Raw genomic sequence first — 378,332 nt, 5'->3', positions numbered from 1 at the left:
TCGTCCGTCAGCCAAAACAGGTCGCTCATTACCAGTCTCCTCACGGAGCCTGAATCAGATCGCGACGCTCACATCAATGGGTCCTGACCCTAGGGATTAAATCGGACGTGCCTCTCGTTGTCTCTCCAGAAGTTAAGGAGAACGATGATGAAGAACCTTTTTTCCGGCACCGCGATCCTTGCTGCGGCATTTGTCGCGATGCCCGCTTCGGCCCAGCTGCTTGGTGGCGGCGGTGGCCTGGTCGGCGGTGGCGCTCTGGCGGGCCGGCTCGGCGGTGTCACTGGCGGCCTGACCGGCGGGGCGAACGGCACATTGAACGGCGCGAGCCAGAGCGGCCGCACCGCGACCGACATGGCGACCCGGACGCGCGCTTCGGTGCGGGGCGACCGCAATGTCGACCTGCGCCGTGGCCGAGTAGCGGCTTCGGGGGAAGCCGCCGGCAGCTCGACACTGAACAGCGCGACACGGGTCGGTAGCCAGTCGGGCGGCGCCAATGGCTCGGCCTCGGGCACCGTCGGCGGCGGCGTGGATGTCCAGCTGATCGGCACCGATGCGGTGCGCGATGTGGCGGGACGCGGGGTTAACACGGTCGGTAATGTCACCGGGCGGGCACGCGACACCGCCGGGGCGGTCGGCAACCGGGCGCGGGGTGCTGTCTCCAACCTGACCGAGCGCGCCGCCAATGCCAGTGGCGCTGTCACGGGCTCGGGCAGCGCGCTGGTCTCTGCTCAGGGACAGGGCGAAGTCACCAGCGCCGCCAAGTAACGGCGCTGTCGTTTAAGGGTGATGCGCCCGCCCCCCGAGGCCGGGTACATCGTCCTATTCAGGCCGGTATTCCTTGCGCAGCCGGCAGTTCGGCGATGTCGGAGGATTCGGACCAAAGGTTGATGCCGCCATCGTCCGCTGCCTGGTCGATCGCGGCCAGCTCCTCTACGGTGAAGTCCAGCCGCGCGACCGCATCGAGCGAGTCGTCCAGCTGCTCGACCGTCCGTGCGCCGATCAGCGCCGAGGTCACGCGGGGATCGCGCAATACCCAGGCGATCGCCATCTGCGCCAGAGTCTGCCCACGCGCCGCCGCGATCTCGTTCAGGCGTCGGGTGGCGGCCAAATTCTGGTCGGTCAGCAGTGACTGCGAAAGCGACCCGCCCCGAGTCGCGCGCGCATCCTGAGGCACGCCGTTCAGATATTTGCTGGTCAGCATTCCTTGCGCCAACGGCGAAAAGGCAATGCAGCCCGTCCCCAGTTCCTCCAGCGTCGCCAGCAGATCGCGCTCGATCCAGCGGTTCAGGATCGAATAGCTCGGCTGATGGATGAACAGCGGCACTTTCTCCTCAGCCAGGATCGCCGCCGCGCGCCGGGTCAGACCCGCGTCATAGGACGAGATGCCGACATACAGCGCCTTGCCCTGCCGGTGGAGCTGTACCAGCGCACCCATCGTCTCCTCCAGCGGCGTGGTCGGGTCGACCCGGTGCGAATAGAAGATGTCGACATAGTCGACGCCCATGCGCTTGAGGCTCTGGTCACAACTGGCGATCAGATACTTCTTGGATGAACCGATATCGCCATAAGGCCCCGGCCACATGTCCCAGCCCGCCTTGGTCGACAGGATCAGCTCGTCGCGGTGGGCGGCGAAGTCACGGGCCATCACGCGCCCGAAATTTTCCTCCGCCGAGCCGTAGGGGGGGCCGTAATTGTTCGCGAGATCGAAATGGGTGACGCCCCGGTCGAATGCGCGGCGCAGGATCGCGCGACCGGTCTCGAACACGTCGGTCCCGCCAAAATTCTGCCACAGCCCCAGGCTGATCGCGGGCAGCTTCAGCCCGCTGCGCCCCGTCCGGCGATAGGGCATCCGGCCGTCATAGCGCGCGGGGTCGGCGGTATAGGGATCGGGGAAAGCCATGACACAAATCCTCTTCGTTCTGACGCGCGGCTCTACGCCGCATGGGCGCTGTCGCCAATTTCTTCGATCAAGCCAGCAACTCGCTCAGCCGCGCGAGCCGGTCGTCGGCGCTTTCGAGGCGTTCCTTTAGCAGATAGCGCCCGTCCTTCTCCTCCAGCCCCTCAAGGCCGCCCAGATCGGTATCGCGGCCATGCGGAGTGAGCGCGATGGCAGCAGGCCCCGCATCGATCCGCGCGATGCCGAGCGACCGCATCCGCTCGCGCAACCGGGCAAGGATCAGCAGCGTCGCGGCATCCTCGGGCAGTTCGCCGAACCGATCCTCCAGCTCCGCCTCGAACGCATCGAGCGCGGCATCGTCGCGCAGTCGTCCCAGCCGGGCATAGAGCGAGATGCGCAGATCCTCGTCGGGTATCCATGTCTCAGGCAGCCGACCCTCGACACCGATGCGCAGTTCGGGTGTCCAGCGCTCGACCGTCTCACCGCGCGCGGTGCGCAGCGCGTCTTCGAGCAACTGCTGATACAGCTCGACGCCGATCAGCCGCATATGCCCGGCCTGTGTTTCGCCCAGCAAATCGCCCGCGCCGCGCATGTCGAGGTCGCGCGCGCTGATCGCAAAGCCCGCACCCAGCCGGTCGAAAGCCTCCAGCGTGCGCAGGCGTTTCAGGGTACGCGGCGCGATGGCATCCTCGCCCTTGGCGAACAGCAGCACCTGGCCCCGCCGATGGCCGCGACCGACCCGACCGCGCAACTGATGCAGCTGGGCCAGGCCGAAGCGGTCGGCATGGACGATCGCCATCGTATTGGCGCGCGGTACATCGAGACCCGCCTCGATGATGTTGGTTGCCAGAAGCACGTCGCCGTCCCCCCGTCCGAAACGGACCATGACGTCATCGATTTCGGCGGCGGGGAGCTTGCCATGCGCCTGCATGACCTCCAGCTCGGGCACGATCCAGGCGAGTTTCTCGGCGAGCGGCGCCATGTCGGCGATGCGCGGCACCACGACGAAGCTCTGCCCGCCGCGCGACCGCTCGCGCAGCAGTGCGGCGCGCAGCGTCTCGGGTGAGAAGGTCGAGACAGCGGTGCGGATCGGTTGGCGCCGGGCGGGGGGCGTGGCGATGATCGACAGCTGGCGCAGCCCGACCAGCGCGGCCTGGAGCGTACGCGGAATGGGCGTGGCGGATAGTGTCAGGACGTGGCCCGAGGACAGTGCTTGAAGACGCGCCTTGTCGGCGGCGCCGAAACGCTGTTCCTCATCGACGATGACCAGGGCCAGATCCTTGTACGTCACACCCTTGGCCGCGACCGCGCCGGTGCCGATCACGATCCGGATACTGCCGTCAGCGAGACCCGCCTTGACCCGGCGCTTCTCGGCGGGCGTCGACAGGCGCGACAGCCCGGCGACGGCGATGCCTGCCTCCTCGAACCGGGTGGCGAAGCTGTCCAGATGCTGGCGGGCCAGCACGGTGGTCGGCGCGGCGACGATCACCTGTCGCCCGGCCAGCGCGGCGATGGCGGCGGCGCGCAGGGCGACCTCGGTCTTGCCGAAGCCGACGTCGCCGACCACCAGCCGGTCCATCGGGCGCCCGGAGGCGAGGTCGGCCCGCACCGCCTCGATCGCGGTCAGCTGGTCCGGCGTCTCGCTGTACGGAAAGCGGGCCGCGAACCGTTCATAGTCGGCGACCGGGGGATCAAGGACCGGGGCATGGCGTCCGGCGCGTTCGGCGGCCATCTCGGTCAGCTGGCGGGCGGTCTGGGCGATCGCCTCGTCTATGCCGCGGCGTCGTTCATGCCAGCTTTTCCCGTCGAGCGTGTCGAGGCGAACCGCGTCGTCCTCCCCGCCATAGCGCCATAGCCGGTCGGTTTCGGCAATGGGGACCAGGCGCGTGGCACCCCGCGCATATTCCAGTTTGACCGCGTCGCTCGTGACGCCATCCTGGCCATCGATCGCCTGCAGTCCGGTCACCGTGGCGATGCCGTGATCCTCGTGAATGACAGTGTCACCAACGCGAATCTCGGCGGTCTGCATCAACGACAGGTCGACGCGTGGCGCGATTCCTTCTTCGCGTTCGGCCCGGCTGCCCAGCAGATCGGCGGCACTGACCGCCAATATGCCGTCGCGCGCGAACCCGCGCCCGGCTGGAGCGGCGAGCGTCAGAAGCGATCCGGCCTTGGCCTTCGCGATCTCCTGCCAGCTTGCGACGCGGGTTGCAGTCTTGCGCAGGACATTGTCGAAGCGTTTGCCCAGAAAGCGCAGGTCGCGTTCACTGCCGATCAGGACGACGCGGCCGCCCTCCTTCATCGCCGCACGGGCGGTGGCGGCGAAATCACGCAGGGGCGCGCGGCTTTCGACAAAGCGCGCGGGTGGCTCGGCCAGACGCGCTATGGTGGAGGTTTCGCGCTGGCCAAGCGCCTTTTGCCAGGCGTCATCCGCGAGCATGTCGCGTGCCACACGCTTCGAACCCCGTCTGGCGACATCGGCGCTCAACAGCAGCAGACGGCGCCGACGCTCATCGGCGGCGGGCTCGATGATGACGCAAGCACTGGGCAGATGGTCGAGCAGGCTGGTCGGTGTCGTGCCGAGTGGCGGCTCGGCCACCCGACCCAGCTCGCGCCGTTCGATCTCGCCCGTGCTGCGCTGGTCGGCCGCATCGTAGGAGCGGATCGCGATGATCCGACCATCGCCGACCTCAATGCGCAGCGGCTGTTCGGCATCGGCGGGAAATATGTCGAGCACCTGGCCCCGCAGCGCCACCTCGCCGGGCTCGTCGACCCGCTCATCGGCGATATAGCCCAGGTCGAGCAGCATCGCGTGAAGCTCGGCAAGGTCGCAGGGATCGTCGAGTGCGACGCGGGGCGGCTCGGCGGCGAAGGTCTCGGGCGGGGGCAGCGCGCGCGCCAGGGCCTCGCCGGACGTGACGACGGCAATGCGGCCGCGGTCCTCCGCAGCCAAAGCCATCTGGATACGATGCAGCGCCGACACCCGCTGCCCGACATTGGCGGGGGACGCCGGGGCGTCGTCGCCCGGTAGCGCGTCGGAGCCGGGGCAGAACAGGATGGTCGCGTCGGGGGACATTGCGCTGAGCATTCGCGTCACGCCGAGCGCACGCGCCTCGTCGGTGACGGCAAGCAGGATGTCCGACCGGTCGAGTATCTCTGCCGCGCCGGCTACCAGCTCGGCCACGCCCAGCGCCGGCGCGGGTCCGTCACGGGAGGGGGGCATGGTGGCGATCTCGGCGTGGGACAATATGCGCAACGAACAGCACTCCAGCAAAGACGGCGGACTTTTCGGAACGGGCAGGAGGAACGCCCGTTCCGGCCTGGATCAAAGACTTATCGGGGCAGCTTGGCGGAACCGTAGCGGACTTTGACACTTCATCGCGGGGACGGTTGATCTCTATCGATGATCGACATCACCCGAGCACCGGCTGCACTGCCCAAGGAGAGAGACGATGGATTTGGGTATCAAGGGGCGCATCGCGCTGATCAGTGGAGCGGACTCGGGCATGGGCAAGGAAACTGCACGCCTGTTGCTGGAGGCGGGCGTCCGGGTTGCCCTGACCGACAAGCCGGACGGTACGCTGGACCAGGCGATGGAAGAACTGTTGCCGCTGGGGGACGTGATCGCGATCGCTGGCGATGTCACCAGGCCTGACGAGGTGCGGAACATCTGGACGATGGTGCGCGAACGGCTCGGCGATCCCGACATCTACATCAACGCGGCGGGCGTGACGGGGGCGACGGGCGACTTTCTGAAGATCGATGACAAGGGCTGGCAGGACACGCTCGACATTGATCTGATGGGCGCGGTGCGGATGTGCCGCGAGGCGATCCCAGCGATGCGCACCAAGGGCTGGGGGCGCATCGTCCTGTTCGCTTCGGAGGATGCGGTGCAGCCCTATGTCGACGAACTTCCTTATTGCGCCGCGAAGGCCGGCATCCTCAGCCTGGCGAAGGGACTGTCCAAGGCTTACGGCCCAGACAATGTGCTGGTGAACACCGTCTCGCCTGCCTTCATCGCGACCCCGATGACGGATGCGATGATGGAAAAGCGCGCCAAGGAAAAGGGCGTCGGCTTTGACGAGGCGATTGCGAGTTTCCTGGACGAAGAGCGCCCCGGCATGGTGTTGAAGCGGCGCGGCCGGCCCGAGGAGGTCGCCGCCGCGGTCGCGTTCCTGGTCTCAGAGCGCGCAAGCTTCATCAACGGGGCGGGGCTCCGCATCGATTCCGGTTCGGTTTTCACCATCGCGGGCTGATCCGGCCAGCTTGGCGTCCGTCCAGCAATCGGCTTATATCCTTCCCAAAAGCTCGGGAGGGATGGAAATGCAACGAATGGCTTGGTGGCTGGCGGGCTTGACGTTGCTGGCCACCGGCGGGGCTTCCGCCCAGCAGGTGGAAGCCCCGTCACTTGGCGCAACCAATTATGCCTTTGGCGGCGCGATGACCGCACCCGCCACCCGCCCTACGTTCGGCGACGAGTTTGCAAAGACGATCGACAGGCGCCGCTGGCGCTGGGACATAAGCCAGAACAAGACGGGCTGGCCCAATCACGAGCTGCAATATTATGCGGGGCCGGACCGGACCAACGCCCGGATCGAAAGAGGCGCGCTGGTCATCGAGGCGCGGGCGGAGGCGCTGCGCAACGAGCCCGATTGGGGCGGCCAGCGCTATAGCTCGGCCAAGCTGGTGACGCAGCAGACCCTGGGCTACGGTTTTTATGAGGTGCGCGCGCAGCTGCCTTGCGGACGGGGCATGTGGCCCGCCATTTGGCTGCTGCCCATGGATGGATCGCGCTGGCCCGACGGAGGCGAGATCGACATCATGGAAATGGTCGGATGGAACCCCGACGTGATCCACGCGACCGTCCATTCCGCCGCCTTCAACCACCGGCTGAAGACGCAGCGCGGTGCCGAGGTGCGCGTGGCGGGGGCTTGTACGGACTATCACCGCTATCAGCTGGACTGGACGCCCGACACGATTACGATCGGGGTCGATGGTCGGGCCTATATGCGGGTGAAGAACGACCAGCCGGGCGGCGCGGCGGCCTGGCCGTTCACCCGGCCCTATTCGCTGATCCTGAACCTGGCGGTCGGCGGGGACTGGGGCGGGCAGAAGGGCGTCGACGACGCCGCGCTGCCCCAGGCGATGAAGGTGGATTACGTGCGCTATTGGCAGCGCTGACCATCCTCCCCGGCACGGGGAGGATTTACAGCAACGTCCCCGACAGGATCGCCAGCGCGATGGTGAAATAGATCACCAGCCCGGTGACATCGACCAGCGTTGCGACGAACGGGGCCGAGGCGCTCGCCGGGTCGAAGCCCATCCGTTGCAGCAGGAAGGGCAGCATCGAGCCCGCCAGTGAACCGAAGGTCACGATGCCGACCAATCCGGTGCCGACGGTAGTGGCGACCAGCACCCAATGCGGTCCGTAATCATAGAAGCCGAGCGTCTGCCACAGCGCAATCCGCGCCATGCCCAGCAGGCCCAGGATCGCACCCAGGGCCATGCCCGCGGGCAGTTCGCGCAGCGCCACCCGCCACCAGTCACGCAGGCGGACCTGCCCGAGTGCCAGCGCGCGGATGATGAGCGATGTGGCCTGGCTGCCGCTATTGCCGCCCGAACTCATGATGAGCGGGATGAACAGGGTGAGCACGACCGCGCGTTCCAGCTCGGATTCGAAATGCTGCATCGCGCTGGCGGTCAGCATCTCGGAGAAGAACAGGATGCTGAGCCACCCGGCGCGTTTGCGGATCATCGCAAGGAAGCCGGTTTCCAGATAGGGGCCGTCGAGCGCCTCGACGCCGCCGAACTTCTGCGTATCCTCGGTATAGGCGGCGACGAGCGCATCGAGCACGTCGTCGACCGTGACGATCCCCATAGGGCGGCCCTGTTCGTCGACGACGGGCAGCGCCAGCAGGTCGTGGCGGCGGATCAGATGCGCGACTTCCTCGCGGTCGGTGGTCGGCGCGACGGTGATCGGGTCATGGCCGCGCGCCAGGTCGATCACGCGCGAGGTCGGCTCGGCGGCGATCAACTGGCGCAGCGAGACGGTGGCGACCAGCCGCCCCTGCGGTTCCAGCAGGAACACCGAATAGACGGTTTCGCGGCTCCGTTCGACGGTGCGGATATGCGCCAGTATCTCGTCAACCGACGCTTCGGCCGGGCAGGCGACATATTCGGTCGTCATCATGCCGCCCGCGCTGTCAGGCGGCCAGCGGAGCAAAGTCTCGATCGAGGCGCGCACGGTGGCAGGCAGCCCGGCGCGCAGCGCGGCCGCGTCTTCCTCCTCCATGTCGGACAGCACGTCGGCGGCGCGGTCCTCGGACATCTGCGAAAGGAGGGCGACCGCGCGGGCCGGGGCCAGGCGCGACAGGATATCGGCAGCGCAGCGCAGTTCCGGGCTGTCGAGCACGGCTACGGCGCGAGCGTCCGGCATCTGGGTTAGCGCGTCGGCTGCCTCCTCGACGGGGAGCGACTGCAACGTATCGACGAGATCGGCGATGGACAGGCCGCGCCGGGAGGAACGGAAACCGGCGGCCACGCCGGCAATCAGATCGTTGACCATTTCAAACCTTTCGTCCGCACGACCCGGGGCGGACGAAAGCCAGTTGCGAAACTAGCGGACGACCCCGAGGCGTGCGGCGCTACTGGAACTGTCGCTGGACATGTTCTCGCTTTCTGGAACGACGCGGGGGCTCCCGCGCCTGCGCCGCCCTCTGATCCTGCGCGCTGCAATCGTCAACACCCGGAGGCTACCTGACAAAATTTTAATCTGGGCAGCAAGGTTTCGGCGGGGCGGCTCCGTCTGGAGGGACAAAGGCACATAAAGGGGACCTTATCCGTGCATCGCCTGCTCTTCGCCTCGACCGCCACGCTTGCCCTGGCGGCGGGGACGGCCACCTCGGCCCAGACCGTCATCGACACCAAGCGGACCGCGCCCGTCCGCACCGCAACCGTGAATAACGGGGCTGCCGCCGACATCAGCATCGTCGCGGCGGGCAGCGTGGTGACGACCGGCAGCGGCACTGCCGTCACCATCGACAGCAACAACAAGCTGACCAATGCCGGGACCATCCAGACGACCGACGCCAATGATGCGATCGGCATCGGTGCGGCCGCAGGCGTGACGGGCGAAATCGCCAACAGCGGCAAGATCATCATCGACGAGACCTATACGCCCGTCGATATCGACAAGGACGGCGACCTGGACGGCCCTTTTGCGCAAGGGGCGCGACGGACCGGCATCCGCACGTCCGGCGCGTTCACGGGCAACATCACCAACAGCGGCGAGATCACGATCAAGGGCAATGATTCCGCCGGGATCGCGCTCAACGGGCCGCTGACCGGCAATCTGGTCCAGTCGGGCAAGATCAACGTGCTGGGCGATCGCTCGGTCGGCCTGCGTACGGGCGCGGTGTCGGGCAATGTCACCATCGGCGGCTCGATCGTCGCGGTCGGCGAAGGCGCGGTCGGCGCGCGGGTCGACGGCGATATCGGCGGCGCGCTGAACATCGAGGGCGGGATCGGTTCGACCGGCTATCGCTACACGACGCCGCCCGCCGATGTGTCGAAGCTGGACCCGGATGACCTGCTCCAGGGCGGATCGGCCCTGGTCGTCGGCGGCAATGTCGCCGGCGGCGTCACGCTGGGGAATGCGACCGGCAAGGCGGCGGACCTCATCACCAACGGCGCGGCCCCGACGATGCAGATCGGAGCGGCAACCCGTGCGGTCGTGATCGGCGCGACTGGCGGGACGACGCCGGCGCCCGGACTGGTCGTGAACGGCCGCATCACGTCGGTCGGGGTGTATAGCGGCATCCGCTCGACCGCGCTGGCGATCGGTGGCCTGGGCGGCAACGTCCAGATTGCGCAGGGCGTCGCGATCGGCGGTACGGTGCAGGCGACCGCCAACGGTGCCGAGGCGACCGCGATACGGTTCGGAGCCGGAGCCTCGACGCCGGAACTGCGCAACGGCGGCAGCATCACTGCGACCGGGGGCGGCGCGCCGGGCGTGCTGACCAGCGCCGTTCTGATCGAAGCGGGGGCTTCGTTGCCCACGATCCGCAACACCGGATCGATCCGGGCGTCGTCCGCGTCGGCCAACGCCACCGCGATCCTCGACCGTACCGGCGGCCTGACCCTGGTCGAGAACGCCGGGGCGATCGCGGGCGCTGGCGCGGACAGCTCGCGCAGCGTCGCCATCGACCTGTCGGCGAACACCAGCGGCGCGGTCGTGCGTCAGATCGCGCCCGCCACCGGAGCCGCCGCGCCCAGCATCACCGGCGCCATCCGATTCGGCAGCGGCGACGACCGGCTTCAGATCGGCGCGGGCTCGGTCAGCGGGGATGTCGGCTTTGGTACGGGCAACAACCGGCTGGAGATGAGCGGCACCGGAACCTATGCGGGCACCGCCACCTTCGGAACCGGCGCCGACACGCTGACCATCGCGGACACGGCGCGTTTCAACGGCGTGGCGGACTTTGCCGGGCAAGGCCAGGATCTGGTGGCGATCACCGGCAAGGGGGTGTTCTCGGGGCGGCTTGCCAATGCCGCCCATGTCGCGGTCACGGTCGCGAATGGCGGTGGCACCTTCGCGGCCACTGGCGTGACCAACATCGCCTCGCTGAGCCTGGGCGACCAATCGATCTTGAGCGTCGCGCTCGACAAGGCCAATCCGACGGGCAATCTGATCCAGGTGGGCGGTGCGACGACGATCGGCGCGAACAGCCAGCTGGCGCTGCGGGTGTCGGGCGGAACCGACGTGACCGGCCGTTATGTCGTTTTGCGTTCGGGCACGCTGACGGGCGCGAGCAACCTGACGCTCGCGCCCTCGGCCATGCCCTTCCTTTACAAGGGCGCGATCGTTGCCGCGCAATCCAACGAGATCGCGGTCGAGGTCAGCCGCAAGGCCAAGACCGAACTGGGCCTCAGCAACGCGGGCGTCAGCGCCTTCGACGCGATCGATGCGGCGATCGGCAGCGACGCCAAGCTGTCGGACGCGATCCGGGGCATCTATGACGGCGCGGCCTTCCGCGGTGCGGTCGAACAGATGCTGCCCAACTATACCGGCAGCGTGTTCGAGGGCGTGACCCTGGCCTCGCGCGCCGCCGCCGCGCAGCTTCGCGAACCGGCGGGCGAGTTCAGCGAGGAAGGCAAATGGGGCTATTGGCTGACCCCGCTCGGTTGGGATGCGTCCAAGGGCACGCGCTCGACCCGCAGCTATGACGTGCGCGGCTGGGGTGTCAGCGGTGGCATCGAGCACAAGACCGATGCGGGCAATTTCGGGGCTTCGCTCTCCTATATGAGCGGCCGCGACAATGAGGGTTCGGCGGTCAACCGCGTCAACCACAGCCAATATGAGCTGGCCGGCTTCTGGCGTGCCCGTTGGGGTGCATTGGCGGCGCAGGCACGTGGCTCGGCGGCCTTCCTGTCCTTTGACTCGCAGCGCCAGTTCGACGGCGTGGTCGGCACCGAGGCGGTGCAGCGCCGCGCGACCGCCGACTGGAAGGGAATGCTCTATTCGGGATCGGGCTCGGTCTCGTGGGAGCATTGGGTCGGCCAGTTCAACGTGCGCCCCATCCTGGCGGTCGACTATTACCGGCTGAACGAGGATGGCTATCGCGAGGCGGGCGGCGGCACCGGCTATGACCTGACGGTGCGCAAGCGGACCAGCGACGAACTGGCGCTGACCGCCAGCGTTGCAGCGGGCATCAACTTTGGTGGCAATGACCGCTATTCGCAGTGGAGCCGACTGGAGATCGAAGGCGGTCGGCGCGAGCGGATCGCGGGTACGCTGGGCCGCACGGTCGCCAGCTTCGGCAACGGCACGCCCTTCATCCTCGACCCCGAGGCCCGCGACGGCGGCTGGGTCGGGCGCGTGCGCGCGATCACCGGCACCAGCGAAATCCGGTTGAGCGGCGAAGTAAATGCCGAACAGCGGCTGGGCAACGTCGCGCTGTCGGCACGCGCCGCCTTGCAATTCGCCTTTTGACGGGGTTCGTCCGCGTGCATCCCCCCTGTAGCGTGCGCGGGCGACGGGAGCCCCACCTTGCGTCCCGGTGGGGCTCCTTTTCACGGGAGGCTGGTTCGTCTAAACGACGGCACTCCCATTTGATTTTGCCGGTTTCCACCATGCCGCCCACCGGGCTTGAGGCCGTTTTCCTTGCCAATCGCGACAAGCTCGTCCGTTTCCTGACGGCACGCGGAGCGGGCGATGCGGCGGAAGATCTGGTGCAGGATTTGTGGTTGAAGGTCGCAGGCCGGATGGACGGCCCGATCGCCAATCCGCTGGCCTATCTCTACCGCGCCGCCGACATGCTGATGATCGATCGCTATCGGTCGCGGCGGCAGGCGGAGCTGCGCGAGCAGGACTGGGCCGAGGGGCAAGGCCCCGAAGCGCCCCCCGGCACCGAACGCGCGGTGGCGGCGCGCCAGACCGCCGAACAGGTTGCCGCCACGCTGGCGGGCTTGGGCGAGCGGACAGCCACGGTATTTCGCCGCGTCCGGGTCGACGGTATCGCTCAGCGTCAGGTGGCGGCCGAACTGGGTGTCAGTATCAGCACTATCGAGAGCGATCTCCGTATGGCGGCCCATGCGTTGGCCGCGCTGAAGGAACGGATCGGATGAGCCAGGACCGCAACTCCCCCATGCACGGCGTCGATACGGTCGCGATCGACTGGGCGCTGCGCATGGCCGATCCGGCGCGGGCCGACTGGGACGCCTTCACCGACTGGCTGGAGGCCGATCCCGGCCATGCCGAGCGGTACGACCGGGCGGCCATGACCTTGCTCGACGCCGAGCAGGCGCTGGCCGCGCATCCCGACGTGCCTGTCCCGATCGAGCCGGAACCCGTGCGACGCCGACCATTGCGCTGGATCGGTGGCGCGGTGGCGGCGGCGCTGGTCGGGGCGATCGGCGTGACAGCGTGGCAGGACCGGCCCCAGCCCTACGCCATCGAGACTGCCGCCGGGCAGACACGCCGCATTCCGCTGTCGGACGGCAGCGTCGTGACGCTGGCGGGTTTGAGCCGGATCGAGCTGGACCATGCCGAACCGCGCCGGGCGATGCTGTCGCGCGGCGAGGCGTTGTTTCAGGTGCGGCATGACGCACGGCACCCCTTTGCCGTTCAGGCGGGGGCGGTCGCGCTGGTTGATCTGGGTACCGTGTTCGACGTGCGGCTGGGCCAGCAGACCCGCGTCGCTGTCGCGGAAGGCGCGGTGATGGTCGACCCCAAAGGCGCCGCGCTTCGCCTCGACGCCGGGCAGGCGGTGACGGTCGAAGGCGATCGACTGATCCGCTCCACCGTCCAGCCCGATGAGGTCGGTGGCTGGCGCGAGGGCAGGCTGGCCTTTGACGGGGCGCCGCTGGGCATGGTGGCGGAGGATGTGTCGCGCTTCCTCGCCCAGCCGGTGACGGTCGCGGCCGCCATCGCCACGCGGCCCTTCCGGGGGACGATCGACCTGGAAGCAGTGCGCCACGATCCGGCGGTGCTCGGGCCGTTGATGGACGTGAAAGTGCGGCGGGTCGCATCAGGCTGGACGCTGGAACCGCGCGAGTGAGACCGGTCGGGGGTGGTATCGGATGCGTGATGGCGGTGGTGGCGGCGATACCCGCGACCGCCGCCGATCGCGTCTCGCTCGACCTGCCCGCCGGAACCGTCGGCGTGCAGGTGATGGCGCTGGGCCGGGCGGCGCGGGCCAATATCGTCGTGCCCGACGCCGGTCTGTGGCGTCGTCCGGTGCCCCGCTTGCGTGGGGCCTTGTCAGTCGAGCAAGCGCTGGCCGCCATCGCACGCGGCAGCGGTGCGCGGGTCGAGGCGCTGGGGCCGGGAAGCTGGCGATTGACCCCCCGCCTCCGCTCGCCCGCTCCGAAGCCGCCCCCTCGTCGTCTACCCCCTGCCGATGTGCAGGGCGAGGATGTCATTGTCACCGCCAGTAAGCGCGACACGACCCGCGATCACTTCGCGGGGCAGGTGGTGCAGGTGGCGGGGGCTGATCTGGAACTGGGCGGCGCAGGGGGTACATCAAAGCTGGCCGATCGGATGACGGCGATCGCCTCCACCTATCTGGGCGCGGGGCGCAACAAGCTGTTTATCCGGGGCATCGCCGACTCCAGCTTCACCGGCCCGACCCAGGCGACGGTGGGGCAGTATTTCGGCGACCTGCGGCTGAGCTACAATGCGCCCGACCCCGATCTGCGGCTTGCCGATCTGGCAGCGGTGGAAGTGCTGGAGGGGCCGCAGGGCACGCTTTACGGCGCCGGGTCACTGGGCGGCCTCATCCGGTTGGTGCCCAACGCGCCCGATCCGACCCGCGCGGGAGGATCGGCAATGCTCGGCGGCTCGGCGACTACCAACGGTGCGCCGGGCGCTGACGCGCAAGCGGTGCTAAACCTGCCGGTGATCGCCGACCGGGTGGCGATCCGCCTGGTCGCCGACAGCGCCAGCGAGGGCGGCTATATCGACAAGCCGCTGCTCGGCCGCACCGATGTCAACCGGACCCGGATCTTCGGGGGCCGCGCGGCGGTAAAGGCGGATCTGGGCGGTGGCTGGAGCGTCGAGGCGGTCGGGATTGGCCAGCGCATTCGCGGTGCCGACAGCCAATATGCCGATCGGGATGGTCCGCCACTGACCCGCTCCGCCCCCGTGACCGAAGGTTTTTCGGCGGATTTCGGACAGGCCCAACTCATCCTGTCGGGTCAGATCGGGCAGGTGCGATTACGGTCCAGCAGCGGCATCACGGCGCACGATCTGATGGAGCGTTATGACGCCACCCCGCCGGGCGGCCCGGTGCAGCTCTTCGCGCAAGCCAATGCGACGCGGATGCAGGCCAACGAGACCCGCGCCTGGCATTCCGCCCCCGACGGGTCGGGCTGGCTGGCAGGGTTCAGCTATCTCCACAACCGCACCCGCCTGACCCGGCTGTTTGGCGAGCCTGGCCAGCTGCTTCCGCGCACCGGCGTCGTCAACACGGTGGAGGAGGCGACGCTCTATGGTGAGGCGAGCCTGCGGTTGTTACCGGGCCTGCTGACCACCGGCGGCCTGCGCGTCACCCGCTCGGTGCTTGACGGCGCGGGCGAGGATTTGCCGCTCGCTTTGTCCCTTCAGGCCCTGACAAGGCTGCGCGAGGTCACGGCGCGGCGGGCGCAGACCATCCTGCTGCCATCCGCCTCCGCGCTGATCGACCTGACGTCCGGCGCGCAGCTTTTCCTGCGCTATCAGCAGGGCTTCCGGCCCGGCGGACTCACGATCGAGGGGCCGCTGGTCCGCCGTTTCCGCAACGACCGGGTCGCCACGATCGAGGCGGGCTTGCGTGCCGGGCGACCGGGACGCGATCGTTTCGACGGATCGCTGACGCTGGCGCATACCGCATGGCGCGACATCCAGGCCGATTTCATCGACGCGACCGGGCTGCCCAGCACCGCCAATATCGGCGACGGCCAGCTCTGGACCATCGAGGCGCTGGCGGGTTTCCGTATCGCCGAGGGGCTGAGGGTAGAGGGCGCGGTGTCCTATAATGATAGCCGCATCGACGAGCCGTCGAGCGCGCAGGTGTTTGCGCTGATGGACGGACAGTCTGCCGACCGGGCCGCCATCCTCGCGCGGCTCAGCCAAATCCCCAATATTGCGCGCTTCACCGGGCGGGCTGGGGCGGTCTATCGCCGGATGCTCGCGGGCGGGCGCGATCTGCGCGTCGATGGCTGGCTGCGCTATGTCGGATCGTCGCGGCTGGGCGTCGGCCCGGTCCTGGGCGAGCGTCAGGGCAGCTATCTCGACAGCGGCGTCACCGCGCGGCTGGGGCTGGGCCGTTACGGCGTGACGGCGGGGATCACCAACCTCGCCGACGTGCGCGGCAACCGCTTCGCGCTGGGCACGCCCTTTACGACGGGGCGCGATCAGGTGACGCCGCTGCGGCCGCGCACGCTTCGCATCGGGCTCGACGCCACCTTCTGATCAGCGGCGGGTGAACAGTGACAGCGGGATCGCGGCCGCCATGGCGCGATAGCCCGCCATGCTGGGATGAAGGTGATCGCCCGAGTCATAAGCGGGCAGCAGTCGGTCGGGTTTGGCCGGATCGCGTATCGCCTGGTCGAAATCGACCACGCCGTCGAAGATTCCCGCCGTCCGGATGAAACGATTGATGGCCTGTCGATCCGCCTCGGTTTCGGGGCCGGGATGATAATATTCGCTGCCCTGGAACGGCGTGATCGTGCTGACGATCAGGCGGATGCCATGCGCATGGGCGCGCTCGGCCAGTTGGCGATAGGCTTGGGTGATCCGGCGCACCATCTGCTGGTGCGTGACGGCGTCAACCGGATGCTCGCGCGTCATCACCCCCAGATCATTCACGCCTTCCAGCAGGATCGCATGGGTGACGCCCGGCCGCGCGATAACGTCGCGGTCGAAACGCGCCATCAGATTGGGGCCTAGCCCGTCGAGCAGCACCCGGTTGCCGCCGATGCCGGCATTGACCACCGAGAAGGTCCGCGTGGCGGGTGACGCCGCCAGCCGGCGTGCGAGATCGTCGGGCCAGCGGGTATTGGTGTCGTCGGTGATGCCGTAACCGTCCGTGATCGAGTCGCCGATCGTCACGACCGTTTGCTTCTGTACGGCATCGCGAACCTCGATATCCGACAGGTGCCACCAGCCGCCGATCGTCTGGGCGTCGGCCAGGGTGGTGCGCGCGGTGGCGTCGCCCGCGACCAGAAAGGTCTTGGAACGCGCGCCCGAATGGCCGGTCGGCGCGGTAACGGCTTCAGGGAAATACAGGCTGACCGCCACATCGCGTCCCGCCTCGACGGGGAGGGGGATCGGATCGGAATAGAGCTCCGCGCCCGGCGGCACGATCACCTCGGCGGCCCCGTCGAAGCGTACTGGCAGGATCGCTGGCACCTCTGAGCGGCCTGGCGTCGCCAGACCGATGCTGGCTGCCCCGATCTTCAGCGGCGTGGTGCCTGCGACGTTCGAGAGTCGCAGGCGGAGCGTCCTGCCGCTGGCGGTCAGGTGGACGATCTGGCGAATGGTCGCTGGCCCGGCCTTGGCAAGCTTGTCGGCGTTCGGCCCGTCTATCCGCATCTGGGATGAGCCCCAGGCCGGTATCCAGCGGACATCGCCTATGGGCGCCGCGGCCGTCATCGTCACGCTGAGCGCGATCAGACCGGCGGCCCGGTAAAACTGGCTGAAAGGCGTCATGGCCATCCTCTCCCTTTCGTCGGTCCGCGCTTGCGGCTTGGCTCTATGGTAGCGATAACGGGGGGGAAATCCAATGAAGAACGCCCCTTATCAAGGACGGGGCCAGGAGAGAGACGATGCGCGACCTGTTTCTGTCGGCGGCCCTGACGGCGCTGATCCCCAGTGTTGCCTGGGCTGCGCCGGATTGCAGCGGGCCGGTCGTGGCGTGCAAGCGTGCGATGCCGGGGGCGCTGTCGCTCTTGACGCCGGGGCGCGTGGCAACCATCGTCATCGATGCGCGTGACGAGCCCGGCGTGGCACGGGCTGCGACCGATTTGGTCGCGGACTTGAAGGCCGTCGGCGGCGGCGATGTCCGCCTGGCCAGGGACGTATCCGGCGATGCGACGATCATCGCGGGAACGCTCGGCCACAGCGCAGTGATCGATGCACTGGTGACGGCGGGCAAGCTCGATGTCTCCGGCCTTGCGGGTCAGTGGGAAGGCTATGTCGAGCAGGTGGTCGACAACCCTGCGCCTGGTATTGCCCGTGCCCTGGTCATAGCCGGGTCGGATCGGCGCGGCACCATTTTCGGTCTGTACGACATCAGCGCCAAAGTGGGCGTCAGCCCCTGGACCTGGTGGGCCGATGTCCCTGCGCGGCGTCACCCAATTTTGTATCTGACGGCGGGACGCGTCGCGGATCGTCCGGTGGTCAAATATCGCGGCATCTTCATCAATGACGAGGAGCCGGGCTTCGGCAACTGGGCACGGACGAAGCTCGGAGGGGTCAACCATTTGGCCTATGAGAAGGTGTTCAACCTGCTGCTGCGCTCCAAGGCCAATTTCATCTGGCCCGCCATGTGGGGCAAGTCGCTCTGGGAGGACGATCCCGCCTCCGCCCCGCTGGCGCAGGAGATGGGCGTGCTGCTTGGCACCTCGCACCATGAACCCATGCAACGCGCGCAGGCCGATTGGAAGCGCGAGGGGAGCGGCCCTTGGGACTATACGAAGAACGCCGCCGCGCTGCGGGCCTTTTGGCGTAAGGGGATCGAACGGCGCGGCAGGGCCGAAGACCCCGTGACCATCGGGATGCGCGGCGACGGCGACGAGCCAATGACCGAGGGCACCGCAATCGACCTGCTCCAGCGGATCGTCCGGGACCAGCGAAAGATCATCGCCGACGTGACCAAGCGCCCCGCCACCGAGACACCGCAGGTCTGGGCGCTCTACAAGGAAGTGCAGGATTATTACGACAAGGGGATGCGCGTGCCCGACGACGTGACCCTGCTGTTTGCTGACGACAATTGGGGCAATATCCGCCGCCTGCCGCCGATCGGGGCGCGCCGCGCCGGGGGGGCGGGGGTTTATTATCACTTCGATTATGTCGGCGGTCCGCGAAACTACAAATGGCTCGATACCAACGCGATTCCGCGCGTGTGGCAACAGATGCGGATGGCCGATGACTATGGCGCGGATCGGCTCTGGATCGTCAATGTCGGCGATCTCAAGCCGATGGAATATCCCATCAGCTTCTTCCTCGACATGGCGTGGAACCCCAAGCGCATGGGTCTGGCCGCGATGCAGGCCTATCCGGCGAGATGGGCATCCGAGCAGTTCGGCGCGAGCCACGGAGCCGAGATCGGTACACTCCTGACCCGCTATGGCCAACTGGCCAGCCGTCGCAAGCCCGAGCTGATCGACGCCACGACCTATGGCTATACCGATGGCGAATGGGCGCGGGTGCTGGGCGAGTGGAACGCGCTGGACGCGCAGGCCCGCCGGGTCGGACCGACTTTGGCCGCCGGGCTGAAGGACGCCTATTACGAGCTGGTTCTCCACCGGATCGAAGCGATGACGAACCTCCACCGTCTGTACGAGGCGGTCGCGGCCAATCGGGCGGCGGCGCAGGCAGGAGATGCCGCCAAGGCGAGGCGCTTCGCCGAGGCTGCGCGGGGTTACTTTGCCCAGGACGCTGTGATCCGCCGCCGCTATGAGGTCGAAACGGCCGGCGGCAAATGGACCAGCATGATGGCCCAGACGCATATCGGCTATACCGGCTGGCAGCAGCCCGATACCGATGTCATGCCCGCGCTAGCGACCATCGAGAAGCCGCTCCCGCTGCCGCCGGTCGCGCCGAAACCGCCGGTTCGGATCGCCGCCGATGCCGGTCGGGCGGTCGACGGGCGCGGCATCCGATGGCAGCGCGTGCCGGGCTTCACGGCCGAGGGCGCGGCGATGGTCGCGACGCCGAATACCGTGCCCGTGATCGAGCGGCCCGGTGGGGACAGCCCGCATATCGTCTATGACGTGAACTGGGCGCGCGGCAGCCCGGTGACGCTGGGCGTGGTCACAGCACCCGGCCTCGACGTGCGGGGCGGGGGCAAGCACCGGATCGCAGTGTCGGTCGACGATGGCGCGCCGATCATCCTCAACCTGATGGAAGGTGAGACGGAAGAGCGCTGGGGCCGATCGGTGATCGAAAATCGGCGTGCTGCCTCCACCGCGCTGCCCGCGCTTTCGGCGGGCAAGCATCGCGTCATCTTATGGCTGGTCGATCCCGAAGTGGTGGTCGAGGAGGTGACGCTCAGCCCCCTTTAACCGCCACGCAGCATTCGCATCGCATGGGCTCGGACCATCTTGGCATTGGCCGGGCTCTCCCCCAAAATCCCATGGCGTTCTTCCGGGAGATGGGCGAGCGGGTGACCGTCCGGGCGGAAGACATAATGGTCGAACCATGCCCGCCAAGCAGCCCGCTCGGCCGGCGGCCGGGCGGCGATCGCGCTCATCGCCAGCAACAGGGTTGGAAAGGGCTGGTCCGGCCCGACCGGGAAAGCGTCCCACCAGTAATTGACCAGGATGTTGAGCGCCCCGGTCGCCTCGACCCGATGCCACCATAATTTGGGCATGTAGAGCGCGTCGCCCGGCCCCAGCTCGACGGTGACGGCACGGTGGCGCGCCTGTTCGAATCGGGGATAGCGTGGGTCGCCGGGTGCGGCTTCTGCCGCGAGCGCGACCGGCTGCCCTGCCATGGTGTGGTCGATCGGCCCGACATAGAGGTCGCCGATCGCATCGGGCGGGTACAGGGTAAAGGTTCGCCGCCCCGCCACGACGCAGGCGATATTGTCCATCATGTCATAGTGGCACGCGATGATCGACGCATGACCGATCCAGATCAGCGGAGCCACGCCCGGGGGCGCGAAGGGGAGGGCATTGTCTTCCGCGAGCCCGGGCAGCGCCACCGCCATCGGCAGCGATCCGACATACAACGTTTCGCTGTCCGACCCTGCCGCGATACGCCGCACCGCGTCGCCCAGCGGCATGGCCTGTCGCCGAAAGTTGAAGCCCGACAGGTCCTCGCTGTATTGATAGCGCCCGGCGATCGCCGCATCGCCGACAAAGGCTTCGACCTGCCGACCCGCATCGAAGCGCGCCAGATAGGCGGCCAGCGACCCGTCCTCCGACGCCGCGATCTGCGCCAATGGCCAGTCCGCCACCGCGCCCCGAATGACGACAGGGCGGCACGGATCCACCACCATGCGTCGAAAGGCATCGTGCCCGTCGAGCGCCGCCCGGTCGATCTCGATGGGCGCCTCGGTCATTGGATCAGGCCGCTCAGTCGCTCATTGCGGCGGCGTGCCAGCGTCGGGATATGCCGGACCGATCCGGTGATCGCATAGACAAGTTGCAGATCACCCGCGCGGAAAAGCGTGAGTACCGTCGCATCCGGCAGCGCATGCAATGCATCCAGGCTGACCGTGTAGAGCGAATCGAGGCGCAAGCTTTCGCCGTTGTCGAACTGGAAATTCAGGTCGATCGGCTCGATCAGCTTGTGTTCCTCCAGCCGGCGCAGGAACTCTTCCGTTTCCGGCAGGCCGACATGAAGCTGTCGAAGCGCCGCCTGCACCCGACGAAGCGCCGGAGCCGGGCCGCCATCGGCGTCGAACACGGTGGCGCCTTCCGCCTGGGTCAGCGCGGGATGGTGCACGTCGATCGCGATATTCTCGCCCGAAACGTAGAAGCCCTGGCGTACGAGATCAGCGGGGCGATAGTCGACCAGCGTGCCGTTCGGGCCGAGACATAGATTCTCGTCGGGCACCAGCCCCATCAGGGCGCCTGCATAGAGGTCGCCCGTTTCGGGATGGCGCGCGAGCAGGATCGGATAATGAAGCGCGGCGGGCAGGAATTCCTCCGCCACCAGCTGAACGAAGTGACGGCCTGCATCGGGTGCTGCGGAGACGCGCAGGGCCGCATGACGTGCGCTATCGAGTAATTCCATTTCGGCCATGATGGTTGGTCCCTTCGTCCCCTCTTGCCCTGGCGCATCTTGGCGCGAACAGGGTCGTCATGCCGGGACTGTGTCCGTCCCGCGGCACTGCCGTCAAGCCATCCGGATAACCCGTCTGCTCCGCTCTGACAAATGGCTTGTGAAGCGTTTATTATAACGCTAACATGCTGTCATCGAAGAAGCGGTACGGCGGTGCAACGCCGATCGCGCATGACATGATAAACAGAGGAGAGGGGAAAATGGTGGCTCGCACTGCTTTTGTGGCCGCGTTGGTTTCGCGCCGGACCTTGATGGCGGGTGTCTCGCCGCTCATGGCGCTTGCCATGGTGTCGCCGAGCACGGCCTTTGCTCAGACCAGCGGCACGGTTCGCCCGGATGTGCCGGTCCAGGCCAACACCACCACCGCGCAGCAAGCCGGAACGTCGCAGGATCAGGCGACGGCCCCCAGCGAAGCGGACAACAGCCCTTCTCCCGCAGGCGAGGCGACGACCGGAGACATCATCGTCACCGGCCTGCGCAGCTCGCTGCAACGCAACCTCGACATCAAGCGCACTGCGACCGGCGTCGTCGACGCGATCTCTGCCGAAGACATTGGTAAATTTCCCGATTCCAACGTCGCGGCATCTCTCCAGCGCCTGCCCGGCGTGTCGATCCAGCGCTCCGGCGCACGCGGCGAGCCGACCGGCATCACCGTTCGCGGCTTCGGCGGCGACTTCAACACGACGCTTTATGACGGCCGCCGCATCTCGACCGCGACCGGCGGGCGCCAGATCGACTTCAGCACCGTCGGCTCGGACTTCATCGGCGGCATCAGCGTCCTGAAGACGCCCGACGTGTCGCTGGCGTCGAGCTCGATCGGCGCGACCGTCGATATCCAGTTCCCTAAGCCGTTCGATCATCCCGGCTTCCGTGCTGCGGTCAGCGCCTCGGGCTCGTTGCAGGACCGCGCGGGCCATGTCGTGCCGACGATCGGCGCGCTGGTCAGCGACACCTTCGCCGATGATACGCTCGGTATCCTGTCGAGCTTCATCTATACGCGGCGTGATACCGATACCAATCGCGTCTTCGTTTCGGGTTGGCCGGGCAACGGCTTTGCCCCCTGCCAGCTGCAGGGCAGCACTGCGACGGTCTGTGCTCCCACCAATGATACCACGGCTGCCCCCAGCCAGGTTCGCAGCCTGACCGGCTGGTTCCCGCAGCAATATGGCGCCGAGCAGCAGCGGGTGCAGGACGAGCGCGTCGATGGCCGCATTGCCCTGCAATGGCATCCCTCGAACGAGGTGATGGTCACGCTGGACAACAACTTTTCGCGCCAGACGCTCAACACCGACGTCTATGGCTTTGGCGTATGGTTCAGCCAGGAAGCGCTGCGCAACGTCAAGCAGGACGCCAATGGTACGGCGATCAGCTTCACCCAGGCGGGGTCGCCGACCGACTTCGTCACCGCGCATAATCGCCAGATCCTTCAGACCAACCAGACCGGCCTGAACGTCAAATGGGACGTCAACGAAAAGCTGACGGTCGAGGCGGACGGCGCCTATGCCAAGAGCTGGCTGAACCCCGGCGGTGTTATCGGCAGCACGAACGGCGACATCGGCTATGGCGGGCGCCTGGGTACCAATCTGGGTTTCGACATCACGGGTGACAGCAACAAGGCGTTCCCGACGATCAGCAACTTCGGCCCCGCCGGGGATGCATCGCGTTGGGCCGACCCGACGGTCATCGGCTCGCACGTCACGGTTAATCAGACCCAGGAGAATACCGACGAGCTCAAGCAATTCCGCGGCGTCTTGACGTGGAAGGAAGAGAATCTGACGCTGAAGGCGGGCGGTCAGTATGTCGACGACAGCTTCCGGCTCCTGAACCGCAGCACCTTCACCAACAATTTCTGGCAGGCCTATTCGGGCTATGGTGCACCATCGGGCCAGGGCGGTGGCGTTTCGCCCCTGCCTTCCAGCCTCTATCAGGGCTCGATCAGCCTCAACAACTTCATCCCCGGCTTCGCCGGCAGCCTGCCCCCGTCGGTGCTGATCTACAGCCCCCAGGCTTATCAGAATTATCTGACCAGTCTCGGCAACCCGCAGGCGCAGACCGTACCGGGCTTCAACTATACCGGCGGCGTCAACGGCTTTACCGGCCAGTTCACCGAGGCGGTCGACCCGTCGAGCATCCTGGCCGTCCGGGAAAAGACCTGGTCGCTGTTCTTCAGCGCGGCCGTGGAAGCGCAGGTCGCGGAGATGCCGCTTCACCTCGCCTTTGGCCTGCGTAACGAAAATACGCGGCTGAGCGCGACGGGTCAGGGGCGCCAGCCGACGTCGATCACCCGCAGCACCTCGGACCCCACGCTGCTGACCATCGGCTTCTCCGACACGCAGCCGGTGTCGAGTGGTAGCAGCTATTCCTATCTGCTGCCCTCGCTCGACATGCGCCTGGTGGTGACCGACAAGCTCCAACTGCGCTTCGATGCCTCGCGCACGCTGACCCGTCCGGGCCTCAACCTGCTCAACCCGGTCCTGGGTATCGGCGTCGGCCAGCGTGTCGGTGCATTGTCGGGCAGCGGCGGCAACCCCAATCTGAAGCCGTATCTGGCCGACAATTTCGACGTTGCGGCGGAATGGTACTACCAGCGCAACTCGTATCTGGCGGTCGACTTCTTCCTGAAGAACGTCAGCAACTTCATCGTCGGCGGCGTGACGCGGCAGACGGTGAACGGGGTGGTCGACCCGACGACGGGCCAGCCCGCCAGCTTCGCCATCTCGGCACAGGTCAACGGTCCGGACGCGACGGTACGCGGCGTCGAAATCGCTTGGCAGCAGGTGTTCGGCGACAGCGGCTTCGGCTTCCAGGCGAATGCGACGCTGGTCAACACCAACAAGCCTTATGATGCGACCAACATCTCGCAGACGGGCTTTGCGGTGACCGGTCTGGCGAACTCGGCCAACTTCGTCGGCTTCTACGACAAGAACGGTTTCCAGATCCGTACCGCCCTCAACTGGCGCGACGAATATCTGGCGGGCTTCGGGCAGAACCAGAACACCGGCGCCTATGGTGCCGAGCCGACCTTCGTGAACCAGAGCTTCCAGATCGATCTGACCAGCAGCTATGACGTCACCAAGGACTTCTCGGTGTTCGGGGAAATCCTGAACCTCAACAACAACAAGCAGAGCACGCATGGTCGGTTCAAGAACCAGCTGCTCGACGTGTTCGACTATGGCCGGCGCTTCACGCTCGGCGCACGCTATCGCTTCTGACGATAGCATGATGCGGGGATGTCGGGCTTCGGCTTGACATCCCCGTTCTCTTTTGGACCTTCTCCAACCATGGTTCAGCCTGTTCAGCATATCGTGATCGTCGGCGGCGGGACCGCCGGCTGGCTCACAGCGGGGGTCATCGCCGCGCGGCATCAGGGGCGGCGACCGCATGGCTTCACCGTCACACTGGTGGAATCGCCCAACGTGCCGATCATCGGCGTGGGGGAAGGGACGTGGCCGACCCTGCGTACCACCTTGCGCAAAATGGGGGTGTCAGAGACGGCGTTCTTCCGCGAATGCGACGCGTCGTTCAAACAGGGCGCGCGGTTCAACCGCTGGACGACCGGTGCGGCCGATGACGGCTATTACCATCCGCTGATGCTGCCGCAGAGTTTCGCCCAGGTGAACCTGGCGACCCATTGGCTGGCCGCGGGTGAGGACGGCAGCTTCTGCGACGCGGTGACGCCGCAAGGACGCATCTGCGACGCGGGGCTTGCACCCAAGACCATCGCAACCCCCGAATATGAGGCGCTGGCGAATTACGCCTATCATCTCGATGCCGGGAAGTTCGCCGATTTCCTGCGCCGCCATTGCTGCGAGCAACTGGGCGTGCGCCATATACTCGCCGATGTCGAAGAGGTGCTGCAGCGCGAAAACGGCGACATCCGCGCGGTGCGCACCACGCAGGCCGGCGAGGTGGCGGGCGACCTGTTCGTCGATTGCACCGGCTTTCGCTCGCTTCTGCTGGGCGAGGCGGTGGGGGTGCCGTTCAAGCCGCTGAACGACGTGCTGTTCTGCGACACCGCACTTGCCATTCAGGTCCCCTATGACGACCCCGAGGCGCCGATCGCGTCGCACACCATTTCGACCGCCCAATCCTCGGGCTGGATCTGGGATATCGGCCTGCCGACCCGGCGCGGCGTAGGGCATGTCTTTTCGAGCAGCCATATCGGTCGGGACGAGGCCGAGCGCGAGCTGCGCGCCTATCTGGGCGAGGCGGGGCGTGACCTGCCGGTACGCGAGTTGAAAATCCGGGCCGGCCACCGCGAGCGGTTCTGGGAGCGCAACTGCGTCGGCGTCGGGCTGGCGGCCGGGTTCCTCGAACCACTGGAAGCGTCCGCCATCGTCCTGATCGAGTTGTCGGCCAAGCTGATTGCCGAGCAGATGCCGGCCTGTCGCGAGGTGATGGACACGGTTGCCAAGCGGTTCAACGACACGACGCTTTATCGCTGGGGCCGGATCGTCGATTTCCTCAAGCTCCATTATTCCTTGACCAAGCGGACCGACAGCGACTTCTGGCGCGACAATTGTCGGTCAGAGACGATGCCCGACCGGTTGCAGGCGCTGATGGAGCTATGGCGCTATCAGGCGCCGTGGATGCATGACGAGTTCGATCGGGTGGAGGAGGTCTTCCCCTCGGCCAGCTATCAATATGTCCTTTACGGCATGGGGCAGCGCACCGAGATCGCGCCCGGCAGTCTGGTCGCAGAGACGGTCACCGCCGAGCGGGCACGGCGGGAGAATGACGTGCAGACCGGGCGATTGCTGGCCGGTCTGCCGCGTAACCGCGACCTCGTCCGCAAGATCGTGGAGCGGGGGTTGCCGACGATCTGATGGGATGTGGCCTTCGACTTCGCTCAGGACGGACGGGGCGGGGGGAAGGCCGCACATCCCAACATCCGTTCGGTCCGAGCCAAGTCGAAGGCCAAGGGGCTACCGCCCCGACAGCGTGAAGCTGTCCACATCCATCCAACCGCCCTTCGCGTCCGGATTGTAACAGAACAGCGCATATTGCTGTCCCTGGAACGTCCCCGTTCGCCAGTCAAAGGCGAGCGGGAAATCGCCGCCCAAGGTCCGCCAGTCACGTCCGTCCACGCTGTACGCGACGCTCGCCCGGTCGGTCTTGAAGTCCATGTCGGTGCGCAGGAACAGCCGCTTGGCGCTGATGGGTTGGGCATCGATCCGGACGTCGGTTTTCTGGGTGTCGGCCAGATCCTCGATGACGCGCATGGTGAGCGTCAGGCGGCCGTCACGCCCCCGGCCAACCGCGATATGGCCGTTATATTTTCCGAAGGTGCCAAAGCCGCACTGGTCGCCTGTGGCAATATGCGTCGTGTCGATCGCCACCGTCCCCCGGCTGAACGGCCCTTGCCCCTTTTGCAGCAGCGTGTTGCGCGCGCTCCACAAAGCGGGGGCCTGGCCCGCGCGCAGTCGCAGATATCCCGGCCGCTCGGTCAGTGACCAGCCGCTCGCGACGGGATTGTGGTTCCACTGCCATTGCAGGCCGAGCGGGCGCCCCGAAAAATCGTCCGAGGCGGGCAGGACCGTCACCGCCTTCCCCCGGATCGGCTTGGTCGCGGTGGTGGGTACCCGACCCGGCGCGTCGGGCGTGCCCCAGACCGGCCAGCCATCTTTCCAGAAGACGGGGCTGATATTGGTCATCCGACCGACCGCACCTGCATCGACCATCACGAAGCCATAATCGGTGCCGTCGGGCAGATCGACGATCGCGCCTTGATGGCCACCGGTCTTGTCGTCGATCTGGTCGTGCGTTTCCCACGGCCCGAACAGGCTCTTGGCACGCGAGACGGTCATGCCCAGCCGCCGCGGAATGGCATTGAACATGTAATAGGTGTCGCCGCGCTTGACGAGCTTCGACCCCTCCGCGCCCTTATTGTAATAGACGACGCGCTTGTCGGTGACGGTGCGCAGGTCGCGGTCCAGGCTGAGCAGCGTATTGGTGCCGTCCGACCCCACCGAGGTCATGATATAGGCGCTGCCATCGGTATCGAAGAACAGGCCCGGATCGAAGGCGGCTTCGCTGATCCGGTTCATTTCCCAAGGACCGCGAATGTCCTTCGAGCGATAGATCCGCGTCTTTTCGCCCACCGGCGTCACCGCGATATAGAAGACGCCGTCGCGGTATCGCAGGCTGGGCGCGAAGATGCCTTTGCGGTACGCGCCGCCGTCCTTCAGGTCATATTGCGGCAAGCCCTCCAGCCGGTCGATGACATGGCCGACGAAGCGCCAGTTCACCAGATCGCGCGAGGTCATGATGGTCAGGCCGGGAACGTTGGCGAAGGTCGTGGTGATGAAATAGAAATCCTGCCCGACCCGGATGATGTCGGGATCGGGATAATCGGCATAGAGCGGGGGGTTGGCATAGGTGCCGTCACCGCGATCCGACTGCCAGACTTGCGCGCCTGCCAGAGCAGGCAGCACCGCCAGCAGCATGATAGGGAAGCGCCGCCAGTTCATCGCGGCGTGTACACATAAGGGCCGACGACCGTGCCAACGAATCCGCCCGCCCGCGCGGTGCTGAGGAAACGGGTGTCGAGGTCGGTCTTCAGCGTCCCCCGCTTGCCACCGCTTTCATAGTCGAACGCCATCGTTCCTCCTGTGGCATGGATGGTCAGCGTCAGCGGACCCTTGGGTGCGAAGGGCGCGGAAGCGATCAGCGTCTCATTCGCCGTTTCATCGCGCGTGTTCGTCCCCTCGCGCTTGTAGAGCGCGATGCGGGGCTGGCCGTCGATCCGGGCAAGACCGAAGAACAGATAGGCATAGTCGTTCTGCATCGCGACCAACCCGGCGCGCGCGCCGTCCCTGGTCGGGGTGAAGCGCAGCGTGGTCGATATATCGGCGATGGCATGTTGCTGTCGCCGCCCGACAAAGCCCGGCACGCCTTGTCGATTGCCCAGCGCGTCGCCGCCCCGCATCGTCAACGTCCCGTTCGCCACGGTGTAGAAGGGCGTTTTGGGCGTGCGGACGCCGATCCACTGCATCGCCAGCTTGTTGCCGTCGAACTCGTCCGTATAGCCGAAATCGCCGCTGGTCGGCAGCTTGGGCAGCGCGCCTGCGGGCAGGTTGGGCAGCTTGTGGGTCCAGGGCACCGTCTTGCCGCGATCGAGAATGATCGGCCAGCCATCCTTCCACGTCACGGGCAGCAGGAAGGTCTCGCGCCCGATATTGTAATAGTCGTCCGAATAGGGCCGCGTCGCGAGGAAGGTCGCCCACCAGTCGCCATTCTGGGTCTGGACCAGCTCGGCATGACCCGCTGCGCTGATCGGATGCGGACGCTTGGGATCGAGGTCGCGCTGGGTCAGGATCGGATTGTTCGCGAAGGGGACATAGGGGCCGCGCAGCTCTTTCGAGCGCAGCACGACCTGCGAATGGTTGACGCTGGTGCCCCCTTCGGCGGCGGTCAGATAATACCAGCCGTCCTTCTTAAAGATATGCGGCCCCTCGATCCAGACGGGCTTCTTGGACAGGTCGACGCCGCCATTGACCAGCTGCGTGCTCTCGCCGACCATCTTGCCTGCACGCCAGTCATATTCCTGGATCCAGATGGCGCGGTGGCCGTCATAGCGCGGCGTCTCATCGGGCGCGCGGTTGTTGACGATATAGGCGCGGTCGCCCTCCCAATAGATGGACGGGTCGATCCCCTCGAACGGCAGCCAGATCGGGTCCGACCAGGGACCGGCCGGGTTCTTCGCGGTGATGACGAAATTGCCCCGGCACTGGACGCAGGTGTTGACGATATAGAAGGTGCCGTCGTGATAGCTGATGTCGGGCGCGAACACCGCCTCCGACACCGAGCGCCCCGTAAAGTCCAACTGCCCCGGCCGGTCGATCGCATTGCCGATCTGGGTCCAGTGGACGAGGTCGGTCGAATGGAAGATCGGCAGTCCGGGGAAGTGCGCGAAGGAAGAATTGACGAGATAATAGTCCTTGCCCACCCGCGTCACCGACGGGTCGGGATAATAGCCCGCGACGATCGGGTTCAGATAGTCGCCCGCCTTTGGCTTCACCTGCTCGATCGAGCGGCCTCGATAGGTGAAGCGGTCGAAGGTCGCGGTTTGGGCGGACGCTGCGCCCGTCATGGCCAGCGACAGGGCCAGGGCGGCGAGGGGCAGGCGGATCATGCGATGCTCTTTCGGACGGGGGCGGCGCGCAACGCGTCGGCGATGGCGGCGCGAAGCGGCTTGGGCTTGAGTGCGTCGTCATAGGGCAGGGGACGTTGCGGCAGGCCGTCGGCGCGCGGCGCGAAGCCGTTCAGCCAGCTATGCTTGTCCCACAAACCCCAGCACAGCAGCTGGTCGAGCTGCGGATAGGCAAGCATCATGTCGAGATAGGTTTTGGCGACGGAGGCGACCTGCGTATCGCGCTGCGCGATGTCCTTTGGCATCTCGCGGTCGTTGATGTCGAACTCGGTGATGAGCAGGCGATAGCCCATGGCCGTGACGCTATCGAGGAAACGCTTCCACTCGGCGCGCTGGACCTTCGAATGGCTGCCGTCATTGCCGAGATGGCTCTGGATGCCGAGTGCGTCGACGGGGACGTTTTCCTTGCGGAACCGCTGCAGAAGCCGAAGTACGCCCGCGCGGTGCGTCTCGTTGCCGACCTCCCAGGACATATAATCGTTATAGACGCGCTGCGCGTGGGGGGCGTGTTCGCGCGCGGCCTCATAGGCGATCTTGAACACGTCGAAGCCCAGTGCCTGGTCAAACACCGTGCCCCGGACCTCGCCGGTCTTGGGATTGATCGTCTCGTTGACCACGTCCCAGCTATAGATTTGGTCCCCGAAATGCCCCGCCACCGCCGCGATATAGCTGCGTAGCCATTTCTCCGCCCCGGTCTTCGTCACCGTCTCGGCCAAGGCGGGCGAGATATATTTCTCGTAGTTCCAGAGCAGGGTATGGCCGCGCAGCTTCATGCGGTTGTCCCGGGCGAACCCCGCGATCCGGTCGGCGGGGCCGAAGTTCAGGTGCGCGGGGTCGGCGCCCAGCACATAGACCTTCATTTCGTTCTCTGGGACCAACACAGCGCATTCGCGCGCGACGACCGCGCCATACCCCGGATCGTTGATCGGCGAGCCCCGGCCCGCATTGATCGCGGTGCCGAACAAGATGCCCTTTTCCGCTGCCAGATCGCGGAGCGACGTGTTGCCTCCGGCCGCCCAAAGCCCGCCCGGGAGCGCTCCCATCGCGAGACCGCCCGCGATCCCGGCCAGTTGCTGACGACGGGTCAGCAGCGGCCCTTTCTCATTGGGTTTCATCACCCTCTCCTTGTGCTTTGCCGGAACATTTGCATGACCCGCGCGAAACGGCAAGGCCATGAAAGTCCGCCTCAATAGTCGTCAGCCGGTCAACCGCGCGTCGCCCCAGACCACGGGCAGCGCCGCATCGGGAGCGCTATCGGCGCGGGCGACCAGTTCGATCAGCTTGCGGCCGCGCACGTCCGCCTCGACGCTCACCGATGCTTCATTCAGCGCGACGGCGCGGGAGCGGGTAAGGAGCTTGCCGTCGCCATAGACTTCGAACACGACGCGCCGGCCGCGTGCGGTCGCGGAATCGTCGATGCCAACTGTGGCGGCGAAGCGCGCCTGGCCGCGATTGCGCACTTCCAGCCGGGAATTGGCGAGTATGCCGATGCCGGTATCATAGACTTTGCCCATCAGCCGCAGCGGTCGCCCGAACGGCGTGCGGTCCGCCTGCGCGCCGCCCCAACCGGCATATTGCGGGAAGTCACCCGGCCCCTTGCTGCCAGCCCATGGGCTGAGCTCGTGATGGATGGTTGGATCGCCCTCGGGGGTCGGCACGCCATCTTCGGCCGGGTTCACGTCGCCGGGTGCCTCGGAGAGATAATGGCCGTCCGCGAGACGATGAACGCCCGTGACCCGGTAGATCAGCGTCTGGTGCGGCGCGATGGTCAATTTCATCTCGCCCGAAAAGCCGCTCCTGGCCCCCGTCCACAGGTCGGTCATCGCGATCGGCTTGTCGCCACGCAGCTTCAGATGCTCGGCGGTCAGCACCGGCTGAACCTGGCCGGCGGTGCGGTTGAGGATCGCCACCGCCTTGTCCCCATTGGCGAGGCTTTTCACGAACACCTGTACGTCGTCGGACAGATAGGCAGGCACCGCCTGGTTCGCCGCCGCGTCTTGGTTGAGCGCGATGATCGCGCGGTTGCCCAGCAGCGCCAATTGTTCGGCATTGGCCTTGCGCAAGTCGAAGCCGATCAGCAGCGGCGCGTTCATCATCGCCCACATTGCGAAGTGCGAACGCGCCTCGATCATGTGGTTGGCATCGAATTCGCCCGAGCCGATGAACAGCATGTCGGGGTCGTTCCATGTATGCGGATGCGCGTAAAGCGCGCGCGTCGCGCTGGTGTCCAGGTTGGTCAGCATCCGCGACCAGTGGGCGGTGATATCGTCGCTGGTCCGCGAGACATTGCCCAGTTGCTTACCCCAACTGCGCACGTCCGCCGAACCCCAAAGGCAGAGCGAGAACAGGTAGTCACCATCCGGATTTTCCCGGCGCAGCGCGGTCGCCACCTGGTCATAGAGCGCGCGGACGGCGGGAATGTCGGTGCGCGCCAGCGAGTTCATGTCGATCAGCGGGGTCAGTTCGCGGTAATCGCCCTTGCGAACGTGCTCGCTATCCTTGCCGAGGCCGCGAATGCCGCACCCATCGACCTTGATATAATCGAAGCCCCATTCGCGGAAGTATAGTGCAATGTCCTGGTCGATATGGCCGTATAATCCGACCTCGCGCTCGGCGATCGTCCCTTCGGGCTGGTTCGCGAAATTGGGCGTATAGACCTGACCGCAGCTATTGCGTCCGATATCGGAATAGATGCCCGCCTTGAACCCCATGGCGTGCAAGCGGTCGGTCAACGGCCGGAAACTGGTCTGCTGGTTCGCGCCAGCGGCAGCCGAGGGGAATTTGTCGGCGCGGATGACCATACGGCCATCGGGCTGACGGCGGCGCAGCCACCAGCCGTCATCGATATTGATATAGCGATAGCCCGCGTCCCTCAGGCCCTTGTCGACGATTAACCGGGCCGAGGCCATGACCTTTTCTTCATCAACATCGCTGTTGAAAGCATTCCAGCTGTTCCAGCCCATGGGCGGCAATGCGGCCTGCCCCTCCTGGTTGGCGCTCCACCGGCCGGTCGGGGTCAGAGGATCGATCCTGTCCGCCGCGGCCGCTGAGGAAGACATCCAGGCAATGGCGATAGCGCTCGCGAAAACCCTGGCGATGACGGGCCGCATGATGATCCTCCCCATGTTGGTCTATCGCCAATCTTGTCCGACTAATGTCCCGCTGTCCACCGCTGGGTGGCTGAAAATGTGATGGAAATTCTCAGGCTGGACTGAGACGGTATTCATGATACCGTTACCAAAAATATGGTTTCAGGGGAGTGAGAAGGCATGAAGGCATGGCGTGCGGCGATCCTGTCGGCTTTGGCGATATCGACTTCGGGCGTCGCGCTGGCCCAACAACAGAGCGCCGCTCCGGCCGAACAGGCCGAGGCGCTGGCGGCGCGGTTGGTCGGGCGCATGACGACCGACGAAAAGCTCGGCCAGCTGCTCAACACCGCGCCCGCCATCCCCCGGCTGGAGGTGCCTGCCTATAATTGGTGGACGGAATCGCTGCACGGCGCGCTGGGGCCGGTACCCACGACCAATTTCCCCGAACCCGTCGGACTGGCTGCGACCTTCGACGACGCACTGGTGGGCCAGGCGGCCAAGGCGATCAGCGCGGAAGTGCGCGGGCTCCACGCGTTGGCGCGGACGACGGGGCGGATGGGACGGATCGGTACCGGGCTCGATACCTGGTCGCCCAACATCAACATTTTCCGCGACCCACGTTGGGGGCGGGGGCAAGAGACCTATGGCGAGGATCCGTTCCTGACCGGGAAAATGGGTGTTGCCTTCGTACGCGGGATTCAGGGAGACGATCCGAACCGGATCGATGTCGTCGCGACGCCCAAACATTATGCGGTACATAGTGGCCCGGAATCGACGCGGCACGAGGCCAATGTCTATGTCTCGCAACATGATCTCGTCGACACCTATCTGCCCGCCTTTCGTGCCGCGATCGTCGAGGGCGGGGCGGGATCGATCATGTGTGCCTATAACCGGATCGACGGCCAGCCCGCCTGCGCCAGCGACCTGCTGCTCAAGGATTATCTGCGGGGACGCTGGGCCTTTCGCGGCTATGTCGTCTCCGACTGCGATGCGGTGAAGGATATCGCCGCCAACCACCATTATGCTCCCGATGCGCCAAGCGCGGTGGCGGCAGCCATGCGGGCGGGCGTCGACAATGAGTGCAACAATGCCACCCTGACCGACACGGATGGGTTGACCAACCCATATCGCGAGGCTCTGTCGCGTGGGTTGATTTCGGTCGCGGATATCGACCGCTCGCTGACCCGGTTGTTCGCGGCCCGCTATCGCACCGGCGATCTGCCGGGTCTGCGCCCACTGTCGACGCGGGCCAGTTCCCCCGCTGATATCGACACGCCGTCGCACCGTGCGCTGGCGCTGGAGGTGGCGGAAAAGAGTTTGGTGTTGCTCAAGAACAGAGGCATCCTACCGCTGAAGCCTCATGCGCGGATCGCCGTGGTCGGACCGCTGGGGGATGCGACGCGGGTGTTGCGCGGCAATTATTCGTCGTCGCTGTCGGGTCCGCAGGTGTCGGTGGTCGAGGGGCTCCGTCAGGCCATGCCGGGGGCGCACATCCGGTACGTTCCCTTCTCCGAGACCTTCACCGACGGCGATCCGGTGCCGACCAGCGCACTTCGGACCGAGGATGGGCAAGCGGGGCTGCTTGCCCGCTATTACAATGTCGTCGGGCGCATCCCCGAACGCTTCGCTCCGGACGCCCTCGGTGAATGGCTGAAGACCGCCAAGTTCGAGGATCGTCCCGTCGTGACGCGTATCGAGGCCAATGCCGCCTCGCGCAGCCTGGACCTGTCGTCGGTCCGTGACGTGCACCGGGCGGTCTGGACGGGTTATCTGGTACCACCGGAAACGGGACGCTACCGGCTGGGCATATCAGGCTTCAACGGAGTCATGACGTTCGACGGCCAACCGTTCGTCGACCTGACCAAGGCGTCGTGGAACAGCCTGCCCACGATGAAGACCGTCACGCTGGAGAAGGGGCGACGCTATCCCATCACCGTCACGACCGAGGCGCGCATCCTGACAGGCATCAATCTGGTCTGGAAGCGCGTGTCCGACGATCCCACGGCGGAGCTGCGCGCGGCGGCCAAGGCGAGTGACGCGCTGGTCGCGGTCGTCGGCCTGACCTCCGACCTGGAAGCCGAGGAAGCGCCTATTTCGGTACCGGGCTTCAAGGGCGGCGACAAAACGACGCTGGACCTCCCGGCCGACCAACAGGCGCTGCTCGAACAGGCCAAGGCGACGGGCCGCCCGCTGATCGTCGTGCTGATGAACGGCAGTCCGGTGAACCTCGCCTGGGCCAAGGCGAATGCCGACGCGATCGTCGAGGCCTGGTATCCGGGGCAAGCCGGCGGGCTCGCGGTGGGGAACGTCCTGTCGGGCAAGACCAATCCGGCCGGGCGCCTGCCGCTGACCTTCTATCGCTCGGTCGAGGACCTGCCGCCCTTTGGTGATTATGCGATGAAGGGGCGGACCTATCGCTACTTCACCGGCACGCCGGTTTATCCCTTCGGCTATGGGCTCAGCTATACCAGCTTCGCCTATGCGCCGCTGTCGGTGAAGCCTGGTGCGGACGGGAGCATGACCGTCATCACCGAAGTGCGGAACACCGGCCGTCGCGAGGGCGACGAGGTCGCGCAGCTCTACCTCAATTTCCCCAAGGTCGACGGCGCGCCGCGTGTCGCGCTTCGTGGGTTTCAGCGGGTGCATCTGGCGCCCGGCGAGCGGCGGAGCCTGACCTTCACGCTCAGCACACGCGACCTGAGCGCGGTTGATGCCGATGGCCAGCGGATGGTGATGAAGGGCGACTATCGAGTCTCGGTCGGCTCGGGCCAGCCGGATACGGGGGTGCCGGTACGTAACGCGCCGTTCAGGATGGATACGGTGACACCCATCGCGGATTGATCCTCCCCGGCACGGGGGTGGGGGACCATGCGTAGCATGGTGGAGGGGGCTTACCACAAAGGACGTGCTCTGCGGCCCGGCCCCTCCATCAAGGCTTTGCCCTGCCACCTCCCCGTGCGGGGAGGCTTTTGGTCACTTCGTCGCCAGCGCCCGCCCGAAAAACGGCAGTACCTGCTCCTGAAAGCGGACCCCGATCCGGTTGACGTGATCGCCTTCGTAAATCTCGAACTTGTGGGCAATGCCATAGCGGTCGAACGCCTCGTGCAACCCTTGCGCATCGCCCTTCAGCCCGTCCTGCGATCCGACGTCGAGCCCGATTGCGCGGTAGCTGCGCAAGGGCGTGACATATTGATCGACGAAGGCCAGCGGCGTGTTGGCCAGCCACTTGGCGACGATATCGTCGCGCACCTTGCCGTCCTTCACCGGCAGGTCAAGATAGAGCGGCGGGTTCTTCGGGTTGGGCGACCAGGCAGCGGACGCGGCCAGCATCGCGCGCTGGCCCCAGTTCAGCTTGACGGACTCGGCGGGCGAGGCGAGGCCGGTCAGCAACTTCTCGTCGGTGCCTTCGGGCCGCGCCATCGTACGCGGCGACAGGCAGCAGGGGCTCATCATATAGATCGCGCCGTACATATCAGCGTGCTTCATGCCGATGCGCGCGGTGCCATATCCGCCCATCGAATGACCGGCGAGGCCACGGGCTTCGCGGCGGGGGATGGTGCGATAGCGGGCGTCGATCGCGGCGATCAGGTCGTGACTGATGAACCGCTCGAAATCGCCCACCGTCTGCGACGAGGAATACATTGATCCGTTGTGCATCGTCTTGCTGTCGGGGAAGACCAGGATCATCGGCGGCACGCCGCGTGCAAAGGCGCCTTCGACCGAGGCGGGGACGTGAATTTCCTTTGTCCATTGGTCCGCGCCGATCGAATAGCCGTGCAGCGCATAGACGACCGGATAGCGACGCGTCCGGTTCCTGGCATAGTCGGGCGGCAGGACGACGATGACGTCGCGGTCGGCGCTGTTGCCCTCCAGATTGCCCTCGATCGCGGCGGAATGGACCTTGATCCGCTCGACGGTGACGGGCTTTGCGCCGGGTACGATGGTCGGAGATTGGGTGGCCATCTGGGCGGAAGCGGCCGCAATCGGCAGCAGCACGACGCCAGCGGCGAACAGCCAGCGGGTGGACGATAAGCGAAGGGCCATGCGGGTGATCCTCTGTCCTGAATGCGTGCCGACATAGGAGTGTCGGTCTTCTTTAGGGCAACCCGCGATAGGGGGCGGGGCCGGGTATCGTTACCAACTATCTGGGGCAGATGTTGTCAAGCGTGGGATTCCCTCCGCCTTTGATGTCGCTCCGGCGGAACGGTGCGGTGTATAATGCCGCTCACACCAAACTCCGGTCAGCCTGAGCGAAGTTGAAGGCGACGCGACCAATTGTCCCATCGCAAAACGCCGAACCGGCCTTGCATCCCGCATCCTGATAGCGCTATCGTCTGACCAAAGCTCCGAAGATGGAGCGCTTGGAGAGGAAAAGCGATGAAGCGCTTGATGATGGCCAGTCTGGTGCTGGGTCTCGGCACCGCGGCCTGCGGAACGCAGCATACGGCCGACAATGCCGTGGCGGAAAACACGGCGACGGCGTCGAACGATACCAACCCGACCGCGCCGGACGGCCGTCATTACCTGTCGCAGCCGCTGGTGCGCGAAATCTTTACCGCCGATCCTTCCGCGCATGTCTGGAACGATGGCAAGCTTTATATCTACCCCAGCCATGACGTGCCGACCGACACGCCCAATGACGATCTGGGTAACCAGTACGCCATGCGCGACTACCGCGTGCTGCGCATGGACGAGCCGGGCGGCAAGGTCACGGTCGGTCCCGTCGCGCTCGACGTGAAGGACGTGCCCTGGGCCTCGCAGCAGATGTGGGCGCCCGATGCCGCCTATAAGGACGGCACCTATTATCTCTATTTCCCGGCGCGGGATAAGAGCAAGGACAGGAACGGCTTAGGCGCGTTCCGCATCGGCGTCGCGACCTCGAAGAACCCGATGGGGCCGTTCAAGGCGGAGCCGGAGGCGATCCCCGGCAGCTTCTCGATGGACCCGGCGGTGTTCCAGGACGCGGACGGCACCGCTTACATGTATTTCGGCGGCATCTGGGGCGGCCAGCTTCAGCGCTGGAAGGACGGTAAGTACGATCCGAACGGCAGCGACACCGATCTGAAGCAGGACGGCCAGCTCGCCATTTCCGGCAAGATCGCCAAGATGAATCCGGACATGAAGACCTTCGCGGAAACCCCGCGCGACGTCGTGATCCTCGACGAAAAGGGCAAGCCGGTCCTGGGCGGCGACCATGACAAGCGCTTCTTCGAGGCATCCTGGGTCTTCAAGCGCGACGGCAAATATTATTACACCTATTCGACCGGCGACACGCATTTCCTGAACTATGCGATCGGCACCAGCCCCTACGGCCCCTTCACCTACAAGGGCCACATCCTGAAGCCGGTGCAGGGCTGGACCACCCATCACTCGATCGTCGAGTGGAAGGGCAAGTGGTGGCTTTTCTACGCCGACACCCAATTGTCGGATAAGAACCATCTGCGTAACGTCAAGATGACCGAGTTGAAGTTCAACCCGGACGGGACGATCCCGACCATCGACCCGTTCGTGAAGTAAGGACGACGATGTTCCTTGGCATTGATATTGGTACGTCGGGCGTAAAGGCCGTCGTTCTGGACGAACATGGCGCCGTGGTAGGGCAGGGGACGGCGGCGCTGACCGTGCAGCGTTCCCACCCGCTCTGGTCCGAACAGGACCCGGAGGCCTGGTGGCAGGCGACGACCGCCGCCGTCCGCGCGATCGACCCGGCGGTCCGCCGGGCGGTGCGCGGCATCGGTCTCGCCGGGCAGATGCATGGCGCGACCCTGCTGGGCGCGGACGACCAGGTGCTGCGTCCCGGCATTCTCTGGAATGACGGCCGCAGCCATGCCGAGTGCGCGGAGTTGGAGGCCAAGGCCCCCGACCTTCACCGGATCGCGGGCAATCTGGCGATGCCGGGCTTTACCGCGCCTAAGCTGCTATGGGTCGCGCATCACGAGCCGGAAACGTTTGCCAAGATCCGCACCGTGCTGCTGCCCAAGGATTATGTCCGGCTGCGGATGACCGGCGAGAAGGCGTCGGACGTGTCGGATGCGGCGGGTACGCTCTGGCTGGACGTCGAGCGTCGCGAATGGAGCGACGACATCCTCGCCGCCACCGGCCTGACCCGCGCGCAGATGCCGCGGGCGGTGGAGGGCACGGCGCAGACCGGCCGTCTCCGCGCCGAGGTGGCCGAGGCCTGGGGTATCGACCAGGTGCCCGTCGCGGGCGGTGGTGGCGACAATGCCGCCGGAGCCGCTGGCGTGGGCGTGGTCAAGGACGGCGACGCGTTGCTATCGCTGGGCACGTCGGGCGTGATCTTCGCTGCGACGAAGGAGTTTCGGCCTAATCCGGCGGGGGCGGTTCACGCCTTCTGCCACTGTCTGCCCGGCGTCTGGCACCAGATGTCGGTGCATCTGTCGGCCGCCGCCTGTATCGACTGGGTCGCGCGACTGACCGGCACGCCGGGCGCCGCCGAGTTGTTCGCGCGCGCCGAAAGCGTCGGCCCGGCAAGCGGCCCCGAAATCTTCCTGCCGTATCTGTCGGGTGAGCGGACGCCGCATAACGATGCGGAGGTGCGCGGCGCCTTCCTAGGGCTGGACCACGACACGAGCCCCGAGCGGTTGGCGCAGGCGGTGCTGGAGGGCGTCGCCTTTGCGCTCGCCGATGGCCTGTCGGTACTGCGCGACGCCGGGACCGAGCTGTCGCAGCTGTCGGTCATCGGCGGCGGTGCACGTTCGTCCTATTGGGGCCAGACGCTGGCCGCCGCGCTGAATGTCGAGCTCGTCTATCTGAAGGGCGGCGAGGTCGGCCCCGCGCTGGGCGCGGCGCGGCTGGCTCAGCTGGCGGTCGATGGCGGCTCGCCGGAGGAGGTCTGCGCACCGCCGCCGATCAGCCACACCATCGCCCCCGACGCCGCGCTCGCCGAGCGTTTCGCCCCCAAGATCGCGCGCTTCCGCGACAGCTATTCCCGTATCACTCCGAGGAACCGTTAAATGGCTACCGACTTTTTCGCCGACATCCCGACGATCCGTTACGAGGGGCCGGACAGCGAGAACGAACTCGCCTACCGCTTCTACGATAAGAACCGCGTCGTGCTGGGCAAGACGATGGAGGAGCATCTCCGCTTCGCCGCCTGCTTCTGGCACACCTTCTGCTGGCCGGGTTCGGACGTGTTCGGCGGCGGTACCTTCAACCGCCCGTGGCACGCGGGCGCCAACGACAGCGCGTCCGCCGCGCAGAAGCGTGAAGTGGCGTTCGACTTCTTCTCGAAGCTCGACATCCCCTATTATTGCTTCCACGACGTCGACGTGATGGCCGATGCGCAGGGCGTCGCCGAGCATCGCCGTTACTTCGCCGAAGCGGTCGATCACCTCGAAAAGCTCCAGGCCTCGTCGGGCCGCAAGCTGCTCTGGGGCACCGCCAACCTGTTCAGCCATCCGCGCTTCGCTGCCGGTGGCGCGACCAACCCGGACCCAGAAGTCTATGCCTTCGGCGCGATGCAGGTCCGCGACGCGCTGGAAGCCACGCATCGTCTGGGCGGCGCCAACTATGTGCTGTGGGGCGGTCGCGAGGGTTACGAGACGCTGCTCAACACCAACATGAAGCGCGAGCTGGACAATCTGGGCCGCTTCCTGTCGCTGGTCGTCGAGCACAAGCACAAGATCGGTTTCAACGGCACCATCCTGATCGAGCCGAAGCCGCACGAGCCGACCAAGCACCAGTATGACTTCGACACGGCCACCGTGTACGGCTTCCTCAAGGCTTACGGGCTCGAGAACGAGGTGAAGGTCAATATCGAGGCGAACCACGCCACGCTGGCGGGCCATACCTTCGAGCATGAGATCGCGACGGCGGGCGCGCTGGGCATCTTTGGTTCGATCGACGCCAATCGCGGCGATCACCAGAATGGCTGGGATACGGACCAGTTCCCCAATTCGGTCGAGGAGCTGACGCTGGCGGTGCTGGAGATTATCCGGGCGGGCGGCTTCACCACCGGCGGCTTCAACTTCGACGCGAAGGTTCGCCGTCAGTCGATGGATGCGGTCGACCTGTTCCACGGCCATGTCGGCGGGATCGACGTGGTGGCCAAGGGCCTGCTCAACGCCGCGGCGCTGATCGAGGATGGTCGCCTCGATGCGATCAAGTCGGAACGTTATGCCGGTTGGGACGGTGCGTTCGGCCAGCAGATCGGCGGGCTCGACCTGGCCGGGATCGCCGACCTTGCCGAGCAGAAGGCGATCGATCCCAAGCCCCGTTCGGGCCGTCAGGAGCGGATCGAGAACATCGTCAACCGCATCGTCCACTCGGGCAAATAAGGCGGGGCGGGCCGGGATTTCCGGCCTTGCTTCACACATCGAAAGGGGCGCATCCGGCCATTCGGATGCGCCCCTTTTTGTTGGCCAACGGAACCCCACCGTCCAAGCCGAACGATGGGGAACGTCCGATCAAACCACCGCGTTCGCCACCATATCCCGCAAAGCGTCATGGAAGGTTGCGATCGCCGCCAGGTTGAACCCGGCGATGTTGATCCGCCCCGACCCGGCCATGTAGATCGCATGACGATCGCGCAACCATTCCACCTGCGCAGGCGATAGGGGCAGGGTGGCGAACATGCCCTTGCCATGCGCCACCGCGCCCAGATCGATCGCCCCGATCCGACCCCCGGCTGCCAGTGCGGCACGCAGGCTTTCCAGCCGCCGCCGCATCGTCTCCAACTCGTCGCGCCATTGCGCGGTCAGGGCTTCGTCTTCCAGGATGATGCGGACGATCGCCGCGCCGTGATCCGGCGGCATCGACCAGTTGGCTCGCGCCAGGCCCAGCAGGTTGGAAAAGACCGTCGCGCCGCTGTCCCGGTCGGGCGTGATGGCAAAGAGTGCGCCGGTCCGCTCGCGATAGAGGCCGAAGTTCTTGTCGCAGGAATAGGCAAGCAGCGCTTCGGGCACGGTCGACAGGATCGTCCGCGCGCCGGCGGCATCCTCGTCGAAGCCGTCCCCCAGCCCTTGATAGGCCAGGTCGACGACGGGCAGCAGGCCACGCTCGGCAATATGGGACGCGATGACGCTCCAACCAGCCGCGTTGGGATCGATGCCGATCGGATTGTGGCAGCATCCATGCAGCAGCACGGCGTCTCCGGAATCTGCCGCATTCAGCCCGGTCAGGAAGCCGTCGAGGTCGAAGGTCTGGGTTCCCAGATCGAAACAGGGGATCATGGCCGGTTCCACCCCCGCCTGCCGGAACAGCGGCGCATGGTTCGCCCAGCTCGGGCTGCCGATCCAGATTCTCGCGACGCCAGCGCGCGCCATTAGCTCGGCGGCGAGGCGCAATGCGCCGGTACCGCCCGGTGTCTGAAGTCCCACGACCCGATCGGACGCAACCGCATCGCCCACCACCAGCTTGGCCAGCGCCCGGACGAAGCCGGTGTCCCCTTCCGGACCGAGATAGGATTTGCTCGACTGTTCGGACAGCAGCCGTGTCTCGGCAGCCTTGACCGCCGTCATCACGGGCGTGCGCCCTTCCTCGTCGCGAAACACGCCTACGCCCAAATCGATCTTCCGAGCGCGCGGGTCGGCGGCATGTTGGCCAATGATCCGCAACAGGGGATCGTCGGGTTGGCGGGTTAGGGTGGCGAAACGCATGGAAAGGCCTCTTGGAAGGAAAGGCGCGCACCATAGGGTTTCAGGCCCGAAAGGGAATGACGGATAGCCACGATTCGCGTCGCTGGCGGTCGGGCATCCAAAGTTTTGCGTGAGAAAACGTCTGAACGACCGCACGGATCGGCCGCGCGATACCGCCTATTTTACACGTTTTGACGTATTTTATAGCTTAACTCACGAAAAAGGCAGGATATTGATGTGCATTATGGAGCCTGACGAACGGTTGTTCGTAGAGTTTTGACACGGAAATGTTTCGCGGTGCCCAGTCCGTTCACCACGACCGTGGTGGTGAATTGACGTGGTGACTCGGCGTCGGTTCGACCTGGTCGAGTCCCTCTCGCTATTACCCCGGTGGCGTTCGTCGCGTCATCGCCCCCGCCGCACGCTTAATTTCGGTCGGCGGCAAGATGAGGACATTTGTGATGAATCTATCGCGATCCCTGCTCCGCTGCGTATTCCGACCCTGCCGGCCTGCCCCTGAGCGGTCTGCGCGCCTCTCGGCGGAGGGCAAACCGTGAGTATCTCGCTTGCCCGCAGCGCCCGGCCGATCCCTCCTGCACGCCACCGCCTGTCCCGACTGGCGCCCCTCGACAATGCCGCAATCGCGGCGCTCAACGAAGCAATAGGTCGGCCTCAGTTGTTCCGGCCGCGTCGCGACCTGATGGTCGAAGGACGCGACATTGCCGGCCCGCATCTGATCCTGTCGGGCTGGGCGGCGCGCGTCCGCATTCTCCTTGATGGACGGCGGCAATTCCTCAACTTCCTGCTGCCGGGCGATATCGTCGGCCTCTATCATCACCAGCGGCCCGTCGCCCCGACGAGCATTATCACGCTGACCGAGGTGACGACGTGCGTACCGCCTGACCTGGGCGCGTTGCCCGCGCTCGACGAAGCCTATGCTATCTCCCACGCGCTGGACGAGGCCTATCTGCTGGCGCAGATCGCGCGGCTGGGTCGGATGAACGCGATGGAGCGGATCGGCGACCTGATGCTCGAGTTGCACGAGCGGCTCGAACTCAGCGAACTGACCCATGGCCGAAGCTTCGACCTGCCGATCACGCAGGAGACGCTGGCGGATGCGCTCGGGCTGACCGCGGTGCATGTGAACCGCATGTTGCAGGCGGCGCGACGCGGGGGCGACCTGATATGGTCGTCGCGCTCGATGACCATTCCCGATCCGCAGGCTCTGGCCCGAAAGGTCGGGCGTGCATCGATCCGGGTGACGGCAGGCTGACCGCCAGGCGTTGTTGATATGTATCAGGATATTGGAAAAACATGAGAAAATAAGGAACATCCGGCCTCATCCAACGCTGTCCGGGCAAGGAATGAGGAGAGAGGCTTATGCCGGACATCGCCGACAGACCCTATGACGACGCGCCTGTGTCGACTTCCAAGGACAAGGACGCCGCCGTCAGGATCGCCACCGCCGAGGCGGTAGAGGATCGCGGGAACAGCTTTGCCGGATGGGCGGTGACGATCAGCCGCCCATCCGCCGAGCTTTACACCTGGTGGCGCGACTTTTCGAACCTTGCCAGCGTGATGGAGAATGTCGAGCGCATCGATGTTCTCGATGACACACGCTCGCATTGGGTAGTCAAGGCACCTGGCGGCACGACGGTCGAATGGGACGCGATCGTCACCGAGGAGCGTGAGGGTGAGCTCATCGCCTGGGCCTCGGCGGAAGGCGCCGATATCGCCAATTCGGGACGCGTGGCCTTTCGCGATGCAGGCGCGCGCGGCACCGTCGTCACGGCCACCATCCTCTACGATCCACCCGCGGGCGTGATCGGCAAGCTGGTCGCCAAGCTCTTTCAGCGCGAGCCCAATATCCAGGTCCGTCGCGACCTCGCGCGCTTCAAGCAGCTGATGGAAACCGGCGAGGTCGCGACCAACGCGATGAACCGTAAGCAGTTCGAGGAGCAGGACGCATGAAGGCGCTGACCTGGCACGGGAAGCATGACGTCCGCATCGACAATGTCGACGACCCCGAAATCGTCAATCCGCGCGACGCGATCATCAAGGTGACGGCGACCGCGATCTGCGGCTCCGACCTTCATCTCTACGACGGTTATATCCCGACGATGCAGTCGGGCGATATCCTCGGCCATGAGTTCATGGGCGAGGTGGTCGAGACGGGATCGGCCTCGACGCTGAAAAAAGGCCAGAAGGTGGTGGTGCCGTTCACCATTGCCTGCGGCTCCTGCTATCATTGCGGCAAGCATCAATATTCGGGATGCGAAAACGGCAATCCCGCCGACAATCAGGATATCGCGCGCGAGCTGTACGGCCATCCGATGTCCGCGCTGTTCGGCTATAGCCATATGACCGGCGGCTATGCCGGCGGGCAGGCGGAATATGTCCGTGTGCCGTTCAGCGACACCGGCCCGATCGTCATCCCCGACGGCGTCGATGACGAGAAGGTGCTGTTCCTCTCGGACATCCTGCCCACCGGCTGGATGGCGGCGGAGAATGCCGAGATCGAGCCGGGTGATACGGTCGCGGTCTGGGGATGTGGCCCGGTGGGGCTGTTCGCGGTCCAGTCGGCCTTCCTGATGGGCGCCGAGCGGGTCATCGCCATCGACCATTTCCCGCATCGGCTCGAACTCGCGCGCAAGTTCGGCGCGGAGACGATCAACTTCGAGCAGACCGCAACCTATGATGCGCTGATGCAGATGACCGGCGGGATCGGCCCCGATGCGGTGATCGATTCGGTCGGTCTGGAGGCGCATGGGTTGTTCGTCGATAACGCCATCGATCAGATCAAGGCGTCGACCTTCCTGGGCACCGATCGCATTCACGCCATCCGCCAGGCGATCATCGCCTGCCGCAAGGGTGGCCGGGTATCGATGCCTGCCGTCTATGGTGGTTTCGTCGACAAATTCCCCCTCGGCGCGGTGATGCAGAAGGGGCTGACGCTCAAGACCGGGCAGACGCATGTCCAGCATTACCTGCCGGGCCTGCTCGACGCGATCATGGAGGGGAAGATCGATACGACCTTCCTCATCTCGCACCGCCTGCCGCTGGAACAGGCGCCTGAAGGGTATCGCATGTTCCACGACAAGCAGAATGAAGTGACCAAGATCGTGCTGAAGCCCGGTCAATAAGGAGCCACGCCATGGCAGGAAAATTCGCAATCGTGACCGGGGCCTCGACGGGCATCGGCTATCATCTGGCCGCCTGTGCAGCACGAGAAGGATATGATGTTCTGATCGTCGCCGACGAACCGGCCATTCATAGCGCTGCGACCAAGCTGGCCGCCGAGGGTGCTCAAGTGCAGGCGGTGGAGGCGGACCTGTCGACGCTGAAGGGTGTGGATACGCTTCTGGCTGCCGCCGATGGCCGGACGATCGACGTGCTCTGCGCCAATGCAGGCAACAGCAAGGGCGGACCTTTTCTCGACCAATCGCTTTCTGATTGGCGGCGCTCGGTCGATACCAATGTGACGGGCACCGTCTATCTGCTCCAGCGGGTGCTTTCGGCGATGGTCCGGCACGGCGAGGGCAAGGTCCTGGTGACGGGTTCGATCGTCGGCTTCATTCCCGGGCCGTTCAACGCCATCTACAATGCGACCAAGGCGTTCATCGACAATTTCACGGAGGCGCTGCGCAATGAACTGAAGGAGCAGAAGGGCGTCACCCTGACAACCCTGATGCCGGGTCCGACCGAGACCGAGTTCTTCGCCCGCGCCGACATGCTCGATACCAATGTCGGCCAAAGCAAGAAGGACGATCCTGCGGGGGTGGCGCGTAAGGGCTGGGACGCGATGAAGGCGGGCGAGGGGCATATTACGACCGGCCTGAAGAACAAGCTGCAAGTCGCGGGCTCCGGCGTCGTTCCGCAATCGGTCCTGGCCGAGGCGCACCGCAAGATCGCCGAGCCTGGCTCGGCGAACCGCTGACCCCCTATAAAAGGAGACGGATCATGGGCCTGTTTACCAAGGACATTTCGACGCTGAACGACCTGTTCGTCCATCAGCTTCAGGACATTTACTACGCCGAGCATCAGATCACCAAGGCGCTGCCCAAGATGATCGACAAGGCGACCGACCCGCAGTTGAAGGCCGGATTCGAGCAGCATCTGCGGGAAACCGAAGGACAGATCCGGCGGCTGGAACAGGTGTTCGAGATGCATGGCGAGACGCCCAAGGCGGTCACCTGCCCTGCAATCGACGGCATCATTAAGGAAGCCAATGAAGTGGCAGGCGAAGTTGCCGACAAGCGCGTGCTCGACGCTGCCCTGATCGCGGCGGCGCAGGCGGTCGAGCATTATGAGATCGCCCGCTACGGCACCCTCGTCTCCTGGGCGCGCCAGCTCGGGCGCAGCGACTGCGCCGCGATTCTCGATGAGACGCTGGCCGAGGAAAAGGCGACTGACGAAAAGCTCACCGGGATGGCCGAAGGCGGTGCGAATGCGGCGGCGGAGGCTGCCCAACCCGCCTGAGGTCGCGGGCACCGTGGTTGGTTACCCTTCCCCGGCGACGGTGCCCGAAAACTCCGATCAGTGCGCGAAGTGCGTGACGCCCAGCATCAGGGCGACACCTGCCAGTGTGGCCAGGCTGGTCCGCAATCTCGGGTCGAGGGACTGGCTGCGCGGCACCAGCTCGCACGCGCCGATATACAGAAAAATTCCGGCGAAGAGCGCCATCAACGGCGCCAGCATCGCGGCAGGGATCGACAAACCCAGGCCGATCAGCACACCCAGCATCGGGGCGACACCGTTGAGCACCAGCCAGCGCCGCGCCGCCGCTTCGGATCGCGCAGCAAGGCTCAGGCTGACGGTGTTGACGCCATCGGCCACATCATGAGTCAGGACCGCCAGCGCGATCATCCATCCGGCCGCTGTATCGATCTGAAAAGCGATGCCGATGCCCAGTCCGTCCATCAAGCTGTGCAGACACAGCATGGCAGGTCCAAGATCGCCGCGCCAAGACGCCGCCGTCGCGCGCGGTATCCGGGCGAGAAGTCGGTCGAGCAGCATATAGCCGCCTAGCCCGAGCGCCGTGAACGCCATCATCGCGCGGATCGTCCAGCCATCGCCCGCCAGCTCCAGCGCCTCCGGCACCAGATCGAACAGCGCGACACCGACCACGATCCCCGCCGTCACGCCCAGCACAAGACCGATCCGATGACGCAGTCGCAGCGCAAGCATTCCGCCCGCCAGCGTCGCCACCATGGCCGCCAGGCCGAAAGCGAGGGGAACAAGGGTCATCGGATCGTCCGCACGACAAAGGCGACGGAAGGAAGGTGCGGCATCATCGACCCATGAACCAAGCCATGAGACGTTACAAGATCACATTTGTGCAACCTGTGTGGGTCGATGCGCCTTATCCGCGCGCGATCGCCTCCAGCACGCTGGCCGCAACTTCCTGTCGACAAATCAGCAGATCGGGCAGCAACGGGTTCTCGCAATTATAGACCAGCGGGCTGCCATCGATGCGCGAGGCGTGGAGTCCCGCCGCCAGCGCGACGGCCGCGGGAGCGCAATTGTCCCACTCATATTGACCGCCGTCATGCAGATAGACATCCGCGCGGCCCTCGACGACCGCCATCGCCTTGGCCCCGGCCGAGCCCATGGGGATCATGATCGCGCCCAGGCGGTCGCCGACGCAGCGTGCGATGTCGGGCGCGCGGCTGCGGCTGACGACGACGCGCAGGCCCGCCGGGCAGGGGGGATGTTTGGGAGGCAGATCGTCGGTGGCGAAAACCTGATCGCGGTCGGGCACCGCCACCGCGCCCAGCACCGGGCGGCCATCGATAGCGAGCCCGATATGCACCGCCCACTCGCTCGACCCGCTGGCATATTCACGGGTGCCATCAAGCGGATCGACGATCCAGACGCGGCTCGCGGCGCAGCGGGCGCGGTCGTCGACCGATTCCTCCGACAGGATGAAGTCGTCGGGCCGGGCGGCGCGCAGTCGGTCGAGGATCAGCGTGTTGGCATCCCGGTCGCCCAGCGCGCCGAGCGCCGCGTCTTGAAGTCCGCTCGACGCGCGGATGGACTTGAGCAGTTCGCCCGCCTCGACCGCGACCGAGCGCGCGAGTTCGGCGTCGGTCACAGATCGTAACTCCAGATACCCAGCACATGCTCGACGATCCGGGATGCGGCCTGTTCCGCCGTTTCCTTCGTCGTGTCGATGCGGATTTCTGGGCGCTCGGGCGCTTCATAGGGGCTGGAAATGCCGGTGAACTCGGCAATCTCTCCGCTGCGTGCCTTGGCGTATAGACCCTTCACGTCACGATCCTCGGCGACGGCCAGCGGCGTGTCGATGAAAATCTCGACGAACTCGCCCTCGGGCAGCAGCGCACGCACCATGTCCCGCTCCGCCTTGAACGGCGAGATGAAGGCGGTCAGCACGATCAGCCCGGCATCGGCCATCAGCTTTGCGACCTCACCCACCCGACGGATATTTTCGACCCGTCCCGCTTCGGAGAAGTCGAGATCGCGGTTCAGCCCATGGCGAATATTGTCGCCGTCGAGGAGGAAGCTGTGACGGCCCATGGCGTGCAGCTTCTGTTCGACCATGTTGGCGATGGTCGACTTGCCCGAGCCGGACAGGCCGGTGAACCAGAGAACCCGGGGGACCTGTCCCTTTTGCCGGGCATGGGCTTCGCGCGTGATGACCGCCGACTGCCAGTGGACGTTCTGTGCCCGGCGCAGCGCATGGTCGATCATGCCCGCTGCGACCGTGGCGTTGGTCGCGCGGTCGATCAGGATGAAGCCGCCGAGCGCGCTGCCCTGTGCGTAAGGCTCGAACACTATGGGGCGATCGGCATAGACTTCGGCCAGCCCGATATCGTTCAGCGCCAGCGTGTCGGCCGGGCGTTCTTCCTGGCTGTTGACATCGACGACATGGCGCGGCGGCTGGACGGTCGCACCCACCAGCTGCGTGCCGAGTTTCAGCGAATAGCTGCGCCCCGGTACCAGCGGCGCGTCCGCCATCCAGACGATCCTGGCGACGAACTGGTCGGCGATCTCGGGCGGGTTCTCGGCCGCCGCGATCACGTCGCCGCGCGAGCAGTCGACTTCCTCCGCAAGGACGAGCGTCACCGCCTCGCCCGCAATCGCTTCCTGCCGGTCGCCGTCATAGGTGACGATCCGCGCGATGCTGGTCGTCTTGCCCGAAGGCGCGATCCGTACCCGGTCGCCGACCGATGCCCGACCGCTGGCGATCAGGCCCGCGAAGCCGCGAAAGTCCAGGTCGGGCCGATTGACCCACTGCACCGGCATACGGAAGGACGCCGCCGCCGCACGGTCGCCGTCGATCGCCACCGTCTCCAGACGCGGAAGCAGCGCGGGGCCGTCATACCAGGGTATGTCGGGCGAGGGCGTGGTCACATTCGCGCCGGTCAGGCCCGACAGCGGAATGGCGGTGAACCGCTCGATCCCGATGGTCTTCGCGAAGGCCGCATAGTCGGCGACGATGGCGTCGAAGACCGACTGGTCATGGCCGACCAGATCCATTTTGTTGACCGCCAGCACGATCTCCTTGATCCCGACCAGATGCGCGAGATAGCTGTGCCGCCGCGTCTGGGTCAGCACGCCTTTGCGCGCGTCGATCAGGATCACCGCCAGATCGGCGGTCGAGGCGCCCGTCACCATGTTGCGGGTATATTGTTCGTGGCCGGGCGTGTCGGCGACGATGAACTTGCGCTTCTCGGTCGCGAAAAAGCGGTAGGCGACATCGATGGTGATGCCCTGCTCGCGCTCGGCGGCGAGACCGTCGACCAGCAGCGCGAAGTCGATATTCGCCCCTTGCGTCCCCACACGGCGGCTGTCCGCCTCCAACTGGCTCAACTGATCCTCAAAGATGGTCTTCGAGTCATAGAGCAGCCGCCCGATCAGCGTCGACTTGCCGTCATCGACCGAGCCGCAGGTGATGAAACGCAGCATCGACTTGGCGGCGTGCGTCGCGAGATAGGCGTCGATATCGGCGGCGATCAGCGCATCGGGTTGATAGGCGGTCATCAGAAATACCCCTCGCGCTTCTTCTTCTCCATGCTGGCGGCCTGATCGTGATCGATCGCGCGCCCCTGCCGCTCCGACGTGGTGGTCAGCAGCATTTCCTGGATCACTTCGGATAACGTCGCCGCCTCGCTCTCGACCGCGCCGGTCAGCGGATAGCAGCCGAGCGTGCGGAACCGGATCGAGCGTTCGACCGGGACTTCTCCGGGCCGCAGGCGGAAACGGTCGTCATCGACCATCAACAGCATTCCGTCGCGCTCCACCGTCGGGCGCGGCGCGGCGAAATAGAGCGGCACGATCTCGATGCCCTCCTGCAGGATATACTGCCAGATATCGAGTTCGGTCCAGTTGGACAGCGGGAAGACGCGGATGCTCTCCCCCTTATGAATGCGGCTGTTATAGAGGTTCCATAGCTCGGGCCGCTGCGCCTTGGGGTCCCAGCCATGCGCGGCCGAGCGGAAGGAAAAGACGCGCTCTTTTGCACGGCTCTTCTCCTCGTCGCGGCGCGCGCCGCCGAACGCGGCGTCGTATCCGCCTGCGGTCAGCGCCTGTTTCAATCCTTCGGTCTTCCACATATCGGTGTGGCGGCTGCCATGGTCGAAGGGATTGATCCCCTGTGCCTCAGCCTCCGGGTTGCGGTGGACAATCAGGTCCATGCCCGCCGCCTCTGCCGCGCGGTTGCGGAGTTCGTACATGGCCTGGAATTTCCAGGTCGTGTCAACATGGAGCAGCGGGAAGGGCGGGCGTGCGGGGAAGAACGCCTTTTTGGCCAGATGCAGCATCACGGCCGAATCCTTGCCGACCGAATAGAGCATCACCGGACGCTCGGTTTCGGCGACCACTTCGCGAAGGATATGGATGCTCTCGGCTTCGAGGCGTTGCAGGTGGGTAAGGCCAGTCATCGGATTGTCAGATAATGTCGCCAGCGAACCGTGCGACCAACTTATCCTGTCAATCGCGATAGTCCCGCTCCAGCGAGTCCAGGATGCGCGCGCCCGCCATGAACACGGCAATAGGGCAGGCGGCGAACAGGATCTTTCCGGCCATTCCCGGATAAGCGGTCAGATAATGCATCCCCCGCTCGACCGCCCCCAGGCCCAGGCCATAGATGACCAGGAAAGCCTCGAACTTCGACTTGATCGTGAACAGGGCGACCAGGCGGGACCACATGACGTGGTTACACCACCGGATCGCCCCGCCGCCAAGGGTCAAACGCTTGCCAAATTGAGACAGTCGAGCTCGCTTAGAAGGGCGGTTCGCGCCGCCTCGATCGTTGCGATCAGGGCCGGATCGCCGATCTCGGTCGGATCGATCGCCTCGGGCCAATGCGCCTCGATCACGGCGGCGATGCGGTCGAGCCGGGCATGGTCGACCAGAAAGCGCGGGTCGATGGTCGCCGGGTCGGCGACGACGCGCAGGCGCAGACAGGCTGGCCCGCCGCCATTGGCCATCGATTCGCGGACGTTCACGATCTCCAGCCGCCGGATCGGGCCGTTGCCCGCGACATGATCCTGAAGCCAAGACCAGACGGGGCCATTGTCGCGCGCTTCCTGCGGCAGGATCAGCGTCGGCTCACCCCCGGGCGGTGTCACCAGCTGTGCGTTGAACAAATAGGAGGCGATCGCATCTCCCAGGCTCACCCGATCGGCGGGCACCTCGACGATCTCGACATCGGGCATCAGGGTGCGGAGGTCGGCATAAAGCTGCTCGCAATCGGCAAAGGCCTGTTCGTGCGCGAACAGCACGCGTTCATTGGCGACAGCGACCACGTCATTATGGAAGGCCCCCGCCGCGATCGCCGCGTCCGACTGGCGGACGAAGAGCACGCGGTCGGGCGACAGGCGGTGGGCGCGCGCGACTGTCTCGCACGCCTGACGATGCTGGCGGGCGGGAAAGGGGCCGCCGCCCTCACCATAGACGAAGACCTCGACGCCGGGATGGTCGTGTCCACTGCACAGCCGCATGTGATTGGCCGCGCCCTCGTCGCCGGATGGAGCGGGCACCGGCGAATGGACGATGAAGGCCGGGTCGGCGAAGATCATCCGCAACTGCGCCAGGGTCGCAGGCCACTCATGGCTGCGATGCGGCATGGTCAGCAGATTGGCCACGGTCAGGTGGCAGCGCCCATCACGAGCGTCGGGCGCAGGCGAGACCGTTGCGGCATTGGCCGCCCACATGGCCGAGGCCGACAGCGCCTGCGCCTTCAGCACGGGGGAGGCGCTTTCATAATCGGTCGAGAGCCGCTTCAGCCAATCATGGTCCGGCCGGGGATGCGGCAGGAGGATACCCTGAACCAGCCCCAGATCGAGGTTCGCCCGCATCTTGGCGATTCCCTGTAGCGCGGCGGCGCGGGGGTGCGAGGTCTTGCCCGCATTGCGCGTGGCGGCGAGATTGCCGTGGCTGAGGCCCGCATAATTGTGGCTTGGCCCGATGATGCCGTCGAAGTTGATTTCTCTCAGCATCATACTCACCGATCGATGTGAAGGACGGTGTCATCGATCGTCAGATCGAGCGTCCGTGCCGTATCCTCGGAGACGATGATCCCGTCATCGCCTTCCCGAATTTCCCCGAGCGCACAGCGGAAGTCGGTCAGTTTCCCGACCGCGACCAGGGCCTCGCGTCCCGGCTGCGCTTCGATCCCGACGACCCGGCTCTCACGCGCATCGCGGATGGTCCGCACCTGATCGGTGCGCGCGGTCATGGTCGGGCCGCCGTCGAAGATGTCGATATAATGCTCGAAGGCGAAACCCTCATTCTCCAGCATCCGCATCGCCGCCCGGCCCGATGGGTGGGGCAGGCCGATCGCAGCGCGCGCCGTCTCGGTCAGCATCGCGGTGTATATCGGGTGCTTGGGCATCAGGTCGGCGATGAACTGATGCCCGTGGATCGCATTGAACTCGTCGGCCTGCTGGAAATTCATGCCGAAGAAGCGCCCGGCCAGCCCGTCCCAGAAGGGCGATCCCCCCGCTTCGTCAATAACGCCGCGCAGCTCGGCCAGCACCCGGTCGGCGAAGCGCGGCCGGTTGGCGCGCATGAAGAGGTAGCGGCTGCGCGCCAGCAAAAGGCCTAGCCCTCCCGCGCGCTCGCCGGGATGCAGGAACAGGCCGCCAACCTCGCTCGCGCCCTCAAGATCGGTGGTCAGGGACAACATTTCCGCGCGGAAGGTGCGGTCCAGCTCGCGGCTATGCTGGGTCAGCGTGCCGATGCGATAGCTGTAGAAGGGGTGCTTCTGGCCGACATGGGTGAAGATCTGGCAGGTGCCGCGTACCTCGCCGGTCGCACGGTCCTCCAGCATCAGGACGAACAGCTCGTCCTTTACCTTGCCATCGCCGTCGCCCGCAAAGGCGTCATGACTGCGCGCCAGTTTGGCGGTCAGCGCGCGGCGGTCGGGGGGCAGGTTGGTGAAGCCGCCGCCGGTGAGCTTGGCCATTTCATACAGGTGGCGAAGGTCGCTATCGACCGCGGGGCGGATGCAAAAGCTGTTCATGCGGCACCGATGATGCGCAGGATGGTCAGCGTGGACAAGCCCGCGCGTTCGGGCAGGCTGTCGATCAGCATATATTCGTCTGCCGAATGGATCGCGCCGCCGCGCACGCCCATGGTGTCGACAACGGGCACCCCCGCCGCCGCGATATTGTTGCCGTCGCACACCCCGCCGGTCGCCCGCCAGCCGATGGACAGGCCCAGATCGGCACCTGCGCTTCGCACCGTCTCGAATAGCGCGGCGGCGCCGGTGTCGATCGGTTTGGGCGGGCGGTTGAAGCTGCCATGCACCTCGACGCTTACGTCATGCTCGGCGGCGATCCGCTCGGCGATGGCCTTCATCGCCGCGCCGGTGCGCTCGATCGCGGCCAGCGCGCGGGGGCGGAAATTGACGTGCAGCACCGCCAGATCGGGCACGACATTGTTCGGCCCGCCGCCGTCGATCCGCGCCGGATTGACGGTGATGTCGTCGGCGGCAAGCTGCGACAGTTCCAGCGTGATCCGGGCGGCGGCGACGATGGCGTTGCGGCCCTCTTCGGGATTGCGGCCAGCATGGGCGCTGCGTCCGCGCACGACGATCGTGAAATTGCCCGTGCCGCCCCGCGCGCCTGCCAGCGTGCCGTCGGGCAGCGCCGGTTCATAGGTCAGCGCCGCGACCTTGCCACTTGCGGATTTCGCGATCAACGCGGCGGAGGAGGCTGAGCCCGTTTCCTCGTCCGAGTTGATGAGCACGTCATAGCCGAACCGCTCGGCCGCCGGGCTCGCCTCCACGGCGGTCAGCGCAGAAAGGAGCACCGCTAGCCCGCCTTTCATGTCGGCCACGCCCGGTCCGCCGAGCCGGTTGTCATCGAGCCGCGTCACCGTCTGAAAGGGATGATCGACCGGATAGACCGTGTCCATATGGCCGGTGAACAGCATCCGTCGGGGTGCGTTGGGGCGGACGGACAGCAGTAGGTGGCGGCCATGCGCTAGTGGGGCGGGGCTTCCGTCACGGCCGATCCGCTCGACCGGCTCCGGCTCCACCATGGTCAGCTTACCCGGCAGCGACCCGAAATGCTCGGCCAGCCGGTCGGCCATCGTCGCCAGCCCGGCAAGGTTGCGCGTCCCGCTGTTGATCGCGGCCCAGTCCTCCACCAGCGGCAGCATGGGATAAGCGGCGGCGGACGCTACGGCGTCCCGCTCGATCGTGTTCAGTCTCTCCATGGCCGACAACCTAGGCCATGGAGACGGCAAAGGTGAACCCCGCCGCCGAAATTAGAAGCTGTACACCACCGAGGCGCGGGTGATCGTATCAGTCGTCCGGCGACCCAGCGGCGGCTCGCTTTCATATTGGACATTGTAGGACAGCGCCGCCGACAGAGGACCGAACAGCTTGGCGTTCAGCGCCGAATTGGTGCTGACCGTGCTGTTGAACTTCTGCACATAGGCCGAGGCGTTCTGGTTGAACGACATGGCCGGGGTCAGCTTCCAGACGAAGTTCAGGTTGCCACGCGCGGCCAATGCGCTTTCGATCCGACCGTCGGTGAACTCGGTGTGCCGGAAGGCCGGGCCGAGTTCGACGTCCAGGGTCATGCGCGGCTTGCGGATGGCGCTGTAGCCCGCGCCGCCCGACGCGGAGAAACGGTTGAAATAGCCCAGGAAACGGTCGCTTTCATATTGCGCCGCGCCATAGACATAGTTGTTGGCGTTCAGTTTGAAGTTCGGTTCGTAGGACACGACATAATGTTCGCGGCTGACGATGCTCGCGCTTTCCTGATAATCGCCTTGCAGATGGACCTTGTGCCGCCAGCGCAGCCCTTCGCGCGTCAGGTCGATGATGCCGGTCAGGCCGATATTCTGACTGTTGCCCGTGGTCGCAAAGCCGCCCAGCTCGATGCGGCCATGCCACAGGTCGAAGAAGGTCGCCTCGCGCAGGGTCCGGCTGCGGCTGGCGGTCTTTTCGTCGCGCCAAACATCGGCCATCGCGTCGATCGCATCGGCGGCCTCGGGCACGGCGTTGCGGGCATAGCGGACGACGGTGGTGATGTCGTTCTCATTGCCGCTGGCGATCGCGGCCTCCAGCATCGCGCGGATCTGGGGCGGGATCAGCGCGGGGTCTGGGTCATTGGGCTCGGCATTGGCAAGCAGGCCCAGCGCCATCGGGATCAGGAGCAGCCGCGTCTTCATGGTCGGGTGCCTTAGCCCTTCACCCCGTCGACCGATACCGCCGCGTCCCCATGCGGTGCGGTGAAGTGCGCCGCGAAGACGACCAGCAGTTCCTCGTACAGCGCCTTCTTGAACGGCACGATCATCGCGGGCAGCGTCTCCGGCTCGGCCCAGCGCCAGGCGCGGAATTCTGGGTGATCAGTGTCGATGCGGATTTCGCTATCCTCGCCCAGGAAGCGATAGAGGAACCAGTTCTGCCGCTGGCCGCGCCACTTGCCCTTCCAGACCTTGCCGATCATGTCCTCGGGCAGGTCATAGGTCAGTTCGTGCGGCGCACGGGCGATCAGTTCGACCTTGTCGGCGGTGACGCCGGTTTCCTCGAACAATTCGCGCAGGGCGGCGGCATCGGCATCCTCGCCGGGGTCGATGCCGCCTTGCGGAAGCTGCCAAGCCTCCAGCGTCGAATCGATCCGCTGGCCAACAAAGACCCGGCCGTCGCGGTTCATCAGGATGACGCCCGCACAGGGGCGATAGGGAAGGTCGGTCATCATCATTGTCCCATCTGGCCGATGCCCTGCGCCTCCACGATCGCGGCCTTCAAGGCAAGCAGGAAAGCGGCGAGATCCCCCACGCCGGAGGGGATCGCCTTGCGCAGCGTCGCAAAGCCGTGGATCGTGCCCCGCGCCTCGCGGAAAATGACGGCGACGCCAGCCTTTGCCAGCGCGGCGGCATAGGCGCGGCCCTGGTCGCGGATCGGATCGCATTCGGCAGTCATGATGACGGCGGGCGGCATCCCGGCCAGTTCGCCGCGCATCGGTGCCGCGCGCACATCGCCCAGATCGGCGGCGTAGCAGGCGACGAACCAGTCGAGCATCGCGCGGGTCAGGAAATAGCCCTCGGCAAAATCCCGCAGCGACGGATGGGCGCGGGCCATGTCGGTGGCGGGATAGAGCAGCCCTTGCCCGATAACCGGGACGGTAGCGGGTCGGTCGCGCAACGCCATGGCCGTCACGGTGGCGAGCGTGCCGCCCGCACTGTCGCCCGCGACGATCAACGCGGTCGTGTCGGGCTGTCCGGCCAGCCAGCGGGCCGCTGCCTCGCAATCATCGGGCGCGGCGGGCCAGGGATGTTCGGGCGCCAGCCGGTAACCGACCGACACCACTGGCAGGTCGAGCGCCCGTGCCACTTCGGCGGCGAGCGGCGCATGGGTGTCGATATCGCCGATCACGAAGCCGCCGCCATGGAAGAACAGCACGACCGGCCCCGCGCCACGCCGCTCGCGCGGGTCGAAGCGCCGCGCAGGGATCGGTCCTGCTGGTCCCTGGATCATGAAAGTTTCGTCGGTGCCCAGCGCGCCGATCGGCGGATCGGTCAGGTCGCGCGCGGCGCGCATCATCTGGCGGGCGGTCTCGGGACCCAATTCCTCCTGGGGCGGGCCGGGGAGACGGTTGTAATAGCCCAGGAAGCGCGCGACATCGGTTCGCAGTTCGGGCAGCGGGGCCGTGGCCCTCCTATCACGGGTCATGGCTTCCTACCTAGGGACGATGATCCATGTCGTCCATCACCCCGCCTATGTCACCGAGGCACCGGCCCGCTCCACCTATCGCTGGGGCAAAAACGGGGCGATCCGCGACCTGCTGTGCGCGCGGGGCGACGCGGTGGTGTGGACCGAGCCCGAGCTGATCCCGCCCGGCTGGCTGGAGGCGGTGCACGACCCCGATTATGTCGCCGAGGTGCTGGAGGCGCGGGTGCCGCCCGACAAGACCCGGCGCATCGGCTTCCCGATCACCGAGCAGGTCGCGCATCGGGCACGGGCGGTGCCGGGGGGAACCTGGGTCGCCGCGATGCTGGCGTTGAAGCACGGCTTTGCCGCCAACACCGCCGGGGGCAGCCATCATGCGCTGGCGACCACGGGGGCGGGTTATTGCGTGTTCAATGACCTGGCGGTGGCGGCGGTGCGGCTGGTCGAACAAGGCGTCGTCGGGCGGGTGGCGATCATCGATTGCGACGTTCACCAGGGCGACGGCACCGCCGCGCTGACCGCCGGGCGCGCCGATATCATGACCTATTCGATCCATGCCGAAAAGAATTTTCCGGCTCGCAAGGCACGTTCGACCCTGGATGTCGGATTACCCGACGGCGTCGATGATGCGGGCTATCTGGCCCAGCTCGAGGCGACCTTGGCGCCGTTTCTCGACGAGCATCGGCCGGATATCATTCTGTATCAGGCCGGGGTCGATCCCTTTGTCGATGACCGGCTCGGACGGCTGGCGCTGACCCAGGCAGGGCTGATCGCGCGCGAGACGCTGATCGCCAACCTCTCGCTGGCCCGTGGTCTGCCGCTCGCGAGCACGGTGGGTGGCGGCTATGGCGACGACGTCCTGGCGATCGCCGAGCGGCATGTGACCGCGATCCTGACTTTGGGTGAAAAGCTGTCCCGTCGGAACCCGGCGACGATCGAGGCGTAGCGGCTGGATGACTGCATCCCCCACGATCCTGTGGTTCCGCCAGGATCTCCGCCTTCACGATCAACCCGCTCTTGTCGCGGCCGCGGGGGCGGGGCCTGTCATCCCGGTCTATATCCTTGATGACGAGAGTCCCGGCGACTGGCGGATGGGCGCGGCGCAGCGCTGGTGGCTGCACCACAGCTTGATCGCCCTTGCGAAGGATCTGGACGATCTGGGTAGCCGGTTGATCCTGCGCCGGGGCCATGCGGTCGAAATCCTGCGCGCGCTGATGGACGAGTCGGGGGCGACCGAGGTTCACGCCATCCGCCATTATGAGCCTTGGTGGCGAAGAGCGGAGCAGATGCTGGAGGACTGCCTCAACCTGCATGACGGCAATCACTTGGCGCGGCCCGAGCTTGTCACGACGGGCAGCGGCAGGCCGTTCCGCATTTATTCGGCCTTCTGGAAGGGTTTGCAGGAGCATTTGCCACCCGAATATCCGCTCGATCCACCCAAGGCCGTGACCGCACCTGCGCACTGGCCGACAAGCGAGAAGTTGGCCGACTGGTCTCTACTGCCGACCAAACCGGATTGGTCGACGGGCTTCGACGAGGACTGGATACCGGGCGAGGCGACGGCGCGGGAACGAATGGCAGAATTCGGCGAGAAAGCCGTTGCTTATGATACCGCGCGCAACATGCCGTCAGAGGAAGGCAGCTCGCGGCTGTCCCCCCATCTCCATTTCGGAGAAATTTCCGTGCGCGCGGTCTGGCATTCGCTAGCCCGGCACGGTGACACAGAGACGTTCCGCAAGGAACTGGCATGGCGCGACTTCACCGATGGCGTGGTCATGGCGCTGCCCGATTATGCCGATCATAATGGCCGTGATGCCTTTGACAAAATGCCGTGGCGTACGGGCGCGGAAGCCCAGGCCGACCTGACGGCATGGCAGCAGGGGCGGACCGGCTATCCGATCGTAGACGCGGGAATGCGCCAGCTGTGGGCGACGGGCTGGATGCACAACCGGGTGCGGATGATCGCCGCCTCCTTCCTCATCAAGCATCTGCTGATCGACTGGCGCGAGGGGGAGCGGTGGTTCTGGGACTGTCTGGTCGATGCCGATTACGGGAACAATGCGGTCAACTGGCAATGGGTCGGGGGGACGGGGATCGATTCGAACATGTTCGGCCGGATCATGGCGCCGCTCAGCCAGTCGGAGAAATTCGACGCGGGCGACTATATCCGGCAATGGGTGCCGGAGTTGAAGAACGTTGGCGACGCCGCGATCCATGATCCGGACGAGGCCGGGTGTCGGCCGAAGGACTATCCGGCCAAGATCATCGGGCACCGCGAGGGGCGTGAGCGGGCCTTGGCGGCGGCGAAGACGATGCGGGGATAGGACGGGGCGTGCGCTTCGATGTCGCTCGGCGTGAACGAAGTCGAAGACCACGGGAAACGCTCACCGTTTCTTCCGACACGCGTCCGAACAATAGACCACCTGATCCCAATCCCGCGCCCATTTCTTGCGCCAGGTGAACGGGCGCCCGCAGGCCGGGCAGGTCTTGCTCGGCAAATCCTGCTTGCGGACGCCGTTGGGCATCAGCGCGGCTCGGCGTCGAGGAAGGCGGCGACGTCAGCCAGATCGACCGTCTTGTCGAGATAGGTCTGCCCGATCCCGCGCGCGAGCAGGAAGGGCAGGGTGCCCGCCGCCATCTTCTTGTCGTGCCGCATATGTTCGACCAACGTCGCCGACGGCGCATCGATCCCGGCGGCGGCAAGGCCATCGGGCAGACCGATCGCACGGAAATGCGCGGCGACCCGCTCGGCATCCTGGCGATCGCAAATCCCGTGACGCACCGAATAGCGGAACGCGAGCGCGCAGCCCGCCGCCACGCCCTCGCCGTGAAGCAGCCGGTCGGAGAAACCGGCTTCCGCTTCCAGCGCATGGCCGAAGGTATGGCCCAGATTGAGCAGCGCACGGATGCCGTTCGTCTCATGCTCGTCCGCCGCCACGATCCGCGCCTTGGCCGCGACCGAGTGCGCTATGGCATGTACGCGTGCATCGGCATCCCCCGCCAGCAGCGCCGAGCCGTTCGTCTCGCACCACTCGAAAAAGGCGAAATCGTCGATCAGGCCGTATTTCACGACCTCGGCATAACCGGCGCGCACCTGCCGTGCGGGCAGGGTGTCGAGCACGTCCGGGTCGATCAGCACCATGGCGGGCTGGTGGAACGCCCCGATCAGATTCTTGCCCGCCGAGGTGTTGATCGCGGTCTTGCCCCCCACCGACGAATCGACCTGCGACAACAGGGTCGTCGGGATCTGCACGAAGCGGCAGCCGCGTTTGACGATCGAACAGGCGAAACCGACCAGATCACCGATCACCCCGCCGCCCAGGGCGACGACGTGATCGGAACGCTCCACGCCCAGTTCCAGCAGCCGGTCGCAAACATGCTCCAGCATCGCCCAGCTCTTGGTCTTTTCGCCCGGCGGCAGGATGATCGCCTCGCTGGCGACACCGACTGCTTCCAGCGACGCCTGAAGCACCGCCAGATGCGGCCGCACATTCTCATCTGTGACGATCGCCATGCGTCGTCCGCGCGCCAGGGGGGCGAGATAATCGGCGGCACGGGGTAGCAGCCCGGCCTCGATATGGATGGGATAGCTGCGGTCGCCGAGCGACACGGTGACGGTCTTCATCGTCCGATGGCTTTCAGGATGGCGTTGACGGTGGCCTCGTGCGGCCCGCGCTTGCTGGAAACATGGATCGGCGCGAGCGAATAGATCGGGTTGCGCACCGCCGACAGCTCGCGCAGCACCTTGAGCGGATCCTTGCCGCGCAGCAGAGGGCGCGTATCGCGCCGCTTGACCCGTTCGGCCAGCACTTCGGGACTGGCGTTCAGCCAGATGGCGGTCGCCTGTTCCAGGATCAGGGCGCGCGTCTCGTCATTGATGAACGCGCCGCCGCCGGTCGCGATCACCTTGGGCCGACCATCGACCAGCCGGGCGATCACCCGGCGTTCGCCGTCGCGAAAATACGGTTCGCCGAATTGCTCGAAGATTTCGGCGACGCTCATGCCGGCGGCTTCCTCGATCGCGTGGTCGGCATCGACGAAGGGCACCCGTAACCGATTCGCCAGACGGCGCCCGACGGTCGACTTGCCCACGCCCATCAGGCCGACGAGCACTATGGGCGACCCGTTCCAGCTTGCATCTACAGGGTTGTGGCTTTGCAACATTGCACTCTGCGCTATACAGCGGGCGCGCGCCCGGCAACACCGGCCGGGCTTTCACGGGTCCATTATAAGGTTTGCGTTTCATGTCCCGTATGGTCGTTTCGCTCATCGTCCTCCTCGTCGTGATCGTCGGGGGGCTGTTCCTGCTCTCGGGCCGGGCGACCGAACGGCCGACCACCCAGGTCGAAAAGGCGGTCTCGCTTGGCAACCTGCAATAAGCGGGGCGGCGCCTTTCGCCACCTGCCGAGGGCGGTCGCCCTGCTGATGGTCGGGGCTGCCGCGATCGCGGCGGCGCAGGACCGTCCCGAATCGCTGCTGCCCCCCGGTTTCGGCCAGCCCGCCGCGCAGCCCAGTGCCCGGCCGACGTCCCGGTCGACGCCGCGAGCCGTGCCCGGCGTCGCCCCGGCGGCCTCTCCCACGCCGGCTCCGACCCCGGCCCGCGCCGATCCGGTGGGGGCGCTGCTCGATTCGCTCGCCAGCCCCGCGCCGACGCCGACCCCATCGCCGACACCGACCATCGATGCCGCGACGCTGGCCGAATATGAGTTGCCGACTTTCGCCAGGCGTTCGCTGTCGGTCGTCGGACCTTCGGGGCCGCGCGAAGGGGCGCTGGACGAGAACGTCTTTGCCGGCGTCGATGGACGCGTCGCCGAGACGTTGATGCGCAGACTGTCGGCGCCTTTGCCGTCGCGCTGGACCTCGATCCTGCTGCGCCGCGTGCTGGCCGCCCGTCTGGTGACGCCGCGTGGGGTGAACGGCGCGGACTTCGCCGCCGAGCGCGCCTGGCTGCTGCTGCGCATGGGCGAGGCGCAGGTCGCGCGCGCTGTCGTCCAGTCGGTCGATCCGGGCAATTATACGCCCAAACTTTATCAGGTGGCGATCAACGCGCTGCTCGCGTCCAGCGATCCGGCGGGGCTTTGCCCGCTGGCCGATCGCGGCAGCGCCGTGACGGGGCTGGGCGGTTATCGGCTGGCGCAAGGCTGGTGCGCGGCGTTGACGGGCGATGGCGCGCAGGCCAGCGGGATCGTCCGGCAGATGCGGCGCCAGCGGATCGCCGAGGATATCGACCTGAAGCTTGCCGAAAAGCTGATCGGCGCGGGTTCGGCACGCAAGGCGGTGAACGTCGATTGGGGCGGGGCCGACCGGCTGACCGTCTGGCGCTTCGGCCTGGCGACCGCGACCGGCGTGACGGTGCCGCCCGATTATCTGTCCTATGTCGGCCCACAAGTGCGCGGCTGGCTGGCGACCTCGCCAGCTGTGCCCGCAACCGAGCGCGCGGGGGTGATCGATCAGGCGGCGACCCTGGGCGTCATCTCCAACGCGGCGCTGGTCGATTTCTATGCGGGGCTGGCCGATGACGATCAGGCGAGCCGGGGGCAGGCCGCGATCGGCAACGATCTGCGCAACGCCTATGCCGCCGGAGACGAAGGGCAGCGCCTGTCGGCGATCCGCTCGCTCTGGGGCGATGACGCGCGCACGCCCTATGGACGGCTGGTTCTGACCGCCCGTGCCGCTGCACGGCTACCGGTGATGAGCGACGGACGTGACGCGGACCGGCTGGTGGCGTCGATGCTTTCCGCTGGCCTCGATCGCAGCGCTGCTCGCTGGCGTGATGCGGTGAAACAGGACAGCGACGCCTGGGCGATGATCGTCCTGAGCGATCCCGACCGGCAGGGCCAGCTCGCCTATGACCAGGTCACCGGCTATGGCAGCGGCGATGCGTTCAAGCAGCGGATGTTCTTTGCCGGGCTCGCAGGGCTCGGACGGTTGGCGCGCGCCGATATCGAGAAGGGGGCGGAGGCGCTCGACGTTCGGGTCGGTCAGCATAACGCCTGGACCGAGGCGCTGGATCAGGCGGTGGCGGATGAGCAGACCGGCATGGTCGTCCTGCTGTGCGCGGTCGGGATGCAGACCGGCGATTGGCGCGGGGTGCCGCCCCAGGCACTCTATCGCATCGTCGAGGCGCTGCGCTCGGTCGGGCTGGATACCGAGGCACGGATGATCGCGGCGGAGGCGATCGCGCGGACATGAACGTCCGCGACGCCGCGCTGGTCGACCGCTTTCTGGAAATGATGGCGGCGGAGGCTGGCGCGGCAGGCAATACGCTGGCCGCCTATCGCTCGGACCTGCGGCTTGCGGCGGATGCGATGCAAGGGCTTGTCGAGGCCGATCAGGCATCGCTCCGGCGACTCGCCGACGGCTGGTCGGGGCTCGCCAACGCCACGGTCGCGCGCAAGGCGGCGGCGCTTCGACGCTTCTATGCCTTCCTGCATGAGGAGGGGCTGCGCGGCGACGATCCGTCGTCCGTGCTGCCGCGCCCGGGGCAGCGGCGGGCGCTGCCCAAGATATTGAGCCATCCCGATATCGATCGGCTGTTCGATGCGATCGCCCAGCGAACGGGTGCAACGCATCCCCGGCCAAACGACCTGCGGCTCGCCGCGCTGGTCGAACTGCTTTACGGTTCTGGCCTGCGGGCGAGCGAACTGGTCGCCCTGCCGCGCAACGCCGTTCATCCCGACCGCCCCTTCCTGATCCTGAAGGGCAAGGGCGGGGCCGAGCGAATGGTGCCCATTTCCGATCGCGCGCGGGCGGCGGTGGCGGCGTGGCGGATGCACGTCCCGGCCGACAAATTATGGCTGTTCCCCGGCGGGAAGCGGCATCTGACCCGGATCCGTCTCTATCAGCTTATCAAGGCGCTCGCTGCGGAGGCGGGCATTCCGCCCGATCGGGTCAGCCCACATGTATTGCGCCACGCCTTTGCCACCCATCTGCTCGGCGGCGGGGCCGATCTGCGCGCAGTGCAGGCGATGCTGGGCCATGCCGATATCGCGACCACCGAAATCTACACCCATGTCGAGGCGGCCCGGCTCGTCGAACTGGTCAACACCCGACACCCACTCGTTGATTTTCGGACGAAGCACCCTTAGGCGCTAGCGCCATGTCAACGACCTTCCTCGATTTCGAAAAACCCATCGCCGAGCTTCAGAGCCGGATCGACGAGCTGCGCGACACGACCGCCGAAGGGACGGTCGATATCGGCGCGGAGATCGCCAAGCTTCAGGCCAAATCGGACAAGCTGCTGCGCGATACCTTCGCCAAGCTGACCCCCTGGCAGAAGACGCAGGTCGCGCGCCATCCGCAGCGCCCCCACTTCAAGCACTATGTCGCCGGGCTGTTCGACGAGTTCGTGCCGCTGGCGGGCGACCGCGCGTTCGGCGACGATCAGGCGATCATGGGCGGCTTCGCCCAGTTTCGCGGCCAGCGCGTCATGGTGCTGGGCCATGAAAAGGGTGAGGATACCGTCAGCCGGCTGCGTCACAATTTCGGCATGGGCAAGCCAGAGGGCTATCGCAAGGCGATTCGTCTGGTCGAGCTGGCCGATCGCTTCGGCCTGCCCATCGTGACGCTGGTCGACACCTCGGGTGCCTTCCCCGGCATCCAGGCCGAAGAGCGCGGTCAGGCCGAAGCCATTGCCCGTTCGACCGAAGCCTGTCTGGCCGCTGGCGTGCCGGTCGTCTCGGCGATCGTCGGCGAAGGCGGCTCGGGCGGCGCGGTGGCGCTGGCGGCGGGTAACCGGGTGCTGATGTTCGAGCATGCGGTCTATTCGGTCATTTCACCCGAGGGCTGCGCCTCGATCCTGTGGCGCACCGCGGACAAGGCGGCGGACGCGGCCGAGGCGATGCGGGTCACGGCGCAGGATTTGAAGAATTTCGGCGTGATCGACACGATCGTATCAGAGCCGGTGGGCGGCGCGCACCGCGATCATGCGGGCGCGATCGCCAATCTGGGCGATGCCGTCGAAAAGGCGCTTGGCGAACTGCGCGGTCTGGGCCGGGACGAGCTGAAGCGCGGGCGTGCCGCCAAGTTCCTGGCGATGGGGCGGCTTTAGTGGCATAAGTAAGGGGCGGGTCGAATGGATCGATCCGCCCCCGAATGTATCGGAATCCATGACGGGCGACGATCGAACGCCGCCCGTCAGGCGGATTTTATCCCGACGGATTCGCCACCTTGGTCGAGATATTGGTGAAGGTGCCGCTCAGTGAGGTGCCGACGGTCTTCATCGCGCCGATGGCGGCAACGGCGATCAAGGCTGCGATCAGGCCGTATTCGATGGCCGTTGCGCCCTTGTTGTTCTTCAGCATCTTGCGAAACGTCTTCATTCCGGTCTCCGTTCAGTCTTGGTTTGATCGATCACCCGGCTGAGCCGGAGCGCCGGTTCAGCTTCCGGCGGTCTAGTCTGCCAGTAGTTAAAAAGGTTTGAAGGGTATCATCCCCCAGCCGAATCTAGCGGCTCGCGAGGTTCAGTTCGCTGGCGATGCGCTGCGCCAGACTTTCCAGGCTGATGCCGAACTGGGACAGCCCAACGGTCATGACCAACATCACGGCGGCCACGATCAAGCCATATTCCACCGCCGATGCCCCCCGCGTATCGGTCAACAGGCGTTGCAGCATATTCCTGATCGCGCGTGCTCTCATGACGCCAGCCGATTACGCGCCCGAGGTTAAGAAATGATCGATAGCTCGACCCCGCTCCCCCTGTTTCCCGTCGTCGCGGCCGCTCTGGTGGATGAGGAGGGACGCGTGCTGCTGCAACAGCGCCCGGGGGGCAAGGCACTGGCGGGGCTATGGGAGTTTCCCGGCGGCAAGCTGGAGCCCGGTGAAACGCCCGAGGCGGCGCTGGTCCGGGAATTGCACGAGGAACTGGCGATCACCGTCGCGCCGGATGCGCTGGAACCGGCGGGCTTTGCGACCGAGCCGTTGCCCGGTCGCCATCTGCTCCTGCTGCTCTACGTCATCCGGTCATGGTCGGGTACGCCGGTCGCGCTGGAGGCGGACGGGCTGACCTGGTGCCAGCCCGCCGGAATGGGCGCTTGGCCCATGCCGCCCGCCGACGGGCCACTCGTCCGCCAACTCGCCGCCTATCTGGCCGACAATACGAGTTCGGACGTCGCGCCAGACAGCGGCACAGTGTAACCGCCCCGTTCGAACGAGCCCCGCTCGGGGCGATAGGCGCGGCCGCCGGGCGTCGGCGTTTCGACGAACAGGCGTGCGGCGGGCGTATTGCCGTTGGCCGGATCGAGCGTCAGGCGCACCGCGCCCGTCGCCGGATCGTAATCGACCGCCTTGATCTTGCCCGCCTCCAGCGTCAGCCAAAGCCCGATAGGGGCGACAAAGACGCGCGCCCGCGCGCCGTCATGCGGCTCGACATGCACCCGCCCGCCGCTCTGCGACAAATTGCCACCATAGGACAGCCAGCCCAGCGTCGGGTCGTTCACCACATAGGTCGCGGCGGCATAGGCATGGCCGAAAAAGCCCATGCCATAATCGCCGCTATACGGGTCCCACTCCATCCGGTCGGGCCAGCTGTGGAAAGCGGCGGACGATGCGCCGTTCTGGTCGATATTGGTGATGCCGCCCATCAGGCCGCCATAGGCCACGCGCAGCAGATGCATGTCGGCGGGATTGCGGCGGAACGAGTCGAACAGCGGGATGGCGTTCAGCGTCGATCCGTAATGATGGATCTGCCGCTCCAGCCGCGGATATTTGCCGCCGTACAGGAAGTCCCAATAGCGCCGCGCATTGCCGTTATAGCCCCAATGCGGGATCGACGGATCATAGCCCAATATCACCTCGCGCGTGACATCGGCCTGCGGACCATAGCCGAAATAGCGCATCCAGGCGTAGACCTCCGCCTGACCGGTCGAGTCCCAGGCCATCTCGCTTCCGAATGGATATTGCAGGGTGCGCCAATGGTCCGCTCGCCGCTTCATCAGGCGTTCGATCTCGGCGGCCTTGCCGGTCCAGCCTTCGCGCTTCAGGTCGGTCAGGATGTCGACGAAGACATCGCCTTCCATCAACCCAAACTGCGCATAATGCGGCGCATCGCGCATCATCGCGACGATCGTCTGATAGGCATGGTCCAGATACCAGTCCCAGCCATGTACCTTGGTCATGCCCGGATGGTTGCGCGCAATGCGATAAAGCACCCAATGCCCCGCCGCGACATGCGGATAGTTATAGGCGCGGCCCAGATCGTCGGCCTGATCCTTCTTCCAAGAGGTCCAGCTCTGCCAGTCTTTCGCGGGCTGGTATAGGTTCGGGAAGGCGGCCGGGTCGTAGTAGAAGAGGCTCTTCTTCACGCCACCCGCATGGGCGCCGTCGGCGACCTGGAGTCGACCGACGACCGTCTTGTCGACCAGCTCCTCAATGCGCGCGATTTCCGCCGCATTGGGGTTGTCGAGCTGCTTCATGACTGCCGCGACCCAGCTGCCCGCGCCGCCCTCGTCGCTCATGCCCGAAATCCAGACGCGCGGGTCGGCGGTGACGATGCGATCGGCTTCGCGGTCATAAGTCAGGATGGCGGGCGAGCGGCCGAACGGGTCGCCCTTGCCCTCGAACCATTGTTTCGTGGTCGAAAAGCGGCCCAGATCGGCCATGGTCTGTTCAAGCGGCTTGGTGACGAAATACTGGACCGTCTGAACCTGACCATCGGCATAGGTTAGGGTCAGGCGCGCCCGGCCCCATCGGCGGCCGCGCACCGACAGGCGCGTCCAGCCCGGCTTGCCCGGCGCCCTCGTGACATCGAGCGCCCCCGCCGGATAGCTGGCGATGCCGGCGATCGCCGAGGGTGCTCGGACGAACAGCGTTGCGTCCAGGTCGGTCGGCACGACATAGCCGGGCACCCCGACGACCACGGGGCGTCCCTGCGCCGTCAGCGTCGGTTCGATCGCCCGGATGCTTGGCGCGGTGACGAGACGCAAGCCGATCTTGCGGCTTTGGCCTGGCGAGAGGGTAAAGCTGGTCGCCTCGTTCCAGGGGGCACCTGCCTTGACCCAATCGGTCTGGGCATAGGCTGCGCTGGCGATGGTCCAGTCGTAAAAGCCTTCCGAGGTCTGCGCCCGCGGGCTGGCCTCGGAGATGACCGCGCGGCCCTTGGTTTCACGCAGCGTCGGGATCGGGACATAAGCCTCCAGTGGCGTCCCGCGTTCGGGCAGGACGAGAAGCGCGGGGCCAGCGCCGTTCAATCGCGTGACCTGCACATAGCCCGCATCGCGCCCGATATAGGGATCGGCGAAGCTCGCCTTCGCATGAGCCTGTTCCAAGGTCCGGTCGGTGATGATGTTGTCGAACACCATCGGCAAGCCGAGCCCGCCGACCTCAACCGGCGCGTTGGACGTGTTGGTCAGCGTGAAGCGCAGGGCGGGAGCGCCCTTGTCGTTCACCCATTCGCGCACGATGCGCAGCGGCAGGCCGGCCCCCAAGGACGCGCTGATATCCGCCGCCGCCAGCACCGGGCCTCGCGCAGGCAATGCCCGCACCGGCCGGCGTTCGCGCGACGAGGAATAATCCTGCCATGCGCCGCTGGCCCGGCGCAGCCGCAGATGGATGTCGCCCAGATGATTATAGCCATTGCCCGCACGTTCCCTGGCGCGGTCGATCGGCAGGAAGTCGAAGTGGGGCGTCGCTGCCGGCGAAAGGCCGCGCGCGGTCTGGCTGGCGGGATCGAGGATCAGTTGGAACGTCCCGATCCGAAATCGCGAACGCGCCGCCTTTTGCGAATCATTGGTGGCCTTGCGCGCCGCCGGGACGCCTGCGTCATGCGCACTCGCGGCGATCGAAAGGGTGGCCAGCATGACTGGCAAAAGGCGGATAAGGCTTTGGCGCATGACGATAAATCCCTGACCCCGGGAAGCTCCTCTACGGGACCATCGCAATTGACCCCCCTCCCGTTCTAGCTATATTGGTATACAGTATTACAGGGAGAGCAAGATGCTGCGGTCGAGCAGGCGGGAATGGATGCAGGGGGCGGCCGGTGTCGCGCTGATGGGAATGGCGACGCGAGCGGTCGGGGCAGCGCCGTCGATCCTCCCGGCCAAGGCGGAGCCGCTGCCGCTGTCGGCGGTGCGGTTGCGGCCGTCGGTCTATGCGACAGCGGTCGAGACGAACCGACGCTATCTCTATCGCCTCAGCCCCGACCGGCTGCTCCATAATTTCCGAAAATATGCCGGGCTGGAGCCGAAGGCGCCGATCTATGGCGGGTGGGAAAGCGACACGATCGCGGGCCATACGCTGGGCCATTACATGTCGGCGCTGGTCCTGACCTGGCAGCAGACCGGCGATCCAGAGATGCGCCGCCGCGCCGATTATATCGTGGCCGAGCTGGCCGAGGCACAGGCCAAGCGCGGCACCGGTTATGTCGGCGCATTGGGGCGCAAGCGGGCCGATGGCAAGGTAGTCGACGGCGAGGAGATTTTCCCCGAGATCATAGCGGGTAAGATCAAGTCGGGCGGCTTCGACCTCAACGGTTCCTGGTCGCCGCTCTATACGGTGCACAAGCTGTTCGCCGGGCTGCTCGACATCCATGGCGGCTGGGGCAATGCGCAGGCGCTGGATGTCGCGGTCAAGCTGGGCGGCTATTTCGCGCGGGTCTTCGCCGCGCTCGACGATGCGCAGATGCAGACGGTCCTCGGCTGCGAATATGGCGGGCTGAACGAGAGCTATGCTGAACTCTACCAGCGGACGAACGATCGCCAGTGGCTGGCGCTGGCCGAGCGTATCTATGACCGCAAGGTGCTCGATCCGTTGGTGGCGGGCGAGGACAAGCTCGCCAACTTCCACGCCAACACCCAGGTGCCCAAGCTGATCGGCCTGGCGCGCATCCACGAGATTACCGGCAAGCCCGAACCCGCCAGGGGTGCGAGCTTCTTCTGGGAAACCGTCACCGGGCATCACAGCTATGTCATCGGCGGCAATGCCGACCGCGAATATTTCTCCGAGCCCGATACGATCGCGCGGCACATCACCGACCAGACGTGCGAGCATTGCAACACCTACAACATGATGAAGCTGACCCGGCATCTCTACGGCTGGCAGCCGGACGGGCGCTATTTCGACTATTATGAGCGCGCGCATCTGAACCATGCGATGGCCGCGCAGCATCCAACCCATGGCGGCTTCACCTATATGACGCCGCTGATGAGCGGCGCGGCTCGCGAGTTTTCGACCGACAAGGACGACGCCTTCTGGTGCTGCGTCGGTTCGGGGATGGAAGCCCATGCCAAGCATGGCGAGTCCATCTTCTGGCAGGGTGGCGATAGTTTCTTCGTCAATCTCTACATCCCGGCCGAAGCGCGGTGGGAGAAGCGCGGCGCGACCGTGGTGCTCGACACCGCCTATCCGATGGACGGCCAGGCGACGCTGAGCTTCACGCGGCTGGACCGTTCGGGCCGCTTCCAAGTGGCGCTGCGGGTGCCCGGCTGGGCCAATGGGCAGGCACAGGTCGAGGTCAATGGACAGCCGGTGACGCCGCGCTTCGAGCGGGGCTATGCCGTCATCGATCGCCGGTGGAAGGTCGGGGACAAGGTGGCGATCCGCCTGCCGCTCGAACTGCGGGTCGAGACGGCGCCGGGCGACGATACGGTCGTCGCGGTCCTGCGCGGGCCGATGGTGATGGCGGCCGACCTGGGTGGTCGCGAAGGCAAGTGGGACTCGCCCGACCCGGTGCTGGTGGGAGCCAATCCGCTGGCAGGCTTCGCCGCCGCCGATCCGGCGGCCGCGCGCTACACCACCGCGGGCATCTTCCGTCCGGCGGATCTGAGCTTCGTGCCCTTTTTTAGCCAGTATGACCGCCGCAGCGCGGTCTATTTCAAGCGCTTCACCGACGCAGGGTGGAGGGCGCAGGAGGCGGCGTTCCTGGCCGATCAAGCCAAGGCCCGCGACATCGCCGCTCGTTCGGTCGATGTCATGCATCTGGGCGAAATGCAGCCGGAGCGCGACCATGGGCTGACCTCCGACATTTCCTACCCCGTTTCCTATCGCGGGCGGCAGGGGCGTGACGCGCGCTCGGGGGGCTATTTCGAGTTCACCATGGCAGTGCGCCCCGGCCCGATGATCCTGCAAGGCACCTATTGGGGTGAGGAGCGGGCGCGCGACTTCGATATTCTGGTCGACAATGTGAAGGTCGCGACCCAGCATCTGGAAAATGACAAGCCGGGCGCGTTTTTCGATGTGGAGTATCCGCTGCCGCCCGCGCTGACGACGGGCAAGAAGAGCGTGCGGGTGCGGATCGTGCCGCATGACCGCAGCACGGCGGGGCCGATCTTTGGTATGAGGCTGTTCGCGGCCAAGGCGGGGGCGACGGCGTGACCGGGGTGAGGATGGCCTTGGACGAATTGCGGACGCTGGCACGGGCCAAGTTGCGGGGTGCCGGTCTTGCCCCGGCCCATGCCGAGGCGGTCGCCGAGACGATGGTGGCGGGCGAGCGCGATGGATGCACCTCGCACGGCATCTACCGCTTGCTCGTCGCGGTCTCCAGCATCGAGAAAGGGGTCGTCGTCCCCGATGCCGAGCCGGTGCTGTCGCATCCCGCTCGCGCGCTTGTCCGGGTCGATGGCGGCGGCGGCTTTGCTCAACTCGCCTTTCAGACCGGAAAGCCTGCGCTGATCGAAAAGGCAAAGGCCAACGGCATCGCCGCGCTGGCGCTCAACAATGTCGTCCATTTCGCCGCGCTCTGGCCCGAGGTCGAGGAACTGGCGGAAGCCGGGCTGGTCGCGCTCGCCTTCACGCCCAGCCATGCCTGGGTCGCGCCGTCGGGTGGGACCGAGCCGGTGTTCGGTACCAACCCCATCGCCTTTGGCTGGCCGCGCCCCAACGGGCCGCCTTTCGTGTTCGACTTCGCCACCAGCATGGTCGCGCGCGGGGAAATCGAACTGCATCGCCGGGCGGGCAGGAGCGTGCCGGACGACTGGGGCGTCGATGCGGAGGGCAAACCGACGACCGACCCGGCGGCGATGCTGGCGGGCGCAATGCGGACCTTTGGCGGGCATAAGGGATCGGCATTGGCCGCGATGATCGAATTGCTGGCCGGGCCGCTGATCGGCGACATGACCAGCCGGGAGTCGATCGACTGGGACGCTGGGCGTGGCGGCTCGCCGTTGGGTGGTGAACTGATTATCGCGATCGATCCCAGGGGGTTCCTCGGCGATTTTCTGCCGGAGCATCAGGATCGGGCCGAGGCCATGTTCGCGGCGATCACGGGGCAGGGGGCGCGTCTGCCCTCCGCCCGTCGTTATACCGCGCGGGAAGTCTCGCTGGTCGAGGGGGTCGAGATTTCGACCGATCTCTACCGCGACGTGACCGCGCTGAAGGGTTGAGCAAGGGGATATGAACATGACGAACCGGATCGGATGGCTGCTGGCAGGGGCTGCCATCGCGGCGATGCCGCTCGGCGCAGTGCAGGCCAAGGGCCGCCCCCAGATCGCCCCCAAGGCCACCACGCCGGATGCCCAGTTCCGCGCGCTGTCGGATGCCGAATATCAATGGCGTATCCGCCAGAATGCCGCCGATCAGGACAGCGGTAGCGCGGGCTCGCGGCAATTGCCCGATGTCGGCCCCGCCGCCCAGGCCGCGCGACTGGCGCGCTGGGAAGCGACCGCCAAGGCGCTCGACACCATCGATCCGGCCAGGCTCTCCCCCGATGTGCGGACCGACTATATGGTCTATCGCGGCCAGATCGACGCGCTCCTCGCTGCGCAGCGGTTCCGGGAATATGAAAAGCCGCTCAATTCGGACACCAGCTTCTGGGGCAATCTGGCCAGTTGGGCGCGGGGGAGCTTCACCAAGGAAAGCCAGTATCGCGATTACATCGCCATGCTGCGCCAGATGCCACGCTATTACGATCAGCAGATCGCGAACATGCGCGCCGGGCTCGCGCGCGGCTTTACCGTACCGCGTATCACGCTGACGGGGCGTGAGATCGGCGTGGCGCAGGTGGTCGAAGCCGGGGTCGGCGATGCCCAGCCTTTTTACGAGCCCTTCAAGACGATGCCTACCAACATGGCGCCTGCGACCGCTGCGGCGTTGCGGGCCGAGGCGAAGGCGGCGATCCGCGACGATGTGCTGCCCGCGCATCAGCGGCTGCTGACCTTCCTGCGCAATGATTACATCCCTCACGCGCAGGCCAGTACGGCGGCCTATGACCTGCCGGATGGACAGGCCTATTACCGGTCCAAGATCCGCGAATATGTGACCGCCGACATGACACCGGAGCAGGTCCATGCGATCGGCCTGTCCGAGATGCAGCGCATTCGCACGCGGATGGACGGCGTGATGAAGGAGGTGAAGTTCCAGGGCGCCCTGCCCGCATTCCTGACCTTCCTGCGGACCGATCCCCGATTCTACGCGAAGACGCCGCAGGAGCTGCTCGACAAGGCGGCGTGGATCGCAAAGGGCTTTGACGGGGTCGCTGCGCAGTGGATTGGCCATCTGCCGCGCAGCCGCTTTGCGATCAAACCCGTGCCCGCGGATCAGGCGCCCTTCTACACCTCCGGGCGCGGCGGACCGGGCATCTATCTGGTCAACACCTATGACCTGCCGTCGCGTCCGCTTTACGCACTGCCCGCGCTGACCCTGCACGAAAGCGCGCCGGGGCACGCCTTCCAGATGCCGCTGGCCGCCGAGAACAAGAACCTGCCCGCCTTCCGTCGCGACAATTACCTGTCGGCTTACGGCGAGGGCTGGGCGCTTTACTGCGAGGCGTTGGGCGAGGAAATGGGGTTCTACAAGGACCCCTATGATCGTTTTGGTATGTTGTCCTATCAGGCATGGCGCGCAGCGCGCTTGGTCGTGGATACCGGAATTCATGCCCTGGGCTGGAGCCGCGAGAGGGCGCAGGCCTATCTGCGCGACAATACCGCCCTGTCGAATCATGAGATCGAGACCGAAGTCGACCGCTACATCGCATGGCCCGGTCAGGCGCTGTCTTATTATATGGGGCAGCTTGCCTTTCAGCGGGCGCGGGCCAAGGCGGAAAAGGCGCTGGGATCCAAGTTCAACATTCGCGCCTGGCACGATGCGATGCTTCAACTGGGTTACGTGCCGTTACCGGTCATCGATCAGCGGACGGATCGGCTCATAGCGGAAGGGGGCAAAGGACCCTATCCGGATGAGGAATGACGATTGACCCAACAGCGATGACGCGTTAAACAGTATACGGTATCTAAAACAATAGCAGGAAGACTGATAGTGAGCATCGGCTGGCGCGGCGTATTCCCCGCAGTGACGACCCAGATCCGGGAGGATCTGTCGATCGATCTTGTCGACACGCAGCGTGTCGTCGACGATCTGGTCCGCGACGGCGTGACCGGCGTCATCGCGCTGGGCACTGTCGGAGAGAACAACTCGCTCGACTATGACGAGAAGGTCACCGTCCTGACCGCGATCGTCGAGGCGGTGGCTGGCCGCGTGCCCGTCATCACCGGCGTTTCCGAATATGACACGCGCCGAGCGGTCCGTTACGCACAGGCGGCGGAAAAGGCCGGGGCCGATGGCCTGATGCTGCTGCCGCCGATGGTCTATGTGCCCAAGTCGCATGAGCTGGTGAACCACTTCAAGGGCGTGGCGGACCAGACCGGCCTGCCGATCATGCTCTACAACAATCCGCCTGCCTATCGCACGGTTATCGACCAGACGGTGTTGGAAGCGCTGGTCGAGGTAAAGAACATCGTGGCGGTCAAGGAATCGGCCCCGGATACGCGCCGCTTCACCGATTTCCGCAACGCGTTCGGCGATCGCTATACGCTATTCGCGGGCTTGGACGATGTGGCGCTCGAAGGTCTGTATCTGGGTGCGCAGGGCTGGGTCTCGGGCCTGACCAACGCCTTCCCCAAGGAGTCGGTCGAGCTGGTCGCGGCGTTCGACCGTGGCGATCATGCCAAGGCGATGGAAATCTATCGCTGGTTCATGCCGCTTCTCCACCTCGACGCCGAACATGACCTGGTCCAGTCGATCAAGCTGGCCGAGCAGGTCATGGGCCGTGGTTCGGAGCGCGTCCTGCCGCCGCGCTATGTCCTGGAAGGCGAGCGCCGCGCCGAGGTGATCGCGATGGTCGAAAAGGCCGCCGCGACCCGTCCGACGCTGGGCCAGGCCAAGGCCGCCTGATGGCGACGACGTCCTCGCCCCTGGACAGCGCCCGAGATGACGGGCGTCATCGGGGCGAGGGCGTCATCGTCGTGCAGACCCTTGCGGATCGCATCTTCGCGATCGTCCGCGAACGGATCATCGCCGGGGCGATCCCCGCCGATCGGCCGATCCGCCAGGACGCGCTGGCCGCGGAATTGGGCGTCAGCAAGATACCGCTGCGCGAGGCGATGGCACGATTGGAGCAGGAAGGGCTGCTCCACGGCGTCGCCAATCGGGGCTATATGATCAGCGCGCTGTCCGCCGCGCAGGCCGAGGATATTTACGGCCTTCGCCTGAAGCTCGAGCCGTCGGCGGCGGCGCGCGCCGCGCTGGTCGCCGATGACGAGGACCGCGCAGCACTCGTCGCAGCGTTCGAGGCACTCGACCAGGCGGCGGCCACTGATCTGGCGCGCGTCGCCATCTGCAACCGCCGCTTCCACATGGCGATGGTCCGTCCGACCCGTCGGCCGCTGACCATCCAGTTGATCCGACAGCTGGCGCTGCTCGCAGAACGCTATGTCGTGGCGCATTTGCAGCCTGCGGGGCGTGATGCGCGGGCGCATCTGGAGCATCGTGAGCAGCTCGACGCGTTTCTCGCGCGCGATGCGGACCGGGTTCAGGCATTGCTTGAGATGCATATTCGGTCCACCCTGATGGACCTCAAAGGCGGGTTCGCGCCCGTCGACTGACAATGATAAGCCAATAGGGCGGGGGATTCTCGACGATGTTTGGACCAAGAAAAGCGCTGGGCAGCGTGACCCAGCACGCGGAGGGGCAGGCGCTGGCCAAGACGCTCAGCTGGCCGCACCTGATCGCTCTGGGGGTCGGCGCGATCGTCGGTACCGGCATCTACACGCTGACCGGTGTCGGGGCGGAGCGCGCCGGACCTGCCGTCATCCTGGCCTTTGCGATTGCGGGAGCAGTCTGCGCCTGTGCGGCGCTCGCCTATGCGGAGCTGGCGACGCTCATCCCGGCGGCGGGCAGCGCTTATACCTTCAGCTATACCGCGCTGGGCGAGACGCTGGCCTGGGTCGTCGGATGGAGCCTGATCCTCGAATATTCGCTGGCCTGTTCGACCGTGGCGGTGGGCTGGTCGGGTTATCTGGTTGGCTGGATACAAGCGGCGGGCGTGCATCTGCCGCCCGAATTGCTGTCGGGGCCACATGGCGGAGGCATCATCAACCTGCCGGCAGTGTTGGTCGCGCTGTCGGTCATGGGAATGCTGGTCGCGGGCACGCGTGAGAGTGCGACGCTGAACATCATTCTGGTCGTCGTGAAGCTCGTCGCGCTGGGCGTGTTCGTTGCCTTCGCGCTTCCCGCCTTCAACAATGCCAATCTCCATCCCTTCATGCCCTATGGTTTTGGCGCCACTGAGGTCGACGGGGCCAAGCGCGGCGTGATGGCGGCGGCGGCCATCGTGTTCTTCGCCTTTTACGGCTTCGATGCGGTCGCCACCTCTGCTGAGGAAGCCAAGAACCCGGGTCGTGACCTGACCATCGGCATCGTGGGGTCGATGCTGGTCTGCACGTTGATCTACATGGCGGTAGCGGTGACGGCGGTGGGCGCGCTGCCCTTCCTGCAACTGGCCAATTCGCCCGAGCCGCTGGCGCTGGTGCTGCGCTCGCTGGGTCAGCCGACCGCGGCGCACCTGATCGCACTGGCAGCGGTCATCGCATTGCCTTCGGTCATCCTGGTGATGATGTACGGCCAAAGCCGCATCTTCTTCACCATGGCGCGTGACGGTCTTTTGCCCCAGTCCTTGGCGGTGGTCAGCAAGCGCAGCGGCGCTCCGACCCGGATCACGCTGGTGACCGGGGTGTCGATCGCGATCGTCGCGGGCATCTTCCGCCTCGACGAGATCGCCGAGTTGGCCAATGCGGGAACGCTGCTGGCCTTCATCGCGGTCGGCGCCTGCCTGATGGTGCTGCGTCGCCAGGCTCCGGATGCGAAGCGACTGTTCCGCTGCCCACAGCCCTATCTGGTCGGCACGTTGGCCATTCTGGGCTGCATCTACCTGTTGTTCAGCCTTCCCAGCGCGACGATCGTCCGCTTCATCATCTGGAACCTGGCGGGCCTGGCCTTTTATTTCGCCTATGGGCGTCAGCGCAGCGCACTGGCGAAGGGCTGAGCCCGACCAGAGTCGGGCGGGTGGGCCGCACAGATCGATGAAGCCTTGGGACATGCCTTTCGGCAATCCCGGGCGCTTTGGGGCGCCGTTATTCTGGCGGCTCGCCTAAGGGCTTTCCAAACCCGCCCCAAGATTCTATACCGAGCGTTATGGAAAATGCTTTGCCCGCGTGCAAGGGCCGCCCGCGCGAATTTTGCACCCAGCAGGCGCTGGCCGCTGCGCTCCGTGTATTCTGGAGCAAGGGCTATGAAGGTGCCTCGATGGCCGATCTGACCGAGGCGATGGGCATCACCAAGCCCAGCCTGTACGCGGCATTCGGCAACAAGGAGTCGCTGTTTCACAAGGCGCTCGACCTCTATGAGGCAGAGAAGCTCGCCTATATCCGCGACTCGCTGGATCAGCCGACCGCGCGCGGCGTCGCCGAGCATCTGCTGCGTGGCGCACTCAAGGCGATGACCAGCCAGACAGAGCCAAAGGGGTGTCTGGGCGTGATTCATTCGGTCGCTTGCGGATCGGAGGCCGAATCCATCAAGGCTGAAGTGGTGGCACGCCGCGCGTCGGTGCAGACGGCGATTACGGCGCGGTTCCAACGCGCCGTGGACGAAGGCGATCTTCGCCCCGACGTTGACCCCGAGGCGCTGGCGAACCTGCTTTATGCCGTGTTGCAGGGCATGGCGGTCCAAGCGGGCTCGGGCGTGCCGAGCGATCAGCTCGATGCCCTTGTCGATTCCGCCCTGGCGCTATGGCCGTCACGCTAAGGAAAAATTTTTAGTACCGCTTGGTACGAAAGTCGTTGACGGCTGGATGGTTGATTAATATACCGCTTGGTATGGAAGGTGATGGTCACCTTCGGCGGTCAAAATAGCGAGACAGCAGGACGGGCGGCGGGATGCCGTTTTCCTCGGGCGGGCGTGATGCTGGCCGGGGCGGGATGTCGCGCGGCGAAAAAGGGGTTTGCATCATGGCCTATGTCGCATTTCAGGAAATTGGTGCCGCGCTGAGCGCGGTCGATGCCGTCGTCGCGCAGCAGGGTGCGGCGGCCATTCGCCCCGATACCCGCCTGTCAGCGTTGGAGTGGCAGGTGGTCGCACTGGCGCGCCGCGATCGGCTGTCTAGCCTGCGCGAGCCGACCAAGCTGATCCGTGCGATCGGCAGCATCTTCGGCGACACTCGCAACCCGCGTCTGGCCGATCCTTCGTTGGAGGCCCTGCGTCGGATGGCTGTGCTGAGCTGGCATCATGGCTATAGCGTGCCGTCGCACGAGGTCCGCGCGTTCCTGGCGGCCGGTTATTCGGCCGATCAATATGAATTGATGGTCGACAGCATTGCGACCGCACTGTCCGATTCCCGTCGGCTGGCCCGGCCTGTCGCGGCAGGGTGAGGCGGGCGTGCGTCCGTGCCCTCTTGTGCTTCCCCGAGACTGACGTACCTTGGACGGGTTAGTGACGGAGAAGATGCATGGCGGCCGGACTGCGTCTGAACGATCCTTTTTCGATCATCACGCTACCCCTGGCGGGTAAGCCCGACGGCGAGCGGGTCATGCCGTGGGAGGATTTGTTCGCCTGGCCCCGACGGGGCGACCTCCAACTCGCTTTTGATGGCGACTCGCGTGAAGCACGCGATATCTGGGCGACCCGACTGGATCATGCGGTGGGCCATGCCGATAAGGCGGTGTTGCTGGTCGCCGAAGGCGCGGCTTGTCTTGCCAGCATTTGGTGGGCGCGGCTGTCGCCCAGCCATTACGTCGCGAAGGTCGCTGGCGCGCTGTTCTTCCAGCCGCCCTCCGCCGATGCGCTAGACCGGCAAGGCGGACAGCTCTTCGCCTCACCGGACGCCGCCTTGCCCTTTCCCTCGCTGGTGGTCGATGGTGCCATGCATGGTTCGGCCCTTGCCGCGATGTGCGGCGGAGGCCTGCTGAAGCCGCCCCGCGCCGCCCCCGCTCCGACGGGCATGTGGCGCCAGGCACAGCGGCTGATCGAGCGTTTCTCGGCCGGGGTCGTCGAGCAGGATTTGCGCGTCCTGCGCACCTTGGGCATTGCCGAGCACTGACACAAAAAGGCCCGGCAGGTGCATACCGCCGGGCCAGTTGTTCGCCAGAGGGAGCTTCCTTTGACGAAGCAGAAGTGGTGACAAGGCCCGGACTGGCCCGCCGCCGAGGAAAATCTAGCTCGTGTTCGCCGCGCTCGGCACCACGCCTCATGGTCAATACATACTAAATCGATGGGATATAACCAGTACAAATCTTGGCGTCGGTATAGATCGGCTTTCCTGTCCATATGGGCCGTGGCGTTCCTGCTGATGCCGGGAGGGCTTCGCGCCCAAGCCGTGCCGCTGGATGAGCACGCCGCACTGGCGCTCGATGCGGCGGAATATGCCGCGACGTCTGGCCAGACGCTGGCCGCCGCAGCGCGCGAATTGGTGCTGCAAGAGGCTTCGGTGCCGCTCACGGATGCGCTCAAGGTGGAGTTCGCCGATCGCCTGGCCGGGCTGTCCGTCGGTCATGCGCCCTTCCGGATCGACATATTGCTGACCGGAGACACCCCGGTCGCCGACCGAGTGGTGCAGGTGGCAGGTAGCCCGGTGCTGGTCCGCTTCCGTACCGGGGCATATGCCACGCATCAGCAACTGGTCGTCGCGTTGGCGCTTCATCAGACCGAGATCCGCGCGATCCTGACTCAGCCGCCGGGCATGGGCGTCGATCCCCGGATCGGCGCGCTGGTCGTCATGGTGTCCCCCGCCGACGCGGAGGCCGAGCCGGGCGACGCCCTGCGAGACCGGATCGCACGGATTGCGGGTGTACCGGTGCGGATCGCGACGCTTGATGCATCCGACGCCGATCTGGCAGACCTCCAGGGCGGGGCGCGGCTGACCGGCATCGACCCTGCCAATGGCCGCCGCTATGCCTGCACGGGGGGCTTTGCCGTCCGGCGCGGCGAGGCGAGCGCCATCGTGACGGCCGCTCACTGTCCCGACAATCTGGCCTGGACGGACGCCGAACGGCGCGAGCATCCGCTGCCCTTTTTGGGGCAATGGGGATGGGGCTATCAGGACGTCCAGGTGAACGGAAGCCCGACACCCCTGCCGCCCGCCTTATGGAGCGACACGGCCAAGACGATCAGCCGTACCGTCACGGGTGCCCGGTCCCGCGACTCGACGCGCGGAGGAGATATCCTTTGCCATCGTGGCGAGCGTACGGGATATAGCTGCGCCGAAGTCTGGACCCCGGATTTTGCTCCGGCCGGCGACTTGTGCGGCGGCGGATGCACCCCGACCTGGGTGGCGGTCCGCGGACCCACCTGCCGAAGCGGCGACAGCGGCGGGCCGGTATTTTTGGGCGGCATGGCCTATGGCATCGTCAAGGGAGGCAGCTACCGGGGCGGGGACGACAGCTGCGCCCTATACTATTACATGTCAGTCGATTTCCTGCCCGACGGGTGGGCGCTGGCGACCGGCTGAGGGATCGCATCGCGCCGTTGCCGCGTTGATTTTGCCATGGATGGACAGCGATGAAGGCGATGGCATGAAGGCGATGATCCTCGACGCACCCGGCGGACTGGACCGTTTGCGGTTAGTCGACCGACCCGATCCTGGCGCGCCCGGACCCGGCATGATCCGGGTCCGGCTGCACGCAACCTCGCTCAACTACCACGACTATGGCGTGGTCTCCGGGAACATGCCGACCGAGGACGGCCGTATTCCCATGGCGGACGGCGCGGGTGTGGTCGAGGCGGCAGGCGAGGGCGTGAGCGATTTTGCGGCGGGCGACGCCGTCGTCTCGTGCTTCTTTCCCGATTGGCACGAAGGGCCGCCCCGGATCGGGGATTTCTCGCGCGTGCCGGGTGATGGGATTGACGGCTATGCCCGCGAAATAGTGGTTGCTCCCGCAACGGCCTTCACGCGCGCGCCCGAGCGCTATGACCATGCCGAGGCGGCGACCATCACCACCGCCGGACTGACCGCCTGGCGAAGCCTGGTGGCCGATGGCGGGCTCAAACCCGGCGACCGGGTATTGGTGCTGGGGACCGGCGGCGTGTCCATCTGGGCACTCCAGATCGCACATATGATGGGCGCGCAGGTCGTCGTCACTTCGTCGTCCGATGAGAAGCTGGAGCGTGCGCGCTCGCTGGGGGCGGCGCACACGATCAACTATCGTGACCATCCCGAATGGGGAAAGCTTGTCCATGACTGGGCGGATGGCGGCGTCGATCATGTCATCGAAGTCGGTGGACCGGGCACGCTCGCCCAGTCGATCGACGCGGTTCGGATCGGCGGTCATATCCATCTGATCGGCGTGCTGACCGGCATCGCCGGGAATGTCCCTACCGCGACGTTGATGAGCAAGCAGGCGCGTCTCCAGGGGCTGATCGTCGGTAGCCGTCGGATGCAGATGGAATTTGTCCGCGCGCTGGACGATGCGGCCTTCCGGCCCGTCATCGATCGCTGCTTCGCTCTGGACGCGTTGGGCGATGCCTTCCGCTTTCAGGAAAGCGGTGGGCATTTCGGCAAGATCGCCGTTACCTTCTGATGGCCGAGGTGCGCGATATGGCAGGTGCGGGCGTCGATCCCGACTGGCCGCATGTCGTAATTGTCGGCGCGGGATTTGGCGGGTTGGCGACGGCGCAACGGTTGGCCCGCGCGCCGGTGCGGGTCACGGTCGTCGACCGCAACAACTATCACCTGTTCGTGCCGCTTCTGTACCAGGTCGCGACCGCCGCCCTATCGCCCGCCGACGTCGCCGAGCCGATCCGGCATATCCTTGGCCGCCACCCGAATATCCGAGTGGTGCTGGGCGAGGTCGTGCAGGTCGAAACCCATGCGCAACAGATCACATTGGCGACCGGCGAGACGCTGAACTATGACCGGCTGGTCGTCGCGACGGGATCGACGAGCAGTTATTTCGGCCATGACGAATGGCGTCGCTATGCACCCGCTTGCAAATCGATCGAGGAAGCGCGCGGCATCCGATCGCGCATATTGGGGGCGTTCGAAGAGGCCGAGCGTGACGGGACAGCCGACCGCGAAGCGCTGATGACCTTCGTGATCGTCGGCGGCGGTCCTACCGGCGTCGAACTGGCCGGTTCGGTGGCCGAGTTGGCCCGTTATGCGCTGACCTCCGACTTTCGCCGCATCCGTCCCGAAACGGCGCGGATTATCCTGATCGAGGGCGGGCCGCGTATCCTGACCGCCTTTCCCGACTCCCTTGCTGACTATGCCGAGCGCGCGCTCAAACGGCTGGGCGTTCAGGTCATGACCAATATGCCGGTCGAGTCGATCACGGCTGCGGGGCTGACCGCCGGGGGGCGGTTCATTCCGGCGCACACTGTCCTATGGGGCGCGGGTGTCGCGCCCACGGGGGCGGCCAGGCTGCTTGGTGTATCGCCAGGGCTGGGTGGGCGAGTCGCGGTGAGGCCCGATCTGAGTGTCGAAGGGCTGGAGAATGTGTATTCGCTCGGCGACGTCGCCGCCTGCCTGGACGATGACGGCAAGCCGCTGCCTGGCCTGGCGCAGGTCGCGCAGCAGCAGGGGGATTATCTGGGCAAGGCGCTATACGTCCAACTGACCCGGGGCACCGCGCCCAAGCCGTTCCGCTTTCACAACCGCGGCAATGCGGCGATCATCGGGCGTCATGCGGCGATCTTCGACTTCGGACGTTTCCGGATGAAGGGGTGTCCGGCCTGGATGCTCTGGGCGATCGTCCATGTCGTGCTGCTGGTAAATTTTGCGCAGCGCATTCGCGTCAGCCTGCAATGGCTGTGGCGCTATCTCACCTATCGGCGCGGCGCACGTATCATTACCACGCCCCATATCCGCCCGTCCGGCTGACTGCGGTCAGCGGGACAGCTGCGTCCGCAAATCGACCAGGGTCGCGCCGATATGGTCGGTCAGAAAGCCCGCGACCCGTGCCTCATCCCGCGCCAGCCAGGCATCGAGCAGCGCCTGATGCTCCTCATGCGCGCGGTCCTCGCGACCGGCGGGTTTCAGATGTTGAACGACATAACGTTCCGCCAGGACCTGCAGGCGCTCGATCAACTGAAAGGTCAGCGCTGCGCCGAGCGGGCGGACCAGCGCCAGATGGAAGGCGCGGTTGCGGTGAGCGACCTCGTGCAGCGCGTCGCGCGCCGCGACATCGAGCGCGGTCAACGCATCCCTCGCGGCGGCCTGGTCGTCTGCTGTCGCGACGCGAGCCGCACGGGCGGCAGCGTCGGGCTCGATCGCCAGCCGGAGTTCGTAAATCTCCTCCGCCTCGCCCGCGCCCAGCGAGCGGACAAAAAAGCCGCGATTGGCCTGGCTGGTCAGCAGCCCTTCCTGCTCCAGCCGCGCAAGCGCCTCGCGCAACGGAATCTTGCTGACCCCCAGCTCATTGGCCAGCGCATCCTGACGGATCGGCTGCTCCTCGGGCAGATCGCCGCTGATGATACGCTCGCGAATGATGGTGAAGATCTGCTCCGACAGGGTGCGAACGACAAGGCTCATGAATTCTCTCGTGCCGACAGGCCGGGAGAAGCCTGCAATTTATGGATCACCGTAACGAACGGGGGCTGAGCATAGCCGGGTTCGCCGCCCCATGCCAAGTCCGGCTCATACCATTGGAGGCAAGGCGTCGCGAAGCTCCTGCACCCAGACCGTGGCGGCGCCATCCGACGGCGCGCGCCAGTCGCCGCGCGGGGACAAGGCGCCCCCTGGCGACACCTTGGGGCCGTTGGGCAGCGCCGAGCGTTTGAACTGGCTCGTCTGGAAGAAGCGCGTCAGGAACCGCTCCAGCCAATGCCGGATCGTTGCCAGGTCATAGGCGACCCGCGCATCTTGTGGCAGGTCCTCGGGCCAGCCGCCGGCCTTGGCATCGCGCCAGGCGTGCCATGCCAGAAACGCGATCTTGGATGGCTTCAGGCCATAGCGGACGACGTAATGCGCGAAGAAATCGTTAAGCGCATAAGGGCCGATCATCGCCTCGGTCGACTGCATCGCACCGCTTGCATCGGCCGGGACCAACTCGGGCGAGATTTCCTGCGCCAGGATCGCGGCGAGCACCTCATTGGTCTCGTCGTCATATTGCCCGGTCCGGATGCACCAGCGGATCAGGAACTGGATCAGCGTCTTGGGCACGCCCGCATTGACCGCATAATGGCTCATCTGGTCGCCGACGCCATAGGTGCACCACCCCAGCGCCAATTCCGAAAGGTCGCCCGTGCCCAGCACGATGCCGCCGCGTTGATTGGCCAGGCGGAACAGGTAGTCGGTGCGGAGGCCCGCCTGCACATTCTCGAAGGTCACGTCATGGACGGGTTCCCCCTGCGCAAAGGGGTGCCGCATGTCCGACAGCATCTGCTGCGCGGCGGGGCGGATGTCGATTTCTTCGGCGGTCACGCCCAATGCGCGCATCAGCGCCCAGGCATGGGCCTTGGTCCCCTCTCCAGTGGCGAAGCCGGGCATGGTGAAGGCGAGGATGCGGTCACGCGCCCAGCCGAGCCGGTCCGTCGCCTTGGCCGCGACGATCAACGCATGGGTGGAATCCAGTCCGCCCGAGACACCGATGACGAGTGAAGTGGCCCGGCTGGCATCGAGCCGCTTGGCCAGGGCTTCGACCTGGATATTATAGGCTTCGTAACAATCCGCATCGCGGCGTGCAGGATCGTCGGGGACAAAGGGGAAGCGGTGAACGGCGCGGCGAAGGCCCCGGTCGCTGGCTTCCGCTCCATGCACGAAGCCGATCCGGCGGAAACGCTGTTCGGGATGACCGGCAAAAGCGGCGGCATCGTTGAAGGTGCCGAAGCGCAGACGTTCCTGCGCGATCCGCTCGACATCGATATCGGCGGTGGTGAGCGCCGGTTCGCGAAGGAACCGCTCGGACTCGGCGATCGTCTCGCCCAGTTCGTGGATCAGGCCCTGACCATCCCAGGACAAATCGGTCGTGCTCTCGCCGATCCCCGCCGCCGAATAGACATAGGCGCAGGCCGCACGGGCCGATTGCGCGGCGGCCAGCATCGCCCGGTCGCGCGCCTTGCCGATCACGATGTTCGACGCCGACAGGTTGCAACAGATCGTCGCTCCGGCCAACGCCCCCAACGTCGAAGGCGGGGTGGGCGCCCAATAATCCTCGCAAATCTCGGCATGGATCACGAAGCCCGGTACGTCTTCGGCGGCGAAGATCAGGTCGGTACCGAAGGGGACGCTCTGCCCATCCAGCTCGATGGTCAGTCCGGTCAGCCCCGCGCCGCTGGCGAACCAGCGCTTCTCATAATATTCGCGGTAATTGGGCAGGAAGGTTTTCGGGACGACACCCAATATCCGCCCGCGAGCGATGACGACCGCACAGTTATACAGCCGCCCGTTGCGGGGCAGCGCCGCGCCGACCAGCATGACCGGTGACAGCGCCGCGCTGGCGTCGACCATTTCGCCCAGCGCTGCCAGCGTGGCCCGGTGCATGGCTCCCTGCAAATGCAGGTCATCGATCGCATAGGAGGTCAGCGACAATTCGGGAAAGACGATCAGGTCGATTCCATCGTCGTCCGCCTTGCGGGCAAGGTCCAGCATGGCCCGCGCATTGGCCCCGGCATTTCCGACCGAGGCGGCGGGCGTCGCGGCGGCGACGCGGATCAGACCATGAGTGTGAAGCGCGTAAAAGGGGTGATCCTGCATCCTGTCGGGATAGCGGCGTGGGAAGGGGGGCGCTACCCCACGTGGCTTGCTCCGGGTTAGGATGAGGGGTAGGTTGTCGAAACCGCCGTTCAGCCTGTGAGGGTCGTCCAAGGCCAAGCTTCAACCTATCCTGCTGCAATTCGACCCGCGCTGGGATAAGGCCGAGCAATACCCCTCGGCTGAGGTTTTATGACGAACATCCTCTACGGCATCCCAAACTGCGACACGATGAAGAAGGCTCGCGTCTGGCTGGACGACCACGGCGTCACCTATCGTTTCCATAACTACAAAACCGACGGCATCGATGAAGCCACGCTCCGCCGCTGGATCGATCAGGTCGGCTGGGAAAAGCTGCTCAACCGCGCGGGCACGACCTTTCGCAAGCTAGACGAGGCCGATCGTCAGGATATTGACGCGGACAAGGCGATCCGGCTGATGCAGGCGCAGCCTTCGCTCATCAAGCGACCGGTGCTCGACCGGGACGGCGCGCTGACGGTGGGGTTCAAGCCGGAGGTCTACGCCGAAATCTTCTGACGGACCGAGGGGGTGGAGCGAGGGGCTTGCACCGGCTAGAGCATTGCCATGTCCACGACCTACACGCTCGATACCGCGACCAGCCGCGCCAATCCCACGCCCGCGCCGATGAAGCGGCTGACGGTGCCCGCCATCCGCCGCGCCAAGGGCGGGACGCCGCTGGTCATGCTGACCGCCTATACGGTGCGGTCGGCGCAGCTGCTCGACCCGCATTGCGACATGCTGCTGGTCGGCGACAGCTTGGGGCAGGTGATTTATGGCCTGCCCTCGACGGTGCCGGTGACCCTCCAGATGATGGCGGCGCACGGCGCGGCGGTGGTGCGGGGCAGCTATCATTCGGTCGTCGTGATCGATCTGCCCTTTGGCAGCTATGAGGCTAGCCCCGAAAAGGCGTTCGAGAATGCCGCCTGGTTGCTCAAGGAAACCGGCGCGGCGGCGGTCAAGCTGGAGGGCGGCGTGGCGATGGCGTCGACCGTGCGCTTCCTGGTCGAGCGCGGCATTCCCGTCATGGGCCATGTCGGGCTTACGCCGCAGGCGGTGAACGTGCTCGGCGGCTACGGCGCGCGCGGCCGCACGCCCGAGGAAGCCGAGAAGATCATCGCCGACGCGATCGCCGTCGCCGAGGCCGGGGCCTTTTCGGTGGTGATCGAGGGCGTCGTCGAGCCGATCGCCATCGAGATCACCAAGCGCATTGCCTGTCCGACGATCGGCATCGGCGCATCGGCCGAGTGCGACGGGCAGGTGCTGGTGGGTGAGGACATGCTCGGCCTGTTCGAACGGACCGCGCGCTTCGTCCGCCGATATGAGACGATGGGCGATCGGATCGGCGAGGCGGCGCGCGCCTATGCCGAGGATGTGCGGGCACGCCGCTTTCCTGGGGCGGAGCAGATCTATGCGCCGCGTGATGGGGGATAAGCCAAGCCCGCTTCCCACAGGGGCCGCTCCTCGCTAAAGGTCGCGGCTTCCTTATTGCCTTGATCCAGAATAGCGGAGCCCATCTTGGCCCTAACGCCCCAATCCAGCCAGGCCTTTTTGAGCGAGGTCGACGACGAACTGCGTCGCGAAAGGCTGACGACCTTCTGGACCCGCTGGGGCCTTATCGTCGGCGCCGCGATCGTCATCGCGCTGGCGGCGTTCGGCGGCTATCTCTATTGGCAGCACCGGCAGCATCAGGCAGCGGGCGTCGATGGCGAGCAATTGCAGGCCGCTTATGACGCGCTGGGTCAGAACGACACGAAGACGGCCGACGAGAAGCTCAAGGCGCTGTCCGGCACCAATATCGACGCCTACCGCGCGCTCGCCGAGTTTACCCAGGCGGACATCCTGTTGCAGCGCGACGACATGAAGGGCGCCGCGACGCGTTTCGCGGCCATGGCCAACGACACGTCGCTGGCCCAGCCCTTTCGTGACCTGGCGCTGATCCGCCAGACCATGGCGGAATATGACACGATGAAGCCTGAGGCCGTCGTCGCGCGGCTGGGCGGCATGGCGGTGCCCGGCAATGCCTATTTCGGCAGCGCGGGGGAGATGGTCGCGGTGGCCTATCTGCGGATGAACAAGCGCGACCAGGCGGGCCGTTTGTTCGGCCAGATTGCCAGCGACAAGGATGTGCCCGATACGTTGCGGCAACGTGCGGTTCAGATGGCCGGCGTATTGGGGGTCGACGCGGTCGGCCAGAGTGAGGACACCAAGACCCAATGACGAAGCAATTCCGCACCTCGGCAGCGCTCGCCGCGCTGATGGCGCTGGGCGCCTGCGGGGTATTCAAGAGCGCCCCCAAGAAGACGCCGACCGTCGGCAACCGTATTCCGATCCTGGTTTCGGAAACGGGGGTCGAGGCGGACAAGTCGATCGCCGATGTGCAGGTCCTGTTGCCCGCGCCCGAGACGAACCCCGAATGGTCGCAGCCGGGCGGCAATGCCTCCAAGTCGATGGGGCAACTCGCTCTGGCGGAGCAGCCGCAGCGTCTGTGGACATCCACGATCAACGGCGGTTCGGCCCGCGACCCGCTGGGCGCTGCGCCGGTCGTGGCCGAGGGCAAACTGTTCGTCGTCGATGTCGAGGGCAATCTCGTGGCGATGAACGCCGACACCGGCGCGCGTCTGTGGTCGACGGGGATCACCGAGGGTGACGAAAATCGCTTGGTGCGCTTCGGCGGCGGTGCCAGCTATGACAGCGGGACCGTGTTCGCCACCGACGGTTTGGGCGACGTGATTGCGGCCAGCGCCGCTGACGGCAAGGTGCTGTGGCGCGCCAAGCCCAGCGGTCCGCTGCGCGGGTCGCCGACCATCGCCAACGGCAATGTCTATGTCCTGACTCAGGACAATCAGCTCTACGCGATCAACCAGGCGGATGGTAAGATCGTATGGGCCGGGCAGGGAACGCTGGAGACGCAGGGCGTGTACGGCGTCGCGGCGCCCGCCGCCAGCCAGGGCACCGTCGTCGCCGGCTTTTCCAGCGGTGAGCTGAACGCCTATCGTTATGAAAACGGCCGGATGTTGTGGCAGGACGCCCTGTCGCGGACCAGCATATCGACGTCCGTGTCGACGCTCTCGGACATCGACGCCGCGCCTGTGATCGACCAGGGCCGGGTCTACGCGCTCGGTCAGGGCGGACGTATGGTGGCGCTCGAACTATCGACGGGCCAGCGTCTGTGGGAACAGAATTTCGCGGGACTTTCGACTCCGTGGATCGCCGGCGAGTGGATTTTCCTCGTTACCGACGATGCGCGTCTGGTCGCGCTCGCCCGGTCGAGCGGCAAGGCGCGCTGGATCGCGCAGCTTCAGCGTTTCCACAAGGAAAAGAAGAAGACCGGCGCGATAACCTGGTTTGGGCCGGTGCTGGCGGGCAACCGCCTGATCCTGACCAATTCGGAAGGGCAGATCGTCTACGCCAATCCGGGTGACGGCTCGATTCAAGCGACGGTCGATACCAAGACGCCGTTCGCACTGCCGCCGATCGTTGCCAATGGGACGCTTTACGTCCTCGACCAGAAGGGGCGGATCGCCGCCTATAAGTAATGCGCGTCCGTCCCTTGGGCCGTTCCCCAAGGGACGGTACGTTTGTACCGTGACGAAAGGCTCGCCTTTCGCTAACGGACGGCGATGGCACAACTCCCTATCGTCGCGATCGTCGGCCGTCCCAATGTCGGCAAGTCGACGCTGTTCAATCGTCTGGTCGGAAAGAAGCTGGCGCTGGTCGACGACCGGCCCGGCGTGACGCGTGACCGGCGCGAAGGCGACGCGCATCTACTCGGCTTGGATTTCCGTGTGATCGACACGGCGGGCTATGAAGACGAAGACCCCGACACGTTGCCCGGCCGGATGCGCCGCCAGACCGAGGCGGCGGTCAGCGAGGCCGATGTCGCGCTGTTCCTCGTCGATGCCCGCGCCGGTGTCATGCCGCTGGACGAGGAGATCGCCCGCTGGCTGCGCAGTTCCGACACACCGATCGTGCTCGCGGCGAACAAGGCAGAAGGCCGTGCGGCCGAACAAGGCATATTGGAAGCGCTGGCGCTTGGCTTTGGTGATCCGGTTCAGCTTTCGGCCGAACATGGCGAAGGCGTGGGCGATCTGTTCGAGGCGCTGCTCCCCTATATCGACCGGGAGGTCGAGGAAGAGGAGGAGGTCGACCTCGAAAACCCCTATGCGCCGCTCAAGCTGGCGATCGTCGGCCGGCCCAATGCGGGCAAGTCGACGCTCATCAACCGTTTCCTCGGCCAGGACCGCCTGATTACCGGGCCTGAGGCCGGGATTACGCGTGATTCGATTGCGATCGACTGGGAATGGCACGACCGGAACGGTGAGGTGCGACAGGTTCGCCTGATCGACACCGCCGGTATGCGAAAGAAGGCGAAGGTACAGGACAAGCTGGAAAAGCTGTCCGTCGCCGATGCGCTGCGTGCGGTTGATTTCGCCGAGGTTGTGGTGCTGCTGCTCGACGCGACGCTGGGGCTGGAATCGCAGGATTTGCGCATCGCCGACCGCGTGCTGGAAGAGGGGCGCGCGTTGCTGATCGCGCTCAACAAATGGGACGTCGCCGAAAACCCGTCGTCGCTGTTCAACGGCGTTCGCAAGGCGCTGGAAGACGGGCTCAGCCAGGTCAAGGGCGTGCCGCTGCTCACCGTGTCGGGTGCGACCGGCAAAGGGCTGGATACGCTCATCGAAGTCGCCTTCGAGACGCGGGCCGCCTGGTCGAAGCGCGTGCCGACCGGCGAGCTGAACCGCTGGTTCGAGAAGGCCGTCGACGCCAATCCCCCGCCTGCGCCCGGCGGTAAGCGAATCAAGCTGCGCTACGTCACTCAGATCAAGTCGCGTCCGCCGAGCTTTGTGATCTTTGGCACGCGGGTCGATCAGTTGCCCGCCAGCTATGAGCGCTATCTGGTCAATTCGATGCGGCGCGAACTCGGCTTTGGTGCTGTGCCGGTGCGGCTGACGCTGCGGGCGCCGAAGAACCCCTTCGCCAAGAACGACTGAGAAGGCCCCCGACCCGCCGTTCAGCCTGTGCGAAGTCGAAGGCCAAGGAGCGGCGTCAAAACTCGGGCGTGACGAGCGTTTTTCCGGAGCCTTCGACTTTGCTCAGGCTGAACGGTGTGTGGGTATAGACAAAGCGTCAGGGCGGGCCGTTGGACCCGCCCCGCAGCCCTTACCCCTGAAGATGGGGCGCCGCGCCCGACTTGGGCGTGTCGTTTTCCGCCATGGCGTTCAACTGGATGTAGTTCTGGATGCCCATGCGCGCGATCATTTCGAACTGACGTTCCAATGTGTCGACATGCTCTTCCTCGCTCGCCAGGATGCGCTGGAACAGGTCACGGCTGACATAGTCGCGGACCTGCTCGCAATAGGCGATGGCTTCCTTGAGCTGGGCCACGGCTTCGACCTCGATCGCGAGATCGCCCTTGAGCACCTCTTCGACCGTTTCGCCGATGCGCAGGCGGCCGAGCAGCTGGAAATTGGGCAGGCCATCCAGGAACAGGATTCGCTCCGCCAACCAGTCGGCATGGCGCATCTCATCGATTGATTCGTGATATTCGAACTGGGCGAGCTTGTAGACGCCCCAATGGTCCAGCAACCGATAGTGCAGGAAATACTGGTTGATCGCGGTCAACTCGTTCTTGAGCGCCTCGTTGAGATATTCGATGACCTTCGGGTCGCCCTTAACCGCCATTGCTTCAGTCCTTCATGGATGCGTTGGTGGGCACCTTAGAAGAGCTCGGGCGGCCGCGACAAGGCGCATTTCCTAAGTAGAAATGCTTCGCGTTTTCATCTGCTTTGAAGAAGCTTCTGTCTAGGTCAGGGCGACAGGCGGATGTCCGAGCGTATCGCAAAAGCCGTTGGTGGACGGAGATCAGCTGGATCAACGGCACGATGCCTGATCCCGGCAGATCGCCGGCAAGTGAACGAAACGATGTCCGGAAAATGTTGGTGGGCCCGGCAGGACTCGAACCCGCAACCTAGCCGTTATGAGCGGCCAGCTCTAACCATTGAGCTACAGGCCCCACCGAAACCGTCGTTAGCGTGATAGGCCGGGGCTTCGCAAGCGCTGCGCCGTACCTTTTACACGGGAAATCGATCAAAGAAAAAGGGCGCTCCCACAATGGGAAGCGCCCTTTTCCGACATAGCAGTCGGCACTTCGGACCCGAAGGTCCGAGGCGGCATTACTGCATGTTGTCCGCCTTGGCGTCGGCAGCGTCACGGACGTTGTCGGCAGCGGTGTTCATGTTGTCGGCAGCGTTCTCGAGGGTCGCGGCAGCAGCAGCGTTCGAGGTGTTGTCGGCAACGGCTTCCATGTTGTCAGCCTGCATTTCCATGTTGTCGGCCAGCATGTCCGCGTTGTTCTCAACGGCGGCCGCTTCCGGCGACTTGTTGCAGGCGGCCACGGACATCAGGCCGGCGGCAGCGAGAACAAAGGCAATCTTCTTCATTCGAATGCTCCCAAGCATAAGCAATCATCGCGGCCGACCCGAATGCCGTCGCGAAGCGGCTCAAATAACGTGCGGTTCATCGCGGTCAATCCGCAAAATTCATCGGATCGCAACGTTCGCGACGAACCGATGGCATGGATCGGGCTTTTTCAAGGCGTTGGCGTTTTCAAAATGTAGGGGAAAGACCTACCGATCAGCGGGGGCTGACCGGGCCTATCGCCTCCTGCGCGTTCGCCACCACCGCCAGCATCGCGGTCCAGGCGGCGACATTCTGGCGAAGCGCGGCCGGATCGACCCGGTCCAACACGTCATCGGGCGTGTGGTGGGTATCGAAATAGTCCCATCCCGACTGGTTCAGGTCGATCGCAGCGGTGCCGAGCTTCAAAGTCGGTGCGATATCGGTGCCGTCGCCTCCGACGCCGCTGCCCCGGACAATGCCGAGCGGCGCGAGCGCGGTCTGGAGCCGGTCGGCGACCGGCGCGGCAGACGGTGGCAGATTGACCTCGAACCGCCACACCCGATCGGCGCCAAAGTCGCTTTCGGATGCGGTGGCATGGCGTTCGTCGGCATGGGCCTTGGCATAGGCTTCGCCGCCCATCCCTCCGACTTCCTCGGCACCGAACCAGACGACGCGGATGGTGCGGCGCGGCTGCCCCGCATCCATGATCCGCTTGGCGGCGGCGGCCGTGATGGCGATCCCGCTGGCGTCATCGATCGCACCCGTCCCCAGATCCCAGCTGTCGAGATGGCCGCCAACCAACACGATGCCCGCCGACGGATCGCTGCCGGGTACCTCGGCGATGACATTGCCTGATTCGCGCATACCGACCATGCGCGGGGTGAGAACCAGCTTCATGCGGATCGGCTGCCCTCGGTTCGCTATGCGCTCCACCTGCTCGGCATCGGGCACCGAAAGCGCGGCGGCGGGGATCGGCTTCAGGCCGTTGGGAAAGTTTGTGGTGCCGGTATGGGGGAACCGATGCTGGTCGGTGCCGATGGAACGGATGATGATCGCGATCGCGCCCCGCTTGGCCGCCAAGGCGGGACCGGTGAAGCGCGCCGTGCCATAAGCGCCATAGCCCGATCCATCCTGCGTCCGGGGCATCGCATTGCCGATATAGACGATCCGACCCTTGACCGCGTCGTCGGGCGCGGCCTGGAACGCCGCCATGTTGGCGAACACCGCGACTTCACCGGTCAGTCCGGTCGCTGGCGTCGCGCCGGAGTTGCCGAGCGCGGCCAGCGTCAGCTTCTGCGGGAAAGGGGCCAGGATCTCGGCGCTCTCCGCCCCACGTTCCCAAACCGGCATCCGATAGGGCTCGATCCGCACATTCTTGAAACCGAGCGCCGTCAAACGGGCGACGGCCCATTGCCGGGCACGCGCCTCCGCCTCCGTTCCCGCCAGCCTTTGGCCGACTTCGGTGGTCAGCCCCTCGACGATGTCCCAGGCGACCCTATCGTTCAGCGCCGCATCGCGCAGGCGTTCGACTTCGGGCGCGACCGCCGCGGGTGGGGGCGGCGGGGTCCGTTGTGCCAGGGTGGGCGAGGGTAGGGCGGAGGCGGTCAGGGCCGCGAGGATCAAGCACTTCATGAGTGGGACTGTTGCGCACAGCGTCCTGTTTGCCAACCGCCCGCGCAACCACTACATGAGCGGGAAATTTCCACAGTCGCAAGAAAAGCACGGAGCCCCGCGCCGCCATGGCCGTCCAATATACCTATGTGATGAAGGGTCTGACCAAGACCTTCCCCGGCGCCAACAAGCCTGTCCTCAACAACATCCACCTCCAGTTCCTGCCGAGCGCGAAGATCGCGATCATCGGCCCGAACGGCGCGGGCAAATCCACCCTGATGAAGATCATGGCGGGCATGGACACCGACTTCACCGGCGAGGCCTGGGCCGCCGAAGGCGTCCGCGTCGGCTATCTGGCGCAGGAGCCGCAACTCGATCCGTCGAAGGACGTCATGGGCAACGTCAAGGACGGCGTGCGCCCGATCGCCGATCTGGTGGATCGCTTCAACGCCATCTCGGCCGAGATGGGCGATCCGAAGGACGACACCGATTTCGACGCCCTGATGGAGGAGATGGGCGAGCTTCAGGCCAAGATCGACGCGGTCGATGGTTGGTCGCTCGACAGCCAGCTGGAACAGGCGATGGAAGCGCTGCGCTGCCCGCCGGGCGATGCCGACGTCACCCGCCTGTCGGGCGGTGAGAAGCGCCGCGTGGCGCTGTGCAAGCTGCTGCTCGAAAAGCCCGACGTGCTGCTGCTCGACGAACCGACCAACCACCTCGACGCCGAAAGCGTGTCGTGGCTGGAAAATTACCTGAAGGAATATGCGGGCAACGTCATCCTCGTCACCCACGACCGTTACTTCCTGGATAACGTCGTGAACTGGGTGCTCGAGCTCGATCGCGGCCGCTACTACACCTACGAGTCCAACTATTCCGGCTATCTGGAAAAGAAGGCCAAGCGCCTGGAGCAGGAAGAGCGCGACGAGGCGGGCAAGCAGAAGGCGATCGCCGACGAGCTGGCCTGGATGCGTCAGACGCCCAAGGCCCGTCAGACCAAGTCGAAGGCGCGTATCCGTGCGTTCGAGGAGCTGATGGAAAAGCAGGAGAACCGCGTCGCGGGCAAGGCGCAGATACTGATCCAGATCCCTGAGCGTCTGGGCGGCAAGGTGATCGAGGCCAAGGGCCTGACCAAGTCGTACGGCGACAAGCTGCTCTTCGAGAACCTGGACTTCATGTTGCCGCCGGGCGGCATCGTCGGCGTGATCGGGCCGAACGGCGCGGGCAAGTCGACGCTGTTCAAGCTCATCACCGGCCAGGAACAGCCCGATGCGGGCACGATCGAGATCGGCTCGACGGTCAAGCTCGGCTATGTCGACCAGAGCCGCGACGACCTCGATCCCAGCAAGAATGTCTGGCAGGAAATCTCCGACGAGCTGGAGGTCTTCCGCTTCGGCAAGCAGGAACTTGGCACGCGCGCCTATGTCGGTGCGTTCAACTTCCGTGGCCCCGACCAGCAGAAGAAGGTCGGCCAGCTGTCGGGCGGTGAGCGCAACCGCGTCCACATGGCCAAGATGTTGAAGGAGGGCGGCAACGTCCTGCTGCTCGACGAGCCGACCAACGACCTCGACGTGGAAACGCTGCGTGCGCTCGAGGAGGCGCTGGAGACGTTCGCGGGCTGCGCCGTGGTCATCAGCCACGATCGCTTCTTCCTCGACCGCCTCTGTACCCACATCCTGGCGTTCGAGGGCGACAGCCATGTCGAATGGTTCGAGGGCAATTACGAATCCTATGAGGAGGACAAGCGTCGCCGTATGGGCGATGCCGCCGATCGTCCGACTCGTTTGGCGTACAAGAAGCTGACCCGCTGATCCCAGCTTTACGGGTTCCGCGCGACGCCCTTCCCGAGCGATCGGGGAGGGCGTTGTCGCATCGACGGTAAGCGGGTGGGTTTAAACCGATGCGGCCAAATCCCATCTGGGTCGTTATAACGACAGGGAAACAAAGGGCGCGATCGGGAATGGCGGTAGTGGAACAGGCGCAGGGCGACGATCAGGAGATCGCCAGCGCAGGGCAGTTGCATTACCGGCTCCGCCAGCAGTCCGTCCTCGCCGCCTTTGGCATCGAGGCGCTGCGGGCTCGTGATCTCGACCCCATGTTGCAGCGCGCGACCGAGCTATGTGCAGAGGGGATGCGATCGTCATTCTGCAAGTTTCTGGAATATAAGGCAGATCAAGATACTCTCTTGGTCCGTGCCGGGGTCGGCTGGGGGCCGGGCGTCGTCGGTTCGACCGAGATGCGGACCGACATGGGCTCGCCCGCAGGCTTCGCCCTTCAGACGGGTCAGGGCGTCATTTCCAACCATCTCGAACAGGAAGAGCGGTTTCGTACCCCGCAATTCATGGCCGACCACAGGATTCGCCGAGCGATCAACGTCCTCGTCGAGGCGTCCGGCCAACGCTATGGCGTGCTGGAGGTCGACAGCCCCGATGAGGGGCGCTTCGAAGAGGCCGACCTCGCCTTCATGCAGGGTTTCGCCAACCTGATCGGGGTTGCGATCGAGCGGCAGGAGGCGGAGCGTCGCTTGGCCGAAGCGGTCGAGCATCAGCAGCTTCTGACCCGCGAGGCCAGCCACCGGGTCAAGAATAGCCTTGCGCTCGTCTCCGCCATGCTCAATCTGCAGCAGCAGGAGGATGACGATCCGCGCGTCCTGCGGATGCTCAACGACGCGCAGGCGCGAATCGCGGCGATCGCACAGACGCACGACCGGCTCTGGCGGAGCGAGCGGGTGGGCATGGTGTCGCTCGACGACCTGGCCTGCGGTATTGCCGAGCATCTGGCGGAGCAGTCGGAAAAGCACCGGGTCCACTGCGATATCGACGCGATCGAGATGAACGCCGATATCGCCATCCCGATCGGCCTGATGCTGACCGAGCTGCTGACCAATGCGATCAAATATGCCTATGGCGAGGAAGGCGGCGTGATCGATGTCGGCCTCCACGCGCGCGATGGTCAGATCATCCTGTCGGTGCGCGACAAGGGCAAGGGTCTGCCCGCCAATTTCGATATGAAGGTCGCGTCGCGCCACAGTCTGGGGATGCGGATGATCGCCAGCCTCGCGCGGCAATTGCGCGGCGAAGTGCGGTTTGACGATGCCGGACCGGGTACATGCGCGACGCTGACGATGCCCGATCCTCGAGATCAGGGGTGAATCAGTCCTCCCGTCGAAGGTAAGCCATTTTCACCGGACCCGCTTGACGAAGGTCCGGCCGTCCTCGCGTCGCTCGGTCTGGAAATTGGGGACCGCTTCGATCAGGTCGGACAGCCGCTTGAAACCATAATTGCGCGTGTCGAAGCTCGAACGGTTGCCGGCAAGCTGTCCCATGGCCGACAGGCTGGCAAAGCCGCGTTCGTCGCGCTTGACCGAATTATAGGCGTCGACCAGCAGCTTGAGCAGTTCCTCGTCGATCGGGCGCGGTGTGCCCGCCGTCCGCTTGGACTGTTCGATCGAGGGCGGCAGCGAATCGGCTAAGGGCACATCGGCGGGCGTGGGCTTGGCACTGGGGGGGCGGGCGGCTTCGCCGATCAGCGCGCCGACATCAATGAAGCGGCTGCACGCCTGTTTGAATGCCTCGGGCGTGCGGCTGTTGCCAAAGCCATAGACCGGAAAGCCGTCCTGCCGGATGCGGGTGGCCAGTGGCATGAAGTCGCTATCGGACGACATGATGCCGAACCCGTCGATGCGCCCGCGAAACAGCAAATCCATCGCATCGATGGTCATTTTCATGTCGGTGGCGTTCTTGCCCTTGGTGAGGTCGAACTGTTGCTGCGGTTCGATGCCATGCTTGACCATCACGTCGCGCCAGCCCTTCAGACCGGGCTTTGACCAGTTGCCATAGGCGCGGCGGACATTGACCGTGCCCAGCTCGGCCAAAACCGTCAGAACGGGGTCGATGGCGGCGGACTGGGCATTGTCCGCATCGATGAGCAGCGCGATGTTGCGGGTCGGGGCGTTCATGAGCCCAGCTTAGCAAAGCCGCGCTGCTCGGGCCATCGGTTGAAAGGCGGCTCAGCGACGTCCGCCGTTGCGGACCTGTCCGTTCGCCATCTCGATGCCCTTGGTCACGCGCTCATGGTTTTCGGGATCATCGACGGCGCGGCTCAACTCATCGCGGGTGGCGACATCAGCGGCGATGCCGCCTGTGCTGCCTACGGCCGAGGGGGCCGGCTCCGATGCCTCGATAATGGCGCTATCATCATGCTCGCGGGCGCTGGTGGTGCGGGGATGTTCCATGATCGCTCTCCTGTATCACTGTCCCCTACAGCGCAGGAGAATGGCCATGCGTTCCTCATTCGATCGGGTAAGTGATGGCAATCACCTCATATTCCTTTTCGCCTGCCGGAAGGGTGACGCGCCGCAGGTCGCCGACCGAGGCCCCACGCAGCGCCCGCACCAGCGGTGCGTTCCAGCCGACCCGGCCTTTGCCCGCATCGGCCTCGTCATCGCCAACCAAAGTCAGGACCCGTTCGTTATCGTCGTCATCGACGATGGTGACGGTAGCACCGAACCACACTTTGCTCCGGTCTTCCTGCCGGGCGGGATCGATGACCTTGGCAGCCTTCATCCGCTTCGACAGCCAGCCCAGTCGCCGATCGATCTCACGCAGCCGCTTGCGACCATAGATATAGTCGCCATTCTCCGAGCGATCGCCATTGCCGGCGGCCCAGGCGATCGTGTCGACCAACTTGGGCCGCTCGACGGCAAACAGCGCCTCATATTCCTGGCGTAGCGCGGCATAGCCTGCCGGGGTGATATAGTTGGGACGATCCATCGCCCCCCTCTATTCCCTATGCCGCCGCGATCAACCCGGCCGCGACGACTTGCCCAGATACCAGCTGAGCGGCGTCGGTCCCCGGCTCGTCGCGCGGGCGGGATTCATCAGGTCATAGACGACCGCATTCTCTAGCACCCGTTGCACATAGTTGCGCGTCTCGGAATAGGGGATCGCCTCGATCCAGTCGACGATATCGACCGATCCGGTGCGCGGGTCGCCATTGGCGCGCAGCCATTTGTTCACATTGCCGCCACCTGCATTATAGGCGGCGATCGCAAGCGGATAGCTCCCATAATTGTTGCGGATCCTCTCGAAATAGCTGGCGCCCAGCTGGATCGACAGGTTCGGATCGGTGGTCAGCGCGGCGGGCGAGTAGGACAGTCCGATCTTGCCCGATTGCTCGGCGGCGGTGGCGGGCATCAGCTGCATCAGCCCGCGCGCGCCCGCATGGCTGACGGCGGCGCGGTCGAATTGGCTTTCCTGGCGCGCGATGGCGTGGATGATCGTCCAGCTCTGCTCATAGCCGCTGGGGACGGGCACGGTCGGGAAACCGGCCGCCGAATATTCCGTCAGGCCGTTTTGCATCGCGCTGCGCCCGACCATGACCGCCAGATCGGGACGGTTGATGCTGCGCGAAAGGTCGGCGGCAAGCAAATGGTCGTTCTCGTCTTCCGCGTCCGCTGCGATCTGACGGACAAAGGCGGTCTGGTCCTGCCATTGGCCGATCTGGCCCAGGAACCGGGCGGCGCGCACCGTCTCACGTGCGTCGAAGGCGGCGCGGACGGCAGGCGCTACGTTGGTGGCGGCAATGGCGGGCGGGGCGACAAGCGGACGGCCGGTCCGCTCCAGCGCCAACTGGCCATAGAATTGGTCGCGATATTGCGCGGCCCGGTTGTAGAAAGCCGCCGCCTCGCTCGACCGCCCCGCCGCCTCCGCCGCGCGGCCCGCCCAGTAAAAGCCCTTGGCCCGAGTCTGCGGCGACTGGCTGCCTCGGCCATAGCGGTCGAACAGCGTCATCGCGTCGGCCGGGCGGGCGAGCTTCATCGCGGTCTGCCCGGCCAGCCAGACCAGGCTCGTATAATCGTCGCGCTCGCCATAAGGTTTGGTCGAAACATCGGTGCCGACGGGATAGGCGTCGTCGACCTGTCGGGCGATGTCATAGGCGGTCTGCAGCTGATTGTCGGCCGCGGCTGCACGCGCATTGACCAGCAGCGCCTCATAGAATTTCTCGACATTGCCCGGCCGCGTGGCCAGCTGGCGCGAGCGGGCGAGCCAGGAGCGCGCGGTCAGGCTGTCGCCGGTATCGCGCAACCACATGGCCCGATCGGCGACATAGCCCGCGTCATTGGCATAAAGCTCGGCGGTCGAGGCCGACAGGCTGGGCGCATCCGCCGACCGGGTGCGAAAGGCGAGTCGGGCCGCGAAGATCGGACGCCGCGCCGTACTGGTATAGTTGAGCTGGCGCGCTGCAGCACTCGTCTGGCCGGACCAGAGCAGCGCATCCATCCGAGCATCCTGATCCTCGGGCGTCAGTGCGGAAGCGAAGGTCGACATGACCAGCGCCTCGTCGGTCGGGGACAATGCGCCGCGCCGCCACGCCGTGCGCGCGGCCTGCGCCGCTTCCGCAGGAGCGCCGGTGGCGAGCAGCGCGCGGGCATAGGCGACCCCGCCTGCCGCAGACTGGGGCGGGAAGCGGCGAAAATAGGCGACGATGCTCGACGGCGCGGCGGTGAAGTTCGCGGCCTGTTTCTCGGCCGCCCGGCGATTGCCGGCTTCGCCCGGCCAGCCGGGATGCGCCATCAGGAACCCGGCATAGCTGTCAAAGGGCAGCGAATCGGTCTGTTGCAGCGCGCGCCACTGGGCCAGCGCCGCCGCGATCGCGCCGTCGGCGGGCGCGGGCATAGCCTGCGTCGCCTGGTTGGGGCTCATATTCGCCATTTGCGTGCGATACCGATCGAGCTGGTCTTGCCCGCCCGGTGCCACGATCGATCCCGCCAGCGTTGCGAGGATCGCCCCCGCCTTCGTCAATGCCATCATGGTGGACAGGATAGGGACTCTACCCGTACATGTCCTGAACAAATTGTCCCATTCGGCGCAGCAGGAGCGCATTTCCTCTCATGTTTTCAGGGTCTATTCCGGCGCTTGTGACGCCGTTCGACGATCGGGGCGATCATGTCGGCGGAGCGTTCGACGAGGCGAAATTCCGGGATTTCGTCGAGTGGCAGATCGTCGAGGGCTCCACCGCGCTCGTCGCCTGCGGTACAACGGGCGAGGCGGCCACCATGCCCAAGGACGAGCATTTCCATGTCGTGCGCGTCTGCGTCGACCAGGCCCGGGGTCGGGTACCGGTGATCGCGGGCGCGGGTTCGAACGACACGATCGTCGCGATCGAAAATCTGAAAGCCGCGCAGGAAGCAGGCGCGGACGCCGCCTTGATGGTGCCGCCTTACTATAACCGGCCGAGCCAGGACGGAATCGCGCTCCACTTCGCCAAATTGGCGGAGAACGCACCGCTGCCGATCATTCTCTACAATGTGCCCGGCCGAACCGTCACCGACATCCAGCCCGCGACGCTGATCCGGATCGTCCAAGCCGCGCCGGACGTGTTCGTCGGTGTCAAGGATGCCAGCGGCGCGCTGGCCCGCATCTCGCATCATCGCGGAGCGCTCGGCGCAGATTTCTGCCAGCTTTCGGGGAATGACGACCTGGCGCTCGCCTTCAACGCGATGGGCGGGGTGGGGTGCATCTCGGTCACGGCCAATGTCGCGCCACGCCTGTGTGCCGAATTCCAGGCGGCGTGTGCGGCCGGGGACATGGCCCGCGCGCTGGAACTGCACGACCGGCTGTTCCCGCTGCACGAGGCGATGTTTACCGACGCGTCCCCGGGACCCGTCAAATATGCGCTGAGCCGCATCATGCCGCATTTCCCCATGGGGGTCCGCCTGCCGATGACCTGGCCGTCCCAGGCCTCGCGCGCGCAGGTCGATGCGGCGCTGGCGCATGCCGGATTGATCTGACCCGGCCTTGCTTCGGCCGCAATCCCGGACGACCATCGGTTGGGACGATGGGCGGCACAGGGAGAGCGGCCGATGTGGGCCTTGGTGATGATCGCCTTGCAGACCGGCGCGGTGGCCGGACCCGTCCTGCCCGTGCCCCGGAAGGCGCCGACCGCGCGCCGTTGCCCACCCGACGATGGCGGTGGCGACGTGGTGGTATGCGGTCGTTCCTCCGACGCGGATCGGATCGGCACCATCCCCGATTATTCTGCGCCCATGACCCTGCCCAGGGCACGCGCCGAAATTCCCGGCGTCGGTGCGGTGTCGGCGGAGGTCGAGCAGGCGGATGTGGGCGGTACGCCCAGCAAGCGTGCGATGATCCGGCTGACCATCCCGTTGGGTGGCCGCCGCAAGCCTTGAATGTTTCGTCCCAGAAACGGGATGGTGCCATCATCAGCGGCTTTTCATGGCGCGTCCGAGCGCCTACATCGGCCCGTCCATGCGCCCGAAACCCCAAACCTTCGACAAGAAGAAGATCGTTGCCGAGAACCGGCGCGCCCGCTTCGATTATGCCATCGAGACAACCTATGAGGCCGGTATCGCCCTGACCGGGACCGAGGTGAAGTCGCTCCGCTTCGGCGAGGGGTCGATCGCGGAATCCTATGCCGAGGTGCGCGGCGAAGAGGTGTGGCTGGTCAATTCCAACGTACCGGAATTCAGCCATGGGAACCGATTTAATCACGAGGCCAAGCGCCCGCGTAAATTGCTCCTTCATGAGCGCGAAATAAACAAGCTCCACGGTGCGGTGGCGCGCGAGGGCATGACCCTGGTGCCACTGATGATCTATTTCAACTCGCGCGGTCGCGCGAAGGTGGAGCTGGCATTGGCGAAGGGCAAAAAGGCGCACGACAAGCGCGATGCGATCAAGGAACGCGATTGGAAGCGTGAGCAGGGTCGTATCCTGCGCGATCGCGGCTGATGGCGTCCGCCGCGCCCTCCATGTGGGGCCGTACGCTGGGATGGGTTCGGCGCAACATGCCCACCCGCGATTCGATGGAGAACAACCGGCTGCTCCGGCCGGTCGCCCACCGGGTACTCGCGCCCGAATTGTGGCGCTTCACCCGGCGGTCGGTGCCGCGCGGTGTTGCCCTGGGCGTCGTGGCGGGGTTCCTGTTTCCGGTCGCGCAGATCGCGATCGCGGCGGTTTTCGCGCTGCCGTTTCGCGCCAACGTGCCGGTCGCGGCGCTGACGACGTTCATCACCAATCCGCTGACGACCCCGATCATCTGGGTGATCGCCTATCGCATCGGCACCTTCCTGTTGCGCAGCGAGACGCCGATCAACACCCAGCCTGTGGCAGAGGCAGCGACCGGATGGCTGCAATGGGCTTTGAGCGCCTTTCACTGGCTGTGGGAGCAGGGGCCGGTGTTCGGCCTGGGGCTCTGCGTGCTAACGGCCGGATGTGCGGTGATCGGGTATGCGGCTTCGGCACTGGGCTGGCGGGTGTGGATCGCGCGCAAGTGGCGTAACCGCCAGAATAGCATGGTGATCTAACCCACCTTCGGTTGGACGCGCGTTTCTATCGGTTTGACTGGGCGTATCGTCTCGCTACAACAGTCGCATCAATGTCCTTTTCGGGAATTCAGATGCGCTCTCTGCTGATCGCCGCCCTTCTCACGACCGCCATTTCCCCCGTCGCCGCCCAGACCAGGAACCCCGTCGACAAGGCGGCGGTCGGGCCGGTCAAGCCCAATGCCAAGAACGGTCCCGAGATCGGCGATTTCGGTTTCGACATGGCTGGCCGCGATACGGCGGTGAAGCCGGGCGACGACTTCTTCGACTATTCGAACGGCACCTGGTACAAGAACACGACGATTCCCGCCGATCGTTCGTCCTACGGCATGTTCCATGTCCTGCAGGATCGCTCGCTGGAGCAGACCCGCACCATCCTTGACGAAGCCACCAAGCAGCCTGGGAACAAGGCCGGCGACTTCTATGCCAGCTTCATGGACGAGGCTGCCGTCAACGCGAAGGGGGCGACCCCGGTCAAACCGTGGCTGAACGCCATCAAGGCGACCAAGAACCGCGACGCGCTGGCCATCGAGATGGCCAAGCTCCAGCGTCAGGGCGTCGGTGCGCCCTTCGGCGTCTATATCGGTCAGGACGACAAGGCGCCCGACACCTACATCCCGAACTTCGGCCAGAGCGGACTGGGCCTGCCCGACCGTGACTATTATCTGAAGGATGACGCCAAGCTGGCGGCGATCCGCACCGCCTATCAGGCCTATCTCGCCAAGATGCTGACGCTGGCGGGCGAGCCCAATGCGGAAGCCCGGGCAGCGGCCGTCTTTAATTTTGAAAAGGCGTTGGCGGGTGTGCATTGGACCCGCATCGAGAGCCGCGACGCGGACAAGACCTATAACAAGTGGATGGCGGGCGATTTCGCCGCCAAGGCACCGGGATTCCCCTGGGCGCAATATATGCAGACGCTGGGCGTCGCGGGGCGCCCGGCCTATCTGGTCGCGCAGCCCAGCGCGATCACCGGCGAAGCCAAGCTCTATAGCGAAGCGCCGCTGAACGTCCTTCAGGACTATGCGATGCTGAAGGTCCTGCGCAGCTATGCGGGCTATCTGTCGAGTGATTTCGACAAGACCAACTTCGCCTTTTACGGCACGACCCTGTCCGGCACGCCCGAGCAGCAGGCGCGATGGAAGCGCGGTGTGGGGCTTGTCTCGAACGGCCTGGGCGAGGAAGTCGGCAAGCAATATGTCGCCAAATACTTCCCGCCGGAGTCGAAGGCCGCGGCCGATGCGCTGGTCAAGAACCTGATCTCGGCGATGGGCGATCGCCTCCGCAATCTGGAATGGATGGCGCCCGAGACCAAGCAGAAGGCGCTGGCCAAGCTGGCCGCCTTCACGCCCAAGATCGGCTATCCCGACAAGTGGAAGGATTATTCCGCGCTGACCATCCAGCGGGGCGATCTCGTCGGCAATGTCGCGCGCGCCAATGCCTTCGAATTCCAGCGGGATCTGAACAAGCTGGGTCAGCCGATCGATCGCGGCGAGTGGTTCATGACGCCGATGACGATCAACGCCTATGCTAACCCGCCGATGAACGAGATCGTGTTCCCGGCAGCGATCCTCCAGCCGCCCTTCTTCGATCCGAAGGCCGATCCGGCGGTCAATTATGGCGGCATCGGCGCCGTAATCGGGCATGAGATCAGCCACCATTTTGACGATCAGGGCCGGAAATATGACGCCACCGGCAAGCTGACCGACTGGTGGACGCCGCAAGACGTGGCGCGGTTCAAGACCTTTACCGATGCGCTGGTGAAGCAATATGACGGCTATGAGCCGCTGCCGGGCCAGCATGTCCAGGGTGAGCTGACGCTGGGTGAGAATATCGCCGATCTGGCGGGCCTGACCGTCGCGCTCGACGCCTATCACAAGTCGCTCGGCGGCAAGCCCGCGCCGATCATCGACGGCACGACCGGCGACCAGCGTTTCTATTATGGCTGGGCGCAGGTGTGGCGGACCAAGTGGCGCGAACCGGCGCTGCGCCAGGCGCTGCTGTCCGATCCGCACTCGCCGGGGCATGAGCGTGTTCTGACCGTACGCAATCTCGATCCCTGGTATGCGGCATTCGGCGTTAAGCCGACCGAAAAGATGGCGCTGACACCCGAGCAGCGCGTCCGTATCTGGTAACTAATTGAATGACAGGCCCTTCGGTACCGACCGGAGGGCCTTTTTTCTGTTTCGGAGAGAATGATGAAGAGCTTGGCCATCGCCGCGCTGCTCGGCGCGACCGCGATCACGGGTGCTGTGGCGCTCAACGCACAGACGAGCCCCGCCACCGCCAAAGGGCCGACCTATGGGCGTTTCGGCTTCGACGAGAAGGGCATGGATAAGTCCGTTCGTCCCGGTAACGATTTCTATGCCTTCGCCAATGGCGAATGGGCAAAGACGACTGCGATCCCCGCCGACAAGGCCAGCTACGGCGCGTTCGACGTACTCGCCGACTTGTCGCGCGAGCGGACACACATGATTTTGGAGCAGGCCAAGGGGCAGCGGAACCAGATCGGGACCGCCTATGCTACCTATCTCGACACCGCCGTGATCGAGGCGAAGGGGCTTGCACCCATTCAGCCATGGCTCGACCAGATTAAGGGATTGCAGGACAAGTCGGGCTATGCCGCGTTGCTCGCCCAAGCGGATCGCAACGGCGTCGGCATTCCGTTCGGCTCGGGTGTCGGACAGGATGCGCGCCAGCCCGATCTCTATACGGTTGGTTTGCGCCAGTCGGGTCTGGGGATGCCGGACCGCGACTATTATCTGAGCGATGATCCCAAGCTCGCCGCCGCCCGCGCGGCCTATCAGGCGCATCTCGCCAAGATGCTGGCCATGGCAGGCGAAGTGGATGCCGAGGCGCGCGCCGCCGCGATCGTCGCCTTCGAGACGCAGATCGCCAAGGTCCACTGGACTCGGATCGACAGCCGCGACCGGACCAAGACCTATAACAAGATGAGCGTCGCCGATCTGGCGAAGACCGCGCCCGGCTTCGACTTCGCGACCTATCTGAAGGGCGTGGGCACGCCGGTCGAAACGCTGGTCGTTGCGCAGCCGACGGCCGTGACGGGGATCGCGGCGTTGATCCAGTCGACCCCGATCGCGGTGCTGAAGGACCAGTTGCTGGCGCGCTCGCTCGACGAGTTCGCCGACGTCCTGCCTGCGAAGTTCGATCAGGAGCAGTTCGCCTTTTACGGCACCGTCCTGTCGGGCACGCCGCAGCAGCAGGAACGCTGGAAACGCGCAGTCGACTTTACCAGCGGTGCGCTCGGCGATGAGGTAAGCAAGGTTTATGTCGCGCGCTATTTCCCGCCCGCGACCAAGCTGGCGGCCGATGCACTGGTCAAGAACGTCCTGGCTGCGATGGGCAAGCGGATCGACCAGCTCGACTGGATGGCGCCGGAGACCAAGGCGAAGGCTCATGTGAAGCTGGCCGCGTTCACGCCCAAGATCGGCTACCCCGACCGCTGGAAGGATTATTCGGGCCTGAAGATCGTCAGCGGCGATGCCTTCGGCAATGCGCTGCGTGCCGCGCAGTGGCGGCATGAGGACAATATCAGCCATCTCGGAAAGCCGATCCAGCGTTGGGAATGGGGCATGACGCCGATGACGGTGAATGCCTATGCCAATTTCGGCATGGTCGAGATCGTTTTCCCGGCGGCGATCCTCCAACCGCCTTTCTTCGATCCCAAGGCCGACCCGGCCGTCAATTATGGCGGCATCGGCGCGGTGATCGGGCATGAACTGAGCCATCATTTCGACGACCAGGGATCGAAGTTCGACGCCAAGGGTCAGCTGACCGACTGGTGGACGGCCAAGGATGTGGCGGCGTTCAAGGAGCGCACGGGCGCATTGGTCAAGCAATATGACGCTTACGAGCCGCTGCCCGGCCTGCATGTGAAGGGTGCGCTGACCCTGGGCGAGAATGTCGCTGACCTGGCGGGCCTGTCGGTCGCCTATGACGCCTATCACGCGTCGTTGAAGGGCAAGGCCGCGCCGGTGATCGACGGCTTCACCGGCGACCAGCGCTTTTATCTGGGTTGGGCGCAGGTGTGGCGGCGCAATTATCGCGAGGCGAACCTGCGCAACCGCCTGCTGACCGATCCGCATTCGCCGTCGCAGCAGCGCGCCTGGGTCGTGCGCAATCTCGACCCCTGGTATGCGGCGTACAGCCCCAAGCCGGACGAGAAGCTGTATCTGACGCCGGAGCAGCGTGTCCGGATCTGGTAACCGTCCTCGCGTCCCCGGCATGGCCCCATATAAGGATCACGCTTGACCCATGCCGGGTTGCCGGATGAAGAGTTCATCATGGCGATCGCGTCCTTCGAGAGATTTCATCCCACCCGCGTCGCGGCCGCCGTGGCGGTTGCCAGCGGGACGGGCGCGGCCACGCTGTTGTTTGTGGCGATCCGCAGCTGGGTTGTCGCGGCGGGGTTTCTGGCGGCAGCGTTGCTGGCCTTTGGCCTGATCCTTGTCTGGCGTGTGCTCACCCCCAGGGTCGAGCAGACGCGACGTAGCATAGACTGGGATTTCGCGCGGGTCGTGGCGGATGCCAGCCTGGATGCGCTCGCGGTGACCGACCGGGCAGGGCGCCTGGTCTGCGCCAATGACGCTTACGCGTCGCTGTTCCCGATGATGCCCACGCCGCCGGGTGTGCCACTCGACGCGGCCTCGGTCGATGCCTTGGCGCAGGCCGGGCGCACCGCCTGGCGAGATGGCCTTGGGCGCGCGGACCGCATCGCGGTGATGGGTACCGAATTGTCGGTGCTGGTCACGCGCGCCGGTGACGAGGCCGACCTGCTCGTCTGGCGTTTTGCCATTGCCGAGGAACAGGATCTGGCCGAGACGGTCGAGCGGCTGATTGGCGGCATTCACGGTGATCGGTTGGGCACGGCGGGCGTCATGGCCGCGCTGATCGCACCTGATGGCCGGGTGCGCGCCGCCAACCGGGTGCTTTGCGCCCGTGCGATGGGCGGCGAGATGATCTCGATCGTAGGCCGGGATTTCGCGACGTTCCTGGCGCATGATCCGGGCGGCCAGGTCCGCTTCGCTGCCGAGCTTGCCAAAGGCGACGGCAAGCCGCTGCGCATTCTGCAGATCCCCTTTGTGGAGGGGGAAGGCGCACCGATGCTGGTCGCGCTGCTTGACGAGGAGGAGCAACTGGTCGCGCCGGCCGGCGCCAGCGCGGGCAGCCATGTGCGTGGCCTCGTCTCGTTGATGCCCTTCGGCATCGCTTTGGTCGACCGGGACGGACGATTCATCCAGATGAACTCCGCCTTCATGCGCGCCGCTGGCGTCAATGGTACCGCTCAGCCGCTCTATCCGGGCGATCTGGTCGTACGGGAGGACAAGGCGGCGGTTGCCGACGCGATCCGACGCTTTGCGAGCGGCGCGACCCATTCGGCCGATATGGCGGTCCGGTTAAAGGATCACCCCGAGGAGCCGGTTGCGTTGACCATCGCGGGTGCGCGCGGGCTGGGCGAGGCGGCGGTGTTGCTGAGCCTGAAGGACAATTCCGAGGAAAGTCGCCTGAAGCGCGAAGTCGCCCAGGCCACGAAGATGCAGGCGGTCGGCCAACTTGCGGGCGGCGTTGCGCACGACTTCAATAATATCCTGACCGCTATCATCGGGCATTGCGACCTGATGCTGATGCGCCATTCGCCTGGCGACAGCGACTATGACGATATCCAGCAGATTCGCACCAATTCGAACCGTGCGGCCAGCCTGACCCGCCAGTTGCTCGCCTTCTCGCGGCAGCAGACGCTCCGCCCGCAAATCCTGCAACTGCCCGATGTCGTGTCGGAAGTGTCGAACCTTCTCAAGCGCCTGCTTGGCGAGCGGGTCCGCCTGGACGTCAGCCATGGCCGCAATCTGGGGCCGGTGCGCGCGGATCCGGGACAGCTGGAGCAGGTGGTCGTCAATCTCGCGGTCAATGCCCGCGACGCGATCCTGGAGAACGAACCGGCGGGCGGCGGCATCCTGACCATTCAGACCAGGGCGGTTTCGATGGCCGATGCCCGCGCCCTGAACAACGAAATCCTCCCCGCCGCCGACTATACCGCGCTCATCATCAGCGACAACGGCACCGGCATCCCGGCCGAAATCCTGCCCAAAATCTTCGAGCCCTTCTTTACCACCAAGGAGATGGGCAAGGGCACGGGCCTGGGTCTGTCGACCGTCTATGGGATCATCAAGCAGTCGGGCGGATATATCTTTGCGGACTCGCCGCCGGGTGGCGGCGCCAAATTCTCCATCTATCTGCCGGTCCATGCGGCCCCGGCCGTGTCGTCCGCCCCGGCGAGCCCTGCCAAGCCTGCGCCAAAGGCGGCGACCCCGTGGGGGTCCGGTACCATCCTGCTGGTTGAGGATGAGGACATGGTCCGCGCCGTCGCCGAACGGGCGCTATCGCGGCAGGGCTATACCGTGCTCGCCGCCGAGAATGGCGAGGCCGCGCTCGAAATGCTCGACAAGCATGGCAAGCCCGACCTCCTGATCTCCGACGTGGTCATGCCGACGATGGACGGGCCGACGATGGTCGGGTTGGTTCGCCAGCGTTATCCCGACCTGGCCGTATTGTTCATGTCGGGCTATGCCGAGGAGCAACTGCGCAAGTCGATCACCTTGCCCAATGTCGGCTTTCTGCCCAAGCCCTTCTCCGTCCAGCAACTGGCCGAGGCGACCCAGACAGCGCTTGCCCAGATGAGCGCGCAGGGTGCGAAGCGCAACTAGCGGCTGGCGCAGGGCGCAAAGCGTGTTATGGCGATGACGATGACAGAGCCCGTGCAGATCCTCATCGTCGAGGACGAACCCCTGATCGCCATGATGCTTGAGGATTTCCTGGATGTCCTGGACAAACAGGTCGCGGGAACCGTCGACAGCGTCGAGGACGCATTGGCGCGGGTGGCTGAGGGCGGTATTGATGCCGCTATCCTCGACGTCAACCTGCGGGGCGGCCAGAAGAGCACCCCCGTCGCCGAAGCGTTGGCCGAGCGCGGCGTGCCCTTCGTCTTCGCCACTGGCGGCGCGGACGACGCGTTGGACGAGCGGTTCCGCGATCGTCCCCGACTGCAAAAGCCGTTCACGATGGATGGCGTAGCGAAGGCGCTGGGTTCCCTCTGATCCCTTGACGGTCGCGAAGGCTTCAAATTCCGGGGCGTTACGAAATTTGCTTGCGTAGAGAGGTGGTCTGGCGACATAGGCCTGCGCCATGACACGCCAATTCGACAAATCTCGCTTGCCGTCTCGCCATGTTTCGGTCGGTCCTGAGCGCGCGCCGCATCGCAGCTATTATTATGCCATGGGCATCCAGGAAGAGGACATCGCCAAGCCCTTCGTGGCGCTGGCGAGTGCCGGAAACAACTCGGCTCCCTGCAATACTACGCTGGACGCACAGGCCGATGCTGCCCAGGCGGGCGTCATTCGGGGCGGCGGGATGCCGCGTCGGTTCAACACCATCACCGTGACCGACGGCATCGCCATGGGCCATCAGGGGATGAAGTCCTCGCTGGTCAGCCGCGAGGTGATCGCCGATTCGGTCGAATTGTCCGTCCGCGGCCATTGCTATGACGCGCTGGTCGGCTTCGCAGGGTGCGACAAGTCGCTGCCCGGCATGATGATGGCGATGCTGCGCCTGAACGTGCCATCGATCTTCGTTTATGGCGGCTCGATCCTGCCGGGTCGTCACCAAGATCGCGACGTGACCGTGGTCGACGTGTTCGAGGCGGTGGGCCAGCATGCGGCAGGCAACTGCCCCCTCCACGACTTGATTGCGCTCGAAAAGGTCGCCTGCCCGGGGCATGGGGCGTGCGGTGGACAGTTCACCGCCAACACTATGGCCTGCGTAGGCGAGGCGATCGGCCTGTCGCTGCCCAATAGCAACATGATGCCCGCGCCCTTTCTCGACCGTCACGGCATCGCCGAGGCAGCGGGCGAGCAGGTGATGGAGCTGATTGCACGCAATATCCGTCCGCGCGACATCTGCACCCGCGAGGCGTTCGAAAATGCCGCGCGCGTGGTGGCCGCGACCGGCGGCTCGACCAATGCCGGGCTTCACCTGCCCGCGATGGCGAACGAGGCGGGGATCGACTTCGACCTGTTCGACGTCGCCGAAATCTTCAAGACGACCCCCTATATCGCCGACCTCAAGCCCGGCGGCCGCTATGTCGCCAAGGACATGTATGAGGCGGGCGGTGTCTATATGCTGATGAAGACCCTGCTGGCGGGCGGCTTCCTGCACGGCGACTGCGTGACCGTCACCGGCAAGACGCTGGCCGAGAATATCGACGAGATCACCTGGAACCCCGACCAGAAGGTCATCTATGATGTGAAGACGCCGCTCAGCCCGACCGGCGGCGTCGTGGGTCTGCGCGGATCGCTGGCACCCGAGGGCGCGATCGTGAAGGTCGCGGGCATGAAGCGCCTCCAGTTCGAGGGGACAGCGCGCGTCTTCGATTGCGAGGAAGAAGCCTTCGCCGCCGTCGAGGGGCGCGCCATCACCGAGGGTACCGTCGTCGTCATCCGCTATGAAGGGCCGAAGGGCGGTCCGGGGATGCGCGAGATGCTGTCGACCACGGCGGCGCTTTATGGTCAGGGACTGGGCGAGAAGGTCGCGCTCATTACGGACGGACGCTTCTCGGGCGGTACACGGGGTTTCTGCATCGGCCATGTCGGACCCGAAGCCGCTGACGGTGGTCCGATCGCCCTGGTCGAAGACGGCGACACCATCCGGATCGACGCAGAGGCGGGGACGATCGACCTGATGGTCGAACCCTCGGTGCTGGATGAGCGCCGCAGCCGGTGGAGCCCGCGCGTGAACGATTACCAGTCCGGCGTGTTGTGGCGCTATGCCCAGAATGTCGGACCGGCGCATGAAGGCGCGGTCACTCATCCCGGCGCCAAGTCCGAGCGCCATGTCTATGCCGATATCTGACCCCCGGTGGCTGGTCGGCGCTCTGGCGCTGGCCGGCTGCTCGGACGGGCAGGGGGACCGACAGGCCGCAGCCCAAAATGGTCCCGCCGCCGAGCAGAAATCGGGCCTGCCGATCGACTGCGCACTCGCGGGAGCAGCCGCCTTTGCCCGCGACTGCACAGTGGAGCAATCGGGCACCGGGAATGTGGTTGTCCTGACCCTACGGCATCGCGATGGAGGGTTTCGGCGGCTTAGGGTCACGCAGGACGGTCATGGTGTCGCGGCTGCCGACGGAGCGCAGCCCGCCTCGGTATCGATCGCAGGAGACCGACAGATCGAGGTAGCGGTCGGGGGCGACCGGTATCGCCTGCCTGCCACGGTGGGAACACCGTGATCCCGATCGACGGCCTTCCCGTCCTGACCGCCGCCGAAATGCGTGCGGCGGAACTGGCCGCGATGGTCGGGGACGTGACCGAAGCCACGCTTATGGACCGTGCCGGGGCCGCCATCGCACGGGCGGTGGCCCGGCTGGCCGCGGGGCGGGAAATACTGGTCTTGTGTGGACCGGGGAATAACGGCGGCGACGGCTATATCGCGGCGGCCATGCTCAGGCGGCAGGGCCTGCCGGTCCGGGTCGCGGCGAGCGAAGCTCCCCGCAGTGACGGCGCGCGTCGTGCCGCCGCCTTGTGGGATGGAGCGGTCGAACCGCTGGTTCAGGCCAAGCCCGCGCCCATTCTGCTCGATGCCCTATTCGGCACCGGTCTGTCACGACCTCTCGACCATTCCGTACAGCAAGCGCTTTGCCGGCTCGCATCGGCGGCATGGCTGCGGATCGCGGTTGATCTGCCGAGCGGGGTGGCCACCGACGACGGAAAATTGCTGGGCGAAATGCCGCGCTTTGACGTCACGCTTGCCCTTGGGGCGGTAAAGCCATCGCATGTGCTGCAACCCGCTGCCAGCCTGATGGGGCAGGTTCGCCTGCTGGACATTGGCGTATCGACAGAATCGCAGGCGCACATTCTGGCGCGGCCGGGTTTGCCTGAGCCAAATGCGACTTCGCACAAATACAGCCGGGGCATGGTCGCGGTCGTTGCGGGCAGCATGTCCGGAGCCTCTGAGCTGGCAGCATTGGCAGCTTTGCGAGCGGGCGCGGGCTATGTGCTTCACCTTGCATCCGCAGGGCCGAGCGGCCCCGCCTCGCTCCATGCCGTCGTTCGCCGGGGCTATGCGGCCGACGCGCTGAGCGAGGAGAGGATCGGCGCGATCGTCATCGGTCCCGGTCTGGGGCGGGATGGCGATGCGTCGGAGCGGTTGAATGCGGCCCTCGTCAGCGGGCGGCCGCTGGTGGTCGACGGCGATGCGCTTCGACTCGTCCAGATCGAGGCGCTGGCCGAGCATGATGGCTCCAAGATCCTCACCCCGCATGGCGGCGAATTCACCCATTTGTTCGGTAAGACGGCGGACGACAAACTGTCCGCGACGCGCCGCGCTGCCCGGCAAAGCGGAGCGGTCGTCGTGCACAAGGGTGCCGATACGGTCATTGCCGCCCCCGATGGCCGGGCGATCCTGTGCCCTGAAGCGAGCCCTTGGCTGTCCACCGCTGGCACCGGCGACGTGCTGGCGGGGGCGATCGGCGCGATGCTGGCGGCAGGGCTGGAACCGTTCAGGGCGGCGGAAGCGGGCGTCTGGCTTCACGCCCAGGCAGCGCGGGCCTGCGGCAAGGCTTTCATCGCGGACGACTTGGCAGATGCGCTTTCCGCCGTCAGAGGCTGACCGCATGAGCGATACCATCATCCGCGTTGCCGCCCGAGGCGACGGCGTGACCGCGAACGGCCGTCACGCCGCCTTTGCCGCACCTGGCGACACCCTGTCCGCCGACGGCAGCGTCATACCTGGCCCCCATCACCAGACTCCGCCCTGCGGCCATTTCCCACGCTGCGGCGGTTGCCAGCTCCAGCATCTCGACGACGAAAGCTATGCCGGTTTCGTCACCGACCGGATCGCCTCAGCGCTCGATGCCCATGGATTGACCGCGCCGCTCCGGCCTGCGCACCTCTCGCCCTCGCACAGTCGCCGACGCGCGACGCTCCATGCCGAGGCGAAAGGTGGGCGCGTGCTGATCGGCTTTTCCGAGGAAAAAAGCCACGCCATCGTCGATATGGCCGAGTGTCATATCCTCCACCCGACGCTGTTTGCGCTGGTCGCGCCGCTTCGCGCGTTACTCCAGCGGCTGGGATTCAAGCGGCGCGGCGATGTGCATCTGGCGCTGGCCGATCAGGGCGCGGATATCCTCGTCACCAGCTTTTCGCCCGATGGGTTAGAGGCGGCGGAGACGATCATCGCCTTCTGCCAGCGGCACGGCGTCGCGCGCTTCTCGGTCGATGACGGCTTGGGGGCGGAGACGCGCTGGGAGCCGGAGCCGATAACGATCACGCTGGGTGGCGTTGGTGTGCCGCTGCCACCGGGGGCGTTCCTGCAGGCGACGGCCGATGGCGAGGCCGCTCTAGTCGCCGCCGTGCGCGAGGCGGTGGGCAATCCCCGCACCACGGCCGATCTGTTCGCGGGGCTCGGCACCTTCGCGCTCGCGCTGCCGGGCAAGGTCTATGCAGCCGAGGGCGCGCGCGACGCGATCCTGTCGCTAAAGGGCGCAGCGAACGGTGCGGGGCGTATGGTCTTTGCCGAGCATCGTGATCTCTATCGCCGTCCGTTGATGAAGACGGAACTCGACCGCTTCGACGCGATCGTCCTCGATCCGCCGCGTGCGGGCGCGCGGGATCAGGCGGATGCGTTGGCCAGCGCGGAGGTGGGCGCGGTCGCCTATGTCTCGTGCAATCCCTCCAGCTTCGCACGCGATGCCAAGGCGATGATCGATCAGGGCTGGCAGCTCGACTGGGTGCAGCCGGTGGGCCAGTTCCGCTGGTCGACCCATGTCGAACTGGCCGCGCGCTTCTCGCGTCAGCCTTCGTCCGGGTAATCCGCCCGGACAAAGAACAGCCCGTCCGACGGCGCGTTCAGCCCGAGCTGGGCGCGGTCGCGGGCGTGGAGGGCGACCTCTACATCGTCGGGGGACCAGCGGCCCATACCGACCAGCGCGAGGCACCCGACCATGGACCGAACCTGATGATGCAGGAACGAGCGGGCGGCGGCCCGGATGAACAGCCGATCCCGGACCCGCTCGACCGATAACAGGTCGAGCGTCCGCACCGGGCTGTCCGCCTGACAATGGGCCGAACGAAAGGTCGTGAAGTCGTGCCGCCCGACCAGCCGCGCCGCGGCGTCCGCCATGCCGGCCTCGTCCAAGGGTTGTGGCACCTGCCACGCCAGTCCGGCTTCATGGGTCAGCGGTGCGCGGCGGTTGACGATGCGATATTCATAGGATCGCCGGATACATGAAAAGCGCGCGTGCCAATCGGGTGCGACTTCGACGCAGTCCAGCACCGCGACGGGGGCGGGGCGCACCCGCGCATTGATCGCTTCCATCAGGCGGAACGGTGCGATGGCCTTGGCGATGTCGACATGCGCCCGCATCGCTAGGCCGTGCACGCCCGCATCGGTACGCCCGGCGGCATGGACCGCGGTGCGCTCGCCGGTGACGGCGTGGACCGCATCCTCCAGCGCTTGCTGGACGCTCGGACCATGCGACTGACGCTGCCAGCCCATGAAGGGGCGCCCGTCAAATTCGACCGTCAGCGCGAATCGCGTCAAAGCCGGGTCCCCGCCGGAATGGGAAAACCGCGCAACAGGTCGGCGGCGCTCGAAACGCCGCGCCCCGCGCGCTGGACGATGACCGGCCGAAGCGCCCCTTCGCCACAGGCTATGGTCGGCCGGTCATCCAGCACCTCGCCGGGCGCACCCCGGTCCTCGGTCAGCTCGGCGGACAATAATTTGATCCGCTCGCCCTGATATTCAAACCAGGCGCCGGGCGCGGGATGGAAAGCGCGGACTTGCCGCTCCAGTTCGATCGCGCTCTTCGTGAAGTCGAGGCGGGTTTCCGCCTTGTCGATCTTGGTGGCATAGGTGATGCCTTCGACGGGCTGGGGTCGCGGCGGATAGCGAGCTGGGTCGGCCAGCACCTTGACCATCAGTTCCGCCCCCATCGCGGCCAGTTCCTCGGTCAGTTCGCTCGTCGTCTTGCGCCCGATCGAAGTCGAGCCCTCCAGCCGAACCGGCCCGGTGTCGAGCCCGGCTTCCATCTGCATGATGCCGACCCCCGTCACCACGTCACCGGCCAGAATCGCCCGCTGGATCGGCGCGGCGCCGCGCCAGCGTGGCAATAGCGAGCCATGCACGTTCAGGCATCCCAGGCGAGGCGCGTCGAGTATCGGCTGCGGAAGGATCAGGCCATAAGCGGCGACCACCGCGACATCCGCCTCGAATTCGGCAAACTGCGCCTGTTCCTCGGCCGAGCGCAGCGACACCGGCGTCATCACCGTTATGCCCAATTCTTCCGCCCTCTGCTGCACCGGCGACGGCACTAGCTGCCGCCCGCGCCGTCCGCCGGGACGCGGCGGCTGGCTGTAGCTGGCGACGACCTGATGCCCGGCCTCGACCAGCGCTTGCAGAACCGGGACGGCAAAGCCCGGCGTACCCATGAAGATGATCCGCATCCCAACGCCTCTCTGCGCTGGCGGGACGGCGCGCAACCCCCTATCTGTTTCCACATGGCATCCCCCGAAATCGAGGCGCTGACCCAGGCGCTGTCGCGTATTCCTGGCCTTGGCCCCCGATCGGCACGTCGCGCGGTCCTGCATCTGTTGAAGAAACGGGAAGCGGCACTGGTGCCGCTGCTGACCGCGCTCGGGGCGGTCGAAGAACGGCTGGAGACCTGTTCGACCTGCGGCAATATCGACACGGCCAATCCGTGCGCGATTTGCGCCGACCCCCGGCGGGACGCGGGTGCGCTCTGCGTCGTGGAGGAGGTCGCCGACCTTTGGGCGCTGGAGCGGTCGCGGCTGTTCCCGGGACGCTTCCATGTGCTGGGCGGGCGGCTATCCGCGTTGGAAGGGGTGCGGCCCGAAGATCTGACCATCGACGCCCTCGTTCGGCGGATAGAGGGAGGCGGAGTGGATGAGGTCGTGCTGGCGATGAACGCCACGCTGGAGGGGCAGACCACCGCCCATTACCTTGCCGAACGGATCGAGCGCTTTCCGGTGCGCGTGACGCAACTCGCCCATGGGCTGCCGGTCGGTGGCGAGCTGGATTATCTCGATGAAGGCACGCTGGCCCAGGCCTTGCGCGCGCGGCGGCCGGTCGTCTGATCGGCCCGCTTGACGGTTCGAGCCCCTGACCGTAGCGAAACCGTTATGGCCATTCTCTCGATCGTCGAAGTTCCCGACCCCCGCCTGCGTCTTGTCTCGAAACCCGTGGAGACGGTGGACGACAGCGTTCGTCAGCTCATCTCCGACATGATCGAGACGATGTATGACGCGCATGGGATCGGCCTGGCCGCGATCCAGGTCGGCGTCGATCAGCGTATCCTCGTCATCGACCTTCAGGAAGAAGAGGACGAGGAAGGCAAGCCGGTCAAGAACCCCAAGGCTTATATCAATCCCGAAATCCTGTCGGTGAGCGAAGAGCTGTCGACCTATAACGAAGGCTGCCTGTCGATCCCCGAGCAATATGCCGAGGTGAAGCGGCCGGCCGCCTGCCGCGTGAAGTGGCTGGACGAAAAGGGCGATGCGCATGAGGCCGAACTCGACGGTCTGCTCGCCACCTGTATGCAGCACGAGATCGACCATCTGAACGGCGTGCTGTTCATCGATCATGTCAGCCGGTTGAAGCGCGACATGCTGATGCGCAAGTTGAACAAGATCCGGAAGGGCTGACCTTTCCCGACCAGGCCGGTCGAATGGCCTTGTTCGACCGGCTTCGTTCGTTCTATGTTCCGACCTGTCCTACTGTCTGACAGGTTTTTCCAATGCCGGAATTGATCGCCGTTGCCCTGCTCGCCCTCTTATTGGGGGGTGTTGTCGGCTGGCTGGCCGCGCGGCGAAAGGCCGATGGGTTGGCCGCCGAACTGGCGACCGCCACGACCCGCGCGGCGGAGGTCGAGCCGCTGCGGGCGGCCCGGGACGCCGCCGAACGCGACCGGAGCGAGGCGCTGCAGGCGCTGGCCGAACTGCGCGGACGCGCCGCCGATCTCGATGTCATCCGCGCGGCGCGCGATGCCGTCGAGGCGGAGCGCAACGCTGCGCATCGCGAGCTGGCCGAGCAGCGGGCACGGGCGCAGGAGCGCGAAACGGCCTATGCCCAGACGCTGGAGGCGCTGGGGCAGGCACGCGAGCAGATCAATGCCCAATTCGGCGAAGCGGCAGCGCGCGCGCTGGAAGTCGCTCAGCGCCAGTTTCTCGAGCGTGCCGAGGCGCGCTTCCGCCAGTCCGAGGAGGCGTCCGGCCAGACGCTCAAGGCGTTGCTCGACCCGGTTCATCAGCGGCTCCAGCGCTATGAGGAAGGCGTTCGCAAGGTAGAGGATGAGCGCCGCGACGCATTCGGCGAACTGAAGGGACAGATCGAGGCGATGCGGATCGGGCAGGAGCGCGTTTCGGGCGAGGCGGCCAAGCTCGTTAACGCGCTGCGCAACGCTCCCAAGGCTCGCGGACGCTGGGGCGAGCAGCAACTCCGCAACGTGCTGGAGAGCTGCGGCCTCTCCGAACATGCCGATTTCCAGACCGAGGTCAGCGTTGACGATGGCGAGGGCGGCCGCCTGCGCCCCGACGCGATCATACGCGTGCCCGGCGGCAAGGCGCTGGTCATCGATGCCAAGGTGTCGCTCAACGACTATCAGGATGCGTTCGGCGCGGTCGACGAGCCCGAACGGCAGCTAGGTCTGGCGCGCCATGCCGCGGCGATGCGCGCGCACGTCAATGGCCTCGGCAACAAGAGCTATTGGAACCAGTTCGAAGACGCGCCGGACTATGTCATCATGTTCGTGCCCGGCGAACATTTCCTGTCGGCGGCGCTTGAGAATGACCCGACGCTCTGGGATTTCGCCTTCGAGAAGCGCGTGCTGCTGGCGACTCCGACCAACCTGATTGCGATCGCACGCACGGTGGCGGCGGTCTGGCGGCAGGAAAAGCTGGCGCAGGAAGCGCGACAGATCGGAGCATTGGGCAAGGAACTCTACGCCCGGCTCGCGGTGATGGGCGGTCATGTGTCCAGGCTGGGCAAGAATCTCGATACCGCGATGACCGCGTACAATGCCTTTGTCGGTAGCCTGGAAAGCCAGGTGCTGACCAGCGCCCGCCGTTTCGAGACGCTCAATATCGATACGGGCGGCAAGAGCATCGATTCGCCGCCGCTGGGCGAACAGGCGGTGCGACCGCTGACCAAGTTGATGCCGGCTGCGGACGTTGCCGAGACTGAGGCGGAGTAAGGTTTTCAGCCAGAAGGCGGGAAGCGGCGAACGTCAGCCGATAGGGGCGGCGCGTTGTTTTGAGCCGCGCAACGTTTTGAAGCTACCGCTTCAAAAGGCTTATCTCGCAATGGGCTTTGGTCAACCTATGCGCCTCACCCCGGCGAAGGCCGGGGTCCAGTTGCCAAGTGCCTGGAGCGGTTGTCGGCATCAACTAAACTGGATCCCGGCCTTCGCCGGGAGGGTTGTCGTGTGCTGATGATCTTGGAGACCAGCTGAAATGAAGAGGGGAGGCGTTCGACTGGAACGCCTCCCATATCGTCAGGCTGCGACCGTACCCTTCGGCGCAGCGGCGCGGACGCCTTCGTCGACATGGTCGGCGAACTGTTTGAAGTTCTCGTTGAACAGATCGACGAGCTTGGCCGCCGTCGCGTCATAGGCCGTCTTGTCCGCCCAGGTGTCGCGCGGGTTCAGGATCGCCGTATCGACGCCGGGGACCGAGGCCGGAACCTGGAAGCCGAAATTCGGGTCGGTTCGAAACTCGACCTGGTTGAGGCTGCCGTCCAGCGCAGCGTTGAGCAGCGCGCGGGTCGCCTTGATTGGCATACGATGGCCGACGCCATATTTGCCGCCGGTCCAGCCGGTGTTGACCAGCCAGCAATCGACCCCGCCCTTGGCGATCCGCTCCTTCAGCAGGTTGCCATAGACCGACGGATGGCGCGGCATGAAGGGCGCACCGAAACAGGTGGAGAAGGTCGCGTCCGGTTCGGTCACGCCGATCTCGGTACCCGCCACGCGTGCCGTATAGCCCGACAGGAAGTGGTACATGGCCTGTTCGGGCGTCAGCTTGGCGATCGGCGGCAGGATGCCGTAAGCGTCCGCCGTCAGCATGACGATGTTGCGCGGCACGCCCCCCATATTGTCCTTCGACGCATTGGGGATGAAGTCGATCGGGTACGCACCCCGGCTGTTCTCGGCCAGGCTGTTGTCGTTCAGGTCGAGCTGGCGCGTGACCGGATCCATCACGACGTTTTCCAGCACCGTGCCGAAGCGCTTGGTCGTGGCGAAGATTTCGGGCTCCGCCTCGGGCGACAGGCGGATCATCTTGGCATAACAGCCGCCCTCGAAATTGAAGACCGCCGTGTCCGACCAGCCATGTTCGTCGTCACCGATCAGGGTGCGGCTGGCATCGGCCGACAGCGTGGTCTTGCCGGTTCCCGACAGGCCGAAGAACACCGCGGTCGAACCGTCCGCGCCCATGTTCGCTGAACAGTGCATCGGCATCACGCCTGTCGTCGGCAGGAGATAGTTGAGCAGGCCGAAGACCGACTTCTTCATCTCGCCAGCATAGCGCGTGCCGCCGATCAGGATCAGCTTCTCGGTCATGTTGACCGCAATCACCGTCGACGAGCGGCAGCCGTGACGCGCGGGGTCGGCGCGGAAGCTCGGCAGGTCGATGATGGTGTATTCAGCGGCGAACTTGCGCAGCTCATGCTCTTCGGGACGGACCAGCATCGTACGGATGAACAGATTGTGCCAGGCCAGCTCGGTCACGACGCGCACGCGAACGCGGTGTTCCGGCTGCGATCCGCCATACAAGTCCTGAACGAACAGATCTTCCTTCTGGCCGAGCGCGGCGAAGAAATCAGCCTTCAGCGCGGCGAAATCATCGGGGCTCATCGGCTTGTTGGTCTTGCCCCACCAGACGGTGTCGCGGGTTTCGTCGTCGCGGACCATGAACTTGTCCTGCGCCGAGCGGCCGGTATGCTCGCCGGTTTCGACGACCAGCGGGCCATCGGCAGACAGCTTGCCCTCACCACGGGCGACGGCCGTTTCGATCAGCCGTGCGGTAACGAGATTCCAGTGCAAGGTGGCGCGCGTTTCGATGCCCTGCGCCTGCAAACCAATCTCGGGAATCCGTTCGTTCATAGGAGCTTCCTCGTTCCCCAAAGGTGCCGGATCGCGATGGCCCGGCGTTGTTGTACCGCACGATAGGACGTGCGCGATCAGTCTTTCATAGCCTGTTTGTTAAACACGTCAAACACCGCTTTTCGCGAAGACGGTTGAGCCGTGTCCCGGTTTAGCCTAACCGATGGCCATGGCGGTTCCTTCGCATGAGACGGGTCTGAGGTTGATCGCATGACCGCAACTATTGCGTTGGTCGATGACGACCGGAACATCCTGACCTCCGTGTCGATCGCGCTTCAGGCCGAGGGGTTCGTGACCCGCGTCTATGCGGACGGCGAGGCGGCGTTGAAGGCGCTGGTCGATAACCCGCCGGACCTGGCAATCTTCGACATCAAGATGCCGCGTATGGACGGGCTGGAGCTGCTCCGCCGTCTGCGCGAGAAGAGCCAGATCCCGGTTATTTTCCTGACGAGCAAGGACGATGAGCTGGACGAGGCGCTGGGTCTTGCAATGGGCGCGGACGATTATATCGCCAAGCCATTCTCGCAGCGGCTGCTGATCGCCCGTATCCGCGCCATTTTGCGGCGATCGGAATATGTCGGCACGCCGCAAGGCACGCCCGCCGCCGAAGTGCAGGGGCCGCTGACGCGCGGCGCGCTGGCGATGGACCCCGCCCGGCATCGGGTGACATGGAAGGGCGAGCCGGTCACGCTGACCGTCACCGAGTTTCTGATCCTGGAAACGCTGGCGCAGCGCCCCGGCATCGTGCGCACCCGCAATCAGCTGATGGATGCCGCCTATCAGGACGACATCTATGTCGATGATCGGACGATCGACAGCCATATCAAGCGTCTCCGGCGTAAGTTCCGGCAGGTAGACCCCGAATTCGACGCCATCGAGACGCTCTATGGCGCCGGCTACCGATTCTCCGAGGAGTGAAGCCCCCGACCTGGCGTTGCGCTGGTCGGGCCAGATCTCGCTGACGCAGCGGATTCTGGCGCTGAACATCTTTGCGCTGCTGCTGTTGGCGGGCGGGTTTTTCTATCTCGACTCCTACCGTGCCCGGTTGCTCGACAACCGGGTTGCGCAGTCGCTGCGCGAGGTGCGGCTGATGGGAGAGGCGCTGACCTCGGTGCGCAGCGAGGAGCGCGACGTGCTGGTCATGCGGCTGGCACGCGATACTGGCGGGCGTATCAGGCTGTTCGATGCGGGGGGGCGACTGATGGCCGACAGCCGCGCGCTGGGCATTCGCAACGTGGTGCTGCGCGATCCGGACAAGCAGGATTGGGGGCAGGCGATTGCCCGTTTCCTCGATGCCGGGATCGACACGGTTGTCGGCGCGGCCCGTCCGCCGCTCTACCGTGAGCGTCGCGGGGGCGCGGAATGGCCCGATGTCCGCGAGGCCCGGGACGGACGCGTTTCCGGCTCCGTCTGGCGCGCCCCTGACCGTACGCCCGTCATCACCGCGGCTGCTCCGCTGCCCAGTGGCGGGGCGATCATGGCGACCGAAAATGCCCGCTTCATCACCGAGACCGTGCGCATCGAGCGGTTCCGGTTGGGTGTGCTGCTGGCGCTGGTGGCGCTCATTTCCGTTCTGCTGTCGTTGTTCCTCGCGCGCACCATCGTCCGGCCGCTGCGGAGGCTCGCGCGAGCGGCGGTGCGAGTCCGGCTGGGCCGGGCGCGCGAAGTGGTGGTGCCGCGTCTGCCCGATCGGCGTGACGAGCTGGGAATGCTGGCGCGCGCACTGTCCGATATGAGCCTGGCGTTGCGCGCGCGGATCGACGCGACCGAGGCCTTTGCGGCGGACGTGACGCATGAGCTGAAGAACCCGCTTGCTTCTCTCCGCTCCGCCGTCGACACGCTGGAGACGATCCACGACCCGGCGCTCCAGGCGCAGTTGCTGGCGATCGTTCGCGACGATGTGCGGCGGCTCGACCGGCTCATCACCGATATCTCCGACGCCTCGCGACTTGATGCACAGCTCAGCCGGGCCAAATTCGATCCGGTCGATCTGAACGCGCTGATCGCCGGACTGATCGCGCAGCGAGAGGCGCGTGGGGTCGAACGGGATATCCGCCTCCTCTTCGATTCGACCGAGCCGGGCCAGGCGATGGTGTCGGGCGAGGGCGCGCGGCTCGAACGGGTTTTTGAAAATCTGATCGACAATGCGCTGTCCTTCTCTCCGGACGAGGCGGTGGTGGCGATCAGCTTGGCGCGCGAGCCGGAAGACTGGGTCGTGCGGGTCGAGGATGAGGGACCCGGCGTGCCGGAGGAGGCGCGCGAGACCATCTTCCGCCGCTTTCATTCGATCCGCCCAAGCTCAGAGAATTTCGGGCGTCACTCGGGACTTGGCCTCGCCATCGCCCGGACCATCGTCGAAGCGCATCAGGGGCGGATCCACGTCGAATCACGCGAGGATCGGATGAGCGGCGCGCGCTTCGTCGTCCGCCTGCCGCTGGCTGCGATCGCATGACGGGGGCGCTGATCCATGCCACCTGTGTCCTGATGGGGGATATGGGGGTTATGCTGCGCGGTCCTTCGGGGTGCGGTAAATCCGATTTGGCCCTTCGGCTGATCGATCGGGGGGCGATGCTGATCGGCGACGATTATGTCGAAGCGGAAGTCATCGATGGCAGCCTGCGCGTCACGGTGCCGGACCGGATCGCCGGACTGATCGAGGTGCGCGGCGTCGGCATCATGCCTGCGCCGTACCGCGCGAGCGCGACCATCCGCCTCGTCATCGAATTGGGTGTCGAGCCGGACATCGAGGAGCGTCTGCCCGAGCCACGCCAGACCGTGATCGCGGGCGTGCGCATCCCTATCTATAGGCTCAACCCTTTTCCGGCCTCGGCCCCGATCAAGGTCGAATTGCTGGCGTCGCGCCTGAAGGAATTGCCGTGATGGATCGAAAACGCATTTTGCTGGTGACCGGCATGTCCGGCGCCGGCACCTCGACCACGCTCAAGACGCTGGAGGATCTCGGCTGGGAGGTGGTCGACAATCTGCCGCTCTTCCTGCTGAACGGCTTGCTCGAAGCCGCTCCGCCCAAGGGCATGGAAGGCAAGAACCGGCCGCTGGCGATCAGTATCGGCGTACGCACTCGCGACTTCGCCCCCGAACAGATCACGCAGAGCATCAGGCGGCTGAACGAAAGTCCCAATCTGGCTATCGAGACGCTGTTCCTGAACTGCGGCGGCGCGGAATTGAAGCGGCGCTATGCCGAGACCCGCCATCGCCATCCACTCGCGGCGGATCGGGCCGCTGATGACGGGATCGCGCATGAACGCGCGTTGCTGGCACCTGTTCGCGACATGGCCGATCGGCTGCTCGACACGACGAACATGACCAGCAACGATCTGGGGCAATGGCTGCGCGCCAATTATGCCGTCGAGGGACTGAGCGAGCCGGTGCTGACCGTCATGTCGTTCGGCTTTTCCAAGGGGCTGCCGCGAAACGCCGACCTCGTCTTCGACATGCGGTTCCTGCGCAATCCGCACTGGTCGGCGGAATTGCGACCGGGCACCGGGTTGGACAAGGGCGTCATCGACTATATCCGCCACGATCCCGCTTACGACGCCGCCCTGGCTCAGATCGAGACGCTGCTCGACACGCTGGTCCCGCGTTACATCGCAAGTGGAAAATCCTATATCACCATCGCGATCGGCTGTACCGGAGGGAGACATAGGTCGGTTCATGTCGCCGAACGGATCGCGGGACGGTTGCGCCAGAGCGGTTTTTCCCCCACGGTGGTGCATCGTGATTTGAGTGCCGTGCCGAAAGACTCACTGGAAGCCGGGCCGGCCAAGCAATGATGGATATGCGTGTCTGACATGATTGGTCTGGTTCTGGTGACGCACGGGCGGCTCGCCGATGAGTTCGTGACCGCGATGATACATGTGGTCGGCCCGCAGGAGCGGATCGCGACCATCGCGATCGGGCCGGAAGACGATATGGAAGAGCGGCGCTCGGACATTGCGGCGGCGATCGCCACCGTTGATGCCGGGCGCGGCGTGATCGTTCTGACCGACCTGTTTGGCGGCACGCCGTCGAACCTGGCCATCTCGCTTATGGAGCGCGGACGGGTCGAGGTGATTGCGGGCATGAATCTACCGATGCTCATCCGCCTGGGTTCGGCGCGCAAGTCGATGCAGGTGGTCGATGCGGTCGCGGCCGCGCGCGAGGCGGGACGCAAATATATCTCGGTCGCGTCGGAAGTGCTGGGCGAGGCCGCCGCATGACGGAGCAGACGCGAGCCGTCCTCATCACCAACCGCCGCGGTCTTCATGCCCGCGCCAGCGCCAAGTTCGTAACGCTCGCCTCCACCCAGCCCTGTGAAGTGCGGGTGGCCAAGGACGGCAGCACGGTGACCGGTACCTCGATCATGGGGCTGATGATGCTGGGTGCCGCGATGGGCGACACCATCACGATCAGCGCGGCCGGCGACGGCGCTGACGAAACGGTCGAGGCGCTGGCTGCGCTGGTGGAAGCGAAGTTCGGCGAAGACTGATGCCCCGTGAGATTACCGCCTATTCCAACCCGCTGATAAAGTGGGCACGCGACCTGCGTGACAAGCGTCACCGCAAGCAATCCCGCCAGTTTCTGGCCGAGGGGCTGCGCATCCTGACCGAGGCGCGCGAGACGGGTCGGCTGCCGACCCTGCTATTCTACGCCAAGCCCTCCGCTGGCCATCCGCTGGTCCGCGATCTGATCAAGGCGGTCGAGGCATCGGAAGGCGAGGCGATCGAGACGACCCCCGACATCCTGTCGAAGCTGTCGGGCAAGGACAATCCGCAGGCGGTCGTCGGCGTATTCGAGGAATTGGGCGTCACGCTCGATGAGTTGGACCGCAATGCGTCCGGCATCTGGTTGGTCGCGGAGCGTCTGCGCGATCCGGGCAATCTGGGGACGATCCTGCGTACCGGCGACGCGGTCGGGGCAGGGGGGCTGATCCTGGTCGGCGAATGCGTCGATCCCTTTTCGGTCGAGGCGGTTCGCGCGAGCATGGGCGCGCTGTTCACCGTGCCGATCGTCAAGACCGAATGGCAGCCTTTCCTTGATTGGTTGCGGCAGGGTCCGGGCCAGTTGGTTGGCCTCAGCCTCGACACCGATTCGGATTATCGGGCCGCGCGCTATGCCGCGCCTACCTTCCTGCTCACCGGGAACGAGGCTCATGGGATGCCTGCCGAATATGCCGCTGCCTGCGACACGCTCGTCAAGATTCCGATGCTGGGCAAGGCGGACAGCCTGAACGCGGCGGTAGCGACGGCGGTCATGGCCTATGAGGTACTGGCGCAGCAGCGCGGCTGACCGGCGGGATCAGGCCTCGGGCTCGATCGGCTCGACCAGCAGCGTCCCGCCATCGACATGCGCGACACGCAGCCGCGTTCCGATGTCCGTATCAGGTCCGCGCACCGGCCATTCGCCGTCCCCCAGCCGCGCGCGACCCTCGCCATCGATGATCGGCGTGGTGACGGTGACGATCTGCCCACGCAGCCGCCGGGCGGGCTCATTCAAGACGGGCGCATCGCTCTCGACCGGAAAGTCGCGATACCATCGCCGCCCGATCATGACGCACACGACGCTCCAGACCGCGAAATCGGCAAGTTGCAATCCGACGGGCAAGTGCGGCAGCGCCCATGTGGTGAGCGCGGTCACGGCCGCTGCAATGGCCAGGAAGATCAGGAAAACCCCCGGCACCAGCAACTCGGCAATGCCCAGCACCAGCGCCCCCGCCAGCCAGAGCGCCGCGGGGTCGAGTTCGACGATCGTCACGACGGCGACTGGTCGAACGGCCCCGGCTTGCTAGTGACACGCGGGGTGGCGGGTTGGGCGGGCGTCCCGTTGTGCGGTGCCAGCGCTTCCTTGGCCAGTTCACCGATCCCACCCAGCGTGCCCATCAGCTGCGTCGCCTCGACCGGGAACAGGATCGTCTTGGCATTGGGGCTGGTGGCGAACTTGCCGATCGCCTCGACATATTTCTGGGCGACAAAGTAGTTGATCGCCTGCGTGCCGCCCGACTCGATCGCCTCGGACACGACGCGGGTCGCCTTGGCCTCCGCTTCGGCCGCCCGCTCGCGAGCTTCCGAGTCGCGGTACGCCGACTCGCGGCGGCCCTCGGCTTCCAGGATACGCGCCTGCTTCTGGCCCTCGGCGCGCAGGATTTCCGATGCGCGTGAGCCTTCCGCCTCCAGGATGTTGGCGCGCTTCTCGCGCTCGGCCTTCATCTGGCGGGCCATGGCGTTGACGATATCCACCGGTGGGCGGATGTCCTTGATCTCGACTCGGGTGATCTTCACGCCCCAGGGCGTCGTTGCGTGATCGACGACATTGAGCAGCCGCGCGTTGATCTCGTCGCGCTTGGACAGGGTTTCGTCCAGGTCCATCGACCCCATGACGGTACGCAAATTGGTCGTGACGAGGTTCAGTAGCGCGACATACAGGTCCGACACCTCATAGGCCGCCTTGGGCGCGTCCAGCACCTGGAAGAAGACGACCCCGTCGGTGGAGATCATCGCATTGTCCTTGGTGATGATCTCCTGTCCCGGGATGTCGATCACCTGTTCCATCATGTTCACCTTGCGGCCGACACGATAGAAAAAGGCGGGATAGAAATTGAAGCCGGGGACGGCCGTGCCGGTATAGCGGCCGAAATGCTCGATCGTGTACTGATAGCCCTGGCGGACGATCTTGATCGACATCATCAGGTACATCAACACCAGCAGGACGGTGAGCGCGGCGATAATCAGGCCCATGGACGGCTTCCCCCTAATCAGTCCGATGCTGTTCTAGCATGGCGATGCACCAAGGGCCTAGCCGGAACGGCTTGCTTTGGTTACATGGCCCGCCACTTGTTCCCTCCGCAGGATTTGGCAGCCCCATGGATATCCGCCTCGGCCTCACCTTCGACGACGTGCTCCTCGTGCCCCAGGAGTCCGACGTTCTGCCGAGCACCGCAGACACGCGGACGCAACTGACCCGCTCGATCGCGCTCAACATCCCGGTCCTGTCGGCGGCAATGGATACCGTGACCGAGGCCGACATGGCGATCGTGATGGCGCAGCTGGGCGGCATGGGTGTGCTCCACCGCAACCTCACCGTCGAGCAGCAGGTCGCCGCCGTGCGGCAGGTCAAGCGGTTCGAAAGCGGTATGGTCGTCAACCCGATCACCATCTCGCCGACCGCGACGCTGGCCGAAGCGCAGGCCTTGATGGCGCGCCACCGGATCAGCGGCATTCCCGTCGTCGAGTTCGACGGCCGCCTGGTCGGCATCCTGACCAACCGCGACGTGCGCTTTGCCGAAAACCCGCAGCAGCCGGTATCCGAGCTGATGACGCATGAGGATCTGGCGACCGTCAAGGTCGGCGTCGGCCAGGACGAGGCGCGCCGCCTGCTCCACGCCCGTCGCATCGAAAAGCTGCTCGTCGTCGACGACAGCTATCGCTGCGTTGGCCTCATCACCGTCAAGGACATCGAAAAGGCCGTCACCTATCCTTCCGCCACCAAGGACGCCGCCGGTCGCCTGCGCGTCGCCGCCGCCTCGACGGTGGTTGAGAAGGGCTTCGAGCGGACTCGTGCCCTGATCGAGGCGGAGGTCGACTGCGTCATCATCGATACCGCGCACGGTCATAACCGCGACGTGGCTCGCGCAGTCGAGGCGGCGAAGAAGCTGTCCGACACGGTTCAGGTGATCGCGGGCAATGTCGCCACCGCAGCAGCTACCCGCGCCCTGATCGACGCGGGTGCGGATGCCGTGAAGGTCGGCATCGGGCCGGGTTCGATCTGCACCACCCGCGTCGTTGCGGGCGTCGGCGTACCGCAGCTGACGGCCGTGATGGACTGCGCCGAGGAAGGCTGGAAATCGGGCGTGCCGGTGATCGCCGATGGCGGCCTGCGCACCTCGGGCGACCTTGCCAAGGCGCTGGCGGCGGGTGCCGGTGCCTGCATGGTCGGCTCGCTGCTGGCGGGTACCGAGGAAGCGCCGGGCGAGACTTTCCTGTATCAGGGCCGCGCGTATAAATCCTATCGCGGCATGGGCTCGGTCGGCGCGATGGGCCGTGGTTCGGCGGACCGCTACTTCCAGGGCGACATCAAGGACCAGATGAAGCTGGTGCCCGAGGGTATTGAGGGGCAGGTCGCCTATAAGGGGCCGGCGCGCGACGTCATCCACCAGTTGGTCGGCGGCATCAAGGCGGCGATGGGCTATACCGGCTCGGCGACGCTGAAGGATCTGCGCGAGCGGGCGCAGTTCGTCCAGATCACCGGCGCGGGCCTGAAGGAAAGCCACGTCCATGACGTGACGATCACGCGGGAAGCGCCCAATTACCCGACCCGCTAAACTGCCGGAGCGCTTCGCATGACCCCCGCCGCAAGAACCCAGGCGGCGATCGAGTTGCTGGACGAGATCGTCGCCGCTGCCGCTAGCGGCGGGGCGGCGGCGGACACGCTGATCGCTCGCTATTTCTCGACGCGCCGCTATGCCGGATCCAAGGATCGGCGGGCGGTGCGCGAGTTCGTCTATGCCGCCATCCGTCAAGCCGGGGCACTGCCCGTGAACGGGCGGGCGGCGATGCTGGCGGTCGCAGATCATGATCCGGCGATCGCGGCAACCTTCGACGGATCGGCCCATGGCCCTGCCCCCATTGCGGCCGACGAACCCCGCGCCGAGGGAGGCGTCGCCCCGGCCTGGCTCGTCGAGGCGCTGACCGCATCGGGCCTGGATGATCGGCAGCTTGCGGCACTGATAGACCGCGCGCCGCTCGATATCCGCATCAACAGTTTGATGACGACCAGGGCGGCGGTTCTGGAGCAATGGGCCGACGCCACGCCTACGCCGCATGCGCCGACGGGGATACGTCTTCCCAACGGAACGCCGGTCGAGCCGTCTGATCTTTATCGGGCGGGGCTGGTTGAGGTGCAGGACGAGGGCAGCCAGATGGTCGGGGCCGCCATGTCGGCTCAACCCGGCGAATGGCTGGTCGATCTGTGCGCTGGGGCGGGCGGCAAGACGCTTCAGCTCGCGGCGGCGATGGGCAATCAGGGCGCCTTGCTCGCCTGTGATATCGACCGAGCCCGGCTGCAAAGGCTGGCCCCTCGCGCCGAGCGGGCCGGGGCGACAATCATCGAGAGCCGGTTGCTCAATCCGGGGCGCGAAGCCGAAATGCTGGCGGACTGGGCGGGCAAGGCCGATGGTGTCCTGATCGATGCACCCTGTTCAGGTACGGGAACGTGGCGGCGCAATCCCGAGGCTCGCTGGCGCTTGACGCCGGAGCGACTGGCGCGGCTTGAAGCGGCTCAGATGCAGGTGCTGGAGATCGGCGCGGGACTGGTCAAAGCTGGCGGGCGGCTGGTCTATATCGTCTGCTCCCTTCTCGATGCCGAGGGAAGCGACCAAGTTGCGAGATTCCTCGCCAGCCATCCCGGCTGGTCGCCCGAGCCTGTCGAACCGGGAATCGGTACGCCTCGTGGGTTTGGCCAAAGGCTCGATCCGGCCACCCATGGCACCGACGGCTTTTTTGTCGCCTGCCTCCGGGCTCCATGCTAGCATCCGGCCCAGTGCCACCTCCGGAGTTCCTCATGCGTTTGTCGTCCCTGGCTGCTGCCGCCGCGTTGGCGGTGGTTTCGCTCTCCACCTCGCTCAGCGGCCAGCGCCCGGATAATCAGATCGACGCCCGTTCCATGCAGTTGCTAGAACAGGCGCGTGGCCTGAAGGCGGCGGGCAATCTCGATGGCGCGACGGACATGCTGGAAACGGCTGTGGCGGTCGATCCGCGCAACCGGTCAGCGTTCGTCCTGCTTGCCGAAGTCGCGGACGCCCGCGGCTTGCCGGGCAAGGCGATCCGACTGTATCGCGAGGCGCTGCTTCTCGACCCGAACGATACCCGCGCATTGCGCGGTCAGGGTGAGGCGCTGGTCCAGCGCGGCGCGGTCGCGCGCGCGAAGGACAATCTCGTGAAGATTAAGACGCTCTGCAAAAGCGAATGCGCCGATGCGAGCGCTCTGGCCGCACAGATCGCCAAGGGTCCGCCTGCGACGGTTACGACGGCGCAAGTCGACAGCAAGACGCCGCCTACGCCGTAAGGCCTTGTCTTTATTCCCCCCTTTGCAGCGGGAGGAATGCGTCTGCCTCAACCGAGCGCGCGGGCCAGGGCCACGAACTCCGCGACCGATAGCGTCTCGGCCCTGCGGGCGGGATCGAGGCCGATCGACTCCATCGCCTCGACCGCGCCGACGACGGGTTTCAAGCTCTGGCGCAGCATCTTGCGCCGCTGACCGAAGGCGGCAGCCGTCAGACGCTCCAGCGTGCGGAAGCTGACCTCCTCGGGTGCAGGCTTGGGCACGATATGCACCACTGCCGACATCACCTTGGGCGGCGGGGTGAACGCCGATCGGTGGACCGGCATCGCGATCCGCGTCTCGCTGCGCCACTGGGTCAGAACGGCGAGGCGACCATAGGATGACTGATCGGGCGCGGCGACGATCCGCTCCGCCACTTCCTTCTGAAACATCAGCGTGCAGGATCGCCACCAGGGCGGCCACGCCCCAGACAGCCAGCCGACGAGCAGAGGCGTGCCGACATTATAGGGCAGGTTGGAAACGATGTGCGGCTGCCCCTCGAACAGCTCCGGCGCACTGATCCGCAGGGCATCGCCCTCGATGACCTTAAGCCGGCCGGGAAAGGCTTCGGCCAGTTCAGCCAGCGCGGGGATGCAACGGCGATCGCGTTCGATGGCAGTGACCCGCCCGCCGGCCATGAGCAGGGCACGGGTCAGGCCACCGGGGCCGGGGCCGATTTCCAGCACCTCTTGATCGGTCAGGTCGCCCGGAATGGCGGCAATCCGGGCCAGCAACTGGCTATCGAACAGGAAATTCTGGCCGAGCGACTTGGCCGCGGACAGGCCGTGGCGCGCAATGACCTCCCGCAATGGCGGGAGCGGCGTGGTGGGATTCATGTCAGGCTGCCGCTTCGGCGCGGCGTCGGGCAGCGTCGCCCGCCATCGCGATGGCGGCGATCATCGCGCCAGGATGCGCGCTGTCCTGCCCCGCCAGACCAAAGGCCGTGCCGTGATCGGGCGAGGTCCGCACGATCGGCAACCCGAGCGTGATGTTGACGCCCTCATCGAAATGGAGCGTCTTGATCGGCACCAGCGCCTGATCGTGATAGCAGCAGAGCGCGGCGTCATACCGAGCGCGGGCGCGTGGATGGAACAGCGTGTCGGCGGCGAACGGGCCGCTCGCGTCGATGCCTTCCGCACGAAGCTGGGCAATGGCGGGCTCGATGAAGTCGATCTCTTCTCGCCCGATCGCGCCGCTTTCCCCCGCATGGGGATTCAATCCGGCAAAGACCAATCTGGGCTCGCGGATGCCGAAATTCTTACACAGTCCGCGAGCGGTCGCACGTCCCTTGGCGACGATCAGTTCGACCGACAAAAGGCCCGAAACCGCCGCCAGCGGGACGTGGGTGGTGATCGGTACGACCCGCAACGAGGGGCCGGCCAGCATCATCACCGCATTCTCGCCAGCGACGCCACAGCGTTCGGCCACGAACTCCGTCTGGCCCGGATGGGTGAAGCCGATGTCATAGAGCTGCGCCTTGCTGACCGGCCCGGTCACCAGCGCGCTCGCGGCGTCCGAACGCACGAGCCCTACCGCCAGCTCCAACGAGTGGAGCGCGCACCGTGCACCCTCGACATCGGGCTGGCCGGGGCGGATTTCGCCTGCGTCGTCGACCGTCAGGATGGGCAGCGCTTCGTCAAAGGTGGCCACGGCATCCGCCATATCCGACACGCGTGCGATCGGGCCGTTCCAGACCCGCTCGATGGCGCGTGCGTCGCCGACCGCCAGAAAGGGTGGTAACCCCGTCTGACGGCGCGCTGCCCAGGCCTTGGCAATGATCTCCGGCCCGATCCCGGCCGGGTCCCCCATCGAGATCGCGAGCGGCCGGATCATCTCAACGATATTCGATTACCGCGTCGCGACGAAGGTCGCGCATCTTCTGGTTGGCGCGCAGATTGACCCGCTGCTGCTCGACCTGATTCTGGATCTGATCGTTGGTCGGCAGGTTGCCCGAGCGCGGCTCCTCGCGGTCGCACAGCACCAGCGAGCGCACGCCCTGCTCCGGCGAACCGAAGGGCGGGGTGGCCTGGCCGATCTGCAACTTCAACAGGATTTCCTGAAGCGGCGCGGGCAGCTGGCGAATGGTCACCTGGTCGTTGTCGACGACTTCGGCCTTCAAGGCGGTCGCGACACGTTGCACGTCGCCACACCCGCGGATGGCCTGGGTAGCCTTGGCAAAATCCGCCGCACGGGCGCTGGCTTGCGCCTGGGTAGTGCCCGCCGGGAATTTGACCGTCAGCTGCTTCAACGACAGGCGCGAATCGCGCGGATCGGCCGTCAGCACCTGGCGCTTGTCGGTCAGGTACAGGATCGAGAAGCCGCCCGGAATCTGAATCGGCCCGGCGACCTGGCCGACCTGCATCTGCTGTACCGCAGCCTGGAGTTCGGGCGGCAGCTGCGCCGCGCGAACCCATCCCAGATCGCCATTCACCGCGCGGGTGGATGCCTCCGAGAAGCTGCGTGCGAAATACTCGAAGGGCTGTTGTCCCTTCTGGATTTCGGCGATGATCTGGCGGGCGTTGTTGAACACCTGCTGTCCGGTCGCCTCGTTGGCGGAGAGGAAAATCTCCTTGAGATTATATTCCTCGGTGCCCTTGGCGGCTTCCAGACGGGCGCGGATCGCGGTGACTTCCTCGTCGCCAACATTGACGAAGGGCTCCACGCGCTTGCGCAGATAGCGGCTCCAAGCGAGCTCGCCTTCGATCTGACGACGCATCGATTTTTCCGACGAACCGACCTGCCGCAGGAAGGTATTCATCTCCGCGGGCGTCTTGCCGAACTGTTTGGAGAAACGGGCATAGGCCTGGTTGATCTCGTCCGCAGTGACGGTGACCTCGGCGGTCTTGGCCTCCTGGATCTGCAACGTCTCGTCGATGAGCTGACGCAGGATCTGCATGCGCAGGCGGTCGCGATCCTCGGCCGACAGGTTGGTCACGTTGTTCAACGCCATGGCCAGTGCCATGCGCTGGTCGATATCGGTCTGGGTCAGCACGGTGTCGTTGACGATCGCCGTGGGCTTGCGGACATTCGGGTCCAGCTTGCCGAACAATTGCAGATTCGACGGGATGTTGAGGCCGCCGGTGTCCGGCACGGCCTGATCCGGAACGGTCTGCGCCAGCGCGCCCGTTGCCAGCGCGATCAGCATCAGCGTTGCGCCCGCGCGAATGCCGCGGCCCTTGGTACGAATGTCGTGCTTCACCGTGTCTGTGATCCTCATCGCGCCTGATGGGGCGCGTAACCGTCGCAATATGGGTCGACCATGCTGAATACCGGCTTAGCGACCGAGATTGGTGAACGCCAGAGTCAACAGGAAGCTGTTGCCGGCCCGCGCGTCACCCGTGTTCACATAGTCGCGCCGCCAGGTGAAGCCGAGCCGCAGGCAGTCGTCCTCATATTGCACGCCCAGCCGGTGTCGAATGGGATCAAAGCCGTTCGACAATGACAAGGCGTCCTCGGCCCGGTCGGTCAGGTCGATCACCGTCGAGCCGAAGGCGGACCAGAAGCGCGCGAATTGGACCCGGCCCGCCAGGCGAAGCTCCTCGCGATCCTGCAAATCCTCGATCGATGTGAAGATGTTACGGTCAAGCCGGAGATAGCCCGCCTGAACATAGGTGGTTCGCGAACCGATGGTCGCATCGATCTCGTTCCGGCGCACCGCGAAGCTGTCTTTGTCCAGCCGGAAGCGATGGGTCAGCGAGACGAAGTCGCGGAAGCGCAGCTCCGTCCGCCCGACGATATCCGACCAGCGGTCCGACAAGCCGGTACCCGGATAAAGGATCGTCGGCCGATCGTTCAGCCTGAAGCTCTGTCCGACGATCGTGTCGAACGTGAAGCCCGGCAGGGTCAGCGCCCATTGGGCACCATAGGTGATGCGGGTCGAATCCTCGAATCGGTCGTAACCGGGGAAACGGTTCAGCGCGAAAAGGTTGGAATCCTCCAGATCAACCGCGCGAGCATCCTCGTTGGGGATCTCGATATTGCGGATCTGGGGGCTCGCGACGATCTGGACACGCGGGGTGAACCGCTGGCTGCCGCCCCACAATTCGCCGACGAACGGCCATTTGACGTCGACCGCCAGCGCCCCGATGCCGCGCCCCTGGAACCCGGCCAGCCCCTGATAGACCAACGGCGTCGTGGCGATGTTGTTGGCGTTATAGGCATCGGCGCGGCCATAGGCGGTGAAGGTCACCTCCTGGCCCCAGTTGGTCAGGCGACGCAGGTCCCAGCGCAGGCTGGCGAAGGCGCGCTGGGTATCCTGTCCGGCCGTGCGGCTGATCGCCAGCGTATTGAGCTGCATCTCGAACTTGCCGCCGAGCAGGCCGTCGTCGAAGCGGCGGCGATAGTCGAGCTCGGGCAGGGCGATCGGCTGCTGACCCTGCGGATCGTTGACGCGCAGGGTTTCGACATACCAGCCGGTGAGGGCGAAATAGCTGTTGGCGTCGATATGCTCCAGGCTGGCGGTGGTGCGAAGCCGGTCGTCGCGCGAAATATCGTAGCGGCGCAGGAACGTGCGGTCGGTGGTGATCCGCATCGAGCCCGACAGGCTCCATTCCGGCGAGAACTGATAGCGGCCGACGGCGTCCAGATAGCCGCGAAACGCCTGCGACGTGTCGGTCGGGTTCAGCGTGTTCAGATCGTCGCTGCGGCGGCTGGCGGTGGCATAGCCGGTGATGCGGAATGCGCCGAGGGTGTTCAGCTCCTCATATTGCGCCTGCATCATCGGCAGCACGGCGGTAAAGACGTGCGGCGTGACGGTCAGGCCCTTATTGGGGGCCAGACGCCAATAATAGGGGACGGCGACCTCGACCCCGTTCACCCGGTCGAGCCGGATATCGGGGGTCAGGAAACCGCTGTCGCCGCCCGGGCCGACCGGCGCGGACAGGCGAGGCAGGGGAATGGTGGGCAGGCCGAACAGGTTGAGCTTGGCCCCGTTGAAATAGACGCGCTCACGGTCCGGGCGATAGGTGACGCGGACGGCAGTGATCTTCCAGGACGGCTCCTTGGGGCAGCCTTCGGACGTTTCGACCGCGCAAGGCGTGTAGGCGGCGCGTTCGAGATTGACCGTGCCGTCCTGCTGGCGGGTTCCGCGCTCGGCGGCCAGACGGCCACCCTGCTCCAGCACGACCAGCATGTTGTCGACGACGCCGTCCTTCAACGAATCGGTCAGCTCGATCTGGTCGCCATAGGCGATATCGCCCTGCGGGTTGGTGACCGCGATATTGCCCGTGGCCAGGACCTTGCCCGTCTTCCGGTTCCAGGTGACCTTGTCCGCACGCAGCCGCTCTCCCTCGCGGATCATGCGGACCTCGCCGGTCGCGGTCACGATATCGGCGTCAATGTCATATTCCAGCTGCTCGGCGCTGAAACGAACCTGATCGGGGTCGGTCGGGGCTGCCCCTTCGCTGGGCGGCGGGGTGACGGGGCGGTCCTGCAGGTCTTGCGCGGCAAGGGCCGGGCTGGCCATCACGGTCGCGATCCCAAGCGCGAAGGGCAGGGCGCTGCCAGTCAGAAGCGTCATTCTGCGCACGATGATATCTGGTCCGTCCTTGCCGTCACGATCACGAAGCCTCCCCCCGGCAGGGCGACGCCTTGAAAGGCCTGCCTATCGCATCACCGGCGGCTCGCTGCAATCGCGTGCTTGCCACGACGGTCCAAGAGCCTAGATGATAGCAACTGTTACGAGTTTAGCCGAGGATACCCATGCAGATCGTCTTTACCTCCGCCGCCGATGCGAACGATGTGCTCGTCGTCCCGATTCCCAAGGACGGCGCAGTTACCGGAGTTGTCGGCGGCGACGGCATGGTGGCGGTCGCCAAGGCTGCGGCCGACGCGGCCCGCTTCAAGGGTGAAGCGGGATCGCTGGTCGAGGCGTTCGTGCCCTTCGATGATGAAGTGCGGCGGGTCATTCTCCTGGGCGTAGGTGAGGGCACGGATGCCGACTGGCGCAAGGCGGGCGGCGCGCTGACCGCCAAGCTGCTGACCAGTGCGACCTCGGCCGCGGTCATTCTGACCGGGATGGGCAACAAGCCTTCCGCCGAGGCGGTCGCGGGCTTCGCAGGCGCGGCCGTCCAGCGCGGCTGGCGCCATGACGTTTATCGGACGAAATTGCCCGAAACGTCCAAGCCGACGCTGACCAAGCTCGCGATCGTCGATGCCGGGGCGGATGCGGAAGCCGCCTATGCGCGCGTTCATGCCGTCAATGGCGGGCTGGAACTGACCCGCACGCTCGTGTCCGAGCCGCCGAACAAGCTCTATCCGGAAACTTTCGTCGAGCGCGTCCTGAAGGACGTCGAGGGCCTGGGCCTTGAAGTCACCGTGCTGGACGAAGCGCAGATGCGCGACCTGGGCATGGGCGCGTTGCTTGGTGTCAGCCAGGGTTCGGTGCGCGAAGCGCGGTTGCTGGTCCTGAAGTGGAACGGTGGTGCTCCGGATGCGGAGACGCTGGCGCTGGTCGGCAAGGGCGTGACCTTCGACACCGGCGGCATCTCGATCAAGCCCGCCGCCGGCATGGAAGACATGAAGTGGGACATGGGCGGCGCCGGCGCGGTCGCGGGCGCGATGAAGGCGATCGCGGCGCGCAAGGCCAAGGCCAACGTCGTCGGCGTCATGGGCCTGGTCGAAAACATGCCGGACGGCAATGCGCAACGCCCGGGTGATGTCGTTACATCCATGTCGGGTCAGACGATCGAGGTCATCAACACCGACGCCGAAGGCCGCCTGGTCCTGTGCGATGCGCTGACCTGGGTCCAGAAGACGCATTCGCCCTCGACCATCGTCGATCTCGCGACGTTGACGGGTGCGATGATCATAAGCCTGGGCCATGAGCATGGCGGTTTGTTCGCCAATGACGACGGGCTGGCCGAATCGCTGTTGGCGGCAGGCACGGAGACGGGCGAGAAGCTGTGGCGCTTCCCGCTGTCCGAGGCGTATGACAAGCTGATCGAGAGCCAGATCGCCGATATGAAGAATGTCGGCCCGCGTGGCGGCGGTTCGATCACGGCGGCGCAGTTCCTGAAGCGCTACATCAACGAGGGCGTCGCTTGGGCGCATCTCGACATTGCGGGCATGGTCTGGTCGGACAAGCCGGGCGTCAACCATGGCAAGGGCGCGACCGGCTATGGTGTGCGCCTGCTCGACCGGTTCGTCGCGGATCGGTTCGAGGCGTAAGCAAAACGAGGCGGCGCGATGCAGGTCGATTTCTATCATCTGACGATCGCGCCGCTCGACCGGCTGCTGCCCGTCATCGCCGATCGGGTGGTGACGGGCGGCGGCCGGTTGCTGATCGTCAGCGGTAACGCGGACCAGCGCGCCGCGCTCGACCGGCAGCTATGGATGATACCGGCGGACGGCTTTCTTCCTCATGCCCAGGCGGGGGAGAGTGACGATGCCGCACAACCCATCCTGATCGCAGGCGAGGTGCAGCCGACCAATGGCGCGCGGCATGTCGCACTGGCGGACGGCGTCTGGCGCGACGAGGTTCTGACCTTCGACCGAGCGTTCCACTTCTTCGACGGCGACCGCATCGGCGAAGCGCGTGCCGCGTGGAAGGCGCTGGCCGATCGGGAAGGCGTCGAGCGGCGTTACTGGAAGCAGAATGACCAGGGTCGCTGGGAACAGGCGGCCTGACTTGATCCTCCCCGGCACGGGGAGGGGACCAGCGAAGCTGGTGGAGGGGGCGTGCCTCAAGGTACGGCCTTTACGGAAGCCCCCCCGCGATCAGGGCTTCGCCTTGCCACCTCCCCGTACCGAGGAGGATCAGGTCCGCCCTTATAAGACATTGCATTGCATCCGCGCCCCGACTAGGGCGGCGCCACTTCCAGCCAACACATTTATCAGGAGCTGCGTGACCATCATGGCCGCGAATCGTACCTTTTCGATCATCAAGCCCGACGCGACCCGCCGCAACCTGACCGGCGCCGTCACCAAGATGCTGGAGGAGGCCGGCCTGCGCGTCGTCGCCTCGAAGCGCATCCAGATGACTCGCGAGCAGGCCGAGGGCTTCTATGCGGTGCATAAGGAGCGCCCCTTCTTCAACGATCTGGTCGAATTCATGATCTCGGGTCCGGTCGTCGTGCAGGTTCTCGAGGGCGAGAACGCCATGCAGCGCAACCGTGACATTATGGGCGCGACCAACCCGGCGAACGCCGAGCCGGGCACGATCCGCAAGGAACTGGCCGAGTCGATCGAAGCCAACACCGTTCACGGTTCGGATTCGGACGAGAATGCTGCGATCGAGATTGCGTACTTCTTCAAGCCCGAAGAAATCGTCGGCTGATGGAATGGCGGCTGCGACGGGCCGGGCCGGGCGATGCGCCCGCGCTGTCGCTCGTCGCGGCCGCCACGTTCCTAGAGACTTTTGCCGGGACCATCGCCGGTCCCGACATGGTGCGTCACTGCACCCTGAACAGCTCGCCCGCCAAGTTCGATGCCTGGATTGCCGATCCGGCTTGCGTGGCAACATTGGCGGAGCATCCCGACGGTGCGGCGCCGGTCGGCTATACGCTGCTCACCTCTCCCGATCTGCCGGTTGAGACGGATGCGCGGGATATCGAGCTTCGCCGCATCTACACCCTGTCCTTGACCAACGGCACCGGCCTGGGCCACAGGCTGATGACGATGGCGATCGATGACGCACGTGCGAGGCGCCGCCGCCGGATGTTGCTGGGCGTGCTCGGCATCAACGAACGTGCCCGCGCCTTTTACGAGCGCGAAGGCTTCGCCCTTGTGGGAACCCGGCAATTCCAGGTCGGCGACACCGTCTTTGACGATGTCGTCTATGCCAGAAACCTTTAGCCGCGACGGGCCGTCCAAGCGGCGTCGAGCTTTGCGGTCGTGCCGTTTCGATCGCGTAGCCGCAGTCCCTCCAGCCGCAGCGCTCGTCCACGAAACAGGCGACCATGCGTGCCCCAGATGATGTCATAAAGTCCGGTCACGGTCCGCGCGGTATCGCCGTCCCAGTAACGGACCGTGATGAGCGCGGGCAGTCGCCCTTCGCGGGTGTCGGTCTTTCCGTCCGTCAAGGCCAGGATCGGCCCGGCGATCGGCTCTGCCTCTATGGCAGGGTCGCCCACCGGGATCTGACGTCCGATGCCCGAGGCCTTGGGGAAATCGATCGCGACATCCTGAAGATCATGGTTCGCGTCGCGGAGAAGCAGACGGCGGCCGTCGCCTTCGACCGTCGCGGTCAGATTTAGCCGGGCGCGCTCCTGCCGCTGAGCGCTGGCCGAAGCGGCTTTGTCCTCGGCGTCGCTACGCCGTTGCGACCAGTTGAGGTACAGGGTCAGCGCCGCCACCATCAATCCTGCGACCGCCACGAATTCTGCCAGCGTCAGCAGGCGCCGCCGCGATTTGGCGCGCTCGGCGGCCTCTTCGCCCGCCGCCCCGCTCATCGCCCGCCCGCTTCCAGCAGCTCGGTCGGCGCTACCAGTTCCCAGCTCCGCGCAATCTGGTCCTCGATCAGCGTCCAGTCGCTGTCGGCGGTCAGCGTCAGCGCGTTCCATTGCGGTTCCCGGTCCTTATCGGCGGCGCGCAGATGGATGGCCGACGACGTACCGCTTACCCGGAGGAAGGGTTTCCCTTCGACCAGGAAGCGGGTGTCGCCATCGCCAGCTTCCTCGGCCGTGCCGGGCAGTTGCATGGCGATGTCGCGGATGCTGGACAGGAAATCGGTCATCGACGTACGAACTCCGTGAGTATTTGCGGGTACAATCGATGCTCTTCAACGAGCACACGGGCCGCAAGTGCCGCCGCATCGTCGCCGGGCAGGATCGGCACCTCGACCTGACCCAGCACTTCGCCGTCATCCAGTTCCTCGGTCACGACATGAACCGAGCAGCCTGCCTTGGCATCGCCCGCTGCGATGGCGCGCTCATGCGTGTCGAGCCCCTTGTAGAGCGGCAGTAGCGAGGGATGGATGTTGAGGATCCGCCCGCGCCAGCGCGACACGAAATCGCCGGACAGCAGTCGCATATAGCCCGCCAGCGCGATCACCTGAACGCCCTCGTCGCGCAGGGCCTGGTCGATGGCGGCCTCATAGGCTGGCTTGCCGATCCCCCTGGGTGACAGCGCGAAGGTGGCGATCCCCTGTTCTTTCGCCCAGGCCAGCCCGGCTGCGTCGGGCTTGTCGGACGCGACCAGCGCGACGGTATAGGCAGCGTCCGGCACCTTCGCGGCGGCAACCAGCGACTGCATGTTGGAGCCCCGGCCGGAAATCAGGATGCCGACCTTGACCGGCTGGTCAGCCGACATGGGTCGCGGTCCAGTCGGCCTTGGCGCTCCAGGTGCCTGCCGACCCCTTGACGGTGCAGCCGCGCTCGCCCGCTTCGACGTGGCCGAGCGTGACGACCGTCTCGCCTTCTGCTCGCAGCGCTTCGGCCAGCGTGTCCGCCTGGTCGGCGGCGACGATCACTGCCATGCCGACCCCGCAGTTGAAGGTGCGCGCCATTTCCTCGGGCTCGATGCCGCCCTGCGCCTGCAGGAACGCCATCAGGCGCGGCTGTTCCCAGCCGTCCGCATCGACCACCGCGTGCGCGCCCTTGGGCAGCACGCGCGGAATGTTTTCGAGCAGGCCGCCGCCGGTGATATGCGCGAGTCCCTTGATCGCGCCCGCCTTGATCGAGGGAAGCAGCGAGCGGACATAGATCCGAGTCGGGGCCATCAGCGCTTCGATCAGCAATATGTCCTGATCGAACAGCGCCGGACGGTCGAGCTTCCAGCCCTTGTCCGTCGCCAGACGACGAACCAGCGAGAAACCGTTGGAATGCACGCCCGACGAGGCGAGGCCCAGGATCACGTCGCCATCGCCGATGGTCGCGCCGGTCAGCACCTGATCGCGCTCGACCGCGCCGACGCAGAAGCCCGCCAGATCGTAATCGCCTGGCGCATACATGCCCGGCATCTCGGCCGTTTCGCCGCCGATCAGGGCGCATCCCGCGATGCGACAGCCTTCGGCGATCGAGGCGATGACACGCTCCGGCACATCGCCTTCCAGCTTGGCGGTTGCGTAATAATCGAGGAAAAACAGCGGCTCGGCACCCTGCACAATCAGGTCGTTGGCGCACATCGCGACCAGGTCGATGCCGACGCCGTCATGGCGGTCATGCTCGATCGCGAGCTTCAGCTTGGTGCCGACCCCGTCATTGGCCGCGACCAGCAGGGGATCGGTGAAACCGGCAGCCTTCAAGTCGAAGAAGCCGCCAAAGCCGCCCAGGTCCGCATCCGCGCCCGGCCGCCGCGTCGCCTTGGCGAGCGGGCCGATCGCACGGACCAGCGCATTACCCGCGGCGATCGAAACGCCAGCATCTGCATAGGTGTAGGACGCACCCTTTTCGGCGGGCGAAGGGCTGGTGGACGGCGTGCTGTTGTCGGTCATGTTTGCCCGTTAGCTATATCGCGCTTGGATTTCCACGCCTGCTTCGCCAAAAGGCCGCGATGCGTTTGCGATTGCCCCCCATCATGGCCGGTCTGGCTGCCCTTGCCGGGTTAGGCATGGGAGGCGGTGCGGTGTTTGCCCAGATCGAAGGGCAGGCGCGCGGCGTCGCGCCGGTCGACAATGGCGGCTCCTACGAAGTGACGGGCGTCGCGGTCGACGTGTCAGGCAAGACGGCGGAAGCCGCGCGGCTCGGCGGCTGGCGGATCGCGCAGCGCAAGGGCTGGGCGATATTGGCTCAACGGCTGGGACGCGGCGGCACGGCTGCATCGGATGGGCTGCTCGATTCGCTGGTCAGCGGCATCGTGGTGGAAAACGAACAGATCGGTCCAACCCGCTATGTCGCCAAGCTCGGCATATTGTTCGACCGGGTTCGCGCGGCATCGGTGTTGGGCGTGTCGGCCTATGCCGATCGCTCGCCGCCGATGCTGGTCATGCCGCTTCAGATTTCGGGCGGCGTATCCCAGATGTTCGAGGCGCGGACGCCTTGGCAACAGGCTTGGGCGCGGTTCCGGACTGGCAACACCACCATCGACTATATCCGCCCGGCGGGAACGGGAGCGGAGCCCCTGTTGCTCGATGCCGGGCAGATCGGGCGGCGGTCGCGTGGCTGGTGGCGGGCGATTCTCGATCAATATGGCGCGTCCGACATCCTGATCCCGGTGGTGCATCTCTATCGCCAATGGCCGGGCGGGCCGGTGATCGGCGTGTTCGAGGCTCGGCATGGACCCGACAACACGCTGTTGGGCACGGTCACCTTGCGGGTCGGCAGCACCGATGGTTTGCCGCAACTGCTCGACACGGGGGTTATGCGGCTGGACGGGCTTTACCAAAAGGCGCTGGCGAGCGGTACGCTGCAACCCGACGTCTCACTCAGCCCGCCGCCCAAGCCGCAGGCCACGATCATCGACGATACCGCACCGGGCGAGGAGCCGATTGCCGGACTGGATGCGGCCATCGCGTCGTCGGGCGCGGGGATCACCGTCACGCTGCAATATGACGCGCCGACCGCCAGTGCCGTCGCCAATGCCGAAAGCCTGGTGCGGGGTATCCCCGGAGTGATTCGAGCCGGCACGACCAGCCTGGCGCTGGGCGGCGTGTCGATCATGGCCGTCACCTATGACGGCGATCCCGATCAGCTTCGCCGCGCGCTGGAGCAGCGCGGCCTTCAGGTGTCCGGTTCGGGCACCACCCTTCGCATCCGGCGCGCACCGCAAGTGCCCGCGCCGGTGCCTCCATCGGACGGCGTAGTTACCGGATGAACCAGATGGCGCTGCCGCTGCAATGGCCGGCGGACCCCCGATCCGATGCGTTCCTGTTGACCGAGTCCAATCGGATGGCAGCGCGGATGCTGGAGCAATGGCAGGCGTGGCCGACCATGGCTGCGATCCTGACCGGTCCGCGCAAGTCGGGACGGTCGCTGCTGGCGCGCATCTTTGCGGCCAAGAGCGGGGGCACAATCATCGACGACGCCGAGCGTGTGCCCGAAGTTCAGATCTTCCATGCATGGAATATCGCCCAGGCGGAGCGGCGCCCTCTGCTGATCGTCGCCGACTCGCCACCGCCGCGCTGGCAGGTCAAGCTGCCCGACCTCCGTTCGCGCCTGGCCAACAGCAGCTTGGCCGAGATCGGCCCGCCGGATGATGAACTGGTTGCCGGGTTGTTCGAGCATCTGTTCGAGCGCCGTGGCCTGGATGCTCGGCCCGATCTGATCGAGTGGCTGACGCTGAGGATCGAGCGTAGTCACCTTTCTGTCATCCGCGCAGTGGATATGCTCGATCAGGGAGCGATGGAACGCCGCGCGCGCTTGTCGATTGCCCTTGCACGATCCACCCTGATTGCGGCCGGCCTGATCGCCGAACCGTGAGCCGCCCGAGCGAGTAACCATGACCCGTCCCGCCCATATCGCGCAAATGTCAGAGCCTGACGACGACCATTTCGCAACGGAGCCGAACGGACGGTATTTCAATCGCGAACTCTCCTGGCTGGCGTTCAATCGCCGCGTGCTGGAGGAGGCATGCAACTCGGCGCATCCGCTGCTCGAGCGGTTGCGCTTCCTGTCGATCTCGGGCTCGAACCTGGACGAGTTCTTCATGGTGCGTGTCGCGGGGCTGAAGGGGCAGCAGGCGCAGGATGTCGAGCAGCGCTCGGTCGATGGCCTTACGCCAGGGCAGCAGCTGAGTGGGATCGTCGCCGAGGCGGATCGTCTGATGGCCAGCCAGCAGGAGGTCTGGGGCGACCTGCGCAACCTGCTCGACGAGGCGGGCATCTTCGTCCTGCGCCGCGACGCGATCGACGCGGAGGCGAGTGCCTGGCTGGAAACGCATGTCCGCGAACAGATTTTCCCGATCCTGACCCCGCAGGCGCTCGATCCGGCGCACCCCTTTCCCTTCATCCCGAACAAGGGCCTGTCGATGATCTTCGACCTGACCCGCGTGTCGGACAAGGCGCCGATTCGCGAGCTGGTGATGATCCCGGCGACCATGCCGCGCTTCGTCCGCCTGCCGGGGGAGGGTGCGCGCTATGTCTCGATCGAGACGATCCTGCGCCGTTTTTCGGGGCTGCTCTTTCCCGGTTATGTGGTCAACGGCGCGGCGACCTTCCGCGTGCTGCGCGACAGCGATATCGAGATTGAGGAAGAGGCCGAGGATCTGGTCCGCTATTTCGCCAATGCCATCAAGCGGCGGCGGCGCGGCCGGGTGATACGGCTGGAGCTGGAAACCGGGATGCCTGACGAATTGGCCGATGTGCTGCGCGGCGAATTGGGCGGTGCCGACGCGATCATCACCGAAAGCGGCAACCTGCTTGGCATCGGCGATCTCGACATGCTTGTCGACGAGGATCGGCCGGATCTGAAATTCCCGCCCTATAGTCCACGCTTTCCTGAACGAATCCGCGAATTTGCGGGCGATTGCTTCGCCGCGATCACATCCAAGGACATTGTCGTCCACCATCCTTACGAGACGTTCGAGGTGGTGATCGCTTTCCTGAAACAGGCGGCTGCCGATCCGGATGTGGTCGCGATTAAACAAACGCTTTACCGCGCCGGCAAGCAGTCGGCGATCATCAACGCGCTGATTGCGGCGGCCGAGGCGGGCAAGTCGGTGACCGCTATCGTCGAGTTGAAGGCGCGGTTCGACGAAGAGCAGAATCTCTACTGGGCCTCGGCGCTGGAGCGGGCAGGGGTGCAGGTCGTGTACGGCTTCATCGACTGGAAGACGCATGCCAAGGTGTCGATGGTCGTCCGGCGCGAGGGCAGCAATTTTCGCACCTACTGCCATTTCGGCACCGGCAATTATCATCCCGTCACCGCGCGAATCTATACCGATCTCAGCTTCTTCACCGCCGATCCGCTGATCGGGCGCGACGCGGCGCAGATGTTCAATTACATTACCGGCTATGTCGAACCGGCGGCGATGAACCGGGTCAGCCTGTCGCCGCGGGACCTGCGCCACAATCTGATGGCGCTGATCGATGCCGAGATCGCCCATGCTCGCGCCGGGCGGACCGGCAGCCTGTGGGCCAAGGTCAATTCGCTCGTCGACCCGCAGGTGATCGAAAAGCTTTACGAGGCCAGTGGCGCCGGGGTCGAGATCGACCTGATCGTGCGCGGCATCTGTTGCCTGCGTCCCGGCGTGCCCGGCATGTCGGAGAATATCCGGGTCAAGTCGGTCGTCGGCCGTTTCCTGGAGCATAGCCGCATCTGGGCGTTCGGCGACGGCAAGGCGCTGCCCCATGACGCGGCCAAGGTCTTCATCTCCTCGGCCGACTGGATGCCGCGCAATTTCGACCGCCGGGTCGAATATATGCTGCCGATCCTGAACCCCACCGTTCACGACCAGATCCTGGATCAGGTGATGGTCGCCAACCTGCTCGACAACGAACAGAGCTGGGAATTGGAGCCGGACGGCCACTATGTCCGGGACGAGCCCGGCGATCGCCCCTTCAACCTGCATCGGTATTTCATGACCAATCCCTCGCTTTCGGGGCGCGGCGCCGCGCTCGACACCAGCAAGGCGGTGCCAACCTTGTCGCTTCGGCGGCAGCGTTGACCGGCGCGCGCTGAGCGATGGTAGGTCCCCGCGCGCCGCGTACGGCAATCATCGATATCGGCTCCAACTCGGTGCGACTGGTCGTCTATCAAGGACCGCCGCGCCTGCCCGCTATCCTGTTCAATGAGAAGGTGATGGCGGGACTCGGGCGCGGGCTGGCCGCGACCGGGGCGATCGACCCGGCATCGCTGAACAAGGCGCAGGTCGCGCTCGCCCGATTTGCCAGTCTGGCACGTGAGATGGGCGTTGCGACGCTGCGCACCGTTGCGACGGCGGCGGTGCGGGATGCGGCCAATGGCGGCGAACTGATTGCCTGCGCCGAGTCGCTGGGGTTGGAGGTCGAGCTACTGTCGGGCGAACAGGAGGCCAAGGCGGCGGGCGAGGGGGTTATCTCCGCCATTCCCGATGCCGACGGGATCGTCGGCGATCTGGGCGGCGGCAGTCTGGAGCTGGTTCGCGTTCGGGACGGCGGCGTCGAGGACCGGGTGTCCTTTCCGCTTGGCGTGCTGCGTATCCCGGCGCTGCGCGAGAAGGGCAGCAAGGCTTTCGAGCGGCATATCGGTCGCCTGATCGAGGACGCAGGCTGGGAAGGGCGCGGACGTGGCTTGCCTTTCTACATGGTCGGCGGATCGTGGCGGGCGCTCGCGCGGCTGGACATGACGCTGGCCGATTATCCGCTGCCGATCATCCATCATTATGAACTGACCCCGCTCGACATATTGCGTCTGTCGCGCACCATTCCGCATCTCGGCAAGGCGCGGCTTCGCGAAGTGAAGGGGCTGTCGTCCAGCCGTGCCGCGACGCTGACCGACGCGACCGCGCTGCTCAGCGTGTTGCTGAAGCATCTGGGCAGCAGCACGACGGTCGTGTCCGCCTTCGGCCTGCGCGAAGGGCTCCTATACGGTGGGCTGGACGCCAGGACCCGCGCTCTCGACCCGCTGATCGTCGCGGCACGCGAGGAAGGGCGGCTGCTCGGCCGTTTCCCCGAACATGGCGATTTGCTGGAAAGCTGGATCGCGCCGTTATTCGCAGGCGAAGCAGCGGCGGAACCCCGGCTCCGTCACGCGGCGTGCCTGCTCGCCGATGTGGGCTGGCGCGCCAATCCCGAATTTCGTGCCGAACGCGGCGTTGAGATTGCGCTGCATGGCAATTGGGTCGGCATCGATGCGGAGGGGCGTGCGATGCTGGCGCAGGCGCTTCACACCAGTCTGGGCGGTGGCCTGGACGTGCCGTCGCCGCTCGCCGAGCTGGCCAGCCCCGCACAGCTGAAGCTGGCGACAAGCTGGGGTCTCGCGATCCGGCTGGGCCAGCGGTTGAGCGGCGGGCTGGCCGGGCCTCTGGAGCGGACGGCCCTGGTGCTGGACGACGGCCGTCTGGGTCTGGAGATGCTGGAGGCTGACCGGGGTTTTTACGGGGAAGCGGTGGAGCGTCGCCATGCGACGCTGGCGACTGCACTGGGCAAGACGCCGGTTCGGCTTAGCCGCACTTGAGACGAACGACCCGGCCCTCGGCATTGGTTTCGATGTTCAGTCGGTCGGGTCGATAATCCATCGTCACCACATCGCCCGGCGCGATAACCCGTAGGCCCCGCGCGCCGGTACGTTTCAGCGTCGGCGCGCTCATCGCCTCGGTCCAGCGCTTGCCGACCAGGTCAGTAGCCTTGCCGCTGCCGCATTCCGACATTTCGGTCGTCACTGCGGCCTTGGGCGTGGTCACGCACGCGGCCAGCGGCAGCGCTGCCAGCAGGATCGTCGCGCGAATCACGCCTCTTCCTCGACGGTACGGACCATCTTCAACTTGCCGCCCTTCACGACGAAGCCGGTGCGCCCCTCGACTAGATCGAGCGCATCACGGCCGAACTGCTCGAACCGCCACCCGTCGAGCACCGACAGGCCGGAGCGTACACCCGCCGCCAGCATCTCCAGATCATCGGCGCGGGCCAGTAGGCGTGGCGCGACGTCGATGTCACGCGCGCGGATCTTCAGCAGCAGCTTGAGCAGATCGGCGACCAGCGCGCCCTCACGCCCCAAGCCCGGCTTGCGGTCGTCACGCGCCGGCAGCTCGTCGGCGCCCAGCGGCTCGGCCCCCTCCAGTGCATCCATCAGGCGCGCGCCGATATCGTTGCTCGCCCATGTCGCCGACAACCCACGCACCTTCGCCAGATCAGCCTGCTTGCGCGGCGGATGCCCGGCGAGATCGGCCAACGTCTCGTCCTTGACGATGCGACCGCGCGGCAGGTCCTTTGCCTGCGCCTCCAGCTCGCGCCAGCGGGCAAGCGCCTTCAACCGGCCGAGCATATCGGGCTTGCGCCCCGACACGCGCACCCGCTTCCACGCGACATCGGGATCGTTGGCATAATGCGCCGGATCGGCCAGCCTCTCCATTTCCTGATCCAGCCACGCGCCGCGCCCGGTTTTGCGCAGCCGCTCGAGCATCTTGGGGAATATGGCGGCCAGATGGGTGACGTCGCCGATCGCATAATCGACCTGACGCTGGTCGAGCGGGCGTCGCGACCAGTCGGTGAAGCGCGCACCCTTGTCGACGGCGATGCCCAGCCAGCTGTCGACCAGGTTGGAATAACCGATCTGCTCGCCCTGACCCAGCGCCATCGCCGCGATCTGAGTGTCGAACAGCGGATGCGGAGTCTTGCCGGTCAGGTTGTAGATGATCTCGATATCCTGCCCACCGGCATGGAAGACCTTCAGGACCTCGTCATTGTTGACCAGCAGGTCGAGCAGCGGCGTCATGTCGAGCCCCGGCGCCTTGGGATCGATCGCGGCGGCCTCTTCGGTGTCGGCGATCTGGATCAGGCAGAGTTCGGGCCAATAGGTGCTTTCCCGCATGAACTCGGTATCGACCATCACATAGTCGGCCTGGGAGAGGCGGGCGCAGAGATTGGCGAGCGTGGCGCTGTCGGTAATCAACGGATGAACGTGCATCGTCCGCACATAGCCCGGCGCGCGCAGGTTGACAAAGAGGAAGGCGCGCCTGACGCATTTGGGCACATTAGGATTGACAAAAACCGGGCAGGCGGGGAAGCGGCAGCACTTTCCCCAGACGTACAGAGAATGTCCGCCATGCACGCCTATCGTACCCACACCTGCGCCGCGCTGACTGCTGAGGCGGTCGGCGAGACGGTTCGCCTGTCCGGCTGGGTCCATCGCAAGCGCGATCATGGCGGCGTCCTGTTCGTCGATCTGCGCGACCATTACGGCATCACCCAGATCGTCGCCGACAGCGACACGCCTGCGCTCGCCATTCTGGAGAGCATCCGTGTCGAGTCGGTCGTGACCATCGACGGCGTGGTGAAGGCGCGCTCGGCGGGCACGATCAACCCGAACCTGGCGACCGGCGAGATCGAGGTGTTCGCGCGCGGCGCGACCGTGCTGTCGGCGGCCGAGGAACTGCCGATGCCGGTGGCGGGCGAGCAGGAATATCCCGAGGATATCCGCCTGCGCTATCGCTTCCTCGACCTGCGCCGCGAGACGCTGCACGCCAACATCGTGCGCCGGACCCAGGTGATCTCGGACATGCGTCGTCGCATGGAGACGGCGGGCTTCACCGAATATTCGACCCCGATCCTGACCGCGTCGTCGCCGGAGGGCGCGCGCGACTTCCTGGTGCCCAGCCGCATCCATCCGGGCAAGTTCTACGCGCTGCCCCAGGCCCCGCAGCAGTATAAGCAGCTGTTAATGGTCGCCGGCTTCGACCGCTATTTCCAGATCGCGCCCTGCTTCCGCGACGAAGACCCGCGCGCCGATCGTCTGCCGGGTGAGTTCTACCAGCTCGACCTGGAGATGAGCTTCGTCACCCAGGAAGAGGTGTGGGAGACGATGGAGCCGGTGATCGGCGGCATTTTCGAGAAGTTCGCCGATGGCCGGACCGTTACCCCGATCGGCGAGTTTCCGCGCATTCCGTACTCCGAGTCGATGCTGAAATATGGCAACGACAAGCCCGATCTCCGCAACCCGCTGATCATCACTGACGTGTCCGAGCATTTCACGACCTCGGGCTTTGGCCTGTTCGAGAAGATCGTCGGTTCGGGCGGCGTGGTCCGCGCGATCCCGGCGCCCAAGACCGCCGAGAAGAGCCGCAAATTCTTCGACGAGATGAACGAATGGGCGCGCGCCGAGGGTCACGCCGGCCTGGGCTATGTAACCCGCAAGGGCGGCGAGTTCGGCGGCCCGATCGCCAAGAACCACGGCACCGAGGGCATGGAGGCTATCTACGCCGCGCTCGGTCTCGGACCCGATGACGGCCTGTTCTTCGCGGCGGGCAAGGTCGAGGCGGCGGCCAAGCTGGCCGGGCTCGCACGCACCCGCGTCGCCGAGCAGCTCGGCCTGATCGAGGAGGGCGCGTTCCGCCTGTGCTGGATTGTCGACTTCCCCTTCTACGAATGGGACGAGGACGAGAAGAAGGTTGAGTTCGCGCACAACCCCTTCTCGATGCCGCAGGGTGGCATGGAGGCGCTGAACTCCGCCGATCCGCTGTCGCTCAAGGCCTATCAGTATGACTTGGTGTGCAACGGCTTCGAGATCGCATCGGGCTCGATCCGTAACCAATCGCCGGAACTGATGGTTGCCGCGTTCGAGAAGGTCGGCCTGTCCAAGGCGGATGTCGAGGAACGGTTCGGCGGCCTCTACCGCGCTTTCCAATATGGCGCGCCGCCGCATGGTGGCATGGCCGCCGGTGTCGACCGTATCGTCATGCTGATCTGCGGAGCGCAGAACCTTCGCGAAATCTCGCTGTTCCCGATGAACCAGCGCGCCGAGGATCTGCTGATGGGCGCTCCCAGCCTGCCGAGCAACAAGCAGATGCGCGAACTGTCGCTGCGCTCGACCGCGGAAACCAAGAAGGACGTGGATCAGGTCGTCGCCTCTCCGGCGAGCTGATCCTCCCAAGAGCGCAATGAAAAGGGCGGGCGCCGGATGCGGCGTCCGCCCTTTTTTTAGTCTCGAGTCCGGGTCGGGGACCCGGACCGAGTTCCTTACGCCGCAGCGAGGGCCGGGGCGGCGGGCTTGAACTCGCCATTCTCGTCCATCAAGTGCAGCACGCCATCGGCAATCGCGAAATACGCGCCGCGCAGGGTCAGCTTGCCCGCATCCTCACGCTTCGTAACGAAGGGGAAGGTACGCAGGTTGGCGATTGAGGTGCGAACCGACTCCAGCTCCATCTCGCGCATCGCGTCGGCATCGGCCGCGTCGCCATGCTTGGCGATGACCTTTTCGCGCGCTTCGTCGAGCAGGCTCACCCAATCGGACACGAAACCGCCTTCACCTTGCGGGGCGTGCGCAAACCCCTGGGTCAGCGCCGCCTTGCAGCCGCCGCAGGCGCCGTGGCCCATGACGACGACATCGCTCACTTCCAGCTGCGTCACCGCGAATTCCAACGCCGCCGACACGCCATGATGACCGCCGCCCGTCTCGAACGGAGGCACGAGGTTCGCCACGTTGCGCACCACGAAAATTTCACCGGGCAGCGTGTCGAAGATCTGGGCCGGATCGACACGGCTGTCCGAGCAGGCGATCACCATCACCTTGGGGCTCTGGCCTTCCTTCAACTCGGCCCAGCGGTCGCGCTGGCGACGCCAATCGGAGGTCCGAAAGCGCTGATAGCCATCCACGAGGTCGTTAAAGTCGGTCATTGGTCTCTCTTATGCAGTGAGGGAACGTACGTTCTAGCACGCGAACCGGACACGGCCGTTTCGGTTCCATATCAAAGTGTGTCTGATGCCGCCATGCGTTGCGTGCGGCAGGCATTGTGTCCAGCCCTCACCATCGCTATTTCGCAAGCCATGAACGAGTTGACACCGTTGGCCGCGCCGGTGCGCGCGCGCAAGCCGGACTGGATCCGCGTCAAGGCCCCGACGAGCGCCGGTTTCGCTGCCACCCGCGAGCTGATGCGGGCCAAGAGCCTGACGACCGTTTGCGAAGAAGCGGCCTGCCCGAACATCGGGGAATGCTGGTCGAAGAAGCACGCGACCGTCATGATCCTGGGCGATACCTGCACCCGTGCCTGCGCCTTCTGCAACGTGAAGACCGGTATGCCGCGCAAGGTCGATGCGATGGAGCCGCAGAATGTCGCGGATGCTGCCGCGCAGATGGGGCTGAAGCACATCGTCGTCACCTCGGTCGACCGGGACGACCTGCCCGATGGCGGCGCGTCGCAGTTCGTGAAGGTGATCCAGGCGCTCCGCCGCACGACGCCCGACACCACGATCGAGATCCTGACGCCGGACTTCCGCAACAAGGCGCAGGCGGCGATCGAGTCGATCGTCGAGGCGCGTCCCAACGTGTACAACCACAATTTGGAGACGGTCCCCAGGCTATACCCGACCATCCGGCCGGGTGCGCGTTATTATGCGTCGCTCCGCCTGCTGGAGAGCGTCAAGCGCCATGATCCGTCGATCTTCACCAAGTCGGGGGTGATGCTGGGCCTGGGCGAAGAGCGGCTGGAAATCCATCAGGTGATGGACGACATGCGTTCGGCCGACATCGATTTCCTGACCATGGGCCAGTATCTCCAGCCGACGCCGCGCCACGCCAAGGTCGCCGAGTTCGTGACGCCCAAGGCGTTCGACGCCTATGCCGCGATCGCGCGGGCCAAGGGCTTCCTGCTTGTCGCAAGCTCGCCGTTGACGCGCTCCAGCTATCACGCGGGCGACGATTTCGAACGGCTGCGGTCGGCGCGCGAGGCGAAGCTCGCAAGCGTTCGCTGATGCCCAAACATAGTGAGACGCGGCATCTGCCCTATACGCCGGAGCAGATGTTCGATCTGGTCGCGGATGTCGCGCGTTATCCGGAGTTCCTGCCCTGGGTTTCGGCGATGCGGGTCCGTTCGGACACGCCGACCGAGACGGTCGCCGACATGATCGTCGGCTTCAAGGGCCTGCGCGAGACGTTCACCAGTCGCGTGACCAAGGAACGGCCCGGCGTGATCGACGTCGAATATCTCGACGGGCCACTCAAATATCTGCGCAACAATTGGCGTTTCCGCCCCGAGGAACAGGGGTGCGCAGTCGACTTCACGGTCGACTTTGCCTTCAAGAACCGGGTGTTCGAAATGCTGGCGGGGCAGGTGTTCGGCACCGCGCTGCGCCGCATGATCGGCGCATTCGAGGATCGCGCCGCCAAGCTTTACGGCATTAGCAGTTCCAGCGCCAACAGCGCGGCCTGAAGCCGGATACCGCCACGCCCGATATCGCCGAACTCATGGCGTTCGGCCTTCACGTCATCCGGATCGCCACCGCGTAGCGCCTGGGCGAAGACGACCGTGCCGACCGGCTTCTTGGCAGTGCCGCCGCCAGGCCCTGCCACGCCCGTAATGGCGACCGCCACGTCCGCGTCGCTTGCCGCCAGCGCGCCCTGCGCCATACCCCAGGCGGTGGCGGTCGACACCGCGCCAAAGGTGTCGATGACCTCGGGATTGACGTTCAACAGGTTGATCTTGGCCTGATTGGAATAGGTCACGAAACCCGCCTCGACCACGTCGGACGATCCGGGGATTTCCGTAAGGGCCGCCGCAACGAGGCCACCGGTACAGCTCTCGGCAAGCGCGACGCGACGACCGGCGGCGCGGTTCGCGACGACGACGCGTTCGGCCAGTTCGGTCAGCTCCCGGGGAAGAAGAACGTCCATATCAGTTTCCGTTGGCGCAAAGCGGCAGGTCGGGCACGGCCACCTGCCGCCCGCGTGTCTTTTCTGTCTTGAGATATTGAAGGGCGGTTACGACGACTCCGGCCATGTTGCGCGGGGGCAGGGGGGAAAGTTGCGTCACCAGCCGGTCGATCGTCCCGCAATCCTCCAATCCGATGCGCCCGACGATGAACGGCACCAGCAGCGAGGTCAGCAGCGGCCGGGCATAATCCGATTGAAGCAGCGTGTCGATCGCCGGGTCGGACAGCTTGACGATCGCGGCGCGTGCGGCGGGCCAGGCCTGTTGGGCGGCACTCTCATATTTCGAGATCAGCGAGCCGCCACCCCGGATCAAGCTCGTTCCGGGCAGACGCGCGCCGCAGACGCGGCCCGTTTCGCGCAGGATGTCCGGCATGGCGACCAGCGTCATCGCTTCCGCCTCTGGCGCGGTGATGCAGGCGCGGGCTTGCGCGCTCGCCATTTCGGGGGCGGCCAACGCGATCAGCGCGACGATCAGGCCAAGCCGCTTCATGCCGCTACTCCGCCAGGCAGGCGGACCGTCGCCACCGCCTGAGCTGCAATGCCCTCGCCGCGGCCGGTGAAACCCAGCCGTTCGGTCGTGGTCGCCTTCAGGCTGACGCGGCTCTGCTCGATATTGAGCAGGTCTGAGATCCGCTCAATCATGGCGGCACGGTGCGGGCCAATTTTCGGGGCTTCGCAGATGATGGTCAGGTCGACGAAATCGATCCGCCCGCCCTTGTCAGCGATCAGCCTGGCGGCGTGCTGCAGGAATTGGCCCGACTCGGCGCCCTTCCACTGCGGATCGCTGGGCGGAAAGTGGGTGCCGATATCGCCTGCCGCGATCGTGCCGAGCAGGGCGTCCGTCAGAGCGTGAAGCGCGACGTCGGCGTCGCTATGCCCCGACAGCCCCTGATGGTGCGGGATAAGCACGCCACCCAGCCACAATTCCTCGCCATCCTCAAGCCGGTGGACATCGAAGCCCATCGCGGTCCGGGTTTCCCAGGCCAGGCGCAGATCAGCTCCGGTCATGTCGTCGGGATAGGTAATTTTCTCGAGCATGACATCGCCCTGCACCAAAGCGACGCGCCCGCCAAGCCGTCGCACCATCTGCGCGTCGTCCGTCGCTTCTGCATCAGCTGGCCATGCGGCGTGCGCGGCGACGATGGATTGCAGGTGGAAACCCTGCGGCGTCTGGACCCGCACCACGCCTTCGCGCGGCACGATCGCGCCCAGAGTCTCGTGGTCCGATTGCGCCAGCGTGTCGGCGACGGGCAGAATGGGCATTGCACCGTCCGCCGAGGCCAGGCCCGCCAGCACACGGTCTATCACCTCCGCCGACAAAAAGGGTCGGGCAGCGTCATGAATCAGGACCTTGGTCACGCCCGCAAGCGCCAGATGTCGAAGGCCCAACGAGACCGACTCGCGTCGGCTCGCGCCCCCCGCTTCGACCCAGCCGCCGGGCAGGATCGACCGGACATGATCGATCTGTTCCTTCGCCACCATGGTCAGCACCGTGTCGATCGCCGGATGCGAGGTCAGGGCGGTGTAGCTCCAGCCGAGCATCGGCCGGCCGCCCAGGTCGCGAAACTGCTTCGGCACGCCGCCGCCCATGCGGGACCCGCCGCCAGCCGCAACGATCAGCGCGGCGATCTTTCCTTCCTGGTTCATGGCCCTCGCGTAGCGGCTTTTGAGCGGGCTCGCCAACCTTGCCATTCAGAGCCTCTTCCCTTATGGCGGCTGCTTAGTTTTCAGGCAGTATGATGCGTAATCTCGCTCCCATCCAGGTCGGTCCGGTGACGATCGACAGCCCCGTCGTGCTGGCGCCGATGACCGGCGTCACCGACATGCCGTTCCGCACCCTCGTCCGCCGCTACGGCTCGGGATTGAACGTGACCGAGATGATCGCCAGCCAGGCTGCGATCCGCGAAACACGCCAGTCTGTCCAGAAGGCCGCCTGGCATCCGCTGGAAGAACCGGTGTCGATGCAGCTGGTCGGCTGCACTCCCTATGAGATGGGCGAGGCGGCCAAGCTGAATGCCGATCGCGGGGCCGCGATCATCGACATCAACATGGGCTGCCCGGTCCGCAAGGTCGTCAATGGCGATGCGGGCTCGGCGCTGATGCGCGACCTGAGGCTGGCGTCGGAGATCATCCGCGCGACCGTCGCGGCGGTCGATGTGCCCGTCACGCTGAAAATGCGGATGGGATGGTGCCATGACAGCCTCAATGCGCCCGAACTGGCGCGCATCGCTGAGGATATCGGCGTCAAGATGATCACCGTCCATGGCCGCACCCGCAACCAGATGTACAAGGGCAGCGCCGATTGGGCCTTTATCCGCCAAGTGAAGGAGGCGGTCAGCATTCCGGTCATCGCCAATGGCGACATCTGCTCGATTGACGATGCCGGGGCGGCGCTGGACCAGTCGGGGGCGGACGGCGTGATGATTGGCCGCGGGGCCTATGGGCGTCCCTGGCTGCTGGGCCAGGTCATGCACTGGTTCGCGACCGGGGAACGGCGCGAGGACCCCCCCCTGGACGAGCAATATCGCGCCGTCACCGAACATTATGACGCGATGCTCGACCATTATGGCACCGAGACAGGCGTCAACATGGCGCGCAAGCATATCGGCTGGTACACGCGCGGGCTGCACGGCTCGGCCGAGTTCCGGAACAAGGTGAACCAGGAAGCCAGCGCCGAGCGGGTCAAGACGATGCTGCGCGACTTCTACCTGCCGCAGATCGAGCTTGCAGCGGCTGCCTGACACGGCCGGTCACGGCCGTCCCGGCTTCGGCTCGCTATTTGCCGCATTGCCAGTGGCCGTGGTCGTGGTCGACCCCGACGACCGGATCGCTCACGCCAATGGCTTGGCGGAGCAGTTGCTCAACCTGTCCGAGCGCTTGATGATCGGACAGCCACTGGCCGCGATCCTGCCGCCGCCGGATGCGCCGCGCAGTCGCGACGGCCATGGCTTTGCCGTATACGACACGGTGATCGCCATGCCCCATGGTCCAAAGATCCGGGTCGACTTCGTCGAAGCGCAGGTTCCCGACCATCCCGGCTGGCGTGCCATAACGCTTCACAGCGCGGGACCATCGCGACGGCTCGCCCATGCCTCGGATCGCAGCGCGGGCGCACGCGCCGCCGTGGGTGCGGCCGCAATGCTGGCGCACGAGATCAAGAATCCGCTATCCGGTATCCGGGGCGCGGCGCAGCTGCTGAACGGCGGCGAGTTGACGACGCTCATCACCACCGAGGTCGACCGGATCGCCGCCCTGATCGACCGGATGCAGGATTTCAGCGATACCCGGCCACTCCCGCTGGCGTCGGAAAATATCTATCCGCTGCTCGGTCATGCGCGGGGCGTCGCGCTCGCTGGGTTCGCGCGCGGCATTCCGATCGAAGAGCGTTTCGACCCCTCGCTGCCCCCGGCGCGGATCAATCGGGACGCGCTGCTCCAGATCGTCATCAATCTGCTCAAAAATGCCCGCGAGGCGGTCCGGGCGGTTCGTAACCCACAGATCGTGCTGACCACCGCCTATCGTCACGGCATGTCGGTCAGCGCCGGGGAAGGGCGGCCCCGCCTACCGCTGCCGATCGAAATCTGCGTGATCGACAACGGACCGGGTGCACCCGCCGACATTGCCGACCACCTGTTCGACCCGTTCGTGTCCGGCCGCCGCGAGGGGCAGGGGCTGGGTCTCGCGCTCGTCGACAAGCTCGTCCGCGACATGAGCGGCATCATTCAATATGCCAGGGAGGGCACGCCGGAAATGACGGTCCTTCGCCTGCTTCTGCCGAGAGCCCATCCATGAGTCATGTCTTGGTCGTCGATGACGATGCTGCGATCCGCACCGTCGTGGGTCAGGCGCTGCGACGGGCCGGGCATGAGGTCACGACCGTGGAAACGCTGGCGCGGCTGGATCGTATCCTGGCGGGCGGTGCGCCCGACGTGCTGGTTACGGACGTCATCCTGCCCGATGGCGACGGGATCGACCATATCCGGGCCGTGGCGGAGCAGTTTCCGGCGCTGCCGATCATCGTCTTGTCGGCACAAAATACGCTGACGACGGCCGTTCGGGCGGCGGAGGTCGGCGCGTATGAATATCTCCCCAAGCCCTTCGATCTCGATGCGCTGACCCATGCGGTGGCCGGAGCCCTGGCGCGGCGCGGCGTCCTTGTCGAGGAGGGGGTGGGCGATGACGATCGTGCACTGCCGCTGATCGGACGGTCTCAAGCCATGCAGGGGGTGTACCGCGTCATCGCCCGCGTGGTCTCCACGGACCTCACCGTCCTGGTTTCGGGCGAATCGGGTACCGGCAAGGAGCTCGTCGCGCGCGCCATCCATGACCTGGGTCCCCGCCGCGCGGCGCCCTTCGTCGCCCTCAACATGGCCGCCATTCCCCGCGAATTGATCGAGGCAGAGCTGTTCGGCCATGAACGTGGGGCATTTACCGGCGCCGCACAGCGCAATGCGGGGCGGTTCGAGCAGGCGGCGGGGGGCACTTTGTTCCTCGACGAAATCGGCGACATGCCGATGGAAGCGCAGACCCGGTTGCTGCGAGTCCTGCAATCCGGCGAGTTCACTACCGTGGGCGGCGCGCGGACGATCCGCACCAATGTCCGGATCGTTGCAGCGACCAACCGCGACCTCAGCCAGCAAGTCACCTCCGGGCATTTCCGCGAGGATTTGTTCTACCGTCTGAACGTCGTGCCGATTGCCTTGCCTGCGCTTCGCGAACGGCGACAGGATATTCCGCTGCTCGCGCGGCACTTCCTCGAAAACGCCGCGCTCCAGGGATTGCCCAAACGCCGGATCGACACCCATGCGCTTGACGTGTTGGTCACGCATGACTGGCCGGGCAATGTCCGTGAGCTGGAAAACATGATGCGCCGCCTGGCCGTGTTGGCACGCGACGAGGTGATCGATGCCGAGGCGGTGCGAACGATGCTGGGTGAAGCGCGGTCTGCCTCCGCGCCGAGCGGGGTGGCCGCAGCCGATGGCGATCTGTCGGCTGCGGTACGCGCCTATATCGCGCGTCTTGCACTGGCGCATCCGGCGGCGCTGGACGACGGCACGCTCTATGATCGGGTCATCGCCGAGGTCGAGCGTCCGCTGATCGAGGCGATGCTGGGGCGCCACGGCGGCAACCAGCTTCGCGCCGCCCGTGCCATGGGGATCAACCGCAACACGCTGCGCAAGCGCCTCGACAGCCTGAACATCCCCGTCAGCGGCGATGACGAAGGCGGTGAGGCTTTGGCATAAATTTCTCGAATTGTGGCTTGCAGGACACGCCTCACGTTGTACGATTGCAACGATGTTGGCGCCCCTGAAGCCCGCTGAACCTGCCGAAGGACCGCGCTCTCGCTTTGCGGTGACCCCGCTTATGGAGGTCGCAGTCATCCTGGGGGCGGTCGCGGTCGCGATCGGCACCTATGTCTATATCGCCAGTCGCCATGACACGCAGGGCCTGATCGCGCCGCCGGTCATGGCGGGGCTGCTGGCGCTCAATCTGGTACCCGGCGTGCTCCTTTTGATGCTGCTCGGACGGCGGGTGGCGATGCGGCGCGCTGCCAGTTCGCCGGTCGGCGGCGGAGGACGGCTCCATGTCCGTCTGGTCGCGCTCTTCTCTCTGACCGCAAGCGTGCCAATCCTGCTTACGGTGGTCACCGCCTCGGTGCTGTTCCAGTCGTCGGCAGAGTTCTGGATTTCGGATCGCGCGCGCAAGGCGTTCGGCGACGCCATGGACATCGCGCGTCAATCCCAGCAGCAGATCATCAAGCGCTGGGTCGATACGGGTCGTGCCATGTCGCAGGATCTTGGACGTAACCTGCCCGCGCTTCGCGAGAACCGCCGCGATTTCCACGATTACCTCGTGCAGCAGACGGTGGTGCGTGACACGGTGGAGTCGGTCCTCTTCTCCTACGACCCGAAGCAGGGCTTCAAATTCTACGACTTCTTCAATCAGCCCTCGGACACCACCTTCCGCGAGTTGGTGACGCCCGAGATGATCCAGCAGGCGAGTAAGCTCAGCCGTCCTGAAGTAGGCATCAACGAACAGCGCGTCTGGGTTGTCACGCCCTTGCCCGAGGGCAACGGATTGATGCTCTATATCGGCACGCCGGTGAACGCCGAATTCCTCAGCAAGCAGCATTTCGCCGCGGAGGATGTGTTCGACGACTATCGCGCGCTTCAGGGACGGGCGCGGTCGCTCCAGTTGAAGTTCAACCTCGTCCTGTTTGCGATCGCCTTGCTGATCGTCGGCATTGCCGTCTGGATCGCCTTGGCGGTGGCGGACCGGCTGGTCCGCCCGGTCGGCGAGCTGGTCGATGCCGCGCGGCGGATCGCGGGCGGCGATCTGACCGCGCGCGTGCCCGATCCCAAGACCCGCGATGAGGTCGGTACGCTCGCTAACGCCTTCAACCAGATGACCGGCCAGTTGGAGCGCCAAAATACCGAACTTGTCACTGCGAATGCACAGCTCAACAACCGGCGCGCGCTGATCGAGGCGGTCATGGCCGGCGTATCGGCCGGGGTCGTGGCGGTCGGCCGTGATCGGCAGGTGCGGATCGCGAACAACTCCGCCGATATCCTGCTGGGCGCCGATCAAGACGGGCTTGTCGGCCGTAAGCTAGGAGAGGTCGCGCCCGAGCTGGACGAGCTGCTCGATCAAGGCCGGCGTGAGGCCACCGTACAAGTGGCGCTGCACGGTGACATGCGGACTCTGGCGGTGCGCATCGCGCAGACTGGCGATGGCCCCATTCTGACGTTCGACGATATTACCCAGCAACTGCTCGACCAGCGGCGCGCCGCTTGGTCGGACGTCGCGCGGCGCATCGCCCATGAGATCAAGAACCCCCTGACCCCGATCCAGCTCGCCGCCGAACGCCTTCAGCGGCGCTATGGCAAAGTCATCGGAGTGGAGGACCCGACATTCGGGCGTCTGACCGAGACGATCGTGCGGCAGGTCGGCGACCTGCGCCGGATGGTCGATGAATTCTCCTCGTTTGCGCGGATGCCCAAGCCTGTGTTCCGCGAGGAGGCGATCGCCGATATCTGTGCACAGGCGATGTTCCTGCACGAAGTCGCGCATCCTGAAGTCCGGTTCCAACTGGACCAGGACGAACCCCCACCGACCTTGGTCTGCGACCGCCGCCAGATGAGTCAGGCACTGACGAATATCGTCAAGAATGCGGTCGAAGCGATTGAATCCCGACCCGAAGGCATGACGGGCGGCAAAGTCGTGATGACCGTCGGCCAGCAGGGCGGCATGGTCACCATTACCGTGACCGACAATGGCATCGGCCTGCCGCCCGAGCGCGACCGGATCATCGAGCCCTATATGACGACGCGTGCGCGGGGCACGGGTCTGGGCCTCGCCATCGTCAACAAGATTATCGAGGAACATGCCGGCACGATCGGCTTTTCCGACAATCCCACCGGCGGCACCATTGTTTCAATGATGTTCGATGCCGGCGCCCTGGCGGCGCTGGATCATGGGGGCGCCGAACCCGAACTGGCTGGGGAGGGCCAGCTCACCGCTTTGACTCGTACCCGGACGTAAAAAATCATGGCTTTGGACATCCTCGTCGTCGACGATGAACTTGATATCCGCGAACTGGTCGCGGGCGTGCTGGAGGACGAGGGTTATGAAGCCCGCGTCGCCGCGGACAGCGATTCCGCGCTGGAGGCGGTGGCCGTGCGGCGGCCATCGCTCGTCCTGCTCGACGTCTGGTTGCAGGGGTCGAAGCTCGACGGGCTGGAACTGCTCGACGAGATCAAACGGCGTGATCCTTCGATCCCCGTTCTGGTCATTTCAGGCCATGGCAATCTGGACACGGCGGTCGCGGCGATCCGCAAGGGCGCAGCCGACTTCATTGAAAAGCCGTTTGAGGCGGAACGCCTGTTGTTGATGGTGGGGCGCGCGACCGAAACGGAACGGCTGCGGCGCGAAAACGCGTCACTTCGTGCCTCGGCGGGGCGCGAGACCGACCTGACCGGATCGTCGAGCGCGATCAACGGTATCCGCGCCACGCTGAAGAGGGTGGCGGCGACAGGAAGTCGGGTGCTCATCATGGGCGCGGCGGGCACAGGCAAGGAAGTCGCCGCCCGGTTGCTGCATGGCTGGAGCAACCGGGCCGACGCGCCGTTCGTGGTGGTCAGCGCCGCTCGCATGACGCCTGAGCGGGTTGAGGAGGAGCTGTTCGGCGTGGAAGAGGGGGGGGATTTGGTCCGCACCGGCCTTCTCGAACAGGCCCATGGCGGCACGTTGTTCCTCGACGAGATCGCCGACATGCCGATCGCGACCCAGGGACGTATCCTTCGCGTACTGACCGATCAGAGCTTTACCCGCGTCGGCGGCACACGTGTCGTCAAGGTGGATGTTCGGGTGGTATCGGCCACCGCGCGCGACCTGACCCAGGAAATCGCCGAGGGACGTTTTCGCGAGGATCTCTACTACCGGCTGAACGTCGTGCCGGTGACCATCCCCTCGCTTGCCGAGCGGCGCGAGGACATTCCTCCGCTGGTCGAGCATTTCATGGCGCACTATGCCACCGAGCGGAGGGTCCGCACCCCCGAGATCGCACCCGATGCGATGGTCGCGATGCAGTCCTATGACTGGCCGGGCAATGTCCGCCAACTCCGCAACGTCGTCGAGCGAACGATCATCTTGGCACCGGGCGACCGGGTCGGGCGGATCGACATGGACCTGCTACCGGCGGAAGTGCTGGGCGAGGGGGGCGATATGGGTAGCGGCGGAGCGACAGCGATCATGGGCGCGCCCTTGCGCGAGGCGCGGGAAAGCTGGGAGCGCGAATATCTGCGCATTCAGATCCGGCGTTTTTCCGGAAATATTTCGCGTACCGCCAGCTTCATCGGAATGGAACGGTCGGCGCTTCACCGCAAGCTGAAGCTATTGGGCATCAGCGAAACGCGAGAGGATTGATGATGGGGTGGGCGCCGCCTCTGGACGAATGCTCCTTGAAACCATAGATATTGAGCGCGCCCGGCACACGGGCGCAATTCCGACGCCGGGAAACGGCGCTACTCGCGGGCACGGATCCGCCAAGAACAAGGGCTTGACCATGGCCGACAAACAGGGTTCGCTGCAGGACCTGTTTCTGAATGCACTGCGCCGATCCAAGGCGCCCGTAACCATGTTCCTCGTCAAGGGCGTGAAGCTCCAGGGGATCGTAACCTGGTTTGACAATTTCTCGGTGCTGCTGCGCCGCGACGGGCAGTCGCAGCTGATCTACAAGCACGCCATCTCCACCATCATGCCATCCGGTCCGCTGGACGTCGCCGCGATCGTAGACGGCGTCAACGAACATCAGCGCAAGAACCCACTCTTGCAGGAAATCTTCCTGAATGCGGTGCGCAAGTCTGAAGACCCCGTCACGATGTTCCTGATCAACGGCGTTATGCTGCAGGGACAGATTGCGGGCTTCGATCTGTTCTGCATGTTGCTGCAACGCGAGGGCATGGCGCAACTCGTCTACAAACACGCCGTCTCGACCATTCAGCCGGCACGTCCGCTGAACCTGGCCGAAGAGCAGGCGGGATCGGCCGAGGATTGAGCACAGGTTTCGATCGCGACCGGGGTGAGTTCACCCGCGGCGCCCGCACGGTCATCGTCCTGCCCGATCAGGGCGATGCCGCGCGCGACGCGGAAGCCCGTCTGGAGGAAACCGCCGGGCTTGCCATGGCAATCGGCCTGGATGTGGTCGAACGCGTGGCGTTGCGGGTCCGCGCGCCCAAGCCTGCCACGCTGATCGGCAGCGGACAGGTCGAACAGGTTGCGCAGCAGGTGCGGATGGAAGAGGCCCAGCTGGTCATTTTCGACGCTTCGCTGACTCCGGTTCAGCAGCGCAACCTGGAAACCGCGCTGGAGGCCAAGGTCATCGATCGAACCGGCCTGATCCTCGAGATTTTCGGCGAACGCGCCGCGACGGCTGAGGGTCGGCTGCAGGTCGAACTGGCGCATCTCGACTATCAGGCCGGGCGTCTGGTTCGCAGCTGGACCCATCTGGAGCGGCAACGCGGCGGGTTTGGCTTTCTAGGCGGCCCTGGCGAGACGCAGATCGAGGCCGACCGTCGCATGATCCGTGACCGGATGGCGCGGTTGCGGCGCGAACTGGATCAGGTCAGTCGGACGCGCGGCCTTCATCGTGAACGTCGTCAGCGGGCACCCTGGCCGGTGATCGCGCTGGTGGGCTATACCAATGCCGGAAAGTCTACGCTTTTCAATCGGTTGACCGGCGCTCATGTCATGGCGAAAGATCTTCTGTTCGCCACGCTCGACCCGACTCTGCGGCAGATTTCATTGCCCGGTATCGACAAGGCGATCCTGTCCGACACGGTCGGCTTCGTCTCCGACTTGCCGACACAGTTGGTTGCGGCGTTCAAGGCTACGCTGGAGGAGGTGGTTTCAGCCGACCTGCTCATCCATGTCCGCGACATCGCGCATCCCGACACCGAGGCACAGCGCGCGGACGTCGAGGCAGTGCTGACCGAGATTGGCGTCGATCCGGAGACCCCACGCTTCGAGGCATGGAACAAGATCGATCTCATCGAAGGCGATGCGCGCGAGGATGTCCTGATCGAGGCCGAGCGGCGCGCCAATATCGTGGCTGTGTCGGCCATGACGGGCGAGGGGATTGACGACCTGATCGAACAGGTCGCGGCCGCGCTCACTTCGGGGCACCGTCGTTACCGGGTCACACTGGATGCGGGTGACGGGGCGGGGGCGGCCTGGCTTCACGCGCATGGAGAGGTGTTGGATCAAGCTATCGAAGGCGAGCAGGCGGTTTATGATGTCCGCCTTGCGGAGTCCGACTATGAGCGCTTCACCCGTCGCGATGCTTGACGGATTGCCATAGCGCTTCCTTGGCTTGCAGATCGAGCGCAGGAAAGGCTTCGCCCGCTTGGGCTTCCATTGCACGAAAGCGGCGCTCGAACTTGCCATTCGCATAGCGCAGCGCCGCTTCTGCATCGACGCCGCAATGGCGTGCCCAGTTGACGACCGAGAACAGCAGATCACCGAATTCCTCCGCCAGCGTCTCGGGCGGGGCTTCGGTGATTTCCTGAATTTCCTCGTCGACCTTTGCGCGCGATCCTTCTGTATCCGGCCAGTCGAAACCGACCCGTGCCGCGCGCTTCTGAAGCTTTTCCGCCCGCATCAAGGCGGGCAGGCCGAGTGCCACGCCATCCAACGTACCGTTCGCTGCCTTGGCCTGGCGTTCCTCGGCCTTGATCTGTTCCCACAGATGATGGCCACCACTGACATCGGCACCGAAGATATGCGGATGGCGCCGCTCCATCTTGTCACTGATCGCCGCAACGACATCGGAAAAGTCGAAAAGGCCATGGTCTTCGGCAATTTGCGCATGAAAGACCACCTGGAGCAGCAAATCGCCAAGCTCGTCTTTGAGATCCGCCATATCGCTGCGCGCGATCGCGTCGGCGACCTCATACGCTTCTTCGATGGTATAGGGTGCGACGCTCTCGAAGCTCTGTGCGACGTCCCATTCGCAGCCCGTCTGCGGGTCGCGTAGGCGCTTCATAATGGTCAACAGGCGATCCACAAAGCCACTCCTTCAAAGTCGATAATATATATTATGTAAAACAATTAGGTGGTCGCATTCAGGATCAAAACCCCCCGCTCGACGCGCCACGATCGTAACCGACGAAGGACGTTCATTCCGATAATGTCCTGCCTGCCGAAGCTCGGCGATACGTCCGCGCCGACGTCGTTCAACTGGATCGGGCCAATTGCCAGACTGGCGATGGTGGTATGCGATGCCGTGACCCGGCCGTTCGCCGTTTCGATCAAGCTGCCGAACGGACTTTCGTTCAGATCGAGCCCTGCTGCCCGCGCGGTCGCTTCGGACAAGGCGGTGGTCGTCGCCCCACTGTCGATCAACATCCGGCGCTCTACGCCATTGATACGGACATCGGCGTAGAAGTGCCCATCCTGCGCGATGGGAATGCGAACGATGCCGTCAGGCGATGCTCTACCCGGCCACAACTCGGCCAACCGCTCCCGTTGACCGACGACCAATAAGGCAGCGCTGAAAATGCCGATCCAGATCAGGACCATCCGTAAGGTCTGGCCGATAGGAATGCGCCGCGCCGCCAGAGCGCTGAGCGGGAGCAAGAGGATCAGGCCATAATAGACGATGTCCATGGCCCGGTCCGTGCTCAAGGAATGAGCTCCATGCCGTCATAGGCAGGTTCGACACGGGCTGGGAGTTCGCGACACAGGGTCGCATAATCCATCGACTGATCCATATGGATCAGAACGCTGTGGCGGGGCTTCAGCATTTCGATCCAGTGGAGCACGGTGGGCAGATCGGCATGGGCGGGGTGTGGACGTCGGCGAAGCGCATCGACGACCCATAGGTCGAGATCGGAATACAGTTCCGCCATTTCGGGCGTGAGCTCGTGAAAATCCGTCGCATAGCCGATGCTCTTGCCATCGCAGTCGAAGCGAAGACCTGCGGACAGGATACGCCCATGCGGCTGATCTACCGTTCGTACCCGAATCCTGCCGATCGTCAGTTCATCCTCGATCAGCGTCATCGTCGCAGTCGGTGGGTATCCGGTCTTGCCGCGAAAGACATAGCCGAAACGATTTTCGAGCGACGCGGCAGTGGTCGGCCTGGCATAGCCCGATATGGGCTCGCCCAAGGCATGGAAGATCTGACGAACGTCGTCGATGCCGTGGCAGTGATCGGCATGATCGTGGGTCCAGATCACGGCGTCGACCGTCCCTATCCCAGCGACGAGCAACTGCTCGCGCATGTCGGGGCCGGTATCGATCAGGATGCGGGTGCCCTCATCCTCGATAAGAGCCGAACAACGCATCCGTCGATTACGCAGCTCGGCAGGATCGCAAGCACCCCAGTCATTGCCGATCCGGGGGACGCCGGAGGACGTTCCACAACCGAGGATCCGGATTTTCACGCGCGCGTCTTTGCAAAGAGCCGGTGGAAATTCTCGGCTGTCGCGTGGGACAGTTGTTCCACCGTTTCCCCACGCAGTTCGGCAAGGAATTTGGCGGTGTCGGCGACGAAGGCAGGTTCCCCGGCCTTGCCTCTATGCGGCACGGGCGCCAGAAACGGTGCATCGGTTTCGACCAGCAACCGATCAAGCGGGAGGCGCGCGGCGGTTTCCTGCAAATCCTTCGCGTTCTTGAAGGTCACGATACCCGAAATAGATATATAAAAGCCTAACGCCAAGGCCTTATCGGCAAAATCGCCGCTGGCCGTGAAGCAGTGGATGACGCCGGGATAGGCCCCCTTCCCCATCTCCTCAGCCAGGATCGCGGCGGTATCCTCCTCTGCATCGCGCGTATGCACGACAAGTGGCAGGCCTGTTTCACGGCACGCGGCGATATGCGCGCGGAAGCTGTTCTGCTGACGTGCCCGGTCGCTATGCTCGTAATAGTAATCGAGCCCGCTCTCCCCGATGCCGACAACGCGCGGGTGTTGGGCTCGCTCGATCAGCCTGGCGGTATCGACATTGGGGTGCGCATCGGCCTCGTTCGGATGAATGCCGACCGTTGCCCAGACGTCGGGCTCCCGCTCGGCGGTGGCGATAACGGCATCCCACTCGCTTTCTCGCGTGGAGATGTTGAGCATCGCCGTGACGCCGCGATCCCGAGCGCGGGCAAGGAGCCCCGCCTGATCCTCGGCCAAGCCCTTGTAATTCAGGTGGCAGTGGCTGTCGGCGAGCATCAGCCTTCCGCCTCCGCTGGCATTTCCAGACGAGGAAAGGCCGGGGTCGGCGCGGCCAGCGGTACGCCGCTATCGGCGCGGCGGGCATACCATCCATCATCGTCGATCGCGGCATGATTACGATCGTCGGCGCCCAGGGTGTCGAGGATGAGCCCTGCCCCGCGCGGCGTAACCGGCAGGATCGCGATGGCAAGCATCCGGATCGCGCGGACCAGTGTGCCGAGAACCGCGTGCATCCGGTCGGGATCGGTCTTGCGCAGCGACCAGGGCGCCTGGACGTCGATATACTGGTTGCAGGCATAGACGCCGCGCATCCAGGTCTCGATCCCCTGGCTGAGCATCAGATCCTCGAACGCGGTCTTCAGTCCGGCACAGGCGACGACCACCTCCTCCAGCAGCATGGCGTCGGCAGGATCGCTGCGCCCGGCTTCAGGCAAGGCGCCTTCCAGATTCTTGGCAATGAACGACAGGGTGCGCTGTGCCAGATTGCCGAAGCTGTTGGCGAGTTCGGCATTGACGCGGGTTACGATGGCTTCCGCCGAATAGGACCCGTCCTGTCCGAAACTGACTTCACGCAGAAAAAAATAGCGGAGAGCATCGACACCGAATGCATCGGCCAGCCCCATCGGGTCGACGACGTTGCCGACCGACTTGGACATCTTCTCGCCCCGGTGGAGCAGAAAGCCATGGCCGAATACCGACTGCGGCAGCGGCAGGTCGGCCGACATCAGAAAGGCGGGCCAATAGACCGTGTGGAACCGAACGATGTCCTTGCCGATCAGGTGCAGATTGGCAGGCCAGAAACGCGCCAAATCGCCATCCCGGTTCGGATAGCCGGTGCCGGTCAGATAATTGGTCAGCGCATCGACCCAGACATACATGACGTGGCCCGGACTGTCGGGCACGGGCACGCCCCAGTCGAAGCTGGTGCGCGACACCGATAGATCGGACAGGCCACCCTCGACAAAGCGCATCACTTCGTTGCGGCGGCTTTCGGGGCGGATGAAATCAGGATTGTCGCGGTATAAGTCGAGCAGCGGCTGCTGATATTTGGACAGGCGGAAAAACCAGGTTTCCTCCGCCGTCCACTCCACCGGCGTTCCCTGCGGCGACAGCTTGGTGCCATCCTCGCCAACCGTCAGTTCGCCCTCGTCGTAAAAGGCCTCGTCGCGGACCGAATACCAGCCTTCATAACGGTCGAGATACAGATCACCCTTGGCCTGCATCGCCTGCCAGATGGCTTGACTGGCGGCATAGTGATCGGCGTCGACCGTACGGAGGAATCGATCATAGGAGATATCAAGGCGATCAGCCATCACATGGAAATGGCTGGACATTTCGTTGGCGAACTCACGCGTCGAAATGCCGCGCGCGCGCGCTGCTTGCGCCATTTTCAGACCATGTTCGTCGGTGCCGGTCTGAAACAGGACATCGCGGCCTGCCTGACGCTGGAACCGGGCGATGACGTCTGCCGCCACCATCTCATAGGCATGGCCGATATGCGGGCGGCCATTGGGATAGTGGATGGCGGTGGTGATATAGAATGGGTCGGCCATGGCCGGTCCCTAGAACATCCCCTCGCACAGGTGAAGCCCGTCCCGCCAGGCGCGAAAATGCTCAGCCGCGAAGCGACCATGCCAGCCAAAGCCAGCCCAGGATCAAAAGCGTGCCCCCGACCGGCGTGACGGCCCCCAACCAGCGCGGTGCGCCAACGGCCATGGCATAGAGCGTGCCCGCAAAGATCGCGGCCCCGATGACGAACGTCCAGGCGACGCCCCTTGCTTCCATCCGCACGGCGACAAGCGCAGCGACGGCGTGAATGAGCTGATACTGGCCGCCGGTTCGCAGCCATTCGACGGCGGCACCTTCCGCTCGGTGCGCGCCAAAGGCGCCGGCCGCGATTGCGATCGCCCCGGACAATGCTGCCAGAATCGCCACCAGCCCCATGATTCAGCCTTTCCGTTCGTCCTGCGTGATGATCCGATCGCTGGCGGCCCGCAGGTCGCCCGCTGCGGCCTGGGCAGCGAGCCTTTCCTTGTCGCGGGCGCGATACATGGTTTCCACTCGGTCGATCTCCGCATGATCGATTTTCAGGCTCCCCAGCGCGAGCCGGGCCATCTTCACCGCCGACTCCAGCACCTCACGCACGACATAGGAGGCGGGACCCCCTTTCAGACGAAGCACGGCGCGCCGGTCATAGGCGCGGACGAAGATCGACGCATCGGGGAAAGCCGCATGGACGCTTTCCAGCAATTCCAGCGTGATCTGGTCATCGTCCAGACAAAATAGGATCAATTCCGCTTCCGCCGCACCCGCCTGGCGGAGCAGGTCGAGCCGGGTGCCGTCGCCATAATAGACCTTGGCGCCGAAGGAAGCCGCGATGTCGATCATCTCGATGTCGCGGTCGATCAACGTCACCGGAATGTCGCTGGCGATCAGCATTTGCGCGACCGTCTGGCCGAACCGGCCATAGCCAACGATCAGGGCATTGGCGCCATCGGTTACCGGCCCGTCGCGCTGGCCGCCGCGGGTGATGACCGGTTCTTCGCGGATGCGGCGCGTGGCTCCCATCAGGAACGGTGTCGTCGCCATCGACAAGGTGATGATCGCGCCAAAAAGGCTCGCTGCTTCCGGTGCGATCAGATAGCCTTGCTGCGCCTGAGCAAAGAGAACGAAGCCGAACTCACCGCCCTGGCTCATGAGCAGACCCAGCGCGAGGGCGGAGCGCCAGTTCATCTTGAACGCCAGCCCGATCAATGAAATCACCAGCGCCTTGGTCGCGATCAGCGCGAGCGCCATGACCGCAACGAAGACCGGCCGATGTGCGATGGCTGGCAGATCGAGCATCATGCCGACCGCCAGAAAGAACAGGCCGAGCAGGATCGAACGGAACGGCTCGACATCCGCTTCCAGCTCGTGCCGGTAGGGGCTGTCGGCGAGCATCACGCCCGCGATGAACGCCCCCAGTGCGGTCGACAAGCCAAGCAACTCCATGACCGCCGCGCTGGCGACGACCGTGAACAGCCCCGCAAAGACGAACATCTCACGCTCGCCCATATTGCCGATCAGGCGGAACAGGGGCCGCAACAGGAAACGTCCGGCCAGGATCAGACCGATGATCGCTCCCACCGTCTCCAACGCCAATATCCAGCCCGGTGGTCCGGCATGATCGGCAGGATTGCGCGACATCGCCGCGACGATCGTAATGAGCGGGACGATCGACAGATCCTGAAACAGGAGGATCGAAAAGGCCCGTTCTCCAAAGGGCGTTCGCATCCGCCCGGACGATTGCAGCATCGGCAGCACCTGCGCCGTCGAAGACAAAGCGAGCGGCAGGCCGAGTGCAAAGGCGGCCTCAAGCGAGAAGTGCGCCAGCATCACGATGCCCGTGATCGCCAGCCCGCAGGCCACGACCTGAAGCAAACCCAGCCCGAAAATCTCGTGCTTCATCCGCCAAAGCCGGGCGGGATTCAGTTCCAGCCCGACGATGAACAAGAGGAGCGTGATGCCGATCTCAGCGATGCCCAGCTTAGACTCGGCATCGCCGACCAACCCCAGAACATGAGGACCAACGACCGCGCCGGCAATGAGATATCCCAGCGTGGCGCCCAGCCCCAACCGGCGAAAGATCAGAACGAAGATCAGTCCGAACCCGAACAGGATCGCACCGTCGCGAAGCAGCGATACCTCGGCGTGCATCAGCGGTGCGATCCCGCGGCGGCGGCCTCCGCCGCCTGCGCGGCCGCTTCGAACGCCAGACGGATCGAGGGGTGCCGCGCGGTATAGGTCAGCGCCGGGGCGAAGATATCCAGGCCGGGCCAGGCAGGTGCATCGCCCTGCCCTGCCTCGAGCCACGCGGCGAGTTCGTCCCGTGCGGCGGCCAGTTCGGTGACGCTGCGCCCGATGACATGGGCGGACAGCAGCGCCGCGGATGCCTGCCCCAGCGCGCAAGCGCGGACCAGCATCCCCACCTCCGCCACGCGGCCCGCTTCGTCGAGGTTGACGTCGACCGTCACCCGGCTGCCGCAAATGGGGGACCGGCGCTCGGCGCTGGCCATAGGATCGCGCAGGCGCTGGTCGTGCGGAATCGCCGTGGTCAGCCGCAGGATTTCCGCATTGTAGAGGGGCGCGTTCATGACGAGGTCTCGCTGCTGTTGGTCATGCCCGAACCGGCGCCGGGGGTGGGCGCGCCGAAAACGGGCAAGCCGCGACGGCGACGATCGACGAAATCGGCGATCCCGGCGCTGGTTGCGTTCAAGAGCTTGTAGGTACGGCTCTTGACCATCCACTCGGGCCTGCGCGCGGGGCCGCCGCTGACCGTGTCGATCAGAAGGGCGACGACGAGGAAGACCAGGCTGGCAAGGATCAGTCCCTTCAAAGCGCCGAAGCCGAAGCCCAGCGCGCGGTCGACCGGGCCTAACACGGAGGTGCGCGTCCGCTGTCCGATGGCCCGTGCGATCATTCGTCCGCCCAGATAGGTGACGCCGACGATCAGCGCAAATGCCAGAACCGCCGCGCCCGACACGGTACCCACCACCCCGGTCAGCGTCTGCGCCAAAGCGATGTGGAACATCTTCAGCGCCGCGACGATCGCGACCCAGGCGAACAGGGCGAGCACTTCGGTGACGAAGCCCCGCATGAAACCCTGTATCGCCGCGCCGAACACCGCGATCAGGACAAGAATATCTAGGGCCGTCAACGCCTGCTATCCCATATCTCGGTTCGCCCATGAACCACGCCCGTTACGGATCGCCAAGTCCGCCATGGGGCAAGGAACGGGCATGGCGTCGCCTGGCCCTTCGCTAACCGCGACCCAGCATATGGTCAACGAACTCCGCCAGGGTGCGAAAGCCCGTCATGCGCAAGCCTCCTTCGTCGCCCGCCATAGCCCGCGGCAACATCGCCTTTTCGAAGCCCAGTTTACCTGCCTCCTTCAATCGGAGCGCGCCGTGTGCGACCGAACGGATCTCACCCGACAGTGCGATTTCGCCAAAGACGATCGCATCGGCAGGCACCGGCCGCTCGGACAAAGCCGAGATCAGCGCGGCTGCCACCGCCAGGTCGGCGGCGGGGTCCTGCACCCGGTATCCGCCCGCGATGTTTAGATAGACTTCCGCCGACGAAAAGCTCAGTCCGCACCGCGCCTCCAGCACGGCCAGGATCATCGCCAGTCGACCGGTATCCCATCCGACGACCGCGCGCCGGGGCGTCGCGCCCGATGCCAGCCGGACGGTCAGCGCCTGGATTTCGACCAGCACCGGCCGCGTGCCCTCCAGCGCGGGAAATACGGTCGCGCCGGTCACCCCCTCCTCGCGGCTCGTGAGGAATAGCGACGATGGATTGCCGACCTCGGTCAGCCCCTCGGTCTGCATCGCGAAGACGCCGATCTCGTCGGTGCCGCCGAAACGGTTCTTGATCGCACGCAGGATGCGATACTGATGGCTTCGTTCGCCTTCGAAGGCGAGGACCGTGTCCACCATATGTTCCAACACGCGCGGACCCGCGATCGAACCGTCCTTGGTGACATGGCCGACCAGCACGACGGCGGTGCCACGTTCCTTGGCGAAACGGATCAGTTCCTGACCCGAGGCGCGGACCTGGCTGACCGTGCCGGGGGCGCCCTCGATCAAGTCGGAATGCATCGTCTGGATCGAGTCGATGATGAGAAGCGCGGGCGGCGTTCCGATCGACAAGGTGGTCAGGATGTCGCGAACCGAGGTTGCCGCCGCCAGCCTCACGGGTGCCTGGCCAAGACCCAGCCGGCGCGCGCGAAGTCGCACCTGATCGGCCGCTTCTTCGCCGGAGACATAGGCCACCGGCTTGCCCGCCAGTGCCAGCTTGGCTGCCGCCTGAAGCAGCAGCGTCGACTTGCCGATCCCCGGATCGCCACCGATCAGCGTCGCCGAACCCTCCACGAAACCACCGCCCAGCGCGCGGTCCAGTTCGGCGATGCCGGTCGCCATCCGGTCGGGCAGCGGAATATCGGCGTCCAGGCCGACCAGTTGGATCGCCCGGCCGCCCCCTTGCAGATTATGCTTGGCGGCAAACGGCGTCAGTTGCACCGGCGCTTCTTCGAGCATCGTGTTCCATTCGGAACAATCGGGGCATTGCCCCTGCCAGCGTGACGACACCGAACCGCAGGATTGGCAGACATAACGCTTCTGGATCTTGGCCATGTCGTTCTTCTAGCGGGAGCGGAACGAAAATGGAACGGATTTGATCGGCCAGCAGGAGTGGCCTTTGCGCCGCCGCCCGGCTATGGGGCGGCCTCCATGATCCCAGAAAAGTTTCGTGTCGCGCTGTTCAGCGGCAACTACAATTACACGCGCGACGGCGCGAACCAGAGCCTGAACCTGCTGGTCGGCCATTTGCTCGAGCGGGATGTCGCCGTGCGAGTCTATTCGCCGACCTCGTCGACCCCGGCCTTTCCCCCCGTCGGCGACCTGGTCGACGTGCCGGCCATTCGCCTGCCCTTCCGTGCGGACTATAAGCTGGCGCGCGGGCTTCCGGCCAAGGTCCGCGCCGATCTCGAGGCGTTCGCGCCCAATATCGTCCACGTTTCCGCGCCGGAGTTTCTGGGCCATGCCGCCGTGCGCTGGGCTCGGGAAAAGGACGTTGCGTCGATCGCTTCGGTCCATACCCGGTTCGAGACCTATCCGGCTTATTATGGCCTGGGTTTTCTGGAGCCGGCGATCATCAAATTGCTGACCCGCTTCTACAACAAATTCGACCGGATCGTCGCCCCCAGCCCCAGCATGATCACGCTATTGCGCGGTTGGGGCGTGACGCCGCCGATGAGCATCTGGTCGCGGGGTATCGATCACGACCGCTTCCGCCCCTCGCGCCGAAGCCTGGAGTGGCGGCGTTCGCTGGGCATCGCGGACGGTGACGTGGCGATCGGGTTTCTGGGGCGGCTGGTCAAGGAAAAGGGTCTCGACGTGTTTGCCGACGCCCTGGCCGAGTTGCGGCGGCGCGAGGTGGCCCACAAGGTCCTGGTCGTCGGCAAGGGTCCGGCACAGGACTGGTTCGCGAAGGCGACACCCGATGCGATTTTCGCTGGCTATCAAACGGGCGACGATCTCGGCCGCGCGGTGGCGTCGATGGACATCTTCTTCAACCCCAGCGTGACCGAGACGTTCGGCAACGTCACGACCGAGGCGATGGCGGCGGGCGTGCCCGTCGTGGCTGCGAACGCCACGGGCGCGATGGACCTCGTGGCGGACGGGGAAACCGGCTATCTGGTCGGCGCTCGCGATATCAAGGGCTATGCCGACGCGCTGGAGCGGATCGCCACCGATCAGGCCCTGCGCCGCCGGTTCAGCGGCGCGGGACAGGCTCGCGTCGCCGATTACCGGTGGGACAAGGTGAATGATGCGGTGCTGCACGCTTATCGCATGATGTTCGCCGGGCGCTGATCGTTTAACCGTCGCGCCAGTCGAAGGTCAGCGGTGCCTCGCGAAAGGCGAAGCGGTCAAGATGGCTGGCGACGACGTCCTGCATTCGTGCGACGTCGCCGTCCTCGGGCACGGTCAGCACGATGTCGAGCGTGTCGCTGTCGGCGCGCATGGCGAGCTTCGATCCATCGGGAAACAGGATCGTGCCTTCTTCCGCGGTGAAGGAAACCTGCATCTTATGGCTCCAATGCTTGGCGAGCTGCTGGAGATAGCGACTAGCCGACAGGGTCGGTACGCGGGCGACGGAAATGCTCACTTCAGTCGCTCCACCTTCTGGGCCAGGTCGTCGATCATCGCGGCAACCTGATACACCATGTCCTGCGGAGCTTCGCTGCCGCCGAAGCGTTCGACCACCGCCATCTTCAATCCCGCCATCGCCCGCCGGATTGGTGCGGCATCGACTCGTTGACGATGTTCGCCCAGCGCCCGGAGCCGAGTGAGCAACGCTTCGACCTGTTCGGCACGCTCTGCCAGATGCGCGCGCCCGGTATCGGTTGCGGCGAAGCGCTTCTTGGCACCCTCGGAATATTGCTCCTCGATAAAGCCCATTTCATCGAGCAAGGTGATCGTCGGATAGATAACGCCGGGGCTAGGCGCATAGGCGCCGCCGGTCATCGCCTCGATTTCGCGGATCAGGTCATATCCATGACGCGGTTCGTCGGCGATCAGCTTGAGCAGGATCAGCCGCAATTCGCCGCCGTCGAACATCCTCCCCCTGCGACCGCCGCCTGGCCCGCGCCGCCCGCTTCGCGGATCCCCGAAATCCCATTGCCCTTCGACCGGCGCAAAATTCCACCGGCTATGCCGCTGCCCATGGTCGTGGCCTTCCCTGTGAAAGTGCCTCATTGCGATACTCCATATCCGATCATGATGGGCTCAAGATACATCTTATGAAACGCGTTTCAAGATGCTCCTCGATATATCGTGGACCAAGAAGGTGACGGACCGGGTCAGCGCCCCTACATGTCGGCCATGGCCGATCTCTTCGCCGGTATGGACCCTGCCCCTGCCCCGTCCTCCTTGTCACCCGATGCGCCGCTGGCGGATCGGCTGCGTCCCGCGAAGCTGGCCGAGGTCGTCGGGCAGGATCACCTGACGGGGCCGGAGGGCGCGATCGGGCGGATGGTCGCCGCCGGGCGACTGTCCTCGATGATCCTCTGGGGGCCGCCGGGCACCGGCAAGACGACGATCGCGCGACTGCTCGCCGCGGAAGTGGGACTGCGCTACGCTGCGATCTCGGCCGTGTTTTCGGGCGTGGCGGACCTGAAGAAGGTCTTTGCCGAGGCGCGCGACCATGCCCGACTCGGGCAGCGAACTTTGTTGTTCGTGGACGAGATCCACCGCTTCAACCGGGCGCAACAGGACGGCTTTCTGCCCTTTGTCGAGGATGGCACAGTCACCTTGGTGGGCGCGACGACGGAAAACCCGTCTTTCGAACTCAACGCGGCGCTCCTCAGCCGCGCCCAGGTTCTAATCCTGCACCGGCTCGGCCAGACGGCGCTCGAACAGTTGCTGGAGCGCGCGGAAGCATTGATGCAGCGCCCCCTTCCCCTGCAACCCTCCGCACGCGATGCGCTGCTCGCAAGCGCGGACGGCGATGGTCGCTTCCTACTCAACCAGGCTGAAACGCTGTTCGCCGTAGACCTACCGGAGCCGCTCGACGCCGCCGGGCTTTCGGCGTTCCTGCAACGCCGGGTCGCGGTCTATGACAAGGATCGAGAGGGGCATTACAACCTGATCTCGGCGCTGCATAAGTCGATCCGGGGATCGGACCCTCAGGCCGCGCTCTATTATCTCGCCCGAATGCTGACGGCGGGCGAGGAGCCACTTTACGTGCTGCGGCGGCTGACCCGGACGGCGATCGAGGATATTGGGCTGGCCGATCCGCAGGCGCTGACCCAATGTCTGGCGGCCAAGGACGCTTACGAGTTCCTGGGTTCGCCTGAGGGAGAATTGGCGATCGTCCAGGCGTGCCTTTACCTCGCAACCGCCCCCAAATCGAATGCAGCGTACAAGGCGCAGAAACAGGCTTGGCGGACCGCGAAGGAAACCGGGTCGTTGATGCCGCCCGCCAATATCCTGAACGCGCCGACCAAGCTGATGAAGCAGATCGGTTATGGTGCGGGCTATCAGTACGACCATGATGCCGATGGCGGATTTTCGGGGGCGAATTACTGGCCCGAGGAGCTGCCGCCGCAGAGCTTTTATGAGCCTTCCGGGCGTGGCCTGGAAAAGCGGATCGCCGAGCGCATGGCCTGGTGGGACGAGCGCCGCCGCGCCGTGCAGGACGGCGGCGATGACCATCGCGCCTGACCGGTTCAGCGGCTTCGTCGCGATTGACTGGTCGGGCGCGCATGGCATCGCGCACCCCGGTATCAGGCTTGCCAGCTGTCAAATCGGTAACGCGGCCCCGACGATCGTCGCGCCCCCGGGCCGGGCCTGGTCGCGCGAGGGCGTCGCCGAGTGGTTGCTCGCGCGGGCCGACGAGCCGCTGCTGATCGGGTTCGACTTCAGCTTTTCGGCTCCGTTCGTTACGCGCGGCGCGCATCTTCCGGGTGATCCGCCCACGGCCGACGCGCGAGCGCTCTGGGCTTATGTGGACGAGAACAGCGACGATCCAGACCTGGGCGCACGCAGTTTCGTAGAGGCGCGGCGCGGGCGGCATTTCTACCTTAGCGCCGCAGATGGGGCGAAGGCGGACTTCCTCCACTGGCGTACATGTGAAATTGCCGCCGATGGCGGGCGCAAGCCCTCGACCGTCTATGACGCTATCGGCGCGTCTCAAGTCGCCAAGGCCAGCTTTGCCGGAATGCGGCTGCTCCGGCGTCTGGATGGGCGAATCGCGATCTGGCCGTTCGATCCGGTGCCGCCGTCCGGCGCGCTGGTCGTTGAAATCTACACGTCCGTGGCCGCCCGCGACGCCGGACGCCCTCGAGGGCGAAGCAAGATGCGAAACGCCCAGGCGCTGGATGATGCCCTGGCCGCGCTGGGCAGCCAGGTGCATGATCCGCTCGACCGCTATGACGACCATAGCACTGATGCGATCCTGACCGCTGCCTGGCTGCGGACCATGGTAATGCGTGATGACCTCTGGCATCCGACGCGCCTCTCCTGCGAAGTCGCACAAACGGAGGGCTGGACCTTCGGCGTGTCTTGACGCTAGGGGGATGGGCAACGCCGGATTAGCACAGCGGTAGTGCAGCGGTTTTGTAAACCGAAGGTCGGGGGTTCGATCCCCTCATCCGGCACCATTTTCCATTTCCTGACCATTTCGAAAACGGCACCAAAAGCCGGGCACTGCGTTACAGTGGCGGAATGATCAAGGTTGCCAGCTACAATATCCGAAAAGGCATCGGCGCGGACCGACGGCGCAATCCCGACCGCATATTGGACGTGCTGCGGGAGGTCGATGCCGATATAATCGCGCTTCAGGAGGCGGATCGGCGCTTCGGCGAGCGCGAGGGGGTGCTTCCGCTCCGCCTCCTCGATGACCATAGCGACTGGAAACCCATCGTCTATGGCATGAAGGCCCGTTCGATGGGCTGGCACGGAAATACGATCCTGGTCCGCAAGTCGACTCAGGTTCTGGATTTCGAGGCGATCCACCTGCCCTCATTGGAACCGCGCGGCGCCGTCATGGCGGATCTGCGAACCAAGGCCGGGGTGATCCGGGTCGTTGGCATGCATCTCGACCTGTCGGGGCTTTGGCGGAGGAGGCAGGCAGCGGCGATCCTCGCGCATCTGGCGAGCTGTCTGCATCGGCATCCGACCGTCATGATGGGTGATCTCAACGAATGGACCCGCGCGGCGGGGTGCCTGAAGGATTTTACCCGCGATTTCCTCGTGGCGGAGACGGGGCCGAGCTTTCACGCCATGCGGCCAATCGGGCGGCTCGACCGGATCATGGTGTCGCCCGAACTGCGGATCGGCGCGTGTGGCGTCCACGCGACCGCGGCCTCGCGCCGGGCGTCCGACCATCTGCCCATCTGGGCGACGATCGGCCCCCGCTGATGCGCGAAAAGGAACTGCGGCTCGCGCTGGTTTGCTATGGCGGAATCAGCTTGGCCGTCTACATGCACGGCATCACTAAGGAAATCTGGCGCATCGTACGCGCCAGCCGTGCTTCGCATGAAGGCGACCCCCCTGCCTCGGCGGTCGATGCCGTCTATCACGAACTTCTGGACGAGATGGCGGAGCGCGGGGGCATCCGCGTGCGCATCCTCGCCGATATCATCGCGGGCGCCAGCGCGGGCGGGATCAACGGCATTTTCCTCGGTCATGCCATGTCGACCGGCCAGTCGCTCGATCCGCTCACCGACCTGTGGCTGGAAGCCGCGGATATCGAGTCGCTGATCGCGCCCGAAGCTGCTCCGACTTCGCGCTTTTCCAAGATGTGGGCGCTGCCCATCGCCTGGATGGCGGCGGGGCGCAGCGGCGAGAAGGTCGAGGCTCTGGATGACGACACGCGTGAGGAAGTGCGCGCCAAGCTCGGCCATCTGGTCCGATCACGCTGGTTCGAGCCTCCCTTTGCCGCCGACGCCTTTACTGGGCGTCTGCTGGAAGCGTTCGACCGTATGGCAGAGGCACCGGCGGGCAAGCGGCTGTTGCCGCCGGGCCAGCCGCTTGATCTGTTCGTCACGGTTACGGACTTTACGGGTCAGCCGCAGCGGCTGCGCCTCCATTCGCCGGGCGAGGTGGTGGAGACCGAGCATCGGATGGTTGTCGACTTCACCGACAGCGGCGATGGCAAATTGGGGGCGATCCCCGAACTGGTGTTCGCCGCGCGCGCGACGTCGAGCTTTCCCGGCGCTTTCCCACCCTTTACCGTGGGCGAACTCGACCGGGTGCTGACAGCGCGCGATCAGAGCTGGCCCGAGCGGGACGATTTCCTTCGCCGTGTCCTGCCTCGCCATCATGCGGCGGGCGCGGCGGACAAAGCAGTGCTTATAGACGGATCGGTGCTGGTCAATGCGCCCTTTCGGCCCGCCATCGACGCGCTCGGCCGGCGTCCAGCCCGGCGGCAGGTCGATCGCCGCTTCGTCTATATCGATCCGTTTCCGGGGATGCACTTCCGCTTGCCCGGCGGCGGGGGGCATCCCGGTTTCTTCCAGACGATCATCGGGGCGATCAGCGAATTGCCTCGCCAGCAGCCGATCCGCGACAATCTGGAGGCGATCGCGGCGCGCTCGGCGAGGATCGACCGGATGCAGGCGATCCTCGCCGCGATCCGTGGAGAGGTGGAACAGGAGGTCGAGCAGCTGTTCGGCGGCACCTTCTTCCTCGACCGCCCGACCGCCACGCGCCTCGCCTCTTGGAGAGTGAGAGCGCAGGCCGCAGCCGCGGCGAAGGCGGGGTTCAGCTATGCCGCCTATGGCCATTTGAAGCTGGCCAATGTCATCGACGGCATGGCTGTGATCCTAGCGCAAGCGATCGGCGACGAGGTGCCCCAACGCCGCCACCGTCTGCGCGCAATGATCGAGCGGACCATCGCCGTCCGATCCGTGGGGGCGGACGCCATCAGTTTCACCGGCGGATCGAGCAACGGTGCCCGCGCCTTTTTGCGCGCCTTCGACCTCGGCTATCGCATCCGCCGTCTTCGACTGCTCGCCCGACGACTGACCGAGTTGGAGGCCGAGCATAGCGAGGCGCAACTGGCCCCTGTCCGGGACGCCATCTACGAATCGCTTGCCGAGTTCTTGCAGCGCCAGAGCGGCAGCGCGCAGGCCGAATGGGCCGATGACATCCGAGCGATCCGTGACGATGGCGGCCCGGTGCTGGATCAATTGCAAGCCAGGCTCGACCTAATCCGGCTCGACGGCGAAACCGATGCCCGGCTGGCGGCCGCCTTTTCGGGCCTTCCCCGTGCAGCGCGGCGGACCATGTTGCTCACCTATCTGGGCTTTCCCTACTTCGACGTGGCTACCTTGCCCCTACTTCAAGGCGAGGGGTTGGACGAGTTCGACCCCATCAAGGTGGATCGCATTTCACCCGACGACGCCCCCGCCATCCGCGCCGGCGGGGCGGAGGCGACGCTCAAGGGCATCCAGTTCCTGACATTCGGCGCCTTTTTCAGTCGGAGCTACCGCGAGAACGACTATCTCTGGGGGCGGCTGCACGGGGCGGAGCGGATGATCGACATTGCCGTTTCCACCTTGCCATCGACCATTCGACTGAAACCGGGCGCAGTCGCGGCGTTCAAACGGCGGGCCTTTCTGGCCATCCTGGACGAAGAGGAGGAACGTCTCACCGCCATCGCCCCGCTGATTGCCTCGCTTCGCCGCGAGATCGGCTGAAGGCTGGTCATGCCCGACCAACGCGGCTAGACCGCATCGCCAAGCGAGGTTCTGCCGCCCCGTCAGGTGGGTGGCGGACACAGTGATGCGGAGAAACCCATGCAGTTCCTGAAAATGCTGTTCTGGTGTCTGCTGGCCTTTCTGGCCGCGGCCTTCACGCTGGGGAACTGGACGACCGTGCCGATCCGGCTGGTTGGCGGCCTCGTGGCGGACGTGAACCTGCCGCTGCTGCTGTTCCTGACTTTTCTGCTCGGGCTGGTGCCGACGTTGATCTGGCAGCACACCGCACGCTGGAAGCTGCGCCAGCGGTTGAGCGCTGCCGAGCGTTCGCTGGCCGCCGTGTCGACTGAGACCAGCGCTTACGTGGCGCCCGTCCAATCTGTCACCCCCAACACCCAGCCGACGGTCTGATCCCTTCATGAGCAATCGCATCTACGTCGCCATTGACACCCCTGATCTGGCCCGCGCTCAGGCGCTGGCGCACAAGGTCCGCCACCATGTCGGGGGGCTGAAGCTGGGGCTGGAGTTTTTCTGCGCCCACGGCGCGACAGGCGTGCGCGAGATGGCGCATATCGGTCTGCCCATCTTCCTTGACCTCAAGCTGCACGACATCCCCAATACGGTGGCCAAGGCGGTTCAGGCGCTCGGTCCGCTTGCCCCTGCCATCCTGACGGTCCATGCCAGCGGCGGGCGCGCGATGCTGGAGGATGCGAAGGCGGCCGCGCCCACAGGGACCAAGGTGGTCGCCGTTACCATGCTGACCAGCCTTGACGCGAGCGACCTCGCCGAAACCGGCGTCATCGGCTCGCCGGCCGATCATGTCCGTCGCCTGGCCGACCTGGCTGCCGAGGCGGGTGTAGACGGCATCGTCTGCTCAGGCGAAGAGGTCGCGGCGGCAAAGAGATCGTGGCCGAAAGGCTTTTTCGTCGTTCCTGGCGTGCGCCTGGCCGATAGCGTGATCGGCGACCAGAAGCGCGTCGTCACGCCGCGCGCGGCTGTCGATGCCGGGGCCTCGATCCTGGTCATCGGCCGTCCGATCACCCAGGCGGAAGACCCCGACGCCGCCGCGCGGGCGATCGCGGGCACGCTCTAAGCACGTTTTTCGGACCCTCCCATTCGGGAAACGATCATGTCGACCACTGCCAAGATCTGCGGATTGACGACGCCCGCCACGCTCGACGCCGCCCTGGGCGGTGGGGCAAGCCATGTCGGTTTCGTCTTCTTCCCCGCCTCGCCCCGCCACCTCACCTTCGATGTCGCGGCGGGATTGGCCGGGCGGGTGCCCGATCACGTTCAGCGGGTCGGCGTATTCGTAGACCCCGACGATCAGCTTCTTGAGGCGGCGGTGCGCGCCGGGATGCTGGACGCGATCCAGCTTCACCGCACGGCCCCGGCGCGTGTCGCCGCGATCCGCTCAAAGTTCGACCGGGAAGTCTGGGCGGCGGTCGCGATCAAGCTGCGCGCCGATGTCGAGAAAGCCCGAGACTATGCGGGGGCGGCAAGCCTAGTCCTTTACGATGCCAAGACCCCGGACGACGCATCCCTGCCCGGCGGCATGGGCCTGCGCTTCGACTGGAGTCTGCTCGACGGAGTCCGCCATCCGCTGCGTTGGGCGCTTTCGGGCGGCCTGGACGCCGGTAACATCGCCGAGGCGATCCGCCGAACCGGCGCGCCGTTGGTCGACGTATCCTCGGGTGTCGAGAGCGCGCCGGGCGTCAAGGATATGGACAAGATCGCGACGTTCCTTAAAGCCGTTGCGACAAATCAGTGACAGGATCGTTTGCAGGCTTCGCCACGCAACGCCCAAGGGATACGAGATGAACGCCCCCAACTCCTTCCGCGCCCAGCCCGACGAGCGCGGCCATTTCGGTGACTATGGCGGCCGCTACGTCGCCGAGACCCTGATGCCGCTGATCCTCGACCTGGAACGCGAATACCGCGCATCGCAGGTTGATCCGGCATTCAAGGCCGAGTTCGACAGCCTGATGACCCATTATGTCGGGCGCCCTAGCCCGATGTATTATGCCGAGCGTATGACCGAGATGCTGCGCAACAGCGCCCCCGAGGGCAAGGGGCCGAAGGTCTATTTCAAGCGCGAGGAACTGAACCACACCGGCGCGCACAAGATCAACAACTGCATCGGCCAGATCCTGCTCGCCAAGCGGATGGGCAAGACCCGCATCATCGCCGAGACGGGCGCGGGCCAGCATGGCGTGGCGACCGCGACCGTCGCGGCGCGTTTCGGCCTGCCCTGCACCATCTTCATGGGCGCGCGTGATATCGAGCGGCAGGCTCCCAACGTCTTTCGCATGAAGCTGCTCGGCGCGGAGGTGCATTCGGTCACTTCGGGCGCACAGACGCTCAAGGATGCGATGAACGAGGCGCTGCGTCACTGGGTCGCCAATGTTCACGACACCTTCTACATCATCGGCACGGCGGCGGGTCCGCACCCCTATCCGGAGATGGTCCGTGACTTTCAGTCGGTGATCGGCACGGAGTCGCGTGCGCAGATGCTGGAGGCGGAAGGCCGTCTGCCCGATCTGCTGGTCGCGGCGGTCGGTGGCGGCTCGAACGCGATCGGCATGTTCCACCCGTTCCTCGACGATCCCGACGTGAAGATGCTGGGCATCGAGGCAGCGGGCCATGGCCTCGCCACTACCCAGCATGCCGCCAGCCTCACCGGCGGCAAGCCGGGCATCCTGCACGGAAACAAGACCTATCTGCTGCAGGACGAGGACGGCCAGATCGCCGAGGCGCACTCGATTTCGGCGGGCTTGGATTATCCAGGCATCGGGCCGGAGCATAGCTGGCTGAACGACACCGGCCGCGTCGTCTATGAGGGCATTACCGATAGCGAGGCGCTCGACGCTTTCCAGCTCTGCTGCAAGATCGAGGGGATCATCCCCGCGCTGGAAAGCAGTCACGCCTTGGCCGGGCTCATCAAGAAGGCCCCGACGATGGACCGCGACCAGATCGCGCTGGTCAACATCTCTGGTCGGGGCGACAAGGATATCTTCACCGTCGCCGACGCGATGGGAGTGAAGATGTGAGCCGGATCGCCGATGCCTTTGCGGCCTGCTCTGATGCAGGCCGCGCCGCGCTCGTCGCTTTCGTGACGGCGGGCGATCCAACGCCGGCCGACACCGCCGCGATCCTCGACGCGCTGGTCGACGGGGGCGCGGATGTGATCGAGCTGGGGATGCCCTTCACCGATCCGATGGCCGATGGTCCTGCGATCCAGAAGGCCAATATCCGCAGCCTCGGCGCAGGTACGCGCACCGCCGATGTGCTCGCGATCGCCAAGTCGTTCCGCGAACGCCATCCGTCGGTGCCGCTGATCCTGATGGGCTATGCCAATCCGATGACGGTGCGCGGCGCCGAATGGTTTGCCGATGCGGCGGCCGAAGCGGGGGTAGACGGCGTGATCTGTGTCGACGTGCCGGCGGAGGAGGACGATGCGCTGGGCGTGGCGCTTCGGGCCAAGGGTGTGGCGTCGATCCGGCTCGCCACTCCAACCAGCGACGCCGCGCGCCTGCCGGCCATTTTGACGGGCGCGGACGGATTTCTCTATTATGTCTCGGTCGCGGGTATCACTGGCCAGCAACAGGCGGCGCAAGCCTCGATCGAGGATGCGGTCGCGCGGCTGAAGGCGGCGACCCGTTTGCCGGTTGCGGTCGGCTTCGGCGTCCGCACGCCGGAACAGGCGGCGGCGATCGGTCGCGTGGCCGACGGCGTCGTCGTCGGCTCGGCGATTGTTGATCTGGTGGGCGAGCATGGCGCATCTGCCCCCGCCCCGGTCCGCGCCTATATTCAAACCCTGTCGTCGGCACTGGCCGATGCACGCAAGGAACTCGCATGAGCTGGCTCAACAGCGTCCGCAACGTCATCCCCTTCGTCGTCAAGAAGGAGACGCCCGATCATCTCTGGCACAAGTGCAAGGGATGCGGGCAGATGGTCTTCACCAAGGAACTGGAAGACAATCTGAACGTCTGCCCGAAATGCGACCATCACGACCGCATCGGGCCGAAGGCGCGTTTCCGGCATCTGCTTGATGAAGGCAGCTGCAACGAACTGCCCGCCCCCAAGGTGCCGGAGGATCCGCTCAAGTTTCGCGACTCCAAGCGTTATGCCGATCGCCTGAAGGCGGCGCGGACCAGCGCTGCCGAAACCGACGCGCTGGTCAACGCCCGCGGCACCATCCTGGGCCACAAGGTCGTGATCGGCGTACAGGACTTCGCCTTCATGGGCGGCTCGATGGGCCTGGCGGTCGGCGAGGCATTCGTGCGCGGCGTTGAGGCGGCGATCGCCGATCACTGCCCCTATGTCATCTTCACCGCGTCGGGCGGCGCACGGATGCAGGAGGGCATTCTCAGCCTGATGCAGATGCCGCGTACCACTGTCGCGATCCAGATGCTGCACGATGCGGGCCTGCCCTATATCGTCGTGCTGACCGATCCGACCTCGGGCGGCGTGATGGCGGCCTATGCGATGCTGGGCGACGTTCAGATTGCCGAGCCCAAGGCCACGCTGGCCTTTACGGGCCGCCGGGTGATCGAGAACACGATCCGCGAGAAGCTGCCCGATGATTTCCAGACGTCGGAATATTATCTGGATCACGGGATGCTCGACATGGTCGTCCATCGCCGCGACCTGCGCGAGCGTCTGGCGACGGTCATCGGCTATCTGACCGGATCGCGTCAGGCTGCCTGAGCCGTCGCCTTTTCGCACCGATCGCATTAGGGGGCGGGCCGAGAGGTCCGCCTCTTTCATATCCGCTTTCCAAGAGACCGGCCGATGCCCGACCATGCCCGTTCCGATCATCCGGCCGTCCAGGCGCAACTCGACCGGCTGTGGCGCCTGTCACCGGGCGCCGACATATTAGGGCTGGAGCGGATCACCACCTTGCTCGCGCGGCTGGGCGATCCGCAGCAGCATCTGCCACCGGTCTTTCACGTCGCAGGAACCAATGGCAAGGGATCGACCTGTGCCTTTTTGCGCGCGGCGATCGAGGCATCCGGGCAAAGCGTTCATGTCTATTCCAGCCCCCACCTCGTCCGCTTCAACGAGCGGATAAGGCTGAACGGCCATTTGATCGGCGACGAGGCGCTGGCGTCGGTACTCGAGGAAGTGCTGGTCCATGCCGAGGGGATCGGCGCAAGCTTTTTCGAGGTGACGACCGCCGCCGCGTTCCTGTGCTTTGCTCGTACCCCGGCTTCGGCGGCGATTATCGAAGTGGGCCTGGGCGGGCGCCTCGATGCGACCAATGTCCTGCCGCCGCCCGCCGTCTGTGGCATCGCCGCGCTCGGCATCGACCATGAGGCGTTTCTCGGGCCCAAATTGGCGGGCATCGCGCGCGAAAAGGCGGGGATCGCAAAGCGGGGTACGCCGCTCGTCACCATGGATTATGCGCGCCCCTTGCGCGAGGCGATTGCCGAGGTCGCGGCGGCGGCGGGCGCGCCGGTCTTTGCGCGAGGGCAGGCCTGGTCGAGCGCTTCGGCCCGGTACGCAGTGACCTATGAGGACGAACAGGGACAACTCACCCTGCCCCGACCGAGCCTAACGGGCGGACACCAGTCGCGCAATCTGGCGCTGGCCGTCGCAATGCTGCGGCATCAGCAGGCGGTCCTAATCCCCGGAGAGGCGATGAAGCGGGCTGCGAGCGGCGCGCAATGGCCCGCGCGGATGCAGCTGCTGGCGCCCGGCCCGCTTACTGCAAACCTGCCCAAAATGACCCAATGTTGGCTCGATGGTGCGCATAATCCTTCTGCGGCGACACCGATTGCGCGGACCATGGCGGGATGGCGCGTGGAGGGAGCGACCGCGCTGGTGCTGGGAATGCTGGCGAACAAGGAGGCTGGTCCCGTTCTCGAAAAGCTGGGTGGCATGGTCGACTTGATCGTCACGGTGCCGGTCCCGGATCACGCCTGCCACCCGCCCGAAAGCCTCGCCAGCCACGCGCGCGCGCTCGGCTTGACGGCATTCACAGCCAGCGATCCCGCCCATGCGCTGACAACGATCGCCCAGCGCTTGGAAAATCCGGCACACGTCCTGATCGCGGGGTCGCTCTACCTCGCCGGGCAGGTCCTGAGCCAGAATGACGAGGCGCCGCAATGACGCGACGAGCGGATGGCCACACCGCCCTCATTTGCGATTGACTATCAATAGCGACCGTCTAGCATGGGGCCGTAATCACGGAGTCCCCGCCGATGGCCGAAACTACGACCCTAGCCGCAGTCCTGCCTCACATGCTGCCGGCCTGTCCGCACGCCCGGATCGCGCTGTTTGCGATACGTCGTATGGGCGCGCACGGACTGGCGGATGCACGGGCTACCCACACGCTATTCACGATGTTCGGACAGGACTTCCGGCGTCCCCTCGTCCTGATGCGCGCTTTGATGGCGGATCTGGCGTCCCATGCGTCTGGCCAGATCGCCATCGCGCCGTGTTGCTGCGCGCGGATGACGGTGGCGGAGGCCGCCCTCATCACCATCCTTGCCCAGTTGGAAATTGCGCCGCAAAAGGCGCGCTTCCTGATGGTCGATCTGCTTGGAATCCGGCATGTCGATGGGGTGTTGGCGAGCGCCGCCGCCGTCGGCGCCGCTTTCGCCGATGAGGGGCGGCCGATCAGCTACTGACCGGCGAGCCGCGATGGGCGTCGCCTTCACCATCGGTGCCCGCGCTGCCGATCGAGCGATCGACCAGGCCCGACCGCGCCATCCACCAGAACAGGGCGATGCCAGGGACCGCTACCGCAGTGGTCAGCAAATAGAAATCGACATAACCGAATTCTTCGACCAACGCGCCTGCCGTCGTCCCGCTCAGGATACGCCCGACGACGCTGGCCGCCGCCGAGATCAAGGCATATTGTGCTGCGGTGAAGCGCAGGTCGGTCAGGGCCGAGAAATAGGCAACCACGGTAACGCCACCGATCCCGCTCGAAAAATTCTCGAACCCGATCGCACCGGCCATACCCCAGTTGGAATGGCCCAGCCCGGCCAGGCCTGCGAAGGACAAGTTCGATACCGCCATCAGAACGAGGCTGATCAATACCGATCGCTTCATCCCAAGTCGCGCATAGAGCACGCCGCCGACGAACACGCCGATCAACAGCGCCCAGAAGCCGACGCCCACATCGTACAGCGCGATCTCGTCCTTGGTGAACCCGAGGTCGTTGAACAGGAGACGGAAGGTCAGGTTGGCAAGCGTGTCGCCGATCTTGTGCACCAGGATAAAGGCCAGGATGATCAGTGCGCCCTGGCGGCGGAAGAACTCGGCAAAGGGCCCGACCACCGCCCTGACGATCCCCTCGGTCGGACGTGTGGCGGTGATCTCATTATGGCGGGCAGGCTCACCCATGACGAGTGCCGTGACCACGGCGGGCAGAGCGAAGGCGCAGCTGACCATATAGGCCACACTCCACCCCGCACGGGTCGCGATGACCAGCGACAGCGAAGCGACCAGCGCCGATCCGATCCGCCAGCCATATTGCCCCATGCCCGCGCCTACGCCGAGCTGGCGCGGCTCCAGCAATTCGATGCGATAGGCATCAATCACGATGTCGAAGGTCGCTCCCGCGATACCGAGCGCGATGGCGGCCATCGCCGTCTGCGCCAGCGATACGCGCGGATCGGCAAGGCCCAGCCCGATCGCAGCGACGCAAACCAGGGCCGCCACCACCAGCAGCCAGGAGACGCGTTGGCCGAGCCGGTGAAGGACGGGAATCTTGACCCCCTCGACGATCCAGGCCCACAGCCATTTGAGATTATAGGCGAGGATGACCAGCGCGAAGGCCGTAACGCTCTTCTTCTCGATCCCCGCCTCGGCCAGGCGACTGGCCAGCGTGGCGTTTATCATGGTCAGCGGGAAAGCGGAGGATATGCCGAGGGCCAGCGAAGCCAGCGGCGCGGGCTCGACATAGGGCCGCACTCCATCCCACCACCGCCCACTCGCCATATGATAACCGTCCCGCCTATCGGAAAGCGGGGACCGTATAAGGCTTGGCCACCAGGGGCAACGGGGGCCAGCGATCAGGCGCGGGCAAACAGACGAAAGCCCGAGGGCAGCCGACTCGGCGGCTTGCCTGCGCGGCGTTCCTCGATCGCGTCGATAGCGCCCAGCAATTCGCGTGAGCCAAAGGGTTTCATCAGGATCCCTTCGGCGAGTTGCTCTACCCCGTCGGGGGGCGTGCCTGTGATGAACAGGACGGGAATGTTGCGGGCATGGGCAGCACGGGCGACGTCCACTCCGCTGCCATCCGCCAGCCGGACGTCGGCCAGGACCAGATCGATATCGGCACCGCCATCGATCAGCGTGACCGCCTTGCTGACCCGGTCGACGGTACCGACCACCTCGTAATCGGCGTCGGTCAGGACGTGTTCGGTGTCGAACGCGACCAGCGGCTCGTCCTCGACGACGAGCAGCTTGACCAGCTGTCGTTTCTTTCGTCCGAAGAATCTCATCCCTTTACCGGCCTGTCTCTGCTGCCCCACTCGCTCGCGTAACGCTTTGTCAGCCTGAAACGACGCAATTAATTTCCTTTGGTCAACACCCTATGTATCAGCGTCGATCATGACATCAGATCAACGTATAGCCAAACTGCTTGCGCGGGCCGGCGTGGCGTCGCGCCGCGAGGTCGAGCGGATGATCGCGGACGGGCGGATCGCGCTGAATGGCGTGGCGATCGACACTCCCGCGACACTCCTGTCCTCGCTCGATGGCGTGACCGTCGACGGCAAGCCCGTAGCGGCGCCCGAACCGACCCGGCTGTTCCTGTACAACAAGCCCAACGGCCTGCTCGTCACCGAGCGCGATCCCAAGGGGCGGCCGAGCATCTATGATCGCCTGCCGCCCGGACTGCCGCGACTGGTGCCCGTGGGGCGGCTCGACCTCAATACCGAGGGACTGCTGCTGCTGACCACGGACGGGGGGTTCAAGCGCCAGCTGGAACTGCCCGCGACCGGTGTCGAGCGCACCTATCGTGCCCGGGCATATGGCGAGGTCAGTCAGGCGCAATTGGAGGAACTGATCCACGGAATTGAGATTGACGGCATCCGCTACGGCCAGATCGACGCCAATCTGGAACGGCGGACGGGCGCCAATGTCTGGATCGAGATGACGCTGCGCGAAGGCAAGAATCGCGAGGTCCGCCGCGTCCTCGAACATCTGGGGCTTCAGGTCAGCCGGTTGATCCGGCTTCGTTACGGCCCGTTCGTGCTGGATGAACTGCCCGTCGGAGAAATTGGCGAGGTGAAGGGGCACGACATCGTCGAGTTCCGACGGTCACTGGCGGGCGGCATTCCGGCCGATGCGATCAAGCCGACCAAGCCCAAGCCCGGCTTCCGTACCCCGCCTGCCCGGGTCGCGAGCGAGCCCGCGTCTCGCGGGGCTTTTGTGAAGGCGCCGGGCGGGACCAGCGGCCAGCCTAAGCCGCTGGAGCGCAAGGCGCCGGGCGAGCGGAGCGGCCGTGACCATGGTCGCCCGGCATCGTCCCATGCCAATGATCGCCCCGCCCGCGACGGCGTCCGTTCCGATCGTCCGCGTCAGGGTGCCAAGCCCTATGCGAAGTCTCCGACCGGTGAGCGCGCCGGCTTCGGCGGACAGCGGCCGTCACGCCATGATGATCGCGCCGATCGGCCCGCGCGCGACGGCATTCGCTCCGACCAAACGCGTCGGGATGCCAAGCCTTTTGCCAAATCCTCCCCTGCAGGTGAGCGTTCCGACTCCGGCGGACCGCGCTCGTCTCGACCCGAGAGTCGCAGCGAGCGGCCTGGCCGGCCGTCGCGGGGGCCGCAGGGCGCACCCGCCCGGCCAGGCGGCCCCTCACAGCCCAACCCGCGTGGAGGACGTCCGGGCGGGGGCGGCTCCCGTCGTGGCGGGCCGGGAGGGCGCCGCTGATGCGCGTGATCGCCGGACAGTGGCGCGGGCGTCCGCTTATCGCTCCCAAGGGTGACGTTACCCGCCCGACCGCCGACCGGACGCGGGAAGCGCTGTTTTCGATGCTCGCGGCGCGGTTGGGCGATTTCGAAGGGCTGGCAGTCGGTGATTTCTTCGCGGGTTCCGGCGCGCTGGGAATCGAGGCGCTTTCGCGTGGCGCCGCATCCTGCCTGTTCGTCGAACAGGATCGCGCGGCGCTCGATGCGCTGCGCGCCAATCTGGCCAAGCTGGAGGCGAAGGGCGATGTCCGGGCCGCCTCGGTGATGGCGCTAGGCCCTGCCCGTGCGCCGCTCGACCTGATCCTGATGGATCCCCCCTATGCGACGGGTGCCGGCAGCGTTGCACTGGACAAGCTGGCCCGGCTCGGCTGGGTTGGGGCCGGCACCTGGGTCAGCATCGAGACGGCCAAGCAGGAGGAGGTGGAGGTCGCAGGCTTTACCGTCGACGCCTCGCGTGTTCATGGCAAGGCGCGCCTGACACTGTTGCGTCAGGCCTGATCGCTGATCCTGCCGCGCATCAGCGTGAGTCCGGCGAGGCTGAGCAGACCGGCAGCGACCAGATAGCCGCCCACGAAGTTCAGCCCGCCGCGCTCGGTCAACGCCTGCGCGGCAATGGGCGCGAGCGCGCCGCCGATGATGCCCCCCAGGTTGAAGGTCATCGACACGCCGGTATAGCGCACGCCGGCCGGAAACAGCGCGGGCAGCCAACCGCCGAGCGGCCCATAGGCGAAACCCATGACGAACAGCGCCAGCGCGAGCCAAACGAAAACGATCGTAAGCGATCCCGATCCCAGCATCGGCCCCATCACGATCCCGACCAGCACGCAACCCGCGAAACCCAGCCGCAGCATCAGCGGCGCGCCGTGTCGATCGGCCATGACGCTCGACACGACCACACCCAGCGCCAGGAACAGGATGGCGGCGAGCTGAATGCCCAGGAAAGCCTCGCGGGGATAGCCGAGCACCGTGGTGCCATGCCCCAGCGCAAAGGCGGTCGCGAGGTAGAAGATCGCGAAACAGGCAACCACCCCGCCCGTCCCCGCCAGCAGCGCGCGACCATGCCCTTGCAGCAGCGTGGCGATGGGAACCCGGGGCAAAGCCTCGGCCTTCTTCGCCTGGGCAAAGTCGGGCGTCTCGGTCAGGCGCAGGCGCACCCACAGGCCCAGCAGCACCAATACCGCGCTGGCCAGGAACGGTAGGCGCCAGCCCCAGGTGCGGAATTGCTCGTCGGTGAGGATCAGGCCCAGGATCAGAAAGAAGCCGTTGGCGAGGATGAAGCCCACCGGCGCGCCAAGCGGCGGGAACATGCCCCAGCTGTTGCGTCGGCCGGGCGGCGCATTCTCCACTGCGAGGAGTGCTGCCCCGCCCCATTCACCGCCCAGACCCAGCCCTTGGCCCAGGCGTGCGATGCATAGCAGGAGGGGCGCGATCCAGCCGGCCTGTGCATAGGTCGGCAGGAAGGCAATGGCGACGGTCGAGCCCCCCATCAGCATCAGGCTGACCACCAAGGTCGATTTCCGGCCCACCCGGTCGCCGAAATGCCCGAAGGCAATGGCCCCCACCGGCCGTGCGATGAAAGCCAGGCCGAAGCTGGCATAGGACAGCAGCAGTTGCGCCGCCGCCGAGGATGCCGGAAAGAACAAGGGGCCGAAGACGAGCGAGGCCGCCGTCGCATAAATATAGAAATCGTAGAATTCGACCGCCGTGCCGGTCAGGCTGGCCAGCAGGATATGGCGGTGTGACGGAGGCGATCCTTGGGTCATGGTTCGCTCGTGCAGAAGCGGAGCGACTCCGTAAAGACCCTGCCGCCCGATTTTGCCGGTCAGTTCGCGATCGCACCCGCCAATTGCAGCAGCAGCCAGTAAAGCGTGCCCGACAACAGCATCGCAGCGGGCAGCGTCAGGACCCAGGCCAGAACCATGTTGCGGATCGTGCGGAATTGCAGACCCGAACCATTGGCGACGGATGCACCCGCGACGCCCGACGTCAGAATATGGGTCGTCGATACCGGACGGCCCACCAATTCCGCGCCGAAGATTGTCGCGGCCGTCATCAGCTCCGCCGCCGCGCCCATGCCATAGGTCAGGTGCGTCTTGCCGATCCGCTCACCGACCGTCACGACAATCCGGCGCCAACCGACCATCGTGCCCAGGCCTAGCGCGAGCGCGACCGTGACCTTCACCCAAAGGGGGATGTATCGGGTCCCGCGTTCCAGCGCCCCGGCGTAAGCGCTGAGCGATTCGATTTCAGCAGCGGTGAAGCGCCGCTTGGCCGCTTCGCTCTTGGCCACCATGCGGGTGGTGTCCAGGACCAGGTACATGTCGTTGCGAAGGTTGGGCACGACGGCGGCCGGTACGCGGCTGAACGTGCCGTAATTCTCGATCCGCTGGCCAATATCCCGCGACAGGACGGAAAGCCCGGTATAGACCTGCGGCGTGTCGATCGTCCGGGCGCGAACGCCAGCGACGACCGCCTGCCGCGCGCGATCCACCGAAACCTGGCCCGGCGCGCCATGAGCGACATAGGCCGCGGCGGCGACTTCGGCGTTCCGCGCGAAAGCAGGCATCGCGCTTTCGGGCAGCGTACGGTTCAGGGCATAGGCTGTGGGGGCGCAACCGATCAGTATCAGCATGATGAGCCCCATCCCCTTCTGCCCGTCATTGCCGCCATGTGCAAAGCTGACCGCGGTGCAGGTGAAGATCAGAAGGGCACGAATGCCCCGGGGCGGAGGCGTATTGCCCTCCGGTTCGCGATACAGCTGCTTGTCGCGCAGGAACCGCTTCATGACGAGGAGCAGCATCAGTGCGCCGGCGAAACCGACCAAGGGGCTGAACAGCAGCGCGGACAGCACCTTCTGCACCTGCGCCATGTCGACGCCCGAGGTACCCGGAATGTTCGACAGCAATTGGTTGGCCAGCCCGACGCCCAGAATCGACCCGATCAGCGCATGGCTGGACGAATTGGGCAATCCGACCGCCCAGGTCGTCAGGTTCCACAGCACGGCCGCGAGCAGCAGCGCGAAGATCATTGCGAACCCGCCCGCCGAGCCGACATGCAGCATCAAGTCGATCGGCAACAGGGTGATGATGGAATAGGCGACGGCACCGCTCGACGTCACGACGCCGAGGAAATTGAAAAAGCCAGACCAGACCACCGCCAGCGGTGCAGGCATCGAGTGGGTATAGATGACCGTCGCGACCGCATTGGCGGTGTCGTGAAAACCGTTCACGAACTCGAAGCCGAGCGCGATCAGTAGTGCCAGTCCCAGAAATGCGAAGACCCCGATCGCCATCGGCTCGCCGACGCTCGCCGTGTCCGCCGCGACGCTATAGCCCGCATAGGCAAGGCCGCCGACCAGCAGGGCGGCAAACACCCAGCGGCCCATGGGGTGAAGCCCGGCATCGAGACGGGGTCCTCGAACGCGTGATTGGGATTGGCCACCGGCGAGCGCATAGGATGTCATGACCAAATCGGGTTGCGCCTTTCCGGTGACATTTTGATGACGACGGCCCTGCCTTGAAGTGCGGCCGGGCGGCTCACCCGCCGCCCGGCCGCGAGCCGTCCAGATCTCAATTCTTGCTGGCGAGCGCGACCGGCGCCGTCGATAGCGCGGCGACCTTTGTCGTGGCGTCCGCCATCATTTCCCGACGGCAGCGCGAAACGTCGAGATTTCGGCGCAGATCGACCGTCACCGGGCCGCACGCCATCATCGTGGCGCGACGAATACGGGCATGCAATTGCGCCCGATGATCCGCGCGGTGGAGATCGAGGTCGGCGTGACGGACGGTAACGGTCACAGGCTCGCGCATTTCGGTCTGCGCCGCGACGGACACGAAAAGAGAAGCCGCCATGGCGGCCGCCGTGAACATCTTCATCGGTGTAGCTCCTGCATCGGGTCATGCCCGTCACGGCGGCATGGACGTTGTCGAACCGCCCTGCCGCTCGCCGGCACGCCAGAGCCTCTAGGCATCCGACATGTCGCTTTCGCGTCGGGCAAAAGACGGCCGGATGACGAGTCCCGCAGTGAAACAATGCCGGGCCATGATCTCGAGTGGTTGCCCCAATTGCAAACGTTCCCTAACTGTTCGCGATGACCGTCGCTCCCCATGATCCCGCCGCTTCGCTGGCCGACTATCCCTATCTGCGTTCGCTGAACCCGGCGCAGCGCGAAGCGGTGTTGACGACCGATGGCCCGGTCCTGGTCTTGGCGGGTGCGGGGACAGGCAAGACAGCGGCGCTGACCGCGCGGCTGGGGCATCTGCTCTATACCCGAAAGGCTTGGCCTTCGGAGATCCTGTCCGTCACCTTCACCAATAAGGCCGCACGCGAAATGCGCGAGCGCGTGGGGCGGCTGGTCGGCGATGCCGTGGAAGGGATGCCCTGGCTGGGTACCTTCCACGCGATCGGTGCCAAGATGCTGCGCCGTCATGCCGAACTGGTCGGGCTGCAGTCGAACTTCACCATCCTCGACACCGACGACCAGTTGCGGCTGCTCAAGCAATTGATCGTCGCGGCGGACATCGACGAGAAGCGGTTCCCGGCACGCGCGCTAGGCGGCCTGATCGACGAGTGGAAAAACAAGGGGCTGGTGCCCGCAGACATCGATGCGGGCGAGGCCGAGCGTTACGCCAACGGCCAGGGCGCCGAACTCTATCGCCAATATCAGGAACGGCTACGCAGCGTGAATGCCTGCGATTTCGGCGATTTGCTCCTTCACATGCTGACCGTCCTCAAGACGCATCGTGACGTGCTGGAGCATTATCAGCAGCGTTTCCGCTACATCATGGTGGACGAGTATCAGGACACCAACAGCGTTCAGTATCTCTGGCTGCGGCTCCTGGCGCAGGCCCGCAAGAACATCGCCTGCGTCGGCGATGACGACCAGTCCATCTATTCGTGGCGCGGCGCGCAGGTCGAAAACATCCTGCGGTTCGAACGGGACTTTCCCGGCGCGAAGGTGATCCGGCTGGAGCAAAATTACCGGTCGACCCCCCACATCCTGGGCGCAGCTTCGGGTGTCATCGCGAACAATGGCGGGCGACTGGGCAAGACGCTGTGGACCGAACTCGACGTGGGCGAAAAGGTTCGGGTGCTGGGCGTATGGGACGGCCCCGAAGAGGCGCGGCGTGTCGGGGAGGAAATCGAGGCAGCAAAGCGCTCCGGCACCTCCTATGGCGACGTCGCCATTCTGGTCCGCGCCCAGCATCAGACGCGCGAGTTCGAAGACCGCTTCATCGCGATCGGCCTGCCCTATCGGATCGTCGGCGGCTTCCGCTTTTATGAGCGCGCCGAAATCCGCGATGCGCTGGCCTATTTGCGGGTGGTCAATCAGCCGTCGGATGATCTGGCTTTCGAGCGGATCGTCAACGTGCCCAAGCGTGGCTTAGGCGACAAGGCGTTGGCCAAGATCCATCAGCTCGCACGAGCCGAGGGGCTGCCGCTGACCATCGCCTCGGCGCGGATCCTCGATACCGATGAGTTGACCCCGCAGGCACGGCGCAGTCTGGGCAATCTGATCGGCGACATCGCCCGGTGGCGAGACATGGCGCGGGATCTGGCCCATCCCGAACTGGCACGGCAGATGCTGGACGAAAGCGGCTATACCGCCATGTATCAGAACGAGAAGTCGGCGGAGGCGGCCGGGCGGCTGGAGAACCTGTCCGAATTGGTCCGGGCGATGGAGGATTACGAGTCGCTCGGCGCCTTCCTGGAGCATGTGTCGCTGGTGATGGACCGCGACGGGGACCGGCGTGAGCCCGAAGTCACGATCATGACGATCCATGCCGCCAAGGGGCTGGAGTTCGACACGGTCTTTCTGGCGGGTTGGGAAGAAGGGCTGTTCCCATCCCAGCGCGCGATCGATGAGGGAGGCACGCGCAGCCTCGAGGAAGAGCGGCGGCTCGCCTATGTCGCGATCACCCGCGCACGGCGAAAGGCCATCATCCTCCACGCTGCCAATCGCCGCATCTACGGCCAGTGGACGTCGAGCCTGCCAAGCCGATTCGTCGGCGAGCTGCCGCCCGAGCATATCGACAGCGAGACCAGCATGACCGGCGGCGAAAGCCTTTGGCGCGCCAACTGGTCCGAACATGCCGATCCCTTCTCGGATGTCGCGCGCGGCAACGGGCGGGGTCCGGGCTGGCAACGCGCGGCAACGGGGCAGAACGCCACCTCTGGTCGCCCAGCGCGGATCGTCGAGTCGCGCTCGCCTTCGGTCGGGCTCGGGCAGAAGGGGCGCGGCGACCTGCTTGTCGGCGAGCGCGTATTCCACCAAAAGTTCGGCTATGGTGAGATCGCGGCGATCGAAGGCAACAAGCTGGAGATCGATTTCGAGCAAGCCGGACGCAAGCGGGTGATGGACAGCTTCGTCACCAAGGGGTGAATTGATGGTCATTCAGGAACCATATCGATTCGCGTCCGTATCGGTCACCTCCCCCGATTGTCGGGGCATGGAAGGGATAGGAACGATGGGCTTTCGTCGTCTGACCATCTTGGCGGTCGCCACTGCCGTTACGATAACGGCTATTCCGGCGACGGCGCAGACCGCTGCTCAGGATGCGCGTTTCCGGGCGGCACAGGCGCGCTTCGACCGGGAATATCAGATCTATCGTCAGGAAGTGGACCTGTACCAGTCCGAGCGCGACCGTGGCGACTATGCCGATGGCGGCTATCGCCCTGCCCCGCCGCCCCCAGAACCCGGACCTGGGGGATATAGGGTCGCCCCGCCGGTTCCCGCCGACGGCTATGACCGCAATGCCGAGCCCTATTATGATCCGGTCGGCGACTATCGCGACGGTTCACAATATCGCGAGCGGGTGCTGCAACCGCAGGACCGGGTCTATGCGGGTACCGATGGCCGCTATTACTGTCGCCGCCCGGACGGCACGACCGGTCTGATCATCGGTGGCGCGGCGGGCGGTATCCTCGGCAATCTGGTCGGTGGGCGCAGCAGCACCATCGCGACGCTGCTCGGCGCCGCTGGGGGCGCGCTGGCCGGTCGTTCGATCGAGCAGAACCAGCTTCGCTGCCGTTAAAGACCGTTACGGGCACCGCGTTTCGATCGAGGCGCGGTGCCTCACTATTCGAAGATCAAGCCGGCTCGACCATCATCAAGGCGGCGCCCTGGTATTTCTCGGCGTCGCGCTCAAACAGCGCACTGGCCGAGAACCGTCGGGGGGTCAGGCGCAGCGCGCCGAGGCCAGCAAGCTTGAACGTGCCCATCTTCTCCTCGCGCGGTGGCTTGCCGTCCCGCTCGATGGTGGTGGCATCGACGTACAATTCGTCATGGCGCGTGAATATCACATGGGGCGCCAGCACTACTTCGCCGCGATTGTACATAGCAGACACCGCCTGCATCTTGACGATCGCTTCGAAGATGATGGCGGGAGCGCCTGCCGCCGGTTCAGCCGGACGGCGCTCGGTCGTCGTCATGTCGGTCATCCCCTGCATTTGCCGATCCTGTGGCAACGCAGCAAGAGCCTTATTGCCCCATGGGTCAAGGAAAAAGCCGGGCGCGCGTCACGCCCGGCCCCTTCGGCTATGGTTTGGGCGCATCCATCAGCTTTTGGGCGAAATAAACCATCTGCTGAGCGCTTAGCCGCGCACCTTGCGCGATGTCGGCATCACCCGAATGGCCGCCTGCCGTATCCTCGTAAAAAAGATAGGGTATGCCATATTCCGACAGGCGGGCGGCGAACTTGCGCGCGTGTTGGGGGCCGACACGATCGTCCTTGGTAGTCGTCCAGATATAGGCTTCCGGATAATCGACGCCCTTACGGACATTGGCATAGGGCGAAATCTTGCGCAGGAACGCGGCCTCCTCGGGCACGTCGATCGAGCCATATTCGTCTTTCCAGGAATTGCCCGCCGCGATCTTCTGGTATCGGACCATGTCGAGCAGCGGCACCTGGATCGTAACGGCCTTCCACAACTCGGGATGCTGGGTCAGTTCGACGCCCATCAACAGGCCGCCGTTCGAACCGCCATAGATGCCCAGCTTCTGCGAACTGGTGATCTTGCGCGCGAACAGGTCCTTCGCGACCGATGCGAAGTCGTCATAGATGATCTGGCGCTTGGTCTTGCGGCCCGCGTCATGCCATTTCGGCCCGAACTCGCCGCCGCCCCGGATATTGGCGAGCACGAACGCTCCGCCCCGCTCGGTCCAGATCTTGCCGGTCGAACCCAGATAATAGGGGAGCCGAGCGATCTCGAACCCGCCGTAAGCGGTCATCAGGGTCGGTGTCGTCCCATCGAGTTTGGCGCCCTTTGGCAGCACGACGAAGTAGGGAATCTTGGTCCCGTCGGTTGAGGTCGCCTCATATTGATGCACCGTGGTGCCGGCCGCGTCGAAACGGGCGGGCAGTGTCTTCAGCACCTGCGGCGTACCCGGACGGCTGGCGTCGAAGCGCGACAGGACGGTCGGGGTCGTGAAGCCCGACGTCGACAGATAGACGGTGTCGGAACGGTCACTGGTGCTGGCCACATCGACCGTCATGTTGTCGGGCACCGGCACCGCCGTCGCGGACCAGCCATTGCCGGTCGGGGCGAAGACGCGCGCTCGGCCCCGGACGTTGTCGATATAGGTGACGACAACCCGATCCTTGGTGGTCGAAACGCCCTCTACGGCTTGACGATCGGTCGGTGTGAACAGCGCGCGTGGCGTGATTTGCCCCGCTTCCAGTTCGGACAGCGGCGCCCATACGACCGAGCCTGCGGGATGCTGACCCCAGGCATCGCTGGTCTGAAAGATCACCCGGCCGTCGACCATTCCGCTGGGAAAGGCGCGGGCGGGCATCGTGATGGGCGTGGCGCCGCTGGTCGGTGTCCAAAATAGCTTGCTGCCGCCGAAGAAGGTCTGCCGCCGTTCGATAACGACGGCGCGGTTGCCCTTCGCATCGGTCAGGACGCTGGCATAGGTTCCCAGTTCGTCGGTCGGTGCGCCGCGGAAAATCTCGGTCGCCCGGTCGAGCGGTTGGCCGCGTTTCACCATCTTGACGACAAAGGGATAGCTGGACTGGGTGAGCGTCCCCTGCCCCCAGTCACGGCTGACCAGCAGCGTATCCTTGTCGAGCCACGCTGCACCCTGTTTCGAGGTGGAGAGGCGGAATCCGTTCGGCACGAATTGTCCCGTTTCCAGGTCGAACTCGCGATACTCGATCGCGTCTTCGCCACCCTCCGACAAGGCGATCAGGCACAGTCGATCCTCGGGGCTGAGACAGCTCAAGCCCTTCCAGACCCATTTCTTCCCCTCCGCCTTGCTGAGCGCATCAAGGTCGAGCAGCGTCGTCCATTTCGGGTTGGCGGAGGCATAGTCGGCCTCGGTCGTCCAGCGCCAAAGGCCCTGCGGATGGTCGGCATCGCGCCAGAAATTGACGATCCGGCCGTAAAGCTGGCCGGGCATCGGAATGCGGTCCTTGGCCGACGCGATGGCGAGCGCTTCGGCATAGAAGGTCTGGTAGCGCGGATCGTTCTGAAGACGAGGCAGGGTCTTGGCATTCTCCGCCTCGACCCAGGCAAGCGGCTTCGCTCCGTCCTTGTCCTCCAGCCAGATATAGGGATCGTTTTCGGTCATCGGGCTCATCTGGGCCATGGCAGCCCCTGCCACAAGCTGTCCGGCCAGCATCGTGCCCGCCAGCAGTCCACGCCATCCCCGCATTCCGTCATGCTCCGTCTCATTCGCGAATGACGGGAATGTGACTTCATCACGTGGCTCTGGCAATGCTCGGTCGCCGTTTTATTGCGGCCTGGATTGGCCCCATGCCGAGAGGGGGAAGGCGTCTGCAACGCGCTCCGCAACCGCCGGGCATACGGAACGGCTATCGCATCGACCCGTTCAACCCGCGCAGAACCGACCGAAATGTTCAGGAGCAGACGATGCCTTATGTGAAGACCCGCGACGGCACCGACATCTATGTCAAGGACTGGGGCGAGGGCCGCCCCGTCGTATTGCTTCATGGTTGGCCGCTGTCTGCCGACATGTGGGATCCGCAGATGATGGCGTTGGCGGAGGCGGGTTTCCGCGCCATCGCCTATGACCGGCGCGGCTTCGGCCGTTCGGGCCAGCCTTGGTCGGGCTACGACTATGATACCTTGTCGGACGATCTGGCCGACGTGCTCGAAGCGACCGGCGCCGAGGACGCAGCGATCATCGGCTTTTCGATGGGCGGCGGCGAAGTGGCCCGGTATATGAGCCGCCATGACGGCAAGGGCGTGATCGCGGCCGGTTTGATCGCCTCCGTCGTGCCGTACATGCCCAAAACGGATGACAATCCGCAAGGCACTGATCAGTCCGTGTTCGACCAGATCGGGCAGAATTTGCGAGATGACCGGGCCAATTTTCTTCGCCACACCTTCTTCAAGCAGTTTTTTGGCGTGGGTTATCTGACCAGCCCGGTCAGCGATGACGTACTCGACTGGGCGACCAGCGTGGCGATGCAGGCGGGGTTGAAGCCAACGCTGGCCTGCGCCGAGGCATTCAGCCAGACCGATTTCCGGCCCGACTTGCCCGCCTTCCGTGTGCCGACGCTGATCGTCCATGGCACGGGCGACCAGACCGTGCCGATCGACCCGGCGGGCCGTGCGGCCGCTGCGGGGATCGCCCATTCGCAGTTGGTGGAATATGACGGTGCGCCGCATGGCCTGAACGTCACGCATGGCGATCGCCTGACCAGCGACCTCCTCACCTTTCTGGGTCGGTAATACGAAAAGGGCAGTCCCGCAGGGCTGCCCTTTTTACTTCAGGGGAACGATGACCTCGTCCGGATGGGCGACGTTCAGTTCCTTGCGGACCATCTCATCCACCATGTCCGGGTTGGCATGATCGGGATCGAGCAGCGCAACCCGGTTCTTCAACACCGTCCGCCGTTTGTCGAGCGCGGCATAATCATGCTCGCGCTTCACCAACTGACGCTGATATTCGCCATAAGCGAGTAGGCCGTTGCGCCCCAGCACCGCGTAGGCGCCGAAGAACGCAACGATCGTCAGGCCAAGGGCGGGCAGCGCGGCCCGCCGCATTGTCCGGATGAAAGGCGACGGTTTCTTGGTCACAGCGGCCATAATGTTACCGACGCCTTTCGATTTCAAGCGCGGATCAAAATATCGCGACCGGCATAGCGCGCCGAGTCACCCAGCTCTTCCTCGATGCGGATCAGCTGGTTGTACTTGGCGAGCCGGTCCGACCGAGCCAGCGAACCCGTCTTGATCTGGCCGCAGTTGGTGGCGACCGCCAGGTCGGCGATCGTCGCGTCCTCGGTTTCGCCCGAACGGTGCGACATGACGGCGGTGTAGCGCGAACGCTGCGCCAGCGACACGGCCTCCAGCGTCTCGGTCAGCGTGCCGATCTGGTTGACCTTCACCAGCAGCGAATTGGCATAACCGCCATCGATGCCCTGCTTCAGGCGCTTCGGGTTGGTCACGAACAGATCGTCGCCGACCAGCTGGACCTTGTCGCCGATCATATCGGTCAGCGCCTTCCAGCCTTCCCAATCGTCCTCCGCCATGCCGTCCTCGATCGACAGGATCGGGTACTGGCGGGTCAGGTTGGCCAGATATTCGGCCATCTCATGACTCGACAGGATCTTGCCCTCGCCCGAGATATTGTACTTGCCGTCCTTGAAGAACTCGGTCGCGGCGCAGTCGAGCGCGATCATCACATCGTCGCCCGGCTTGTATCCCGCCTTCTCGACCGAGGCCATGATGAAGTCGAGTGCTTCGGTGGTCGAGGCGATGTTCGGCGCAAAGCCGCCCTCGTCGCCGACGCCGGTCGCCAGACCCTTTTCGTGCAGCGCCTTTTTCAGCGTGTGGAAGATTTCCGAGCCGCAGCGGACCGCCTCCATGATGTTCGCCGCGCCGACCGGCATGATCATGAATTCCTGGAAATCGATCGGATTGTCAGCGTGTTCGCCGCCATTGATGATGTTCATCATCGGCACCGGCAGCAGATGCGCAGAGACGCCACCGACATACTTATAGAGCGGCAGGCCGCGTGCTTCGGCCGCAGCCTTCGCCGCCGCCAGGCTGACGCCCAGGATCGCGTTCGCGCCCAGCCGGCCCTTGTTCTCGGTGCCGTCCAGTTCAATCATGGTGCGGTCGAGATCGGCCTGATCCTCGGCGTCCATGCCCAGGATCGCGTCGGTGATCTCGTCATTGACCGCCTCGACCGCCGCTTCGACGCCCTTGCCCATCCAGCGAGTCTTGTCGCCGTCCCGCTTTTCGACCGCCTCATGCGCGCCGGTGGACGCGCCCGATGGCACGGCGGCGCGGCCAAAGCTGCCGTCTTCGAGCAGCACGTCCACTTCCACCGTGGGGTTGCCGCGGCTGTCCAGGATTTGACGCGCGTGGATGTCGATGATTGCGGTCACGTAACGATGCTCCTACATCAGCCTTGAAGGTCTCGGCGCGGGCATATCGCGTGACTGTGCGAAGGGCAATTGCGGTAAAAGCATGGAACCGTGCTTCCGGTGCCGGGGTTAAGAGACAAACCGCCCGTTCGTCCGGGCCGAAACGAAAGGGTTCTTCGATGGCTGACACCGACAGCACGTTTCCCGCCGCAGATACCGTCACGCCCGGCTTTGGCGCCAATACCGCGGTCGCTCCCGAAGTGGCCGCGCCCAATGCCGCGATTGGCGCCTCTACCGGTTTGGACACGGACGACTCCAGGCCCAAGGCCGGGCTGGCCGATGCCAAGCAGCAAGTGAAGGACGGCGCCACCAAGTTCCAGCAGCAGGCGGTCGACAAAATTCAGGCGCTGGCTGGCGACGGCAAGGCAAAGGCCGGGTCGGCGCTCGATCAGGTCGCGCAGTTGTTGAACGACGCGGCTGGCCAGGTCGATGAGAAGCTGGGCAGCCAATATGGCCAATATGCCCGCTCGGCCGCCGATACCGTCACGTCGCTGTCGGGGGCGATCAAGGACAAGGACGTCGAGGAACTGCTCGACGACGCTCGCGCGTTCGTCACGAAGAGCCCGGCGGTGGCGATCGGCGTCGCGGCGGCCGTCGGTTTTGCCCTGGCCCGTGTCATCCAGTCGGGTATCGAAACCCGCCAGTCGGCCGACGCCTCCGCGTGACGCGCGTCGTCGAACCCCTGCGGACGGCGGCAACGACCGAGCCGGAGACGCTGACCTCGCTGGTGTCGCAGCTTGTCGATGATGGGCGTTCGTTCATCACTGCCGAAATCGACCTGGCAAAAGCCCGTGCTAGCGACAAAATCGGTCGCTATCGTAGCGCGGCCGTGTTTTTCGGCATCGCGGCAATATTGGGCTTGGCGGCATTGATCGCGCTGCTTGTCGGTCTGATCTTCGCCCTTGCTCCGTCGACCGGCCCGTTTGCCGCGACGCTGATCGTCGTCGGTGTCGTCGTCATCGTCGCAGGAATCTTGGCGATGATGGGCAAGTCCCGTCTGTCGGGGGGTGGTGCATGACCGTCGTAGAGGCTGAAATTCGGGCGGCTGAGGCTCGCGAGCGGCTGAACAACACCGCGTCGCGTATCCAGGCCAAGCTGGAGCCGCAGGCACTGGCGGCCCAGGCGCGTGAGGCGGGCGTGACGGCCGCCAAATGCGGGTTGGAATCCGCCAAGAGCAACCCCGGCGCGGTCGCGGGCGGCGTCGCCGTGCTCGGCCTGCTTCTCAATCGTCGGCGGATCGCCCGCCTGTTCAAGCGCAAACGCTGATTTGGTTCGCGGGGGCAATCTCCCTCGCGGCACTGTCCAGAAGGATGTTCGCAATGACCACCGAAACCCACCAGGATCAGCAGACTGAAGGCCTCCGCGAGAAGATCGATCACACACGCGAAACCGCGTCTCAGGCCTATCATGACGCCAAGGACAAGGCAGCTTCCGCGCTTCATACGTCCAAGGATAAGGCGGGCGAATTGGCCCACAAGACTGCCCGGACCATTGAAACCAATCCGCTCGGAATCCTGGTCGGCGGTCTTGTGGTCGGCGTGATCGCCGGAGCGCTGATCCCCCGTTCGGCCCGCGAGAAGGAGTTGCTGACTCCGCTGGGCAAGAAGCTGGGCGAGACGATCCGCCAAGCGACCCAGGCCGCGCGCGAGACCGGCCTTCGTGAGCTGGAAGATGCGGGACTGACCAAGGATGCCGCCAAGGATCGCGCAAAGTCGCTGTTCGACGATGTCGTAAAGGCCGCGAGCAACGCCGGTTCGGCCGCTGCCAAGGCCGCGACGAACAAGACCTCGATCTGAAGACGGTCCCATTCTACTGGGCATGAGGTGCCCCGCGATCGGATGCCGGTCGCGGGGCGCTTCTTTTATCGGCGTAGCGCGGCAATGGGTTGCGGGTGGAACACGGGCTTTCTACCAAGATCGCCTCATCGCTCTCACCGGGATATCCGCTTGCGCTCCTCCTCACTCGCCATCGTTCTCGCCGCCCTCGCTTTGAGCGCGCCTGCCATCGCATCGGCCCAGGCGACCCCCATCGCGGCACCCCAACCTGGCGAGGGCAAGGAAGATGCCCGGCTCAAGAAGCTTTTTCATGACAGCGACGAAGCGAGCCTTGCGCGCAATCCGATCAATGGCATTTTCCGCGGCGATATGCGCCGGGCTGACCGCATCGGCGACTTCTTCTCCGACGCCTATATCGCGGCCGAGCGGGCAGCGGCCGAAAACGACTTGAAGCAACTGGGCCAGATCGAGCGCGCCAAGCTGACCCCGACCAACCAGGTCGCCTATGACGTGTTCAGGCAGCAGACCGAGACGGCGCTCAAGGGCTTCGATCCCGCCATTGTGGCGCTGACGATCGTGCGGCCGATGGACCACTTCTATGGTATCCAGACCTTCTACCCCGAATTCGCCTCGGGCCAGGGCGCCGCACCATTCAACACGTTGGCAGATTACGAAAACAATCTGAAGCGCAACGTCGAATATGCCCATCTGCTCGACGAAGCGATCCTCCGCTTCCGCCAAGGCATGGCGAGTGGCATCGTCCAGCCCAAGCTGGTCGTCCGCAACATGATTGCGCAGTTCGACAATCTGTTGGCCGCGCCGGTCGAGAAGTCGACCTTCTACGGCCCCGTCCAGAATTTCCCGGCCGCCATCCCGGCGGGCGAGCAGGCGCGCCTCAGGGCCGCTTATGCTGCGCAGATCCGCGACGTCATCGTGCCCGCCGAAAAGCGGATGCGGACTTTCCTGGCTGACACCTACCTGCCGGTGGCGCGCGACACGGTCGGCCTGTCGGGGATGCCGGGCGGCGACAAGCTCTACGCCTATCTGATCGAGCAGAACACCACCCTGCCCCTCAAGGCCGAGGATGTGCACCAGCTGGGCCTGTCCGAGGTCGCCCGAATCTTGAAGGCGATGGAGGTTCAGAAACAGGCGGTCGGCTTCAAGGGCAGTCTGCCCGAATTCTTCACCTTCCTGCGCACTGACCCGCGTTTCGCCCCAAAGAGCGCGGCGCAGCTTCGCGAAGGCTATGAGGCGATCGGCCGCCGCGTTGATGCGCGCATCCGCGAACAATTCTCGCTGATCCCCAAGACGGCGCTGGAAATCCGCCCCGTTCCGGCCTTCAAGGAGAAGACCGATGCCGGTGGCTCCTATCAGGGCGGTACGCCGGACGGGACGCGGCCGGGCGTCTTCTACTACAACACCTATGACCTTCCCTCGCGCTACATGTGGGAGATGGAGACGCTCTATCTGCACGAAGCGGTGCCGGGGCATCATTTCCAGATCAGCTTGGCGCAGGAGAACACCGCCCTCCCCGCCTTCATGCGGTTCGGTGGCAATACCGCCTATGCAGAAGGCTGGGCGCTCTATGCCGAGACGCTTTGGCCCGAATTGGGCATGGAAACCGATCCCTATCAGCGCATGGGCGGCCTGAACGACGAAATGCTGCGTGCAATGCGCCTCGTCGTTGATACCGGCATCCATGCCAAGGGATGGACCCGCGATCAGGCGATCGACTATATGCTCGCCAACTCGCCCATGGCGCGCACCGATGCGACCGCCGAGGTCGAACGCTACATCGCCATTCCCGGCCAGGCGCTGGCGTACAAGATCGGGCAGCTGACGATCAGCCGCCTCAAGGCGCAGGCCAAGGCGGATCTGGGGGCGAAGTTCGATCCCCGCCGCTTCCATGCTGAGGTACTCGACACCGGCGCGTTGCCCATGCCGGTGCTGGAAAAGAAGATCGCCGACTGGATCGCGGCCGAAAAGCGCCGCTGATCGGGAGCAAGCGCCGCGTCAGGGAACGTGGCGCTTCTCCAGCTTCCGCGCGAGCGTCCTGCGATGCATCCCGAGCCGCCTTGCGGTTTCCGAGATGTTGAAGTTGGTCTCCGCCAGCGTCTCGTTGATCCGCTCCCATTCCAGCGTCTTGATCGAACTCGGCCGGTCGGTGATCGCCGTCGTGGTATCGCCGCCCGCCTTGTGAAAGGCGGCTTCGATGTCGTCGGTATTGGACGGCTTGGCGAGGTAATGGCACGCGCCAAGCTTGATCGCCTCCACCGCCGTCGCGATGCTGGCAAAGCCGGTCAGGACGACGATCAGCATTGCCGGGTCATGCGCGTGCAGCGTCTGGACGCAGGCCAGACCGGACGCCTGACCCAGTTTTAGATCGACCACTGCATAGCGCGGCGAGATTTCGGCCAGCACCTCGCGCAGCGTATCGGGATTGCCCGCCACCCATACGCGATAACCGCGCCGCTCGAACGAGCGCTGCAGGGTGCGCGCGAAGGTCTCGTCGTCCTCGACGATGACCAATGAGCGTTCGTCGTCCATCTTTACTCCCGATCCGATACGCCGATCATGCTCAAGGGTAGGGTAAGCGTGACGACTGCGCCACCCTCCGCCCGATTCGCCGCCTCGACCCGGCCGCCGAGCTTGCGCACCACACTGGACACCAGAAACAGGCCGACTCCGTGGCCCTCGCCCTTGGTCGACCGTTGTGGGCGCCCGACCTGCGACAAGGTCGTCGAGGTAAAGCCCGGGCCGCGATCGGTTACGCGCACTGCCACCGCGCCACCTTCGCGCGTGACCGTAAGGCCCACCCAATGTGGCGACGCTTCGGCCGCGTTGTCCAGCACATTCCATACCGCCTGCTTGATCGCGGGGTCCGATACGATCGCGGCATCGTCATCGGTGCGCTGATAATCGAGCCGGACCTGACCATGGCTGCCTTGCCATTCCTCGACGATGGCGTCGATGAAACGGCCCACCTCGGATAGCTCCGCGGCCTCTCCGCGCGGCTCGCCCGCCGACTGCAGGATGCGGGTAACAATCGCCTTGCAGCGTTGAACCTCCGCCTGCATCTCGGCGATCTCACCCATCAGTTCGGCATCATCACGCAGCTTTGGAACGCGACGCCAGTCGCTCAGGATCACCGACAGGCTGGCGAGGGGCGTGCCCAGTTCATGCGCAGCGCCGGACGCAAGCAGGCCCATGCGAACGATATGCTCCTCCTCCGACGCTTGCTGGCGCAGGTCCGCCAGCCGCGCCGCGCTCTGACGCATATTGCGGCTAATCCGGGTGACGAACAGGATGAGCAGCCCCGCGACCAACGCGAAGCCCAGCCAGTTGCCCAGAGTATGCAGCCCGGCAATGTCTCCGAACAGCCATGGCGGAAAGGCAAGCGGCCGATGGTGGAGCGACAGCAATCCAAAACATAGCCCGGTAATCCCCGCCAGCGCCCAGGCCGACCAAGTTTCCAGCAGGACCGCGCCCAGCACGACCTGGATCAGATACAGCGAGATGAACGGATTGGTCGCCCCGCCCGCCAGAAACAGCTGGAGCGTCAGCGTGCCGACATCGAACATCAGCGCGAACAGCAATTCGGTATTGGTGATCCGGTGGAAACGCAGCCGGAAATGGCTGAGCAGATTAAGCGCGGCCGCCATCGCCAGCACGCCCAACATCGCAGGGACTGGCAATTCCACCCCCATGACCCGGTTGACGAACAGGATCGTCACCAACTGCCCCGCTACCGCCAGCCAGCGCAGATGGATGAGCTGGCGCATATTGGCGGTGCCCGCAGCCGCGCCAGATTCTCGCGGGCGCATGGTGAAGGGCAGAAAGGGCGGATCGCCCGGCGTCACTCCCGGCCTCGCCGCCAGAGGATGACCATACCCATCAGCGTCAGGATCGCGAGCGCGAACCAGGTGAGCGCATAAGACAGATGGCTGTTACGGAACGCCACGACGGTCAATCCGCCGACTGGATAGCCACCGGGATTGGGCGTGGCATCGGCATCGATGAAATAGGGCGCGACCGGCCCGAGCCGCTTGACCCCGGCGATCGCGGCGACATCGCGCGAATACCAGCGGTCGGCGACGGGATCGTTCGATCGGAGGAAGGCGCCGCCCGGCTCCGTCACCCGGATCAGTCCGGTAACGCGAACGGGACCGGCAGGTCGATTATGATCCGCGCGCTTCTCGGCGGGCACGAAACCACGATTGACGAGCACCGTGAAGCGGGTGGTGATCAGTGGCGTCAGCACCCAGAAGCCCGGCCCGCGTTCGGTCACGGCCTGTACATAGGTTTCGCGGTCGTTGCGAAAACGCCCCTCCGCCGTCACGCGGGTATAGGCGTCAGCGGCGCTGGCTACCGAGGGTGCCGAGATGGGCGGCGCCTTGAGCCGCGCTTCCACCGTCGCGATCAGGTGCAACTTCCAGACACGGCGCTGCAACTGCCAGACACCGAGCGAAAGGAAGACCGCGATCAGCGCCACGCCGATCGCGGTCAGGATTGCCAGCGTCAGTGGCGAACGGCCGGGCCGCCCGCCGCTCACGCCGACATCGGCCATTACATGCCGCCGCCCATCTGGGCGGCCATGTCCGGCATCATGTTGGTGTTCATGTGATACATGACCCAGATCGATCCGCTCAGCGTGATGAGAACCAGCACCGCGGTAAAGACCAAAGCCATCATCGTCCAGCCACCCTCCGACTTGGTGTTCATGTGGAGGAAGTAGATCATGTGGACGACGATCTGGACAAAGGCCAGGCCCATGATGACCAGCGCGGTCGTCTGGGTATCGCCCAGCGCGCCGGTCATGACCGCCCAGAACGGAATGGCCGTCAGGATCACCGACAGCACGAAGCCGATCATGTAGCCCTTGAGCGAACCATGCCCATGGGTATCGCCATGCGAATGGAGATCATGGTCCAGATTGGCGTGGTCGCCATGACCGTGGGGATGATGCGCGCTCACCGGAGAACTCCGAGCAGATAGACAAAGGTGAAGACGCCGATCCAGACGACGTCCAGGAAGTGCCAGAACATCGACAGGCACATCAGGCGGCGCTTGTTCGCTTCGATCAGGCCGAAGCGACCGACCTGCACCATCAGCGTGACCAGCCAGATTGAGCCGAAGGTGACGTGCAGCCCGTGCGTGCCGACGAGCGTGAAGAAGGACGACAGGAAGGCCGAACGCTGCGGTCCCGCGCCCTCATGGATGAGGTTGGCGAATTCGTAGAGTTCGATCGACAGGAAGGCGAGACCGAACAGCCCGGTGATACCCAGCCAGATCAACGTGCTCGACTTCTGGTTCTTCTCCATCGCGATCATGGCAAAGCCATAGGTGATCGACGACAGCAGCAGCATCGAGGTGTTGAGCGCGACCAGCGGAAGCTCGAAAATCTCCCGAGGGGTCGGGCCGCCCGCATAGCTGGTGCCCAGCACGCCATAGGTGGCGAACAGGATGGCGAAGATGAGACAGTCGCTCATCAGGTACATCCAGAAGCCGATGGCGGTCGAGCCACCGGATTCGTGATGATGATCCTCGTCCTCGACCAGATAATAGGTCGGGTTCTTGGCCGGATCGGCGCTCAGAACGTCGGTCGACATGGATCAGGCCCCCTGACCGAGCAGGCGACGCCGCTCGCTTTCCGTTGCCACGACTTCTTCCACGGGAATGTAGAAATCGCGGTCATAGTTGAACGTGTGCCAGATGGCGACGACGACGACACCGATCAGCGCGATGGCGGCCAGCCACCACATGTACCAGATCATGCCGAAGCCGAAGGCGGTCGACAGACCGGCGATGATGACGCCGGTGCCCGTATTCTTGGGCATGTGGATGGCGCGATACCCCTCGGTCGGCGCCTGCGCCTTCTTGTCCTTCATGTCGTACCAGGCATCCAGTTCATGGATGACGGGCGTAAACGCGAAGTTGTAATCCGGCGGCGGCGACGACGTCGCCCATTCCAGCGTGCGGCCGTTCCAGGGATCGCCCGTCACGTCGCGCAGCTCTTCCTTCTTCCAGATCGACACGCCGATCTGGACCAGGAAGGCGCCAATGCCGCCGGCGATCATCAGCGCACCGAACGCGGCGATGACGAACCAAATCTGGAGCGACGGATCGTCAAAGTGATGGAGGCGACGCGTCACGCCCATCAGGCCCATCACGTACAGCGGCGTGAAGGCGACCCAGAAGCCGACGACCCACAGCCAGAACGACACCTTGCCCCAGAACTGGTTGAGCTTGAACCCGAAGGCCTTGGGCCACCAATAGTTGATCGCGGCGAAGGCACCGAACAGCACGCCGCCGATGATCACGTTGTGGAAGTGCGCGATCAGGAACAGCGAGTTGTGCAGCACGAAGTCGGCGGGCGGAACGGCCAGCAGGACGCCGGTCATGCCACCGATGGTGAAGGTCAGCATGAACGCGATGGTCCACATCATCGGCAGCTCGAACCGGATGCGCCCCTTGTACATGGTGAACAGCCAGTTGAAGATCTTCGCCCCCGTCGGGATCGAGATCACCATGGTGGTGATACCGAAGAACGAGTTGACGCTGGCACCCGAACCCATGGTGAAGAAGTGGTGCAGCCACACCAGGTACGACAGGATCGTGATGACGATCGTGGCGTAGACCATCGAGGTATAGCCGAACAGCCGCTTGCCCGAGAAGGTCGAGGTGACTTCGGAGAACACGCCGAACAGCGGCAGGATCAGGATGTACACCTCCGGGTGACCCCAGATCCAGATCAGGTTCACGTACATCATCGGGTTGCCGCCGAGATTGTTCGTGAAGAAGTTTGTGCCGACATAGCGATCGAGCGACAGCAGCACGAGCGTGGCGGTCAGCACAGGGAAGCTGGCGACGATCAGGACGTTCGCGCACAGCGAGGTCCAGCAGAACACCGGGAGCTTCATCATGGTCATGCCCGGCGCGCGCATCTTGATGATGGTCGCGATCAGGTTGATGCCCGACAGGGTCGTACCGACACCCGCCACCTGCAATGCCCAAATATAATAGTCGACCCCGACATCGGGACTGAAGTCGAGCTCCGACAGCGGCGGGAAGGCCAGCCAGCCGGTGCGGGCGAATTCGCCGATGAACAGCGACGCCATCACCAGCACCACGCCGCCCGCGGTCATCCAGAAGCTCAAATTATTGAGATACGGGAAGGACACGTCGCGCGCGCCGATCTGGAGCGGGACGACATAGTTCATCAGGCCGGTGATGATCGGCATCGCCACGAAGAAGATCATGATGACGCCGTGGGCGGTGAAGACCTGGTCGTAGTGATGCGAATTCAGGAAGCCCTGATTGTCACCGAACGCGATCGCCTGCTGCCCGCGCATCATCAGCGCGTCGGCAAAGCCGCGCAGCAGCATCACGATGCCCAGGATCATGTACATGATCCCGATGCGCTTGTGATCGACCGTCGTGAACCACTCCTTCCAGAGATAGCCCCACAGCTTGAACTTGGTGATGAGCGCCAGCACCGCGATGCCGCCAACCGCGACACCCAGGAAGGTGCCGACGACGATCGGCTCGTGGATCGGTAGCGACTCGATCGATAGTCGTCCGAAGATGGTCTTTATGATGTTGTCCATGATGGCGTGCCTCAGCCGCGACCCGCACCGGCATGACCAAGGGTCTGCGGGCCGGGGGTCTGCGGGATGGAAAGGAAGGACATGCGACGGTTCTTGATGTCGCCGGGCTCCTGCGCACCGTTCGACGGCAGAGGTTCCTTGCTCTGGTGCGGCGACGTCTGGAATTCCTCCGGCGACTTCTCAAGCGCGCCCTTGGTCCGTTCCCCGTGCATCGGGCCGGTGTTGTTGACGGGCGGATTGCCCTCGCCGACCTTCATTTTGTGCGGGTCGCCGCCACCGGTCCTCCGGTCGTGCATCATCACGTCGGACATGCAGGGCGTGTTCTCCGCAACGCAGCGGTTGACGACGCGATCGAACAGGCCACCCTGGACGCCGTTATAGTACATCGCGGGGACATACTCGCTCGGCTTCTCGACCGTCAGGAAGGCGGCGCGGGTCAGCTGACCCCGCCCCTTGCCCTGCCCGGCCTGTGACGTCCGGACCTTCTCGACCCACTGGTCGAAGCCGTTCTGCTGGAGCGCAAAGACGGGGAAGTGCATGCCCGAGAAGCCCGCGCCGCTGTAATGCGACGACAGCCCCTTGAACGTGCCCTCGCGGTTCAGGACCGCGTGCAGCTTCGTCTCCATGCCGGGCATCGTGTAGATCATGCCCGCCATGGCCGGGATGTAGAAGGCGTTCATCACCGAGGTACCGGTCAAGCGGAACTCGACCGGACGATCGACCGGCAGCGCCAGCTCGTTGACCGTGGCGATCCCCTGTTCGGGATAGATGAACAGCCATTTCCAGTCGAGCGCGACGACCTGAACCTCAAGCGGCTTGACGCCCGCCGCGACCGGCTGACCCGGCGCGGTACGCTCGATCGGGCGATACGGGTCGAGCAGATGGGTGCTGGTCCACGTCACCGCGCCCAGGCAGATGATGATGAGCAACGGGGCCGACCAGATCACCAGCTCCAGCATCGTGGAATGGTCGAACTCCGGATCATATTCGGCATTCGTGTTGCTCTTGCGATAGCGCCACGCGAACAGCACCGTCAGCGCCATCACCGGAATGATGATGAGCAGCATCAGGGCCGTCGCGATTAGCACCAGATCGCGTTGCTGCACGGCAACGTCACCGGCAGGGTTGAGCACGACCGCGTCGCATCCCCCCAGCATGGCCAGGAGGGGCAAGGCGGCCCAGCGAAGAGGGCGCAGGCGCGCAAGGCTCGACGAGTGAGGCATATGGTGTGCGCCGCTACGCCTTTGCTGCACGTGCGCACATTGGACAGTTTGTCCAATCCCCGCAGGCCGACGAAAGGCGCATAGGCGCAGCAGAATGGCGGGCTTGCGCGGTCCTTTTGCACCGCGCTCGGAACGCCGAATGGGAATAGCAAGAAGTCAGGACTGGCAGCCGATGAGCGCAGAGTTAACCGCATCGACCTCGACGCCCCTTGAGCGGGACGCGCGCCTGGTCAATGCCCGCGATCCGCACCATGTCGCGCCGGGCGATATCGCCATCGGCGTCATCATCGGGCGCACCTCGGAGTTCTTCGACTTCTTCGTCTACGCCATTGCCTCCGTGCTGGTGTTCCCGTCGTTAATCTTCCCCTATGTCGATGCGCTGACCGGCACGCTCTATTCGTTCGCGCTGTTCTCGCTGGCGTTCATTGCACGGCCGATCGGCACCTTCATCTTCATGGCGGTCGACCGCCATCTCGGGCGCGGCGTCAAGCTGACCATCGCGCTGTTCCTGCTGGGCGGATCGACCATGGCGATCGCCTTCCTGCCGGGCTATGCGCAGATCGGGCATTCGGCCGCCGTGCTGCTCGGCATCTTCCGGATCATGCAGGGCCTGGCGCTGGGCGGGGCCTGGGACGGGCTGCCGTCATTGCTGTCGCTGAACGCGCCGGAGCGCCGTCGCGGCTGGTATGCGATGATTCCGCAGCTCGGTGCGCCGCTGGGCCTGCTGGTCGCCAACGGCCTGTTCGCCTTCTTCCTGACGACGCTGAGCACCGCCGATTTCCTCGATTGGGGCTGGCGTTACCCGTTCTTCGTGGCGTTCGCGATCAACGTCGTGGCGCTATTTGCCCGTCTTCGCATCGTCGCGACGCCGGAATTTCAGCGTCTGTTCGAGACCCGGGAGCTTCAGCCAGCACCGGTCGGCGAGACGCTGAGCAACGAGGGTCGCACGGTGCTGCTCGGCGCCTTCGCCCCGCTTGCCAGCTTCGCGATGTTCCATATCGTGACGGTGTTCCCGCTGTCCTGGGTCGTTCTGTTCAACCGTGAACGTCCGCAAGACTTTATGATGATCGAAATCATCGGCAGCATCGTCGGCGTGTTCGCGATCCTCGCTTCGGGCAAGATTGCCGATCGCGTCGGCCGTCGCACGCTGTTGGGCGCCTCGGCCGCCGCGATCGCTGCCTATGCCGGATTTGCGCCGCAGCTGCTCGATCAGGGTGGCACGGGCGAGACGATCTACATCGTGCTCGGCTTCCTGCTGTTGGGCCTCGGTTTCGGTCAGTCCTCGGGTATCATCAACTCGGGCTTCTCGCCGCTGCGCCGCTATACCGGTGCGGCGATCACGTCGGACCTCGCCTGGCTGATCGGCGCGGGCTTTGCCCCCCTGGCGGCGCTGCTTCTGTCGAGCAATTTCGGTCTGCTGTCGGTCGGCGTCTATTTGCTGTCGGGCGCGGTCTGCACGCTCGCGGCACTCGGCATCAACAAGGAACTCGCCAAGCGCGCGTCGTAATCCGCGCGGATCTGGTCTGAACGAAGCGGCCGACGGGGCAATCCGTCGGCCGTTTTGCTTTCGTCAACGCGGCTTCCTACATCAATCAACGACAGCGATGTTGATCGGATAGGACGGCAGATGAGCAAGGGTTTCATGCGCACGGCGGGTATTGCGGCGGCGTTGATCGGCACCGGACTGACCGCTGGTGCGGCAGAGGCGCGGGTTCCCGCGGGAACATGGGCCAACCCGTCCAACACCGTGCAGGTTCGCTTCGCGCCATGTGGCCGGGGGCGTGACGCGCAATTGATGTGCGGCACGGTCATCTGGGCGAGCGAACAGGCCAAGGCCGATGCGGCGCGTGGCGGCTCGCCCCGTCTGGTCGGTACGCAGTTGTTCAGCGATTTCGAGGAGGAAGAGCCGGGCCGCTGGTCGGGCACCGTCTACGTCCCCGATATCGGCCGCGAGGTTCAGGGTACTATCACCCAGGTCGACGCCCGCACGCTGGTCGGCGAGGGTTGTCTGCTGGGACGCCTGGGTTGCCGCGAGCAGCGCTGGCACCGGGTTAAATAGGCACGATCCCAGGGAACCCCTGGTCGTTTGCGGCGTCCCCGACGCAGCAACTCTTGGAAGGAATGCCATGGCGGAAGAAACGCTGACGGTCGTAAGTGGTACGGTCGAGGACAATGTCTCGGACCGGCAGGTCGAATTCGTCGGGGAACTGGACGGCGAGGAATATCAGTTCGCGGTTCAGTACGACCTGCTGGAAGCGCTGAGCGGCGATGTGCCGGACGGCGACGCGGTCGACCTGTTCGATCGCTACTCGGACGACATTCTGGACGCGGCCCTGTCCGCGCTCGGCCGCGACATGGAACAGGCGGTGGTTGTCGTCAGCGAGAACGATCTCGACTGACCGTCCAGACGGATCAGGTACCGAAAAGCCGATCGATCTGCTGCGCAAGTTCCGACAAGGTATATGGCTTACGCAGCAGAGAGAAACCATGGCTACCCTCATCGGCGATGACCTGGCTATAGCCGCTCGTCACCGAAATTCTCAGATGGGGTAGACGACGCTGATGTCATGGGCGAAGTCGATCCCCGACTGGCCCGGCATCATCACGTCGGAAAAGACGAGGTCGAACTTGTCGGCTCCGGACTTCGACGGCGCCGGGGCACGGCAAACCCGAGTGGTCAATCGCCCTGTCCAGCCATCGCCTCGCGGGCGTTGACCGCCATATTCACGATGGCGGTGTCGAACTGGCTGCTGTCGACATGCGCGTGACACGCGGCCTCCGGTACATCAACGTCAAGGGTGATACCCGGGCCGCATAGCGGATGGCTGGTCCAGTCGTGCGCCAGGATCAGGCGCGTCGCCTCACCCCTCCCTGCTGGATTGCCGGGCCTGTCAGAAAGTGGAAGGCCTGCCCGCCACCGTCACAATTCCTCGCCCGCCAGAGTAGCGGCGGCCTGGATGACGGCGAGGTGGGTCAGCCCCTGTGGCATGTTGCCCAGATAATGGCCTGTCCGGGGATCGATCATCTCCGCATAGAGCCCGGCACCGCGACTATCGAGCGCCTCGGTCGCGGCCTCGAACGCCAGCTGCGCCGCCTCGTGCTGTCCAAGGATCGCCCGCGCCTCGATCATCCAGAAAGTACAAGCGAGAAAGCAGCCCTCCTCCTTATGCATACCCGAATAGCGGTAATGGAAGGCTCCGGCGGCCAGTTCCCGGTCGAGCGCGTCGAGCGTGCGCGCCAGTCGGTCCTGTCCGTTGAAGCGGAACCGGACCGCAAGCGCGAGGCTGGCGTCCAGCGCTTCGCTGTCGGGATGCATCAAATAGGCGCCGCGCTTCTCCGACCAGCAATGCTCGCCGATCCATGCCTCGATCCGATCGCGCTCGCGCGCCCAGCGGTCGCGGCAGGTGGTCGGAATCTGCCCCTGATCGGCGAGTTCGACCGCTCGGGCCAGCGCCTGCCAGCAACTGAGCTTGGACATGGTGTAATGACGTTCCTCCGGCAATTCCCATATGCCCGCATCGGGAAGCCGCCACCGGTCGGCGCAACTATCGGCCAGATGCGACAAAGTCTCGGCGCTGGCGGTGTCGAGGAAGTTTCCGCAGGCGACGAAACGGCTCGCGGTTTCGAAAATATCGCCATAGATGCCGTGCTGATGCTGGCCGCCCGCCAGGTTGCCGGTCCGGACCGGCTTGGTATTGCGATAGCCGCTGACGGCGATCTCACGCTCCGGCGGGACGCGACCGCCGTCCAGCGTATAGCAGACCTGCGGATCGCCCTCGCCCAGCCGCTTGAGCAGCCAGGTGAAGGCCGCCTTGGCCTCGCCATGCGCGCCGATGCGCAGGAACGCCTTGATCGTATAGCCCGCATCGCGGACCCAGGCATAGCGATAGTCGTAATTCTTCTTACCCCCGATCCCCTCGGGCAGCGAGGTCGTGGCCGCCGCCGTGATCGCGCCGGTGGGTGAATAGAGCAGCAGCTTCAAAGCCAATGCGCTGCGCAGGATGCGATCGCGGTGCATCTCGGGCACTTTCAGCCCCTGCGTCCACTGCCGCCATTCGAAATCCGACAGGTCGATCCGGTCGTCGATCTGCTCGATGTCCTGGCACACCAGCGGCTCGTCCTCGCCCGCGATGATCGCGATCCGGGCGCGGTCCCCCGGCCCGACCGCCGCCGTACCGGTCACGAGGCCATCCTCCATCGCGTCGATCGTCACATGGTCGCAGTGGCGAAACACCCCCAGCACGCGGTCGACATGAAAAACATTATGCCCCCCTGCCTGTGCGAAATACGGACTGACCGTATCGGCGCGGCGACTGAAGCGCAGGGTGATGGTAAAGCGGACGAAGCCGTCCAGACCCTCCACCCGCCGCGCCAGTTCCGCCCAGGGCAGCCGTCCGGCCGGGCCGCTGTTGATCGACTCGACCAGCTTGGCCCGGCCGCTCCCCGTGGTGAAGATCGTCTCCAGCACGTTGCTGTCGGGACGATAGCGCCGCTCGACCGTAAAGGGCTCAACCGGCGTGATCGCAAAGGTGCCGCCGCGCTCGCCGTCCACCAGCCGGTCGAATAGAGGCGCAGAATCCATGTTGGGCACGCACCACCAGTCGATCGCACCGTCCGCGCCACTCAATGCCACGCTCCGACCATCGCCCAGCGCGGCGTAGTTTTCGAGGTCCAGAAAGCCGTCGGCGTCACGAAGCGGATCGGGATGCTGATCGGGCAAGGTCACGAGGGCACGTCTCCGCTGATGCAGGTAGGGCGCATGGAAACTCACCAGAAGCATTAAATCTCCGTGGGACCTTCCTAGGATTGGCGCGTTGCAGCAGCCGTTACGAGATTTGGCGTTACGACATTTGGGAGAACGGCCATGAGCCTGGCATCGGCATTCGGTTTCGGCACGAAGAAGGTTCGCTATGCGGTCGTGGGCGCAGGCGACATCACCCAATCGGCGATGCTGCCCGGCATCAAGCACACCGGCAACTCCGAGTTGACCGCGATCGTCACCGGCGATGCGGAAAAGGGCAGGCTGCTGGCCGAGAAATACGGCGTCGAGCATGTCTATTCCTATAATGAATTCGACAAGCTGCTGACCGCCGGAGTCTGTGACGCGATCTATCTGGGCACGCCCAATTGGCGCCATGCCGAGTTCGCCATCCCCGCCCTTGACGCGGGCATCCATGTCCTGTGTGAAAAGCCGCTGGAGGTATCGAGCGAAAAGGCGCGCGCTATCCAGGACGCCGAACGGCGTTCCAAGGCCAAGCTGATGACCGCCTATCGCCTGCATTTTGAGCCCGGCACGCTCGATGCGATCGAAAAGATCCGCAGTGGCGAGCTGGGTGAGTTGGTCGCCTTCACCTCATGCTTCGGGCAGAAGCTCGACCCCGACAATCACCGCGCCAAGCACGGGCTGGAAGCCGGGCCGCTGTTCGACATGGCCCCCTACCCCATCAACGCCATCCGCTATCTGTTCGGCGCCGAGCCGGTCGCGGTGGAGAGCGCGGTCGCCACGCGCCAGCCGAGCGCGGGACTGGGCGATCTGGATGATACTTTTGCCGTTGTGCTGCGAATGCCGGGTGACAGGCTGGCAAGCTTCACGGTCAGCTATGCGATGAACAATGTCGACAGCCTGATCGTTGCGGGGATGAAGGGTTCGATTCACATGAGCCCGGCCTATGGCTTCCAGTCGGGGATCGAACAGAATCTTACCATCGGCGATCAGCAGAGCCATGAGAAATTCAAGCATACCGACCAGTTTGGCGGAGAGATGCGCTATTTCTCCGACTGCATTCTCAATGAGCGCGATCCCGAGCCCGATGCCGAGGAAGGGCTATCCGACCTGCGGGTGATAGAGGGCATCGTGAAAGCTATGAAAACGGGAAGCCGCGTCGAACTGCCGCCCTTTACCCGTACCCGCCGCATCGACCCGGAAAGCCAGCGCCAGACCCTGTCGGCGGTAAGCGCGCCTGCGCCGGTGAAGGCGAAATCGCCGACAGGCAATTGATCCGCATCAACACAATTTTCGCGGAGCGGAATGGCCGGTCCAATCGTTACGCTCGCGATAGCAGATTGAGCGTCACGATAGGGAGGTGTTGGTGAACGACCGGGAAGAACAGCTTCGGCAACGCGCATACGGAATCTGGCAGTCGGAAGGCGAACCGCATGGTCGTGACCGCGACCATTGGGAACAGGCCGAGCGAGAGCTGATCGACACCGCTTCGGAAGAACCCGTGGCGACTGCCAAGCCAAACCCGCGTCGCAAAAAGGCCGACACCGTGCCTCAGACGATTGCGGCGGAGCCGACAGAGGCGAAGCCCAAGACAGGGCGGAAACCTCGCACCAAAACCGCATGAGCGCATCCGGCGGCGCATCCCGCAGGGAGCGCCGCCGGGGCCTAGTGGCCCGATCCACATCGAAATTGCCACACGCATAGTCCTTCGACTTTTGCCGGAGAGCCCTTTTGACTGATTTGCCCGACCAGATTCTCCCCGGCTCCGCCTATCCGCTGGGTGCGACCTTCGATGGCGAGGGGGTGAATTTCGCCGTCTTTTCAGCCAATGCGGACCGGATCGAGCTTTGCATCTTCGATCCCCAGGGAAAGCGGGAATTGCGGCGCTATTCCCTGCCCGAATGCACCGACGAGGTATGGCATGGCTATCTGCCGGATGTCGGGCCGGGCCTGCTTTATGGCTACCGCGCGCATGGCCGCTACGAGCCCGAGGCCGGGCATCGTTTCAATCCCAACAAGCTGCTGCTCGATCCCTATGCCCGCAAGCTCCATGGCGAGATCAAATGGACCGACGCGCTGCACGGGTATCAGATCCGCTCCAAGAAAGAGGATTTGAGCTTCGACAAGCGCGACAGTGCCGCCGCCATGCCCAAGGCGGTCGTGGTCGACGACCATTTCGACTGGTCGCGCGATGTGAAGCCTAACACCCCTTGGTCGGAAACCGTGATTTACGAAGCCCATGTGAAGGGGCTGACCAAGCTGATGGAGCTGGTGCCGCCACGCGAGCGCGGCACCTATGCCGGCCTTGGCCACCCGGCGGTTATCAAGCATCTGAAGCGGATCGGCGTCACCGCGATCGAGTTGCTACCGATCCACAGCTTCACGCAGGACCGCTTTCTTCAGGAAAAGGGGCTCCGCAACTATTGGGGTTATAACACCCTTGGCTTCTTCGCGCCCGAACAGGCCTATTTCGCGACCGACACCCAGGATGAGCTGCGTCGCGCGGTGTACAAGCTGCACAAGGCGGGGATCGAGGTCATTCTCGACGTGGTGTACAACCACACTTGCGAGGGATCGGAGAAGGGGCCGACCCTCTCTTGGCGCGGGCTCGACAATGCCAGCTATTACCGGCTGGTGCAGGATCAGCCGCGCTACACCATCAACGACACCGGCACCGGCAACACGCTGAACCTGTCCAAGGCGCGGGTTATCCAGATGGTGACGGACTCGCTGCGCTATTGGGCGACAAGCTTTGGCGTCGACGGCTTCCGCTTCGATCTGGGCCTGACGCTGGGACGCGAGGCGACGGGATTCGATCCGGGTGCGGCGTTCTTCGACGTGCTGCGGCAGGACCCGGTGCTGGGCCGGTTGAAGCTGTTGACCGAGCCTTGGGATGTCGGGCCGGGCGGCTATCAGCTTGGCAATTTCCCGCCGGGCTTTTCGGAATGGAACGACAAGTACCGCGATACCGTCCGCAAATTCTGGCGCGGCGATCCCGGCCAGCGCGGCGAACTTGCGGCACGGCTGTCGGGTTCGGGCGACCTGTTCGACCGGCGCGCTCGGCGTCCTTGGGCCAGCCTCAACATGCTGGCCGCGCATGATGGCTACACGCTGGCCGATACGGTCATGTACGAGCAGCGGCACAATGAGGCCAACAAGGAAGACAATCGCGACGGCCATTCGGAGAATTACTCGCGCAACTGGGGCGCCGAAGGTCCGACCGACGATGAGGGGATCAAGGCCGCGCGGGGGCGCGTGATGCGGTCGATGATGACGACGCTCCTCGCCTCGCTTGGCACGCCGATGATCGTCGCGGGCGACGAGTTCGGCCGAACCCAGCAGGGCAACAACAATGCCTATTGCCAGGACAATGAGATCAGCTGGCTCGACTGGAAGGCCGCAGCGTCCGAAGAAGGCGAGGAAATGATCGCGTTCACCGCGCGACTGGCCGAGCTTCGCCGCCGCTACCCGGTGCTGCGCGCGCCCAGCTTCCTCTATGGCGACGATGCACCGGGACACGGTATCAACGATATCGAATGGTGGGACGAGCGCGGGGAACAGCTCAGCCCGGAGGATTGGGACAATCCCGAGGGGCGTGCTCTAATGATGCGCCGTGCGGCTGCAACCGAGGATGGCGGAGTGGAGGCGGTGTCGCTGCTGCTTAATGCCTCGCCCGATCCGATCGCCTTCACCCTGCCCGCGCCCCATGCCGCGCGCGTCGTCCTGATCGACAGCGCCAAGCCCGAACAGGGTGAGGTCGAGATCGATGACAGCTACGAGGTCGGGCCGCAGAGCGCGGTGCTCATCACCTGGCGGGATACGGTCGAGGCATGACGCATTGGGGTCCCGAGCTGCGCGCCGGCGCAGACACCCGGTTCGGTCTCTGGGCGCCGGATCGCGATGCGGTGACGTTGGAGATCGATGGCGCGCCCTCGGTGGCGATGGAACGCGACGGCGAGGGGTGGTTCTCCGCCACCGCTCCGGCGGCCGCCGGGACGCGCTACCGCTTTCGTCTGGATGATGATCTGATCGTACCCGACCCCGCCTCGCGACTTCAGTCGGGCGGGGTCCACGGGTGGAGCGTGGTGGTCGATCCGTTTTTCACCTGGAGCGCAACCGAATGGCGCGGGCGGCCCTGGGAGGAAATGGTGCTGCTCGAAGTCCATGCCGGAACCCTCGGCGGCTTTGAGGGCCTTCGCCAAAAGCTCCCCGCCATCGCCGCATCCGGTATCACGGCGATCGAGCTGATGCCGATCAACGCATTCGGCGGCACGCGCAACTGGGGCTATGACGGCGTCTTGCCCTATGCGGTTGCTGAACCTTATGGCTCACCAGCCGAGCTCAAGACGCTGGTGGACACCGCGCACGGGCTGGGTCTCTCGGTCTTTCTCGACGTGGTCTACAACCACTTCGGGCCGGACGGAAATTATTTGAATGCCTACGCCAGCGCTTTCTTTCACCAGGAGGCGGATACGCCGTGGGGCGGCGCGGTGGCGGTCGATGCCGATCCGGTGCATCGCTTTTTCGTGGATAATGCCCTGATGTGGCTGCGCGATTACCGGATCGACGGGCTGCGCTTCGATGCCGTCCACGCCATCGAAAACGATCGCTTCCTCGACCGGATGGCAAGCGAAATCCGCTCCGCCCTGCCCGAGCGGCAGGTTCATCTGGTCCTGGAGAATGAGAGGAACGACGCCAATCGGCTCGGCTCCGGATGCTATGACGCCCAGTGGAATGACGACTTTCACAATGTCCTGCATGTCCTGCTGACCGGCGAGACCAGCGCCTATTATGGCGACTTCGCCGATCGTCCGGCCGAGCGGCTGGCCCGCTGTCTGAAGGAAGGCTTCATCTATCAGGGCGAGGGTTCGCCCAACCACGACGGCAAGCCGCGCGGCAAGCCGTCGGGCGATCTGCCCAGTACCGCCTTCGTCGCCTTTCTCCAGAACCACGATCAGGTCGGCAACCGCGCGATGGGCGAACGGCTGATCCATCTGACCGACCGCGAGCGGCTACGTGCGGCCACCGCCTTGCTGCTGCTCGGCCCGCAAATTCCCCTGCTGTTCATGGGTGAGGATGAGGGCAGCGAAAGTCCCTTTCTGTTCTTCACCGACTTTCACGATGAACTCGCCGACGCGGTGCGCGAGGGGCGTCGGCGGGAGTTCGCCAAGTTCGACGCCTTTGCCGACGAGCAAGCCCGCGCGCGCATCCCCGACCCCAATGCGCGCCGCACGTTCGATGCCTCGATCCCCGAGCCGGGGCCGCAAGCCGGGGAATGGCGGGCGCTGTACCGGGAATTGCTGGCGCTGCGGCAAGTTCATATCGTGCCGCGCTTGAAGGGCACCGTCGGCCTGGCAGCGGAGGTCACAGGCCCGGCGCGGGTGAGGGCTCGCTGGCGCATGGCCGATGGCGCGACGCTGACCATCGTGATCGATCTGGGCCATGCGCCCGAGCCAATCGCCGAGGAGGCGGGCCAACTGATCTACCGCGAAGGCGACCGCTTCGCCGCATGGATTGTCGAATGACCGACCTCCATGCCCGTGCCGAAGCCGCCGGCTTGTCGCGTCAGTGGCAGGACGCCAAGGGCCAGGATCAGTGCGTTTCCGACGAGGCACTGGCGGCGATCTTCGACCGGTTGGATACCGGTGTGGACGAGGTCACGTTCGTGTCGGGCGAATTGCACGAAACCATGGCCCTGCCCGACACCTGCCGCGATGGGGCGGCACGGCTGATCCTCGAAAACGGTGAAACGGTCTCGGTGATGTTGCGAGACCGCGCCCTGTCGGGCATCGGTCAGCCAGGCTATCATCGCTTGGAACAGGGCGAGCGGCACTGGACGGTCGCGGTCGCCCCGCCCCACTGTCCCGCTCCACCGCCGGGCCGGCATTGGGGGAGTGCCGTCCAGATCCCGTCGCTGCGCGAGGGTGGCGGCGCGTTCGGCGATTTCGCCAGTTTGGCGCGCGCGGCAAGGACGCTCGGCCACGCCGGTGCCGCCGCACTGGCCATCAGCCCCGCCCATGCGCTGTTCCCTGCCGATGCTACCCTCTTCAGCCCCTATGCGCCGTCGAGCCGCTTGTTCCGCAATGTCTGGCTCGCCCCTGCAGGCGATCCGGTTGCCGACGCACCTTCCTTGATCGACTGGGCCAACGCCGCGCCCGATCGGATGCGGGACCTGCGGCTGGTCTATGACCGGCTGGACGAAGCGCAAGGCCGCGCCTTTGATAGCTGGCGACAGGCGCGCGGCGAGCGGTTGGAAGCCCAGGCTCGGTTCGATGCGCTTCACGCCTATTTCCATGCCCGCGACCGGGCGAGCGGCTGGCCGGACTGGCCGGAAGACTATCGCGATCCGGCGAGCGAGGCGGTCGACCATTTCGCCGCCGAACACCGCGACGCCGTCCGTTTCTACGCCTTTGCCCAATGGTGGGCCGACCGCGCGCTTCGCGATGCGGCGGACACTGCGCGGGACAGCGGCATGGCGATCGGGTTGATCGCCGACCTTGCCATCGGCGTCGCGATGGACGGCGCGGATGGCTGGAGCCGACGCGGCGAGTTGCTAACCGGGTTGTCCATCGGCGCGCCCCCCGATCCGCTGGGTCCGGATGGGCAGAATTGGGGGATCACCGCCCTATCGCCTTTCGCGCTGCGTCGGCAGGGGTTCGCGCCGTTCATCGACACGCTTCGCGCCGTCTTCGCGCATGCGGGCGGCGTCCGCATCGACCACGCCCTCGGGCTGTGCCGCCTGTGGATAGTGCCGGACGGCGCCCCCGCCGATCAGGGGGCGTATCTGGCGATGCCCTTTGCCGACATGCTGCGTATCCTGAGGATCGAGGCGCAGCGGGCGAATGAGGGGCGCGGGGCTATTGTGATCGGGGAGGACCTCGGTACCGTGCCGCCGGGGTTCCGCGACATCATGGCCAAGGCCGGGATGCTCGGGATGCGCGTCCTGCCGTTCGAGCGGGACGCGCAAGGCGGATTCCTTTCGCCCGAGACCTGGAGCGGGCAGGCCATTGCCATGACGGCCACCCATGACATCGCGACCGTCGCCGGATGGTGGAAAGGTCGCGACTTGGAATGGCGTGCCCGGATCGCCGGACATGCGGTGTCGCCGGATGACAGCAACGGGCGCGAACAGGAACGTTCCGCGCTGTGGCGAGCGATCGGAGACGACGGGCAGGAGCCGGACGACCCGGGCACCGTCGTCGACGCCGCCATTGCCGCCGTTGCCCGGACTCCCTGCCCGCTGGCCATCGTGCCGGTCGAGGATCTGCTGGGGCTGGATGAGCAGCCGAACCTGCCTGGCACGATCGACGAGCATCCCAACTGGTGTCGCCGCCTGCCGGATACGCTTGACCGTGCGGTTACCACCCCGGACGTCGCCGCCCGCATCGCCGCGCTCAACGCCCGCTGACCCGCCTTTTCAAAGGACGCCGACCATGACGCCGCGCGCCACCTATCGCTTTCAGTTTCACAAGGACTTTCCCTTCGCGCGCGCAGAGGCCCTTCTGCCCTATCTCGACCGCTTAGGGATCAGCCATGTCTATGCCTCACCGATCACCACGGCGCCGGCGGGCTCGATGCATGGGTATGACGTGATCGACCCGACGCGGGTCAATCCCGAACTCGGCGGCGAGGAAGCGTTTCGTTCGCTCGCCAAGGCGGCCCGAGCGCGGGGCATGGGCACCATCATCGACATCGTGCCCAACCATATGGGTGTCGCGGGTGGCGGCAATCGCTGGTGGAACGACGTGCTGACCCATGGCCAGGCGAGCCGCTTCGCGCGCTTCTTCGACATCGACTGGTCGCGAAAGCTGGTCCTGCCGATCCTGGGCGATTCCTTGCGCAAGGTGCTGGCCGAAGGGCAGATCACGATAGAGCGCCGCGACGGTCGCGCCGAGATCGTCGCCTATGGCGAACATCGCCTGCCGATCCGCGACGACGATCAGGAAGAAGCCGAGGCCCTTGATCTCGACACGCTGCTCGACCGCCAGCACTATCGGCTGGCGTCCTGGCGGGTGTCGAACGATGAACTGAACTGGAGGCGCTTCTTCACGATCAACGATCTGGCGGGCCTGCGGGTCGAGGACGATGAGGTGTTCGAGGAAACCCACGCTCTATACTTCCGGCTTTACGCAGAAGGGCTGATCGACGGCGTGCGTATCGACCATGTCGACGGGCTGACCGACCCGATCGACTATTGCCGCAAGCTACGGGGGCGGTTCGATGCGATCCACAGGTCCGATGGAAACCGCGCCTATATCGTCGTCGAGAAAATCCTCGCCGCCACCGAGCCGATGGGTGACGATTGGGGCGTCGACGGCACCAGCGGCTACGACTTCATGGAAGAAATTTCGGCCCTGCTCCACGCGCCCGAGGGAACGCAACCGCTGGCCGACCTCTGGGCGCAGTTGAGCGGACGGTCGGACCAATTTGCGTCCGAGGAGTTGCAGGCGCGACAAGATTTGCTGGCGTGGCAATTTGCCGGGCAGCTGGACCAGTGTGTCGCGGCCTTCGCGTCGCTGCTTGCCTCCGCCCCCGAGTTGGAAGGATCAATCACCACCCCGATGCTGCGCCGCGCGATCGAGCGGCTGCTATGGGTTTTTCCGGTCTATCGGACCTATGGCCCGGACGCGCCGCCATCCGATGCCGTGATCCGGCAGATGGCACGCGAACGGGTGGAGCCGTTGCTGCCGCCCGGCGAAGCATTCGTCATCGATCAGATACTCGGCTGGCTGGCTGGCACCGGCTCCGGCGATCGCGAACGGCTGCACGAGGCGGTGCGGCGGTTCCAGCAGCTTTCGGCCCCCATCGCCGCCAAGGCGGTCGAGGATACCGCCTTCTACCGTCATGCGATTTTGCTTTCACGCAACGATGTCGGTTTCGATGCGGGGCGGCTGAGCCTGTCGATTGCGGGGTTTCACGATCGGATGAAGGACCGGGCCGAGCGTTTCCCACTGGCCATGCTGACGACCGCCACCCATGACCATAAGCGGGGTGAGGACGTCCGAGCGCGTCTGGCGGTGTTGAGCGCGATGCCGGAGGCGTGGCGGCGTCAGGTCGAGGCGTGGCGCACGCAGACACAGGCCATCGCCGAGGGCGTGGATCCGGCCGACTGGTACATGTTGATCCAGACGCTGGTCGGTGCCTGGCCCGATCCGGACGAACGGGGCGATTTCGCCGAGCGCATTGCTGCTTGGCAGGAAAAGGCGCTGCGCGAGGCCAAGCTGCGCTCCTCCTGGGAAGCCCCCGACACGGAATATGAGGGGCGTTGCAACCGTCTCGCGAAGCTATTGATCGATGACGAAAAAGGGGCACCTTTCCGCGAGGGCATGGCCGCCCTCCTGCATCATATCGGCCCCTCCGCCGAGGCCAATTCGCTGGTGCAGGTTGCGCTCCGCTATACGGTGCCGGGCATTCCCGATTGTTACCAGGGGACCGAATTCGTCGATCGGAGCCTTGTCGATCCCGACAATCGCCGTCCCGTCGATTATCCCGCTCGGGAGGCGGCGCTTGCCGAAAATCCGGCCCCGAAACAGACGCTGATTGCCGACCTGCTGGGCCTTCGGCGCCGCCACCCGGACTTGTTCACGCACGGCAGCTACCATCCCCTTGCCGTCACGGGCCATGGTCGCGACCGGGTCATCGCCTTCGAGCGGCGACATAGTGGCAACATCCTGACGTGCGTCTTCGGTCTAAGGCTGGAGCCTTTGAGAGATAAGCACGGCGCCGTCGACTGGCGTGACACGACGGTCGTATCCGAGGGGGGCGCGCTTCGCTTGGATCATCTGCTGGCGGCGGGTCCCCTGTGGTACGGATTGTTCGCTGACGGCGAATGAACCCGCTCCCCCCTTCTTTCTACGAGCAGGACGTGGACCGGGTGGCGCGCGCGCTGATCGGCGCCACGTTGACGGTCGACGGCGTGGGGGGCGTGATCGTCGAGACGGAGGCCTATGATGCCGCCGATCCTGCCTCACATAGCTTTGCGGGGCGCACCGCCCGTAACGCGGCGATGTTCGGGCCAGTCGGCCATGCCTATGTCTATCGCATCTATGGCCTGCACCATTGCCTGAACTTCGTATGCGGGACTTCGGGAAGTGCGGTTCTGATCCGTGCGCTGGAGCCACGGCATGGCATCGACATCATGCGCGAACGACGGGGTTCGGCGCTGCGCGTTGAGCAACTCTGCTCGGGACCCGGCAAGCTGTGCGCTGCACTTGGCATAAATCTCGGGCTCGACGGAGTATCGCTCGCGTCCCGGCCGTTCGATGTGCGCAAAGCGCCGACGGCCGTCCCCGTGATCGTCGGACGACGGATCGGCATCTCGAAAGCGGCTGAACGCCCGCGCCGCTTTGGATGGAAGGATTCGCCATGGCTTAGCCGAGAGATCATCGCTTGAATATGGCATTGCAGCATGTTCCTGCCGCAATGCAGCAACTAATTTGCTTGATCTTCACCACGGCAACAGCGAGCCTCGACAAATATTTGAAAAGAGGGCGAGTCGATGGAGTGGATCAAGGTCCTGGCAATGATTGCCATGGTCTATGGCATCTGGGCGGCGTATCGCTCATTGGGTTCGCCAGTTCTTCATAAGGGCTCCCGCTATTTTCGCCAGCCGGACGGCAGTTTTCGCCGGTGGTATGGCGGCCGCCGGTTCAGTGCATCCGAAATCGGGATGCCGGAACAAGGCTGATCGAGCACGGTCAGCAACGGTAAAGACGGACGCCCCTATGTCCGGGTCTTCGTCCACCCCATATGGGATGGACGAAGAGATGGAACCAAGATGTTTGCCAATCTGGGCGTCCCCCTACCCCTGTTAGCCGTTGTCGTTGCCGTGGTGCTGGCGGGTTTCCTCGCCCGCCGGGTTCCGGTGTTGCGGGTCGCAATCAGCCTGTTCACATGGCTGTTGCTGGGCGGCCTGCTGTTCATCCTGTTGCAACAGCGCCAGCAGTTCGATCCCTATATCCAGCGCGCGATGCAGATGCTTGATCTGCAGGACCAAAGCGTCGTCGGTAACACGGTGCGCATACGCATGGCGCCGGACGGCCATTTCTGGGCTCGCGTGACGGTGAACGGCGTCAGCCGGCGGATGCTGGTCGACAGCGGCGCGACGCTGACGGCGCTGTCCACCGAAACGGCACGTGCCGCAGGCCTGCACCCCGCCAAGCCCGCCTTTCCGGTGGTGCTGAATACGGCGAACGGGATGATCCGCGCAGACACCGCCCGTGTCGACTCGTTGCGTATCGGTACCATTAGCGCCAGCAAGGTGCCCGTGGTGGTGTCGCCGGCCTTTGGCGAGACCGATGTGCTGGGCATGAATTTCCTGTCCCGGCTCAAAAGCTGGAGGGTCGAAGGTGCGACCCTCATTCTGGAGCCGCACCATCCCCAGCCATTAACCGAGCGGTCATGACAGAAATGCTACGCAAAGTGATGAAACTTAACGCGATTGGCGCCGCAGCCGATTGACTTGACGGTATAGCTTACTCATGCGTCAACCCATGACCAATCCCCTGTCGCGAACGCTGTCGCTCCCGCCGCAGCTAGACCGGTATGTCGCCGAAGCCGTAAAGGCGGGCGATTTTCCCGACGAACAGGCGCTGTTCGTCGCCGCGATCGAGCGGATGCGCGCGGATGGCCCCGTTTCGGATGTCGACACCTGGCTGATCGGTGGGGGCGAATGTGGCCAGCGGGTTCGCGACAGGGACTGGTCAACAAGCCCGCTGGGACCGGTCGGCACATGGCCGAGCGTGCTGCGCACGACGATCGCCAATATCGTTCACTCGCCGATCGCCAAGGTCCTGATGTGGGGTTCCGACCATGTCATGATCTACAATGATGCCTATCGCAGCATCGCCGGGCCGCGCCATCCCGAGGCATTTGGCGGACTGGTGCCGCAGGTGTGGCCCGAAATTTGGGACTGGAACCGAGATGTCCTGAACCGCTGCTTTCGGGGGGAGGACATCGCCTACCGGGATCAGACGCTGATCGTCACGCGGGCAGGCGTGGAGGAGGAGGTCGTGTTCGACCTCTATTACACGCCCGTCTATCTGGAATGCGGGAAGGTCGGCGGGGTGATGTGCACCGTCGTCGAGAATACCGGCCGGGTTGCGGCCGAGCGGCGACTGGCCGAAAGCGAGGCCGAACTTCGCATCATCACCGATTCGCTTCCCGTACTGGTCGCCTTTGTCGATCGCGACGAGCGTTATCGGTTCGCCAATAACTATTATCGCGAATTCCTGGGCGTCGATCCGGAGGCTATGCTGGGCCATCGGATCGGCGACGTCCTGACCGCGGCGGATTATGCCGAGCGTCGCCCGCTCATTGAACGCGCGCTTGCCGGTGAGACGATCGTCGCCGATGTGCATCTGCATCACCGTGACGGCAGCCGGCGCAAGGCCGAAACCCGCTATATTCCGCGTCGTGGCGAGGGTGGCGCGGTGATCGGTTTCCATATCCTGGTCTTCGACGTCGATGAACGCGCCCGCCATGCCGAGACGATCGAACGCAGCAACCGCCGCTTCCGCGCCGCCATGGATGCGGTCCACGGCGTCCTGTGGACGAACAGTGCCGATGGGCGGATGATCGGCGAGCAGCCTGGCTGGTCGGCGATCACCGGCCAGACGCCCGAACAATATCAGGGCTTCGGCTGGTCGAGCGCGGTCCATCCGGACGATGCCGCCGCAACGATCGTCGCCTGGAACGAGGCTGTCGCCTCCAAAAGCATGTTCATCCACGAGCACCGCGTCTGCCGCCATGACGGCGTGTGGCGGACCTATGCGATCCGCGCATTGCCCATCACCGGGACCGACGGCGAACTGATCGAGTGGGTCGGCGTCCATACCGACATCACCGAGCAGCGTGCGGCGGAACAGGCGCTTCGCGATCAGGCTACGCTGCTCGCCCGCCAGGTCCACCACCGCGAACGCGCTGAGGCGCAGCTTCGTCAACTCAACGAGACGCTGGAAACCCGCGTCATCGAGGAGATAACGGAACGACGTCAGGCCGAGATGAAGCTCGCCCAGGCGCAGAAGATGGAGACGATCGGCAAGCTGACCGGCGGTGTTGCGCACGACTTCAACAATCTGCTCCAGGTCGTGTCGGGCAATCTGCAACTGCTCGGCAAGGATGTCGCCGGCAACCAGCGTGCCGAGCAGCGGGTTGCCAACGCCATGGCGGGCGTGTCTCGCGGCTCGAAGCTCGCCTCGCAGCTCCTCGCCTTCGGACGCCGGCAGGCACTGGAGCCCAAGGTCGTCAACGTCACCCGTTTCGTACAAGGCATGGACGACATGTTGCGCCGCGCCATCGGCGAGGGCGTGGAGATCGAGACGATCGTGGGCGGTGGCCTGTGGAACACCTTCATCGATCCGGCGCAGATCGAGAATGCGCTGCTCAATCTGGCGATCAACGCGCGCGACGCGATGGACGGTCACGGCAAGCTGACCATCGAACTCAGCAACGCGCATCTCGACGATGATTATGCGCGCACCCATGATGAAGTGACGCCGGGTCAATATGTCATGCTGGCGGTCTCCGACACGGGCAGCGGCATGTCTGACGAGATCATCCACAAGGTCTTCGAACCCTTCTTCTCGACAAAGAGCGAGGGCAAGGGATCGGGGCTGGGCCTGTCGATGGTCTATGGTTTCGTCAAACAGTCCGGCGGCCATGTGAAGATCTATTCCGAGGTCGGCCAAGGCACCACGATCAAGCTGTACCTGCCTCGCGCCATGGAAGCCGAAGATGTCGAGGTAGCCGTCGATACCGGTCCGATCACAGGTGGCACCGAAACCGTGCTGGTCGTCGAGGACGATGCGGAAGTGCGCTCCACCGTCGTCGAGCTGCTGTCCGATCTGGGGTACCGCGTCCTGAAATCGGTCGATGCGCAGAGCGCGCTCAGCGTCGTCGAAAGCGGCATCCCGATCGACATCCTGTTCACCGACGTCGTGATGCCCGGTACGCTCAAGAGCCCCGAGCTGGCCCGCAAGGCCCGCGAACGGCTACCTGACATCGCGGTCATCTTTACCTCGGGATATACCGAGAACTCGATCGTTCATGGCGGACGCCTGGACAAGGGGGTCGAGCTCTTGTCCAAGCCCTATACGCGTGAGGCGCTGGCGCGGAAGTTCCGGCACGTCCTCGCCAACCAGCGGCAGCGGAACATGCCCAAGGGCGATGCGCCTTCGGCCACGCGGGACACCTCGTCGGACGACAAGGCGGCGCGGCAACCGCTACATGACGGCCGGACCATATTGCTGGTTGAGGATGACGATCTGATCCGCACGAACACGGCCGAAACGCTTCAGGAGGCGGGCTTCGTGGTCGTACACGCGGTCACGGCGGAGGAAGCGATGACCGCGCTTCAGACCGCACAGATCGATGTGCTGGTAACCGACCTCAACCTGCCCGGCGAGTCCGGCGTGGAGCTCGCGGCGCGGGCTCGGCAGTTGCGGCCGAGTCTGGCGATCGTGTTTGCAACAGGAGATGGCGGCATGGCGGCCGAGGCGGCCAATATGGATGCTGCGCTGCTGATCAAGCCCTATTCGGCGGGCCAGTTGATCCGCGCGATCCGCGGCCGATTGGAAATCGTGGGGTAGGCGACCCGGCGCTGAGCCGGATCGCCTACCCCATCTCGCGCAGGCTCATGCCAGAGGGGGCAGCAGAGGAGCCGTTGCGAAACCTGTAAGGTGGGTTAGCGGGCCTTCCAGCCCTCGATCGCGGCGAAGGTGATGATCACCGCGAGCACGAGCAGGGCACCCTGCAATTCCAGTGCGGTCAAATCGAACTCCATCGTCATCGGTCATTCTCCCGATTGATCTTGCCTAAACTCGTAGAGGAGCGGCCTTGCGCGCATCGCAAACAGCGTCTCGTCCTCTGCGTTCAAGATATAGGCGGCGATCTTTGCTGCCGTGCAGCGAATGCGTGACAAATTATGTCCGACAATGAGGAAGGCGAATTTCGGCGCAAAGGCCGCCTTCCGGCCGGTTGGCCAAGGTCAACTCGCCACCCTCGGCCGCGACGACCCGCGCCACGATCGATAGTCCCAGACCGAACCCCACCGTATCGCGGCGGCGTGCGGTATCGAGCCGGACGAACGGCTCCAGCACCAACTCCAGCGATTCGTAGGGGATACCGGGACCATCATCCTCGACACGAATACGCACATCGTCGCCCGGATCGACCTGCAAGGTGATGATCGCATGTTCGCCGTAATGGAGGGCATTCTCGACCAGGTTGGTCAGCGCGCGCTTCATACCGAAACGGCGTAGGCGGCAGTCGAAATGGTCTGGCCCGACATAGCGGACATCGCGGCCATGATCGACGGCGTCGTCGGCCAGATTGGCGCATAGGATGGCCAAGTCGGTCAACTCGGGTTGCTCGACATCCCCCTCTCCGCCCAGAAAGGCCATCAGCGAGGAGACCATAGCCTCCATTTCCTCGATATCGGTACCGATCGCCTCGCGGACCTCGTCGTCGCGGATCGCATCGGCGCGCAGGCGCAGGCGGGCGAGCGGCGTGCGAAGGTCATGGCCGACCGCCGCCAGTGCGCGCGTGCGTTCGTCGATCAATCGTCCGATACGCGCCTGCATCCGGTTGAAGGCGCGGGTGACATGGCGGACCTCGCCCGGCCCCCGCTCCGGCACGATCAGCGCCGCCCCCTGCCCGCCATGGCCACGACCCAATTTGTCGGCGGCCCGCGCGAGCATCCGTAGCGGATGCAGGATACGCCCGATCAACGCCCCGCTCAGCAGCATCAGTGCGATCGCCGGGATCAGCGCGAGCAAGACCCGCCCAAGCGCCAGATCGAGCGTCCGCACCCCCTCGCGCATCCGGAAGCTGAGCAGCGATCCGTCGTCCAGCCGCAGGTCGCCCGATACGACCGAGGTCCGCCCGGGCGAGGTCAGCCGCAGATGGATGTCGGTTGCCGATAGCGACGGCTCCCAGTCGACGATCTGGCGGCGCATACTGTCCATGGCAGGTGCGATCGCCGGGCGGGGCGGTGCGGAGGACGACCAGCTGACGATATAGCGGTCGGTGGTCAGTTCCTCGGCGACTTCAGGGCGTTCGATGGAGGGGCGCTCGTTGAGGACTCGACGGGCGACGATCAGATGCTCGGCCAGGCGGCGCGCTTCATCGTCGCGGACCGAGACATGGCTTGCTCGTTCGTAAAGATAGGTGGAGATCGCAAACTCGATCGTAACCGCAAGCAGCAGGATCGCGACGATCCGGCCGAGCAGGCCGACCGAGGGCCGGATCACCGTCGCTCCACCGGCACATTAAGCATGTAGCCGACGCCGCGCACCGTGACGATCGGTGCGGCCCCGCCCGCCCCCGAAAGCTTCCGCCGGAGGCGGCTGACCAGCACATCTATGCTGCGATCCGAACTGTCGCCGATCCGAGCCCGCGACAGCTCGATCAGCCGCTCCCGTGCCACGACACGCTGGGCATTGTCGAGAAAGGCGACCAGCAGGTCGAACTCGGCCCCGGTCAGCTCTACCTGCGCGCCCGACGGCGACATCAACTCGCGACGTGGCAGGTTGGCGGTCCAGCCATCGAAGCCCAAAATCCCCGCCTCGCGCTCACCGGGGGTATTCTCCAGGCCACCGCGGCGCAGGACGGCGCGGATGCGCGCTACCAGCTCGCGGGTGCCGAACGGCTTGGCAAGATAATCGTCCGCGCCCAGCTCCAGTCCGACGACACGGTCGACCTCGCTGCCCTTGGCGCTGATGAAAATGATCGGGACCGTGCTCTTCTGGCGCACCTGTCGGCACAGGTCGATGCCGCTGGTGCCAGGCAACATGATGTCGAGCAGGATCAAGTCGATTTGCCCCACCTCGAGCGCCTGCCACATTTCGGGTGCGGCGTTGGCCAGCTTGACGGCAAAGCCATTTTCCTGAAACGCGCGGGCGGTCAGGGTGCGAAGGGCGGGATCGTCCTCGACGATCAGAATGGTGGGCGGGGTCACGCCCGTTGGCTAGGCACGTCGCGTCCGTGCGTCAACGTCCGCGCCGGGCCGGTTCACGTCCAGGCGCGTCAGGCCTGCGGCATATCGCCCCGCGCGCTCTGCATAGCCGGCAGCGGAACCGTGCAGGCGTTCGCTCTGGTCAGGCTCCAGCGTGCGGACCGCGCGGGCGGGGGCTCCGACGATGAGGCTGCCTGGCGGAAACACCTTTCCCTCCGTGACCAGTGCGCCTGCTCCCACCAGCGAACCGGCACCGATCACCGCATCGTTCAGCACCGTCGCCCCCATGCCGATCAGGCACCCGTCCCCGACCGTGCAGCCATGCAGGATCGCGCGATGACCGACGGTACAGTCCGTCCCGATGGTCAGCGGACTACCCGGATCGGAATGGAGGACCGCGCCGTCCTGGATATTCGTCCGCGCGCCCACATGCACCGGACCGTTGTCGGCGCGGATGACGGCGCCGAACCACAGGCTGACCTGCTCGCCAAGCACCGCCTCGCCGATCACATCCGCCGAAGGGGCGATCCAGGCGGTGTCGTGAATGACGGGCTCGCGGTCCTCTAGCGCATAAATCGGCATCAGGCCATCTTCTCCGGCATCGCTTGTGACTTGGCCAGCGCACGATAGCGGTGGAGCAGCGGCTCGGTATAGCCGTTGGGCTGCGCCAGCCCGTCGAAGATCAGGGACCGGGCAGCCTGCATCGCCCAGCCGTCCCGCGTCATCGGGCGGTAGACTGGATCGCCCTGATTCTGTGCATCGACCTTCGCCGCCATGCGGCTCAGCGCTTCCTCGACCTGATCGGAGGAGACGATGCCATGATGCAGCCAATTCGCGATATGCTGCGACGAGATGCGCAGCGTCGCCCGGTCCTCCATCAGGCCGATATCGTGAAGGTCGGGCACCTTGGAACATCCCACGCCCTGATCGATCCACCGCACGACATAGCCCAGTATGCCTTGCGCATTATTGTCGAGTTCGTCGGCGATCTCCTCCGGCGTCCAATCGGGCGCGCCAGCGATGGGTGGGGTGAGCAGGCGTTCCAGCGCCGCCACCGGTTCCGCAGCGCGTTCCGCCTGGCGGGCGGCGACGTCGATCCGGTGATAATGGATGGCATGAAGCGTCGCCGCGGTCGGTGACGGAACCCATGCGGTCGAGGCACCCGATAGCGGATGCGCGCTCTTTTGCGCGAGCATGTCGGCCATCCGGTCCGGCGCCGCCCACATGCCCTTGCCGATCTGAGCCCGTCCCGCAAAGCCGCAGGTCAGCCCGATCTGGACGTTGCGATCCTCATAGGCCTTGATCCAATCGCATTCCTTCATCGTGGCCTTGCGAACGACCGGGCCGCCCAGCATCGCGGTGTGGATCTCGTCGCCCGTGCGATCCAAAAATCCGGTGTTGATGAACACGATCCGGTCCTTCACCGCATGGATGCAGGCCGCGAGATTGGCGGAAGTGCGCCGTTCCTCGTCCATCACCCCGATCTTGATCCGATGTCGGGCCAAGCCCAGCATGTCCTCCACCGCGTCGAACAGGCGGTTGGCGAAAGCGACTTCCTCCGGCCCATGCATCTTGGGCTTGACGATATAGATCGAGCCTTCCCGCCGCATCGCGATCAGACTGGTGACGATCGCATCCAGAATGCCCTCTGGTGCCTCGCCGCCATCGGCCAGCCGCAGCGCGGGCGTGGTCATGAGGTGGCCGACATTGCGCACGAACAACAGGCTGCGTCCGGGCAAGGCGAAAGGCGATCCATCGGGCGCGCGATACATCCGGTCGGGTGCCAGCGTGCGCCTGATCGTGCGGCCGCCCTTATCGATCTCTGCCGACAGCGTGCCGTCGATCAGACCCAGCCAGTTGGCATAGCCCGCGACCTTGTCCTCCGCATCGACCGCGGCAACGGAGTCCTCCAGATCGCAGATGGTCGTCAGCGCGGATTCCAGCACGATATCGGCGATGCCCGCAGGATCGGTCCGGCCGATAGGATGATCGGGATCGACCACGATCTCGATATGAAGGCCGTGATGACGAAACAGCCAGCCCTTCTCGCTCCGCCCCCGGAACAGCGACGGGTCTTCGAGCCGGTCGATGGCGGCTTCGAGATCGGTTACGTCCCCCCACCCGCCGGCAATTGGCAATGTTTCATCGAGAAACGCGCGCGCCCATTGAATGACCGCCGCCCCGCGTTCCTGGTCATAGCCGCTCGTGGGCGACATGGGGGCAATGGCATCGGTGCCATAGAGCGCGTCGTACAGGCTGCCCCATCGGGCATTGGCGGCGTTCAGCAGGAAGCGCGCGTTGAGCATCGGCACGACAAGCTGCGGCCCGGCGCGTGAGGCAACCTCCTCATCGACATCGGTCGGTTCGATGGTGAAGGGCGCGGGCTCTGGAACCAGATATCCAATCTCGGTCAGGAATGCTCGCTGCTCCGCACCGCCATATGCTCCACCTTGCCGATACCAGGCATCGATTTGCGCCTGCAACACGTCGCGCCGGCGCAGCAGGGTCTCATTCTCCGGTGCGAAGCGGGCGAAGATGTCGGCCATACCCGCCCAGAAGCGATCGGTTTCAACGCCGCTGCCGGGAAGCGCCCAATCCTCCAGGAACCGGACCAGCGCCGGGGCCAAGGACAGGCCGTGGCGGTCGATCATGCGGTTTTCCTGTGACATGGAAATTCTCCTTCTACCCGATGATCGCCATGATAGGGCATCGCCTTTTGCTTCGGTAGTCGGCATAATGGCGGGGCTGTCGATCGTGGAAGGAACGAATGGACCCTGATATCGCCCTGTTTGTCGATGTCGTCCACCAAGGCAGTCTGGCCAGCGCGGCGCGCCTGTGGCGGCTGTCGCCCGCGATGGTGTCCAAACGGATCGCACGACTGGAAAGCCGATTGGGGGTACGCCTGCTCCACCGGACGACCCGCCGTCTGGCGTCTACCCAGGCCGGAGCGGCTTTTCATGCCGAGGTCGCGCCGCTGGTCGCCGGGCTCCGCGCGGCGGAGGCACGCGCGACGCAAAGTGGGGAAGGGCCTGGTGGCCCGCTTCGGGTCAGCGCCCCGACATCGTTCGGCCGGATGTGGATAGCGCCCTATCTCACCGCCTTTCTCGATCGTTATCCGTCGATCCGCTTGCGGCTCGACCTGACCGATGATTTCGTTGATTTGATCGACGGGGGCATTGATCTGGCCATCCGGATCACGGCCTCGCCGCCAGCCGGTCTGGCGGCGCACCGACTGGCCGACAATCGGCGGCTTCTTTGCGCCAGCCCCGCCTATCTCGCCAAGGCCGGAACGCCCCGAAGCATTACCGATCTGGACGGCCATTCGCTTCTCGCCGCCGAGGGGCAATTGCCCTGGCGGCTGACCGGAGCGACGGTGAACGGCGAAAGCCGCGTCCATACCCAGTCCAGCGAGGTAGTGCGCGAACTGGTGCTTGTCGGGGCGGGGGTGGCGTTGCGCTCGCTCTGGGACGTGGGTGATGCGCTGGCGGACGGACGCCTTGTTCGGGTTCTGCCCGATCACGAGGGTTCGGCCGCCGTCGGCATCTGGGCCATTCATGCCGCCACGGGCGCACCTCCGGCGGTGCCCGCCTTGCTCGCTCATCTCAGCGAGGTGTGGCGAGATACGCCTTGGATGAGATGACGGCTCCGTCATTTTTCCGTGCATCGATCGGGCACAGCCTCTAGGCACGGGGCAACAGGGTTTAGGGAGATACGGGTCGATGGCAGGTGGTCTGGTCGCATTGCTGGACGACGTGGCGGCGATCGCCAAGCTGGCGGCGGCGTCGCTGGACGATGTCGCGGGCGCTTCGGCGCGGGCGGGCGCGAAGGCGGCGGGCGTGGTCATCGACGACACAGCCGTCACCCCGCGCTATGTCGTGGGGCTGGCGCCGCAGCGCGAACTGCCGATCATCGGCAAGATCGCACTGGGATCACTGCGCAACAAGCTGATCTTCCTACTTCCCGCAGCACTGCTCCTGAGCGCCTTCGCTCCCTGGGCGATCACGCCGATCCTGATGGCGGGCGGCGCCTTTCTTTGCTTCGAGGCGAGCGAGAAGATCCTCGAAACGCTGACCGGTCATCATGCCGAGGCAGAAGACGCCGCGCCGGGCGACCCCAAGTCGCTGGAGGACCAGCAGGTTTCGGGGGCCATCCGGACCGACCTGATCCTGTCGGCCGAGATCATGGCGATCGCGCTGTCGGAACTGCCGGATCTGTCGATCGGGACGCAGGCGATCGCGCTCGCGCTGGTCGGCATCGCGATCACCGTGGGCGTATATGGTGTGGTGGCGGCGATCGTGAAGATGGACGATATCGGCCTTCATCTCGCACGACGCGACAATGCCACGGCAAAGGCGATCGGACGGGGACTGGTGAAGGCCATGCCGGTCATCCTTCGGGTGCTGGCAGTGGTAGGTACCGCCGCAATGATATGGGTCGGCGGCGGAATCATCGTGCACGGCATGGAGGAATTCGGGCTGACCGGCCTGCCCCATCTGATCCACGATACCGCCCATCATGTCGGCCAGGCGCTGCCCGTCGGCGGTCCGGTGGCGGAGTGGCTGGTCGGCGCAACCGGCGCGGCCATCGTTGGCCTCGTCGTCGGGGCAGTCATCGTCGGCATCCTGCACATCCTGCCCCGCAAGGGTTCCCATTGAGCCGGCTCAGGCAGCCCTGACCCCGTCAACCTCCATCACCTCGGGCGTAAGCATGTGGCCGGTGACCGCCACGGATTTGCCGACATGGTCGACGGGCACTCGCTTCAGGCGCAGCTCCACCGTCTTGCCGTCATCGCCTTCCAGCACGAAAGCGCCGCCCCGGCGGACCAGCCGACCAGTTTTGATCTGCGATGTTGGGGCATCGGGAGGGCCATTCATCGTCATGCCCCCCCAACCCCGACGCGCGCTTGTGGGTTCCGAAATTACGCGGCCTTGGAGACCCGATCCCGTCCGCCCCGCTTCGCGCCATAAAGCGCCTCGTCGGCTCGGCGGATCATCGCCGCCACATCTTCGCTGGGGCGCCACTCGGCGACGCCGGCGCTGAAGGTTACGCTGATCACCTGACTGCCAACGAGGAGTGGCGTCCCGGCAAATTCCGACCGCAAGCGTTCGACGATCACCGTCGCGTCGTCCAGGGTCGCGCGGGGGAACAAGATGGCGATCTCTTCCCCGCCATAGCGGGCGACGATGTCATCGCATCGGACACCATTTTGCAGACGGGCCGCGAGACGCACCAGCACTTCGTCTCCAGCGCCGTGTCCATAGCCGTCGTTGATCCGTTTGAAATGGTCGATGTCGAGCAGCGCAAAGGCAAAGCCGTCATCCTGCACGATGGCATGGTCGCGCGCGCTTTGCAGCGCCGCCATCAGGGTCCGGCGATTGGCCAGCCCGGTCAGCGGATCGGTGCTTGCCAGCCGGTCCAACTGTTCATTGGCGGCGCGCAAGGCGCTCGTTCGCTCCTCGACCATCCTCTCCAGCATTCGAGCGCGTCGGCGGATGACGGCCGTGACGAGCCAGAATGCCGCGCTGAGCAGCAGCAGAGACAGCACCGCCATGCCGATCCGTCCGAGCCAACTCTCATACCATTGAGGATCGACCGTAATCTCGACCCGTCGCGTGACGCTGTGCGTTCCCAGTCCCGGGATATGGGCGCGCAGTTCGAGCCCATAGCTTCCCGCAGGAAGGTTGGTATAGGTCGCGCTGGCCGGTGTCCCAGCAGGTATCGTCATCCAGTTCCGGTCGAACCCATCCAGCCGATAGCTGTATCGGATCTCGTCCGGCGCTTCATAATCGGCCAGCGCGAAACCGATCCGCAACGTTCGCCTGTCTTTCCCCCAACGGAGCGACAAAGCCTTGACGGCCGAATTCACGGCGACGGCATGGCCGTCGATGTCGACCGAACTGACGATCCGCGGTCCCGGCCGGATATGGCCCAAGCTGCCCAGCAGGATATCGGGTTGCAGCACGATCAAGCCATCGGGCGCGCCGAACAGCAACGACCCGTCCGCCATACGCGCCGCGGCACGCTGATTGAAGGCGCTGGCGCTCAGTCCGTCACGCTGGCTCATGACGCGGACGGAGCGGCCGGCAGCATCGATGACGGAGATACCGCCCGCGCTTGCGACCCAAGGGCGCTGGCGCGCGTCGAGGACGACCGATGCCACATTGTCGCCCGCCAGGCCCTGACCTTCCGAAATCGCGCGGAAGCGCCAGCCGCCGGGAACAGCACGCCCCCGCGCGACGCCGCCATAGGTGCCCACCCATAGGTCGCGCCCAATGGTGACGATCGAACCGGCATAGTCCTGCGGCAGGTTGCCCAGCCCGCCCGCACGGCTGGAGAAATTGGTGAACGTCCCGCGTGTCAAGTCGAGCTGCGCAATTCCACCTGGCGTGGCGATCAGGATGGCCCCGTCCGGGCGGGTCACGATGTTGATGACCTCATTGTTGGGCAGGCTTTGCGGGTCGGCGTCATCATGCTCGAACACCCGGACCTGCCCATCGCTGCGACGGCGGACGAACAGTCCCCGATAGGTGCCGATCAGCAGAAACTTCGGCGTCTCGGCCAGCGCAATCACCGGCAGGTCGCCGAGCCCTTCCACCGTCAGCGCACGCTGGGACAAGGTCCGGGGATTGATCGCGACCACCCCGCGTGCGCCAACCAGGATCGTGCCGTCGGACGACTCTAGAAGCGCCTTGATATCTTGCCCGCGATGCTGTCCCTGCAGGATCAACCGACGAACCCGGCCTGCGTCGCGGTCGATCGCGTCGACCGTCCCGTTGCCCATGCCCAACCAGATTCGGTCATGGCGATCGACCATGATACCGCGTACATTGTCGTCCGACAGCGACATGCGCGGATCGGGCATCGCCGATCCGATCCGCAGCGTGCCTCCCCCCGGGCCTTGCGTGCGGGCGGTGCCTAGATCGGTTGCGGCCCAGACTCCGCCCGATCCGTCTAGCGCCAGTGCGCGCACCGTATCCCTCGCCAGCGACATGGGGGCGGCCGCCAAGTGCCGCAGCGCGGTAGCGGCAAAGCCGGCGGACGGATCGATCAGCACGATCCCCATACCGTCGGTACCGACCCACAGCCGCCCCCTGCTATCCTCGATCATCGCTCGGATGGTCCGATGGCCGATCAGCGGCGCCCCGCCACGAAGGGCGGGTAACTGAGTGAAGCGGGGATCCAGGCCGCGATCGGTCGACATATAGATGCCGTTCGAGCCGGTTCCGACCCAAAGCCGCCCTCGCCGATCTCGCATGATCGACCAGATGTCGTGGCCATCCTCGCGGTCGACCAACGTGGTCCGCCGGAAGCGCATGGCGCCCGCCGGGCGTACCCACAGCCCGCCTTCGCATCCGGCCCAAAGTGTGCCGTCGGCATCACGATAGACGGCGAACGCTCCGTCGGTGCGGCCATCAGGATCCTTGATCCCGGCTCCCGCCATCGAATCGACGCGGTCGGTATCGGCCAGATAGTGATGAATGCCCCCGTCGGATGCAATATAGGCACCACCGGCGCCGTCCGACGTAAAGCCAAATATCCTGCTTCCGATCGGCCCGTTTTTCGACTTCAGCCGAACAAAACGGCCCGTCTCCGGCTCGTATCGCGCCAGCCCAGCGACATTGGTCCCGACCAGCAGCCCACCATCGGGCAACGCCATGAGCGAGCGGACATAATTGTCGGGCAGCGAGTAAGGATCGGTTCGACGTGCCTTGAAGCTGCGAGCGCGCTGGCCGTCATAGCGGGTCAGACCGCCCCGCGTGCCGATCCACATCGTCCCGTCGCTGGCCCGGACGACCGCCGTGGCGGTGATATGAGGCAGGCCGACAGCATCGCCCAAACGGGTGAAGCTCGGCGATTGCCATGCCGCCCACGGGTCGCCTCGCGTCGTCCCGAACGTCATGGCAGGCAGACAGAGGAACAGCAATAGGGCAGCGGCGCCGAAAGTCCGGGTGCGTTTCAAATCCTTCTCCGGCGGCCCCGATACAGCAGGACCGATAAATGGTTATCAGGGTCGATCAGCGACGCGGCGGGCTTACCGCAAAGGGGTTGACGAAATCGTAATGTTCCTGTTTCGTTTTCGCGCCTGCAAAGTGCGGGAGCGAGGATCGTTTTAGGTTTTCAAGTGCCCGCGCCCACCCTCTCCCCTGACGAAGCGGCGCGGCATGACGGACGCAAGATCATCCATGTCGACATGGACGCCTTCTATGCATGCCGGTCATCCACCCCTTGTGGAATGCGGTCAGGGAGTGGCGTTTGGACGTATGGGCAATCGCCAGGCAATCGTCATCTCACGGCGCCAGACGCGGATGGGCAGTCGCATCAACATTCTGGCTCGTCCGTGAATCTGCCGATGATGCGAGTGGTCCGGCCTGCGTCGTAGCGATCGATAAATTCCTCAGGATAACCGTTCTCGACGAGCCATTCCTTCAGTCCTGCAAGGAACGGCCCTGCTTCGGCTGAGGTCGGCGCTGACTTCGGGAAGCCGTACGCGTGACCCTCTGGCGGGTCGATCATGGGCGGGGAAGAACCTTGAGGACCATGCCAGTCGGCGGCCTTGTCGTGGGTATGTCCAGGGGCTTCCCAAACCCCTTCACGAACCGGATCGTACATGAGGTTCAGCACACGGTTCTCCGCCTCGCTCCTTTCCGAAGCGGTGGTTGCTCGAACCGCGTCGACCCGGTGGATACCCCGGAACAGTTTCGCCATGACTTCTTGGAGGGCGTTCATTCGCTGTGTCTATCCGTCACCGTTCACGAGAGGTGTCGCGGGCATCGGGAGGCGGTAGATCGTCCATGCCCTTGGAGACCGAGGATAGGGCTGCCTTCTTCGTCTTGCGCATGTATCCATTCACTGTCGCCTTCATCCTCTCGGCCAGCTCCGCCATCGTCTGCGGGGCATTGGGCTCGATCGACTGGAATCCTGGATCGAAGGAGGTGAACGGCCTTGTGAGGAGACCCATGCGGCTGTCGAACGGATAGTGCGGGCGCTTGAGTCGGAGGACCTCATCGATCTCCGACATGCTGCGACCCTGCCGTTCGACGAAGTGAAGTAGGTCGAAGGCATCCCGCGACGTCCAGCGTTCTGCGACGACCATGGCCTTGAGACGGAAGATGGTATCGAGATCGGCGACCGGCACGGCGCCGTGGGATTCGGGTGCGGCCTTCTTCAGCACGTCCAATTCCTCTCGACGGTCCGGACAGAAGAAGGTGACCTTGACGCCGTCGACCATCCAGTCCTGATGGACGTCGTCGATGTCGTAGCCCTCGTTGTCGAAATGCTGTCTGGCAACGAGGCTGGTCACCAGTTCCGGTGGTTCCGCAGCTCGAAGCTGGGTCAGTATCCGCCCGATGCGGGCACGGTCCAGCTCCTTGCCGAATTGCACGAAGTCGAGATCCTCGCTGACGCGATGGGCGACGTGCAGGGTCATCGCGGTGCCGCCGATGAGGAGATGGTCCGTTGCGAGATCGACGACGCGGCCGGCGCGCTCGAGTACGCGTCTTGTGGCCTCAGGCAGCGCGCTCGTGCGCATGACGGACCCCCTGCAGGACTGACGCGTAGATGGGATCCAGGACCTGCCTGTGGAGCGGCGTGAGTTCGGCATCGATGTCGGACCTGACGCGCTCCATGCGATCGATGCCCCAGAGCGCGGCTGCGAGAGCCAGATCCACCCTCGTCGGGTCGGCGAGGATCATGGCGATCATGGTATCGACGTCGGAGAGTCCGGGATTCGACCACCACCTGTTCTTCTGGAATATGTGACCGAACCCGTCCCCCTTCGTTCGATCCTGCTGCTCGGCCGGCATTCCCATGGCGACACTCCGCTTTCTTCGTCTTGAGCTATGTTCGCGAAGCCGCGAGTTCGGCCCTTGCCCTGTTCCACAGCCGACTCCTCGCTCCTTGGTCCTGCTCACCGAGCAGTTCGGAGAAGGGACTGCCCGATCTGAGAAGTCGACCATCGGGGTCGTCCTTCAGCATCGCCGATCGTATCTCGTCGACGCTCATCGTCAGAAGCACGCCCCACATCCTGTCGGCCAGGGTGATGCTTCCGTCCGCAAGGCGGGAACTGACGAGGTCGTTCGCGGCGTTCACGATACCGGGGTCGGCGGCGATGCGATCGGCATAGTGCTGATGGGTGATCAGTCGAAACCGTTCGTTGACGGCGTGGCCATCGATCATCGTCATCTGCTCCGGGCTCTGCTGCCTCCATTCGCTTCGATCATAATCCTTCCGACCTGCGATCGTAAGGGGTGGGTCGGGATGCTCAGCATCTCCTGACCGCCGCCCCGGATCTTTTCGATCGTCTATGGTAACACATTCGAGAGGTCTTGAACGAGAGCTGCTTCACATCTTCGATCTTCACTGGTCCGTCTCATGGCGCGATGCGTGCGGCCAGTCGCTTAACCGGCTTCAGCGGCAGGAAGATCGCTCCCCTGCCCGTGATCGCGGCCAGGATGTCCTGCCTGGCGATGAAGCTCACCGGCGGGACGGTCCCGTCGAAGGAGTCGTTCACCGCTCGCGGCTGGAAGAACATGAAGGGCTCCTCCACCTCGTCATGATCGGCGAGGATGCCTTCCGCGTTCGCGGTGACGATCGCGGCGGTGTATTCCGGCGTCAGTCCGATCGACATGAGATGGTAGGCGATCAGGATGAGGACGAACTCGTCCCTGGTGTATTCGAGAGCGCGTCCCGATCCCTTGCCAGCGCTCGGGAAGCCCTTGCGCCTGAGGTGCTTCAGGCTTGCACGTGTCTTGTCGGGATCGGCCGGCGCGTTGATGACCTCGGAGATCCCGTCGAGGACGTGCTGGAAGGTGACCGGGTGCGTCGGCTCCATGGCAGGCTCGGTCGGCGATCTCGTCGTTGCGCCGTCCTCGTCGGCATCGGCGTTCTTGCTCGTGCCATCGGCTTCGCCGTGAACATCGACGACATCGATCCCGATGTCCAAGACGTCCGCTCCTGACCAGTGCGAGGGGAACAGGAAGTTGATGCAGGCGGGAAGATCCGGCGCGTCCGGGCTTCCGAACATCGAGTCAACCTCGCCTTCGGTCGGCTCTTGTCCGATTCGCGCCTCGTAACCACGATAGACGTCCTCGGCCGCATTGCGGACCTTGGCGGCGTCGGTGATCTCGATCTTCAGGGTGACCAGCACGGCGGCGATCGCGTCATCGTGCACGAGGACCTCGTTCCCGTCCTTCATTCTGACTTTGGGCATTTCGTCTTCCCTCTGACATGGCCGGCGGCAAGCCGGACGTCATCGGCCCTTCTTCAGTTCAGACCATGTCTCCTGAGCTTCTCACGGTACATGGGACTGGACATGCGTTCGCGTGAGAGGCGAATGCCCTTGCGGAAGTAGAGGAAGAGGCGGAGCAGACCGATCGCCAGGGCCGCCGCGATGATCGCGAACACGGCTTCTTCTGATCGGATCGCTTCCTTGAGGAGCAGGAACGTGGCCAGCACGGTTCCGCCGATGCCGTAGAAGAAAAGCGTCGACCATCCCAGAGTGAGGAGGAGCCAGAACCTCCTGAATCCGCCCATCAGCTGCCATTCGGTGACCCGGTCGGCATGACTGTTGACGGTCTTGCAGCGTGGGCAGTCGATGAGCGGCTCGCCTATCCCCGCGTAGGTGCGCACGTAGCCGCCCGTCAGGCTCTCGCGGCAGCCTCGGCATTTCAGATTGACGTAGACGCCCACTTCCTCTTTCCTTCCTTCACATCCGATCCTCGCGGCAGGAACCTCAGTAGCGCGATCAAATGCGCGCCGCTTCCAGTGGTAGCGCGCGCGCTCGGCACCTCGGGTACTCCGAACATCCCAGGAAGGGGTCGTAGGGTCCCGAGTCCCTCAGGATCAGCGTGCCGGTCCCGCAGATCGGGCAACGGCAGCCGGCCTTCATGGGCGCCCCGATGCGATCGTTCCCGGCCGACGGACTGCCGCTCCGAACGGCGATGTTACGCTTGAAGCGGCACGATGGCGACCGACTGCACGCCTGGAAGGTGCCGTTCCTCCCATCGATCAGCTTCAGATGGCCTGACCGGCACGAGGGGCATGGTTCCAGGAGACCCCCGGTCGTTCTGATCCTGAGGTGTCCGCCGTTCGCGAGCTCCATCAAAAAACGCGAGGGTTCACCGATCGTCGTGTACATCCGGACCTGCCGCTTGGCGCGGGTCAGGGCGACGTAGAACAGCCGCCTCTCCTCGGACATCGGGAACGGGTCCGGTTCAGGCATGGCGAGATCCAGCACGCTGTCGTCTGTCTGCTTGGCCGGAAACCCCATCAGGCCCTCGGTGAGGTTGACCAGCATGACGTAGTCCGCCTCCAGGCCCTTGGAGGCGTGGACCGTCCGGAATTCGAGATCGAATGCGCTGGCGAAGGAGCGCTGCCATCGTCCGATGTCGGCGGGTCGGTCCCGATTGTAGCGCCCGAGGAGCATGACGCGAGGCCGGTGGCCGTTCGATCCATGCAGGGCGCCGGAAGCGACCTGCTTCCGCAGGGCGTCGAGATGATCGTGCAGCAGGGAGGTGGACGCCTCGCTCGTCTCCGACGCATACGCCACCAGGGACGGGCCCTCGTAGTCGTTGGTGGTGACGACCGTCTTCGGGATCTGTCGCGGGTTGGCCTGGACGAAGGCGCTCGCCGCTTCGGACAGCCTTGCCGGGCAGCGGAAGGTGGTGCTGAGCATCACCCTGGTGGAGTGCTCGAACGACGCCTTGAAGTGGCTCATCACGGACAGGTCGGCGCCGGCGAAGCGATTGATGCCCTGCCAGTCGTCACCGACGACGCACAGTCGGGCGTCGTGGCCACGGCTCTTCAGCAGCGCCTTCAGGAGCCTGACGCGACCGCGCGAGCTGTCCTGGAACTCATCGGCGAGGATCAGGGTGTACGGGCTTTCGTAGCCGGCCTCGAGATGCTCGGCCGCCGCCACGATCATGTCGTCGAAGTCGATGCACTCGATCGCTCGAAGCCGGTCCTCCCATTCCGCCGATATCCGCTCGTACAGGTCGACGAACCGTGTGAGGCGTGCCGTGTAGGCGTCGTCGGACCCGGCCGGGATCGCCGCGCGGATCTGGGCGATCGTCAGCCCGCTGCCCTTCACGTGCTGCTGGAAGGTCCGCAGGGTCGATGCGAGCTGACTGATGGTGGGCGGTGGCGGCCCCTTTCCCGTGCGATCCGGATCGTGATGCAGGGACAGGCCACGGGCCTCGAGCTCCTGCCGGAGGCGGTCGAACGATCCGGGGCTGCGGATCTCGTACGACGTCGTCTCGAACAGATCCGTGCCGCGCTCCTGGTGGAGGCCCTGCTTCCAGCGTCGTTCTCCCAGGTAGTCGCCATCGAAGTGCGGCGGCGGCCTGCCTTCCCGGTTGAGCGCGAAGTGCTCGTGGTAGAGCCGCACGTCTGGATAGTAGAAGTCCGGCTTGTACTGCCCATGGCGTGAGGTGACGGTGTCGTGTTCGTACCGGCGCTCGTACTCGTACGACACGCCGTGGTGGAAGAGCCAGTTCGCGATGATCCTCTCCTCGTCGCTCTTCACCCGCTCGCCGTTTGTGGTGATGATGGACGGGTTGGCTTTGTCCCGAGGCGCGCTCCAGCGATCGAGGTCCCGTCCATAGACGGTGCGGAACACGTCCCAGTCCTTGCGGAAGGCGGGATCGGATCGGCGCAGGTCTTCGACGATCTCGACGATCTTGGCCACTTCATCCGTCTGGGACCCCACCCAGGGAGCGAGGGATGGTCGTCGGCCGGTCGCTTCGCCGATCAGGCTTAGGCCGAACGCGCTGAAGGTGCGCGCCATGATGCGATCGACGCCTTCGAACTGCGCAAGACGCGTCTGGATGCGTGCATCCAGTTCCTTGGCGGCATCCCTGTTGAACGCGAGGACCAGGATCTGCTCTGGCGCGACGAGCCCCTCCTGCAGCGCGTACCCGGCCTTAGCGACCATCGTCGACGTCTTGCCGGAACCTGCTGCGGCGACGATCTGCACGGCGTCGTCGAAGCAGATGCAGGCGTCCATCTGCTCGTCAGTCAACGGATTCTTCTCGACGGTGTCGAAGAACGGCTTCAGCGCCGCCTTCCGCTCGGCGAGATGCTGGAGGTTGTGAGCGGCGAACTCGGCGAGCAGCTCCTTCAGTTTGGCCGGCTTCTCGATCGAGGTCATGAAGTAGGTTCGATCGGCGCCCGGCAGCGGGTACGTCTCGATGATGCGATGTGCGACGCTCTGCGGGATCCATCGGGTCCGGTCGACCTCGTGCTCCCAGCCTGCCCGCCAGGCCGCTTCGTCGGCCTCCTTTTTGCGCCGATATTCGCCGGTGTCGAAGGGGGCCGGCGATCGACTGCCTGAGGACGACGAGCGGCTTCCGGAACTCGAAGCGCCCCCGGCGAGCGCCAAGGCGCCCAGGACGAGCCACTCGATCATGGAGCGGGCCAGGGAAAGTCGAAGCGGCCCACGTAGTGGGCGCGCCTGAGGCCCTCCAGCTCGTCCTCCCACTGGCGGATCACCTCGGCGAGGTTCGGGTTCCTGCGGCGCTTCGCGTTCCGCGCGAACGAGGCGAGACCTTCCGCGATCTTCCTGAGGCGCGTGCCCGTGTCGGGCACGCCCCACTGTCGCATGTAGGCGATGCCGTTGAGCGGCGGCAGACGCATGACGAAGACGTGCTCGAGTAGCCGCATCCGTTGTGCCGCGGTCAACGTGCTGGACAGACCGACGTGGTAGCCGAGATAGGCCAGCATGCCGATCTCCTGCCAGGCACCGGTGGCCCCGTGGCCCTCGCCATCACCGGCGGGAGCATCGGTCGAGGGCCACGGGAAGCAGTCGGGGCTGTTCGGATCGAGAGCCTGGAGACGCTCCCATTCCCGCTCCACCTCTGCCAGCCGGCGCCTCGCTTCCACGACATCGGCGGCATCCGGATTGGCTTCGGCGAACCGCTGGAGATAGCTGAAGGCCGCCTGCCAGCGACGTTGCAGCTCGGGGAACGGTGAAACGGTCTTTGGCGCTTCGATGCCGGCCGCCGTCCTCATCCGTGCGTTGATCGCCAGTCGGGATGCCGCATTCGAGGCGGCACCCTTCCGTCGGACGCCGGTGGTTTCGGAGGCGGCGGGAGGGACGGCGATCGGCGATCTGCCGACTCTTCGTGCTTTGGCTTTCTTGGATGCCGTCGGCTGCAGGACAAGACCCGTCCTCTTCCTGGGCGCCTTCTGCTTCTTGATCGGCTGGGCTAGCGTGGTGCCGGCGTCCGTTGGCGTCTTGGTCTTCTGAGCTCTGCTCGATGCCGTTCGGGTTTGAGCACGAGGATCGATCGCTGCCTTCGGGTGAGCGGCCCTGCCGGCGTCGGCCTTCGCGGGAGTGTCAGGACTGGGCATGCCCAGGGCGCTTCGTACCGCCAATCCCATGGCGGGATTGATGGGCGATGCATTGGAATCGCCGCGGGCGGTCGCCTTCGTGTGCGGTTCCTTGGCCGTCGTCGGATGGAAGAGGACCGGTCCGGCCTGTCCCGAAGTCCGTACGACCTGCTCGGCGTGCCTGATCGCGGCCTCGACCATCCGGAGGCGCGCCGGATCCTTCCTCGTTTTAGATGGACGGCGGCCCTTCATCTGCAGGCACTTCCGTTCACCGTCGACCTCCGACCCTGGTCGAGACGAACCGATACGAACCCGATGCGTCCTGCGGCTCGCTGAACCGTCCGATGATGGCCCATCCCAACTTCGACCGCTATAGCGCCATAAGTTCGCGGCTTTTGGCGTTGGGCTTGCTGCACTAAGACACGCAGGATCTTAACTGCCCAATTCGATGTCTTCGACACGTCGTTCTACCAGTCTATCTTACCCATGCCGTTATCATCGGGATGGTTCGTCTATCACGCAAGTGTTCTCGCGCGCTGCCCACCCACTGCATCCAGGCACGTCGAGCTTGGATCTGGTGCCTGTGGTGCCGTAAAAAACCGCTGGCCGACTTATATCTGATTTTGTATCAATGGTAAGGCAGGATCTGCCCGGCTCGTCCGTTTCTGCAGCGAGTGTTCTTCGAACACGCTCCTCTCGGAGCGCTCCGCGCTTCACACGATGTAGGAACTCAGCTCGGTCCCGAGGCAGCGGGCCCAATGCTATCGAGACGGAATTTGAGGTCGGCGAAAGCGCGAAGGCGGTGAGGTATCGCTGCATGACGGTTCTGCTCTAGCTGCAGCAGCGTGCTGACGAAGGAATGTGATGAGTCCCGCCGGGTCAAGCGTTGGAGAATGATTGAGCCCTCAAGGTCATCTTGGACGTCTAACGATCGCAGATCGGACATGGATCGTTCCAACCTGATCGAAGTACGGACAGGTATGTGAAGATCGTCGATGCATCGGCTCGTCACGTGATGGCGGCGGTCCTTGAATGGTCGAGCACGATCGCCGATGCTTCTGTTTCTGAACTTCTCGATGGTCTCGGAATAGAGCCAGTAGCGGCCTGGCTCGAGCCATAGCCCGTGTGAGGTAACGGCCTCGATCTTGAAGGATCCCATCAAGTCCGATGCTTCGTGATGAAGTTCTGTCAGGATCGGGTCCAGCCTTGCTGCAGGCACTGAAAAGTGCACCGAGTCTATGTTCACATAGCAGACGTGGACGTCGTCACCGAATTCAAGCACTCTTTCCATAAGATTGAGCAGTCGCACGCGCCCCTTGGCGACAATCCGTTGTCCGAGCATGAAACAGGTCTCCCCATCGTCGGTGATGGGCGCCTCAACCATCGTTTGTCGGCCTTCCCTCTTCATGGTGATACCCCGACCTCGGGCCAACCATGCATCTGTTGCGGCATCTGGCTCGTCCGGTAGCGGCTCCACACCGTGCGTTTGCCGCAGGAAAGACAGAGCACCTTGACGGTCGGCGAATGTCTTGACTTTTCGGCGGGGCCTAGCAGCGCACGACGAAAGAAGTGTCGCAAGGAACTTCTCTCGATGTGCCAGCGGCTTGTTGCCTCCAGCCTCGTATGCGCGTCTGCGGGCGAAACATCGTTTCGCCTCTCTTGCGAGCGGGTGGGCGATGACCTTGTCGGAAACGACTGCATCGACCAGATGAATGCCTTTGAAGTGGCGTCTATAGTAATCGATCTCGAACTCGTTCAGGTCGACCTCGATCGGCTCGGATGCGGTGACGCCAAGTCGCTTGCCGCAGAAGAACGTTCGAAAGGGATTGTGAGCGTTGATGAAAGCGGTGGTCGGTTCGCTCAGGCGGCACCGGTAGAGCCCAACTGCCAGTCGTTCGCCGTGCTCGTATTCACGATCGAGGACGATTTTGTGCAGCTTGGAGGGGTCGGGAAACTCGGCTTGCATGCAGGCCGAGTACATCGCGTTGACGTCTATCGCGACGACCCGACGATCTGACCGAGTTTCCTCAAGAACGAATACGTCCTGGATAGGCAGGTGCCAAGCGGCATAGAAGCGGGCGTCGAGTGTCGTCTTGCGTCGCAGCGTGTTGCAGATGGTACGCCAACGGTCGCCGCAGTATTCTGCAGCTGAAACGATGTGCGTTCCATAGCGAGCATGCATATCCTTTATCGCTCCGTAACCGACGTTTGAGTCAGGAACGTATGATCGCTTCGGCAACCAAGGATGCAATTCCTCGAGAACGGCGGGCGGTCGCGACCCAGGGTTCGCCAGCGCGATGAGATCGGACTCGCGCCTCGTAAGGGTCAGGGTTGGTATCTTGGGTAATTCTTCGAACGTTTCGATCGCACGGGTACCATTTAGATCCGTGATTGTTTCTTCGTCGGCAGCGATTAGGTGAAAACCCGCACTCGAACCCTTCTTTCGTTTTCGAAGTAGGATCATCGATTCCGAAGGATCGTCGTTAGGCGCGCGATGAAACCGGAAAGTCTGGTTCACCGCGCCGCCTTCGCCCGGGTCCGCATTGCATCGATGGCATAGTGTGCCAGCGCGAGTTCATTGATCGCAGCGGCCCATGATATCCTTTCCCCGCTAGCAGCCCACTCGGCGCCCCGAATGAGGGCGCTGCGGATTGCGATGGGAAAAAAGTAGGTGAGGGGCTGCAGGTGGCGTAACCGCCAACTTGGGATGAAGCGTCCGACATGGGGCGGATATGCCTCTTGGTCTCCCTCTTCGTCCTTGATCGAATTATATGCTGAGTTCAGCTTTGCGATATCGGCAAAGGACTCGAAGTTGATCTCCCTGACCGAGTAGTGGAGCCTCGCCAACGAAAGCATGGTTCGTGTAGCCTCGCGATCAAGGGACGCTGGCCCTTTCGGCCCGCTCATCTCGTATGCAAACTCATGGATGAGCGTCTGTAGCATGGTGACACGTGCGTAGGCCAAGATGAGCGACATTTCTGCAACTTGATGAAGCAGCGCGCCAACTCGCGAGGATATTTCCGGAACTTGACGGAGTCCCTGGCCTTGGAGGTACTGGTTGAGTAGTGCTTTGAGACCAAGCGGAAGGCTGGCAGTCAGCGCCGAAGGGTAGGTCAGCTTTTCCATTTTGGCGTATCGCGCGATAGCGTAGCGACGTCCTATTCCAACGAGTGCCTTGACCAATGATCTCTCCAGATCATGAGCGCTATTTGGGGAGGATAGTGTCGTATTGGCCAGATGAATTGCCCATTTCCATGCTCTAGGGTCATGTTTTTCAGGGCCGAGAGCCCGCGAGGCGGATCGCAGACTGCCTAGCAATCGCAGATCACCGATATCATCGTAAAGGGATTGAAGATATTCCTGTTCTTCCTCTGCTTTATTCCATGCGTTGATGGCGTCGATGTCGATGTAATCGTCGAGGTCACCGACCCAGACCCTCATGCTGTCGTCGTTGCTCATGGCCGCTGTCCCATTCCGCCGCCAGTTGCCGACATTCGTGTGATGTGTCTTGGCTGCCGATATCTCATGCGCCGCCGCCATCGAGCAGGCCTGCATCAAGCCGATCGCCTGACTTCAGCATGTCGTAGACGAGGTTGGTGAGGATACCCATTGCCTGCTTGTCCTCTTTGAGTAGTAGCGTCGCCAACGCGCTGTTCGAGGACATCGCTCGGACCACGGCCTTCTCCACGGCCCCCGGAAGGTTGCCCTTCATCGCCAGCTCCTTCTCGCTCTTGCCGACCTGAGCCATTACGTGATGATTCTCTTCGGCGATGGCGGCGATCTGATTGACGAAGTGGATCTGGTCGCCGAGCGGTGCGGCGGATCCGAACAGGCTGTTGAGACGCCGGATGAGATCCTGCAGGTAGACGGGCGTGCCTCCTGGCGCGGTCGAGCCACCGGAGCCGACGGGCTTGAGCACGATGTCGGGGGCGTCGCCGCCATCGGGGCTGTCGAAGACCTCGTCGCGGATCGTGATCTCGAAGCCGGTGAGCGTCAGGCCCTTCAGGTCGATCTCGTCGGGCGTCACGCCGTCCAGCCGCTTGGCGAGCAGCGTTGCGAAGGTGGCGAAGTTCTCCAGGTCCGGGTCGTTCAGTTCGATGAGCTGGGCGATGTAAGCGTAGGTGCGGGAGAAGCGGTCCAGGCCCGCACGGAAATCGGTGAGCCGCGTGACGGCGGCGTCCGCTTCGGTGCGACGGTGCTCCGCGGCCTTCATGCCGTCCGCGTCCTCTGCCTCGCGTGCGGCCTGGTACGTCTTCTCGGCCGATCGCACGTCGGCCCGGATGTCGGCCAGCAGCCCGTTGTACCGATCGGTCGGCCCCTGCGTGGCGGCGAACAGCGCCTTGTGCTGCGGGTTTCCGTCGGAGACGAAGTCCTGTGCCGTGCTGAATCGGGCGGATCGGAACGCGTCGAGGTCGCTGGCCGCGTAGATCGCGGCCTCGTCGAGACGATCCTTCAGCTCGTACACGACGTTGAGGTCCTGCGCCTGCTCGATGACAGCCCCGGAATCGTAGCTGGCGAAGGCGCGACGGACGACCTCGGGATCGTTCACGAAGTCGATGACGAAGGTCCGGTCCTTGCCGGGAAAGGTTCGGTTGAGGCGGGACAGCGTCTGGACGATCTCTACGTCGTTGGCGATCTTCTTGTCGACGTACATGGCGACCAGCTTGGGCTGGTCGAAGCCCGTCTGGAACTTGTTCGCGACGAGCATGATGCGGTACTCGGGTCTATCGAAGGCGATGCGGAGGTCCTGTCCCTTCACCGCCGGGTTCATCGATGATTCGGTGAAGACGGCCTCGTCGTCGGCGACGAAGACGTCGCCCTTCAGCATCGAGTCGTCCGAATGCGAAACCTCTCGTCCGGACAGCTGGCCCGAGAACGCGATCAGCGTATGGATGCCCTTGTAGTCGGGGTGGGTGTCGATGAAGGCGTCGAACGCCCGCTTGTATCGCACGGCGGCCGCCCGCGAGCTCGTCACGACCATGGCCTTGGCCTTGCCATCGAGGAGATGGGCGACGTTCTTGGCGAAGTGCTGGATGATGAACTGGACCTTCTGCGTCACGTTCGTCGGATGCAGCGTCATCCACTTGGCGAGCACGCGCTTCGCGGCCTTGCCGTCGACGCGCTTGGCGTCGACCAGATCCTTGCCCAGGTTGAAGGCGGTCTTGTACGGTACGTAGCCCTCGAGCACGTCGAGGATGAAGCCCTCGTCGATCGCCTGCCGCATCGGGTAGCGGTGGAAGGACTCCGGCAGGTTGTCGTCGGCTGCCGGCCTAGTCGGATCGGCCGGGCGGCCGAACAGCATCATCGTCGAATGCTTGGGCGTGGCCGTGAAGGCGAACTGCGAGACGTTCGCCGGGCGGACGCGGGAGTTCTGGATCTCCGTCAGCAGCTCCTCGACCGTCATCTTCTCCATGCCCGACTTGGACGTCATGGCGAGCGTGGCCTGCAGCTTCGAGGCGGTGGCGCCGGTCTGCGAGGCATGGGCCTCGTCGATGATCACGGCGAAGCTGCGCTCCTTGAGCGACTGCTCGGTGAGGATCGCCTCCATCGCGTAAGGGAAGGTCTGCAGCGTGACGACGATGATCGGCACGCCGGCGAGAAGCGCCTCGGCGAGCTGCTGGCTCTTCGACTTCGACGACGTGTCGCGGTCGATGGCGGCGATCAGGCCTGACTGGTGGTCGATCTGCTGGACGGCGTCCTGCAGCTGACCATCCAGCACGGTGCGGTCCGTGACGACGATGACCGAGTTGAAGATGGGCGTGCCGTCCGACTTCCTCAGCTTGATGAGGTCGTGCGCGGTCCAGGCGATGGTCGAGGTCTTGCCCGAACCTGCGCTGTGCTCGCACAGATACGCCTGTCCGGGCCCCTTCTCGGCGGCGTCGGCGATCATGGCGTTCACCGCGGCCCACTGATGGAAGCGCGGGAAGATCAGTGTCTCCTTGCGCGTCCAGTTGCCCTTGAGGTCGACGACGTCCTTCTTCTCCACGTAGACGAAGCTGTGGAAGATGCGCAGCCAGGCGTCGCGCTGGGCGACCTCCTCCCAGAAGTAGGCGACCGGATAATCGCCATCGTCGCGCGCCTCGTTCCCGGCGCGGCCGTTCCGCCCCTTGTTGAACGGCAGGAAGAAGGTGTTCTCGCCGGCGAGCTTCGTCGCCATCCAGATCTCGCTGTCGGACATGGCGAAGTGGACGACCGCGCCGCGCTTGAACGTCAGCAGCGGTTCCTTGCGCTTCGTCACGGGGTCGACGGGCAGACGGTCGCGCCGGTACTGGTCCTTGGCGGCGCCGGCCGACTGCGTGAAGTCGGTCTTGATCTCGATCGTCGCCACGGGAAGGCCGTTGACGAACAGCCCGAGGTCGATCGCGTACTCCTTGCTCGGGTGATAGCGGAGCTGCGGCACCACGCGCAGGCGATTGGCGGCGTAGCGGTGGAGGATGTCCTTGTTGCGCTGATCCTCGGGCGCGGCCTCGCTCACGTCGATGTGGCCGCAGCCGGCGATGTCGAAGCCGCGGCGCAGCACCTGGACGGTGCCCTGCTTGTCGAGCGCCGACGCGAGGCGGTCCATCAGCACCTTCGTCGCCTTGTCGCCATTCAGCGCGACGAGCCGCTCCCACTTCGTCGGCTGCGTGTCCTGCAGCCAGCCGACGAGATCCTCGGGGTAGAGGGCGTGCTCCTTGTCGTAGCCGCCGGTTTCGCCGAGTAGCCAGCCTTGGGCGACGAGCTTGGCGACGACGTAGTCCTCGAACGGCTTCTCGTGATGGGAGTGGCTCATGCGGCGGCCTTCATGTTCTTGGCGGCGAGGCCGCGTACGTCGATCTTACCGGTGACGGCGGCGGTGATGAGGGCAAAACGATGCTCCTTGAGGAGCTTGACGCTCCGCTCCGTTGTGGTGACGAGGTCGTCGATCCTCTTCAGCTGCCCATCGACGAAGGCGAGGATGCGATCCTGCTCCGACAGGCTGGGATAGGCGACGGCGAATCCCATGAAGACGGGCATGCGTAAGGAGTCGACCGTCGACTTAGCGCCACCATCGAGTGCGACCGCTGCAAACAGTGCGGAGAGATAGTAGAAGAGGTAGCGACCCCGGACGCCTTCGAACTGGGACAGCATGTAGACACGCTGATGGTAGTCGAATTTACCGGTGTAGTAGTGATAGACCTTTCCTACACCGGCTCCATCTCCGGCGGTGAGGATCGCCTCGCAATCGGCGGAATAGGTGTCGATCTCCTCGACGATCTGGGATCGAACGAAGAACGGATAGCCGCCCCCCGGGACAGCATGCGCAGTGTCGCGACTCCCAGTTCGCACCCGGCAGAGATACTTGAGTGGCGTGACCGTCCAGTTGCTTGGCACATTGCCGAGCCACTTCACGCCCGACGATTTAATCGATACGTCGGGGTCAATGCCCTGTGTTACTGCACGAGCGATCAGCGCAAGCCGCTTTTCCCTGAGCAGCTCAAGGAACCTACCTTTCTTGTCGACGAGCCTGTCGATTTTCGCACATTCCCGATCCAGTCGCGCAAGAATTATGTCCTGCTCCGCGAGCGGCGGCAGACAGACAACTATGTTGCGGAAGTGCTCCCAGTAGAGCCGCATTCTGAAGTCGGCGATGCCTTTGGAGAAGCGCCTGACCTCCTCCATGCCGCTGGCCGTCTGCAATAGCAGTTCGACGAACCTTGTTCGGAACGAAACCTTAGGCTCGGCGACCACGTAAGCGGGGCTCACCAAGCCATCGACGGCGACCGTGCCGAACGCGCCCTGCCAGGCGCGCATCATGTTGTAGACGAGATCGCCCGGCTGGACGCGCTGATACTTGCTGCGGTCCTCGCTGAGGTTGACCTTGCGATCGCGATCCTCGTCGGCGAGCTCGTTGTCCGACACGCCGCTGTGGATCGAGACTGAGAGGACCGGCAGCTTCGGATCGGCCGGGCGATCGACCTCTCTGAACAGGGTTGCCACGCGCGGCGTCGTCCAATGCGACGGTACGACGCCGAACCACTTCTCTGACGGTGAGGGTTGCTCAGAAGCAAGGGCGGCGGTCATTCCGTCACCTCGAGCAGCACGGCCGCGATCTCGGCCTCAACGGCCTTCAGATCCGCGTCAATCAGGCGCAGATCCCGTGGAGGTTGATACTGGTAAAAATAGCGGTTGAAGTTGATCTCGTAGCCGACGACGCCGACCTCGCCATCCTGCCCGTCGCAATAGCCTTCGTCGACGAAGGCGTCGGGTGCGTGGGGAAGAACCTCGGCGCCCATGTAGTCGTCGATGGCGGTGCGAAGCGGCACGTTCTCGTAGTCGGTCAGCGCGTCGTCGACCACATCGTCGCCATCGTCGTCCACGACCGGCTCCGCGTCGGGGTCGCGCACGCCGAAGGCGGCGACGAACGCCTTGATGAGAGGCTTGGACGCCTTGCCAAGCGCCGGATTCTTCCGGGCCGAGGAGCGGACGAAGGCTTCCATCCAGTCGTATTCGTGCTCCTCACCGGCATGCCCGCCGATGGCGGCGAGCCAGGCGGCTTGCTGTTCGGCCGTCAGCTTCCCCCAGGCCTTGTCGTCGACGATCTTCGACATGCCTTCGTCGGAGACGACGATCTTCATGCGCAGCGGTCGTAGCACGCGGACGCGGCGGTAGCCGAAGTCCTCCTGATCGATGACGAGGCTCGTCTTCGTCGGCTCGAACGCTGAGTACGCCTCTACGATCTGGCGCGTCTGGTCGGGGCTGATCATCCGCCGCTTGTTGCCCTCGCTCTTGCGCATGGGCGTGAACGACTTCGTGGCGTCGATAAGCTGGACCTTGCCCCGCCGGGCCGCAGGCTTCTTGTTGGAGAGAACCCAGACGTAGGTGCCGATGCCGGTGCGGAAGAAGATCTCGGTCGGCAGTGCGATGATCGCCTCGACAAGGTCGTTCTCGAGCAGGTGCCGCCGGATCTCGGACTCGCCTTGGCCCGCGTTGCCGTTGAATAGCGGCGATCCGGAGAGGACGATGGCAGCGCGGCCACCGCCGCGCTCAGGCGTCTCCAGCTTGCTGATGAGGTGGAGCAAGAACAGCATGGACCCGTCGCTGACCCGCGGCAGCTTGGGTCCGAACCGACCCTCGAACTTCTTCTCGCCGTGTTCGCGAACGACGGCGGCCTGGTCCTTCTCCCACTTCTTGCCGAAGGGCGGGTTGGAGATGCAGTAGTGGAACCGCTCGTCGCCGAGCTGATCGTTGGACAGCGTGCTGCCGAGCTTGATGTTGCGCGAGAGGTCTCGGCCTGGATCCGACTCCAGCGTCTTCAGCAGCATGCCCGCGAGGCAGACGGCATGGGTCTCCGGCTCGAGCTCCTGTCCGTACGGGACGATGACCGGCGCGACGCTGTAGCGGTCGCGGAGGTTCTGGACGTGCTCCATGCCGTCCGAGAGGAAGCCGCCGGTTCCGCAGGTCGGGTCGTAGAGGGTGCGGATCAGGCCAGGGTTGTTGACGAACAGATCGTCGTCCGGATCAAGCAGCAGTTCGATCGCGAGGTGGACGACATCGCGAGGCGTCATGAAGTCCTCGGCCGCCTCGTTCACCTCGGCGCCGAAGCGACGGATGAGGTGCTCGTAGACGTTGCTCATCTCACGCTCAGGGACCGTATCGGGATGCAGGTCGATGCCGGCGAAGTTCTGACAGATCTTGAACAGCACATTCTGCTTGTCCATCCGCGCCACCGTAGCGGCGAAATCGAACTGTTCGAAGATGACGCGCGCGTTGTCACTGAAGCGGGCGACGTAGTCTTCGAGGTTCTGGCGCGTCCGACTGCCGCCCAGCGTCGCCAGGGTGTAGTTCGACGTGTTGTAGAACGGGTAGCCGGAGATCTGGCGGAGCACGACGTCCTCGTCGAGGCCTTGACCGGAGATGGACTCATGCGTCGACAGCACTTGATCCCGGGTCGCTTCGAGGACGCATTCCAAACGTCGCAGCAGGGTGAACGGCAGGATGACCTTGCCGAAGTCGACGTGTTTGAAATCGCCCCAAAGGTCGTCAGCGTTCTTCCAGATGAAGTCCACCAAGGAGGTGGTCCGGGGCGCTCGAGCATCCGTCATGCGTTTCTGCTTTCTTCCGTATTCATGCCGATGCGTTCCAGCACGGTATCAATTTCCAAGCCTCGGGCGCGCAGCAGTGAGCCCAGGCGTTCCTTCAAGTCGGGTGGTGTGGGATGATGATGGCTCATCCAGTTACGAATAGTACGGTAGGTCGTACCTAGATCGCGGGCGAGCGGTGTCTGCCACCGATCACCATACAAGGCGTGCCCCGCCGCCATGAGAAGTTCGCCCCCATCCACGGCTTCATAAATATATGAAGCAAAACGGTATCGCAACGTATTGTTGTCCGAACCGATAGCGTTGTGACGAGGCGGTCGTCACGGAGAAGGCGTCATATTAGTGGGGATCGGCAGGGCATGAGTCCTGCCCTGCCGATCCCGTGCCAAGAGGGCTCGCGTCCGATCAAGACGGAGCTCCAACCCTCTCGCATTCGCCGGCCGATGTCGAAAACCAGTCACCAGTCTTAGATTGGCGCATCGTCCGTCTCGATCAGCGCCGCCGCGGCGACCTCCAGCAGATGATGGGTCAGCCGGTCCGATCCGTAGCGGGTCGCCAGTTCGCCCCATGCCGGCCACCGGTCCATCCGGTGGCAGATCCATTCGTAGAAGCGGTCGCGCCGCTCCGTCGTGTCCAGCCCAAGCGTCCAGACCGTCTCGAAGATCGGCACGACGCCGTCCCCGCGCTTCGACAGGATGATCGACGGACGCCCGGCCTCGTGCCGGCGGAGGAAGGCGACGTCCCAGCGGGCGGCGGCCTTCTCGACGCGCGCCAGCCTGTCCTCACGTGTCTCCGGGCCGAGGCCGAGCTCGCACAGCTGGGTGATCGTGGCGGCGGACGGTCGCTGCCTCCGCACGTCGTACGGGCGGGTGGCGAGCAGCATGTGGATCACTGCCATGCCCTCCGCCGTCACGGTCTTGGCGCCGCGGCCATCCTCCGTCAGCTCGACCAGTCCTTCCCGGGCGAGCCAGAGGTGGAACAGGAGGAGGTACAGCTTGCTGGACTGGAAGATGTCTCCCGCCTGCTCACCGATCGTCGGCTTGCGCCTGATCGTAGCGACGAGCACGGCATGCATCGTCTCGAGCAGTTCGTGCGGCGTCCTGCCGAAATGGTCCGGCATCCGCAGCCGACCGTTCCAGAACGCCGCGCGCATCGATGGCCAACGTTCGCCGGTCTCCTCGTCGACGAAGACCGTCTCGCCATCGACGTGTTCGCCCCGCAGCCAGTTGCCCCAGGGCAGCTCGGGATCGCAGACGCGCGGGGTCAACGTCTGTACTCCAGGTTCGAGGCGGGGATGAGTGTCGGACCGGGATCGGCTGCCCGGGGGTCGCGGTCCTCTCCGATCGCCTTCAGCTGTGCCGCGAGGCGCACGCACTCGCCGTAGACGAATGCCTCGGTCTTGTAGGTGGGATCGTCGACGCCGAACGCCGGGGTCTTGTCGCTGCCTGGATGGCGGGTGTCCAGCGGGACGAGGTCGTCCCGCTGGTCGCAGCTGAAGCCGAACCACCATGCGTCGTCATCGTCGTGGCCATCACGATCGTCCGCGACGGTCCTGCGGACCTCCCGCCGGGATCCGAGGTCCACGGCGACGTGGCAGATGCTGCGATCCTCGGGCGCATCGCGCTCGCAGACGTGCGAATAGTCGATACCGCCGTGCACGCCGATCATGATGCCCAGCATCGTGCCGTATTCACGACCGAACAGCGGATGGCCCGGGGGGACCGCGACGTATCCGCAGAGGTGCTGATACAGCGGCGATCGGCGGATGATGCAGGCGTATCCGGACGCCGGATCGGTCCAGGCGATCTTGTTCGCCTCGCCGCTCCACGGCCCATCCGCGGTGGGGTGCACGTCGGCGATGCGGTAGACGGCATCGACCTTCACGAGGCCACCGTCCTCCCTGAGCGGCAGGCGTGCGCCAGCGGGCGGCTTGACGATAGCGGGCAGCGAGACGGCGTTGGGCTTCTTCTTCGGCATGTCATTCTCCTTGGGATGTCATCCGCACGGCGGCGCATGGATGGCGACGATGGTGCATCGCCGACTGGATCGGGGTCGCTGCTCAGGCGTGGAGGAGCAGCCACTCCTCGTTGAAGTCCTTGCCGGCACGGGGGACGAGGTCCTCCACGGTGAGACCGACACTGGCGTACGCCGCCATCGCAGCGGCGGCGGCGATCCTGCCCGGTTCGTCCGCATCACCGCAGACGATCACGCGTCTGACCGCCGCCGGGAACCGGACGTGCGGCAGGTTGCCGTCGCCCACCGCCGCCCACACGCTGGCGCCCGGGAACATGAGCCTCACCGCCAGTCCGTCCTCGACGCTCGCCGCCAGCATCACCGTCTCCGCGACGGGACCGAAGCGGACGGCGCAGCCCCGCACCCGGCCGAGCGACAGCCTCGGCGTGCCCCGCGTCGACTTGCGCCCCTCGTGGTCGAGGAAGGTGCGCTGGATGCCACCTACCCGGCCATCGCGGTCCTGCAGCGCCGCGATCATCGCCGGCTCGCGTCGACCCTCTCGACCGTCCGCATCCCACCAGCGCGCGACGTGCGAGTGGCGGATCGATCCGGGAATATCGTCGCCGATCCCGCGGTTGATGAAGTACGTCTCGCTCAGCGACCAGGCGATCGGCATCGCTTCCCGCCAGATCTGACGCGCTCGCCTCACCGACTCCGCGCGACGCATCGCGACGAGGTCCGGGTTCTCGAGCATCGTCGGCACGACGATCGCGGTGCCGACGAGATCGAAACATGCCTGCCGGAAGTCGACGTGATGGAGACGCCGGTGGAGCTCGATCACGTCGCCGCCGGCTTCGCAGCCGTGGCAGTGGAAGACCCGCTTGCCCTCGTTGACGAAGAAGCTGGCGGTGTCCTCCGGGTGGAAGGGACACAGCCCCTTCAGTTCGTCGCCGCTCTTCTTCAGGTCGGTCGCTTCTGCCGCGACCCGGGCGATCGAGGTCTCCGCCTTGATGCGGGCGACGTCGATGCGCCCCTTCCCGTCCATGTATCTGGCCGGGAGGCCGATGCTGTCCATGTGCATGCTCCTTCGCTGGTCAATCGCCACGTTCGCGGTGGTCTGGGGCCTCTTTCCTTCGGCCCCTGCCTCCACCGCCCGGCTCAAGCCGGCCGGCGCCTCCGCGCCGCAGTCACTTTCATCGGAGATCCGCCCGCGCGTCCGCGCGCGGGCGCAACCATCCCGACCCGGCGCCATGGCGCCGGGCACCCTTCACGAACTCAGCTCGAGCGGCGGGAATGCAGGTCGTTCGCACCACCGCCGCCGAGAATGACCCGGGTGACGGCATGGGCCAGCACGAACGGCGACGGAGGACGCAGTCCCATGCGGTACGTCCACCAGTCGGCGGCCGCCCGCTGGTTGAGCAGCATGTCCTCGCGCTTCGTGCCTTCTGGCCACTCCGGGCCGATGCCCGCCTGCGCAGCCGCCACCAGCATCGGCGTTCCGAAGTCGACGAGCTGGCCGAAGATGGAGTCCCGGATGAGCGCCAGGCTCCAGTCGAAGGTGCTGGTTGCGGGCACGTTCGCCGCCAGGATCTCCTTCGCGTAGTCCTCAGTGTCCAGGTCGCAGGTCACCACCTTGCCGTAGGTGTCGACGACGAGCGGGCCACGCGTCCTGGTCCCCGCAGCCGCGACCACCGCCGCCGCAGCGGCATATCCCACCGCGACCTCGGTCATCCTGCCGGACGGATCGGGCAGCTTCAGCAGACCCTGCTGCCGGTCGATCAGTTCGATCGGAGCCGCCGCGATGCTGGACGCCGAACATCCGAGGAGGGTGGCGAGACGCACGAGCAGCGCGGGCGGCTCGGAGCTGGTCTTCGATGCGCGGTGGATCAGCGCGATCTGGTCGGGCGAGAGGTTTCCGCTCGCGAGCGGAAGGCGGTGTACGTTGTCCATGACGATGTCCTCGTTGTCGCCGGCCCGCTGGACGGAGCCGGTCGCTGCTGACTTGCTGCGTTCTGCCGACGCCGCGGCGGGTCGCGGACCCACGACTGAAGCCGTGGGCCAGCGGAGGCAGGCGGATCAGTTGGTGGAGTCGTACTCGCTGGTGGTGATGGCGCGGTTGCGGTCGATCCAGACGTCGAGATCGTCCGGGTGGTACCTGACGGCCGTCCCCAGCTTGATGAAGCGGGGCGAGTTGTCGCCCTTGCGGCCGTAGAGGCGCATCTTCTCCAACGTGTTCTTGGCCAGCCCGCAGTACGTCGCGGCCTCGGTGGTGGTCATCAGCCGGCGGCGCGGCGCCTCGTCGTCGTGATCGGCGGCATCGGGCGTCCTGGCGGGGCGGTTCTTCCCGGAACCCGCAGCACCGATCGAGACGACGTAGCCGTTCGGGCTGACCATCCTGGCGGTGTTCGGGCTGATGTAGTTGACGTTCATGCTTCGCCTCCTTGGCTGCCGGACCGGAATGGCCTGGCAAGTCCGTGGTAGGAGGCGGAAATCTCGTTCAAACAGTCCGAATGTCGTCCCGCAGGGGGTGAGATTGCAGCAGGAGATTTACCTGGATCTGTCAGAGGAATGGCATACCGAAAAGGCCCACCCGCCAGTTGGCGGATGGGCCTTGGATCAGAACCGGAGTGGGGCGTCGACTATGCGGCCAGTCGCACGCCTACGAGATTGAGGGTGTCACTGGACGGCGCGACTGCGTGCCAGGCGGCGAGCAGGGTCTCCTTGGGCAGTGTGCCCTCGGCGACCTTGCGACAGGCGTCCCACACGTCGGCAGGCCAGCGTCGGACCACGTGACGGATTGTCCCGTCCGGCTGTATCGGGCCGAGCAGGATCGGCCCCTTCATGACCCCCGTCACCTTCACGCCGCGGAAGTGCGTCGGCGGCACGAAGTCGCCGTCCGCATCGAGGAACGGCAGGATCGGATCCGTGCCGAAGGTCGGCGTCTCATCGAGGTAGCCGATCATCGCGGGGGATGCCGACGACACCTCGACGTGATCCGCGTCGAGGAGGCGGACGGACAGGTACTCGTTGTAGCGGCCTTCAGGCAGCGCGATGACGGTGCAGTCCACCGTTCGGAAGGGAACGCGATCGTAATCGCGCGCGTCGCAGTGATCTGCGACCGGAGGCCGGTCGCCATCGACGGCGGGGCCGTTGGCGGAGACGTAGGTGCACGACGTCGGCGACCAGACGATGCAATGCGACGTGTTGCTACGGGTGGTGTGCCGGCAGACGTAGTTGATCAGCAGCAGGCGTTGGGCTTCGGTCGGCGGCGTGTCCTGAAGCATGCCGAACGCATGCAGCATCCTCTCCACGTCGTCGCCCTGGAGGTCGACGAACAGATCGACACGCACGTGCGTGTTCCGGTCCAGACCGGTTTCGACGATGTGCGGATACTCGCGGTCGGTGAGCTGAACCTTGGCCATTTCTATTTCATCCCTGGGAATGCATCCCGGATGTCTTTCCATGGATTCTCTCGTCCATCCGAAGATCCGCGTCCTTCAGTGCCCCCTGCGCGGCCCCTGCGGTCCTCGACGTCGACCTGGCCTGGCCCACTCTGGGAAGTCCGGCAGCAGTCTGGCGCGGGCCCGTTGGAAGACCTTCGCCGAGAACTCCCGGTTCGTCCGCACTTCGACCGCTTTCTTCAGCGCTTCGCTGGTGATGTCCTTGTTCTCCGCTTCGCTGAGATGCTCGCGCATGGCGTCCTCGCAGATCTTCTCCACGTACGCCGTAGGAGCCTGCTTCGGTGCACCGAGGAGTCCGTCGTCGATCACGGTGATGCCGCCGTCGTTCAACGACACCTGGTTGTCACGGGCATACGCGCGCAGCCGTTTCTCGAGCTGGTTCCCGTCGACGAACACGAGGTGGGTGCCGGATGAGCCCGGCGCCGTGCGATCGCCCGGCGTCAGCCGGCAGGTCGCGATGCGGTCGATGGGATCGACCAGTTCCCAGTCGCCGGGATCGATCGGGATCGAGGGGGAGCCGTCCTGCGGCATCCCGATGGTGCTGATCCTTCCGCTGGCCGCCAGCAGGGCGATCCCGCGTGCGACCGCCCTCACTGCCACCCGTCCCGCGTGACGGTAGTTGTTGTGGGCGTCGGCTCGATCGAGGGCGACCTCCTCTTCCTCGGTCCAGTCGGCAGGACGCCAGAGACCTGCTTCGACGTCGGGTTCGACGGCCACGACGCCCGAGCCGTCGCGATAGGGCGACCAGTCCGGATGCTTCAGGAACAGATCGGGTCTTGGGAGCGCCATCTCCGTCCGCCCTGCAGCCACGAAGAGGTCGTCGTACCAGGGATGGCACATGACCCGCGCCAGTCGCATGGCGACGTCGGCGAGGAAGGCGTGCCTGCTTGCGGGCCACTTGGCCGGATCGCCGTACCACTTCTCCCAGTCGGCCGCTTCGATCGGGTCTCGCGCAACCGACTGTTCGATGGACATCCGTCATTCTCCGACCGGCGTTCAGGAATCTGCCGAGCGGATGGATTCTTTCCTCCCTCCACGGCATCCCATGAAGGTAGAGCGTTCGACCTTCCTGTGTCCACGGTGCCGATGGCCTGACCGCCCGGTCCTACTTCGCATTCCCCTTCCGGGCCTTCTTCACCCGTGCATCGTCGGCCTTGCGCTGCGGCCAGGTGGCGCGGATGCGCGTCCACAGCGGCTTCGTCTCGAACCTGCCCAGTTCGGGCAGGTCACGTCCTCCGGGCCAGGCGTCTGGACGTTCCATGATGCCGTCGAGATAGCCGTTCCAGATCGCGATCGCCCGATTGACCGCGGCCTTGCGCTGCGCACGGTTGTACTTGCTCTTCGGGACCTTGTGGCCGAGCGCGAGCTCGATGTCGTCGGTGGGCACGTCGAACGGCTCGTCGGCCAGGATCGTCGCGCCGGTGGTCCTGCTGTCGTGAGGGACCCAGTGCTCGAACGTGAAGGCGGATCCGCTCTTCTCCTCCGCCAGATCGAGGCGCCGCTGGATGTGGGCGTCGATGCGCCTCCGATCCTGTTCCGCACCGACCTTGATCGACTTGCTCCCATCGTAGGTGAAGACGAAGCCCTTCCTCCTCCTCTTGTCGGGGTGGAGACGCTCGATGATCGCGACGACCTGCGGCGGCAGGGTCATGACGACCGGCTCGCTCTGCTTCGTCCGCTCCGCCGGTACGATCCATTCCCAGGTGGCCTGGTCGATCTCCTCCCAGACCATCGCTGCGATCTCCTCCTTTCGCCGCAGGGTGCGGAGGATGCATTCGTACACGAGGCCGTGCGTGTCGCGCATGTCGCTGCACGCCTCGAGGATGCGCTGCAGTTCGAACAGCTTCAGCACCCGCTCGCGCTCGACCCTGTCGGGCACCTTGTAGGCATCGGCCGCGGACCGAACGATCGTACCCCTCCGCTTCGCGTCGTTCATGATGACCTTGAGGTAGATGAGCCCCCAGGTCCGGGCCGAGATCGAACGCTTCGCGAGTTCGGCGAGGAACGCGTCGATGTCGGACGTGGTGATGCGATCGACGCGGACGTCGGGCATGAGGCCCGCCACATCGCGTGACAGGATGCGCTCGTGCTGCAGGATGAGCGGACGCTGCTCGATCCTGCGCCGTTCGATGTAGTCGGCGACGTACGTCTTCATGACCAGGGACCTGGAGGCGTCGGCCTCCTTGGCCTCCGCGCGACGCTTGTCGACGGGGTCGATGCCACGGCTCTTCTGGAAGGCATGCTCCTGCGCGATGTCGCGAGCCTGCGCGGGCGTTACGTCGCCGAGCCTGCCGATCGTGATGCGGCGCGCGGGCCGCATCGGCACGCGGTACTGGTAGACGAACACGACGATGCCATCGGTTCGGCGGTAGGCTCCGAAGCCGAGGAGACGGTCATCCCAGACGAATTCCTTGCGGCCTGGCGCGGACGGCGGGATCGACTTGACGGTGTCCTTCGTTAGGGTGCGGCGTTCTCGCGGCAAGATGGGTGCTCCTTCTTTTGGTCGGAGGCAGGATCGCATCGGCCTGAAGGCGGTGCGCCCCATGGCATCCAGTGCCGTAAGTCGGGACTGCTGCGTACACCTGGGCGGACTTGCAGCTGCCGGAACAGCACCCACCTATCCGGCTGGTGGTCAGTAGCGATCGCATGGCGGCATCGACCGGCCGGGTTCTCTTCCTGTTCTCAGTCTTCGCTGGCCTTCTAGGCAATCGCCGGGTAATCTCCACGGAGGAAACCGAAGCGATTTGGGTCGATCGTGGTCAGAGTCGTCAGAGAGCTAAGCCATTGAGCAGCCAGCAGGATAAGCCTCCACCCATCCGCAAGATAATCCACGTCGATCAGGACGCCTTCTATGCTTCGGTCGAGCAGCGCGATGACCCGACGCTGCGCGGGCGGCCAGTCGCGGTGGGCGGATCCCGAGCGCGCGGCGTCGTCGCTGCGGCAAGCTATGAGGCGCGGGCCTTCGGCGTCCGCTCGGCCATGCCCTCGGTCACGGCGCTGCGCCGATGTCCGGAACTCGTCTTCGTGCCGCCCCGGTTCGATGTCTATCGCGACGTGTCGCAGCAAATCCGCGCCATTTTTGCGCGCTATACCGATTTGATCGAGCCTTTGTCGCTTGATGAAGCCTATCTCGACGTGACGGAGGACCTGGCGGGGTTGGGTTCGGCCACCGCCATCGCGAATGCCATCCGCGAGGCGATCCGTGCCGAGACGGACCTGACCGCATCGGCCGGGGTAAGCTATAACAAGTTCATCGCGAAGCTGGCGTCCGATCAAAACAAGCCCGATGGCCTGTGCGTCATTCCACCCGCCCATGGCGCGACCTTTGTGGCAAGCCTGCCGGTCAAGCGTTTCCACGGCGTCGGTCCGGTCACGGCCCGCAAGATGGAGGCCCTCGGCATTCTGACCGGGCAGGACCTGCGCAATCACCCGCTGGAATTCCTGCAACGCCATTTCGGCAGCTATGCAGACTATCTCTACGGCGCCGCGCGCGGGATCGACCATCGCCCCGTCCGTGCTCACCGCATCGCCAAGTCGGTCGGCGCCGAACGCACGTTCGAGACGGACCTGTCGGATCGCACCGAGCTGCGCGTCGCGCTGGAGCGGGTGGTGGAGGCCGCCTGGACACGGATCGCGCGGAGCGGTGCGGCGGGCCGAACGGTGACGCTGAAATTGCGGCACAGCGATTTTCGCACGATCACCCGCGCGCGATCGACGGGGCACCCGATCAGCGACCGAGCCGAATTCCTGGCGATCGGGCTCGACCTGCTGGATCAGCAATTGCCCGTGTCGCGCGGCGTGCGGCTGCTGGGGCTGACACTCTCCGGCCTCTGTCTCGAAGATGACAGCGAACGCCCCGGCCCCACCCAGCCGGAACTGCCGTTCTAAGGACCGGTCAAGCGGCGAGTTCGGTCCGCCGTTCCAGCTCGCCATCCGCCGCGAGGGTCAGGACCGCTACCGCGCCCGTTCCACGCCCTGCGCTGCGCAATTCGAGCGTGCCGCCCATGACCGCCATCGAATTGGCACACCAATGGAGCCCGAGGCCGCCCGACTTTCCGGTACGCGTCGAATAGCCCGGCTGGAACAGCCGCCTTGCCTCGGCCGGTTCGAATCCTTCGCCATCGTCGATGATCCGCACCGATAGACGCCCCCCGCTGGGCGACGCGACGTCCACCGTGATCGATCCATGACCGCGTCCCGTGGCGACGATCGCTTCTACCGCATTGGAAAGGAGGTTGCCGACCACCTGGCTCAGGATCACGCGGTTCGCGACGACATAAGCGGGCTGCGCCGGGACGGTAAACCCAACCGAGACGGCTTGGGCATAGCGCGCGATTATGGCGTTGCGCGCCACGATGTCGCTGATATCGCAGCGTTCCAGGGCTGGGCGCTCATGGGCGCGGGCCTGCTGCGCGCCGATGATCTCCAGCGTCTGGCGCATGGCGTCTCGCCCGACCGCCAGGTGCCGCCGAACCTCGTCGCGCGCCTTGGCCTCTGACTCGAAGGCGGTGATAACGAAGGCGATCAGTTTGGAGCGTCTCTCCGGATCGACGTCCGCCTGCGCCAGTTCGGCGAACGCCCGGTCGACCAGATCGCGTCTGACCGTGTCCCCCTGCCCGACCCCGTGGCTCAGGATCGTCGCGAGCGGGGCGAGCGCGTTGCGGACATTGTGCAGCACCGCCACCGCGCTTTCCGAACGACCAAGCGCAAAGCTCTGAATTTCGTTGCGTTCGCGCAGGTCCTTGAGCTGGCTCAGCATCGCGTTGAAACTTCCGCCCAACGAGCTGAACTCCTCGCATCGGCTGTGACCGTCCTCGAACGGCAACAGGGCGCCCGAGGCCTGCACCCGCTGCATATGACGTTCCACCCGGTCGAGCGGGGCCAGGACGAACCGCCCCAGCGCCCGGCGCAGCATCAGTAGCAGCAGGACGAGTAACAGGATCGATGCGGCCGCCGCCAGCAGCAGAACCCGGCGGCCAAGCAGCACGACTTCGCGCGACACCTCGAAACGCGCCGCAGCTACTGGCCGCCCATCGGCCCCGCCAATCGGGACGACGATATCGATCCACCGCGCTCGCTTGTGCATATCGAAATTGATCGGAACGGCCGGGGAAATCGTGACGGGCCGCCCCAGCAGGCTCGACAAATGGTCGCTCGTCAGCCGCCGTACAACCGCGACATAATCGTTCCCTTCGGCATTCTCCGCCAGAGCGACGGCCATGACATTACGCCCGACAGGGAGGTAGAAGCGCGCCGAATGGCCCGAGCGCAGGAGTACTTCCAGATTAAGCCGATCGAGCGCGATGCCAACCTGCCTTTCGACCAAGCCGGGTGCGCCTTTAGCCGTTGCGTGCTGCGACGCCCAACCCCCATGCGGCACGCGGCGATAGACCAGGGCATGGGCAAACGAAGCCCGCATGGACCTATCCGGTCCGGCATTGGCCTGTTCCCGGGCCATAGCCTCGGTCATCGCGGCAAATTCGGCTAACGCTGTCAGCGCCCGTGCGCGATAGCCCTCGGCTGCCCGGTCTTCCAGTTCAGCGAACCCCGGGGAAATGACCAGGGTGAGCAGCAAGGCCAGCGCCATCGCGCCCCCGATTCCGGTCAGCGTCAGGATCGATACCATGATCTCGCGCAGTGACCGGGGCCGCCGCCGTGCCTCATGCCATTGACGTATCAGGCGCACGCCAGTCAGCGCCGCGCACCCGCGACCAGCGACGGGGGTGCCCGATGCTCACCGGAGAGAGACATGAATTTGCGCTCGGCCAGCGCGCGCGCTTCCGCTGCCGGAACCGGCTTGGAAAACAGATAGCCTTGCAGATGGCTTGCCCCCGCGACCCGCAAGGCCTGCGCCTGGGATTCGGTTTCCACACCCTCGGCGATCACGCCCAACCCCAGTGCGCGGCCGAGATGAATGATCGAGTGGACGATTGCCGCCGACTCCCGCTCGCGGCCCATCCCGTCGATAAAGCTGCGGTCGATCTTCAGGCAGTCGAGGGCGAACTTGCGAATATTATACAGGCTGGAATAGCCTGTTCCGAAATCGTCGAGCGCGATGCGGAAGCCCAGCTTGCGCAATTCGCACAAGGTCTGAGCGGCGTGTTCGGCGTCATCGAAAATCGCCGTTTCGGTGATTTCGATCTGGACGCGCTGCGGCTCTGCTCCGGCGCGCCGCACGCGATCCATGATCGAGGCGACGAAGTGGGAGCGGCGAAACTGGATCGGGCTAAAGTTCACCGAGACATATTGGCCCGGCCAATGCCGAAGCTCGGCCAGCGCGTGGTCCAGGATCCAATCGCCCAGCTCGTGGATCAGATGGCTTTCCTCGGCCAGCGGAACGAAGATTCCCGGGCTGATCGCGCCGCGGTCCGGCGTTGTCCAGCGTACCAGCGCCTCGAAGCCGACGATTTCCAGGCTGCCGCGACCGACGATCGGCTGAAAGGCCAGACTCAGTTCGTCGCGCACGATGGCCTGGTTCAGCCCGGCCTCGATGTCGCGGCGGACGCGGTGGCCTTCGTCCATACCCGCGTCGAACACCCGCACCGTGCTCCGCCCCGAACGCTTGGCTTCGTTTAACGCCATATCGGCCTGGCGAAGGAGGTCGGTAGGATCGCGTTCCTTGCCCGCCTCGCTCATCACCAACCCACAGGAGGCGCCGCAGCGTACGGCATGGCCCAGGATGTTGAAGGTCGATGCGCAGGCGCTCACGATCCGATCACACGCCGCCACGGCGAACTCGACATCGTCCGTGTCGAAAAAAATGCCGAACTCATCGCCACCCAGCCGCGCGACCATCGCGCCCTGCGGCGCCTGCGCCTGGATCGTGGTGCATACCGCGCGGATCAGCTCGTCTCCGGCGAGATGGCCGAGCGTGTCGTTGACCAGCTTGAACCGGTCGAGGTCGAGCATTGCGGTGACGAAGGCGCCACCCCGCCGCCCTCGCTCGGTCAGGCCGCGCAGAAAGGCGACGCGGTTGGGCGCGTCGGTCAGCGCGTCGTGCGTGGCGATATGCATCGCCCGACTTTCGTTCGCTTCCAGTTCCGCGCTCTTTTCCTCGAGCGTGGCGACCTGTTGGGCGAGCAGCGCGCGGGCAGCGGCCAGCGCACGGTCATTGTCCCAGCGACGGCACAGCGCACGGGCCATCTGCTGGACCTCGTTCACCTCAAAGGGCTTGGCTATGTAAAATATTTTGTCGGCAGGCCCGGCGACCTTGCCTATCTCGGCAGGCGAAAAGTCCGAATAGCCCGTCACGATGACCAAATGGATGTCGGGATCGAGCGCCCTTATACGGCGCGCCGTTTCGCGTCCGTCGATCCCGGGTGGCATACGGATGTCGATGAAGGCCACGGCAAAGGGCGAGTCTTGCGCCTTGGCGTGCTCGACGGCAGCCACCGCTTCCAGTCCCTGATGGCAGTGACGGCGCTCGAACACGATGTCCGCGTCGCCTTGCTCAGCAGGCTCGCCGAACAGCTCGGCCGCCATGGCGTCCAGCGGTCGGCTTTCGCCTGACAGACACAGCTCATAGCTTTCGTGAATGGCCGGTTCGTCGTCAACGATCAGAATACGCATCCGGCTACCATCCGCCCATCAGTCTTCAATGTGAGGGCGGATGGTAACCAAAGAGGCTTAAAGTGACGTAAATGGTCAGTTATTCGACCGTCACGCTCTTCGCCAGATTGCGCGGCTGATCGACATCGGTGCCCTTGGCGACGGCCACATGATAGGCAAGCAGCTGGACCGGCACCGCATAGACGATCGGCGCGATCAGCGGGTGAACCTTGGGCATCGTGATGGTGGCGATACACCCCTCACCGGCCGCCTCGATCCCGTCATAGTCGGAAATCAGGATCACCTTGCCGCCGCGGGCCTGAACTTCCTGCATGTTCGAAACGGTCTTTTCGAACAGCGGTCCTGAGGGCGCAATGACGATAACGGGCACGGACTCGTCGATCAGCGCGATCGGGCCATGCTTCATTTCGCCGGCTGCATAGCCCTCGGCGTGGATGTAGCTGATCTCCTTCAGCTTCAGCGCGCCTTCGAGCGCCAGCGGATAGTCCGTGCCGCGCCCCAGATAGAGCACGTCGCGCGCGCCCGCGACCGCACCTGCCATCGCCTCGATCGCCTCATCATAGGCAAGCGCGCCGTTGATCGCGGCAGGGGCTTCGGCGAGGTGACGGACGATCTGGCGTTCTTCATCCGCCGACAGCCGACCCTTGGCCTTGGCCAGATTGGCAGCGAGCGCCGCAAGGACACTAAGCTGACAGGTAAAGGCCTTGGTCGATGCCACGCCGATCTCCGGCCCGGCATGCGTCGGCAGCAACAGGTCAGCCTCGCGCGCCATCGAACTGGTGGGCACATTGACCACGGCCGCGATCGTCTGCCCTTCGGCTTTGGCATGGCGAAGCGCCGCCAAGGTGTCCGCGGTCTCCCCCGACTGGCTGATGACGATCATCAGTCCGCCCGGCTCCATGACCGGCGCACGGTACCGGAATTCGGAGGCGACATCGAGGTCGACGGGAACGCGCGCGAACTGTTCGAACCAGTATTTGGCCACCATGCCCGCATAAAAGCTGGTGCCGCACGCGACGATGGTGACGCGCTTGATGCCCGACAGGTCGAATTCCGGAATGGGCAGCGCAATCTTGCCTTCCAGCCGTTGAAGGTACGAGCGCAGCGTCTGGGCAACGACGATCGGCTGCTCGTAGATTTCCTTCTGCATGAAATGTCGATGATTGCCCTTGTCGATCAACGCGCCGGTGACGCCAGACAGGGTGACGGGGCGATCGACAGGGTTGTTGTCGCGGTCATACACCTGCGCGCCCTCGCGGGTGCAGACGACCCAATCGCCCTCGTCGAGATAGGCGATGCGCTGCGTCAGCGGCGCCAGCGCGAGCGCATCCGAGCCCAGATAGGTTTCACCATCCCCGTAACCGACCACCAGCGGCGAGCCGAGCCGCGCACCGATCAGCATGTCAGGCTGGTCACGGAACAGGATCGCAAGCGCGAAAGCACCGTGCAGCCTGGGCAGCACTTCCCGGACGGCTGCTACGGGATCGAGACCCTGCTCGACCTTCTCACTTACGAGATGCGCGACCACTTCGGTGTCGGTCTCGCTGGTGAAGACGCGGCCACGGCCGATCAACTCGTCGCGAAGCGCCTTGAAATTCTCGATGATGCCGTTGTGCACGACCGCGACATGATCGGTCGCATGGGGATGCGCGTTGTTGGTCGTCGGGCCGCCATGCGTCGCCCAGCGGGTATGCGCGATGCCGATCGAGCCGGGCAGCGGATGGGCCGCCAGTTCCCTGGCGAGGTTGACCAGCTTGCCCGAGGCGCGACGGCGCTCGATTTTACCCTGATCGATCGTCGCGATGCCGGCCGAGTCATAGCCTCGATATTCGAGGCGACGCAGGCCATCGAGCAGCCGTTCGGCGACGTCATCGCCGCCCAGAATTCCCACGATACCGCACATAGTCTTACTCCCCGCCCTTCTTTGCGGCTTTCTGGGCCGTCTTCATGTCTCTGAACCGCTTCGCCCAACCCGGCTTGCTCTGGCGCTCGGCGCGGACCAGCGCGAGGGCGTCGGCCTCGACATCGCTGGTGACGACCGATCCCGCGCCGACAATCGCACCTGCGCCGATACTCACGGGGGCGACCAATGCCGAGTTTGAGCCGACAAAAGCCCCCTCGCCGATCACGGTGCGATATTTGAGGAAGCCGTCGTAATTGCAGGTGATGGTGCCTGCGCCGATGTTCGCGCCCGCACCCACTTCGGCATCACCCAGATAGGTCAGGTGATTGGCCTTGGCGCCGCGACCTAGCACGGATTTCTTGATCTCGACGAAATTGCCGACACGCGCGCCCTCGCGGACGTCCGCGCCGGGACGCAGCCGCGCATAAGGGCCAATATCGGCTCCCGTGGCCACCGTGGCACCCTCCAGGTGGCTGAAGGCATGGATCGTCACGCCGTCGGCGACATGGACGCCCGGGCCGAACACCACATGCGGTTCGATCACCACGTCGCGTCCCAAACGGGTATCGTGCGAGAACCAGACCGTGTCAGGCGCGATCAGCGTCGCCCCCTCGGCCATCGCTCGTGCTCGGCGGCGAACCTGCCAGTCCCCTTCCACAACCGCCAGTTCGGCGCGGCTGTTGACACCCGCGACCTCACCCGCCGCCGTCTCGATGACCGCGGAATGACGGCCATCCGCAGCGGCCAGCATGACGATATCAGGCAGATAATATTCGCCTGCCGCATTGTCGTTGCCGACCCTGTCGAGCAGACCAAACAGATCGTTCGAACGGACTGCCATTAGCCCTGAGTTACAAAGGGTAACGGCCCGTTCGTCAGGATTGGCATCTTTGAACTCGACCATCCGCTCGACCCTGCCGTCGGCGTCGGCGATCACCCGGCCATAGGCGGCCGGATCGGCGGGGCGAAAGCCCAGCACCACCGTGGCAGGCTTATCCGCCTCACCCAGCCGGTCGATCATCGCGCGCATGGTCCGCGCCTCGACCAGCGGAACGTCGCCGTATAGGATCAGGATGTCACCGTCGAACCCCGCCAGGGCGCCCCGTGCCTGCGCGACGGCGTGGCCCGTACCCAACTGCTCGGCCTGCAGGGCGGTGGCGACGCCCAGCGGCGTTACCGCAGCCTCGACCTGTTCGCGACCCGCGCCAGTCACCACGACCATGCGCTCGGGCGACAAGGCCTTCACGCTATCGATCAGATGCAGCAGCATCGGCCGCCCAGCAATGGGGTGAAGGACCTTGTGAAGGTCCGATTTCATGCGGGTGCCTTTGCCCGCAGCGAGGATGATGGCGGCGATCGGTCTCGTCATGACGGTTGCGCCTGCCATGGATTTCCGGCCAAAGCCAGCGGGAGACTGCATCGGAACCCAAGATGGACGCCAATTCACCGCATGGTTTTCCCTTCGCCATCGTCGGCTTCGACCTGGACGGCACCTTGCTGGACACCAGTGGTGACCTGACCGCCGCCGTCAACCATGCGTTGGCCACGATCGGCCGGGCGCCCCTGAGCGTCGAGGCGGTCAAGCCGATGATCGGCGGTGGTGCCCGGGCGATGTTGCAGCACGGTCTGGATGCGACCGGCGGCTATGACGCCGACACGCTCGATCGATTGCATCGGCTTCTGCTCGACTATTACGAGGCCAATCTGGCGGTTCACACCGCGCCCTTCCCAGGCGCGATCGAGGCGCTGGACGAACTGGCGGCACGCGGCGTCACGCTGGGCATTATGACCAACAAGCTGGAACGCTTTGCACGGGCGATCCTGGACTCGCTGGGGCTGACCGAACGGTTCGCCTCGATCATCGGGGGTGACACGCTGGGTGTGTCCAAACCGTCGCCCAGACCCATTCAGGCACTGGTGGAGCAGTGCGGCGGAGGCCCCGCCGCATTCGTCGGCGATTCGATCTTCGACGTTCAGGCAGCGCGCGCGGCCGGATTGCCGGTCATCGCCTGTTCCTTCGGGTTTCTCAGCCTGCCGGTCGAGGCGCTGGGGGCCGATGCGATCATCGATGGCTATGCCGACCTCATCCCGACGCTGACGCGGCTTTCCCTTTCCGCCACTTGATCCACAAATGCCGTGAGAGCAGGGGCAAAGGCATTCGGATGAGGTGCGAGCGGATATAGAAAGCCGTGCGCAAGGCCGTGTGCCGCTCACGCCCCCATCCGTCGCGCGCCATCAGGCGACGCCGGTAGAGCCGATCGGTCGTGGTCAGATGCCGGCATCGGCGTGGAACGCTTGTGCCGTAAAGGGCATGGGATAATCTGAGCGCCCGGTCGACCGTCGAGGACAAGCCGTGGCGCGCCGCACGCGCCTCCAATCCCTCGAGTCCCCGCTCCTCGATCAGGGCATGGATGTCCCAGAGGTTGCGTAAGCCCCCCGCCAGTTCGCCATCGGCGAACAGATGCGCTGCCGCATGGACGATCATATCGGCATGGTCCAGCACGGCCAATCCACCGTCCAACGGCACGGCATCGGCGATCAGGGCCTGTGCGTCGGGCTTCTGCCGCGCCGTCAGCGGCAGGATCGTGTGGTGCACATCCACCATACGACCCCGCTCGGCGTGGATCAGCGGGGGAAGTTCGTGCATCCACCGGCGGTAATAGAGGTCATCATAAGGATCGGACTTGATCCACTGCCACCCGGCGTCGACCAGCAATTTTTCCGCATGATCGAGCATCGGCTTGGGCAGAAGGATATCACAGTCGCCGATGCCGCGACCCTGCCCGGCCGCCAACCCTGCGGCGGCGAACGCGGTGCCCTTCAGCAAGACGACCGGGTGCGCCAGGGGACGGAGCGCTTTCGCTATACGGTTCGCTTCCCATAATGCGGTCCGGCGCGCCTCGGCGGCGTCGATCCGAGCCTCGGCCAGCGCCTTTGCCACCGCATCGGGTACCGCCAACCCTTCCAGCCTATGCGCCAGAGTCCCGGCCAGCGTCTCGGCCCGGGCGACGGTCAATAGCTCGGTCCAGCGCGTGAGGTCGATCGCCATCGCCCGCGCCGGGTCACGCAGCACCTCGACCAAGGTCTGAGCAGCCGTCACAGCGCGTCCCACAAGGCCTCTACGGCGGCCACGCCCGTCGCACCGTCGGGATAATCTAGCGCCACGGCCGGTATCCGTCCCCGCAACCGGACCAATGTTCGGAAGCCCGCCTCGCCCATGGCGACATAATTAGTCGATGCCTGGGTCAGCCGGACGAAGGTTTCGCTCGCCGCCAGCCCGCCCAACGCAGAAGGAAAGCCGAAGCGCGGGAAGACCAGCAGCGCGGGCCGGGCGGGTTCGTCCATCGCAGCAATGGCGGCGGTGGGCGGCGCCACGTGACGCACATCGCCCTTCGGCGTTCCCGCCAGCAACGGCCCGACGCGATATTCGTCGGGAATGAGCTCGAGGCTTTCGTTCTTCAGGCTGACCGGCCTCGGGAAAGGATGCACCCAGCCGGTTTCGGGGTCGATCATCGCGAACTCGTCGCCCAGGAACCGCCAGCCTCGTTGTGACAGCATCAGCGCCAACGTCGACTTTCCCGCCCCCGACACGCCGCTCATCAGGATCGCCCGGTCGCCGCGCGCGACTACGGCGGCGTGGATCAGCAGATGGCGGCGATGCCCCAGCGCGACCTGCAGGTTCATGCCCATTTCGGCGGCCAACAGGCCTTGCGCCCGTGGGAGGGGCGACGCATCCGGCAGCCAGTAATCGCCCCGGACCCGGATCGAAGGGCGTATCCATCGACGCCAGGGCGATATGGCTTCCAGTCGGACGGAATAGTCGGCGAACCCCGGGCGGGGATAATCATGGTAAAGGGCGTCAAGCGCGGCGATCGGCCCATGCCAATCCGATCCGATCCGGAAGCTGACCGGTCCGACGCCTAGGGTGATCTGGTGCTTCACGTCCGCTCGACCAATCCGGCCGCCTCCAGTTCGTCCAGCCGGGCGCACAGCAAGGCTGTCCCGCTGCCATCGGCATCGCCGAGGTCGTAACGCTCCGCCAGCCAGGCCAGTAACGCTTCCATCTCGAGCGGTTCGTTGCCCAGCGCTTCCAGAATCTGCGGAGCGGGCTCGTTCAGGAGATGGGTCACGCCGGACGGCCGGTGAAAGACCGCCGTAAAGACATCCAGCGGCTCGACGATCAGCAGCGCTGCCTCCGCCGCGCGATAGCGCGGAGCGGCCACCGGATCAGCCCCTGGGGTTCTGGATGGAGAGGAAGCAGGTGTAACCGCTCTGACCGCCACTCAGCTTCTTGATATATTTGAGATAGGCGTCGTTGGAATAATATGTGGTGCCGGGCAGATACACGCCCTTGTACAACGCATCGCGTACCTCCTCCCCCGTGAAGGGGCGCGACGGCGGCGGATAAGGCCCTCCGAACAGCGCGCCCAATGGTCCCAGCGGCCCAGGGTCAACGACATTGCCGTTTCGATCGATATATTTCCCGGCATTGCCCGGACCGGGCACAGGAATCTGACAGGTCAGGACCGACGCCGTCGTGTTGGCCAGCGCTGGACGGATGGCGATGACCGTGCTGGCTCCGGCTGCACCCAGCATCAACATCCGGCGGCTGGTCACGCTGGAGGCCGACGCGGAGGCGGTGGCGGTCGCCGGTTCCTCGGGCATGGGGCCGTGTTCGGGGGGCGTGTCGTCCATGACGATGCGATGTCCCATATTCGTCGTCCCGCCACAAGAAGCTCTGAAGGGCCAGTCCCCTCCCAAAACTGGAAGCCCCGAGGCGAGAGATACGCCGTAGAGCTAAAGACAGCGCGCGCGCGCCTCGCTACATCGGCACGTCATGGGATTCGGCATTCGTACCTTATGGGCCATCGTCGTGGTCGTGGTGGCCGCCGCCGTGGTATTCCTGACCGCCGGCCCCGCGCCCGCGATCATCGCCCTGGTCGGCGGGATCGCCGCCGCGCTCGTCGCCAGCGAGGGCGTGCCGGAGGCAGCCGAAGACGATCCCGCGACAGAGGACGGCCAGACCGGCTTGTCGCCGCTCCTGGAAGAAGCGCTGGATGCGATTGTCGAGCCGGTGCTGCTGATCGAGGGCGGGCGAGTGATCCTGGCCAACCATGCGGCGCGAGGGCTGCTAGGCAGGCATATCGTCGGCGAGGACGCGCGCATCGCCATCCGCCACCCGGCCGCCGCCGAGCGGCTGCTGGCCAGGGAAGGCGTGACCGATCCCGACCACCCCATCTCGCTGGTCGGCTTGGGGTCGCTCGAACAACGTTGGGAGATGCGGGTCGCGGATACGACCAGCGGCCAGCGCATCGTCCATCTGATCGACCAGACCGCGCATGACGCCGCCGAGCGGATGCGCGTCGATTTTGTCGCCAACGCCAGCCATGAGCTGCGCACCCCCCTCGCCTCGATCCTGGGGTTCATCGAGACACTGGGCGACGAAGCAGGTGACGACCCCGAAATCCGCGCGCGCTTCCTGAAGGTGATGTTCGACGAGGCGCGGCGGATGCAGCGGCTGGTCGAGGACCTGATCTCGCTCAGCCGGATCGAGGCCGACAAATATCGCCAGCCCGCCCAGCCCGTCGACATGGCCGAACTGGTCGATCATGTCTGGGAGGAGTTTCTGGATTCGGGTTCGCCGCGCGCCGACGATATTAGCTGCGAACTGGTCGAGGACCTTCCGCCGATCGCTGGCGACCGGGCGCAGCTGTCGCAGATGCTGCACAATCTGATCGGCAACGCGATGAAATATGGCAAGGCGCAGACGCCGGTCCGCGTCCGGCTGGACCGCGACGGCCCCATGCTGCGGCTGAGCGTTGCCGATCGTGGCGAAGGTATTGCCGCCAGCCATCTGCCGCGCCTGACCGAACGCTTCTACCGCGTCGATTCGGGCCGCAGCCGCAGCATCGGCGGCACGGGCCTCGGCCTGGCGATCGTCAAGCACATCGTCGAGCGGCATCGCGGGCGGCTGGAAATCACCAGCGAGGTCGGAGTCGGCACCACGGTGACGGTACGGCTGCCAACGCTGAAGATGCCGGAAAAGATCGCTGTCGAGGGCGCTGTCACAAAATCACAATAAAAATGTCACACGGGAGTATGGCGAGCGTGGCAGCGCCGGTTCGCACCCGCTCCGGTGTTGCCAAGGATCTCGATGCGTCTGCCCTGCCTTTTCGCCGCCATGTTCGCGCTGGCGGCCTGCCACGATCAGGCCAATGGCGGCGGCGCGGGCGTGCGGGAGCAGATTACGGCGGTCGGCTCTTCGACGGTCTATCCTTTCACGACCATCATCGCCGAGCGTTTCGTGGCCGCCGATCCCGACGCCAAGGCACCGGTGATCGAGTCCACCGGCACGGGCGCGGGGATGAAGCTGTTCTGCGCCGGCATTGGAGCGGGGCATCCCGACCTGGAAGACGCGTCCCGCCGCATGAAGGCGAGCGAGTATCGCGACTGCGCCGCGCATGGTGCCGCCGAGCTGCTGGAAATTCAGGTCGGGATCGACGGCATCGCCTTTGCCGAGTCCAAGCGCGGGCCGCATATGGCATTGACCGCGGCCGACATCTACCGCGCGCTGGCGGCCTATCCCGGCGGCAAACCCAACACGGCGCGCACCTGGGCCGACGTCAACCCGGCGCTCCCCGCCATTCCCATCCAGGTCTATGGCCCGCCCGCGACAAGCGGCACCCGTGACGCACTCGCCGAGCTGATCCTGCTCAAAGGATGCGATGCGGTCGAACCGGGCGGCCCCGCCCTGACGGCGCGTGGGCTCGAGGCGCGTCGGCTGTCCTGCACCCGCGTCCGCGAGGACGGCGCCTATATCGACGCGGGCGAGAACGATAATCTGATCGTCCAGAAGCTTCAGGCCAATCCCGATGCGCTCGGCGTCTTCGGCTATTCCTATCTCGAAGAAAATCGCCAGACCGTCGACGGCGTGACGATCAACGGCGTCAAGCCGACCTATGACGCCATCGCCGCCGACCGCTATCCGGGATCGCGCCCCCTCTATATCTATGTCAAGAAAGCGCATCTCGACGCCATCCCGGGTTTGCGGGCCTTTCTGCGGCTTTATGCCGACAATTGGAGCAAGGGCGGGCCGCTGGTTCGCCGGGGTCTGATCGCCTCCCCCGCGCCCGTTCAGGCCCGCTCGCGCGCCATTATCGTTCGCGAAATCCCTCTAGACCCGGCAAGCCTGCCGTCATGAACGGCGTCGTCCTCCTCATCCTGACCATCGGGCTGGGCATCATCGCCTGGGCCGCGACACGGATGCACGCGCTAAGCTTCCGCCGTCGCTCGGGCACGCGGGCGAGTTCGCTTCCGCACCATCATGGCTGGTATGTCGCGCTGTGGACGACGGTGCCGCCGCTGGTCTTCCTGGCTATATGGACGGCGACCTCGCCCGCGCTCGTGACCGACATGGTGTTGAAGGCACCGGCCGCCGCACAACTCCCCCCGACGGGGTTCGAGCGCGGGGCGATCCTGTCCGAAGCGCGCGCGCTGGCGGCGGGGCAGGCGCATGGCGCGTTCCATGCGCTCTCTCGCAGTCTCACGCCCGCCTATGACGCGGCGCAGACGCGAATCGACTGGATTGCCACCGCCATCGTCCTGCTCCTGGCGCTGGCGGGGGGCGCCTATGCTTATCTGCAGGTGCGACCCGAATTTTCGGCGCGAACCCGGATCGAGCGGGTGGTGCTGGGCCTGTTGCTGAGCGCGTCGCTCATCGCGATCTTCACCACAGCTGGAATCGTCGCCTCGCTGCTTTACGAGGCCGGGCGGTTCTTCTCCGTCGTGCCGATCACTGATTTCCTGTTCGGCACCCATTGGAGTCCGCAGTCGATCGATCCGCGCGATCCCGGCGCATCGCTGGGCGCGGTGCCGCTCTTCTGGGGGACGTTTTTCATTGGTGCGATCATCGCGATGGCGGTCGCCATCCCCTTTGGCCTGATGAGCGCCGTCTATCTGACACAATATGCCGCGCCCCGCGCTCGGCGCATCATGAAGCCGGTGCTGGAGGTATTGGCGGGCGTGCCGACGGTCGTTTACGGCTATTTCGCCGCATTGACGGTCGCGCCCACCGTCCGGCAGTTCGCGGTCGCAATCGGCATCGACTGGGCCTCGTCGGAAAGCGCGCTGGCCGCCGGGCTCGTCATGGGGGTGATGATCATCCCCTTCGTATCCTCGATGGCCGATGACAGCCTGGCTGCCGTGCCCAGTTCGATGCGCGACGGCAGCCTGGCGATGGGCGCGACGCCATCGGAGACGATCACCCGCGTCATGCTGCCCGCGGCTTTGCCGGGCGTGGTGGGCGGTGTCCTGCTAGCAGTCAGCCGCGCGATCGGCGAGACAATGATCGTCGTCATGGCGGCGAGCGGCGTCGCGACGCTGACCGCCAATCCTTTCGCCAGCACCACCACCGTCACGCGCCAGATCGTCGACCTGCTGACCGGCGAGGCCGAGTTCGACAGTCCTAAGACGCTAGCCGCCTTCGCGCTCGGCCTGACGCTGTTCATCATCACGCTGCTGCTCAACATCGTCGCGCTGAATGTGGTGAAGCGGTATCGGGAAACCTATGAATAAGCCGCCGCCCCCGCCTCCGTCGGTCGGGTGGGATAGCCCGGCCATGGCCCGGCGTCTGCGTCGCCGCTATGCTTCCGAGCGCCGCTTCCGGCGTCTGGGCGCCATGGCGGTCACGCTGTCGGCCGCGTTTCTGGCCTTCCTGCTCATCACCATGCTGGCGCAGGGTCTTGGCGGCTTTACCGAGACACGGGTCGCCATGCCGATCAATCTCGCGGCCGCGGACCTGCCGATCGAACCCGCCCGGCTGAAGGGACGCGGCGCGGATCTGGCGCTGGCGGGCGCCGGGCTGGAGGATGCGGTCGATACCGCCGCGACGGCCGCCTTCGGACCGATGGGATCCGATCTCCTCTCGCCCGGCGCATGGATCGTCGTGCGTGACGCCATCAAGGCCGACCCCAGCCTGCTCCATCGCACCGTCCGCTTCGAATTGCCGCTTGCCAGCCGCTACGACGTAGCGGCCAAGGGGGTGGGAACTCCCCAAGCCGAGCAGGTCGTGGCGCAACTCCAAGCGCGGGGGCTGGTGTCGACGGGGTGGGATCTGGGCTTTCTGCGCGATGCCGATGCCACCGATCCGACGCGGGTCGGCATCTGGGGGGCGGCCAAGGGGTCGCTGCTGACCATGCTCGTCACGCTGGGGCTCGCCTTTCCGATCGGCGTTCTGGCTGCCCTCTACCTGGAGGAATATGCGCCCAAGAACCGCTGGACCGACATGATCGAGGTGTCGATCAACAATCTGGCCGCCGTCCCGTCGATCATCTTCGGCCTGCTGGGCCTTGCGGTGTTCCTGGGCAGCTTCGGGCTGCCACGGTCGGCACCTTTGGTGGGCGGCCTGACTCTGGCGCTGATGACCATGCCGGTGATCGTCATCGCCGGGCGTAACGCGATCAAGGCGGTGCCGCCCTCGATCCGGGACGCCGCGCTGGCGGTGGGCGCATCGCGGGTGCAGGTGATCTTCCACCATGTCCTGCCGCTCGCGCTGCCCGGCATCCTGACCGGTACGATCATCGGCATGGCCCGTGCACTCGGCGAGACGGCACCGCTGCTGATGATCGGTATGCGCGCCTTCATCGCCGCGCCGCCACAGGGTCTGACCGACCCGGCGACCGTGTTGCCGGTCCAGATCTTCCTCTGGTCGGATCAGGTCGATCGCGGCTTTATCGAGAAGACCTCGGCCGCCATCATCGTCCTGCTCGTCTTCCTGCTCGCGATGAACGGGCTGGCCATCTACCTCCGCAATCGGTTCGAGACACGCTGGTGAGTACCCCCAAGATAACCGCGCGCAACGTCAGCGTGTCCTATGGCGCCAAACAGGCGATCCACGACATTTCGATCGATGTCGGCATGGATCACGTCATTGCCTTCATCGGCCCGTCGGGCTGCGGCAAATCGACCTTCCTGCGTACGCTGAACCGGATGAACGACACCATCCCCTCGGCGCGCGTGTCGGGGGATGTCCGGCTGGACGGGCAGGACATCTACGCCGCCGAGATGGACGTGGTGCAGCTTCGTGCCCGTGTCGGGATGGTGTTCCAGAAACCCAATCCCTTTCCCAAGTCGGTCTATGAGAATGTCGCCTATGGCCCGCGCATCCACGGCCTGGCGAGTTCGCGCGGAGAACTGGACGCGATCGTCGAACGCTCGCTGACCCGCGCTGGGCTTTGGAACGAGGTGAAGGATCGCCTGTCGGAAAGCGGCACATCGCTGTCCGGCGGCCAGCAGCAGCGGCTCTGTATCGCCCGCGCGATCGCCGTCGACCCCGAAGTCATCCTGATGGACGAGCCGTGCAGCGCGCTCGACCCGATTGCCACAGCGCGCATCGAGGAGCTGATCCACGACCTGCGCGGCCGCTACGCCATCGCGATCGTTACCCATAATATGCAGCAGGCCGCCCGCGTCTCGCAGCGTACCGCCTTTTTCCACCTCGGCACCCTGGTCGAGTACGGCAAGACGTCCGACATCTTCACGAACCCGAAGGAAGAGCGGACCAAGGACTATATTACCGGCCGTTACGGCTGAGGACGAGGATCATGGACCACACCGTAAAAGCCTTTGACAACGACATTGGCCGCCTGCGCGGGCTCATCAGCCAGATGGGCGGATTGGCCGAGGAGGCGATCGCCAATGCCATCAAGGCGCTGCAACGCTCCGATCTGGAACTGGCGCGCAAGGTTCGCGAGGACGATAAGGCGATCGACCTGATCGAGGCCGAGGTCGAACGGCTGGCGGTGCGCACCATCGCCCTGCGCGCGCCCATGGCCAACGACCTGCGAGAGGTGGTGGCGGCGCTGAAGATCGCCAGCGTCGTCGAGCGTATCGGCGACTATGCCAAGAACATCGCCAAGCGCGTGCCCATGATCGAGAGCGAGGACCGGATCGAGCCCGTCTCGATCCTGCCCGCCATGGCCAAGATCGCCTCCGCGATGGTCCATGACGTGCTCGACGCCTTTGCTGCGCGCGATGCCGAGGCGGCGATCCGAGTCCGCGACAGCGACAACGCACTGGACGATTTCTACGATTCCATCTTCCGCACGCTCGTCACCCATATGGTCGAGAATCCCAAGACGATCGGGCAGGTCGCGCACCTCCTGTTCATCGCCAAGAATCTCGAGCGCATCGGCGACCATGCGACCAACGTCGCGGAGATGGTCTATTTCGCCGCCACCGGCACCCAGATGGGTGAACGGGACCGCGGCGGCACTTTGCCTTCTTGAGGGAACAGGCACGATGGCACGGGTAAAGATGTTGCTGGTCGAAGACGACGCCGCGCTGGCGGAACTGCTCGTCTTTCATTTCAAGCGCGAGGATTTCGAGGTCACCCATACCCCGGACGGCGAGGAGGCGCTGCTGCTGGCGCGCGAAAGCACGCCCGACATCGTGCTGCTCGACTGGATGGTCGAGGGGATTTCGGGGATCGAGGTATGCCGCCGCCTGCGCCGCTCCCCCGAGACGGCGAACGTGCCGATCATCATGCTGACCGCGCGTGGTGAGGAAGAGGACCGGGTGCGCGGGCTGGAGACGGGGGCGGACGATTACGTCACCAAGCCCTTCTCGCCCCGCGAACTCGTCGCGCGGGTCGGCGCGGTCCTGCGGCGCGTTCGTCCGGCGCTGGCGGGCGAAGCGCTGATTTATGCTGATATCGAAATGGATACGGTCGGTCACAAGGTCCGCCGCGCAGGCGAGGTCGTCTCGCTTGGACCGACCGAGTTTCGTCTGCTCAAGCACTTCCTGGAGCATCCCGGCTGGGTATTTTCGCGCGAGCGGCTGCTCGACGCGGTCTGGGGCCATGACTCGGATATCGAAAGCCGGACGGTCGACGTGCATATCCGCCGCCTGCGCAAGGCGATCAATATCGGCGACCGTCCCGACATCATCCGCACGGTTCGTTCGGCGGGGTATTCGCTGGACGCGGGCGGCTGAACGATGACGTGAAAAGGCGGTCAGAATTGGGTCGCAAGCGAAACGAGGGAGCCAAGTGCGCCATCGGACGTTCTGCTCCACGCGCTTACACACTTGCGCTTCTGAACAGGAGATTCGCATGAAGCTCGTTTTTCTGGCCGCCACCGCTCTGATGGCGGCGCCCGCCCTGGCCCAGCAGACCCCCGACACCACCGCCCAAGCGGGCATGCAGGCTGGCGCGTCGACCCAGACCGACACGACGACCCAGACCGACTCCTCAGGCTCGATGCAGGCCAATGCCGCGGCGTCGGCGGGCACGATGACCGCCGGCGGCTATCAGCCCGCCCAGCCGCCGATGGCCGCTCCGCCCGCCCCCGGTGCGCCGGTCGTCTTCAAGCAGGCGCCGAGCCCTGAACAGGCTTATCCGGCACCGGCACCGCTGAAGAGCTATCCGATCTGCAAAAAGGGTCAGTATGACCAGTGCCGTCAGCGTGGCGGCAAGTAATCGGCCCATTACCCGGGTCTAGAAATGGCGTCGGTTCCCGGATCGGGAACCGGCGCTTTTTCATTGGGGTGATTATTCCTCGACCAATTTCATCAGCCGCCGCTCGACAGGCGCCAACACCGGCCCCAGTTCGTGACCGCGCTTCAATACCGCCCCGCCCTCGCCGATCAGCGCCCACATGCCCTGACGGTTGCGCAATGCCGGGCGCTTTTCGATCCGGAACTCAGGGCGTTCAGCCGCGCGACGAAAAGCGGAAAAGACGGCAGCTTCGCGCCCCATATCCATGGCATAATCGCGCCAATGTCCCGCCGCGACCATCCGGCCGTACAGGTCGAGGATGCGGGTCAGCTCGACGCGGTCGAACCCCACCTGCCCGACTGCCTTGGGAAAGGGTACGACCCCCATCAGGCCCGGTCGCGCTCTTCGCCTTGCTCGGCCAATACCGCGTCCAGACGCCGTCGCATCGCTTCCAGTTCGCAACGGAGCATTTCGATCTTCTGGGTCTGGGGATCGAAAATCTCGGAACAGGGCGTGCCATAGGGGACGAAACGCTTCTCGGACGCCGCGCCGCCCTCGACCATCGTCGGGCGTGCGGGGATACCGACCATGACGGCCCCTTCGGGCACATCGCGTGTGACGACGGCATTCGCACCGACGCGCGCGCGCGGGCCGACGACAATCGGACCCAGCACCTGTGCGCCTGATCCGACGATCGCGCCGTCCATCAGGGTGGGATGGCGCTTGCCCGCCACGCCATTGTCCGGGCTGGTGCCGCCCAGCGTTACACATTGATAGATGGTGACGTCGTCACCGATCTCCGCGGTCTCCCCGATCACGACGAAGCCATGGTCGATGAAAAAATTACGCCCGATCTTCGCGCCCGGATGGATGTCGATCGCCGTCAGGAAGCGCGTAAAGTGATTGACCAGCCGCGCGAGGAAAAAAGCCCGCGAACGATAGAGGCGATGCGCGACCCGGTGTCCGGCAAGCGCCCAGACGCCCGGATAGAGCAGGATTTCCGCACGCGAATGCGGAGCCGGATCGCGCGCCCGGATCGAATCAAGATAGGTGGCCAATCGGCTCGGCATGAGCATGTCCCCAGATGCGATCTGCGCATTTAGGCATAGGCTTGAGCGAAATCCAGATCGAGCTCCCGATCGCCCACAGTTCGCTTGGAGCCGACAAACTCTATCGCGGTTGCAGCGTTGCGCTCGAAGCGGCATGGCCGCCGGTCATAAAGCACAGGAGACATGATGGACCCGACCAGTACCGAGCTGATCCATATCGTGCCGTTCGTCGCCGTGGGCTTCGCCGCGCAGGTGGTCGACGGCGCGCTGGGCATGGCCTTCGGGGTGATCTCCAATACGTTGCTCATCAGCCTGGGCGTACCGCCCGCCGCCGCCTCTGCGGGGGTCCATAGCGTCGAAGCCTTCACCACCGCCGTTTCGGGGATCAGCCACGCGATCCATCGCAACGTCAACTGGCGACTGTTCCTGCGGCTGATGATCCCGGGCGTGATCGGTGGCGCGCTGGGCGCCTATGTCCTGTCGAACATCGATGCGGCCGTCGTGAAGCCCTTCATCCTCGCCTATCTGACCGGGATCGGCCTTTACCTGTTGATCCGCGCCTGGCGGCACACGACTGCTACGCGCGAGCCGAAGGTGGTCGAACCGTTGGGGTTCATCGGCGGCTTTCTGGATGCGGCGGGCGGCGGCGGCTGGGGGCCGGTGGTGACGTCCAACCTGCTTGTCCAGGGGGCGGCGCCGCGCACCACGATCGGGACGGTCAACACCGCCGAGTTCTTCCTGACCGCGACCATCTCGGCCACATTCATCACCCAGCTGGGCTGGGGTGCCTTTACCATGGCAACGGTCGGGTTGTTGATCGGCGGCATCTGTGCGGCGCCGTTCGGCGCGATGCTCGCAAAGCGGGTTCCGGCGCGGACGCTGTTGAGGCTGGTCGGGATCATCCTGACGCTGACCAGCCTTTGGGGCTTGTATCAGGCGATTGCTCGTTAAAGCTCCTCCCCCTTTTTGGGGGGGCGGCGGGTCGGAGGCCTGACCAAGGGGGGGCTTCCGCACGGAACGTGCTTTGTGAAAGCCCTCCACGATGGTTCGCATGGTCCCCCCCATAGCGGGGAGGATCAACCTCACGCGACGGCCGAATGCACCGTCGCAACGGCCTGCATCACGGCTGCGATACGGACGGCGGTCTGAATGATCTCGGCCGAGGCGCCCGCCTTCTTCAACACCGCCTCATGCGCGTCGATGCACATGCCGCAGCCGTTGATCGCCGACACGGCCAGGCTGAACAGCTCGAAATCGACCTTGTCGATGCCCGGCGCGCCGATCACGTTCATGCGCAGCTTGGCAGGCATGTTGCGATATTCCTGGTTTCCGGCCAGGTGGGTAAAGCGGTAATAGACGTTGTTCATCGCCATCACCGCCGCCGCCGCACGCGCCGCATTGGCGGCCTCCGGCGAAAGCTTGGGGGCGCATTCCGCCTCGGCCGCCTCGACCAGCGGCTTGTGGCCCGTACCATGCGCGCAGGCGAGCAGCAGCCCGTACTTACGCTGGTCGTTCAGCACCGCCTCATTGAGCAGTGAGCCGACGTTCAGGCGGATGTCCTTGGCGAAATCGGGCAGCTGCCCGGCGAACTCCTTGAGAGACATGAGATTGCTCCGGATAAACGACGCCCCAGTCTGGACCGTCGATCCGATAGGGATCGACGGCCCTCGCCGGGGCGTCAGGAATAACAGGTCCGGGGACGCCAGCGCCCCCGGACGACGGGATTACTCGGCCGCCAGCTGGAGGACGTCGTCGCCCTTGTTCCAGTTGCACGGGCAGAGCTCGTCGGTCTGCAACGCGTCGAGGACACGCAGCGTTTCCTGCGGATTACGACCGACATTCAGGCCGTTGATCGTGACATGCTGGATGACATTGTCGGGATCGATGATGAAGGTCGCGCGGTAGGCGACATGCTCATTCTTGTCGACGATGCCCAACGCGTCGGCCAGTACGCGGCCATTGTCCGCGATCCAGGGGAAGTCGGCCGCGGCCAGATCCGGGTCCGACTTGCGCCACGCCAGGTGGACGTGCGCGGTGTCGGTCGACGCGCCGATCAAGACGGCGTCGCGATCCTCGAAATCGCCCTTCAGCTGCGAATAGCCGACGATCTCGGTCGGGCAGACGAAGGTGAAATCCTTGGGCCAGTAGAACAGGACCTTCCACTTGCCCTCGTAGGAGGTATCGCTGATCGTCTCGCCGGCGGGGAGCGCGTTGGTGCCCTGCTGGACGGGAACGGTGAATGCGGGGAGCTTGTCTCCAACGGTCAACATGGCAATGTGCCTCCTTCTCTATTTAAAAGTTCGGCTCCAGCCATCCTCTCACACGAACGGCGGTTTGCCCGCCTGTATTCGCTGTGCTGACGGATATGGGGACTGGCGCCCGCGATCCAACAAGCTATTTGTCACATCGCAATCGACTGAGACGATCAATGGCCGCGACCTACCTACCTACGTTGAAACAGCTACAATATCTCGTGGCCCTGCAGGACCATGGCCATTTCGGCCGGGCGGCGGATGCGTGCTTCGTCACGCAATCGACCCTGTCGGCGGGCCTGCGCGAGCTCGAAACGCTGATCGGCGTGACGCTGGTCGAACGGACCCGCCGAGTCGTGCGCTTCACGCCGTTGGGAGAGCGGATCGCGGACAAGGCGCGCCGCGTCCTGCGCGAGGCGGACGAATTGGGCGACATGGCGCGCGCGGCCGGACGACCCTTGTCGGGCGAAATGCGCATGTCGGTGATCCCGACCATCGCGCCCTTCATGCTGCCCCACATCCTGCCCCGGCTGCGCCGCGATTATCCCGACCTGAAGCTGTTCCTGCGCGAGGAGCCGAGCGGTCCGGCGTGCGAGCGACTGCATAATGGACGAACCGATTGCGTTCTGCTGGCGCTTCCCTTTGCGTGCGGCGAGGTGACGGCCGAACCGCTGTTCGACGACCGGCTGTTCGTCGCCTTTCCGACCGATGATGAGCATACGCCGCCTTCGGCCATCCCGGCCTCCGCGATCGACGAGACGCGGCTTCTGCTGCTTGAGGATGGCCATTGCCTGAAGGACCATGCGCTGGCCGCATGCAACCGTCCGGAACTACGCGCCGAGGCGACCATGCTGGGCACCTCGCTCCATACCATCGTGCAGATGGTCGACAATGGCCTGGGCATGACGATGCTGCCCGAAATGGCGCTGCGCTCGGGGATTTTGGACAATACCCATATCACTGCCCGACCGCTCGACGCGGAGAATGCCATGCGGAAGATCGCATTGGTCTGGCGCCGCGCCAGCCCTCGCGAGAAGGACTTCCGACTGCTGGCGCAGGTTCTGGCAGAGGCGGCCTGATTGATCCGCGGCGCAACCGAACCGGTGTCGTGCGCGTCGCACCCTTCGATATCATCTCATTTTCAGGAGGTTTCGCCCATGACCCATAATGCTCGGCGGCTGGTGGTCGTCCTGCCGCTCATCGCCATGATCGGGCTTGGCGGTTGCGGACGCGGGCGGGATCAGCGGGAGGTGCCCACAACGCCCTCGAGTACGCCAGCCGTCACGGCTCCGGCGCCGCAACCGGACCAGCCCATGGTACCGACGCGCACCATCCTGGACAATGCCACCGCGACGCCCTCGCTATCCTCGCTGGTTGCCGCCATCCGGGCGGCGGGCTTGGCGACCACCCTGGCAGGCCCCGGCCCTTATACCCTTTTCGCGCCATCGAACGAGGCCTTCGCCCGACTGGCCCCCGGCGTGCAGGACCAGTTGCTCCAGCCGGCCAACCGGGACTCGCTGGTCAAGCTGCTCCGATTCCATATGGTGCCGGGAGTCGTCGGGATCGCCGATCTTCAGCAAAAGATCGCAGCTGGCGGCGGCACTGCAAAGCTGATGACTATTCAGGGCGAATGGCTGACCGTCACCATGACACAGTCGGTCATCACCCTGACCGACAGCGGCGGCAACAAAAGCTATATCGAGGCGGGCGACATGCCCCAGGCGAACGGCGTCATCCACATCGTCAACGGCGTTTTGGTGCCAAAACTGGATTAAGTGCGTTACTCCCCGCAGGACGGCCGTTTCGTTTGAGGAACGGCTGGCCTGCCCTTCACCATGCGGCGCGATGCGATCCCGCTCCGCCGCCAGAAGAACGGGAGTATGCCTTTCATGTTGAAGACCTTTGCCATCCTTCTGCCCGCCACCGCCCTGACCGGTGCCGGTGCCGCTATGGCGCAGACCGCACCGACGCAGCCCGCGCAGGCCCAGGCGGCCCCTGCCGCTCCGGCCCAGGCTGCTCCAGCCGCGCCAGCGACCGCGACGCCCGCCGCAACCGGCAATATCGTCCAGATCCTGGCCGCGACGCCCGACCGCAGCACGCTGGCCAAGCTGGTAGCGACAGCGGGCCTGACCGCCGACCTGTCGGGTCCCGGCCCCTTCACCGTCTTCGCGCCCAGCAACGAGGCGTTCAGCCGCATGCCGCCTGGCGCGCTCGACACGCTGAGCAAGCCGGAGTCCAAGGCCGCGCTCACAACCATCCTGAAATATCATGTCGTTCCCGGCAAGCTGACCGCCGATCAGCTCAAGGCTCAGATCACGGCTGGCAACGGTACCGCGACGCTGACCACGCTGGCAGGTCAGCCGCTGACGGCGCAGGTCGGCCCGAACGGCAACATCATGTTGACCGACGTGAATGGACAAAAGGCCTATGTCGACAAGGCCGATGTCGATGCCACCAATGGCGTCGTGCATCTGACCAACGGCATCAACGTGCCGAAGATCGGCTGAGGCTCGACATCGCTGCGGCAGGGGAAGGCGAGGCTTCGGCCTCGCCTTTTCTATTGGGTCCAGCGTTCGGCAGCATTGGTGTCGCTCTCGCGCGCCTCGACCCAGCGGGCTTCGTCTCCGCGTGTCTCACGCTTCCAGAAGGGCGCATCCGTTTTCAGTCGATCGATCAGATAGGCGCAGGCGTCGAGCGCATCGCGGCGATGCGGCGCGGCCGCTGCGACCAGCACGATCCGCTCGCCCGGCCGCATCGGGCCAACCCGGTGGACGATGGTGGCCGCCTGAAGCGACCACCGCTCCACTGCCTCATGCGCGATGCGGTCGAGCGCCGCCTCGGTTGCACCGGGATAATGTTCGAGTTCGAGCTGATCGACACCGTCATCGGCCCGGACCAGCCCGCAAAAGCTTGCTACCGCGCCGACATCCTGCCTTTCGACCCGCGCCATTTCGCCGGCGAGGTCGATCGGGGCGACCGAAACCAGGATACGGATCATCCGCCCGTCACCGGCGGGAAAATCGCCACCTCGCGCGCACCCCCGATGGCCGCATCGAGCCCGACGAAATTCTGGTCGATCGCGGCGCGCAGCCGCTCGGGCGCGGCCATCGCTTCGGAATAGCCGCCGCCCCGCGCCGACAGCCAAGCGACCAGATCGGCGACCGTCACCACATGGCTGGGAAGCGTGACCGTCTCCTCGGCCTCCCCGATCCGCTCGCGGACCCAGGCGAAATACAGGATCGTCAGCGTCATCAGCTATCCATATGCTTGAGGCCGACGCGCAGGTAATCCCAGCCGGTGACGAGCGTCAGCACCGCCGCCGCCCAGAGCGCGGCCAGCGCCGCCTCGTGCAGCCAGGGCCAGCCCGGCAGCGCGCCGCCCAGGATCAGCCCCCCGAGCGCGACCAATTGCAACGTCGTTTTCCACTTCGCCAGCCGTGACACCGGCACCGACACCTGCAACTGCGCCAAAAACTCACGAAGCCCCGATACCGCGATCTCACGCAGCAGAATGACGAGGCCCGCGACGACGCTCAGCCCGCTCAAGACCTGCACCGCGACCAGCACCAGAATGACAGAGGCGACCATGATCTTGTCGGCGATCGGATCGAGGAAGACACCCAGCTTCGAGACCGCACCCTGCGCGCGAGCGAGATAGCCATCGAAATAATCGGTGATGCCCATCAGGCAATAGAGCGCAAAGGCGATGCCATAGCCCAACGCCCAATTGGGCTGCCACAACAGCCCCGCAAGCAAGGGCACGGCCAAGATCCGCGAGAGCGTCAACAGGTTGGGCAGCGTCAGCATGTCGCCTTCTAACCGCTCGTTCGCCCATGACAAACCGCTTTAAGCGGTTGGCGATGAGTGGCCGCATAGCTATGTTGGTGTCATCCTGTTGCCACGATCGGGCCATTTTTCGTTATGCTCAATGCCCTCGGGCTTCTCAAACAGCGTCGGTTCCTGCCGTTGTTTGCCACCCAGTTTCTCGGCGCCTTCAACGACAACCTGTTCAAGACGTCGATGGTGCTGTTCGCCACCTATGCGATCTTCACCGACCCCCATTCGGAATTCTATTTCAACTGCGCCGCGACCGGCGCCGCGATCCTGCCCTTCGTCTTCCTGTCGGCCCTGTCGGGCCAATTGGCGGACAGTCACGACAAGGCACGCATCATCCGCATCGTCAAGACGGTCGAGATCGGCATCATGCTCGTCGGCGCCGGCGGCCTGCTGATCGCAAAGGCCGGTTACACGACGGCGGGACTGTCCCTGATGTTGGGCACGGTACTGGCGCTCGGCGTGCACTCAACCTTCTTCGGCCCGATCAAATATGCCATTCTTCCCCAGCATCTGGGGCCCGATGACATATTGGGCGGCACAGGCCTGGTCGAGGCTGGGACCTATCTGGCGATCCTGCTCGGTACGGTTGCGGCAGGCTGGATTCCGATCGAGGCTGCTGCGATCGGTGTGCTGGTGGTCGCCGTCATTGGCTGGTTCATGGGCCGTCAGGTGCCACCAGCCCCACGCGAGGGTCCGCCGCTCCAGCTCAACTACAACCCCTTTACCGCTTCGTGGCGGTTGATCTCCGCGACGCTGCACATCCGCCGCCTGTTCCTGGCGATCATCGCGATCAGCTTCTTCTGGACGATCGGCGCGGTCCTCATCATCATCTTCCCGCCGCTGGTGAAGAATGTGCTGACGGCCGACAAGGAGGTCGCCAGCCTCGCCATCGCGATCTTCTCGATCGGGGTGGCCATAGGGTCGGTGGTCATCAACACCATGCTGAAGGGCGAGATCTCGGCGCGCTACTCGCCCATGTCCGTCATCGCGATGGGTGCGTTCGTCGTGCTGTTCTCGTTCCTCTGCCGCAACTGGACCCCGGCGGCGGGCGGCGGTTTGTATAGCTGGCAGGCCTTTCTGGCCGAGCCGCGCGCCGTCGGCATCCTGGCAACGCTGCTGGCGATCGCGACGACCGGCGGCATGTTCGTAGTGCCGCTTTATGCCTTTCTGACCACGACGGTGGAAAAGGATCAGACTGCCCGCACGGTGGCGGCGAACAACATCGTAAATTGTTTTGCGATGACGATCGGGTCCGTCCTCGCCTTCGCGATCAGCGCTGCGGGCGTGTCGTCCGCCGACATGCTGTTCGTCGTCGCGGGCATGTGCCTGGTGTCAGCATGGCTGGCGCGTCACCTGCATCGCGCCTGCCATGACGTTTCCGTCGAGCCGGCTTAAAACAGAAACGTGTAGAAGCAGATGAAGAAGGCGGTAAAGCTGAGGACAAACAGGCGGATATCCTGATCGTCATCCCGCCGCTGCCGCGCCTTTGCGAGGGGCGGCAGCGTGCGCCGAAAGGGGTGACGGGCAGCTTCGTTGGTCAAAACCAGGCGGCGTCTCATATCCACCTGTTAACGTCGCGTTTACCATTTGGGCATCGCGCCGATGCTTCCCAATCTGCCCCCACTGCCCCGTTACGAGACAGTGGGAACAGTGCGTCAATGATCGAGCGCTCCCGATGCGCCGATGCCCGTCTCCGAACGAATGCGCTGCGCGGGATAGCCCGCCTTGTCGACCGCCGCACGGCCGCTCCGGTCGGTGATCGACACCAGCCAGATCGTCAGGAACGCCAGCGGCATCGAAAAGATGGTCGGTGAGCCATAGGGAAAGATCGGCGCGGCATGGCCGAGCACCGTCACCCAGATCGCCGGCGACAGGATGGTCAGCACCAGCGCGGTGAGCAATCCAACCAGACCACCTGCGACCACGCCCCGCGTCGTGCATCCCGACCAGAGCAGTGACAGAAGCAACACCGGGAAATTGGCGGACGCAGCCAGCGCGAAGGCCAGGCTGACCATGAAGGCGACATTCTGCTTTTCGAACAGGATGCCCAGCAGGATCGCGACGACCGCGAGGACGAACACCGTGACCCGCGACACGCGAAGCTCGGAGGCCGAGTCCGCCTGCCCCTTCTTGATGACGGTCGCATAGAGATCATGGCTGACCGCCGAGGCCCCGGACAGGGTCAGCCCCGCCACGACGGCGAGAATGGTCGCGAACGCCACCGCCGAGATGAAGCCGAGGAACAGGTTGCCCCCAACCGCCTGCGCCAGATGGATCGCCGCCATGTTGCTGCCACCTCGAAGAGCGCCGTCAGCCTCGAGAAAACCCGGATCCGTCGCGACCAGTACGATCGCGCCAAAGCCAATGACAAAGGTCAGGATATAGAAATAGCCGATCCATCCCGTCGCCCACAGTACCGAACTGCGCGCCGCCTTGGCGTTGGGCACGGTGAAGAAGCGCATCAGGATATGTGGCAGACCCGCCGTCCCGAACATCAGTGCGGCGCCGATCGAGATGGCGGAGACGGGGTCCTTGATGAAGCCGCCCGGCCCCATGATCGCCCGGCCCTTTGCCACCGCCTCGTCGGGACCGGCGCCGGCGAGCGCCGCCAGAGCGGTCTTCACTTCGACTGCGCGGGCGAACAACGCCTCGGGACTGAACCCGAACCGCGCCAGCACCGCGATTGCCATGAAGCTCGCCGCACCGAGGAGCATCATCGCCTTGACGATCTGGACCCAGGTCGTCGCGGTCATGCCGCCGAACAGGACGTACATGGTCATCAGCACACCGACGATGACGACGGCATAGCCATAAGGCAGCCCGAAGAGCAGCCGGATGAGCTGCCCCGCTCCGACCATCTGCGCGATCAGGTAAAACAGGACGACGAGCAGCGTCGAACAGGCCGCGACCATCCGCACCGGCGTCTGGGCGAAGCGGAAGGAGGCCACGTCCGCAAAGGTGAAGCGCCCGAGATTGCGCAGTCGCTCGGCCATGAGAAACAACAGGATCGGCCAGCCGACCAGGAAGCCGATCGAATAGATCAACCCGTCATAGCCATCGGCATAAATCTGCGCCGAAATGCCAAGGAACGAGGCCGCCGACATGAAATCGCCCGCGATCGCCAGACCATTCTGAAAGCCGGTGATGCCACCGCCCGCCGTATAGAAATCGGACACCGTACGCGTACGCCGCGCCGCCCAGCGTGTGATCGCCAACGTCAGGGCAACGAAGGCGGCGAACATGCCGATCGCGGTCCAGTTCGTCGCCTGCTGGACGGCCGGGCCGATCGCATGAGCATGTGCCCCTGAGATTGGAAGAAGCGTCAGCGACGCGGCGAGAGCCAAAGGCCCCCGCCTCATGCGCCATATTCCCGTCCCAGAGCATCGATCACCGGGTCGAAATCGCGATTGGCACGCCAGACATAAAGGCCGGTCAATACGATCGCCAACGCGATCACCCCCAGGCCGACGGGAATCCCCCAACTCGTCGCACCACCGCTGACCGACCGGGCCAGCAAGGCCTTGTCGAAGGCGATGGTCAGGACGAACCCGAAATAGACGACCAGCATGATGACCGTCAGGACGGTCGTGAAGCGCCCTCGCCTGCGAACCAGCGCGACATAGCGCGGATCTCTGGCCAGACGGGCTGCGGCATCCTCCATGGCATTCTCCTAACCCCCGCACCATAGATTGGTGTCGTGGCGGCCATGCTCCCCCGCGCCCGCCGTAACGTCAAGCGCGATTGGGTCGATACGCGTTCAGGTCGATGCCGTGCCGGGCGACCTTGTCGTAAAAGGTCTTGCGCGGGATGCCGAGAACGGCAAGCGCGGCGCGGACGTCGCCGGCAACCTCCTCCAATACGGCACGGATCGTCGCGCCCTCGAACTGCTCGACCCGTTCGGGCAAGGGCAGAGGATCGCCGGCCTCGCGCGCCTCTCCGAACAGGCCCAGTGCGACGCGATTGGCGTAGTTGCGCACCTCGCGCACATTGCCGGGCCAGTCGTGGGACAGCAGCCGCGCCTGGATGCCGCCGTCGATCATCGGCACCGGACGGCCGAACCGCTCCGCGGCCTCACGCAGAAAATGCGCAAAGAGCAGCGGGACATCGGCACGCCGCTCACGCAAAGGCGGGACGCGCAGCCGCACGGCATCCAGCCGGTAGAGCAGGTCGGCCCGGAAACGCCCCTCATCGACGGCCCGCGCCAGATCGGATTTCGCGGCGGCAACGATGCGCAGGTCCAGCAGTTGTGGGTCCTCCGCTCCCATGGCACGAACCTCGCGCTCCTCGACTACACGCAGCATCCGCCCCTGCAGCCCCGGGGCCATGCTGTCGACTTCGTCCAGAAACAGCGTGCCGCGATGCGCGGCCGCGATCCGGCCCGGCGTCCGGCCGTGCGCCTGGCCGAACAACTCGCCCTCCGCGATCGCCTCGGGCAGTGCGGCGCAGTCGACCGCGATGAAGGGGCGCGTCCGCCTCGTACTCCAGCGGTGAAGCAGCAGCGCAACCAGCTCCTTGCCGGTGCCCGTCTCCCCCTCGACCAGCACGTCGACATCGGCCTGTGCCACCTGTCGTACCGTATCGCGCAGCCGCATCATGACCGGCGTTTCCCCGATCAGCGGATAGGCCCCTTGCGCCTCCTCCGCCGCCTGTCGCAAATGTCGGTTATCAAGTACCAGCCGCCGCATTTCCAACGCCCGTTCGCAGCTGGCGATCAGGTGATCGGCGGCAAAGGGCTTGGCGACGAAATCATGGACGCCCTGTTTCAGCGCGGCGACCGCCATGGGCACGTCGCCGTGGCCCGTCATGAGGATCACCGGAATTTCGGCGTCGATCGCCGCGACCCGCTTAGACAGCTCGATGCCGTCAATGCCGGGCATCCGGATGTCGGACACGATCATACCGGGAAAGTCCGGCGTGATGGTCGCCAGCGCGGCGAGCGGATCGCCATGCGCCTCGACGTCGATCCCGGCCAGTTCGAATGACTGGGCCAGCGCGTGGCGCAGCACCGTATCGTCGTCAACAAGAAGCACCCGAAGCGGCTCGCTCATGCCCGGCGCATCCTCAAACGAAAGCCCGCGCCGCCCAAGCCTGAGGGTATGGTCTCCAGCACGCCGCCAAACTCCGTCATGATGTCCCGCGCAATCCCCAGACCCAGGCCCAGTCCGTCGGGCTTGCCGGTCACGAAGGGTGTGAAAATCTCGCTCGCGATCGCGGGGTCGAGCCCGGGACCGTTGTCCTCGACGACCAACTGGACCCCGTCCGGCTGTTCCGTGACGGTCAATCGCACACGCGGCGACGGGCTGTCCGCGACCGCGTCGAGCGCATTCTGAAGCAGATTGACCAGCACCTGTTCCAGTCGAATCCGCCCAGCCATGACCTGCGGTAGCGCGCCGCCATTCGGCCGTTCCAGCGCGACCCCGGCGGTGCGAAAACGGTCACCGATCAGCAGCATCGTGCCGTCCAGCACCGCATCCAGCGAAACCGGCCCGAGCCCATGAGCGCCGCGGCGGACGAATCGCCGCATCTCCTGCACGATCGACGCGATCCGCTCGGTCAGTTCGACAATCGCCGCCAGATTGGCCGCCGCCTTATCGGGCTTGGCGCGTGACAGGAAGGTCCGGGCATTGTCCGCCAGCGTGCGGATTGCCGCCACCGGCTGGTTGATCTCATGCGCGACGCCCGCTGTAATCGAGCCGAGCGAGCCCAGGCGGTTGGCCTGCGCCAATTCCTCACGCGCGGCACGGAAACGCTGATCGGCTCGGATACGCTCGGCAATTTCCACGGTCAGCCGGTTGTTGCTCGCCCGCAGTTCGGCGGTGCGCCGGGCGACCTCATCTTCCAGGGCCTCGCGCGCCAGGGCAGCGCGTTCGGCCCGTGTCCGCCGCCAGGTCGCCAGCAGCGCAAGACCGATCAGCCCTACCGCGATCAGCGCAGTCACCGAGCGAACCCATCCATCGGCCGCCTTCAACGCGGGCTCGGAGGGAAGGACATGGATAAGCTGCCACCGGGGCAGCGGCGCAGGGGTTGCGCCGACGACGTAGCGGACTCCTTCGCGATCGGTCGCGTTCTGACCCGCGATCCGATAGGGGCATGGCCGGAGCGCGATATCGCCGAACTGCTGGCTTTGCCGGATCGTCGCCTCGGCGGCGGGGGTCAGCGGGCGGATCAGTGTGAATTCCGCAGCGGAATCTGTCGTGACCACGACCACTCCATGATCGTCGAGCAGCAGCGTATGTCCTGCATCGCTCGCCCAAGCTTGCACCATGCGCGCAAACTCTACCTTCACCACGATGACCCCATCGGGCGCCGAGGCCAGGCCGATACGGCGCGCCAGAAACAGGCCGGGCCGGTGGCTGGTATTACCGAGGGCGAAATACTCGGCCGTTCCGGTGCGCATCGCCTGACGAAAATAGGGCCTGAAGCTGTAATCCCGCCCGACAAAGCTGTCCGACTGCCCCGCATTGGACGCCGAAACCGTCCGCCCGTGCCGGTCGATCGCGTATATGACCGGCGCACCGGTACGCTCCGCAAGCCCTCGCAGCTTCTGGTTCAGACGGGCCGCCGCCGCCACTGACCCGTTGCGAAGCGCGTCGCCGACGTCGGGATATTCGACCAGCACGATCGGGAGCAGGCGAAACCGCTGCAGCTCGCTGCCGAGCAGCCGTTCCTCCTGACGTGCGATACGGGCTGCATCTTGCTGAAGCCCCATCACGGCCTGACGATGCGCATAGAGGCGCAACACGGACGCGGCGACGATCGTCAACACCACCACCGCGATCAGCGGCAAGGCATGGCGTCGAACATAGGCGCGGCCGTGAGCAAGCGTGGGGACCATATGTGCGGAATATCGCAACCTCCCGTCAAACGCCATGCGGATTTTCGCGCTACCACGGCACGTGTATGATTCTTTATTATGTTATTCCAACGGGTTAGTAGGATTTTTAGGATATTTGTAATGCTGGCTGCAAACCCGCACACTGGCGGCAATTCGGAAGCGCGGCAGACCGCGTCCGGCCCATTTTCATAGAGGATGCTGAAAAGTCATGATCGCTCAGGATTATGCCGTGGCGGAGGCGCCCCGGCGGACGCGGATCTGGTCCCACCTGTACGTGCAGGTTCTGTTCGCCATCGTTTTGGGGGCGATCATCGGTCATTTTTGGCCGGCTTTCGGCGAGTCGCTGAAACCCATTGGGGATGCCTTCATCAAATTGGTGAAGATGATTATTGCCCCCGTGATCTTCCTGACGGTCGTCACCGGCATCGCGGGAATGCGCGAGTTGGGCTCGGTCGGTCGCGTCGCCGGCAAGGCGTTTTTCTACTTCATCACCGTGTCGACCTTCGCGCTCGTGGTCGGCCTGATCGTCGCCAACGTCGTCCAGCCGGGCGCGGGTATGAACATCGATCCGGCCACACTGAACGCCGGATCGATCGCCGAATATACCGCCAAGGCGCATGATACGACCGTCACCGGATTTCTGCTCGGGATCATTCCGGACACGCTGGTCAGCGCGTTCACCCAGGGCAATATCCTTCAGGTACTGATGGTCGCCATCCTGTTTGGCATCTCCATGGCGCTGGTCGGCGAGCCCGCCCGCCCGCTGCTGAACAGCCTCGAGCGGATCAGCGTCGTCGTCTTCCGCTTGGTCGGCATCCTGATGCGCGCCGCTCCGATCGGTGCCTTTGGTGCGATCGCGTTCACCATCGGCAAATATGGCGTTGGCAGTCTCGTCAATCTCGGCGCGCTGGTCGCGACCTTCTATTTCACCTCCATCCTGTTCGTCGTGGTCGTGCTCGGCACGATCGCTCGCTTGAACGGCTTCTCGGTCCTGAAGCTGATCCGCTACCTCAAGGCCGAGTTGCTGCTGGTTCTCGGCACCTCGTCGTCCGAAGCCGCGCTGCCCAGCCTGCTGGTGAAGATGGAAAAGGCCGGTTGCGAAAAGTCCGTCGTCGGCCTCGTCGTCCCCACCGGATATTCATTCAATCTCGACGGCACCAATATCTACATGACGCTGGCTGCTCTGTTCATCGCCCAGGCCTGTGGCGTCGACCTGTCCCTGGGACAGCAATTGGCCCTGCTCCTCGTCGCGATGCTCTCGTCCAAGGGCGCGGCAGGCGTCACGGGCGCGGGCTTTATCACCCTGGCTGCCACCCTCTCGATCGTGCCCGATGTCCCCGTGGCAGGCATGGCGCTGATCCTGGGTGTCGACCGCTTCATGTCGGAATGCCGCAGCCTTACGAACTTCATCGGTAACGCTGTTGCCACAGTCGTGGTCGCCCGTTGGGAGAACGCGCTCGACAAGGACGCCCTCGACGCCGCCCTCAGTGGCACGCCGACCCCGCCCGTTCCCGCCACCGTCCATCCGGCCATCGCCTGATCCGCATCCCGGCACGGCCCGGCCGATCTTACCGGCTGGGTCGTTTGTTTACCGGAACGCGATAAGGCAGTCGACACGACGAAAATTGGCACGATCCAGGGGGAATATTTCATGAAATATCTGTGGCTTGCCGGCACCGCAATGGTGGCGGCCACGGGGGCGGCTGCCCCGGGGACGGCACAGACCGTCACCCCGAAGGCGGCCGCAGAACCCGCTAGCCCCGCGAGTTCCGCTTACCCGACCAGCGCGGCGGGTGACGGCAACACGGTGGGCGGCTATAACCAGTCGCGCTGGGCCGAGGATTGGCGCAAATACTGCGATCCAGCCAAGAGAGACGATTTCATCGACGCGCTGAAGTGCGTGAAACTGACGGAGGACGGCAAGTCCTATGTCACCTTCTCGGGCGAGTTACGCACCCGCGTGAACGTCACGACCAATCCCAATCTGCGCGACGTCCAGCAACAGCGTCAGGACATCGCGCGGATCGTCGGTGGCGCTGACGTGCATCTGGGCGATCACTTCCGCGTGTTCGGCGAACTGGGCCGTGCGGAGCTGCAGGGCATCAATCTGGGCGCGCCGGGTGGCAACCTGCGTAACCAGCTGGCCGTGCAGCAGCTCTTCGCCGAGGTGAAGGGCAAGGCGCTTGGCCTGGACGTCGGCGTCCGCGCGGGACGTCAGGAGTTTTTCGACGGACCGCAATTGCTGACGGTGGGGCGCGACAACAACACGCTCTACTTCGTCCTCGATGGCGTCCGGGCCTATGCCCGCGGCAAGAATGCGCGGATCGACGTGTTCGATCTGAACTACGTCACCTATGGCTTTCAGGGCATCAGTGACGACAAGACCAATCCGGACGTGCGCTTCACCGGGGCGACCTTCGGATTTCGCCTACCCCCCAAGCTGTTCGGCGGGTCGAAGCTGTATCTCGATCCCTTCGTCTGGCGGTTGCGCAATCGTCGCGCCACCTGGGGTCCGACTACGGCGCTGGAAGAGCGCTATTTCCTGGGACTTCACGCGTATGGCGATGCCGGGCCGGTCAATATCGACTGGACCGTCAACAACCAGCGCGGCACCTTCGCCAACCGTCCGATCTCAGCCTGGCAGGCGTTCATCGCGCAGACCTATCGCCTGGGCCAAAAGCCCGATGCGCCCCGTGTCGGTGTGCACTTCGACTATGGCTCCGGCGGGGATCCTATCAGCGGCAGGGCGATCTGAACACGACCAGCGGGCTGTTCGGCAATAATATCTATTACAGCTACGGCCTGTTCCTGACGCCGACCAACCTGCTTTACGCTGCGCCGAACGTCAGCTTCACGCCGCTCAAGGGCGTGCGCGTCGCGGCCGAATATGGTTTTGCCTGGCGGCCAGACGAGTTCGATGCCGTGTACCGCGCCAGTGGGGCGCCCTGGGCGGGAACGCAGAATGTACGGGGCAAGAAAGTGGCCCAGATCGCTCGCTTGCAGGCGGTCTGGACCATAACGCCGCGTCTTTCGTTTACCGGCCGTTACGAACACTTCAAGGCCGACACCGTGCTGCAGCGGGCCAATCTGAAAAGCTCGGACTTCTGGGCCGGATGGTTGAGTTTCCGTTTCTGACATTCGGAAAGCCAGACAATAGGGGAGTAGACCATGTCGAACGCCACCGCCGATCTTGATCGGCATCGCCTGAAATCCATCATCGGCGGATCGACCGGCAATCTGGTCGAGTGGTTCGACTGGTATGTCTACTCCGCCTTTACCCTATATTTCGCCCCGCACTTCTTTCCGTCGGAGAACCGCACCGCACAGCTTTTGAGCGCAGCCGCCGTCTTTGCGGTCGGCTTCGTGATGCGGCCGATCGGGGCCTGGGTGATGGGCATCTATGCCGATCGCAAAGGCCGCAAGGCGGGTCTGACCTTGTCGGTGACGCTGATGTGCATGGGCTCGCTCATCATCGCCGCGACGCCCGGCTATGCGACGATCGGCTTGGCCGCGCCTGCCCTGCTGGTTCTGGCGCGGCTGATGCAGGGCCTGTCGGTCGGCGGCGAATATGGCGCCAGTGCCACCTATCTCTCCGAAATGGCGGGCAAGGACCGGCGTGGCTTCTTCTCGTCCTTTCAATATGTCACGCTGATTTCGGGGCAGCTGCTCGCCATTTGCGTCCTGCTGATCCTCCAGTCGACGATGACCGAGGCGGCGCTGGACGAATGGGGCTGGCGCATTCCCTTCGCGCTGGGCGCGGTGCTGGCGATCGTCGTCTTCTATATCCGGCGCGGACTGGCCGAAACCAAGAGCTTCGAGAACGTCAAGAAGGAGGGCGCGCCGCAATCGGGGCTGATCCAGCTTTTCACGAAACACCCCAGGGAAACGTTGACGGTCATGCTGCTGACCGCTGGGGGCACGCTCGCCTTCTATGCCTATTCGATCTACATGCAGAAATTCCTGGTCAACACCAGCGGCTTCAGCCGTGAGGTCGCGAGCCAGATCAACGCCGTCACGCTGTTCGTTTTCATGCTGCTCCAGCCATTGGCGGGTGGGCTGTCGGACCGGATCGGCCGCAAGCCGCTGATGGTCGCTTTCGGCATCGCGGGCGTGTTGCTGACCTATCCGATCTTCTCGACGCTGGAGACGACGCGCGATCCGATCGTGGCGGGCGCGCTGGTGATGGGCGCGCTCATCATCGTGACCGGCTATACCTCGATCAATGCGGTGGTGAAGGCCGAGCTGTTCCCGGCGCATATCCGCGCTCTGGGCGTCGCCCTGCCCTATGCGCTGGCCAACACAATCTTCGGCGGTACGGCGGAATCGGTCGCACTGCTGTTCAAGAGGTCGGGATTCGAGCAGGGCTTCTACTGGTACGTCACTGTCATGATTGGCATTTCGCTGATCGTCTATTTGCGGATGCGCGACACGCGGACGAACAGCCAGATCGTCGAGGATTGACCCTCAGCCGTCTCGCTTGGCGAGCACCCGCGACACGATCGGGCCGAGGCTTTCCGCCTTGGCCCGGTCGACATGTGAGATATGCGTAATGAGCGCCTGGTCGAGCACGGTGTCGATCGGCGAAGCGGTCCGCGCTTCGGGCAGGATAGCGGCCAGTTCTGCGACCAGCGTCCGCGCCTTGGCCCCATTGGCGACGAGCTGCGCCAGCACGGCATCGACCTCGACATGGGCCTCATCCTCGCGCCAGCAGTCATAGTCGGTGACCATACCGATCAGCGCATAGGGAAGCTCCGCCTCGCGGGCGAGCTTGGCCTCGGGCATGGCTGTCATGCCGATCACGTCGGCGCCCCATTGGCGATAGAGATGGCTTTCGGCGCGCGTCGAGAATTGCGGTCCCTCCATCGCCAGATAGGTGCCGCCATGGACCATCCGCGCGCCTGCGCGTTCGCCCGCGTGGGCTGCCAGGGTCGAGAGGCGCGGGCATACCGGATCGGCCATCGAGACATGGGCGATCAGCCCGGCGCCGAAGAAGCTGGTATCGCGGTGCACGGTTCGGTCGATAAATTGGTCCACCGCGACGAAATGGCCCGGCGGCAGCTCTTCCCGCAGAGAACCGATGGCGGAAAGGGCCAGGATGTCGGTGCACCCTGCCAGCTTCAGCGCATGGATATTGGCGCGGGCGTTCACCTCGGTCGGCGACAGACGATGACCCCGGCCGTGGCGCGGCAGGAAGACAAAACGGACCGCGCCGATCCGTCCCCGCACCAGCGTGTCGGACGGCGCGCCCCAGGGCGTGTCGACAACCAGCCTCTCGACATCCTCTAGCGCGTCGATCGCATAAAGGCCCGAGCCGCCAATGATCCCGATCGTCCATCCCGTCATGACGCCCTCCTGTTACACGATCCGCCGGTTAGGCGCTCCGCTCGGCAAAGCAAAGGGGCGCACGGGGGGAGGATCCCGTACGCCCCTCGCTCAACCGCGTCGGCCGGGGGTTCGGGGATTTAGCCGGACGCGGGAACCGTGGACGCCGCTCCGCCCTCGCGCAAGCCACCGCCCAGCGCGACATACAGGGTGACGTCATTCTGAAGGGCGGCACTGCGCAGCGTCAGGAGTTGCTGCTCGGCGGAGAACAGATTGCGCTCGGCATCCAGCACCTCGAGATAGATGGCGATGCCGTTGGTGTAGCGAAGCCGCGCCGTGCGGGCGAGCCGCCGCTGCGCGTCCACCGCCCGGGTCTGCGCCTCGATCTGCTCGGCATAGCGACGCCGCGCGACCAGCGCGTCGGCCACCTCGCGAAAGGCGCCCTGCACGGTCCGCTGATAGGCGGCGGTCAGTTCGTCCGCCTGCGCGCGGCTGAGCTTCAACTGCGCATTGCGACGCCCCCAGTCGAAGATCGGCAGCAACGCCGCGCCCTGCACCTGATATTGGGTCGAATTGCCGTCAATCAGGCTGCTGAGTGCAGGCGAGACGAAGCCCGCCAGCCCGGTCAGCGAAATGCTGGGCAGGAAGGCCGCGCGTGCCGCGCCGATATTGGCGTTGGCGGCCAGCAATTGCTGCTCGGCCTGCAATATGTCGGGCCGGTTGACCAGCAGCGCGGACGGAAGCCCCGGTTCGATCGCGGCGAACTGGTTCTGGTCACCCAGACGCCGTCCGGCCGGAAGCGGCCCGGTGATCGGGCCGCCGACCAATACGGTCAGCAGGTTCTGTGACTGCGCGACCGTCCGGCGCAGCTCGGCCAGTTGCGTCTCCGCCTGGGTCAGCAGCGCGGCGGCCTGATCGTAATCGACGCTGGAGGTGACGCCCGCATCCATCCGCCGCTTGGCGATGGCCAGCCCTTCGCGGCGGCTGGTCACCGTCTGTTCGGCCAGCGCGATCTGCTCCTCGGCCGCCCGGATCTGGAGATAGGTCGCAGCGACCTGACCCACCAGCGACAGGCGGAAGGCGCGCTCGGCCTCGACCGTCGCCAGATATTGCCGCCGTTGCGCCTCCGACAGATTGCGGACCCGACCCCAGAAATCCAACTCGAAGCTGGACACCCGCGCGCCCAGCGAGAACTGGTTATAAGTGATCGAGGTCGGATTTTCCGCATTGCCCGCGCCGGGGATCGCGTTGCCGAAACCCAGCGAGTTAAGCGGAACGCGCGTCCGCGATGCCCCCGCCGTCGCGTCGAGCGCGGGCAGCCGCTGCGCATCCTGGATGCGGTACTGCGCCCGCGCCTGCGCCACCCGTGCCACGGCCTGGGCCAGGTCACGGTTGTTGGCGAGCGCGGCGGCGATGTAGGCCTTGAGCTGTTCGTCGCCGAAGAACTCGCGCCAGCCGATCTCGGCTGCCGTTCGTGTGCCGCTCACCGCCTCGGGATAAGTAGCGGAGACGGGTGCGATCGGCTGATGATATTTCGGCGCCAGATTGCAGCCCGCCAGCGCGCTGGTAAGGGCCAGCGCGGCGGCCGTGCGGGTAAAGGCGTTATGCATGGGCCTGACCCTCCTCTTCGCCGGTTCGTGCGTCACGCTCGCGCGCTTCCTCGTCGGCATCTGCCGCCTCATGGTCATGCTCGCGCGCCAGCCACTTCTTGGCCGCGATGTAGAAGACCGGCGTGAAGAAGATGCCGAACGCCGTCGCCGCGATCATGCCGCCCATCACACCCGTGCCGACCGCCCGGCGGCTGGCCGCGCCCGCACCCGTCGCGATGAACAGCGGTACCATGCCCAGGATGAAGGCGAGGCTGGTCATGAGGATCGGGCGCAGACGCTGGCGGGCCGCCTCTACGGTCGCCTCAAAGGGCGTGCGCCCCCCTTCCTCGTCCTCGATCGCGAACTCCACGATCAGGATCGCGTTCTTGGCCGCCAGACCGATGATCGTGATGAGCCCGACGTTGAAGTACACGTCCGCCGAGAAGCCCCGGAAGATGGTCATCAACACTGCGCCCAGCACGCCGAACGGCACCACCAGCAACACCGCCAGCGGGATCGCCCAGCTTTCATACAGCGCCGCGAGCAGCAGGAAGACGACGATCAGCGACAGGCCCAGCAGAAGGCCGATCTGACCACCCGCCTGTTGCTCTTCAAAAGCGGTGCCGGTCCACTCGAAGCTCATGCCGGCGGGCATTACCTCGCGTGCGATCTTCTCCATTTCCTTCAGCGCGGTGCCGGTCGACTGACCGGGCGCCGCCATGCCCGAGACGGTCAGCGACGGATAGCCGTTATACCGCTCCAGCTGCTGCGGCCCATTCTGCCACCGAACCTTCGTGAAGGCGGAGAACGGCACCATATTGCCCTGCGTATTGCGCACGCGCAGCGCCAGCACGTCCTCGGGCGACATGCGCTGCGGCGCATCGGCCTGGAGATAGACGCGCAACACATTGCCGTCGCGGACAAAGTCGTTGGCATAGGCCGAGCCGAAGGCGATTGACAGCGTCTGGTTCACATCCGCAATCTGAAGGCCCAGCGCCCGCGCCTGGATGCGATCGATATCGACATAAAGCTGCGGAGCCGGTCCCAAACCTTCTGGGCGGACCCCCATCAGCACCTTGTTCTGCGACGCCTTGGCCAGGATCGCGCCCTGCGCCTGCTGCAAGGCGACCGCACCCAGGCCCGAGCGATCCTCGATCTTCATCGAGAAGCCGGTTGCGTTGCCCAGCGCCTGGATCGGGGGCGGATCGAGCGCGAAGATGGTCGCCTCCGGGATCGACTGAACGAAGCCCATCGTTTTGCCGACCAGCGTGGTCGAATTGTTCTCGACGCCCTTGCGGTCATGCCATGGCTTCAGGTTGACGAACGAGATGCCCGCCGCCTGGCCCTGCCCGAAGAAGTTGAACCCCGCGACCGACACGATGTCCGACACCTGCGGCTGAGCGTGGAGGAACTTCTCGACCTTGGTAATCGCCTCGCCCGTCCGCTCCAGCGTGGCGCCGGGGGCCGCGTCATAGGACACGAAGATATAGCCCTGGTCCTCGGTCGGCAGGAAGCCGCCGGGAAGGCGGGTGAACATCAGGCCGGTAATGACGACGACGACGCCGAAGACCGCCAGCCAGCGCACCGGACGCGACATCATCCGCTTCACGCCGCCCGAGTATTTTTCCGTACCCCGGCCGAACTTGTCGTTGAACCAGTTGAAGAAACGGCGCGGCAGGCCACGGATGCCCGGCTTGGGTTCGGGACGATTCTCCAGATGCGCGTCCTCCTGCTTCAGCAGCGTCGCGCAGAGTGCGGGCGTCAGCGTCAGCGCGAGCACGGCCGAGAAGAAGATCGACACGGCCAACGTCACCGAGAACTGGCGATAGATGCCGCCCGTCGAACCGGGGAAGAAGGCCATCGGGATGAACACCGCGACCAGCACCAGCGTAATGCCGATGATCGCGCCGGTGATCTGGCCCATCGCCTTGACGGTTGCGCGGCGGGGGCTCAGCCCCTCCTCCGACATGATACGCTCGACATTCTCGACGACCACGATCGCGTCGTCGACCAGAATGCCGATCGCCACGACCATGCCGAACAGCGACAGCGTGTTGATCGAGAAGCCGAACGCCAGCAGGCCGATACAGGCACCGCCGAGAGCGATCGGCACGACGATCGCCGGGATCAGCGTGGCGCGCCAGTTCTGAAGGAACAGGAACATCACCAGGAAGACGAGGATCATTGCCTCGACCAGCGTATGGATGACGCTGTCGACCGATGCGGTGATGAACGGCGTCGTGGTGAAGGGGACGCGCCAGGTCAGATCGGCCGGGAAGCTCGCCTCAAGCTGCTTCATCTTGGCCGCCACGGCGTCCGCCGTCGCCAGCGCGTTCGCACCGCTGGCCAGCTGGACGGCCAGACCGACCGTCTCCTTGCCGTTCAGGGTCAGGCGGAAGCCGTAATTGTCCTTGCCCAACTCGACGCGGGCGACATCGCCCAGCCGCACGGCCGACCCGTCGGGGTTGGCGCGGATGATGATCTGGCGGAACTGCTCGGGCGTGGCGAAGCGGTTCTGGGTGATGATCTGCGCGGTGAACTCGGCGGTGCGGGTGAGCGGCTGCGCGCCGAGCGAACCGCCGGCCGTCTGGCTGTTCTGCTCCTGCACCGCGGCCAGCGCCTCGGAGGCCGATAGATTATAGCCTGCCAGCTTCTGCGGATCGAGCCAGATACGCATCGCGTAAGGCGAGCCGAACAGCTGCACGTCACCCACGCCATCGATCCGGCGCAACTCGTTGCGGATGTTGTTTTCAGCAAAATTGCCCATCTCGACCGGCGTGGTCCGGCCGGACTTGGAACTGAGCGTGATGACTTCAAGAAATCCCGCCGACCCCTCGGTCACCTGGATGCCAAGCGCGCGGACCTCCTGCGGCAGGCGCGGTTCGGCGCGGCTCAGGCGATCCTGGACCTGCGTGCGCGCCACGTCCAGGTTGGTGCCTGGCTTGAAGGTCACGGTGATCTGCGCGGTGCCGTTGGAACGGCTGGTCGACGCCATATAGAGGAAATTATCGACGCCGTTCAGCTCCTTCTCGATGACAGCGGTCACCGAACGGTCCATCACTTCGGCATCGGCGCCGTTATAGCTGATCGCAAGGTTCAGCGCGGGAGGCGCGACCGAGGGATAATTTTCGATCGGCAGCAGTCGCAGCGAAATCACACCGAATAGTGCAATGAAGAGCGCGATCACCCAGGCAAAGACTGGGTGATAGACAAAGAAACGGTTCATGATGCTCTACTCCGGCGATCAGCGGGCCGCGCCGGGCTGTCCGCCCGGCTGCCCCTGCGCCTGTGAGGGCGCGGCCTGGCCCGGCGACTGGATGCGGACCTTCTGGCCGGGCTGAACCTTCTGCCAGCCTTCGGTCACAACCTTCTCGCCGGGTTTCAATCCGGACAGGATGACCCAGTTGCCTCCGACCTGCCCGCCGAGCTTCACCGGGCGCGACTGAACCGTGCCCGATCCGTCGACCACCATCACGGACGCCGCCTGGTTGCTCAGCTGGACTGCACGTTGCGGCACCGAGATGCCGTTGCGAATCGTCCCCGCATTGACGTGCGCCCGAACAAACTGACCGGGCAACAACATGCGGTTCGGGTTGGGGAATTGCGCGCGAAGCTGCTGGCTGCCCGTGGTCGGATCAACGGTTTGCCCGGCAAAGTCCAATTGGCCGGTCGGTCCATATTCGGTGCCGTCCTCCAGGGTCAGCCGCACGGTGACATGCGACAGGTTCGGCAATGCGAGGCCGCCCGAGCGGGACTGCTGGATCAGTTCGGACAGCGCTGCACTGGACTGGGTGAAGACAGCATAAATGGGCGACATCTGGTCGACCTGGGTCAGCGGCGTGGCCTGAGTCGCGCTGACCAGCGCGCCCTGAGTCACCTGCGCACGCCCCGCGCGCCCCGCGATCGGCGCGCGTACGATGGTATAGCTCAGCTGCAACTGCGCACGCGACAGGGCGGCGCGGGCATCGGTAACGCTGGCGTCGGCTTGTCGCAAATCTGCCTGTGCGGCGTCGAACTCCTGCGCGCTGACCGCGCGCTCCGCGACCAGCGGCTGGTAGCGCCGGACAATCGAAGCGGAATTGGCGCGCGCCGCCTGGGCACGGGCGAGTGCCGCCTGGGCCTGTTGCACCTGTGCGCGGTAATCGCGCTGGTCAATCCGGAACAACGGCTGCCCTTCGGCGACGTCGGTGCCCTCCTTATAGAGACGCGCCTCGACGATGCCGTCGGTCCGGGCGCGCACCTCGGCAGTGCGCATCGCCTCGATTCGGCCGGGCAATTCGATGATGTTGGGCACCGCGGCGGATTGCACCGTGATCGCCGTGACGACGGGCGGCGGCGGAGCGGCCTGCTCCTGCTGCGACGATCCCTGTCCGCACGCCGCCAGAACCAATGTCATCGCAAGCGACGACCCCAGGACGGTAATTTTGGGCACGCCGTGAAACTCCCTGAAGCACATGACGTTTAAGTCATTCGCTCCCCCTCTACCTCGCACCTGCAAAAAAGCAACGGATAGGTGCAATTAAATTTGACCTATGCCGAGGGAAAAAGCAGAAGGGACCCATGACAGCTACCAAACGGACCGCTGGACGCCCGACACGGGAGCAGGCGCAGCATATTGACGATATCATCCTGTCCGGCGCCCGCGAGGCATTTTGCAGCCGCGGGATCGAGGGAACCTCGATGGAGGAAATCGCCTTATCCGTCGGGGTTAGCAAGCATACCATCTATCGTCGCTATGCTGGCAAGATGGCGCTGCTCGACGCGGTCGTGACGCGTGACCTTGATCGCTTGAACCAGGCCATGCTCAATGACAGCAGCGGCGCCAATCCGCTTGAGCGCCTGAAGAGCTCGGCACGTCGGTTCTTTTCCTTTTGCGTCGAACCCGATTCGGTCCGATTCATGGCCTTCCTGACATCGGAGGCTATTTTTTCAGAGGAATTGCGGCATCGCTTCGCGACCTGGGACCGCATTCTCGCCGATCCGATCATCGCGTGTATCCAGGCGTCGCAGGATGCCGGACTCTTGCGCCGTGACGACACCGCTCTGGCGTTGTTCAACCTGCTGGCCGACGTCCTGGACGGGCCTAGCCGCCGGATGCAGTTCGACCTGCCCGATCCCTTCAACGGGCTGACACCGGCCAATTTCTTCGAGCACCGCTGGTCGGTGTTCCTGAAGGTCGCGACGGCGGATTAATCGGGGCAGGTTGACCCGGGCGGGAAGATCGCGGCGAGGAGATTGGGAACGCGGGATGACAGCAGGCGTTTGCGGGCCATGTCCGACGACCAGTTGATCTTCCGCCCCGACGATGTCGATCTGTCCCGCTCTCCGCTTCGCCGCGGCATATCCGAGCCGACTTATGTGCTGGGCGCTTTCAACCCAGGCATGACGCGATTGCCGAGCGGCAACATCCTGTTGATGGTGCGCGTGGCCGAGGCCTTGAACGATCCGGTCGACGGAACGCATGTTCGCGCGATCCGCTGGACACCCGGCGGTTATGTTCTCGATCGCTATCCGCTGTCCGCGGTCGACATGAACGATCCGCGCCAGTTCGCCATTCGCGGCAGTGCGCACCGCATCCTGGCACTGACCTCATTATCCTGGCTGTTGCCGGTCGAACTGTCGGCAGATGGTTCGGCGATCGTCGCGGTTCATTACGACAAGGCGATCGAACCGGCCGCGACCTGGCAGGATTACGGTGTCGAGGATGCCCGGATCAGCCGGGTCGGCGACACATGGTACATGACCACCTGTTCGGTATCGGCCGAGCGGCATTCGACCACGCTCCATATCTCCGAAAACGGCCTCGATTACCGCCTCGCCGGCATCATTCTCGACCACCAGAACAAGGATATGCTGTTCTTCGAAGGGCTGGTCGACGGTCGCTTCATGGCGCTGACCAGGCCGCTGGGCGAAGTCTATTTCGCCTATCCGGGCGACAGTCCGTTCGTCGGCGGCCCGTCGATCAACTTCGCGACCTCACCCGACGGGCTTCACTGGAAGCCGCTGGAAGCCCCCGGCATCCGCGCGCGCAAGGACTCCGTCTCGGCGATGAAGGTGGGCGGCGGTACGCCGCCGATCCTGACGGAGCGCGGCTGGCTGACCCTCTATCATGGGGTCGAGCGGCGCGAGTCGGTCGGCATCTATCGCAGTTTCTGGGCGCTGTTCGACGCTGCCGAGCCGACCCGCATCCTGCACCTCGCAGACGATCAACCGATCCTTGAGGCCGCACCGGAACTCACCGACTCCATCGCGCATCAAATGTATCTGCCGACGCCGGTGGTCTTCTCGACCGGCATGATCGACATGCACGACCATTATCTGGTGGCGAGCGGCGAGGCGGATCTCGCCTGCCGTATGACCCGTCTCGCCAAGAGGCTGTTCACATGAACGCCCGCCCCTGGTGGCAATCGGCCGTCCTCTACCAGATTTACCCCTGGTCGTTTCAAGACAGCGATGGCGACGGGATCGGCGATCTGCGCGGGATCGAGAGCCGCCTCGACTATCTGGTCGAGCTGGGCGTCGATGCGATCTGGCTTTCGCCGATATTTCCGTCACCTATGGCTGACTTCGGCTATGATGTCGCAGATTATTGCGGGATTGATCCCCGTTTCGGGACGCTGGCGGATTTCGATTCGCTGCTGGCGTCGGCTCATGCGCGCGGATTGAAGCTGCTGCTCGACTTCGTGCCCAATCATAGCTCGGACCAGCATCCCTGGTTCGTCGAGAGCCGGTCCAGCCGCGACAATGACAAACGCGACTGGTATATCTGGCGCGACCCCGCCGCGGATGGCGGCCCGCCCAACAACTGGATCAGCGATTTCGGTGGCCCGGCCTGGGCCTGGGACGAGACGACCGGCCAATATTATTACCACGCCTTCCTGAAGGAGCAGCCCGACCTGAACTGGCGAAACCCGGAGGTGCGCGCCGCCATGCTCGACGTGCTGCGCTTTTGGTTCGCGCGGGGGGTCGACGGATTTCGGATCGACGTGTTGTGGCACATCGTCAAACATGCGGGCTTCCCCGACAATCCGCTGAATCCGGATTGGAACCCGGCGACCGGCGAGATGAACCGGGTGTTCCAGCTTCATTCGACCGACCAGCCCGAAGTGCACGATATCGCGGCCGACATGCGGGCGATCGCTGATGCCTTTGGCGGCGAAGGCGACGAGCGTGTGCTGATCGGTGAGATCTATCTGCCGGTCGAACGGCTCATGCGCTATTATGGCCAGCATGGCGAGGGCGTCCACCTGCCCTTCAATTTCCAGCTCATCGACGCGCCTTGGGATGCGCGGCACCTGGCGCGGATGATCGCGGAATATGAGGACGCCCTGCCCTCCGGCGGCTGGCCCAATTGGGTGTTGGGCAATCATGACCGCCCGCGCAGCGCGACCAAACGCGGCCCGGCGCAGGCGCGGGTCGCAGCCATGCTGCTGCTGACGCTGCGGGGAACGCCGACGCTCTATTATGGCGACGAGTTGGGCATGGAGAATGGCGACATTCCGCCCGATCGCGTGCGTGATCCCCGCGAGTTGCGCGAACCGGGTCTGGGCCTGGGCCGCGACCCGGTGCGCACGCCGATGCCTTGGGACGACAGCGCACAAGGCGGCTTTACGATCGGCGAGCCCTGGCTGCCGCTGGGGGTTGGTTGGCCGCAGCGCAATGTCGCCAACGAACTGGCCGATCCCGCGTCAATGCTGGCGCTTCACCGTGCGCTTCTGGCACTCCGGCGGAACAGTCCGGCGCTCGCCACCGGTTCCGTCCGGCTGATCGAAGCAGAGGGATCAGTGCTGGCCTATGAGCGCGAGCAGGATGGCGAGCGTTTCGTGATCGCCCTGAACCTCGGCGACGTGAAGGCCTCTGTTGACCTTCCGCTCGGAACGCCGGTCCTCTCCACGCTGGGCGATCTGCCCCGCCAAGCCCCTTCCCTGCTGCGCCCCCATGAAGGGCTGATCCTGAAAGTCGATACGCCTGCATGAAGATCGCAATGATTGCCCCGATCGCGTGGCGGACCCCGCCACGCGCCTATGGCCCCTGGGAATTGGTGACGAGCCTGCTGACCGAAGCGCTGGTCGCACGCGGCGTGGACGTCACCTTGTTCGCAACACAGGACAGCATCACCGCCGCCACGCTGGCCGGACCCGTCCCCGCCCCCTATTCGGAAGACCCCTCGGTCGATGCCAAGGTGTGGGAGATGCGCCACCTTGCCGCCGTGTTCGAACGGGCGGGCGAGTTCGACCTCATCCACAACCAGGCCGATTTCCCTGCCCACGCCTTTGCCGGGCTGGTCGAAACGCCGATGGTGACGACCATCCACGGCTTCTCGTCCGAGCGGATCGTGCCGATGTACGAACCCTATCAGGACCGTGTGCACTATGTCGCCATCTCGGACGCGGACCGGCATCCCCGGCTGCGTTATGCGGACACCATCCACCACGGCATCCCGATCGATGATTTTCCTTTCGATCCAACCGGAAGCGAGGATCTCCTCTTCTTCGGTCGCATCCATCCCGACAAGGGCGCAGCCGAGGCGATCGCGGTGGCGCAGGCGACCGGCCGCCGCCTCGTCATGGCCGGGATCGTGCAGGACCAGAGCTATTGGGAGCGCGAGGTTCAGCCCCATGTCGACGACAACGGCATCGTCTATCGCGGGCCGGTGGGCGGCGCGGACCGAACGGCAACACTGGGACAGGCCCGGGCGCTGCTTCACCTCATCAATTTCGACGAGCCGTTCGGGCTATCCGTGGTGGAGGCCATGGCCTGCGGTACGCCGGTGATCGCCATCCGGCGCGGATCGATGCCGGAGCTGATCGAAGACGGCGTCAACGGCTTCCTGGTCGATAATGTCGAACAGGCGATCGAGGCCGTCGAGCGGATCGGTGAGATCGACCGCGCGGCGTGTCGACGAATCGCCGCAACGCGCTTTTCTGTGGATCGGATGGCCGACCGCTATCTTCAGCTCTACCGCACGATCCTGGGCTGATCGCGCTGCGCCAGGGCGACCGCATCAATCCGGTGGAGCATCGTCACGAACGCTTCCAGTTCGTCTTGGGTAAAACCGGCAAAAAGCTGCGCCTCCAGCTCCAGCGCCTTGGGCGCAACATCGGCATAAAGCTCGCGTCCGGCGTTGGTGAGGACGAGCAGGTGCGAGCGCCGATCGCCGTCATGTGCCGTCCGGTCGAGCAACCCGCGCCCCACCATGGCGATGGCGGCGCGGGACACCGTGACCTTGTCCATCCGGCTTCGCTCGCACACCGCAGACTGGGCGACCGCACCTTCCTCCGCGACGATCGCGATCATCCGCCATTCGGGAATCGTGAGGCCGAACAGCTGCTGGTAGGCGCTGGCGATATGGTCGCTGACCAGGTTCGACGTGATCGACAAGCGATAGGGAAGAAATTCGTCCAGCCGCAATTCGCGAGATCGTAACATTTGACACCAATTCCCCATTCTGCGATCTGGTAACGCAAGATACTGGATCAGGAGTTGGACGTCATGGCAACCACCCCGAATAATCCGCTGGGTCTGGACGGCTTCGCTTTCTGCGAATTCACGACGCCCGAGCCGGAAACGCTGGCGCGGCAATTCGACATGATGGGATTCGTGCCCACGCATCGTCACCCCGAAAAGGCCATCACCCGGTACAAGCAGGGCCGCATCACCCTGCTCCTCAACGCCGAGGCGGAGGGCCAGGCGGCCGAGTTTCGTGCCGAGCATGGCCCCTCGGCCAGCGGCATGGGTTTCTACGTCGCCGAGCCGGCCCAGGCGTTCGATCATGCGGTGGGGGGCGGCGCAACCCCGGTTGACGCGGCGCGTGGGTGCCTGACCCCCGATGCCAAGGCGATCGAGGGGATCGGCGGCAGCTATCTCTATCTCGTCAAGGCAGGCAGCGACCTGTTCGCCGACTGGAACGAAATCGCGGACTGGCAGCAAGCCGAGGCAGAGAGCAATGTCGGGCTCGACCTGCTCGACCACCTGACCCACAATGTCCGCCGCGGCGAGATGCGCACTTGGTCGGGCTTCTATTCCAAGCTGTTCGGCTTTGAGGAACAGAAGTATTTCGACATCAAGGGCAAGGCGACCGGTCTGTTTAGCCAGGCGATGATCGCACCCGACAAGGCGATCCGCATTCCGCTGAACGAGAGCCAGGACGAGAAGAGCCAGATCGAGGAATTCATTCGCGAATATAATGGCGAAGGCATTCAGCATCTCGCGCTGACCACCGACAATATCTACGAAACCGTCGAAAAGCTGCGCGCCCGTGGTGTGCGGCTGCAGGACACGATCGAGACCTATTACGAGCTGGTGGACAAGCGCGTGCCGAACCATGGCGAAGACTTGGAGCGACTGCGCAAGAATCGGATCCTGATCGACGGCAATGTCGGAGAAGAGGGCATCCTGCTCCAGATCTTCACCGAGAACATGGTCGGGCCGATCTTCTTCGAGATCATCCAGCGCAAGGGCAATGAGGGCTTCGGCAACGGCAATTTCCAGGCGTTGTTCGAGAGCATCGAGTTGGATCAGATCCGGCGCGGCGTCATCACGGTGGATGCATAAGCATCCGCCGAGGCGCCCACGAAGGTGCGCGAGCGAGCGCGGCCAGCGCGGCCGAGCCAGCGCATAAGGCGCGGCTTGGCCGCGTCTGACGCGCTGACGTGTTGTGGAGAGGAACAGAGATGACGGCATCCTATATCCCCGGCTTCGGCAACCATGTCGCGACCGAGGCGGTCCCTGGCGCCCTCCCCATCGGCCGCAACTCACCGCAGCGCCCGGCTTACGGCCTCTACGCCGAGCAGCTTTCGGGCACCGCCTTCACCGCTCCGCGCCACGAAAACCGCCGCTCCTGGCTCTACCGCTTGCGCCCGACCGCCGAGCATCCGCCCTATCAGCCCTATGACGGCGCGCCGCGCTTCGCGCCGGGCACCAGCGACAGCCCCCTGCCCCCCAACCGCCTGCGCTGGGACCCGGCGCCGATGTCACCGCCCGGCACCGACTGGATCGACGGGATGACGACGATGCTCGCCAACCGCGACCCGGCCGACCTGGAGGGCGTGGCTGTCCATGTCTATGCCTGCAACCGGGACATGAACCGCGTCTTTGTCGATGCGGACGGCGAACTCATCTTCCTGCCGCAATCCGGCCGCCTGACCATCCTGACCGAGTTGGGTCGCATCGACATCGCACCGGGCCAGATCGCGCTCGTGCCGCGCGGTGTACGCTTCCGTGTCGAACTGCCTGATGGCGAGGCGGCGGGCTATGTGGCGGAAAACCATGGCAGCCTGTTCCGCCTGCCCGATCTCGGCCCGATCGGGGCCAATGGGTTGGGCAATCCTCGCGATTTCGAGACGCCGGTCGCCTGGTTCGAGGATCGCGACGAGCCCACTCAGGTCGTCCAGAAGTTCCTTGGCTCGCTCTGGGCCATGACGCTCGACCACAGCCCGCTCGACGTCGTGGCGTGGCACGGGAATCTGGCGCCTTGGCGCTATGACCTGTCGCGTTTCAACACGATCAACACGGTCAGCTTCGACCATCCCGATCCCTCGATTTTCACGCTACTGACCTCGCCGAGCGACGTGCCGGGCCGGGCCAATGCCGACCTCGTCCTGTTCCCGCCGCGCTGGATGGTGGCGGAGGATACGTTCCGCCCGCCCTGGTTCCACCGTAACATCATGTCCGAGGCGATGGGCCTGATTACCGGCGCCTATGATGCCAAGGCAGAAGGTTTCCGCCCCGGCGGGCTGTCGTTGCACAATCTGATGGCGGGCCACGGCCCCGATCTCGCCAGTTGGCAGGGCGCGAGCGACGCGGATCTTAAGCCGCACCGGATCGAAGGCACCATGGCCTTCATGGTGGAAAGCTGCTGGCCCTATCAACCGACCGAACATGCGCTGTCTCATGCACAGCTCGATTATGACGCAGTGTGGAAGGACTTTCCCAAGGCCCGACTGCCATGACCCTGACCCTGCACGGCTATTGGCGGTCGAGCGCAGCCTATCGGGTGCGACTGGCGCTCGCGTTGAAGGGACTGCCCTATGCCAGCGTTGCACACGACCTGCGCACCGGCGCCCAACGCGCGCCCGATTTCCGGACCTTGCAACCGCAAGGATTGGTGCCCGTTCTCGAAGGCCCCGACGGTGCGTTGATCCAAAGCCCCGCCATCCTGGAATGGCTCGAAGAGCGTTATCCTGAGCCGCCGCTACTCCCTAGCGACAGTGCCGGGCGTGCAGCGGTCCGCGCGATGGCGGCGATCGTCGCGTGCGATATTCATCCGATCAACAATCTGCGGGTGCTGACCAAACTGCGGCAGGATATGGCGGCCGACGACGCCGCCATAAATGGCTGGATCGCGCATTGGGTGACGGAAGGCTTCGCCGCGCTGGAAACGCTGATCGAACGGCATGGCGCGGGCTATGCTTATGGCGACACCCCGACGCTCGCCGACTGCCATATCCTGCCGCAGGTCTATAATGCCGAGCGGTTCGCCGTCGATCTGTCCGCCTTCCCCCGGCTGGTCGCGGCCGCCAAGCGCCTGCGCGATCATGTGCCCGAGGCAACGCCCGAGGTTCAGGGCGACGCGTCATGAGCGATGAAAGGCTGACCGCGACACCCGCCGGCATTTCGCTCGGCCCGCTCGAAACCATCGCGGACGGCGCGGCACGCAATTTCGTGCTGCAAATGCGGGCGGGCCGCTTCCATGGCTTCGTGGTTCGTTGCGGTGACTCCGTCCACGGCTATGTAGACCGCTGCCCGCATATGGGCCTTCCGCTGGCGCAGACGCTCGACGCCTATCTGACGCCGGACGGAAAGCGCATCGCCTGTTCCTGGCACGGCGCGATCTTCGATATGGGCGATGGCCAGTGCCTGGGCGGACCGTGCATCGGACAGCGGCTGACGCCCTGGCCGGTGACGGTGCGGAACGGGGCGATCGTTACGGCGTGACGCCCGCCACTTCGGCATGGGCGATAGCCTGCAACCGGCCGACCAAACGCGGCTCCAAGCCCAGATCCTGCGCCGCCCGCTCCTGTTCGCCCAACCGCCGAACGTCAAACCCCGTGACCTTCCCGAAGATCACCAGCGCCTCGAGATAATATCCCGCCGCGCTGGCATGATACTGATCCCACGTCCACAAATCGACCTGCCCGAAGGCAATCCCGTCATAGGGGTTCGGATCGGCGACCCGTTCCGCCCATGCCCGGTTCCAGGCCTGCCCCACCGGGATCGTACCGGAGATTTCGGGATATCGCCGAACCGCTTGGGCATTGGCCGCCGCGAGATCGTCCGCCATCGCGGAAATCACCTTTCCCCGCCACGGGCTGGCCGTGCGATAGGTCAGGTCCGCCCGGCTCCACGTCGATACCAGCTCGACCCGGACACGCGGATTGGCCCGACGCAGCATGGCGGCAATCAGTCCCGCGGCCTCGGCATGACGGGTCGAATCGCCGGGCCGCTGGGCGTCGAGCGTGCTATAGCCCTGGAGCACGACCACATCCCAGCGGCGATCGATCGCGCTGCGTTTCTGCTCATAATGATAAGCGAGATCACGACCGGGCGACGTCTCCAGGCTGACCTGCCAGTCCTCCCCCGCCTGCTCGGCAAAGGTCTTGAACAGTGCAGGCACGCCACCGATTCCTTCCTGGTTCAAGTCGTGAACCAGATCGGGGCGATAGCGCATGACTGGCGAATGTGCGCCGAAGGTGAAGCTGTTGCCGACGAACAGGATCGACTCGGCTGCGACGGGCGAGGTCGCCATCAACGCCGCCACCGCTACGGCCCATCGCCGAACCCACCCGATCATGCCTGCTCCCTTGGCCGTCATCATGGGGCCTTTTGGCGGAAATGCCTATCCGCACGCAACCCGCCAGTTGATCCGCCGGACCATATACCCTATACCCCTATCCATTATGGCTCATGTGACGACCAGCAAGGAAAAGATCATCGCGCGCGTCCGGCGGATCGCGGGACAGGTCGCGGCGATCGAACGCTCGGTGGCGGCCGATGCCGATTGCGCGGCGACGCTGCATCTGGTCGCCGCGGTCCGGGGCGCGGTGGCGGGATTGATGGACGAGCTGGTCGAGGATCACCTCCACGCCCATGTCGCGGCCCCCGGCCTATCCGACGAGGAACGCACCGCCGCCGCCGCCGAGCTTGCCAAGCTGCTCCGCCGCCATTTCCGCTGACACCGCCGATCAAGGACGCTCCACCGTGAATACCCACAGCCATGATTATCTGGGCCACGCCCATGACGAGAATGCGCGCCGTACCCGTCTGGTGGTGTGGCTATCGACGGGGATGATGGTCGGCGAGATCGTCGCGGGCTATCTGACCGGATCGATGGCGCTGCTGGCGGACGGATTTCACATGGCGACGCACGTCGGCGCGCTGGGCATTGCCGCGATCGCCTATTCCTATGCCAAGCGCCATGTCGCCAATCCCCGATATAGCTGGGGTACGGGCAAGGTCGGGGAACTGGCCGGGTTCGGATCGGCGATGGTGCTGGGCTTGGTATCGCTGGGCATTGCCTATGAATCGATCATGCGGCTCGCCGAACCGCACCCCGTCGCGTTTCGCGATGCGATCCTGGTTGCGGTGCTCGGCCTGCTGGTCAACATCGCCAGCGCCTGGCTGCTCGGCCATGGGCATGATCATGGGCATGGACATGACCATTCGCACGATCACGATCACTCGCATGATCGCCATGGCGGCGATACCAATATGCGGGCAGCTTATATCCATGTGCTGGCGGATGCGCTCACATCGGTCATGGCGATCCTGGCATTGGTCGCCGGGCGGTATCTGGGCTGGGTCTGGCTCGATCCGGCGGTCGGTCTGCTCGGTGCCGTAGTGATCGCCAACTGGTCGATAGGACTGATGCGTCAGGCTTCGACCGTGCTGCTGGACGCCGCCGACCCTATGCTCGCCGGTCAGGTGCGCGAACGGGTCGAGGCTCCGGGCGACCTGCGCATCCACGATTTCCACATCTGGCGGATCGGCCCCACCGCCCATGCCGTGGTGCTGTCGGTCGAAGGCGTCGACGCCGGGCTGACCAGCGCGGCCATCCATCAGCGGCTCGACGGCATGACCAAACTCGGCCATGTCACGGTCGAAATTCGCAACCCTTTGATCGAGAAGGGCTGCTAAAGGGCGGAGGATGAGAGCCCTGCAACTTCTGGCTGGCGCGATCCTTCTGGGCGTGGGCGGCGGCGGTGCGATGCTGGTCCGCCATGCCTATCGCCAGGAAGCGTCCCAGGCCACACGCCCGGTGCAACGCTCCGCACCGCGCCGCCCGCCGGTTGCCACTCCATCGCCTTTGCCCTCCCCCACGCCGGCGCCGTTCGTCGTCCGCCGCATCCTGAACCTCAAGCAGCCGCTGCGGCATGGCGACTTCGTCTGGGACGAAAGCGGAGCACCCAGCGGCCCGATCGTCATCACCGTCGATCTGGCCGCCCAAGTCGTCTCCATCTTCCGTGACGGCTATGAGATCGGGACGGCCGCGATCATCTATGGCGCCGATAATATGCCGACGCCGCTGGGGGTGTTTCCCATCCTCCAAAAGGATGCCGATCACGTCTCCAACCTCTATGACGCGCCGATGCCCTATATGCTGCGGCTCACCAATGACGGCGTCGCGATCCATGCCAGCGACGTGCGATACGGCAACGCCACCCATGGCTGCATCGGTGTGCCGACCGGCTTTGCCAAGAAGCTTTTCGACGCGACGCGATTGGGCGACCGAGTGATCGTGACCAATGGCAAGACGATGGCGTTGGGCCAGTCGATCATCGGTTGAACCGCCAGCCGAAGAAATTTGCCCCGAGCCGCTTGCCAAAGCCCCGGCGCTTGAATAGGCAGCGTCCCACCGCGGGTGTAGCTCAATGGTAGAGCAGAAGCTTCCCAAGCTTACGACGAGGGTTCGATTCCCTTCACCCGCTCCATCACCAGCGCCGATATCCGAGATCCGTGCCACTTCCTTGGGGCAGCGGTCTCTTTCGCGTCAGACGCGGTAATAGTCTCGGTACCATGCGACGAAGCGCTTGAGGCCTTCGGCTATGTTGACCTGCGGCGCATAGCCGGTCAGGGCGTTCAGCTTCGACACATCGGCATAGGTCGCGGTCACATCGCCCGGCTGCATCGGCTTCATGATCTTGATCGCCTCGCGACCCAGCGCCCGCTCCAGGGTGGCGATCATGTCCATCAGGCCGACCGGCTGGCTGTCACCGATGTTGAGGATGCGGTGGCCGCCGCGCTCCGGAGGATGGTCGAGCGCGCCGACGATGCCGTCAACGATATCGTCGATATAGGTGAAGTCCCGGGCCATGCGGCCCTCACCGAAGATATCGATCGGCTCGCCGCTCAAAATTTTGCGGGTGAAGGAGAAATAGGCCATGTCCGGCCGCCCCCACGGGCCGTAGACGGTGAAGAAGCGCAAACCCGTCTGCGGAAAACGGTAAAGCGTCGCATAGGACTGGCTCATCAATTCGCAGGCCCGCTTGGTCGCCGCGTAGAGCGACACGGGAGAGACCGAAGGCTCGTCCTCGCTGAACCCCTGCCCACCCATTGGCTTGTCGCCATAAACCGAACTGGACGAGGCGTATACGAGGTGGACGAAGCCTGGCTGGTGGCGACATGCCTCCAGTACGGCCAGATGGCCACCGACATTGGATCGTTCATAGGCGAAAGGCTGTTCGATGCTGTGCCGGACGCCCGCCTGCGCCGCCAGATGGACGACCTGGGTCACACCATGGTCGCGCATCAGGCTTGCGACACTCGCTGCATCCGCCACGTCCATCGTCCGGAACGAAAAGCCCTCTGCGCCCTCCAGACCGGCGAGCCGGGCACGCTTCAGTGCCGGATCATAATAGTCATTCAGATTGTCGATCCCGATGACCCGCTCGCCCCGCGCCAGCAAGCGATGCGTCGTGGCGTGGCCGATAAAGCCCGCGACGCCGGTGACAAGGATGGGTGCACGCATCGACCTTAGCGCACCCACGCCGCGCCGGGACGAACGCTATGCCTCGTTCTCGCAACTGCCATCCGCATCCACAACCACTCCGCTATCATCGGCCGTACACAGGCTCATCTGTCCTGATGCGCCGTCTTTATGCAGCCAGTCTTGAGAAAGTACGAAAAGACCAGAAGACGGGCAGGTCAGATGCCGCCGGCGATCACGTCGCGCCCATCCGCCTCCAGCGCGGCGGTCAGATCGCGAAGACAGGCATCGACCTGATCCTGATAGGGACTGCGCACGACGAAATTGGCACCGGTCCGACCTTCGCGGAAAAACGGGTAGCTGCCGATCGCCACGCCTTCATGCGCCTTTTCTGCATTGCGCAGCAGTTCGGCGACCTCACTCTCACCGACCCAACAGCCGATCGTCCCCGACACGACCGGGCGGCCGCCTTCCAGCGTACCGGTGAGCGCGTCGAGCATACCGGCGGTAATGTGCGGCACCCCGGCCATGATGAAGATATTGTCGATCCGGATGCCCGGTGCGCCCGATACGCGATTGGGGATCAGCGACGCGCCCTCCGGCGTGCGCGCCATGCGCGCCCGTGCCGCGCTGACGCCGCCGCGTGTCGCATAATATTGCTCTAGGACCGCCCGCGCCTCGGGGTGTTCGATCACCGCCACGCCCAGCGCCTCCGAGATGGCATCGACGGTGATGTCGTCATGCGTTGGCCCGATCCCGCCGGTCGTGAACAGATAGTCGTTGCGAGCGCGCAGCGTATTCACCGCCTCGACGATCGCGTCCGTCCGGTCGGCAACCACCCGCACCTCTGCCAGCCGGATGCCTTGCACATTCAGCCAGGTGGCGAGTTGCGCGACATTGCGGTCCTGCGTCCGTCCCGACAGGATTTCGTCACCGATGACGATCAGCGCCGCGGTCCAGATACGCTCGAAGGGGGTCGCAATTGCCATACGCCCGACATAGCCTCGCAAAAGCGGCCACGCCACGCTATATCGCGCGCATGACCGATTATGTGACCGTTTCCGCCGACGCGCCCCAGGGGCGGACCGGCGCGATCAAGCTCTGGGGCCGCGAGGCGTTTGACGGGATGCACAAGGCGGGCCGCTTGGCCGCCGAGACGTTGGACATGCTGGTGCCGCATATGGTGCCCGGCGTCACCACGGCCGAGATCGATCGCCTGATCCACCAGTTCATCGTCGAGCGTGGCGGCGTGCCCGCGACCCTGGGCTATCGGGGCTATACCCATTCGACCTGCATTTCGATCAACCATGTCGTCTGTCACGGCATCCCGTCCGAAAAGACGCTGAAGTCGGGCGATATCGTCAATGTCGACGTGACCCCGATCGTCGACGGCTGGCATGGCGATACCAGCCGCATGTACCTGATCGGCGATGTGCCCCTGAAGGCGCGCAAACTGGTCGAAGTCACCTATGAATGCTTGATGCTGGGCATCGAGCAGGCCAGGCCCGGCAATCACATGGGCGATGTGGCGCACGCCATTCAGCAGCACGCCGAAAAGCACCGCTATGGCGTGGTCCGCGATTTCTGCGGCCATGGCCTGGGCCTGTTGTTCCATGACGCGCCAGAGGTCGTCCATGTCGGCCGTCCGGGCACCGGCCCCGAGTTGAAGCCCGGCATGATCTTCACGATCGAGCCGATGATCAATATCGGCCGCCCCGACGTGAAGCTGCTCGATGACGGCTGGACGGCCGTGACGCGCGATCGGTCGCTGTCGGCGCAGTTCGAGCATTCGATCGGCATAACCGAAGAAGGCTGCGAGATCTTCACGCTCAGCCCGGCGGGCTATACCCAGCCGCCTTATAGCTGAGCCGATGCTGCTGGGCGCGATCCGGGTCGCGGCACGCGACCGCGCTCGCTTGGCCGAGGTGATCGCGACCGCGTCTCGCTTCGGGCTGGACGTATTGCTCGCCCGGCTGGGACTCGATCCGGCGCGGCGCGACCCGGACGCCCTACCCTTTGACCTTCCCGCCCGTACCCGGCAGGCGATGGAGTCGCTGGGGCCGGTCTGGGTCAAGCTTGGTCAAATCCTGGCAACGCGCGGCGACCTGCTGCCGCCCGAATGGATCGCCGAACTCGAACAGCTGCACAGCGCGGCTCCGCGCCTGCCCTTCGACCAGCTTCGCACGCAAGTGGAAGCCGCATTGGGCGAACCGCCGGGAAGCGCCTTTGCGCGCTTTGATGCCGAGCCGCTGGCCGCCGCCTCGATCGCGCAGGTCCACCGCGCCGCGCTTCCCGACGGCACCGAGGTCGTGCTGAAAATCCGCCGCCCCGGCATCCGGCCGGTCATGGAGGCCGATCTCCGCCTGCTAGGCCAGCTTGCTGCCATGGCAGAGGCGACCAACAGCGAAGCGCGGCGCTATGGCGCGGCGCGTATAGTACGCGAGCTGGGCCGCGACATATTGGAAGAACTCGACTTCACGAACGAGGGCCGCAATGCCGACCGTCTGCGTGAGGATTTCGTCAGCGACGCCCGGGTCGTGGTTCCGACGATCCATTGGCAGCATTCGTCCGAAACGCTGATGGTCATGGATTATATCGATGGCGTCCCGCCCCGCAACGCCACGACTCTAGTCCAGGCCGGGATCGATCCCGCCGCCATCGCGGCCACGGGGGCCGACATCGTCCTGGACATGACGCTGATCAACGGGCGCTTCCACGGCGACCCGCATCCCGGCAACCTGCTGTGTCTGCCCGGCAATCGCATCGCGCTTCTCGACCTGGGACTGATCGGGCATGTCAGCCCGCGTCGCCGCGAAGAGGTGATTGCCTTCACCCAAGCGATCATGAACAGCGATCCCGCATTGCTGGCCGAAACCATGACGCAATGGTCGCAGACCGATGACATTGCGCCCGCCCGGTTTCAGGCGGTCGCCGATCGGCTGATCGCACGACATGGCGGCGGGTCGCTGCGGCTGGCGGCGATCCTGGGCGACATATTTCCGATCCTGCGCGAAGAACGGATCGTGCTTCAGCCCGACCTTCTGCTGCTGTTCAAGGCGCTGATCACCGTCGACGGCGTGCTGAGCGGCATCCAGCCCGACTTCAACCTGTCGACCGCGATGCGGCGCGCCGCGAGCCGGATTGTCGAGGCGCGCCTGGCCCCCGAACGCTGGAGCAAGCGCGCCGCCGCGCTCGCCCAGGAACTCGACCGGCTGGGCGACGACCTGCCCCGCCTGATCCGCGCGACGACCCGCAAGTTGGAGAGCGAGAAGTCCACCTTGTCCACTGCCGGGATCGAGGCAGCGATCCGTGTCGGCGCGGGCTGGATCGCGGCCGCGCTGGCACTGTCGGGTGTGGCAATCGCAGTGGCGATGCGGCTGGGTTAATTCAGCTGCTTCAGTTGATCGCCGAGCCCGAAAGGATGGCGGCGATATTGTGGGCGCCATTTTACGCCTGCCCGCTCAAGCATTTCGGCTTCGATCGCGCCATAGACATAGAATGCGGCGCGTTTCCATGTCTTGGAACCCTGCTCACGGACGGCGCGCAGGCTCGTCGCGAAGCCTTTCCAGCGTCCAGCTGCATCGTCGCGCATGGCGGCATCGCCCCGCCGGGACAGGGTCAGTTCGGTCCAGCGCGCCATGCCCTCCTGACCGACCTGGAATTCATAATAGCGCCGATCAACCGGACTGACCTTGGCCAGCGCCGCCTCGCGTGCCGCGACATAGGCCTTGGTTGCCGCACGTCGCTCCTTCCGCGACTTGGCTTCCAGAAAGGTTAAGCCAGCGTCCCCCATGACCAAAAAAGCAGCTTCGACTTCTGGGTCGGCATAGGGGAAGGGATAATTCAGCATCCAACTGCCATCAGTCGACCCACCGGCCAACCCCAGTTCGGCGACCATCTGAGCATAACGGGGTATATGCGACTGATAAAGGTGGAAGGCCTCGTGAAGCACGGTGGCTTTCCAATAGGCCGGACTCATCTCCAAAGCCTTAGGATAACCGATTGCCATCGTCTCACCGCCCGTAAAGAAATTTGCGGCGGCTGAAAGGTCGATCTCCAACTCGCGGACTCGTGTCTGCAACGAGCACCTGGTCAGCGGGTCCCGCCCGGCGGGCGTAAAGCCTTGGACAGCCTGATGGCAGAACAGGGCTTCACGCTCTGGCCCAATCAACACCAAATCAAGCGGCACCTTGTCGAACCCCGGCCAAAGCCGATTCCCCGCCACGCGATAAATGCGCTGTACCTCTGCCAGCATCGCCCGCTCTGGCTCGGGCGGCAGTTCCGCTCTCGCCAAAGCCGCGCCAATCATCATCGCCAGGATCATGGCACCGCCCCCTCGTTTCTCGCCCCGAGCCGATCATGGCGCAACTTCGCGCATCACGATAGTGACGAACCCGCGCCACCGCGTTAAAGGCGCGGGCCATGACCGAGATCACGCCCCAGATCGTCGCCGACCACGGCCTGTCCGATGAAGAATATCAGCGCGTCCTGACCGCGCTGGGCCGCGAGCCCAATCTCGTGGAGCTCGGCATCTTCTCGGTGATGTGGTCCGAGCATTGCAGCTACAAGTCGAGCCGCATCCACCTGAAGAAGTTGCCCACCGAAGGGCCTCAGGTCATTTGCGGCCCCGGCGAGAATGCGGGCGTCATCGACATCGGCGATGGGCAGGCTGCCATCTTCAAGATGGAGAGCCACAACCACCCGTCGTACATCGAACCCTATCAGGGTGCGGCGACGGGCGTCGGCGGAATCTTACGCGACGTATTCACCATGGGCGCGCGGCCCGTCGCGAACCTGAACGCACTGCGCTTCGGGCGGCCCGATCATCCCAAGATGCGTCACCTGATCTCGGGCGTAGTCCATGGCATCGGCGGCTATGGCAATTGCGTTGGCGTGCCGACCGTCGGCGGCGAGGTGAACTTCCACCCGGCCTATGACGGCAACATCCTGGTCAACGCGATGACGGTCGGCGTCGCGGATCAGGACAAGATCTTCTATTCTGCCGCCAGCGGTGTCGGCAATCCGATCGTTTATGTCGGCTCCAAGACGGGCCGCGACGGCATCCACGGCGCGACCATGGCCTCGGCCGATTTCGGCGAGGACGCGGACGCCAAGCGTCCGACCGTGCAGGTCGGCGACCCCTTCACCGAGAAGCTGCTGATCGAGGCATGCCTCGAGCTCATGGCCTCGGACGCGATCGTCGCGATCCAGGATATGGGCGCAGCGGGCCTGACTTCCTCGTCGGTCGAGATGGCGTCCAAGGGCGGCGTCGGCATCGAACTCATCATGGACGACGTGCCTCAGCGTGAAGAGGGCATGACCGCTTACGAGATGATGCTCTCGGAAAGCCAGGAGCGGATGCTCATGGTGCTGAAGCCCGGCCGTGAAGATTTTGCCGAGGCCATCTTCCGCAAGTGGGAGCTGGACTTCGCCGTCATCGGCCACGTCACCGAGACCGGCCGCATGGTCCTGCGCCACAAGGGCGAAGTGGTGTGCGACATCGCGCTCGCGCCGCTGGCCGACGACGCGCCGCTCTATGACCGCCCGCATGTGCCGACCGAGGTCCCGGCGGCGATCACCTCGCCCGGTTGCCAGGATCCGGCGGCGGATCTGCTCAAGCTGATGGGGTCGCCCGATATCGCCTCGCGCCGGTGGATCTGGGAGCAGTATGACCATATGGTCGGCGGCGACACCGTGCAGCGCCCCGGTGGCGATGCCGCCGTCGTCCGCGTTCATGGTACGCAAAAGGGGCTCGCGATGAGCACCGACTGCACGCCGCGCTATTGCTATGCCGATCCGGTGACGGGCGGAATGCAGGCGGTGGTCGAGACGTGGCGCAACATCACCGCGGTCGGCGCCAAGCCGCTCGCCATCACCAACTGCCTCAACTTCGCCAATCCGCAGCGGCCAGAGATCATGGGCCAGATCGTCGGTTGTCTGGAGGGCATGAGCCAGGCGTGCCGCGCGCTGGATTACCCGATCGTCTCGGGCAACGTCTCTCTCTACAACGAATCGAAGGCGACCGGTGGCGGCTCGGCGATCCTGCCGACCCCGGCGATCGGCGGCGTCGGCCTGATGGCGGACTGGTCCAAGTCGGCGACCATCGCCTTCAAGGGCACCAGCGACGTCATCCTGCTGATCGGCACACCGAAGGGCGAGATCGGCCAGTCGCTGTGGCTGCGCGAAGTCCACGGGATTGAAGGCCGCGACGCAGGACCGCCCCCCTCGATCGATCTGGATGCAGAGCGTCGCACCGGCGATCTGGTGCGCGAGGCGATCACTGCCGGGCATCTGACCGCCGTGCATGACGTGTCGGACGGCGGCGTCGCGGTTGCGGTTGCCGAGATGGCGCTGGCGGGCAATATCGGTGCGCTGATCCAGTTCCCCGAATCCGGCGAGGCCTGCGGCCAGCTCTTCGCCGAGGATCAGGGTCTGTATGTCGCGACGGTCGAAGACACGGCGTTGATCGACTTCCTGGCCAATGCGCATCAGGCGGGCGTCGAGGTCGAGCGGATCGGCCGCACGGCGGGGTCTCGTCTGATCTTCGAGCGGGAGGATGGCGACTTTGTCGTGGCGCTCGACGCTCTACGCCGCGCCCATGAGGGCTTCTTCCCCGGCCTGATGGGCGCCGACGCCGCCCTCGCCTAAGTTTCTGCCGGAGCCCGGGTCGCCGATCCGGGCTCCGCGCAGCTGCGCAGGATCGCATAGCCGATTGCCGCCGCGAGCACGGAGGCAAGCAACACGCCCAGCGAAGCCGCCTCGCGCATTTCGCCATCGCCAAAGGCCAGTCCGGCGATGAACAGCGAGATGGTGAACCCTATCCCGGCCAAGGCCCCCACCCCCACGACCATCGGCCACGTCACCTGATCGGGACGCTTGGCGAGGCCCAGTGCACTCGCGGCCCAGGTAAAGGTCAGGAACCCCAGCGGCTTGCCCGCCACCAGGCCAAGCACGACGCCGATCACCAGCGGGGATCCCATCATCGACAGCAAGTCCGCCGAGACATGAATGCGCACGTTCGACAGCGCGAACAACGGCAAGACGACATAGTTGACCCAAGGCGTCAGCACCTCGATCAAGCGGCTGCTGGCCTCCCGGGTGGCGGACGCCATCTCGTGGAGATAGCCTAGCCGTTCCTCGGCCCGCTCGCGAAGCTGCTGCTCTTCCTCATCGTCGTCCGCCCGTTCGGCCGCATCATGTGCGTGTCGAAACTCATCAACCCGCCCTTGTACCCGCCTGGCGAAGTCGTGCTGTTCCAGCCGAGGCTGGACCGGCACCGTCAGGCCGATCAGCACCCCCGCGATTGTCGCATGGATACCCGACTCCAGCACGCCGCCCCACACCACCAGCGCCAACAGGACATAGGGCACCGACGACACCCAGCCGATCCGACGCAGCGCGACAATCCCCCCCAATGCTATCACCGCCGCGACCAGGCCCCAGAGGTCGAGCGCACCGCTGTAGGCGAAGGCGATCACCAGCAGCCCGCCGACATCGTCGACGGCCGCGAAGGCAAGCATGGTGGCGCGCAGCCCGACCGGCAGCCTGTTCGCAAAGACTGCGATCAGCGCCAGGCCAAAAGCTGTATCGGTGGTGATGACGGCACCCCAGCCCGGTTGTGCGGGCGTTCCCGCCGCGATGGCCAGGTACATCCCCACCGGCACCAGCATTCCGCCCAAAGCTCCCGCCAGCGGGAACGCCGCGCTGCGCCAATGGGCAAGCGGCCCTGTCGCCATTTCGCGCTTCACATCCGCGCCGACGATCACGAAGAATAGCGGCAGCAAGGCGTGATCGATCCATTCGGCCAGCCTGTGCGACACCTCACTCGCGCCGAAACCGATGGTGACGGGCGTGTCCCAGAAACGCTCGAAAACATGCGCCCACGGGCTGTTGGTCATGGCCAAAGCCAGGATCGTCGCGATCAGCAGCGGGCCGCCCGTCACCTCGCGTCCGGCAAACAACGGCTCGAATTTCCGCAGAAAGGCCGATGCGGCGGGCGAGTGATGCGCGCGCGCCGTGGCGCGGCCGGTGAGGCGAGGCGATAATCCCATGGCTTGGCAATGCTCCGGCCCACCCGGCGGTTGCATCCGGAGCCGCGCGGGCTAAGTCCCGGCAGGACATACGGAGTTTATCCTTGTCCGACGATCCCGCCCCCGACCCCGCCCCGGCCCCCACGCCTGCCCCCTCGACCATGCCTGGCGCCGGCGCTCGTCTCTTGGCGCTGGACGTATTGCGTGGGGTGGCGGTGATGGCGATCCTGCTGGCCAATTTACCCGGCTTCGCGCTGCCTGACCCGGCCTATTCCAACCCCATGGCATGGGGCGGGCAACGGCCGATCGATATAGTCGTCTGGTTCCTGACCGAGACGTTCATCAACGGGCGGATGCGCGGCCTCTTTTCGCTCCTTTTCGGTGCGTCGACGCTGCTGGTGATCCAAAGGGCGGATGCTGCCGGCGGAAACGGGGCATCATTTCATCTGCGGCGGATGGCGGTCCTGTTCGTCCTGGGGCTGGTCCACCTGACCTTCATCTGGACCGGCGATATTCTGGCCCATTACGCCCTGGTCGGTATCGTCGCACTGGCCTTTGTCGGACTGGCCCCAAAGGCGCTTTGCTGGACCGCCGCCGCCTTTGCCGGGCTGTCGATGGCGCTGGGGTGGCTCGAATGCCTGGGACTGTTTGCCGCCGCCGGGCGCGACACGCCGCAGATGGCCGCCCTGTGGGACGGCTATCAATCGGCGTTCGGTATCCCTTCGCCTGCCAGCCTCGCCCCGGAGATCGCGGCCATGCGCGGGCCATGGTGGGGGGCGACCGCCTTTCGCCTGGCGCATAACGGAAATCCGCTGCTCGATCTCGTTCAGATCGGCCCCGACACGCTCAGCGCGATGTTGCTAGGGATGGCGGCGTTCAAATCGGGGTTCGTGACGGGAAGTTGGTCGCGCGTCGCGTATCGCCGATGGGCGGTGTTCGCACTGGGTCTCACGATCCCCGCTTATGCGGCGATGGCCCTGGTCGTCATGGCGAGCGGCTATGACGTTCGTTCGGTCACGCTGGTGGAACTGTTCTTGAACATTCCCTTCCGCCTGATCGGAACGCTCGGCTATGCCGCACTGATCCTGTTGCTCATGCGGCCGGACGGATGGTGGACGACGCGGATTGCGGCCGCGGGGCGCATGGCCTTCACCAATTATATCGCGACCAGCATTGTGATGACCACGATATTCTATGGCCACGGCCTGGGCCAATTCGCGTTCTGGCATCGTGCCCAACTCTATGTCCTTGCACCCATCATGTGGGGCCTGATGCTGCTCTGGTCAAAGCCATGGCTCGCCCGGTTCGATCATGGCCCACTGGAGCGGATCTGGCGGCTGGCGAGCCACGGCCCGGCGGGCGAGCCACGATAATTTTTGCAAACGCGTCGCAACAGACTTGCGATCAACTCTCATTAGCCCTAGAAGACGAGCGTTAATGATGGAGAGCGCCTTGGTCGTCTGCGTGTGCAATGCCATCCGGGAATCTCAGGTCCGTGACGCGGCGCGTTCCGGCTCCCTGACCCCATGTCAAATGTATCAGGCCCTCGGCCGCCAGCCCAAATGTGGCCAATGCGCCGTCGTCGCACGGGCAATCATCGAGGAAGAACGGGCCGCCGCTTAAAGGGACGGTGGACGCTCATCACGTGCGACCATCGGGTCCTTCCGGCGTTGGAGGGGCTTTGGGAGATCACCGATGAGCGACAGGAACGAATGGCAACTCGGCCTGCGCCGCGGCGGGGAAATGGCGGCGGTCTTCATGATCGGCGACGGAATGCTCGGCCTGCTGCAACCGAGCCGGCATGTCGAACTCTGGCGTTCGGACGTCACCGCAGTCGATATGCTCATCAGACCCTTTGTCGATCATCCCTTACGCCGCCGGGCTTACGGCCTGCTTCAACTGGCGGCCGGACTGGCCCTCGCCTCGGCCCTGCGGCGGCGCTGAATCCCGCCAACCGATCAGCAGGCCAAGCGCCGTGACGCTCCCCAAGGTCGGGATGATCGTCGCGCTGAGCGGTAGGAATGCTTCGCTGTCCCAGCATGATCCCGCCGCGACGACCCCCGCGAACAGCAGGTTTCCCATCGCGGCGGACGTCTTGAGCCCCGCCAGGAACAGGCCCACTGGCGTGGCTTCTCCCCCCATACTCCCGCACCGATGCACCGTCTCGGTCAGCAACGCCCAGATGGCGAGGTTCATGCCGCCCAGCGCTCCACCGAGCAGGACGAGCATCGCTCTGCCGCACGCGCCATCGGGCCAGATCGTCAATCCCAGCATCGCCACGATCGCCAGGCCGTGCGACGCCATGGCGATGCGGCGGGGCGGATATCGCCGTGAGATCGCCATCCATCCGGGCAGCGCCGCTGACTGGGCAAGGGTGATCGTCAGCAAGGCAGGTCCGGCCCAACTTGCGTCGGCGCGCACCGCTTGGCCATAAAAGGGAAGCGCGCGTTGGAACAGCGGCACCAGCGCCGCCTGTATGGCGGCAAGCGACAGCAGGCGACGGAATGACGGGTCGCGGGTAAAGCGGACGATGGGGCGTAGCGACGGTCCGCCGACAGCAGTCCGGTTCGGCGGCGCAAGGCTGCGCGTGGCCAGCAGGGCAATGAAGAGCGTTGCCACGTACAACATCCCACCCGCCATCGCCCCGTTTGCAAGGGATTGTCGCTGCGCCGCCGGGTCGGTGAGCGACAGGCTGGACCCCGACACCAAGGCCAGCAGCGCCACACCCGATGCGCTGCAGACCAACCGCAAGCCGGATACACGAGCGGCATCCCCCGGTGCACGCGCAACGCGGATCAGCATCGTGTTGTGCCCGACATCGCAAAGCGAATAGCCGATCCGACAGGCGATGATCGCGGCGGCGACGGCCATCGGGGCCGGCAGTACGAAGATCAGCCAGAAGCAGGTGCCGCACAGCGGCGCGCCGACAAGCACCAGCTTGGCCAGCCCTTTCGCTCCACCCCGCTTATCGGTGAGGCGCGCCACGCTGAGATCGAATATGGCATCCCAGCATAAGGACAGCGCCAGCAGCGCTCCGGCCATGAGTGGGCCGAACCCGGCGATCGAAACGAGATAGAACAGCATGATGCTCTCAAAGCTGCTCCAGACGACGCTCTTGCCGATATTGCCGACGCAATAGCCCAACTGGACCGCCAGAGAGTGGGATCGGGTCGGCACACTGTCGGGCTCGGTCGTCATGATCCGCCCGCCCTATACAGGACGACTTTCATTTATTTGACACGGCGGAAATATAGCGCTCCGCTATGTCTCGCCTTTCCCCCGCCCCGCCCCGCCGCCCGCAAATCCGGCTGAACGAGCCCCAACGGCGCGTCCTGATGCAGTTGCGGATCGAGGGATCGGCTTCTCGCACGCGGCTCGCTCAGTTGCTGGGCATGAACGGGGCGACGATGACGCGTTTGACCCAGTCGCTGCTCGCGCTCGACTTGATCGAGGAGAGGGATTCGCTCGACGCACCCGCACGGGGGCGGCCGATGGTGCCGTTGACCGTATCGGGTCATGGCGGCTGGGCGATCGGGGCGACGCCGCATCCCGGCTGGTTGGAACTGGTGATCGTCGATTTCTGCGGTCGGCCCCTGGTGCACGACACGACACCCTTCGACAGCCCCGACCCCCGCATCTTCGCGCGGTCGGTCGAGGCCCGGCTGCAGGTGATCGCCGCCGCCCATGGATTCATGCGCGGCAAGTTTCTGGGGCTGGGCGTCGCGGTGCCCGGCTATGCGCTACCCGGCGACCGGAATCGGCGGGTCGTGGTAGAACGCGTCGCGGGGTGGAACGACGTGCCGCTTGCGGACATACTGGGCGACGCCTTGGCAATGCCCGTCTGGATCGAGAATGACGCCAGCGCGGCGGCCCTGGCCGAATATTATCAGGACGGGATCATCGGACGCTATCGCTCGGTCCTGACGCTATTTCTGGGTCATGGCATCGGCGGTGGCCTGATCGCCGATCGCGACCTTTTCCTGGGCGAGCATGGCAATGCCGGAGAGGTGGGGCGGCTGTTCCCCGGCCATCGGGAGCGTCCCTCCGGCATCGACCTGCTCCAGGTTCTGCGCGAAGCCGGAGTCCAAATCGACTCGCTCGCCGGCATCGAGGAATTGCTCGACAGCCATGCGCCCCTGATCGCGTCCTGGACGGAGCGCGTGATCGGCCAGTTGGAACAGGCTGTGTTGAGCGGCACGGTCTGGCTGGATCCAGGTGCCGTCATCGTGTCAGGCGCGTTGCCGCTGACGCTGCTGCAACGGATCGCCGACGGGCTCGCCGTCCGGTCGCGCAACCGGAATGACGGCTATCGATCGACTTTGCCGGAGATCCATGCCTCTTCGATAGGCAGCCGCGCCGTTGTAATCGGCGCGGCGATGATCCCGGTTCATGCGGTCACGGCTTCGCAGGGGCGATTTAATTACATGTAAGCAAATAAAACTGTCACGGATCGCGACCAATGCCCCCCTCATTCAGATCAATCGGGGGTAGCATGAAAAACGAATTGTTGATGAGCGCGGCGCTGTCGGTGGGGGCGGTTTTGGCTCCACCGGCCCTCGCCCAGACACAGCCCGCTACGACGACCGAAGCGCCGAACACGGACGATGGCCATTCCGACATCATCGTCACCGGATCGGCACGCCAGCAGCGCCGCTTCGACGTTTCCTATGCGGTGAATTCGCTTTCGCAGGCGGATATCCAGAAACTGGCACCGAAAAGCACCACCGACCTGATCGGCACATTGCCGGGTATCCATGTGGAAGCGACCGGCGGTGAAGTGCAGAATATCACCCGCGTGCGCGGTATCCCGACCGACCGCGGCTTCCTCTATTACCAGCAGGACGGCTTGCCGCTGTTCCAGGAGCTTGACGGCTGGTTCTTCAACCAGGGCGACGGGATGAACCGGCTCGACCTGATGACCGACCGGATCGAGGTCGTGCGCGGCGGTCCGGCTCCCATCTATGCCAGCACGGCGGCGGCCATCGCCAACGTCATTACCTTGACCGGCAACGAAACGACGCGGGGCAAGGTCCAGGCGACGCTTGGCGACACGGGCTATTACCGGCTCGACGGTTATCAGGCCGGACCGTTGAACAGCGACACTTATTATGCCGTCGGCGGCTTCGTGCGCTATCATGACGGGTATCGCGACTCCGGCTTTCCCAGCGACCGCGGCGGCCAGATCCGTGCGAACATCAAGCATGACCTGGCGAACGGCTTCATCAAGCTGTCGGGGCAATATACCGACGATCACAACGTCTTTTATCTCTCGATACCGACCAACGACCCGCGCAATCCGGCGACAAGCCTGAACCCCTATCTCGACTATTTCACCGGCACGCTGAATACGCCTGCCCTGCGCGCGGTGAACATTCGCTATCGCGATGCGTCGGGCGTGGTCCAGAATCAGCGCGGCGATCTGGCCAATGGCCGCCATATCCGCTTCGGCAATGTCGCATTGGATTATGAAGGCGACTATGGCGACTGGCACGTCTCTGCCAAGGGCGGACTGACGATCGGCAATCTGCATTTCGACGCCTTCTACTCGACCTCCAATCCCGTCGACGCGACGAGCTTCGCCAATGGCTACCTCGCGGCTGCCACCAACGCTTTCGGCCCGGGCATCGCGCGCATGGGGTATAGCCTGGCCGGGACCGGCGGGCAGACGCCATACGCCCCCTCGACGGACTCGGGTCTCGTGATGCAGGCGCAGTATCGCTCCATCCAGACGGACTTCTATTCCTCGCAGGGCGACCTGTCCGTGACGCGAAAGTTTGATACCGGCATCGGCACCCATGACATCCGCGTCGGGACCTATGGTTCGCTCTGGGGCCAGAAGATGTTCACCGCCTATCAGAATTACCTGATCCAGGTGCGTTCGCAGCCCAAAACGTTGGATCTGGCGGCCTATTCGGCCACCGGGGCGGTGCTGGGCTATGTCACGGACAATGGCGCGCTGAACGACGCCGTGTCGCTCAACGCCGGGAATGTCGACGGACGGCTGATCGCGCTATACGGCACCGACAGCTGGGACATAAACGATCGGCTGCGCTTCGACGCGGGCATCCGCCATGAATGGTATAGCTATAGCGGCTTTGCCCAGCTGACGGGCTCGTACAATCTGGGCGACGCCACGACGTTGGCCGACAACAGCACGCGTGGCTTTACCGGCGCAGTCGGCCAGTTACGGCTGAACCAACAGGCGACGAACTGGACGGTCGGGGCCAATTACGACCTGAGCCGCCACATCGGCATGTATCTGCGCGCCTCGCAGCTCGACGTGCCGCCCAACACGACGATCGCCTTCACCTATCCCACGCCCCCCGCGATCGCGACCAAGGCGAAGCTGTACGAGGCGGGCGTCAAACTGGCCACAGGCGGATCTTATCTGTACGTCACGGGCTTTTATACCAGGTTCGATCCGCTGAACGCCAGCTTTGCCGGGTTCAATCCGGCCACGGGGCGCGCGGACGTGACCACGACCTTCATCGGCACCGCCGAGACCAAGGGCATGGAGGCGGACGGTCGCCTGAAGCTCTCCGGCCCGTTCTCGCTGGCAGGATCAGTCACCTGGCAGAATCCGCGTTACCTGAACTTCAGTAGCAATACCGGGCTCGACGGCAGCCGCGCCAACGGCAAGCAGATCATCCGCGAGCCCAAGCTGTTCCTGAACGTTCGACCGACCTTTGACTTCGATGTCGCCGGGGCGGAGGTCAGCATTTACGGTCGCTATGACTATGTCGGGCGTCGCTACACGGACTTCTTCAACTCCACCGCGCTGCCCGCTTATGGTTCGTTCGGGCTCGGCGGGATCGTGTCGTCCGGAGCGTGGCAGTTCCAGCTGGTCGGCGACAATATCACCAACGCGCACGGCTTCACCGAGGGCAACACGGCGGGCGATCGTTTCGGTCAAGGCGTTCCTACCGCGATTTTCGGGCGGCCCCTCTTCGGGCGCAACGTGCGTCTGATCGTTAGCCGCAAATGGTGATGCACATGCGATCCTCTGGCCTCAACCGGTCTTTCATGCAGCGTCCGCTCATGGTCTTGATCCTGGCTTGGCTCGGCTGTTCGCCGGCCCACGCCTCTCCCGCCGACACCCTTCGCCGCATCCGTGATCCGCAAGGCGGACTGATCGTCATCGCCCATCGCGGCTGTCACGAGGCCGCGCCGCTCCATCATTTGGGCGCCACCCCGGAGAACTCGCCCGCCGCATTGCGGCAATGCGTCGCGCTGGGCGCCGATGTCATGGAGACCGACGTCCGGCGCAGCCGCGACGGGCATCTCGTTATCATGCACGACGACAGAGTGGACCGGACGACCGACGGGTCCGGCAGGGTCGCCGACCTGTCCCTCGCGCAGCTCAAGGCGCTGCGGCTGCGTCAGGACGAGGGCGGCGCAGCGGCCCCGCTGACCGACCAGCGTATCGCCACCTTGGACGAGCTTCTTGCCCTCGCCAAGGATCGCATCGTGCTCAACCTCGACGTGAAGGATGCCATTTACGGCGAGGTCGTCGATGCCGTGCGGCGGGCGGGTGCGCAGGATCGGGTGATCGTGAAGACCTTTGCGGGCATCGCCTCGGTGCCACTCGCCGCCATCCCGCCCTATGACCGCGTTCCCTTTGCGGTGATCCCGATCACGGCCGACCCGGATGCGGCAGACGTGCCGCAGATCGTCGAACGGCAGATGAACGGCAACGTCAAACCCCTTGCGGTCGAGCTGCCGTTACTGCCGCTCGCCACCCTGCCGTTGGTCATGGATCGGGCCAAGGCGATGGCGGCGCCGATCTGGGTCAATACGCTGTTCAACGGCTTCGTCACCGGCATGGGCGGCGATCCCGAAGCGCGGCGCGATCCAGACGGGGTATGGGGTCGGCTGGCAGACATGGGCGTTCGCCTGATCCAGACCGATGCGGTAGAGGCTCTGGTCCTGTATCGCGCCGAGCGGCACCATCGTTAGACATCAAACCGGGTGCGGCGGCGTGGACGCCTGAACCAGAAGCTCCACACCGCCAGCGATCCCAGCTGGGTCATGGCCAGCCCTGCGGCGGTGAGCAGCAGCTTCCACGTCACTCCCCCGACGCGCCCGGCGTGCAGCGGATACAAGGCGTTATAGACCTGGGCACCGCGCGGCATCGCCATGGCATCGGTGCTCGACAACAGACGGCCGGTGGTGGCGTCGAAGGACAGGGTCGTTCGACCGTTGGGCAGCCACTCGGCGGCTCGGCGCATCCGCAGCATGATCGGATCCCCCGCTTGGCGCGGAAGGACCAGAATGCGGGGCACCGCGTCAGGAAAGCGCGTCGCCGCCGTCGTCAGGATCGCGCGCCACGGCGGGCTGGCGGCGAGCGCACCGCCATGGACCTTGTCCGGCCGCATCGCTGTCAGCGCCGCGCCGGGCGAGCCGAGCGGCGCGATGACGATCATCGCCACCGGGCGAAAGACCATTGCCGCGCCGGTGATCGTCGAGAGCAAAAGCAACGGCGCGACGACGATGCCGAGGTCGCGATGATGCATGACGATCGAGGCGCGGCTCAACCGCTTTGGGAGCAGGCGCCAGCGGAAGGTCCGCCGGGTCCTCCACCACAGGATAGTGCCCGTCACTACGAACAACAGCCCGCAGAGCCCGGCGATGCCGATGACGGTCTCCCCCATATCACCCGAGAAAAGGTGATGATGAAAGTCGAACAACCACAGCTCAGGCCGCTGCCACTGGCTGCTCCACTGCTCGACGATCCGGCCGCCCTGATCGGCATAGGCACCCGCACCGCCGGGCAATCGAAGCTGGTGCAGAGCAAAGCCCTTGTCGGCGAACACCACGCTCTCGCCCCCTGTCGGTCGAGGCAGCAGCCGCTGAACCGCCGCCGCGAGGGTCGCCGGATCGCGGACCAGCGGCATGGCCTTGCCTGGTACCATGATCCACGCGGTCTTCCATATCAACAGGCACCCGCTCAGCCCGAGCAGCGCCAGGACCACGCCGATCAGCCCGCCTGTCCAGCGGTGCAGCAGATCGAGCCAGCGCATGGTCAGAACCTCACGTCCCAGCCCAGGGTCAGGGTCCGGCCGCGCCCGGCAAAATAGCTGAAATTGTCGGTCGGAAGCCGGGTGTCGCTCGAATAATCGATGTAGAAACGATCCAGGAGGTTCTGGGCGGCCAGATAAAGGGTGCCCTTGCCCGTATCATAGGCGATGGTGCCGTCGACGACCGTATAGCCGCCAAAGTCATTGCGCGGATCGCGCTGCTTGCCCTTGAAGGTCCGCGACAGGAAGAACTGGCTCTGGACTCGCGCGGACCAGCGTCCGCGGTCGTAGCTTGCGGCCAGATTGAGCCGATCGGGCGAAATGTTGGTACCGTCAAGGTCGGTGTCGACGATGCCATCGGGCGGCGTGTCGCTGTCATAACGGCCCGACAGATGCGCATAACCGATCGACAGGCGTGCTCCAGGCAAAGGCAGCCGGACCCCCAGATTGACTTCCAGCCCCTGTATCTCTGTACGCAAACGCTGGACGTCGAAGATGCCGCCCGGATTGGCGATCAGCAGCTGTCCCTTGTCGCTGGATGACCAGAAATAGGCGGTGCTGGCGTCGACCGGGCCGCGCTTCACCTCGATACCGATCTCGCGATTGTTCGAGACGATTGGCGCGATGTCGAGGAAACTGTCGATCGCGACGCCAGGTCGGTTGATCGCCCGAGTGATACGCCCGACGTCGGGCACGGTGAAGCCCTCGGCATAGCTGGCATAGGCGCGAATGCCCCGGACAGGCTCCAGGATGACGCCACCGTTGAACAGCGCGTCCTGAAAAGCCGGCGTGCCGCCCTTGACCGAAGCGCGGTTGGACGTCGCGAGCGTGGTAAAATCGTCGATGCGGATGCGCACATTCTCCCACCGCACGCCGCCGGCGAGCCGCAGGGCTTTGTCGAACAGCGCGAGGTTGAACTGGCCGAACGGCGCCAGGCTGCGAAAGTCGCTGGGCGGCACCCAGACGCGGTCGGTCAGGATCAGCCGCTGCTCGGTCTTGTCCCACAATGCATCGAACCCGAGGACCGCGGTCAACGCCTCGAAGCCGGGAATCGCCCGCTCATAGCTGATCTTGCCACCGAACTTGCGGCTGCGGTTCTGCGACTGGTCGATCAGCGTGCCGACCGGCGCGATCCGGGGATCCTGGAAAGTCGCGATCGGATTGATCTCCGCGCCGAAGGTATCGCGGGTTCGGTTCCAGAAAATCTGGGTGACGAGATTGCCCTCGGCCAGATCCGGGTCGGTCAACGACAGGGCGAGGCTTTCCGTCCGGCTGGCAGCGCTGCGTCCCGGCGGATCGCCACGCTGCGAACTCGTCGGGAGGCCGGTCAAGCGATTGCCCGCCACCGCGACATAATCGCCGTCGCCCTTCAGCTCGAAGCGGCTGGCGATCAGGTCGAGCCGCATCGTATCGGTTATCGCATAGCCGGCCCGTGCGAACAGCGAGGTCGTCCGCGAATCCTGCGTCTCCCCCTGCGTCAGGTTCAGCCCGACGCGGCGCCCCTCGCCGTCATAGAATACGCCCCGCTTTTCATACACGGCGCCCGCGCTGATATCGAAGCGGCCCGCCCTGTACTGGAGCAGGCCGCCGACCTTGCCGCCAAGCCCCTGGCCATGAAAATCGGTGTCGGCGGTGCCTTGAACCAGCGCGCGACCGCTCAACCCTTCGCGACGCGGCGCGCCCACCGTCACCTGGTTGACGATGCCGCCGGTCCCCCCAACACCCTGAAGAGCGTTGGAGCCATAGATCAACTCGACCCGGTCGATGAAAAAGCCGTCAATCGTATAGCCGTCCCGGCTACCGTCGCGCAGCGGTGTCGTCTGCGGAATGCCGTTGATGGCGTAAAGGGGCGAGCGTCCGCGCAGCGTCTCGCCCGCGCCGGACAGCTTCTGGCGCGTCGGCGAGAAGGACGGGGTCAACGTCGCCACGGCATCGACCACCGAGCCGGAGATGGCGAGTTGCTGGTCCAGCGCCTGCTTGTCGATGACGTCGACGGTCATCGGCAGCGCATTGGGGGGCAACACGGATCGGGCCGCACTGACGACTATGTCCTGCGTCGGCGTGTTGCCGGTATCGGCCGAGTTCACGACGTCCGGCAGGGGCTTGGCGTCCTGCGCATGGCTGCTCGCCGGATAAAGCGCGACCGAGGTCATCGCCAATAGCCGCCAATGCATCTTCATTCTTATTACCCCCTTGTCGGGGCGCCCATAGGCCAGCCGAGGTGCAGTTGCAACTCGATAGCATTAGGTGATGGTTGGGGCGCGCCCTCGACGAACGGCGACGGTCCCTCCATTCTCCGGGGCGGCTGTATTTGCGACGAAATAATAGACACTTAACGACGGACCATCCGGAGATCGCAGGCGTTGACGCCGTTCATCATCGAAAGCATCCTGTGCCGCATTTTCTGATTGCGCAAAGCGAACTCCCGGCAGAGCGCGAGGCCCGCCGCCGACGCGCGGGCAAGAGCTCGGGCGAAACCTATGCCGCGACGCTCGAACAGATACAGCCAGGTGTCGCGACGACGATCGTCTCTCCTGCCGATGATGCCGCTCCTGCCCTCTCTACCGACCGGCTAGCGCAATTCGATGCGGTGTTCCTGACGGGATCGCCGATGCATGTCTATGACGATGGCCCCGCGGTCCGGCACCAGCTTGACTTCATGCGCAGGGTCTTCGCGGCCGGCATACCGTCATTCGGCTCCTGCGCCGGATTGCAGATCGCCGTCGCGGCAGCGGGCGGGCGGATTCGCAAGATGCCAAAGCGTATGGAGGCAGGAATAGCCCGCCGCATTTTCCCGACCGAGGCCGGGCGAAACCATCCGCTTCTCGCAGGTCGCCCGCCGGGCTGGGACGCTCCCGCTATCCATGGCGACGAGGTCGCGGAGTTGCCGCCAGGAGCGACCCTGCTCGCCAGCAATGCGATGACACATGTTCAGGCGGCTGAAGTCCGCTTCGATCGGGGCATCTTCTGGGGCGTTCAATACCACCCCGAGCTGGCGCTGCGCGAAATTGCCGTGGCGATCGCCGCGCAGGCCGATGATCTGATCGAAGCGGGTCTGGCTGACCATGAGGACGATGTCGAAGCCTGGGCCAACGACCTCAAGGCTTTGCACGATACGCCCGACGACCCCGCGCTCCGCTGGCGACTGGGGGTCGATGGGGAGTTTGCCGAGGAACGGCTGCGCCGCCGCGAAATCATCAACTTCCTATCCAACCTCGAGGCATTGCGAGGCTGATCCCGTCAGGGTGTCGGGCCATCAAGGCCCGACATCCGTCGCCCCGCTCTGGACGCGGAGCGCCTTGCCCGCCTTGAAGCCGAGCGCCGCGCCTACCCGGTCGTCCCAGCCATAGGGATCATTGCGTACGATCGGCTCACCGCCATCGTCGAACAACACCGTCTGATAGAGCAGCCGGACCGGGATCTGACGCGGCAGCTTCACGAAGGCCTCGTCGCCCGTCTCGCGCGCCTTGTGCCATGCGTCCGACACGCCCTCGTCCTTGGCCAGCATCTCGGCGAAGCCCAACGCATCCTCGACACGGACGCAGCCATGGCTTCGCTGCCGCTGGACGAGACCAAACAGCGCCTTGGCGGGGGTATCGTGCAGATAGATAGCATGGTCGTTCAGCATGTCGAACTTGACCAACCCTAATGAATTTTTGGGTCCGGGCTGCTGCACGATCCAGCCATCCTTCCAGACCATGTTGTTCGCCTTCAGGTAGGCCGCGCCCTTTTTGGCCAGTTCCTTCTCCTGGATCGAGCGGGGCACGGTCCATGTCGGGTTGGCGACCAGTCGATAGATTGGCGAACCCAACTGCGGCGTTTCGGCATCCGGCTCGCCGACCACGACCTTCCGGCTGTCAACGATTTTGCCATCCCGCCAATAGCTCAGGCGGGCGGCGGCGATGTTGACGTCGATCCGCGTGGCGGGCGGGGTCCGCTCCAACCAGCGCAGCCGCTCCATCGCAACGGCGATGGCGCGGGCTCGGTCGGCATTCGACATGTTGAGAATGGCCAGCGCGTCACTGCCGATGATGCCGTCGGGTTTCATGCCGTAATCGGCCTGCATCCGGCGGACCGCATCGGCGATCTGGGGGGTGTAGCTGTTCCCCTGGGCCGCATCCGGGGTCAGATAATCCAGGATGACCAGTTCGCGTGTGATGGCGGGTAAGCGAGGGTCGGTCGCGCCCGGCTTGATCGCCTCACCGGTTCCCGCGATCTTGACGTCCGCGTCCTGGGGCTGCTGCTTCAGTTTGACATAGGCATCGGACAGCCGCCGGTAATTGGCATCCTGCGGAGCGAGGCCGTTCAGCCATTGGGTTAGGTCGCCGCTGCGCAAGGCCGCAGCCAGCCCGGCCTTGAGGTCGGGTGACGGGCGGGGCACGGCATAGACCTCGTACAGCTTGGTCGGATCGGTGGCCCCACGCGCCAGCGCGGCGGCGAAGCGCAGCGCCGCTTGGGTTGCGCCGTCATCACCGCCCGGCACATCGAACGTCATATGGTCGAGCCCGTGCGCAGTGCGCGCATCGATCGCCTGACGAAGCTGTCCGCGCGTCCGGTCGTTCCATTTGGCGGGACCGGCCTGCTCATCCGCTGAGGAAGCCGCATTCTGATCGGTTGCGACCTGACCACCACATGCCGAGAGCAACAATCCCAGCGCCAACACCGTCCCCGTCCGCATACCGCTCATAACTCCCTCATTCGATACGGCAAACGCACCGCGCGGAGGTCGGCTCCCCGCGTGACTGCAAATGCCTTACCGGGCCGCCGTCAGTGAGAGGGCGAAGCCGCCCTACGGCTCACGACGTTCGACGCGGCGCCGACCGAGACGAACGGCGTACGGCCGTCGGGGCTGAGCCGGAGACTGTCGGGACGTGAAATGCTACAGGGGGCTATCCCCGATTGCCCGGCGCGGATGCGATCCGCACATTTTGGTAACGGGGATTGAGGATATGGAAGACGAGCAAGGCCACCAGATAGGCGAGGCCGCAAGCGATGAAGAAGGGCTGGTAGCTTCCCACCCGATCGAGCAATGCGCCCAGCGCCTTGGACGCGATGAAGCCACCCGCCGCCCCGGCGAACCCGCCCAGGCCGATCAGCGTCCCTTGCGCGTAGCGGGGAAATTGGTCGCCCGGCAGCGCAAAGAGGTTGGTGGAGAAGCCCTGATGCGCGGCGCAGGCCAAGCCGATCATCGCCACAGCGATCCAGATGCTATCCGCCTGGGCGGCGAACATGACCGGAAGAGCGAACAGAGCACACGCGAACATCGCCCGCTTGCGCGCGCGGCCCGTGTCGACGCCCCGCTTCAGTAACCGCGACGAATACCAGCCGCCGACGATCGCGCCGACATCGGCCAGAACATAGATGGCAACCAGCGGCGGACCGAAATTCTTCAGGTCATAGCCATAGCGGCTGTGAAAAAAGTCCGGCAGCCAGAACAGGAAGGTCCACCAGACCGGATCGATCAGAAAACGACCAGTCATATAGGACCAGGCCTCGCGGTGGCGCAGCACGGTCAGGAAGCCGGCACGGCCGCGGGTTTCGACCGGCTCGGCCTCGATCCAGGCGCGCTCCTCCGGGGTAATGCGCGGATGCGCGTGCGGCGGATGATAGAGCCGCCACCACGCCATCAGCCAGACCAGATTGAACAGTCCGGTAATGATGAACGCCCAGCGCCAGTCGAGCACCAGATCGGCGATCAGGAAGCCGATGAGCAGCGGCGTCACCACCGCCCCGACATTGGCCCCGGCATTGAAGATGCCGATCGCCAGCGCGCGCTCCTTTTTGGGAAACCATTGCGACGCCGCCGCCAGGGCGGACGGATAGGTCCCCGCCTCGCCCAATGCCAACGGGATTCGCGCTACCACGAAGCCGGTGGTCGAGGTGACGAGCGTCTGGGCGAAATGCCCGGCGGTCCAGCTTCCCATTGCCAGCAGATAGCCTGCGCGTGGCCCGATCCGGTCGATCAGCCATCCGAACAACAGGAACCCGATGCCGTAAGCGACCTGAAAATAACCGGTGATGTCGCCATAGCCGCTATTGGTCCAGCCATAAAGCGCGGTCAGCTGGGGCTTGAGCACGCCCAGAACCAGCCGGTCGATATAGCTGAGCACGACCGCCGCGAAGAGCAGGCCGCAGATGACCCAGCGCACTCGCCCGCGCGGCGGGGGCACGGCATGAGCGGCCGTCTCAGGCGCGGTCGCGGCGATCCGGGTCAAATCGCTCATCTCACCAACTCCACAGCGTCCCGTCTTCCAGTCGGTTCACCGGCAGATAAGCCCGCCTGTAGGGATAGCTTTCGGCCAGCCCCTCGTCGATGTCGACGCCCAGGCCGGGCGCGTCGCCGGGGTGCATCATGCCATCTTCGAACCAGTAATGATGCGGGAAGACCGCATCGGTCTCCTCGGTGTGCGGCATATGTTCCTGGATGCCGAAATTGGGGATCGACAGGCCGAAGTGCAGCGCCGCCGCCATGGTGACGGGCGACAGGTCTGTGGCGCCATGGCAGCCGGTGCGCACCTGATACAGATCCGCCAGCGAGGCAATCTGCCGCAGATGCGTCAGACCACCCGCATGGACGACCGTGGCACGGATATAGTCGATCAGCCGGTTCTCGATCAGGTGCTTGGCATCCCAGACCGAGTTGAAGACTTCGCCGACGGCGAGCGGCGTGGTCGTATGCTGGCGGATCAGGCGAAACGCCTCCTGATCCTCCGCCGGGGTCGCATCCTCGATCCAGAAGGGGCGATAGGGTTCCAGATCCTTGCCCAGCCGCGCCGCCTCGATCGGGGTCAGGCGATGATGGACGTCGTGGAGCAAATGCACGTCCCAGCCCAACGCCTCGCGCGCGGCGGCGAACAGTTGGGGGACGATGCGCAAGTATTTCTCGGTCGACCAGACGCTTTCGCTGGGCAGATCGGCATCGGCGGGTTCGTAACGCTGCCCCGCCTTGGCGACGCCATAGGTAGAGGCGAGCCCCGGCACGCCGCATTGCAGGCGGATCGCCCGATAGCCCTCGTCGCGGTGACGAATTGCTGTAGCGATGGTGTCCTCGATCGTCGCGCCATTGGCATGGCAATAGACCATGCAGCCTTCGCGCGCTGCGCCACCCAACAGCTGATAGACGGGCAGCCTCGCGATCTTCCCCTTGATGTCCCACAATGCCATGTCGACCGCGGCGATCGCCGTCATGGTCACCGGCCCGCGCCGCCAATAGGCGCCCTTATACAGATATTGCCAGATATCCTCGATCCGGTGCGCCTCGCGCCCGATCAGGCACGGGATGACGTGTTCCTGCAGATAGCTGGCGACCGCCAGTTCGCGGCCGTTCAACGTGGCATCGCCGACCCCGCTGGTGCCGTCGTCACATTCGATTTTCAGCGTGACGAAATTGCGACCCGGAGACGTGACGATCAGGCGGGCAGCAACAATTTTGGGCATGGAATCGTCCTTCAGGCGAACAGGGGCACGACAGACGGAAGGCCGCGCGAAGCGGCATGGCGAAATAGCTGCGGCCTGCGGGTCATGACGGCCCCTCCTGTTAGACAGCCGTGTGAACCCGACTTGCCAATTGGTCTGATAGCGGTAACGTGATCGTCAAGCATTGCCTTGTCAATCGGCGACGCATCAGGAGAGAATGACATGCCCAGGTTCCGCACGCTGATCGGAGCGCTGTCTGTCTCATTGGTCATGGCAGCGCAGCCAGCTTGGGCTGACGACGGCTACGCGCTTTGGCTGCGGTCGATCGCAAAGGTGGACCGGCAGGCAGTGGTGACGGCGCTGGGCGATAGCGCGACATTGACCTTGGCCGCATCGGAATTGCGCCGCGCGCTCCCCATGGAAACGCCCGCGATCGTTGTGGCCACCGCATCCGCCCCCTCGGTGCGCGCCCTTACGCTGCCGTTCAGCACCCTCGGCGACGAGGGCTATCTGGTCTGCAACGTCACGCTGAACGGGAAGCGGGTCATACTGGTCGCGGGTAATAGCGACCGGGGAACGCTGTACGGCGCCTTCGCGCTGATCCGCCATCTGGCAACGGGGGGCCAGGCGGCGGCGGTGAACCTGCGCTCGGCACCGAAGGTCAAGCTGCGCGTCCTCAACCATTGGGACAATCTCGACGAGTCGGTGGAGCGGGGGTATGCGGGCCAATCGATCTGGGACTGGTGGACGCTGCCCGATTTCCGCGACCCCCGCTATACCGACTATGCCCGTGCCAATGCTTCGATCGGCATTAATGGCACGGTCCTCAACAACGTGAACGCCAAGGCCGACAGCCTGACCGCACCCTATATCGCCAAGGCTGCGGCGCTGGCCAACGTGTTCCGCCCCTGGGGCATGCGCGTCTATTTGTCGGCGCGCTTTTCCGCCCCGATCGAACTGGGCGGGCTGAAGACCGCAGACCCGCGCGATCCCGCCGTCGCGGCGTGGTGGAAAGCGAAGGCCGACGAGATCTATCGCGCCATCCCCGATTTTGGCGGCTTTCTCGTGAAGGCCAATAGCGAGGGGCAGCCCGGTCCGCGGGATTACGGCGCCAGCCATGCCGACGGTGCCAACATGCTGGCGGCGGCGGTCCGCGATCATGGCGGCATCGTGATGTGGCGCGCCTTCGTCTATGCCGAAACCGATCCCGAAGACCGCGCCAAACAGGCCTATAGCGAGTTCAAGCCGCTCGACGGGACGTTCGCGGACAATGTCCTTGTACAGGTCAAGAACGGCGCCATCGATTTCCAGCCGCGCGAGCCGTTCCACCCGCTGTTCGGCGCGATGCCGCGCACCCCGCTCATGATCGAGTTCCAGATTACAAAGGAATATCTGGGGTTTGCCACCCACCTCGCCTATCTCGGCCCTCTGTTCACCGAGGTCCTCGACGCAAAGACCGGACAGAAGCCCGGCGAAACGGTGGCCGATGTCGTCGACGGTCAGGCCGAACATCACAAACTCTCCGGCATGGCGGGCGTCGCCAATATCGGGCGTGACCGCGACTGGAGCGGATCGACCTTCAACCAGTCGAACTGGTATGCTTTCGGACGCCTCGCCTGGGACCCGGACCTGTCGGCGGAGGAGATCGCTCGCTCCTGGGCTGCGCAGACCTTCGGCACCGATCGCCAGGTCATCGATACCGTGACCGCGATGATGATGGGGAGCCGGGAAGCGGTGGTGGACTATACCGGCGCGCTGGGCCTCGCGCATCTCATGGCGACGGGGCATCATTATGGGCCGGGACCATGGGTGTCCGATCTGGCGCGGCCAGAATGGAACCCGACCTATTATCACCGTGCCGACGCAAACGGGATCGGCTTTGACCGCACCGCATCCGGCAGCAATGCGGTCGGCCAATATGCCGGTTCGGTCGCCAAGAGCTTCGCCAAGCCGGAGACGACGCCGGAGTCCATGCTGCTCTGGTTCCATCACCTACCCTGGGACCGCCGCATGGCGAGCGGCCGCAACCTTTGGGAGGATCTAGTCGCCCATTACGATCGCGGCGTCGCCTATGTCGCGCAGATGCAGCGCCAGTGGGAAGGCCTGCGCTCGAAGATCGATGCTGAGCGGTGGCAGAAGACCGCGACCTATCTTGCCGTTCAGGAACGTGAGGCTCGTTGGTGGCGCGATGCAAGTCTGGCCTATTGGATGTCGGTCAACCATCGCCCGCTACCTGCCGGGGTCCGGGCGCCGGAACATGATCTGGCATGGTACAAGCTGCAGCGCTTTCCCTACGCCCCTGGCCATACCCAGTAAGATGGTTGACGGTTGCGGTTCGTCATAACCGCAACTGCCGCCCGACCGCATCGGCAAAACCAGAGGAGCGCTCTTTGGTCCGTCCGATAGTGCAATGCCTCCTGATCAATAAATCGATTGTAGAAAACCGCGCGTGCATACCGTGATCTTCAGAACAAGCCTCATCGTCTCATCTTGAAACGGTGAGGCTGTTGCAGAACAGCCATAGTTCGTCACGAACCCGCTGCGGCCTAACCAATTTGCATTGACTTGTGGACCAATAGCGCAGAACGATAGCGCTATCAGCATACGCCGCAACAGACGGTCGGAGGGGATAAGATGGTTAGCGGCACGATCATGCCCGACATATCGGCAGCCCGCGAGGCGCGCGCATCCGACCATCGCCCTGCCCCATCGGCATCGTGATCTGCCCCCCCTACTTACCGATCCAACGAAACTAATCCGCATGTCGCGACGAACGACAGCGGGTCGCAAGAGAGGACCTGACATGAAATCCGTGCCCACCATCCGCCTCAGCCGCATAGCCCTGCTATGCGCCACGGCCGCTGGCGCGATGTGCGCGTCGACCGCCTGGGCGCAGGCAGTCCCCCCGCCCCAGGAACAGACGCCGGCCGACGGGCAGGACAACGGCCCCTCTGTGCCGCCAGCGCCCCAGACCGTCGACAGCCAGGGCACCGCCGCCGAGGACATCGTCGTCACCGGCTATCGCTCGAGCCTGGCCAAGTCGACCAATGCCAAGCGGGCTTCGACCGGCTTCACCGACTCGATCTTTGCCGAGGATATCGGCAAGTTCCCCGACACGAATATCGCGGAATCCTTCAACCGTATTCCGGGCATCACCATCACCCGCGACGTGACCGGCGAAGGCACCAACGTCGCCATTCGCGGTTTGGGATCGAACTTCACCAACGTCACGCTGAACGGCGCACCCATCGCGGTCGCCTCGTCGGGCTCGACCGACGCGCAGGGCACCGACCGCTCGGTCGACCTCAGCTTCTTCCCGACCGATCTGTTCACCAAGCTGACCGTGAACAAGAGCTACACCGCCGACCTTCTGGAAGGCGGCGCGGCAGGCAATATCGACCTGCGCTCGGCACGCCCCTTCGACCGCAGCGGGCCGTTCCTAGCCTATAATATCCAGGGCTCGAAGCAGACGCCCGAAGACCGGATCGGCGCGCGCGGCTCGCTGATTGGCAGCTGGCGCAACGACACCTTCGGCGTGCTGGCCGGCGTTTCGGCGCAGCGGCTGTTCACGGACACGCGCGGGTTCGAGACGATCGGTTATACCAACCCGCAGCTGACCGCCGCGCAGTGTGGCGCGACGAGCGGTTGCAACGGCACCGGCGGCGGCAACTGGACGATCCCGGCGACAGTGCCGGTGGGCGCTGGCGGTGGACTGGTACCCGGCACGGTGATCGACCGCAACTTCCTGCTCGCCAACAACCCGGGCGCCACCATTCAACAGATCGACAACGGCCTGCTCCCGCGCCTGGGCCGCGTGACCAGCATTCGTGGCCCGCGTGACCGCGTCAACGCGATCGTCAGTGCGGAATATCGCCCGACCGACGAGCTGCATTTCTATGTCGACGGCCTGTACGGCTTCAAGAAGAACGAACTGACCCGCGAAAACATGGCGTGGATCGTCCGCAACGGCGCGATCATCCCGACCAACCTGACCTTCGACAAGTCGGACTGCAGCGCGGGTTGCACCGTCACCGGCGGCACCTTCGCCAACGCGCAGTTCTTCAACGAATTCCGCCCCTATACCGAAACGACGCACCTCTGGAGCGTCAACCCCGGCGCCGAGTGGCAAATCGACGACAAGCTGAAGCTGAACTTCCAGGGCAACTACGCCCGGTCGACCTTCCACCGCGAAAGCCCGACCGTCGGCATGACGACGCCGCTCGGCGTCGGCAATACCGTCACCTTCTCGAACACTGGGGGCATCCCAACGATCACCAGCGCGCTGGACCTGAACGATCCGAAGAATTTCGGCTGGTATGCGGGCAGCCGCGTGAACCTTCAGGACGAACGTCGTCTGAACATCAACAAGGGACTTCGCGGCGACCTGACCTGGGGCGATACCGCACTGAACCTGAAGGTCGGCGGCGCCTATGACGACACCTCGCGCCGGATCCGCGGTTTCGACAACAGCCAGTTCTGGCAGAACGCGGTTTGCGGCAACAATCCGAACGTCGCCGTCCCCTCGCCCAACTCGCAGCCGCCCTGCGAAGGCCTCAACGCGCCGGGCGGCGCGCCTGCTGGCTATCCGACCTATCCTGGCTATGGCACCGGGTTCAGCTCGGGCATGAGCGGCCCGGTCAGCTATGGGGGGTCGCTGATCCCCAACAGCGCCGCATCCAGCTATTTGTCGCCAGGGCCTGCCGGCTTCGTGACGGTCAACTGGCCCGCTTTCGCCAAGGCCAGCAACTACCAGTTCTTCCACGACAACGCGCCCGAGAATGGCGGCGCGAACACCGGCGCCAGCGCGGGCTTCATCCGCGAGGTCGTGAAGTCCGCCTTCGCCACCGTCAGCGGCGCGCAGGAACTGGGTGGCAACACGCTGCGCTTCAATGTCGGCCTACGCTACGTCAACACGATCCAGACGATCTCGGGCCGCGTGTCGCTGCCCGATCCGCGCAATACGACCGCCACAGGCGCGTCGCTGCCCGATGGCAGCCGTTACCCCAGCATCATCAACATCGCCGAGACGCGCAACGTCTATTCGGAATGGCTGCCCGCCGCGACCTTCGCCTATGACATCGGCGAACATGCGGTGGTGCGCGTCGCGGGTTCGCGGACGATGACGCGGCCCGACCCGTCGGCGCAGCTGCCCGGTATCAACTTCGGTGCGCCCTCGGCCGATCAGGCGTCGATCGGCAACCCCGCACTCGCGCCCTATCTGTCGACCAACCTCGATCTGGGCTTCGAATATTATACCGGACGCGAAGGCGTCATCAGCTTCAACGCGTTCCGCAAGTCGCTGGAAGGGTTCACCACCACCGCGATCAGCACGGTGCCCTTCTCGAACCTGGCGCAGTACGGCATCACCTATGACACGTTGAACCCGACACAGCAGATCGCGATCAACGCGCGTGGCGGCCCCGGTCAGGCCCAGGTACAGGTCACGTCGCAGGTCAACGTACCCAACAAGCTGACCATCAACGGCCTGGAATTCCAGTGGGTTCAGCCGCTCGACTTCCTGACCCGCGCGATCGGCATCACCGGCTTTGGCTTCAACGCCAACGCCACCATCGTCGACCAGCGCAGCGACGGCCCGGCGATCGCCTTCGGTGTGGCACCCTTCACCTACAATATCACCGGTTATTACGAGAAGAACGGTGTGATGCTGCGCGTCGCCACCACCTCGCGCCAAGGCGCGCAGAACAGCGGAGCGGCGCAGAACGGCATCCCGAACGCGGCCCTGTTCGGGACCGACTATACCACCTATGATTTCTCGTCCGCCTTCGACCTGGACAAGATCTTCGGTATCCCGGGCGCACCGCAGCTGACCATCAACGTCGCCAACTTCACCAACGCGACGCTGCGTTCTTACTTCCAGTTCGAGAATGCGACTTTTACCCAATATAAGCCGGGTCGGCAGTTCCTGATCGGCCTGCGCGGTACCTTCTAAACGTTCCATATCGTCATAGGACGAAGGCCCCGGTGAACGCCGGGGCCATTTTTTTTGGGTGCATGGTGCCGATCGGCGTTATCGGGTATCCGGTCATGGTGACCGACGACCAGACATCGCTGAACGTGCCGCCCTTTTTGAACGGCGGCGGTGACTGCGCCGATCTGATCGCCCGGATGGACTGGTCGGCCAGCCCGCTCGGTCCCGTCCAGAGTTGGTCCGTCTCCCTGACGATGTCGCTCGCCATGCTGCTGCGCTCGGCCGTTCCGCTCTTGCTGCTATGGGGCGAGGACGGAGTCATGATCTATAACGACGCCTATGCGGCGTTGGTCGGGGATGGCCACCCTGCCCTGCTCGGAGCCAAGGTCAGCGATGGCTGGCCCGAGCACAGCGACTTTAATGACAAGCTCATGGCCCTCGGGCTCGGCGGGCGGACGTCGCATTTTTCCGATCTGCCGCTGACGATCCAGCGCGAAGGGCAAGAGACGCGAGCCTGGGTCAACCTCGACAGCTCACCGGTGACCGATGAGCACGGGCAACCGGCGGGTGTGCTGTGCATCCTGGCCGAGACAACGGAGCGGGTACTTGCCGAGCGCCGGGCGGCGTTCCTGTTGAACCTGGCTGACAAGCTCCGCGCGCTGGAGACTCCGGCCGAGATCATGGCTTTGGCGGCGCAGCGGCTTGGACAGGAGCTGTCGGCCAGCCGCGTCTTCTATGCCGAAATCACGACGCGCGGTTGGATGACCGTCGAACGGGATTATACCCGTGGGGTATCGTCGATCGTCGGCCGTCACTCATTGGAGAGTTTTGGTCCGGACCTGTTGGCGGCCTATCGCGATGGCGCGCCGGTTGTTGTCACCAATGTCGGCGCGGACGAGCGGCTGAGCGAAGGTGCGCGCTCGGGACTTCAGGCGCGCCAGGTCGGCGCGTTCGTCGACGTGGTCCTGTTCCAGGAGGAGCAATGGGTCGGCCTGCTGGCGGTGCAGAGCGCGGCCCCGAGAATCTGGAGTCCGGAAGAAGAGGCGCTGATCCAAAATGTCGGCGAGCGGGCCAGGGCCGCGGTCGAGCGATCCCGTGCCGAGTTGGCCCTGCGCGAGATGAAGGACACATTGGAGCAACAGGTGGTCGAGCGGACCGCCGAGCTTCGCCGCTATCACGAGATCGTCGAGGCGATCACCTCGCCTATCTGTGCCTTCGATACGGACTATCGGATCATCGCCTTCAACAAGGCGCATAATGAAGACTTCCGGCGCATTTACGGTTTCGAGACCCGGATCGGCGACGTTTTTTGCGACCTGTTCCTACCCGATCAGCGCGTCGCCATGCGGGCACTGATGACCCGCGCGCTGACCGGCGAGCATTTCACGGTCACCGAAGCCCTTGGCAGCCCGGATCTGGGCGTCTCGACATGGGAGATCAGCTACACCCCGCTTTGCGATGCCACGGGCCGAGTGATCGCCGCCTTCCACCATGCCACCGACATTTCCGAACGCCTGTCGGCGGCGGCCGACCTGGAGACGGCACAGGAAGCATTGCGCCAAAGCCAGAAGGTCGAGGCGATGGGCAACCTGACCGGCGGGGTTGCGCATGATTTCAATAATCTGCTCACCCCGATCATCGGCTCGCTCGACATGCTGATGCGCAAGGGCTCGGGCACAGCGCGGGAGAAGCGGCTGATCGACGGGGCGCTGCAATCCGCCGAGCGGGCCAAGACGCTGGTTCAACGCCTGCTCGCCTTCGCCCGTCGCCAGCCGCTCCAGGCGACGGCGGTCGATCTTGGCCAACTCGTCGACGGCATGACGGATCTGGTCGGGTCGACGGTCGGTCCGACCATTGCCGTGGAGGTGGACATAGCCACTGGGCTGCCGCCCGCCAAGGCGGATGCAAATCAACTTGAAATGGCACTGCTCAACCTGTCGGTGAATGCGCGCGACGCTATGCCGACGGGCGGCACGCTGTCCATCGCGGTCAAGCCGCGCAGTGTAACAAGCCAGCAGATGCCGGGGGTACCGGCGGGCGACTATGTCTGCCTCAGCGTCCGTGACACCGGCATGGGCATGGACGAGGCGACCAGACAACGCGCGATCGAGCCCTTCTTTTCGACCAAAGGCGTCGGCAAGGGGACGGGCCTCGGCCTCTCCATGGTGCATGGCTTGGCCGCGCAGCTTGGCGGTGGTCTGACGATCGAAAGCACGCTGGGACAAGGCACGGAGATCACGCTCTGGTTGCCACTTAGCGATGTCGCGGCGACGGCCAAGATATTCTTGGCGCCCAACTCGGCGAAAGCCCAAGGCGTCGGCACGGTCCTCCTGGTGGATGACGAGGATCTCGTCCGCATGAGCACCGCCGATATGCTGGCCGATCTGGGATATGGCGTGGTCGAGGCGTCGTCCGGGGCGCAGGCGCTGGAACTGGTGCAGGCGGGTTTGCGTCCCGATCTGCTCGTGACCGATCACCTCATGGCGGGGATGAGCGGCGCACAACTGGCCCGCGAACTCCAGGGCAAGCTGCCCGAGCTGCGCTCGCTCATCGTGTCAGGCTATGCCGAGGTCGAAGGGCTGGATGTCGAAGTGGCTCGGTTGACCAAGCCGTTCCGCAGCGAGGAACTGTCCACCAGCCTTGCCGCGATCGGGGCGCGGGTGCCGGTTCCCCCCGACATTTCCGGGATGAGGCTGGCGGACCGGAGCCCCGACGCGACCGAGGTCGGCTGATCCCGCTTCAATAGTCGTCGGAGCGATCATAGTCTGAATTGCCGTCATCGAAACGGCTGCCGTCATCATCGTCAAAATTGTTGATGGTGATGTTTTCCGGGCGATCCGTGAAGCTCTGACCGCCGCCGAACAGGCCACCGCCTCCGCGATGGCCGAAGATGTCGGACAGTCCCGAGAACAGCATTTCGCCGCCGACCACGCCCGCCGCCGTGGTGCCGGCGCTGCGCAGGAAACTGCCCAGACCACCGCCATTGGAGAACACGCCCGGCCTTGCTTCGGGCGGGGGCGGAGCATAGCTTTCCGGCGCCCGCGAGCCCCAAGGACCGCCAGCCCCTTGCGGCAGGAAAGAGCTGCCGGCGGACGCGGGTGTGGCCTCTTGCTGGCGTTCCAGTTCGGCGATCCGCTGCTGCGCCGCGTGAAGCGACTGATCGGCGACGATCGCATGTTGGACCAGCAGATAGGCCGCGTCGGGATTGGACGAAAGCGTCCTAGCGATCATCCCATCAGCCTCCGGATCCTTCGCGCCGGGGCGAGCGGCGGATAGCTCATTGAGGAAGCGAGTCAGAAGCGTGCGTTCTTCGGCGTTCATGAGTGCACTCCAGTAATGCGCCCCGAAGGTTGTCGAACTGTATGGCAAATCAAGATCCCCGGTCGCGGATGACCGATTATTCACCCGATCGGTATCTTGCCTCCACCCTTCGAGCCGCCCTCCTGCTCGTCCCCTCGCATTCCTGTTACAGCCCATTCCGTCAGGCGCCGGCTCCGCCACCATTCACATTAGACCATGGATTTGTCTTGTCCGAGTTTTGGGCTAGGCAAGGATGTCGGCACGCGACAGCGACGATTCGAACAATATGGTCGACCGATCTCCGGCGGGGACGGTGCGGCTGATAGGCGGAGGATGGAAGATGCTAACCCGACGTGCATTCATGGCCGGTACGACCGCCGCCATGGCTCTGCCGACGATCGCCAAGGCAGCGGCGCCCACGATCGTCAATCCGGTGGTGCGGCAGCGCGCGGATGCCCAGGTGTTTCGCCATACCGATGGCTGGTATTACATGACCGGATCGGTTCCGGAATATGACCGGCTGGTCCTGCGTCGCTCGAAAACGCTGGAGGGACTGCATAAGGCGGCCGAGCGGGTTTTGTGGCGGCATCTGCCCAGCGGTCCGATGTCGGGCTTCATCTGGGCACCCGAAATGCACCTGATCGATGGCCGGTGGACCATGTACTTCGCAGCGGGGCCAAGCGGCGGCGGCGAGGACGTATTCCGCATCCGCACCTTCGCGGTCGTCTGCGACGGGCCGGACCCGATGACCGGCAACTGGTCGGTGCTGGGCCAGCTTCAGACGGAGTGGGACACATTCAATCTCGACTCCACCAGCTTCGTCCATAAGGGCCAGCGCTATCTCGCCTGGGCGCAGCGCGAGCCGGGGATCGAGACCAATTCCAACCTGTACCTCGCCCCGCTCAAATCGGCGCTGACACTTGCCGCCAAGCCGGTGCGCCTGTCGGTACCCACGCTGGAATGGGAAATTCAGGGCTTCAAGGTTAATGAGGCGCCTGCCCTGCTTGCCCGTAACGGTAAGCTTTTCATGACTTATTCAGCCAGCGCCACCGATGCCCGTTATTGCATGGGGATGCTGTCCTGCAACGCCGATGCGGACGTGATGAACGCGGCCAATTGGGCGAAGTCGCCGGTGCCCGTATTCCAGACCTCGGTCGAGCATCGGGTGTTCGGACCCGGGCACAATAGCTTCACCGTCGACGAACATGGACGCGACGTGCTGGTCTATCATGCGCGCGATTATGCCGCGATCAAGGGTGACCCCCTGTTCGATCCCAATCGTGATACGCGGATGCAGTATTTCCGCTACCGCGCCGACGGCTCCCCTGATTTCGGCCAGCCAGTCGCCAACGGGCCGCTTCGTCGGGTTTGAGATCGCGGCAATAGTCCGAGAAATGCCAATCAGGTGCCTCGCGTTTGCGCGGGGTCACCAGGGTCAACCTTATGCGGATGAAGCAGTCGGAATATTGCCGCTTTGGCGATGTCGACGACGGGGCCTTCGCGATCGGGAGGCGCTACAGCTTCAAATGATACCATGACGGGCGGGCCAAGAAGTCCGCCCGCTCCTATTGGGGGAAGGATTCCGACTGTGAAGCGTATTACCTTGCTCGCACTGCTTGTCCTTGCCTCTGCCTGCGGTTCGGGCAACGGCGGACTGGCCATCGCCCCCGCCGCCAATGCGCCGACCTCGAGTCCCCTGCCTGCGCCGAGTTCCGCCACGCCCGCCGCCGGAACGCTCGCGCTGATCGGCGATATCGGTGCGGTCCATGATCCGGCGATCCTGAAGGACGGCGCTACCTATTATCTGTTCACCACCGGCAATGCAGGCAACGAAGGAGGCCTGCTGGCGTTGCGCACGTCCACCGATCTTCGGGACTGGACCCTGCGCGGTCCCAGCTATTTGTCACTGCCCGCATGGTCGAAATCCGCCGTGCCGGGCGCGACAGGCATGTGGGCGCCCGATATTTCTAAGGTGAATGGCCAGTATCGCCTCTATTATTCCATCTCGACCTTTGGAACGAACCGGTCCGCGATCGGCCTGGCCACCGCGACCAAGATCGACCCGAACGCTCCTGCGGCCAATTGGGTCGATCAGGGACCGGTGATCCGGTCGCAGACCAGCGACAACTTCAACGCAATCGACCCAATGACCTTCACCGACGCCAGCGGGAATGACTGGATGGTCTTTGGAAGCTATTGGTCGGGGATCAAGCTGATCCGCCTCGACCCGATAACCGGTTTGCGGCTCGCCGGTGACCCCGCCCCGCATGCGCTGGCTGAACGCCCTGCGCCGGATGCGGTGGAGGGGCCGTACATCATCCGGCACGGCAGCTATTACTATCTCTTCGTGTCGTTCGACGCCTGCTGCCAAGGGGTCAAGAGTAGCTACTATACCGTCGTCGGCCGCTCGTCCGCGCCGGACGGCCCCTATGTCGACCGCGACGGCAGGGCGATGCTCCAGGGCGGCGGGACAGTCGTGCTGACCAATGGACGAGGCGACGGCAGCCGCTTTATCGGACGCGGCGGTGTCGCGGTGCTTCAACAGGCCGATGGCGACTTTATCGTCTATCACGCCTATGACACGCAGCGGAACGGCATCCCGACGCTTCAGATTCAGCGGCTGGGCTGGACGACCGATGGGTGGCCCGTCGCGCAATAGGGCGGGGCGCCTCTGGCTGCGGCCTCGAATATGGACCTGCCATCGGCGCGTGACCGCCGTTCCCGGCAACGCTTCGAATGTTATAGGCGCTTTTCGAGGGTTTGGAGACGGCCATGCGGGTATTGATGACGGGCTTGGGAGATATCGCGCACAAGGCCTATCTCCCGGTGCTTTCCGCACTTCCCCAGATCGAACTGCACCTTGCGACCCGGAACCAGCCGGTGCTTGAAGAGGCGGGGCGTCGCTTTCGCGTGGCGGGGCTTCATGCCAGCTTGGCGGCGGCCCTTGCCACCGGCCATTTCGACGCCGCCTTTGTCCACGCCGCCACCGATGCGCATCCCGCGCTGGTGCGGACCCTGCTTGAACGGCGCATCCCGAGCTTCGTGGACAAGCCGCTCGCCGCCGACCTGGACGAAGTCGAACGACTGGTCACCTTGGCCGATCGGCAGGAGACGCTGTTGACGATAGGGTTCAACCGTCGCTTTGCGCCCAGCCATGTCGCGCTGACCGGACTGCAGGCAGACCTGATCGTGATGGAGAAACATCGGCATCGGCAGCCGGACGTTTCGCGGCGTGTGATCTACGATGATTTCATCCACGTCATCGATACCCTATTGTTCCTCGCTCCCGGTCCCGTGCAGCGACAGAGTATCGAGACGCGCGTCAAGCGCGACATGCTGATCTCGGTGACGTTGGTGCTGGCGGGCGAAGGGTTCACCGCCATCGGCACGATGCACCGCAATAGCGGCCTGAACGAGGAACGTCTCGACGTGATCGGAAACGGCCAGCGCCATTCGGTTCTCAACATGGCCGACGAAATCTGCATGGACGGACGCGAATGCCGCCAGCGTCGGGGCGATTGGGTGACGGTTGGAAGGCAGCGTGGGTTCGAGGCGATGTGCCTCGACTTCCTGACAGGCGTGGAAGAGCGCCGCCCAACCAATTCGGGCGATATCCTGGCAACGCATCGCCTGTGCGAGGCGATCACGGTTCACGCGGAGCAATTCCGATCGCATGCCATGACTGGATCACAACAGATTGCTATGCCATGACATTGTGGGCAATGCGCCTAAAGTGACTTATCGTCTCCTGAATCCAGGGATCGTCGCCGTGAAGGGTTCATCTGAACCGGATGCCATGAGGCGCGAAGCGGCCCTGCCGATGACCCGTGCGTTCAACCATTTGATCGCGGGGACACATTTCGCCCGCCGTTTCGGCCGCTGGCCGCTCCCGGCCGAGGCGCCTGGCGCTCTCATCAACGACGTCATTTTCGATCGGATGATCGACACCCGTTGGTCCGAACTGCACCGGACATTCATCGACAAGGAAACAGCAAAGATCGAGGCTAAGCAGCGGTACCCCGAACTGGGTGTCCCGGAAACGCTGATGGTCATCCCGTTCGAGACGGTAGAGTCGGTCGACCACTTGTTCCGACTGCTCCAGCCCTTCATCGGGACCGACGCGGTCGCAAAGCCCACCCATGCCAGCGGCGGCGTGACCTTCCTGCGCGATCTTACCGAGCCATCCGAACTGCGTGCGCTCCACGATCTGGCCTCCCGCGACTACGCGACGCTATTGCGCGAGATGCAATATGCGGGTTTGGAGCGAAAGATTATCGTCGAGGCGATGATCCCGACCCATGGGTCGGTACCAGACGATTACAAATTCCACTGCATCCATGGCGAGCCGCTGATCTGCCAGATAGACCATGCAAGGTTCGGCGAATCGTGGAGCCGCCTGTTCCGCGTTCCCGACTTCACGCCCATGGACGTGACGGACGGACTGCGTCCTCCGGCTGGATTCGCCCCTGCCGCGCGGGATCGGCGTGACCGGATGGTTGCCGCTGCCCGAGCTCTGTCCGCCCCCTTCGCCTTCGTCCGTGTCGACCTGTATGACGGTCGCGATGCCATCTATTTCGGCGAGCTGACCTTCACGCCTGCCGCGTCGCTCGGCATCGCCCCCTCGGCCGCGGGTGTGCATGAGGAAAACCCGACGCACCGCATCTATAGCCGTATCCTGATGGACGCGCTCGCCTCCGGCGGTGCCGGGACTTAATCCGCCAGCCGTTTCGCCACCAGAGGCGTAACACGGTCGGCGATGCGGGCGACGCCGGTCGCATTGGGATGGACACCGTCCGCCAGCATCAACGGTCGCTGGCCAAGGACGCCCTGCAGAATGAACGGATCGAGATCCGCATGATGCTGGCGCGCAAGATCGGGCCAGATCGCATTGAACCGATTGCCGAAATCCGGCCCGAGATTGGGCGGCGCCATCATGCCGGTCAGGATCACCGGGATGCCGCGACGGTCCAGTTCGTCCAGCATCGCCGCCATATTGGCACGCGTCTCCGTCGGATCGAGCTGGCGCAGCACGTCATTACCGCCAAGGCCCAGCAAAACGAGGTCCGGCTTCGCCTTCATCCGGTCGAGCGTGAAGGCCAGGCGCCGTCGCCCGTCGGCGCTGGTATCGCCGGAGACACCGGCATTCACCACCGTCGCATCGATGCCCTGCCCGCGCAGCCGAGCCTGAATCGCATCGGGAAGGCTCTGACCGCGCTCCAGGCCATAGCCCGCGTAAAGGCTGTCGCCAAAGGCGAGGACGACCCGCTTGGGTCCGGACACCGGCACGGACGAGGCCGCCGCCGTGGCAGCCGTTGACGTTGGCGCGGAGACGTTCGTCACGGGCAGCGGCGCGTCGCGCTTGGTATCGCAGGCCGATAGCATCCCAGCGACTTGGAGAAGCGCGGCACTGGCCACATATGGCATCTTCGTCATCTCTGTCGTGGAATCCCCGTAACTATGGTCGCTGGCAATATGGTCATCCGGGCTGCGGATGTAAGGCTGACGCTCGGCGGAGCCGCGCCGGTCGAGATTCTGAAGGGCATCGACCTGGAGGTGGCGGACGGGGAAAGCCTGGCATTGCTGGGGGCGTCGGGCTCGGGCAAGTCCTCGCTGATGGCCGTTTTGGCCGGGTTGGAGCGCGCGACATCGGGCATCGTGGAGGTTGCGGGAACCGACTTTGGCACGCTGGACGAAGACGGACTGGCGATCGCGCGTCGCGGCCGGATCGGAATCGTACTCCAGGCCTTTCACCTTTTGCCCACCATGACCGCGCGCGAGAATGTCGCCGTGCCGATGGAATTGGCCGGCCATCTCGACGCCTTTGCCCGCGCGGAGGCCGAACTGGCGGCGGTCGGATTGTCCCACCGGCTGGATCATTATCCCGCGCAACTGTCGGGCGGCGAACAGCAGCGGGTCGCCATTGCCCGCGCGCTCGGCCCCCGCCCCCGGATCGTCTTCGCCGACGAGCCGACCGGCAATCTCGATGGGGCGACTGGGGGCCGCGTGATGGACCTGTTGTTCGACCGCCGCGCCGCGACTGGTGCCACCTTGGTCGTCATCACCCATGATCCGGCGCTGGCCCGACGGTGCGACCGTGTCGTCGAACTCTCCGATGGCCGGATCCTCGCATGAGCGGATGGTCGCTCGCTTGGCGGCTCGCTCGGCGTGAGCTTTCGGTCCGGTTTCGAGGGCTGCGGCTTTTGCTGCTGTGCCTGTTCCTCGGTGTCGGAGCGCTGGCCGCGATCGGCAGCCTGGGCGAGGCGATCGGCGGCGAACTGACGGCACGCGGCCGGATATTGCTGGGCGGCGACCTGGAACTTGCCGTGTCGCAGCGTCAGGCCGATCCAGCCGAACTGGCGGCGATGCGCGCTCTTGGACGGGTGTCGGAAACCCTGCGAATGCAGTCGATGGCCGTTACCGCGCGGGGCACGACCGCGCCGGTCCAGCTGAAGGCTGTCGATGCCGCCTATCCACTATATGGACGGTTGGTCCTAGCAGATGGCCGGATAGTCCGGGCTCCGAACGACACGAGCGTCTGGATCGGTCGGGGACTCGCCGAGCGCCTGGCGGTCGGCCAGGGCGATCTGCTGCTATTCGGCCGAGCGCCGTTCCGCGTCGGCGGGATCATCGCAGACGAGCCCGATCGGCTGGGTGAGGGCTTCACCCTTGGGCCGGTGGCGATCGTCTCGCGCGCCGGACTCGACCGCACCGGGCTGATTCAGCCCGGCAGCCTGTACGAGACCAAATACCGGATCGCCACGCCTGACGAGCCGACGCGGATCGGCAAGACCTTCGAACGCCGCTTCGCCACAGCCGGTTGGGAGACGCGGACCCGCGACCGCGCATCACCCGGCGCCAGCCGCTTCGTCGCACGCATGGCGGAGTTCCTGACCCTGGTCGGGCTCGCCGCACTGGTGATTGCCGGGATAGGGGTGGGCAACGGCGTCAGCTCCTATCTGGAGGCCCGGCGTGGGACCATCGCGATGCTCAAGGTCCTTGGCGCGACGTCAAGGCTGGTCGCGCAAATCTACCTTTTGCAACTGCTCGCGGTGGCCGGGGTCGGCATTGTGCTCGGCTTGGCGGCTGGGATCGTGGCGGTTCCGGTCGTCGGGCTCGCGGTAGGGGCGGTATTGCCGATCGCGCCGGGACTGACGATCGCGCCCGTGCCGCTCGCCCTGGCGGCGGCTTATGGTCTGCTGATCGCGCTGGCCTTTTGCGCGCCGCCCCTCGCCGCGGCGAGACGGGTTCCGGCCGCCGCCTTGTTGCGCGGCGTGCTGGATGCCCGCGCGGGCGGAGGGTGGCGAGGCAGCCTCTGGGGCTTGTCGGCAGGTGTCCCTATCGTGGCGCTCGCGCTAACCACCACCGGGCGTCCCGCCTTTGCCGCGGCGTTTCTGGGCGCGACGGCTGCGACACTGGCGGTGCTTGTCGGGATCGGAATGGCGGTCCGCGCCATAGCCAAGCGGCTTCCCCATCCACGCCGCCCGCTGCCCCGCATGGCGCTGACCGCGCTTTATCGTCCGGGATCGCGGACCGTATCGCTGGTCGTCGCGCTGGGCCTCGGCCTGACCCTGTTCGTCCTGCTCGCCAGCATTCGGACAAGCATTGATGGCAATATCCGCCGCTCGGTTCCTGCCCGCGCGCCCGCGCTGTTCGCGCTCGACGTGCCCCCCGAGCGCGAGGCTGCGTTCCGCGACACCATCCGGGCGGTCGCGCCCACCGCCCGGATCGCCACCGTTCCGCTGATGCGCGGCACCATCACCGCCTATGGGTCAACCCGGGTTGCCGATCTGAAGACCATCCCCGATGGCGCCTGGGCGCTTCGGGGCGAACGTGGGTTGACCTTTGCCGCAGCGTTGCCCCCCGGAAGTTCGCTGACTGCCGGGCGGTGGTGGAGTCCGGCGGAGGCGCGCCAGAGTCTGGTGTCGATCGACGAGCGATTGGCGAGCGCGCTCGACCTGCGGATCGGCGATCCTTTGACCGTCTCGGTGCTGGGCGTCGAACGCACCGCACGGATCGCCTCGTTCCGGCGGATTGCGTGGGACACGCTGGGGTTCAATTTCGTGATGGTATTCTCGCCGGGCGCGCTTCAAGACGTGCCGCACAATCTGGCGGCGACGATCGACATGCCGGCCTCCCGGGACGCGGCCGTCACGCGGGCTCTGCTGCCGCGTTTCCCCTCGACCTCGGTCGTTGAGGTCGGCGGCGTGTTGAAGCAGATCCAGGACGTTGTCGGCCAGATGGCGACGGCGATTACTGTCGCGGCCGGGATCGCGGTACTGGCGGGGATTGCCGTGCTGCTCGGCGCGATCGCGGCGGCGCGGGCCGCGCGAACTTATGACGCGGTCATGCTGAAGGTGCTGGGCGCCACGCGACGACAGGTGCTGGCAATACAGGCGATGGAATATGCGCTGCTTTCGGCGATCGTCGGCCTGGTGGCGCTGGTGCTCGGCGCAGGCGGCGGGTGGTTCGTCGTCACACGCGTTTTCCAGTTCGAATGGCTGCCCGGATGGGCAGTCATTTTGACGACGCTCGTGACGGGGGCGCTAGCGACCGTCCTGATCGGCGTCGCCGGGAGCCTGCCGGTGCTGAGATCCAGACCGTCAGCGGCGCTCCGGGCATTGTAGAGCGCCGCCAGCCCATGCCGGCCGGAATCCGGTGAAACAGGAATGTCGGGCTGGCAGGGATCCGCTGCGGTCCCTTACCGGGCAGCACCAGGGACAGCTCCCGTCATGAATAGCTGCCGAAGACTTTTTAGTTAAATAGTTCTGAATGCGGCGCCTTACGGGGTGAATAATTTCTCCGCCCAAGTCCATCCCGTCATGTACTCTTCCTCCGCCGCGCAGTCCTTCATCTTTAACGGCTCAGTAACTTTGCGAATGATAGGCGCCCGCCGATCACGTCCAACCGCGGCGTGATGAGTAACGGCAACAAGCGTTGCTGCCGCGTCTCAGGGGGAAGCGTTAAGTGAATTCGATCAATTCAGCATTGGGAAAACTGCGTCTCGGGATTTCGACAGCGGCTTTGCTGACCGCGATTGCCACCCCGGCCTATGGGCAGGAAGCAGCGCCCGGCCAGACCGCCGCCTCCGCCGAGCAGGACACCTCTGCCCTAACGCAAGGCGAACAGGACGTTCAAATCAAGCAGGCCGCTCCCGCTGCTGCCCCGACGGGGGAAGGTGCCACGGTCATTGTCACCGGCACGCTGTTCCGCGATTCGAACGCCAGCTCGATCTCGCCCGTGACCGTAGTGAACTCCAACGTGCTGCAGCGCGCGAACATCACGACGGCGCAGGACGCCATCCGATCGGTCTCCGCCGACAGCGCCGGTTCGATCTCGACCGGTTTCAAGAACGGCTTTTCGGCAGGTGGCGCGGCGGTGTCGCTGCGCGGCCTGGGCGTTTCGTCGACCGTGGTGCTGATCGACGGCCTGCGCAATGCGAATTTCCCGCTGAACGACGACGGCCATAACGCCTATGTCGACCTGAACTCGATCCCGTTCAGCACCATCGAGCGCATCGAAGTGCTCAAGGACGGCGCATCCTCGACCTATGGCGCCGACGCCATCGGCGGTGTGGTCAACCTCATCAGCAAAAAGAACGTTCAAGGCATTTCGGGCTCGGTCCAGGGCGGCACCACCGAAAAGGCCGACGGATCGCATTACCGCGCGACGCTGACCGCCGGTATCGGCGACTATCGCGAGCAAGGCTTCAACTTCTACGTCAACGGTGAATATACCTATGACGGGTACATCACCAACAACTCACGCGGCTACCCGTTCAACACGCTGGACCTGAGCCCCAGCGGCCTGCAGGACCGCAATCGCAACGACGACTCGTTGCTCGCCGCCAACCCGCAGGCGGTCGTCACCCGCGTCCAGCAGACCGACCTCAACAATCCACTGGCGGGCCAGGTCGGCGCGCCGCCGACCAACCAGTATCGCCTGCTCAATCCGAATGCCTGCCCCTTCGGTACCTTCACCGTGACCTCGGGCGCGGCGCAGGGCACCGGCTGCAAGCACAACCTGCCCGACGAATATGGCATCATCCAGCCGCGCCAGGGGCGCTATTCGACCACGGCGCGCCTGAACGTCCGCCTTGCCGAGGGCTGGGAAGCCTTTGCCAGCGGCAGCTATTCGCATTCCGAAGTCGACATTCGCGGCACCCCGTCGGCCATCCGCCAGACCCAGCCCTTCGGTGGATCGGCGGCGCTGGCGTCCAGCAGCCCCGGTATCGTGCTGCCCATGTATGTCTGCTCGGCGGGCGTGAACTGCGCCAACGCCGCGGATCGCCGCCTGAACCCCAACAACCCCTATGCGGTGGCGGGCGCCGACCCGACGCAGAGTGCCGCGCGCATCTATTACCTGTTCGGCGACATTCCTGCGGGCAGCCACCGTTATGTCGACGTGTTCCGCGCGACCGGCGGCATCTCGGGCGATCTGGGCAACGGCTTCAAGTTCCGCCTGAACGGCGTCTATGCGCGCGACAATTTCGCCGTGACGCAGCGCGGCTTCATCAACATCCAGGGTCTGCTGAACGCGGTCAACACCGGCGCGTACAACTTCGTCAACCCGGAGCAGAACACGGCCGCCGTGCGCAACCAGATCTCGCCGGAGCGGACCACCCCGTCCTATTCGACGGTCGCGACGATCGGCGGCTCGCTGCTGAAGTCGCTGATGGAACTGCCGGGCGGCGACCTCAATGTCGGCGCCGGTTTCCAGATCCGTCGCGAGACATTGATGAACCGCAATCAGAATGCGGACCTGTCCTATTACGCCCTGAACACCTCGTCGGCCCAGGGTCGTCAGACCGTGACCGCCGGCTTCTTCGAGATCGACGCGCCCTTCGCGCGCTCATTCGACCTGAACGTCTCGGGCCGTTACGACCATTATTCGCAGGGCTACAGCCACTTCTCGCCGAAGGTCGGTGCGAAGTTCACACCGGTTCGCGAATTCTCGCTGCGCGCCACCTATTCGCAGGGGTTCCGCGCACCGACCTTTGCGGAATACAACCCGGCCAGCAGCTATTCGGGCTTCTCGTCCTTCACGCCGCCGAGCAATTTTATCGCGGCGCATCCGGGCAATCCGGCCTACACGACCACGTACAACATCGGCAGCGGTGCCCAGGGCAACCCCGACATCCTGCCGGAAGTGTCGCGCAGCTTCACGGTCGGTACGATCGTAAACCCGGCACGCTGGCTGAATTTCACCGTCGACTATTACAACATCCGCAAGTCGAACTTGATCGTCAGCGGACCAATGCGCGCCGAGGCGATCAAGGCCTATTATGGCCAGGCCACTGCAACCGACGCCTGTGCAGCGCTTGCAAAGGTGGGTCCCGGCTATAAGTGCAACGTCATCGACGCACCCGATCCCGTCAACCCGAACGCCCTCCCCCGTCTGCTGGTGTTCGACGTGCCCTACGTCAACGCCAACTACATGGTCAGCTCGGGCATCGACATGCAGGCCAATGCGAACTTCCAGTTCGCCAACGGTGTCAAGTTCATCAGCCGTGTCGACGTGACCCGCGTGCTTCGCCTCGACCTCGTCACCCCGGCTGGCGTCACGCAGAAATATGCGGGTACGCTCGGGCCGTACGAACTGTCGTCGGGTGGTGGCACGCCGCGCATCCGTGGCAACTGGCAGAACACCGTCGAATTCGGCAATTTCTCGTTGACCTCCACGACCTATTATGTTGGTCGGATCAAGCAGGTGGCAGCTGATCGGATCGAGCCGGTCAACGGCGTCATCGATCTATCCTGCAAGAACACGCTGGTGCCCATCACCCCGGGCAGCGACGTGAGCAACCAGTGCTTCATCCGTCCGTTCATTTACACGGACCTGAACATGGGCGTGCGGGTCAATGACCAATTCCGCTTCTTCTTCAGTATCCAGAACCTGACCAATGCCCGCGCTCCGCTGGCGGCGGCAGCCTATACCAGCAATCCGAACTATCTGAGCAGCTGGCATTATGCGGGCTTGGTCGGCCGCAACTTCAGCGCTGGGGCGAACTTCAACTTCTGATCCTGACGATATGTGGGATGCGCATCGGGACGGAATGCCTCGCCGTCCCGATGCGTGTTGCCAGTTCTTAACCTTGCGGCGTCATAGGCGGCCCATGCAGTCGGAGCGTTCCATAGCCATGTGTCAGGAGTCGGAAGATCCGACCGCGCCGCCGAGCGAATTGTACCGACAGTCGCAGGTCATGCGAGCGATCGGAACGCCTTTCGTCGCCGATTTATTGGCCGCCGTGGACCGGCAGCTCGACAATGCCCCGCTCAGCGCCGCGTTGATCCGGTCCTGGGGCAGCACTGCCGCATCCTCTGCAATCGCCATGCGGGTCAACGCGGCGCTTCACGCGCTGGCCCGGCGCGGCGTCGAACCGCAGCTCGCCGCCCTCTATGCCGGGCGGCATAACCGCTTTGACGAAGCGGTCGCGCTGGCGCTGGCGAGTCATGACGAATTTCTGGTCGATTGGTTGCTGCGCGTTCCACAGACCAACGAGGTCGGCCGCGCCGCGGCCTTGTATGCCGCCCTCATGGTGCTGGCCGAGGAATATGGCCATGGGTTCGAGCTGTTCGAGATCGGGGCGAGCGCGGGATTGAACCTCAACCTGGCACGTTATGCTTATGACCTTGGGGGGCTGAAAACGGGCGAAGCGAACTCGACGGTGCGGATAGCCCCAGCGTGGCGTGGACCGACTCCGCCGGATGCCGTCGTGACCGTATGTGCCGCACGAGGCGTCGATCTTCACCCGCTCGACGCGAAAGATCCGGCAGCATGCGAGCGGCTCGCCTTCTTCGTCTTTGCCGACCAACCCGAGCGCGCAACGCGCCTAGAGCAGGCGCTGGACATCGCCCGTCGGCATCCCCCACGTCTGGATACGGGCGACGCGGCACGCTGGCTGGCGGCGCAAGTCGCAAAGCCCGGAACGGATCACCAGCACCGCGTCGCCCTGCATTCCATGGTGCTCCAATATCTGCGGCCGGAAGACCGGATGGCGATCGAGGCCACATTGCTGCGAGCCGGAGCAGCCGCGACAGCAGCTAGGCCCTTCGCCTGTATCGGTTTCGAATGGGACGATGCCCGCGAGCGCGTCGAACTCCGCCTGCGCTCCTGGCCGGACGGGCGCGACCGCGTGCTCGCCCATTGCCACCCCTATGGCGCCTGGATCGAGTGGCTGGCAGCCTGACCCATATTAAGGTTGATGAAGATCAATAAGCTTCATCCATATTTAACTTCGCGTGCTTAGCAATTGTCCGATGAAAGAGAGGGTTGACGTGATATCATGGCGATAAGGCAGTGCGCGGCGGTGATTACGATGTTTACAATATTGTATTTTGGGGCATCGGCCCTCGACTGGCCGCTGCCTGCCCCCGCCGCGATCGCAAATGCGTCACCAAACACCCCGTCCAGTGACCGTCAACAATCCATTGCTTTGATGGCCGCGACCGGCATTGATCGATGCCCATCTTCCCTGATCCGCCTTGCTGAGAGAAACGCATAATGTTCGCGAACATGAACATCCCCAAGAAGCTGGGTGTCTCGTTCCTGACCGTCAGCCTTTCGGCCGCGATCATGACGATCGTGTTTTTTGCCAATATCTGGGAAATTCGCGACGCGACCAAGCGCAACAATCATGCGCAGGAGGTCTATGCCAAGGCGCTGACCCTCGAAACCTCTATCCTGCGTGAAAACAGCCAGTTGCGCGGTTTTCTTGTCACGGCGGACAAAAGCTATCTCAAATCCTATGATGAGGCTCGTAAGGATTACGACGCCACGAGCCGCGAACTGACCGCGATGCTGACCGACCCGGCCGAGCTGGCCCTGGTCGCCAAATCCCATGCGGAGACGGCCAAGTGGCGGCGGAACTGGAGCGACCGGCTCACCCGCTGGGTCAAGGAAGGGCGGCGCGACGAAGCGCAGCAAGCGGTTCGGGACGCGGGCAAGGCCGTGCTGACCAGCGACATCGTGCTGCCGCTTCGGGCCATTCGCGACCAGGAAACCGCGGCCATCGCCAGCAATGCTGCCTCGCAGGAAAACGCCATCGGTACCGCCATCATCGCTCTGGTCCTCGGCGGGGTCATGCTGATCGGCGTCGTCGTGACTTTGCAGATGATCCTGAGCCGGAGCATCGCCCGGCCGATCACCACCCTGACCCGGCTGATGGGCGAACTGGCGCGTGGCCGCAACGACATCGATGTGCCGGGCAGCGAGCGGGGCGACGAACTGGGGGACATGGCGCGCGCCGTCGTCGTCTTCCGCGATGCCGCCAAGGCCAAGGTCAGCGACGACTACGAGCGCGAACAGGCGTTGCAGGCGATCGGCGCCGGCCTGCACAGCCTGTCGGAGGCCGATCTGACCGTCCGCCTCACCGACCTGCCGCCCTCCTTCCACCAGTTGGCGGCCGACTTTAACCGCGCCGTCCAGAATCTCTCCGGGCTGACCAGCGACGTGCGCGGCAGCGCTGGCGCCATCCGTGCGAATATCGAGGAAATCCGGCAGGCCACCGATCATTTGTCGGCACGAAGCGAGCAGCAGGCCGCAAGTCTGCGCGAAACTGCGGCGGCGGTGGGCGAGATCACCCAAGGCGTCCGCGAGGGCGCCGCCAGCGCCAGCGAAGCCAATCGCGCGGTGACAGAGGCGCGGGACGAGGCCGAAAAGGGCGGTCAGATCGTTGCCAAGTCGATTACCGCGATGAATGGCATCGACCAGGCCAGCCGCGAGATCGTCGACATCATCACCGTCATCGACGGCATTGCCTTCCAGACCAATCTCCTCGCGCTCAATGCGGGCGTCGAGGCGGCACGTGCCGGCGATGCGGGCAAGGGCTTTGCGGTCGTCGCCTCCGAAGTCCGCGCGCTGGCGCAACGTTCCGCCGACGCGGCATCCGACGTCAAGGCGCGCATCCTCTCAGCGATCGAGCACGTCCGGTCGGGGGTGGTGCTGGTCGACGAAACCGGCAATGCGCTTCAGCGGATCATCGGCAAGGTTTCGGATGTCACGACCGTCGTCGACGTGATCGCGCGCTCCTCCGAACAGCAGGCGCATAGTTTGAGCCAGGTCAATATCGCGATCGGCGAGATCGACTCGGTCACCCAGCAAAATGCCGCGATGGTCGAGGAATCGACCGCGGCGGCCAGCCTGCTCGCCCAGGAATGCGGGACGCTGATGGCATCGGTGATGCGCTTCAACGTCGACACGATCTCTACCTCGGGCTCGTCCGTGTCCGCCAGGCGCCATCGGACGGACGACTTCGGTCGCCCATCCGCGATCCGCGCGGCCTGATACCAGCGTGGCGTAGCAGGAGCTCCGAAATCGTGCGGCATCTGGCCTGAAGGTCCTCGAAAATGGGACGGGGTGCCGGCGAACCCCGCCGGGTTTGTCGAAGGCCTCACCTCCCGAGGGGAAGGGGCTATGACAAGCGGGACGACCCACAAGTTTTCACCTGGGGTCCGCGCCCGTGCGGGGCGGATGGTGCTGGACCATGAGAAGGATCACTCGTCGCGCTGGGCGGCGTTAGCGTCAACCGCGGCGAAAATCGGCTGCGCGAACCAGACGCTGCACGAGTGGGTAAAGAAAACGCAGGTCGATAGCGGCACGCGCGGCGGGGTGCAGAGCGACGTCGCCGAGCGGATGAAGGCGCTGGAGCGGGAGAACGGCGAACTGCGCCATGCCAACGAGATCCTGCGCAAGGCAAGCGCGTATTTTGCGATGGCGGCGCTCGACCGCTCGTTTCGGCGATGATCGCCTTCCTCGATGACCACCGGGAAACCTATCGGTCGAGCCGATCTGCCGGGTTCTGCCGATCGCCCCATCTGCCTATCATGCTCACACTGCCAGGAATATCGAGCCGACCAAGAGGTCGGCTCGAGCTCGGCGTGACGATGCGCTTGGGCCAGAGATGCGCCGTGTGTTCGAGGAGAACTTTCGCGCTTCCGGCGTGCGCAAGGTCTGGCGGCAGCTGCGGCGCGAAGGGGTCGACGTCGCCCGCCTTATGCGGGCGACGGGCCTGGCCGGCGTGATCCGTGGCAAGCCGGTTCGCACCACCGTCAGCGGCCGGACTATGTCGAGTAGGCGGCTTGGGCTTGAGTAGCTGACCGAGATGTTCAGCCGGATCACGCTCAGCCCAGCCATGCGCGATGGCAAAGCGATAGACGTGGCTGACATGCTGCTTGAGGCGGCGGCTGACGTCGAGCGCGCCGCGCATCTCAACCCGTCGCACCATCGCCAACACATCGGTCGGCGTGATGACACTGAGCGCGAGTTTGCCGAGGGTCGGAAAGGCATCACGCTCAAGCCGGGTCAGCAGCCTCGCAGCATGCCAGCATCAAGTGCATTGAGGCGGTGGCCATGCCATTTGCGCGCCGCCTCCTCGAAGGTCATCTGCGCCCTGGGCCTGTTCGACGCGCCCGGATCACCCCCCTCGCCCAGCACCACTTTGACCTTGGCGCGGCGCAGCCGCGCCTCCGCGAGTGAGACCGCCGGATAGGCACCAAAGCTCAAGAGCTTTTCCTTGCCGCCATAGCGATACTTCATCCGCCAGAGCTTGGAGCCGTTGGGGCGGACGAGAAGGTAGAGGCCTTCGCCGTCGGTGAGTTTATAGTCTTTTGCCCGCGTCGTCGCGTAGCGGACTTCGAGCTCCTTGAGGGCCATGGGGGTATCTCCTGCCGAGGCGGCGATGATACCCACGAAAATACCCCCAAAGGCAAATCGACGTCCTGGCATCGAGAGGCCTCGACTGAGACGCGATGAGAGCCGTTGAGCGAGAGCTAACTCACGAAAAAAGGGCACAAAAAAGCCGCCTCGGGGTATCCTGAGGCGGTTTGGTTGTTGGTGATATGGTTGCGGGGGCAGGATTTGAACCTGCGGCCTTCAGGTTATGAGCCTGACGAGCTACCGGGCTGCTCCACCCCGCGCCAATTCTGGAAGGTGTG

The 378,332-nt window shown here is 65.0% G+C and carries 332 protein-coding genes, 4 tRNA genes, 3 pseudogenes and 1 other annotated feature; of the genes and pseudogenes, 182 read left to right on the top strand and 157 right to left on the bottom strand.

The annotated features are described in order from the left end of the window. Positions 1–147: 147 nt before the first annotated feature. Positions 148–765, top strand: a complete 618-nt coding sequence (locus GGR45_RS07065) for a hypothetical protein (protein WP_175312047.1) — start codon at positions 148–150, stop codon at positions 763–765. A gap of 58 nt (positions 766–823) precedes the next feature. Here the strand turns inward: GGR45_RS07065 and mgrA are convergent, their stop codons facing one another. Continuing rightward, entirely contained in the window at positions 824–1,900 is a 1,077-nt protein-coding gene (gene mgrA, locus GGR45_RS07060) for an L-glyceraldehyde 3-phosphate reductase (protein ID WP_175312048.1), read from the bottom strand. A 67-nt stretch (positions 1,901–1,967) separates the two neighbouring features. Next, entirely contained in the window at positions 1,968–5,153 is a 3,186-nt protein-coding gene (locus GGR45_RS07055) for a helicase-related protein (RefSeq protein WP_175312049.1), read from the bottom strand. 196 nt (positions 5,154–5,349) lie between these two features. Here GGR45_RS07055 and GGR45_RS07050 point away from each other — a divergent pair, with 196 nt between their 5' ends. Further along, positions 5,350–6,153: an SDR family NAD(P)-dependent oxidoreductase gene (locus tag GGR45_RS07050; protein WP_175312050.1), complete on the top strand. Its 804-nt coding sequence runs from the start codon at positions 5,350–5,352 to the stop codon at positions 6,151–6,153. A gap of 67 nt (positions 6,154–6,220) precedes the next feature. After that, the gene (locus tag GGR45_RS07045) at positions 6,221–7,078 is read left to right on the top strand and encodes a glycoside hydrolase family 16 protein (RefSeq protein ID WP_175312051.1); all 858 of its coding nucleotides are present in this window, start codon (positions 6,221–6,223) and stop codon (positions 7,076–7,078) included. 25 nt (positions 7,079–7,103) lie between these two features. Here GGR45_RS07045 and mgtE read toward each other — a convergent pair whose 3' ends face one another. Beyond that, entirely contained in the window at positions 7,104–8,462 is a 1,359-nt protein-coding gene (gene mgtE, locus GGR45_RS07040; protein ID WP_175312052.1) for a magnesium transporter, read from the bottom strand. A gap of 276 nt (positions 8,463–8,738) precedes the next feature. Here mgtE and GGR45_RS07035 point away from each other — a divergent pair, with 276 nt between their 5' ends. The 4 genes from GGR45_RS07035 to GGR45_RS07020 all read left to right on the top strand — a co-directional run bounded on the left by GGR45_RS07035 (position 8,739) and on the right by GGR45_RS07020 (position 15,848). Beyond that, the gene (locus GGR45_RS07035; RefSeq protein WP_285138781.1) at positions 8,739–11,888 is read left to right on the top strand and encodes an autotransporter outer membrane beta-barrel domain-containing protein; all 3,150 of its coding nucleotides are present in this window, start codon (positions 8,739–8,741) and stop codon (positions 11,886–11,888) included. A gap of 140 nt (positions 11,889–12,028) precedes the next feature. Further along, positions 12,029–12,523, top strand: coding sequence for an RNA polymerase sigma factor (locus GGR45_RS07030; protein ID WP_175312322.1), 495 nt, complete (start codon positions 12,029–12,031; stop codon positions 12,521–12,523). After that, positions 12,520–13,455 carry a FecR family protein gene (locus GGR45_RS07025; RefSeq protein WP_175312053.1) on the top strand — a complete coding sequence of 312 codons (936 nt, stop codon included), beginning with the start codon at positions 12,520–12,522 and terminating at the stop codon, positions 13,453–13,455. The genes GGR45_RS07030 and GGR45_RS07025 overlap by 4 nt, the downstream gene beginning before the upstream one ends. 29 nt (positions 13,456–13,484) lie before the next feature. Beyond that, positions 13,485–15,848 (top strand): TonB-dependent receptor, encoded by a 2,364-nt coding sequence (locus GGR45_RS07020; RefSeq protein ID WP_175312054.1) that lies wholly within the window; start codon positions 13,485–13,487, stop codon positions 15,846–15,848. Here the strand turns inward: GGR45_RS07020 and GGR45_RS07015 are convergent, their stop codons facing one another. Beyond that, on the bottom strand, positions 15,849–17,087 hold the full coding sequence (locus GGR45_RS07015) for an SGNH/GDSL hydrolase family protein (protein ID WP_175312055.1): 1,239 nt from the start codon (positions 17,085–17,087) through the stop codon (positions 15,849–15,851). 116 nt (positions 17,088–17,203) lie between these two features. Here GGR45_RS07015 and GGR45_RS07010 point away from each other — a divergent pair, with 116 nt between their 5' ends. Further along, positions 17,204–19,663, top strand: a complete 2,460-nt coding sequence (locus tag GGR45_RS07010; RefSeq protein ID WP_175312056.1) for a glycosyl hydrolase 115 family protein — start codon at positions 17,204–17,206, stop codon at positions 19,661–19,663. Here the strand turns inward: GGR45_RS07010 and GGR45_RS07005 are convergent. Further along, on the bottom strand, positions 19,660–20,664 hold the full coding sequence (locus GGR45_RS07005; RefSeq protein WP_175312057.1) for a cupin-like domain-containing protein: 1,005 nt from the start codon (positions 20,662–20,664) through the stop codon (positions 19,660–19,662). The genes GGR45_RS07010 and GGR45_RS07005 overlap by 4 nt on opposite strands. Next, the gene (locus GGR45_RS07000) at positions 20,661–21,341 is read right to left on the bottom strand and encodes a SapC family protein (RefSeq protein WP_175312058.1); all 681 of its coding nucleotides are present in this window, start codon (positions 21,339–21,341) and stop codon (positions 20,661–20,663) included. Before GGR45_RS07000 ends, GGR45_RS07005 begins: the two co-directional genes overlap by 4 nt. A 248-nt stretch (positions 21,342–21,589) precedes the next feature. On the opposite strand from GGR45_RS07000, the gene GGR45_RS06995 reads away from it, so the two are divergent. Both GGR45_RS06995 and GGR45_RS06990 read left to right on the top strand, forming a co-directional pair. After that, positions 21,590–24,601, top strand: a complete 3,012-nt coding sequence (locus GGR45_RS06995; RefSeq protein WP_175312059.1) for a TonB-dependent receptor — start codon at positions 21,590–21,592, stop codon at positions 24,599–24,601. A 69-nt stretch (positions 24,602–24,670) separates the two neighbouring features. Beyond that, positions 24,671–26,215, top strand: coding sequence for a tryptophan halogenase family protein (locus GGR45_RS06990; RefSeq protein ID WP_175312060.1), 1,545 nt, complete (start codon positions 24,671–24,673; stop codon positions 26,213–26,215). Positions 26,216–26,314: 99 nt separating this feature from the next. Here the strand turns inward: GGR45_RS06990 and GGR45_RS06985 are convergent, their stop codons facing one another. The 4 genes from GGR45_RS06985 to GGR45_RS06970 form a co-directional block, all read right to left on the bottom strand. Next, positions 26,315–27,859, bottom strand: a complete 1,545-nt coding sequence (locus GGR45_RS06985; protein WP_246358093.1) for a glycoside hydrolase family 43 protein — start codon at positions 27,857–27,859, stop codon at positions 26,315–26,317. Further along, on the bottom strand, positions 27,856–29,523 hold the full coding sequence (locus GGR45_RS06980; protein WP_175312061.1) for a glycoside hydrolase family 43 protein: 1,668 nt from the start codon (positions 29,521–29,523) through the stop codon (positions 27,856–27,858). The genes GGR45_RS06985 and GGR45_RS06980 overlap by 4 nt, the downstream gene beginning before the upstream one ends. Continuing rightward, complete coding sequence (locus GGR45_RS06975; RefSeq protein WP_175312062.1) at positions 29,520–30,656, bottom strand: endo-1,4-beta-xylanase; 1,137 nt, start codon at positions 30,654–30,656, stop codon at positions 29,520–29,522. Before GGR45_RS06975 ends, GGR45_RS06980 begins: the two co-directional genes overlap by 4 nt. Before the next feature lie 81 nt (positions 30,657–30,737). Next, complete coding sequence (locus tag GGR45_RS06970) at positions 30,738–32,450, bottom strand: NPCBM/NEW2 domain-containing protein (protein WP_415640661.1); 1,713 nt, start codon at positions 32,448–32,450, stop codon at positions 30,738–30,740. Here GGR45_RS06970 and GGR45_RS20000 point away from each other — a divergent pair. Together GGR45_RS20000 and GGR45_RS06965 are read left to right on the top strand one after the other, a co-directional pair. Further along, the gene (locus tag GGR45_RS20000) at positions 32,449–32,733 is read left to right on the top strand and encodes a hypothetical protein (RefSeq protein ID WP_415640662.1); all 285 of its coding nucleotides are present in this window, start codon (positions 32,449–32,451) and stop codon (positions 32,731–32,733) included. The two genes, GGR45_RS06970 and GGR45_RS20000, sit on opposite strands and share 2 nt — an antisense overlap. Positions 32,734–32,810: 77 nt before the next feature. Next, positions 32,811–35,471, top strand: a complete 2,661-nt coding sequence (locus GGR45_RS06965; RefSeq protein ID WP_175312064.1) for a glycoside hydrolase family 3 C-terminal domain-containing protein — start codon at positions 32,811–32,813, stop codon at positions 35,469–35,471. Between the two features lie 132 nt (positions 35,472–35,603). Here the strand turns inward: GGR45_RS06965 and GGR45_RS06960 are convergent, their stop codons facing one another. Beyond that, on the bottom strand, positions 35,604–36,674 hold the full coding sequence (locus GGR45_RS06960; protein ID WP_175312065.1) for an alpha/beta hydrolase: 1,071 nt from the start codon (positions 36,672–36,674) through the stop codon (positions 35,604–35,606). A gap of 333 nt (positions 36,675–37,007) precedes the next feature. On the opposite strand from GGR45_RS06960, the gene GGR45_RS06955 reads away from it, so the two are divergent. The 3 genes from GGR45_RS06955 to xylA are packed head-to-tail and all read left to right on the top strand — an operon-like array spanning position 37,008 to position 40,927. Continuing rightward, entirely contained in the window at positions 37,008–38,147 is a 1,140-nt protein-coding gene (locus GGR45_RS06955; protein ID WP_175312066.1) for a glycoside hydrolase family 43 protein, read from the top strand. A gap of 8 nt (positions 38,148–38,155) precedes the next feature. Then, positions 38,156–39,604 (top strand): xylulokinase, encoded by a 1,449-nt coding sequence (xylB, locus tag GGR45_RS06950; protein WP_175312067.1) that lies wholly within the window; start codon positions 38,156–38,158, stop codon positions 39,602–39,604. Continuing rightward, positions 39,605–40,927: a xylose isomerase gene (xylA, locus tag GGR45_RS06945; protein WP_175312068.1), complete on the top strand. Its 1,323-nt coding sequence runs from the start codon at positions 39,605–39,607 to the stop codon at positions 40,925–40,927. A 129-nt stretch (positions 40,928–41,056) separates the two neighbouring features. On the opposite strand, the gene GGR45_RS06940 is transcribed toward xylA, so the two are convergent. Further along, complete coding sequence (locus GGR45_RS06940) at positions 41,057–42,247, bottom strand: amino acid aminotransferase (protein WP_175312069.1); 1,191 nt, start codon at positions 42,245–42,247, stop codon at positions 41,057–41,059. A 532-nt stretch (positions 42,248–42,779) separates the two neighbouring features. On the opposite strand from GGR45_RS06940, the gene GGR45_RS06935 reads away from it, so the two are divergent. The 5 genes from GGR45_RS06935 (at position 42,780) to GGR45_RS06915 (ending at position 46,705) form a co-directional block, all read left to right on the top strand. Continuing rightward, on the top strand, positions 42,780–43,499 hold the full coding sequence (locus tag GGR45_RS06935) for a Crp/Fnr family transcriptional regulator (RefSeq protein WP_285138784.1): 720 nt from the start codon (positions 42,780–42,782) through the stop codon (positions 43,497–43,499). A gap of 107 nt (positions 43,500–43,606) precedes the next feature. Further along, positions 43,607–44,197, top strand: a complete 591-nt coding sequence (locus tag GGR45_RS06930; RefSeq protein WP_175312070.1) for an SRPBCC family protein — start codon at positions 43,607–43,609, stop codon at positions 44,195–44,197. After that, positions 44,194–45,369: a zinc-dependent alcohol dehydrogenase gene (locus GGR45_RS06925; protein WP_175312071.1), complete on the top strand. Its 1,176-nt coding sequence runs from the start codon at positions 44,194–44,196 to the stop codon at positions 45,367–45,369. Before GGR45_RS06930 ends, GGR45_RS06925 begins: the two co-directional genes overlap by 4 nt. An 11-nt stretch (positions 45,370–45,380) precedes the next feature. Beyond that, on the top strand, positions 45,381–46,163 hold the full coding sequence (locus GGR45_RS06920) for an SDR family NAD(P)-dependent oxidoreductase (RefSeq protein WP_175312072.1): 783 nt from the start codon (positions 45,381–45,383) through the stop codon (positions 46,161–46,163). 23 nt (positions 46,164–46,186) lie between these two features. Next, positions 46,187–46,705, top strand: a complete 519-nt coding sequence (locus GGR45_RS06915; protein ID WP_175312073.1) for a YciE/YciF ferroxidase family protein — start codon at positions 46,187–46,189, stop codon at positions 46,703–46,705. 57 nt (positions 46,706–46,762) lie between these two features. Here the strand turns inward: GGR45_RS06915 and GGR45_RS06910 are convergent, their stop codons facing one another. The 11 genes from GGR45_RS06910 to GGR45_RS06860 form a co-directional block, all read right to left on the bottom strand. Further along, the gene (locus GGR45_RS06910; protein ID WP_175312074.1) at positions 46,763–47,473 is read right to left on the bottom strand and encodes a ZIP family metal transporter; all 711 of its coding nucleotides are present in this window, start codon (positions 47,471–47,473) and stop codon (positions 46,763–46,765) included. A gap of 115 nt (positions 47,474–47,588) precedes the next feature. Then, the gene (locus GGR45_RS06905) at positions 47,589–48,320 is read right to left on the bottom strand and encodes a 3'(2'),5'-bisphosphate nucleotidase CysQ (RefSeq protein WP_175312075.1); all 732 of its coding nucleotides are present in this window, start codon (positions 48,318–48,320) and stop codon (positions 47,589–47,591) included. Then, a complete protein-coding gene (gene cysN, locus GGR45_RS06900) occupies positions 48,317–50,230 on the bottom strand; it encodes a sulfate adenylyltransferase subunit CysN (protein ID WP_175312076.1) in 1,914 nt (637 codons plus the stop codon). Before cysN ends, GGR45_RS06905 begins: the two co-directional genes overlap by 4 nt. Then, positions 50,230–51,129, bottom strand: a complete 900-nt coding sequence (gene cysD / locus GGR45_RS06895; RefSeq protein WP_175312077.1) for a sulfate adenylyltransferase subunit CysD — start codon at positions 51,127–51,129, stop codon at positions 50,230–50,232. The genes cysN and cysD overlap by 1 nt, the downstream gene beginning before the upstream one ends. A gap of 49 nt (positions 51,130–51,178) precedes the next feature. Next, positions 51,179–51,397 (bottom strand): hypothetical protein, encoded by a 219-nt coding sequence (locus tag GGR45_RS06890; RefSeq protein ID WP_175312078.1) that lies wholly within the window; start codon positions 51,395–51,397, stop codon positions 51,179–51,181. Between the two features lie 38 nt (positions 51,398–51,435). Further along, positions 51,436–52,689, bottom strand: coding sequence for an N-succinylarginine dihydrolase (locus tag GGR45_RS06885; protein WP_175312079.1), 1,254 nt, complete (start codon positions 52,687–52,689; stop codon positions 51,436–51,438). Between the two features lie 5 nt (positions 52,690–52,694). Then, the gene (locus tag GGR45_RS06880) at positions 52,695–53,714 is read right to left on the bottom strand and encodes an arginine N-succinyltransferase (protein ID WP_175312080.1); all 1,020 of its coding nucleotides are present in this window, start codon (positions 53,712–53,714) and stop codon (positions 52,695–52,697) included. Beyond that, entirely contained in the window at positions 53,711–54,913 is a 1,203-nt protein-coding gene (locus tag GGR45_RS06875) for a hydrolase (RefSeq protein WP_175312081.1), read from the bottom strand. Before GGR45_RS06875 ends, GGR45_RS06880 begins: the two co-directional genes overlap by 4 nt. A 51-nt stretch (positions 54,914–54,964) precedes the next feature. Beyond that, positions 54,965–55,876: a DUF481 domain-containing protein gene (locus GGR45_RS06870; protein ID WP_175312082.1), complete on the bottom strand. Its 912-nt coding sequence runs from the start codon at positions 55,874–55,876 to the stop codon at positions 54,965–54,967. A gap of 11 nt (positions 55,877–55,887) precedes the next feature. Further along, complete coding sequence (locus GGR45_RS06865; RefSeq protein WP_175312083.1) at positions 55,888–56,403, bottom strand: RNA pyrophosphohydrolase; 516 nt, start codon at positions 56,401–56,403, stop codon at positions 55,888–55,890. 2 nt (positions 56,404–56,405) lie between these two features. Further along, positions 56,406–57,380, bottom strand: a complete 975-nt coding sequence (locus GGR45_RS06860) for an alpha/beta hydrolase (protein WP_175312084.1) — start codon at positions 57,378–57,380, stop codon at positions 56,406–56,408. Between the two features lie 19 nt (positions 57,381–57,399). On the opposite strand from GGR45_RS06860, the gene GGR45_RS06855 reads away from it, so the two are divergent. Beyond that, positions 57,400–58,323, top strand: coding sequence for a histone deacetylase family protein (locus GGR45_RS06855; protein ID WP_175312325.1), 924 nt, complete (start codon positions 57,400–57,402; stop codon positions 58,321–58,323). A 7-nt stretch (positions 58,324–58,330) separates the two neighbouring features. After that, the gene (locus GGR45_RS06850) at positions 58,331–59,701 is read left to right on the top strand and encodes a cryptochrome/photolyase family protein (protein ID WP_175312085.1); all 1,371 of its coding nucleotides are present in this window, start codon (positions 58,331–58,333) and stop codon (positions 59,699–59,701) included. Between the two features lie 60 nt (positions 59,702–59,761). On the opposite strand, the gene GGR45_RS06845 is transcribed toward GGR45_RS06850, so the two are convergent. Genes GGR45_RS06845 through GGR45_RS06835 form a run of 3 tightly spaced genes read right to left on the bottom strand, consistent with a single transcriptional unit; the run spans position 59,762 to position 61,541 of the window. Next, positions 59,762–59,902, bottom strand: a complete 141-nt coding sequence (locus tag GGR45_RS06845; RefSeq protein ID WP_175312086.1) for a DUF2256 domain-containing protein — start codon at positions 59,900–59,902, stop codon at positions 59,762–59,764. Then, positions 59,902–61,002, bottom strand: a complete 1,101-nt coding sequence (aroB, locus tag GGR45_RS06840; RefSeq protein WP_175312087.1) for a 3-dehydroquinate synthase — start codon at positions 61,000–61,002, stop codon at positions 59,902–59,904. Before aroB ends, GGR45_RS06845 begins: the two co-directional genes overlap by 1 nt. Next, a complete protein-coding gene (locus GGR45_RS06835) occupies positions 60,999–61,541 on the bottom strand; it encodes a shikimate kinase (RefSeq protein ID WP_175312088.1) in 543 nt (180 codons plus the stop codon). Before GGR45_RS06835 ends, aroB begins: the two co-directional genes overlap by 4 nt. Positions 61,542–61,621: 80 nt before the next feature. Here GGR45_RS06835 and GGR45_RS19810 point away from each other — a divergent pair, with 80 nt between their 5' ends. From GGR45_RS19810 to GGR45_RS06820, 4 genes are read left to right on the top strand one after another with little or no spacing between them, the layout of a single operon-like run. Then, complete coding sequence (locus GGR45_RS19810) at positions 61,622–61,756, top strand: hypothetical protein (protein WP_267432596.1); 135 nt, start codon at positions 61,622–61,624, stop codon at positions 61,754–61,756. Beyond that, positions 61,740–63,569: a hypothetical protein gene (locus GGR45_RS19805; protein ID WP_281394116.1), complete on the top strand. Its 1,830-nt coding sequence runs from the start codon at positions 61,740–61,742 to the stop codon at positions 63,567–63,569. Before GGR45_RS19810 ends, GGR45_RS19805 begins: the two co-directional genes overlap by 17 nt. Next, positions 63,566–64,465: a tyrosine-type recombinase/integrase gene (locus GGR45_RS06825; RefSeq protein WP_175312089.1), complete on the top strand. Its 900-nt coding sequence runs from the start codon at positions 63,566–63,568 to the stop codon at positions 64,463–64,465. The genes GGR45_RS19805 and GGR45_RS06825 overlap by 4 nt, the downstream gene beginning before the upstream one ends. An 11-nt stretch (positions 64,466–64,476) precedes the next feature. Continuing rightward, entirely contained in the window at positions 64,477–65,427 is a 951-nt protein-coding gene (locus GGR45_RS06820) for an acetyl-CoA carboxylase carboxyltransferase subunit alpha (protein WP_175312090.1), read from the top strand. A 97-nt stretch (positions 65,428–65,524) separates the two neighbouring features. Here the strand turns inward: GGR45_RS06820 and GGR45_RS06815 are convergent, their stop codons facing one another. Both GGR45_RS06815 and GGR45_RS06810 read right to left on the bottom strand, forming a co-directional pair. Continuing rightward, the gene (locus tag GGR45_RS06815) at positions 65,525–65,698 is read right to left on the bottom strand and encodes a Flp family type IVb pilin (protein WP_175312091.1); all 174 of its coding nucleotides are present in this window, start codon (positions 65,696–65,698) and stop codon (positions 65,525–65,527) included. Between the two features lie 124 nt (positions 65,699–65,822). Continuing rightward, positions 65,823–65,990 (bottom strand): Flp family type IVb pilin, encoded by a 168-nt coding sequence (locus tag GGR45_RS06810; RefSeq protein WP_175312092.1) that lies wholly within the window; start codon positions 65,988–65,990, stop codon positions 65,823–65,825. Positions 65,991–66,047: 57 nt separating this feature from the next. On the opposite strand from GGR45_RS06810, the gene GGR45_RS06805 reads away from it, so the two are divergent. Then, entirely contained in the window at positions 66,048–66,512 is a 465-nt protein-coding gene (locus tag GGR45_RS06805) for a (deoxy)nucleoside triphosphate pyrophosphohydrolase (protein ID WP_175312093.1), read from the top strand. Here GGR45_RS06805 and GGR45_RS06800 read toward each other — a convergent pair. After that, positions 66,458–69,205 (bottom strand): DUF5695 domain-containing protein, encoded by a 2,748-nt coding sequence (locus GGR45_RS06800; protein WP_175312094.1) that lies wholly within the window; start codon positions 69,203–69,205, stop codon positions 66,458–66,460. The two genes, GGR45_RS06805 and GGR45_RS06800, sit on opposite strands and share 55 nt — an antisense overlap. 103 nt (positions 69,206–69,308) lie before the next feature. Here GGR45_RS06800 and GGR45_RS06795 point away from each other — a divergent pair, with 103 nt between their 5' ends. From GGR45_RS06795 to GGR45_RS06740, 12 genes are all read left to right on the top strand, one after another. Beyond that, positions 69,309–71,684 carry a glycoside hydrolase family 127 protein gene (locus GGR45_RS06795; protein ID WP_246358092.1) on the top strand — a complete coding sequence of 792 codons (2,376 nt, stop codon included), beginning with the start codon at positions 69,309–69,311 and terminating at the stop codon, positions 71,682–71,684. Positions 71,685–71,695: 11 nt separating this feature from the next. After that, the gene (locus GGR45_RS06790; protein WP_175312327.1) at positions 71,696–72,691 is read left to right on the top strand and encodes an Ldh family oxidoreductase; all 996 of its coding nucleotides are present in this window, start codon (positions 71,696–71,698) and stop codon (positions 72,689–72,691) included. Positions 72,692–72,701: 10 nt separating this feature from the next. Continuing rightward, a complete protein-coding gene (locus tag GGR45_RS06785; RefSeq protein WP_175312095.1) occupies positions 72,702–74,492 on the top strand; it encodes a DUF885 domain-containing protein in 1,791 nt (596 codons plus the stop codon). A 69-nt stretch (positions 74,493–74,561) separates the two neighbouring features. After that, entirely contained in the window at positions 74,562–75,476 is a 915-nt protein-coding gene (locus GGR45_RS06780; protein ID WP_175312096.1) for a dihydrodipicolinate synthase family protein, read from the top strand. Then, a complete protein-coding gene (locus tag GGR45_RS06775) occupies positions 75,476–76,186 on the top strand; it encodes a GntR family transcriptional regulator (RefSeq protein WP_175312097.1) in 711 nt (236 codons plus the stop codon). Before GGR45_RS06780 ends, GGR45_RS06775 begins: the two co-directional genes overlap by 1 nt. 35 nt (positions 76,187–76,221) lie before the next feature. After that, on the top strand, positions 76,222–77,625 hold the full coding sequence (locus GGR45_RS06770; RefSeq protein WP_175312098.1) for an amino acid permease: 1,404 nt from the start codon (positions 76,222–76,224) through the stop codon (positions 77,623–77,625). Positions 77,626–77,774: 149 nt separating this feature from the next. Continuing rightward, positions 77,775–78,383: a TetR/AcrR family transcriptional regulator gene (locus tag GGR45_RS06765; protein WP_175312099.1), complete on the top strand. Its 609-nt coding sequence runs from the start codon at positions 77,775–77,777 to the stop codon at positions 78,381–78,383. A 203-nt stretch (positions 78,384–78,586) separates the two neighbouring features. Continuing rightward, entirely contained in the window at positions 78,587–79,006 is a 420-nt protein-coding gene (locus GGR45_RS06760) for a hypothetical protein (protein WP_175312100.1), read from the top strand. A 77-nt stretch (positions 79,007–79,083) separates the two neighbouring features. Further along, the gene (locus GGR45_RS06755; RefSeq protein ID WP_175312101.1) at positions 79,084–79,674 is read left to right on the top strand and encodes an alpha/beta hydrolase; all 591 of its coding nucleotides are present in this window, start codon (positions 79,084–79,086) and stop codon (positions 79,672–79,674) included. A 234-nt stretch (positions 79,675–79,908) separates the two neighbouring features. Beyond that, the gene (locus GGR45_RS06750) at positions 79,909–81,081 is read left to right on the top strand and encodes a chymotrypsin family serine protease (protein ID WP_285138787.1); all 1,173 of its coding nucleotides are present in this window, start codon (positions 79,909–79,911) and stop codon (positions 81,079–81,081) included. Positions 81,082–81,145: 64 nt separating this feature from the next. Further along, positions 81,146–82,150: a zinc-dependent alcohol dehydrogenase family protein gene (locus GGR45_RS06745; protein ID WP_175312102.1), complete on the top strand. Its 1,005-nt coding sequence runs from the start codon at positions 81,146–81,148 to the stop codon at positions 82,148–82,150. Continuing rightward, the gene (locus GGR45_RS06740) at positions 82,150–83,448 is read left to right on the top strand and encodes an NAD(P)/FAD-dependent oxidoreductase (protein ID WP_246358091.1); all 1,299 of its coding nucleotides are present in this window, start codon (positions 82,150–82,152) and stop codon (positions 83,446–83,448) included. The genes GGR45_RS06745 and GGR45_RS06740 overlap by 1 nt, the downstream gene beginning before the upstream one ends. 6 nt (positions 83,449–83,454) lie before the next feature. Here GGR45_RS06740 and GGR45_RS06735 read toward each other — a convergent pair whose 3' ends face one another. Together GGR45_RS06735 and GGR45_RS06730 are read right to left on the bottom strand one after the other, a co-directional pair. After that, positions 83,455–84,099 (bottom strand): GntR family transcriptional regulator, encoded by a 645-nt coding sequence (locus GGR45_RS06735; RefSeq protein WP_175312103.1) that lies wholly within the window; start codon positions 84,097–84,099, stop codon positions 83,455–83,457. Between the two features lie 105 nt (positions 84,100–84,204). Then, positions 84,205–86,262, bottom strand: coding sequence for an NAD(+) synthase (locus GGR45_RS06730; protein ID WP_175312104.1), 2,058 nt, complete (start codon positions 86,260–86,262; stop codon positions 84,205–84,207). Between the two features lie 189 nt (positions 86,263–86,451). Here GGR45_RS06730 and GGR45_RS06725 point away from each other — a divergent pair, with 189 nt between their 5' ends. The 5 genes from GGR45_RS06725 (at position 86,452) to der (ending at position 91,271) form a co-directional block, all read left to right on the top strand. Next, a complete protein-coding gene (locus tag GGR45_RS06725; RefSeq protein WP_175312105.1) occupies positions 86,452–86,796 on the top strand; it encodes an ArsC family reductase in 345 nt (114 codons plus the stop codon). A 48-nt stretch (positions 86,797–86,844) separates the two neighbouring features. After that, positions 86,845–87,711, top strand: coding sequence for a 3-methyl-2-oxobutanoate hydroxymethyltransferase (gene panB / locus GGR45_RS06720; protein WP_175312106.1), 867 nt, complete (start codon positions 86,845–86,847; stop codon positions 87,709–87,711). Positions 87,712–87,795: 84 nt separating this feature from the next. Further along, on the top strand, positions 87,796–88,497 hold the full coding sequence (locus GGR45_RS06715; protein WP_175312107.1) for a tetratricopeptide repeat protein: 702 nt from the start codon (positions 87,796–87,798) through the stop codon (positions 88,495–88,497). Next, the gene (locus GGR45_RS06710; RefSeq protein WP_175312108.1) at positions 88,494–89,816 is read left to right on the top strand and encodes an outer membrane protein assembly factor BamB family protein; all 1,323 of its coding nucleotides are present in this window, start codon (positions 88,494–88,496) and stop codon (positions 89,814–89,816) included. Before GGR45_RS06715 ends, GGR45_RS06710 begins: the two co-directional genes overlap by 4 nt. An 84-nt stretch (positions 89,817–89,900) precedes the next feature. After that, complete coding sequence (gene der / locus GGR45_RS06705) at positions 89,901–91,271, top strand: ribosome biogenesis GTPase Der (protein WP_175312109.1); 1,371 nt, start codon at positions 89,901–89,903, stop codon at positions 91,269–91,271. 169 nt (positions 91,272–91,440) lie between these two features. Here der and bfr read toward each other — a convergent pair whose 3' ends face one another. The 4 genes from bfr to GGR45_RS06685 form a co-directional block, all read right to left on the bottom strand. Further along, on the bottom strand, positions 91,441–91,962 hold the full coding sequence (gene bfr, locus GGR45_RS06700; protein ID WP_175312110.1) for a bacterioferritin: 522 nt from the start codon (positions 91,960–91,962) through the stop codon (positions 91,441–91,443). Between the two features lie 255 nt (positions 91,963–92,217). Then, positions 92,218–92,293 (bottom strand) — tRNA-Ile (locus GGR45_RS06695). A gap of 160 nt (positions 92,294–92,453) precedes the next feature. After that, on the bottom strand, positions 92,454–92,720 hold the full coding sequence (locus GGR45_RS06690; RefSeq protein ID WP_175312111.1) for a hypothetical protein: 267 nt from the start codon (positions 92,718–92,720) through the stop codon (positions 92,454–92,456). A 193-nt stretch (positions 92,721–92,913) separates the two neighbouring features. Next, a complete protein-coding gene (locus tag GGR45_RS06685) occupies positions 92,914–94,311 on the bottom strand; it encodes a M20/M25/M40 family metallo-hydrolase (RefSeq protein WP_175312112.1) in 1,398 nt (465 codons plus the stop codon). Between the two features lie 107 nt (positions 94,312–94,418). Here GGR45_RS06685 and ettA point away from each other — a divergent pair, with 107 nt between their 5' ends. Beyond that, positions 94,419–96,098 (top strand): energy-dependent translational throttle protein EttA, encoded by a 1,680-nt coding sequence (ettA, locus tag GGR45_RS06680; protein ID WP_175312113.1) that lies wholly within the window; start codon positions 94,419–94,421, stop codon positions 96,096–96,098. Between the two features lie 149 nt (positions 96,099–96,247). Further along, positions 96,248–97,438 (top strand): sensor histidine kinase, encoded by a 1,191-nt coding sequence (locus GGR45_RS06675; protein WP_175312114.1) that lies wholly within the window; start codon positions 96,248–96,250, stop codon positions 97,436–97,438. A 30-nt stretch (positions 97,439–97,468) separates the two neighbouring features. Here the strand turns inward: GGR45_RS06675 and GGR45_RS06670 are convergent, their stop codons facing one another. Genes GGR45_RS06670 through GGR45_RS06655 form a run of 4 tightly spaced genes read right to left on the bottom strand, consistent with a single transcriptional unit; the run spans position 97,469 to position 101,099 of the window. Continuing rightward, on the bottom strand, positions 97,469–98,245 hold the full coding sequence (locus GGR45_RS06670; RefSeq protein WP_175312115.1) for an NYN domain-containing protein: 777 nt from the start codon (positions 98,243–98,245) through the stop codon (positions 97,469–97,471). Between the two features lie 51 nt (positions 98,246–98,296). Next, the gene (locus tag GGR45_RS06665; RefSeq protein ID WP_217498017.1) at positions 98,297–98,521 is read right to left on the bottom strand and encodes a hypothetical protein; all 225 of its coding nucleotides are present in this window, start codon (positions 98,519–98,521) and stop codon (positions 98,297–98,299) included. A gap of 55 nt (positions 98,522–98,576) precedes the next feature. Further along, complete coding sequence (gene greB / locus GGR45_RS06660; RefSeq protein ID WP_175312116.1) at positions 98,577–99,059, bottom strand: transcription elongation factor GreB; 483 nt, start codon at positions 99,057–99,059, stop codon at positions 98,577–98,579. 30 nt (positions 99,060–99,089) lie between these two features. Continuing rightward, the gene (locus GGR45_RS06655; protein ID WP_175312117.1) at positions 99,090–101,099 is read right to left on the bottom strand and encodes a lytic transglycosylase domain-containing protein; all 2,010 of its coding nucleotides are present in this window, start codon (positions 101,097–101,099) and stop codon (positions 99,090–99,092) included. Between the two features lie 80 nt (positions 101,100–101,179). Between GGR45_RS06655 and dapA the strand changes: the two genes are divergently transcribed. The 12 genes from dapA to GGR45_RS06595 all read left to right on the top strand — a co-directional run bounded on the left by dapA (position 101,180) and on the right by GGR45_RS06595 (position 115,505). Next, positions 101,180–102,079: a 4-hydroxy-tetrahydrodipicolinate synthase gene (gene dapA, locus GGR45_RS06650; RefSeq protein ID WP_175312118.1), complete on the top strand. Its 900-nt coding sequence runs from the start codon at positions 101,180–101,182 to the stop codon at positions 102,077–102,079. A gap of 72 nt (positions 102,080–102,151) precedes the next feature. Beyond that, on the top strand, positions 102,152–102,478 hold the full coding sequence (locus GGR45_RS06645) for a hypothetical protein (protein WP_175312119.1): 327 nt from the start codon (positions 102,152–102,154) through the stop codon (positions 102,476–102,478). A 79-nt stretch (positions 102,479–102,557) separates the two neighbouring features. Then, a complete protein-coding gene (smpB, locus tag GGR45_RS06640; RefSeq protein ID WP_175312120.1) occupies positions 102,558–103,037 on the top strand; it encodes an SsrA-binding protein SmpB in 480 nt (159 codons plus the stop codon). Continuing rightward, positions 103,037–103,612: a DUF2062 domain-containing protein gene (locus tag GGR45_RS06635; protein ID WP_285138789.1), complete on the top strand. Its 576-nt coding sequence runs from the start codon at positions 103,037–103,039 to the stop codon at positions 103,610–103,612. The genes smpB and GGR45_RS06635 overlap by 1 nt, the downstream gene beginning before the upstream one ends. Before the next feature lie 92 nt (positions 103,613–103,704). Continuing rightward, entirely contained in the window at positions 103,705–105,762 is a 2,058-nt protein-coding gene (locus tag GGR45_RS06630; protein WP_175312121.1) for a M13 family metallopeptidase, read from the top strand. Positions 105,763–105,825: 63 nt separating this feature from the next. Continuing rightward, positions 105,826–107,853, top strand: a complete 2,028-nt coding sequence (locus GGR45_RS06625; protein ID WP_175312122.1) for a M13 family metallopeptidase — start codon at positions 105,826–105,828, stop codon at positions 107,851–107,853. Positions 107,854–107,931: 78 nt separating this feature from the next. Continuing rightward, complete coding sequence (locus GGR45_RS06620; RefSeq protein WP_175312123.1) at positions 107,932–110,352, top strand: hybrid sensor histidine kinase/response regulator; 2,421 nt, start codon at positions 107,932–107,934, stop codon at positions 110,350–110,352. Positions 110,353–110,391: 39 nt separating this feature from the next. Beyond that, the gene (locus tag GGR45_RS06615) at positions 110,392–110,742 is read left to right on the top strand and encodes a response regulator (protein ID WP_175312333.1); all 351 of its coding nucleotides are present in this window, start codon (positions 110,392–110,394) and stop codon (positions 110,740–110,742) included. Between the two features lie 88 nt (positions 110,743–110,830). Further along, positions 110,831–112,552, top strand: a complete 1,722-nt coding sequence (gene ilvD, locus GGR45_RS06610) for a dihydroxy-acid dehydratase (protein ID WP_175312124.1) — start codon at positions 110,831–110,833, stop codon at positions 112,550–112,552. Beyond that, positions 112,539–112,925, top strand: a complete 387-nt coding sequence (locus tag GGR45_RS06605) for a hypothetical protein (RefSeq protein WP_246358089.1) — start codon at positions 112,539–112,541, stop codon at positions 112,923–112,925. Before ilvD ends, GGR45_RS06605 begins: the two co-directional genes overlap by 14 nt. Then, positions 112,922–114,304 (top strand): NAD(P)H-hydrate dehydratase, encoded by a 1,383-nt coding sequence (locus tag GGR45_RS06600; RefSeq protein WP_175312126.1) that lies wholly within the window; start codon positions 112,922–112,924, stop codon positions 114,302–114,304. The genes GGR45_RS06605 and GGR45_RS06600 overlap by 4 nt, the downstream gene beginning before the upstream one ends. A 4-nt stretch (positions 114,305–114,308) precedes the next feature. Then, the gene (locus GGR45_RS06595; RefSeq protein WP_175312127.1) at positions 114,309–115,505 is read left to right on the top strand and encodes a class I SAM-dependent RNA methyltransferase; all 1,197 of its coding nucleotides are present in this window, start codon (positions 114,309–114,311) and stop codon (positions 115,503–115,505) included. On the opposite strand, the gene truA is transcribed toward GGR45_RS06595, so the two are convergent. Next, the gene (gene truA / locus GGR45_RS06590) at positions 115,487–116,236 is read right to left on the bottom strand and encodes a tRNA pseudouridine(38-40) synthase TruA (RefSeq protein ID WP_175312128.1); all 750 of its coding nucleotides are present in this window, start codon (positions 116,234–116,236) and stop codon (positions 115,487–115,489) included. The two genes, GGR45_RS06595 and truA, sit on opposite strands and share 19 nt — an antisense overlap. Beyond that, positions 116,233–117,138, bottom strand: coding sequence for a methionyl-tRNA formyltransferase (gene fmt / locus GGR45_RS06585; RefSeq protein WP_175312129.1), 906 nt, complete (start codon positions 117,136–117,138; stop codon positions 116,233–116,235). The genes truA and fmt overlap by 4 nt, the downstream gene beginning before the upstream one ends. Before the next feature lie 54 nt (positions 117,139–117,192). Between fmt and recR the strand changes: the two genes are divergently transcribed. From recR to GGR45_RS06570, 3 genes are all read left to right on the top strand, one after another. Then, positions 117,193–117,789, top strand: coding sequence for a recombination mediator RecR (gene recR, locus GGR45_RS06580; RefSeq protein WP_175312130.1), 597 nt, complete (start codon positions 117,193–117,195; stop codon positions 117,787–117,789). A gap of 45 nt (positions 117,790–117,834) precedes the next feature. Continuing rightward, positions 117,835–118,356, top strand: coding sequence for a peptide deformylase (gene def, locus GGR45_RS06575; protein ID WP_175312131.1), 522 nt, complete (start codon positions 117,835–117,837; stop codon positions 118,354–118,356). A gap of 92 nt (positions 118,357–118,448) precedes the next feature. After that, complete coding sequence (locus tag GGR45_RS06570) at positions 118,449–119,903, top strand: DNA recombination protein RmuC (protein WP_175312132.1); 1,455 nt, start codon at positions 118,449–118,451, stop codon at positions 119,901–119,903. 300 nt (positions 119,904–120,203) lie between these two features. Here the strand turns inward: GGR45_RS06570 and GGR45_RS06565 are convergent, their stop codons facing one another. Then, positions 120,204–121,811, bottom strand: coding sequence for a phosphoenolpyruvate carboxykinase (locus GGR45_RS06565; RefSeq protein ID WP_175312133.1), 1,608 nt, complete (start codon positions 121,809–121,811; stop codon positions 120,204–120,206). A 210-nt stretch (positions 121,812–122,021) separates the two neighbouring features. Between GGR45_RS06565 and GGR45_RS06560 the strand changes: the two genes are divergently transcribed. From GGR45_RS06560 to GGR45_RS06530, 7 genes are read left to right on the top strand one after another with little or no spacing between them, the layout of a single operon-like run. Continuing rightward, positions 122,022–122,729: a response regulator transcription factor gene (locus tag GGR45_RS06560; protein ID WP_175312134.1), complete on the top strand. Its 708-nt coding sequence runs from the start codon at positions 122,022–122,024 to the stop codon at positions 122,727–122,729. After that, positions 122,698–124,263: a sensor histidine kinase gene (locus GGR45_RS06555; protein WP_175312135.1), complete on the top strand. Its 1,566-nt coding sequence runs from the start codon at positions 122,698–122,700 to the stop codon at positions 124,261–124,263. Before GGR45_RS06560 ends, GGR45_RS06555 begins: the two co-directional genes overlap by 32 nt. Next, positions 124,260–124,691 carry an HPr kinase/phosphorylase gene (locus tag GGR45_RS06550; RefSeq protein ID WP_175312136.1) on the top strand — a complete coding sequence of 144 codons (432 nt, stop codon included), beginning with the start codon at positions 124,260–124,262 and terminating at the stop codon, positions 124,689–124,691. The genes GGR45_RS06555 and GGR45_RS06550 overlap by 4 nt, the downstream gene beginning before the upstream one ends. After that, on the top strand, positions 124,691–125,602 hold the full coding sequence (rapZ, locus tag GGR45_RS06545) for an RNase adapter RapZ (RefSeq protein WP_175312137.1): 912 nt from the start codon (positions 124,691–124,693) through the stop codon (positions 125,600–125,602). The genes GGR45_RS06550 and rapZ overlap by 1 nt, the downstream gene beginning before the upstream one ends. 18 nt (positions 125,603–125,620) lie before the next feature. Then, complete coding sequence (locus GGR45_RS06540; protein ID WP_175312334.1) at positions 125,621–126,028, top strand: PTS sugar transporter subunit IIA; 408 nt, start codon at positions 125,621–125,623, stop codon at positions 126,026–126,028. Further along, positions 126,025–126,297, top strand: coding sequence for an HPr family phosphocarrier protein (locus GGR45_RS06535; RefSeq protein WP_175312138.1), 273 nt, complete (start codon positions 126,025–126,027; stop codon positions 126,295–126,297). Before GGR45_RS06540 ends, GGR45_RS06535 begins: the two co-directional genes overlap by 4 nt. Then, positions 126,297–127,097, top strand: a complete 801-nt coding sequence (locus tag GGR45_RS06530; RefSeq protein ID WP_175312139.1) for a TrmH family RNA methyltransferase — start codon at positions 126,297–126,299, stop codon at positions 127,095–127,097. The genes GGR45_RS06535 and GGR45_RS06530 overlap by 1 nt, the downstream gene beginning before the upstream one ends. Before the next feature lie 9 nt (positions 127,098–127,106). Here GGR45_RS06530 and GGR45_RS06525 read toward each other — a convergent pair whose 3' ends face one another. Both GGR45_RS06525 and GGR45_RS06520 read right to left on the bottom strand, forming a co-directional pair. Beyond that, positions 127,107–127,562, bottom strand: coding sequence for an NfeD family protein (locus GGR45_RS06525; RefSeq protein ID WP_175312140.1), 456 nt, complete (start codon positions 127,560–127,562; stop codon positions 127,107–127,109). After that, positions 127,559–128,542: an SPFH domain-containing protein gene (locus GGR45_RS06520; RefSeq protein ID WP_175312141.1), complete on the bottom strand. Its 984-nt coding sequence runs from the start codon at positions 128,540–128,542 to the stop codon at positions 127,559–127,561. Before GGR45_RS06520 ends, GGR45_RS06525 begins: the two co-directional genes overlap by 4 nt. 125 nt (positions 128,543–128,667) lie before the next feature. On the opposite strand from GGR45_RS06520, the gene guaB reads away from it, so the two are divergent. The 3 genes from guaB to GGR45_RS06505 are packed head-to-tail and all read left to right on the top strand — an operon-like array spanning position 128,668 to position 131,867. Further along, positions 128,668–130,125 (top strand): IMP dehydrogenase, encoded by a 1,458-nt coding sequence (gene guaB, locus GGR45_RS06515; protein ID WP_175312142.1) that lies wholly within the window; start codon positions 128,668–128,670, stop codon positions 130,123–130,125. Between the two features lie 18 nt (positions 130,126–130,143). Next, on the top strand, positions 130,144–131,331 hold the full coding sequence (locus tag GGR45_RS06510; protein ID WP_175312143.1) for an RsmB/NOP family class I SAM-dependent RNA methyltransferase: 1,188 nt from the start codon (positions 130,144–130,146) through the stop codon (positions 131,329–131,331). A 32-nt stretch (positions 131,332–131,363) separates the two neighbouring features. Further along, positions 131,364–131,867 carry a tetratricopeptide repeat protein gene (locus GGR45_RS06505; protein ID WP_175312144.1) on the top strand — a complete coding sequence of 168 codons (504 nt, stop codon included), beginning with the start codon at positions 131,364–131,366 and terminating at the stop codon, positions 131,865–131,867. A 47-nt stretch (positions 131,868–131,914) separates the two neighbouring features. Here the strand turns inward: GGR45_RS06505 and rsmA are convergent, their stop codons facing one another. From rsmA to GGR45_RS06485, 4 genes are read right to left on the bottom strand one after another with little or no spacing between them, the layout of a single operon-like run. After that, complete coding sequence (gene rsmA, locus GGR45_RS06500) at positions 131,915–132,739, bottom strand: 16S rRNA (adenine(1518)-N(6)/adenine(1519)-N(6))-dimethyltransferase RsmA (RefSeq protein ID WP_175312145.1); 825 nt, start codon at positions 132,737–132,739, stop codon at positions 131,915–131,917. 1 nt (position 132,740) lies between these two features. Next, the gene (gene pdxA, locus GGR45_RS06495) at positions 132,741–133,736 is read right to left on the bottom strand and encodes a 4-hydroxythreonine-4-phosphate dehydrogenase PdxA (protein ID WP_175312146.1); all 996 of its coding nucleotides are present in this window, start codon (positions 133,734–133,736) and stop codon (positions 132,741–132,743) included. A gap of 1 nt (position 133,737) precedes the next feature. Next, entirely contained in the window at positions 133,738–135,120 is a 1,383-nt protein-coding gene (locus GGR45_RS06490) for a peptidylprolyl isomerase (protein ID WP_175312147.1), read from the bottom strand. Positions 135,121–135,177: 57 nt separating this feature from the next. Then, positions 135,178–137,421, bottom strand: a complete 2,244-nt coding sequence (locus GGR45_RS06485) for an LPS-assembly protein LptD (RefSeq protein ID WP_175312148.1) — start codon at positions 137,419–137,421, stop codon at positions 135,178–135,180. 182 nt (positions 137,422–137,603) lie between these two features. On the opposite strand from GGR45_RS06485, the gene GGR45_RS06480 reads away from it, so the two are divergent. From GGR45_RS06480 to GGR45_RS06465, 4 genes are all read left to right on the top strand, one after another. Further along, complete coding sequence (locus GGR45_RS06480; RefSeq protein WP_175312149.1) at positions 137,604–139,070, top strand: leucyl aminopeptidase; 1,467 nt, start codon at positions 137,604–137,606, stop codon at positions 139,068–139,070. Positions 139,071–139,088: 18 nt separating this feature from the next. Beyond that, complete coding sequence (locus GGR45_RS06475) at positions 139,089–139,529, top strand: DNA polymerase III subunit chi (protein ID WP_175312150.1); 441 nt, start codon at positions 139,089–139,091, stop codon at positions 139,527–139,529. A gap of 226 nt (positions 139,530–139,755) precedes the next feature. Then, entirely contained in the window at positions 139,756–140,178 is a 423-nt protein-coding gene (gene ndk, locus GGR45_RS06470; RefSeq protein ID WP_042482585.1) for a nucleoside-diphosphate kinase, read from the top strand. After that, on the top strand, positions 140,178–140,696 hold the full coding sequence (locus GGR45_RS06465) for a GNAT family N-acetyltransferase (RefSeq protein ID WP_175312151.1): 519 nt from the start codon (positions 140,178–140,180) through the stop codon (positions 140,694–140,696). Before ndk ends, GGR45_RS06465 begins: the two co-directional genes overlap by 1 nt. Here GGR45_RS06465 and GGR45_RS06460 read toward each other — a convergent pair. Genes GGR45_RS06460 through purM form a run of 4 tightly spaced genes read right to left on the bottom strand, consistent with a single transcriptional unit; the run spans position 140,693 to position 143,274 of the window. Continuing rightward, positions 140,693–141,292 (bottom strand): hypothetical protein, encoded by a 600-nt coding sequence (locus tag GGR45_RS06460; RefSeq protein WP_175312152.1) that lies wholly within the window; start codon positions 141,290–141,292, stop codon positions 140,693–140,695. The genes GGR45_RS06465 and GGR45_RS06460 overlap by 4 nt on opposite strands. Beyond that, on the bottom strand, positions 141,289–141,576 hold the full coding sequence (locus GGR45_RS19650) for an MmcQ/YjbR family DNA-binding protein (RefSeq protein ID WP_246358088.1): 288 nt from the start codon (positions 141,574–141,576) through the stop codon (positions 141,289–141,291). Before GGR45_RS19650 ends, GGR45_RS06460 begins: the two co-directional genes overlap by 4 nt. Continuing rightward, positions 141,573–142,151 (bottom strand): phosphoribosylglycinamide formyltransferase, encoded by a 579-nt coding sequence (gene purN, locus GGR45_RS06450; RefSeq protein ID WP_175312153.1) that lies wholly within the window; start codon positions 142,149–142,151, stop codon positions 141,573–141,575. The genes GGR45_RS19650 and purN overlap by 4 nt, the downstream gene beginning before the upstream one ends. Continuing rightward, positions 142,141–143,274: a phosphoribosylformylglycinamidine cyclo-ligase gene (purM, locus tag GGR45_RS06445; protein WP_175312154.1), complete on the bottom strand. Its 1,134-nt coding sequence runs from the start codon at positions 143,272–143,274 to the stop codon at positions 142,141–142,143. Before purM ends, purN begins: the two co-directional genes overlap by 11 nt. Positions 143,275–143,333: 59 nt before the next feature. Between purM and GGR45_RS06440 the strand changes: the two genes are divergently transcribed. Genes GGR45_RS06440 through GGR45_RS06425 form a run of 4 tightly spaced genes read left to right on the top strand, consistent with a single transcriptional unit; the run spans position 143,334 to position 148,873 of the window. Then, positions 143,334–144,593 carry a heavy-metal-associated domain-containing protein gene (locus GGR45_RS06440; protein WP_175312155.1) on the top strand — a complete coding sequence of 420 codons (1,260 nt, stop codon included), beginning with the start codon at positions 143,334–143,336 and terminating at the stop codon, positions 144,591–144,593. After that, positions 144,590–145,198: a P-loop NTPase family protein gene (locus GGR45_RS06435; RefSeq protein WP_175312156.1), complete on the top strand. Its 609-nt coding sequence runs from the start codon at positions 144,590–144,592 to the stop codon at positions 145,196–145,198. The genes GGR45_RS06440 and GGR45_RS06435 overlap by 4 nt, the downstream gene beginning before the upstream one ends. Positions 145,199–145,217: 19 nt before the next feature. Further along, on the top strand, positions 145,218–147,383 hold the full coding sequence (locus GGR45_RS06430; protein WP_175312157.1) for an RNA degradosome polyphosphate kinase: 2,166 nt from the start codon (positions 145,218–145,220) through the stop codon (positions 147,381–147,383). 17 nt (positions 147,384–147,400) lie between these two features. Next, on the top strand, positions 147,401–148,873 hold the full coding sequence (locus GGR45_RS06425; protein ID WP_175312158.1) for a Ppx/GppA family phosphatase: 1,473 nt from the start codon (positions 147,401–147,403) through the stop codon (positions 148,871–148,873). On the opposite strand, the gene GGR45_RS06420 is transcribed toward GGR45_RS06425, so the two are convergent. Both GGR45_RS06420 and rnd read right to left on the bottom strand, forming a co-directional pair. Further along, on the bottom strand, positions 148,860–149,147 hold the full coding sequence (locus GGR45_RS06420) for an I78 family peptidase inhibitor (protein WP_285138793.1): 288 nt from the start codon (positions 149,145–149,147) through the stop codon (positions 148,860–148,862). The two genes, GGR45_RS06425 and GGR45_RS06420, sit on opposite strands and share 14 nt — an antisense overlap. Beyond that, positions 149,144–150,322 carry a ribonuclease D gene (rnd, locus tag GGR45_RS06415; RefSeq protein ID WP_175312336.1) on the bottom strand — a complete coding sequence of 393 codons (1,179 nt, stop codon included), beginning with the start codon at positions 150,320–150,322 and terminating at the stop codon, positions 149,144–149,146. Before rnd ends, GGR45_RS06420 begins: the two co-directional genes overlap by 4 nt. Positions 150,323–150,460: 138 nt before the next feature. On the opposite strand from rnd, the gene aspS reads away from it, so the two are divergent. Continuing rightward, the gene (gene aspS / locus GGR45_RS06410; RefSeq protein WP_175312159.1) at positions 150,461–152,275 is read left to right on the top strand and encodes an aspartate--tRNA ligase; all 1,815 of its coding nucleotides are present in this window, start codon (positions 150,461–150,463) and stop codon (positions 152,273–152,275) included. Positions 152,276–152,370: 95 nt separating this feature from the next. Here the strand turns inward: aspS and GGR45_RS06405 are convergent, their stop codons facing one another. Then, complete coding sequence (locus GGR45_RS06405) at positions 152,371–153,027, bottom strand: carbonic anhydrase (RefSeq protein WP_175312160.1); 657 nt, start codon at positions 153,025–153,027, stop codon at positions 152,371–152,373. 150 nt (positions 153,028–153,177) lie between these two features. Here GGR45_RS06405 and lipA point away from each other — a divergent pair, with 150 nt between their 5' ends. Both lipA and GGR45_RS06395 read left to right on the top strand, forming a co-directional pair. Beyond that, complete coding sequence (gene lipA / locus GGR45_RS06400) at positions 153,178–154,101, top strand: lipoyl synthase (protein ID WP_175312161.1); 924 nt, start codon at positions 153,178–153,180, stop codon at positions 154,099–154,101. Continuing rightward, complete coding sequence (locus tag GGR45_RS06395) at positions 154,101–154,559, top strand: type II toxin-antitoxin system RatA family toxin (RefSeq protein WP_175312162.1); 459 nt, start codon at positions 154,101–154,103, stop codon at positions 154,557–154,559. Before lipA ends, GGR45_RS06395 begins: the two co-directional genes overlap by 1 nt. Here the strand turns inward: GGR45_RS06395 and GGR45_RS06390 are convergent. From GGR45_RS06390 to GGR45_RS06380, 3 genes are read right to left on the bottom strand one after another with little or no spacing between them, the layout of a single operon-like run. Beyond that, positions 154,520–155,020 (bottom strand): CinA family protein, encoded by a 501-nt coding sequence (locus GGR45_RS06390; protein WP_175312163.1) that lies wholly within the window; start codon positions 155,018–155,020, stop codon positions 154,520–154,522. The genes GGR45_RS06395 and GGR45_RS06390 overlap by 40 nt on opposite strands. Before the next feature lies 1 nt (position 155,021). Further along, positions 155,022–155,549 (bottom strand): hypothetical protein, encoded by a 528-nt coding sequence (locus GGR45_RS06385; RefSeq protein WP_175312164.1) that lies wholly within the window; start codon positions 155,547–155,549, stop codon positions 155,022–155,024. Continuing rightward, positions 155,546–156,706: a bifunctional 2-C-methyl-D-erythritol 4-phosphate cytidylyltransferase/2-C-methyl-D-erythritol 2,4-cyclodiphosphate synthase gene (locus tag GGR45_RS06380; RefSeq protein ID WP_175312165.1), complete on the bottom strand. Its 1,161-nt coding sequence runs from the start codon at positions 156,704–156,706 to the stop codon at positions 155,546–155,548. The genes GGR45_RS06385 and GGR45_RS06380 overlap by 4 nt, the downstream gene beginning before the upstream one ends. Positions 156,707–156,798: 92 nt before the next feature. On the opposite strand from GGR45_RS06380, the gene dusB reads away from it, so the two are divergent. From dusB to hflX, 7 genes are all read left to right on the top strand, one after another. Further along, positions 156,799–157,800: a tRNA dihydrouridine synthase DusB gene (gene dusB, locus GGR45_RS06375; protein ID WP_175312166.1), complete on the top strand. Its 1,002-nt coding sequence runs from the start codon at positions 156,799–156,801 to the stop codon at positions 157,798–157,800. Further along, positions 157,784–158,851 carry a two-component system sensor histidine kinase NtrB gene (locus tag GGR45_RS06370; RefSeq protein ID WP_175312167.1) on the top strand — a complete coding sequence of 356 codons (1,068 nt, stop codon included), beginning with the start codon at positions 157,784–157,786 and terminating at the stop codon, positions 158,849–158,851. Before dusB ends, GGR45_RS06370 begins: the two co-directional genes overlap by 17 nt. Continuing rightward, positions 158,848–160,302 (top strand): nitrogen regulation protein NR(I), encoded by a 1,455-nt coding sequence (ntrC, locus tag GGR45_RS06365; RefSeq protein ID WP_175312168.1) that lies wholly within the window; start codon positions 158,848–158,850, stop codon positions 160,300–160,302. The genes GGR45_RS06370 and ntrC overlap by 4 nt, the downstream gene beginning before the upstream one ends. Before the next feature lie 121 nt (positions 160,303–160,423). Beyond that, positions 160,424–162,601, top strand: coding sequence for a sensor histidine kinase NtrY-like (locus GGR45_RS06360; protein ID WP_246358087.1), 2,178 nt, complete (start codon positions 160,424–160,426; stop codon positions 162,599–162,601). 6 nt (positions 162,602–162,607) lie between these two features. After that, the gene (gene ntrX / locus GGR45_RS06355; protein WP_175312169.1) at positions 162,608–163,984 is read left to right on the top strand and encodes a nitrogen assimilation response regulator NtrX; all 1,377 of its coding nucleotides are present in this window, start codon (positions 162,608–162,610) and stop codon (positions 163,982–163,984) included. 28 nt (positions 163,985–164,012) lie between these two features. After that, positions 164,013–164,615, top strand: coding sequence for an RNA chaperone Hfq (gene hfq / locus GGR45_RS06350; protein WP_281394115.1), 603 nt, complete (start codon positions 164,013–164,015; stop codon positions 164,613–164,615). Further along, complete coding sequence (gene hflX / locus GGR45_RS06345) at positions 164,612–165,904, top strand: GTPase HflX (RefSeq protein ID WP_175312171.1); 1,293 nt, start codon at positions 164,612–164,614, stop codon at positions 165,902–165,904. Before hfq ends, hflX begins: the two co-directional genes overlap by 4 nt. Here the strand turns inward: hflX and mazG are convergent. From mazG to radA, 10 genes are all read right to left on the bottom strand, one after another. Then, positions 165,885–166,601, bottom strand: coding sequence for a nucleoside triphosphate pyrophosphohydrolase (gene mazG, locus GGR45_RS06340; RefSeq protein WP_217498029.1), 717 nt, complete (start codon positions 166,599–166,601; stop codon positions 165,885–165,887). The two genes, hflX and mazG, sit on opposite strands and share 20 nt — an antisense overlap. A 65-nt stretch (positions 166,602–166,666) precedes the next feature. Next, positions 166,667–167,242 carry a retropepsin-like aspartic protease family protein gene (locus GGR45_RS06335; RefSeq protein ID WP_246358086.1) on the bottom strand — a complete coding sequence of 192 codons (576 nt, stop codon included), beginning with the start codon at positions 167,240–167,242 and terminating at the stop codon, positions 166,667–166,669. After that, the gene (locus GGR45_RS06330) at positions 167,239–168,003 is read right to left on the bottom strand and encodes an MBL fold metallo-hydrolase (protein ID WP_175312173.1); all 765 of its coding nucleotides are present in this window, start codon (positions 168,001–168,003) and stop codon (positions 167,239–167,241) included. Before GGR45_RS06330 ends, GGR45_RS06335 begins: the two co-directional genes overlap by 4 nt. Then, entirely contained in the window at positions 168,000–168,776 is a 777-nt protein-coding gene (locus GGR45_RS06325) for a TatD family hydrolase (RefSeq protein WP_175312174.1), read from the bottom strand. Before GGR45_RS06325 ends, GGR45_RS06330 begins: the two co-directional genes overlap by 4 nt. Next, entirely contained in the window at positions 168,776–170,332 is a 1,557-nt protein-coding gene (gene metG, locus GGR45_RS06320) for a methionine--tRNA ligase (RefSeq protein WP_175312175.1), read from the bottom strand. The genes GGR45_RS06325 and metG overlap by 1 nt, the downstream gene beginning before the upstream one ends. Before the next feature lie 61 nt (positions 170,333–170,393). Then, positions 170,394–170,723, bottom strand: a complete 330-nt coding sequence (locus GGR45_RS06315; RefSeq protein WP_175312176.1) for a DUF423 domain-containing protein — start codon at positions 170,721–170,723, stop codon at positions 170,394–170,396. 3 nt (positions 170,724–170,726) lie between these two features. Then, positions 170,727–172,475, bottom strand: a complete 1,749-nt coding sequence (locus GGR45_RS06310) for a cation:proton antiporter domain-containing protein (RefSeq protein WP_175312177.1) — start codon at positions 172,473–172,475, stop codon at positions 170,727–170,729. Beyond that, entirely contained in the window at positions 172,475–172,912 is a 438-nt protein-coding gene (locus tag GGR45_RS06305) for an iron-sulfur cluster assembly scaffold protein (RefSeq protein ID WP_175312178.1), read from the bottom strand. The genes GGR45_RS06310 and GGR45_RS06305 overlap by 1 nt, the downstream gene beginning before the upstream one ends. Further along, the gene (locus tag GGR45_RS06300; protein WP_175312179.1) at positions 172,909–173,475 is read right to left on the bottom strand and encodes a CvpA family protein; all 567 of its coding nucleotides are present in this window, start codon (positions 173,473–173,475) and stop codon (positions 172,909–172,911) included. The genes GGR45_RS06305 and GGR45_RS06300 overlap by 4 nt, the downstream gene beginning before the upstream one ends. A gap of 103 nt (positions 173,476–173,578) precedes the next feature. Further along, positions 173,579–174,952, bottom strand: a complete 1,374-nt coding sequence (radA, locus tag GGR45_RS06295; protein ID WP_175312180.1) for a DNA repair protein RadA — start codon at positions 174,950–174,952, stop codon at positions 173,579–173,581. Between the two features lie 96 nt (positions 174,953–175,048). On the opposite strand from radA, the gene GGR45_RS06290 reads away from it, so the two are divergent. Continuing rightward, positions 175,049–176,191, top strand: coding sequence for a glycosyltransferase family 4 protein (locus GGR45_RS06290; protein WP_175312181.1), 1,143 nt, complete (start codon positions 175,049–175,051; stop codon positions 176,189–176,191). A 4-nt stretch (positions 176,192–176,195) separates the two neighbouring features. Here GGR45_RS06290 and GGR45_RS06285 read toward each other — a convergent pair whose 3' ends face one another. Together GGR45_RS06285 and GGR45_RS06280 are read right to left on the bottom strand one after the other, a co-directional pair. Further along, entirely contained in the window at positions 176,196–176,486 is a 291-nt protein-coding gene (locus tag GGR45_RS06285) for a DUF2218 domain-containing protein (protein ID WP_175312182.1), read from the bottom strand. Further along, entirely contained in the window at positions 176,483–176,938 is a 456-nt protein-coding gene (locus GGR45_RS06280) for a PadR family transcriptional regulator (protein WP_246358085.1), read from the bottom strand. Before GGR45_RS06280 ends, GGR45_RS06285 begins: the two co-directional genes overlap by 4 nt. Before the next feature lie 264 nt (positions 176,939–177,202). Between GGR45_RS06280 and GGR45_RS06275 the strand changes: the two genes are divergently transcribed. From GGR45_RS06275 to GGR45_RS06215, 13 genes are all read left to right on the top strand, one after another. After that, positions 177,203–178,543 (top strand): replication-associated recombination protein A, encoded by a 1,341-nt coding sequence (locus tag GGR45_RS06275; protein WP_175312184.1) that lies wholly within the window; start codon positions 177,203–177,205, stop codon positions 178,541–178,543. Next, on the top strand, positions 178,527–179,387 hold the full coding sequence (locus tag GGR45_RS06270) for a hypothetical protein (protein ID WP_175312185.1): 861 nt from the start codon (positions 178,527–178,529) through the stop codon (positions 179,385–179,387). The genes GGR45_RS06275 and GGR45_RS06270 overlap by 17 nt, the downstream gene beginning before the upstream one ends. Positions 179,388–179,406: 19 nt before the next feature. Then, a tRNA-Thr gene (locus tag GGR45_RS06265) sits at positions 179,407–179,481 on the top strand. 64 nt (positions 179,482–179,545) lie between these two features. Continuing rightward, complete coding sequence (locus GGR45_RS06260) at positions 179,546–180,241, top strand: endonuclease/exonuclease/phosphatase family protein (RefSeq protein WP_175312186.1); 696 nt, start codon at positions 179,546–179,548, stop codon at positions 180,239–180,241. Next, complete coding sequence (locus GGR45_RS06255) at positions 180,241–182,523, top strand: patatin-like protein (RefSeq protein ID WP_175312339.1); 2,283 nt, start codon at positions 180,241–180,243, stop codon at positions 182,521–182,523. Before GGR45_RS06260 ends, GGR45_RS06255 begins: the two co-directional genes overlap by 1 nt. A 99-nt stretch (positions 182,524–182,622) precedes the next feature. Then, the gene (locus GGR45_RS06250; RefSeq protein ID WP_246358084.1) at positions 182,623–182,934 is read left to right on the top strand and encodes a hypothetical protein; all 312 of its coding nucleotides are present in this window, start codon (positions 182,623–182,625) and stop codon (positions 182,932–182,934) included. 7 nt (positions 182,935–182,941) lie between these two features. Beyond that, complete coding sequence (gene pyrF, locus GGR45_RS06245) at positions 182,942–183,616, top strand: orotidine-5'-phosphate decarboxylase (RefSeq protein ID WP_175312187.1); 675 nt, start codon at positions 182,942–182,944, stop codon at positions 183,614–183,616. Positions 183,617–183,652: 36 nt separating this feature from the next. Further along, complete coding sequence (locus GGR45_RS06240) at positions 183,653–184,294, top strand: phosphoribosylanthranilate isomerase (RefSeq protein WP_175312188.1); 642 nt, start codon at positions 183,653–183,655, stop codon at positions 184,292–184,294. A 46-nt stretch (positions 184,295–184,340) separates the two neighbouring features. Then, positions 184,341–185,573, top strand: coding sequence for a tryptophan synthase subunit beta (gene trpB / locus GGR45_RS06235; RefSeq protein WP_175312189.1), 1,233 nt, complete (start codon positions 184,341–184,343; stop codon positions 185,571–185,573). Further along, on the top strand, positions 185,570–186,382 hold the full coding sequence (gene trpA / locus GGR45_RS06230) for a tryptophan synthase subunit alpha (protein WP_175312190.1): 813 nt from the start codon (positions 185,570–185,572) through the stop codon (positions 186,380–186,382). The genes trpB and trpA overlap by 4 nt, the downstream gene beginning before the upstream one ends. Next, positions 186,379–187,233, top strand: a complete 855-nt coding sequence (gene accD, locus GGR45_RS06225) for an acetyl-CoA carboxylase, carboxyltransferase subunit beta (protein ID WP_175312191.1) — start codon at positions 186,379–186,381, stop codon at positions 187,231–187,233. Before trpA ends, accD begins: the two co-directional genes overlap by 4 nt. Before the next feature lie 84 nt (positions 187,234–187,317). Then, positions 187,318–188,637, top strand: coding sequence for a bifunctional folylpolyglutamate synthase/dihydrofolate synthase (locus tag GGR45_RS06220; RefSeq protein ID WP_175312192.1), 1,320 nt, complete (start codon positions 187,318–187,320; stop codon positions 188,635–188,637). A 92-nt stretch (positions 188,638–188,729) separates the two neighbouring features. Further along, positions 188,730–189,158, top strand: coding sequence for a DUF6628 family protein (locus GGR45_RS06215; RefSeq protein ID WP_175312193.1), 429 nt, complete (start codon positions 188,730–188,732; stop codon positions 189,156–189,158). On the opposite strand, the gene GGR45_RS06210 is transcribed toward GGR45_RS06215, so the two are convergent. Beyond that, positions 189,148–190,476 carry an AmpG family muropeptide MFS transporter gene (locus GGR45_RS06210; protein ID WP_175312194.1) on the bottom strand — a complete coding sequence of 443 codons (1,329 nt, stop codon included), beginning with the start codon at positions 190,474–190,476 and terminating at the stop codon, positions 189,148–189,150. The genes GGR45_RS06215 and GGR45_RS06210 overlap by 11 nt on opposite strands. A 74-nt stretch (positions 190,477–190,550) precedes the next feature. Then, entirely contained in the window at positions 190,551–190,982 is a 432-nt protein-coding gene (locus tag GGR45_RS06205; RefSeq protein ID WP_175312195.1) for a response regulator, read from the bottom strand. A gap of 109 nt (positions 190,983–191,091) precedes the next feature. Between GGR45_RS06205 and GGR45_RS06200 the strand changes: the two genes are divergently transcribed. After that, positions 191,092–192,417, top strand: coding sequence for a pseudouridine synthase (locus GGR45_RS06200; protein WP_175312196.1), 1,326 nt, complete (start codon positions 191,092–191,094; stop codon positions 192,415–192,417). After that, positions 192,417–192,953 (top strand): 16S rRNA (guanine(966)-N(2))-methyltransferase RsmD, encoded by a 537-nt coding sequence (rsmD, locus tag GGR45_RS06195; protein ID WP_175312197.1) that lies wholly within the window; start codon positions 192,417–192,419, stop codon positions 192,951–192,953. Before GGR45_RS06200 ends, rsmD begins: the two co-directional genes overlap by 1 nt. Here rsmD and GGR45_RS06190 read toward each other — a convergent pair. The 3 genes from GGR45_RS06190 to GGR45_RS06180 form a co-directional block, all read right to left on the bottom strand. Continuing rightward, entirely contained in the window at positions 192,944–194,218 is a 1,275-nt protein-coding gene (locus GGR45_RS06190; RefSeq protein WP_175312198.1) for an MFS transporter, read from the bottom strand. The genes rsmD and GGR45_RS06190 overlap by 10 nt on opposite strands. Before the next feature lie 59 nt (positions 194,219–194,277). Beyond that, on the bottom strand, positions 194,278–195,918 hold the full coding sequence (locus tag GGR45_RS06185; RefSeq protein WP_175312199.1) for an inorganic phosphate transporter: 1,641 nt from the start codon (positions 195,916–195,918) through the stop codon (positions 194,278–194,280). 106 nt (positions 195,919–196,024) lie between these two features. Continuing rightward, positions 196,025–196,330 carry a UrcA family protein gene (locus tag GGR45_RS06180; RefSeq protein ID WP_175312200.1) on the bottom strand — a complete coding sequence of 102 codons (306 nt, stop codon included), beginning with the start codon at positions 196,328–196,330 and terminating at the stop codon, positions 196,025–196,027. Between the two features lie 215 nt (positions 196,331–196,545). Here GGR45_RS06180 and GGR45_RS06175 point away from each other — a divergent pair, with 215 nt between their 5' ends. Next, positions 196,546–198,837, top strand: coding sequence for an ATP-dependent helicase (locus GGR45_RS06175; RefSeq protein WP_175312201.1), 2,292 nt, complete (start codon positions 196,546–196,548; stop codon positions 198,835–198,837). Between the two features lie 85 nt (positions 198,838–198,922). Next, the gene (locus GGR45_RS06170) at positions 198,923–199,489 is read left to right on the top strand and encodes a glycine zipper 2TM domain-containing protein (RefSeq protein WP_175312202.1); all 567 of its coding nucleotides are present in this window, start codon (positions 198,923–198,925) and stop codon (positions 199,487–199,489) included. 55 nt (positions 199,490–199,544) lie between these two features. Here GGR45_RS06170 and GGR45_RS06165 read toward each other — a convergent pair whose 3' ends face one another. Next, on the bottom strand, positions 199,545–199,886 hold the full coding sequence (locus GGR45_RS06165) for a hypothetical protein (protein WP_175312203.1): 342 nt from the start codon (positions 199,884–199,886) through the stop codon (positions 199,545–199,547). Positions 199,887–199,992: 106 nt separating this feature from the next. Continuing rightward, the gene (locus tag GGR45_RS06160; protein ID WP_175312204.1) at positions 199,993–202,110 is read right to left on the bottom strand and encodes a prolyl oligopeptidase family serine peptidase; all 2,118 of its coding nucleotides are present in this window, start codon (positions 202,108–202,110) and stop codon (positions 199,993–199,995) included. A gap of 218 nt (positions 202,111–202,328) precedes the next feature. Between GGR45_RS06160 and GGR45_RS06155 the strand changes: the two genes are divergently transcribed. Further along, positions 202,329–203,153, top strand: coding sequence for an alpha/beta fold hydrolase (locus tag GGR45_RS06155; RefSeq protein ID WP_175312205.1), 825 nt, complete (start codon positions 202,329–202,331; stop codon positions 203,151–203,153). A gap of 33 nt (positions 203,154–203,186) precedes the next feature. Here the strand turns inward: GGR45_RS06155 and GGR45_RS06150 are convergent, their stop codons facing one another. Next, on the bottom strand, positions 203,187–203,468 hold the full coding sequence (locus GGR45_RS06150; protein WP_089413591.1) for an FtsB family cell division protein: 282 nt from the start codon (positions 203,466–203,468) through the stop codon (positions 203,187–203,189). A gap of 65 nt (positions 203,469–203,533) precedes the next feature. Further along, positions 203,534–204,814 carry a phosphopyruvate hydratase gene (eno, locus tag GGR45_RS06145; RefSeq protein ID WP_175312206.1) on the bottom strand — a complete coding sequence of 427 codons (1,281 nt, stop codon included), beginning with the start codon at positions 204,812–204,814 and terminating at the stop codon, positions 203,534–203,536. Between the two features lie 158 nt (positions 204,815–204,972). Here eno and GGR45_RS06140 point away from each other — a divergent pair, with 158 nt between their 5' ends. The 5 genes from GGR45_RS06140 to GGR45_RS06120 all read left to right on the top strand — a co-directional run bounded on the left by GGR45_RS06140 (position 204,973) and on the right by GGR45_RS06120 (position 208,623). Then, a complete protein-coding gene (locus GGR45_RS06140) occupies positions 204,973–205,518 on the top strand; it encodes a hypothetical protein (RefSeq protein ID WP_175312207.1) in 546 nt (181 codons plus the stop codon). Further along, positions 205,515–205,871, top strand: coding sequence for a phage holin family protein (locus tag GGR45_RS06135; RefSeq protein WP_285138799.1), 357 nt, complete (start codon positions 205,515–205,517; stop codon positions 205,869–205,871). Before GGR45_RS06140 ends, GGR45_RS06135 begins: the two co-directional genes overlap by 4 nt. After that, entirely contained in the window at positions 205,868–206,119 is a 252-nt protein-coding gene (locus GGR45_RS06130; RefSeq protein ID WP_175312208.1) for a phosphatase, read from the top strand. Before GGR45_RS06135 ends, GGR45_RS06130 begins: the two co-directional genes overlap by 4 nt. A 53-nt stretch (positions 206,120–206,172) precedes the next feature. Further along, positions 206,173–206,649, top strand: a complete 477-nt coding sequence (locus tag GGR45_RS06125; protein WP_246358082.1) for a hypothetical protein — start codon at positions 206,173–206,175, stop codon at positions 206,647–206,649. A gap of 84 nt (positions 206,650–206,733) precedes the next feature. Then, positions 206,734–208,623 carry a DUF885 domain-containing protein gene (locus tag GGR45_RS06120; protein ID WP_175312341.1) on the top strand — a complete coding sequence of 630 codons (1,890 nt, stop codon included), beginning with the start codon at positions 206,734–206,736 and terminating at the stop codon, positions 208,621–208,623. Positions 208,624–208,641: 18 nt separating this feature from the next. On the opposite strand, the gene GGR45_RS06115 is transcribed toward GGR45_RS06120, so the two are convergent. From GGR45_RS06115 to cyoA, 7 genes are read right to left on the bottom strand one after another with little or no spacing between them, the layout of a single operon-like run. Continuing rightward, on the bottom strand, positions 208,642–209,175 hold the full coding sequence (locus GGR45_RS06115; RefSeq protein ID WP_175312210.1) for a response regulator transcription factor: 534 nt from the start codon (positions 209,173–209,175) through the stop codon (positions 208,642–208,644). A gap of 2 nt (positions 209,176–209,177) precedes the next feature. Beyond that, complete coding sequence (locus GGR45_RS06110; RefSeq protein ID WP_175312342.1) at positions 209,178–210,452, bottom strand: ATP-binding protein; 1,275 nt, start codon at positions 210,450–210,452, stop codon at positions 209,178–209,180. Positions 210,453–210,484: 32 nt separating this feature from the next. Continuing rightward, entirely contained in the window at positions 210,485–211,195 is a 711-nt protein-coding gene (locus tag GGR45_RS06105) for an SURF1 family protein (protein WP_175312211.1), read from the bottom strand. Beyond that, positions 211,195–211,602 (bottom strand): cytochrome o ubiquinol oxidase subunit IV, encoded by a 408-nt coding sequence (gene cyoD / locus GGR45_RS06100; protein ID WP_175312212.1) that lies wholly within the window; start codon positions 211,600–211,602, stop codon positions 211,195–211,197. Before cyoD ends, GGR45_RS06105 begins: the two co-directional genes overlap by 1 nt. Next, positions 211,599–212,237 (bottom strand): cytochrome o ubiquinol oxidase subunit III, encoded by a 639-nt coding sequence (cyoC, locus tag GGR45_RS06095; RefSeq protein ID WP_175312213.1) that lies wholly within the window; start codon positions 212,235–212,237, stop codon positions 211,599–211,601. The genes cyoD and cyoC overlap by 4 nt, the downstream gene beginning before the upstream one ends. Before the next feature lie 3 nt (positions 212,238–212,240). Next, entirely contained in the window at positions 212,241–214,235 is a 1,995-nt protein-coding gene (cyoB, locus tag GGR45_RS06090; RefSeq protein WP_217498018.1) for a cytochrome o ubiquinol oxidase subunit I, read from the bottom strand. Between the two features lie 11 nt (positions 214,236–214,246). After that, positions 214,247–215,392 carry a ubiquinol oxidase subunit II gene (cyoA, locus tag GGR45_RS06085; RefSeq protein ID WP_246358098.1) on the bottom strand — a complete coding sequence of 382 codons (1,146 nt, stop codon included), beginning with the start codon at positions 215,390–215,392 and terminating at the stop codon, positions 214,247–214,249. 238 nt (positions 215,393–215,630) lie between these two features. Here cyoA and GGR45_RS06080 point away from each other — a divergent pair, with 238 nt between their 5' ends. From GGR45_RS06080 to GGR45_RS06070, 3 genes are all read left to right on the top strand, one after another. Then, positions 215,631–216,965 carry an MFS transporter gene (locus tag GGR45_RS06080; protein WP_175312215.1) on the top strand — a complete coding sequence of 445 codons (1,335 nt, stop codon included), beginning with the start codon at positions 215,631–215,633 and terminating at the stop codon, positions 216,963–216,965. A 120-nt stretch (positions 216,966–217,085) separates the two neighbouring features. Beyond that, the gene (locus GGR45_RS06075) at positions 217,086–217,517 is read left to right on the top strand and encodes a DUF2147 domain-containing protein (protein WP_246358080.1); all 432 of its coding nucleotides are present in this window, start codon (positions 217,086–217,088) and stop codon (positions 217,515–217,517) included. A gap of 67 nt (positions 217,518–217,584) precedes the next feature. Continuing rightward, on the top strand, positions 217,585–217,857 hold the full coding sequence (locus GGR45_RS06070) for a DUF1488 family protein (RefSeq protein ID WP_175312216.1): 273 nt from the start codon (positions 217,585–217,587) through the stop codon (positions 217,855–217,857). Between the two features lie 141 nt (positions 217,858–217,998). Here the strand turns inward: GGR45_RS06070 and GGR45_RS06065 are convergent, their stop codons facing one another. Together GGR45_RS06065 and GGR45_RS06060 are read right to left on the bottom strand one after the other, a co-directional pair. Continuing rightward, the gene (locus GGR45_RS06065; RefSeq protein ID WP_175312217.1) at positions 217,999–218,139 is read right to left on the bottom strand and encodes a hypothetical protein; all 141 of its coding nucleotides are present in this window, start codon (positions 218,137–218,139) and stop codon (positions 217,999–218,001) included. A gap of 239 nt (positions 218,140–218,378) precedes the next feature. After that, positions 218,379–220,184: a glycoside hydrolase family 15 protein gene (locus GGR45_RS06060; protein WP_285138800.1), complete on the bottom strand. Its 1,806-nt coding sequence runs from the start codon at positions 220,182–220,184 to the stop codon at positions 218,379–218,381. 138 nt (positions 220,185–220,322) lie between these two features. Here GGR45_RS06060 and GGR45_RS06055 point away from each other — a divergent pair, with 138 nt between their 5' ends. The 10 genes from GGR45_RS06055 (at position 220,323) to GGR45_RS06010 (ending at position 234,769) form a co-directional block, all read left to right on the top strand. Further along, positions 220,323–221,456 (top strand): Gfo/Idh/MocA family protein, encoded by a 1,134-nt coding sequence (locus GGR45_RS06055; RefSeq protein ID WP_175312219.1) that lies wholly within the window; start codon positions 220,323–220,325, stop codon positions 221,454–221,456. Positions 221,457–221,547: 91 nt separating this feature from the next. After that, positions 221,548–221,805 (top strand): DUF2934 domain-containing protein, encoded by a 258-nt coding sequence (locus tag GGR45_RS06050; RefSeq protein ID WP_175312220.1) that lies wholly within the window; start codon positions 221,548–221,550, stop codon positions 221,803–221,805. A gap of 107 nt (positions 221,806–221,912) precedes the next feature. Then, on the top strand, positions 221,913–224,015 hold the full coding sequence (glgX, locus tag GGR45_RS06045; protein ID WP_246358079.1) for a glycogen debranching protein GlgX: 2,103 nt from the start codon (positions 221,913–221,915) through the stop codon (positions 224,013–224,015). Continuing rightward, positions 224,012–225,706: a malto-oligosyltrehalose trehalohydrolase gene (gene treZ / locus GGR45_RS06040; protein ID WP_175312221.1), complete on the top strand. Its 1,695-nt coding sequence runs from the start codon at positions 224,012–224,014 to the stop codon at positions 225,704–225,706. Before glgX ends, treZ begins: the two co-directional genes overlap by 4 nt. Then, positions 225,703–227,589: a 4-alpha-glucanotransferase gene (gene malQ, locus GGR45_RS06035; RefSeq protein ID WP_175312222.1), complete on the top strand. Its 1,887-nt coding sequence runs from the start codon at positions 225,703–225,705 to the stop codon at positions 227,587–227,589. Before treZ ends, malQ begins: the two co-directional genes overlap by 4 nt. A gap of 25 nt (positions 227,590–227,614) precedes the next feature. Further along, a complete protein-coding gene (gene treY / locus GGR45_RS06030) occupies positions 227,615–230,014 on the top strand; it encodes a malto-oligosyltrehalose synthase (RefSeq protein WP_175312223.1) in 2,400 nt (799 codons plus the stop codon). Next, on the top strand, positions 230,011–230,574 hold the full coding sequence (locus GGR45_RS06025; RefSeq protein WP_175312224.1) for a DNA-3-methyladenine glycosylase: 564 nt from the start codon (positions 230,011–230,013) through the stop codon (positions 230,572–230,574). The genes treY and GGR45_RS06025 overlap by 4 nt, the downstream gene beginning before the upstream one ends. Positions 230,575–230,679: 105 nt before the next feature. Further along, positions 230,680–230,868: a hypothetical protein gene (locus GGR45_RS06020; RefSeq protein WP_175312225.1), complete on the top strand. Its 189-nt coding sequence runs from the start codon at positions 230,680–230,682 to the stop codon at positions 230,866–230,868. Positions 230,869–230,958: 90 nt separating this feature from the next. Next, positions 230,959–231,585: a retropepsin-like aspartic protease family protein gene (locus GGR45_RS06015; RefSeq protein WP_175312226.1), complete on the top strand. Its 627-nt coding sequence runs from the start codon at positions 230,959–230,961 to the stop codon at positions 231,583–231,585. Positions 231,586–231,673: 88 nt separating this feature from the next. Then, positions 231,674–234,769, top strand: a complete 3,096-nt coding sequence (locus tag GGR45_RS06010) for a PAS domain-containing protein (protein WP_175312227.1) — start codon at positions 231,674–231,676, stop codon at positions 234,767–234,769. Positions 234,770–235,102: 333 nt separating this feature from the next. Here GGR45_RS06010 and GGR45_RS06005 read toward each other — a convergent pair whose 3' ends face one another. The 4 genes from GGR45_RS06005 to GGR45_RS05990 are packed head-to-tail and all read right to left on the bottom strand — an operon-like array spanning position 235,103 to position 239,786. Continuing rightward, entirely contained in the window at positions 235,103–236,431 is a 1,329-nt protein-coding gene (locus GGR45_RS06005; RefSeq protein WP_175312228.1) for an ATP-binding protein, read from the bottom strand. Further along, a complete protein-coding gene (locus GGR45_RS06000; protein ID WP_175312229.1) occupies positions 236,428–237,138 on the bottom strand; it encodes a response regulator in 711 nt (236 codons plus the stop codon). Before GGR45_RS06000 ends, GGR45_RS06005 begins: the two co-directional genes overlap by 4 nt. Before the next feature lie 9 nt (positions 237,139–237,147). Next, on the bottom strand, positions 237,148–237,717 hold the full coding sequence (locus GGR45_RS05995) for a gamma carbonic anhydrase family protein (protein WP_175312230.1): 570 nt from the start codon (positions 237,715–237,717) through the stop codon (positions 237,148–237,150). After that, positions 237,717–239,786, bottom strand: a complete 2,070-nt coding sequence (locus GGR45_RS05990) for a malate synthase G (RefSeq protein ID WP_175312346.1) — start codon at positions 239,784–239,786, stop codon at positions 237,717–237,719. Before GGR45_RS05990 ends, GGR45_RS05995 begins: the two co-directional genes overlap by 1 nt. A gap of 116 nt (positions 239,787–239,902) precedes the next feature. On the opposite strand from GGR45_RS05990, the gene GGR45_RS05985 reads away from it, so the two are divergent. After that, positions 239,903–240,775, top strand: coding sequence for a LysR family transcriptional regulator (locus tag GGR45_RS05985; protein ID WP_175312231.1), 873 nt, complete (start codon positions 239,903–239,905; stop codon positions 240,773–240,775). 79 nt (positions 240,776–240,854) lie between these two features. Further along, positions 240,855–241,790 (top strand): DUF808 domain-containing protein, encoded by a 936-nt coding sequence (locus GGR45_RS05980; protein ID WP_175312232.1) that lies wholly within the window; start codon positions 240,855–240,857, stop codon positions 241,788–241,790. A gap of 6 nt (positions 241,791–241,796) precedes the next feature. Here the strand turns inward: GGR45_RS05980 and GGR45_RS05975 are convergent, their stop codons facing one another. The 24 genes from GGR45_RS05975 to GGR45_RS05860 form a co-directional block, all read right to left on the bottom strand. Then, complete coding sequence (locus tag GGR45_RS05975; protein ID WP_246358077.1) at positions 241,797–242,015, bottom strand: DUF5818 domain-containing protein; 219 nt, start codon at positions 242,013–242,015, stop codon at positions 241,797–241,799. Positions 242,016–242,053: 38 nt separating this feature from the next. Further along, entirely contained in the window at positions 242,054–245,095 is a 3,042-nt protein-coding gene (locus tag GGR45_RS05970; RefSeq protein ID WP_175312233.1) for a ligand-binding sensor domain-containing diguanylate cyclase, read from the bottom strand. A 359-nt stretch (positions 245,096–245,454) separates the two neighbouring features. Beyond that, positions 245,455–245,841 (bottom strand): hypothetical protein, encoded by a 387-nt coding sequence (locus tag GGR45_RS05965; protein ID WP_147276192.1) that lies wholly within the window; start codon positions 245,839–245,841, stop codon positions 245,455–245,457. Positions 245,842–245,878: 37 nt separating this feature from the next. After that, a complete protein-coding gene (locus GGR45_RS05960; protein ID WP_175312234.1) occupies positions 245,879–246,664 on the bottom strand; it encodes a nucleotidyl transferase AbiEii/AbiGii toxin family protein in 786 nt (261 codons plus the stop codon). Next, entirely contained in the window at positions 246,642–246,944 is a 303-nt protein-coding gene (locus GGR45_RS05955) for a hypothetical protein (protein ID WP_147276191.1), read from the bottom strand. Before GGR45_RS05955 ends, GGR45_RS05960 begins: the two co-directional genes overlap by 23 nt. A gap of 28 nt (positions 246,945–246,972) precedes the next feature. Then, positions 246,973–247,317, bottom strand: coding sequence for a hypothetical protein (locus tag GGR45_RS05950; protein WP_147276190.1), 345 nt, complete (start codon positions 247,315–247,317; stop codon positions 246,973–246,975). 187 nt (positions 247,318–247,504) lie between these two features. Next, positions 247,505–248,329 (bottom strand): hypothetical protein, encoded by an 825-nt coding sequence (locus tag GGR45_RS05945; RefSeq protein ID WP_114686212.1) that lies wholly within the window; start codon positions 248,327–248,329, stop codon positions 247,505–247,507. A gap of 68 nt (positions 248,330–248,397) precedes the next feature. Beyond that, a complete protein-coding gene (locus tag GGR45_RS05940) occupies positions 248,398–248,823 on the bottom strand; it encodes a hypothetical protein (RefSeq protein WP_175312235.1) in 426 nt (141 codons plus the stop codon). 55 nt (positions 248,824–248,878) lie between these two features. Next, positions 248,879–251,539, bottom strand: coding sequence for a UvrD-helicase domain-containing protein (locus GGR45_RS05935; protein WP_175312236.1), 2,661 nt, complete (start codon positions 251,537–251,539; stop codon positions 248,879–248,881). Continuing rightward, positions 251,536–252,714, bottom strand: a complete 1,179-nt coding sequence (locus tag GGR45_RS05930; RefSeq protein WP_175312237.1) for a hypothetical protein — start codon at positions 252,712–252,714, stop codon at positions 251,536–251,538. Before GGR45_RS05930 ends, GGR45_RS05935 begins: the two co-directional genes overlap by 4 nt. Before the next feature lie 478 nt (positions 252,715–253,192). Beyond that, on the bottom strand, positions 253,193–254,980 hold the full coding sequence (locus GGR45_RS05925; protein ID WP_175312238.1) for a hypothetical protein: 1,788 nt from the start codon (positions 254,978–254,980) through the stop codon (positions 253,193–253,195). Continuing rightward, entirely contained in the window at positions 254,977–255,921 is a 945-nt protein-coding gene (locus GGR45_RS05920) for a hypothetical protein (RefSeq protein WP_175312239.1), read from the bottom strand. The genes GGR45_RS05925 and GGR45_RS05920 overlap by 4 nt, the downstream gene beginning before the upstream one ends. A 64-nt stretch (positions 255,922–255,985) precedes the next feature. Next, entirely contained in the window at positions 255,986–259,234 is a 3,249-nt protein-coding gene (locus tag GGR45_RS05915) for a type I restriction endonuclease subunit R (protein WP_175312240.1), read from the bottom strand. Further along, positions 259,231–260,505, bottom strand: coding sequence for a restriction endonuclease subunit S (locus tag GGR45_RS05910; protein WP_175312241.1), 1,275 nt, complete (start codon positions 260,503–260,505; stop codon positions 259,231–259,233). Before GGR45_RS05910 ends, GGR45_RS05915 begins: the two co-directional genes overlap by 4 nt. Continuing rightward, positions 260,502–262,490 (bottom strand): type I restriction-modification system subunit M, encoded by a 1,989-nt coding sequence (locus GGR45_RS05905; RefSeq protein ID WP_343051164.1) that lies wholly within the window; start codon positions 262,488–262,490, stop codon positions 260,502–260,504. The genes GGR45_RS05910 and GGR45_RS05905 overlap by 4 nt, the downstream gene beginning before the upstream one ends. 32 nt (positions 262,491–262,522) lie before the next feature. Further along, the gene (locus GGR45_RS05900; protein WP_175312243.1) at positions 262,523–262,801 is read right to left on the bottom strand and encodes a hypothetical protein; all 279 of its coding nucleotides are present in this window, start codon (positions 262,799–262,801) and stop codon (positions 262,523–262,525) included. 188 nt (positions 262,802–262,989) lie between these two features. Next, entirely contained in the window at positions 262,990–263,790 is an 801-nt protein-coding gene (locus tag GGR45_RS05895) for a hypothetical protein (protein ID WP_175312244.1), read from the bottom strand. Next, positions 263,787–264,500 (bottom strand): hypothetical protein, encoded by a 714-nt coding sequence (locus GGR45_RS05890; RefSeq protein WP_114686199.1) that lies wholly within the window; start codon positions 264,498–264,500, stop codon positions 263,787–263,789. The genes GGR45_RS05895 and GGR45_RS05890 overlap by 4 nt, the downstream gene beginning before the upstream one ends. 82 nt (positions 264,501–264,582) lie before the next feature. Further along, a complete protein-coding gene (locus GGR45_RS05885; protein WP_181814687.1) occupies positions 264,583–265,551 on the bottom strand; it encodes a DUF7146 domain-containing protein in 969 nt (322 codons plus the stop codon). Between the two features lie 200 nt (positions 265,552–265,751). Then, positions 265,752–266,426 (bottom strand): hypothetical protein, encoded by a 675-nt coding sequence (locus GGR45_RS05880; protein ID WP_147276184.1) that lies wholly within the window; start codon positions 266,424–266,426, stop codon positions 265,752–265,754. A 126-nt stretch (positions 266,427–266,552) separates the two neighbouring features. Next, on the bottom strand, positions 266,553–266,906 hold the full coding sequence (locus GGR45_RS19530) for a helix-turn-helix transcriptional regulator (protein WP_206432930.1): 354 nt from the start codon (positions 266,904–266,906) through the stop codon (positions 266,553–266,555). Positions 266,907–267,115: 209 nt separating this feature from the next. Beyond that, positions 267,116–267,898, bottom strand: coding sequence for a hypothetical protein (locus GGR45_RS05870; RefSeq protein ID WP_114686196.1), 783 nt, complete (start codon positions 267,896–267,898; stop codon positions 267,116–267,118). Positions 267,899–267,973: 75 nt separating this feature from the next. Further along, complete coding sequence (locus tag GGR45_RS05865; protein ID WP_175312246.1) at positions 267,974–268,912, bottom strand: hypothetical protein; 939 nt, start codon at positions 268,910–268,912, stop codon at positions 267,974–267,976. Positions 268,913–269,042: 130 nt separating this feature from the next. Continuing rightward, positions 269,043–270,419 (bottom strand): tyrosine-type recombinase/integrase, encoded by a 1,377-nt coding sequence (locus GGR45_RS05860; protein WP_175312247.1) that lies wholly within the window; start codon positions 270,417–270,419, stop codon positions 269,043–269,045. Between the two features lie 302 nt (positions 270,420–270,721). Between GGR45_RS05860 and dinB the strand changes: the two genes are divergently transcribed. Next, on the top strand, positions 270,722–271,825 hold the full coding sequence (gene dinB, locus GGR45_RS05855) for a DNA polymerase IV (protein ID WP_246358075.1): 1,104 nt from the start codon (positions 270,722–270,724) through the stop codon (positions 271,823–271,825). 7 nt (positions 271,826–271,832) lie between these two features. Here the strand turns inward: dinB and GGR45_RS05850 are convergent, their stop codons facing one another. The 4 genes from GGR45_RS05850 to glmU form a co-directional block, all read right to left on the bottom strand. Beyond that, the gene (locus tag GGR45_RS05850; protein WP_175312249.1) at positions 271,833–273,623 is read right to left on the bottom strand and encodes an ATP-binding protein; all 1,791 of its coding nucleotides are present in this window, start codon (positions 273,621–273,623) and stop codon (positions 271,833–271,835) included. A 5-nt stretch (positions 273,624–273,628) separates the two neighbouring features. Beyond that, entirely contained in the window at positions 273,629–275,506 is a 1,878-nt protein-coding gene (locus GGR45_RS05845) for a putative bifunctional diguanylate cyclase/phosphodiesterase (protein WP_175312250.1), read from the bottom strand. 79 nt (positions 275,507–275,585) lie between these two features. Then, the gene (gene glmS / locus GGR45_RS05840) at positions 275,586–277,409 is read right to left on the bottom strand and encodes a glutamine--fructose-6-phosphate transaminase (isomerizing) (protein ID WP_175312251.1); all 1,824 of its coding nucleotides are present in this window, start codon (positions 277,407–277,409) and stop codon (positions 275,586–275,588) included. A gap of 4 nt (positions 277,410–277,413) precedes the next feature. Further along, entirely contained in the window at positions 277,414–278,778 is a 1,365-nt protein-coding gene (glmU, locus tag GGR45_RS05835; protein WP_175312252.1) for a bifunctional UDP-N-acetylglucosamine diphosphorylase/glucosamine-1-phosphate N-acetyltransferase GlmU, read from the bottom strand. Positions 278,779–278,840: 62 nt separating this feature from the next. Between glmU and GGR45_RS05830 the strand changes: the two genes are divergently transcribed. Beyond that, positions 278,841–279,533: an HAD-IA family hydrolase gene (locus GGR45_RS05830; protein WP_175312253.1), complete on the top strand. Its 693-nt coding sequence runs from the start codon at positions 278,841–278,843 to the stop codon at positions 279,531–279,533. Here GGR45_RS05830 and GGR45_RS05825 read toward each other — a convergent pair. The 4 genes from GGR45_RS05825 to GGR45_RS05810 are packed head-to-tail and all read right to left on the bottom strand — an operon-like array spanning position 279,493 to position 282,104. Next, on the bottom strand, positions 279,493–280,458 hold the full coding sequence (locus GGR45_RS05825) for a nucleotidyltransferase domain-containing protein (RefSeq protein ID WP_175312348.1): 966 nt from the start codon (positions 280,456–280,458) through the stop codon (positions 279,493–279,495). The two genes, GGR45_RS05830 and GGR45_RS05825, sit on opposite strands and share 41 nt — an antisense overlap. 47 nt (positions 280,459–280,505) lie before the next feature. After that, positions 280,506–281,351, bottom strand: a complete 846-nt coding sequence (locus GGR45_RS05820; protein ID WP_175312254.1) for an HprK-related kinase A — start codon at positions 281,349–281,351, stop codon at positions 280,506–280,508. Beyond that, positions 281,348–281,632, bottom strand: coding sequence for an HPr-rel-A system PqqD family peptide chaperone (locus GGR45_RS05815; protein WP_175312255.1), 285 nt, complete (start codon positions 281,630–281,632; stop codon positions 281,348–281,350). The genes GGR45_RS05820 and GGR45_RS05815 overlap by 4 nt, the downstream gene beginning before the upstream one ends. 4 nt (positions 281,633–281,636) lie before the next feature. Beyond that, positions 281,637–282,104 carry a hypothetical protein gene (locus GGR45_RS05810; RefSeq protein ID WP_415640671.1) on the bottom strand — a complete coding sequence of 156 codons (468 nt, stop codon included), beginning with the start codon at positions 282,102–282,104 and terminating at the stop codon, positions 281,637–281,639. Positions 282,105–282,246: 142 nt separating this feature from the next. Between GGR45_RS05810 and GGR45_RS05805 the strand changes: the two genes are divergently transcribed. The 8 genes from GGR45_RS05805 (at position 282,247) to GGR45_RS05770 (ending at position 289,884) form a co-directional block, all read left to right on the top strand. Beyond that, positions 282,247–283,491 (top strand): sensor histidine kinase, encoded by a 1,245-nt coding sequence (locus GGR45_RS05805; protein ID WP_175312256.1) that lies wholly within the window; start codon positions 282,247–282,249, stop codon positions 283,489–283,491. Positions 283,492–283,563: 72 nt separating this feature from the next. Next, on the top strand, positions 283,564–284,610 hold the full coding sequence (locus GGR45_RS05800; protein WP_175312257.1) for a substrate-binding domain-containing protein: 1,047 nt from the start codon (positions 283,564–283,566) through the stop codon (positions 284,608–284,610). Then, complete coding sequence (gene pstC / locus GGR45_RS05795; protein ID WP_175312258.1) at positions 284,607–285,983, top strand: phosphate ABC transporter permease subunit PstC; 1,377 nt, start codon at positions 284,607–284,609, stop codon at positions 285,981–285,983. The genes GGR45_RS05800 and pstC overlap by 4 nt, the downstream gene beginning before the upstream one ends. A gap of 43 nt (positions 285,984–286,026) precedes the next feature. Next, positions 286,027–287,241: a phosphate ABC transporter permease PstA gene (gene pstA, locus GGR45_RS05790; protein WP_175312259.1), complete on the top strand. Its 1,215-nt coding sequence runs from the start codon at positions 286,027–286,029 to the stop codon at positions 287,239–287,241. Continuing rightward, entirely contained in the window at positions 287,235–287,999 is a 765-nt protein-coding gene (gene pstB / locus GGR45_RS05785) for a phosphate ABC transporter ATP-binding protein PstB (RefSeq protein ID WP_175312350.1), read from the top strand. The genes pstA and pstB overlap by 7 nt, the downstream gene beginning before the upstream one ends. Before the next feature lie 8 nt (positions 288,000–288,007). Then, positions 288,008–288,694: a phosphate signaling complex protein PhoU gene (gene phoU / locus GGR45_RS05780; RefSeq protein WP_056435378.1), complete on the top strand. Its 687-nt coding sequence runs from the start codon at positions 288,008–288,010 to the stop codon at positions 288,692–288,694. A gap of 13 nt (positions 288,695–288,707) precedes the next feature. Then, a complete protein-coding gene (gene phoB / locus GGR45_RS05775) occupies positions 288,708–289,400 on the top strand; it encodes a phosphate regulon transcriptional regulator PhoB (RefSeq protein ID WP_175312260.1) in 693 nt (230 codons plus the stop codon). A gap of 118 nt (positions 289,401–289,518) precedes the next feature. Further along, a complete protein-coding gene (locus tag GGR45_RS05770) occupies positions 289,519–289,884 on the top strand; it encodes a hypothetical protein (protein WP_175312261.1) in 366 nt (121 codons plus the stop codon). Positions 289,885–289,956: 72 nt separating this feature from the next. Here the strand turns inward: GGR45_RS05770 and GGR45_RS05765 are convergent, their stop codons facing one another. Together GGR45_RS05765 and epsC are read right to left on the bottom strand one after the other, a co-directional pair. Further along, positions 289,957–290,289: a DUF2794 domain-containing protein gene (locus GGR45_RS05765; RefSeq protein ID WP_175312262.1), complete on the bottom strand. Its 333-nt coding sequence runs from the start codon at positions 290,287–290,289 to the stop codon at positions 289,957–289,959. After that, on the bottom strand, positions 290,289–290,972 hold the full coding sequence (gene epsC / locus GGR45_RS05760; protein WP_175312263.1) for a serine O-acetyltransferase EpsC: 684 nt from the start codon (positions 290,970–290,972) through the stop codon (positions 290,289–290,291). The genes GGR45_RS05765 and epsC overlap by 1 nt, the downstream gene beginning before the upstream one ends. 165 nt (positions 290,973–291,137) lie before the next feature. Here epsC and GGR45_RS05755 point away from each other — a divergent pair, with 165 nt between their 5' ends. Continuing rightward, on the top strand, positions 291,138–291,902 hold the full coding sequence (locus GGR45_RS05755) for a sulfite exporter TauE/SafE family protein (RefSeq protein WP_175312264.1): 765 nt from the start codon (positions 291,138–291,140) through the stop codon (positions 291,900–291,902). 131 nt (positions 291,903–292,033) lie between these two features. Here the strand turns inward: GGR45_RS05755 and ahpD are convergent, their stop codons facing one another. Continuing rightward, the gene (gene ahpD / locus GGR45_RS05750; protein ID WP_175312265.1) at positions 292,034–292,555 is read right to left on the bottom strand and encodes an alkylhydroperoxidase, AhpD family; all 522 of its coding nucleotides are present in this window, start codon (positions 292,553–292,555) and stop codon (positions 292,034–292,036) included. 120 nt (positions 292,556–292,675) lie between these two features. Further along, positions 292,676–293,221, bottom strand: a complete 546-nt coding sequence (locus tag GGR45_RS05745) for a peroxiredoxin (RefSeq protein ID WP_175312266.1) — start codon at positions 293,219–293,221, stop codon at positions 292,676–292,678. A gap of 158 nt (positions 293,222–293,379) precedes the next feature. On the opposite strand from GGR45_RS05745, the gene GGR45_RS05740 reads away from it, so the two are divergent. From GGR45_RS05740 to GGR45_RS05730, 3 genes are all read left to right on the top strand, one after another. Then, entirely contained in the window at positions 293,380–294,282 is a 903-nt protein-coding gene (locus GGR45_RS05740) for a hydrogen peroxide-inducible genes activator (protein WP_175312267.1), read from the top strand. 78 nt (positions 294,283–294,360) lie between these two features. Continuing rightward, a complete protein-coding gene (locus GGR45_RS05735) occupies positions 294,361–294,978 on the top strand; it encodes a fasciclin domain-containing protein (protein ID WP_217498020.1) in 618 nt (205 codons plus the stop codon). A gap of 105 nt (positions 294,979–295,083) precedes the next feature. Further along, positions 295,084–295,710, top strand: coding sequence for a fasciclin domain-containing protein (locus GGR45_RS05730; protein WP_246358074.1), 627 nt, complete (start codon positions 295,084–295,086; stop codon positions 295,708–295,710). 50 nt (positions 295,711–295,760) lie between these two features. Here the strand turns inward: GGR45_RS05730 and GGR45_RS05725 are convergent, their stop codons facing one another. From GGR45_RS05725 to pgsA, 3 genes are read right to left on the bottom strand one after another with little or no spacing between them, the layout of a single operon-like run. Continuing rightward, a complete protein-coding gene (locus tag GGR45_RS05725) occupies positions 295,761–296,201 on the bottom strand; it encodes a molybdenum cofactor biosynthesis protein MoaE (protein ID WP_175312269.1) in 441 nt (146 codons plus the stop codon). Further along, positions 296,198–296,455: a molybdopterin converting factor subunit 1 gene (gene moaD / locus GGR45_RS05720; RefSeq protein WP_175312270.1), complete on the bottom strand. Its 258-nt coding sequence runs from the start codon at positions 296,453–296,455 to the stop codon at positions 296,198–296,200. The genes GGR45_RS05725 and moaD overlap by 4 nt, the downstream gene beginning before the upstream one ends. After that, positions 296,455–297,009, bottom strand: a complete 555-nt coding sequence (pgsA, locus tag GGR45_RS05715) for a CDP-diacylglycerol--glycerol-3-phosphate 3-phosphatidyltransferase (RefSeq protein WP_175312271.1) — start codon at positions 297,007–297,009, stop codon at positions 296,455–296,457. The genes moaD and pgsA overlap by 1 nt, the downstream gene beginning before the upstream one ends. A 114-nt stretch (positions 297,010–297,123) precedes the next feature. Between pgsA and GGR45_RS05710 the strand changes: the two genes are divergently transcribed. Beyond that, positions 297,124–298,434: an MFS transporter gene (locus GGR45_RS05710; protein ID WP_175312272.1), complete on the top strand. Its 1,311-nt coding sequence runs from the start codon at positions 297,124–297,126 to the stop codon at positions 298,432–298,434. Here GGR45_RS05710 and GGR45_RS05705 read toward each other — a convergent pair. From GGR45_RS05705 to GGR45_RS05685, 5 genes are all read right to left on the bottom strand, one after another. Then, the gene (locus GGR45_RS05705; protein ID WP_175312273.1) at positions 298,431–298,598 is read right to left on the bottom strand and encodes a hypothetical protein; all 168 of its coding nucleotides are present in this window, start codon (positions 298,596–298,598) and stop codon (positions 298,431–298,433) included. The genes GGR45_RS05710 and GGR45_RS05705 overlap by 4 nt on opposite strands. A gap of 96 nt (positions 298,599–298,694) precedes the next feature. Further along, complete coding sequence (locus tag GGR45_RS05700) at positions 298,695–300,383, bottom strand: cation acetate symporter (protein WP_246358073.1); 1,689 nt, start codon at positions 300,381–300,383, stop codon at positions 298,695–298,697. Positions 300,384–300,394: 11 nt separating this feature from the next. Continuing rightward, complete coding sequence (locus GGR45_RS05695; RefSeq protein WP_175312275.1) at positions 300,395–300,700, bottom strand: DUF485 domain-containing protein; 306 nt, start codon at positions 300,698–300,700, stop codon at positions 300,395–300,397. Positions 300,701–300,770: 70 nt separating this feature from the next. After that, a complete protein-coding gene (locus GGR45_RS05690) occupies positions 300,771–302,087 on the bottom strand; it encodes a sigma-54-dependent transcriptional regulator (RefSeq protein ID WP_175312276.1) in 1,317 nt (438 codons plus the stop codon). Next, a complete protein-coding gene (locus tag GGR45_RS05685) occupies positions 302,084–303,874 on the bottom strand; it encodes a sensor histidine kinase (protein WP_246358072.1) in 1,791 nt (596 codons plus the stop codon). Before GGR45_RS05685 ends, GGR45_RS05690 begins: the two co-directional genes overlap by 4 nt. A gap of 208 nt (positions 303,875–304,082) precedes the next feature. Between GGR45_RS05685 and GGR45_RS05680 the strand changes: the two genes are divergently transcribed. The 4 genes from GGR45_RS05680 (at position 304,083) to GGR45_RS05670 (ending at position 308,335) form a co-directional block, all read left to right on the top strand. Beyond that, entirely contained in the window at positions 304,083–305,414 is a 1,332-nt protein-coding gene (locus GGR45_RS05680; RefSeq protein WP_175312278.1) for a dicarboxylate/amino acid:cation symporter, read from the top strand. 111 nt (positions 305,415–305,525) lie between these two features. Further along, the gene (locus GGR45_RS05675; RefSeq protein ID WP_254703125.1) at positions 305,526–306,629 is read left to right on the top strand and encodes an alginate export family protein; all 1,104 of its coding nucleotides are present in this window, start codon (positions 305,526–305,528) and stop codon (positions 306,627–306,629) included. Further along, positions 306,512–307,009, top strand: a complete 498-nt coding sequence (locus GGR45_RS19800; protein WP_343051163.1) for an alginate export family protein — start codon at positions 306,512–306,514, stop codon at positions 307,007–307,009. Before GGR45_RS05675 ends, GGR45_RS19800 begins: the two co-directional genes overlap by 118 nt. Before the next feature lie 33 nt (positions 307,010–307,042). Next, positions 307,043–308,335 (top strand): MFS transporter, encoded by a 1,293-nt coding sequence (locus tag GGR45_RS05670; protein WP_175312279.1) that lies wholly within the window; start codon positions 307,043–307,045, stop codon positions 308,333–308,335. Positions 308,336–308,338: 3 nt separating this feature from the next. Here GGR45_RS05670 and mtnP read toward each other — a convergent pair whose 3' ends face one another. The 4 genes from mtnP to GGR45_RS05650 form a co-directional block, all read right to left on the bottom strand. Next, positions 308,339–309,217, bottom strand: coding sequence for an S-methyl-5'-thioadenosine phosphorylase (gene mtnP / locus GGR45_RS05665; RefSeq protein ID WP_175312280.1), 879 nt, complete (start codon positions 309,215–309,217; stop codon positions 308,339–308,341). A gap of 119 nt (positions 309,218–309,336) precedes the next feature. Then, positions 309,337–310,806: an efflux transporter outer membrane subunit gene (locus GGR45_RS05660; protein ID WP_175312281.1), complete on the bottom strand. Its 1,470-nt coding sequence runs from the start codon at positions 310,804–310,806 to the stop codon at positions 309,337–309,339. Then, positions 310,799–314,011 (bottom strand): multidrug efflux RND transporter permease subunit, encoded by a 3,213-nt coding sequence (locus tag GGR45_RS05655; RefSeq protein WP_175312282.1) that lies wholly within the window; start codon positions 314,009–314,011, stop codon positions 310,799–310,801. Before GGR45_RS05655 ends, GGR45_RS05660 begins: the two co-directional genes overlap by 8 nt. 18 nt (positions 314,012–314,029) lie before the next feature. Next, entirely contained in the window at positions 314,030–315,181 is a 1,152-nt protein-coding gene (locus tag GGR45_RS05650; protein WP_246358071.1) for an efflux RND transporter periplasmic adaptor subunit, read from the bottom strand. 164 nt (positions 315,182–315,345) lie between these two features. On the opposite strand from GGR45_RS05650, the gene GGR45_RS05645 reads away from it, so the two are divergent. The 4 genes from GGR45_RS05645 to GGR45_RS05630 all read left to right on the top strand — a co-directional run bounded on the left by GGR45_RS05645 (position 315,346) and on the right by GGR45_RS05630 (position 319,765). Further along, a complete protein-coding gene (locus GGR45_RS05645; protein ID WP_175312284.1) occupies positions 315,346–315,978 on the top strand; it encodes a TetR/AcrR family transcriptional regulator in 633 nt (210 codons plus the stop codon). Positions 315,979–316,056: 78 nt separating this feature from the next. Then, positions 316,057–317,172: a glycoside hydrolase family 130 protein gene (locus GGR45_RS05640; protein WP_175312285.1), complete on the top strand. Its 1,116-nt coding sequence runs from the start codon at positions 316,057–316,059 to the stop codon at positions 317,170–317,172. After that, positions 317,169–318,761 carry an alpha-amylase family glycosyl hydrolase gene (locus tag GGR45_RS05635; protein ID WP_175312286.1) on the top strand — a complete coding sequence of 531 codons (1,593 nt, stop codon included), beginning with the start codon at positions 317,169–317,171 and terminating at the stop codon, positions 318,759–318,761. The genes GGR45_RS05640 and GGR45_RS05635 overlap by 4 nt, the downstream gene beginning before the upstream one ends. Further along, positions 318,758–319,765 carry a glycosyltransferase family 4 protein gene (locus GGR45_RS05630; RefSeq protein ID WP_175312287.1) on the top strand — a complete coding sequence of 336 codons (1,008 nt, stop codon included), beginning with the start codon at positions 318,758–318,760 and terminating at the stop codon, positions 319,763–319,765. The genes GGR45_RS05635 and GGR45_RS05630 overlap by 4 nt, the downstream gene beginning before the upstream one ends. On the opposite strand, the gene GGR45_RS05625 is transcribed toward GGR45_RS05630, so the two are convergent. Beyond that, positions 319,744–320,214 carry a MarR family winged helix-turn-helix transcriptional regulator gene (locus GGR45_RS05625; RefSeq protein WP_175312288.1) on the bottom strand — a complete coding sequence of 157 codons (471 nt, stop codon included), beginning with the start codon at positions 320,212–320,214 and terminating at the stop codon, positions 319,744–319,746. The two genes, GGR45_RS05630 and GGR45_RS05625, sit on opposite strands and share 22 nt — an antisense overlap. A gap of 63 nt (positions 320,215–320,277) precedes the next feature. Between GGR45_RS05625 and hppD the strand changes: the two genes are divergently transcribed. The 4 genes from hppD (at position 320,278) to GGR45_RS05605 (ending at position 323,721) form a co-directional block, all read left to right on the top strand. Continuing rightward, positions 320,278–321,339, top strand: a complete 1,062-nt coding sequence (gene hppD, locus GGR45_RS05620; protein WP_175312289.1) for a 4-hydroxyphenylpyruvate dioxygenase — start codon at positions 320,278–320,280, stop codon at positions 321,337–321,339. 119 nt (positions 321,340–321,458) lie between these two features. Further along, positions 321,459–322,736, top strand: coding sequence for a homogentisate 1,2-dioxygenase (gene hmgA / locus GGR45_RS05615; protein ID WP_175312290.1), 1,278 nt, complete (start codon positions 321,459–321,461; stop codon positions 322,734–322,736). Continuing rightward, positions 322,733–323,365, top strand: coding sequence for a maleylacetoacetate isomerase (gene maiA / locus GGR45_RS05610; RefSeq protein ID WP_175312291.1), 633 nt, complete (start codon positions 322,733–322,735; stop codon positions 323,363–323,365). Before hmgA ends, maiA begins: the two co-directional genes overlap by 4 nt. Beyond that, positions 323,362–323,721 (top strand): Rieske (2Fe-2S) protein, encoded by a 360-nt coding sequence (locus tag GGR45_RS05605; protein ID WP_175312292.1) that lies wholly within the window; start codon positions 323,362–323,364, stop codon positions 323,719–323,721. Before maiA ends, GGR45_RS05605 begins: the two co-directional genes overlap by 4 nt. Here the strand turns inward: GGR45_RS05605 and GGR45_RS05600 are convergent. Beyond that, positions 323,711–324,577: a PEP-CTERM sorting domain-containing protein gene (locus GGR45_RS05600; protein WP_246358070.1), complete on the bottom strand. Its 867-nt coding sequence runs from the start codon at positions 324,575–324,577 to the stop codon at positions 323,711–323,713. The genes GGR45_RS05605 and GGR45_RS05600 overlap by 11 nt on opposite strands. A 106-nt stretch (positions 324,578–324,683) precedes the next feature. Between GGR45_RS05600 and GGR45_RS05595 the strand changes: the two genes are divergently transcribed. The 4 genes from GGR45_RS05595 to GGR45_RS05580 all read left to right on the top strand — a co-directional run bounded on the left by GGR45_RS05595 (position 324,684) and on the right by GGR45_RS05580 (position 326,714). Next, complete coding sequence (locus GGR45_RS05595; protein WP_175312294.1) at positions 324,684–324,959, top strand: metal/formaldehyde-sensitive transcriptional repressor; 276 nt, start codon at positions 324,684–324,686, stop codon at positions 324,957–324,959. 25 nt (positions 324,960–324,984) lie between these two features. Continuing rightward, positions 324,985–325,920, top strand: a complete 936-nt coding sequence (gene dmeF / locus GGR45_RS05590; protein WP_285138807.1) for a CDF family Co(II)/Ni(II) efflux transporter DmeF — start codon at positions 324,985–324,987, stop codon at positions 325,918–325,920. A gap of 10 nt (positions 325,921–325,930) precedes the next feature. Beyond that, complete coding sequence (locus tag GGR45_RS05585; RefSeq protein ID WP_175312296.1) at positions 325,931–326,569, top strand: L,D-transpeptidase family protein; 639 nt, start codon at positions 325,931–325,933, stop codon at positions 326,567–326,569. Between the two features lie 71 nt (positions 326,570–326,640). Next, positions 326,641–326,714: transfer RNA gene (locus GGR45_RS05580), tRNA-Gly, on the top strand. A 59-nt stretch (positions 326,715–326,773) separates the two neighbouring features. On the opposite strand, the gene GGR45_RS05575 is transcribed toward GGR45_RS05580, so the two are convergent. Then, positions 326,774–327,751, bottom strand: coding sequence for an NAD-dependent epimerase/dehydratase family protein (locus tag GGR45_RS05575; protein ID WP_175312297.1), 978 nt, complete (start codon positions 327,749–327,751; stop codon positions 326,774–326,776). 176 nt (positions 327,752–327,927) lie between these two features. Continuing rightward, on the bottom strand, positions 327,928–328,698 hold the full coding sequence (locus GGR45_RS05570; RefSeq protein ID WP_175312298.1) for a competence/damage-inducible protein A: 771 nt from the start codon (positions 328,696–328,698) through the stop codon (positions 327,928–327,930). Between the two features lie 50 nt (positions 328,699–328,748). Between GGR45_RS05570 and map the strand changes: the two genes are divergently transcribed. Further along, positions 328,749–329,576 (top strand): type I methionyl aminopeptidase, encoded by an 828-nt coding sequence (gene map, locus GGR45_RS05565; RefSeq protein WP_175312299.1) that lies wholly within the window; start codon positions 328,749–328,751, stop codon positions 329,574–329,576. Positions 329,577–329,580: 4 nt separating this feature from the next. Beyond that, positions 329,581–331,095, top strand: coding sequence for an ABC1 kinase family protein (locus tag GGR45_RS05560; RefSeq protein ID WP_336621486.1), 1,515 nt, complete (start codon positions 329,581–329,583; stop codon positions 331,093–331,095). Here GGR45_RS05560 and GGR45_RS05555 read toward each other — a convergent pair. Then, positions 331,092–332,033, bottom strand: coding sequence for a hypothetical protein (locus GGR45_RS05555; RefSeq protein ID WP_175312300.1), 942 nt, complete (start codon positions 332,031–332,033; stop codon positions 331,092–331,094). The genes GGR45_RS05560 and GGR45_RS05555 overlap by 4 nt on opposite strands. Before the next feature lie 98 nt (positions 332,034–332,131). Here GGR45_RS05555 and purL point away from each other — a divergent pair, with 98 nt between their 5' ends. Continuing rightward, positions 332,132–334,357, top strand: coding sequence for a phosphoribosylformylglycinamidine synthase subunit PurL (gene purL, locus GGR45_RS05550; RefSeq protein ID WP_175312301.1), 2,226 nt, complete (start codon positions 332,132–332,134; stop codon positions 334,355–334,357). Here the strand turns inward: purL and nhaA are convergent. Beyond that, positions 334,354–335,760 carry a Na+/H+ antiporter NhaA gene (gene nhaA / locus GGR45_RS05545; RefSeq protein WP_175312302.1) on the bottom strand — a complete coding sequence of 469 codons (1,407 nt, stop codon included), beginning with the start codon at positions 335,758–335,760 and terminating at the stop codon, positions 334,354–334,356. The two genes, purL and nhaA, sit on opposite strands and share 4 nt — an antisense overlap. A gap of 83 nt (positions 335,761–335,843) precedes the next feature. On the opposite strand from nhaA, the gene GGR45_RS05540 reads away from it, so the two are divergent. From GGR45_RS05540 to GGR45_RS05530, 3 genes are all read left to right on the top strand, one after another. Then, positions 335,844–337,112 carry a DUF418 domain-containing protein gene (locus tag GGR45_RS05540; protein ID WP_246358069.1) on the top strand — a complete coding sequence of 423 codons (1,269 nt, stop codon included), beginning with the start codon at positions 335,844–335,846 and terminating at the stop codon, positions 337,110–337,112. Between the two features lie 79 nt (positions 337,113–337,191). Further along, entirely contained in the window at positions 337,192–337,362 is a 171-nt protein-coding gene (locus GGR45_RS05535; protein WP_175312354.1) for a (2Fe-2S)-binding protein, read from the top strand. A 72-nt stretch (positions 337,363–337,434) separates the two neighbouring features. Beyond that, positions 337,435–337,683: a hypothetical protein gene (locus tag GGR45_RS05530; RefSeq protein WP_175312303.1), complete on the top strand. Its 249-nt coding sequence runs from the start codon at positions 337,435–337,437 to the stop codon at positions 337,681–337,683. On the opposite strand, the gene GGR45_RS05525 is transcribed toward GGR45_RS05530, so the two are convergent. Continuing rightward, complete coding sequence (locus GGR45_RS05525) at positions 337,609–338,937, bottom strand: MFS transporter (protein WP_175312304.1); 1,329 nt, start codon at positions 338,935–338,937, stop codon at positions 337,609–337,611. The genes GGR45_RS05530 and GGR45_RS05525 overlap by 75 nt on opposite strands. 65 nt (positions 338,938–339,002) lie before the next feature. On the opposite strand from GGR45_RS05525, the gene GGR45_RS05520 reads away from it, so the two are divergent. The 3 genes from GGR45_RS05520 to GGR45_RS05510 all read left to right on the top strand — a co-directional run bounded on the left by GGR45_RS05520 (position 339,003) and on the right by GGR45_RS05510 (position 343,695). After that, the gene (locus GGR45_RS05520; protein ID WP_246358068.1) at positions 339,003–340,169 is read left to right on the top strand and encodes an ROK family transcriptional regulator; all 1,167 of its coding nucleotides are present in this window, start codon (positions 339,003–339,005) and stop codon (positions 340,167–340,169) included. 62 nt (positions 340,170–340,231) lie between these two features. Further along, complete coding sequence (locus GGR45_RS05515) at positions 340,232–342,727, top strand: TonB-dependent receptor (RefSeq protein ID WP_246358067.1); 2,496 nt, start codon at positions 340,232–340,234, stop codon at positions 342,725–342,727. A gap of 35 nt (positions 342,728–342,762) precedes the next feature. After that, complete coding sequence (locus tag GGR45_RS05510) at positions 342,763–343,695, top strand: glycerophosphodiester phosphodiesterase family protein (RefSeq protein ID WP_175312305.1); 933 nt, start codon at positions 342,763–342,765, stop codon at positions 343,693–343,695. Here GGR45_RS05510 and GGR45_RS05505 read toward each other — a convergent pair. Further along, positions 343,692–344,759 (bottom strand): PepSY-associated TM helix domain-containing protein, encoded by a 1,068-nt coding sequence (locus GGR45_RS05505; RefSeq protein WP_175312306.1) that lies wholly within the window; start codon positions 344,757–344,759, stop codon positions 343,692–343,694. The two genes, GGR45_RS05510 and GGR45_RS05505, sit on opposite strands and share 4 nt — an antisense overlap. A gap of 2 nt (positions 344,760–344,761) precedes the next feature. Continuing rightward, positions 344,762–346,930, bottom strand: coding sequence for a TonB-dependent receptor (locus GGR45_RS05500; protein WP_175312356.1), 2,169 nt, complete (start codon positions 346,928–346,930; stop codon positions 344,762–344,764). A gap of 80 nt (positions 346,931–347,010) precedes the next feature. Between GGR45_RS05500 and GGR45_RS05495 the strand changes: the two genes are divergently transcribed. Then, on the top strand, positions 347,011–347,991 hold the full coding sequence (locus GGR45_RS05495; RefSeq protein ID WP_246358066.1) for a type 1 glutamine amidotransferase: 981 nt from the start codon (positions 347,011–347,013) through the stop codon (positions 347,989–347,991). A gap of 21 nt (positions 347,992–348,012) precedes the next feature. On the opposite strand, the gene GGR45_RS05490 is transcribed toward GGR45_RS05495, so the two are convergent. From GGR45_RS05490 to manD, 3 genes are all read right to left on the bottom strand, one after another. Beyond that, entirely contained in the window at positions 348,013–349,443 is a 1,431-nt protein-coding gene (locus tag GGR45_RS05490; protein ID WP_415640764.1) for a L,D-transpeptidase family protein, read from the bottom strand. Positions 349,444–349,645: 202 nt separating this feature from the next. Then, entirely contained in the window at positions 349,646–350,980 is a 1,335-nt protein-coding gene (locus GGR45_RS05485; protein ID WP_175312307.1) for an MFS transporter, read from the bottom strand. A 1-nt stretch (position 350,981) separates the two neighbouring features. Beyond that, on the bottom strand, positions 350,982–352,193 hold the full coding sequence (gene manD / locus GGR45_RS05480) for a D-mannonate dehydratase ManD (RefSeq protein ID WP_175312308.1): 1,212 nt from the start codon (positions 352,191–352,193) through the stop codon (positions 350,982–350,984). Between the two features lie 201 nt (positions 352,194–352,394). On the opposite strand from manD, the gene GGR45_RS05475 reads away from it, so the two are divergent. The 3 genes from GGR45_RS05475 (at position 352,395) to GGR45_RS05465 (ending at position 360,833) form a co-directional block, all read left to right on the top strand. Beyond that, positions 352,395–354,488: an alpha-glucuronidase family glycosyl hydrolase gene (locus tag GGR45_RS05475; protein WP_175312309.1), complete on the top strand. Its 2,094-nt coding sequence runs from the start codon at positions 352,395–352,397 to the stop codon at positions 354,486–354,488. Positions 354,489–354,975: 487 nt separating this feature from the next. Continuing rightward, complete coding sequence (locus GGR45_RS05470) at positions 354,976–358,122, top strand: TonB-dependent receptor (protein ID WP_175312310.1); 3,147 nt, start codon at positions 354,976–354,978, stop codon at positions 358,120–358,122. Between the two features lie 95 nt (positions 358,123–358,217). Beyond that, complete coding sequence (locus GGR45_RS05465; protein ID WP_175312311.1) at positions 358,218–360,833, top strand: GAF domain-containing hybrid sensor histidine kinase/response regulator; 2,616 nt, start codon at positions 358,218–358,220, stop codon at positions 360,831–360,833. A gap of 7 nt (positions 360,834–360,840) precedes the next feature. Here GGR45_RS05465 and GGR45_RS05460 read toward each other — a convergent pair whose 3' ends face one another. After that, positions 360,841–361,422 (bottom strand): DUF2076 domain-containing protein, encoded by a 582-nt coding sequence (locus tag GGR45_RS05460; protein ID WP_175312312.1) that lies wholly within the window; start codon positions 361,420–361,422, stop codon positions 360,841–360,843. 319 nt (positions 361,423–361,741) lie between these two features. Between GGR45_RS05460 and GGR45_RS05455 the strand changes: the two are divergent. The 4 genes and pseudogenes from GGR45_RS05455 to GGR45_RS05440 all read left to right on the top strand — a co-directional run. Beyond that, positions 361,742–362,761, top strand: a pseudogene (locus GGR45_RS05455) (glycoside hydrolase family 43 protein); the annotation flags it as partial. 228 nt (positions 362,762–362,989) lie between these two features. Continuing rightward, positions 362,990–364,060 (top strand): arabinan endo-1,5-alpha-L-arabinosidase, encoded by a 1,071-nt coding sequence (locus tag GGR45_RS05450; protein WP_285139377.1) that lies wholly within the window; start codon positions 362,990–362,992, stop codon positions 364,058–364,060. Positions 364,061–364,173: 113 nt separating this feature from the next. After that, positions 364,174–365,112, top strand: coding sequence for a Gfo/Idh/MocA family protein (locus tag GGR45_RS05445; protein WP_175312315.1), 939 nt, complete (start codon positions 364,174–364,176; stop codon positions 365,110–365,112). Between the two features lie 85 nt (positions 365,113–365,197). Continuing rightward, a complete protein-coding gene (locus tag GGR45_RS05440; RefSeq protein ID WP_175312316.1) occupies positions 365,198–366,115 on the top strand; it encodes an ATP-grasp fold amidoligase family protein in 918 nt (305 codons plus the stop codon). Here the strand turns inward: GGR45_RS05440 and GGR45_RS05435 are convergent. Next, positions 366,112–366,834 carry an arylesterase gene (locus GGR45_RS05435; RefSeq protein ID WP_246358065.1) on the bottom strand — a complete coding sequence of 241 codons (723 nt, stop codon included), beginning with the start codon at positions 366,832–366,834 and terminating at the stop codon, positions 366,112–366,114. The genes GGR45_RS05440 and GGR45_RS05435 overlap by 4 nt on opposite strands. A gap of 24 nt (positions 366,835–366,858) precedes the next feature. Here GGR45_RS05435 and GGR45_RS05430 point away from each other — a divergent pair, with 24 nt between their 5' ends. The 6 genes and pseudogenes from GGR45_RS05430 to GGR45_RS19645 all read left to right on the top strand — a co-directional run. Continuing rightward, positions 366,859–367,533, top strand: coding sequence for an ABC transporter ATP-binding protein (locus GGR45_RS05430; protein ID WP_175312317.1), 675 nt, complete (start codon positions 366,859–366,861; stop codon positions 367,531–367,533). After that, the gene (locus GGR45_RS05425; RefSeq protein WP_175312318.1) at positions 367,530–370,025 is read left to right on the top strand and encodes an ABC transporter permease; all 2,496 of its coding nucleotides are present in this window, start codon (positions 367,530–367,532) and stop codon (positions 370,023–370,025) included. Before GGR45_RS05430 ends, GGR45_RS05425 begins: the two co-directional genes overlap by 4 nt. Positions 370,026–370,365: 340 nt before the next feature. Further along, a complete protein-coding gene (locus GGR45_RS05420) occupies positions 370,366–373,419 on the top strand; it encodes a TonB-dependent receptor domain-containing protein (RefSeq protein ID WP_336621508.1) in 3,054 nt (1,017 codons plus the stop codon). A gap of 10 nt (positions 373,420–373,429) precedes the next feature. Next, complete coding sequence (locus GGR45_RS05415) at positions 373,430–374,587, top strand: DUF2332 domain-containing protein (protein ID WP_415640763.1); 1,158 nt, start codon at positions 373,430–373,432, stop codon at positions 374,585–374,587. 314 nt (positions 374,588–374,901) lie between these two features. Further along, on the top strand, positions 374,902–376,683 hold the full coding sequence (locus tag GGR45_RS05410; RefSeq protein ID WP_246358063.1) for a methyl-accepting chemotaxis protein: 1,782 nt from the start codon (positions 374,902–374,904) through the stop codon (positions 376,681–376,683). A gap of 129 nt (positions 376,684–376,812) precedes the next feature. Continuing rightward, positions 376,813–377,458, top strand: a pseudogene (locus tag GGR45_RS19645) (IS3 family transposase); the annotation flags it as partial. After that, positions 377,097–377,212, top strand: a sequence feature (AL1L pseudoknot). (Overlaps the previous pseudogene by 116 nt.) A 99-nt stretch (positions 377,459–377,557) precedes the next feature. Here GGR45_RS19645 and GGR45_RS19995 read toward each other — a convergent pair. From GGR45_RS19995 to GGR45_RS05390, 3 genes and pseudogenes are all read right to left on the bottom strand, one after another. Continuing rightward, positions 377,558–377,704: pseudogene (locus GGR45_RS19995) on the bottom strand (phage integrase central domain-containing protein); the annotation flags it as partial. Then, entirely contained in the window at positions 377,701–378,051 is a 351-nt protein-coding gene (locus tag GGR45_RS19640) for an Arm DNA-binding domain-containing protein (protein ID WP_246358062.1), read from the bottom strand. The gene GGR45_RS19640 and the pseudogene GGR45_RS19995, both read right to left, overlap by 4 nt. Before the next feature lie 186 nt (positions 378,052–378,237). Next, a tRNA-Met gene (locus GGR45_RS05390) sits at positions 378,238–378,314 on the bottom strand. Positions 378,315–378,332: the final 18 nt, after the last annotated feature.

The sequence above is a fragment of the Sphingomonas zeae genome (assembly GCF_014197135.1).
GTDB classification, from domain to species: domain Bacteria; phylum Pseudomonadota; class Alphaproteobacteria; order Sphingomonadales; family Sphingomonadaceae; genus Sphingomonas; species Sphingomonas zeae.
The sequence above is the reverse complement of the archived record's forward strand: the minus strand, read 5'-3'. Positions and strand labels throughout refer to the sequence as shown.

Bases quoted from the DNA above. Each gene is read 5' to 3' on its own strand.
- GGR45_RS19530 (WP_206432930.1), bottom strand. From the start codon at position 266,906: ATGAACGTCAACTACATCAGCCCGAACACCGCCAGGATGGTCAGCCCG.
- GGR45_RS06955 (WP_175312066.1), top strand. From the start codon at position 37,008: ATGAAGCGCTTGATGATGGCCAGTCTGGTGCTGGGTCTCGGCACCGCG.
- GGR45_RS06765 (WP_175312099.1), top strand. From the start codon at position 77,775: ATGGAAAATGCTTTGCCCGCGTGCAAGGGCCGCCCGCGCGAATTTTGC.
- GGR45_RS06210 (WP_175312194.1), bottom strand. From the start codon at position 190,476: ATGGCGAGTGGGCGGTGGTGGGATGGAGTGCGGCCCTATGTCGAGCCC.
- GGR45_RS06920 (WP_175312072.1), top strand. From the start codon at position 45,381: ATGGCAGGAAAATTCGCAATCGTGACCGGGGCCTCGACGGGCATCGGC.
- GGR45_RS05585 (WP_175312296.1), top strand. From the start codon at position 325,931: ATGAGAGCCCTGCAACTTCTGGCTGGCGCGATCCTTCTGGGCGTGGGC.
- GGR45_RS07025 (WP_175312053.1), top strand. From the start codon at position 12,520: ATGAGCCAGGACCGCAACTCCCCCATGCACGGCGTCGATACGGTCGCG.
- GGR45_RS05830 (WP_175312253.1), top strand. From the start codon at position 278,841: ATGGACGCCAATTCACCGCATGGTTTTCCCTTCGCCATCGTCGGCTTC.
- GGR45_RS05500 (WP_175312356.1), bottom strand. From the start codon at position 346,930: ATGCATTGGCGGCTATTGGCGATGACCTCGGTCGCGCTTTATCCGGCG.
- ntrX (WP_175312169.1), top strand. From the start codon at position 162,608: ATGGCTTTGGACATCCTCGTCGTCGACGATGAACTTGATATCCGCGAA.
- GGR45_RS06150 (WP_089413591.1), bottom strand. From the start codon at position 203,468: ATGCGGCGGGCCGCGCTGCCCGCCCTTGGCCTGACGATCGTTGCGTTC.
- GGR45_RS06130 (WP_175312208.1), top strand. From the start codon at position 205,868: ATGACCGTCGTAGAGGCTGAAATTCGGGCGGCTGAGGCTCGCGAGCGG.
- GGR45_RS06185 (WP_175312199.1), bottom strand. From the start codon at position 195,918: ATGACATCCTATGCGCTCGCCGGTGGCCAATCCCAATCACGCGTTCGA.
- GGR45_RS05685 (WP_246358072.1), bottom strand. From the start codon at position 303,874: ATGGTCCCCACGCTTGCTCACGGCCGCGCCTATGTTCGACGCCATGCC.
- GGR45_RS06875 (WP_175312081.1), bottom strand. From the start codon at position 54,913: ATGGAGAGACTGAACACGATCGAGCGGGACGCCGTAGCGTCCGCCGCC.
- GGR45_RS06880 (WP_175312080.1), bottom strand. From the start codon at position 53,714: ATGAACAGCTTTTGCATCCGCCCCGCGGTCGATAGCGACCTTCGCCAC.
- GGR45_RS06490 (WP_175312147.1), bottom strand. From the start codon at position 135,120: ATGAGGATCACAGACACGGTGAAGCACGACATTCGTACCAAGGGCCGC.
- GGR45_RS06200 (WP_175312196.1), top strand. From the start codon at position 191,092: ATGACATCAGATCAACGTATAGCCAAACTGCTTGCGCGGGCCGGCGTG.
- purM (WP_175312154.1), bottom strand. From the start codon at position 143,274: ATGACCGACAACAGCACGCCGTCCACCAGCCCTTCGCCCGCCGAAAAG.
- GGR45_RS05995 (WP_175312230.1), bottom strand. From the start codon at position 237,717: ATGCCGATTTATGCGCTAGAGGACCGCGAGCCCGTCATTCACGACACC.
- pgsA (WP_175312271.1), bottom strand. From the start codon at position 297,009: ATGCTGACGCTGCCCAACCTGTTGACGCTCTCGCGGATCTTGGCCGTG.
- GGR45_RS05805 (WP_175312256.1), top strand. From the start codon at position 282,247: ATGGGATTCGGCATTCGTACCTTATGGGCCATCGTCGTGGTCGTGGTG.
- GGR45_RS05725 (WP_175312269.1), bottom strand. From the start codon at position 296,201: ATGATCCGTATCCTGGTTTCGGTCGCCCCGATCGACCTCGCCGGCGAA.
- GGR45_RS06155 (WP_175312205.1), top strand. From the start codon at position 202,329: ATGCCTTATGTGAAGACCCGCGACGGCACCGACATCTATGTCAAGGAC.
- GGR45_RS05870 (WP_114686196.1), bottom strand. From the start codon at position 267,898: ATGGCCAAGGTTCAGCTCACCGACCGCGAGTATCCGCACATCGTCGAA.
- GGR45_RS06725 (WP_175312105.1), top strand. From the start codon at position 86,452: ATGACGAACATCCTCTACGGCATCCCAAACTGCGACACGATGAAGAAG.
- GGR45_RS05885 (WP_181814687.1), bottom strand. From the start codon at position 265,551: ATGGACAGCATCGGCCTCCCGGCCAGATACATGGACGGGAAGGGGCGC.
- GGR45_RS05650 (WP_246358071.1), bottom strand. From the start codon at position 315,181: ATGACATTGGTTCTGGCGGCGTGCGGACAGGGATCGTCGCAGCAGGAG.
- GGR45_RS05695 (WP_175312275.1), bottom strand. From the start codon at position 300,700: ATGGAGGATGCCGCAGCCCGTCTGGCCAGAGATCCGCGCTATGTCGCG.
- panB (WP_175312106.1), top strand. From the start codon at position 86,845: ATGTCCACGACCTACACGCTCGATACCGCGACCAGCCGCGCCAATCCC.
- GGR45_RS06520 (WP_175312141.1), bottom strand. From the start codon at position 128,542: ATGGGCCTGATTATCGCCGCGCTCACCGTCCTGCTGGTGTTGATGTAC.
- GGR45_RS06360 (WP_246358087.1), top strand. From the start codon at position 160,424: ATGGAGGTCGCAGTCATCCTGGGGGCGGTCGCGGTCGCGATCGGCACC.
- GGR45_RS19810 (WP_267432596.1), top strand. From the start codon at position 61,622: ATGTCCCGTATGGTCGTTTCGCTCATCGTCCTCCTCGTCGTGATCGTC.
- treZ (WP_175312221.1), top strand. From the start codon at position 224,012: ATGACGCATTGGGGTCCCGAGCTGCGCGCCGGCGCAGACACCCGGTTC.
- GGR45_RS06850 (WP_175312085.1), top strand. From the start codon at position 58,331: ATGACTGCATCCCCCACGATCCTGTGGTTCCGCCAGGATCTCCGCCTT.
- GGR45_RS06910 (WP_175312074.1), bottom strand. From the start codon at position 47,473: ATGACCCTTGTTCCCCTCGCTTTCGGCCTGGCGGCCATGGTGGCGACG.
- GGR45_RS06985 (WP_246358093.1), bottom strand. From the start codon at position 27,859: ATGAACTGGCGGCGCTTCCCTATCATGCTGCTGGCGGTGCTGCCTGCT.
- recR (WP_175312130.1), top strand. From the start codon at position 117,193: ATGGCATCCCCCGAAATCGAGGCGCTGACCCAGGCGCTGTCGCGTATT.
- GGR45_RS05670 (WP_175312279.1), top strand. From the start codon at position 307,043: ATGTCGAACGCCACCGCCGATCTTGATCGGCATCGCCTGAAATCCATC.
- cyoA (WP_246358098.1), bottom strand. From the start codon at position 215,392: ATGCTGGGGGGATGCGACGCGGTCGTGCTCAACCCTGCCGGTGACGTT.
- trpB (WP_175312189.1), top strand. From the start codon at position 184,341: ATGAACGCCCCCAACTCCTTCCGCGCCCAGCCCGACGAGCGCGGCCAT.
- GGR45_RS05435 (WP_246358065.1), bottom strand. From the start codon at position 366,834: ATGACGAAGATGCCATATGTGGCCAGTGCCGCGCTTCTCCAAGTCGCT.
- GGR45_RS06290 (WP_175312181.1), top strand. From the start codon at position 175,049: ATGATCCCAGAAAAGTTTCGTGTCGCGCTGTTCAGCGGCAACTACAAT.
- GGR45_RS05645 (WP_175312284.1), top strand. From the start codon at position 315,346: ATGACAGCTACCAAACGGACCGCTGGACGCCCGACACGGGAGCAGGCG.
- rsmA (WP_175312145.1), bottom strand. From the start codon at position 132,739: ATGAATCCCACCACGCCGCTCCCGCCATTGCGGGAGGTCATTGCGCGC.
- GGR45_RS06160 (WP_175312204.1), bottom strand. From the start codon at position 202,110: ATGCGGGGATGGCGTGGACTGCTGGCGGGCACGATGCTGGCCGGACAG.
- cysD (WP_175312077.1), bottom strand. From the start codon at position 51,129: ATGACTGGCCTTACCCACCTGCAACGCCTCGAAGCCGAGAGCATCCAT.
- pdxA (WP_175312146.1), bottom strand. From the start codon at position 133,736: ATGATCCGGCCGCTCGCGATCTCGATGGGGGACCCGGCCGGGATCGGG.
- GGR45_RS07020 (WP_175312054.1), top strand. From the start codon at position 13,485: ATGGCGGTGGTGGCGGCGATACCCGCGACCGCCGCCGATCGCGTCTCG.
- aspS (WP_175312159.1), top strand. From the start codon at position 150,461: ATGCACGCCTATCGTACCCACACCTGCGCCGCGCTGACTGCTGAGGCG.
- cyoB (WP_217498018.1), bottom strand. From the start codon at position 214,235: ATGGACAACATCATAAAGACCATCTTCGGACGACTATCGATCGAGTCG.
- GGR45_RS06270 (WP_175312185.1), top strand. From the start codon at position 178,527: ATGACCATCGCGCCTGACCGGTTCAGCGGCTTCGTCGCGATTGACTGG.
- GGR45_RS19640 (WP_246358062.1), bottom strand. From the start codon at position 378,051: ATGGCCCTCAAGGAGCTCGAAGTCCGCTACGCGACGACGCGGGCAAAA.
- GGR45_RS06240 (WP_175312188.1), top strand. From the start codon at position 183,653: ATGTCGACCACTGCCAAGATCTGCGGATTGACGACGCCCGCCACGCTC.
- GGR45_RS06630 (WP_175312121.1), top strand. From the start codon at position 103,705: ATGCGCTCTCTGCTGATCGCCGCCCTTCTCACGACCGCCATTTCCCCC.
- GGR45_RS06310 (WP_175312177.1), bottom strand. From the start codon at position 172,475: ATGCACGCCGAGGTATCGCTGCTTCGCGACGGTGCGATCCTGTTCGGG.
- GGR45_RS06220 (WP_175312192.1), top strand. From the start codon at position 187,318: ATGCCCGACCATGCCCGTTCCGATCATCCGGCCGTCCAGGCGCAACTC.
- smpB (WP_175312120.1), top strand. From the start codon at position 102,558: ATGCGCCCGAAACCCCAAACCTTCGACAAGAAGAAGATCGTTGCCGAG.
- treY (WP_175312223.1), top strand. From the start codon at position 227,615: ATGACGCCGCGCGCCACCTATCGCTTTCAGTTTCACAAGGACTTTCCC.
- purL (WP_175312301.1), top strand. From the start codon at position 332,132: ATGACCGAGATCACGCCCCAGATCGTCGCCGACCACGGCCTGTCCGAT.
- GGR45_RS06845 (WP_175312086.1), bottom strand. From the start codon at position 59,902: ATGCCCAACGGCGTCCGCAAGCAGGATTTGCCGAGCAAGACCTGCCCG.
- GGR45_RS05930 (WP_175312237.1), bottom strand. From the start codon at position 252,714: ATGAAGGGCCGCCGTCCATCTAAAACGAGGAAGGATCCGGCGCGCCTC.
- GGR45_RS06535 (WP_175312138.1), top strand. From the start codon at position 126,025: ATGACGGAGCAGACGCGAGCCGTCCTCATCACCAACCGCCGCGGTCTT.
- GGR45_RS05810 (WP_415640671.1), bottom strand. From the start codon at position 282,104: ATGGACGACACGCCCCCCGAACACGGCCCCATGCCCGAGGAACCGGCG.
- GGR45_RS05680 (WP_175312278.1), top strand. From the start codon at position 304,083: ATGATCGCTCAGGATTATGCCGTGGCGGAGGCGCCCCGGCGGACGCGG.
- GGR45_RS06170 (WP_175312202.1), top strand. From the start codon at position 198,923: ATGGGCTTTCGTCGTCTGACCATCTTGGCGGTCGCCACTGCCGTTACG.
- GGR45_RS19650 (WP_246358088.1), bottom strand. From the start codon at position 141,576: ATGACCGATTTCCTGTCCAGCATCCGCGACATCGCCATGCAACTGCCC.
- GGR45_RS06180 (WP_175312200.1), bottom strand. From the start codon at position 196,330: ATGAAGATGTTCACGGCGGCCGCCATGGCGGCTTCTCTTTTCGTGTCC.
- GGR45_RS06810 (WP_175312092.1), bottom strand. From the start codon at position 65,990: ATGCTGCAACGCCTGTTGACCGATACGCGGGGGGCATCGGCGGTGGAA.
- GGR45_RS07065 (WP_175312047.1), top strand. From the start codon at position 148: ATGAAGAACCTTTTTTCCGGCACCGCGATCCTTGCTGCGGCATTTGTC.
- GGR45_RS06075 (WP_246358080.1), top strand. From the start codon at position 217,086: ATGAGCAAGGGTTTCATGCGCACGGCGGGTATTGCGGCGGCGTTGATC.
- GGR45_RS06835 (WP_175312088.1), bottom strand. From the start codon at position 61,541: ATGTTGCAAAGCCACAACCCTGTAGATGCAAGCTGGAACGGGTCGCCC.
- GGR45_RS05530 (WP_175312303.1), top strand. From the start codon at position 337,435: ATGAGCGACAGGAACGAATGGCAACTCGGCCTGCGCCGCGGCGGGGAA.
- GGR45_RS06605 (WP_246358089.1), top strand. From the start codon at position 112,539: ATGCCGATATCTGACCCCCGGTGGCTGGTCGGCGCTCTGGCGCTGGCC.
- GGR45_RS05865 (WP_175312246.1), bottom strand. From the start codon at position 268,912: ATGTCCATCGAACAGTCGGTTGCGCGAGACCCGATCGAAGCGGCCGAC.
- GGR45_RS06665 (WP_217498017.1), bottom strand. From the start codon at position 98,521: ATGGAACATCCCCGCACCACCAGCGCCCGCGAGCATGATGATAGCGCC.
- GGR45_RS05755 (WP_175312264.1), top strand. From the start codon at position 291,138: ATGGACCCGACCAGTACCGAGCTGATCCATATCGTGCCGTTCGTCGCC.
- hmgA (WP_175312290.1), top strand. From the start codon at position 321,459: ATGACGGCATCCTATATCCCCGGCTTCGGCAACCATGTCGCGACCGAG.
- glmU (WP_175312252.1), bottom strand. From the start codon at position 278,778: ATGACGAGACCGATCGCCGCCATCATCCTCGCTGCGGGCAAAGGCACC.
- purN (WP_175312153.1), bottom strand. From the start codon at position 142,151: ATGTCGGCTGACCAGCCGGTCAAGGTCGGCATCCTGATTTCCGGCCGG.
- metG (WP_175312175.1), bottom strand. From the start codon at position 170,332: ATGGCCGACCCATTCTATATCACCACCGCCATCCACTATCCCAATGGC.
- mgrA (WP_175312048.1), bottom strand. From the start codon at position 1,900: ATGGCTTTCCCCGATCCCTATACCGCCGACCCCGCGCGCTATGACGGC.
- GGR45_RS06305 (WP_175312178.1), bottom strand. From the start codon at position 172,912: ATGAACGCGCCCCTCTACAATGCGGAAATCCTGCGGCTGACCACGGCG.
- rapZ (WP_175312137.1), top strand. From the start codon at position 124,691: ATGGATCGAAAACGCATTTTGCTGGTGACCGGCATGTCCGGCGCCGGC.
- guaB (WP_175312142.1), top strand. From the start codon at position 128,668: ATGGATATCCGCCTCGGCCTCACCTTCGACGACGTGCTCCTCGTGCCC.
- GGR45_RS05985 (WP_175312231.1), top strand. From the start codon at position 239,903: ATGGACCCTGATATCGCCCTGTTTGTCGATGTCGTCCACCAAGGCAGT.
- GGR45_RS06010 (WP_175312227.1), top strand. From the start codon at position 231,674: ATGACCAATCCCCTGTCGCGAACGCTGTCGCTCCCGCCGCAGCTAGAC.
- GGR45_RS05445 (WP_175312315.1), top strand. From the start codon at position 364,174: ATGCGGGTATTGATGACGGGCTTGGGAGATATCGCGCACAAGGCCTAT.
- GGR45_RS06990 (WP_175312060.1), top strand. From the start codon at position 24,671: ATGGTTCAGCCTGTTCAGCATATCGTGATCGTCGGCGGCGGGACCGCC.
- GGR45_RS05465 (WP_175312311.1), top strand. From the start codon at position 358,218: ATGGTGACCGACGACCAGACATCGCTGAACGTGCCGCCCTTTTTGAAC.
- GGR45_RS06125 (WP_246358082.1), top strand. From the start codon at position 206,173: ATGACCACCGAAACCCACCAGGATCAGCAGACTGAAGGCCTCCGCGAG.
- GGR45_RS07000 (WP_175312058.1), bottom strand. From the start codon at position 21,341: ATGGAATTACTCGATAGCGCACGTCATGCGGCCCTGCGCGTCTCCGCA.
- GGR45_RS06980 (WP_175312061.1), bottom strand. From the start codon at position 29,523: ATGATCCGCCTGCCCCTCGCCGCCCTGGCCCTGTCGCTGGCCATGACG.
- radA (WP_175312180.1), bottom strand. From the start codon at position 174,952: ATGGCCAAGATCCAGAAGCGTTATGTCTGCCAATCCTGCGGTTCGGTG.
- GGR45_RS05635 (WP_175312286.1), top strand. From the start codon at position 317,169: ATGAACGCCCGCCCCTGGTGGCAATCGGCCGTCCTCTACCAGATTTAC.
- GGR45_RS06855 (WP_175312325.1), top strand. From the start codon at position 57,400: ATGATCCATGTCGTCCATCACCCCGCCTATGTCACCGAGGCACCGGCC.
- der (WP_175312109.1), top strand. From the start codon at position 89,901: ATGGCACAACTCCCTATCGTCGCGATCGTCGGCCGTCCCAATGTCGGC.
- GGR45_RS06465 (WP_175312151.1), top strand. From the start codon at position 140,178: ATGGAATGGCGGCTGCGACGGGCCGGGCCGGGCGATGCGCCCGCGCTG.
- GGR45_RS05800 (WP_175312257.1), top strand. From the start codon at position 283,564: ATGCGTCTGCCCTGCCTTTTCGCCGCCATGTTCGCGCTGGCGGCCTGC.
- GGR45_RS06820 (WP_175312090.1), top strand. From the start codon at position 64,477: ATGTCAACGACCTTCCTCGATTTCGAAAAACCCATCGCCGAGCTTCAG.
- GGR45_RS06565 (WP_175312133.1), bottom strand. From the start codon at position 121,811: ATGAACGAACGGATTCCCGAGATTGGTTTGCAGGCGCAGGGCATCGAA.
- GGR45_RS06675 (WP_175312114.1), top strand. From the start codon at position 96,248: ATGGCGGTAGTGGAACAGGCGCAGGGCGACGATCAGGAGATCGCCAGC.
- GGR45_RS07045 (WP_175312051.1), top strand. From the start codon at position 6,221: ATGCAACGAATGGCTTGGTGGCTGGCGGGCTTGACGTTGCTGGCCACC.
- GGR45_RS06190 (WP_175312198.1), bottom strand. From the start codon at position 194,218: ATGACCCAAGGATCGCCTCCGTCACACCGCCATATCCTGCTGGCCAGC.
- GGR45_RS06995 (WP_175312059.1), top strand. From the start codon at position 21,590: ATGGTGGCTCGCACTGCTTTTGTGGCCGCGTTGGTTTCGCGCCGGACC.
- GGR45_RS06870 (WP_175312082.1), bottom strand. From the start codon at position 55,876: ATGAAGACGCGGCTGCTCCTGATCCCGATGGCGCTGGGCCTGCTTGCC.
- GGR45_RS05630 (WP_175312287.1), top strand. From the start codon at position 318,758: ATGAAGATCGCAATGATTGCCCCGATCGCGTGGCGGACCCCGCCACGC.
- rnd (WP_175312336.1), bottom strand. From the start codon at position 150,322: ATGCACGTTCATCCGTTGATTACCGACAGCGCCACGCTCGCCAATCTC.
- GGR45_RS06260 (WP_175312186.1), top strand. From the start codon at position 179,546: ATGATCAAGGTTGCCAGCTACAATATCCGAAAAGGCATCGGCGCGGAC.
- GGR45_RS06670 (WP_175312115.1), bottom strand. From the start codon at position 98,245: ATGAACGCCCCGACCCGCAACATCGCGCTGCTCATCGATGCGGACAAT.
- map (WP_175312299.1), top strand. From the start codon at position 328,749: ATGACCGATTATGTGACCGTTTCCGCCGACGCGCCCCAGGGGCGGACC.
- GGR45_RS05935 (WP_175312236.1), bottom strand. From the start codon at position 251,539: ATGATCGAGTGGCTCGTCCTGGGCGCCTTGGCGCTCGCCGGGGGCGCT.
- cyoC (WP_175312213.1), bottom strand. From the start codon at position 212,237: ATGTCGACCGACGTTCTGAGCGCCGATCCGGCCAAGAACCCGACCTAT.
- GGR45_RS05735 (WP_217498020.1), top strand. From the start codon at position 294,361: ATGACCCATAATGCTCGGCGGCTGGTGGTCGTCCTGCCGCTCATCGCC.
- GGR45_RS06460 (WP_175312152.1), bottom strand. From the start codon at position 141,292: ATGAGCGGGGCGGCGGGCGAAGAGGCCGCCGAGCGCGCCAAATCGCGG.
- aroB (WP_175312087.1), bottom strand. From the start codon at position 61,002: ATGAAGACCGTCACCGTGTCGCTCGGCGACCGCAGCTATCCCATCCAT.
- GGR45_RS06510 (WP_175312143.1), top strand. From the start codon at position 130,144: ATGACCCCCGCCGCAAGAACCCAGGCGGCGATCGAGTTGCTGGACGAG.
- maiA (WP_175312291.1), top strand. From the start codon at position 322,733: ATGACCCTGACCCTGCACGGCTATTGGCGGTCGAGCGCAGCCTATCGG.
- GGR45_RS06250 (WP_246358084.1), top strand. From the start codon at position 182,623: ATGCAGTTCCTGAAAATGCTGTTCTGGTGTCTGCTGGCCTTTCTGGCC.
- GGR45_RS06275 (WP_175312184.1), top strand. From the start codon at position 177,203: ATGGCCGATCTCTTCGCCGGTATGGACCCTGCCCCTGCCCCGTCCTCC.
- GGR45_RS06745 (WP_175312102.1), top strand. From the start codon at position 81,146: ATGAAGGCGATGATCCTCGACGCACCCGGCGGACTGGACCGTTTGCGG.
- GGR45_RS06080 (WP_175312215.1), top strand. From the start codon at position 215,631: ATGAGCGCAGAGTTAACCGCATCGACCTCGACGCCCCTTGAGCGGGAC.
- lipA (WP_175312161.1), top strand. From the start codon at position 153,178: ATGAACGAGTTGACACCGTTGGCCGCGCCGGTGCGCGCGCGCAAGCCG.
- GGR45_RS05990 (WP_175312346.1), bottom strand. From the start codon at position 239,786: ATGATCGACCGCCACGGCCTGTCCTTGGCCCCGGCGCTGGTCCGGTTC.
- dusB (WP_175312166.1), top strand. From the start codon at position 156,799: ATGCGTAATCTCGCTCCCATCCAGGTCGGTCCGGTGACGATCGACAGC.
- GGR45_RS05945 (WP_114686212.1), bottom strand. From the start codon at position 248,329: ATGAAGGACGGGAACGAGGTCCTCGTGCACGATGACGCGATCGCCGCC.
- GGR45_RS06280 (WP_246358085.1), bottom strand. From the start codon at position 176,938: ATGTTCGACGGCGGCGAATTGCGGCTGATCCTGCTCAAGCTGATCGCC.
- GGR45_RS06405 (WP_175312160.1), bottom strand. From the start codon at position 153,027: ATGACCGACTTTAACGACCTCGTGGATGGCTATCAGCGCTTTCGGACC.
- GGR45_RS05410 (WP_246358063.1), top strand. From the start codon at position 374,902: ATGTTCGCGAACATGAACATCCCCAAGAAGCTGGGTGTCTCGTTCCTG.
- ahpD (WP_175312265.1), bottom strand. From the start codon at position 292,555: ATGTCTCTCAAGGAGTTCGCCGGGCAGCTGCCCGATTTCGCCAAGGAC.
- ilvD (WP_175312124.1), top strand. From the start codon at position 110,831: ATGACACGCCAATTCGACAAATCTCGCTTGCCGTCTCGCCATGTTTCG.
- GGR45_RS06800 (WP_175312094.1), bottom strand. From the start codon at position 69,205: ATGCGCCAAAGCCTTATCCGCCTTTTGCCAGTCATGCTGGCCACCCTT.
- GGR45_RS06505 (WP_175312144.1), top strand. From the start codon at position 131,364: ATGCGTTTGTCGTCCCTGGCTGCTGCCGCCGCGTTGGCGGTGGTTTCG.
- GGR45_RS06025 (WP_175312224.1), top strand. From the start codon at position 230,011: ATGAACCCGCTCCCCCCTTCTTTCTACGAGCAGGACGTGGACCGGGTG.
- GGR45_RS05950 (WP_147276190.1), bottom strand. From the start codon at position 247,317: ATGACGATGATCGATGGCCACGCCGTCAACGAACGGTTTCGACTGATC.
- GGR45_RS07005 (WP_175312057.1), bottom strand. From the start codon at position 20,664: ATGACCGAGGCGCCCATCGAGATCGACCGGGCGGCGCTCGACGGGCAC.
- GGR45_RS06635 (WP_285138789.1), top strand. From the start codon at position 103,037: ATGGCGTCCGCCGCGCCCTCCATGTGGGGCCGTACGCTGGGATGGGTT.
- GGR45_RS20000 (WP_415640662.1), top strand. From the start codon at position 32,449: ATGACCTTTTCTTCATCAACATCGCTGTTGAAAGCATTCCAGCTGTTC.
- GGR45_RS05880 (WP_147276184.1), bottom strand. From the start codon at position 266,426: ATGGACAACGTACACCGCCTTCCGCTCGCGAGCGGAAACCTCTCGCCC.
- GGR45_RS06110 (WP_175312342.1), bottom strand. From the start codon at position 210,452: ATGCGCCCGCGAGAATCTGGCGCGGCTGCGGGCACCGCCAATATGCGC.
- xylA (WP_175312068.1), top strand. From the start codon at position 39,605: ATGGCTACCGACTTTTTCGCCGACATCCCGACGATCCGTTACGAGGGG.
- GGR45_RS05475 (WP_175312309.1), top strand. From the start codon at position 352,395: ATGCCCAGGTTCCGCACGCTGATCGGAGCGCTGTCTGTCTCATTGGTC.
- GGR45_RS05605 (WP_175312292.1), top strand. From the start codon at position 323,362: ATGAGCGATGAAAGGCTGACCGCGACACCCGCCGGCATTTCGCTCGGC.
- cysN (WP_175312076.1), bottom strand. From the start codon at position 50,230: ATGACCGCCTATCAACCCGATGCGCTGATCGCCGCCGATATCGACGCC.
- GGR45_RS06425 (WP_175312158.1), top strand. From the start codon at position 147,401: ATGGTAGGTCCCCGCGCGCCGCGTACGGCAATCATCGATATCGGCTCC.
- hfq (WP_281394115.1), top strand. From the start codon at position 164,013: ATGCTCCTTGAAACCATAGATATTGAGCGCGCCCGGCACACGGGCGCA.
- GGR45_RS05470 (WP_175312310.1), top strand. From the start codon at position 354,976: ATGAAATCCGTGCCCACCATCCGCCTCAGCCGCATAGCCCTGCTATGC.
- GGR45_RS06805 (WP_175312093.1), top strand. From the start codon at position 66,048: ATGATCGATAGCTCGACCCCGCTCCCCCTGTTTCCCGTCGTCGCGGCC.
- GGR45_RS06865 (WP_175312083.1), bottom strand. From the start codon at position 56,403: ATGACCGACCTTCCCTATCGCCCCTGTGCGGGCGTCATCCTGATGAAC.
- GGR45_RS05425 (WP_175312318.1), top strand. From the start codon at position 367,530: ATGAGCGGATGGTCGCTCGCTTGGCGGCTCGCTCGGCGTGAGCTTTCG.
- glmS (WP_175312251.1), bottom strand. From the start codon at position 277,409: ATGTGCGGTATCGTGGGAATTCTGGGCGGCGATGACGTCGCCGAACGG.
- moaD (WP_175312270.1), bottom strand. From the start codon at position 296,455: ATGACGCTGACGATCCTGTATTTCGCCTGGGTCCGCGAGCGGATCGGG.
- GGR45_RS06015 (WP_175312226.1), top strand. From the start codon at position 230,959: ATGTTTGCCAATCTGGGCGTCCCCCTACCCCTGTTAGCCGTTGTCGTT.
- GGR45_RS05710 (WP_175312272.1), top strand. From the start codon at position 297,124: ATGCTCAATGCCCTCGGGCTTCTCAAACAGCGTCGGTTCCTGCCGTTG.
- GGR45_RS05825 (WP_175312348.1), bottom strand. From the start codon at position 280,458: ATGGCGATCGACCTCACGCGCTGGACCGAGCTATTGACCGTCGCCCGG.
- GGR45_RS05595 (WP_175312294.1), top strand. From the start codon at position 324,684: ATGGCTCATGTGACGACCAGCAAGGAAAAGATCATCGCGCGCGTCCGG.
- GGR45_RS05730 (WP_246358074.1), top strand. From the start codon at position 295,084: ATGCCTTTCATGTTGAAGACCTTTGCCATCCTTCTGCCCGCCACCGCC.
- ettA (WP_175312113.1), top strand. From the start codon at position 94,419: ATGGCCGTCCAATATACCTATGTGATGAAGGGTCTGACCAAGACCTTC.
- GGR45_RS06970 (WP_415640661.1), bottom strand. From the start codon at position 32,450: ATGGCCTCGGCCCGGTTAATCGTCGACAAGGGCCTGAGGGACGCGGGC.
- GGR45_RS06555 (WP_175312135.1), top strand. From the start codon at position 122,698: ATGGCGCCGGCTACCGATTCTCCGAGGAGTGAAGCCCCCGACCTGGCG.
- rsmD (WP_175312197.1), top strand. From the start codon at position 192,417: ATGCGCGTGATCGCCGGACAGTGGCGCGGGCGTCCGCTTATCGCTCCC.
- GGR45_RS06550 (WP_175312136.1), top strand. From the start codon at position 124,260: ATGACGGGGGCGCTGATCCATGCCACCTGTGTCCTGATGGGGGATATG.
- GGR45_RS05705 (WP_175312273.1), bottom strand. From the start codon at position 298,598: ATGAGACGCCGCCTGGTTTTGACCAACGAAGCTGCCCGTCACCCCTTT.
- GGR45_RS05965 (WP_147276192.1), bottom strand. From the start codon at position 245,841: ATGGCGAAACTGTTCCGGGGTATCCACCGGGTCGACGCGGTTCGAGCA.
- GGR45_RS05770 (WP_175312261.1), top strand. From the start codon at position 289,519: ATGAAGCTCGTTTTTCTGGCCGCCACCGCTCTGATGGCGGCGCCCGCC.
- GGR45_RS05440 (WP_175312316.1), top strand. From the start codon at position 365,198: ATGAGGCGCGAAGCGGCCCTGCCGATGACCCGTGCGTTCAACCATTTG.
- GGR45_RS05690 (WP_175312276.1), bottom strand. From the start codon at position 302,087: ATGAGCGAGCCGCTTCGGGTGCTTCTTGTTGACGACGATACGGTGCTG.
- GGR45_RS06165 (WP_175312203.1), bottom strand. From the start codon at position 199,886: ATGACGACGACCGAGCGCCGTCCGGCTGAACCGGCGGCAGGCGCTCCC.
- GGR45_RS05505 (WP_175312306.1), bottom strand. From the start codon at position 344,759: ATGCGCTGGCTCGATCTGCTGCACCGCTGGACAGGCGGGCTGATCGGC.
- mgtE (WP_175312052.1), bottom strand. From the start codon at position 8,462: ATGGTCAACGATCTGATTGCCGGCGTGGCCGCCGGTTTCCGTTCCTCC.
- accD (WP_175312191.1), top strand. From the start codon at position 186,379: ATGAGCTGGCTCAACAGCGTCCGCAACGTCATCCCCTTCGTCGTCAAG.
- GGR45_RS05655 (WP_175312282.1), bottom strand. From the start codon at position 314,011: ATGAACCGTTTCTTTGTCTATCACCCAGTCTTTGCCTGGGTGATCGCG.
- GGR45_RS06975 (WP_175312062.1), bottom strand. From the start codon at position 30,656: ATGAAACCCAATGAGAAAGGGCCGCTGCTGACCCGTCGTCAGCAACTG.
- GGR45_RS05510 (WP_175312305.1), top strand. From the start codon at position 342,763: ATGCAGCGTCCGCTCATGGTCTTGATCCTGGCTTGGCTCGGCTGTTCG.
- mtnP (WP_175312280.1), bottom strand. From the start codon at position 309,217: ATGACGGGATGGACGATCGGGATCATTGGCGGCTCGGGCCTTTATGCG.
- GGR45_RS07010 (WP_175312056.1), top strand. From the start codon at position 17,204: ATGCGCGACCTGTTTCTGTCGGCGGCCCTGACGGCGCTGATCCCCAGT.
- greB (WP_175312116.1), bottom strand. From the start codon at position 99,059: ATGGATCGTCCCAACTATATCACCCCGGCAGGCTATGCCGCGCTACGC.
- GGR45_RS06930 (WP_175312070.1), top strand. From the start codon at position 43,607: ATGCCGGACATCGCCGACAGACCCTATGACGACGCGCCTGTGTCGACT.
- fmt (WP_175312129.1), bottom strand. From the start codon at position 117,138: ATGCGGATCATCTTCATGGGTACGCCGGGCTTTGCCGTCCCGGTTCTG.
- GGR45_RS06595 (WP_175312127.1), top strand. From the start codon at position 114,309: ATGAGCGATACCATCATCCGCGTTGCCGCCCGAGGCGACGGCGTGACC.
- GGR45_RS05430 (WP_175312317.1), top strand. From the start codon at position 366,859: ATGGTCGCTGGCAATATGGTCATCCGGGCTGCGGATGTAAGGCTGACG.
- GGR45_RS05910 (WP_175312241.1), bottom strand. From the start codon at position 260,505: ATGACCGCCGCCCTTGCTTCTGAGCAACCCTCACCGTCAGAGAAGTGG.
- GGR45_RS05675 (WP_254703125.1), top strand. From the start codon at position 305,526: ATGAAATATCTGTGGCTTGCCGGCACCGCAATGGTGGCGGCCACGGGG.
- GGR45_RS05520 (WP_246358068.1), top strand. From the start codon at position 339,003: ATGTCTCGCCTTTCCCCCGCCCCGCCCCGCCGCCCGCAAATCCGGCTG.
- GGR45_RS06785 (WP_175312095.1), top strand. From the start codon at position 72,702: ATGAACATGACGAACCGGATCGGATGGCTGCTGGCAGGGGCTGCCATC.
- GGR45_RS06475 (WP_175312150.1), top strand. From the start codon at position 139,089: ATGCAGGTCGATTTCTATCATCTGACGATCGCGCCGCTCGACCGGCTG.
- GGR45_RS06620 (WP_175312123.1), top strand. From the start codon at position 107,932: ATGGCGATCGCGTCCTTCGAGAGATTTCATCCCACCCGCGTCGCGGCC.
- def (WP_175312131.1), top strand. From the start codon at position 117,835: ATGGCCATTCTCTCGATCGTCGAAGTTCCCGACCCCCGCCTGCGTCTT.
- GGR45_RS06385 (WP_175312164.1), bottom strand. From the start codon at position 155,549: ATGAAGCGGCTTGGCCTGATCGTCGCGCTGATCGCGTTGGCCGCCCCC.
- GGR45_RS06655 (WP_175312117.1), bottom strand. From the start codon at position 101,099: ATGATGGCATTGACGAAGGCGGGGGCGATCCTCGCAACGCTGGCGGGA.
- GGR45_RS05745 (WP_175312266.1), bottom strand. From the start codon at position 293,221: ATGTTGACCGTTGGAGACAAGCTCCCCGCATTCACCGTTCCCGTCCAG.
- GGR45_RS06790 (WP_175312327.1), top strand. From the start codon at position 71,696: ATGGCCTTGGACGAATTGCGGACGCTGGCACGGGCCAAGTTGCGGGGT.
- GGR45_RS05960 (WP_175312234.1), bottom strand. From the start codon at position 246,664: ATGCGCACGAGCGCGCTGCCTGAGGCCACAAGACGCGTACTCGAGCGC.
- GGR45_RS06435 (WP_175312156.1), top strand. From the start codon at position 144,590: ATGAACCAGATGGCGCTGCCGCTGCAATGGCCGGCGGACCCCCGATCC.
- GGR45_RS07050 (WP_175312050.1), top strand. From the start codon at position 5,350: ATGGATTTGGGTATCAAGGGGCGCATCGCGCTGATCAGTGGAGCGGAC.
- epsC (WP_175312263.1), bottom strand. From the start codon at position 290,972: ATGCCGAGCCGATTGGCCACCTATCTTGATTCGATCCGGGCGCGCGAT.
- GGR45_RS06615 (WP_175312333.1), top strand. From the start codon at position 110,392: ATGACAGAGCCCGTGCAGATCCTCATCGTCGAGGACGAACCCCTGATC.
- GGR45_RS06570 (WP_175312132.1), top strand. From the start codon at position 118,449: ATGCCGGAATTGATCGCCGTTGCCCTGCTCGCCCTCTTATTGGGGGGT.
- GGR45_RS05460 (WP_175312312.1), bottom strand. From the start codon at position 361,422: ATGAACGCCGAAGAACGCACGCTTCTGACTCGCTTCCTCAATGAGCTA.
- GGR45_RS06770 (WP_175312098.1), top strand. From the start codon at position 76,222: ATGTTTGGACCAAGAAAAGCGCTGGGCAGCGTGACCCAGCACGCGGAG.
- GGR45_RS06825 (WP_175312089.1), top strand. From the start codon at position 63,566: ATGAACGTCCGCGACGCCGCGCTGGTCGACCGCTTTCTGGAAATGATG.
- GGR45_RS06255 (WP_175312339.1), top strand. From the start codon at position 180,241: ATGCGCGAAAAGGAACTGCGGCTCGCGCTGGTTTGCTATGGCGGAATC.
- GGR45_RS06105 (WP_175312211.1), bottom strand. From the start codon at position 211,195: ATGGCCGATGTCGGCGTGAGCGGCGGGCGGCCCGGCCGTTCGCCACTG.
- pstC (WP_175312258.1), top strand. From the start codon at position 284,607: ATGAACGGCGTCGTCCTCCTCATCCTGACCATCGGGCTGGGCATCATC.
- GGR45_RS06480 (WP_175312149.1), top strand. From the start codon at position 137,604: ATGCAGATCGTCTTTACCTCCGCCGCCGATGCGAACGATGTGCTCGTC.
- GGR45_RS06815 (WP_175312091.1), bottom strand. From the start codon at position 65,698: ATGAAGACGTTTCGCAAGATGCTGAAGAACAACAAGGGCGCAACGGCC.
- GGR45_RS05625 (WP_175312288.1), bottom strand. From the start codon at position 320,214: ATGTTACGATCTCGCGAATTGCGGCTGGACGAATTTCTTCCCTATCGC.
- GGR45_RS06115 (WP_175312210.1), bottom strand. From the start codon at position 209,175: ATGGACGACGAACGCTCATTGGTCATCGTCGAGGACGACGAGACCTTC.
- GGR45_RS05575 (WP_175312297.1), bottom strand. From the start codon at position 327,751: ATGCGTGCACCCATCCTTGTCACCGGCGTCGCGGGCTTTATCGGCCAC.
- GGR45_RS06710 (WP_175312108.1), top strand. From the start codon at position 88,494: ATGACGAAGCAATTCCGCACCTCGGCAGCGCTCGCCGCGCTGATGGCG.
- GGR45_RS06020 (WP_175312225.1), top strand. From the start codon at position 230,680: ATGGAGTGGATCAAGGTCCTGGCAATGATTGCCATGGTCTATGGCATC.
- GGR45_RS06960 (WP_175312065.1), bottom strand. From the start codon at position 36,674: ATGGCCCTTCGCTTATCGTCCACCCGCTGGCTGTTCGCCGCTGGCGTC.
- GGR45_RS06205 (WP_175312195.1), bottom strand. From the start codon at position 190,982: ATGAGATTCTTCGGACGAAAGAAACGACAGCTGGTCAAGCTGCTCGTC.
- GGR45_RS05920 (WP_175312239.1), bottom strand. From the start codon at position 255,921: ATGAGCAACGACGACAGCATGAGGGTCTGGGTCGGTGACCTCGACGAT.
- GGR45_RS05560 (WP_336621486.1), top strand. From the start codon at position 329,581: ATGCTGCTGGGCGCGATCCGGGTCGCGGCACGCGACCGCGCTCGCTTG.
- GGR45_RS07015 (WP_175312055.1), bottom strand. From the start codon at position 17,087: ATGACGCCTTTCAGCCAGTTTTACCGGGCCGCCGGTCTGATCGCGCTC.
- GGR45_RS06540 (WP_175312334.1), top strand. From the start codon at position 125,621: ATGATTGGTCTGGTTCTGGTGACGCACGGGCGGCTCGCCGATGAGTTC.
- GGR45_RS05525 (WP_175312304.1), bottom strand. From the start codon at position 338,937: ATGACGACCGAGCCCGACAGTGTGCCGACCCGATCCCACTCTCTGGCG.
- GGR45_RS06395 (WP_175312162.1), top strand. From the start codon at position 154,101: ATGCCCAAACATAGTGAGACGCGGCATCTGCCCTATACGCCGGAGCAG.
- GGR45_RS06775 (WP_175312097.1), top strand. From the start codon at position 75,476: ATGGCGACGACGTCCTCGCCCCTGGACAGCGCCCGAGATGACGGGCGT.
- GGR45_RS06055 (WP_175312219.1), top strand. From the start codon at position 220,323: ATGAGCCTGGCATCGGCATTCGGTTTCGGCACGAAGAAGGTTCGCTAT.
- GGR45_RS05740 (WP_175312267.1), top strand. From the start codon at position 293,380: ATGGCCGCGACCTACCTACCTACGTTGAAACAGCTACAATATCTCGTG.
- GGR45_RS06440 (WP_175312155.1), top strand. From the start codon at position 143,334: ATGCGTTTGCGATTGCCCCCCATCATGGCCGGTCTGGCTGCCCTTGCC.
- GGR45_RS06685 (WP_175312112.1), bottom strand. From the start codon at position 94,311: ATGAAGTGCTTGATCCTCGCGGCCCTGACCGCCTCCGCCCTACCCTCG.
- xylB (WP_175312067.1), top strand. From the start codon at position 38,156: ATGTTCCTTGGCATTGATATTGGTACGTCGGGCGTAAAGGCCGTCGTT.
- GGR45_RS06560 (WP_175312134.1), top strand. From the start codon at position 122,022: ATGACCGCAACTATTGCGTTGGTCGATGACGACCGGAACATCCTGACC.
- GGR45_RS06140 (WP_175312207.1), top strand. From the start codon at position 204,973: ATGGCTGACACCGACAGCACGTTTCCCGCCGCAGATACCGTCACGCCC.
- hppD (WP_175312289.1), top strand. From the start codon at position 320,278: ATGGCAACCACCCCGAATAATCCGCTGGGTCTGGACGGCTTCGCTTTC.
- GGR45_RS06430 (WP_175312157.1), top strand. From the start codon at position 145,218: ATGACCCGTCCCGCCCATATCGCGCAAATGTCAGAGCCTGACGACGAC.
- GGR45_RS05600 (WP_246358070.1), bottom strand. From the start codon at position 324,577: ATGATCGGGTGGGTTCGGCGATGGGCCGTAGCGGTGGCGGCGTTGATG.
- GGR45_RS06645 (WP_175312119.1), top strand. From the start codon at position 102,152: ATGTGGGCCTTGGTGATGATCGCCTTGCAGACCGGCGCGGTGGCCGGA.
- GGR45_RS05890 (WP_114686199.1), bottom strand. From the start codon at position 264,500: ATGCCGAAGAAGAAGCCCAACGCCGTCTCGCTGCCCGCTATCGTCAAG.
- ntrC (WP_175312168.1), top strand. From the start codon at position 158,848: ATGAGTCATGTCTTGGTCGTCGATGACGATGCTGCGATCCGCACCGTC.
- GGR45_RS06885 (WP_175312079.1), bottom strand. From the start codon at position 52,689: ATGCTGAGAGAAATCAACTTCGACGGCATCATCGGGCCAAGCCACAAT.
- GGR45_RS06070 (WP_175312216.1), top strand. From the start codon at position 217,585: ATGGCGGAAGAAACGCTGACGGTCGTAAGTGGTACGGTCGAGGACAAT.
- GGR45_RS06175 (WP_175312201.1), top strand. From the start codon at position 196,546: ATGACCGTCGCTCCCCATGATCCCGCCGCTTCGCTGGCCGACTATCCC.
- GGR45_RS05955 (WP_147276191.1), bottom strand. From the start codon at position 246,944: ATGGGAATGCCGGCCGAGCAGCAGGATCGAACGAAGGGGGACGGGTTC.
- dapA (WP_175312118.1), top strand. From the start codon at position 101,180: ATGTTTTCAGGGTCTATTCCGGCGCTTGTGACGCCGTTCGACGATCGG.
- GGR45_RS06215 (WP_175312193.1), top strand. From the start codon at position 188,730: ATGGCCGAAACTACGACCCTAGCCGCAGTCCTGCCTCACATGCTGCCG.
- GGR45_RS05765 (WP_175312262.1), bottom strand. From the start codon at position 290,289: ATGGGGGTCGTACCCTTTCCCAAGGCAGTCGGGCAGGTGGGGTTCGAC.
- GGR45_RS06485 (WP_175312148.1), bottom strand. From the start codon at position 137,421: ATGACGCTTCTGACTGGCAGCGCCCTGCCCTTCGCGCTTGGGATCGCG.
- GGR45_RS05515 (WP_246358067.1), top strand. From the start codon at position 340,232: ATGAAAAACGAATTGTTGATGAGCGCGGCGCTGTCGGTGGGGGCGGTT.
- GGR45_RS06755 (WP_175312101.1), top strand. From the start codon at position 79,084: ATGGCGGCCGGACTGCGTCTGAACGATCCTTTTTCGATCATCACGCTA.
- GGR45_RS06380 (WP_175312165.1), bottom strand. From the start codon at position 156,706: ATGAACCAGGAAGGAAAGATCGCCGCGCTGATCGTTGCGGCTGGCGGC.
- GGR45_RS05975 (WP_246358077.1), bottom strand. From the start codon at position 242,015: ATGACGATGAATGGCCCTCCCGATGCCCCAACATCGCAGATCAAAACT.
- GGR45_RS06325 (WP_175312174.1), bottom strand. From the start codon at position 168,776: ATGCTCGCCGACAGCCACTGCCACCTGAATTACAAGGGCTTGGCCGAG.
- pyrF (WP_175312187.1), top strand. From the start codon at position 182,942: ATGAGCAATCGCATCTACGTCGCCATTGACACCCCTGATCTGGCCCGC.
- GGR45_RS05915 (WP_175312240.1), bottom strand. From the start codon at position 259,234: ATGAGCCACTCCCATCACGAGAAGCCGTTCGAGGACTACGTCGTCGCC.
- GGR45_RS06735 (WP_175312103.1), bottom strand. From the start codon at position 84,099: ATGAGCCTTGTCGTTCGCACCCTGTCGGAGCAGATCTTCACCATCATT.
- GGR45_RS06915 (WP_175312073.1), top strand. From the start codon at position 46,187: ATGGGCCTGTTTACCAAGGACATTTCGACGCTGAACGACCTGTTCGTC.
- GGR45_RS06315 (WP_175312176.1), bottom strand. From the start codon at position 170,723: ATGGGGCTGGTGGCGATTCTGGCAGCATTGTCCGGGGCGATCGCAATC.
- GGR45_RS05980 (WP_175312232.1), top strand. From the start codon at position 240,855: ATGGCAGGTGGTCTGGTCGCATTGCTGGACGACGTGGCGGCGATCGCC.
- manD (WP_175312308.1), bottom strand. From the start codon at position 352,193: ATGCCCAAAATTGTTGCTGCCCGCCTGATCGTCACGTCTCCGGGTCGC.
- GGR45_RS05485 (WP_175312307.1), bottom strand. From the start codon at position 350,980: ATGAGCGATTTGACCCGGATCGCCGCGACCGCGCCTGAGACGGCCGCT.
- GGR45_RS05660 (WP_175312281.1), bottom strand. From the start codon at position 310,806: ATGCATAACGCCTTTACCCGCACGGCCGCCGCGCTGGCCCTTACCAGC.
- GGR45_RS06390 (WP_175312163.1), bottom strand. From the start codon at position 155,020: ATGGACGTTCTTCTTCCCCGGGAGCTGACCGAACTGGCCGAACGCGTC.
- GGR45_RS06690 (WP_175312111.1), bottom strand. From the start codon at position 92,720: ATGAAGAAGATTGCCTTTGTTCTCGCTGCCGCCGGCCTGATGTCCGTG.
- GGR45_RS06760 (WP_175312100.1), top strand. From the start codon at position 78,587: ATGGCCTATGTCGCATTTCAGGAAATTGGTGCCGCGCTGAGCGCGGTC.
- GGR45_RS05555 (WP_175312300.1), bottom strand. From the start codon at position 332,033: ATGATCCTGGCGATGATGATTGGCGCGGCTTTGGCGAGAGCGGAACTG.
- GGR45_RS05415 (WP_415640763.1), top strand. From the start codon at position 373,430: ATGTGGGATGCGCATCGGGACGGAATGCCTCGCCGTCCCGATGCGTGT.
- mazG (WP_217498029.1), bottom strand. From the start codon at position 166,601: ATGAAGCGCCTACGCGACCCGCAGACGGGCTGCGAATGGGACGTCGCA.
- GGR45_RS06965 (WP_175312064.1), top strand. From the start codon at position 32,811: ATGAAGGCATGGCGTGCGGCGATCCTGTCGGCTTTGGCGATATCGACT.
- GGR45_RS06925 (WP_175312071.1), top strand. From the start codon at position 44,194: ATGAAGGCGCTGACCTGGCACGGGAAGCATGACGTCCGCATCGACAAT.
- ndk (WP_042482585.1), top strand. From the start codon at position 139,756: ATGGCCGCGAATCGTACCTTTTCGATCATCAAGCCCGACGCGACCCGC.
- GGR45_RS06890 (WP_175312078.1), bottom strand. From the start codon at position 51,397: ATGTGGTCCCGCCTGGTCGCCCTGTTCACGATCAAGTCGAAGTTCGAG.
- pstA (WP_175312259.1), top strand. From the start codon at position 286,027: ATGGCCCGGCGTCTGCGTCGCCGCTATGCTTCCGAGCGCCGCTTCCGG.
- bfr (WP_175312110.1), bottom strand. From the start codon at position 91,962: ATGGCGGTTAAGGGCGACCCGAAGGTCATCGAATATCTCAACGAGGCG.
- phoB (WP_175312260.1), top strand. From the start codon at position 288,708: ATGGCACGGGTAAAGATGTTGCTGGTCGAAGACGACGCCGCGCTGGCG.
- malQ (WP_175312222.1), top strand. From the start codon at position 225,703: ATGACCGACCTCCATGCCCGTGCCGAAGCCGCCGGCTTGTCGCGTCAG.
- GGR45_RS06530 (WP_175312139.1), top strand. From the start codon at position 126,297: ATGCCCCGTGAGATTACCGCCTATTCCAACCCGCTGATAAAGTGGGCA.
- GGR45_RS06940 (WP_175312069.1), bottom strand. From the start codon at position 42,247: ATGCGTTTCGCCACCCTAACCCGCCAACCCGACGATCCCCTGTTGCGG.
- GGR45_RS05845 (WP_175312250.1), bottom strand. From the start codon at position 275,506: ATGCGTATTCTGATCGTTGACGACGAACCGGCCATTCACGAAAGCTAT.
- GGR45_RS06120 (WP_175312341.1), top strand. From the start codon at position 206,734: ATGGGTTGCGGGTGGAACACGGGCTTTCTACCAAGATCGCCTCATCGC.
- GGR45_RS06860 (WP_175312084.1), bottom strand. From the start codon at position 57,380: ATGACCCGTGATAGGAGGGCCACGGCCCCGCTGCCCGAACTGCGAACC.
- GGR45_RS05570 (WP_175312298.1), bottom strand. From the start codon at position 328,698: ATGGCAATTGCGACCCCCTTCGAGCGTATCTGGACCGCGGCGCTGATC.
- GGR45_RS06625 (WP_175312122.1), top strand. From the start codon at position 105,826: ATGAAGAGCTTGGCCATCGCCGCGCTGCTCGGCGCGACCGCGATCACG.
- GGR45_RS06740 (WP_246358091.1), top strand. From the start codon at position 82,150: ATGGCCGAGGTGCGCGATATGGCAGGTGCGGGCGTCGATCCCGACTGG.
- GGR45_RS07030 (WP_175312322.1), top strand. From the start codon at position 12,029: ATGCCGCCCACCGGGCTTGAGGCCGTTTTCCTTGCCAATCGCGACAAG.
- nhaA (WP_175312302.1), bottom strand. From the start codon at position 335,760: ATGGGATTATCGCCTCGCCTCACCGGCCGCGCCACGGCGCGCGCGCAT.
- GGR45_RS06795 (WP_246358092.1), top strand. From the start codon at position 69,309: ATGCTGCGGTCGAGCAGGCGGGAATGGATGCAGGGGGCGGCCGGTGTC.
- GGR45_RS05640 (WP_175312285.1), top strand. From the start codon at position 316,057: ATGTCCGACGACCAGTTGATCTTCCGCCCCGACGATGTCGATCTGTCC.
- GGR45_RS06730 (WP_175312104.1), bottom strand. From the start codon at position 86,262: ATGCAGGATCACCCCTTTTACGCGCTTCACACTCATGGTCTGATCCGC.
- GGR45_RS05490 (WP_415640764.1), bottom strand. From the start codon at position 349,443: ATGAGCGGTATGCGGACGGGGACGGTGTTGGCGCTGGGATTGTTGCTC.